Genomic DNA, 461,373 nt, shown 5'->3' with positions numbered 1-461,373 from the left:
GAGTCCGTGGGGGATTACGCCAGCGGCACCAACCACACCCTGCCCACCTACGGCTACGCCCGCACCTGCTCGAGCCTGGGGCTCGCCGACTATCAGCGCCGCTACACGGTGCAGGAGCTGAGTGCGGAAGGGATCCGCGGCCTGGGTCCCATCGTCCAGCGCATCGCCCAGGCCGAGGGGCTCGATGCCCACAAGAATGCCGTTACCCTCAGACTGAACGCACTGCAAAAGGATTTATCATGAGCATCGCCAACCTGGCTCGCCGCGTGGTGCGGGCCCTCACCCCCTATCAGTCCGCCCGCCGCATCGGTGGCAAGGGCCACGTCTGGCTCAACGCCAACGAGGCGCCGCTGGCCTACCCCTTCACCGTCGAGGGCAGCCGCCTCAACCGCTACCCCGAGTGCCAGCCGGCCGAGGTGGTGAACGGTTACGCCGCCTACGCCGGGGTGACCCCGGATCGGGTGCTGGTGAGCCGCGGGGCCGACGAGGCCATCGAGCTCTTGATCCGCACCTTCTGCGAGGCGGGGGAGGATCAGATCCTCATCTGTCCGCCCACCTACGGCATGTACGCCATCAGCGCCGAGACCTGCGGCGTCGGCATCGTGGAGCAGCCGCTCACCGCGAGCCGTCAACCCGACTGGCCCGCCATCGCCGATCGGCTGTCGGACGTGAAGCTGGTGTTTCTCTGCTCCCCCAACAACCCCACCGGGGATCTGGTGGGCCGCAAGGGGCTCATCGCCCTGCTGGAGAAGGCCAGGGAGCGCGCCATCATCGTCGTGGACGAGGCCTATATCGAGTTCTGTCCGGAGGCGAGCGTGGTGGACCTGCTCGCCCAATACCCCAACCTGGTGGTGACCCGCACCCTCTCCAAGGCCTTCGCCCTGGCGGGGATCCGCTGCGGCTTCACCCTGGGGGATCCCGAGGTCATCGCCATGCTGGCCAAGGTGATCGCCCCCTACCCCATTCCCGACCCCATCGCCCAGATAGCAAGCCAGGCGCTCTCCCCCATGGGGCTGGAATTGATGCAGGAGCGGGTACAGGAGCTCAACAAGCAAAAAGCGATCATCAAGGCCGAACTGCTCCGTCTGCCCTGCGTCAAGGAAGTGTTCGAGGACAAGGGCAACTTCGTGCTGGTGCGCTTCAATGACGGGGCCGCCGTGTTCGCCGCCATGAAGGCCGCCGGCATCATACTGCGAGATTTTTCCAGCAAGCCGGGGCTCGACAACAGCATCCGCATCACCATCGGCTATCAGGGCGAAATGGATGCCGTGCTCCTGGTGCTGCGCGATGTTGCCGCCACCACCCCGTCTGCCGCCAGCGTATAAGGATGTAGAAGAGATGAAGACCCCGTTTTTGTTTATCGACCGTGACGGCACCCTGATCGAGGAGCCGGTCACCGACAAGCAGGTTGACAGCCTCGCCAAGCTGCGCTTCGAGCCCATGGTGATCCCTGTGCTGCGGGAACTCCAGGCCGCCGGCTACGTGCTGGTGATGGTGACCAATCAGGATGGGCTGGGCACCGCCAGCCTGCCGCTGGAGAATTTCCAGCCCCCCCACGATCTGATGATGCACCTGTTCGAATCCCAGGGCGTCACCTGGGAGCAGGTGCTGATCTGCCCCCACTTCCCCACCGACGGTTGCAGCTGCCGCAAGCCCAACCTGGGCCTGGTGAAGGAGTACCTGGCCTCGGGTCGCATCGACTTCGCCAACTCCTTCGTCATTGGCGATCGCCAGACCGACCTGCAGCTCGCCGAGAACATGGGCATCCGTGGCATCCGCTACCACCCGCAGGAGAGTGGCTGGCTCGCCATCCGTGATCAGTTGCTCTCCAAGGGGCGCACCGCCGAGGTGGAGCGCTACACCAAGGAGACCCGCATCCAGGTGGCGGTGGATCTCGACAAGAGCGGCGGCAACCAGATCGCCACCGGCATCGGCTTCTTCGATCACATGCTGGATCAGATAGCGACCCATGCGGGCTTTCGCCTCAGGCTCAAGGTGAGCGGCGATCTGCACATCGACGATCATCACACGGTGGAAGATGTCGGGCTGGCGCTGGGCCAGGCCCTGCGCCAGGCCCTTGGCAACAAGCGCGGCATCGGCCGCTTCGGCTTCGTGCTGGCGATGGACGAGGTGCAGGCGGTGATCGATGGCCGTCCCCGTCCGGCAGCAGCCACGAGCGGCAACGAGCAGACCCCCTCCCTGACCGAACTGGATGTGGCCACGGCCCTGGATCTCAGCGGTCGCCCCTACTTCGTGTTCGACTGCCCGAGCGGCTTTGGCCGCGACAGCGTGGGCGAGATGGCCACCGAGATGGTGCCCCACTTCTTCCGCTCGCTCTCGGACGCCATGGCCATCACCCTGCAGATGAAGGTCGGCAGCGGCAACACCCACCACCAGGTGGAGGCGCTGTTCAAGGGCTTCGGCCGTGCCCTGCGCCAGGCCATTCGGGTGGAAGGGAGCGAGCTCCCCTCCAGCAAGGGGGTGCTGTGATGGCAAACCAGAAGCTGGTCATCATCGACACCGCCCCTGTGGTGCCAATCTCAGGCAACAGCATGAGGAGCACAACATGAGCAAGCAGAATCTGGTGATTATCGACACCGGCTGCGCCAATCTGGCCTCGGTCAGGATGGCGTTCGAGCGTCTGGGTGTGCAGCCCCAGGTCTCCAGCAAGGCCGTCGACATCGAGCAGGCCGACAAGCTGATCCTGCCCGGGGTCGGCACCGCGGTGGCCGCCATGAAGAACTTGAACGAACGCGGGCTGGTGCCCCTTATTCGCGCCGCCAAACAGCCGCTGCTGGGCTTTTGCCTCGGCATGCAGATGCTGGCGCAGGCCTCCGAAGAGAGCATGAGCACAGCGGATCAGGGATGCGGCGAGATCGACTGCCTCGGCATAGTGCCGGGCAAGATCCGGCTGATGGAGGTGGGCAATCTGCGCCTGCCCCACATGGGCTGGAACCAGATCACCCACGACGAGACCCACCCGCTGCTCAAGGGGATCCACAGCGGCAGCTACTTCTACTTCGTGCACTCCTATGCGCTGGAGGTGACCGAGGCGACCCTGGCAATCTGCGACTATGGCCGACCCTTTACCGCCATCGTGGGCCGCGACAATTTCTTTGGCGCCCAATTCCACCCGGAGCGATCCGGTGCGGCCGGCGCCCGTTTACTGCAAAACTTTCTGGAGCTGTGACAAGGATGATCATTCCCGCCATTGATTTGATTAACGGTCAGGTGGTTCGACTCTATCAGGGGGACTACGACCAGAAGACCGCCTACAGCAGCAGCCCCCAGGCCCGCTTCGATGAATACGTCGCCCAGGGGGCGGGGCAATTGCACCTGGTGGATCTGGACGGCGCCAAGGATGCCAAAGCGCGCCAGCTGTCCCTGATCACCCGGCTGCTGTCGGCCACCGACGCCCCGGTGCAGGTCGGCGGTGGCGTGCGTACCGAGCAGGACGTGGCCGATCTGCTGGCGGCAGGTGCCAACCGGGTCGTGATCGGCTCCACCGCCGTCAAGTCTCCGGAGCTGGTGGCCAGCTGGATGGAGAAGTACGGCCCCGAGCGCATCGTGCTGGCCCTGGACGTCAACATCGATGAGGAGGGCAATCGCCATATTGCGGTGGCGGGCTGGCAGGAGAACAGCGGTGTCACCATCGAAGCCCTGATCGAGCGCTTCCTCCCCGCCGGGCTCAAGCACGTGCTCTGCACCGACATCAGCCGGGACGGCACCCTGGCCGGTACCAATGTCGCGCTCTACCGGGATCTCTGTGCCCGCTACCCGAGCGTTGGCTTTCAGGCCTCAGGCGGCATCGGTGGACTGGCCGACATCGAGGCGCTCAAGGACTCGGGGGTCAAGGGGATCATCCTCGGTCGCGCCCTGCTGGAGGGCAAGTTCGACGTAAGAGACGCTATCCTGTGCTGGGGCCAGGGCACCACGACCCCGTGAACCGGGAGAGCCTGCCCATACGGGCGGGCCTCTCTTCCCCGATGTGTGCGAACCTTATGATTTGGCAGCAATTGGCTCTATACTCGACCCCATAGGGACAGCGTCATGGAAGACATATGTTGACACCTCACAGCGCCACCATCCTGATTGTCGACGACTCGCCCGAAAATCTGATGGTACTGACCGAACTGCTCTCCCCTCACTACCGCGTGCTGGCCGCCCAAAGCGGAGAGAAGTGCCTGCGCATCGTCGGCAGCGACACCCAGCCGGATCTCATCCTGCTGGACGTCATGATGCCGGGCATGGACGGTTATGAGGTGCTCAGACAACTGCGCCAGTCCCCGGGTGGCAGCACCATCCCCGTGGTCCTGCTCACCGCCCTCGCCGATCCCCAGAGCGAGGAGTACGGTCTCTCCCTTGGCGCCGTCGACTACATCACCAAGCCCATCAAGCCGATCATCGTTCAGGCCAGGGTGCGCACCCAGCTGGAAGCCAAGCAGGCCCGCGACGGCCTGCAGAACCAGAATGCGGCCCTGGAAGCCGAGGTGGCCAGGCGGATGGCCGAAAACGATCTGATCCAGCAGGTGGCCATCCGCGCCCTCGCCCACCTGGCGGAGATCCGCGATCCCGAGACCGGCAACCACATACTGCGCACCCAGGGGTACGTGCACCTGCTGGCCAGCGCCCTGGCAAGCCACCCCCGATTCGTCCATACCCTGACCCCGGGCTACATCGATCTGCTGAGCCGCTCGGCCCCCCTGCACGACATCGGCAAGGTGGGCATTCCCGACCACATCCTGCTCAAGCCGGGCAAGCTGACCCCGGAGGAGTGGCAGGTCATGCGCTCCCACGCCAAGCTCGGCAGCGACGCCATCGAGCAGGCCGAGCAGGACATGGAGCAACCCCTGGCCTTCCTGACCCTGGCCAAGGAGATCGCCCACTGGCACCACGAGAAGTGGGACGGCAGCGGCTACCCGGATGCCCTGCAGGGGGACGCCATCCCCCTTTCTGCCCGTCTGATGGCGCTGGCCGACGTGTTTGACGCCCTCATCTGTGCCCGGGTCTACAAACCGGCCATGCCCTATGAGGAGGCGCGCGCCCTCATTCTCTCCGGCAGCGGCCAGCACTTCGATCCGGACGTGGTGGCGGCCTTCGACCGTCACTTCGAGGAGTTCGTGAGCATCGCCGAGCGCTACCGGGATGACGGCGAGGTCGCGCATGGCTGAACGGCCTCCGCTGACCCGGGCCCACGTGCTCAACGTGGTGCTCACCTATGCCGCCGTGGCGAGCCTGTGGATCCTGCTCTCCGACAAGGCGGTGGAGTGGCTGTTCAGCACCCCGGCCCAGTTCGCCCTCGCCAGCACCATCAAGGGCTGGCTCTTCATTCTCATCACAGCGCTCATGCTCTATGCCATGCTGCGCCGTCGCACCGACCAGGCCCTGGTCACCCCCGGCGTCACCCGGCGTCAGTGGCTCCCCTTCGTGCTGCTCAACGGGCTCATCCTGGCGCTGACCGGCATGGCCATCGCCCAGAACATCGAGCTGACCCGGAGCAAGGAGGTCGCCCGCCTCGAAGCCATCGCCGATCTCAAGAGCAGGCGCATCACCGAATGGCTCGACAACCGCGAGCAGGATGTCCGCCAGATCATCGAGAGTCCGCGCTATGACGCCCTGCATCGGGATGGGCTGGCGGCCGCATCATCCCATGAACAGGCGCAGTGGCAGACACAGCTGCTGGACTTCATCTCACTGCGAGGATTCCAGGGGGCCGCCGTGTTTGGTCCAACCGGCCAGACCCTGTGGCACACCCCGGGGGCCGGCACCATGAATACTACCCTGCAGGATGCCCTGGCCCGGGTGGAAGCAGGCAAGGTGCTCAGGGTGGGCCCCTACCTCGATGAGCGGGGACAATCCAGGCTGGATTTTCTGGCCGCCCTGAACACCCCGGGCAAGGCTTCCCCCGTGATCGCGCTGCAGATCATCGGCACTGACTGGGCCGATCGCATCCTTCGCACCTGGCCCATTCCCGACAGCAGTGGCGAAGCCATGCTGTTTCGCCAGCAGGGGGATCAGGTGCGTTATCTGAGTGGCCTGCGTTATCGCCCCGATGACGCGGCCCTCACCCTGCACTACCCCCTCACCCACCAGACCCTGTTGGCCGCCAAGTACCTGCGTCTCTACGCCGGTCAGGGCGAATCCCGGGTGCTCTCCGGCAAGGATTATCGGGACACCGAGGTATTTGGCGTCGTCTACCCTGTGATGAACACGGACTGGTATCTGCTGGCCAAGATAGACAAGGCCGAGCTCTATCAGGCCACTTTCAAGGAGAGCATCTGGATCGGCCTCATCGGCCTGCTGGTGCTCTTCATCACCAACGCCGGCGTCATCCTGCTGCGCCAGCACACCCGGCTGCAGATGGCCGAGCAGCTCCACCACTCCCAGTCCCAGCGGCTGGAGGCGCTGCAGCTGCTCTCCGCCATCGCCGACAGTTCGGAAGATGCCATCTTTGCCAAGGACAGGGAGGGCAAGTACATCCTGTTCAATCGCGCCGCCAGCCGGTTCGTCGGCAAATCCGCCGCCGAGATGCTGGGCCAGGACGACATGGCCATCTTCCCCCCGCAGCAGGCCCGGATGCTGATGGCCGCCGGCCGCCAGGTGATTGAACGCAACCGGGTGCAGACCGAGGAGGAGTACCTGACCCTGCCCTCAGGGGATCGCGTCTTCCTCGCCACCAAGGGGCCGCTGCAAGACAGCGATGGCCGGGTGATCGGCATCTTCGGCATCTCCCGCGACATCACGGACGCCAAGCGGGCAGAGGCCGACTTGCGCGAGCGGGAGGGGCTGTTTCGCGCCCTGGTAGAGCAGTCCCTCGCCGGCATCTACATCATCCAGCAGGGGCGTCTCTGCTACATCAATCCCTGCTTTGCCCAGCTGTTTGGCTATGATGCACCTGGGGCCTTGCTCGGCGTTGGCAGCCTGCACGCCCTCGCCGCCCCCAAGGACAGCGCCAGGGTGGCCGAACTGATACAGGCGTGCGAGCAGGATGACAGCGAAATCCACACCCGTTTCAGCGCCCAGCACCGGCAGGGGGAGGCCCTGGAGGTCGAGCTCTACGGGCGGCGCGTCGATTATCGCGGCCAGCCCGCGGTGATCGGGCTCCTGCTCGACGTCACCGAGCGGGAGCAGGTCGAACAGGCCCTGACCCACCAGGCCGACGAGCTGCGCCAGCAGAACCATGAGCTGGAGCGTTTCAACAAGGTGATGGTGGACAGGGAGCTCGCCATGCTGGCGCTCAAGCACCAGATCAACGGGCTCTCGCGCCAGCTCGGGCTGCCGCCTCCCTACCCCCAGGCCCCCACGCCACCGGAGGATCTCCCATCATGAGCTGGTCGCAACTCTGGCATGTTCGCCCCTCTACCCAACGCTGGGGTGTCTGCCTGCTGGCGGTGCTGCTTCCCCTGCTGATGCTGCAGATCCGGATCCAGCTGCCCATCGCCTTCGGCGAGCGCCCGCTGCTGGTGCTCTTCATGCTGCCCATCATCATCTGCGCCCTGCTGGGAGGCCTGCTGCCTGGCCTGCTCTGCACCCTGGTCAGCGCCCTGGTCACCACCTATTTCATGCTGCCCCCCGTCAATGAGCTGCGCATTACGGCGGGCCAGGATCTGGTGCAGTGGGGGCTCCTCATCGCCAACGGGCTCCTCGTCAGCCTGCTCAGTGCCGCCATCCACAGCGCCCGGGCCCGGGAGATCCTGCACTGGCAGGAGCTGATGAACACCCAGTCCCGCCTGCAGCAGAGCGAGAACCGCTTCCAGGCCACCTTCGAGCAGGCGGCGGTCGGCATCGCCCTGGTCTCCCCCGATGGTCACTGGCTGCGGGTCAACCAGCGCTTGTGCGACATGCTGGGCTACCGGGCCGACGAGCTCACCGAGATGACGTTCCAGCAGCTGACCCACCCGGACGATCTCTTCATCGATGAGACCCATGTCGCCCGGGTGCTGGCGGGGGAGATCCCCCACTACACCCTGCAAAAGCGCTACCTGCACAAGGGGGGAGAGACCATCTGGACGACCCTGACGGTGGCCCTGGTAAGGAACCTCGACGAAGAACCCGACTACTTCATCTCCATCATCGAGGACAATCGGCAGAACAAGGAGACCGAGGAGGCCCTGCGTCGCAACGAGGCCATACTGCGCGAGTCCCAGCGGCTGGCCAAGATTGGCAACTGGCGCTGGCGCATTGCCGACGACAGCCACTTCTGGTCGCCGGAGATCTATCGCATCTACGGCCGCGATCCCGCCCTGCCCCCCGCCGTCTATCCCGAGGTGAGAAAGTACTTCACCCAGGAGGGGTGGCACGCCGTCGCCCAGGCCGTCGAGCGCTGCCGACGGGACGGGCAACCCTACGAGTGCGATGCCGAGATCATCAACGAGCAGGGGGAATCCGCCTGGGTCATCGCCCGTGGCGCGGCCCTCACAGCGCCTGACGGCACCATCATCGAGCTCTATGGGACAGTGCAGGACATCACGGAGCGCAAGCTGGCCGAGCAGCGACTGCTGCACAATCAACAGGCTGCGCTCGATACCCAGCGCCGCGCCCGCCTCGCGGCACTGAACCTGATGGACGATGCCATCAGCGCCCGGGTGCGTGCCGAGACCATCAGCAGCGCCCTGCGCGAGAGCGAGCAGCGGCTGTTGATGGCTCAGGAAGGGGCCCACGTGGGGATCTGGGAGTGGGACATGGTCAGCAACCGTCTCTTCTTCTCGCCCGAATGTGCCCGCCTCTATGGCCGCAGCGCCCAGGACCTGGGTGATTTCGCCGCCTGGCAGGCCTGCCTGCATCCCGATGACAGGCCCCGCATCGAGCAGTTGCTGGCCGAGCGGGCGGTGAGCGGGGCACCGGTCGAGCTCGAGTTCCGCATCCTGCTGCCGGACGGCAACGTACGCTGGCTGGCGAGCAAGGGGAGCGTCTACCGGGATGCCCAGCAGCGCCCTGTCCGCCTCCTTGGCATCCATCTGGACATCACGGAGCGCAAGCTGGCCGAGCAGCAGCTGCGCCAGTTGTCCCTGGCCCTGGAGCAGAGCCCGGACGGCGTCTTCATCACGGACACCCGATCACGCATCGAGTACGTCAACGCCGCCTTCCTCGCCGCCAGCGGCTACCAGAAGAGCGAGGTGATCGGCCAGACGCCCTCCCTGCTGCGCTCCGGTCTCACCCCGAATGCCACCTATGTCGCGCTCTGGGATGCCATCCACCACGGCCAGCGCTGGCACGGGGAGTTCATCAACCGGCGCAAGGATGGTGCCCACTACCAGGTGCTGGCCACCGTCTCCCCCATCCGCCAGGAGAACGGCGAGATCACCCACTATGTGACCGTGCAGGCCGACATCACCGAGAAGAAGCAGCTCGGCGAGGAGCTGGACCAGTATCGCTACCACCTGGAGGAGATGGTCAACGAGCGCACCCTGCAGTTGGCCCTGGCCCACCAGCGCGCCGAGAGCGCCAATCACGCCAAGAGTGCCTTCCTGGCCAACATGAGCCACGAGATCCGCACCCCCATGAACGCCATCCTGGGGCTCACCTATCTGCTCAAGCGCGACACGCCGGATCGCATCCAGCACGAGCGGCTGGAGAAGATAGACAACGCCGCCCAGCATCTGCTGAGCATCATCAACGACATCCTGGACCTCTCCAAGATCGATGCGGGCAAGATGGCGCTGGAGCTGACCGACTTCTCCCTCACCGCCATGCTGGACAACGTCAGCGCCCTGATGAGCGAGCAGGCCCGCGCCAAGGGGCTCGCCATCGTGATCGACATCGGGGATGCCCCGGCCTGGGTCCACGGTGACATCACCCGGCTGCGCCAGGCGCTGCTCAACTACGCGACCAACGCCATCAAGTTCACCGAACAGGGCTCGGTCACCCTCAGGGTCCGGGTCACCCGCCCGCTCACCACCGGCTATCTGCTGCGTTTCGAGGTGGAGGACACCGGCATCGGCATCACCCCAGAGCAGCGCGAGAAGCTGTTCCAGGCGTTCGAGCAGGCCGATGTCTCCACCACCCGCAAATATGGCGGCACCGGCCTGGGCCTGGCGATCACCAGCCGGATCGCGGCCCTGATGGGGGGAGAAGTCGGCGTCACCAGCACCCCGGGCAAGGGGAGCTGCTTCTGGTTTACCGCCCGTCTGTTCAAGGCCAGGGAGGAGGTGCAGCCATCGCCGCTGCTCGAACAGGTGGAGCAGACGCGCTATTTCCCGGGCCATGCCAGGGTATTGCTGGTGGAGGACAACGCCATCAACCGCGAGGTGGTGCTGGAGCTGCTGTGCAACAGCGGCCTCGTCATCGAGACCGCCGTCAATGGCCAGGAGGCGCTGGAGCGTGTCAGGCAGCACTCCTTCGATCTCATCCTGATGGACATACAGATGCCGCTGATGGACGGTTACAGCGCCACCCGAGCCATCCGGGCGCTGCCCGGCTGGGAGCAGGTTCCCATCCTGGCCCTGACGGCCAGCGCCTTCGAGGAGGACAGGAAGGCGAGCGAATCGGCCGGCATGAACGACTTCATCCCCAAACCCGTCACCCCCGCCAAGCTGTTTGAGGCCCTGCAGCGGTGGCTGCCCGACGGCAAAGTGGCCGGGCTCCGCCATGAGGAGCATGATCCGGGCATAGAAACGGGCCCCCTCTCCCCCCTGCTAGGACTCTCCGGGCTGGATCTGCAGCAGGGGCTGGCGGTGCTCAAGGGCAATCAGGAGAAGTACCTCTCCCTGCTGCGCTACTTCGCCAGCGAGCACGATCAGGACATGGTCCTGCTGAGCCAGCATCTGCAGACCGGGGACCAGACCGCCGCCTCCCGCCTGGTTCACACCCTGCGCGGCGTGGCCAGCACCCTGGGGGCGGTGGAGCTGGCGCAGCACTGCCTGCAGCTGGAGCAGGAGATCGCCGCCGGTACCCCCCCGCCGGCCGAACTGATGTCGACCATCGACAGGTGGCTTGCCGCCCTGCATGAACGGCTGGGGAACGAAGAGGCGGCCACGGCCACGGATCTGGTGCCCCTCGGCAACCCGTGGCGCCGCCAGCTGCTTCGCCAGATGGAGGCGCTGCTGGTGCAGAGCGACACCGCGGTGATCCCCCTGTACGAGCAATACGCCGCCCCCCTGCGGCTCATGCTGGGCACTCGAAGCGAGACCCTGGCCAGGCAGTTGAAGGAGTTCGACTTCGACGCCGCCCTGCTCACCCTTCGCCAGCACATGGCTGCGGACGAGCCCGATCCCGATGACCTGACCCCGCTTGCCGACACCCCGTCGCGCAACCCTGGGCTGATCAAGGGCGACAAGGGGTTGAACCACTGAATGAAGTCATGCATATAGTGTGGGTCCCGGGGATGGGCAGCCGTGTAGCTGCCCCTGCCCCGTCAGGATCCCGCAAGGCATGCCGACCGCTTTCCCATTCGCCGCCAGATCCTGCGTCGGCGGCAGAACGATGTTGTTTAACCGTGCTTTACATGGAGCCATGAGCATGTTGTCAAAGCGTATTATCCCCTGTCTCGACGTCAAAGATGGCGTGGTGGTCAAGGGCGTGCAGTTTCGCAACCACGAGGTGATGGGCGGCATCGTCGAACTCGCCCGCCGCTACGCCGCCGAGGGGGCCGACGAGCTGGTCTTCTATGACATCACCGCCTCGAGCGACGAGCGGGTGGTGGACAAGAGCTGGGTGAGCCGGGTGGCGGAGGTGATCGACATCCCCTTCTGCGTCGCCGGCGGCATCAAGAGCGTGGAGGATGCCCGCCAGATCCTGGAATTTGGTGCCGACAAGGTCTCCATCAACTCCCCTGCCCTGGCCGATCCCACCCTGATCACCCGTCTGGCCGAGCGTTTCGGCGTGCAGTGCGTGGTGGTGGGCATCGACTCCTACTTCGACGCGGCCCTCGGCCAGTATCAGGTCAAGCAGTTCACCGGCGACGAGAGCCGCACCCGCACCACCGCCTGGACCACCCTCGACTGGGTGCAGGAAGTGCAGCGCCGCGGTGCCGGCGAAATCGTGCTGAACGTGATGAACCAGGATGGCATGCGCCAGGGCTATGATCTCGAACAGCTCAGGCTGGTGCGCGCCGTCTGCAAGGTGCCCCTCATCGCCTCCGGCGGCGCCGGTGCCATGGAGCACTTTCGCGATGCCTTTACCCTGGCCGACGTGGACGGGGCCCTGGCGGCTTCCGTGTTCCACAAGGGCCTCATCCCCATTCCCGAATTGAAACGCTGGCTGAAAAACGAAGGAGTCGCCATCCGTGAATAATCAAGCAGTAGACAATGCATTGCCGCTGGCCGAGCGCCTGGACTGGGCCAAGTGTGACGGCATGATCCCCGCCATCGTCCAGCACGCCGCGAGCGGCCAGGTGCTGATGCAGGGCTTCATGACCAAAGAGGCGCTGAAGAAGACCCAGGCCACCGGCCAGGTCACCTTCTTCAGCCGCAGCAAGCAGCGCCTCTGGACCAAGGGGGAGAGCTCAGGCCATGTGCTCAAACTCGTCGCCATCTCCACCGACTGCGATCAGGACTCCCTGCTCATCGCCGCCGATCCCGTGGGCCCCACCTGCCACCTGGGCACCCCGTCGTGCTTCGACGGCCACCCGCTGCCGCCGCTGGGTTTCCTCGCCGAGCTCGAGCAGATCCTCGCCGCCCGCAAGGGGGCGGACCCCGCCACCAGCTACACCGCCAGCCTCTATGGCAAAGGCACCAAGCGCATCGCCCAGAAGGTGGGCGAAGAGGGGGTCGAAGTGGCCCTGGCCGCCATGGCCAAGGATCGGGAGGAGCTCATCAATGAATCCGCCGATCTGCTCTATCACCTGACCGTGCTGCTGCAAAACGAGGGGCTGGGGCTGAAGGATGTGGTGCAGCGCCTCCATGAGCGCCACAACAAGTGATCGACACCGAGATAAACAACGGGCCCTGATGGGCCCGTTTTGTTTTACGGCTGTGGCAGCCTCAACAGTCCAACTGCTTTCGCAGCATAAATTTCTGCACCTTGCCGGTGGAGGTCTTGGGCAGGGGGGTGAAGATGATCCGCTTGGGGGCCTTGAAGTGGGCCATCTGCTCGCGGCAGAACGCGATGAGGTCGGCCTGGGTGAGCTCGCGGCCCTCCTTGAGCTTGACGAAGGCGCAGGGTACCTCCCCCCACTTCTCGTCCGGCATGGCGATCACCGCCGCCTCGTCCACGTCCGGGTGGCGATAGAGCACGTCCTCCACCTCCAGGCTGGAGATGTTCTCCCCGCCGGAGATGATGATGTCCTTGGATCTGTCCTTGATCTCCACATAGCCGTCCGGGTGCCAGACCGCGAGATCCCCGCTCCGAAACCAGCCGTCTGCCATCGCCTCCTCGCTCGCCGCCGGATTCTTGAGGTAGCCCTTCATGACGATGTTGCCGCGCAGCACTATCTCCCCCAGGGTCTTGCCATCCCGGGGAACCGGCTCGCCGCTCACCGGGTGGATGACCCGCATCTCCCCCTGCAGTGGTGAGGCCACCCCCTGGCGCGCCTTGAGGCGGGACAGCGTGGTGGCGTCCTGCCCCTCCCAGCTTCGCTGCGGCTCGCACACCACACAGGGGCCATAGGTCTCGGTGAGACCGTAGACATGGGTCACGGCGATCCCCATGGCCTCCATGCCGGCGATCACGGTGGCGGGCGGCGCCGCCCCCGCCGTCATCGCCTTGATGGGGTGATCTAGCCCCTGCTTGAGCGCCGGATCGGCGTTGTTCAGCATGTTGAGCACTATGGGGGCGGCGCAAAAATGCGTCACCTTGTGCTCGTGCAGCGCCTCATAGATGGCCGCCGCCTGCACGTGACGCAGACAGACGCTCACCCCGGCGGTGGCCGCCAGGGTCCAGGGGAAGCACCAGCCGTTGCAGTGGAACATCGGCAGGGTCCAGAGATAGACGCTGTGCTTGGGCAGCTCCCAGGAGAGGGCGTTGTTCACCGCGTTGAGGTGGGCACCGCGATGGTGATAGACCACCCCCTTGGGGTTCCCCGTGGTGCCGGAGGTGTAGTTGAGCGAGATGGCCTGCCACTCGTCCCCGGGCAGCCAGCCGGGCTCATCGCCGTTGCCCCCGGCAATAAAGGCCTCGTAATCCAGCTCGCCAATGAGCTCCCCCTCCCGGTAGAGGGGATCGTCGATGGCGATGACCAGGGGCTGGTTGTCTATCTGGGAGAGCGCCCTGCGCACCACGGCGCCAAACTCCCGGTCCACCAGCACCGCCTTGCTCTGGGCATGCTGGAAGATAAAGGCCATGGCGTCGGCGTCGAGCCGGGTGTTGATGGTGTTGAGCACGGCACCGCTCATGGGCACCCCGAAGTGGGCCTCGAACATCGCAGGCACATTGGGGGCGACGATGGAGACGGTGTCCCCCTCGCCGATGCCGCGGCGGCGCAGGGCCGAGGCGAGCCGGCGGCAGCGCACCTCAGTCTGGGCCCAGCTCTGGCGCAGGGGGCCGTGGATCAACGCCGGGTAGTCGGGGTAGACGCTGGCCGTCCTGGCCAGGAAGCTCAGGGGGGTCAGCGCCTCGAAATTGGCGGGCGTCTTGCCAAGGCCGGTCTCGTAGATGTGGGGCTTTGTCATCGGGTTCCTTCCTCGTCGGGTACAAAGCGGAGTGCGTCTCGCGTTCGAGATGCCGCCCGACGCAGCGCAGGGGCGACTCTCGAGAACGGATGAAAGGGTATCAAGGGGGCGTGATCCCAGGTATTAGCGAAACGTCTTAGGGTGCAGGCCTGCCCCCCGTTGTCGCCAATCGCCGACGCTCTTTTGCCAAGGTCGTTTTTTGCGCAGTCAGTCTCTGTCGCAGTCGGGGGGCGGTCTGCTTGAGCCGGAGGGGGAAAATGCCAAGAATGCACCCAGGCCCGAAGCGGGCATCTGTATGAGGAGAGAGACGATGAACACATCCATGTTGGCAGGTATCGGGATCGGTGTGGCCTCTGCGCTGGCCTTGTCGGCCGCCGCCAGCGGATCCCTGTTTACCTCAGAACCCCAGTTTGCCGAGGTGCTGGCCAGCAAGCCGGTGACCGAGACCATCAAGACACCGCGCCAGGAGTGCCGCAACGTCACCGTCACCCACCGCAAGCCGGTGCAGGACGAGCACAAGATCCTGGGGACCGTGGTCGGGGCGGCGCTGGGGGGCGTGGTCGGCCACCAGTTTGGCGGCGGCAGCGGCAAGAAGATCGCCACCGCGGCCGGTGCCGTGGCCGGCGGCTACGCCGGCAACCAGGTGCAGGGCAACATGCAGGCGGGCGACACCTACACCACCACTGAGCAGCGCTGCAAGACGGTGCAGGAGAGCAGCACCCGCACCCTGGGCTATGACGTCACCTACCGCCTCGCCGGCCAGGAAGGGGTGGTGCGCATGGAGAAGCAACCCGGCACCACCATCCCGGTCAAGGATGGCAAGCTGGTACTGAGCAACGAGCAGGGTTGATACTCCGTTAGGAGCGCCCTGCCATGAGGAAGGCCCACCAGAGAGGTGGGCCTTTTTCTTGGGTCACCGTTGGAAAAGCACCGGAGCCACGGCCACCTCTGCCCTGCCTGTGGCTCGCCCCCCTCATTGCCAATGGGTGTCATCTGGCTAGTCGTCAAGCCACTGGCGGGCGTCATTAGCTTCCCTTTTTCACTGCCGCCCCCGGTTTTCTCTCCCCATCGCCGCAACGGCTGTCTTTTTTCTTGACCCCCATGGCGGGCCGACTAAGATGATTCCGATTGCCAGCCTGCGGTATAACGGTTTGAATATGTCAAAGATATCAAGTACATCGCTTCCATTGCATGTCCGCTTTGGCGAGTTCGAACTGGATGAACGCAACGCACTCTTGCTGCGCAGCCACAGGGCTATCCCCCTCTCCCCCATCCCGTTCAACCTCTTGTGTGCCCTGGTACGGGATCCCGGCGCCCTCCTGACCAAGGACGAGCTGCTCGACCGGGTATGGGGTCATCGCTTCGTCAGTGCCTCCGTGCTGAAAGGGGCCATCAGTGATCTTCGCACTCTGCTGGGAGACAGTCCCCGTCAGCCGCGCTTCATAGAGACGGTCTCACGCCGCGGTTATCGCTTCATCTGCCCGCTCCTCCCCCAGGGGGAGTCTGCCCCGACCGAGGGCCCTCTCCCCCCAGCAACCCGGTTGCCGAGCATCGGCACCCCATCCCCCGGGGGATTCATCGGCCGCGGGGAGGAGCTGGCGCGGTTGCAGGACGCCTGGCGACGGGCGACTCAGGGTCAGCGCACCATAGTCTGGGTCGCGGGCGAACCCGGGATCGGCAAGTCCACCCTGATCGCGCACTTCTGCTCCGGGCTCGACCACGCCCTCTGGGTGCGGGGGCAGTGTGTGCAACTGCATGGGTCGGGCGAACCCTATCTGCCGGTGCTGGAGGCCATCGCCGAGCTGTGCCGTCGCGATGAGCAGGCGATCCCCCTCCTTCGCAGCGTGGCCCCCACCTGGCTGCTGCAACTGCCCTGGCTCTGCTCGGCCGCGCAGCGAGAAGCCCTGCTGAATGAACTGGTCGGCACCCACCCGCAGCGCATGTTGCGGGAGATGAGCGAGTTTCTGGATCGTTACACCGAGCATCGGCCACTGCTGCTGATCACCGAAGACCTGCACTGGGGCGATCCCTCCACCCTGCAGCTTGTCGACTATCTCGCCCGCCGGCGCAGCCACAGCCGCCTGATGTGGCTTGGCAGTTTCCGCCTGACCGAGATCATCGCCCAGGATCATCCTCTCAACGAGCTCAGACACGAGCTGCGCCCGCAGGGCTTGTGCGAAGAGATCCTGCTCGACGCCTTCTCCGAGCGGGATGTGGCGACCTATGTCTGCGCGCGGCTGCCGACGCTGGCCGCCGAGGACAGATTCGTGAAGGCCCTGCATGAACGCACGAGTGGTGTGCCCCTGTTCGTGGCATCCCTCGCCAACGAGGTCCTCGCCCAGGCCGCCCATGGCAGCCTCGCCGGGCTGGCGGATCTGGCCCGCACCCGGATCCCCGAGAGCCTGAACGCCCTGATCGATCACCATGTGGCCAAACTCTCGGGCGAGCGGCGCCAGTTGCTCACGGCGGCCGCCGTGTTTGGCATGACGCTGCGTCTCGACTTGCTGTCACGGGCGCTGGACAGCGATCCTGTGCAGGTGGCGGAGCTCTGTGATCGGCTGGCACGGGAGCGGCTCTGGCTGACGGAAGTCGGGTCGAGCGAACACGCACTCGGGGTGATGCCCTCCTTCGTGTTCCACCACCAGCTGTTCCGTCAGCGCCTTTATGACGGCTTGCCCGGCGCGGTGCGCGCCGCCTGGCACGGCAAGATAGGGGCCCTGCTCCAGCAGGACGGGAGCGCAACGGCCGCCGAACTGGCCATGCATTTCGATCGGGGCCGTGAGCCCATTAAGGCGCTTGGCTATTATGCCGAGGCGGCCCAGGCGGCCTTGCTCCATCTCAGCCCCGTCGAGTGCATGGGGTTGACCGAGCGGGCGCTCTTTCTGATCGATCAGATGCCGGAGAGTGCCCAGCGCCATGCGCTCGAGATCACCCTAGCCACGCTGCGCGGCTGCGCCGCCTTCCACACCCTGGGGGCCGGGGACGACACCCGCGCGGCCTACCAGCGTGCGACCAGACGCCTCGTCGAGGTGCCATCGCATCCCATGGCCGGCCTGGCACTGCACGGTTTTGGCCTGCTGCTCGATTTTCGGGCCGAGTATGACGAGGCGCTGGCCATAGCCGCACGGGCGCAAGCCCTCGCCACCGAGAGGGCGGATCCCCTGCTGACGCTGGCGGCCTGCACCATACAGGGGCATGCGCTCATGATGCAGGGCCATCATCTGGCGGCCAGGGAGGTACTGGAGCTGGCGTTGCCGGCCCTCGAGCAGGCGACGGCGACGACCGAGCACAATTTCATCGGGTTCATCGCCGATCCCCAGGCGACTGTGCTCGCCTTGCTGAGTCTTTCCCTCGCCCAGCTGGGCCTGTTCCATCAGGCGCGCGAACGCCTCCGGCAGGCTTATGCCCGCTCCCGCCACCTTGCCCAGCCGATGGCGCTGATGTTTACCCTCTGGTGCGATGCGCTCTGTGCCATCCGGCATGGCGACGTGGCGCGAGTCGCGGCGCTGGCCGGAGAGATGGCGACCCTCGTCGACCGCTTCTCCCTTGCCCAGGGCAAGGCGGCCTGCCGCTGGTTCCAGGGGTGGGCAGAGAGCCATTGCGGCAGCCCCCTGGAAGGAGGCCGCCAGATCTGCCTGGCTTACGAAGAGAACCGGGCGCTCGGGATGCTGTCAGGGAGCAGCGAAACCCTGGGCTATGCCGCCGAGGCCCTGGTCCTCCAGCAGGAGTGGGAAGGAGCCCAGGCGACGCTGGCGCGGGCGCTGGCGTTCGTGCACAGCCACGGGGAGCGCATCGTCCTGCCGCAATTGTTGCTGCTTCGCGCGGCCACAGAGCAGGCCAGGGGCGACGTGACGGCCGCGGCAACCTCGGCACGCCATGCACGCGCCGAGGCCATGGCCCAAGCCGCGCCATGGCTCGAAGTCATGGCATTGACCGCCCTTTGCGACCAGGGCGCTGCGACGCCAGAAGAGAGGGCGGCGCTCGCCGGATGGGAAGAGCGACTCGCCGCGCAGGGAGAGCCCGCCCCCCTTGTCAGGACGGTGCGCCCCCATGCAAACGGCAAGGCGGCTCAATAAGCGCCCCTCCCGACCGAATCCCCACCTCTCCCTGACCACATGCCCATTCGTCGTCCTTATACTCGATTGCGACAGGTAATGGGCGTGATCCGGCCACTGGCCCGCGTCCTGGTGTGAGAAGGGGGATCCTCTGGCCCCCGCCTCGCCAACACCCTCGACAGGGCCTGGCGATCCCCGTCATTCAGGCCCAGCCATGGACACAGGGGGATTGAACGGCAGGCCAGGAGCCCCTTGTACCTGACGCCGCCATCGGTCGCGTTCACGCGTTTCCGGCGACCTCTTGCCTCCATTTACGTGATACCGGTGCCCCCATGGATATCTGTGATTGCCGTCAGTCAGGCCGTTGCAAGGATAGATTCGCCTCAGGCAGGCCCCTGCCAGAGTCGATCATCGACGAGCTCTGCTCGCTGGCCTGCCTTGGCCAGCCATCACAGCACCGCCTGCCCTGGCATGTCATGGTGGCCTCCTCGCTGGATGCGAAGCGGCGCATCAATGCGGTGGTCAGCGGGGCGCTCCCCTTCGCCCCCTGCCTGCTCCACAAGGCGTCCCATATCGTGGTGCTGTGCGCCAGAACAGGGCCGAGGCGGGCCGCCGATGATGGGGCGTTGCCGACGGCCGTCCCCGGGCACCATGCCGAATATCCGGCAGCCCCCCGGGAGCACGCGACAGAGCGGGCGGCCCTCGCCGGCGCCTCTCACCCGATCTACATGGCCCTGGGCGCACTCTTGCTGGGAGCGGCGACCCTGAACCTGGCCACTTGCACCGTGGATGACTTTGATGCTGACTGGCTGGATGCCGAGCTGGGGCTGGCCGAACGGGGATGGCGCAGCGTCGTGATGGTGGGTCTGGGCCAGCATGCCGCTGGCGATATCGAGCCGCCCTCTCTCCCCCTGCCGACGGAGCTCTTCATGACGCGACTGTGAACAGATCGCCACCCAATTCCGACCTTTTATCCACCACTTCGCCCTCGTACTCCCGTAATCTTCTGCGGCAAGCCCGAATATTGATGGATGCTGCCCATGATCCTCAGATCCGATCCCCAATACCCCCTCCATCGCATGTACGTCGTCAAGCTGGACCGGGACGCCACGCCAGATGCGCTCCATGGGCGCCTTGAAAACCTCGTCTCCGGCACGCAGCGCAACTTCGCATCGGCGCAGGAGCTGCACGGCCTGATGGAGCGGGATCTCGAGCGCGAGGACGCCCCCGGGCAGAGTCCTGACCCCATTCCCTGACGGCCACCCGCTCCCACCCATTTCCGACCAAAGTCCGACCCCTTCCTGACCATGACCGCGGCCCGGCTTGCTAGTCTGCCTACCCGATCCCGTCCACCCCATGATGCGAGTTATACGATGTCTCCAGCACCTGCCGTCTCCCGGGTCCCGCGCCCGCGAAGGATGCGCGTCATCCCAGTCCTGGTCTCCTCTGCCCTGGCGCTTGCCTCGGCTGGCTGCACCACGCCCCAACTGGACTCCACCCTGGATCTCCCCGCCAGCTTCGCCACCTCGCGGGAGGCGGCCGAGCCGGACGTGCCGTGGTGGGAGAGCTACGGCGATCCTGTGCTCAGCGAGCTGATCGTCCAGGCGGCCCACGCAAACCGCGACATCCGCATCGCCGCCCAGCGCCTGCGCGCCGCCCGGGCGGGAGAGACGATCAGCCGCTCCGTCCTCCTGCCCAACCTGGGGGCGACGGGCAGTGCCGGCCACAGCGACAACGGCTATGGCAGTGGTGCACGGCAGGCCGCCCCCGAGACGAGCAGTCTCTCTGCGGGCCTGAGCGTCTCGTGGGAAGTGGATCTCACCGGCCGTCTGCGGGCCGGCGCGGCCGCCGCCGCGGCAGAGGCCGAGGCCAGCGAGGCGCAGGCACGCGGCGTGCGTCTGCTGGTGCTGACGGATGTGGCCAGCAACTATTTCACCCTGGTCGGCGCACAGCGCCAGCTGGAGACGGTACACGCCATCTCGGAGGCCCAGGACGAGACCTTGCGTCTGGTGACGGCGCGCCAGCAGGTCGGGTTGGCCTCCCCCTTCGATGTCGAACGGGCGCGCACCGATGCCGCCCAGGCACGGGCGGCCATGCCGCGACTCGCCACCCTGATCGCCGTCTCGCGCCATCGTCTCGCCGTGCTGATCGGCGCCCAGCCGGCGGCCGCCAGGATCACCCCTTCCCAGGCCGTCATCAAGACCCCGCCGGTACGCCCCGGACAACCGGCCAGTCTGCTGGAGCGTCGCCCGGACCTGCTGGCGCTGCGTGCCCAGCTGGCAGCCTCGAACTGGCGTCGCCAGCAGGCAAAAACGCAGTGGTTCCCCCGCCTGTTCGTCAGCGCCCTGTTCGGTCGCGAGGATCTGGATGTGAACGGTATGGCGCTCGGATCGGCCCGCTTTGGCAACATCGCCGGCCTGATGACGATGCCGCTGCTGGACTGGGGCCGAACCAGCGCCGTCAACGAGATCGCCGAGAGCGCCCAGTCCGAGGCGCTGCTGCGCTACGAGGATGGCATCGTCCGAGCGCTCGAGGATGTGGAGAACAGCCTGGTCGCCCTGCGCGACGAGCGTGAGCGGGCAGACGTGCTGCAAGGGGCCGCACGGTCGGCGCAGATGGCCCTCAAGCACGCCGAGTCCCTCTATCAGCGGGGGCAGATCGATCTGTTGCCGCTGCTCGATGCCCAGCGCGCACGCCTGACCGTGCAGCTCGGCGCCAATGACAGCCAGACCCAGGCCCTGCTCGACAGCGTGACGCTGTTCAAGGCGCTGGGCGGTGGCTGGCAGTCCTTCGAGCCGGCGACAACCCATACCCCCGAGACAGCCGTGTCCAAACGCATCACCCCCACCCCTTTATCCACTAACGAGGAATCGTCGTGAAATCCTTCGTCGCCGCGGCCAGTGCCGCCACCCTTACTGCCTTGCTGTGTGCCTGCTCCGAGCCCGCCCCCTCCACGGGCGCACTCAGACCGGTGAACACCATGGCGCTTCATTACGACAGCCTGCGCGACAGCCAGCGCTATTTTGCCTCGGTCGCCTCCCGCTACGAGGTCGAACAGGCCTTTCGCATTGGCGGCAAGGTGCTGGTGCGCAAGGTCGATGTCGGCCAGGTCGTGAAAGAGGGCGATGTGCTCGCCATCCTGGATGATGCGGACTACCTGCTCGCCGAAGAGGCCGCCCGCCAGCGTCTGGCGGCGGCCAAGGCGGCCGCCTGGCAGGCCGAATCGGATTGGCAGCGCCTCAGTGAGCTGAAGAAGAACGGCTCCGTCAGCGCCTCCCACGAGGAGCAGGCACACAGCACCCTGCTCACCGCCAGGGCGGCGGCACAGGCGGAGGCCCGCCAGTTCGAGCTGGCCCGCAACCAGGTCAATTACACCCAGCTGCGGGCCCCCATCAGCGGCGTGGTGACGGCGCTGCGCATGGAAACAGGCCAGGTGGTGGCGGCGGGTCAGCCCGTCATCACCCTCGCCAACGAGGGCAAGCCGGAAATCGTGGCGGATATTCCCGAGAACCGGCTGGCCGAGTTCAAGGCCGCACGCTACAAGGCCGCGCTGGCCACGGCGCCGGAGCGCTATTTTGCGGTCGAGCTGCGCGAGCTGTCGGCCCAGGCCTCGGCGCAGACCCGCACCTACCGCGCCCGCCTCAAGCCGGTCGAGCCCAGAGCACTGCCGCTGGGGGCGACCGCCACCCTGATCGCCGAGCGCACCGATGAGGGCACCCGCGTCGCCACCCTCCCCGCCACGGCCCTGACCCAGGAGCAGGGGGCGCCGGCCGTGTGGACGGTGCAACAGGACGGCAAGGGCAATACGGGCACCGTCAAGCTGGTCAAGGTCGCCATCCAGGGCTATCGCAGCGACGAGGTGCTCGTCTCCGGTCCCGCCGAGGGCGCCCTCGTCGTCACCGCCGGGGTGCAGAAGATGGCGCCAGGGCTGAGAGTCGCCCTGCCCGCCGCCGCATCCGCATCCCGCTCTGAACGTGAGGAAGTGACCCCATGAAATCGCTCAATCTCACCGAATGGGCGCTGAGCCACCGCGCCGTGGTGCTGTTCCTGATCCTGCTGGTGACGGTGGCGGGGACCCTGGGCTTTGGCAGGCTGGGTCAGCTGGAGGACCCCAACTTCTCGGTGCCCTCCATGACCGCCATGGTGGTCTGGCCCGGCGCCACGGCGCAGCAGCTCCAGGATGAAGTGCTCAACCGCATGGAGAAGAAGTTCGAGCAGCTCGATCACTTCGAGAAGGTCAAGACCTTCGCCCGCCAGGGGTTCGGCGGCATGCTGATCACCGTCAAGGGGGGCACCTCCAAGGCGGATCAGCAGGAGGCCTGGTATCAGGCGCGCAAGAAGTTCAGCGATCTCGAGCTCGAGCTGCCCGAAGGCGTCGTGGGCCCCATATTCAACGACGAATTTGGCGACGTCTACGGCCTGATGTACGCCATCAAGGGGGACGGGGTCAGCCTCGCCGATCTCGCCGATCAGGCGGAGATCATCAAGCGCCGCCTGCTCAAGGTGCCCATGGTCAAGAAGGTGGATCTGCTCGGCAAGCAGGCGGAAAGAGTCTACATCGAGTTCTCCCACGAGCGCCTGGCGGCGCTGGGCATCCAGCCCGTGCAGATCATGGCGGCCCTGAAGAGCCAGAATGCCGTCCTGCCGGCAGGTTCCCTCGACACCGCCTCCGACCGGCTCTATGTGCGGATCAGCGGCCAGTTCCGCAGTCTCGACGACATCCGCAACCTGCCCATTGCCGCAGGCGGGCGCGTCATCAAGCTCGGCGACTTCACCACGGTGCGCCGCGGCTATGAGGATCCCCAGACCTACAGCATCCGCCACAACGGCCAGCAGGTGCTGATGCTGGGTATTTCCATGACCAATGACGGCAACATAGTCCAGCTGGGCGAGGCGCTTGAGACCGTCATCGCACAGATCCAGAACGAGCTGCCCTACGGGGTCGAGCTCGAGCAGGTCGCCGATCAGCCCACCACGGTCAAGGAGGCGGTCTGGGACTTCGAGCGCTCCCTGGTGGAGGCCCTGGTGATCGTCGTCATCGTCAGCCTGCTGAGCCTGGGCTGGCGCACCGGCATAGTGGTCGCCCTGTCGGTGCCCCTGGTGCTGTGCATGGTCGCCATCTTCATGCTGGGGACCGGCTGGAATCTGGAGCGGATCTCCCTGGGGTCGCTCATCATCGCCCTGGGCCTGCTGGTGGACGACGCCATCATCGCCCTCGAGATGATGGTGGTGAAGATGGAGGCGGGCTGGGACAAGGTCAAGGCCGCCGCCTACTCCTACAAGGCGACCGCCATGCCCCGCCTGTCCGGTGCCCTGATCACCGCCGCCGCCTTCATGCCGGTGGGCTTCTCCCAGTCCACCACGGGTGAGTACGCCGGCGGCATCTTCTGGATCGTCGGCGTGGCGGTGGTCTTCTCCTGGCTCTGCTCGGGCCTCTTCACCCCCTACCTTGCCGTCAAGATGCTACCCGCCCAGCTCGGCCATCACCATGGCGAGGGGAACCCCTATGACACCAAGGGCTACCGCCGGCTGCGCGGCTGGATCCAGCAGGCCATCGCGCGCCGCTGGCTGGTCATCGGCATCACCTTCGGGGCCCTGGTGCTGGCCGTGCTGGCGGTCAGGCTGGTGCCGCAGCAGTTCTTCCCCAACAGCACGCGGCCCGAGCTCATCGTCGAGCTGCGCGTCAAGGAGGGGGCCTCGTTCGCCGCGACTACAGAGCAGGTAACACGCCTGGAGCAGCTGCTGGCCAAGGACGAGGACGTGCGCTTCTACACCGCCTACACGGGCGCCGGCGCACCGCGCTTCTACCTCTCCCTGGATCCCGAGCTGCCCAACCCGGGCTATGCCCAGTTCGTGGTGATGACCAAGGATCTGGAGGCCCGCGAGCGCGTGCGTTCGCGCCTGATGGCCATGGCCGGCGACCAGTTTCCCCAGGCCTGGGTGCGTGTCACCCGCCTCGAGCTCGGCCCGCCGGTGGGCTTCCCGATCCAGTACCGCATCGTCGGCGCCGACACTCAGGTGGTGCGCGCCATCGCCCGCAGGGTCGAGCACCTGGTGGCGAGCAATCCCCAGGTGCGCGACGTCCAGCTCGACTGGAACGATCCGGTGCGCGCTCTGAATGTGGCGCTCGATCAGGAGAAGGTGCGCGCCCTGGGGCTCTCCCCCGCCGAGGTGGCGATGGCGACCCAGTCCCTGATGCAGGGAGCGACCCTGACCCAGTTGCGCGACGGCGAGGAGCTGGTCGACGTGGTCGCCCGCGCCATTCCCTCGGAGCGACTGGATGTGGAGACCCTGAAGGACATCAACCTCTACACGAGCCAGGGCACTGTGGTGCCCCTGTCGCAGATTGCGACCGTGCGCCATGAGCAGGAAGAGCCTGTGCTGTGGCGGCGCAACCGAGATATGGCGATCACGGTGCGGGCCGACGTGGTGGACGGTGCCCAGGCGGTCTCCGTGACCCAGGCCATCACCCCCCTGCTCAAGGAGCTGGAGGCGACCCTGCCGTCCGGTTACCGGATTGACGTCGGCGGCGCGGTCGAAGAGAGCAACAAAGCCAACGAGGCGCTGATCGCCGTGGCCCCCGTGATGCTGATCACCATCTTGCTGATCCTGATGCTGCAGTTGCAGAGCTTCTCCCTGATGGCCATGGTGCTCTTGACCGCGCCCCTCGGGATGATCGGCGTGGTGGCCGCCCTGCTGGTGTTTCAGGCTCCCCTGGGCTTCGTCGCCATCCTGGGCGTCATCGCCCTGTGCGGCATGATCATGCGCAACTCGGTGATCCTGATCGACCAGATCCAGATAGAGACGACCGGTGGCCGGGATCCCTGGAGCGCCGTGGTCGAAGCCGCTGTGATGCGGGCTCGCCCCGTGATGCTGACGGCGGCGGCCACCGTGCTGGCCATGATCCCCCTGACCCGCAGCGTCTTCTGGGGCCCCATGGCCATCGCCATCATGGGCGGGCTGACCATCGCCACCCTGCTGACCATCTTCTTCGTGCCCTCCCTCTATGCGGCCTGGTTCCGGATCGCCCCGGCCAAGGAGACCGGGCCCACCCTGGCGCAGGCCTCTGGCGCAGAGGAGCGCGCATAGTGAACAAGGGACGCACTGCGCTGATGTTGACAGGGTTGCTGCTGAGCGGCGCCAGCCAGGCCGGGGATGGCACCCTGACCCTCACGGTGGAGAACGACGTCTTTACCGGCTCAGACAACAACTACACCAATGGCGTGGGGATAGCCTGGGTCTCTGAGGCCATCGCTCGGGAGGACGATGACCCCCTAGGTCAATGGACCCGCTTCTGGGCATTCCTGCCGTTCGTGGCCGATGAGGGCTACACCAACTATGCCTCCTGGGCCCTGGCCCAGGAGATCAACACCCCGGACGACATCGGGGAGCCCCATCCCGATGTCGACGATCAGCCCTACTCAGGGGTGCTGGTGGTCGACAGCACCCTCTATGCCCGCAGGTGGGACTGGAACCACGCCTGGCAGCTCAGGCTGGGGGTGGTGGGGCCCGCCTCCCAGGCCGATGACACCCAGCGGGAGTTCCATCGTCTGATCGGGGCCGACAAGCCGCAAGGCTGGGATACCCTGTTGCCGAACGAACCCGTCGTCAACCTCAACTACACGGTGGCCCACCTCGCGGCGGCCGGACACACGGCGGCCGAGCTGGAGTGGCGCCTGGTACCCCTGGCCACCGCCGGGGTTGGCAACTATTTCACCGGGGCCGGGGTCGGCCTCTATGGCGAAATAGGCTGGGATCTGGTGGATGCCCTGGGGGTCACCGCCCTGCGCTCCGGCCTCAATGCCGCCTCCACGGTCGGCATTGCACCGCAGAACCGCTGGTCGGTCTCGCTCTTTGGCGGGGGCGGCGCCTACGGGGTCGTCCACTACCTGCCCCTCGACGGCACCCTGTTTCGCACCAGCCACGCCGTCGATACCGAGCCCGTCATCGGCATGGGCTCCTTCGGCTTCTGCCTGCGGCGCGGCAAGTTGACCCTGGGGTTCGCCCGCACCTTTTTCACCGAGACCTTCGACACCCAGCGAGAGCAGACCGACTTTGGCACCCTGAGCCTGTCATGGGTGCTGTGATCGCCATCCCCCTGGGCGCGTTCGCCGGCAGCCAGCGTCCGGGCCGAGGTTGCCCTCGCGCCAGATGCAGAGCACAGCGCCCTTCATAAAAAAACGGGAGCCATGATGGCTCCCGTTGTCATGCTTTCTCCCGGTTACTTGCGACCGAAGGGCCACCAGGACTTGTCGTTGTCCAGAATGTCGACCCGGGTCTGCTGGACGGCGCCCGGCTGGGCCCCTTTCAGCTTCTCGAGGTTCACGCTGAACTGCTCGGTGGGCTCGACAAACCAGTCATCGATGATCAGCACCTTGACCGACTTGCTGCCCCCCTCGCCCGCGGCCCAGCTCACCGACTGGCCGAGCCAGGGCAGGAAGTCCAGCCCCCAGCGCGCCGTGCTCCCCTCAAGGCTCACCCTGGCACGGGCGGGCTTGCTGAGATCGCCGGTGCGCACCAGGGGGATCTCGGCAAACCACTGCCCCTCGTTCACCGTCAGGGTGGGGTGAGCCAGCGCAATGGTGGACGGCGCCAGCTTGTCCTTGATGGTCACCAGGGTCTGGTGCTGATCCCCCAGGGCCGCGCCGTTCGCATCAAACAGCTCCAGGGTGAAGGTCTCGTCCCCCTCGCGCAGGGTGTCGCTCTTCACCGGGATGCTGATGGTCTGGCTGTCGCTCTCGCCCGCCCCCCAGTGCAGGGTGCCGGTGAGGGGTGCCACGTCGTTGGCATCGGCGCTGCCATAGGCAATGCGGTAACCGACGCTGGCTTCCCCATGGCTGCCATCGCTGCGGCTGACGGTCAGGGACAGGGTGTTGCCCTCCTCCACGCTGGCGGCGGCGCTCTCGAGGCTCAACACCCCGGCGGGGGGCAGCGGATACTGGATGGCCACCAGCACGGGATCGTGATCCGAGGCGCTGAAGGGCCCTTCGGATTTCGCCAGCTGGCCGCTGTACTTGCTGCCGTACTCGAAGAAGTTGCTCTCGGCGGAGTTGATATGCCAATCCTCGATGCCGATCACCTTGGCCGCGAGGCTCGGATTGGCCAGGGCGTGATCCAGGTTGCCGAGCTCCCCTTCATAGCTGTAGGAGTAGGTGTCGGTGCCGTGGAAGCGGGTGTTGAGGTTGATGAACCCATACCCCTTGCCCAGGGCGCTGCCGCTCTCCTCGAAGGGCTGGCCCGCCAATGTGGTGAAGGAGGCGCTCATGATCTGGCGCGACTGGGCGGCCGGATCATAGTCGGTCAGCACCCGGATGGGATCCTCCATGCCGTAGGCGTTCATGTCGCCGATAAGCAGCAGATCCCCGCTCACCCCCTTGAGCTGTTCCCCCAGCACCTTGGCGGCGGAGACCCGCAGCGCGTTGCAGTGGCCCTGGCCATCGAGGGGATCGGCGGTGGCGTAGTCGGGGTAATCCTCGAAGCAGGCGGAGCCCTTGGACTTGAGGTGGTTGACCACCAGGGTCAGGGGAGCATCCCCCTTGGGCGAGCTGAAGCGCTGTACCAGCGACTCGCGCATCCCCTGGTTGATGGTCACCGGCTTGCCGCTGGCATCCACCGCCTCGGCCTGCTGCACCGGCAGCGCGATGAGGCTGGCGGCCCCCTCCGGGGTCACCTTGGCGGGCCGGTAGATGAGGCCCACCGTGATGGCGTCGGTGCCGATGGGTTTGCCATCCGGCGAGGCAATCCAGCGGTAGTGATCCGCCTCGTCCGGCTGGGCGGCGTTGAGGGCCCCCACCAGGTTGGCGATGGCGGAGTTGTCGCCGTAGCCGTTGTTCTCGATCTCCATCAGCCCCACCACGTCGGCATTGAGGCGGGTGATGGCGCTGACGATCTTGGTGCGCTGCAGCTCGAACTCCGCCACCGTGAGGGCGCCCCGGTTGCTGCCGGTGGGGTTGGCATCCCCTCCCACGACAGTGGTGAAGAAGTTGAGCACGTTGAAGCTCGCGACCCGCAGATCCCCCGCCTCGGCGAGCTCTGGGGTTTCCACCCGATCCCAGCCGCTGTGATCGATCTGGATTGCGTCGATGCGATTGTTCGCCACCAGCCTGAACAGGTTGTAGGAGTAGCCGAGCGCCCCCTCCAGCCCGTTGAGCCTGTCGCCGATGCGCAGGTAACCGTCCTCGGCGTTGAAGCCGGGGAACCAGGGCAGCACGCCGTCCGGCGCCTTGGCGTCGGTCTCCACCACCAGCTGGTTCTGCTGGTTGCGCAGGGCCCAGTTGCTCGCCTCCTGGCTCATGGCGGCAAATTTCTGGGTCGACTTGATGAGCGGCGCGCCATAGGCCAGCACCAGGTTGTTGCGCTTGCCGTCGTAATCGAAGCTGAAGTTGCGGGTCACCACCAGGCTGGATTCGGGCACCAGCCGCACCTGCATCCCCTCGTGACGCTCCAGCAGCTGGCTCAGGCTCTCCCCCGCCACCGGCAGCAGATCCACCGCCGCCGGCACGGCGCCGGCAGGCTGGGTCACCACCAGTTCGTCGGCACTGAGCTGGGTCTGGTTGAAATACTCCTTCACCTTGCCCGAGACGCACACCTCGGCCCCCGGCACTATGGCAGCGTTGGCCTTGGTGCTGTAGACGAAGAGGCCATCGGAGGTGGCCGGATCGCCGTCCCCCTGCACGTCCTGAATGAAGAAGCCCTTGTAGAGGCCGCTCACCACCTGGGTCACCACGCCGCGGGTGGCATAGGCCTGCTCGGACTCGAACTTGCCGGCCGGCACCAGCGGGCTGCTGTTGCCGGGGCCCTGAATGGCGGGCACGGGCACCAACTGATCCACCGGGCAGACAAAGGCGGGCGGCTGGGTGCCATCGCAGGGACCATCGCCACTGCAACCCAGACCGCTGGCGTCATCCTTGAGAGCAGCCACATATTCGAGCGCCGGATCGAAAGGGGCGGTCGCATCGACCCGGCCCGTGGTGACGGTGGCCTTGCGGCGCAGGGTCATGTCCAGGGTCGAGACGCCGCCCGACACCCAGGCCGTGCCCGGATCCACCCCCACCTGGCCGAAGCTGTCCACAAGCTCGCTGCCGCGATAGAGCACCAGGGCGTCGTCACCGTTGAACACCAGGTTGCCGCTGGTCTGATTAGCCTTGGCCAGGATCTCGCTGCTGGCGGAGGGATTGGCCAGCACCAGGCTGGCCCCCGGCGCCAGGGTGCCCTGCAGCGCCAGGCTGTTGGTGGGGGCCTCGGTGAGGGGTTTGCCGTTGGCATAGAGCGCCAGCCGGTATTGGGAGAGATCGATGACGCTGGAGCCCACATTGCTCAGCTCCACCGCCTTGTTATTGCTGGATCCTTCCAGATATTCGCTGATAAGCAGTTGCGCCTGCGCCTGTCCAGCGAGCGCCAGCCCGACGGCCAGCGCCACGAGAGAATGTCTTCCTGACATGGTCAGTTTCCTTTTTTTATTTGCAGTTCGTGTTATTGGCGCCCCGCGCAAGGCGGGCCGCAGCACCTTGTTGCCGGCGAGATCATGACGATTCGGTGCCATGATCCCGCGGCGGGCCTACTCTGCCCCTTTGACGGCGGAGCCGCTGGGAGCTGGCTAACAATGACAACAAAATGTTGCGTGCAGGTGACGGGCAATACCCGAATGGGCAGTGTCCGTCATCGGTGTGCAGGAAATCGTCGCCACCTCTGGCGGTGCCATGCCAGGGGGACTCGACATCGGGCAGAGCCCAGGGTTGAAAGCGCGAGCGGTGCGGCGGCCAGTACCCTGCTCCACACGCGGCAAGATGGGCACCACGGGCCACCCTTTTTCCATGCAAACAGAGAGAGGGCTTCTATTGGAGCAGGGTGTTGTGCCGCGGTGGCATGGGTTCCAGTAGTGACATAAATAACAAAAGAGGGGATGGCACAAAGGTTTGTTGCTTTTGCGCTCGCGAATGGCAATAGTTCTCACTTTCTTTTTTTGACCGTCTCTATTCCCGAGGTGCTACAAGATGTTTCGTCACCCCCTGGCAAAGTTGCTGCTGCTCAGCCAGCTCGTCCTGGCGAGCTGGATGGCGCAGGCCGCCCCCCCCGTTGAAGTGGAAGATGTGATGGGCCGCAAGGTCTCCCTGAGCCTTCCGGCCAGCCGCATCGTGCTCGGTTTCTATCCCGAGGATTACCTGGCCGTGGCCGGTGAAGGCGGGGCCGAGCGCCTGGTGGGCATGTCCCTGGGCTGGTTCATGAAGTCCCGTCCCGCCATCTGGTCTCTCTACGTGGCCAGCCAGCCACAACTGGCCAAAGTGCCGGACCTTGGCAACGTGCAGGATCAGAGCTTCTCCATCGAGAAGACCCTGGCGGTCAAGCCCGATCTGGTGATCCTGGCGAAGTGGCAATACGAGGCCCTGGCCGCGGACCTGCCACGCCTCGAGCAGGCGGGCATCCCGGTGGTGGTCATCGACTACAACGCCCAGACCCTGGCACAGCACATGGCGAGCACCCTGCTGCTCGGCAAGCTGACCGGCCAGGAGGCCCGTGCCCGGAAGATGGCCGACGAGTACAAGGCCAAGATTGACACCATCACCTCGCGCATCGCCGCCGCGAAGCACAAGCCGCCCCGGGTCTATATCGAGCTGGGTGACAAAGGCCCGGCCGAGTACAGCTACACCTATGGCAAGGACATGTGGGGCGCCATGGCCCTGCTGGCGGGCGGTGAGAACGTGGCCGCCCCCTTCGTCGATCGCTGGGGCCCCATCCACCCGGAACAACTGCTGGCGAGCAAGCCCGAGGTGATCCTGATGGCGGGCTACGAGAGCGTGAGCAGTGCTGTCGCCATGCAGGTGGGCCAGGATGTGTCGGCCGAGACCGTGCGCCAGCGCCTGCAGGGCTTTGCCGCCCGTCCGGGCTGGCGCGAGCTGCCTGCGGTGCAGCAGGGGCGCCTCTATGCGGTCTACCACGGCGCCACCCGCAGCATCATGGATGCCGCCCTGATCGAGTTCATGGCCAAGGCCCTCTATCCGGATCTGTTCCAGGATCTCGATCCCCTGGCCACCTATCAGGCGTTCTACCAGCACTACCTGCCCATCCATCCCCAGGGCACCTTTATGCTGGGCATCAAGCAGGGTGACGCAAGCTAACCCTGGCAATTCGGGCGCGGCCCACCTCGGCCGCGCCCTCTTCAGCAACCCTCTTGGATTGTGTGGGCGCCTCTTGTGGCGCCCGTTTCAGGATTGACATCATGAATGATTTGGCTGCCCTGCAGCAGACCCTCGCCCGGCAGCGGCAACGGGAGCGCCGTCGCTGGCACTGGCTGGCGCTGCTCGCCCTGGTCCTGTGCATTACCCTGGTGCTCGACATCGCCACCGGCCCCTCCCTGCTGGCCCTGCACGACGTGGTCGATGCCCTGCTCTCCCCCGCCCAGGCCGATCCCATGACCCGCACCATAGTCCACGACATGCGCCTGCCCATCGCCCTCATGGCCCTGGTGGTCGGTGCCTCCCTCGGCCTCGGCGGTGTGCAGATGCAGACCCTGCTGGACAACCCCCTCGCCAGTCCCTACACCCTGGGGCTCGCGGCGGCGGCGGGCCTGGGCGCGGCGCTCGCCCTCTACACCGGCGGCCTCGGGCTCTCCCCCCTGGTGGCCATCCCGGCCGGCGCCTTCATTGTGTGCATGTTTGCCGCCTGCCTGCTGTTTGGGCTGGCCATGATGCGCCATGTCAGCAGCCAGACCCTGATCCTGGCGGGCATCGCCCTGCTGTTCCTGTTCCAGTCCCTGCTCTCCCTGCTGCAGTTCCTCTCCTCCCCCGAGCTCAACCAGCAGATCCTGTTCTGGCTGTTTGGCAGCCTGATGCGCACCACTTGGGACTCCCTGATCATCACCGCCGTCGTCACCCTGATCTGCACCCTGCTCATCTACCGGGATGCCTGGGCCCTCACCAGCCTGCGCCTCGGGGAAGCCCGTGCCCGCAGCCTCGGAGTCAACGTCGACAGGCTGCGCATGAAGACCCTGGTGCTGGTCGCCCTGCTCACCGCCACCGCCACCAGCTTCGTCGGCGTGATCGGCTTCGTCGGCCTGGTGGCCCCCCATATCGCCCGCATGCTGGTGGGGGAAGATCAGCGCTTTTTGATCCCCCTCTCCGCCCTGTGCGGGGCCTGCATGCTCTCGGCGGCCTCGGTGCTCTCCAAGTCCATCATTCCGGGAGCCCTCTTCCCCATCGGCATCGTCACCGCGCTCATTGGCGTGCCCTTCTTCATCTGGTTGATCCTCGGCAGGGGGCGTAAACGTGCTTGAAATATCCCGACTCTCCCTCTCCCTCGGCCAGCAGACCCTGCTGCGGGATCTCAGCCTCACTCTGCATCCGGGTCAGGTCCATGTGATCATCGGCCCGAACGGGACCGGCAAGACCTCCTTGATGCGCACCCTCTTCGGCGAGCTGACCCCGGACAGTGGCGACATCCGCCTCGGGGACCAGAGTGCCCGCCAGATGACGCAGGCCAGGTGGCGCCAGCAGTTTGGCTACATGCCCCAGAACATCCAGCTGGAGCTGGATCTCAGCGTCATCGAGGTGGTGGTGCTCGGGCGCCTCGACAGCCTCTCCATGCGCCTCGCGGACGAGGACATACTGGCGGCCGGCCGCGCCCTGCAGGCGCTCGGCATCGCCCATCTGGCGGATCGCCCCCTCTACTCCCTGAGCGGCGGCCAGCGGCAGATGGTGCTCTTCGCCCAGGTGCTGCTGCGCGATCCCCGCATCATGATGCTGGACGAGCCGGTCAGCGCCCTGGACCTGCACCACCAGATGCAGCTGATGGAGCACCTGTGCCAGCAGACCCGGGATCAGCAGTGGATCACCCTGGTGGTGCTGCACGATCTCAACCTGGCCGCCCAGTTTGCCGATCAGCTGATCGTGCTGGCAGGGGGGGAGCTCCAAGCCTTCGGCCCCCCCGCCCGGGTGCTCGACGCGGCCCTCATCGAGCGCCTCTACCAGGTGTCGGTGGAGATAAGCCACGATCAGCGCGGCATCCCCTTCCTCAGAACCCTGCGAAAGACGTCATGACACAGTGCTGCGCCACCCCGACGACCTCCTCCCGACACGATGGCGGGAGGCGACCATGAACGGCGCCTCCTACTGGCGGGACTGGCAGGGCATGAGCCCGGCCGCCCGCCTGCTCATCACCAACGGGCTCGCCTTCAACCTCGGCTTCTACATGATGATGCCCTTCCTCGCCCAGCACATGGGCAGCGGCCTGGGCCTGGCCGGCTGGGCCTGTGGCCTGGTCATGGGGATGCGGGTCTTCAGCCAGCAGGGGCTGTTCCTGTTGGGCGGCACCCTTGGGGATCGCATCGGCTACCATCCCGCCATCGTCTGGGGCTGCCTGGTGCGCTCCATAGGCTTCGTGCTGCTGGGCTGGGCCGAGTCCCTGCCCATACTGCTGCTGGCCGCCGCCCTCACCGGCTTTGCGGGGGCCCTCTTCACCCCCTGCGCCCAGGCCTACCTTGCCAGCGAATGCCACAATCCGAGCCAGCGTCAGCGCGCCTTCGCCCTGCACAATCTGGCCAGCGAGGCGGGCATGCTGCTCGGCCCCCTGGTCGGCCTCACCCTGACCCAGCAGAGCTATACCCTGACGGGGATCCTGGCGGCGAGCCTCTTCGCCCTGCTCGGGGTGCTGCAATACCGGGGGCTGCCCAAACGCCCGGTGAGCAGCCAGAGCCCCCGCGGCGCCATCTTGCGCCAATGGGGGGAGATAGTGCGCCAGCGCCCCTTTATGGGGTTCACCCTGCTGGTGGGCAGCTACCAGATCCTGTTCCACCAGCTCTATCTCGCCCTCCCCGCCCATATCCAGAGCCTGCCGGACGCCACCCACCTGCTCGGCAGCGTCTTCACCCTCTCGGCGGTGATCGGTGTCGTTCTCCAGCTCCCGGCCTCGCGCCTGGTGGAGCGCCGCCTGGGGGTGCCGCTCGCCATGGGGCTGGGGATAGGCATGATGGGCCTGAGCTACCTGGCCCTTCCCCTGCTGGCCCCCTGGCCGACGGCGGGCGTGTTGACGCAGGTGGCCCTGCTATCGCTGGGCTCCATCCTCTGCTTCCCGCTCTTCGCCGCCCAGCTGCCCCGCTACGCGCCCCCAGAGCAGCTCGGCAGCTACTACGGCTTCTATGCCAGCGCCGGGGGCTGCATGGCGCTCTTTGGAAACCTGCTCATCGGTTTTATGCTGGGGGACGCGGGCAGCCGCCCCGCCAACGCCATCTGGTGGCTGCTGGCCCTCGCCGGCCTGCTGGCTGGGGTTGGCCTCTATACCCAGTTGCGCAAGGATGGCCAGGTTCAGCCGGCCACCCATCAATAAACAGGGCGGCCAAGGCCGCCCGGTTTTATTCCCTTTCCTCCACTCTCCACTCGCCACTCTCTGCCTTATCCGGCTAACCAGAACCTGTTTCAAGACCTTGCCAGATAAGCGAGCAAGCTCGGCTGTGCTCGATGAGCAAAGCAACATCGGACATTCGCGATGGCGATAAAAAGGACGCCATCAGGCGTCCTTGAAGGTGAAGAGCGAACCGGGTCAACTCCCCAGATGCAGCGCCAACCAGACCGCCAGCGGGATCACCACCACCGAGAGCGCATTGCCGCCCAGCACTATGCTGGCCACCTTGTCGGGCTGGCACTGGTACTGCTCGCACAGGATGTAATTCAATACCGCCGGGGGCAGTGCCACCGAGAGTGTCAGCAGCGGGATCCAGGCAGGCTCCAGGGGCAGCAGCCAGACGGCGAGCCCAAGGGAGAGGCCCCCCGCCAGCAGATAGAGCAGGTTGCACTTGAGCGCGAGCCCCAGATGACCCAGCTCCCCTTCCATCAGCCGAACCCCCAAGGCAAACAGCATCAGGGGCACAGCTATCTGACCGAGCAGGGCGGCGCTGGTCACCAGGTATTCCGGCAGCGGGATATGCAGGTTGGCCACCAGCAGCCCGGCGAAGGCGGCCCAGAGCACCGGGCTTCTCAGCCAGCCCCAGCGGGAGCTGCTGGCCGAGAGGATAAACATGCCCACCGAGAAGTGGAGCAGGTTGGAGAGCACGAACAGGATGACGATGGCGCCGAGCTGCTGCTCGCCAAAGGCGAGCACCATCAGCGGAATGCCGAGGTTGCCCGTGTTGCGAAACATGGCGGGCAGGATCAGGGCTGCCAGCGCTATCTCCTTGAGCCTGAGCAGGGCGAGCAGCAGGCCGGGGAGCAAAATCACCAGGGCGCCGGCCGCGATCAGCGGCAGGTGCGCCGCCAGATCCAGCGGGTATTTCACCAGGGCCGAGAAGACCAGCGCCGGGGTAAAGAGCTCGATATTGGCCCGGTTGATGTAACCCAGGTCGCCACCCGGTCGCAGCCGCCCATAGAGGGCGCCGAGGCCCGCCACCGCAAACACCGGGATGACGATATTGAGCAGGGCACTGAACATGGGGGCTCCCGATCAGAGTTCGCGGGCCGGACGTCCCATCAACACCACGGGATCCAGGGTGACCTCCTGGCTGCCGTTGCTGACCCAGAGCTGGCCGTCGGAGATGGTGCAGGTGAGCTGCATGGTGCGCTCCACCATGGCCGCCAGGGGCAGGGTCTGGCTGTCGGAGAGCTCGATGACGCTCAGGTTGTCGTGCAGACCGAGCTTGCCCTGGTTCTGCTTCCACCAGACGCTGGTGCCGCGGCCGCCGTAGAGGTAGAGCACCACCTGGCGGGAGCGGTTGCACGCCTTCTTGAGGCGCTTCTCGTCCGGCTGGCCCAGCTCAATCCAGAGTTCAATCTCGTCGGAGTAGTTCTTGCGCCAGAGCTCGGGTTCGTCGTCGGCAGAGAGCCCCTTGGTGAACTCCAACCGCTCGGCGGCATGCCAGGCGAAGGCCGCGAGGCGGATCATCATGCGCTCGTCGGTCTCGGAGGGGTGACGGGCCAGGGTGAGGGAGAAGTCCTGATAGAGATTGCGATCCATGTCAGACAAGCTGATCTGGGCCTTGAAGATGGTTGCCTTGAGCGCCATAGAAGTCGTGAACACCTGATAAAAGAGAAAGGGGCGGACATGCCGGGCGTCAGTGTAATCAAAATGGCCGCCGGGTTCGACCGTCTTGCGCTCCCTTTACCCTATCAGGGGCGGGATAAGTGCTTCAGGAGACACAAAAAACAAATGCCAGTCGTGAGACTGGCATTTGGCGGCATGAACGAGAGTGACTCACTTCTCGGCGGACTTGACCCCGAAGGCATTGAGCAGCAGGCAGCAGGTGACTGCCACGGCCACGAAGCCACTCAGAAAGATAAAGGGCATGGCCCCGTATCCCAATATGTTCCAGATGGTTTGTTCGAGCAGACTCATAGTGTGTCCTTCATCCAGTGAAATGGGTGTCCCTTTCGCGACGGGGTGGTCCCCGCTCCTGATAAGGCTATTTGACCTCAACCCGCGCCTGAGTCCTATGCCACCAAAGTAATAAATGGGGCACCAGTTTGCGCCAGATCAATAATTTAGCCCCTTGTCACCCCGTTTTCCGCTCCCCGGGGCCCCTGGCTTGGACAAAACAGGCGGGGCGACCCAGGGCCGCCCCGCCTGTTTGTCACGCAGACGCCTCAGCCGTAGAAGCGCTGCTGCTCCGCCGCCATCGCCTTGAGCCGCGCACAGGGGGCAAAGCGGTCGCCAAAGCGCTTCTGATGGTGCTCGAGGCGCCCCACCAGATAGTCGATGCCGAGGCTGTCCATGTAGCGGAAGGGGCCGCCCAGGAACGGCGGGAAGCCGATGCCGAAGATGGCGCCGATGTCGCCGTCCCGGGCCGAGGCCACCACGCCGCTGTCGAGCGCCATGGCCGCCTCGTTGAGCATCAGCAGCACGCAGCGCTCGGCGATCTCCTGCCTGGCCAGCCTGGCCTGGGGCTTGACGCCGAGCACGTCGTAGACGCTCGCGTCCACCGTCTTCTTGCCCTCCTTGCCGGTGAGCCGGTTGCGCGGCGCCGCCTTGCCATAGAGGTAGAAGCCCTTGCCGTTCTTGCGCCCCTTGCGATCGTCTTCCAGCAGCTTGTCAAACGCCTTGGGGGCCTGGAACTGCTCACCACCCAGCTCCTTTTCGAGGATGGGGGAGATCTTGGCCCCCACGTCGATCCCCACCTCGTCCAGCAGGGTGATGGGGCCCACCGGGAAGCCGAAGTCGAGCAGGGCGCCGTCCAGCACCTCCACCGGCTCCCCTTCCAGCACCAGGCGGGCCGCCTCGTTCATGTAGGGGGCCAGGATGCGGTTGACGTAGAAACCCGCCTCGTCCTTCACGACGATGGGGGTCTTGCCCTGGGCCCGGGCGAACGCCAGGGTGGTGGCCACCGTCTCGGCGCTGGTACCCGCGTGGGGAATGATCTCGGCGAGCGGCATCTTGTCCACCGGGCTGAAGTAGTGCAGCCCCACCACCCGCTCCGGATGCGTCGCCGCCGAGGCGATCTGGTGGATGGGCAGGGAGGAGGTGTTGGAGGCAAACACCGTGTGCTCAGCGCACTCGCGCTCCACGTCCTGCACCATCCGGTGCTTGAGATCGATATCCTCGAACACCGCCTCCACCACCATGTCGACCCGGTGGAAGCCGGAGTAGTCCAGGGTGCCGGTGAGCAGGCTCATCTGTTTCTCCAGTTCGCTGCGCAGCAGTTGGCGACGCTTGAGCTTCCTCGCGAGGATGTCGTAGCTGTAGCGCATGGCGTTGCCGATGCCGGCGCTCGCCACATCCTTGATCCGCACCGGCACCCTCGCCTTGGTGGCGGTGACGAAGGCGATGCCGCCCCCCATCAGGCCGCCCCCCAGCACGGCGGCATGGGCCACCTTGCGGGGCTCGGCCCCCTGATAGCTCACCTCTTTCTTCATCTCTGTGGTGGCGAAGAAAATAGAGCGCAGGGCGGCGGATTCCGGCGTCATCACCAGCTCGCCGAAGTGGCGGGCCTCGGCCAGCAGGCCGGCCTGCATCCCCTCCTCCACGCCGATGCGCACCACCTCGATGATGCGCTCCGGCGCCGGGTAGTTGCCCCGGGTCTTCGCCTTCACCCCCTTGCGGGCCTGATCGAACAGCACCTTGCGCCCGAGCGCGTTGGTCTCCAGCACCTTGCCCTGCAGATCCCGCTTCAGGCGGTGGCGCGGCTTGCCCTTCTTGGCGAGCTTGATGGCGGCTTCCAGCAAAATGGAGGTGGGCACCATGTCATCCACCAGCCCGAGTTTCTTGGCCTGCTTGGCCCGCACCTGCTTGCCGGTCAGCATCAGATCCAGCGCCTTGGCCACCCCGATGAGGCGCGGCAGACGCTGGGTGCCGCCGGAGCCCGGCAGCAGGCCGAGCTGTACTTCCGGCAGCCCCAGCACGGTCTTAGCGTGATCGGTCACCACCCGGCCATGGCAGGCGAGCGCCAGCTCCAGCCCGCCGCCGAGGCAGGGGCCGTGGATGGCGGCGATCACCGGTATGCCCAGGGATTCGATCTCGGCGAACACTTCCTGCCCGGCTTTCGACAGCGCCTCGGCGTCCTGGGCGCTGGTGCAGGCTGCCAGCATGGCGATGTCGGCCCCCGCGATGAAGGAGTCCTTCTTGCCGGAGACGATCACCAGGCCGATCAGATCCCCGTTCCCCCGCACCTCGGCCAGCAGGTGGCGGATCTCGTCCGCAAAGGAGGCCTTCAGGGTGTTCATGCTCTCGCCCGGCACATCCATGGTGAGGATGCCGATGCCGTCTTTGCGAATTTCCAGGGAAAAAGTCTTCTCGCTCATCATTCCACCTCCAGCACCATGGCCACACCCAGCCCGCCCGCCGCACAGGCGGTATTGAGCCCCAGTCCCCCGCCCCGACGCCGCAGCTCGTGCAGGGTCTGGGTGATCATGCGCGCCCCGGTGGCGGCAAAGGGGTGTCCGTAGGCCAAAGAGCCGCCGAGCACGTTGAATTTGTCCATGTCCACCTCGCCGATGGCCTGATCCCGGCCCAGCTTGTCACGGGCGAATTCTCTGCTTGCAAACATCTTGAGGTTCGCCAGGGTCTGGGCGGCGAAGGCCTCGTGCATGTCGATGAGGGTCAGATCCCCAAGGGTGATGCCGGCGCGGTCCAGCGCCTGCGGCGTGGCATAGGAGGGGCCCATCAGCATGTCCTGCCACACGTCGATGGCGGAGAACGCGAAGCTGCGGATGTAGCCCAGCGGCTCCAGACCGAGCTCGCGGGCACGCCCTTCACGCATCATCAGCACGGCGGCGGCGCCGTCGGTGAGCGGAGTGGCGTTGGCGGCAGTCACCGAGCCGTGGGCCCGGTCAAACACCGGCTTGAGCTTGGCGTAGCTCGCCAGATCCGAGCCTTCGCGGATGTTGTTGTCCCGCTCCAGCGGCGACTTGTAGGGGGGCACGTGTGCGGTGAACACTTCGCCACTCAATTTTCCCTGCGCCCAGGCCTCGGCCGCCAGGGTGTGGGAGCGGTGGGCCAGCGCATCTTGCGCCTCGCGGCTGATCTGATGGGTCTTGGCCATCTGCTCGGCGGTCTGCCCCATGGAGAGACCGGTGGAGTACTCGGCCACGGCAGGGGGCACCGGCAGCAGGTCCTTCAGGCGCAAGCGGCGCAGGATGTTGAAACGCTGCTGAAGGTTGCGCGCCTTGTTGAGATCCACTAGGGCGCGGGCCAGAGACTTGCTGACCCCGATGGGCAGCACGGAAGAGGAGTCGGCACCGCCGGCGATGGCGATGTCCACCGTGCCGGCCATGATGGACTCGGTGACGTTGGCCACCGCCTGGAAACTGGTGGCGCAGGCGCGCGACACGCTATAGGCATCGGTGCTGACGCTCATGCCGGTGCCGAGCACGATCTCGCGAGCGATGTTCGGCGCTTCCGGCATCTGCACCACCTGGCCGAACACCAGCTGGTCGATGAGCATGGGATCGAGATCGGTGCGAGCGAGCATCTCGCTCACCACCAGTTTGCCGAGATCCACCGCAGGCACGCCGTGAAAAGCGGTGGCCTGCTTGGCAAAGGGGGTGCGCAGACCCGCCACGACGGCTATCCGTTCGCCCTGGCGAGTCGTCAGTTTCAATGGCTGTTTCATCCTGGCTCCTTGGGTTGAAAAGGCAGAGGTCAGACCTCATTGCGCCACATCTTAACAATCCACTCACAACTTTCATACAGCTGATTGAAACTAAATTGTCCCCATCTTGCCACCCTCCCTCGCCCTTGCGAGCCAACTGGGGTATAAAAAGATCAACTTCCATAAAAACAACGGGTTTATCGCATGGCAGCGGCCGAGTTCAGAGCACTTGGAGACCATCTGGGCAGCCAGATCCTGGGACAGGGGCCCCTCATCGAGGGGCTCTTGATCGCCCTGTTATGTGAAGGACATGTGCTGATCGAGGGGGCGCCTGGCCTCGCCAAGACCCGGGCGGTCAAGGCGCTGGCCGGGGCGGTGGAGGGTCGCTTCGCCCGCATCCAGTTCACCCCGGATCTGCTCCCTGCCGACCTCACTGGCAGCGAGGTATTCCATCCCCAGGATGCGAGCTTCGTGTTTCAACCCGGCCCCCTCTTCAACCACCTGGTGCTGGCAGACGAGATCAACCGGGCCCCGGCCAAGGTGCAGTCCGCACTGCTGGAGGCCATGGCCGAGCACCAGATCACCGTGGGCAAGAAGAGCTGGCGCCTGCCGCCGCTCTTTATGGTGGCCGCCACCCAGAACCCCATAGAACAAGAGGGCACCTACCCCCTGCCGGAGGCCCAGCTCGACCGCTTCCTGCTCAAGCTGCTGGTGGACTACCCCAGCCCCGCCATGGAGCTCGCCATCCTCCAGCTCAACGCCCGGGGCGACGCCCTGCCGCCACCGCCATTGACCCTGAGCCAGGCCGATCTGCTCTCGGCCCGCACCGCGGTGCAGGTCGTGCAGATGCAGGGGCGCCTCGAGCACTACCTGGTGCAGCTGGTCTGCGCCACCCGCCCAGGCAGCGGCCTGTGCCCCGAGCTCGAACCCCTTGTCGCTGTGGGAGCCAGCCCCAGGGCCAGCATCGGATTGGCCCGCGCCGCCCGCGCCCGCGCCTGGCTGGCGGGGCGCGACTTCGTGCTGCCCGAGGACATCCAGCAGCTGGCCCCCGCCGTGCTGCGCCACCGCCTCATCCCCAGCTACCAGGCCCTGGCGGACAACCTGGACAACGAGGCGCTGATCGCCCTGCTGCTGGATGCCGTTCCATGCCCCTGAGCCTTCGTCAGCCCATGGTCTCCTCGCCCCCGAGGCCCCGGCAGTCATGACCCGCGCCGCCGAGCCCCGGGATCACCCCGACATCGCCCTCACCCTCGACCGCCTGCTGGCGGTGCGGCTCTGGGCGCGACAGGGCGAGCGGGCCCGCATTCACCAGGCGCGTCAGGGACGCGTCAGGCGCCAACCTGGCCTGAGCTTTCGCGAGCTGCGCCTCTATCAGGCCGGAGACGAGGTGCGCCACATCGACTGGCGGGTCACCGCCCGCCTCGGCCGCCCCCACACCCGCCTCTACGGGGAGGAGCAGGAGCAGGCCCACTGGCTGCTGCTGGATCTCTCGCCGGCCATGTACTTCGGCTCCCGCGCCCAGCTCAAGGCCCGCCTCGGCTGCGAGCTCGCGGCCGCCCTGCTCTGGCAGGGGGAGAAGCAGGCCAACACCCTGATCTGTCACGGCATGGACACCCGTCCCCTGCACCAGCGCGGCCCCCTCATCCCCTTGCTGGAGGCGCTCTGCCACCACTACGAGGCGGGGCTGGATCGCGCCCCCCAGCCCCAACTCCTGGCCCAGACCCTGGCGCGGCTCACCCTGCCCCATGGCGCCAGGCTGACCCTGATAAGCCACCACCAGGCGCCGGACAAGGCGCTGTGCCAGCAGTTGCAGCGCCTTCGCCTGCGCCACGACATCCACTACTGGCAGATCCGGGACCCCCTGGAGGCGGCCCTGCCCGATCAGGGGCAACTAGCGGTGCAATCGGGCAGGCGCAGCGGCTGGCTCGATGGGGGGCAACCCCGCTTTCGCGCACGCTACCAGGCAGCGGCCGACGAACAGGCGGCGGCCAGCCAGCAGCAACTGCTCCCCCTGGTGACACGCCTCTACCGCCTCGACAACGGCGCATCGCTGCAACGCCAGTGGCAGGAGGGTGGATGCCGTCTGTTCTGAACGCCGCCCCCGGGAGCGGGCCGACTTCCCCGCCGACCCCCTTGCAGGGGATCCAGGCCCAGCTTCGCGACATCCATCCGGGGCCGCCCCTCGAGACCGAGCCCGATCCCCGCCTGCCTGCCCTGGGGTGGCTGCTGATCGCGGCCATCGCCGCCTGGCTGATCTGGGCCACGGTGCTCACCCTGTGGCGCCAGCGCCGCTGGGCGCGCCAGATCGAGTGGCAGGCCGACGATCTCGTGCCCAGGCTGCACGAGACGCTGCGGGAGGCGGCCATGGCCCGCTGGCCCGAGGCGGCCTCCCTGCAGGGAGAGGACTGGCTCGCCTGGCTCGACGAGAAGGGCGGCGGCGATTTTGGCCAGTTTGCCTCCCAGTGGCCCCGCTGGCTCTATGGCTCACAGAGGCCCAACGAGGGACAGCGGGAAAGGCTGCGCCGCGCCTACCTCAGCTGGGGGCGCCGCTGCGTCAGCAGGCCGAGGCTGCCGTCACTGAGGCGGGACGCAGGACGCGCCCGGAGGGTGCCATGATCCTCGCCTGGCCCTGGTTCGCTCTCGCCCTGGTCCTGCCGCTGCTGGTGCGCTTCGGCCTGCCGCCCCTGGCAGGGGGCGGCCGCGCCAGGCTCTCCCACATCGGTTTTCCCCTGCTCCAGCCCCAGGCGGGGCAGCCGTTCTGGCGCATGGCGCTCTGCTGGTGCGCCCTGGTGCTGGCCCTGTGCCGCCCCCAGTGGCAGGAGGCCCCCGTCATCCACTACCAGGGCAGCCGGGATCTCATCCTGGCGGTGGATCTCTCCGACAGCATGCGCACCCAGGACATGCTGGACGAGGGGGAGCAGAAAGACAGGCTGGCCGCGGTGCGCCAGCAGATCGACGGGCTCATCGCCGCGCGCCCCGGCGATCGCATCGCCCTCATCGTCTTCGCCGATCACGCCTATCTGCTCTCCCCCCTGACCCAGGAGACCGGGGCCCTGCTCGCCCTCACCCGCGAGCTCGACTTCGATCTGGCAGGGCGCACCACGGCCCTCGGCGAAGCCCTGCTGCTGGCCCGCCAGCACGCCGACCCCACCCGCCCCACCGCCCTGCTGCTGGTGACGGACGGGCGCAACACCTCGGGTAACGCGGATCCCCTGACCGAGGCCAGACTGGCCGCAGCCGCCGGCATCCGCCTCTATACCCTGGGGGTGGGCGCCGATCCCGACACCTTTGCCGCTCCCGCAGGGGACGCCGATCCCAGCACCGAGCTGGATGAAGCCCTGCTGCAGCAGCTGGCCCGGCTGGGGCAGGGCCGCTATTTTCGCGCCCGCAACCAGGGGGAGCTGACCGCCATCAACCAGGCCCTCGACGCCCTGGAGCCCGCCGCCCGTCCCCAGACCCTCTATCGACCCCGCCAGGAGCTCTACCCCTGGCCACTGGCCCTGGCCTGGCTGCTGCTGGCTTGGCCCGCCCGCTGGCCGGGGCGTCTGCGTCCGACAGGGGAGTGGCCCCATGGGTGATCATTCCCCCCGGAGGGCCCCCTGATGGAATTCACCCTGTTGCGCCCGCTCTGGCTGCTGGCACTGCTCCCCTGGCTCTGGCAGGGGTGGCGGCGCCGTCGCTCACCCGAGCTGCTCTCCCCCGCCATGCAGGCCTATCTGCTGCCGGCCCGGCGCCGGGCCATTCCCTGGCTCTGGCTCGCCTGTCTGCCGGTGATCCTGGCGCTCTCGGGCCCCGCCCTGCGCCAGCAGAGCCTCGCCATCCAGAGCCCGGCCCTGGATCTCTGGCTGCTGGATCTCTCCGACTCCATGCAGGCGCAGGATCTGGCGCCGGACAGGGCGACCCGGGTACGGCTGCAACTGCGGGAGATGCTGGCGGCCGCCGACACCCGGCAGGCACCCCATCCCCTCGGCCTCATCCTGTTTGCCGGGGATGCCTACCTCGCCATGCCGCCGACCCGGGATCATCAGGCCGTCGCCCTGCTGCTGCCGGACCTGCGCCCGGCCATCATGCCCATTCAGGGCAGCGCCCCCGAGCGGGCCGTGGCCCTGGCCCTCGCACAGATCCCCCGAGGCCAGTCCGCCCGCCTGCTCCTCGTCACCGACGGCCTGTCGCAGACGCAGCGCGAACGCATCGCCGCCCTCTGGCCCTGTCTGGACGACCTCTTCTGCCCCCAGGGAACCTCCCCCCGCCTCGACATTCTGCTGGCCAGCGGCGGCCAGGAGACACAGCTGCCCGCCGCCGAGCACAGACAGCTCGGAAGCCCCACCCTGCCGGCCCCCGACGCGGCGGCCATGGCGCGGCTCGCGGCCAGCACTGGGGGGACGCTGCAGTGGCTGCAGGCAGGCCTGCCCCGCTTCGCCCCCCTGCCCATGAGCCAGACCCTCACCCAGGTGCAGTCCCGGGATCTCGGCCCCTGGCTGCTGATCCCCCTGCTGCCCCTGGCGCTGCTGGCGCGCATCGGCGCCCACTGGCTGATCGTGCTCATGGCCATCGGCCTCTGCCCGCCTCCCCTGCAGGCGGCCGGCTCCTGGCAGGACCAGCAGGGCTGGCGCGCCTTCCAGCAGGGCCGCTATCAGGAAGCGGCCAGGACCTTCCAGGATCCCGTCTGGCAAGGCAACGCCTGGTACAGGGCGGGCGACCATGCCAGCGCCGTGGCCGCCTATGGCCGCGCCGACAGCGCCACCGCCCATTACAACCGCGGCAATGCCCTGGTCTGGCTCGGGGATCTCGCGGCCGCCGAGCAGGCCTATCTGGCCGCCCTCAAGCGGGAGCCCGGCCATCAGGATGCCCTGCACAACCTGGCCCTGCTGCGGGCCGGCGCGCCCCAGGCAGCCCCCCAGACACAGCCCGCCGATCCCGGCGAGCGTTCCGACCCTTCGAACGCATCGGATAGCCCCCGCCCTCCTGCCCCCCCCGTGCTGCTGCTGGAGCAGCGCCTGCGCAAGGAGACCCAGCGCCGCCCCCTTCTCAAGGTGGAGGAGCCCTGGTGATCCCCTGCGTTCGCTCATGCCTCTCATCTGTCCACGCCTGGACCGGCTGGCTGCTGGTTGTCCTCCTGCTGGCCTTGCCGGCACAGGCCGCGCCCCCTCGCGTCGAGCTGCTGCCGGGGGCAAAGGAGAGCGACTGGCTGCTCATCGTCGAAGCCGACGGGGAGCGGCGCGATGACGAGCTCGACCTGCGCCCCCTGCTGCGCCAGTTTGCGGTGGGCCGGGTCAGCATCAGCCGCGTCCATACCCAGACCCGCCGCCTGACCCGCTGGCAGATCCCTCTGCACCTGCTGGACACCAGCCCGCGCCTCGTGCCCCCCCTGCCCCTCGGAACCGAATTCACCCCGCAGCGCCCCCTGACGGCACGCCGGGCAGTCGGCACCCTGGTGCCCCTCCCCGCGCAGCTCGTCTCCCCCGTCGAGCTGCAGGCCCAGGTGCTGCACCAGGGCCCCCTCTACCCGGGCCAGCCCTTCATCTATCAGTTGAGCCTGTGGCTGCCGGCCAACCTGGAGGCCCCCCATCTCGGCGAGCCCGCTGCCCCCGCCTTCACCATCCGCCGCCTCGGCGACGATCGCTGGGAGTCCCCCGCGAGCCCCGGCATGCCCGGGCGCCTGACCCGCAAGTGGCTGCTGCAGGCCAGGGAGCCCGGACAGCACGCCATCGAATCCCCCCGCCTGGAGGGACGGCTGCCGGATGCCGCCGCGCCGACGGGGACGGAGGAGCGGCTGTCCGCCAGGGCGACCACCCTCTTCGTCAAGGTGGACAAGGCGCCGCTGGAGCCGGTGGCAAGCAGCCTGGTACTGCGCCAGCGGCTCAGTCCGCCCCGGGCCCGGGTCGGCGAGCCCGTGATCCGCACCCTCACCCTGGTGATGGAGGGAGGGGACGGCAACCGCCTGTCCCCGCTCCCGGCACCGCCTCTGCCCACCGACCTCTCCATGCAGCCGGACGGCGAGCAGCAGCAGGAGCGCTTCGTGGCCGAAGGGGTGCTGCGCTTCGAGCGCCAGTGGCGCCAGGCCCTGACCGCAGGGGCGGCGGGTTCCTATGCGTTGCCGGCGCAGACCCTGCGCTGGTTCAACACCCGGAGCGGGCGCATCGAGGAGGCCCAACTGCCCGCACAGATCCTGGTGTTCGAGGCCGGCGCAGGCGAGGCCGCCGCTCCGCCGCCGGGTACTCAGAGCCTCTACTGGGTGATGATGGCGATCTTGCTGCGCGCCTGGTGGCGGCGCTGGCCACGCTGGCTCGCCTTCTATCGCCTGCAGCGCGCCCTCGCCGCCCGCGCGCCGGACACGGCCAGACGGGCCCTGCTGGCCTGGGCGGCGCTGCGCTGGGGTACCCCCTGCCAGCACCTGGCCAGCCTGCCCTGTCACCGGGACCCCGTCATGGGCCCCCTGCTTGACGGGCTGGATCGGGCCTGTTTCGGCCCGCCTCAGGCCGTCGGCGACACGCTGCACTGGCAGGCGCTGGCCCGGGAGCTGTGCACCCGGGAGACCTTTGCGATAGCCTATGCTCTTGGCAAGCTGGCCTGGCGACGTTCCTGACGCCTGCCGGGAGCCACTCATGCAAAAGGACATCCCTTCATGGCGTTAGGTTTTTTTAGAAAAAAGAAGGCGGGAACGGGAAAGGATCCCTCGGCCAACCCGGTCTATCAGGAGATGGCAGACAGACAAACCAAATACGAGGCCCTGGTGCACGCCCTGCACGGGGACATCTACCGCTACGCCTACTGGCTGTGCCGGGATCCGCAAATCGCCGAGGATCTGGTGCAGGAGACCTTCCTGCGCGCCTGGAAGGGGATCGACACCCTGCAGGATGACAAGGCCGCCAAGGCGTGGCTCATCACCATCTTGCGGCGGGAGAATGCCCGTCGTTTCGAGCGCAAGCAGTTCGATCTCGTCGATCTCGACGAGCATCCCCAGCGCGATCAGGCCGCCCTGCACAACGAGCAGGAGATGGAGCACGAGTGGCTGAGGCGCCACATCGCCCGCCTGCCCGCCGAGTATCGGGAGCCCCTGTTGCTGCAGATGCTTGGGGGATTCAGTGGCGAGGAGATCGCCGAGCAACTCGGCCTGAACAAGAACACCGTCATGACGCGGCTGTTTCGGGCCCGTAACCAGATCAAAGAGGCCATGGAGTCTGCGCAGCAACAGAGAGGACACACCAATGGATGAGCTTGAATTTCGCCGCCGGGCCATCACCCATCCCTCGGACAGGGATCCCGCCTTTCTGGAGGCCGCAGAGACCTCCCCTGCCAATCGCAAGCACCTGGAGGAGATGAAGCAGCTCGACCGGCAACTGCGCCGCACCCTGGAGGTGGAAGTCCCGGCCGGGCTCGCCGACCGGATCCTGCTCAGGCAGGCGGTGGAGGCCAGCGACGAGGTGGTGGTCCCCCTCACCCCTGCGGCCCCGCGCCGTACCTGGCGCCCCGTCGCCATCGCGACCTCGGTCGCCTTCCTGCTCGGCATGAGCACCCGCTGGATCAGCTGGCCCCCGGCCTCCGAACCCTTCTCGCTGGCCCAGGTCGCCATGGCTCACGTCTACGGCGAGGAGCCCTTCATCCACGATGTGGACGAGAAGGTGAGCCTGCAGACCATCAACGCCAAGATGGAAAGATATGGCGCCACCCTGACGGACATGCAGGGCATGACGGTGACCTATATCAATCACTGTGCCTTCTATCAGGGGCCGGCCCTGCACATGGTGATCCAGGGGAAGATGGGGCCTGTCACCCTGTTCCTGGTGCCCAAGCACCTGCCACTGGCGATCCAGCCCGATTTTGCCGATGGTCGGCTCAAGGGGGAGATACTGCCGCTCAAGGGGGCCAACATGGTGCTGATCGGCGACATGCAGGAGCCGCTCGCCCCCGTCGCCCGGCAGATCGAGTCCCGCCTGCAGTGGTCCATTTAACAGATCTTAACCCTGGCTGACCGGAACCGGTGCCACGCAAAAACACAGGCAGACGCCCTCAATGTCTGCCTGTTCATCTCAGAATCCCCGCACGTTCCCGCTTCTTGCCTCTCTGACATCACATTTTTGCCATTTATTTTGAATGACACGAACGAAACCCTTTGTTTCTTATTTATCCAATAATGGATAAAACAGACCAATAAAACGGCAAATTCAAACAAATGATTAACACAATGGAAACTTTTATGTATTCTGCTGTCACTGGTCTGATTTCTTACCTCCTACCAGATCCATAGAATCACGCCAGAAATGTATGGGAAGAAGCTGACATAACAACAGATCTTGTCGCCTACAGCGGCCAAAGAGCCGCGATTTCGACAGAAAATCTGCTACAAAGAGAGAACACTATGACGACTGCCTTTTTCAAGAAAAGCCTGATCGCTACGGCCATGACCCTGGCCAGCACCCAGACCTTCGCCGCCGCGTTCCAGCTGAACGAGCACTCGGCCTCCGGTCTGGGCCGTGCCTATGCCGGTGAAGCCGCCATCGCCGACAATGCAGCCGTGCTGTCCCGCAACCCGGCAGCCATGACCACCTTTGACAAGATGGCTCTGTCTGTCTCCGGCACCTATATCAAGCCCGACGTGGACGTGGCAGGCGACATCTATGCCGGTCCGACCAAGCTGGCACCGTCCAGCGAGAGCGACATCGCCCCCGATGCCTTCGTGCCGGCCAGCTACTTCATCCAGCCCCTGAATGATCAGTGGGCCTGGGGCATCGGCCTGTTCTCCAACTACGGCCTCTCCACCGAGTACTCCAAGACCTTCGCGGCCGGTGCCGGTGCCGGTGACACCGAGCTGGTCACCCTGAACATCAACCCCAACATCGCCTATCGCATCAACTCCAACTTCAGCGTCGGCGCCGGTATCAACGCCGTCTATGCCCAGGCCGAGCTGAACCGCTATGCCGGTGCGCTGGCTGCCGCCATCCCGGGTGCCAACTCCGATACCCGCCTGGCGCACCTGAAGGGCGACACCTGGGGCTTTGGCTGGAACGTCGGCACCCTGTACGAGATCAACGAAAACCACCGCCTCGCCCTGACCTACCGCTCCCAGGTGGACTTGAGCTTTGACGGCGACTTCCAGGGCGCCACCTCCGGCAACCGCGTCGTCGACGGCAACCTGAAGCTGGATCTGCCGGCCCAGGCCGAGTTCGCCGGTTACCACCGTCTGAACCAGCAGTTCGCGGTGCACTACTCAGTGAACTGGACCGACTGGAGCGCCTTCCAGGAGCTCAAGGCCACCAGCAGCAACTGTGCCGGCGGTGTCTGCCTGCAAAAGGACGAGAAGTTCAAGGATTCCGCCCGCTACGCCTTGGGCGGCACCTGGTACGTCAACCCGTCCTGGGAAGCCCGCATCGGCTTCGCCTATGACAACAGCCCCATCGAGCCGGAATACCGCAGCCTGAGCATCCCCGACTCCGACCGCGTCTGGTACAGCGCCGGTGCCACCTACCACATCGATCAGGACATGAGCGTCGATCTCGGCATGGCCTACCTGGACGGCAAGGAAGTGGACGTGAACGAAGGCCTGCGCAGCCACGGCGACGCCCTGCGCTGGAAAGGCACCTCCCACGGCAACGCCTTCCTGGCCTCCGCCCAGTTCAACATGAAGTTCTGATTTCATCGCCATCAAAAAGAGCGCCCCAGGGCGCTCTTTTTTTATACCAGGGCCCTGTTTCGGCGCACACATGTAGCAAACAGCTGTTCTCTTTTCGTTTTTTATCAATCTGTTATAGCCATGCCTGCCAGCATTTAATCCCGTTTTGCTCCCCTGGCCCCGCCGCCCGTTGCCTTACTGGTCGTACCATATAAAATCCCGGCCCCAACCGAATAACAGAATGAACGTCCAGTTCACTCCGAGGACAAACCATGCATCCGACCATCAAACCCTCTCTCATCGCCCTGCTGCTGTTGTCTGGCCATGCCCAGGGCGCCGGCTTCCAGTTGGCGGAGCAGTCCGCTACCGGCCTGGGGCGTGCCTTCGCAGGCGAAGCCGCCATCGCCGACAATGCCAGCGTGCTCGCCCGCAACGCCGCCGCCATGACCCGCTTCGATCGCACCGCCTTCTCCGGTGGCGTCATCCATATTCAGCCCGACGTCAACATCGAGGGAGTGACCCGGGTCCCCACCGCCACGGGGCCGGTGGCCCTCGACGCCAGCGCCCACGACATCGCGGACAATGCCTGGGTCCCCAACGCCTACCTCATCCTTCCCCTGAATGAACAGTGGTGGCTGGGTCTGGCGGCAACCTCCTACTACGGCCTCGGCATCCAGATGCCGGATAACTACAACGCCGGCCACTTCGGCAATGTTTCCGACATCAAGACGGTGGATCTGGGGGCCTCCCTGGCCTACCGCATCAACGACAGCTGGAGCCTCGGGGCCGGCCTCTCCGCCATCCATGGGGAGGGGGAAGTGGGCGGCACCTTCCCCTCCAACAACAAGATAGCCAAGCACCTCAAGGGGGACGGCTGGGCCCTCGGCTGGCACCTGGGCACCCTGCTTGAGCTGTCACAGGCCACCCGCATCGGTCTCTCCTATCGCCACGACGTGAACCTGACCCTCTCAGGCGACGCCGTCGGCACGGATCTGCAGGGTCGCACCTTCACCGACACCGGCAGCCTGGATCTGCCCCTGCCCGCCACCGCCGAGCTGGCCCTGTTCCATCAGCTGACCCCGTCCCTGGCGCTGCACTCGAGCATCAACTGGACCAACTGGAGCAAGTTCGTGCAGCTCGAATCCGAGCTCGATCACTATGGCACCATGCATATCAAGGACGAGCACTGGGAAGACAGCTGGCGCTACGCCCTTGGCCTGACCTACCAGCTGGCGCCCCAGTGGCAGCTGCGCTCCGGCCTTGCCTATGATCGCAGCCCGGTGCCCGCCGATCGCCGCACCATCTCCATCCCCGACTCGGACCGGATCTGGTACAGCGCCGGGGTGGGTTACCAGATAGATCGCAATCTGTCGCTGGACGTCGGCCTGACCCTGATCGACGGCAAGAAGGTGGACGTGAGCGAGACCCTGCAGCTCAAGCCCGGCATAGCGCAAACCACCTCCACCTTCCAGGGCACTTCGGAAGGGGACGCCTGGCTGGCCGGCCTGCAGCTCAACTACCTCTTCTGACCCCAAATCCTCCGTGCAACACTCTGCCAGTTGTTGACCGTCTCGACCCGCTCGACACTGGCATAGTGATCCGCTTCACCATAGAATCAAGCCTGCACCCATGGTGGAGAGATGCATGTATTCCTATGTAGCAAGGCAGCCCATTCTGGATCGGGAGTTGAGAACCCAAGCCTATGAGCTGCTGTTTCGCGACAGCCTGGACAACGTGTTTCCCCCCGTCTCGGCACAGCAGGCCACCTCCCGACTGGTGGCCGAACAGTTTCTGCAGCAGAACATCGATCACCTGCTGGGGGGCCACCCCTGCTTCATCAACTTTCCCCACTCCCTGCTGCTGGACGGCCTGGCCGAATGCCTTCCCCATGACAAGGTCGTCATCGAGATACTGGAAGACGCCGAGCCCGATGACGCCCTGCTGGCCAAGGTGATCCAGCTCTACGAGATGGGCTATCGGCTGGCGCTGGACGACTTCACCCTGGTCGCGGAGTGGGACAGGTTCCTTCCCTATATCCACATCATCAAGTTCGATCTGCGCAGCACGCCGCTCCCCAGCATTGAGCGGTTCATGGCGAGCCATCGCCACCTGCCCCTCACCTATCTCGCCGAGAAGGTGGAGGATCAGGCCGAGTTTGAGCAGATGAAGCGGCTCGGCGTCACCCTGTTCCAGGGCTTCTTCTTCAGCCTTCCCCAGATAGTGCAGCAGCCTGCCATGCCGCCGGCCCAGCTGGTGGTGATGCAGTTGCTGGAGGTAGTCAACCAGCCCGAGCCGGATCTGGACAGGATAGAGCGGCTGCTCAATCAGGATCTCTCCCTCTCCCTCAAGCTGCTGCGCTACGTCAACCACCTCAAGCGCTTTCCCCAGCCCATCGCCTCCTTTCGCCAGGCCGCCAGCTCCCTGGGCCACGCCCAGCTGAAGCGATTCGTGGCCCTCATCGCAGCCACCAGCGCCGGTCACGACAAGAGTGCCGAGCTCTACCAGATGTCCCTCATCCGGGCCCGGTTCTGCGAGCTGCTGGCACAGACCCATGGCCCCGCCCAGCAGGCACAGCAGGCCTTCATCACCGGGCTCTTCTCCCTCTTGGACGTGCTGATGGGTCAACCGCTGGAGCAACTGCTCGGCACCATCCCCCTGACCGACGACATTCGCGCCGCCCTGCTGGCGCGCACGGGCACTCTGGGCTTCTACCTCGCATTCTGTGAAGAGTACGAGAAGGCCAACTGGCAGCGGATCGCCGCCAGCACTGCCCGCCTCGGCCTCAACGAGGAGAAGGTCAGCCACCTCTATCTGACCGCCACCGCCTGGGTCGATCAGCAGCTCCAGGCCATGGGGGTGGAATAGACCCCTCTCCCTCACCTCTAAATGACAACGTCCCTCATGGAGGGACGTTGTCATTTCATCGTGCAGGACCATAGTGCCCGAGTCCGTTGTCTGGCGTCAGCCCAGCTCGATGGCCATGGCGGTCGCCTCCCCGCCCCCGATGCACAGACTCGCCACCCCCCGCTTGAGCCCGCGCGTGCGCAGGGCGTGAACCAGGGTCACCAGGATGCGGGCGCCGCTGGCCCCGAGGGGATGCCCCAGCGCGCAGGCCCCGCCATTCACATTCAGCTTGTGATGGGGGATGCCGCAGCCCGCCATGGCCAGCATGCTCACCATGGCGAAGGCCTCGTTCACCTCGAACAGATCCACTTCCTCCACCGACCAGCCCACCCGGGCCAGCAGCTTGTCGATGGCGCCGACGGGGGCGCTGGTAAACTCAGCCGGCAGGGCGGCATGGCTCTGGTAGCCCACCACCCTGGCAAGCACGGACAACCCCAGGCGCTCGGCGGTCTCGGCCCGCATCAGCACCAGCGCCGCCGCCCCGTCCGAGATGGAGCTGGCATTAGCCGCCGTGATGGTGCCGGTCTTGCTGAAGGCCGGTTTCAGGGTCGGTATCTTGTCGGGCCTGGCCTTGCCCGGTTGCTCGTCATCGGCCAGCAGCAGGACATCAGCGGCCATCACGGGCGCCAGCTCTGCCTGGAAGGCGCCACTCTGCTGCGCCGCCAGGGCCCGCTCCAGGGAGGCGATGGCGAAGGCATCCATATCGGCCCGGGTCAACCCGGCCCTGTCCGCACTCAGCTGGGCGTAGTGGCCCATCAGCTGCCCCTCGTAGGCATCCTGCAAGCCGTCGAGAAACATGTGATCCAGCACGGTCGAATGGCCCATGCGATAACCGCTGCGCGCCTTGTCCAGCAGATAGGGGGCCCGGCTCATGCTCTCCATGCCCCCCGCCACCACCACCTCAGCTTCCCCCAGGCGCAGGCTGTCCGCCGCCAGCATCACCGCCTTCATGCCGGAGCCGCACACCTTGTTCAGGGTGGTGCAGGGCACGCTGTCCGGCAGCCCGGCCTTGAGCGCCGCCTGGCGGGCCGGGGCCTGCCCGACCCCGCCACTCAGCACGTTGCCGAAGTAGACCTCATCGACCCGGTCCCCATCAATGCCCGCCGCCGTCAGCGCGGCGCGGATGGCGCAGGCGCCGAGCTCGGGAGCCGTCAGACCGCTCAGGGCTCCCTGAAAAGCCCCCATGGGGGTACGTTTGGCCGCAACAATCACAATATCCATCGATAGCACTCTCCTTGTTACATTGGGATAACATATGCCGCCGCCGTCACCGGAACAAGACTTGCGGGGAAGTTGACGTTTGGGTAAGGTGCCAGCCTGCATTGACAATCAGATGACAGCCAAGACAGCCCTATGACCAAATCCAAGGATGAGAGCCGTACCTTCAGCATCAGCGAACTGGCCCGCGAGTTCGATGTGACCACCCGCAGCATCCGCTTCTACGAGGATCAGGGGTTGCTGAACCCGACCCGCCAGGGGCAGACCCGGATCTACAGCCGTCAGGACAGGGTACGCCTCAAGCTGACCCTGCGCGGCAAGCGGCTGGGCTTCAGCCTGGCGGACATTCGCGAGCTGTTCGATCTCTACGACGCGGACAAGAGCAGCCGCTCCCAGTTGCAGACCATGCTGGGACTGGTGGCCGACAAGCGGGAGACGCTGCAGCAGCAGCTCGAAGACATCCAGATGGTGCTGCTGGAGCTGGAGGCGGCCGAGCAGCGCTGCCGACAGGCCCTGGCCCAGCTGGGCACCTGAACTCGGGGCGTTCGCCCGGGCTGACGGAGAAAACGGGGAAAAGAAGAGGGAGGCACTTGGCCTCCCTCTTCTGTTTATCACGGCTGGCCCGGTATCAGGCCTCCTTGCTCCAGCGATCCGGATCGTAATCCGGGCTGTAGCGATCGACGATGATGGCGCAGGCCGCATCGCCGGTGATGTTCAGCGCGGTCCGGATCATATCGAACAGGCGATCCAGTGCGAACAGCAGCGGCAGACCCTCGATGGGGATCCCGGCGGCCAGCAACACGGCGACCACCAGGAAGCTCGGGCCCGGCACGCCGGCCTGACCGATGGCACCCAGGGTGGAGGTGACGATGATCGCCGCCCAGGCTCCCATGGAGAGATCGATGTTGTAGACCTGGGCGAAGAAGATGGCGACCAGGCCGTAATAGATGGCGTTGCCGCTCATGTTGATGGTGGCGCCGAGCGGCAGCACGAAGGACGCGGTGGCGTTGGTCACCTTCAGATCGCGCTCGCAGGTCTCCATGTTGACCGGCAGGGTCGCCATGGACGAGGCTGTGGAGAAGGCCACGATCTGCGGCTTCTTCATCGCCGAGAAGTACTTGCGTACCGGTGTGTTGGAGAAGAACGCGATGAGCAGCGGATAGACCACGAAGCCGAAGATCAGGATGGCGGCGACATAGACCACGAACAGCTTGAGCACCAGGGTCAGCACGTCGAAGCCATAGGTGCCGATGGCGTCGGCCATCAGGCCGAATACCCCGATGGGGGCAATCAGCATCACCTTGTTGATCATCCAGACGAAGGCGTCCACCAGGGTGTTGAGCCCGTCCACCAGCGGCTTGGCGCGCTCGCGGGGCTGCTTGGCCAGGGCGATGCCGAGGAACATGCAGAACACCAGGATCTGCAGGATGTTCGCCTCGTTCAGGGCGCTGAACACGTTGGTCGGGATCATGCCAAGCAGGGTGGCGATCGCATCGGGCAGTTCGCCCTTGTCGGCGTAGTCACCGGAGAACATGGCCGCGGTGGAGCCGAAGTCCACGCCGACGCCGGGCTTGAAGATCTGCCCCATCACCAGGGCCAGGAACACCGCCAGGGCTGAGGTAATGAGGAAGAAGGCGAGCGTGGTCACCCCTATCTTGCCCGCGGCGGGGCTCGCGCCCAGGTTGGCGGCACCGGACAGGATGGCGACCGCCACCAGCGGGATCACCAGCATCTTGATCAACTGGATAAACAGGGTGCCGAGCGGCGCAAACACCGTGGCCTGCTCTCCCATGAGCGCACCCGCCAGCGCACCCAGCACCATGGCAACCACGACCTGGAAGCCGATATTTTTGATTAATCCTTTCGTTAACACAGAATGTTCCTTTATTTAGCAATTACTCACACTTTTGCAGCGTAAATGACCACCCAGAGCGTCAAATCCTCTCCATTGCTCTGGCGGTGCGCTTTATCTCATATTTGCATGCCGTTTAACATCCCGATTCCTGAACGGATCGAATTTTTCATATCTCCGAAAAAACGGGGCCTCATAGGAACCTCATCGGTTTTCACCTATTTCACCATGACAAAGACCAAAACAGTGTGCTACGTTGGCCTTGCAAACGTGCATACAGGGAAGAAAAGATGCTGAAAGTTAACGAGTATTTTGACGGAAATGTTAAATCTATCGGTTTCGAGCAAAAAGGCGAGAAGGCCACGGTCGGTGTGATGGAAGCGGGTGAGTACCTGTTCAACACCGCCGCCCCGGAACGCATGACGGTGATCAAGGGCGCCCTCACCATCCAGCTGGCCGACGAGGATGAGTGGCACACCTACCATCAGGGCGAGTCCTTCGACGTGGCCGGTCACTCCTCGTTCAAGCTGGAAGTGAAGATCGCCACCGCCTATCTGTGCGAGTTCCTCGACTGATGGCGTCACGGGCGCCGTGGGATGCCGGACCGGCTCTCATGGCGCTCTTCACCCTGACCCCATTTTCGCACCGCCATCACACCCCGCCCTTTCCCCCCTTTTCAACGACTACAAAAAATTTACAATGTTTAGACGAAATCCATAATTGGAGTACGTCATGATCAGTGTCTTCGACCTGTTTTCCATCGGGATAGGCCCCTCCTCCTCCCATACCGTGGGGCCGATGCGGGCCGCCTTCGCCTTCGTCCACGCCCTCAAGCAGAACGCACTCCTCTCCCGTACCGGGCGCGTCGTCACCGAGTGTTACGGCTCACTGGGTCAGACCGGCAAGGGGCACGGCACCGGCAAGGCCATCATCCTGGGGCTGGCGGGTTTTGAACCCGAGTCCGTGGATATCGAAGCCATTCCCGCCTTCCTCGACCAGGTGGAGCACAGCCAGAGCCTGCGCCTCGGGGGGGAACAGCCGAGCCAGTTTCCCCGGGTCGGCGCCATCCTCTTCAACCGGCGCAAGACCCTGCCCGCCCACTCCAACGGCATGACGTTGCGTGCCTTCGACGGCGAGACCCTGATCTTCGAGCAGACCTACTACTCCATCGGCGGCGGCTTCATCATCGAGGAGAGCCACTTCGCCAATGCCCGGGAAGAGGCCGCCCGCTTCGATGCCGCCCACCCCATCCCCTACCCGTTCGAGAGCGGTGCCGAGCTGCTGGCCCAGTGTCAGGAGAGCGGCCTCTCCATCTCGGGGCTGATGCTGGCCAACGAGAAGGTGTTTCGCAGCGAGGCGGAGATAAAGGCGGGCCTGCGCAAGATCTGGCAGGCGATGCAGAGCTGTGTCGAGCGCGGTTGCAGGAGCGAGGGGGTGCTGCCCGGCGGCCTCAAGGTGAAGCGCCGGGCCCCCGCCCTCTATCGCCAACTCTGTGGCGAGACCAGCTTCAACAAGGATCCCCTGATGGTGATGGAGTGGGTGGACCTGTTTGCCCTGGCCGTCAACGAGGAGAACGCCGCCGGCGGCCGGGTGGTGACGGCCCCCACCAACGGCGCCGCCGGCATCATCCCCGCCGTGCTGCACTACTATGATCGCTTCGTGCGCAAGGTGGATGACGATCTGCTGATGCAATACTTCCTCACCGCCGCCGCCATCGGCATCCTCTACAAGAAGAACGCCTCCCTGTCGGGGGCGGAGGTGGGCTGCCAGGGCGAGGTGGGCGTCGCCTGCTCCATGGCCGCCGGCGCCCTGGCCGAGCTGCTGGGGGCCAGTCCGGCCATCGTCGAAAATGCCGCCGAGATCGGCATGGAGCACAACTTAGGTTTGACGTGCGATCCCATCGGCGGCCTGGTGCAGGTGCCCTGCATCGAGCGCAACGCCATGGGGGCGGTCAAGGCGATCAATGCCGCCCGGCTCGCCCTGCGTGGCACCGGCGAACACAAGGTGTCCCTGGACAAGGTGATCAGAACCATGTGGGAGACCGGCAACGACATGAAGACCAAATACAAGGAAACCGCCCGTGGCGGCCTCGCCGTCAACATCACCGAATGTTAATGCGCCGTAAACCAGCCACATACGACACTCAACTACCCGGCCTTGCCGGGTATTTTTTTGCAAAACGTTTGCACGGCGCTTAACAAAATGGATAACCATCAAAATAAATTTTATACTCGCGCCGCGAATTCAACAAAAATAGATCTGTTTCAACTTTTTTTAGGCATAGAGCCGTTACACTGTGGTTATCCGGTTCCCTGGCCTTTGTGACGACAGACCCGTCCCATGGATCCCCTTTCTGCGAGCGGGCATGGCGCCCCCTTCTACCCTGAGGTAATTGTTACATGATCAGCGTTTTTGATATCTTCAAAATCGGTGTTGGCCCCTCCTCTTCCCACACTGTCGGCCCCATGAAGGCTGCCAAACAGTTCGTGGATGAACTGCGTGCTGGCGGCAAGATCCGTGACATCACCCGGATCCAGGTCGATGTCTACGGCTCCCTCTCCTGGACCGGCAAGGGCCACCACACGGATACCGCCATCATCATGGGCCTGGCGGGCAACCTGCCGGAAAACGTCGACATTGACGCCATTCCCGAGTTCATCTCCCGGGTCGAGCAGACCGGGCGTCTGCCCATCGGCCTGCACTGCCACACCGTCAGCTTCCCGAAGGGGGCCATGGTGTTCCATGACGAGGCCCTGCCCCTGCACGAGAACGGCATGAAGCTGACCGCCTTCATCGAAGACGAGGCCATCTACAGCAAGACCTACTACTCCATCGGTGGCGGCTTCATCGTCGACGAAGAGAACTTCGGCAAGGGTGACAGCGGCGACATGGCCGTCAGCTACCCGTTCAAGAGCGCGGCCGAGCTGCTCGCCCATTGCGGCCAGAGCGGCCTCTCCATCTCCGCCCTGATGATGGAGAACGAGAAGTGCTTCAACACCCCGGAAGAGATCTACAAGAAGCTCGGCAAGATCTGGACCACCATGCGTGAAGGGATCGAGCGCGGCTGCCGCACCGAGGGCGTGCTCTCCGGCCCGCTGCGGGTACCGCGCCGTGCCGCGCCGCTCTATCGCCAGCTGACCACCAACGAGAACCTCTCCAACGACCCCATGAACATCGTGGACTGGGTCAACATGTTCGCCCTGGCGGTGAGCGAGGAGAACGCCGCCGGTGGCCGCGTCGTCACCGCGCCGACCAACGGCGCCGCCGGCATCATCCCGGCCGTGCTGGCCTACTATGACAAGTTCATCCAGCCGGTGGGCCGCGACGAGTACACCCGCTTCTATCTGGCCGCCGCCGCCGTCGGCATGCTCTACAAGATGAACGCCTCCATCTCCGGCGCCGAAGTGGGCTGCCAGGGCGAGGTCGGCGTCTCCTGCTCCATGGCCGCCGCCGGTCTGACCGAACTGATGGGCGGCAGCCCGGAGCACGTCTGCGAAGCGGCCGAGATCGGCATGGAGCACAACCTGGGGCTGACCTGCGACCCGGTCGCCGGCCAGGTACAGGTACCCTGCATCGAACGCAACGCCATCGCCGCCATGAAGGCCGTCAACGCCTCCCGCATGGCCCTGCGCCGCACCTCCAAGCCGCGGGTGTCCCTCGACAAGGTGATCGAGACCATGTACATCACCGGCAAGGACATGGACTCCAAGTACCGCGAGACTTCCCGCGGTGGCCTGGCCATCAAGGTGATGCAGGTTGCCTGCGACTAAATCCGGATCGCGATGACATGAAGAGAGCGGGATATATTCCCGCTTTTTTTTTTGGTCGTTATTTCACGGGCTTGCTGAGCAAAGCCCTTGATTAAGGCGCGTTTGATAGAGAAGCAAAGAGAGAAAACAGGCGACAAGCGACCCGATGCGGGTGGCCATGAGGGGTGGGTCAGTGAGGGAGCAAGAGGCGACTATTCCCCGATGCGATCGGCCAGGGTGCCGACGGCCACCACGAAATAGGGGGAGCGGTTCCAGTGACGCAGCACCCGGTAATTGTCGTAGGCGAGGTAGCTGCGCCCGTGAATATCGTCGGGGCGGATGAGGGAGGCCTGCATGTCGGCCTTCGGCAGCGGCGAGCCATCCAGCCGGCGCACCCCGAGCGCCTGCCAGGCCGACAGCGGCTTGCGGGTCTCAAGCCCCAGCAGGGCAGGATCGAGATCGTCGGGCACCCTCACCCGCCGACCCCAGGTCTCATCCTCGCGCCAGCCGTTCCGGTGCAGATAATTGGCAGCGGATCCAAAGACATCCGCGAGATTTCCCCACAGATCCTTCCTGCCATCCCCGTCCTGATCCACCGCGTATGCGAGGAAGGAAGAGGGCATGAACTGCACCTGCCCCATGGCCCCCGCCCAGGATCCCTTGAAGGCGGCCGGGCTCACATGCCCCTGCTCCAGGATGCGAAGGGCATCGAACAGTTGATCCTTGAAGAAGGCTTCCCGTCGCCCGTCCCAGGCCAGGGTCGCCAGGGAGGAGATCAGCGGGAAATTACCGGTCAATTTGCCGAAATTGGTTTCAATTCCCCACAGGGCGACAATAAAACGGGGTTGCACCCCATATTCACGGCCTATTTTTGTGAGCAGCGGCAAATGCTGGCGATATAAGGCGTTGGCTTGCTTGACTTTCCATTCCGGCACCGCGCGGGGAATATATGTGTCCAGCGTCAATTTGAATTCCGGCTGGTTTTTGTCGTGCCGGATCGCCGCCTCGATGAGGTGGACATCGGCAAAGGCGGCCTGCACGGTGGCGGCCGGGATCCCGACTGCCACCGCCTCCTGTTTGAGGCCCTCGACATAGCGTGCGAAGTCAGTGCTGGCCTGCAGTGGCGCGCTCAACAAACCGCCGAGCAATAGCAGCGCCAGCCGACCCCGCATCAGGATGAGGCCTTCAATTGCGCCTTGTGCTGCTCCAGCAGGTTTTCCGGCGGGGGCGGTACCTGCAGGTAGAAGCCCTGGCTCTTCAGGGCGGCCATCACCCGCTCGGTCGAGGCCAGCCCCAGGGGCTTGGCCGGGTCCAGTTTGGTCATCAGGACCAGCTCGGGACGCCCGAAGGTACTCATCAGTGCCTCTGGCACCCGGGAAAAGTCCTCTCTTCTTTCAATAAAGAGATAGGTCTCGGCTTTTTTGCGACTTTTATAGACTGCACACAACATGGAACTTGATATAATCCGACGGGTTTATTGCCTCTGGTGGTGGCAAACTATAACATCAGGAATTGAATAACAATAACGTATTGCCGTCTCGGTTCGGGGAAGATTCATGGTTGAACGCGATAACGAATTGAAAGGGACCACCTTCACTATTTCTGTGTTGCATCTCAGCGATGGCAATCCGGCCCGGATCCGACAACTGCTGGAGGCCAAGGTCGCGCAGGCCCCTCAGTTTTTTAATTGTGCCCCCCTCGTCCTCAATGTGGAACGCCTCACCGAGATCCCGGATTTCGAACAGCTCAAGGAGCTGGTCGAGTCGGAGGATTTCGTGCTGGTCGGCATCACAGGGACCCGGGACGAGGCGATGAAGACGGCGGCCAAGGCGGCCGGTCTCGCGGTGCTGGTCTCGGGCAAGAGCCGCAAGGCCGAGCCCGTGGCACCCGCGCCGGCCCCCGAACCTGAGGCAACACCAGTCGCCCCCGTTCAGGCCCCCCTGGAGGCGAGCAAGGTCCACGTCGGACCGGTGCGCTCCGGCCAGCAGATCTATGCCGCCGGCACCTCCCTGGTGGTGCTGGGCTCGGTGAGTCCGGGCGCCGAGGTCATCGCCGACGACAGCATCCATGTTTATGGCGCCCTGCGTGGCCGTGCCATCGCGGGGGCCAAGGGCAATCCCCAGGCCCGCATTTATTGCCAGCAATTGCAGGCCGAGCTGCTCTCCATCGCGGGCACTTTCCAGCTCAGCGATGCATTGCCGGCAGGCCTGATCCAAGAGCCAGTCCATATCCGGCTGGACAACGAACAACTTCGTATAGACCGAATCAAATAGAGTTACAAGGAAGCGAGAATGGCGCGAATCATAGTCGTTACATCGGGCAAAGGTGGCGTTGGCAAGACCACAACCAGCGCGGCCCTGAGTACCGGTTTAGCCCAGCGTGGCCACAAGACAGTGGTCATCGATTTTGACATTGGCCTGAGAAACCTGGATCTCATCATGGGCTGCGAGCGCCGCGTGGTGTATGACTTCGTCAACGTCATCAACGGGGAAGCCAACCTCAACCAGGCCCTCATCAAGGACAAGCGCTGCGAAAATCTGTTCATCCTGCCCGCCTCCCAGACCCGGGACAAGGACGCCCTGACCCGTGACGGGGTCGAGAAGATCCTGGATCAGCTGGCGGAGATGAAGTTCGACTACATCGTCTGCGACTCCCCCGCCGGCATCGAGTCTGGCGCCCTGATGGCGCTCTACTTCGCCGACGAGGCCATCGTCACCACCAACCCGGAAGTCTCTTCCGTGCGCGATTCCGATCGCATCCTCGGCATCCTGGCCTCCAAGTCCCGCCGTGCCGAGCGTGGCGAGGATCCCATCAAGGAGCACCTGCTGCTGACCCGCTACTGCCCGACCCGCGTCAACCGTGGCGACATGCTGAGCGTGCAGGACGTGCAGGAGATCCTGGCCATCAAACTGCTCGGGGTGATCCCGGAGTCCCAGGCGGTGCTGCGCGCCTCCAACTCCGGCGAGCCGGTGATCCTGGACAAGGAGTCCGATGCCGGCCAGGCCTATGAGGACGCCGTCGCGCGCCTGTTGGGTGACACCAAGGATTTTCGTTTTCTGGAAGAAGAGAAGAAGGGCTTCTTTAGCCGACTGTTCGGGAGTTAAACATGTCATTATTGGATTATTTTCGTTCCAACAAGAAACAGAACACCGCACAACTGGCCAAAGAGCGGTTGCAGATCATCGTCGCCCACGAGCGCTCATCCAGAGGGGGGCCGGATTACCTGCCCCAGCTCAAGCAGGACATCCTCGACGTGATCCGCAAATACGTGGAGATAGACCCTGACAAGATCACGGTCCAGCTCGACAAGAAGAGCGACGAGCTGTCGGTGCTGGAGCTCAACATCACCTTCGCCGACGACAAGAAGGGATGAGCTGACGCCCCATGCGCGACCCTTTCCCCCAATGAAGACCGGATCCTTTGCCAGGATCCGGTTTTTTATTGGTGTCGACACATCTCGCCAAGGGCGATGGGGGCGGCTAGAATACCGCGCACCACGAGGGCCTGCCGACGGCGCCCCTCCCCATCATCTGGAACACCGAACTTATGTCTTTGAACGACGAAATGCACAGCGTCGAGGAACTGCTCGACACCGCCCTCGCGCTCTTCATGGAGCTGGCCTCCGACAACCTGCCCGAGCAGGAGATCGCCCGCTTCAACCAGGAGTTCAACGACCGCGGCCTGCTGGCGGAAACCGATCCCGCCGACGACTGGGCGGCGGACGTGGGCTTCGAAGTCAGTGATGCCGACTATATCGAGGTCTGGATCGGCCTTGGCAACGAACAGGAAGAGTACGAACACCTGTTCGCCCGCATGCTGCTCTCCCGCCGCGTCGACGAGAAGTTCTGCCACATCGAATGGCTGCCCCAATAATTCCGGACCCCGATGATCCCGGTCACTATGACTGGGACGCAGAGCCCGAGCCCGTGAGGGCGACGGGGTGGCGGCGCCTGCTGGGCTGGCTCGGCAAGCTGTTGCTGGCCGCCTTCCTCAGCACCATAGTCTCGGTGGCATTGCTGCGCTTCATCGATCCCCCCATGTGGACCTGGCGCCTCGAACGGGCGCTGTTCCCGCCGGCCAAGGTGGCCGAGGTGAAGCACGACTGGGTGCCCCTCGAGCAGATCTCCCGCGAGCTGCAGCTGGCGGTCATCGCCGCCGAGGATCAGCGCTTTGCCGAGCACAACGGCTTCGACATGGATGCCATCAGCTCCGCCCTCAGGCACAACCAGCAGAGCCGGCGGGTGCGTGGCGCCAGCACCCTGAGCCAGCAGACGGCGAAGAACCTCTTCATGTGGAGCGATCGCAGCTTCCTGCGCAAGGGGATCGAGGCCTGGTTCACCCTGCTGATGGAGCTGGGCTGGGACAAGTCCCGCATCCTCGAGGTGTATCTGAACATCGTGGAGTTCGGGCCCGGCATCTATGGCGCCGAGGCCGCCGCCAGGCACTACTTCGGCAAGCCGGCGGCACGGCTGACCCGCTACGAGGCCTCCCTGCTGGCCGCCGCCCTGCCCAACCCCTGGCGCTACCGGGTCAAGCCCCCCTCGCCCTATGTGCAAAAGCGCTCGGCCTGGATCCGCCGCCAGATGGGCCAGCTCGGCCAGATCACCCTGAACCGGGTCCACGAGGCGGGCTAGGCGGGTCGGCGGCATCGGGCGCAGGGCCAAGATGACCGCCGACGGTTTCCCGGTGCAACGGCAGATAGTGCCACCACCAGGTCTCCCGTCGCCGCGTGATCCGTCGCCTGTAGTGTCGTCGCTTCATGCTGCCTGCACGCCTCGTCATGCCGCCCGCGCGGCGGCTCTGTTAACCTTATCCCCTGATCCCGCCATTTGACAGCGCGGCGTCACCGCCCCCGGGCTGGCTGCCCATCCCAATACTTGTTAAAGTGGCGAACCTGGACGTATCTGGAGTGATTTCATGGAACAACGTAGCCCGGATCAGCTGGTCGAGTGGGCCTATGATCAGTTTCTGGAGCAGGCCGCCGACATGCTGGCCCCCGAACAAATCGTCGACATTACCCTCGAGTTCGAGCAGCGTGGCGCCGTCGAGGCGACCCTGCCCAATGCCGACTGGTCGACCGAACTCGGCGAGCCGGTCGACATGGCGCGTTGGGCCGAGGTCTGGGTCGGCTTGCTGGATCATCAGGAGGAGTTCGAGGTGATCTACGCCACCTTCCTGCTGCCCCGGGATCAGAGTGAACACGAGGTGCACGTTCGCTGGCACCGCCAGCAACAGGCATAAGAAAGGCGCCCCTGGCGCCTTTTTCGTTTTTGCGATTCACCGGTTCAGGGCCGTGCCGCGACGGCCTTGGCCAGGCAGCGCCGGCACCAGCAGGCACCGGCATCGCTCATGGGCAGAGCCGGCAACTGGCTGCACCAGCAGCGCTCGATGGGCTCACCGGCAGAGACGGCGCAAAACGCCGGCTCGCCGCATCCCGGGCAGACATGGGTGCTGATGGTCCCGTCCAGCTCCGCCATGCGCGCCAGCTGGGCCTCGTTGTCCATGGCGGACCACTGGCCTATCTCGGTCAGGGTGCGACCGCAGCCGAGGCAGAGCCCATCCCTGGCCTGGCACTGGCCGATGCAGGGGCTCGGCACCTTATTCGCCGTCCCCGGCCGCATTCGCCCCGGTGAGGCTGATACTGTTGTCTTCGATGACGATCCTGCCCTGCTTGTAGAGCCCGCCGATCGCCTTCTTGAAGGTACCCTTGCTCATGTTGAACATCTTGTAGATGAGCTCGGGGTCGCTCTTGTCCCCCACCGCCAGACTCCCCCCCTGCTTTTGCAGCCGGGTCAGGATGCGCTCCCCGGCGTCGTCCATGCGAGCCAGCCCGGGTTTTTGCAGGGCCAGATCCAGCTTGCCATCCTCACGCACCTGCTTGACCCAGGCGGTCAGCGGCCGACCCGTCATCACCCGGCCGAACACCTCGTTCCTGAACAGCATGCCGGCGTACTGGCCGTTGACCACTGCCTTGATGCCGAGGGGGGTGTGTTCCCCCGGCAGAGCCGTCACCTCGTCGCCGGCCTTGAAGGGGGGATCGCTGCGCAGGAAGCGCTCCAGGCGGCTGGTGCCCACCATGCGCCCCTCGTTGTCCAGCATCAGGTGCACCAGATAGACGTGACCCACCTGCATCGGCTTGTTCTGCTCGCGGCTCGGCACGAACAGATCCTTCTTCATGCCCCAGTCGAGGAAGGCGCCTATCTTGTTGGCGTTGACCACCTTGAGGCCGACGATGTCCCCCACCATGGCGAAGGGCTTGTCGGTGGTGATCACCGGCTCGCAATCGGCGTCCAGATAGAGGAAGACGGACACCTCCCCCCCTTCGGCGACGCCTTCCGGCAGCTGGCGCCTGGGCAGCAGCAGCTCGCCATATTCCCCCGCAGCCAGCCAGGCGCCGCGATCCTCGAGCTCAACGACGGTGAGGGTGTTCATCTTGCCAATCTGTAACATGGTGATCTCTTCTTTCAATATCCGAATGGGCCCGTTTTGCCGGCCCGTAAATGGAGGCGCATCGCCGCCGTCGTCCGACGTAAAGAGGACGGGGGCTTATTTCTCATGCAGGCGCGCATGTTACCCCAGAGCGGGGGCTGGACCTAGTCCCCTGCCCTCTGGACGCGGACTATTTTCCCGTCCCCTGGGGCCCAGATTGGCGATATTAGCAGCATTCGGTCGCCCCTTTACTGCAAATAACCCCACTTTTAGGTAGACTTCGCGGCCGTCAAATCCGGAGGAAGCGTCGATGAACCCAGCCACTCGTACCCGTCATCTCAATCAGTGGATCCAGGCCCACAGCCGGCAGGACATGAGTTATCCGGCCCTGCACGGCTTTCTCTGCGCCCGCCTGACGGGGCCGACCGCCCCCGACTGGCGGGATCCGCTGGCCGGTCTGCTGCCCCATGAGGCCGAGCTGGACGAGAAGAGTGCCGAGGCGCTGCACCAGCTGATCGCCGAGCTGGAGGCCCAGGCCGACGCGGCACAGCTCACCCTGCCCAGCCAGTGTCGCCTCGCCACCGACAACCCGGAGCAGGTGTTTGACAAGAGCCATCCTCTGGGCCAGTGGAGCTACGGCTTCAGCCAGGGGGTCGCCTGCTGGCCCACCCCGACGGACCTGAACGATCCGGCCACCCGCCAGCGCTTCAGCCTGGTCGCCGAACTCTGCCTGTTTCGCGACAAGCCCATGGCCATGATGCTGCACCAGGCTGCGGCCAGCGAGCTGCCCTTCCTCGATTTTTGCAAGCGCCAGCGCCAGCAGATGAAGACGGCCCTGAACCTCCTGCTCGGCCTTGAACACTACGAGGCCAGGCCCGAGGAGCCAGTGCTCCCCGAGAACGACCAGACCCGCCAGTGGCAGCAGTGGTTCGAGCAGGCGGCCCAGAGCCGCGATCCCCTCGCCCGCCTTGGCTGGTTTGACCGCATCGTGGCCGATGCCACCCCCCTGTTCGACGAGGCGTTCTGGCGGCAGCACGCAGGCCATGGCTGGCAGGCCCCCGAGGCCCGGCCCCTGATCGCGGCCAGGGCGGGGCGGGCCGACTGCCTGCTGCGCCTGGGACAGCTGGCGCAGGCCAGAGACGAATACCTTGCCCTGCTCGCGCTCTGCCTCGCCGACGAGCCGGGTTGCCGCCATCCTCTCTCCAGCCTCTATGCCCGGCAAGGGGAGTGGGACGCTCTCAAGGCGCTGCTGGTGCGCTTCGACGAGGCCTCCTGCTGGCTGCTCTACAACAGGGCGCTGATGAGCTTTGTCTGCGAGGGGCCAGAGGCGGCCCGCCCGCATCTGGCCGCCGCCCTTGGCGCAAACCCCCATGTGCCCGCCTGCCTGCTGGGCCAGCGCAAGCTCCCCAGGCAGGATCCCCCGCACTGGCAACCGGGCAGCCGGGACGAGGCCGCACTCTATGCCTTGCAGAGCCGTGAGGCCTGGCTTGCTCATAATGCCTTGATCTGGCTGCGTAAAGGGGTCAGCAAACAGGCCAGTTGAGACCCTATTTGTCCCCTTGATGATGCAACACGTGCGCAAACGCACATTTTTCTGGTGCCTGGTCGGACAAATGCCCCTGTGTTACGTATCATCAAGGTCAAAGTATCAAGAGAAACTGCACTCGATGCAGCCGCCACAGCAGGATGTCATATGTCGAAGATCATAGAGCTGCTCGCGCATTACCCTCCCTATCAGCTGGTGCACGCCGCTGAGATGGTGCGCGATACCTTTGAACAGTTTTATCAGCAGCGTTACCAGCTGACGGTACCCCAGTGGCGCCTGATGATGGTGCTCGGTCCCCACTACCCCATCAGCCAGAAGGAGCTGGTGGAGGCGAGCGGCATGGACAAGGTGCGGATCTCCCGCGAGATCCACCGCCTGGTGGAGAAGGGTATACTGTTCACCGAGAACAGCGTGCAGGACAAGCGCATCAGCCTGGTCTCCTTCACCCCGGCGGGGCTCACCCTGTTCCAGCAGCTCAAGACCGAGGCGGGCAGCTGGCAGCATACCCTCACCGACTATCTGCCGGAGGAGGCGCGTCAGAGCATCCGCTTCCACCTGCAGAGCGTCAGCGACGCCATCGAGCAGCTCCACCTGCTGGACAAGGAGCAACAGTCATGAAGCTGACCCAGTTTGCCACCATGGACGTCAACATGCTGCTGAGCCTGGTCAACATGCAGCTGCGTGATCACTACGATGATCTGGACGATCTCTGCCAGTCCCAGGATCTCGACAAGGCGGCCCTGGTGGCCCGCCTCGCCACCGGTGATTTTCACTATCTGCCCGCACAGAGGCAGTTCAGATAGGGATCCGGATCACAACCCGGCCCATGCCGCTGGCGACGGCGACAAAAACTGCTATGGTGATGGCTACCCGGTCAGTGGCCAGTGGCAAGGCGTACGGATACATCTTGCTGTCACAGACCGAGGTTAGCCTCTCGTTCAGCCCAGCAGCCAAGGATGACCCATGATGCGCCTGACCCGTTCCACCAGCCTGATCACCCTCAGCGCCCTGCTGATGATCAGCCTCTTCTCCCCCCAGTTGCCTGACAGTGCCGAACAGTGGCTCACCACCCTGTTGCTGGGGTCCTTGGTGGCGGTCTGCCTGATGGTCGGCAGCGGCTGCCGCCACTTCCTGCGGGAGTGACTCGCCTGCGATACCTCGCAAAAAAACAACGCAGCCCTTGGGCTGCGTTGTTTTTTTCACATCCTTGGGGTGACCCCGAGGGACATCAGTAGGCCAGGGTTTCCAGCTGTTCCTTAGCCTGCTCGATCCCCTTGGCTTGCGCCTCCGGCCCCATGCCCATGCCCTCGGCATAGATGAAGTCCACGTCCTTGATGCCGATGAAGCCCAGCACGGTGCGCATGTAGGGGGTCACCAGGTCGGTGGCGTTGCCCACGTGCATGCCGCCACGGGGGCTGACCACCAGGGCGCGGGTGTTCTCCACCAGGCCCACCGGGCCGGTCTCGGTGTAGCGGAAGGTCACGCCGGCACGGGCCACCAGATCGATCCAGTTCTTCAGCTGGGTCGGGATGTTGAAGTTGTACATGGGGGCCGCGATGATCACCAGGTCGCTCGCCTTGAGCTCGGCGACCAGCTCGTCGGACTGGGCCAGCACCGCTTGCTGACGCTCGTTCAGGTTCTCGCCGCCACGCAGGCCCATGGCCAGCTCGCCGTCCAGCACCGGCAGGTTCAGGGTCGCCAGATCGCGCACCTTGATGGTGTCACCCTGGCGATCGGCCAGGTAGCCGTCGATCAGCGCGTTGGATTGGGAATATTGGCCCAGGATGCTGGACTTGAGTACGAGGATATTGGCCATGGTGAAACTCCATTTGATTGTCAATTGAACAGCCAGGCTGTCGATGGAGGTCACTATAAAGATTGAGATTCAAGCCTGATAGCGAAAATAGATGCTCAAGTTATTCAAAAAATTTGATGCTTCGACTCCCTCAGGCCAGCAGAGGTACTCAGCGAACTCCCTGCCCTTGGCAGAACAAACGATTGCCGTTATGATCCGCCGCACTTTTTGTAAGTGACCCGGATCCCATGACCTCCTCCCGCAGGCACTCCCCCTTTGCCGGCGCCATCTGGATGATGGTGGCAGGCCTCTGCTTCGCCGCCGTCAACAGCCTGAGCCAGTATGTCAGCTTCCAGCTCGGCCTCCCCTCGACCCAGGTCGCCTTCCATCAGTACCTGATCGCCCTGGTCTGCCTGCTGCCCTGGCTCATCCGTCACGGCCTGCGTCAGTCCCTGATGACGAACCAGCTGCGGCTGCACCTGCTGCGGGTCGCCCTGGCCGTGGTCGGCATCCAGTTCTGGCTCTGGGCGCTGGCGGTGCCCGTCCCCATCTGGCAGGGAATCGCGCTGCTGATGACCTCGCCCCTGTTTGCCACGCTCGGCTCCGCCCTGCTGCTCAAGGAGCAGGTGAGCCGGGCCCGGATCCTGGCGACCCTGGCCGGCTTCGCCGGCGCCATGCTGATCCTGGCCCCCTGGACCGACGACTTCAGCTGGGCCTCGCTGCTGCCGGTGGCGGCCGCCCTCTTCTGGGCCGGTTACTCCCTGCTGGTGCGTTATCAGGCGGCGAGCGAGTCGTCCCACACCATAGTCGTCTACCTGCTTATCTTCAGTACCCCGTTCAACGCCATGCTGGCGCTCCCCGACTGGCAGTGGCCAAGCGAGATCCAGTGGCTGCTGGTGGCCGCCTCCGGCGTGCTGTCGGCCCTGGCCCAGATGTCCATCGCCCGCGCCTACAGCGTGGCCGAGGCCTCCTTCGTGCAACCCTTCGACTTTGCCAAGCTGCCCATGAACGTGCTGGCCGGCTGGCTGGTGTTTGGTTGGGCGCCCCCCGGCCGATTGTGGCTGGGGGCCGCCATCATCATCGGGGCCATCACGCTGCTGACCCATCTGGAGCAGCGCGCCCACAGATCCGTTTCCTGAGGCACGCCATGCGTGCCTCTTTTTTTGCTCACCCGGGTCAGCCCCTCTGACCCTCGACCTCAGGAGAGATCACATGTTTGGAACCGCCACCCGCCCCGGCGCCACCCGTGCCCTGCTGCTCGGCTCAGGCGAACTCGGCAAGGAAGTCGCCATCGAGCTGCAGCGCCTCGGCATCGAGGTGATCGCCTCCGACCGCTATCCCAACGCCCCCGCCATGCAGGTGGCGCACCAAGCCCACGTGCTGGATATGCTCGATGGCGCGGCCCTGCGCGCCCTGGTGACCGAGGTCAAGCCAGACCTCATCATCCCCGAAATTGAAGCCATCGCCACCGATACCCTGGCCGCCCTGGAGCAGGAAGGGGTCAGGGTAGTGCCCAATGCCCACGCCACCCAACTCACCATGAACCGGGAGGGGATCCGCCGCCTCGCCGCCGAGACCCTGGGGCTGCCCACCTCCAGCTACCGCTTCGCCCAGAGCAAGGAGGAGTTCGTCGCAGCCGTCGAGGCGATCGGCCTGCCCTGCGTGGTGAAGCCGGTGATGAGCTCCTCCGGCAAGGGCCAGAGCCTGCTGCGCGATCTCGCCAAACTGGAGGCGGCCTGGACCTATGCCCAGGAGGGGGGCCGCGCCGGTCGCGGCAAGGTGATCGTCGAAGGCTTCGTCCCCTTCGAGTACGAGATCACCCTGCTCACGGTGCGCGCCGTGGACGGCATCCACTTCTGCGACCCCATAGGCCACCGTCAGGAAGACGGGGACTACCGCGAATCCTGGCAACCCCAGGCGATGAGCGAGCTGGCGCTGGCTCGCGCCAAGGAGGTGGCGGCCAAGGTGGTCGAGGCCCTCGGCGGCTACGGTCTGTTCGGAGTGGAGTTGTTCGTCAAGGGAGACGAGGTGTGGTTCAGCGAGGTTTCCCCCCGCCCCCACGACACCGGCATGGTGACCCTGATCTCCCAGGATCTCTCCGAGTTCGCCCTGCACGTGCGCGCTATCCTGGGGCTGCCCATCGGCACCATCACCACGTTCGGGCCAAGCGCCTCCGCCGTGGTGCTGCGGGAGGGCCACAGCCAGGACATCCGCTATCAGGGGATTGGCGAGGCGTTGGCCCTGGTGCCGGGTGCCCAGTTGCGCCTCTTCGGCAAGCCCGAGATCGCCGGTCGTCGCCGACTCGGGGTGGCGCTGGCCCGTGGCCAGGATTGCACTGAGGCGGTCGAACAGGCCAAGACGGTCGCCGCCCGGGTCGAGGTGCTCTTCTGACCTCATTTTTTACCACGCAAAAACAAACGTTTGCCGGCATGATCCGGCGCAAGGGGCAGGCGACTGCCCCTTTTCCATCGGGGCATCTCGCTTATAATCCCCCCTTCACCTATGTCAGGAGTACAAGATGTTAGCTGCCGTGATCTTCGATATGGACGGTGTTCTGATCGACTCGGAACCCTTTTGGCAACGAGCCCAGATGGCCGTGTTCTCCGAGCTGGGCCATCCCCACACGGAAGAGGACTGCAACTCCACCATAGGGGTGCGCATCGATCAGCTGGTGGCCCACTGGTATCGTCTGCGCCCCTGGAGCGGGCCGAGCCAGGAAGAAGTCGTGCAACGCATCCTCGATCAGGTGATCTCCCTCATCCTGCAGGAGGGCCAGGCCAAGGCTGGTGTGCAGGAAGCCCTCGACCTCATCGAGGCGCAAGGGCTGAAAGTGGGTCTGGCTACCTCCTCCCCCTTCGTCATGGTGGAGGCGGTGCTCGGCAAGCTCGGTATCCGGGATCGCTTCCTGGCTGTGCACTCCGCCGAGGTGGAGCGCTTTGGCAAGCCTCACCCGGATGTCTACATCCACGCCGCCGAGAAGCTGGGGGTGGAGCCCGTGCACTGTCTCGCCATCGAGGACAGCTTCACCGGCCTGCTCGCCGCCAAGGCCGCCTCCATGACGGCGCTGATCGTGCCGGACCCTGCCCTGGTCGGCGACCCGCGTCTGGCCATCGCCAACCATCAGCTCGCCTGCCTGAGCGAGCTGGATGCCGAGATGCTGGCTCGCTGGGTCAAGTAATCCTGCAGGGGCGTTCGCAGTGCCCTCCACCGGCGCCCCTTGATCCCGGTCATAAACGTGCGCTTGCTCGCGGTTGCGCCGCCTCTTGGCGACTAGAATCAGGGTAACAGAGGCGGCCAGTTGGCCCCGGGAGGTCATCATGATCGAGTACACCAGCAAGCGCATCGTCTGCCCCCACTGTGGTCATCACACCCGAGTCGAGCTGGATGCCAGCCAGGGGGATCAGGAGTTCTACGAGGATTGCATGGCCTGCTGCAATCCAATCCACCTGCGGCTGCACCGGGACGAGGCCCGCGACTGCCTGCAACTGTTCGTGGATGCGGACGACGAGCAGGTCTTCTAGGCTTTCGAGGGCTTGGCCCGGGATGGCCGACAGAGCGGTGGCATCTGGGCCGTGACGGCTCCCCCCATGCGAACGTCAAGGCGCCGCGCTGAGCGGCGCTGTCGACGGGTCGCCTTTCAGTGCTACACCAGCCAGCAATACAGCAGCACGCCACCCCCTATCCAGAGCGTGACAAACACCGCCGCGGCCACCCGGCTCACGGGCCGCTGGGCGGCCCTGGCGGCGGTGGCCCTGTGCTCCTTCATCACCTTTGGCGGGATCAGCCGCACGGCCAGCAAGATCCCGAGCGGCACCAGGACGAGGTCATCCAGGTAGCCGAGCACGGGGATGAAGTCGGGGATGAGGTCGATGGGCGAGAGGGCATAGGCGGCGACAAGCAACGCAAGCGCCTTCGCATACCAGGGGGTCCTGGGATCCCGGGCCGCGAGCCACACCGCATGAACATCGCACTCGATGGCTTTCGCCCACTGCCTGGCTTTCGAGATGAGCCTTGTCGTCATGATCTCCGTCCCTCTTCCCCCCCGTGTAACGGGATCTCCCCTTCGAGACAGGGCGCCTCCCCAGTCCCATGTCACGCGATACCCGGTACCGCCTTTGGCCCATCGCCCCGAGAGACGACAAGGGCCTGCCTGTCGCAGGCCCCTCTGGCCGCGGCGTCCGCATGGGGGCATCAGTCCGGGCGGCGCGCCGCCAGCACCCGCTCCACCGTGTCGACGATGGCCTGGGTCTGGGGATCGATCTCGATATTGGTCTGCCAGCCTGCCTTGACCCAGCCGAGGTTGGTGCGGGCCAGGGTCTCGGGGATGAGGTTGACGCAGAACTCGCTGCCTCGCACCTCCCCCACGGTGAGGCTGATGCCGTCGATGCCGATGTAGCCCTTGGTCAGCACGTATTTCATCAGTTCGGGGGCGAGGCGATACCACACCTGGCGGTTGTTCGGGGTGTCGATGACCGAGGTCACCTCGGCCGTGCCCATGATGTGGCCGGACATGGCATGACCGCCGATCTCGTCCCCAAAGCGGGCGGCCCGCTCCACGTTGACCTTGTCCCCCACCGCCAGTTGCCCGAGGTTGGTGAGGCGCAGGGTCTCCTGCATCAGATCGAAGCTGACCAGATCCCCCTCCACCCGGGTGACCGTCAGGCAGCAGCCGTTGTGGGCCACGGAGGCGCCGAGCGCCAGCCCCTCCCCCCAGGCCGGGCTCGGCATGCGGATCACGTGGGTGCGAAAGTTGGGCAGCGCCTCGATGGCCACCAGTTCGGCGGTCCCCTGTACTATGCCGGTAAACATGTGTCTCTCCACGCTGTGACAAAATTGTCGGCAGGTTACCCCCGCCCCCCCTGCAAGACAAGCATGCCGGCTGACAAGGGGAAGCGCGATCGCTATAGTGACCCCATTCAATCCAGGCTTAACGAGGAAACAAAAATGCAGGTATATCAGTGCTGTGAAGCCATTCGAATCGCCTACAACCAGATTGGCTCCGGCGAGCAGGGCTATGTGCCCCAGGCCATCGCCGCCAGCATACGGGCGCTCAACGCCGTCGCGTCCGACGAGCGGGTGCCGGCGGATCTGCGCGAGCAGGCGGCCTATGCCGCGGCCAACCTGCTGATCAGCGATCACGAGGACGCCTGATCCCGGGCACAAATCGACCGCCGACCTTCCCCGTTGGCGGATTTTCAGGCTAGAATGACACCCCCGCATTTTGTCTCCTCAGGACGAGGAGGCAAAAGCCCATCTCTCTTACCCGCTCTTTCTCTATTATCTGATCCACTCGGAGGTGTCAGTGCAACGTTATTGGTCCGAGGCGAAGCAGCTCCTTCGTCTAGCCAGCCCCATACTGGTGGCCCAGGTGGCCCAGATCGCCATGAACTTCGTCGATACCGTGATGGCGGGACAGGTGAGCGCCGTGGATCTCGCCGCCGTGTCGGTGGCCTCCAGCTTCTGGCTGCCGGTCATCCTGCTGGTGCAGGGCATCATCATGGCGCTCACCCCCATCGTCTCCCAGCTCAACGGCGCCCGCAAACAAGACGAGGTGCGCCCCGCCGTGCACCAGGGCTTCTGGCTGGCGCTGATGGTGACCCCTATCGCCATGGTGGCGCTCTACTTCAGCCCCCTGGCGCTGCAGTTCATGGACGTGGATCCCGTCATGGCGGAGAAGACCGCCGGCTACCTGCACGCCATCCTGTGGGGGCTACCCGCCTTCGTGCTGTTCCAGGTGCTGCGCAACTTCAGCGAGGGGCTCTCCCACACCATGCCGACCATGGTGATCGGCTTCGTGGGGCTCGCGGTCAATATCCCGGCGAACTACATCTTCATCCACGGCCACTTCGGCATGCCCAAGCTCGGCGGGGTCGGCTGCGGCGTGGCCACCGCCATCGTGCTCTGGGCCATGCTGCTGGCGATGATCCTCTATGTGAAGTTCTCCTCCCACTTCCAGAAGATCAACCTCTTCGCCCAGCTGGCACGCCCCAACGGCAGCCGGATCTGGCGCCTGTTCCGCCTGGGGTTTCCCATCGCCATGGCTATCTTCTGCGAGGTGACCCTGTTTACCGTGGTGGCCCTGATGCTGGCCCCGTTCGGTGCCGAAACGGTGGCGAGCCACCAGATAGCGCTGAACTTTTCCAGCCTGGTGTTTATGCTGCCGCTGTCCATCGGTGTCGGCGTGACCATCCGGGTCGGTCACAACATAGGGGAAGGGCAACCGGATCAGGCCAGGGTCGCCGCCCGCACCGGCCTGATGCTGGGCATGACGGTGGCCGCCGCCACCGCCGCCCTCACCGTGCTGCTGCGCGAGCAGATCGCCACCATCTACACCGAGGACCTGCAGGTGATCACCCTCGCGGCCACCCTGCTCTTCTTTGCCGCCATCTACCAGATCTCCGACTCGGTGCAGGTGGTAGCGGCGGCGGCCCTTCGCGGCTACAAGGACACCCAGGCCATCTTCTACGTCACCATCGTCGCCTACTGGGGCATGGGGCTCCCCACCGGCATGATCCTGGGACTGACCGACTGGGTGGTGCCGCGCATGGGGCCCCAGGGCTTCTGGGTCGGCTTCATCGTCGGCCTCACCTCTGCCGCCCTGATGCTGGGGGCGCGGCTGCGCGTCATCTATGGCCGCTTCGCCAGCCCCGCGGCCTGCACCGCCCTCTCCCGGGCGCAGTAGGGCGCTGCCAGGAGCACAGGGAGCCGCGCGTTTTTTGGCGGCTCGCCTGTAAAATCAACAGGCTGCGCAAGAACTGGGCAAACAGTCTCCTTTGTGCATGTCCCTTGTTGACAGCCTTGGGGGCCATGGGTAGTATGCCGACCACGCCAGCAGTGCTGGCGGAATAAAACGGGCTTTCGGTCCGGTTTATGAAGTGGGTTTATAGCTCAGTTGGTTAGAGCACTACCTTGACATGGTAGGGGTCGTTGGTTCGAATCCAATTAAACCCACCACTTTTCGTGATGCGTCCTTAGCTCAGCTGGTTAGAGCACCACCTTGACATGGTGGGGGTCGGTGGTTCGAATCCACTAGGACGCACCATCACGAAACCCTGTTATGCGTCCTTAGCTCAGCTGGTTAGAGCATCACCTTGACATGGTGGGGGTCGGTGGTTCGAATCCACTAGGACGCACCATAACAGTTTGAATTGATTGCAGATGTGGATTTATAGATCAGTTGGTTAGAACAGTACTTTGACATGGCGTAGGCGATGTCGTTGGTTCGAAACCGGTTGAACGCAGATGTGGGTTTATAGCTCAGTTGGTTAGAGCACTACCTTGACATGGTAGGGGTCGTTGGTTCGAATCCAATTAAACCCACCACTCCCCTGCAATGACACACAAAGTCGCCTTGCGCACCCTGCGTCCTTAGCTCAGCTGGTTAGAGCATCACCTTGACATGGTGGGGGTCGGTGGTTCGAATCCACTAGGACGCACCAGATTGAAAAAGCCCGCTCCTAGAGCGGGCTTTTTGCATTTCTCCCCTTTCCTGCCCGTATCTGAACGACTGAATCCGCCGTGCGTTCAACCATGCCCGGCAGGCAGGCCCCCCGTCCGAAGGCGATCTCGTCAGAAGAGATCCAGCTGCTGGCCGCAGATCCGCTCGAACGATTCGCCGATAAAGGGCAGGATGGCGTCGGCGATGGGCCTCAGCTGCTTGTCGATATAGTGCTCGTAGTCGATGGCGCTGCGCCTGTATTCCAGCGGCTCTGGCCCGTTCAGGGTCACCAGGTAGGCGATGGAGCCCCTGTGCTGGTAGCGCTGGGGCTGGCCGCGGCGCAGGTTCTCCTCGTCGGCCAGACGCGCCGCCCGCACATGGGGCGGCACGTTCTTCTGGTACTCCTCGAGCTTCTGGCGCAGCCGCTTGCGATAGACCAGCAGATCGTCGTGCAAGCCGGCCCGGGTCTCGTCCACCATGGTGCGCACATAGCCGCTGGGATCCTGGTCGTGGAAGACCAGCTCATAGAGCCGGGTCTGGAAGGCCTTGGCAAGGGGCGTCCAGTCGGTGCGCACCGTCTCCAGCCCCTTGAACACCAGGTGCTCAGCTTCCCCTTCACCCACCAGCCCCGCATAGCGCTTCTTGCTCCCCTTCTCCAGCCCGCGGATGGTGGGCATCAGGAAGCGGCGGTAGTGGGTCTCGTACTGGATCTCCAGATGGCTCGGCAAGTCGAACTCCCCCCTGATCCGCGCCGCCCAGTTGTCGTTGATCAGCTTCGCCAGCCGCTGGCCGATCTCGTCCGCCTGCTCGGGGCTGGCATCCCGCCCCAGGTGCACGAAGGTGGAGTCGGTGTCGCCATAGATCACCTCGAACCCCTCCCCCTCTATCCACTCCCGGGTCTGCTGCATGATGCCGTGACCCCGCAGGGTGATGGAGGAGGCAAGCCTCGGGTCGTAGAAGCGGCAGCCCCCCGAGCCCAGCACCCCGTAGAAGGAGTTCATGATGATCTTGATGGCCTGGGAGAGCGCCTTGTTGCCGGCCGCCTTGGCCCGATCCCGCGCCGCCCACAGGGTGGCGATGAGATCCGGCAGGAAGTGCCGCTCGCGGGAGAACAGGGCGCCGCGAAAGCCAGGAATGGCGTGCGCGGGGTGTTGCAACCCCTCCACCAGCCCCATGGGATCGATGCAGAAGGTGCGGATGATGCTGGGATAGAGGCTCTTGAAGTCGAGCACCAGCACGTGGCGATAGAGCCCGGGCCTGGAGTCCATCACGTAGCCGCCCGGGCTCGCCAGCCCGCCGTCGGCGGGCAGGTTCGGGGCCACGTAGCCGCCGCGGTGAAGCCGTGGCAGATAGAGGTTGGTAAAGGCCGCCACCGAGCCCCCCACCCTGTCGAGCTCCAACCCGGTGAGGGAGGCCCGCTCGATGGCGAAGGGGATGAGGTGGCAGAAATCGAAGATCTCCCACACCAGCTTACAGTCTTCCAGGTTGTAGCGGGCCAGCGCCTCCTTGTCGGAGTGAAACAGCTCGGTGATCTTCTCCCCCCGGTTCGCCACGTCCTCGATATCCTTGCCCCGACCGAGCAGCTCGCTTGCCACCGCATCCAGGCTGTAGCTCGGGAACTGCCAGGTGGCGCTTTTGAGGGTATCGATGCCGTCCAGCACCATGCGCCCGGGGATGATGACGCTGCCGCTCTGGGGGTCGTTTCGGGACGAGCGCCAGAAGCAGAGCTCCCTCCCGCGCCCGAGCCGCAGCCGCCGCTTGCCGAGCTCGGCGCGGCGCAGCAGCAGGCGAAAGTCGAAGTTGACCACGTTCCAGCCGATGACGAGATCGGGATCGTGCAGCTGGAACCAGCGCTCCAGGGCGCCGAACAGGGCGCTCTCGTCCGCCACCCACTCGACCCGGGTGCCCCAGCTATCGGCATCCGCCTCCGGGGTGCCAATCATGATGACCCGCGCATCCTCACGGCTATAGAGCCCCACCGAGAAGAGGGCCCCGTCCATGGCGCACTCCACGTCGAGGGACACCCAGGAGAGGGTCGGCGTCACGGCCTGGGGCGCGCAGCGCGCCTCGTTCACCTCCCAGTAGCCCTGACTGCCCCCCCTGCGCCTCGCCTTGCCATCGAAGCGCACCCCGGCGGTGATGAAGCGCTCCATCAAAAAGCGCTCCGGCAGCCGGATATCCGCCTCGAAGTGCTCCAGGCCGCGGATGAGCAGCAGCTCGATGGCGCGGTGGAAGGCGCTCAGGGTTGCGAAGTAGCAGCCCACCACCCGACTGCCCTCGAAGGTGTGCATGGGCAGGCGGCGAAACCGCCCCCGCACCCCGGCGCCCTTGAAGAGCTCGGCCGCCTCCTCCAGGTGGCGCTCCGGCAGGAAGAAGACTGGCTCCTGTCCCGGCACCACCAGCCGCACCGGCCCCTGGGCGCTCCAGAGCCACATCACTATCTCGGTACGCCCCTGCACATCCCGGCCGTGACGGGTCAGGATGAAACCGTCGAGCGGCGGGGTGGCGGGCGGAGCGGGCTGGATCTCGGTCATGCAGGCTATGGGGTTCAAGGCTGGGATGAGACTATTGTACGTTCATACAGTAGCGACCCGCAATCCTGACTGCCCGGGCCAATGATATGCCGTATAATCCGCTCAAGATCAGCCTCTCTCCCAGGAGTCTCCATGCGCGTCATTCTGCTTGCCCCCCTGTTTGCCCTGAGCCTCGCCGGCTGCAGCTCCTCGTCGGGCGGTGGAGCAGGGGCCGGCCCTGGTGGCCCTTACGGCGGTGTCTATGGCGCCTCTTACTGGTGGTATGACGACTATTACGGCTATTGGAACGACTATTATCCCTGGTGCTGTGACAACCAGGGGGAGTTCGACGAGCTGATCAAGAAGTGGTGGAATGGGCTCGATCCGGCGCGCCAGCAGGAGATCAAGGAGAAGTATCAGGATTGGCAGGAGGACCATGGCCAGCCAGACCTGGTCACCCTGCGGGGGGATCTGGCGACCCGCTGGCATGCCATGACGCCGGAACAACGACAGGCGCTGCGCGACAACCGGCAGAACAGACCCAGCATCAGCAACCCGGACAAGTCCCCGCGCTCGCCGCTGGACGACAGAGGCGGCACTCTTCCCAGGGCCGAGAATGGCCTGCTAGCCCCCTCGACTCTGCCCAAGGCCGACAACGGCTTGCTGACGCCTTCCGCTCAGCCCAGGGGGGATGCCAGACCGCACCTCCCCCGCACCCTGGCCACGCCGGTACGCCCCACCGTCAGACCGGCGATAAGACCCGGCTTCACCCCCATGCGCAGCGTCGGGGGAGGTCGCCGCCGCTAGGGCCGCTGGCCTCGCCCCATTCCCTCTTCCCGCACAAGGAGCACGACATGACACATGAGTGGCAACGCATCGCCTCCCGCCTCACCGACGTAGGCGGCATCCCCGTGGCCCGGGCCCTCCCGGTCAAGGAGCGGCGCACCATAGGACCCTGGTGCTTCCTCGATCACATAGGGCCGACCCGCTTCGCCCCCGGCGCTCCCGGGCTGGACGTGGGGCCCCACCCCCACATCGCCCTGCAGACCTTCACCTGGATGCTGGAGGGGGAGATACTGCACCGGGACAGCCTGGGCAGCGAGCAGGTGATCCGCCCGGGCCAGGTCAATCTGATGACCGCCGGGCACGGCATCGCCCACACCGAGGAGTCCCTCCCGAACCAGCCCGATCTGCACGCGGCCCAGCTCTGGATAGCCCTGCCCGAGGTGGATCAGCACACCCCGCCCCGCTTCGATCACTACCCCAGGCTCCCCCGCTGGCAACAGGGGGAGATCACACTCACCCTGCTCATCGGCGAGCACGACGGGCAGCGCGCCCCCACCCTGCACTTCTCCCCCATCCTGGGGCTGGATCTGCACGCCCCCGCAGGGGGGCAGATCACCCTCTCCCTGGATCCTGCCTTCGAGCACGGCCTCTTCCCCCTGCAGGGGGAGACAGTCGTCGCCAACGATCCCCTCGCCCCCGAGCAGCTGCTCTATCTGCCGCCGGGAAACCGCACCCTGGAGCTGACCCTGAGGCCCGGCGCCCGTCTGCTGCTCATCGGTGGCGAGCCCCTGGCCCAGCCGCTGCAGATCTGGTGGAACTTCGTGAGCTTCGACAGGCAGGCCATTCGCACCGCCGCCGCCGACTGGGAGCGGGGCGATCCCCGCTTTGGCGAGGTGCGGGGCTATGCCGGCCCCCGCCTCAAGGCGCCGCCCCTGGCCGGGCTCTGACAGGCCGCACGAACGACACAGACAAAAAGAGCGCCTGATGGCGCTCTTTTTGACGACGTGACGACAGGGGCTCAGAACCCCTCCTCCTGCTCCGCCTGCTGTCTGGCGCGGCGGGCCATGGCCTCCGCCTGGGCGCTCTCGATCTCGTGCAGCACCCCGTCCAGATCGATGGCCTCCCGGCTCTCCTCGAACAGGCCGGTGAGCTCGGTCTCGGGGCCCAGCTTGCCATCTTCGAACAGGGCCCACATCTCTCTGGCGTAGCGGGTCTTCAGCAGCTCGGGGGCATACATGCCGTAGTAGTTGCGCATGTTGTTGACGTCCCGCTCCAGCATGGCCTTCGCCTGGTTGTTGGCGGCGGCGTCCACCACCTGGGGCAGATCGATGATGACGGGGCCCTGCTCGTCCACCAGCACGTTGAACTCCGAGAGATCCCCGTGGATGAGGCCGGCGCAGAGCATGCGCACCACGTAGCGGATCACCTTGCCATGGTCGATGAGCGCCTGCTCCCGGGAGAGCGCCACGTCGTTGAGGCGGGGGGCCACGTTGCCGTCGGCATCGGTGACCAGCTCCATCAGGAGCACACCGTCCAGGCAGACATAGGGTCTGGGCACCCGCACGCCGGCGGCAGCCAGCTTGAACAGGGCGTCCACCTCGGTGTTCTGCCACACCTCCTCGTGCTGCTGGCGGCCGTACTTGGAGCCCTTCTCCATGGCGCGGGCGTTGCGGCTGTTGCGTACCCGGCGCCCCTCCTGGTAGACCACCGCCTGCTTGAAGCTGCGCTTGGAGGCCTCCTTGTAGACTTTGGCGCAGCGCACCTCGTCGCCGCAGCGCACCACGTAGACGTCGGCCTCTTTGCCGCTCATCAGCCGGCTGATGACCTCGTCCACCAGGCCGTCATCAACCAGGGGCTGGATTCGATTTGGAATTTTCATGACCGCCCTTTCACCCTATTCATGCCTTAGTTGCCTCTGTGTGTCCCCTGACCGCCATGGTCATCACCGAAACCGGAGCATGCGGTGCCTGCGTCATCAGGTCAATAAAAACGGCCCTCAGGCGGGCCGTGTCGCTCAAGGTTCCGGGGGCAGACCCTGGCGGATGCGCCGGATCCCCTCCTCGTAGAGGCCCTCCTCTCCCTGGTTCTCTTCCTGGGTCTCGAAGATCTTGAGAAACCACATGTACTGCTCGGGGAAGCGGGCGAGCTGCTGCTCCACGGTGCGGTTCATGGCGTTGACATCCGCCAGCAGATCCGCGGTGGGATAAGGGTCGAACGGCGGCTCTATCTCCAGCCGGTAGCAGCCCTCGTCCTCGTCATAACAGGCCAGGATGGGCACCGCCCTGGCGCCGGTGAGTTTCACCAGCTTGGGCAGGGCCGGCAGGGTCGCCTTGGGATGCCCGAAGAAGGGCACGAACACGCTCGCCTCGCGGCCATGATCCTGATCCGGCAGGTAGAAGAAGCTGTCGCCAGCGCGCAGGGCCTTGATGGCGGGCTTGATGCCGACGCTGCGCTCATAGACCCGGCCTCCCTTGCTGCGCTCACGGTTGATGTACCAGTCGAACACCAGATCCTTGGGGCTCTTCATCATGGTGCACAGGGGCACCCCCTCGTTGGTGATGAAGCGGCCTATGGTGTCCACCGCCCAGGTGTGGGGCACCACGAAGATCATGGGGCGACCGGCGGCCCGCTCCGCGGCCACGTGCTCCCAGCCCCGCACCTTGATGCGCCCCTTGAGGAAGGCCTGGCTTCGCCAGGTCAGCTCCCCAAAGCCCATGAAGGTCTTGAGACCGACCCGGATGGATTTCAGCAGCAGGGCCTCACGGCCCGCCTCATCGAGCGCAGGGAAGCAGATCCTGAGGTTGGTATCGGCGATGTAGGCCTGCTTCCTGGAGAGCCGCAGCAGCGTGGGCGCCAGGACGTCGGCCAGTTTGTCCCGGGCTCTGGCCGGGATCCAGGCCAGCAGGGAGAGCAGGGCAATCCCCAGCCAGCTGCCCCACAGGCGGGGGTGCAGCAGGCGAAGATGAAAGGAGGTGTCAAACACCGGATCTTGTGCGGACATGGTCGCCATCGAATCATCAAAACAGACCGTCATTTTAGTGATCCTGACAGTTTTTTCTACCCTGCCCTGCGCCGGGGTCTGACGCCAAGTCACTGATCAGACTAGTTAGAAACTAAAAGTGGTCCGCTTGGGACCACCTTTGACCTGCACTCAGGGATGGGGCGACAACCCCCGGCGAATGCGCCGGATCCCCTCCTCGTAGAGGCCATCAGGACCCACCTGATCCTCACGGGTGTCGAAGATCTTGAGGAACCACATGTACTGGCCCGGGTGGCGGCGAAGCTGGCGTTCCACGCTGTCGTTCATACGGCAGGTGTCCGCCAGCAGATCCTCCCCGGGATAGTCGGCGTAGGGGGCCTCGATCTCCAGCCGGTAGCCGTGCGCCTGCTCGTCATAGCAGGCCAGCACCGGCAGCGCCCTGGCACCGGTCAGCTTCACCAGCCGCGGCAGGGCCGGCAGGGTCGCCTTGGGGTGGCTGAAGAAGGGGGCAAACAGGCTCGCCTCGCGGCCGTGATCCTGATCCGGCAGGTAGAAGAAGCTCAGGCCGGATTTCACCGCCTTGATCACCGGCTTGATGCCGGCGCTGCGCTCATAGACGCGGCAGCCGTGCCGGGTCCGCGCCCGGTTGATGTGCCAGTCGAACACGGGGTTGCGGGCGCTCTTCATCATGGTGCACATAGGCAGGCCCCGCTGGGCGAAGTAGTAGCCCGCCGCGTCGATGGGCCAGCTGTGGGGCACCACCAGGATCACCGGCCGGCCGGCGGCCTGCTCGGCCTCGATATGTTCCCAGCCGCTGACCCGGATCCGCCCCATCACGTGGGCAGGGCTGCGCCAGGTGAACTCGCCAAACCCCAGCAGGCTCTTGAGGCCCACCCGGATGGAAGTCATCAGAATGGCGTCGCGCTCGGCCTCGCTCTTGCCCTTGAAGCAGATGGCGAGGTTGGTACGGGCGATGTAGACCTGCTTCTTCGAGATCCTGAGCACCAACGGCGCCAGGGCCTCGGCCAGCCGGTCCCGCCAGCGCGGCGGCACGAAGGCGAGCACGCCGATGGCGCCGAGGGCGAGCCAGCTCAACCAGTAGCGGGGATGGAGCAGGCGGGTCTGGAATCTGGCGTCAAAAACGGGGTCGTGAGAAGACATGGAAATAGGGCAAAGGGTGGCGGTGGGATAATGGCACGCATCCTGACAGGTATTACCAGTTAACGCCAACTGAATGTCGCCTGTATGAGCAACTATTTAAGCCGGATCACGGATTGACAAGGAGATCATTTGCCTCATCTGGCGACGCCCATGCAAACGGACCCCGCAGGGCGGGGTCCGTTGCTCGCTACACCCTCTCAGCGATGCAGGGGGGCACCCAGCGCGCCGCCCTGGCCCAGGGGCAGGAAGTACATCAGGTAGCGCAGCGCCACGTACCCCACCACCAGGGTCGCCACCCCCAGCTCCAGATAGGCCAGCTGATGGAGCTGCTCGGCATAGCGGGCCGCTTGCGGCCACTGCGACAGCAGGTGACTCACCTTGAACAGGGCGGTGGCGCCGATCACCAGAGGGAAGGTGAAGGCGGCATAACCGGGCGAGAATGGCAGGCGCAGCAGCTTGATGAAGGCCAGGTAGATGATGCCTGTCATCAGCACGGCGATCCCAAGCAGCACGGCCACCAGCAGCAGCGACGGATCCGGGCTCACGGTCAGGTAACCGGCCAGCGACAGGCTGGCGGGAGCCGCCAGGATGGCGATGGTCGGCTTGGCGGCGTCCGGCACCTCGTGACTGAAGATGAGACGATAGATCATCAGCGGCAGCATCAGGGCGTAGCAGCCCATGCCGAACCAGAGCAGGCCGTTGGCCAGGGTGGCGAAGGGACCGCCCGGGTAGGCGACGTCGGCGACGATGATCCCCACCGGCGGCACGAACCAGCTCGGCACCATGTGGTGGATTTCAAACTCCCTGGCCCTGTGCCAGACGAAGGTGGCGAGAAACACCAGGTGGATGACCACCGCAAACAGCCAGAGTCCCTGTCCCAGGGTCGGGGCCAGCAGGCCGACCGCCTTGGAGACCACCATGGTGCCCATGGCGTAGGTGGGCACCACGCTGCCCACCACGGGGTGGGCGAGATCCTGCCACAGCAGGCGCGGGTGGAGCAGGAACTTGAAGGTGAGGACGAGCAGCAGCACGGCGGCGATGGCGGCCCCCAGCAATTGCAGGCGGCCATCAAACCGACCGGCATTTTCCCAGGCCCAGCCGAGGCTGGCGATCCCGAGCGCCAGCCCGGCCATGGGGGTCGGGGCCTGGCCCAGGGAACGGCGGGTGCGTGCGATCATGGCGTATACCCTCTTGATTGGTGACGATGGGCATAGGATAAAGGGGGGCTATCGTTTACGATATCTAAATGATTTGAACCAAGCGTTTAGGAAAATCAAACGACATGAAGCTCACCCTGCAACAACTCAAGGTGTTCGCCACCATAGCCCGCCACGGCAACCTGGGGCAGGCGGCCGGCGAGCTCTGCCTCAGCAAGGGGGCCGTCTCCCAGGCGCTGCAGGAGCTGGAGCGCCAGCTCGGCACGCCGCTGTTCGACCGGGTGCACCCCAGGCTCCAGCTCAACAGCGAGGGGCGCCTGCTGCAACCGGCCGCCGATGAGATGCTGACCAGGATGCAGGAGATAGAACAGCTGTTCAGCCCGGATGCCGAGCCCAGCGGCCAGCTGCGCCTTGGAGCCAGCCAGACCATAGGCAACTACCTGCTGCCCGATCTGCTGGCGGGAGGAGCCAGGGATCAGGGCGCCGCCCCCAGGGTCACCATCGCCAACACCCATCTGCTGTGCCACGCCCTGGCCCACTTCGAGCTGGATCTGGCCCTCATCGAGGGGGAGAACCACCACCCTGAGCTGGTGAGCGAGCCCTGGCTGGAAGACGAGATGCTGATCATCGCCCCGCCCCACCATCCCCTGGCGGGCCAGCCGGAGCTGCCCCTTCGCCGGCTCGCCGGCGAGACCTGGGTGCTGCGCGAACCCCAGTCAGGGAGCCGCGAGCAGTTCGAGCAGCAGATCCAGCCCCAGCTGCCGCACTGGCGTGCGGGGATCGAGCTCAACACCCTGGAGGCGGTGATGCTGGCGGTGGAGAAGGGGCTCGGCATCTCCTTCATCTCCCGCCTCGCCGTCGCCGATCGGCTGGCACAGGGGCGCCTGGTGGCCCTCACCCCGAGCCGCCGCTTCCCCCGCCGGCTCTCCCTCGCCTGGCACAAACAGAAGTTCCACTCCGCGGCCCTGCGCCGTTTCCTGACCTTCTGCCGCGCCCAGACCCTGCCCTGAGCCCGGGCCGAGAAGGCAAGAGAGGGCGCCTGGGCGCCCTCTCTTTCGTTGGGATGACGGCCGCTTAACGGCCTCACCCTGCCCCCTTGAGCCCCCCTTCGACCCAGCCCAGCACGCGGCGCGTCAGGGCGTGGGGCAGCCAGGGGGAGTCCAGCAGGCGGTGACGCAGGCAGTCGGCGAAGTGATCCGCCTCGTGCTGCATGCCGCCCCCCTCCACCGGCAGGTAGATGTCCGCCGGCCAGGCGACCGGCGCCCCGCCCCCCTGCCAGCGAATATGCTGGGGGTTCCACCACTTGCCCTCGATGACGAGGGACCAGTCCTCCCCCTCCAGCCAGGCATCCCGGTCGAGATCCTCGGTGATGGAGGCGCCGAGCTCGGCCGAGAAGGGGTAGTGGAAGGTGAAGCTGGCGGCCAGATCCACCTCCCCGCTGGCCCGCGCCAGGGTCACCTCGGGCACGCCGCAGGCCAGCCCAAGCCGATCGCAGAGGGCGGCATAGAGCCAGAGCGGATAGACCCCCACATCCCAGGCGGCGCCACCATCCAGGGCGGGATCGAACAGCTTGCCGACCGGGGGCTGGGCCGAGCCGAACGCCGCCCTCAGACTGCGGGGCGCCGGCAGCAGCGGCAGGCGTTGCAGCAGGGCGCGCATGGCGGGGAAGCACATCACCTTCATGGCCTCGAGCAGCAGCAGGCCGCGCTCATGGGCGAGCGCCACCAGGGCGTCCCAGTCCGCCACCCGGGTCACCGCCGGTTTTTCCACCAGCACGTGCTTGCCCGCCAGCAGCATCTGCCTGATCAGGGCGGCGTGCTCCGGGTGGATCACCGCCACATAGACGGCCTCCACCTCGGGGCTCTCGGCCAGGGCCTGATAGCTGCCATAGGCCAGTGGCAGCCCCAGCTCGCGGGCGAACGCGTCGGCCCGCCCCTGATCCCGGGCGGCGATCGCCACCACCCGCCCGCCCCTGGCGTGCTGGTTGACATCGCGGCAGAAACGCCGGGCGATGGCGCCCGCCCCGGCAATCCCCCATCGCAGGAGCCCCTTTCCCTCTTCTTGCATCTCGTCTCCTCACTGACCTGTGGCAACGCGCATCCTGCCCCGAACCTCAGGCTGCTGCCGGACTGGTCTGCAGGCTGCGCAACCAGCGGATCTCTTCACCCCAGATCGACTCGTCTATGGTCTCGAGGATCAGCGGGATGCCGTCGAAACGCGCGTCATTCATGATGTGGTGGAACACCGCCTCCCCCAGGTTCCCCTCCCGCAGGCTGTGGTGGCGATCGACCCGACTACCGAAGGTACACTTGGCGCCGTTGATATGCATCCCCTTCAGGTACTCAAAGCCCACGATGCGCTCAAACTCGGCGAACACGGCGGCGCAGGACTCCGGGGTGCGCAGATCGTAGCCGGCGGCGAAGGCGTGGCAGGTATCGAAGCAGACGCCGACCCGGCTCTTATCCTCCACCCCCTCGATCAGGGTGGCCAGGTGCTCGAACGACCAGCCGAGGTTGGTGCCCTGGCCTGCGGTATTCTCGATCACCGCCGTCACCCCCTGGCTGCGCTCCAGCGCCCAGTTGATGGACTCGCTCACCAGTTTCAGGCTGGCGGCCTCCGGGATCTGCTTCAAATGGCTGCCGGGGTGGAAGTTGAGGTAGCAGAGCCCGAGCTGCTCGCAGCGCTTGATCTCGTCCAGGAAGGCATCCCGGGACTTGGCGAGGCCGTCGGGATCCGGGTGACCCAGGTTGATGAGGTAGCTGTCGTGGGGCAGGATCTGCTCCGGGAGAAAGCCTGCCTTGTCGCAGGCCGCCTTGAAGGCGCGGATGCTGGCATCCGACAGGGGCGCCGCCTGCCACTGGCGCTGGTTCTTGGTGAACAGGGCGAAGGCGTTGGCCCCGATGGCCTCTGCGCGGGCTATGGTGTTCTCCACCCCGCCGGCCGCACTGACGTGGGCTCCGATAAATTTCATCTCATCTCCTCTGCGCGTTGCCATGGGCCTCCCCGGGCGCTTCTGGCACGGGACAAGGCACATGGTGATGGGGCGCCATTATGCCCAAGCCGCCCCACTGCGCCAAACCGGGATTGTCGATGGGGGCCATGGAAAAGGCGCCCGCAGGCGCCTTGGTGATGACAGATGTCGGGGCTCGCTCTCAATAGGCCAGGCCGGCACCATAGGGGTAGAGCGGGTTCGCGGAGTCCTTCGCCACGTCCGGGTGCTGGTTTTGCACCGCCTGCCAGCTGGAAGGCAGCTCGAAGGGCAGCTTGCCGCGGGCCTTCTGCTTGCCGCTGATGACGTCGAACAGCGCCTGATCCAGGGCACCGAAGTTGGCGAGCAGCACCCGGGCAGCCGGGGCCACCTCGGTCAGGATGGCGGGCCTGTCCAGATAGACGGAGAGCACCAGGGGCACACCAGCCTGCTCGATGGCCTGGATGGCGGCAAAGTCGTCGGCCCCGTGGTAGATCCCCTCGTGGGCCGTCTCCTGCACCACCTGGTCATTGCTGGCAAAGCCGAGCTGGCCAAAGTGGATGCTGCCAAACGGGAAGCGGGGATCCTGCTCGCCCGGGGCATTGACCCGCACGATGGCGAGCTCCGCCTGGGCCAGGTCCGTCACCACGGTATAACCGTTGGCCGCGGCCACCTCGGCATTGACGTTGTGCAGGTAGACCCGCTTGCCGTCCGCCTTGAGTGGCAGCAGGGCCCCCTCGTTTTTCAGCAGCACGTGGGACGCCGCCTGGGCAGCCTGGGCGGCCTGCTGGAACTCGGCCTTGCCCACCAGGGCCACCGCGGCCTGGGTATCCACATAGGGATTTTCGAACAGCCCCAGGGCGAACTTCTGCTCCAGGATGCGTTCGGCCGAGGTGGTGAGCGCCGCCTCGGTCACCAGGCCGCTCTGTACCGCCGCCAGCAAGGGCGCCGGATCCTCCACGCCGCCGAACTGATCCACCCCGGCGTCGATGGCCTTGGCGTAGCGCTCGGCCTTGGTGAGCTTCTCCACGCCCCAGGACATGCCAAAGGGCACTGTCCAGGGGCTGACGCCCGCCGTCACCTCATCCTGGGTCAGCCCCTGCTCGCAGCGGCTGTCGCAGTCGTTGACGATGCCCCAGTCGCTCAGCACCACACCGTCGAACTTGAAGTGGCCACGCAGCAAGTCGGTGAGGATCTGGCGGTTGAAGCCAAAGCCCACCTCCTCGATGGCCTGGCCCTCATGGGTCAGCCCCTCGGGCAGGGCGTAATAGGGCATCACGGCCCCCACCCTGGCCTCGAAGGCCCCCTCGAACGGCACCAGGTGATAGGCAAACTGGCCACCGGGATAGACCTGCTCCTTACCCCAGGGGTTATGGGCGTCCAGCCCGTCCTTCTGGGGGCCGGCCCCGGCGAAGTGCTTGACCACGGTGACCACGCTCTCCTTGCCAATGCCGTCACTCCCCTGCTGGAAGCCCTGGATATAGGCCTTAACCAGGGACTTGGCGAGCTGGTTGTCTTCGCCGAAGGTGCCGTTGATGCGCCCCCAGCGCGGCTCGGTCGCGAGATCCGCCTGGGGCGAGAGCGCCTCGTGAATGCCGACGGCGCGGTACTCCTGACGGGCGATGTCGCCGAAGCGCTGCACCAGGGCGGCATCGCCGATGGCGGCCAGCCCCAGGGTCTCCGGCCACTGGGAGAAGGCCCCGGCGCCGACGCTGGTGGCGTTGGGATCATGGGTGAAGTGGTTGCGCGGATCCGTGCTCACCGTCATGGGGATGCCGAGCCCCACCCCCTCCAGCAGGGCCTGCAGCCGGTTGTTGTCTTCGGCGATGGCCGCCGGATCCCCCGCCATCCGGGTGATGAAGGTATTCACCCCATCGGTACGCAGCATCTTGTCCATGGCGGCGAGGTCGACCCGGCCGTCGGCATCCAGCACCAGGGTGCCGTGCATCATCAGGCCCGCCTTCTGGGCCAGGGTGAGCCGACCCGTCAGGTCCCGCGCCCGCTCGGCGGCGCCGAGGCGCCAGTCCTCGTAGGGGGTCAGGGTGCCATTGCCGTCCAGATCCTTGAACTGCAGGCCGTCCTGCTCGATCAGGGCGACGGTGCGATGGCCCAGGACGGGCTGTTCCGGTTTGGGGGTGGAGTCGTTGTCGTTGCAACCCGCCAGCAGCAGGGCCCCTATGGCGAGGGCGACACGGGTTCGGGAGAGCGAGTGGTGTTTCATTATTGTTATCTTCCTTGTGTGTGTAGGAGTGACCACTCTATGCAAATGCGGCCCCCCTCACTTGCCCGTCGGGTGCAGGAAGTTGCCGGTTGGGAGCAGGGGTGAAAAGTGTGAAAAGGGTTGCAGGGTTACCCTTGGTTACAAATCCGAAACATAAAAGCGGCGCTGGCTCACGGCAATCCAGCGCCGCTGACGGATGATGGAAGGCCACCGCCGACAAGGATTTTTGCCGTGAAAACCGTCTCCAACCGGATTGCCCTGCACTGCCTCACCCACTGGCAGAGACAGGGACGAGATCCGGCCCAGCTCCTGCAAGGTGCCGGGATTGCCAGAGAAGAGCTGCTGCTCCCCCAGGGGCGGATCGACGCCCAGCGCCACTTCCGGCTGCTGGCCCGGGCCGCCCCCCATATGAACTGCGACCACTGGGGGGCGCCCCCCACGCTCACCGGCCTGTTCGCCGACTTTCTGCCGCTCGCAAGCCTGTGCTGCAACGCCGCCACCCTGCGCCAGGCGCTGCACTTCTTCCTCTCCTTTCGCCCCCTCATCGGCGAGAGCGACCGGATAGTGCTGCGGGAGGAAGATGGTCAGGCGAGGCTGAGTTACCACTCGGAATCCGATCACCCGGACGTCATCGCCATGAGCAGCCTGGCGAATCTGGGCAATCTCTATGCCCTGCTCCAGTTCTATCACCCGGGGCAGGGCCAACTGGTGCTGCCCGCCCTCGTCAGGCCTGCGCTCTGGCGCGACCTGGCGACCTGGCTGGGCGCCCGCCTGCTGCGGGGCCAGGGGTTCGAGCTGCGCTTCCCCTCGGCCCTGCTCGATCTCGCCCACGGGGGCTGCAACCTCCCCCTGCAGCCCCTGCTGCTGGGGGAGATAAACCGGCAGATGGCCCTGCTGCGCCCGCGCACCCGCTACCGGGATCGCGTGCTCGATCTCATCCGTCAAACGCTCTGGCAGGAAGGCCTGGAGGAGCGAGCGCCTCTCGCTGTGGTCTGCGACAGCCTCGGGCTGACCCGCTGGACCCTCAACCGCCACCTGCGGGAGGAGGGCTGCCACTTCTCCGGGCTGCTGGATCAGGTGCGGCGGGAGGAGGCGTGCCGCCTGCTGCAGGATCCCGCCCTGCCGCTGCAGGCGGTGGGAGACAGGCTCGGCTTTGCCAACCAGAGCAGTTTCACCCGCTTCTTTCGCGCGGCCTTCGCCCTCTCCCCCCGGGAGTTTCGCTCAAGGCGCGGCCGCCTCTGACTCCCCGGCCAGGGAGCGGGCGAGCAGCTCGCCCAGCCAGCGGATGAAGAGCTGGACCCTGGGTGCCAGCTGGCGGCGGTGGGCATAGAGGGCGTGGATGGGGAGCGGCGGCGCCTGCCAGGCGGGCAGTATGCTCACCAGCTCGCCGCGCGCGAGCAGCCCCTCCACCCCCACCCTCGGCATCTGGATGATGCCGAGCCCCGCCAGCGCCGCCGCCAGATAGGTCTCGCTGTCGTTGACCGTCAGGGCTCCCGCCATGGGCAGCAGGGCCCGGCTGCCGTCCTCCCGCAGGTATTCGAAGCCGGGCTCGGGGCGCCCCTGGCCGGCGCAGCTCCCCGTGCCAACCCCGGGGCCATAGTGCACCAGCCGGTGGTGGGCCAGATCGGCGAGGTGCTGCGGTACCCCGTGGCGGGCCAGGTAGGCGGCGCTGGCGCAGTTGATCTGGCGGTAGTGGCCAAGGGGCCTTGCCACCAGGCTGGAGGGTTCCAGGCTGCCGACCCGCACCACGCAGTCAAACCCCTCGCGCACCAGGTCCACCCGCCTGTCCGTGCTGCTCAGCATCAGCTGCAAGGCGGGATGCCTGGCCAGAAAGTCCGGCAGCGCGGGGATCACCAGGTGGCGCGCCATCCGGCTTGGCATGTCGACCCGCAACTGGCCCGAGATCTGGCCCTCCTGGCGAAACAGGCCGTCAAACTCCTCCATGTCCGCCAGCAGCTCCCGGCAGCGGGCATAGCAGATCTGGCCGTCCGTGGTGAGTTGCACCCGCCTCGTGGTGCGCTGCAACAGCCGGGTGCCCATGCGCTCCTCCAGCCGGCGGATGGCGGCGGAGAGGGTCGCCTTGGGGATGCCGGACAGCTCGGCGCAGCGGCTGAAGCTCTCCAGTTCGGCGACCCGCACGAAGGCCCTCATCGCATCCAGGTGATCCATGGCCTGATTGTCTCTCTAAACGGAACAGTGATTTCATTATCACGCTATTTATCGAGTTTGAAACGAACAATACAGTGATCCGGTCGGCTCGCACCGAGCCCTCGTCATTCACCCGGACAGGAGTCACACCATGACCAGACCCATCGCCCTCATCACGGGAGCCAGCCGCGGCCTCGGCAAGCACGGCGCCCTGGCCCTCGCGGCCAAAGGCGTCGATCTCATCCTCACCTACCGCAGCCAGGCCGGGGAGGCCGCCGCCGTGGTGGCCAGGGCCCGCGCCCTCGGGGTACAGGCCCATGCCCTGGCGCTGGACGTGGGGGAGAGCACCACCTTCGCCACCTTCGCAGACGAGGTAAAGCAGCTGCTCGCCCGGGAGTGGCAGCGCACCCATTTCAACTTCCTGGTCAACAACGCCGGGATCGGCATCCGCGCCAGCTTCGAGCAGACCACGGAGCAGCAGTTCGACACCCTGCTCAACATCCACCTCAAGGGCACCTTCTTCCTGACCCAGGCGCTGCTGCCGCTGATCGCGGATGGCGGCCGCATCCTCAACCTCTCCACCGGCCTCACCCGCTTCGCCATGCCGGGCTATGCCGCCTACGCCGCCATGAAGGGGGGTGTGGAGGTGCTGACCCACTACCTGGCCAAGGAGCTGGGTCCCCGCGGCATCGCCGTCAACGTGCTGGCCCCCGGCGCCATCGAGACCGACTTTGGCGGCGGCGTGGTGCGCGACGACAAGGGGGTCAACGCCTTCCTCGCGAGCCAGACGGCCCTCGGCCGGGTGGGCCAGCCCGACGACATCGGCGGCGTCATGGCCGCCCTGCTCTCCGATGACAGCCGCTGGATCACCGCCCAGCGCATCGAGGCCTCGGGGGGCATGTTTATCTAGGCCGCGCTTCGCGCCAGCCCCCTCAAAACAGCAGGCCCCCTCGGATGAGGGGGCCTGCTGGCATTCAGGGCGGGCATTCTCTGCGCACTGCCGCGCTCACTCGCGCCTTACAGGGTCTTGCCGCCGGAGGCGATCACCTGGCGGTACCAGTGGAAGCTCTCCTTCTTGATGCGGCGCAGGGATCCGCCCTGCTCGTCGCGCTCCACATAGACGAAGCCGTAGCGTTTCTGGTAGCCGTTGAGCCAGCTCAGGATGTCGGTGAAGGACCAGGCGCAGTAGCCAAGCAGCTCGACCCCGTCCTGCATCGCCTCCTGGCACGCCTTGATATGGCTGCGCAGGTAATCGATGCGGTAGTCGTCCTTCACCTTGTCTCCCGCCTCCAGCTTGTCGAACTCGCCGAGGCCGTTCTCGGTGATCATCAGCGGCAGGCCGTAGCGAGACGAGAGGCGACGCAGGGCGATGCGCATCCCGGTGGGATCGATGGCCCAGTCCCAGTTGCTGGTCTCGAGGTGCGGGTTCGGGGTGGTCCGGTAGAGGCCCGGCACGCCGCTGGACGGCGTGGTGCCCTTCTGCCCCGTGGTGTTGATGCGCTGCATGGTCTGACCGCCGAGGGGATTGTCGGTGAAGGTCAGGGTGTAGTAGTAGTTGACGCCTATGTAGTCCGGCGTCCCCTCCTTCAGCAGTGCCAGATCCCCCGGCAGGATCTCGGGGGCCTCGCCGGTCTCCCTCAGGTAGGCGAGCGCCGCCTGGGGGTAGCGGCCGAAGCAGTAGGCGTCCAGCCACCAGAGGTTGGTGAACTCCTCGGCGTTCTCGAACGCCAGCATGTCTTTGGGATCGCACGACGCCGGATAGGCGGGCGAGTAGGCGAAGCTCGGGCCGATCAGCCCCCCCGGCACATGCTCGCGGAACGCCTTGATGACCCTGGCGTTGGCGAGAAACGCGATGTGGTTGGCGGCAAAGAAGCGCTTCCTGTCCTGCACCGCGGGCGGGTGGGTGCCGAGCTGGTAGGCGTTGGTCAGGTTGTAGTTCTGCTCGTTGAGCGACACCCAGTACTTCACCTTGGCGCGGAAGCGCTGGTAGAGGGTCACGCAGTAGCGCTCGAAGTCGTCGATGATGCGCCTGTCTTCCCAGCCACCGTACTCGTCCTGCAACGCCTGGGGCAGGTCCCAGTGATAGAGGGTCAGCACCGGCTCGATGCCGTGGGCCAGCAGGGTATCGACGAGTTTCTCGTAGAAGGCCAGCCCCGCCTCGTTCACCTCGCCGCGGCCGGTCGGATAGATGCGCGGCCAGCTCACCGAGAAGCGGTAGGCCTTGAGCCCCATCTCCGCCATCAGCGCCACGTCCTCCTCCATACGGTGGTAGTGATCCACCGCCACGTCGCCGTTGCTGCCCTCAAAGGTCTTGCCCGGCAGCTTGGTGAACAGATCCCACACCGAGGGGCCCTTGCCATCGGCATTCCAGGCCCCTTCCACCTGGTAGGCGGCGGAGGCGGCGCCCCACAGAAAATCGGTGGGGAAGTCGTTGAACTTGTGATGATGCATCTGGTGTTGCTCCTTCTGCGCGAATGGCCCTGCCCCCCTGCGGGGAGCCCGAAATCAATTGGCATCAGCATCCAACACTTCTAAAATTCCGTCCAATGACAAATATGACCACTCAAGATTCCCAATAGGAATGAAAGGGGAAACCATGGAGCTAAGGGATCTGAAAGCCTTCGTCACCCTGGGGGAGGTATTGCACTTCGGTCAGGCGGCGGCGCGCCAGCACATCACCCAGTCGGCCCTGAGCAAGCAGATCCGGCGCCTGGAGGCGGAATTTGGCGGCGATCTGTTCGAGCGCAGCGCAAGCCACACCCGGCTCACCGCCCTGGGCCGCGCCCTCTACGGAGACGCCTGTGCCCTGGTGGCCCAGAGCGAGCAGCTCGCCCGCAGCGCCCGCGACGTGCTGGCGGGCAACGGCGGCACCCTGCGCATCGGCTTCGGGGTCGCCACCAAGCTGCTGGTGCCCGCCGCCATCGCCCGGTTTCGGGCCAGCCGCCCCGGGGTCAGCATCGAGCTCAACGATCTCTCCACCCACCACCAGTTGCTGGCGCTGGCCGAGGGGCGGCTGGATCTCGGCTTCTGCCGCCTGCCCGCCCCCAAAGGCTGGCACTGCCTGCCTGTGGTACGCGCCCATTTCGTCGCCGTGCTGCCTGCGAGTTACGCCGGGGTCAGCGGCCTCAAAGATCTGGTGGACAGGCCGCTCGCCATCCTGCGCCGGGACAAGGCCCCCTCCTTTTACGATCAGTTCGTCCACTACCTGGCCCAGAGCGGGCTGAGGTTTCAGGAGATCCAGTACGTAAACGACTTCGCCGCCGGCATCGCCACCGCGGCGGCAGGCATCGCCTGGACCCTGGTCCCCTCCTCCACCACCATAGAGCACCCCGACGTGCTGACCCTGCCCCTGGAGGAGCCCGAGGCGAGCTGGATCATCGGGCTCATTCGCCCGCCAGGCAACGACAACCCCCTCATCACCCCCTTCTGGCAGACGGTGGCGGCGCTTGCGGATCCCGCCCTCGGCGATCCGCCCGGGCAGCAGAACAGGGTGTCACCCGACGACCCTACCTCCGACGAGAAGGGTATCACCTGAGAACCACATTAAGGGTAGCTTTGGGCGGACACCCCCCTTAAAATCGTGCCATTGCCTCTGGCGCCCACGACAAGGATCCGTTTCTTCCATGCCATCCCACTGGTTGCTGAGGTTTGACCTTCATCGCCTCATCCTGGCCCTGGCCGTGCTCGGCGTGCTGGCCACCTTCGGCAACAGCTTCTACGCCATCCATCAGGCCCAGCGGCAGTTGCTGATCGACAGCACCCTGGAGGCGAACCGGGTCTATGCCGCCAAGCTGGCCGCCTCCACCGACGCCATGCTGCGCTCGGCCCAGGGGCAGCTCGCCTATGGCGCCAGCCGGCTGGCGCCCATGCTGCTGGCCAATGACGTCGAGGGGCTCGATGAGCTGATGAGTCAGCTGCGCCAGCAGACCAACACCTTCAACTCGGTGGCCGTCGTGAACACCGAGGCCACCGTGGTCGCCGTCTCCCCCGAGACCCTGAAAGTCAAGGGGGTCAAGCTTAGTTCCCGCAGCGCCCGTCAGAGTCTCGCCAGTCGGAAGCCACTCATCTCGGACCCGCTCATCGCCCTCTCGGGCAACTACCTTATCAGCCTCTCCTATCCGATCTTTGCGGCCGACGGGCGCTACCTCGGCTTCGTGGCAGGCAGCATCTATCTGGAGTCCGCCAGCGTGCTCTCCAGCCTGCTGGGCCAGCACTACTATCAGGACGGCTCCTACCTCTATGTGGTAGACCGGCAGAGAACGCTGATCTACCACCCCAATCCCAAGCGCATCGGCCAGAAGGTCGGCGACAACCGGGTGGTGGACGAGGTATTGCAAGGGCGGCAAGGCGCACAGGCCGTGCTCAATTCCGGAGGAAACGAGATGCTGGCGGGCTTCGCCCCGGTGGCAGGCGCCGGCTGGGGCGTGGTGGCCCAGCGCCCCCGCAGCGCCACCCTGGCCGGGCTGGATCAACAGATGTTCGAGATCCTCAAGGGGATGATCCCGGTCACCCTCTTCATCCTCTTCGTCATCTGGCTCTCGGCCACCGCCATTGCCAGGCCGCTGCGACAACTGGCCAACCGGGCCAGGCTGATGGATCAGCAGGGGGCGGCCTCCAACATCTCCGGCATCCGCGCCTGGTACTACGAGGCGGCCCAGCTGAAGCTGGCCATCCTCAAGGGGCTGGGGCTGCTCAACACCAAGATAGACAAGCTACACACCGACAGTCACACCGACCCCATGACCGGGCTCTTCAACCGGCGGGCCATGCAGCAGATGCTGGACGACTACCAGGCCCAGTCACGCCCCCTGGCTGTGATCGCCCTCGACATCGATCACTTCAAGGCCATCAACGACGGCTTCGGCCACGACGTGGGGGATGCCGTCATCATCGCCCTGGCGACCCTGATGCAGCAGGATCTGCGCCCCGATGCCGCTCTGTGCCGCAGCGGCGGCGAGGAGTTCCTGTTGCTGCAGCCCGGGGTCTCCCTGGCGCAGGCCCAGCGGATCGCCGAGCGGCTGCGGGCCAGGGTGGCCAGTCACGAGATGGAGACGGGCGGGCATATCACCATCTCCCTCGGGGTCGCCCACTGGCCGGCGGATACCCCGGATCTCGCCGCCGTGCTCAAGCAGGCGGACAAGGCGCTCTACGAGGCCAAGCGCAGGGGCAGAAACTGCGTGGTGGTGGCAGAGGCGGATTGACATGCGGCCCCATCAGGGGCCGCGTTGTATCAGAAGCTGTAACCCATCTTCAGGTAGATGCCGGCGTTGTCATCCTTGCCCATGGCGTATTCGAGGTTGGCCACTATGCCCGCCTCCGGCTTGAGCAGGTACTGCACCCCCGCCCCCCAGGCGGGATAGACGTTTTCGCGGTCGCCACAGTCGAGGGCCTCGCCGTTGACGCCGTCCCCATAGAGGCAGGCCACCCCGGCAAAGGCGGTCAGGGTCCAGCGTTCCGCCAGCTGGTAGCGCTCCTCCACCTCCACCGCCGACATGTGCTGTCCCAGGTATTCCCCCGGGGTGTAGCCACGCAGGTAGATGGGGGAGTAGGAGCCCGTCGGCGCCTGGTGAGAGAACTGGTTGCGATTGCGCCAGGCGAGCACATGGCCATCGCCGTGGCTCCAGTAGCCGCGATAATCCACCCGGTAGATATCGAAGTCCTCCTCTCCCCCCAGCCCCTCCCGGTAGGCCAGGTTGTTGACGTTGAGGTACCAGCCCCTGGTCGCACGAAAGTCGCTGTCCCGGGAGTCGTGCTGCACCACCAGCCCCAGGCCCCCCGAGGTGAAACCCTCCAGCCCCAGCTCCTCCAGGATCTGGTCGGACTGTGGATCCTGCCCCTGCATCTCGTAGTTGGAGTAGGCCGCCATGCCGCCGACGAACCAGTCCCCCTCCACCCGATGGAGGTAGCGCAGGAAGGCGGAGCGGAAGTGGTCGTTGGTCTCGAGGGGGCGGCCGCTGCCGAGGTAGTCCTCGTAGTCGTTGTTGATGTCCCCCGAGATGATGCCGCCGACGAGGCGGTGGTGGTCCACCCCGAACGACGTCTTGGCGAAGGCGCTCGCGATCAGGGACTCCGAGGTGGTGTACTTGGCCGAGACGGTGAAGAGCGAGGGGCGCGATCCCTCGTCGAACTGGTGCAGGTAGCCCACCATCAGCCCCGCCGCCGTGTCCAGCTTGGGGCTGGAGCTCAGCAGCGGCACGAACAGCCAGGGCGAGCGCCCGGCCTCCCCCTTGCCGTTCACCCCGGCCTTCTCCTTGTCCTCCCCGCCCTCCTGGCTCGCCTCCTCGGCGGGCGCCGCGTTCACGATCGGGCTGGCCAGGATCAGGGCGAGGCTGGCCAGCAGCGCTGTGCTTGAATTCAACATCTGTGGGATCCGTATCGGGTTGAGTGCGCCGCCGCTCGGGATGGACCGGCGCGGGCGCGCCACTGCAGGTAACCGTCCCGGCCTGGTCGAGGGGGAGCGGGAAGGGGCAGAAGCATAGGAGCAAGCGCGGGCCCCGGCTACCTAAAGGTGGTCAGCCATACAATCGCCATACAGCTTGGCCACACATTGGCCCGGATGAATACCGCCCAAGCCAAGACCCCTGTCATGGACAGGGGTCTTGGGAGGGTCAGAGGTTGACGGCCAGGCTCGCGGCCAGTGGCTGGCTTGGGGTCACCAGCACGGGTACCGACTTGGAGGTGGGGGTGAAGGAGCCCTCCCCTATGCTGTCGATGGCTACCAGGGGGTTGGTTTCCGGGTAGTAGGCGGCGATGTTGCCCCTGGGGATCTCGTAGAAGATGACGCTAAAGCCGCGCACCACCCGCTCGCGCCCGTCGTTGCAGATGGCCGCCATGTCCACTAGCTGCTCCTCGGCGAGCCCCAGCCTCCTGGCGTCCTCTTCGTTCATGAAGACCACATTGCGCCGCCCCTTGATCCCGCGGTAGCGATCGTCCATGCCGTAGATGGTGGTGTTGTACTGATCGTGGGAGCGCAGGCTCTGCAGCAGCAGCACGGGCTCGTCCACCATCTGCTCGGCGTGGCTGGTGCACTCGGGCAGGATGGAGTCCGGCAAGCGGCTCGCCCGAAATTCGGCGCGCCCGCTCGGGGTGTTCCAGCGCAGCCGGGCGGCGCTGTTCTCCAGGTGGAAGCCGCAGGGCTCCTCGATGCGGCGGTTGAAGTCATCAAAGCCGGCGATGGTCTGCTCGATGAGGTCGCGCAACTTCGCGTAGTCGTCCCGCATCGCCAGCCAGTCCACCCGCTCGCTGCCGAGCGTTGCCTCGGCCATGCGCGCCACTATGTCTATCTCGGAGAGACAGAGCGGCGAAACCGGCTCGTTCATGCCGGTGGAGGCGTGCACCATGCTGAAGGTATCTTCCACGGTGATCTTCTGGACGCCGCTGCGCTGCAGGTCGAGCTCGGTGCGGCCGAGGCAGGGCAGGATCAGGGCATCCTTGGAGACCATGAGGTGGCTGCGGTTGAGCTTGGTGCTGATCTGCACGTTGAGCTCGCAGCGGCGCATCGCCTCATAGGTGAAGTCGGTGTCCGGCGCCGCGGCCGCCAGGTTGCCCCCGAGGCAGATGAGCACCTTGCTCCTGCCGCCGTGCAGGGCCTTGAGGGCCTCATGGACGTTGTGGCCCGGCGTGCGCTTGAGGCCCACCGGGAAGCGGCGCTCCAGACGATCGAGGAAGGCGGCATTGGGTTTCTCGTTGATCCCCATGGTGCGGTTGCCCTGCACGTTGCTGTGGCCGCGCACCGGACAGAGCCCGGCCCCCGGCTTGCCGATCTGGCCGCACATCAGGTGCAGGTTGACGATTTCGCGAATGGTGTCGACCGAGTGCTTGTGCTGGGTGATCCCCATGGCCCAGCAGCTGATCACGCGATCGCTCTTGGCGAAGATCTGCGCCGCCCGGGTGATCTCCTCTCGACCGAGCCCGGATTGCGCCTCGATCTGCACCCACTCCGTGGCCTTCACCTGGGCCACATACTGATCAAACTGCGTCGTATGCTGCTCGATAAAGGCGAGATCGAGGCGACTCCCCTCCTCTTCCAGGATGTATTTCGCCATGCCGCGAATCGCCGCCATGTCGCCGCCAAGCTTCGGCGTGAGGTACTGGTGGCTGATGGTGGTAGCCGCCGGGGTCAACAGCTCCGCCGGGCTCTGTGGGCTCGCGAAGCGCTCGAGGGCCACCTCTTTCAGGTTGTTGAAGGTGACTATCTGGCAGCCCTTACGCGCCGCCTTGCGCAGGGCATTCATCATGCGCGGGTGGTTGGTGCCCGGGTTCTGGCCAAAGACGAAGATGGCTTTGGCGGCGTCGAAGTCATCGAGCACCACTGTGCCCTTGCCCACCCCGACGGACTGGATCAGCCCCACCCCGCTCGCCTCGTGGCACATGTTGGAGCAGTCGGGGAAGTTGTTGGTGCCATAGAGGCGGCCGAACAGCTGATAGAGGTAGGAGGCCTCGTTGCTGGCACGGCCCGAGGTGTAGAACTCCACCTCGTCGGGGCTCGAGAGGGTCTTTAGCTTGTCGGCGATGATCCCGAAAGCCTCGTCCCAGCTCACCGGCTCGTAGTGGTCGGTGGCCGGGTTGTAGCGCAGGGGCTCGGTCAGTCGCCCCTGGTATTCGAGCCAGTAGTCGCTCTGGGTGGCGAGGCGGCGCACCGAATGCTCGGCGAAGAAGTCCGCTCCCACCGTCTTGCCGGTGGACTCCCAGGCCACCGCCTTGGCGCCGTTCTCGCAGAACTGGAAGGCCCCCTGCTTGTTGTCCCCCCAGGCGCAGCCCGGGCAGTCGAAGCCGTCGGTCTGGTTGACCCGCAGCAGGTTCTTGATGTTCTGCCGGGTCTTCTGGCTGCGTAGCACCTGCTTGAAGGTGGACTGCAGGGAGGAAAAGCCGCCGGCCTTGGCCGGTTTTTCAATATGACTGGACATGGGAGTCTCCGAGCTGATCCTGGAACCGGGGGCTGGCATAGCAGACCGGGGCATCGGATCTGGGCACATGAATGAGGGTCAGGTTGTATTTTTGGGCCAGTCGCACCGCGAGCTGGCTGGGAGAAGCAAGGCTGATGAGGTGGGCGGCGCCAAATTGCACCGCCTTGTGAATGAGTTCGCTGCCGCAGCGGCTGGTGATGACCAGCGTATCGGCCTGCGCGGGCTGGCGCAGCTGCATGCCGATGAGCTTGTCCAGGGCGTTGTGGCGGCCGATGTCTTCCCGACAGGCCAGGATCTCGCCGCGATCATCCAGCGCCAGGGCGGCATGAAGGGCGCCGCTCTGGCGGGCCTTGCTCTGCCAGGGGACGATGCGCTCCCGCAGATCCTGCAAAGAGGCGGTGTCGAAGGGGGCGCCCGGGGTCAAAGGGGTGAGTGCCGGCAGCGCATGCTCGATGGCCTCCACCCCGCAGATGCCGCAGCCGCTCGCCCCGGCCAGGCGACGCTTGCGCTGACCCAGCGCCGCCAGGCAGCGGTTGGCGATGGTGATGTCGAGCACCACCCCCTGCTCGGACGGGGTGCTCTGGATGTCGTGCACATCGTGATTGCCCCCTATGATGCCCTCGCCAAACAGGAAGCCGATGGCGAAGTCGTCGAGATCGTCCGGGGTGGCCATCATGACCGCGTGGTTGATGCCGTTGATGTTGACGGACACGGCCACCTCTTCCACCAGCTCATCCAGCCTGGGCAACCGTGAATTGAATGGGATCATGCGAGACGCTTATAAGCTGTATTCGGGCCTCAAGTTTAGATAAGTCGCTCTCCCAAAACCAATGAAACAAATCTATTCGCCGATAGACAACCTCTATTGCCTTGACGATGTCGATTGATTAACTTTGTCAGCCATTCTCCACTTCAAACGCCCCTCTTCGATGAACATCAAGCAGTTGCACTATTTCTACGAGCTGGCCCAGCACAAACACTTCGCCAAGGCGGCCAAGGCCTGCTTCATCACCCAGCCGACCCTGTCCGCCAGCATCACGGCGCTGGAAAAATCCCTCGGCACCGAGCTGGTGGTGCGCAACAGCCAGTTCGTGGCGCTGACCCCGGCGGGGGAAGTGGTGCTGCACCACGCCGAGCGCATGCTGCTGGAGCAGGACGCCATGCATCAGGAGCTGAGCCTGTTTGGTGGCGCGCTCTCTGGCACCCTGCGCATCGGCATGGTGCCCCAGTCGAGCATCGACATCATGCCGCTGCTCAAGCGCTTCCACGACGCCTTCCCCAAGGTCAGCCTGCGCCTGTCGGTGATGACCCACGCCACCCTGCTCGAGCAGCTGGATCTGCACCAGACCGACATCGGCCTCGGCTTTGACGAGCTGCTCACCGAACATCAGCGCCGGGCCCTCGACGTCCAGTTGCGCCACCCCAACCCCATGGCCCTGCTGGGCCCCCTGCCTGCCCACTGCGCCCCGACCGGGCCGCTGACCCTGGCGGACCTGCAAGATCTCCCCCTGATCCTGCCAAGCACCACCATGCAGTTTCGCCGCTATCTGGACGAGGCCGCCGCCCGCCAGCAGCTCAGCCTGCGGGTGGTGCTGGAGACCGACTCCCTGTTCCACCTGGTCAACGGGGTGAGCCACGGCCTGGGCTGCGCCGTGGTCAGCGCCGGCATCGCCGCCACCGCCCAGCAGCTCTTCAAACTGCCCTGCCATCCCTTGAGCGATGCGAGCGCCGGCACCATCGCCTTCATCACCCGAAAACACAGCGTCACCCCCGCCATGAAGGCGTTACTCGCCGAGGCCGAGACATGAAAAAGGCAGCCCACCCTGGGCTGCCTGCATCTGTCGTCTGGGGAGCTGTCGCCTCCCGTGGCGTCAGCGCGCCCCTTGCTGCTTGTCCAGCGCCGCGATGAAGGCGCTCGCCAGGGCGTGGTCGGAGAAGGGATTCTGGCCTGTGATGAGCTCCCGATCGATCACCACGCCGGGCTGCCAGGGGGCGACGAACTGCATCTTGCCACCGGCTTGCGCCATGGCCTGCGCCGGGTAGTAGCGCAGCTTGTCGCCCCCAAGGGAGCCTTCGAACACCACCTCTTCCTTGTCGGAGAAGATGGTCATCCTGTAACCGTCGTAGATCCACTCTCTGGCGCCGTCCGCCTTGCCTGCGATGACGGCCTGCTCGAACCCGGCCGGATCCGCCTGCGCCGCCAACAACGCGATGGGGCCGTGGCAGATGGCCGCCGTGGGCTTCTGGTGTTCGTGGAAGTGGCGCAGCAGGGTGCCCACCTCGGGATCCTTGGCGAGATCGATAAGCGGGGCATGACCGCCGGGAATGAATAGGCCGGCGTAGCGCTCGGGACCGGATTGCAGCACCTCCCTCAGGGAGAGCACCTGGTTGGCACCGAACAGCCCCTCCACCACGGCGCCGATGCGCGCCATCTCCTGCGGGTTGCCGCCAAAATACTGGGGATCGATGGAGCTCTTGTCGGCTTCGGGCCGGTTCCCTCTCGGGGTCACCGGGGTCAGGGTATAACCGGCCTCCAGCAGGGCGGCGGCAGGCACCCCCAGTTCATTCTGGTAGAAGCCGGTGGTCAGGCTCTTGCCCCCTTGCAGCGGCAGCTCGGTCTCGCTCGAGAGCAGTACCAGGATCTCGCCTTTCGGGGCGGCGCTGGCCGCGGCGGAGGTCGCCAGCAGCAGTGAGGCCAGCACAGCCTTGAGGGTGTTCTTCATCGTGATCTTCCTTCTGATGGCAGTGATCGATCGGGCGGCCACCGGGCCGCCCTCGATGAGCAATTTACTGATTACCCACGGGCGAATAAACTCACGCCAATGAACTTGTTTATTTACATGGATGAACATATGTCCCGTGCCTTCGACCCCGTCCAGCTCGGCACCATAGAGCTCTTTTGCAAGGCAGCCGAACTTGGCAGCTTTACCGCCACGGCTCAGGTGCTGGGGGTGACGCCCGCCTCGGTGAGCCGCTCCATCCAGCGTCTCGAGGCCAGGCTCGGCGTCAAACTCTTCCATCGCACCACCCGCAGCGTGCGCCTCACCCACGACGGTGAGCTCTATCGGGATCAGTGCCAGCAGGCGCTCGAGCAGATCGCCGAGGCCGAGCGGGCCATCACCGGCCGCCAGCGCCACCCCAAGGGGGTGCTGCGCATCAGCGTGGGCACCGTCTATGCCCACCACCGCCTGGTGCCCCTGCTGCCGGGGTTCATGGCGGCCTATCCCGAGGTCGAACTGGAACTCAATGTCTCCAACAGGAACATCGACTTCGTGGAGGACGGCTACGATCTCGCCATCCGGCTGGGGGAGCCGCGCGATGGGCGGATCATCGCCCGCAAGCTGGAGGATGCCAGCCTCGGGGTCTTCTGCGCCCCCGACTATGTCGCCCGCCGCCCCGCGCCGACCTCCCTGGACGCCCTGCAGCAACACGATCTGATCCAGTTCATCACCCCGAGCACGGGTCGCCCCTTCCCCTGGCAGTTTGTGGACGAGCAGGGATCCCCTGTCGATCTCCATGTGCACAGCCGCCAGCGGGTGCTGGACGACGTGCTGGCGGGCCTGGGCTGGGCGGTGGCGGGCGGCGGCCTGTTCCAGATCTACCATTTCGTGGCGGCAGAGGCGCTCCGCCAGGGCAAGCTGGTGGAGGTCATGACGCCCTTTGCGGGGCGATCCCGCCCCTTCTACGCCCTCTATCCCCAGCACCGCCACCTCTCCGCCCGGGTGCGGGCCTTCGTGGACTACCTGCTGGCGGCGGTGCGCCCCTGAGGCAAGGTCCCTCTCTTTTTTAAATAACGGTGCGCGCCAGGCTGACGCCCCCCTGACCATCCTTCTTCCGGGGCGAGAAGGCGATGCCCACTCTGGACACTCTGGTTGCCGGAATAAATATGCAGAGAAATCAACGCAGCCCCCGCCGGATATATGAACTCTTCTGCTGTTTGTATGAAGCATCGTGCTGCTGAAAATTTTCTGTGAGCCACCTCCCGCCGTTTAATTAAAGAGCCTATAACCTTGACCCGTACAATAAAAACCTGACGCGTTCCGGTTTATTTCACCATGCATCACAAAGGAGTGTCATATGTATAAAAAAGTGAAACTGGCGGGCATTATCAGCACCCTTATTCTCTCGGCCACTGCATATTCTGCAGAGATGACCGTGGGCTTCTCGCAAATAGGTTCTGAATCCGGGTGGCGGGCCGCGGAAACCTCGGTCGCCAAGAGCGAAGCCCAAAAACGCGGCATCATCCTGAAAATTGCCGATGCCCAGCAGAAACAGGAGAACCAGATCAAGGCCATTCGCTCCTTTATTGCCCAGGGGGTGGATGCCATCTTTATTGCCCCCGTGGTACAGACCGGCTGGGAGCCGGTATTGCAGGAGGCGAAAGAGGCTGAGATCCCGGTGTTCCTGCTGGATCGCAATATCACGGTAAAAGATGACGGCCTCTTCATGACCGGGGTCGCCGCAGACAGCGTCCACGAAGGGGCAGTCGCGGCCCAGTGGCTCATCAAGCAGCAGGATGGCAAGGCCTGCAACGTGGTGGAATTGCAGGGTACCGTCGGGGCCAGCGTGGCGCTGGATCGCAAGAAGGGCTTCCTCGACACCGTCGCGGCCGTGCCCACCATCAAGATCATCCGCACCCAGTCCGGCGACTTCACCCGCAGCAAGGGCAAGGAGGTGATGGAGAGTTTCATCAAGGCGGAGAATAACGGCAAGAACATCTGCGCCGTCTACGCCCACAACGATGACATGGCCATCGGCGCCATCCAGGCCATTAAAGAGGCCGGGCTGAAACCGGGCACGGATATCAAGATCATCTCCATCGACGGCGTGCCGGATATTTTCAAGGCGATGATGGCCGGTGAAGCCAATGCCTCGGTGGAGCTCACGCCGAATATGGCGGGACCGGCCTTCGATGCCCTGCTGGCCTATAAAAAGGATGGCTCCCTGCCCCCCAAACATATCAAGACGGAGTCTATTCTGTTCGAGCCAGAGAGTGCCGAGGCGCAGCTCGAGCTGAAAACAGACATGGGTTATTAATGCCCGCCCTCTGAGCCAGCCAGTCAAATAACACGTCATATCGGCTGCGTTGCGATATGGCGTGTTATATCGGAGAGCCTATTTTCATGTCACAGAACACTCACGATGTCGTATTGAATGCCCGCGGGATCTGTAAATCCTTTCCCGGGGTACGGGCCCTGCATCAGGTGGACTTCTCCCTGCGACGGGGGGAGATCATGGCGCTGCTCGGCGAGAACGGGGCCGGCAAATCCACCCTGGTCAAGACCCTCACCGGCGTCTATCAGCGCGATGGAGGCCGCATCGAACTCGATGGCGTCGCCATCTCCCCGACGGACACCGCCCATGCCCAGCGCCTGGGGATAGGTACCGTCTATCAGGAGGTCAACCTGCTGCCGAACATGTCGGTGGCGGACAACCTCTTCATCGGTCACGAACCCCGCCGCTTCGGCTTCATCGACCGGGCCGCCATGACCCGGCAGGCCAGCGCCATCATGGCCAGCCACGGCTTCGAGATGGATGTCACCCTGCCCCTCGATCACTACTCGGTCGCCATGCAGCAGATCGTGGCCATTGCCCGGGCGGTGTCACTCTCGGCCAGGATCCTGATCCTGGATGAGCCGACCGCAAGCCTGGATGCCAGCGAGGTGCAGATGCTGTTCGCCCTCATGGGGAGCCTGCGGGATAACGGGGTGAGCCTCATCTTCATCACCCATTTCCTCGATCAGGTCTACGCCATCAGCGATCGCATCACGGTGCTTCGCAACGGCGAGCTGGTCGGTACCCGCGACACCGCCGAACTGCCACAACTGGAGCTGGTCAAGATGATGCTGGGGCGCGAGCTGGACGACAACGCCCTCAAGCGGGCGGGCAAGACGTTGCGCAGCCACCAGCCCATGGTGTCGTTCAGGGGCTATGGCAAGCGCGGGGTCATCGCCCCCTTCAGTCTCGACGTCATGCCCGGGGAGATAGTGGGCCTCGCCGGCCTGCTCGGCTCCGGTCGCACCGAAACTGCCGAGCTGATGTTCGGCATAGTACCGAGCGACAGCGGCGAGTGCCGGGTACGGGACAAGCCGGTGACCATCCGCTCTGCACGCCAGGCTGCCGCCAACGGCTTCGGCTTCTGCCCGGAGGATCGCAAGAGCGCCGGCATCATCGCCTCGGCCTCGGTGCGTGAAAACATGGTGCTGGCCCTGCAAGCCCAGCGGGGCTGGTTGCGACCCCTGTCTCGCAAGGAGCAGGACGAGATCACCGCCCGCCTCATCGAGCAGTTGGCCATCAAGACCCCGGGAGCGGAGCAACCCATCCAGTTTCTCTCGGGAGGGAACCAGCAGAAGGTGCTGCTGGCCCGCTGGCTGCTGACCAAGCCGCAGTTCCTGATCCTGGACGAGCCCACCCGGGGCATAGACGTGGGGGCCCACGCCGAGATCATCCGCCTCATCGAATCCCTCTGCGCCAACGGGCTGGCCCTGCTGGTCATCTCCTCGGAGCTCGAGGAGCTGGTGGGCTATGCCGATCGGGTGATCGTCCTTCGCGACAGAAAACAGGTGGCAGAGCTTGCGACGGACGCCCTCAGCGTCCCTGCCATCATGAACGCCATTGCATGTGAGGCCTGATATGACGTCATCCATCCTTACCCTCGCCAAGGGGTCGCGCGCCCGCAGGGAGTGGCCCACGGGCTCGGCCCAGTGCGCCGCCCTGGTGGGCGTGCTGCTCATCAATGCCCTGGTCGCCGACAACTTCTTCGCCATCCACATTCAGGATGGGCGGCTGTTTGGCAGCCTCATCGACATCCTCAACCGCTGCGCCCCTGTGGCCCTGCTCTCCCTCGGCATGACGCTGGTGATCGCCACCGGCGGCATCGATCTGTCGGTGGGAGCCGTCATGGCCATCAGCGGGGCCACCATGGCCAGCCTGGCCACCGGCGGTCACAGCCTGCCGGTCATCTTCGCCGCCGTCATCGGGGTGGGCCTTCTGTGCGGCCTGTGGAACGGCCTGCTGGTGGCGGTGTTCAAGATCCAGCCCATAGTCGCGACCCTGATCCTCATGGTGGCGGGCCGGGGCATCGCCCAGCTCATCACCGAGGGGCAGATCATCACCTTCAACAACGACGCCCTCGCCTGGATCGGCAGCGGTTCCCTCTTCTATCTGCCCACGCCGGTCATCATCACCCTGGGAATGGCACTGCTGCTCTGGCTGCTGACCAAGCGCACCGCCCTCGGCCTCTTCATCGAAGCGGTGGGGATCAACATCAAGGCCGCCAAGAACGCCGGGCTCAACACCCCCATGGTGGTGATCGCCACCTACCTGCTGAGCGGCATCATGGCCGCCGTCGCCGGCATGATAGTCGCCGCCGACATCCGCGGTGCCGATGCCAACAACGCCGGGCTCTGGCTCGAGATGGACGCCATCCTGGCGGTGGTGATAGGAGGCACCTCCCTGATGGGGGGACGCTTCAACCTCGCCCTCTCCCTGATCGGCATACTGATCATCCAGGGGGTGAACACAGGGATCCTGCTCTCCGGCTACCAGCCCCAGTGGAACCAGATCGTCAAGGCCCTGGTGGTGCTGGCGGTGCTGATCATGCAGTCACCGGCCCTCAACCACCTGTTCCAGCGAGGGACTCGCCATGTTTAAACGCAACCTCCCCCTGATGGTGACCATCATGGTCTTCGTGCTGGGTTATCTGCTCTGCCTGGCCTCCTTCCCTGCCTTCATGTCCACCCGCATCATCTGCAACATCCTGACGGACAACGCCTTCCTCGGCATAGTGGCGGTGGGCATGACCTTCGTCATCCTCTCGGGGGGCATCGATCTCTCGGTGGGCGCCGTCATCGCCTTCACCGGCGTGCTGCTGGCAAAACTCATCGGGGATCTGGGGGTCAGCCCCATGCTGACCATCCCCCTGGTGCTGGTGCTCGGCGCGGGCTTCGGCGCCCTCATGGGCTGGCTCATCGACACCCTGAAGATCCCCGCCTTCATCATCACCCTGGCGGGCATGTTCTTCCTGCGGGGGGCCAGCTTCCTCATCTCCGAGCAGTCCCTGCCCATCGATCACCCCAGCTTCACCTACCTGTCGAGCCTGTCGTGGAAGGTGCCGGGGGGCGGTCGCCTGAGCCTGCTGGCCCTCATCATGCTGGCGGTGGTGGTGCTTGGCATCCTGCTCGCCAACCGCACCCGCTTTGGCAACAACGTCTACGCCATCGGCGGCAACGCCACCTCGGCGGCCCTGATGGGGATCTCGGTGCGCCACACCACCATCCGCATCTACCTGCTCTCCACCACGTTGGCGACCCTGGCGGGCATCGTATTCGCGCTCTATACCTCGGCGGGCTATCCGCTCGCCGCCGTCGGGGTGGAGCTCGATGCCATCGCCGCCGTGGTGATCGGCGGCACCCTGCTGAGCGGCGGGGTGGGCACCGTCTTCGGCTCCCTGTTCGGGGTGCTGATCCAGGGGTTGATCCAGACCTACATCAACTTCGACGGCACCCTCAGCTCCTGGTGGACCAAGATCATCATCGGCCTGCTGCTATTCAGCTTCATCGCCCTGCAGCGCCTGCTTATCCTGGTCTCAGAACACCGCAAGGCCAACAAGCCAGGCCCCTTCAAGCGGCAGATCCCCGTCACCCCCCTTGAGTGAAAACATCGCGGGGCCTGGGCCCGGTCAACCCAGGCACAAGCCCCGCGATAACACGCCTTTATGGTGGCCAGGCGCTAGTATTCGCCCGCCCCCAGTAGCCGCTCTTTCCAGAGATAACCCTGCACCCCCAGATCCAGCCAGGGACGTGGCGGGAGATAGTTTGCCATGCCCAGAGCGCGCATCTGCTCGCCCCAGGGGCTCTCCACTCCGCACACCAGATCGGCCAGCGCCTTGCCCGCCATGGTCTGCTTGCTGATGCCAGCGCCGTTGCATCCCAGCGCGGCGTAGAGATCCGGGCCGAACTGGCCCCACAGCGGCGCCCCGTTGCGGCTCACGCTGATGAGCCCGGACCAGCTGTGGGCGAAGGCCACCTCCCCAAGTTCGGGAAAGCGGGAGAGCAACAACCGGCGGTGACGCCGCACCATGGCCTCGTTGGTCCCGGCACGACTTTGCAGTGTCGGCGCATGAGCCACTTGCTGGCGGATCAGAATGCGGTGATCCCGGGTGTAGCGAAAGGTGGCGCCGACGATGGCGTTGACCGGGGTCAGCCCCCAGGGGGCAATGTCCCCCAGCCTGGCCCGCTGCCGGGGCGTCAGCGGCTCGGTCAGGGTGGCATGGGTCACCAGGGAGGCGAGCTTGCCGGCAAAGGGGGTCAGCTGACCCGCACCGCCATTGATGGCAAACATGGCCTTGCTCGCCACCACCTCGCCATGGGGCGTGGTGATGCGAACGCCGCCTTCGCTGCCCACCCGCAGGGCAGGGCTGCGCTCATACAGGGTCACATTGTCCGGCAGCTTGTCGGCCAGCCCCCGCACCAGAGCGGCCGGATTGAGCAGCACGGTATTGGGGGTATAGATGGCCGAGTGGTAGAAGCCGGTGCCGAGGCGGGCCGAGAGCGCCGCCCCCTCCAGGTACTCATAGCCTTCGTCCAGCAGATCCAGCTCGTGGGCGTATTGCTTCAGCAGCCCGGCGGATCCGGCCTTGACGGCGCAGTGATACTTGCCGCTCTGCTGCCAGTCGCAATCGATGCGATACCGACCGACCCAGTGCGCCAGCTGGGCCAGTCCCCCTTTCAACAACTGCCGGTAGTGGCTGGCCTTGGCCAGCTCGGCGGTGCCACTGCCGATATTGTGGGGCAAGTCGATGGCAAACCCCGAGTTGCGTCCGGCTGCGTTGTCCCCCACCACACCCGCCTCCAGCAGCACGATGCGGGCCTGTGGCTGATGCTCGGCCAGTGCATGGGCAAAGGCCAGCCCGGCATAGCCCGCCCCTACCACCACCCAGTCCCCCTGGACCACCTCCTGCAGATGGGGTATGGGGACTCGCTCGGGCAAGATGGCGGCCCAGCCGTTGGCCTCTTTGTGCCGGGGCAAATATCGAAACTTCATGGGACATCCTGTTCACACGAAAAAATCGGCAAGGACCCTGTCAACCATGGGCCCTGCTGGTGACATGCCTTGTCAGGCCTTATTGTGCAGCCAGAGAATGCCGTATACGGGCGCCCCTTCCATGAGGGCAACCCGTATTAAAAAACGGCATCAACGGCAGGTGGATATGATGGATGAATCACTGTCATTTCATTACCACGCGGGGATTGCCGTCCCTTTATAATATTTATCCAATGCAGCCTTGACCTCCTCATTCTGGTAGGAGGCAACCAGGGTTTTCACCCAGGGGGCACTTTCATTGCCACTTTTGACCGCGATGAAATTATTGTAAGGATTCTCTTTTGCCGTCTCGGAATAAATACGTTGCTGCTGGCTCAGCCCGGATTTCAATGCCCAGTCCGTATTGACCACGGCCGCATCCAGATCCTCCAGCGAGCGCCCTATGATGCCGGTATCCAGCTCCCGGATTTGCAATTTCTTGGGGTTGTCGATGATGTCGGTGGTGGTCGCCAGTATGCCCGAGCCAGGGCGCAGCTTGATGACCCCGGCCGACGCCAGCACCCGCAGAGCACGCCCTTCGTTGCTGGGATCATTGGGCACCCCTATGATGGCCTCCTCCGGCAAGTCACCGACTGCCTTGAATTTCTTGGAATACAGGCCGATGGGCCACACGGCCGTATTGCCGACCGGCACGATATGATAGCCGCGGCTCTTTACCTGATTATCCAGATAGGGTTTGTACTGGAATGCGTTGGCATCTATTTCACCATTCTCCAGCGCCTCGTTGGGTAGGATATAGTCATTGAACTTGACAAGTTCGATATCCAGCCCCTGTTTCTTGGCCTGTGCCGACGCAACTTTCCACACATCTTCATCTTCGCCGCTCATGATCCCCAGCCGGATGGTTTCCCCGGCACTGGCATACCCAGACATAATGGCGGCAACCAGAGGCGTCACTTTGAATATCGATTTCAACATGGCTATTTCCTTGCTAATGAGTGATGACGACCCCGAGATTACGGGGTCGGCGCAAGGAGCACAAAGCACAAGATATCCCTTGGATATATCAGAAATGAGGAATGCCGGGATCAGTGAAATAGCCCGATGCCAAGGGCTATTTTCAATCTTTTACTTCCACCATGTGGTACACAGATGGCGGCCGATACCGGATGCTGGAACCGTCCATGTCGGCCTCCTGCGAAGTGAGAAAACAGGCAAGGCCTAAGAGAGGATATTGACGACCTGCACGGGCTGCCAGCTTGGATGTTTGATCCCGTTACGACGACCACTCTTGATGACGACCACAGGGAGCAGTGTCACCTTGCGGTAGTACCACATACCTTGAGGACTGAGCCAGAGATTCACTTAGAAGACTCCTGATTCATCCACACAAAGTGGATTACCAAGAGGTCTGAAGGGGGTATTAGCTGTAACTTATTGAATAGCAGAAACAAGTGGTGGCCCTACCAGCCACATCCCGGCACTCGAGTCCCCCGCCTTGGCTGCTACCTTCCGGTCCTGACCAGGTCGACGGGTTATCAATGCGAGAGGACCAATAGGACCACCGGCGAGGAGAATAGGCAAACTGGCCTGCCAATGCAATGGCTTTCTGCCCTGGGCCTGACCGTTCGCCTGCTTTTTCGGCAATTTTCCAATAAATCAGCTAAATAGCATAAATTTCGCCCCCACCACCAGCATCAGCAGGGCGAACGCCTGCTTGAGCCGCCTGGGGGAGAGGCGATGGGCCAGTTTGGCGCCGAGCCTGGCAAACTGGGTGCTGGTGAGCACTATGCCGAGCAGCGCCGGCAGGTAGACGAATCCGACGCTCCACTCGGGCAGATCGGTGCGGCCCCAGCCCGCATAGAGGTAGCTGAGGCTGCCCGCCACGGCGATGGGGATGCTGCAGGCGGCAGAGGCCGCCACGGCGTTGCGCATGGGCACCGAGTTCCAGCTGAGGTAGGGCACCGTCATGGAGCCGCCACCGATGCCGAACAGGGCGGAGAGCCAGCCGATGACGGTACCCGCGATGCCGGTCCCGACGGGGCCGGGCAGATGGCGCTCCGCCTTGGGCCTGAGGTTGAGCCCCATCTGCAGCGCCATGGTCCAGGCGAAGCAGCCGATGATGATGTTGAGGGTGCTGGCGCTCAGCAGGTTGGCGGTCATGCCACCGAGCCAGGCACCGATCAGCATCCCGGCGCCGAGTCTGCGGATCATCACCCAGTCCACCGCACCGGCCTCCTGGTGCGCCCGCAGGGAGCTAATGCCGGTGAAGATCATGGTGGGCAGGGAGGTGCCAAGCGCGAGGTGGGTGATGATCTCGGGGGAGACCCCCTGTGCGTGAAAACTCAGGACCAGCACGGGGACGATGATGAGCCCGCCACCGATGCCGAACAGCCCAGCCAGCATGCCCGCAAAGGCCCCCAATACCAGATACCCCACAAACAGCATAAAAATTCCTTCACCGAGTGAATGGCGGTCAAGTTGACCATTAATTCGCATAAAAAAAGAGATGGCGCCAGGCCATCTCTTTATTGTGCCGATTAATGCAGGGGAATGGTACCGTCCATCACCTTGTAGAAGGCCAGCACGGCGCAACCGAGCAGGGCCGCCGTCATCCCCTGCTCCAGCCGGTTGAGGCTGCGCAGGCCATGGTGCTGGCGCGCCTTCCAGTAGATGAAGATGCCCGGGCTGTAGAGCAGCGCCACCAACAAGAGGTACTCCACCCCGGCGGCATAGACCAGCCAGCAACCGTAGACGGTGGCTACCAGGGCCAGCAGCAGGTCACGCTTGCGCTGGTGAGGCTGGTGCTCGTAGGTCTGCCCCGAGAGCGCCAGCTTGAGGCCGTAGGCACCGGAGAAGACGTAGGGCACCAGGGCCGCCGAGGTGGCGATGTTCACCAGCGCCAGATAGGTGCTGCTCTGGAAGTAGATGATGATGAGGAAGATCTGCACCAGGCAGGTGGAGCACCAGAGCGACACCTGGGGCGAGCCGTTCTTGTTCTCCCTGGCGAACCAGGCCGGGAAGACACCGGTCTTGCCGGCGATGTAGGGCACTTCCGCCGCCAGCACTGTCCAGCTCAGCAGGGCCCCCATCACCGAGATCACCAGGCCGATGTTGATGAGCCAGGCGCCCCAGGGGCCGACCACGGCCTCCAGGATCATGGCGGTGGAGGGGTTCTTGAGCGCCGCCAGCTGCGGCTGGTTCATGACCCCGAGGGAGAACAGGGTCACCATGACGTAGAGCGCCAGGGCGCCAAGCAGGGCCAGCACGGTGGCACGGCCCACGTCCTTGCGATGGCGGGCCCGGGCGGAGACCACCACGGCCCCCTCGATGCCGATGAAGACCCAGAGCGTCACCTTCATGGTGGACTTCACCTGATCCATCACGGAGCCGAGCTCGGGACTCCCCTGCCCCCAGAGATCCAGGGTGAAGGTCTCCATGTTGAAGGCGAGCAGGATGGCGACGCAGAAGACGATGAGGGGCACCATCTTGGCGATGGTGGTGACTATGTTCACCAGGGCCGCCACCTGGATGCCGCGCAGCACCAGGGCATGCACCGACCAGATGAGCAGGGAGGCGAGCGTGATGGCGACCGGGGTGTTGCCGTCACCGAAGATGACCTTGTCCGGCGTGTCGAAGAAGTAGCTCAGGGCACTGAACACCACGATGGCATAGGAGACGTTGGCCAGCAGCTGGCAGAGCCAGTAGCCCCAGGCCGCGTTGAAACCGACGAAATCGCCGAACCCCGCCTTGGCGTAGCTGAAGATGCCGCCATCGAGATCCGGACGACGCATGGAGAGGTTCTGGTACACCAGGGCGAGGCAGATCATGCCGATCCCCGTGATCGCCCATCCCAGGGCGACGGCCCCGGCGCTGGCGTGCGCCGCGATGTTTTGTGGCAGACTGAAGACCCCGGCGCCGACCATGGAGCCGATCACCAGCGAAATGAGGGCGCCCAGCCCTAGTTTCTTGTCCATCTCAAACCTGTTTTCTTAGGCGGCGGCTGAGCATCCGTATTCATACAGCGCGCGACATGGGAGGGGCGAAAAATCCATACCCCGTGAAAAAGGCGGCAACTATATTGCATGACTATTCCGACCGCAATCCCTCCTGCCGTCAATCATGAGCCACCTTGACCGCGCGCAATTTTACAGCACTGACCCGGGGGGCCTGTGAGCTGGTTCAAATTAAGAGAGACCCGTTGATCTTTCACGTTTTTTCATGATGTCACCCGGTGTTTTCGGGACCAGACCTGCATGGCTATGCATCCCCCGGGATCGCCTGCCGGGCGCGCCGGCGCGCCCATGAAAACGCCCCGGGAGTCGGGGCGTGGAGTCAAGGGGAAGTGGGGCTAGAGCCTCAGCCCGCCATCTATCTCGATCATCCGCCCCGACAGATAGTCGTTGGCGAGGATGAACTGCACCGTCTGGGCCAGCTGGGCCGCTTCCCCCAGGTGCCCCACCGGGATGGCCTGCTGCATCCGGGCCATGGCTTCGGGTTTCATGGCCGCCGTCATGTCGGTGGCAAAGACCCCGGGGGCTATGCCCATCACCCGGATGCCGTGGCGGGCCAGCTCCCGCCCCCAGGTCACCACCAGCGAGGCCACCCCCGCCTTGCTGGCGGCATAGTTGCTCTGGCCGATGTTGCCGGCGCGAGCGATGGAGGAGATGTTGATGATGACGCCCTGCCCCCCTCGCGCCATCAGCGCCGCCCCCTCCCGGCCACACAGGAAGGTGCCGGTGAGGTTGACGTCGATGACCGCCTGCCACTGGGCCAGGCTCATCTTCTCCACCAGCTCCCCCTCCTTCACCTTGATGAGCATGCCGTCGCGCAGGATGCCGGCGCAGTTCACGAGGCCGTGCAGGGCACCGAACTGCTCGTCGATGGCGGCGAAGGCCGCCTCCACCTCCGGCTCGCTCGCCACATTGCAGACGAAGAGGGCGCAGCGGCCGTCACGGCTGTGCACCTCGGCCTCGGTCACCTCCAGGTCGGCGCGGTTGACATCCATGAGCGCAAGCACGGCCCCCTGCTCTGCCAGGCTCAGGGCGATGGCGCGACCCAGGCCCCTTCCGGCCCCGGTGATGGCGATGACTTTCTGTTTGATATCCATAAATGCTCCTGGTGAGATGGCCGGTGACTGTCGAGTCAAAGACTATCGGGTAAAAAGGTAGATAGCGGCCCTTAACCCGGCTCTGTCTTGTCCCGATAGAGCTCGAGGATGCTGGAGAAATCCTTGTTCTCCTGCCCCTGACTCGCGTGCAGGTTGAAGAGGTTTCGGGCCAGGGCCCCCATGGGCACGGCGCTGTGGGCATGCTCGGCGAGCGCCATGGCGAGCCCCAGATCTTTCACCATCAGCCGGGTCATAAAGCCCCCTGCATACCCACGGGACGCCGGGGTGTTTTCCATCACCCCGGGCCAGGGGTTGTAGCGTTCCAGGCTCCAGTTGTTGCCCGAGCTCTTGCCCATGATGGTGGAGAGCACGGCGGGATCCAGCCCCTCTTTGACCCCGAGCGCCAGCGCCTCCGCGGTGCCCGCCATGTGGATGGCGAGCAGCATGTTGTTGCACATCTTGGCGATCTGGCCCGCCCCGAGCGCCCCGGCGTGGAACAGGTTCTGCCCCATGCAGGCGAGCACGGATCTGGCCGCCTCAAAATCGGCCTGTTCACCGCCGACGATAAAGGTCAAAGTGCCCGCCGTGGCGCCCGCCACGCCCCCCGAGACGGGGGCATCGATAAAGCGGATGCCGCGCGAGGTCGCCACTTCCCCCACCCGGCGGGCCGAGGCCACGTCTATGGTGGAGCAGTCGATCACCAGGGCCCCCGCAGGCAGGGCCGCCAGCAGGTCCTGACCCCCCCGCTCACCGGCACTCTCGCCGAGCCAGAGCCCGCGCACGTGCTCGCCGGCCGGCAGCATGCTGATCACCACCTCGCAGCCGCTCACCGCCTCGCGGGCATCCCCGGCGGCGATGCAGCCGGCCTCGATCGCCCTGGCGAGGCTCTCCGGCACCAGATCGAAGACCTGCACGGCGTGTCCCGCCCGGGCCAGGTTGGCGGCCATGGGCCCCCCCATGTTGCCGAGCCCGATAAATCCCATCCTTGTCATGGTGTGCTCCTTGTGTGTGATCCCGCATCAGCAGCCGGGGCGCAGAGGGTTGTCCCCTTGTGGCCAGCGATAGAATTCGTCGAGCCACCCGGTGCCGGGCTGCAGCGTCTGCCAACGGGGGGACTTGTCCTTGTCGATGAGCAGGGCCCGCACCCCTTCCACGAAATCCCCCCTGAGCACGCAGTTGACCGAGAGCGCCAGTTCGTCGGCAAACACCTCGGCCAGGGACTGGCGGCGCGCCTGCCAGTACTGGCGCCAGAGGATGGCGCGGCTGATGGGGCTGCCGCTCTGGCAGATCTCCCTTGCCTGGGCCAGGCCGGCCTCTGCATCCTCGAAGCTGGCCTTAAACAACCGGGCCAACACCCCTTCCAGGCTGCGGCCCGCCAGCAGGCCATCGATGCGAACCTGATGGGGCAGGATCACCGGCGCAGGCAGCCGCGCCGTCACCTCCCTGTGCAGCCCCCTGAACAGTCGATCCAACTGCTCGCGGGGATCCTGGCATTCATCCGCACAGGAAGACCAGTCGAGGGCGGCCAGGCGGGGCAGCAGCTCGGCGCGCTCAGGGCTCGCCATGGCGTGATCCGCAAGCCCGAGGCCGATGGCATCCGCCCCGTTGAAGCGGGCGCCGGTGAGGCCGAGCCAGAGCCCGAGCCGACCCGGCATCCGGCTCAGGAACCAGCTGGCCCCCACGTCCGGGTAGAGGCCTATGGTCACCTCCGGCATGGCGAACAGGCTCCGCTCGGTTACGATCCGGAACGCGGCGCCGGCAAAGAGGCCGATGCCTCCCCCCATGCAGATGCCGTCCGCCACGCAGATGAGCGGCTTGGTGTAGCGGTGGATATGGTGATCGAGCCGGTATTCCTGCTCGAAGAAGTCGCGGGCATAGCCAAACAGTTCCGACTCGCTCGCCTCCTGCTTGCGGTAATAAAAGGAGCGGATGTCGCCACCGGCGCAGAACGCCTTCTCCCCCGTCCCCTGCAACAGCACGCAGACGATGGACGAGTCCTGCTCCCAGGCGGTGAGCGCCTCCTGCAGGATCTGGATCATCGGCAGGCTCAGGGCATTGAGGGAGGCGGGGCTGTCCAGGGTCAGCACGCCCAGCTTGTGGCCATCGGCGGTGGGACAGGTTTCTACGCGTACGGGTCTATTCATTCGTCGCTCCATCGGGCTTGTCATATCGCCAGCGCGGGGCGCGCTTCTCGAGGAAGGCCGCCACCCCCTCGCGCTGGTTGGGATCCGCAAACAACTCGAGGAAGAGGCTGCGCTCGCGCGGCAGGGCCGCGTCTCTATGGGTGCTGCGGCCCTGGTTGATAAGCGTCTTGCAGGCGCGCAGGGCGCTCGGGCTCTGGCGCTCAACCAATTGCGCCATCTGCTGCGCCGCCGTCCAGGCGTGTCCCTGGGTCACGACCTCCTCCACCAGCCCCATCTCGTAGGCCAGGGTGGCGCTCACCTTCTCGCCGCACAGGATCATCCGCTTGGCCCAGCCCGGCCCCACCAGCTCGGTGAGTCGCTGGGTGCCGCCGGCGCAGGGCAAGAGCCCCACCGAGGCCTCCGGCAAGCCCAGCTTGGCCTGCTGCTCGGCGATGCGGATGTCGCAGGCCAGCGCCACCTCCAGCCCGCCCCCCATGGCGTAGCCGTTGATGGCGGCGATGCTGACCCCATGGAAACGGGCCAGGGCCTCGAAGGCGCGGCCGAACGCCTCGGCCACCTCGCGGGCGTGCTCCAGGTTGCCGTCGGCGAACATCTTGAGATCGGCGCCGGCGCAGAAGAACTTCTCCCCGGCGCCGCGGATCACCAGGGCCACCACGTCGGGGCGGCTGTCGAGCTCCACCATCATCTGCAGGAAGGCCTGCAGGCTGGCGAGGGTCCAGGTGTTGGCGGGCGGGTGATCGAGGGTGATGTAGGCCACGTGACCGTGGTATTCGAGCCTGATCCTTGTCATTGCATCGTCCTTGTCATGGAAACCTGCCCATGATGGCAGGGTTGAATGGCGCCGACTCTCGGCTGGCTCACACAGCCAGACGGCGAATGGGGCTGACAACGGGCCTCGCCGCTACTGGCCAGGGGGGCCCCAAAGAGCCCCATCACTCCAGCGACAGGCCGGGGTCGGCCAGCAGACGGCGGGCGATGATGAGCCGCATCACCTCGTTCGTCCCCTCCAGGATGCGGTGCACCCGGGTGTCGCGCAGGTAGCGCTCCAGGGGGTACTCGCGGATATAACCATAGCCGCCAAAGAGTTGCAGGGCGTCGTCGCAGATGCGGTGGCCCACGTCGGTGGCAAAGCGCTTGGCCATGGCGCACCAGGCGCTCTTGTCCGGGCTGCCTCCGTCGAGCTTGGCGGCGGCCTGGCGCACCAGCAGGCGGGCGGCGGCGAGCTCGGTGGCCATGTCGGCGAGGCGGAACTGCACGCTCTGGAATTCGCTGATCGGACGCCCAAATTGCTGGCGCTGGCGCACATGGGCCAGGGCGTCGTCCAGCGCCTGCTGGGCGGTGCCGAGGGAACAGCTCGCGATATTGATGCGCCCGCCATCGAGCGCCTGCATGGCGAACCTGAAGCCTTCCCCCTCCTCCCCCAGCCGGTAGCGGGCGGGGATGCGCACGGCGCTGAAATTCACCTCCCGGGTCGGCTGGCTGTTCCAGCCCATCTTCTCCTCCGCCTTGCCATAGCTCACCCCGGGCGTATCGGCGGGCACCATAAAGGCAGAAATCCCCTTGGCTCCCTCGCCGCCGGTGCGGGCCATCACCACCAGCACCTGGGTGCTGCCGGCCCCGGAGATAAACACCTTGCTGCCGTCGATGAGGTAGTCATCGCCGTCCCGCACGGCGCGAGTCTTGAGGGCCGCCGCATCCGACCCGGCCCCCGGCTCGGTGAGGCAGTAGGAGCCGAGCAGCTCGCCGCTGGCGAGCCTCGGCACCCACTCCTCGGCCACCTCAGGAGGCAGCCAGCTGCCCAGCATCCAGCTCACCATGTTGTGGATGGTGAGATAGGCCGTGGTGGAGGTGCAGCCCATGGCGAGGCGTTCGAAGATCAGGCTGGCATCGAGGCGGCTCAGGCCCAGGCCGTCGTATTGTTCCGGGGTGTAGAGGCCGCACAGCCCCAGCGCCGCCGCCTGCTTGATGGTGGGGATGGGGAACTCGTGCTCCCTGTCCCAGCGCGCGGCGTGGGGTTTGAGCGCCAGATCGGCGAAGGCGCCGGCCGACTCGACACAGGCTCGTTGGGATTCGGTCAGGGTAAAATCCATCTTGTTCGCTTCCTCGTTATCTCAATCGTTCGGGCCACTCAAGGCAGGTGGCCGGTCGTGGCTGTCCCGGCGGGAGTGCCTTAGGCCCATCCCTCAACGCAAATGGATGGTCATATTGGGCCCGCCCGGTATGTCCTCGTCGAACCAGCGCTCCGTCACCGTCTTGGTCTCGGTGTAGAAACGCACCGCCTGCTTGCCATAGGCGTGCAGATCCCCGTAGAAGGAGCCGCGCCAGCCGGTGAAGGAGAAGAACGGCAGCGGCACCGGGATCGGCACGTTGATCCCCACCTGGCCCACCGCCACCTCGTGGCGAAACTTGCGGGCCGCGGCGCCGCAGCCGGTGAAGAGGGAGGTGCCGTTGCCGTAGGGGTTGGCGTTGATGAGGGCAAGCGCCTCGTCCAGGCTCTCCACCTCGAGGCAGACCAGCACGGGCCCGAAGATCTCCTCTTTATAGATGCGCATCTCGGGCGTCACGCCGCGAAACAGGGTGGGCCCCACCCAGTTGCCCACAGGGTAGCCGGGCACGTCGCAGAAGCGGCCGTCCAGCAGGCACTCGGCCCCCTCGGCGATCCCCGCCTCGATAAGACCTTCCACCCTGACTTTGGCCTCGGGGCTGATAAGGGGACCGTAGGCCGCCTCTGGATCGTGCCAGACGCCGGGTTTCACCCTGGCAAACTCGGCGGCGAGCTCGGGGATCCACTCCCTGGCGCTCCCCACGAACACCGCCACGCTGATGGCCATGCAGCGCTGGCCGGCGGCGCCCACCCCGGCCCCCACCAGGTTGCCGAGCACCTGCCCCTTGTTGGCATCCGGCATGATCACCATGTGGTTCTTGGCGCCGACGAAGCACTGGGCCCGCTTGAGCTGCGACGTGGCGGTGCGATAGACGTGGGCGCCCACCCGGGCCGACCCCACGAAGCTCACCGCCTTGACGTCGGGATGGGCCAGCAGCGCATCCACCTGCTCGGCGCCGCCGTGCACCACCGACAGAATGCCCGCTGGCGCCCCTGCCTCGGCGAACAGCTGTGCCAGGCGCATGGGGGTGAGCGGGTCCTGCTCCGAGGGCTTGAGCACGAAGCCATTGCCGCAGGCCACCGCCAGCGGGAACATCCAGAGCGGGATCATGGCCGGGAAATTGAACGGCGTGATGCCCACGCACACCCCGAGCGGCTGCACCCAGGAGTGGCCGTCCACCCGGCGTGCCACGTTGCCCATGGTCTCCCCCAGGGTCTGGCTCGCGATGGCACAGGCCTGCTCCACCACCTCGATACCGCGCCACACATCCCCCTTGGCGTCCGCCAGATTCTTGCCCGTCTCCCGGGCCAGCAGGGTCGCCAGCTCGTCGTGATGCACCTTCAAGAGATGCTGGTAGTTGAACATCACCCGGGCCCGCTCCGAGGCCGGCACCTCCCGCCACTGCAGGTAGGCGTCGTGGGCGGTGCGCACCGCGAGTGCGATCTCTCCTTGGGTGGCTTTCGGTACCCGCGCCAGCAGGCTCTGATCCGCCGGGTTGGTCACCTCGATCCACTGCTCGCTCGCCGACGGGTAGGCCTCGCCGCCGATATGGAGCGGCAGATCCCCGTACTGGGTATGGTGTTGGCTCATGCCGCCCCCTCCTCTGGTTGACAGGAAATAGCGGCTCGCGACGGACCCGCCTCCCCCATGCACATGCTGTTCATCCTGTTCGCTCCTTGCGTTTGCCCACCCGAAGGGATCCCCTTGCAGTCGGCAGGCAACGAATTTACCTTAGACTAACAACTCATTTACGTTTACGCTAACGTAAACTTAATTCATGAATGGACTGACCAGTGCCAACGGTGCCAACCCGCCTGGGTGAGCCCACCGCACTCGGTCCCACAGAACGGAACCCCAGGAAAAGGAGAGCACGGATGCATGCCCTGATGGACGACACCCTCCAGGCCCTGACCGAACAGGTCGAGGCCTTCTGCCAGAAAATCATCGCGCCGCGCGCCGAGGAGATAGACAGGAGCAACGCCTTCCCCCGGGATCTCTGGCCGCAGATGGGTGAGCTGGGGCTGCACGGCATCACGGTGGCAGAGGCCTATGACGGGGTGGACCTGGGTTACCTCGCCCATGTGCTGGTCATGGAGCAGGTGAGCCGCGCCAGCGCCTCGGTCGGTCTCTCCTACGGCGCCCACTCCAACCTCTGCATCAACCAGATCCACCGTCACGGCACCCCTGATCAGAAGGCCCGCTACCTACCTGATCTGGTCAGCGGTAAACACGTGGGGGCGCTGGCCATGAGCGAGCCGGGGGCCGGCTCCGACGTGGTCGCCATGCGCCTGAGCGCAGAAGAGAGGGGCGATCACTTCCTGCTGAGCGGCAACAAGATGTGGATCACCAACGGGCCCGATGCGGACACCTTCGTCATCTATGCCAAGACGGATCCCGCCGCCGGTCCCAGGGGCATTTCCGCCTTCATCGTGGAGAAAGGGACGCCGGGCTTTACCACGGCCCAGAAGCTCGACAAGCTCGGCATGCGCGGCTCCAGCACCTGCGAGCTGGTGTTCGAGGCGTGCAAGGTGCCCAAGGAGAATCTCCTCGGCCCCCTGCACGGCGGCGTCCGGGTGCTGATGAGCGGCCTCGACTACGAGCGGGTGGTGCTGGCGGCCGGGCCGCTCGGCATCATGCAGGCCTGCATGGACGTGGTGCTGCCCTATGTGCGCGAGCGCAAGCAGTTCGGTCAGGCTATCGGCGAGTTCCAGCTGGTGCAGGGCAAGCTCGCCGACATGTATACCCGTCTCGCCAGCAGCCGGGCCCTGGTCTATTCGGTGGCCTCGGCCTGCGACAAGGGGCATACCAGCCGCAAGGATTGCGCCGCCGCCATCCTGTTTGCCGCCGAAAACGCCACTCAGATGGCCCTGGACGCCATCCAGTTGCTGGGGGGCAACGGCTATATCAACGACTATCCCACAGGCCGGCTGCTGCGGGACGCCAAGCTGTACGAGATCGGCGCCGGCACCTCGGAGATCCGCCGCTGGCTCATCGGCCGCGAACTGATGGGGGAACACGCATGAAGCATGTCGCCCCGTCCACCACCATCGGCAACGACGCTCCCAGGGGAGAAGGCAGATGAGCCGCATCCACTCCCGTCTCGACACGGCCAGCCCCGACTACCTCGCCAACAGATCCGCCATGCAGGGGCTGATCGAGGATCTCCATGCCCGGCTGGAGGAGATAGCCCAGGGGGGCGGCGCCGCCAACAACGCCCGCCACCAGGCCCGGGGCAAGCTGCTCCCCAGGGAGCGCATCGACCGGTTGCTGGACCCGGGCTCCCCCTTCCTCGAGCTCTCGGCCCTGGCCGCCTGGCAGGTCTATGACGAGCCGGTGCCCGCCGCTGGCATCCTCACCGGCATAGGCCGGGTCTCTGGCCGGCTCTGCATGCTGGTGGTGAACGACGCCACCGTGAAGGGCGGCACCTACTACCCCCTCACAGTGAAGAAGCATCTGCGCGCCCAGGCCATCGCCGAGCGGCTGCGCCTCCCCTGCCTCTATCTGGTGGATTCCGGTGGCGCCTTCCTGCCCATGCAGGACGAGGTGTTCCCCGATCGGGACCACTTCGGCCGCATCTTCTACAACCAGGCGCGCATGTCGGCCAAGGGCATCCCCCAGCTCGCGGTGGTGATGGGACTCTGTACCGCCGGTGGCGCCTATGTGCCCGCCATGGCGGACGAGTCCATCATGGTCAAGGACCAGGCCACCATCTTCCTGGCGGGCCCGCCGCTGGTGAAGGCCGCCACCGGCGAGGAGATCAGCGCCGAGGCCCTGGGCGGCGCCCTGGTGCACTGCGCCCACTCCGGGGTGGCGGATCACCTGGCGCAAGACGATGCCCATGCCCTGGCGATTGCCCGCACCCTGGTGAGCAACCTGGGGGCCAACAATCCGGGAGAGTCACCCGCCCAATCCAGCGCCGCCCATGACGAACCGCTCTACCCCATCGAGGAGCTCTATGGCCTGGTGGGCACCAGTCTCAAGCGCCCCTATGACGCCCGGGAGCTGATCGCCCGTCTGGTGGATGGCTCTGAACTCGACGAATTCAAGGCGCTGTTCGGCACCACCCTCGTCACCGGCTTTGCCCGGATCCAAGGCATGCAAGTGGGGATCCTCGCCAACAACGGGGTGCTGCACAGCGACAGCGCCCAGAAGGGCGCCCACTTCATCCAGCTCTGCAATAAACGCGCGATTCCCCTGCTGTTCCTGCAGAACATCACCGGCTTTATGGTGGGCAGCCAGGCGGAACAAGAGGGCATCGCCAAGCACGGCGCCAAGCTGGTCACCGCCGTGGCCTGCAGCCGGGTACCCAAGATCACCCTGATCGTCGGCGGCAGCTTCGGCGCCGGCAACTACGGCATGTGCGGGCGCGCCTATGAACCCGATTTTCTCTTCAGCTGGCCCAACAGCCGCATCTCGGTGATGGGGGGCGAGCAGGCGGCCGGCGTGCTGGTGCAGGTGCGCCGTGACAGGCTGGCCGCCGAGGGCAAGGCCTTGAGCGAGCAGGAGGCAGGCGCCATCCGCGCCCCCGTGATAGCGCAGTATGAGCAGCAGGGTCACCCCTATTACGCCAGCGCCAGGCTGTGGGACGACGGCGTCATCGATCCGGCCCAGAGCCGCACCGTGCTGGCCCTGGCGCTGGCCACCTGCCAGGGGGCCCTGTCAGACTCAACAACCAGCCCCGAGCAGTACGGCATCTTCCGGATGTAAGGAGTTCGACATGTCTGACCCTATCTGCAATGACCCCCTGGCAGGTTTTCGGCTGGAGCGCCATGGCCCCCTGATCGAGCTGGTGCTCGCGCGCCCCGAACGCCACAACGCCCTCGACGCCGACCTGATGCAGGGGCTGCTCGAGTGCCTGGGGGATCTGGCCCACTGCCACGGCCAGCCCCTGGCCGAACGCCCCCATGTGCTGCTGCTGCGGGCCGAGGGCCCCCACTTCTGTGCCGGCGCCGATCTCAACTGGATGCGCAAGATGGCCGGAGGGGATGCCTCCCCCGGCGCCTTCGACCGGAACCGGGAAGACGCCAGGGTGCTGGCACACCTGATGCAGGCTCTGGATGAGCTCCCCTTCCCCACCCTGGCCCTGGTTCAGGGCGCCGCCTACGGCGGGGCCTTGGGACTTATCTGCGCCTGCGACATCGTGCTGGCCAGCGAGGATGCCCGCTTCTGCCTCTCGGAGGTGAGCCTTGGCCTGGTCCCCGCGGTGATCAGCCCCTATGTGGTGCGCGCCATGGGCATGCGCCAGGCCCGCCGCTACATGCTGAGCGCCGAACCCTTCGATGCCATCACCGCCTGCCGGCTCAATGTGGCGCACCGACTCAGCAAACCGGCCCAGTTGCTGGCCGAAGGGCGCCTGCTGGCCCTGCGCCTGTGTCGCAACGGTCCAGAGGCGATGAAGGAGACCAAGCGGCTGCTGGCCGCCATCGAGGATCACCCCGGCCGTCAACACGAAGAGAAAACCGTCGAGACCATCGCCCGGGTGCGGGTTGGACTCGAGGCCCAGGAGGGGATCCAGGCCTTCTTCGACAAGCGCCCCCCCACCTGGCGCCCCCGTTTCAAGGACGAAGCATGACCCAATACCATCCCATCAAGCGCCTGCTTATCGCCAACCGAGGCGAAATCGCCGTGCGCATCATCAAGACCGCCAGGCGCCTTGGCATTCACACCATCGCCCTCTATTCGGACGCGGACGCCAACGCCATGCACGTGCGGGAAGCGGACGAGGCCTGGCACCTGGGGCCAGCCCCCGCACGGGAGAGCTACCTCGATGCCGGCAAGGTGCTCTCCATCGCCAGGGAGACGGGCGCCGACGCCGTGCACCCGGGCTACGGCTTCTTGTCGGAGAACAGCGACTTCGCCACCGCCTGCGAACAACGCGGCCTGCGTTTTGTCGGCCCAAGCGGCGCCGCCATCCTCGCCATGGGGGACAAGTCCGGCGCCAAGGCGCTGATGGAGGCGGCCGGCGTGCCCGTGCTGCCCGGCTATCACGGTGCGGATCAACGACCGGCAGTCTTGCGTGATCAGGCGACCCTGGTGGGCTTTCCGCTCCTGATCAAGGCCGCCAGTGGCGGCGGCGGCAAGGGGATGCGCCGGGTCGATCAGCTGGGCGAGTTCGACGCCGCCCTGGCGGCGGTCAGGCGCGAGGCCCTAGCGGCCTTTGGCGACGACAGGGTGCTGCTGGAGCGCTACCTGCCCCGCGCCCGCCACGTGGAGGTGCAGGTCTTCGCCGATACCCTCGGCAACGCCCTCTACCTGGGGGACAGGGACTGCTCCCTGCAGCGCCGCCACCAGAAGGTGATCGAGGAGGCCCCCGCCCCCGACATCCCACCACCCCTGCGCCGCGCCATGGGCGAGGCGGCCGTGGCCGCCGCCCGGGCCATCGACTATCGGGGAGCTGGTACCATCGAGTTCCTGCTGTGCAAGGATGAGTTCTTCTTCATGGAGATGAACACCCGGCTGCAGGTGGAGCACCCGGTCACCGAGGCCGTCACCGGCCAGGATCTGGTGGCCTGGCAGCTGGCGGTGGCCGAAGGCAGGCCGCTGCCCCTGACCCAGGAGGAGATAGTGCTGCGCGGCCACGCGGTGGAGGCGCGCCTCTACGCCGAGGACGTCGCCGCCGGCTTCCTGCCCGCCAGCGGCCCCATCCAGTGGCTCAATTGGCCCAAAGGGGTACGCATCGATACCGGAGTGGCCGCCGGTGATGCGGTGAGCCCCTATTACGACCCCATGATCGCCAAGCTCGTCGCCCACGGCGATGACAGGGCCCAGGCCTTCGCCAGGCTGGCGGACGCCCTGGCGGCACTGGCACTGGGCCCCCTGGTGCACAATGGCCCGCTCCTGCTGCGCCTGTGCGAGGATCCCGAGGTGCTGCAGATGGGCCACCACACCCAGTGGCCCATCCCCACCGCCCCCCTGACCATCCCGGCGCTCGCCTGGCCCCTGGCCACCCTCTGGCTCGCCAGTCGCCCCGGTCCCTCCCCCTGGCAGCAGGCCCCCGGCTTTCGACTGGGGCAGGCCGGCAGCCTGACGGCGGCGGTGCGCATCGGCGACGAGGCCAGGGTGCTGACCCTGCGCGCCCTGCCCGGCCGCATCGAGTGGCAGGGGGAGAGCATCCACTATGCCCTCGGTCAGGATCACATCCGCCTGCGACGAGGCGATGGCTGGCTACGCTGCCCCGTCACCGAGCTGGCCGACGGGGCCTTCGTGCTGCAGCTGGATGGCCGGCGCCTGCGCGTTGACGAAGACGATCAGCAGCACAGGCCGCACCATGATCACGACCACCCCAGGGGCGCCGTTGCCCCCATGCACGGCATCATAGTGGCGATCCTGGTCGAGGCCGGGCAGGCCGTCACCCGGGGCCAGCCCCTGCTGGTGCTGGAAGCCATGAAGATGGAGCACGTCCTGAAAGCGGACAAGGACGGGGTTGTCGCCGCCCTGCCCTGTCGCCAGGGGGATCAGGTGAGCCAGGGCACCCTGCTGGTGCACTTCGCCACCGATCATGACGAGACAGACGAGCAGGGAGAGGCGCCATGAACAAGGAGATCCGCGCTCCCGTCGATCGGGTCAGCCTGGTGGAGATGGGGCCGAGGGACGGCCTGCAAAACGAGGCTCGCATGCTGTCGCTGGCCCAGCGGCAGGTCTTCGTCGAACGCCTCGTGGCATGTGGCCTGCAGCGCATCGAGGTGGGGGCCTTCGTCTCCCCGAAACGGGTGCCCCAGATGGCGGACTCCGCCGCCCTGCTCGAGGCGTTGCCGCGCAAGGGCGCCACCCGTTACGGCGCCCTGGTGCCCAACCTGCAGGGCCTGCAGGGGGCCATCCAGGCCAGGGTCGACGAGATCGGCCTCTTCACCGCCTGCTCGGACGGCTTTACCCGGGCCAACATCGGCATCGGCGTGGAGGAGTCCCTGGTGCGTTTCGCCCCTCTGGTGGCGGAGGCACGCCGCCTCGGCATCAAGGTGAGAGGCTATCTTTCCACCGTCATCGCCTGCCCCTATGAGGGACCGACCAAGCCCAAGCGGGTCGCCGCCCTGGCCGAGCGCCTGCTGGATCTCGGCTGTCACGAGATCTCCCTTGGCGACACCATAGGCGTCGGGACCCCGGGCACCGTCGTCCCCATGCTGGACGCCGTGCTGCACGAGGTGCCGGCCGGGCGCCTCGCGGTGCACTTCCACGACACCTATGGCCAGGGGCTGGCCAACCTGCTGCCGGCGCTCGAGCGCGGCATCCGCACCATAGACTGCTCGGTGGCCGGGCTAGGTGGCTGCCCTTATGCACCCGGCGCCTCGGGCAACGTCGCCTCGGAGGAGGTGGTCTATCTGCTGCACGGCCTTGGCATGCACACCGGGGTGAACCTGGAGGCGCTGGCGGCCACCGGCCAGTGGGTGAGCGAGCAGCTCGGTCGCCCCAACGGCTCCCGGGTCGGCCAGGCCCTGCACGCCAGGGCCCGCCACCCTGCTGCTGAGACAACGCAAGGAGATCACCATGCCGGATAACGTCATGAGGACCGGCGGCTTCGGCGGCAAGGAGAGAACCTACAGCATCTCGGAGCTCGCCCAGGAGTTCGACATCACCCCGCGCACCATCCGCTACTACGAGGACGAGGGGCTGATCACCCCGGCCCGGGAGGGGCAGACCCGCATCTACAGCCACAAGGACAGGATCCGCCTCAAGCTCACCCTGCGGGGCAAGCGGCTGGGGTTCAGCCTCGCGGAGATCCGCGAGCTGTTCGACATGTACGACACCGACCGCTCGAGCCGGATGCAGCTGCACTCCATGATCCAGCTCATCGAGGCGAGGCGCCACTCCCTGCGCCAGCAACTGGAAGACATCCAGATGGTGATGGCCGAGCTCGATGCCGCCGAGCAGCGCTGCATCCACTCCCTCGATGGCTTGAAAACCGACGCGGATTGACCGAATCTGGGGGCATATCGCCCCCGGAGTCCCCCATGCCACAGATGCGCCCCAGGTACAGGCCGACAGCCCCGGCAGGAGTGGCTCTGTGCCCCTTGCTCAACATGGTGCTCAACATTTGTGCCATCCCGGTCAGAGTACGGCGCAACCCATGAACCCCTGCCATGATCCCCTCTCGATTACTTGCTACCATATGCGCATCAAATGGAGACCATCATGCTCAAGCCCCTCCCTGCTCGTCTGTTGCGCTATGCCTTCTATCTCTGCGCCGGTCTGCTCGTCTGCCTCACCCTGCTGCTCTGGCAAGCCCCCAGCCTGATCCAGCGTCACCTGCCCGGCTGGCTCGCCACCCACTACGGTCTGCACCTCACCCTGGGAGAAATAAAGGTAGGGCTGCGCTCACCCTCCCTCACCCTGGGCCCCAGCGCCCTGCTCGATGAGCAACAAAAGACCCTGGTGTCGTTCGACGAGCTGAAGGTCATTCCCGCCCTGAAAGAGAGCTGGCGGCAAAGGGCACTGGTACTGGAGGAGGTCACCCTGACCGCCCCCAGGGCAGATCTGGTGCGCCTGGACGATCTCAAGGGGGAGGTGCGCTTCAACCTGACCGAGGCCCTGGCCTCCCTGCTCACGCCTTCGCAGGTGCAGACGCCGCCATCCGCCACCGAGCCCCTGCCGGTACGCATCGGCAAGCTGTCGGTTGAACAGGGTCGGCTCAGCTACCGGGACAGCCGCAAGCAGAGCAGTCCGGGCTGGGTGCCCCCCCTCGCCCTTGCCGACCTCGGTCTGCAGGTGCCCGGTTTCTCCAGCGCCGCGGGCGCCCTCACCCCCTATCGACTCAGGGCCACCCTCAACGAGAGGAGCCCCCTCAAGGCCGAAGGCGAGCTCGACCTCCTGACCGGCGCCGGCAAGGGCCGACTCAGCCTAGGCAAGGTGGCGATCGCCCCCTTTGCCCCGCTCTGGGCGCCCTACGTCAGGGCCAGACTGACCAAGGGAGAGGCCAGCGCCGAGCTGGACTATCGCCTCGCCCCGGGCAAGCAGGCGCTGGGGTGGCAGCTCTCCAAGGGCAGGCTGACCCTCGATGACTGGCAGCTCAAGCAGGAGAAGGGCGGCGAGTTTGCCCGCTTCAAGCAACTGGCGCTGACCGGGATCCGGGTCGATGGCAACAAGCACTCCCTCGCCGTCGATGCCGTCACCCTCAAGAGCCCGGCGGTCAACGCGGTGCTCGACGACAAGCAGCAGCTGGATCTCGCTGGCCTCATCATTCCCCAGCCGGCCCCCAAGACGGTCAAGCCACCGGCCAAGCCAGCCGCCCCCTGGCGCTGGGCCCTCAAGCAGACCCGCATCGACCAGGGCCGGCTCAAGCTCACCGAGTCCAGCAGCGGCAAGCCCCTGCTGCGGGAGCTCTCCGGCCTCACGCTGGCCCTGGGCCCCCTCGGCAGCCAGCCAGGCCAGGGCAGCCCCCTCACCCTCGGCACCACTTTCGACAACCACACGACGCTGGACTTTGACGGCACCCTGGGGCTGGCCCCCTTCACCCTGGACGGCACCCTCAAGCAGCAGGGGCTGCCGCTCACCCTGGCACAACCCTACCTGCAGGATCTGCTGCGCATCAGCGTGCGGGAAGGCGAGCTCGCCAGCCGCATCAAGCTGGCGCTGGCCACCGATGACAAGGGGGCACTGAGCAAGCTGGAGGTCAGCGGCGGGCTCGACATCGCCGGGCTCAACGTGCTGGATCGGGCCGACAACCAGCGCCTGCTGCAGATAGACAAGCTGCTGCTGAGCGGCCTGCACTACGACGGCCTCAGCCAGCGGGTGACGATTGCCGACATCCTGCTGAGCAAGCCCTTCGCCCGCATCGAGATCAGCGAAGAGGGGATCACCAACGTGCAGCAGTTGCTGCTGCCGCAACCGGCCGGCCAGGAGAGCGCCCCAGCCCCACGCATCCTCATCGATCAGGTGCGCACCGAGCAGGGCAACCTGCGCTTCGCCGATCGCAGCCTGAGCCCGGAGTTCGTGGTGGACATCGCCTCCCTCGAGGGTCAGAGCCGCCACATCAGCAACACGCCGGGACAGCGCTCCGAGCTCACCTTCCACGGCAAGGTGGACAGGTACGCCCCCGTCACCATCCGGGGGGGCGCCAACCTGCTCATCGCCGATCCCGTGCTCGACGTAGCCGTGGCCTTCAACAACCTGGAGCTCACCACCTTCACCCCCTACTCCAGCACCTATGCGGGCTACGCCATCGACAAGGGCCAGCTCTCCATGAGGCTCAACTACAAGCTGCAGGGCAACCGGCTGGAGGGGGACAACGACATCACCATCAAGAAGCTGCAACTCGGGGAGAAGGTGAAGAGCGAGCAGGCCAGGGATCTGCCCCTGGGCCTCGCCATCGCGTTGCTGAGCGATGCCAGCGGCGTCATCAAGATGAACCTCAAGGTGAAGGGCAACCTGGATCAGCCGGATTTCAGCCTGGGCAACATCTTCTGGGACGTGCTCGGCAACACCCTCGGCAAGGCCATCACCTCCCCCTTCTCCCTGCTGGCCTCCCTGACGGGCGGCACCCAGGATCTCGACGAACTCCCCTTCCTGCCCGGCGATCCCGCCCTGACCCCGACCCAGCAGACCAAGCTCGCCACCCTGGCCAAGGCCCTGAAAGACAGGCCCAGGCTCAGCATGAACATCCGCGGCAAGGTCAACTTCAACGATGAGCGGCCCATACTGCAGCGCCAGAAGCTCGAGCGGGCGCTGGCCAAGATCACCGGCAGCCCGGTGGACCTGACGCAGCTGGAGCAGGATCCCGCCATGCAGTCGGCACTGGCCCAGGCCTATGAGGCCAAGTTCAACGAAGACCTCGGGGATCTGGCCGACAGGTTGCAGCTCGAGGAAGGGAGCGAGGCCCTGCACGCCCGGGCGGTGCTCCTGCTGCGGGATCAGCAGTTCATCACCGCCAAGTCCCTGCGCAACCTCGCCATGCGCCGCGCCCAGAACACCAAGGAGTATCTGGTGGACACCCAGGGCATAGCGCCGGAGCGCCTCTTCGTGCTCGACAGCCAGGTGAAGGAGACGGACAAGGAGGCCAAGGTCGTGCTGACCCTGGACGACTGACCCAAAAAGGGGAGCCACAGTGGCTCCCCTTTTTGTGGTCGGGCACGTTAGCCTTGGTTACGCCCCGCCCGTTCGCCGCTTGGCGCCACTCCCTTTCTTTACTGGCGGCCACGCCCCTTCCCCACAGCCGCTGTTCAGCCTTTCCCCTCCCTTAACCCCCTCGCAAGGGTTTTCCCGTCCGCCTCCGAGTGGCCGACAGAAAAGGGCATGCCGGCTGTCTGGGAGTCGAGGTGAGAGAAATGGTGGTAAACATCTCTTGTCTGATGGCATATCAGATGTTTTTTTGTACCAAACCCTGCTTGCACCCAAGTCCCGCAGCACCCGTTCGCTGCCAGCGGGGTCACTGCCCCATTCGTTACCCAGTTTCATTTTCGACGTCAAAAACACAAAAATGCAACGAAGAAAACGTTATTCATTCACGTGTTGCCTACCTGAATCGCACGAATGGTTGGCTGCGTAAAATTTCGTGTCATTTTTTTACCGTTTCAGCCCTTCCCCCCCTTGCCCGGGACCAAGAGCCTGCCTAAAATCGCGCGTCTTTTATCAACCCCCACCTCTATTGTTGGAGAACACCACGTGAGCGAAAAATTGGCCAACCCTGCCCCTCTGGGTCTGATGGGTTTCGGTATGACCACCATTCTGCTGAACATCCATAACGCAGGTTTCTTCCCCATCAGCGCCATGATCCTGGCCATGGGCCTGTGCTATGGCGGTCTGGCCCAGATCATCGCCGGCATCATGGAGTTCAAGCGTGGCAACACCTTCGGCGTCACCGCCTTCATCTCCTACGGTACCTTCTGGTGGAGCCTGGTGTTCCTGCTGGTGATGCCGACCATGGGTCTGGCCGAAGCCACTCCCCACGCCTACATGGGCTGGTACCTGCTGATGTGGGGCATGTTCACCCTGTTCATGCTGATCGGCACCGTCAACTTCCCGCGCGTGAAGCAGTTCGTGTTCGCCTCCCTGACCGTGCTGTTCTTCCTGCTGGCCGCCCGTGACTTCACCGGCAGCACCCTGATCGGCACCATCGCCGGTTTCGAAGGCATCATCTGCGGTGCCAGCGCCATCTACCTGGCCATGGCTACCGTGCTGAACGAGCAGTTCGGCCGTACCGTGCTGCCCATCGGCGATCACAAGAAGGCCGCCGCCGTCCAGCTGAAAGCCGCGGCCTAAGTCTGCCGCTGTCATTGCTGTCACGAAAAAGGCACCCCGCGGGGTGCCTTTTCGTTTTTGCGGGTTTGGCCATGCCAGGGGATCTCCCAACTAGCCGCGAGGCTCAGCCTCCCCCGCCAGCAGCCGGGTGGCCGGGAAGCGCGTGGCAGGCTCCTGGCCGTAGAAACGGCAGAACTGCTCATACACCGCCGGATAGACGTCGCGCAGGCGCAGCGGCTCGGTGAAGAAGCTTTCGCTGCACACCGCGAAGAACTCGGCGGGGTGCGAAGCCGCATAGGGATCGATCTCGGTCACCTCCCCCCTGGCCAGCTGGTCGTTCATCTCGTCGAATGCGCTTTGCAGCGCCCGGGTCCATTGGCGCGGATCCATGCCGCCCGGCAGCGGCGGCGCTCCGTCCGCCGCCCCCCCCAGCATGTCGAGCTTGTGGGCGAGCTCGTGGATCACCAGGTTGAAGCCATCCCAGTCCCCGTCCTGCTGCAGCTCGCTCCAGGCCAGCACCAGGGGGCCCTGGGGCCAGGATTCACCGGCGTTCTCCTCTTCAACCTCGCTCACCAGACCGAACTCGTCCTGCACCTCCTGCCGGCGGGTGACGGGCTCCGGGATGATGATCACCTCGTGAAAACCGCGATACCACTCCAACCCCAGGTGCAGGATGGGCAGCACCGCCTGCAGGGCCAGCACACCCTGCTGCCGGGGGCTCAGCTCGACCCCTATCTGGGTGAGCGTCTTGCGCGCAAGGAAGTGGCGCGCCAATTCAATCAGAGTCTGCTCCTCCTCGCCGGAGAAGCCCTGCAGGATGGGCACGGCCGCCAGGGCCTGCCGCCACTCCAGCTCCCCCGGGAGCGCACGCTCGATGGGGGAGGCACGCCCAAACACCTCTTTCAACCTGGACCAGAACACAGGGACTCCTCTTGCCAATCAGACAGCTTTCACGAAGCGCCTCGGGCGCTCGCAATAGCCTTGCGCCAGATAGAAACGGTGTGCCCCCTCGCGCTTGAGGCTGCTGGAGAGCTCCATCTGGCAGCACCCCAGATCACGGGCCCGCCGTTCGGCCGCCGCCAGCAGCCGGGCACCGATACCGCCTCCCCTTGCACCCTCATCGACAACCAGCGCCGAGATCAGGCCCCAGGCTGGTGCAAGGTGCACGGGGTGCAGGCGGTGCCACACCAGCACACCCACCATGCCACCCCGGTGACATGCCACCAGCACCTCCCGGGCCGGATCGGGCTCGGCCAGGCGCGCGGCCACCTCGCCATCAGGGTTCGGGTAGCCCAGCTGGGCAAACAGTCCCGACAACGCGGCCCCATCCCCCCGTTCGGCAGGGCGAATGGTGCACTCCTGTTCCGTCATTGCCACTCATGGCCTCCTATTTGCATTATGCCCCTTGGCCCCAGACATGAAAAAGGTGTAGATGATGGGTAAGTACCGAATCTTGTCCAGTTCCATTCATCGTTTGTTAATGTCAATTCACAAATTAACAAAGTGACAACACATTTCACTAGGAAGGGCCTGTACAAACCGATATGTTAAATCCCGCGGACCAAGCAGTGGAAAGTCCTGCCCAATGCTGAGTGACCCCCTTGGTCACCGTCTATTTCAATGTTAAGGGAGCGAGGCACAGACCTCGCCAAGACAGCGCAACAAAGGAGTTGTTGTACATGAATGAGATCGTCAATGCCATCAATGGCGTGATTTGGAGCCCAGCGCTCATCTATCTGTGCCTGGGGGTAGGCCTCTACTTCTCCCTGCGCAGCCGCTTTTTGCAACTGCGCCACATCAAGGAGATGATTCGCCTGATGTTCGATGGCAAGAGCACGGATGCGGGGGTCTCCTCCTTCCAGGCCCTGGCCATGACCCTGGCCGGTCGCGTCGGTACCGGCAACATCGCCGGTGTCGCCACCGCCATCACCTTCGGCGGTCCGGGTGCCCTGTTCTGGATGTGGATGGTCGCCTTCCTCGGTGCCAGCTCCGCCTTCGTGGAGTCCACCCTGGGCCAGGTCTACAAGGAGAAGATCAACGGTGAATACCGCGGCGGCCCGGCCTTCTACATCGAGAAGGGGCTCGGCATGAAGTGGTACGCCTGGACCTTCGCCATCGCCACCATCTTCGCCTGCGGCGTGCTGCTGCCGGGCGTACAGGCGAACTCCATCGGCTCCAGCCTGCAGACCGCCTTTTCCATCGATCCCAACGTGACCGCCGCCGGTCTCGCCCTGCTGCTCGGCTTCATCATCTTCGGCGGCGTCAAGCGCATCGCCAACTTCGCCAGCACAGTGGTGCCCTTCATGGCGCTCGGCTACATCATCGTCGCCTGCGTCATCATCGCCCTGAACATCGGCCAGCTGCCGGGCGTGATCCTGCTGATCTGGAAGAGCGCCTTCGGGATGGAAGCCGGCTTCGGTGCCATTCTGGGCCTGGCCATCATGTGGGGCGTCAAGCGCGGCGTCTACTCCAACGAAGCCGCCCAGGGCACGGGTCCGCACGCCTCCTCCGCCGCCGCGGTGAGCCACCCGGCCAAGCAGGGTCTGGTGCAGGCGTTCTCCGTCTACATCGACACCCTGTTCGTCTGCTCCGCCACCGGCTTCATGCTGCTCATCACCGGCCTGTACAACGTGCAGGGTCCGGACGGTGCCGCCCTCTACACCGGCATCGCCGGCGTGGCCGCCGGCCCGGGCTATGTGCAGACCGCCATGGAGAGCATGATGCCGGGCTTTGGCAACTACTTCGTCGCCATCGCGCTGTTCTTCTTCGCGTTCACCACCATAGTGGCCTACTACTACATCGCCGAGACCAACATCGCCTACATCAACCGCAAGATCAACCGCCCCTGGCTCACCTTCCTGCTGAAGCTGGCCCTGATGGCCTCCACCGTCTACGGCACCGTCAAGACCGCCGAGCTGGCCTGGGGTCTGGGTGACATCGGGGTCGGTCTGATGGCCTGGCTCAACATCGGCGCCATCCTGCTGCTGCAAAAGCCCGCCTTCGCCTGCCTGAAGGACTACGAGGCCCAGAAGGCCCTGGGGCTGGATCCCGTGTTCCATCCGGAGAAACTCGGCATCAAGAACGCCGACTACTGGACCGGCCGCCGCTCGGAGCAGAACCTGGAGCAGGAGCAATCCGGCCACCCGTTCGAGCCGGATCGCGAACCCACCTGATCCTGTGATCCGCAAGCAGATAAAAATGGCAGCCTCGGCTGCCATTTTTATTTCTTTAATTTCAATAGCTTGCATTTAAATCAAGGGGTTAAGTGCCACACAAGGGGACACTTTGGGACGTGAAAAGACACCAAAGTTGGCAAAATGTGGACACTTTTTTCTGTCCGTTCACGGGGAAGTTCAGGCTGGTTGAAGATGGTTTTCCAGCGGGTTGAAGCGGACCGCATCATTAAGATAATCCGGTGCAAAGTGGGCATAAGTCATCGTCTGATGAATGTTATGATGCCCCAGAATTTTTTGCAGTGCCAGGATATTTCCTCCCGCCATCATGAAGTGAGAAGCGAACGTATGGCGCAGCACATGAACCGCCTGCCCTGCTGGCAGATCTGGTGCAACTTGCTTGATCACGTCACGCACCAGCAGATAGTCAACGTCTTTGAATAACAGGCCACGATGAATACCTTGGGTGATCTCCTTCGCCAGGGCGGCAGAGATAGGTACTGTCCGGTTCTTGCCGTTCTTGGTGTTGATGTAGGTCACCCGGCTGGCAATTACATCATCCCGTCGCAGCCCTGTCGCCTCGCTCCAGCGGGCACCGGTGGCCAAACACAACTTGACCACTTTCAGGTTATCACCAGTCAGCGCGGCCAGCAGGCGACCAATTTCCTCATGGGTGAGATACCCCATAGCGCGGTCTACCTGTTTGACCTTTTTCAGGCCCTTGAGTGGATGTTCATTGTGATAGTGCCCCAATGCAATCAGCACGGAAAAGACACCGCTAAGCCTATCCTGCTCCCAGTTGAGCGTACTGGGCTGGCAACCGGCTTGCAGACGTTGAGCCCGATACTCAGCAAACAACAGACGGTTTATTTGCCGGGCCTGAGGATAGCCCAATGCAGCATCCAATTTGCGCAGTCGGGTAATGGCATTTACCCCCGACTTCAGCGTCTGGCCATGGTAACGCCACCAAAGCTCGATAAGCTCGGAGAGCGTCCGGTTATCTGCTGGCCGCTCCACCCACTCTTTGTTGTGTTCGGTGGCGATCACCCAGCGCTCGAACTGCAGGGCCTCGGACTTGGTTTTGAAGCGCTTGCGGATACGCTTGCCTTCCCTCCCCTGCGGGCGGATATCGACCAGGTAACCATCAGGCGTGGACTTGATGCTCATCGGCTCTCCTTATACTGGTAGGCCCCCCCATCCCCTCGGCCCACACATCGAGACCACATCCGGCCACAGCTCTCTAACGTTCATAGTAACTCCGCCAAACAACTGTGTATTTACACATAAACAGATTAAGGATGGGAGTGTTTAATGTGGGGGAAGGCATACATGAGAAGGTAACGAGTTAAAGTGATTATCTATGATTAGAGATCAGAGGAGGCACCATTGTGCCTCCTCTATCTCTAAGTTAGAGATCAACCTTCATGCCGGTTGATGATACGTTCAGCATCTCTGTCATAGCCGTCAGCAACTTCTCGTAACGTAACTGCAAGCCGCACAAAACCAGCGTTTTCTACTTCCTCAGCCTTTCTTCGGTATTGCTCAGCCAATTCTCTTTCCTGCTTTCCACTTGGGTCAACCCAATGGATGCCACGCGAGTTATATATCGCACTACTAAAACCATCTCGCATGGACTCAGCGTCACGACCATTCAGTACATCAGCAACAATACGACGTATCCATAACCCATTTGTATCAGGTGGGGTATGAATCAGCACTTCACCAATTGTGGTAAGTGCAACCTCTAAATGTCCTGATTCCGTACATATCTCTTTTACCTTCTGGATCCATTCAATGAACCTCTCTTCACTAAACGTTCCATCTTCTTGTGTTCCTGGTGGGGACTTCCACTGACGAAGCAGCTTCCAAGCATTTGTGGCAATCATTTTTGACGTTTCTGTGGGTTCCTCTACTGGTAGATCTTTTTTCTTAGAGCGATAGATCAGTCTGATGAGTTCTGAGAAGAACTCGGGCTCAGTAGCTAGTTTTTTTTCAAGGCATTTGGGGGCTAACCCACTATGTCTATCCAGCAAGGGAAGATATGCCCACTCTACTCTAAAGAGATTATCCTGCTCAACCGACGGCTCGGTTTGAAGATACTTAATCAGCTCGATAATACTGTGACGGTTCATTACAGAGCTATCCTCTTTGGAAGACAGCGCACCCAGTAGAGCACGAACACATTGATCAGTATTAAGCACCTTTTTGGTATGGCGCATAGCACTCAAACAACTGATTGCTGCATGGGGTCTCCCATGCTCAATGAACTTATCAATGGCTATGCTTGGATCGCCATCGATTTGATATGCATTTGCATGAACACGACTCCAATATTCATTCTCTTTATTCAGAAGCCAATTGGAAGCCCTTTCCCAAGCCTCTTTTGCAAATGGTAGGTACGCAAGAAACTGACCGATTTGCACGGATGTCCAGCTAGATCTATCTATGCTATCGACCCATTCCCAACCATTTACTCTGGCTTTGCGATAAATAAAACTGCTCACCAACATGCGGTGTTTATTATCATCTGAATCAAGAAGGCTAGGTAACAGTGCTCGTTCAATATCATTGTTGATAATATGACAAATTGAGTACCCTACATAATGTGGAGATAATACGGATTCAGCAAACCGAATAACACCATTCACACCATATTTATTAAATATTTCTGATATAGCTGTTTCTCGTCGTAAGTCAAGCTTTTTGGATTGTTCTTCCCAATCCTCATTTTCGTTGAAATATTCAGTTTCATTGTCACTAAAGATTTTCTGATATAGATTAAAAGGATCTATGGGTGCAAGCCCCTTAGCCACTTCCTCAATACGAACAATTAACTCTTCTGGTAAAGCCCAATTTGTATCTGAGAATTTTCGGTGCTTACTGGTAAATTTATTAAGCCTATTCCAAATAGGAAGTCTTTCTTCTTCGGAAAGGGTAGATATAGGCTCAGAACTCAATACTTTAAGAAGCTGTTCAAAGGCCTGCTCCGTCAAATTATCAAAACGGTCAATCAACTTTGCAAGGCGATCTATATTTTTACCAGCAGCAGCAACTGCAAGCTCTGCATAATAAGAAGACTGTTGCCAGTACTCCTCTGGTTCAACACCTTTCTCCCAGTTTTCCGGAATTATCACACGCCAAATTGGCTTATGTGTTCCAAAAGAAGTCCTATGCTCGTCAGGTAAAAGTTGGATTATCAGCTCCCAAGCGATATCAGGGACTTCTTTCAGGAGCGTATCGACTGCCACCTTGCGCTTCTCGATGGATGCCAGTGTTTGTGGCATCCATGGAAGCAAGATAGTTGCAAGTGAATTGGAAGGCCGGTTAGCCCATCGACCACCAGGGTCATGGCTAGCGATTTCGCCAAGCACAACACAGACACGTACTAGGTATTGTTCATCCCAAGCAAGCCCTTCTAGAGACCACAGCAAGCCAGTTAAATAATTACCTCCAGTTATACCATCACCTTCTTGGGAAAATAGCTCATCAAAGGGGCATGGTTCCAGTCGCAGGGCAGCCTCTACGGCAGCAAGGTATTCACCAGGAGCAGCTTCAGCCAAGGTGGGTAATAAACCATCCAAGCTTCCCCAACGAATCCAATCAGCACCGGCCAGAAGTTCACGTATAACTAACAAGCTGGTAGATTCAGCTTTCCATTGCGAGCAGTGATTACATGAGCCAGGTTGGGCCCCAAGAATAGCTAAACCTTCGGCTACACCTTTTCGTAGCACTCTCGAATACTGAAGTTCTTTGCCATATATGCTAGCCGCATACCTGTCCTCAACTGGTAATTCAAAAGCAGGATCAGACTCTTTCAGAATAGAAAGAGCTAACGTTTTAAATGCGTCTAAATTTTGGTCAACAATGCGTGACCCGAGCTCCTTCCAGAGTTCGGTCCGATTAACAACATTCCAAATCCCATTTTTTAGAGAAAGCGGGCTCTCGGGGTAATGTAATAAATCCTGTGCCTTTCGGAGCCATTCCTCATGGCCGATGCCAAATAACTGAGTGATAGTTTCAATATCATGCTCATTCTTGTCATTCCAAGCACCAAGTAGCACAGCAAGTGCCAGATAAGTAGCATCAGGGTGCTGTAACCAATTGTTTTTTTGTTTTACAGGAGGTGCTTTTAATATCGTTGGCATCTCCATTTTAGCTTTTTTCTTAAAAGCATTTCGAAGGTCTTCTGGTAACTTGCCATGAATTATAGTACCGGCATCCTTACCCCATACCTGTACAGTTTCAACAACTCTGGACCAGACACCCAATGTATGTTGATGCTCAAACTGTGATATATGTGAATGCAACAGAGACAATACTACTCCTGACTCGTTTCCAAGATCGTAGCCAAGAAGTTTAAAACAATTTAGGAAATTATATAATTCCTCATTTGAAACATCGACCCCATCATTAGCTACTTTTAGATGATGCTGAAATACCTCAAGCTTTGCTTTGCTTTGGGACGGACTGAATTTTGCTTCTTGCACGTACCTAAAAAATTCATCTGAGTTTTTAGTATGTCTTGCAGTGTTCAAGAGCCAAGATACCGTATGCTGATCCGTTGTACTGAGTGGGCCAGTAATCAACGCAATAATATCTCTTTCTTTATTAAATAAATCGGAATTATTAAAATCATTCCAAGCTGCTTGCATCACTTCAGCAAACACCGAATTGTTCAACGTAATGCCTATTGAATGCTTAACTTGTCCTAGAAGCTTACGTCGTTCCTTACTATTTACGTCTTCTATAAATACTATAAGGTCATCAGTATCAAAACCATCAACCTTGCCTTGAAGTTTGATCTCAGTAATAGGCCAGCACGGTAAGTAAGGAACATGCCCACCACTAAGCATTAGCGTAACAAACGATGCTTGCACATGTGCTTCAAAATGCCCCCCACCACCTCCAGTTGAAAATGGATTACTGAGTTGTTTCCTTTTTGCCATCTGTAGCCCTCCGATCGCATCAAGTTGTATTTGAAATTACTGATACCTGCCGATTTACAAGTTGGGCTATGACATCAAGCTCGTTTATGAATAATCGACAACATCTCCACTGCAACCTCATGCTTTGAAAACAGCTCACGATAAAGCCATGGATCATCTGGCAATTCACCTGTTTCAAGCAGGGCTTGGAATTCCAGTTCAGAGATGATGCTTATACCAGAGACCAATGCATCAGCAATCTTGGTCATACCGAGTTGTGCAGAAGCGTCAGAACAACAACAGAGAAATGACAAGTTTTTGGTAATACCGGTTCGAGTGACAAAACCAGATTTCTCCGCAGTTTCAACTAGAAACATTTTTTGATTGGGTACATCACCAAAACCGGTGAAGCAGATCTCAAGGGCAGGCAATGGCTGCGGTTCTGGGCGAGCATCGGTGCCATCAACCCTGATCAGCCCTGTTTCCAACAGCTTTATAAACTGTTCTTCATCAAAAAGATGAATCCCCTTGGATTGCGCATCGGCCACTTTTTTAGGACCAGCGTTTTCACCACAGCAGAGGATGTCCAGTGTTTTAGTTACGCTGTTTCGAACCACAAACATATCTTTCGTGGCACCTTCAGCCAATGCGATCAGCTCGCGCTTTTTAGCCGAATCAAATCCAGTAAAGCAAATTTCAAAGATACCTGGAGTCATCAGTAATATCCTCAAAAAAAAACGGGCGCATTAGCGCCCTGTTTGTCTTTTTCTATAAGATCTGTGTTCTACCATCACGCCGATGATCTGGATGTGCTGCCGGTCGGAGTGCATAGTGGGATAATCGTCATTGAGGGGGACCAGTTCAAACACCTCTTGACCGTTCTCATCAATGCCGCGGGGCCGATACTTCTTGAATGTGGCCTCGTCGCTGCCGTTTTTGGCCACGACGTAATCCCCTGGCTGGGGTGACTCGTCAGGGTCAACGATGATGAGATCCCCTTCCTTGAACTGCGGCAACATGGAATCACCGCGCAACCACAGGCCAAAGCCGTAAGGGCCTATCTCTCCCCCTGCCGATACGTATTCGACATTGCCATCGAAGGCTGTGGCCTGCTCGCACATCTCGCGCCAGTTGCCCGCTTGGACATAGCTGAGGATCGGAACCCTGTTACCTTGCGGGATCACTGCAGGTTCCACGTTCGAAAGCTCAGGGGAGCCCTTCCCCGTAGCAAGCCAATGTGCGGACACTCCAAACACCTTGGATAACTGGGCCAAGTTGTCGCCACTGGGAGAGTGCTCATCATTCTCCCACTGAGAAATGGATGACTTTTTTACACCAATGAGTTCACCCAGCTTTTGCTGGGTAAGTCCATGTTTTTTCCTGAGTTCTCTAATGCGTTCACTTTTCATAGTTCAGTAATCTAAACAATTTCAAGTCCAGAGTGCTTGACCAAAAAGTCCAGATCACTTAACTTTCCACGAAGTTAAGTTATTTGAACTTAGTTCAACAGACAGAACATTGAGGTGAGCATGAAAACTGAATTAGCCGTCGACTACTTCGGCACCAAAGCAGCCATTGCTGATGCCCTAGGCATCAAAAGAAGCGCGGTATCCCAATGGGGAGAAACCATCCCCAAAGGCCGCGCCTACCAAATCGAGGTACTGACAGACGGCAAGTTGAAGGCCGACTCGCGCAGAACCCCGCAACAACCAACTCCTTGTGTTTGAACCCCCTAAGAAGGATTCATCATGACTACTCGAATCAAACCTATCCGTATCCCCAGTGATGTGAGCCAGCTACCGCTTGATTACCCGTTTGGTGATCGGGTCAGCGAAAGCCTAGAGGAGTACGCCAAGCGCCAAGGCTTGACGATTGGAGCCGTTAAAAAGCGCGCCGACCGCGGCCAGTTGCCCATTTTGCAAGACGGTCCCGGAGCACCTCGCGAGGTCAATCTATATGCCCTGTTCCTGAAAGCCCGTTATCAGGCTGAGCGCTACGTCACCATGACGCTCGCGTGAACCTGCAAACACCATAACGGGTCAAGGAGAACCTCGCATGTTTACCGAATACGTCAGCAAACATCCGCACTGGATCAGTGCCTGCCAACGCTTTTCGGCCAATCACAACATGGCCGAGATCGCCCAACGAGCGGGCATGAATCCGCAGATCCTGCGCAACAAGTTAAACCCCGACCAACCTCACGAGCTGACGGTGGCTGAGTTGATTGCCATTACCCAGGCAAGTGAGGGGGATGAAACCCTGTTCGATGGCGCCCTGTTTGGTTGTGGCTTGACGGCCGTTGCCATCCCACAGGCAGAGCGAGCCCCTTCCCTGCCCCACCAAGCCATCGACCTGAACGCCAAGATCGCCAGCATTGGCCAGCGAGCGCTGGAGCTGACCGACCGCGGCCGGATCACCCGCTCGGAGCGCAACACCCTGGTGAGCGTGGCCACCTCGGCCATGGGGTCACTCGCCATCTTGATCCACGACATTGAGGCCCGCTTTCAAGCGGTGCCGACCCTGGCCTGTGCGTCAGACATTCTGATGCAAACCATGACCATGTAAGGGGGAACCCATGCAAACCCAACGCATTGACCATCAACAACGCAATCTGGCTGGCCTGACGCCAGAAGAACAGGTGGCCATGAACACCGCCGGCTGCATGTTGCTGCGCGAGATGTTCGGCAAGAAGCGCTCGAGCCTCGACACCGACTGGCTGGCACTGGGCCAAGCCAAGAAAGCCGCCATCTGTGCCATCGCCCGCCAGCCTCGGGGCGAACTGATGAGCGCCACGCTGTCGACACTGCCCCATGCGCAGCGTGAAGCAATCCGCCTTGCCGTGATTGCACTGGAGTACCAAAGCGAATTTCGCGGCGGCTGTGACACCAAGGTGTGGCACCCGGCTCCGGTCACCAGATCTATCAGGGATATCGAGAGGGAGAAGAAGGAGAGAGCAGCAAAGCTGCGCATGAAGCGCGCGGTGCTGGCAGCAAGCCAGATGACCGGGCAAGGCCCACGTCCTATTGGGCAATAAAAAAGCCCGCATTACGGAGCTGCAACTCCAAGCGGGCCTCTATCAACAACGTATGAGGAAGTCGACATGGCAACTTTAGCGATCCCCTGCGCACTGCGCAACCTTCGCATCCAACAACGCAAGCTGACGGGCCGCTATGGCGCCCGTCTTAGCCAACACCCGGACGGGGTTGCGCTTATCGAGCGGTCAACCGCACTGGCTTGGGCTTCTCTGTTCAGCCGCATCAACCCCTGCACCACTCAACAAGGAGCCTGACCATGAACGCACAACCAACCCAAATCAACCTGCTCAACCACCATGCCGCCAAGCGCCTGCGCCAGTTGCGGGAACAATTGAAGCTGAGCCGCCCCAAGTTTGCCGCCCTGCTCGGCATTCCGCCCACCACGCTCAAGAACTACGAGCTGGGATACCGTGAGATCGGGGGTGGTCTGTTCTTGCTGATCGCCAACCACCCGGAGCTGAAACGCCATGTCGATTGGCTGCTGACCGGTATCGCCACGCCGGAGGTGCAGGCATGACCAAGATCTTCCATCCCATATCCGAACAGGAGGCGCTGGCCGAGTTGCCGCGCCTGCGCCAGCGGCTCACCGCCAAAGCCCGTCACTCCTCATGCCTCAGAGGAACGGAGGGTAAAACCTTGTTAGCCCAGGCCAAGCGTGCCCTGCGCTGGCACCAGCTGTTTGTCAGCATCAACCGGAGGGCCTGCCAATGAGCGACATCATCAAGATTGCCCGCCAGGCGCCCAAGGTGGTCGAGGGACTGCTGGCAGATATGTTCGCCGCCAATGCCGAAGATAACCGCATCGCCCTGGGCGGGGTGTACTCCGGCCAGCAATACATCCAGCTGCAGCTGGTTGTGACCAGCAACCCGGCTGATCTGCTCGATGATGACGGCGACGAGGACGATGAAGAGGCGGCATCACTCCCCGCCCACAACCCACTGACCACCCACTGGCTGGCAGCCCGCGCCGAGTTTATCGCCGCTGGCGGTGAGGCCAGAGGCGATCGGGATATCTCCCGGGAGCTGCTGGCGCTCGGTGCGGTGCGCTCTGTCTATTGGCTGGCACTGGGCCAGGGCGAAACCGCGCTGGCCAAAGAGATCGGCGAGTGGTGGCAGGAGTGCGCGCCACTGCATGGGCAAGGTGAGGTGATCAAGTGACTCATCACCTGCAGCAGGAACTGACCAGCCAGATGCATCGCTGGCAAGAGACCTATCGGGAGGACGCAGCGCGGCTGCGTCTTTATCAACGGGAGCTGGCCCATGCGCGCCGGCTACCTGCCCGCCCCCACGTCAGCATCAAGTTGTTGCTGCGCCAGTGTGCGGCCGCCCGTCGAATGAAAACCCATGCCCAACAACGCATCAGTGGATGCCTGTTTCGCATCAAGACGTTATCCGCTTAACGCATGACAAAGTTCACCACCCGGCTGCCGCTGTCGAGAAAAGCACAGCTGCAGCGCATCAACACCCTTTGCAACTCTCTGCCCGGCGTCAACTTTGACGCCGTTTTCGGCGGCCCACGTGGCCAATACGATCTGCTGTGGGCCATCCAGCTGCTTGATGGCCTCTCCCCCGAGTTAACCCGCGACCTGTTCAAGCAGTACGCGCGACGCCGCAAGGATTGCAGTTTCACCCATTGCCGGGCGGCCAATATCTGGCTGCGTGAGCGAACCCGATGGGTGCGCAAGCTGATCCAGTCCATCCCGGTCGATCCGAAAGAGATGCGCGATGAAGATGGCCGCAAAAAGGTGGCCCACCAGTTCGCCAATCAGACCGCAGCCATTTACAGGAATATCGAACAGGGCATCAAAGAGGGCGCCGAGCCGGATCTGCTGCAGACCTGGGAGCTGATGCGCCAACCGGCCGACCAATGGGGCTTTATCGGCAAGATGCCCAAGTTCAAATCCGACGAGGTGCGGGATAACTGGATCCTGAGCGTGCTGGTACGCCTGCTCTCTGCCAAGTGGTGGGAGAAGCGCGTCAACCGCTGCTGGGATCGGCTGCAGGAGCAGATCAATATTCTGCTCGGCAAGGTGCGCAAGGGCGTGTCGGCTTATGTATCGAACGCCACCATGAAGGTGGTGCGCGAACGCAAGCGGGCCATGATGCGCTGGCTGGCCGAGTCGGAAGTGGTCAACGAGCAGTATGACCTGGTCGTGTCGATGAAGGATTGCTGGGAGGCCAGCAACGCCAACCCGGTGAACCGCCGCAACGAAATGATGGTGCGGGCTCGGGGGTTCAATGACTATGCCGAGGAGCAGGGTCATGTAGGGGTCTTCTTCACCTGGACAGCCCCGAGTCGCTTTCATGCCTGGACACAAAAGCACAACGGCAAAGCGGTAGAGAACAAGCGATATCAAGGGGCCACGCCCCGGGAGACCTGCGCCTATCTGGCCAAACTCTGGAGCCGCGCCAGGGCCGCCCTCAAACGGTGGAACGCCCCCGTCTATGGATTTCGCGTTTGCGAGGCTCACCACGACGGCACCCCGCACTGGCACCTGCTGCTATTTATGCGCCCAGAAGATCGCAACCGGGTAATAGGCATCCTGCAACGCTATGCCCTGACCGATGACCACGAAGAGCTGGTACGGGATATCAAGGGCGCCCCACCCTTTACCGACTTTACTCCCCGCTTTGACTGGAAAGAGATAGACCCGGCCAAGGGAGATGCCGCGGGTTATATCGCCAAATACATTGCCAAGAACATCGATGGCGCCTACCTGGACGACGACGAAGAGGCCGGTACCGCCGCCGATGAAGGTGCCCTGCACGCTGTAGCCTGGGCCAGTTGGTGGGGCATTCGCACCTTCCAGCAGATCGGGGGCGCCCCGGTCGGGGTATGGCGCGAGCTGCGCCGCATCAGCAACGCCAAGAAGCATGCCGAACTGGTGGGCCCACCCAAGCCAGTTCTGCAAGACCCACGCTTTGAGGCAGCCCGCTTTGCCGCGGATAACGGCATCTTTCGCTGCTACCTGCACGCCATGGGCGGTGCACTGGCGACCCGTGCCGAACATCCCATCAAACTGGCCCACCTTATCGAGGAGCAGGCCAACAGCTATGGCGAAGACATCAAGCGCCTGATGGGCATTACCTCCGCTCGCCTTGGCATCAAGACCCGCCTGCAGGGGTGGGAAATTGTGCCTGCCGGCACCCATGAAGCCAGAAAAGCCGCCGAGGGTGCAGCGAGGGGGGTTGGGGTTAAGACGGGCGACAGCCCGGCACCTTGGAGCTCTGACAATAACTGTACGCTACCGGATCCTGATGCTTTCACAGACCAGGTCATGAGGGAACAATGGGGATTATCGCCCTTCTCCATTGACCGATTACGGGCTGGCGCCAGTGTTAGGGCTGACGGTTACACCCTCTGGTTAGAGAACGGACAGGTGCAGTCGTGCAAATCGCTGCCAAACGAGATGGATTGGCAGCCAGAAAGCCAGCCGCCAACCGAACAGGCTGAAGCGGATGAAGACGCGATCCCGGCTGATGACCGAGATTGGCCGATGCTGGTTGAGCTGTGCGGTGAGGTCTACCAGGCACAAGGCCACACCGGGGCGCACCGCTGGATCGAGATGCTGCCAGAGCCCTATCAGTCGGAGATGTGGCGGGTGCTGGAGGGGCTGGATGCGCTAGAGTGGATGCAGGAACCCGAGAAGTGGGTATGAACATGAACCATCAGCTCATGTTCATACTCGTGGTTGAACTTACTAAGATAAGATTCGGGAATATTAACCAATTATTGCTATGACATTACACTTATACATCGGCGTTTATTACCGCCAGTCATTATCAAGTGGTTTTATTTATTCCCTTGCTGCTCAAAGAATAATAATAGTGATAAAAATCTTTTATGTGCGGCTCACTAAATGGATCCTTGAAATTAATAAATCCATTTTTTTCTTCCACCATATTTTTATAAATACTGATTTTATTAGCCTCATAAAATGAATTTAATTCATTATCAGACGGCTCGAATTTAATTTTCTTCGGCTCATTATTTTCATCATCAGATAAACCAAAGGCTTCATAATTTATTGTTGGCATGGAAATATCGAACTTTACAATAAGCTTGTATTTATCCAACCACCGATAGAACAAACCATCCAAAATAACAGATTGAATATCATTTCCAAAAACACGCTCAACTAAGTTCAATCCTAGATCTTTTAGTTTATTCTGTATTTTACAGTCCCTAGGGGCTATTTGAAGCAAAGCTAATATTGAGTCAAGAATATCCTTACTCAGCATATAGTCACCACTAAACTGATCATGACTAATTTTTGTTGGTGAAAGCCTTATTATTTCATTTAACTTTGCATATACATCAATAAATTCTATATTTATATTTTCACTAGCAACATCCATTTCAATGTAGTTATTAATCTTTCCATAATGCACATTGAGCTCACTAATCAGAATTTTTATTCTTTCTTCAGGAAATGCAGATAAAATATAGTTGTTAATTATGTTAACTTGAATTAGCTTCACATCTAAACTATTCACAGGCAACTCCTATACTTAGGGAAAATGGAGTGTTTTTAATAATTTAAAAATAGGGAATTGCTAAACGGTAACCCCTAATAACTTTCATCGTCTTACATACTACTTTTTTCTTTTCGCACAAAGCTGCACACAGGGTACCAAATGCAGCCAACCATTGTCAGTCTTTTTATTCAAATACATAATGATTTTCCCACATTTCAATGATAGCGACTTTCATTACCAACAAAGCTTTGTATCAGAGTGGGTATCTGAGCATTAAAAAACATGAATATGAATAGTCACCACACAATAGGCAGCTCGCCGAGCGCGGTGGTATAGCGGGGGCTTAACTGCTCCCGCTTCATCATCCACTCCCGGGTGTCGCGGCCGCGGGCCGCGAAGTAGACCTTCCCCAGCCGCCCCTGATTGATCTTGTCGATGACCTGCATCAGCGCCTCGCTGCGCTGGGTTTGCTGTTCACCGGCGAACAGGTCGCCCTGCTGCATGTTGGCGGGGGTGAAGTCGGCCAGCATGACCCCCCCTTTCTGGTATCGCTGCTCATCGCGCCAGATCCGGGGGAGGAGTTCCGGGATCAGGGCCAGCAGGGCCCGGGTGTCATGGGTGGGCATGGCCAGCTTGGTGCTCACCTGGTTGCCGTAGGGCTCCCGGTCGCTGAACGGGCTGGTGCGAATGAACAGGGTCACGTGCCGGCAGCACATCCCCTCCCCCCGCAGCTTCTCGGCGGCCCGCTCCATGTAGCCGGCCAGCGCCTGGTGCATAGGGCCTATCTGGGTGATGCGCTCGCCAAACGAGCGCGAGCAGATGATCTGCTGCTTGGCCTGGGCCTCTTGTTCCAGCTCGGCGCAGGGGATCCCCCGCAGCTCCTGCACCGTGCGCTCGACCACCACGCCATAGCGGCGCCGCAGCGCCTTGGGGTCGGCGGCAACCAGGTCGGTCACCATCTTGATGCCCTGCGCCTCCAGCTTGGCCGACAGCCGCCGGCCAATACCCCATATCTCGTCCACCGGGGTGATCGCCATCAGCCGGGCGCGCCGCCCTTCATCCCGCAGATCCACCACACCGCCAGTGGCCGGCCACTTCTTGGCGGCGTAGTTCGCCAATTTCGCGAGCGTCTTGGTGGGGCCGATGCCGACCCCCACGGTCAGCCCGGTCCACTGCTGCACCCGCTCGCGGACTTGGCGGCCATAGGCCACCAGGTCGCCCGCCCAGCGCTCGCTCAGCTCTATAAAGGCCTCGTCGATGCTGTAGACCTCCACCGCCGGGGCCATCCCCTCCAGAATGGTCATCACCCGGTTCGACATGTCGCCATAGAGGGCGTAGTTGCTGGAGAACCAGACCCCACCCATAGCTTCGAAAAACTGGCGGATCTGAAAGTAGGGTACCCCCATCTTGATGCCGAGCGCCTTGGCCTCGGCTGAACGGGCCACCACGCAGCCATCGTTATTGGAGAGCACAACGATGGGCCGCCCTTTGAGGTCAGGGCGGAATAGCCGCTCACAGCTGGCGTAGAAGTTGTTCACGTCAACCAGGGCGACGGCGCAGCGCTTGTTCATGGGGTATCCATCTTGTGCACGACAAAGGCCACCACCCCGAAAATCTCAAGCTCCTGCCCATCGTTGAAATGGATGGGGCGATAGGCCGGGTTGCCAGGGAGCAGAGCCACGGTCGGCGCAAGCTGCAGCTTCTTCACCGTGAACTCGCCATCCACCGCCGCAACCACCACGCAGCCGTGACACGCCTTGCGGCTACGGTCCACGACCAACAGGTCACCATCGCGGATCCCGTGGTCAACCATGCTGTCACCCGCCGCCCGCACGAAATAAGTGGCCGCCGGGTGGGCCACGCACAACTGATTAAGGTCGATGGTCTGCTCGGTGTAGTCCTGCGCCGGCGACGGAAAGCCGCAGGCCACCGGTGAGAGAAACAGAGGTAGTTCCAACAAGGGAGCATCAGGAGCGGGTTGAGCAAACATGCTGACAATCTCAAAAAATACTGTATATATAACCAGTATAGCAAGGCATCAAAAACGGATCACCGTGCGGCATTTGGCTCCGCCATAATGGGCCCCCTGTGTATGTTTCCTGCCGGAACTCACTGCATTCGCTGGCGTGGCTCTGGCGCGCCGCCGATTACATGATGGGGGGCCGCCCACCACATCTATCCCCTGCTCGAGGTAGCCGAGCACCGCGAAGCCGGCACCTACTACTCCATCATCCACGAATACCCGATGACCCTGGCCGCCGCCCAGCGCATCGAGTATTACTTAGATAATGCCGACTCGAAATACTACATTAAGCATATAGATCATGAATACATATTCTACACAATGGAAGAGTTTATAAAAAGGCAATATGACCATAAACAAAAAGGGCAAGCCTACTCTAGAATAAAGACATTTAAAATAGATGAATCAAAAATACCACTTATATCAAGCAATTGTCAGATGTTTGTTTACATGGTCTTGAAGTCATATTTCTCAAACGGCGAACTAATTGATGAATATTTCAGTGAGATCATAAAAACGAACAACTAATCAATGAAAGCATAATAATCCACTAAGTTTGCAAGGTCTAAACCAAGATGTGAAATAGACTGAGTGATTTTAAAGGATCACAAAAAGGCTCCGGCTCCCCCCGCGCGGCCAGCGCTGGCGCGGGGAACCGTTCCCCTCCCCCAGCCGTTCACCAGCATGATTTTCCACACATAAGCGCGCAGGCGAGGCGGGGTCTTGACTGCGCGCGCAGGGTCCTGAGGTGCCGCCGCCCCGGGTCGTCAGGGCGCTGAACGCCAGGCAAAACAAAGCCCCCTCGTTGAGGGGGCTTTCGTGACACCTTGAACATACACAAACTCCAGATGTTCGATGTAACTGTAGCCTCGGCTATGCCGCCTGCCCTGTCAGATCTGACAGTTGATAGATATTCAATGACGGATGTCATACGTCTGTGGCACTGAATTCCAGCTTGTTACGATCCACTCAGTCCTTGCAACATCAACTGTCTCCCCTCTGGCGTCAGTGAGCCCATTAAGCTCAGCACAAGCTGGTTCGTGGTCTTGGCCGAGGGACTAAGGGTGTGGGCGAACGACAAGGTGGCCACCCAGCTGTGGCCACATTCTGCATCGGTACACTGACAATAGAGATCGGAGACATCATCGCTCAGTCGGTTGGTCTTGGTAATGCGGCCCCGCTGGCCACACACTTTACAATAAACCCGCATTACGCCCCCTTTTCTATCCAAATCAACAGCCTATCTTGCCACAGCAAACACTGTTTGTTTATACAGTCGAACCGATATTCTCCCGAAAATCGACCCAGAGGGAGCGAGGGAGTCCCGCGCTGTTGATGGCATCCTGGATAAGCTCGCACAGCGGCAGCACCTCGTTACGGGCATAGGTCGCATCGTACTTCTCAGGATCCCCGAGCCCTCCCCCGCCATTGGTCTGAATAATGCCGGCCAGCGCCGCCGGAAAGCGGTGGCTGGTCAGCACATCCTGAGTGGTGATCCCCTTGATAGCGACGAACTCGTCCTTGGTAGCGATATCCCTCACCGGAATAAGCTTGATGCCATCCGGGATATTCACGAAGCGAATGCTTGTAGTGTCTTTCTCACTCAACTTATTTTACAGTTTTTAAAAATCAGCAACAGGCCGTAGTAGGTTGGCAAAGAAATATCTCTAGACACAGTTCCAGACAGTGTAATAGTATGATTTAAAAACGCTCAATTAACATCTTGATTGGGAATTTACTCTATATTAAGAATATTTACCCAACCTTCATATTAATCACTATTAGTGAGGGGTTATGCGCATAAATATCGGCCAGAAAGGTATCGGTGGAAATAATGAGTCATGGTATTACCTTGAATTCAACGAACACGAAGGGCGGTTCTATCACGTTCACGAATGGCACAATATGAATCATTCGCTATCTGTGGACGAAGGTGAAGAAAGAACCCCACTGGAACAAGCTAAAGAGAAACGCTTCTATGCCGAGGCAATAGGAGTCATCAAACAGCGCATGTTTCCGAGTCGCGCTAACTAAACATTCAAGCCGATTCCTTATCGGAGAGACAACATTTTAACGTTAGAACTTAACGCTTCAATACACTCATATTTGCAATAAATTTTTTATGCTAAGTGAATATGATATCAGGGGGCTATTATTTCGCCCCCTTTTCTATCCAAATCAAAAGCCTACCTTGCCACAGCAAATACTGTTTGTTTATACAGTTGAACCGATATTCTCCCGAAAATCGACCCAGAGGGAGCGAGGGAGTCCCGCGCTGTTGATGGCATCCTGGATCAGCTCGCACAGCGGCAGCACCTCGTTGCGGGCATAGGTGGCATCGTACTTCTCGGGATCCCCAAGCCCTCCCCCGCCATTGGTCGGAATGATACCGGCCAGCGCCGCCGGAAAACGGTGGCTGGTCAATACGTCCTGGGCGGTGATCCCCTTGATAGCAGCAAACTCGTCCTTGGTGGCAATATCCCCCACCGGGATCAGCTTGATGCCATCGGGCTTACCGTCCGGGATGTTCACGAACATCGAGCGGAAGTTTCCCACCCCCTTGCTGCTCGCGATCATCTCCTTCATCTCCTCCTCTGTGTCGTCGTCCATGTTCGGGTCGGTGGCGTAGAAGATGAACCCCATATGGGCGCCGTTGAGGAAGTATTTGCGCCGAAACAGGGTGGCATCCTGGTTGAGCAGCGCCGACTGCAGGCCGCCCAGGTAATCGGGCATGCCGTAGATCTGCTGCTCGGGGTCGTACTGGGCCAGCCAGATGATGTCCTCCGGCCGGTAAATCAGGTTAGGCTTGCCCTGCTGCAGGTAGACAAAGCAGCCATCCTCGCGCCGGCGCAGGTAGACACTCGAGAGCGGCAGCAACCCCACCACCTGGTTAAAGCCGTTGCGCAGCTTGAGCAGTCCCGCATCCCCGAACTGCAGGTAGTTGTGGGCAAAGGCGGTGACCGTGGTGCGCTGGTTGGTAAAGCGCCCTGCCACCATATTGCGGCGCGCCATCAGGATGGCCCCGTGGTGGGCATTGGCCCGCACCACTTTGGCCAGCCCTTTGCGCTCGATGGGCGGCTGGTAATACTCGCCATAGGGGTTGTAGAACACCCCGGTGTAATCGGTCATCCAGGCCGTGGGGTCGATGGTCTCCGGCATGCTGAACGCCACCGCGCTCTTTGCTGGGGTGGCCACCCGGGCCGGTTGGGGTTTGTGTCGCTTGGTCATGCTGCCTTTCTCTCCTGGCTGGTTGCCCAGGTGGATTTACGTTTGCGGGTGGTATCGAGGGGCTCGTTGGCCACGGCGTGGGCGATGGCAAAAAAGACGTCGGCGTGGCCGGTCACATTGTCCCGGGCGGCCCGAAACGTCATCTGGCCGCCGCCGGTGGTGCTGCGCTTGATGGCGAGGAACGCCAGCGCTATATCCCGATCTGCGCTGTCCCACTCGATGCGGTTCGCCTCCACCACGTCGATCATCTTGAGCACCAGCCGTGATTTGCTCTCGATGCTGTAGTTGATGGGGTGGCATATGCCTTTGAAAGTGGGCTTCAAGAGGTCATACACCCCGGCGCCAATGCCGGAGACATCGACCCCGAGATAGGTGACCCGAAACTTCTTGGCGATGCGTTCAATCTCCTGCGCCTGGTATTGAAAGTTAAGCCCGCGCCAGTAGTGCTTCTCGAGTACCCGAAAGCGCTCACCAGCGACCATGGGCGGCGCAACCACCACCAAGGTGGCGTTGTCGCGGGTGCGGCTCGGGTCGTAGCCCAGCCACACCTCGCGCCGGCCAAACGGATCAGGCCGCCCGGGCTTGTAATCCTCCCACCGACTCGGGTCTACCCCTGCCCGCTCCATATCCTGGAATTTGAACACCGACAGCGCATCGTCGATAAAGCGGCACATGTAGAGGCGGTCGAACACCTCCTCCGGGTACTCGTCTTTAAGCTCCTCAATGTCGATGAGGTTACAGCCAAGCCGAATGGCATCTTCGATGGTGATGACGTAACGCCACTGCCGATCCGGGCAAACGCGGCCGCCATCGCGCAGGTCATCTTCGCCCGGGAAATCTATAGCCACCCGGCTCGGGCGTTGCCCCTTCCAGCGATCCCCGGTCCAGAACCGGTATGCCTCGTGCACCTTGCTCGACGGGGTCGAGAAGTAGGTCTTGCGCCAGCGCGATTGGGTCGCCATGGCGCTGGCCACGTCGGAGAGCTTCTCGAAGTTGGGGATCCAGAAATACTCATCGATGTAGACGTTGCCCGAGCGGGACTGGGCGCTGTTGGAGTTGGTCGAGCAAAAATGCAGCTCCGCGCCGTTCGACAGGACAATGGGGTTGCCGGTCAGGGTGACGCCGAGGAAAGTCTGGGCAATCTTGCAGATATAGGAGCGAAACACCTCCGCCTGGGCCCGGGTGGCGGACAGGAAGATCTGGTTGCCACCGGTCAGAATGGCATCCTCCAGCGCCTCACCGGCGAAGTAGTAGGTCATGCCGATCTGGCGAGACTTCAAGATGTTGCGGGTACGCGGCAGCGCCGGGTCGTTCTTGGCCTCCCGCACCCGCAACTGATAGCCAAACAGGGAGCCCAGCCACTCAGTAAAGTCATCGGCCGTCAGGTGGCCGATCTCGTTCTTGGCCTTCTTGCCGCCCTTGCGGCTGCCGCCTGCCTGGTTGCTGCGCTCACGCTTGCCACGGCTGGGCCCGGGCTCATGCCCTTGCTCACGCTGGACCTTGAGGGCCTGCTCGCGCTCGGCCCACTTGAGCGCCTTCTCTTTGAGGCTGACATGGTGGCCGATGAGTCGGTCCAGCTCCTCCTGCTCGCCCGGGGTTTTCTTCTCCCGATGCAGCAACACCTGCACCCGGCGATTAATGGCATCCTCGACCGCTTCCTCGGTCAGCAGGTCGCGCCAGCCGAGCTTTTCGGCCCAGTAGTAGATGATGCGACAGGAGTTGAGCCCCAGTTCGTCCTTGATCTCCTGGGGTGTCCATCGTTTAAGGTAGAGTCCCTTCGCCGCATTGCGGATCTCTTCGGGGTACGCCACGGCGCCTCCATCCGGTGAATGATGGCGCCATCATAGCCAGCCCCCTCCCCCCACTTATCCCACTGATGTTCTGAGCAATTCGGATTTCCTGCTGGATCCGAATCCCGCCGAACACCATAACGTGAAACCCCCTTGCCGACCCGATAGCCTGAGCCCGCATCACTTGGGAGCAGGCATGAACGAATCAACCTTGAGAACTGGCTGGGTCTGTATCGCCACCGAAGGCAAAGCGGTGGACGGGCGGGACATTACCCGCGACTGGCTCACCGACATGGCAGAGACCTACGACCCGACCTATTACACCGCCGTCATCTGGCCCGATCACGATCGCTGGTCCAGCTACGGCACCGTGCAGGCCCTCAAGACCGAAGAGGTGGATGGCAAGCTCAAGCTGTTCGCCATCCTCTGCCCGAACCGGGATCTCATCTACTACAACCAGAGCGGCCAGTATCAGTTCTGCTCCATCGAGCCCTTCGAGAACTTCGCCGATCTGGGCCGCACCTACCTGCTGGGCCTCGGCGTCACCGACGAACCGGCCAGCATCGGGACCACCCATCTCAAGTTCAGCAAGAGCAACAAGGGGCAGGCCGTTGGCACCAGCGAGCCGCTGGATCTCTCCACGTTCAAGCTGCCCAAGCACGAAAAGGCCGATGGCCTGATCGCCAAGTTTTTCAGCTTCCTGGCCAGCCACGGCGAGCAAGCCCCCCAACCGACCCCCAGCCAACCCGAGGATGAGGAAATGACCAAAGAACAGTTCGATCAGATGCTGGGGGCCCTCAATGGCCTTGGCACCAAGATCGATGGCTTCAGCGCCAAGCTGGACACCCACCCCGCACCCGAGCAACCCGCCCCCCCGGCCACCGAGCCCGACAAGGTGGAAGAGAAGCCCGGCATCACCACAGAACAGTTCAGCAAGCTGGAGCAGACCCTGGCCAGCCTGACCGACAAGTTCGGCGAGCTGAACGGCAAGATCGACCAGTTCTCCGCCGAGAAGCCGGGCCAGCGCCCGGGCGCCCTCGGCGGTGACGACACCCCCTGCGTATTTTAAGGAAAGCTCATGAGTCAGACCCTCACCGTCCAGGCCATGGAGCGCCTGGAGCAATACAGCAATGCCCTGGCCAAGGCCTATGGCATCCCCGTCAACGCCCTTGCCAAGCAGTTCAGTGTCACCGGCCCCGTGGAAACCGGCCTGCGCGCCGCCCTGCTCGCTTCCGTCGAGTTCCTCGGCCTCATCACCTGCCTGGATGTGGACCAGATCAAGGGTCAGGTGGTGCAGGTCGGCATCGGCAAGCTGTTCACCGGCCGCAAGAAGAACGGCCGCTTCAACGGCAAGATCGGCGTCGATGGCAACACCTACGATCTGACCGAGACCGATTCCTGCGCTTCGCTGGACTGGGCGACCCTGTGCGTCTGGGCCAACGCCGGCAGCGAGGGCGAGTTCCTGCGCCTGGTGGGGGATTTCATCAACAAGGCCTTTGCCCTGGACATGCTGCGGGTCGGCTGGAACGGCGTGGAAGCGGCCGCCGATACCAATCCCGCCGAGCACCCGCTGGGGGAAGACGTCAACAAGGGCTGGCACCAGATCGCCCGCGAGTGGAACGACGGTAGCCAGATCATCAAGGCAGAGGCCGGCAAGAAGATCTACTTCGACCCGGACGGCAAGGGGGATTACAAGACCCTGGACGAAATGGCCTCGGACCTCATCAACACCACCATCGATCCCCTGTTCCGCCAGGACCCGCGTCTGGTGGTGCTAGTCGGTACCGACCTCATCGCTGCCGCCCAGGCCAAGCTCTACAGCGAGGCCACCAAACCGAGCGAGCAGATCGCTGCCCAGAAGCTGGCAGAGTCCATCGCCGGGCGCCGTGCCTATATCCCGCCCTTCTTCCCGGGCAAGCGGATGGTAGTCACCACCCTGGACAACCTGCACATCTACACCCAGCGCGGCACCCGCAAGCGCAAGGCTGACGATAACCAGGACAAGAAGTGCTTCGATAACCAGTACTGGCGCATGGAAGGCTATGCCCTCGGCGAGCACCTGGCCTATGGCGGCTTTGAAGAGGCCGACATCGAGATCGGCGCCGCACCGGCGGCTCCCGAGGCCTAAGCCATGAGCTCACCCGGTCAACGTCACAAGCAGCGCGTGCACGCCGTGCAGGGGGCCCAGCAGGCCGCCAGCTCAGGCGTGGCCACCGGTGCAGTGGCCGACAGCCTGCACCTGCAGCTGATTGCCCTGGAGCAGGACATCGTCAGGCTGCGCAAGCTGGCCCGCATCGGCGACCGGGTGAACATGAAACGCGATGAGCTGATGCCCAAGTACCGCCCCTATGTGGAGCGCTATCTGGCCGCCGTCAGCGAGTCGGGCCAGCCCTATCAGAACGAGCTGTTCCAGCGCCTCATCATCTGGGCTTTCGATGTGGGCGACTTCGACGCCGGCATCGCCTGGGCGGATCTCGCCATCAAGCAGGGCCAACGCACCCCGGCCAACATCAAGCGCGACTGGGCCCACTTCGTGGCCGACACCGTGCTGGAGTGGGCCGAGAAGCAGGCCGCCGAGGGGCATGCCGTCGATCCCTGGTTCTCCCGGGTGTTCGACAAGGTGCGCAATGACTGGCGCCTCAACGAACGGCTAACCGCCAAGTGGTTCAAGGCTGCGGGTTGCCTGCTGCTGCGCGACCACGACGGCCAACCCCGCCCGAGCGCCGTGGGGGACAGCGCCACCCTGGAGCAGGCCGATCATTGGCTGGCCCAGGCCGAGCAGCTGCACGGCAAGGTGGGCGTCGGCACCTTGCGCCAGAAGATTGCCATGCGCCTGCGGGCGCTGAATCCGGAGTAACCGACTCTCCGCGCCGTCGCACCCCGGCGCGAATGCCATGGACCGCCTCTGGCGAACCCAGCGGCAATTGCGTGGCTACAGGGGTGCCCACATTCAACCAGCGAGGCAAGCCATGTTTGCAGGCAAGGACATCGACTACAGCGCCGCCACTATCCGCAATGATGGGTTCTGGCCGGATGTGGCCGTCGCCGACTTCGAGCGCCGCCGCGCCCTGCCTGCCGATCTGGACCAGCAGACCACAGGCGCCGCCTTGCTGGCTGCCGTCTCTGAAATAAACCTGCAGCTCGCCAGCCACCAGGCCGCCCTGCAGGCCAAGGGTTATGCCAGTGCCGCCGCCGTGCCGGGTCCGAGCCTTGACGATGGCGCTGACTCCGGCAGGAACGCCCTGACCGAGCAGTACCTGGGCGCCGTCTTTGCCCGGGCCAAGGCGGCCTTGCTGCCGGAGTTCGCCAGCGTCACCGAGCGGGCCACCGCCAACAACCAGGTGGAGCGCTCCCCGGACCAGCGCGCCCAGTTGCTGGCCGAGAGCCAGCAACTGGTGCGCAGCATCAAGGGCAAGCACCGGGCGGGAGTGTCGCTGATATGAGCGCCGCTATGAACGAGCAGCAGGCCCAGGGCTACTTCCTGCAGGCGCTCCACGCCGAGTTGTTGCGGGTGCTGCCGGCCAAGTGCCACAAGCGCCTGGATAGCTGGATGGAGAACGGCACCATCAAGCTCGAACCCAGGAACATGGGGCCCACCGGGGTGGACGTGGCCTGGCTCACCTATCAGGCGGTGTTCACCATCGAGCAACTGCCGTTTCGGGAGCTGGATCCGGCCATTCTGCTGGCGGCCGTCGCAGCCTGGGTGCAGGAGCACGACGAGGTGCGCGGGCAGCTCGACCTGCCCGATCCCGAGTACGCCGTGACCCCGAACGACGAGCAGACGGCCGATCTCGAGATCCAGCTCCCCTTCGCCGAGCCGCTGCGGCTTATCGAGCACCCGCAAGGGCCCATCAACTGGCTCGGCAAGCACTGGAACGTGGCCCCCTATGACATCTGGGTGGCTGAGCAGATTGACCTGAACGTGGGTGAAACCGGCGCTCACCAGGTGGGTGGCCTCTCATGATCACCATCACCCTGGACACCCGTCGTGGCAAAGACCAGCTCAATCTGCTGGCCCTGCCGCCCAAGCAGCGCAAGCGCCTGGTATGGCGCGCCGCCAACGAGATGAAGAAGCTGGCCGCCCGTCACGTGCGCCAGCAGCAAGACCCCAACGGCAATGCCTGGGCCCCTCGCAAGCGGGGCAAACGCAAGATGTTGCGCGGCCTGCCCAAGCTGCTGGTGATCCACGAGCCGCGCCAGGACGTGGCCGAGGTTGGGTTCAAGAAAGGCACCATGAGCGCCCACGCCGGGGTCATCGCCAACACCCATCAGAAGGGACACACCTACAAGGTGACGGCCGCCAGCCGGCGACGCATCGCCCCCAGTGAAGGCGGCAAGCAGAAGCAGGCCACCAAGGCCCAGGCACGCAAGCTGCGGGAGCTCGGGTTCAAGCGCCCCGGTCAGCGCAAGCGCTCATACCGCTCGGCTTCACTGGGCTGGATCACCGGTCACCTCAACTACGCCCAGGCGGGGTTGCTTATCAAGAAGCTCAAGGACGAACCGGCGGCCGAGAGCTGGGAAATCCATCTGCCGGCGCGCCCGTTCCTGGGCGCCAATGTCAGGCAGCGGCAACAGGCCTTCGCCCGCGCCCTGCAGAGCATCGACTACGGCTGGGACGTCAACAAGCAAGACATGAAGGGGAAATAACGGCATGTGGCCTTACGTACAGATCAACAACTTGAACCAGATGCAGGGGCCCGTGACGGAAGTCGAGCGCCACCTGCTGTTCATCGGCAGCGCTGCCAGCAACACCGGCAAGCTGCTCTCCCTCAACGCCCAATCCGACTTCGATCAGTTGCTCGGTGCCACGGACAGCGAGCTCAAGGCCAACCTGCTGGCCGCCCGCGATAACGCCGGCCAGAACTGGTCGGCGGCGGCCTATGTGCTGCCCACCGACAAACCCTGGCTGGACGCGGCCCGCGACGCCCAGCAGACCCAGTCGTTTGAAGGGGTCGTGGTGCTCGGGCAGGAGTGGGACCAGGCGGCCATCAACGCCGCCCACGCCCTCAACCAGGAGCTGATCGCCAAATGGGGGCGCTGGCAGTTCATGCTGCTGGCCGTGCCGGCCATCGCTGACGAACAGGACTGGTCCACCTACGAGGCCGAGCTGGCCACCCTGCAGGACGGCATCGCGGCGAGCTCGGTCTCCCTGATCCCGCAGCTTTGGCCGACCCTGGCCGGCGCCTACGCGGGCCGTCTGTGCAACCGGGCGGTGAGCATCGCCGACAGCCCCTGCCGGGTGAAGACCGGCGCCCTGGTGGGCCTTGGCAACAAGCCGGTGGACAAGGACGGGATCCCGCTGCCGCTGGCCACCCTGCAGACCCTGGAGGCCAACCGCTATTCGGTGCCGATGTGGTACCCGGACTATGACGGGATCTACTGGGCCGATGGCCGCACCCTGGACGCCGAAGGCGGTGACTACCAGGTGATCGAAAACCTGCGCATTGCCTACAAGGTGGCGCGCCGGATGCGCCTGCGCGCCATCGCCCGCATCGGGGATCGCTCGTTCAACTCCACCCCGGGCAGTACCGCCGCCGCCATCACCTACTTCGGCAAGGATCTGCGCGAGATGGCCAAGGCCACCACCATCAACGGCCAGCCGTTCCCGGGCGACATCGCCTCCCCCCAGGATGGCGACATCCGCATCCAGTGGGTCGCCAAGAACCTGGTCTCGGTGTTTGTGGTGGTGCGCACCGTGGACTGCCCCAAGGGGATCACCGTCAACATCATGCTCGATTTGAGCCTCAACAATGGGGAGGGCTAACCCATGACCCGTCGAATTTCCGGTGCCAGCTTTGACGCCACCCTCCTGGGGGCCATGGTCCACGTCGAAAAGGCCAGCCTCTCCATCACCGACAACAGCGCCGTGGCGCAAACCCGGGGGATCCCGGACGGCTTCGTCGATGGCGATGTCGCCGCCGAGCTGGAGTTCGAGCTCGATACCAAGAACTTCTCGCAGTTGGCCGACGCCGCCAAACGGGCGGGGAGCTGGCGTGGGATGGAACCGGACGATGTGCTGTTCTACGCCGACACCGGAACCGAGACCATGAAGGTAGAGGCCTTCGGGGTGAAGCTGCTGGTCTCCGACCTGCTCGACATCGATCCCAAGGGGGGCAGCAAGAGCGTGCACAAGGTGAAAGGCTTTGTGACCTCCCCCGACTTCGTTCACCTCAACGGCGTGCCTTACCTCTCCAAGGAAGACACCCGCCACCTGCTGGGTTAAGGGGGACGCTTGGACGACATCGACCGCGCCAACCACCACGCCGCCCGCATGCTGGCGATCCAACTCGCCAACCAGGTGGGCAAGGGGCACTACCAGGGGGAGAGCCTGCGCCAGTGCGAAGAGTGCGACGACGACATCCCCGAGGGACGCCGTCGCCACGTACCCGGGGTGCGCCTGTGCGCCCCCTGCCAGACCCGCCTTGAACGGTTGGCCCGCTAATCAGAGCAACGGACATGAACCACATGCCTCATAAAGACCCGACCCTCGCCACCGCCCTGCTGGCCTGGCTGATGGACAACTGGCCCGCCGTCTATGGGGCCCTGCTGGCGCTGGCCATCGCCTTCCTGCGCATCACCTACGCCGGTGGGCGGGGTCGCCGCCGGCTGATCGAATCCCTGCTGTGCGGCCTCATTACCCTGGCGGCCGCCACCGGGACCCACCTGCTCGGGATCCCCCAGGAGGCCACCCCCTTTCTGGGCGGCGTGGTGGGGCTGCTTGGGATCGACATCATCCGCGACAGGGCGGCCCTGATGTTTAGCAAGAAGGAGGACAACAATGCCGCGCAGTGACTGCCATCCCCAGATGGCCGCCTTTCTCGACCTGCTCGCCTATGCCGAGGGCACCAAAGGGCTGGGCGACGACGGTTACAACAAGCTGGTCAACCCGGCCGGGTTCTTCCAGGACTACCGCGAACACCCCGATGTGTTGGTGCGGGTCAATCCGACCCTGCACAGCACCGCCGCCGGGCGCTATCAGTTCCTGTCCCGCCATTGGCGCCACTACCAGGCGGCGCTCGGCCTGCCGGACTTTGGCCCCGTCTCCCAGGACACCTGGGCCATCCAGCTTATCCGTGAGCGCAAGGCACTGGATGACGTGATCAAGGGGCGCATTCAACAGGCGATCAGCAAGTGCGCCAACATCTGGGCCAGCCTACCCGACGCCGGCTACGGCCAGCGCGAGCACAAGCTGGCGGATCTGCTGGCCAAGTTCACCGAGTTTGGCGGGGTGCTGGCATGAGCACGTTCATCCGGTTGTTACCGGCCCTGATCGGGTTGGTGATCGGCAGCTTGCTGTTTGCCCAGGGGGAACGGCTCACCCAACGCACCCGGGAGCTCGCCACTGCCAACGAGACCATTGCCACCCTGCGAGAGGCCAACGACCAGATGGGCAGTGTGCTCAAGACGCTGCGGCAAGAAGACAGCGCCCTGCGCCAACTGCTCGCCCACCAGAACGCGGCCTTGGCCGAGCTCGACAATCAGAACAGGAAGACCGCCGATGACCTGCAACAAGCCCTGGCCACGCCGCCGGCGGGCCGCCCGGATTGCGCTCGCGAGCCTTTGCCTGCTGGCGCTCTGCGCCTGCTCCAGCCAGCCGTTGAGCGTGGTGCAAACCCGGGTGGTAAAGCGGCTGCCGCCGCCGGGGCTGGTACCCCACTGCCCGGAGCCTGATTTCACGGGGAGCACCTACGGCGATGCCGTGCGGTTTATCCCCACCCTGCAGACGGCGCTGCGCCGCTGCCAAACCCAGATCACCACCCTGAACAACTGGATTACCCAAGAGGAGACCACCCCATGAGCACACCGATCATCACCCTCGACGTCGCCGGCAAAGAGCTGAAGTTCGCCCCCACCATGGTGGCCTACAACGGCTTCATCAACGACATGATGCCGAGCGACAAGGTGGCGCCGGCCCACAACTACCTCAAGAAGATCGTCTGCCAGGAGAGCAAGGCCGCGCTGGACGAGCTGCTCAAGCGCCCGGGCGCCGCCCTGCAGTTGGCGGGAGCCATTAACGAACAGTTCGCCCCCACCCTGGAGATCACCGTAAAAAACTGACCGCGCGCGCCGAGGCCATCGAGCGCAACCAACTGGAGCAGGTGCTGGCGCTGCGGCGCTACTACCTGCCCCACGAAGAGGACGACCTCGACAACCTGGCTCGCGCCATCTGGTTAGACAAACAGCACCGAGAGTCCAACGCCGCCGCCGTGGCCGAGGGCATTGCCAAAGCACTAAACGGGTAACGACTGATGGCCTGGATGGAAAAATTGATGATGCAGGTGGCCCTGGTTGACCAGGTCACCAAGCCCCTTGCTGGCATCAATGCCCAGATGGACAAGGTCAGCAAGGCGGGCCGCCAGGGCTGGAGCAACATGGCCATGGGGGCCACCACCCTGGCCGCCGGCGGACTGGCGGTGCAGGCGGCACTGGGTCCTGCCATCGAAATGGACCGGGCCCTCTCCGAGGTGGCCTCCCTTGATGTGCAAAAGGACGTGCTCGGCGCGCTTGGCCGCGAAGCCCTCAAGCTGTCCGTACAGTACGGCAACTCGGCCACCGAGATTGTCCGCTCCTCCTACGACATCCAGTCCGCCATCGCCGGGCTGGAGGGTAACGAGCTGCCCGCCTTCACCCGCGCCTCGACCGTCCTGGCCAAGGCCACCAAGGCCGATACCGCCACCATCACCAACTACATGGGCACCATGTACGGCATCTTCGAGCAGCAGGCCAAGAGAATGGGCAAGGCCAACTGGGTGGAGGATGTGGCCGGCAAGACGGCGCTCGCGGTGCAACTGTTCAAGACTACCGGTCAGGGCATGGCCGATGCCTTTGGGGCCATCGGTGCCAACGCCACGGCGGCCGGGGTGTCAATGAACGAGCAGTTCGCTGTGCTGGGCCAACTGCAGGCCACCATGGGCGGTGGCGAAGCCGGAACCAAGTTCAAGGCGTTCCTGGCCGGGGTGGGCAGTGCCCAGAAGGCGCTCGGCATGAAGTTCACCGACGCGGCGGGCAACATGCTGCCGGTGCTCACCATCCTCGACAAACTCAAGGCCCGCTATGGCGAGACCCTGAGCGTGGCCGAGGGGGACGAGCTCAAGAAGGCGTTTGGCTCGGATGAGGCGGTGGCCATGGTCAAGCTCCTGATGACCAACACCAAGGCCCTTTCCACCAACATCAACGCCCTGGGCAACACCCACGGCATGGGCAAGGCTGAGCAGATGGCGGCGGCCATGACCGACCAGTGGGAGCGGGTGACCCAAGCCTGGTTCGCCATCCGGGCAGCCGCCTTCGGGGTGGTGCTGCCGGCCATCAACAAGGTGGTGGGGGTCTTTGCCGATGGGGCCGACACCGTGCTGCGCTGGACCCACCTCTTCCCGAACCTCACCCGGGCGGTGAGCTATGCCCTGCTGGCCATCGTGGGCCTTAGCATGGTGACCGGTGCCTGGCTGCTGGTCGCTGGCGTGGCCAAGCTGGCCACCCTGGGGCTCGGCATCGCCTGGTCGCTCCTGATCGCCCCGCTCAACCTGCTCAAGGCTGGGCTGGTTGCCTTTCGCGCCATCCTGCTGGCCGTCAACATCATGATGGCCGCGAACCCGGCCGTGCTGCTGGCCTATGTGGTCGGCGGGCTGCTCGTCGGGGCTATTGGGCTGGCGATCTACTACTGGGATGACCTCAAGAAGACCCTGGCGGATTGGGGCGTGTTCGACACCATCCAGAGCATGATCGACGGAGCCACCGCTGGCTGGGCCAGCTTCACGCAGCTACTCGGCAACCTGAGCCCCTTTCAGTTGCTGGGGCGGGCGGTGGACTGGTTGATCGAGAAGCTCAACCTGATCCCGGGGGTCAATATCGAGCTCGGCGGCATGCCGGATCTGCAGATGCCCGCGCTCACCCCGCTGACCCTCCCGGTCATGCCTGGGACGGTCAGCGCCCCCATGGCGGCAGAGCAGCAACAGGCCTCGATCACCGCTCCCCTCGCCCGCTACCGCCAGCCGGAGCAGAGCAAGGTGCCGGCCGGCGGACTGGGCCAGCAGCTGATCCAGGCCAACGCGGCCGCGAGCGCTGCCAACCAGAAGCCCGCCAAGTCCCTGCACATCGGCGAGGTGCACATCACCAACCAGAACCCCATGACCCCGGAACAACTGGCCGAAAACGCCTGGCTGGAGACCAAGTGATGAGCGAACCCAAGTACATCGACATCCTGGTGGTGAACGGTGCCTGGCAGCTCGATGCCGGCGGCCAGCCCCGCACCACCCAGGACCGGCACAGCATCGGTCAGGACATCAAGCACCGCATCATGGAATCCGGCCTCGCCCGCAAGCTCATCGGCGAGCGCAGCCCGACCCTGCGCAGCGACGTGATGACCGAGATTGAGCTGCTGGTTGAAGACGATGAGCGGCTGGTGCCCGGCACCATCTTCATCAGCGAAGAGGCCCCCGACCGGGTGCTGGTCACCGCCCGCACCTATGAATTCGGCGAACTGGAGGTAACCCTGTGAACCTGCGCCCGACCGTGGACTTTATGGCCCTGCTGGCCGAGGCTGGCGTGCCGACCACCGAGGCGGCCATGGAGGCCGAGCTCAAGAAGGAAGTGGTGGCCGCTGGCTCCCTCATCACCAACGACAGCGACGTAAGCCCATTCTGGCGGCTGGTGCGCGGCGTGGTCATCACACCGGCCCTCTGGCTTATCCGCACCCTGCTGGCGGGCCACGTGCTGCCCAACACCTTCGCGGCCACCGCCACCGATGCCTATCTCGACCTCAAGGCCTGGGATGTGGATCTCACCCGCAAGGCGGCCCAGAAGACCCGAGGTCTGGTCAACTTCGTGAAAGCCAACCCAAGTGACGCCGTCACCATCCCGGCCGACATCTGGGTCACCACCGAGCGCATCAACGGCACCATCTATCGCCTGCGCCCCCTGCAGGCGGTGGTGAGCCCGGCCGGGGAGGCACTGGCCCGGGTGATGTGCGAGGCCGAGCTCGCCGGCGCAGCCTGGAACCTGGCCCCGGGCTATTACAACCTGTTGAGCGAACCGGTGACCGGCATCCTCTCGGCCCGCAACGATGACAAGGAGTGGATCACCACCCAGGGCAGCGACGTCGAGAGCAACGACGCGCTTGGTCTGCGCATCCAAAACCAGTTTTCGGCGGTGGGTCGTTACCACATCGATGCGATTTACCGCTCTATGCTGGCGAGCGTCGCGGGGATCCGCGCCGATCACATCTTCTTCGAGCACGACGCCCCGCGGGGGCCCGGTACCGCCAACGCTTACATCCTGCTGGAGGTGGGGGCCACCCCGGCCAGCCTCATCAACCAGCTCAACGACTACGTGGGCCGCCAGGGCAACCATGGCCACGGGGATGATCTGTTCGTGATGAGCATTCCCGAGACCCAGCACAGCCTCACCCTAGCGCTCTGGCCCCAGGCCAACCTCAGTGACGAGCAAAAGGCCTCACTCAAAGCCGGCGCCGAGAACCTGGTCAGGGCGGCGTTTCGCCAGTCGGCAGACTTCCCTGCCGTCACCCGCACCTGGCCGCGCTCGCGCTTCTCGCTCTCCCAGCTTGGCCGCGAGCTGCACAGCCAGTTCCCGCAGCTCCAGAGCCTGCGCTTTGGCGAGAGTGACATCGTCGCAGGGCTGGCCATCCCACGATTGAAAACGCTGACGGTGACTCTGCATGACTGACCCGACCCCCCTTGAGCATGAGCGGCAGGCGCCAGTGCTACCCGATGCCAGCGCCCCCTGGTGGGAAGACGGCTACACCATCAGCCCGGCCCATGCCGAGCCGGGGTTCTTGGCCAAGGGCATCAACGCCTTCTGGCAACGGCTCAAGGCCTGGTTGTTGCTGCCGCTGGCCCAGCAAGACCCGCTGACCTGCTCGGAGTCCTTGCTGGCCCTGCTCGCCTGGGAGCGGGACATCGCACGTTTCAACGGCGAGCCGCTGCCGCTCTTTCGCAAGCGGGTCAAGTTCGCCTTTGTGAACGCCCGGGACGCCGGCGAGGTGGCGGGATTTAAACGCATCTTCGAACGCCTCGGCATCGGCTGGTGCGACATCCACGAACGCCAGGCCGGCACGCCCTGGGACGTCATCACCATCGAGGTGACCGACAGCGCCATCGCGAGCAATCAGCAACTGATGGAAACCCTCATTCAACACTATGGCCGTACCTGCCGCCGCTACCGCTTCCAGGTGGTTTACCCGGTCACTGCCACCCTGCGCCCCGGTCGTATCGACATGAACCAGCAGGTGCTCGGCGCGACACTCAAGAGGACCCCATGAGCCAGATCATTACCAACGCTTTCGCCAGCTACCTGCAGGCGAGCCTCGCCAACCAGACGCCGGTGGTGCTCGATGAGTTCGTGCTGGCCAACATCCCGGGCCTGGACCCGAACCAGCCGATAAGCCCGGATCTGGGCTTGCCGCCGGCGGGCCAGATTGTGCACCGCCACGCGGTGGACCAGCGCGGGCGCATCAACAACGACGCGGTGGCCTACACCATCGTGATGGACACCACGGTCGGCGATTTCAGCTTCAATGCCCTGTACCTCATCAACAAGGCCAGCGGCATGGTGGGGATGATTGTACACAAGGGGCTCGAGACCAAGCTCAAGACCAATGAGGCCACCGGCCAGACCGGCAACAGCCTGGTCAAGTCCATGCTGATGGAGTACGACCGGGCAAGCGAGGCCACCGCCACCCACGTGGACGCCAGCACCTGGCAGATTGACTATGCCGCCCGCCTGCGCGGGATGGACGACGACCTGCGCCTGCAGGCCCTGCAGTTCTTCGGGCCGGCCACCTTCTACGGCGCCGGCTTCAAGCTGGTAAGCGAATCCGGTGTCTACAAGGTGCAGCCCGGGGTGGCCTATGTGGGTGGCCTGCGCGCCCAGCTCGACGAGGTCAGGAAAATCACCCCCGGCGCCAAGCCGGTGGGGCTCTGGCTCGACATCTACCGGGCGGGCTCCCTGTTCAATGCCTGGGTGAATCACTTCACCCTCACCCTGAGCGTGCCGGCCCTCGCCGACTATGTGGACGGCAACGGCTATCAGCACCATGTGGCCCAGGTCGCCATCATCAACAGCGACGGCAGCATCACCGACCTGCGCCGCAAGCGCACCATCGAGCTCTCCGGGGATGTGATTGGCAAGGGGATCCTGGAGGATGCTCAGGGCGTCAACATCGCGGTGGAGATCAAGGCCGGCAGCCATCGCCACCCCTGGTCCGAACTGGACGGCGTGCCAGCCACCGCCAGCCGCTGGCCGAGCTGGGCAGAGGTGACCAGCAAGCCAGACCTCGCGGCAGCTAACCATTCCCACCCGGGCTCCTGGCTCAACCCCATCAACCTGGGTACCGAAGATCTCGACACCCTGAAAGAACCCAAGGTGTATGCACAACATGCCAACGCCAACACCTCGGCCGCCCGCCATTACCCGGAGAACAGCGCGGGGGCGCTCATCGTCAGCGCTGGTGCCGGCCCCCAGCAGACCTACCTGGTCTACAACTCCAGCCGGGTCTGGCGACGGGCGCAGTACAGCACTGGCGCCTGGACACCCTGGACCCGGGATTACAACACCGGCAACAAGCCGAGCCTGGCCGAGTTGGGGGCCGCCGCCGCGAGCCACGCTCACCAATGGAGCCAGATCACCGGGGCACCGGTGCAAACGACCCGCTGGCCCAGTTGGGCAGAGGTCACCGGTAAGCCCGGCACCATGCCGCCCAGTGCCCACACCCACCCCTGGTCACAACTGACCGGGATCCCGGCCTATGCCGCGCGCTGGCCCAGCTGGGGGGAAGTCACCGGCAAGCCCGCCACCATGCCGCCGGCCGCCCACACCCACCCCGCAGCCCAGGGCAATGCAGATGTGGTTGCCAGCGGCTGGGGACAGATTGGGACCTATGCCATGGCCTGCTGTATCGCCAACGTGGGTGCCAGAAGCGCTGGATTCGTTGTTGCTGGCAGCAGTTTGAAACTTGCCTGCGGCTCAGACCAATGGGCTGGCCGGGGGGCCACCTTGCCCGGTACCTGGAAACTGCTCGGCTACATCGTCGGAGATGGCAAGGAAGGCGGTTGGAATAACTCAACCTGGATCCGCATCAGCTAAGGAGACCCCCAATGACCATCGAGATTATCCAAGCACGCAACGTCACCGCAGAGCAGGGCCGGGAAAACGAGCTGAACATGGAGGTGCTCTTTGCCCACCTTCCGATGTTCGTCCCCTTCACCGCAAGGCGTGATGATATAGAGCCCCACGGGCGTGAACTCTACAGCCGGGCCATGTTTGGCGACTTTGGCCCCATTGAAGCGATCCCCCTGCCGCTCCCTACCGAGGCCGATCAGCAGGACCGCCTGTATGACCGGCTGACAGTGGCGAGCACCGCCATGGCGCCGCTGGAGGATGCCGAGAAGCTGGGCATCATCAGCGATTTGGAACGTGAACGGCTCATCGCCTGGCAACACTATCGGGTTGCCCTCTACCGTTTGCCGCAAAGCGAGGGCTGGCCAACTACCGTCACTTGGCCGGAGAGGCCCCAATGAGCTGGGCCCAGGGGGCGCTGCGCTGGCCCGCCACTGCCGGCAGCGTACACACCCGCGCCCAGGAGGTGCTGGGGCAGCTTCCGGCGAGCCAGGCGAACTCCATGGGACGACTGCAGGGACAGTCCGCGCGGGCCCAGTATCGGCGCCACCCGCTTAGCGAGGCGGCCGGGGGCTTGGCCGGTCTTAGGGCCGAGCTCGACCGGTTGCTGGTGAATGGCCACTGCCTCACCGTCACCCCTTACCAGCACGGGGTGGGCCAACAACAGGGCAACCAGCACCATCTGTCCGCCCCCAACGCGGTGGCCGCCCTGGCCGCCAAGCTGCAGGATGGCGCCGACCCACGCCTGCCCAGCCGGCAGCAGCATGCCCTCGCCTGGCTGGTGACCGGCAACAGCGCCGAGGACCTGGCCCGGCAGCTGGCGCTCCTCTGCGCCCTGCTGCCACTGCCGGAGTGGTGCGCCACCCTGCGCCGCCTCACGGCCAGCAACGACACCATGCATCAGCCCACCGCCGCCAGGGTGCCGCGCTGGCGCGCCGGGGAGCCCCTTTGCTGGGTGCCGTTGCGCCCAGCCAGGGCAGCCATTGGCGCTGAGCTGGCGCAACTGGAGAGCCTCGCCCGGGATAGCCAGAGCCCCATCGACAAGCTGCAGGGGCTCGCCGGGCGCCGCAGCGCCCGCCTCGATGCGCTGGCCACCACCCTGGCCGAACTGGGCAAGCTCTCCGGCACGCTCTGGCACTGGCAAGGCCAGGGAGATGCGGCGAGCCTCGCCACCCAGCTCGGGCAGAGCACGCCCCCCGACCACAGCATGAGCATGACGGTCGGTGCCCTGCTGCTCTCCCCTTCCCCGCTCACCTTCTGGCAGGAGTTGACCCCATGAGCCAAGCCATGCTGACCCTGGATGGCGAACCCATCACCATGAAGTCGATGCGGGTCTCCGCATCGATGCAGTTTCAGGACAAGGACCAGAGCGGGCAGACCAGCTCGACCAGCAGCGCCGAACAGGGCGCCAAGGGCAAGGAACTAGACGTCTCAGGCCTCATTCCGTTCAAGGAGGAGCGCATGCTGAGCCGGCTGTTTGAGCTGGCGGATGCCAAGGGCAACGGCGGCAAGCGCCACATCTACCGGGTCGGCTCGCTCCTGGCCAAGTCGGTGAAGGTACGCCAGGCGAGGTTCGCCGGGCGCATCACCGCCAGCGAACAAGAGGGGCTGCTGGCCTGGCAGGTGCAATTCACCTTGAAGGAGTTCAACTCGGTGCCGGAGAAGCGCGAGCAACGCCTGCCCAAGCAAGCCCCGACCGTGGGCCAGGGCACTGCCAACACCAGCGTCGCCAAGCCCGGCGGCAAAGAAGCGGGGGATGAAGCACAGGACCTCAGCAGCTTCGAGCGCTACGTGCTCCAACCGATGGATGACATGCTGGCATGAAACTGACCACCTCTCTGACCCTTGCTGGCCAACCGGTGCACCTCATCGACCATGATCTGGTGCTAGATCTCAACGCCGGCGGCCGCGCCGCCCTTACCATTGAAGGCACCGCCCGCAAGGGGCAGACCTTCACCCTGAACACCGGCTATAACGGCGACCTGCGGCGCTGGTTCACGGGCTACGTGTACGACGTACAGTCCGCCGCCAACGGTGCCAGCAAGCTGCTGTGCCGGGAGCTCGCTGGTGCCCTGGGATCCCGCCTGCCCGTCAGCCAGCAGCATGCCACCCTGCGCGGCCTGCTGGCCTGGCTGACCGACCGCTGCGGGCTCACCTTCCTGCTGCCCCTGGGGGCGGACTACACCGACCGCCCTATCCCCAACTTCACCAGCGCCGGCACCGGCTATCAGTTGCTCGATAACGCCGGGCGCGCCTTCGAGGTGCCGGATTTTGTCTGGTACCAGCAACCGGATGGCGCCATCTACGTGGGGAGCCACGCCCATAGCCGCTGGCACGACAAGGAGGTGACGCTCGATCCCGCCTGGTCAGGGCGCCAGGCGGGCGACACCCTCACCCTGTCGCCGGTGCCGGCCATCCGCCCCGGGGCCATCATCAACGGCAAGCGGGTTATGCGGGTACGGCTCAAGGGCGATGAGATGACCCTGACCACGGCGACACCCGACAAACCGGTGAAGTCGCCGGAGCGGCGCAAGATGGAGGGCGAGTTCCCGGAGCTGGCGGACAAGATGCACCTGCCCAAGTTCGGGCGGGTCGAGGCGGTGAGCGATCTGGCCACTACCGGCCAGCTCAATGACCCCTTTCGCCCCCGCTACGCGGTGGATGTGCAACTGCTGGGCGAGGATGGCCAACCGGACAAGGCGGCCCCGCTGTATCGGGCGGTGCCGTTGCCGGTAATGTTCGGCGGGCAGGAGCAGGGCCTGTTGCAGTTCCCCATCGAGGGGACCCTGGTTGAGCTGGGGTTCGCCTTTGGTCGGGCAGATCGGCCCTTTATCCGCACCGTGCTCGGCAGCGGCTGGTCTCTGCCGGACATCGCCCCGGGTGAGCAACTGCAGCAGCAACGGGCCGAGGTGTTCAACCGCACCGACACCGTGGGCAACCTCTCCCGCCACACCGACCGGCGCCTGTACGACCACGCCCTGCAGATGCACCACCAGAGTGACGACTACCTGGGGGAACATGGCCAGCATCGGCTGCAGGTGGCCCAGCACAGCATCGAGGAGGTCGGCGGGCTCAAGCTCATCGAGGCGCTGGGCGCCGTCGAGCTGCTGGCCGGGGATGATCTCACCCTGGGAAGTCTGGGTAACATGAGCCAGACCACTGCGGGGGATCTGGTCGAGGTGGTGGGACAACTGCGCCGGGCAGTTGCCGGTGAATTGCAGCACCTGGAGGCGCCCCGTTCGTGGATGGGGACCCATGGCGTGAACATCTTCCAACTGCTGCTACAGCTGATGAACGTGGTGGAGCAGCTGGCAGCAGCCACTGCCGGCCACACCCACGGCAGTGGGCCAGCCCCAGGTAACAGCGGGGCCATTGCAGGACATGGCCAACAGGCCAAGCAGTTGGCCGGCCAGCTATCTCCCATCATCGAGTAAACCACCAAGCGAAGAAGGCCCCACAGTGTGGGGCCTTCTTCTATCTGCCTGACAGCGCCTGAGCATGGCCAGGGAATGGCGCCGCATGAAGAGGCAGCCATCGGGCAGCGCTGCATCATACGTGAAGCCTGCGCACGCTCACAGCCTCCCTACGCGCGCCGGCGACGCCCACCGCCGCGTCTGCGTCACGGAATCCGCGCTCATCCGCTCCCGCCTGCGGGGTTCATCAGGAAAAATTTTTGCAAAAGTGGATTATCGCAAAACCATATGCCCAGACCGCGCCAGATAAAAGATCCGCAGAGCGTTGAGGATCTGCAAAGAAGGATCTTTTTTGCTGAGTTTTACAGTTTTCCGAGTCATTAAGACACCAGAGGAAAGCGTAATACATTGAATACTATGGGCAGTGAGTACTTTCCGTGGATATTTGAACGATCGATGAAGTAATGAGCGTACACCTTGAAGCCAATAAAAAACCTTTATTTTCATATGGTTAGATTATAATGAATAGCGATTTTGAAACTGAAACATTGAAACCTAGCTCGCCACATCCCAACTACTGGTTCACATTTCAATTCTCCATAGTATCGGTACAATAACGGACATGTTTGAGGCTCACTATTTTTTGAGTAGGGATACATGAAGAAAAAAAAAGAGATCAACTGGGAGCGCTGGCATTGGTTAAGGCAACATCTTAAACAGATACGAAGAGCACCAGACCCCATAGAACCACAAGCTAAAATTACTACCTTCCTAACGAATGTATTTGCAGCAATCCCTGTAATCACTGCGGGTATCTATTTATCCGGAATGGCATATCACTTGGGCGAATGCCTAGTTGATGGGTTGGAGATTTTTGAGTTTCCATGGCCTGCGGACCTATATCTCGCTTGGGGATACATGCAATGGCTAGACGCGGGAAAGATCTATCTCAAGCCGGTGTTCTGGGGCATCGTTGCAATAGCATTCATCATCGTGGTTCTATTCGTATGCGTCGGGCTACGGCTAAGATGGGCATGGTATTGCCATCGCTTATGCTCAATACGTCTTCCAAAGGTAAAAAAATTCTTACGTAGAAGAGCACTGGTGCCAACGCCAAGGCTCTTTATCTTCTTTTTTTGGTTGAAAATCATTTATGATCGGTTTGCCATTTTGATCATACCTGCACTGCTTGTCCTCTTACCTGCATTCTTTAGTTTCAATGAGGGTATTAGCTCTGCGCAAGCAAGGGTTGACAGGTTGGAAAACGATCAATTGACAGCCGAAGACGCAAAGACCCAATCAGTTCTCCTCAAAGATACACCGCATATCCGTTTGATATGTAATGGCGTCCATTGCGCTTATCGACTAAAAGGGGGACAAGTCACACTAGTACGCCACGAGCAGACCGAGAAAGTGACATGGATTGCGCCAAAGGACATCCCAACTAACTCATCAAAAGTAAGCCGCTCCGAGTAACAGCACAGCTCAAAATAATTGCGTGTCTCTACTTCACCTTCCCTACTATTACCCCAAAAGAAGGCCCCAACTAATATGGGGCCTTCTTTTAACATTTAGGTACTAGGTCAATGAGCCGCCAACTCACGAAACAAGTCAGGCTTATCCTGGATAAGGCCCAACACTTTCGCAGCTAACCCGGTCGGATTACGACGCCGGGTTTCCCAACTTTTTACCGTATCCACACTCGTTCCTAATGCTTGGGCAAACTCCTGCTGTGATACCTTGAGGTTAAGACGGATGGCCTTGACATCAGCAACCTCGTATTTTGTCCGTGCGGCAGGCTCTACACGACCCTGCTTGATCTCGACAGCCTCTTCCAGGGAAGCCTTCAGTTCGTCAAACATGTTCATATCAAACCTCCCCTTTCAGTAACGTGGTCAATTTCTTCAACTCAGCCTTTTCTGCGGCTGTGAGGCTCTCTTTCTCACTCTTCGCATACGCCAGTACCAGGTAAATCGTCTCTACAGTTGCCAAGAAGTAGATCACCCTGGCACTGCCGCTTTTCCCTTGCTGGCCTGTTGCCATGCGAACTTTTCGCAAGCCACCAGTACCTTGGATCAAGTCGCCTTTCTCTGGCTGGGCAATCAGCTCGACTTGCAATGCTCTGAGCTCATCGTCTGTCGCTAAGGCTTTGATCTGCCTGGTGAAGATAGACGTCTCTATAAATTCGATCGCGTGACTCACGCATCACTCACTCTGAGCATTCATCATAGTGTACATAGTACACATCACGAATCTGCGAGGCAACATGGCCATTCTGGCTATGTCCCACCCTTGCAGCCAATACGCCCACCAGGCTCTCAAGCTACGATGGCATCAAGCAAAATAAATGGGGCGATATGCGGACATCAAAAATAATAAAACCATATAAAACAGTTAATTACAGATGCAAAAATGGCAGCCTAGGCTGCCATTTTTTTTGATCCATTTTGATTGGGCCAGACGGGTGAGCCAACCGCTCAGAGGGCGTTGCGCCTGGGGCCGAACGGCAGGCGCCAGCGCAGCAGGCTGTTGAGGGTGGCCCGCCACTGGTTCGGACGCCCCAGGATCTGCCTCTGCAGCCGGGTCTCCTCTTGCAGCATGGCCTCGTCACTGCGGGCCCAGGCCTGGGTGTAGAGCTGCTTGATCCCCGCCAGCGCATCCGGCGACTTGGTGATGAGGGTCCTGGCGAATGCCCGTGCCTCCTCCAGGGGGTCAGTGCAGACCCGGCTCACCAGCCCCAGGCTCTTGGCCTCCGCCGCCTCCAGCTCGCGGCCGCTCATGGCCAGCTCCATGGCGGTGTCTATCCCCATCAGGTTGCGCAGGGTGACGCTGCCGCTCATGTCGGGGATGATGCCCCACTTGATCTCCATCACCGAGAAGCGGCAATCGGGGGTGCTGAAGCGAAAGTCGGCGCCCAGCGCGATCTGCAGGCCGCCACCGAAGCAGACCCCCTGAGTCACCGCGATCACCGGCACCGGCAGCTGGTGCCAGCCATAGGCGACCCGCTGGGCCAGGTTGGTCGCCTCGTCCGCCTCGCGCTTGAGGATCTCGAGCGCCGCCACCGGCTGTCTCAGCATGGATTTCACATCCAGCCCGGCGCAGAAGGCCCGCCCCTCCCCGTGCAGGATCACCGCCCTCAGCCCCTTCTGCCGCGACACCTGGCCCAGCACCTCGTCGATGGCGTCAAACATGGCCCGATCCAGCGCGTTGAGCTTGTCACCCCGGGTCAGCATCACCTCGGCGATACCGTCCTGAAACCCCCATTTGACCCTTGGCTTGTCCATTTCCGTCCTCGTCCTCTCATTCAACTGGTCATACCACAACGTTACCAGAGTGTTACCGGCAGGTACAGGGAGGCGACCCCGGGTCTGCGACTAAAGTCGGCTGGCCTCGGCCCTGTCCCTTTGCCAGACTGGCCCCATGCTCACGGCGGAGAGTCGTCATGTCACTTCTGTTCAATTTTTCCCGCCCGCCGTTCGACTGCCTGGACGAGGCGGCCCGCCAGCGGCTCGGCCAGCGGCTCAGCATCTGCTACTTTCGCGCCGGCCAGACGGTGCAGAGCCCGGGGGACGAGCCCGAGGGCCTCTATCTGATCATCAAGGGGGCCGTGGAGGAGTCTGCCCCCCATCAGACGTTCGGCGACTACGGCGAGGGGGACATGTTCGACGTCAGGGCCCAGTTCGACGGTCGCTGCCGCCACCGCTTCGCCGCCCTGGAAGACACCCTCTGCCAGCTCGTTCCCCGCCCAGACTTCCTGGCGCTGTGCGACCTGCATCCCGACATCGCCCACTACTTCACCGCCACCCTGGCGGAACGCCAGCGGGAGCAGGAGCGCCGCGGCCAGCTCGGGCAACAGAACCTGGCGGAGTTCATCCTGACGCGGATAGGCCCCGGGCATCTGCAGCCGGCCCTGCAACTGGACAGCCAGACCAGCCTGCTGGCCGCGACCGAGGCCATGGTGGCCCGGGGAACGGACTGCCTGCTCTACCCCGCCGCCGATGGCAGCCTGAGCCTCGCCACCCGCAAGACCCTGCTCCATGCGCTGACCCTCAAGGGACTGCCGCTCACGGCGCCGCTCGCGGTGCTGACCCCCGCCCCCCTGATCGGCCTGGCCCAGGGCAGCTATCTGTTCGACGCCCTGCTGCTGATGACCCGCCACCGCATAAAGCGCCTGGTCATCTGGCAGGGGCAGGAGGTGGCAGGCATACTGCACCTGACCCAGGTGCTGGGGCTCTTCTCCGCCCACTCCCACGTGCTGACCCTGCGCATCGCCCGGGCCGACAGCCCCGCCGCCCTCGAGGCGGTGGCCCGGGAGCAGCAGCAGCTCACCCGCTCCCTGTTTGCCCAGGGGATCCACACCCTCTTTCTGATGAAGCTCATCGCCACCATCAACGAACAGCTGATCGCCAAGGCCTTCGCCCTGGTGATCCCCCCCGAGGTGCAGGAGAAGGTCTGTCTGCTGATGCTGGGCTCGGAGGGGCGCGGCGAACAGATCCAGAAAACCGATCAGGACAACGCCCTGATCCTGCCAGAGGGCCTGACATGGCCCGCACGGGAGGCGGATCTGGCCGCCTTCAGCGACCTGCTGGCACGGCTCGGCTACCCTCCCTGTCCGGGGCATGTCATGGTCAGCAACCCGGCCTGGGTGAAGGGGGCGCAGCAGTGGCAGGCGCAGATCGAGCTGGCCTGCGCCCGGGCCGACGAGGACGATCTGCTGTGGCTCGCCACCCTGGCCGATGCCCAGGCCATCATGGGGGATCGCCCCCTGCTCGCCCCCGTCGCCCGCCACCTGAGAGCCTGCCTGGCCGACAGGCCGGATCTGCTGGCGGAGATGGCGCGGGCGGCGGTGGCCTTTCACACCCCCCTCACCCTGTTTGGCCGGCTGGAGCAGGATCCCGAAGGGCTGGATCTCAAGCGGGGCGGCCTCTTCCCCCTGGTGCACGGTGTGCGGGTGCTCTCCCTGGAGGCGGGCGTGCTGGAGACCTCGACCCTGGGGCGCATCGACGCCCTGGTGGCCCAGGGGCGCCTCAGCAGCGACTACGGCGCCAATCTGGCGGAGGCCTTTCGACTGTTTATGCGGCTTCGGTTGCGCAGCCAGTTGCAGGAGGGGGACGGGCGGGTACACGTGGCCGGGCTCGGCCACACCGAGCGGGATCTGCTGCGCCATGCCCTGCACCAGGTGAAGAAGTTCCAGCAGTGGCTCACCTTGCACTTTCGTCTGAGGCAATAGGGATGTGGGCGCACTGGCGACGCCGCTGGCAAGGCAGGGCCTTCCGGGACGGGGAGTTTGCCCCCCTCTTTGCGAGCCCTCCCGCCGACGAGTGGGTGGCGCTGGACTTCGAGACCACCAGCCTCAACCCGGCGCGGGCGGAAATAGTCTCCATCGGGGCGGTGCGCATCCGCGGCAACCGGATAGAGACAGGCGACGCCCTCAGCCTCCGGGTCCAGGCCCCCGCCAGCCTGAGCACCCAGTCTGTGGTGATCCACGGCCTGCGCCACCGGGATCTGCAACAGGGCATGACGCTGGAAGCCGCGCTGCGCCAGCTGCTCGCCTTCATCGGTCCCCGCGAACTGGTGGGTTACCATATCGCCTATGACCTGCGCATCCTCAACCTGGCGTGTCAGCGGCTGTGGGGGCTCACCCTGCCCCAGTGGGGCCTTGAGGTGAGCCGGCTCTACCACGACCAGCTCTACCGCCGTTATCCCGATGCCGCCATCGACCTGCATCTGGCTGCCATCTGCGCCCACCTGGCACTGCCCCCCCTGCCCCTTCACGACGCTCTGAGTGACGCCGCCGCCGCCGCCCTCATCTTTGTCCGCCTGCGCAATGGCGGCCCCCTGGCTTATCCCAAAGTCTAATTGTCGACAAATAACATTTAATTCACATTTTGCTTACATGAGCGGCCTGGCTGCTCGGTAGGGAACCCCCTTCATCCACCGCTGACACTCAATGTCATGGAGCACTGCAATGGAACAGCAACCGTATCTTCGGATCCAGCAAGATCCCAACTTCCAGGCTCTGGTCGCCAAGCGCCAGCGCTTTGCCTGGATCCTCTCCATCCTGATGCTGGGACTCTACCTGGCGTTCATCCTGCTCATCGCCTTCGCCCCCGGCTGGCTCGGCACCCCCTTGAGCGAAGGCTCGAGCATCACCCGCGGCATCCCGGTCGGGATTGGCCTCATCCTGTCGGCCTTCGTGCTGACCGGCGTCTATGTGTTTCGGGCCAACGGCGAGTTTGACGAGCTGAACCAGAAGATCCTCAAGGGAGTGCAATCATGAAAGGCAAGTCTCTGCTGCTGTTGACCGGTCTGGTCTCCACCCCCCTGCTGGCGGCCGATGCCCTCACCGGCGAGGTGCAACGCCAGCCCCTCAACGTCTCGGCCATCGTCATGTTCGTGGCCTTCGTGGCCGCCACCCTGTTCATCACCTACTGGGCTTCCAAGCGCAACCGCTCGGCCTCAGACTACTACGCCGCCGGCGGGCGCATCACCGGCTTCCAGAACGGTCTGGCCATCGCCGGTGACTACATGTCTGCCGCCTCCTTCCTCGGCATTTCCGCCCTGGTCTACACCTCGGGCTATGACGGCCTCATCTACTCCATCGGCTTCCTGGTGGGCTGGCCCATCATACTGTTCCTGATCGCGGAGCGGCTGCGCAACCTCGGCAAGTACACCTTCGCCGACGTGGCCTCCTACCGCCTCAAGCAGACCTCGGTGCGCAGCCTCTCCGCCTGTGGCTCCCTGGTGGTGGTCGCCCTCTACCTCATCGCCCAGATGGTCGGTGCCGGCAAGCTCATCGAGCTGCTGTTCGGCCTGCAATACCATGTGGCCGTGGTGCTGGTCGGCATCCTGATGGTGCTCTACGTGCTGTTCGGCGGCATGCTGGCCACCACCTGGGTACAGATCATCAAGGCGGTGATGCTGCTCTCCGGTGCCTCCTTCATGGCCATCATGGTGATGAAGTCCGTCAACTTCGACGTCGGCGCCCTGTTCAGCGAGGCGGTCAAGGTCCATGCCAACGGCGCCGCCATCATGAGCCCGGGCGGCCTGGTCGCCGATCCCATCTCCGCCATCTCGCTCGGGCTGGCCCTGATGTTCGGCACCGCCGGTCTGCCCCACATCCTGATGCGCTTCTTCACCGTGAGCGATGCCAAGGAAGCCCGCAAGTCGGTGTTCTACGCCACCGGCTTCATCGGGTACTTCTACATCCTCACCTTCATCATCGGTTTTGGCGCCATCCTGCTGGTCAGCACCAACCCTGACTTCAAGGACGCCACCGGCGCCCTGCTGGGCGGCACCAACATGGCGGCGGTCCACCTGGCCGATGCGGTGGGCGGCAGCCTGTTCCTGGGCTTCATCTCCGCCGTGGCCTTCGCCACCATACTGGCGGTGGTCGCCGGGCTGACCCTGGCGGGTGCCTCCGCGGTCTCCCACGACCTCTATGCCTGCGTGATCAAGCAGGGCAAGGTCAACGAAACCGACGAGCTGCGCGTCTCCAAGATGACCACGCTAGTGCTGGGGGTCGTCGCCATCGGTCTGGGCATCCTGTTCGAGAAGCAGAACATCGCCTTCATGGTGGGCCTGGCCTTCTCCATCGCGGCGAGCTGCAACTTCCCTGTGCTCTTCCTCTCCATGTTCTGGTCCCGCCTGACCACCCGTGGCGCCGTCTATGGCGGCTGGCTCGGGCTGGTGAGCGCCGTGACCCTGATGATCCTGGGTCCCACCGTGTGGGTGAAGGTACTGGGCCATGCCGAGGCTATCTTCCCCTACGAATACCCGGCGCTCTTCTCCATGGCGCTCGCTTTCGTCGGGATCTGGTTCTTCTCGGTGACCGACAAGTCCCAGAGCGCCTCCGACGAGCATGCTAAGTTTTTCCCGCAGTTCGTCCGCTCCCAGACCGGGCTCGGTGCCTCCGGCGCCTCCGCCCACTGAGGTCCCCCTCCCCCTTCCAAGCCGGCCCTGCGCCGGCTTTTTTCATGTGAGGCGCCCCTCGCCCCCCCTGTTCGCCCCGGCGGCCCCAGGGGTCCGTTGCACGATGGCAAAACCCCCTGCAACCGGTCTGGATCACAGTTCTTGCTAAAACTTTCGGGGGATCTGTGCCATAATGCGCGCCATTTGACAGATCAACCGGGACATTCCAGTGCTTTCGAGTAACAACATCACCATGCAGTTCGGCGCCAAGCCGCTGTTTGAGAACATCAGCGTCAAGTTTGGCGGCGGCAACCGCTACGGCCTTATCGGTGCCAACGGCTGTGGCAAGTCCACTTTCATGAAGATCCTCGGCGGCGATCTGGAGCCCACTGGCGGTAATGTGAGCCTGGACGTCAACGAACGTATCGGTAAGCTGCGTCAGGATCAGTTCGCCTACGAAGAGATGCGCGTACTGGACGTGGTCATGATGGGTCACACCGAGCTGTGGGCCGCCATCGCCGAGCGCGATGCCATCTACGCCAACCTGGAAGCGACCGACGACGACTACATGAAGGCCGCCGAGCTGGAAGGCCTGGTCGCCGAGTATGACGGCTATACCGCAGAATCCCGCGCAGGCGAGCTGCTGCTGGGTGCCGGCATCCCCATCGAGCAGCACAACGGCCCCATGAGCGAAGTGGCGCCGGGCTGGAAACTGCGGGTGCTGCTGGCACAGGCGCTCTTCTCCAACCCCGACATCCTGTTGCTGGACGAACCGACCAACAACCTGGACATCAACACCATCCGCTGGCTGGAACAGGTGCTCAACGATCGCGAGAGCACCATGATCATCATCTCTCACGACCGTCACTTCCTGAACTCCGTCTGCACCCACATGGCGGATCTGGACTACGGCGAACTGCGGGTCTACCCGGGCAACTACGACGAGTACATGACGGCCGCCACCCAGGCCCGTGAGCGCCTGCTGGCCGACAACGCCAAGAAGAAGGCCCAGATCGCCGATCTGCAATCCTTCGTGTCGCGTTTCAGCGCCAACGCCTCCAAGTCCAGCCAGGCCACCTCCCGTCTCAAGCAGATCGACAAGATCAAGATTGAGGAAGTGAAGGTCTCCAGCCGGCAGAACCCCTTCATCCGCTTCGAGCAGGAGAAGAAGCTCTACCGCAACATCCTGGAGATCGAAGGGGTATCGAAAGGCTATGGCGAAGCCCCTCTGTTCAAGGGCCTCAACATGATGCTGGAAGTGGGCGAGAAGGTCGCCATTCTGGGGACCAACGGGATCGGTAAATCCACCCTGATCAAAACCCTGGTGGGTGCGCTGGCACCGGATACCGGCACCATCAAGTGGTCCGAAAACGCCCAGATCGGTTACTACGCCCAGGATCACGCTGAGGACTTCGACACCGACCTCAACGTGTTCGACTGGATGGCCCAGTGGAAACAGGAGAACGAAGACGAGCAGGCGGTACGCTCCGTACTGGGCCGTCTGCTGTTCTCCCAGGACGACATCAAGAAGCCGGTCAAGGTGCTCTCCGGTGGTGAGCAGGGCCGCATGCTGTTCGGCAAGCTGATGATGCAGCGCCCCAACATCCTGATCATGGATGAGCCGACCAACCACCTGGACATGGAATCCATCGAATCCTTGAACCTGGCGCTGGAGATGTACAAGGGCACCCTGATCTTCGTCTCCCACGACCGTGAGTTCGTCTCCTCCCTGGCGACCCGTATTCTGGAGCTGACTGAAGACGGTATCCGCGACTTCGGCGGCACCTACGAGGAGTACCTGCGCAGCCAGGGCGTGGTGTAACCCCTCGCAATGCAAAGAGAGAAACCGGCGCCAGGTGCGCCGGTTTTTTTATGGGCGCCTCACGCTTCCGGGATTGTCCAGAGGAGGTGGCCCGCTGGCTTGCCCAGCTTTAATTGACGATAGCGGCGGCCCGCGTCCCCTCCCCCGGGGCTGCAACCCGCTTCTCTTGCTCCCCCCTCTCCCGCAAGGAGGCAGTAGAAAAGCACAGAACACAAGTTGGCCGCGCAACCGGCCTCCCCTCTCGCGCATAAAAAAACGGCCCCGTATCGGGGCCGTTTTCAAGCGGGAGCGGCGTCGGCTTACTCGACGGCCGCTTCCACGTCGGTGAAGTACTCGATCTTGGCCGCCTTGCGCAGTTCGTCGATGAGGGACTTGTAGTCCGCCTGGGCCTTGCCCTGGCCGAGCTGGCCTTGCAGCAGGCTCACCATCTGGGACGGCTCCTTGATCAGGTTGACCCTGTCCAGGGCCACCACCACGCGATCGCCATTGGCCTCGGTCACCAGCTCCACGCTCGGCTTGCCATCCTTCGGATGGGGCATGCGGAAGGCCTGGGCCACCAGGTTCTGATCCATCTCCTGGGCGAAGCGGGCGACACCCTTGTGGGTCTCCACCTTCAGTCCCAGCGCAGCCAGGTCGGCCTCGATGGATTCGCCGGCACGCAGCTTGTCCAGCAAGCCTTGCGCCTTGCCGCGGGCCACTTCGCTCGCCTTGTCGTGCTTGATGGCCGCGATCACCTGCTCTTTCACCTCCGCCAGAGGCTTGGCCGCCTTCGGCTGGTGACCCATGATGTGCAGCACCAGCGCCTTGCCGTCACCGAGCTCGATCACATCTGAGTTGGTGTTGTCATCGCGCAGCTGCTCGGAGAAGGCCACGGAGAGCACCTTGGGATCGCTGAGCGGTGCCGGCGCATCGGCCTGGCTGAAATAGTCGGAGGAGACGACTTTCAGACCCATGGTCTCGGCGGTGAGATCCAGGGAGTCCGGATTCTCGAAGCTGCTGTCGGCCATCTTCTGCTGCTCGGCGAAGAACTGCTCCTTGGCCTTGTCAGACTGCAGACGGGCGATGGTGTCGCTCTTCACATCGGCAAAGGGCTTGGTCTTGGCAGGCTCGACCGCCAGCAGCTTGATGATGTGGAAACCGAACGGGCTCTTCACCACGGCAGAGAGATCCCCGGCCTTGGCCAGCGCGAAGGCGGCCTGCTCGAAGGCGGGATCCATCACCCCTTTCTCGAACCAGTCCAGCTCGCCGCCTTTCTTGGCGGAGAAGGTATCGGAAGACTCGGCCTTGGCCAGCGCGGCGAAGTCGTCGCCCGCCTTGGCCTTGGCCAGCACGGCCTCGGCCTTCTGTTCGGCGGCCTTCTCATCCTTGCCAAACGGGATCAGGATATGAGCCACCTGGCGACGCTCGGCACGCTGGAACAGATCCTGATGCTGATCGTAGTAATCCTGGGCGTCCTGCTCGGTGACCTTGATGTTCTTGCCAAGATTGGCGGCATCCAGCAGCAGATAGTCGACCTTGACCTTCTCGTCGTTCATGAAGCGGCCGCTGTTGGCCTTGTAGAACTGCTCAATCTCGGCATCGCTGACCTCGACCCCGTCCACATAGGCGGAGGCGGCCAGGCGCACCAGGCGCAGATCCCGGGTCTGGTTGTAGAGCCGGTCGAGCTGCTCGGCCTCGCCCTTGAGGGCGAACTCTGAGCCCAGCACGGCCCCCATCAGTTGCTGGCGTACCATGTCCTGGCGCAGGGAGTCGCGGAACATCTCGGGGGTCATGCCGGCGCGGCGGATGAGCTGCAGGTAGCGGTCGTTGCTGAACTTGCCCTCTTCGGCAAACTCCGGCATGGCGACAATGGCCTGCTTGATCTGCTCGTCACTGACGCGCAGGCCCAGGGAGCGGGCCTTGTCATCGATCAGCGCCTGATCGATCAACCGGTCCAGCACGCCGCGACGGAACTGTTTCATGTAGTCGGGGTTGGCGGCCAGCTGGTTGAAGGCCTCACCCATTTGGGCTTCCATACGGGCCCGCTCGTTGCGGTAGGCATTCTCCAGTGCGGGGGCACTGATGTCATTGCCGTTGACGGTGGCGGGGGCGGTACGTGCCGGGCCGTTGAGGTAGCTGCCTACACCGGCCAAGGCAAAGGAGAGGATGATCAGGCCCAAGATAACCTTGGCTACCTTGCCCTGCGCCCCTTCGCGTAGTTTATCCAACATCATGTTTGTACTTATGCTCCCGAACTCGATGGGCGTAAATAATGAAAAGGCGCACCGATTGCGATGCGCCTTGGTCAATCAGTATGAGGGAGAGCCCTCTCACTTGTCTGGTCAACGACCAAGGACGGTGCCGATGTGATATCAGCGACCGGCTTAGTTGACCGCGTCTTTCAGGGCCTTGCCGGCTTTGAAGGCAGGAACTTTACCAGCGGCGATTTCGATGGTCGCACCAGTTTGCGGGTTACGGCCAGAACGGGCGGCACGCTCGCGCACGGCGAAAGTACCGAAGCCAACCAGTGCAACCTGGTCACCCTCTTTCAGAGCTTCGCCCACGGCATCGATGAAGGCATCCAGCGCACGGCCAGCGGCAGCTTTGGAGATATCAGCACCGTCTGCAATCTTGTCAATCAGTTGAGATTTATTCACTCTTATATTCCCCTTTTATCGAACATCGCTGCGGCGCTGATTTCCCTGGCCACAACAAGTGGAGGTTTTATAACAAGCCTCCTGATCAGTTGCAAGTGACAATCTGGCGCAAACCCGCGCCACATCACGCCTTGCGACTCATCATGAGTACCCGATCGGTGGTCAAGGCTACTTCCGTTGTCCGGCGCATGCAAGCCTTAACCACCCCCCGAATGCGCCAAATTTGCGGCGCATCAACATTTACACGACAGAAACGCGTTCGAAACCCTGCGGATTGTCCTGCAGCGCCAGTGCAAGCACCTCGTCAATCCAGCGAACCGGATAGATTTCAAGATCTTGTTTGACGTTGGCCGGGATCTCTTCCAGGTCACGCTCGTTCTCTTTCGGGATGAGCACCCGCTTGATGCCACCGCGGTGGGCCGCCAGCAGCTTCTCCTTGAGACCGCCGATGGGCAGCACTTCACCGCGCAGGGTGATCTCGCCGGTCATGGCCACGTCGGCACGCACCGGGTTGCCGGTGAGGCTGGAGACCAGGGCGGTACACATGGCGATGCCGGCGCTCGGACCGTCTTTCGGGGTCGCCCCCTCCGGCACGTGCACATGGATGTCGCGCTTCTCGTAGAAGTCCGCGTTGATGCGCAGCTTCTCGGCACGGGCCCGCACCACCGTCATGGCCGCCTGGATGGACTCCTGCATCACGTCACCGAGGGAGCCGGTGTAGGTGAGCTTGCCCTTGCCCGGCATGTTGGTGGTCTCGATGGTGAGCAGATCGCCCCCCACCTCGGTCCACGCCAGGCCGCACACCTGACCGATCTGGTTCTGGTCGGTGGCCTTGCCGTAGTCGAAGCGCTGTACCCCCAGGAACTCCTTGAGGTTGGCCTGATTGACCTGAACATGCTTGATGCTCTTGTCCAGCAGGATGCGTTTGACTGCCTTGCGACAGATCTTGGAGATCTCGCGCTCCAGGCTGCGCACCCCGGCCTCGCGGGTGTAGTAGCGGATAACCCCGATCAGCGCCGAATCCTCGATGGTGATCTCGGAGGCCTTCAGGCCGTTGCGCTGGATCTGCTTGGCCACCAGGTGCTGCTTGGCGATGTTCAGCTTCTCGTCCTCGGTGTAACCGGACAGACGGATCACCTCCATCCGGTCCAGCAGCGGACCCGGGATGTTCATGGAGTTGGAGGTGGCCACGAACATCACGTCCGACAGGTCGTAATCCACTTCCAGGTAGTGATCGTTGAAGCTGCTGTTCTGCTCGGGATCCAGTACCTCCAGCAGGGCGGAGGCGGGATCGCCACGCATGTCCGAGCTCATCTTGTCGATCTCGTCGAGCAGGAACAGCGGGTTCTTCACGCCGACTTTCGCCATCTTCTGGATGAGCTTGCCGGGCATGGAGCCGATGTAGGTGCGACGGTGACCGCGGATCTCCGCCTCGTCACGCACGCCACCGAGCGCCATGCGCACGTATTTGCGGCCGGTGGCCTTGGCGATGGACTGACCGAGGGAGGTCTTGCCCACCCCGGGAGGGCCGACCAGGCAGAGGATGGGGCCCTTGAGCTTGTTGACCCGCGCCTGCACCGCCAGGTACTCGAGGATGCGATCCTTGACCTTGTCTAGGCCATAGTGATCCGCGTCCAGCACCTCCTGGGCCTTGCCCAGGTCCTTCTTGACCTTGGAGCGCGCCTTCCAGGGCACCTGCACCATCCAGTCCACATAGCTGCGCACCACGGTCGCCTCGGCAGACATGGGGGACATCATCTTCAGCTTGGCGAGCTCGGCCTGTGCCTTCTCGCGCGCATCCTCCGGCATCCCCGCCTCGTCAATCTTGCGATTGAGGGCTTCGAATTCGTCCGGGCTGTCTTCCAGCTCACCCAGCTCTTTCTGGATGGCCTTCATCTGCTCGTTGAGGTAGTACTCCCGCTGGCTCTTCTCCATCTGCTTCTTGACCCGGGAGCGGATGCGCTTCTCGACCTGCAACAGGTCGATCTCCGACTCCATCATGGCCATCAGAAACTCGATGCGCTCGGACACGGAGGCGATTTCCAGCACCTTCTGCTTGTCTTCGAGCTTGAGCGGCATGTGGGCGGCCATGGTGTCGGCCAGGCGAGCGGCATCGTCGATCGCCGAAATCGAGGTGAGCACCTCGGGCGGGATCTTCTTGTTGAGCTTGATGTAACCTTCGAACTGGCCGATGGCTGAGCGCACCAGCACGTCCTGATCCTTCTCCTCGATGGGGGAGGATGCGATGTACTGCGCCTCGCCGACGAAGAAGTCGCGATCGTCGATCATCCGCTCGAGGCGGGCACGCTGGCTCCCTTCCACCAGCACCTTGACGGTGCCGTCCGGCAGCTTGAGCATCTGCAAAATATTGGCCACTGTCCCGACGGAGAAGATCTCCTCCACCGTTGGCTCGTCAGTAGACGCATCCTTCTGGGCCACCAGCAGGACTTTCTTGTCCTGCTCCATGGCCGCTTCCAGACAGCGAATGGATTTTTCCCGCCCCACAAAGAGTGGAATGACCATGTGGGGGTAAACCACCACGTCACGAAGAGGCAGGACGGGAATCTCGATGCGTTCTGAACGCTCTAGGTTCATATATGTCCTCTCGGCTTGTTATACCGTTGGCAAAGCGCTTGGCTGAGTATATGGGGGCGCAAAGATGAGATTCAATCGCCTTGGCCGTAAAAAGCATGAAAGGGGCAAAAAGCCCCTTTATGTGATTAAAAATCAGACAGTTACTCTGAGGCTGCGGCCTGAGTCTCGGGATTGTCGTAGATCATCAGGGGCGCTGAGTCTCCCTTGATCACCGTCTCGTCGATCACCACCTTGCTGACCCCTTTCAGGGACGGCAGATCATACATGGTGTCGAGCAGCACGGCTTCGACGATGGATCTCAGACCGCGGGCACCGGTCTTGCGCTCCATGGCCTTGCGGGCGATGGCGTTCAGGGCGTCGTCACGGAACTCCAGCTCCACCTCTTCCAGAGCAAACAGCGCGGCATACTGCTTGGTCAGCGCGTTCTTCGGCTCTTTCAGGATCTGGATGAGAGCGGCTTCGTCCAGCTCGGTCAGGGTCGCGACCACCGGCAGACGACCGATGAACTCGGGGATGAGACCGTACTTGATGAGATCTTCCGGCTCCACCTTGGCAAAGTTCTCGCTCAGGGTTGCCTTGGCATTCTTGGACTTCACCTCGGCGCCAAAACCGATGCCGGTCCCCTTGACGGAGCGCTGCTCGATCACCTTGTCCAGCCCCGCAAAGGCGCCGCCACAGATGAAGAGGATCTTGGAGGTGTCGACCTGCAGGAACTCCTGCTGCGGGTGCTTGCGACCACCTTGGGGCGGCACTGAGGCAATGGTGCCCTCGATCAGCTTCAGCAGTGCCTGCTGCACCCCTTCCCCGGAGACGTCGCGGGTGATGGAGGGGTTGTCCGACTTGCGGGAGATCTTGTCGATCTCGTCGATGTAGACGATGCCGCGCTGGGCCTTCTCCACGTCGTAGTCGCACTTTTGCAGCAACTTCTGGATGATGTTCTCCACGTCCTCGCCCACGTAACCGGCTTCGGTCAAGGTGGTGGCATCGGCCATGGTGAAGGGCACATCCAGCAGGCGTGCCAGCGTCTCGGCCAGCAGGGTCTTGCCGCTGCCGGTGGGGCCGATCAGCAGGATGTTGGACTTGCCCAGCTCCACGCCACCGGACTCGCTGCCGCTGCGCAGACGCTTGTAGTGGTTGTAGACGGCGACCGCCAGCACCTTCTTGGCGTACTCCTGCCCGATCACGTAGTCGTCCAGATGGGCGCGGATTTCATGAGGGGTCGGCAGATCGCTACCATCGCGCTTGGGAGAAATCTCGCGGATCTCCTCGCGGATGATGTCGTTGCACAGCTCGACACACTCATCACATACGTAGACGGAAGGGCCAGCGATCAGCTTGCGCACTTCATGCTGGCTTTTGCCGCAGAAAGAGCAATACAGCAGCTTGTCGCCCTCACCCTTGCGTTTCTCTGTCATTCAGCGACCTCGTTTTATCAATAGAGGATGGATCGTCCTGTTGAGTTTACAACAGGACGGGATACCCTGCTCAGCCGCGCTGGCTCAGGATGCCGTCAACCAGACCATAGGCCACGGCCTGCTCCGCCGACATGAAGTTGTCACGGTCGGTGTCGCGCTCGATGGTGGCCATGTCCTGGCCGGTATGGAACGCCAGACGATCGTTCAGGGTATTCTTGATTTTCAGGATCTCCTGGGCATGGATCTGGATGTCAGAAGCCTGACCCTGGAAGCCGCCCAGCGGCTGGTGGATCATCACACGGGCATTGGGCAGGCAGAAACGCTTGCCCTTGGCGCCACCGGCCAGCAGGAAGGCCCCCATGGAGCAGGCCTGCCCCATGCAGACGGTGCTGACATCCGGTTTGATGAACTGCATGGTGTCATAGATGGACATACCCGCAGTGACGGCGCCACCCGGCGAGTTGATGTAGATGCTGATGTCCTGATCCGGGTTCTCGGACTCCAGGAACAGCAGCTGAGCCACCACCAGGTTCGCCATGTGGTCCTCGACCTGTCCGGTCAGGAAGATCACCCGCTCCTTGAGCAGACGGGAATAGATGTCGTAGGAACGCTCACCCTTAGCCGTCTGCTCGACCACCATAGGGATGAGCGCATTGCGTGGGGATTCAGTCACATCGTTATAGTTCTTGTACATAAGGCATTGTCCCTAAAATAAAATGGCCCGAGTGGAGATCACACGAGCCATTATACTTAACAGTTTTGACCTTAAGTCAAATGTTCTTAGGCAGCGGCACCGGACTTGTTGATCACTTCGTCGAAGGCCACTTCTTTCTCGGTCACTTGCGCCTTGGACAGGATCAGATCGATAGCTTGATCTTCAATGGCCAGGTTGCGCACGCCGTTCAGCATCTGCTCGTTCTGCTGGTAGTACTCGATCACTTCCTTCGGATCTTCGTAAGCGGTGGCCATGGACTCGATGATGCTGGTCACACGGGCTTCGTCAGCCTTGATCTCGTTGGTGCGGATCACATCGCCCAGCAGCAGGCCAACGCGTACGCGACGTTCGGCCTGGGCCTGGAACAGCTCGGCCGGCAGCTCGGGAGCGTTGCCGCCCTGGAAGCCACCGAAGCGCTGCAGAGCCTGCTGACGCAGGGTGTCGATTTCCTGAGCAACGGCAGCCTTCGGCAGATCGATCTGGTTGGCTTCAACCAGGCCGTTCAGCACCTGCTCTTTCACGCTGTTTTTCAGGGCCTGGGCCAGTTCGCGTTCCATGTTCTTGCGCACTTCGGCTTTCAGCTCTTCAACGCTGCCGCTCTCGATGCCGAAACGCTTGACGAACTCTTCGGTCAGCTCGGGCAGGATTTGCTCTTCAACCTTGTGCAGCTTGGAGGCGAACTTGGCAGCCTTGCCCTTCAGGGCTTCGGCGTGGTAGTCGGCTGGGAAAGTCACGTCGATGGTGAACTCGTCGCCCGCTTTCTTGCCCAGAATGGCGTCTTCGAAGCCCGGGATCATGCGACCGGCGCCCAGTTCCAGCGTGAAGCCTTCGGCCTTGCCGCCGTCAAACTCTTCACCGTCGATGGAACCGACGAAGTCCAGGGTCACGCGCATGCCGTTGGCGGCAACTGCGTCAGTTTCGGACCAGGTGGCGTGCTGCTTGCGCAGGGTGTCGATCATGTTGGCCAGATCGGTATCCTTGACGGAGGCAACCGGCTTCTCGACCTTGATGCTCTCCAGACCGGCGATCTCGAACTCCGGGTACACTTCGAAGGTAGCGGTGAATTCGAAGTCCTGGCCTTCCTTGATCTCTTTCGGATCCATGGTCGGGGCGCCAGCCGGGCTCAGTTTGTTCTCGATGATGGCCTTGATGAAGTTGTTCTGCATCATTTCATCGGCAACACGGGCGTGAGCCATGGCACCGAACATCTTCTTGATGATGGCAACCGGAGCCTTGCCAGGACGGAAACCGTCGATGCGACGAGTCTTGGCCAGGCCATTCAATTCTTTACGCACGGCGGCATCAACGGTAGCGGCCGGTACAGTGATGGTAAGACGGCGTTCCAGACCCTGGGTTGTCTCTACAGAAACTTGCATTCTTTTACCTCGTTCAACTCAGCACTGTGTGCTGACCCTTTATTGCCCCCGGGCAAGCCCGGAGTCTTCCTGTTTATAAAGACAACGACTGTCTTTGTGATGAGAAAATATGACGCGACATTATAGCGGCGTGCAGTGGTCGCGTCGAGCCGCACGTCCCCCATCCGGGGCACAGACAGCACAATTTGCGCAAGACTTTCTCCTATATGGGGAGACCTTGCACCGAGTTCAAGCAATCGATCCGCAATAATTTGCACTGGCTCACTCTTTTTCACGGCGAACGGGCCATTTTGATCGCCATCCTGTCCCAATCGACCGCCAAAATGGCGTGTTGCGACCCAAATTGTCCACCTTCTCGCCTGTGCCATTGCGTCCCCCGGCAGGGCTCGCTATGGTGACAACCAATTCATGACCCTGGAGTCACCCACATGTCCTTTTTCCGCTTCTTGTTCAATCTGCTCTGGTTCCTGCTCGGAGGCGTCTTCATGGGGCTGGCCTGGTGGCTGGCCGGTCTGCTCTGCTTCGTGTCGCTCATCGGGATCCCCTGGGGGCGCGCCTGCTTCGTCATCGGCACCTTCACCTTCTTCCCGTTCGGCAAACAGGCGGTAAGCCGCAAGGCCATGACGGGCCAGAGCGACATCGGCACCGGCGCGCTCGGGATGATCGGCAACATCCTCTGGTTCGTGCTGATCGGTGTCTGGCTCGCCATCGGCCACATCGCCTCGGCGCTGGCCTGTTTCGTCACCATCGTCGGCATCCCGTTCGGCATCCAGCATCTCAAGCTGGCGCTCATCAGCCTGGCCCCCATCGGCCAGATGATAGTGACCAACCATGAGGCGGAGTCGGGCCGCTATATTCGCTGAGGGCGATGCCTGGAACCGAAAAAAAGGGCAGACTAGGGTCTGCCCTTTTCATTTCCCAGTTCGAGGCCCCCATGCTCCCCAGCCACTTCTTCGCCAACCTCTCCCGCATGCGGCTCATCTACCGCTGGCCCCTGATGCGCAACATCCAGCCCGAGAACATCGCCGAGCACAGCCTGCAGGTGGCCATGGTGGCTCATGCCCTCGGCGTCATCGGAAACCGGCTGTTCGGCGGCCATGTCGATGCCGATCGCGCCGCCGTCATGGCCCTCTACCACGACGGCAGCGAGGTGCTGACCGGGGATCTGCCCACCCCGGTCAAGTATTTCAACCCCGAGATTGCCCGGGAATACAAGAAGATAGAGCTCGCGGCCGAGCAGCGCCTGCTGGGGATGCTGCCACCCGAGCTGGTGGAGGATTTTCGCCCCCTGCTCGACTCGGCAGCCCAGGATGACGACCTCGCCCGGCTGGTGAAGGACGCCGACACCCTCTGCGCCTACACCAAGTGCCTGGAGGAGTTGAGCGTCGGCAACCGGGAGTTCGAGCCGGCGCGCAAGCGCCTCGAACAGATGCTGACCGAGCGGATGAACCCGCCCATGCGCTACTTTATCGATGTCTTTGTGCCGAGCTTCTCGCTTCCCCTGGACGAGCTGAACGCCCACTGACCTCCGCAAATGCGAAGGGCCCGTCGGCAATGCCGGCGGGCCCTTCTTTATTTCGACACCGTGGTGGTGTCCGGATCAGTGTCCCAGCTCCCGCGACGGCACCAGGCCGCTCGCCCGCCAGGCGGGGTAGAGGGTCGCCACCAGGCTCATCAGGATGGCCGCACCTGTCACTATGCCCACGTCCTGCATGTGCAGCTCGGTGGGCAGGAAGTCGATGAAGTAGATGTCCGGATTGAGGAAACGGTGGCCAATCACCCCTTCGATGGCGCCCAGGGTCTGGGTCAGCTTGCTGGAGAGCAGGCCGCCGAGCAGGGCGCCCAGGAGGGCACCCGCCACCCCGTTCACCATGCCCTGGATGACGAAGGTGAGCCGGATCTGGCCGGGGCTCGCCCCCATGGTCTTGAGGATGGCGATTTCGCTGCGCTTCTCGTTCACCGCCATCACCAGGGTGGAGACGATGTTGAAACAGGCCACCGCCACCACCATCAGCATCACCACGTACATCACGGTGCGCACCATCTGGATGTCCTGATAGAGATAGCCCTGGCGGCTCATCCAGCTGCTGATGTAGACGTAGTGCGGGAATTTCTGGGCCGCCGCCACCGTGATGGACTGCGCCTTGAGCACGTCGCTCACCTTGAGGCTGAAGCCCTCCACGGCGCTGCCCATGCCGGTGATGGCCTGGGCGTCGGCCAGATGCATGAAACCGAGCAGGCCGTCGAGCTGGCCGCCGATCTCGAGCAGGCCCACCACCTTGAGCACCTCCCGCTTCGGGTTCTTGATGCCGGTGGCATCGCCCCCCTGGGGTAGCAGCAGGGCGACCGAGTCCCCTATCTTGACCCCCAGCTTGTCGGCGATGGTCTTGCCGAGGATGAGGCCGTGCTCGCCCGCCTGCAGTTCGCGAAAGCCTCGCCCCGTCATGTACTTGCCCGCATCGGACAGATTGGCCTCGAGCTCGGGCAGCACGGCACGCACCTGCACCCCCTTGATGGCCGAGCCGTGCTCCAGCAGGCCGTCCAGACGAATGACGGGGGCAGCCGCCTCGATCCCCGGCTGGGCCAGCAGGTAATCTCTGAGCCTCGGCCAGTCCGGCAGCGGCGCCTCCATGCCGATGAGCTCGCCGTGGGGCACCACGGAGAGCACCCGGTTCTTGAGCTCCCGCTCGAAGCCGTTCATGGCGGAGAGCCCCAGGATCAGCGCCATCACCCCGAGGGCGATGCCGATGAGGGAGGAGGCCGAGATAAAGGCGATGAAACCGTTGCGACGGCGGGAGCGGCTGTAACGCAGGCCCAGGAAGAGGGGCAGCGGCTTGAACATCAGGCGACCTCCGCCATGATGCCGCTCACCAAGGTCACCCGCCGGTGCAGCTTGGCGGCCAGGCTCAAATCATGGGTGACCACCACGAACGCCGTGCCGAGCTCGCGGTTGAGCTCGCACAGAAGCTCGTAGACGGCGGTGGCGCTGGCGTGGTCCAGGTTGCCGGTGGGCTCGTCCGCCAGCACCAGGCTGGGCTCGTTGACCAGAGCCCGGGCGATGGCCACCCGCTGGCGCTCGCCGCCGGAGAGCTCGGAAGGACGGTGGTGGAGGCGATGGGAGAGCCCCACCCGTCCCAGCATCCTGCTCGCCTTCTCGGTGGCGACCGCCACCGATTCACCCGCGATCAGCAGCGGCATGGCGGCATTTTCCAGCGCACTGAACTCGGAGAGCAGGTGGTGGAACTGATAGACGAAGCCCAGCTCCTGATTGCGGAATCTGGCCTGGGTACGGCTGTCCCAGCCATGGATGTCCTGCCCCTTGAACAGCACGGCGCCGCTGGAGGGGTTGTCCAGCGCCCCCATCAGGTGCAGCAAGGTGGTCTTGCCCGAGCCCGAGCTCCCCACCACCGCCAGCATTTCGCCGGGGGCGACACAGAGATCGATCCCCTTGAGCACCTGGGTCTCCAGATTGCCCTCTTTGTAGACATGGTTGAGGGCCTGGCAGCGCAGCAGCGGCTCACGGGACTGGGGTTGATTCATACAGGGGACTCCACATATACCAGTCACGACGCCGGCACTCGCACCGGGGGTCGCAACAGAAGACGAATGATTCACGGCACTATTCATAACGCAGTGCCTCGGCCGGTTTTACCCGGGCCGCACGGGCCGCCGGGTAGAGGGTGGCGCTGAAGCTGAGCAGCACGGCCCCCAGCAGGATGGTCACCACCTGGGCCGGTTCGACGATGACCGGCAGACCGGCCCCGCCGGCCGCCATATAGAGGTTGAGCCCCAGCCCATCGAGCAGGGGGTTGAGACCGAGACAGAGCACCAGCCCAGCAAGGCCGCCCACCAGGGCGCCGATGACGCCGCTCGACGCCCCCAGCACCATGAAGATCTTGACGATGCCGGACTCGCTCATGCCCATGGTGCGCAGTATGGCCACCTCCCCTTCCTTGTCCGTCACCACCATCACCAGGGCGGAGAGGATGTTGAAGGTGGCGACCGCGATGATGAGCACCAGCATCAGCCCCATCATGCGCTTCTCCATGGCCACCGCCTGGAACAGCTCGCCGCGCTCGCGGCGCCAGTCCTGCCACTCCAGCCCGTCCGGCAGGGCGGTCTTCACCACCTCGTCGGCGGCGAAGGGATCGTCGAGCCAGAGGCGAATGCCGCCCACCTGGTCCGCGGGCAGGCGCAGCATGCGCTGGGCATCCCCCAGGGCGATGAGCGCCACCTGGCTGTCCACGTCCGCACCGACCCCGAAGATGCCGGAGACGGTGAAGAGGCGCTGGGCCGGGACTCGGCCAAAGGGGGTAAAACGGGTGCCTTCGGTCAGGATGAGGCGCACCTGGTCGCCAATGGAGACCTTGAGCCGGTTGGCCACCCCCTGCCCCAGTACGATGTGGTATTCACCGCGCTGCAGGCTGTCCAGGCGCCCCCCCAGCATCTGGGTGTGCAGGATGTCATCCTTGGGCCAGCGGGCGGGATCGATGCCCTGCACGCTGACGCCGGTGAGCTGGCCCGGGCTTTGCAGCATGCCTTCGCTGTCGAGCATGGGCGCCGTGGCCACCACATGGGGCAGCCCGGCCAGATCGGGCAGACCCTCTGGCTCGGCCGCCATGCGCCCGGCCTGGTTGGTCACCACCACATGGGGGATCACCCCGAGGATCCGCCCCTTGAGCTGTCCCTCGAATCCGTTCATGACCGAGATGACCACCATGAGGGCGGCGACCCCGATGGCGATGCCAAAGGTGGAGAACAGGGAGATAAAGGAGACGAAGCGGTTACTGCGTCGCGAGCCTGCGTAACGCAGGCCGATGGCCAGCGAGAGTGGCTGAAAAAGTCCGGTCTTCAAGGATATCTACGTTGCCAACAAAATAAGATGCCGGATAATAGGGTCTGTTGACGCTTCAACGCAAGCCGCGTCGCTGCGGCAAGTGGCGCCGGATCCGGTGCAGGACGCAGGCGGTGGCCGCTCCCTCACCGGGTTTTGCAACCCTCCCTGGCGCCATGATCCGCGCCTTTTGCCAGGGACGGGCCCCGTGACGGCCCGCTCATGGGGCACGCCAGCCCCGCGTCGCGATGAAACGCCAACGGCCCCTACCGCGACATCGTTAAGACAACAAGGGATAGCCCCATGCAGGAACAGTTCTTCAGCGTCACCCATGCCATGCCGGTCAATGTGATCCCCATGCCGGCCGACTTCCACCTGCCGACGCTGGAGGCCCTGGAGGCCGAGTTGCCCGAGCCCTTTCGCATCGCCTCTGCCATCACCTCCATCGACCTGGTCAGCAGCCGCCTGATCCGCAACCAGAACGAATCCATGCACGATCTGGTGGAGATCATCAACCAGCAGTCCCGCAAGATCGACATGATCATGGGCTATGTGCTGGCGGCGCAGGATCATCCCGAGCATCGCTTCCATACCCTGCGCTTCGGTGCCGGCCAGCTCACCTACCTGCATCCGCGCCAGGGCCACGGGGAACCGCCGGCACTGCACCAGATAGTGCGGCTCAAGATCTTCCTGCGGGAGGAGGCCTCCGCCGTCTACTGCTATGGCGAGGTCAAGCAGCGGGAGCCCGGGGAGCACGGCACCCACGTGGTGCTCGACTACGTGCGGATCCGCGAGGATGACCGGGAGCTGCTGGTGCGCGCCAGCCTCCACGTGCAGTCAAAACAGCTCAAGCTGCGTGCCCAGGAGCGCCAGCGCTAATCCGTCCACGCCAACAAACACGCCAACGCCAGAAAGAATCCCATGATGCCAATGACACTCCCCGCCTTGCCCGCCAAGGCGGGCCAGAAGTTAACGTTCGGCCAGCTGATCGGCAGCAGCCTGGCACTGGTCGCCGCCCGCCTCACCCGGGAGGCTCGCCGCCCCGTTCTGCTGGTGACCGCAGATACCCCGAGCGCCCTGCGCCTCGAACAGGAACTCGGCTTCCTGCTGGCCGATCAGGATTGCCCCGTGCTGCTGTTCCCGGACTGGGAGACCCTGCCCTACGACAGCTTCTCCCCCCATCAGGACATCATCTCCCAGCGGCTCGAGACCTTCTACAGGCTGCCGCAGATGAGCCACGGCGTGCTCATCGTACCCATCTCCACCCTGATGCTGCGCACGGCCCCCCAGGCCTACCTCGACAAGTACAGCCTGATGGTGACCAGCGGCCAGCGCCTCAACCTGCAGCAGCTGCGGGGGCGCCTCGCCGAGGCGGGCTATGTGGCGGTGGAGCAGGTACTGGAGCACGGCGAGTTCGCCGCCCGCGGCTCCCTGCTGGATCTCTTCCCCATGGGGAGCAGCCGCCCCTATCGCATCGACTTCTTCGACGACGAGGTGGACAGCATCCGCCCCTTCGATCCCGAGAGCCAGCGCTCCAGCGAGCCGGTCAAGTCGGTGAGCCTGCTGCCCGCCCGGGAGTTTCCCACCGACGAAGGGGCCATCGAGCTGTTTCGCGGCCAGTATCGGGAACAGTTCGAGATCTCCCGTGCCGAGGGCTCCGTCTATCAGGAGGTGAGCAAGGGGCGCTGGCCCGCCGGCATCGAGTACTATCTGCCGCTCTTCTTCCAGCAGACCGCCAGCCTGTTCGACTATCTGCCGCCGAACACCCTGCTGCTCACCGTGGGGGAGATCTACCCCGCGGCCCAGCGCTTCTGGAACGACATCGGCCAGCGCTATGAAGACAGGCGCTGGGACAACACCCGTCCCCTGCTGCCGCCCCAGCACATCTACCTGCCGGTGGAGCAGCTCTTCGCCGCCCTCGGCGACTATGGTGCCGTACGCCTGCAGGAGGCGGCCGGTGACGGCGGCGCGGGCCAGCACGATCTGCCCCTCGCCCCCCTGCCCGACCTGCAGCTCGATCACAGCAAGGAGCAGCCCCTGCTGGCCCTCGGCCAGTTCCTGCAAGGCTTTGCCGGACGCACCCTGTTTGCGGTGGAGTCCGAGGGGCGGCGCGAGGGGCTCGGGGATCTGCTCGCGCGGATCAACCTGCAACCCCGGGAGTTTGCCTCCCTCGATGCCTTCCTCGGGAGCGAGGCGCGCCACGGGCTCCTGGTCTGCCCCCTTGAGCGGGGCTTCCTGTTGCAGGAGCCGGGGCAGGAGGCGCTGGCCCTCATCACCGAAACCGAGCTGCTGGGCGGCAAGATCCGCAGCAAACGGCAGCGGGACAAGAGCAAGAACCTGAGCTCGGATGCGGTGATCCGAAACCTGGGCGAGCTGACCCAGGGCCAGCCTGTGGTGCATCTCGATCACGGGGTCGGCCGCTATCTGGGGCTGGAAACCATAGACGCCGGCGGCCTGCCCACCGAGTTCCTCACCCTGGAATACGCCGGCGGCGACAAGCTGTTCGTGCCGGTCACCAGTTTGCACCTTATCAGCCGCTACACAGGTTCCGACAACCCGCCCAGCCACAAGCTCGGCGGCGAGGCCTGGGTCAAGGCGCGGCGCAAGGCGGCCGAGAAGGTGCGCGACGTGGCGGCCGAGCTGCTCGACGTCTATGCCCACCGCGCGGCGCGCGCCGGCTTTGCCTTCAAGCACGACCGCGAGGCCTACCGCCAGTTTGCCGCCGGTTTCCCGTTCGAGGAGACCGAGGATCAGCTGGGCGCCATCAACGCCGTGCTCGGCGACATGTGCCAGGCCAAGAGCATGGACCGCCTGGTATGCGGCGACGTGGGCTTCGGCAAGACGGAGGTGGCGATGCGGGCGGCCTTCGTGGCGGTGCACGGCGGCAAGCAGGTGGCCGTGCTGGTGCCCACCACATTGCTCGCCCAGCAGCACTACGACAACTTCCGCGATCGCTTCGCGAACTGGCCGGTGCGGGTCGAGGTGCTGAGCCGCTTCCGCTCCGCCAAGGAGCAGACCGGCGTCTTGAAAGAGCTGGCCGATGGCAAGGTGGACATCATCATAGGCACCCACAAGCTGCTCGGCTCGGAGCTCACCTTCAAGGATCTCGGCCTGCTCATCGTCGACGAGGAGCATCGCTTCGGGGTGCGCCAGAAGGAGAAGATCAAGGCGCTGCGAGCCGACGTGGACATCCTCACTCTCACCGCCACCCCCATTCCGCGCACCCTCAACATGGCGATGTCCGGCATGCGGGATCTCTCCATCATCGCCACCCCGCCCGCCAAGCGGCTCGCCATCAAGACCTTCGTGCGCCAGCACGAGCCGGCGGTGGTGCGCGAGGCGGTGCTGCGGGAATTGAAGCGCGGCGGTCAGGTCTACTACCTGCACAACGACGTGGAGAGCATCGAGAAGTGCGCCGCCGATCTGGCGGAGCTGGTGCCGGAGGCGCGCATCGGCATCGCCCACGGCCAGATGCGCGAGCGAGACCTCGAGCGCATCATGTCGGACTTCTACCACCAGCGCTTCAACCTGCTGGTCTGCACCACCATCATAGAGACCGGCATCGACGTGCCGAGCGCCAACACCATCATCATGGACAGGGCGGATCACTTGGGATTGGCCCAGCTGCACCAGTTGCGGGGCCGGGTCGGTCGCTCCCACCACCAGGCCTATGCCTACCTGCTCACCCCCCATCCCAAGCTGATGACCAAGGATGCGGCCAAGCGGCTGGAGGCCATCGCGTCGCTGGAAGATCTCGGCGCAGGTTTTGCGCTGGCGACCCACGATCTGGAGATCCGCGGCGCCGGCGAGCTGCTCGGCGACGATCAGAGCGGCCAGATCGAATCGGTTGGCTTCACCCTCTACATGGAGATGCTGGAGCAGGCGGTGGAGGCGCTGAAACATGGCAAGGAGCCGTCCCTGGAGCAGCTCATGAGCCAGCACACCGAGGTGGAGCTGCGCCTGCCCGCCCTCTTGCCGGACGACTACATCCCGGACGTCAACATGCGTCTGTCCATGTACAAGCGCATCGCCAGCGCGGCGGACGAGCAGGAGCTGCGCGAACTCAAGGTGGAGCTCATCGATCGCTTCGGCCTCTTGCCGGAACCGACCAAGACCCTCATGGAGCTGGCCGCCTTCCGCCAGCGCGCCACGGCGCTCGGCATTCGCCGGGTGGAGATGAGCGAGCGCGGCGGCTATCTGGACTTCACCCAGGAAACCAGGGTCAATCCGGCCTATCTGGTCAAGCTGCTCTCGGAGCAGCCACGCATCTACAAGATGGACGGGCCGACCCGGCTGCGCTTCCAGGTGCCGACCCAGGACAGGGTCATGAGGCTCAAGCTGGTGGACGGACTGCTGGCGGATCTCGCCAGTCACGCCAGCCACTGAGGTGGCGGTGATGGAGCGGCGAGCCGCTCGCCCAAATAAAACGGGAGCCCTGAAGGCTCCCGTTTTTTTACCTACGATTCATCGTCCGCGGATCACGCCTGGCTGGCCGGGTCCTCGTGGGCGGAGAACTCCCGCATAAAGGCCTCGGCCCGCTCGACCATCTTGGTGGACCCCACGAAATAGGGGGTGCGCTGGTGCAGGGCGGTGGGCTGGATATCCATGATGCGGCCGAAGCCGTCTGAGGCCTTGCCACCCGCCTGCTCCACCAGGAACGCCATGGGGTTGCACTCGTAGAGCAGGCGCAGCTTGCCGTTCGGAGAGTTGGTGCCGGACGGATAGATGTAGATGCCGCCCTTGAGCAGGTTGCGGTGGAAATCGGAGACCAGGGAGCCGATGTAACGGGAGGTATAGGGCCTGTGGGTCGCCTCGTCACGCTCCTGGCAGTATTTCAGGTATTTCTTCACCCCGTCCGGGAACTTGATGTAGTTGCCCTCGTTGATGGAGTAGATCTTGCCCTCCTCAGGGATGCGGATGTTCTCGTGGGAGAGGCAGAAGCAGCCGATGGAGGGGTCGTAGGTGAAGCCGTTGACCCCAAAGCCCGTGGTGTAGACCAGCATGGTGGAGGAGCCGTAGACCACGTAACCCGCCGCGACCTGACGGTTGCCCGGCTGCAGGAAGTCCTCCAGGGTGACCCCGGAGCCCGGCTTGCTGACCCGGCGGTAGATGGAGAAGATGGTGCCGACGGAGACGTTGACGTCGATGTTGGAGGAGCCATCGAGGGGGTCGATCAATACCACATACTTGGAGTGGCGGGAGAGCTCGGAATCGAAGGAGACGAAGTCTTCCTCCTCTTCGGACGCCATGCCGCACACTTCGCCACGGGCTTCCAGCGCCGCCTTGAAGCGCTCGTTGGCATAGACATCCAGCTTCTGCTGCACCTCGCCCTGCACGTTTTCGGCCCCCATGGAGCCGATGATATCCGCCAGCCCCGCCTTGTTGATCTCCCGGTTCACCACCTTGGCGGCCAGGCGGATGGAGCTGAGCAAGGAGGTCAGCTCGCCGGTCGCGGTCGGGTAGTCCGCCTGCTTTTTGACGATGAACTCGCCCATGGTGATCATGTTTCGCATTCTTGTTCCTTTAAGATCGTTTCCGTTGGCCGTTGAAAACGTTTGCAAGTATCGGCAAAAAAAGTGCCGATCCCCGGCAGCGTTGTTTTGTAACCTAATGTAACGCCTGTTTTTTGTTTTTGCAGCGAATTAAGGTGGCGCATAAATCGCCAGAAAGCCCGCCATGGCTGGAACATTCGCTGAAAAAACCGGGTTCATTCGACCTCCATGGTCATGTTAATTCGTGACAAGAATGCACCTGATCGTCGTCTCTCTCCATCTCCCCCCCATACAGTCCCCTCCCGGCTCCGCCTGTTGGGAGCCTCTTGAGATCTCCCCCTCAATCCCGCACACTGGCCAGGCTTTGGAAGCAAAAAAACATAAGGATATTCAATGAAAAGGACTCTCATTGCCGGCGCGGTTGCCGCCCTGCTCGCCCTCCCCTCCCTGGCCGCCCAGGTGCCTGAAGGCACCCAGCTTCTGCCGGATGCCCAGCAAGTCTTCGTGCGCAACATAGGCACAGAGCCTGCTTCCATCGATCCCCAGATGGTGGAAGAGAGCGCGGGCAGCGACGTCGTCAACGATCTGTTCGAGGGGCTCTACACCCTGGATGGCAACGGCAAGCTGCAGGCGGCCGGCGCCCTTGGCTACGAGCTCGACGCTACGGGCACCGTCTACACCTTCAAGCTCAGACCCGATGCCAAATGGTCCAACGGCGAGCCGGTGACGGCGGCAGACTACGTCTATGGCTGGCAGCGGGCGGCGGATCCCAGGAACGCCTCCAACTACGCCTGGTTCATCGAGCTGACCGGCGTCACCAACGCCAGCGAGGTGGTGCTGGGCAAGGCCAAACCCGATGCCCTGGGGATCAAGGCGCTCGATGATCACACCCTGCAGATCACCCTGAAAAACCCGGTCCCCTTCTTCCTGAAGACCCTCTCCCACTACACCACCTTCCCGGCGCCCAGGGCGACCATCGAGAAGTTCGGTCATGAGTGGGTCAAGCCGGGCAACATCGTCTCCAACGGCGCCTTTGCCCTCAAGGAGTGGACCCCGAACGAGCGCCTCATCGCCGAGCGCAACCCCCACTACTGGGACAACCAGCACACAGTGCTGAACAAGGTGGTCTATCTCGAGATCGTCTCCGATACCGCGGCCTACAACCGCTATCGTGCGAGCGAGCTGCACTACACCACCTATCCCCTGGAGCAGTATCAGCAGATCAAGCGCCAGAGCCCGGACGAGCTGGTGAGCGCCCCCCTGCTCGCCACCTACTACTACGTCTTCAACACCCAGCGCAAACCCTTTGACGACGTCAGGGTGCGCAAGGCACTGTCTCTTGCCATCGACCGGGACACCATCACGGAGAAGATCCTGGGACAGGGGCAGCTCTCCGCCTTCAGCCTGACCCCGCCGAGCGTGGACGGCTTCGAGCTCAAACGCCCCGCCAGCGAGCTGATGAGCAAGGAAGAGCGCATCAAGCAGGCCAAGGCGCTGCTTGGCGAGGCGGGTTACGGCCCTGACAAGCCGCTGACGGTGGACATCCTCTACAACACCAACGAGGGGCACAAGAAGATAGCGCTGGCCATCTCCTCCATGTGGAAGCACAACCTGGGGGTCAAGGCGGAGCTCAACAACATGGAGTGGAAGACCATGGTGTCGGCCCTGAACGAGGGTGACTTCGGGGTGAGCCGCTACTCCTGGAACGGAGACTACAACGATGCCTCCACCTTCCTCGACATCATGACCTCCAGCAGCAGCGCCAACAGCGGCAAGTGGTTCAACAAGGAGTACGACGCCCTCCTGGCCAAGGCCCATGACGCCAAGGACCCCGCCGAGCGCAACCGCCTCTATCAGCAGGCCGAGGTGCTGATCGACGAGGAGGCCCCCATTGCCCCTGTCTACTTCTACGTGAAATCACGGCTGCTCAAACCCAACGTCAAGGGCTACCCCTACCAGAACCCGCAAGACCTGGTCTATGCCAAGGATCTCTATCTGACGGCGCAGTGACGCTGGGCACCGAACCAAAAAGACCGCCTCGAGGGCGGTCTTTTTTTATCCTACTTTTCCTGACAGCCCGCCACCGCGAGCCGGGCGCGTCTTCGCACCGTCACGGGCCTCACCAGCAACTGCGCCAGCAGCACCCCCATCAGGGTCATGCCGCCACCGATGAGGTGATAGCTGGTGAGCCGCTCCCCGAGCCAGCTGATGGCGAGCGCGGCCGTCATCACCGGCAGCAGGTTCATGAAGATGGCGGTGCGGCTCGCCCCGAGCAGGGCAATGCCCTGCATCCAGAGCCAGGGCGAGAGGGCCGAGGTCGGGATCCCCGCATAGAGGATGAGCCAGAGGGCGCTGCCATCGGGCCAGTGCCCGTCCACCAGCAGATAGAAGGGGGTGAGGAACAAGAGGCTGCAGAGCACCTGACCATAGAGCATGGACCAGTTGTCCAGCCCCAGATCCCAACGCTTGAGCAGCACGCTGTAGAGCGCATAGGTGGCCGCCGAGAGCAGCATGTAAACGGAACCGATATGGATGCCCTGGGTCAGCAGCCGGGCCGGATCCCCCTGCCCCAACAAAATCGCCAGCCCCAGAATGGAGATGGCGCCTCCCAGCAGCGCCCCCCAGGTGGGCCGCTCGCGCAGCAACCAGATGCTGAGCAGCACCGTCATCAAGGGGGTCAGCCCCATCATCAGGCCAATCTCGGTGGCACCCAGGGTCTGGGCCGCGTAATAGCCGAAGGTCTGGTTCAAGACCATGCCGAGCAGGGCCAGCACCGCCAGCTGGTAGAAACCGGCCCGCAACCTGGCACGATCCCGCCAGGCCCGATGGGCCAGAAACGGGGTCAGCACCAGGGCCGCCACCATCCAGCGCGACCAGGCGAGCGCCGCAGGAGACAACACCCCGACCGCCAGCTTGCTGACGATGCCGTTGCCGGCCCAGATGGCCATGCAGGAGAAGGGAAACAGGAAGGCGGTGTGCATCGCGATATCCAGAGAAAGGGGGCGGGTATTTCGCGGGAGTATAGAGAGGCAAACGGGATAAGCAAGCGCTCTGATGCAGGGGCGACGATGTTGCGTCAGCCTGGATGAAAGCGGCCCTCCCGGCCTTCCCCAGTGCCATCAAGCATCATGCCCGCACTGGGGCGGGCATGATGGGGGAAGAGGGTCAACCCTGGGTGCCTCAGGCGGCATCCATATGAAGCCTCGAAATCAGCTCGTTGACCTCGAGCACCGTCTGGCGATGGGGAATGTCGGCCTGCAGCGGCATCATCAGCAAACCCGACTGAAAGTCGAAGCGCCCCCTGCCGTGGATATAAATGCGCCCCTTGAAGAAGGTTTTGACATGTTTCGCCACCATCAGTGGCAGGTACTTCTTGAATACTCTCATCGTTTGCAACCTCTTGCAGTTGTATCCGTATGACAGCAGCTTCTGCGAAATAATTCCGTTAAATTTATATAAAAAACCGGAAAAATCGCCTATCTCTTCCCCAAAAAACCAACCTGTAACTTTTTATTAACTTTTACCGTATTGTATGCGGTCCTTCCAGCCAGAGCAAGGCCCCTTTGCCATCTTGCCACTCGATGCAGGCCAGGCCGGAGGTGGCGAACATGGGCGCCCCCGCAGCCGGACAGAGGCTCTGCACCAGATACCCCACCAGAGGCAGGTGGCTGACCATGAGAATGTTGTCGTGCTCCGCCGCCAGCGCGGTGAGGTAGCTCGCCACGAAGGCCGGATCGCCATAGGGGGTGATCTCGCCACTCTCCTCGACCTTGAGGGCCTCGGGCAGCTCGGGGGCTATGGCCTGCCAGGTCTGTCTGGCACGCAGGTAGTTGCTGTGGATCACCAGGCTCAGGGAGCCGGTCAGCTGGGGAGCCAGCCAGCATGCCATGTGGATGGACTCTTCGATGCCTTGTTCGGTCAGTGGACGCTGTTCATCAGTCTTTGCGTTCATGCCAGCCTGGCCATGACGCATGATGTAGATTTTCATTACAACCTCGCCCAGGGGGCCTGTTTAAATAGCCGGGGGATCTTACCCCGCCATGCCGGGGGAAACAATTGCGCTACCTCTCAGAAAAGGGTTTGCCTCGTGAGATAGCGAGGTCGATAATCATGTTTAAATTCAAATAAATTCACCGCGAGTCACGCCCCAATGAGCCCATATGCCAGTCCCAACGACCATCGGCGGTATCACTATCTGGAGCTGGCTAACCGGCTCAGGGTCCTGTTGATCTGCGATCCACAGACAGACAAATCGGCCGCCTCCCTGGCCGTCAACACCGGCCATTTCGACGACCCCGTCGATCGCCAGGGCATGGCCCATTTCCTTGAGCATATGCTGTTCCTCGGTACTCGTACTTATCCCAAACCCGGCGAATATCAGCAGTTCATGAGCCGCCACGGGGGCAGCAACAACGCCTGGACCGGGACCGAGTTCACCAACTTCTTCTTCGACATCGACAACGGCTTCTTCGAGGCGGGGCTTCATCGTTTCTCCCAGTTCTTCATCTGCCCCACCTTCGCCCCCGAGTGGGTCGACAAGGAGCGCAACGCGGTCGACTCCGAATATCGCCTCAAGCTGCAGGACGACGTGCGCCGCAGCTATCAGGTGCACAAGGAGACGGTCAACCCGGCCCACCCCTTCGCCAAGTTCTCGGTCGGCAATCTGGACACCCTGGCGGATCTGCCGGGGCGGGATCTGCGCTCCGACCTCATTGCGTTCTACGAGACCCACTACAGCGCGGATCGCATGGCGCTGGTGATGCTCTCGCCGGCCTCCATCGATACCCAGCTGGCCTGGTGTGATCGCTTCTTCAGCGCCATCCCGGATCGCCGCCTGGGCCCGCCGGCCCTGTCGGTGCCCCTCTACCGGCTCGATGATCTCGGCATCCGCATCCAGATCAAACCCGTCAAGGAGACCCGCAAGCTGGCCCTGACCTTCCCGCTACCGAGCGTGGATGCCCTCTACGACAAGAAGCCCCTCACCTTCCTGAGCCACCTTATCGGCTACGAAGGGGAAGGCAGCCTGCTCTCCCTGCTCAAGGGCAGGGGCTGGGTCAACCAGCTCGCCGCCGGCGGCGGCATCAGTGGCGCCAACTTCAAGGACTTTGGCGTGAGCTTCGGCCTCACCCCCCTCGGGCTTGACCATGTGGACGAGATCATCGCCGCCCTGTTCGGCTATCTGAAACTCATCGAGCGGGATGGGGTGCAGGCCTGGCGCTATGACGAGAAACGCAACGTGCTGGAGTCCGCGTTTCGCTTCCAAGAGCGGGGCCGGGCGCTGGACACCGTCTCAGGGCTGGTGCTCAACCTGTTCAGCTATGCCCCGGACGATCTGCTCCACGGCGACTACATGATGCGCGAGTTCGACGAGCCGCTGATCCGGCGCTTCCTCGCCAAGCTGACCCCCCACAACCTGAGGGTGACCATCCAGGCCCCCGAGGTGGGCACGGATCGCCTGGCCCGCTGGTATCAGACCCCCTACGGCGTGGCCACTATCACGGAGGCGGAGAAAATCCGCTGGCAACAGAGCCAGCCCGATCCCGCCCTGCACCTGCCGGCGCCCAACCCCTTCATCAGCAGCCGCCTCGACGCCCGCCTGCCGGCACTGACCGCCGACATGCCCGCCTGCCTCATCGACAGGCCAGGGTTCCGCCTCTGGCACCTGCACGAGCACCTGTTTGGGGTGCCCAAGGGCAGCCTCTATATCTCCATCGACAGCGAACATGCGGTCAAAAGCCCGCGTCACATCGCCATGGCCAGGCTTGCGGTGGAGCTGCTCACCGACCACCTCAACGCCCTCACCTACCCGGCCGAGCTCGCCGGGCTCGGGTACCAGATTTATGCCCATCAGGGGGGCTTTACCATCAACCTGAGCGGCTTTGCCGACAAGCAGCCGCTGCTGCTCGACATGATCCTCGGCAACCGCACCCTGGGGTATCCGGATCCGGCGCGCTTCAGCGAGATCAAGGAGCAGCTCATCCGCAACTGGGAGAACCAGTCCAAGACCCGCCCCATCTCCCAGCTGTTCAACCAGCTCACCAGTTTGCTGCAACCCAACAACCCGCCGTTCGAGCAACTGCTGCGCCACCTGCGCACCATCGAACTTGGCGAGATGCCCGACTTCGTCTCCCGGCTCTTCGCCGAGGTGCACATCGAGACCCTGGTGCACGGCGACTGGACGGCGGCCGAGGCCCTCGAACTCGCGTCCCTGCTGGAGCGCCACCTAGGTCCCAGCAGTCAGCCCAGCGCCGAGACCCGCCGCCCCCTCATCTCCATCCAGGACAGGGGCACCCTCATTCGCGAGCAGGGCTGCGAGCACGAAGACTCAGCGCTCCTGGTCTACTACCAGTCCCGCACCACCCGGGCACGGGATCTCGCCTGCTTCACCCTGGCCAACCACATCATGTCCTCCACCTTCTTCCACGAGCTGCGCACCCGCCAGCAGCTCGGTTACGTGGTGGGGGCCGGCAACCTGCCCCTCAACCGCCACCCGGGCCTCATCTTCTATATCCAGTCCCCCGTGGCAGGGCCGCAGATCCTGCTGGACGCGGTGGAAGAGTTCATCGATCTCTTCCCGCTCGCCATGCTGGAGTTCACCGAGCAGCAGTGGCAGGACAGCAAGGCGGGCCTGCAGGCCCAGCTCAGCGAGCGGGACGCCAACCTGCGCAGCCGCGGCCAGCGGCTCTGGGTCAGCATCGGCAACAAGGATCTGGGCTTCGATCAGCGGGAGCGGGTGCGCGAGGAGGTGGGGCAGCTCAGTCGCGCCGACCTGGTGCGCTTTATCACCCAGCTGAGATCGAGAACGTCGGATCGGCTGATCCTCTGCAGCTATGGCCTGGGCCACGAGCACGACGAGCGGATCACCGGCCAGTTCATCGACGACCCCAGGGCGTTTCGGCTCAATGCCGCCACCTTCGAGGCCTGATCCCGCCTCGCCCCTCCCCCGACTCTCACTCGCCGGCAATAAAAAGCCGACCCCTGGGGGTCGGCTGGAAAAACCATAAAACAATTGCGACAGAGCCGCCAAAAGTGAACATGAGCGTGAAAATCAGACACTGGGTTGATGGTCGGCCTGAGGGTTCAAACCAGAGCCCATCAGTCGGCACCAGCAGTGATTGAGAAACAGCCTCATCTTAGGCATTCCCCCGATTTACCACGTTGATCTATGTCAAAGGAGGTAAGAAAGGGGAAGGCACCTGTCGCTTTGTCAGGCGGGATCACAGTTTTGCCTCACCCCCTGCGGATCAGGCGATAGGCCACCTCATCGAAATAGGAGAGCTGCCCCGAGAGCACTCTGGGGTGATCCAGCTCCGCCGCCCGGCCCAGCACCTCCACGCCAAAGTCACGCTCGAACAGGGTACGCACCTCCATCTCCCCCACCGAGAACGGCGGTTGTTGCTGCTGCTCGGGTTGATACTCGAGGGTCACCAGCAGGATCTGTCCCCCCGCCTCCACCATGCGGCTCATCAGGGTCGCATACTGGCGGCGCATGGCCGTCGGCAGGGCGATGAGAGCGGCCCTGTCATAGACCAGCCGATAACGTCGGCCCAGCTCGGGGGCGGCGAAAAAATCCCCCTGGTAGATGCGCAGATCCTCGTGCCGGTGGCACTGATAGGGGCCCACCTCGCTTGTCTCTGCACTCAGCTTGTTCTCGCCGAAAAACTGGGTAATGGCGAGCCCGGAGAGCTCGAAGCCATCCACCGGATGACCCTGCTCGCGCAGCCAGAGCATGTCGCGGGACTTGCCGCACAGGGGCACCAGCACGGGTTCGTCCCCCTGCTGGGCAGACCACCAGGATTGCAGCCAGCGGTTGAAGTCTGCCTGATGAAAGCCAATCCGGTTCTCTTTCCACTTCTGATGCCAAAACGCCGCTTCCATCCTCATCCTCCCGTCATCTGCAATGATGCATCACTATCACAACTTCACCGAGGCGGTGCAAGCCCCGCTCCGTCCGTCCCCACCCTTTTTGCAAGACAAGCCGTGACCTGCCTAGATAGGCCCCAGCCCCGTAGCCTTGAGAGGGATGGTTCCCGGCCGGAGGGTCATACCACCACCGGCTCGGCCACAAGCCGGGCCAGCGCTGCGTCGAGCCGCTCGGCAATGTGGGCAAAGGTGGGGCGTCGGGACGGCGCCTCGCAGAGGCACTCCCCGACCAGCTCGCCGAGCCCCGCCAGCACTTCGTGCTTGTCGGTGCTGCGCGCCAGCAGCTCCTCCAGCAGGCAGCCGAAGGCCCTCACCTCCAGGCGCTCCAGCCGCCCGGCCAGCGCCTCATCGGCTCGGTCGTAACAGGAGGCGGCGCCAAAGTCGCCGAGCAGCATCCGGCTCTGTGCTTGTTCTTGCCCCTTTCCTTGCTCTTTGCCTTGCACAGAGTGCAATAGGTTATGGGCATAGAGATCGCCGTGCAGTATGCCCCGCCCGTGCAGATGCCGTGCGGCGCTCACCACGCCCTGCGCCAGGCTGAGCAGCGCGGCGGGTGTGAAGCGCACCCCGGCCGGATAGACATCCCGGGTGCAGGAATCCAGGCTGGGCGGCCCCGCTAGGTTGACATAATCCGGGGGGATCAGCGCCATCACCAGCGCCGGGATGCCGGAGGGGTGATCCCCCACCCTGCCCACCACGCCGACCAGGTTGGGGTGGTAGCCGGCGGCGAGCGACACCGCCAGCTCGCAGCGGGGCAGACCGTCGCTGGTCACGGCCCCCTTGAAGAGCTTGACCGCCACCGCCTGCGTCTCCTCCTCCCCATCCAGCCCGGCGCGATGGATCACGCCGGACGCCCCCTGCCCCAGCAATTCCCCCACCTTCAATGCAGCCCACGGGATATCGGCCACCGAGGCGCACTGCCCCAGCCGGCGCTCCAGCATGTCGCTGAAGGGGTTGCCCGCGTAGGCGAGCCAGCTGAGGCGCGGTAGCGCCAGCAGCCAGTCGGGGAAGACCTCGAGCCGGTTGGCGGCGATGCGCAACAGCTCGAGCCGGTGGCAGTTGGCCAGGCTTGCCGGCAGCTCGCGCAGGCGGTTGCCCGAGAGCATCAGCTTTTGCAGGGCGTTGCACTGGCCCAGCTCGTCCGGCAGCGACTCAATCTCATTGTCGGTCAGAATAAGCCAGCGCAGTCTGGTGGGCAGTGATGTCGGGGAGACCACTTCAATCCGGTTTGCCTTGAAGCCCACCATGGTGAGCGCGGGGCAGCGCCCCAGCACCTCGGGCAACTCGGTGAAGCGGTTCTCGGAGCAGAAGAGAATGCGCAGCTTCTTGCATTCGGCCAAACCGTCCGGCAACTCGCTCAGCTGATTGCCGGTGAGATCCAGCACCTCCAGCGTCTCCTTGAGGCTCAGGATCTCGGGGGGGAAAACCGTGAGTCCTTCAGCGAGTTTCAGGTGGCGGGCGCCGCAGAGTTTACCTGCGCGAAGCTGTTCCAGGGTATGCATGACATCGTCTCAATCGGGGTGGCCGGCTCGCGGCCAACGGCGCCGCCGGTGGTTGGCCCGGCAGTCAAACCTGCAGTCAAAAAAGAGGGGGCATTATAGAGAATGACGGCCGAAGATCCCCTGTTTTGTTGCCGCAGGGGCCGCCATCAGCGCGCAGCAAAGCGACGCGAGGGCAAAGAGAGCAAGATCCGGGTCGTGCCAGCGAGGGCCGGTTGCCATAGTGGGGCCTGAGCGGGGTCAAACCCAAGTGGGTTCGAACCTATTGAGAGCCGAATCCATTGGGGTTCCAACCCACTACCAACCCTGTGCGCCCGCACAACACACCAGCGAGGGAACTGCCATGCCACAACTGTCCAACAAGGTCGCCATCATCACGGGAGCCAGCTCCGGCATCGGTCGCGCCAGCGCCATCCTGTTTGCCCGGGAAGGAGCCAGTGTCGTCCTGGGTGCCCGTCGCCAGCCCGAGCTGGATGCGCTGGTGGAGGAGATCAGGGAATGCGGGGGCCAGGCGGTGAGCCTGGCGGGGGATGTAAAAAGCGAAGCCTACGCCAGCGCCCTGGTTGAGCTGGCCGTGGGGCATTTCGGCGGGCTCGACGTTGCCTTCAACAACGCCGGCACCACGGGGACGCCGGGCAGCGTGCAGGAGATGGCGCTGACCCAGTGGCAGGAGACCCTGGATACCAACCTCACCAGCGCCTTTGTGGGGGCCAAGCACCAGATCCCCGCCATGCTGGCTCGCGGCGGCGGCTCCCTAATCTTTACCTCCACCTTCGTCGGCTATTCCTTGGGGCTGCCGGGCATGGCGGCCTATGCCGCGAGCAAGGCGGGCCTCGTCGGCCTGACCCAGGTGCTGGCCGCGGAGTTCGGGACGCAGGGGGTGCGGGTCAACGCCCTGCTGCCGGGGGGCACCGACACCCCCATGGGACGGGCCTTTACCGATACGCCACAGAGTCTCGCCTTTGTGCAGAATATGCATGCCCTCAAGCGCCTGGCCCAACCGGAGGAGATCGCCCGCTCGGCCCTCTATCTCGCGTCCGATGCATCCAGCTTTACCACCGGCATTGCTCTGCTGGCCGATGGTGGGGTATCTATTTGTCGCACATGACCTTGTCGCACCCAAGATCCTGCGGCTGCAAACCTATCGTGAGAGCGCCTTATGTCCGATTATGCCCGCATCGCCGATGCCATCCGTTTTATCGCAAGCCAGGTGGCGCGCCAGCCCACCCTGGACGAGATAGCGGCGCACGTTCACTTAAGCCCCTTTCACTTCCAGCGGCTGTTCAGCCGCTGGGCCGGGGTGACGCCCAAGCGCTATCTGCAGGTGCTGACCCTGGAGCGGGCCAAGGCGCTGCTGCAGGAGTCGCGCCCGCTGCTGGAGGTGGCCGATACCCTGGGCCTGAGCAGCGGCTCGCGGCTCTATGATCACTTCGTGCAGCTAGAAGCGGTGACGCCGGGGGAGTACAAGCAGCGCGGGGCCGGGCTGGTGATCGATCACGGGGTGCACGACACCCCCTTCGGCCAGGCATTCGTCGCCCTGACCCCGCGGGGGGTGTGCAACTTCTCGTTTCTCGATGACCAGGCCCCAGAGGCGCCCCTGGCCGCCCTCGCCCACAGCTGGCCAGCGGCAGAACTGCGAGAAACGCCCTCACGCACCCAAAGCGTCATCCACACCATGTTCGATGGCAGCAAGACGCCGGATCGCCCCATCTCCTTGCACGTGAGCGGCACCAACTTTCAGATCAGCGTCTGGCGGGCGCTGCTGCAGATCCCGCCCGCCAGGGTGGTGAGCTACGCCCAGGTGGCGAGCGCCGTCGGCAACCCCAAGGCCGCCCGCGCCGTGGGATTGGCGGTGGGCGCCAACCCTGTCGCCTTGATGATCCCCTGCCACAGAGTCATCCAGCAAAATGGCAAGCTTGGCGGCTATCACTGGGGCGAGACCCGCAAACAGGCGATACACGCCTGGGAAGCGGCGAGGTATGAGTGAACGTGGGCTTTTTCTGCCCGGCCTGATGAGGAGAACAGGAATCTTGGTAGTGAGTCAGCAGACAATCAGACTGCGCCAGACAAGCGTGTGGCGATATAAAACGGGGACATAAGAAGAATCGGGGCGCAGATCGCCCCTTTTGTTGCTTTGGTTATGCATGGCCGCTTAGCCCCCCAGCGAATTGACGAAACAAGTAGGGTGCAATAAGCGCAACGATGGTATGAAAGAACCCAACGTTGGGAGCCACTCTTAAATACTTTATTATGTGCAGTGCTATTATTTTGTGATCAACTTGAGATCATCCATTGCTAACTTTTTAGTCAATATAATTATGTCATTAACTGATTCCCCACTAGAAACATGGTGCTCAATCAAACGGTCAAGAAAATCACCAGTAGCCTCATGGTCATCTTGTATAATCTGTTTATCATACAATTTATTCTTTAACTTGCCCAATAGGGTTTCAATATCTCTTAACTCTGGCGCCAAATATATCGAATTAATTGAAAAAACACTTTCAAGTTTTTTAAAGCTCTTCTTGGTTTTAGTGGATAACTCATGGCGAGAAAAAGTTGCCTCTTGTGTTTCGTATTTTTCACGAAAAGCTTGTTGCTCACTCTCAACATACTCTTCGTAAGACTCTTTATACTCCTTGTTTTCAAAGTCGTAAATAGAACTTCCGATATAAATGAAACTATCCTTATAATCAGTTAAATATGCTATTTGGTCTTCGATATACTCTTTTGTTAAATACAGGCAAGATAGTATTTCTTCATAGGCAAGACGCTTAGTATCCCAAACCTGCTGCTTTACCCAGTATTTTTCATCAAACTGCCTTTTTATGCTTTCTACCGCTTCCGTATTCTTTTTTAGCTGTTCAATAGCTTTCAAAAAGTCATTGCTATTCGCAAGATTTTTTAACCGTGTTTGTAGATAAATACCGATAGGAACAACAATTAACGTTGTAATCAAAGTCGGCAAATATGGCAAAAACTCTTTCAAATTTACTCCTAGATTTAACTTATTCGCAAAAGCACGTAACTCCAAGCTTCTGACGACCGTAGGAAGTGAATTTAATGGCATTGTTACATGAACGATGACAGCCATTCCAAAATCTTACCTAGATCAATCCACACCGGTGACTTAATTAAGCCAGATTGAAAGGCAGCAAAAAATGCTAATATAGCCGTAAGTCTAAGCATCCAAGAGTTTGCGGACTTGGCAGATTTCGCCCTTGCAGTCTCAATTTGATATTGCTCTAAAGTGGCTATAGCTTTACCTGTGATTATAAACTCAAAGCTACTACCATTATTTTTCAACTCTCCTGATGCTACGAAAGATGATAAATACAGATCCATTTTTTTACGCAATTCTGTTTTCTGTGGATGCAAACACCACCTAATTGAATATATGTAACTCATTAGGTCAAGCGACGAAAATGATTTGTGAGGCTCTTCTGATTGCTTGGAAACTATACTTTCTAGAATCTTCATTCTCTTTGGTAGTTGTAAGTTTCTCTTGTTGAAGAAATATTGTGGGACAGAATGTTTTGCTAAAACGTAAATTGACTGTAGTTTATATAACCCAGTCCATTCATGAAGGATATAATCTAGCACGCCGTTATATGTATGTGTCACCAGTCCATGATAATGATCAACTCGTAAACTCAAGCCAGAATAAAGCGAAAAAGGAATTACAGCCTCTGTACAGAAACCCCCACCTTCAAAATGATTGCCATTTAACCCATTTTCTTCAATAGAGTTAACGAGCATGATTGGGACATCGCCATTATAAATACTTATGGAATAGCAGTTAACCTGCTTTCCTAACTCTCCACTTCGAGGAATTTGAATAGGGCATGGCTGATTTAACAACCTGCTCAAAATCCATTTAGCAATTTTATTCATGCCACCTCAAAAAAAAATAATTTTAAATCATTGCATTACCATTACTGGGTTCTGAATGTGTTTGCTTGGTTTCTCCCCCACACAATATATCTGTTCTGATTCATTGGTAACTCCAAAGAGGTCATATCCAGACGGATATCCTAGCCAGCATGACAGATAAACAAAAGAGGATGATGATAATTTGCTGAGCAAGATCAACAAATTAATCGATAAGTTTCTATGCTGACCGCACATAAGAGGTGCTTAGTTGTGGAAAAAAAAAGACGCCCTAAGGCGTCTTTCTTATTGCTGGTTGTTGAGGCAAACCGGTTGGAAGCTATTCCCCTTCCCCGCCTTGCCCCACTACCCAATCAGATCGGGGTAATGGAGGTGATATGGGCCGACCCATCCAGGGATTGGAAGATCTGCACCACGGCTTCCCCGTGGATGGGGTTGGGCAGCGGCACAGTGCTCTTGCACTTGAAGCGGTAATTGGTGCCGGCCACCACTTGGGTGGAGACTTCAAAGGGTTGGTACTGCACCCCGACAAATCCTTCCAGTGCCTAGTTGAATACTGCCTGATCTTTGGCGCTCAGCTTGTGGTAGGCAGTCCATCCGCCCAACAACACTGCTTGTTCTGACATAACAAACCCTCCGTGATCTCTTCTCCCTACTCGTTTGTCTGTTCGGGTTCCACCCCGTTTATTCAAGTGGTGTCCGGACTCCACCGGGGGCCATACCAGATTTGGTATGTCCGGTGTCGACAGTGCACATGAAGGCGTTGCTGTCGCCCCTTCCCCTGCTGCCACGACCGCCGCCTCACGGCGCAGGTCTTAATTGGCACGGCAGAGCCTAGCGTGAGATCCATAACTCCCCATGCCATATATGACAGTGGCAGGGAGGTGAGAAAGCGGCTAGAGAACGGAAAAGTGAGGCGCAAACGATTGGAAAAAGAAAAGGCGCCTCAAGGGCGCCTTTTTGACAGTTTTGCGTTATCGGCAGGAAAGCGTTAGCCGCTTATTCCCATTCGATGGTTGCGGGCGGCTTGCCGGAGACGTCGTACACCACGCGGGAGATGCCGTTGATCTCGTTGATAATGCGGTTCGACACGTGGCCGAGGAAGTCGTACGGCAGGTGGGCCCAGTGGGCGGTCATAAAGTCGATGGTCTCGACGGCGCGAAGCGCAATGACCCAGTCGTACTTGCGGCCATCGCCCATGACGCCGACGGAGCGCACCGGCAGGAAGACGGCGAACGCCTGGCTGACCTGGTTGTAGAGGTCGGCCTTGCGCAGCTCTTCGATGAAGATGGCGTCAGCCTTGCGCAGCAAGTCGCAGTACTCTTTCTTCACCTCGCCAAGCACGCGCACGCCCAGGCCCGGACCCGGGAAGGGGTGACGGTAGAGCATGTCGTAGGGCAGGCCGAGTTCGAGGCCGACGCGGCGCACCTCGTCCTTGAACAGCTCGCGCAGCGGCTCCACCAGACCCATCTTCATCTCTTCCGGCAGGCCGCCGACGTTGTGGTGGGACTTGATGACGTGGGCCTTGCCGGTCTTGCTGGCAGCGGATTCGATGACGTCCGGATAGATGGTGCCCTGGGCCAGCCACTTGGCGTTCTTGAGCTTCTTGGACTCGTCGTCGAACACTTCGACGAAGACGCGGCCTATGGTCTTGCGCTTGGCTTCCGGCTCGTCGATGCCCGCGAGAGCGGAGAGGAAGCGCTCTTCGGCGTCGACCTTGATGATGTTCAGGCCGAAGTGATCGCCGAACATGTCCATCACCTGCTGGCCTTCGTTCAGACGCAGCAGGCCGTTGTCGACGAAGACGCAGGTGAGGCGATCGCCGATGGCGCGGTGCACCAGCATGGCGACCACGGAGGAGTCGACGCCGCCGGAGAGGCCCAGGATCACTTCGTCGTCACCCACCTGCTCGCGAATGCGGGCAACGGCGTCGTCGATGATGGTGGCCGGGGTCCAGAGGCACTCGCAGCCGCAGATGTCCTTGACGAAGTGCTCCAGCATGCGCGCGCCCTGGCGGGTGTGGGTCACTTCCGGGTGGAACTGCACGCCGTAGAAGCGCTTGGCTTCGTCGGCCATGGCCGCATGGGGGCAGGTCGCGGTCTGGGCGATGGTGGTGAAGCCGGCGGGGATCTCGGTGACCTTGTCGCCGTGGCTCATCCAGACATCCAGCAGGGCATTGCCGTTGTCGGCAATGGCGTCTTCGATGTTGCGCAAGAGCGCGCTGGTCTTGCCGGAGTGGCCCAGCACTTCGACCTGGGCATAGCCGAATTCACGCAAGTTGGAGGACTGCACCTTGCCGCCGAGCTGCTCGGACATGGTCTGCATGCCGTAGCAGATGCCGAACACCGGCACGCCGGCGTTGAACACGTACTCGGGGGCGCGCGGGCTGCCCGCCTCGGTCACGGATTCCGGGCCGCCGGAGAGAATGATGCCGCTCGGGTTGAACTCGCGGATCTGCGCTTCGGTTACATCCCAGGCCCACAGCTCGCAGTAGACGCCGATTTCACGGACGCGACGGGCGATGAGCTGGGTGTACTGGGAACCGAAATCCAGGATAAGGATGCGGTGGGCGTGAATGTCTTTAGTCATTTTATTCCTGCATCAGGCTGATGTTGTCACAAAAAGCACGGGATAAAAAAAGGGTGGAAAAACGGGGCGCAGGGCCCCGTCTTATCAGCCCATCCGGTAGTTGGGGGCTTCTTTGGTAATGGTCACGTCGTGAACGTGGGACTCTTTCATCCCGGCGCCCGAGATGCGCACGAACTCGGCCTTGGTGCGCATGTCGTCGATGGTCGCGCTCCCGGTCAGACCCATGGAGGAGCGCAGGCCGCCCATCTGCTGGTGGATGATCTCCTTGAGGCGGCCCTTGTACGGCACGCGCCCTTCGATCCCTTCCGGCACCAGCTTGTCGGCGGCGTTGTCGGTCTGGAAGTAGCGATCGCTTGAGCCCTTGGACATGGCGCCCAGGGAGCCCATGCCGCGGTAGGACTTGAAGGAGCGGCCCTGGTAGAGCTCGATCTCGCCCGGAGCCTCTTCGGTACCGGCAAACATGGAGCCCACCATGACGCAGCTCGCACCGGCGGCGATGGCCTTGGCCACGTCACCGGAGAAGCGGATGCCGCCATCGGCAATCACCGGCACGCCAGTGCCTTCCAGGGCGTCCACGGCGTCGGAGATGGCGGTGATCTGGGGCACGCCCACGCCGGTCACGATACGGGTAGTACAGATGGAGCCGGGGCCGATACCGACCTTGACGGCGTTGACGCCCGCTTCCACCAGCGCCTTGGCACCGGCGCCGGTGGCCACGTTGCCACCGATGATTTGCAGGTCAGGATAGGCTTCACGGGTCGCCTTGATGCGATCCAGCACGCCCTGGGAGTGGCCGTGGGAGGAGTCGATCAGCAGCACGTCCACACCGGCTTCCACCAGGGCGGCGACGCGCTCTTCGTTGCCGGCACCGGCACCGACGGCGGCACCGACCCGCAGGCGGCCACGCTCGTCTTTACAGGCGTTGGGCTTGCGCTCGGCTTTCTGGAAGTCCTTCACGGTGATCATGCCCTTGAGCTTGAAGTCGCCGTTGACCACCAGCACCTTCTCGATGCGGTGCTTTTGCATCAGGGCCACCACCTCTTCACGAGGGGCCCCTTCACGCACGGTCACCAGACGATCCTTCTGGGTCATGATCTGTTCGACGGTCTGGGAGAGATCGATGACGAAGCGCACGTCACGGCCGGTGATGATGCCCACCAGCTGGTTGCCGTCAGTCACCACGGGGTAACCGGCGAAACCGTTCTTGTGGCTCAGCTCCTTGATCTGGGCGATGGTCATGTCAGGGCGCACGGTAACGGGGTCGCTGACGACGCCGCTCTCGTACTTCTTGACCTTGCGCACTTCGGCAGCCTGCTGCTCGATGGACATGTTCTTGTGAATGAAGCCGATACCGCCTTCCTGGGCCAGTGCGATAGCCAGACGGGCTTCGGTCACTGTGTCCATGGCAGCGGAGATCATCGGGATATTCAGCGAGATCGCAGACGTGAGCTTGGTACGCAGGTCGGCGGTATTGGGGAGAACAGTGGAGTGGGCTGGAACCAACAGTACATCGTCGAAGGTCAGCGCTTCTTTGGCAATCCTGAGCATGGCAATATCTCACCGTTGAGGAGTGGGGGTGTAAAATATTGCCGACAAATTTTACTCATGCATTGGCCGGTGGTAAAGAAGTTTTTTGAATTTTTTATGGCGTAGCCCGATTTAATAGGACCAACAGGGCAAAAAACCAATAAATTCAGCCGTAACCATGCCGTTTTCCACGACAAGATGATCTTTTTTGCCGTTGAGCCCTTTTCTGCCTCCAATCCCTCGCAACGGCATTTTTCCGCATGCCCCTCCCCTTTCCCCCGCACAGGCTCGCCCTCAGCTTCCCTGGTAACGACCGGGCTTGTGCCAGTTCATCAGCATGGCGTTCATGGCGAGCGCACTCAGGGTGGACCAGAGCAGCAAAGAGAGCGGCAGGGTGAGCAGGGAGAGCGCGAACACCAGCACGTCCAGCGCCATCTGGCTCTTTCCCGCGTTGATGCCGGTGCGCCACTGCAACCAGAGCGTCACCACGCCGATCCCCCCCACCGAGGCGTTGTGGCGCGCTAGAGAGAGCACCCCCATCCCGAGGAAGGTGCCTCCCACCAGGGCCGAGAACAGGGGGTGGACATAGCTCACCGTCAACAGCAGCGGCACCGCCTGGGTGGCTGCCGAGAGGGCGACGTTGACGATCAGCGTCTTGACCATGAAGGCCCGCCCCATGGTGACGTAGCCAAACACCAGAAAGGGCAGGTTGGCCAGGAAGAAGAGCACCCCGATGGGCAGGCTGCTGACATGGGCGAGCAGCAGGGCGATGCCCGCGATGCCGCCGGTGATCATGCCGGCGCACTTGAGCAGGTTGAGCCCCACGGCGATAAACATGACGCCGAGCACCATGCCGTAGACATCGTCCTTGAGGGTGTGGGCCAATCCCTTGTCCACAGCCGCTGGCTGCATGGTCATTTCACCTTCCATATGACTCCTTAACACGAATCGATTGTGGCGTCCGATGCCCGAATACCAGGCCGCTCCGGCACGGATGGCGGCGGCGCATTCACCCCGCTGGCACCCGCCCCCGGCCTTGCGGCCCCCTGCCCCTTATGTCGCCATCATGGGGATGACAAGTCACAGCAAAAAGAGCGCCAATCAAAACAAGAGTCCGCGATACCATGAAAAATCGAATTTAAATTCCGTACAGCCAACAAAAAACAGATTGATCATGCCGGCCCCGGGATCGGCCCCCATGCCGGATCAGCATGTTCAGCCAGTTAACCAAAAAACATGTCGTGGTCCTTCCTGATCAGCCCGTTTATTCGGTGGATAATGCCGATGGAATGCCACTTTACAGCATGGATGAAGCCCATCATGGGGGAGCCATGGGGGCGATATGGCGTGTTTCTGCGGAATTGGGCTCAAGGGCAAATGACAAGGAATTGCACCATATTAGGGCAAGAGCACCAAGATAGTGCATCCCGGTGCCGTGCGCTTGCCTCGCCCGACACGACCTGCGCCTGCTCTCATCCCCCCGCTTCATGCCTCGGCGCCATAAAAAAGTCGGCCCGAAGGCCGACTCGCTGCACAGGGCGACGGCGTTTCCTTACTTGAGGTATTTGCCGTCCACCCCCACCTTGCCCGGGCCATTCAGCACCCAGACTCGGGCCGAATAGGCGGGCACCTGGAAGCTCAGACTGCCGCTGCTGACGCTCTGGCTCGCGCCGGTCACCGCGTCCGTGTAGGTGCCGTTCTTCAGGCCGGTCAGGTTTATCTGCTGGGCCGAGTTGGCCGCGAGGCCCACGGCGGCGTAGCTGCCTTCGGCGCTCAGATCACGCACGAAGCTGATACCGCTCCCCCACTCGTTCACCTGGCTCATGGGCGCCTTCTGCAGGGCGGGCACCGCCTTGCGGATCTGGTTCAGGCGCTTGATGTGCTGGTAGAGCGGGTGGCTCGGGGTGGCCGGGTTGTCCAGCACCTCCCCGTAGTAGGCGCGGCCGGTCTGATCCACCGTCATGGTGGCGCCGTCGATGTCCTGGGGCTTGCCGGCCTGGAACATCACCTCCTCCCCGTAATAGAGGGTCGGGATGCCCCGCGCCGTCCAGAGCAGGTTGTAGGTCATGGCCGCATTGCCCTCTTCCCCGCCGTAGCGGTACTTGAAGTCGTTGTCCGGCCCCACATCGTGGTTCTGGAAGAAGGTGATGAGCTTGGTGGCATCCCCATAGATCCAGTCCATGGCGAAAATCCCCCCTACCCCGCCAAAGTTCCCCCGGGTGACGTTGTCACGGAAGGTGGAGAAGAGGGAGAAGTCCAGCACAGAGAGACCCGAATCGCCCCCTGCACGGGGATCCGCCGGGTTGGCCGTCGTGCGGGTGTACCACCAGGGGCGGATCACCGCCGAGGCATTGTCGTTGGCGAGCTCAGAGCCCCATCCGGTGCCCTTGACCAGGTTTTCGCCAAAGACGAACAGCCCCGGTTTGTGGGCCTGCCAGTCGTGGACATAGGTCAGCAGCTCGTCCCGCTCGATGTGTTTCAAGGTATCGATGCGAATCGCATCCACCCCCATGTCGAGGTACTGACGAATGGCGCCGTTGAGGTACTCCTTGACGTTCTGGTTGCCGGTGGCGAGATCGATGCAGTCCCCTGCCATGTGCTTGCGCTGCAGGGCAAGCGGGCTCTCCCAGTCACCACCGGACATGAAGCCGTCCAGGTGATACCAGGCGGGATCCAGGGTCTGGGCGTCGATGCCGAAGAAGCGGTTGGGGTTGTAGCCTGCGCTCGGCACTGTGGCGCCGGTCTTGGGGTCTACCAGGGGCTGGGTGCCCGCCGGATCGGACTGGCAGCGGGCCTTGTACCAGTCGGGAGCCGCCGGGTTGTCGTCGTCACAGCGGTTGGCGCTGGCGTAGTCCCCGAGGTTGCCCTGATAGGGACCGTTGTTGATGAGTCCCTGGCTCGACCCCGCCGGTACGTAGTATTTGACGGGCAGGCGATCGATCCAGGTCTTGCCGCGCAGACCGTACTGGCTCGAGTGGTTGAGCACCACATCCTGGATCACCTTGAGCCCCTTGGCGTGGGCCGCCTGGATGAACTCCCGGTAACCCGCCCCCGGCGACTCCAGACGGGGATCGACCCGGTAGAAGTCGTAGGCGTGGTAGCCGTGATAGTCGAGGCCGGAGCGGTTCTCCACCGGTGGCGTCACCCAGATGGCGGTGAAGCCGAGATCCTTGATGTAGTCGAGCTTGGCAATGAGCCCCTTGAAGTCGCCGCGCCAGTGGGGATCCCCCGCCTTGTAGCGATCCCGGTTATGGTAGTTGTTGCCGGCATCGCCGTCATAGAAGCGGGCGGTCAGCAGGAAGTAGATGCTCTCGGCGCGAAAATCGCCGCTCGCCACCCCCTGCTCGCCGATACGGTACTCGAAGCGCTGCTCACGCTGATTGCCGCTGGCGTCGATGGCAAGGGTGCGGATCACCAGATCGGTGCCGCTCCCCTTGTCGCTCGCCACCAGGGGCTGGCCTGCATAGCGGGCCGACGCCGTGGTGGGCTGGCTGCCGTCCGTGGTGAAATGCACGGCGGGGGCGCTGTCCTGATCGTCGCTCACCCCCAGGGTGATGGACTGGCTGTCCACATAACTCCCCGGGGCCGGGGTGGCCGTCACCGTGGGGGCCTGCAGATCGGCCCCGGCCAGCGTCTCCACCTCGATGGCCTTGCGCAGGCTGTCAAAGCAGATGCGATAGCGGGTGTTGGCGCTGACCAGGTAATCCTGGGCCGGATACGCCTCGGTCCAGTCCCCCTTGTGGTCAATCTTGAAGCGGGGGTTGTTGCTGCCAAAGGCCTGCTCGGTGCAGAAGGTGGTGCCATCCTCGCTGATCATGGGGGTGAGCCCCCAGTTGTTGGCCGTGCCCCGGAAGTACCAGCTGTCGCTGCCCTGTCCTGCCCCGACCACCACGCTCACGCTGCTGCTGCCCTTGGCCCCCTGATCGTCGGTGACCGTGAGGCCATAGGTGAAGGTGCCGGTCTGGGTGGTGTTGACGACAATGCTCTCCGTGGTCTCGCCGCTGCTCCAGAGATAGCTCGCGATCTGGCCGTCGGGATCCGTGGAATCGCTGCCGCTCAAGGTCAGGGACGCCCCCTGGGTCACGTTCACCGTGCCCCCCGGGGTGATGACCGCGAGCGGCGGCTGGTTGTCATCCCCAAGGGGGGTGATGCTGTAGGCCAGGGTCTGGTCGTTGACCTGGATGCGCACCGTGCCCACGGCGCTCCAGAAGATATCGCCGCCACTTTTCTCCAGCACGCCGTCGCCGTTGCTGTCGCCAAAGTTGACGGCCCAGTCGCCAGCCTGATCAAACTTGAGGCGCTGGCTCGCCTTGCCATCCATGTAGGCCTCGGCCTGCCACAGGTGATCGGCCACCAGCTGCATGGGCAGGCTGGCCCAGCCGTTGAAGGTGCCGCGCACGTTGAGTTGCGGCAAGGTGCTGGCAAACCCCGAGGCCTCGCAACTGGCCACCGCCGTCGCGCTCACCGCCTGGGTGCTGGCGTTGATGCGGATCTGGTACGCCGTGTTGGCATTGACCCCGTAGTCGGCCGCCGGGTAGCTCTGCTGCCAGTTGCCGTACCTGTCTATCTTGAAGCGCGGGCCGCCGCTGGCATCCCCGCTCACGAAGCGCTGGCAGGTATCAAAATTGACGCCGTCCGTCGACGTCATGGCGGTCGCCGCCCATCCATTCGCGGTGCCCCGGAAGAACCACTCCGCCGCCGTGCTCGGCGCCGTGATCAAGGTTCCCAACAATCCGGCCGCGAGTATCCATCTAGCCATTGATAGTCCTTTATTCTCATTGTTTATGTGTGATGCCGGTGTGTCCCGGCATTCCCCCATCCGCAACGTCCCGCCTTCAGATGAGCCCAGCCAGTCTAGGGAATGGACTGGCCATTTTTTGGCCTCAGAGTGCGAAATGTGACCACCATCGACCTCGAGGTAGGCTGTATGTGATTGATAGCGCTTTCATTTCTGCTCACTCAGCCTCTTTTCGGCCCAGGCTGCCCACCTGTGCCCGGCGTGCCTGTCGCTCCGCCGTCAGCAGCCTCAATCTCGGCATTGGCGATTAAAACGCGATTGATAATGTTTCTTGTTTGATGGATGCAGGGTGGCGCATGCTGAGCACCACGGGCCGGCCTCGGCGCCATTTCATAAGACATTTGAGTACGAAGATGACAGTCAGGAAGGAAGCAGGCAGATGAACGCCAGTGCAATGAGACCGGCCATCGCCCGCGACAAGATGGCATTCGGCCCCGTCCAGCTCGCCTGCCTGAGCACCGCCCTGGTCCTGCACCTCGCCATCCTCTGGCTGGTGCAGGAGAGCCGCCCCGCGCCCATGACGCCGCCCGAGCCCCTCACCCTCTCCGCCCGCTGGGCCGGGGAGTCGAGCCGGGATGACGCGCCGGCCAAAGCCGCAGCGGCTCCCGCCCGGTCCCCGGCTATCAACAAGCCTGCGCCGGTGCGGCAGAAGGTGATCAGGCCCGTCGTCAAGAAGCCAGCTCCCAAGCCGGTGCCCAAGGCGCCGCCCAAGCCCAAACCCCTTCCTGAGGTCAAACCCGCCACCCAGGCCCTGCCTGGGGTGACCCCCGTTGCAACCACCGCACCGGCCACGTCCACATCCAATAGCCAGAGTGCCAACAGCCACAGCGCCCCGGCCAAGACCCGGCAGACCGGGACCGGTGGAGGGAGCAGCGCCCCCATTGCCCGGGATGCCAGCTTGCACAACCCCGAGCCTCCCTATCCTCCCGAGTCGCGCAGACGAGGTGAAGAGGGTCGCGTGGTGCTGAAGGTGCGGGTCAGCAGGGAGGGCACGGCGGAGTCGGTCGAGGTCGAACGCAGCAGCGGTCATCGGCGCCTGGACATGACGGCCCGCAGGACCGTCAGCCGCTGGCGCTTCATCCCGGCCCGGCAGAACCAGGTCGCCGTCGCGGACTGGGCCAGGGTCACCATCATTTTCAAGCTAGGAACCTGAACCATGAATCCGGAAGTCGACACCCACGCCATGGGCATCGCCCACCTGCTCAGCCAGAGCTCCGGGATCGGGCTTGTCCCGCTGATCCTGCTGGTGGTGATGTCACTTGGCACCTGTTATTACGCCCTGCTCAAGCTCTGGCTCGGGGCTCGCGAACAGCGGCACAGCGCCCGCTTCATCGCCGACTTCTGGCGACAGGAGAGTCTGCACGAGGTGGAGCGCCAGCTCGCTCGGACGCCGCCGCAAGAGAGCCATGGCCGCGTGACCCGTGCAGCCCTCACCGCCATGGCCCAGTTGGGCCGGGTGCAGGAGCGCCCCCCCACCCTTGCGCTGGGCTCCCCCGACGATTTTCTGCTGCGCGCCCTGCGCCAGGCCATCACGGCCGAGCGGATCCGCCAGGAGCAGGGTCTGGCCTTCCTCGCCTCCGTGGGCTCGGCGGCCCCCTTCGTCGGGCTCTTTGGCACCGTCTGGGGCATCTATCACGCCCTGCTGGCCATAGGGGCCGCCGGCCAGAGCAGTCTGGACAAGGTGGCAGGGCCGGTCGGCGAGGCGCTGATCATGACCGGCTTCGGCCTCGCCGTCGCCCTGCCGGCGGTACTCGTCTACAACTTCTTCGTGCGTCGCAACCGTCTCACGCTGGCGGCTCTCGACGACTTTGCCCATGACCTCTTCACCCTGCTGGTGACCGGGTTTGCGCAAGGCTCCGCCAAGGTCACCCCGCTCGCCACCGTCGAGTCCGTCAAGAGGGGACCGCGATAATGGCTTTTGGCAAACTGCCGGGTGAGTCGGACGATCAGCCACTCTGTGAGATCAACATGATCCCCATGATCGACGTCATGCTGGTGCTGCTCATCGTCTTCATGATCACGGCCCCCCTGCTCACCAACGCGGTCAAGCTCGAGTTGCCCGAGGCCAGCAGCCAGGCCAACCAGCCCAGGCAGGAGGACGTGGTGCTCTCCATCGACGGGGCCGGCAAGATCTACTGGAACGCCAAGGAGGTCGACGAGGCGACGCTGCTCACCAGGATGAGCGAGGCCGGCCAGGCCAAGCCAGAGGTTCCCGAGATCCAGCTGCGCATCGACAAGCGCGTGGAGTACGGCGTCATCGCCCGGGTGATGGCCCAGGCCTCCCGGCAGGGCCTGCACAAGATCGCCTTCGTCAGCCAGCCCGGGGACGAGTGACGGCGGCGCAAAGGGCAAGGCATCACCCGGGGGGTGCCTTGCTTGTCTTTCGCCTTGACCCTGAGGTTGCCAGAGACGGGCAGGCCCTGCATGATGCAAAGCCTGCCCGCCACCATGGCGCGGCCCGCCATGTCAAAGGAGAGAGCATGAGAACATCGGATTATGGAAGGCTGCTGGCACTGGCGGCCATCTGGGGCGCCAGTTTCCTGTTCATGCGCATCGCGGCGCCGGCCTTCGGCTCGATCAACACCACCTTCCTGCGGGTCTTCTTCGCCCTCGTCGGGCTCGCCGCCATGCTCCTGCTGCTGCGCACCCCCATGCAGTTTCAGGGCAAGCTCAAATCCATCATGGTGCTTGGCATCATCAACTCCGGCGTCCCCTTCCTGATGTATGCCGTGGCGGCCCTCTGGTTGCCCGCGGGTTATTCCGCCATCCTCAACGCCACCACGCCCCTGATGGGGGCCCTCATCGGCTTCTCCTTCTTCCACGAGGTGCTGACCTTGCGCAAGTGGGTCGGGGTCATGCTGGGGCTGGTGGGCATCGGGCTCATCACCACCACGGGGGAAGTCGACCTGAGCGGTCAACTGGCCATCGGGGTGCTGGCCTGCCTCATCGCCACCGCCTGCTATGGCTGCGCCGGCTTCCTGACGAGGCGCTGGGTCACCGAGCGGGGGGGCCTGGACGCCAAACTGGTGGCCTTTGGCAGCCAGATCGGCGCAGTCCTCTTCCTGCTCCCCTTCTTCGGCTACACCCTGGCCACCGGCCCCGCCGTCGACTGGGCCCAACCCGGGGTCTGGGCCAGCGTGCTGGCGGTCGGCTTCCTCTGCACCGCCTTCGCCTACCTGCTCTACTTCAGGCTGATCGCCGACATCGGCCCCCTGCGAAGCCTCACTGTCACCTTCCTCATTCCGCCGTTCGGCATCCTGTGGGGCTATCTGGTGCTGGGCGAGACCCTCACCGGCGGCTTCGTCCTCGGCGGCGCCGTGGTCTGCTTCGCGGTCTGGCTGGTGGTGAGCCCCGCCAGAGCCGCCAAACCGGCCAAGGCACAAGCCTAGGCTCCGCGTCATCTGCCGGGCCCCATGGCTCGGCAGATGGGCGCAACTGGGGTAAGATGACCCCCATCGTTTCTCCCGCCCCCGGCGGACACACAGCAGGGCCAGCCTTGAATCAGCTCAACCAATCCAGCCAGAACAAGCAGCAGATCTTCACCGTCACCCGCCTCAACAGCGCCGTGCGCATGATCCTGGAGCAGGATCTCGGGCTGGTGTGGCTGACCGGGGAACTCTCCAACCTGGCGATGCCGAGCTCCGGCCACTGGTACTTCTCCTTGAAAGACATGTCGGCCCAGGTGCGCTGCGCCATGTTCAAGGGCAACAACCGCCGGGTGCCGTTTCGCCCCCAGGACGGCATGCAGGTGCTGGTGCAGGCACGCGTCTCCCTCTATGAGCCCCGCGGGGACTACCAGCTCATCATCGAGAGCATGCAACCCGCCGGGGACGGCATGCTGGCCCTGCGCTTCGAGGAACTCAAGCGCCGTCTCGGCGCCGAGGGGCTGTTTGACGAGGGCCGCAAGCGCCCGCTCCCCCGCGAGCCCCGCGCCGTGGGCCTCGTCACCTCGGCCACCGGCGCCGCCCTGTACGACATGCTGACGGTGCTGGGGCGCCGGGCGCCAGACCTGCCCGTCTTTATCTACCCGACCCAGGTGCAGGGCAGCGCCGCCACCGCCCAGATCGTCGCGGCCATTGCCCTTGCCAATCGCCGTGCCGAGGTGGATGTGCTCATCGTCGGGCGCGGCGGCGGATCGCTCGAAGATCTCTGGTGCTTCAACGAGGAGGCGGTGGCCCGCGCCATCGCCCACTCCACCATCCCGGTGGTGAGCGCCGTGGGCCACGAGGTGGACGTCACCATCAGCGACTTTGCCGCCGACCTTCGCGCCCCCACCCCCTCCGCCGCCGCCGAGCTGGTGGCCCCGGACAGCAGCGCCCGCGCCCAGCGCCTGGTGCACCTGCACCAGCGGCTCACCCAGGCCATGACCCGGCATCAGACCGCCGCCCGCCACGGCTTCGTCCTGCTGCAGAAACGACTCGAACACCAGGATCCCAAGCGCCGGCTGGAGCAGCAGGCCCAGCGCCTTGACGAGCTCGACCGCCGGTTGCAGCAGTTGCTGGCAAGCCGCCTCCATCTGGGGGAGCGACGCCTCGCCAACCTCGAACTGCGCCTGCAGGCCCAGAGCCCGGAGAAGCACTTGGCAGCCGGGAAGCGCCGCCATCAGCTCGCCGAGGAGCGGCTCCACGCCCTGATCGCCAGGCGCCGGGATCTGGCGAGCCACCGCCTCGCCATGCTGAGCGCACGCCTAGACGGGGTGAGCCCACTGGCCACCCTGGGGCGCGGTTATGCCATAGTGCGCACCCCGTCCGGCGAGGTGATCAGCCGCGCCGGCCAGGTGAGTGCCGGCCAGCCCCTGGTCACCACGCTCACAGAGGGACATCTGCGGGTACGGGTGGAAGAGGTCGACAACGACTGACGAAAAACGGGGGCACAGTGGCGCCCCCGTTTTCGTCATCCCCTCTTTGCCTGGATCCGGCCGCCTGCCCGCAAGCTCACGCCAGCGAATGGCGCACGGCCTGCGCCGGATGGGCGGGGGTTGTCTCCGACCCTGCCAGCGGATTGCGCTGCAGATACTCAAACAGCCCCGCCTGTAGATTGACGCTCCAGAAAAGCCCCGCCAGGGTCAGCGCCAGTGTCTCCCCGGTCAGCTCGGCCAGGCCATGCTGCTGCCAGCGTTCAAAGAGCGGCAACAAATGCGCCCGCAAAGGGGATGGCAAGCGCCCGAGGATAAGCCAGCCGGTGTCGAGCGCCCCGCGCAGCAGCCCGTCGAGGCGAGCATCCGGATTGGGCCTCATCACCATGCCGGGGGCGCGCCCCCCCGCGGCCAGCGCCGCGTGCCAGGCCGCCAGATCCCGGCCATACATCAGGCCGTGGCCCAGCACGTTGCCTCCCGCTCCCGCCCCGAACGGGAGGATCTCGGCGCCCCACTTCGCCATCTGGTTGTAGCGGCTCTGCTCGGCATCGCTTCGCCGCCAGTGGCTGCAGGAGAGCCGCTGCCATCCGGCCGCCTCCAGGGTGCTGGCGCCATGGGCATACATGGCGGCCCGTTGCTGCCCGTCCGCCGACCATCCCGCCTTGCCCCCGGCTTCGGCGCGCGCCAGGTTGGTGCCCGCCATGGCGATGAGCTGATAGAGATCCACCCCGTGCACGCCGCTCGCCATCACGTCCGCGATGTCCTGACTCCAGACGGCGTCGTCCTGACCGGGCAGGCCGAAGATGAGATCCGCGACGATGACGGCCTCGTCGCCCCGGGTCAGCGCCCCCAACCGGGCGAGCAGGGTCTCCCTGTCGTCGAAACGGCCCGCCTGCCGGCGCACCCCGGTATCGAAGCTTTGCACCCCGAACGAGAAGCGGTTGAAGCCCCCCGCCAGGGCCGTCTGCCACTTGGCGTCATCGAAACCGTTGAGCCGTCCCTCCAGGGTCAGCTCCGCATCCGGGGTCAGGGGGAAGGCGCGGATCGCCTCGCCGAGGCGCGCCAGATCGGCCACCGCCATGTCGGTCGGCGTGCCGCCTCCCACATAGACGGCCGAGAAGGGCTTGCTCTGCGCGAGCGGTGTCTTCGCCGCCCGGCTCAGCTGGTCGCACAGGGCCGCCACATAGCGGCTCATGCGCGCCGGGTTGGCGCCGTTTTCGAAGAAGTTGCAGAAGCTGCAGCGCTTGCGGCAGAACGGAATGTGGATGTAGATCGCCCGCTCCCCGGCCTCGCTCTCCCGCTGCCACCAGGCGTGCCAGCCTGCATCGTCGAGCATCAGCGGCCCCCCGCCGCCACGGCTGGCGTGGGCCGAGGTCTTGGCGGTAAAGGCGAATCTGAGGGGATCCGGGGTCGCAAGCCCGGTCATGGTCGGGGTCAGCAGGGGTGTCATCACGAGGGGCTACCATCTGGAAATAATGCAAATGATAACGAATATCAATCAAGCCTTGCTTGTGCTGGATCAAGCCCAGGGCACGGAACTCGTCTCCCCGCTCCTGTCAGCCGGCAAGTCATGGGGAGTACAAGCGTCGAAGGGGCATGGGTCGGGGCGAGAGGGCCACTCCCCGCCAGGAGAGTGGTGGCACACACGCAGTCGGACTGACAGAAACGGGATCCCGGCGGGATCGTGACGCCGACGCAGGGTTGGGGGTTCAGTCGTTGCCGATGATGATGGCGACGCGGCGATTCTCCGCCCGTCCGGCGGCGGTGCCGTTGTCGGCGATGGGCGCCTCTTCACCACGGCCGCGGATATCCAGGTTCCCTTGGGGCATCCCCACCGACATCAGGACGTCGGCCACGGACTGGGCCCGCTTCAGCGAGAGCTGCTGATTGTAGGCGGCTTCGCCGTTGGAGTCGGTGTGGCCGTCAACTCTGGCCCGGTTCAGTCCCACGCCGATGAGGGCCTTGCCGAGCCGCTCCACCACCTGGCGAGTCTGGGGATTGAGGGCCCCGACATTGTTGGCAAACAACACCTTGTTGGAGATGTCCAGGGTCCAGCCCTCCTCGGTCAGGTGAAAGCCCTGCTCCTTGAGGGTGGCGACCTGATCCGCCGTGAGCCCCTGCGGCACGCTCTGGCATGCGGCCAGCAACGTCAGCAGCAGCGCGACAAGCCCCGTTTTGATCGGGTTCAAAATGGTCATTGTTATCATCCTTTCACTATTTCGGTTCAACTTCACGTGGCTCTCTTGTGCTCTCTCCCCTCCTCCTTCCGTTGTCGTTTGGCTTGATACATGGCGTCGTCGGCGCACTGCAACAGGGCGTCCGCCGTCTCCCCCTGCTCGGGATAGAGGGCGGCGCCCATGCTGATGCCCACCCCCAGATGGCGGCCGTCGCTCAGGACCACAGGGGTGCTCATCGCCTGCTGGATCCGCGCCATGACCTCGTGCACCTCGCTCTCTCCCCGGACTGGGGCGAGCAGGATGACGAACTCGTCCCCCCCGAGGCGACACACCAGATCCAGCGGCCTGAGCTGGTGCTGCACCCGACGCGCCAGCGCGATGAGCACCTCGTCCCCGATGCCGTGGCCCAGGTTGTCGTTGATCTGCTTGAAGCGGTCGCAATCGAGATAGATCAGGGCGAAGCGCTCCTGCTGGGTGCTGCCCGCCTGGATGGCCTGCCCCAGGCGCGCCTCGAACAGGGCGCGGTTGGGCAGGCCGGTGAGGGCGTCATGGGTCGCCCGGTGCAACAGGCTGGCGTTCTCCCGCTTCTGATGGGCCTGCCAGGCCTCCAGCTCGTCGAGCAGGGAGTTGAAGTCCTCCCCGAGCTCGTGCAGTTCGGCAATATTGGCCGCCGGCACCCGCTGCTTGAGGGCGCGCTGGCGGCTGACGTTGTAGGCGACCTCGGTCAGGGCCTTGAGGGGGGCCGTGATGGAGCGCTGCATGCGGCGCGCCACATGGAGCGCCCCGAGGATGCTGAGCAGCAGGCACACCAGGGTCGCCAGCAGGGTTTGCAGCAGGAAACGCAACAGGAACTGCCCGTGGCCGACCAGGTGCACCCGGGCTATCTCCCGGTGCTCCCGCACCATGGGCTGCACCACGGGCCCCGGCAGGATGAGGCGGGCCAGGTGCTGCTCCAGCGTGGTCCAGGGGGTGGTGATGGCCCGGCGCCAGCTCGCCAGCACCTGGCCGTCCGGCAGCACTATGCTGGCGCTGGCGATATCTTCCCGGGAGGTGATTGCCTCCAGGGCGTCTCTCGCCGCCTCCTCGTCATCGAACACCACGGCCGCCTCGGCGGTATAGCTGATGGCCCGCGCCACCAGCTTGAGGTTGTGATCCGCATAGAGGCGCAGCGCCAGCAGTGCCGTGACGGTCAGGAACAGGCCCGCCATGCAGACGGCGGTCAGGGAGATCATCATGTGGGTGCGCCCCAGGCTCTGGCGCAGGGTGAGCCTCTGGCCTGCGTACGGGATCCTCATCGCGGATCCTCGTCTGCCCGTGCGAGTTTGAGCACGGCCGGGTGCACCCGCACGCCGCTGCGGGCGAGCGCATCCAGGTTGACCCGAAAACGCACCCGCTCCCCTGCCTGCAGGCAGAAGACCGCGTCGGCGATGCACTCGCGGCTCTGCTCGCTGATGCTGAGGATGGCGTGCCCCCGCAGCCGCTCGAACAGGGAGAGGCGCTGCTCCGAGGTCAGGATCCCCAGATAGATGACATCGCAGTGCCGGGTAAGCGCCTCGTCGTCGAACTCGTAGCGATGCACCTCCACCGGACGCCCGTTGGCCTGGCGGTCTATGGCGAGGAGCGATGCCGCGTATTCCGTCGGAGCCGTGATGCAGACCTGCAGCCGGGCAGGCTCGCTGGGCCAGCGGGTATAGCTGAGGATGTCGAGCACCGTCTGGCGCACCATGTCGCTGCGCACCTCGGCCGAGGTGGCGGCCACGGCGGCGTTGGCCAGCGCCAGCATGCAGACCAGCGGCACCAGCCACGTCAATATCCGGATGAAACAAAACAACTGCATGATGCCCGCGCTTATGTTCACGCCGGCGCCGGAATGGGCCGACGCCCATGAAGGGTGTGCCTGAAGGGGAGTCGCACCGAGCTTACCAGCCGGATGGTCGAGCCCCATCCGTATACGCACAGGGTGCGTCACCCTGTGTCGCAACGGCGCCCCCGAGGGGCAGGACAGTCCTCCGGCAGGTCCCGCCGAGGCTACTTCTTGCCAATCCCGTATTCGCGCAGCTTGTTGGCGATGGCGGTGTGGGAGACCCCGAGCCGTTTGGCCAGCTGGCGGGTGGAGGGAAATGCCGGGTAGAGCCGCTCCAGCAGCCGGCTCTCGAAGCGTTTCACCGCCTCGTCCAGCCCCCCCTCGAACCACTCGTCGATGAGCGGCATGGCATCCGCCGCCACCGGCAGATCCACGTGCTCGGGGCCAAGCTCGTCCCCTTCCAGCAGGGTCATGGCACGGTAGAGGCAGTTGCGCAGCTGGCGCACGTTGCCGGGCCAGCGGTAGGCGGTCAGGTATTCGGCCATGTTGCGGGTAAAGCGCGGGCGGGGGCGCTGCAACTCGCTGGCGAAGCGGGCGACGAACTGCTGGGCCAGGGCCATGATGTCCGCCTTGCGCTCGCGCAGCGGCGGCAGGCTGAGGCTCAGCACGTTGAGGCGATAATAGAGGTCTTCCCGGAACTTGCCCTCGTGCACCAGATCCAGCAGCTGCTTCTGGGTGGTGCAGATGAAGCGCACGTTGACCCTCACCTCCTGCTCGTCCCCGACCCGGCGGAACACGCCGTCCTGCAGTACCCGCAGAAACTTGGTCTGCAGATGGGGGGACATGTCGCCGATCTCGTCCAGCATCAGGGTGCCGCCGCTCGCCAGCTCCAGCACGCCGCGCTTGCCCTCGGTGTTGTTGCCAAAGGCGCCTGGGGCATAGCCGAACAGCTCGCTCTCGGCCACGTTGTCCGGCATGGCGGCGCAGTTGAGCGCCATGAAGGGGTGGCTGGAGCGCAGGCTGGCACCGTGACAGGCGCGGGCCAGCAGCTCCTTGCCGGTGCCGGTCTCGCCCACGATGAGCAGGGGGGCATCCTGCATCGCGAGCTTGGCCGCCTGGGCCAGCACCTCTTTCATCTTGGGGCTCTCGGCCTGCAGATGCTCGAAGCCGCCCACCTCCACCGCGTGCAGGGCGCTGAAGTGCATGCCGACCCGGCGGGCGGACTTGAGCACCACCACGGCGCCGGCCAGGGCCTGCCTGCCCTTCTCCTCGGCCACGAAGAGCGGCATCAGATCCCCGAGGTACTCCTCGCCGCCGAGGCTCAGCTTGCAGGTCTGGGGCTTGATCTCGCTCGCCTCCAGCCAGCGGGTGAAGGAGAAGCCCTTGACCAGGGAGCCGAGCGCCACGCCGCGCACCTCGTCCACCGACAAGCCGAGGGTGGTGAGGGCCGCCTGGTTGGCCTGGGTCACCCGCCCCTTGCTGTCGAGGGAGAAGACCAGATCCGGCAGCGCCTTGAGCAGGGCCTCGATCTCGTGGTGCTCCCGCTCGGAGGGCATGTAGGGGATGGTCTTGACGTCGTAGACCCCGGGAATGCGGCGGATCTCCGGCATCAGGTGCTGGAAGTCGCGAAACTCCAGCTCGGGAAAGTTGAGATAGATGATGCCTGAGGTATCGATTTCGATGCCGCGCAGATCGATATTGTGCTCCACCAGTCGGTCGAGCAATTCCCGGGTCAGGCCCAGACGGTCTTCACAGCTGACTTCAAGACGCATTCGGCACACACTTCCTAGCTAACATTCTGAATGACCGGATAATACAGACTCGATCCCGCCAGTGCGAGCGCTCCCCCATAAAAATGCGGGCCCGCCCCGTTTTCACCGGGCAGGCCCATCTTGTGCCGTGTTTTGGCGACGATTACTTCAGCAGCTCGTCGGTACGTGCCGCCATGATGAAGTCGTTGCGATGCAGCCCACCTATCTTGTGGGTCCACCAGCTGACGGTCACCCTGCCCCACTCCGTCAGGATCGCCGGGTGGTGAAACTCCGCCTCCGCCAGCTCGCCGAGCCGATTGGTGAAGGCCAGCGCCTCCTTGAAGTTGCGAAACACGAATTCGCGCCTCAGCTGCAGCTCGCCGTTGACCACCAGGGGCTGCCAGTCGGGGATGAGGTGCATCAACTCGCCCAGCTCCTCGTCGCTCACCTTGGGGGCGTCGGCGCGGCACGCCTCGCATCGTTGACTCGCCAGTTCAGACATTCGGGACTCCTTTCATTACTGCATCGTGGGGATGGAAACGGGTTAGCTCGCCTGCTTGCCGGAAACGGGCGCAAAGCGGGGCGGACGCAGGCCGAGGCGACGGGCCTGGGCGACGGCGTCCATGATGGCCTGGGGTGCCAGACGGTAGAGGGTATCCAGGCTCGGCAGCACGAAATAGACGGGTTGCATGATGTCGATGCGATAGGGGGTTCGCAGAATTTCCAGCAGATCGAAGGGTTGCAGCTCGGGTTTGCCGGAAAGCGCGTAGGCGGTCTCGCCGATGGAGGAGAGGATACCGCCGCCGTAGATACGCAGCCCCTCGCCCCCCTGCAAGAGCCCGAACTCCACCGTAAACCAGTAGAGCCGAGCCAGAAAGACCCGCTCCTCCTTGCTGGCACCGAGCCCGAGCCGGCCATAGAGGTGGGTGAAATGGGCGAAGGCCGGGTTGGTCAGCATGGCGCAGTGGCCGAAGATCTCATGAAAGATGTCGGGCTCCTGCAGGTAGTCGAGCTCGTCCCGGCGCCGGATGAAGGTGGCCACCGGAAACTGGCGATCCGCCAGCAGGGCGAAGAAGCGGTCGAAGGAGATGAGCGCGGGCACCGCAGTCACCGACCAGCCGGTGGCTGGGGTCAGGGCGGCGTTGATCTCGCCCAGCTGCGGGATGCGATCCCGGGGCAACGCGAGTCGCGCCAACCCTGCCCGGTATTCGTCACAGGCCTTGCCCTCCAGCGCCGCGAGCTGGCGTTCGATCAGGATCTGCCAGGTGCCATGCTCCTCGTCCGTGTAGTGGACCCTGCCCTGTGCATCCGGTTGATGCGCCGTGTAGAGACTTGCCATGAATGCTTCCATCCTCTGGGTGCCGACCCCGCCCTTCGGGCGGTGACTCGCCTGCGAGCCATGGGATCATGGTAACGGTTTGCCCCCCAAAAAAGCAGCCGACCCAAGGGTCGGCTGCCGCAGACATTTGTAAATAATTTGTGACAACCACAATCGACCCCTGGCCCGCCACTCACCCCTTGTTGAGGTAGCCCGCCAGCTGGCCGATCAGCCGCTTGCGCAGCTCGCCCAACTTCGGCTTCTCATCCGCGCACCAGGGCAGCGGGCGGCACGCCTCCATGGTGCGCAGGCCCAGACGGGCGGTGAGCAGCCCTGCCCCCACCCCCTGCGCCGCGCGGGCGGAGAGCTTGGCGGTGAGCTCGGCGCCCAGCAAGTCCATGCCCACCTCGGTCACCAGCTCGGTGGCGCCCGCATAGAGCATGTTGCGAAACACCTGGCGAATGAGGCAAATGCGGCTCCAGTAGCCGAGCTCGATGGCGTAGACGTCGGCGATGTCCTCTATCATCCGCAGGTTGCGCCACAGCATCAGCATCATGTCGACGGTGGCGAGCGGGCTCAGGGCCACCAGCACGGCGGCCTCCCCCGACCATTTCGCCACCCTGGCCTGGGCCAGCCTGTCCCGCTCGGTCAGCACCAGCTGGCTGTAGAGGGTCAACACCTCCCGATCGCTGTGGCTCTCGTCGAGCTGGGCGAGCCAGGTGCGATACCCCTCCCGCCCCTTGTCACCACTGCGCTCGGCCAGCTGCTCGCAGAACGCCTGCCCCTGCCCGACACCCTGATGTGCGAGCAGGTCTTCGGCCCGCGAGCGCACGTCCTGGCGTTTTTTAAGGGTGCGCAGACGCAGCCATTCGCGCCCTGCCACGCCGGCCGTGCCCACCGCCACTAGGCCGCTGGCGAGCAGCCAGGCGCCGCCCCAGAACGGCGACGAGGCAAACTGATCGACGAGGAAGACGCCGAACTGACCCAGGGAGAGCAGACCGACCGCCCCCAGCCCCCAGGCCAGCAGGCGGTGGCGGCGCGGCCTGGGGGTGAGGGCGGGCTCGACCTCGGTGAGTTCGTCCAGCGCCTCGAGACGCTCGAAGCTCGCCTCCTCCAGGCGCTGGGCGGGAGCCGGTGGCCGCTCTTCCTGCGCCGCCAGGGCGGGTTCCAGGATCACCTTGCCTTGCAGCGGTGCCGGTTTGATCTGATCGTTCATCTTGTTGTCTGCTCCTTCGGACGATGCCGGTTATTCGAGGTGATCCCCGAGCAGAAACTCCAGCGCCGCGTCGAGCCGGATATGGGGCAGCGCCTGATGGGCGCTCATGGGCAGCGGGCGAAATGCCTGGAAATCGAAGCCCTGGGTGTGCCACCACTGGGCCGGCGGTATCTGGGAGGGCACCTCCCCCGGGAAGACGAGCAGCGGCTCGCCGGCGAGGCTAGTGCCGCGAATGGCCGGGAACTCGCGGCCATTGGCCATCCCCTTGCCGACCTCGGTGGCCTTGATGGCGGCGAGCGCCAGACACTCGGTCTCTATCCCCTCGAAGCGGGCCTGACCCCGGCCACGACTCACCAGGTGCTGCAAGAGGGAGACTAGGGGAGCGTGCTGCTCCGGGGTGACGTGATCCGCCTTGCTCGCCACGAACAGCAACTTGTCGATGCGCGGGGCAAACAGCCGCCGCCACCAGTTGCTCTTGCCATAGGCGAAGCTCTCCATGATGCGGGCGATGGCCTGCTGCATGTCGCCGAAGCTGGCGGCGCCGGCATTCAGAGGTTGCAGGCAGTCCACCAGCACGATCTGGCGATCAAAGCCCGCGAAGTGCTGCTCGTAGAAGCCCTGCACCAGGTGCTGCTTGTACTGCTCGAAGCGCTGCTTGAAGGTGGCGTAGAGGGTGCCGTCGGCCGGGGTCCGGGCCGGGGCATCCCAGACCCAGGGCACGAACTGCAGCAGCGGCGCACCGGCATACTCCCCCGGCAGCACGAAGCGCCCCGGCTGGATGAGGTGCAACCCGAGCTCCCGCTTGCAGGCATGCAGATAGTCGGTGTAGCGGGCCGCCAGCTCGCTGGCCGCTCGCTCCTCTAAGGGCTGATCCGCCTGCCAGCCGGGCGTCAGCCAGCCCGAGGCCAGGGCCTGCAGCTCGGGGCGGCGCAGTTGCTCCCGCACCTGCTCGCTCCACTGCTCGTAGTCGAGCTCCAGCAGCGGCAAGTCCAGCAGCCACTCCCCCGGGTAGTCCACCAGATCCACATAGAGGGTGGAGATCTCCCCCAGGTGCCGACGCACCGGGTGGCGGGTGCGATAGCGGATCTCGAGGCGCACCTCGGCCACCCCGCGGGTGGGCTCCGGCCAGGCGGGCGGCTCGCCAAACAGGGCGTCCAGGCCCCGCTCGTAGGGAAAGGTGGGGATGTGGGCGTTTTGCTGGGGCACCCGGCGGGCCCCCAGGATCCGCCCCTGGCGCTGGGCATCCCAGAGCGGCAGCCGGCCGTCGATGGCCGCGTGCTCCAGCTGGTTCACCAGCGCCGTGATGAAGGCGGTCTTGCCGCTGCGGGAGAGGCCGGTGACCGCCAGCCGGATGTGGCGATCCCGGGCCCGGTTCACCACCTCGAAGGCCTTGTGCTGCAGCACGGACCAAGAGTGTTCGAGTTTGTTGCGTATCAAGGCGGGTCTTTGCCTCCTTGTTGTCAGGTCGGGCGCAGGGGCCGCGAGGCATCACCCTCGGGCCCAGGGCATTACAGCTTGCTGAACTCCCGCTGCAGGGTGAACTCCTTGGAGGTCACCAGCTTCTCGAGGCGCTGCACCCTGGGCTCCAGGCTGTCGAGCTCACGGGCGATGCGGCCCAGGGCCTGATGGGGGGTGATCCCCGCCTGCCAGCTGCGCGCCTTCATGCGCACCTCGGCAAACTCCTCCTCCTGCTCCCCGTAGAGGGTGACCGGCTTCTTGTCGAGCAGGAACCAGGCGGCGATGTAGGCGGTGAAGGTGATGAAACCGGCGAAGATGAGGCCGCTGATAGCCAGCAGCCGCACTATCCAGGTCTCGACGCCGAAGTAGTCGGCAAGACCGGCACAGACGCCCGCTATCTTGCCCCGCTGGGGGTCACGATAGAGATTGCGTTTCTCTCTGCTCCACTGTGTCATACCCTGCTCCTCCAGCCCGGGACTTCAGCGTCCAGAATCGACTCCAACGCCCCGACCCGCTCCTGCATCTTCTCGGCACGGGCCAATAACCCCTGCAACTGTTCCCGCTCGCTGTCGGCAAGGCCTGCACCGATCCGCCCCTTGGCGCGGTAGTGCAGCACCAGCCAGATGGGGGCCACCACCACCATGAAGACCACCATGGGAACCATCAACACACCCAGCAGATCTTCCATCTGTTACTCCCCCTGTTTGCTGTCGCTCTGACCGAGTTTCTGGCGCATGGCCTCGAGCTCGCGGCTGATCTGATCGTCGGCTTCCAGCTCGGCAAACTGCTGGGCGAGCGCCTTGTCGGACTGGCCCAGATCGGCGCGGGCCTCCATCTCGTCGATGCGGCGCTCCATGCGCTCGAACTTGCTGACCACGGACTGGCTGCCGCCACGGGCCACCTGGCTCTGGACGTTGAGGCGGCTGCTGGCCGCTTCGCTGCGAATGGCCATCGCCTTCTGGCGGGCACGGGCGTCTTCCAGCTTGGCTTCCAGCTGGCGGATCTCCTCCCCCAGCTTGTCGATGCCGCTGTTCACCGCCTGCAGCTCCCGTTCGAGGGTGTCGGCGAGCTCGGTCTGCTTGCTCTTCTCGATGAGGGCGGCCCGGGCCAGATCCTCGCGCCCCTTGGTCAGGGCCAGCTCCGCCTTGCCCTGCCACTCGGCGACCCGCTCCTGATGGCGGCTCACCTGGCGGCCGATCTCTTTCTGGTTGGCGAGGAAGCGGGCCAGGTTGGAGCGCTCCTTCACCAGTTCATCTTCCATCTCCTGGATGATCAGGCGCACCATCTTCTGGGGATCTTCCGCCTTGTCGAGCAGGGACGTCAGATTGGAATTGATGATGTCGGCCAGGCGGGAAAAAATGCTCATGATTGTACTCCTGTGATAGGCATCGGGTTGTTTCTCCATTGACAATGGCAACTTGTGTGCCAATCTGGAACAATTATTAACTTGTTGATTTATATGGGCACTCCCGTTGACATTCAAGTGCCCCAGAAACAAGAGATGATTAAAATAACCAACTTTTGGTAAGATTAACCAGATTTTTCAACGATACAGGGGCAGGGATGACCACGGCCACGGAAAGTCTGTTGGGTGAATCCAACGCGTTTCTAGAAATCATCGAGCAGGCCTCGCGCCTCGCGCCCCTGCGCAAGCCCGTGCTGATCATCGGCGAGCGGGGGACCGGCAAGGAGCTCATCGCCCACCGCCTACATTATCTCTCGGATCGCTGGGATCAAAGCTTTGTCACCATCAACTGCGCCACCTTGAGCGAGAGCCTGCTGGAGACCGAGCTGTTCGGCCACGAGGCGGGCTCCTTCACCGGCGCCGCCAAGCGCCATCAGGGCCGCTTCGAGCGGGCCGACGGCGGCACCCTCTTCCTCGACGAGCTGGCAACCACCAGCGCCCGGGTGCAGGAGAAGCTGCTGCGGGTCATCGAGTACGGGGAGTTCGAGCGGGTGGGTGGCGCCAAGGCGCTCAAGGTGGACGTGCGGCTGGTGTGCGCCACCAACGAGGATCTGCCGGCGCTGGCCGACAAGGGGCAGTTTCGCCACGATCTGCTGGACCGGCTCGCCTTCGACGTCATCACCCTGCCCCCGCTGCGGGAGCGGCGCGAGGACATCCTGATGCTGGCGGAGCACTTCGCCCACGGCATGACCCGGGAGCTGGGCTATCCGCTGTTTGCCGGCTTCTCGCGCAAGGTGGCCCAGTTGCTGCTGGACTACCCCTGGCCCGGCAACGTGCGGGAGCTGAAGAACGTGGTGGAGCGCAGCCTCTATCGCCAGGGCAACCCCCAGTTGCCGCTGGCGGAGCTGGTGCTCAACCCCTTTGACTCCCCCTGGCGCCCCAATGCCACCGGCAAGACCGTGGCCGCAACCCCCGAGCCGACACAGGTAAACGGTGCCTATGCCCCGAACCTGCCGCTGGATCTCAAGGGGGCGGTGGCGGAATACGAGATTAATTTACTCAAGCAAGCGATGCAGCAATCCCAGTATAATCAGCGCAAAGCGGCCCAGTTGCTGGCCCTGAGCTACCACCAGTTCAGGGGCATGCTGCGCAAATACCAGCTGCTCGACGGGGATGACAACAGTGGCAACCTGGAGCTGGGCTGATGCCCAAGTGTGGACTGCACAGCGCGACGCACGCCAACCCCGATGGGAGTGCCCGCACGGCAGGCTCCCGCAACGCGCCCGCCCCATGGCGGGCAACTTTGTCTGACAACATGGTTCCAACATGAGAATGCTCACCCCCCTGCTGCTCGGTGTCCTGGTACTGGTCGGCGGCTGTCAAAAACGCGATGAGGCCTCCAAAACCGGGCTCATCTATTGCGCCGAAGGGGCTCCCCGGACCTTCAACCCGCAACTGGCCAACTCGGATGCGACCCTGGATGCCAGTGCCCGCCCCCTCTACGATCGCCTGCTCGAGGTCAATGCCAACACCCTGGACATCGAGGGGGGGCTCGCCACCCGCTGGCGGGTGAGCGAGGACGGCCTCTCCTATACCCTGACCCTGCGCAAGGGGGTGACCTTCCACCACACCCCCTGGTTCAATCCGACACGCCACTTCAACGCCGATGACGTCCTGTTCACCTGGCAGCGCCTGCTGGACGAGCAGCACCCCTTCCATCACGTCTCCGGCGGCGAGTACCCCTATTTCTACGGGCTGGGGCTCAGCAGCCTCATCAAGCGGGTCTACAAGAAGGACCCCTGGGAGGTGGTGTTCGAGCTCAGCCGGCCTGACGCCTCCTTCCTCGCGACCCTGGCCAGCGACTACGCCATCGTGCTGTCGGCGGAGTATGCGCAGCAGATGCAGGAGGCCGGCACCCCGGACCTGCTGGACAGCAGGCCCGTCGGCACCGGTCCCTTCAGCTTCAAGGAGTACCGCCACAACGAGTTCGTGCGCTACCTGCGCCATCCCGGCTACTGGGGAGGCGAGGCCAGGATGGAGCAGCTCGTCTACGACATCACCCCCAAATCCTCCAAGCGACTCGCCAAGCTGCTGACCGGCGAGTGCGACGTCATGAGCACCCCCTCCGCCAGCCAGCTGTCGGTGATCGACAAGGACTCCCACCTGGATCTGTCGGTGCAGTCGGGGATGAACGTCGCCTTCCTCGCCCTCAACACCCGCAAGGCGCCCTTCAACAAGGTGCAGGTGCGCCAGGCGCTGGCCAGCGCCATCAACGTGCAGAACCTGCTGCAGGCGGTCTATTTCGAGACGGGCCAGAGCGCCGCCAGCCTGTTGCCGCCGCTCTCCTGGGGTTACAACCCCTCCCTGCCCCAGCGCAAGCAGGATCTCAAGCTCGCTCGCCAGTTGCTCAAGGACGCGGGCTACCCGAACGGCTTCGAGATGCAGGTGCTGGTGCAACCCGGCGCCCGCCCCTACAACCCGGACGGCCTCAAGACCGCCCAGCTGATGCGCAGCGATCTCGCCAAGATTGGGGTGAGCCTCAAGATAGTGCAGCAGGCCTGGCCGGTCATCGAGACCCGGCTCGCCAAGGGGCAGTACGACAGCCTGCTCTCCGGCTGGATCGCCGACAACGCGGATCCGGACAACTTCTTCCGCCAGTTGCTGAGCTGCGCCGCCGTCGAGCGGGGCAACAACTACAGCCGCTGGTGCAGCCCCGCCTTCGATCAGCTGCTGGACGACGCTGTGACCACCCCACAACTCGCCTTCCGCCTGCGCAACTATTACTATGCCCAGTCCCTGCTCAACGAGCAGTTGCCGCTCATTCCGCTGGCCCATGCCCTGCGAACCCAGGTGAGTCGCAACGACATCCAGGGGCTGAGGCTCATGCCCTTCGGGGGCACCACCTTCAACCAGGCCTATCGGGAGTGACGATGACTGATACCCATCCCATCGGCGGCGGCCGTCTGCGCCCATCGGCGCAGCCGCACCTGGAGGCATAAGCATGTTTTTCTATATTCTGCGCCGCATCACCCTGCTGGTGATCACCCTGCTGGTGCTGACCCTGGGGGCCTACCTGCTGGAGTTTCGCCTCGTCACCCAGGTGCTGGACTTCTGGCACGGCTATCCTGACTTCCTGCTGCGGATCTTCGCGGGGGACTTCGGCCTCTCCAGCGTCTCGGGCCAGCCGGTGCTGGACGAGATCCGCCACTATTTCCCGGCCACCCTGGCGCTCTGTCTCGCGGCCTTCGCCATCTCGCTGCTGGTGGGGATCCCGCTCGGGACCCTGGCGGCCCTCTACCAGGGGCGCGGACTGGATCTCTCCATCATGGCCGCCGGCCTCGTCGGCTATGCCGTGCCCGTCTTCTGGCTGGCCCTGCTGATGGTGATGTTCTTCTCCCTGGATCTCGGCTGGCTGCCCTCTTCCGGCCAGATCAGCCTGCTCTACGACGTCCCCTCCATCACGGGGATCGCCATCGTCGACGTGCTGCTGAGCGAGGAGCCCTGGCGGGAAGCGGCGCTGCATGACGCCCTGCGCCACCTGGTGCTGCCCTCTCTGGTGCTGGCCGTGGTGCCCACCACCGAGGTGATCCGCCACGTGCGCAGCTCCCTCATCGACGTGATGAAACAGAACTACATCAAGGCGGCGGCGAGTCGTGGCCTCTCCCGTCGCCAGATCGTCTGGCGCCACGGCCTCAAGAATGCCCTGCCACCCGTACTGCCCCTGCTCGGGCTACAGCTCGGCAGCGTGCTCACCTCCGCCATGATCACCGAGGTGGTGTTCGACTGGCCCGGCATCGGCCGCTGGCTGGTGAGCAGCATCGCCCTGCAGGACTATGCCGCCATCCGCGGCGCCTCCCTGGTGGTGGCCAGCTTCGTCATCTTCATCAGCGTCAGCACCGAGCTGCTGACCACCATCATGTATCCGGCACGGCGCAAAGAACTCTATGCACGACAAGACTGAACACAGCAGCCGAATGGCGCCTTTCGGCACCAGCGCCACCCGCTCAGCACCGCACGGCTCACCAACATCATGCGGTATCCGGCACGGCGCAAAGAACGCTATGCACGACAAGACTGAACGCAGCAGCCGAATGACACTTTTCGGCACCAGCGCCACCCGCCCAGCACCGCACGGCTCACCAACATCATGCGGTATCCGGCACGGTGCAAAGAACGCTATGCACGACAAGACTGAATCCGCTGACGGCCAGGGCGGGAGCCTGCATCATGCACGATAAATCGAACATCTATCCGGAGCTCAGGATCCTCTCCCCCCTGGAGCAGACCTGGGCCTCCTACCGGCGCAACCCGCTGGCCATGGCGGGGCTCTGGTGCTTTGGCCTGCTGCTGCTGGTCACCCTCGTCGGGCCCCTGGTGATCCCCTACGGCATCGACGATCAGCACAGCAACCGCCTGCTGCTCGCTCCCTCCTGGGCCAGCACGGGCAACATCGACTACTTCCTCGGCACCGACGATCTGGGCCGCGACATCCTCTCCCGCCTCGTCGCGGGCGCCCGCCTCACCTTCGGCAACGCCCTGCTGGTGGTGGTGATCGCCCTCGTCGTCGGCTCGGCCATCGGCATCCTCGGCGGCATGAGCAAGGGGGTGAAGTCGAGCGTGCTCCATCACCTGCTCGACACCCTGCTCTCCATCCCCTCCCTGCTGCTGGCCATCATAGTGGTGGCCATCCTGGGGCCTGGATTGTTCAACACCCTGATCGCCATCACGCTGGCGCTCATTCCCCCCTTCATCCGGGCGACCTACAACGCGGTCCACGCCGAGATGCAGAAGGAGTACATCATAGCCAGCCGCCTCGACGGCTCGCCGCCCCTGCGGATCATGCGCCTGGCCATACTGCCGAACATCGTCGAGACCCTGGTGACCCAGACCACCCGTACCCTGTCCGCCGCCATCCTCGACATCTCGGCGGTGGGCTTCCTCGGTCTCGGGGCCCAGTCCCCCCAGCCGGAGTGGGGCGCCATGCTGGCCGACTCCAGCGATCTCATCTACCTCGCCCCCTGGACTGTGACCCTGCCGGGCATGGCCATCCTGTTCAGCGTGCTGGTGACCAACCTGGTGGGTGAAGGCATTCGCGAAGCGCTTAAAGAAGGGAACGACTGATGCAATGTTCTATGCCGAAGAAAGGCATGCTCACCCTTGTTCTCCGCCCATTGCCGTACGGCGTGCTGGTCAACCCACCGCTGGTGGGCGAAGGGATCCGCGAAGCGCTCAAAGAGGGGAACGATTGATGATACTGCGGCTCTATACCATCAAGGACGGCATCACACCGATGCAACGCGCCGTGCCACACCCTCATGAGGAGCGCCACTGATGCCCTTGCTCGACATACGCAACCTCACCATCGAGATTGACACCCCCCAGGGCAAGGTCAAGGCGGTGGACAGGGTCAGCCTGACCCTGAACGAGGGGGAGATCCGCGGTCTGGTGGGGGAATCCGGCTCCGGCAAGAGCCTGGTCGCCAAGGTGATCGTCGGCATCCAGAAGGACAACTGGACGGTGCGAGCCGACCGGATGCGCTTCAACGACATGGACCTGCTGACCATGGCCCCCAAGGAGCGGCGCCGCATCATGGGCAGGGAGATCGCCATGATCTTCCAGGACCCCATCAGCTGTCTCGACCCCTCGGAGGAGATCGGCACCCAGCTCGAGGAGGCCATCCCCACCAGCGCCTTCGCCGGCAAGTTCTGGCAGCGCTTCCAGTGGCGCAAGAAGCGGGCCATCGCGCTCTTGCACCGGGTCGGGGTCAAGGATCACCGAAAGGTGATGCGGGCCTATCCCCACGAGCTGTCGGACGGCATGTGCCAGAAGGTGATGATCGCCATGGCGATCGCCAACCAGCCGCGTCTGCTGGTGGCGGACGAGCCCACCAGCGCCATGGAGTCCACCACCCACTCCCAGATCCTGCGTCTGCTGGACAAGATGAACAAGCTGGGCAACACCACCATCCTCATCATCAGCAACGACATCGCCGCCATCGCGAACCTGACCGACACCATCAACATCATGTACTGCGGCCAGATGGTGGAGGTGGGCACCCGGGAGCAGATCCTCGAATCCCCCCACCACCCCTATACGGATGCCCTGCTCAAGTCCATCCCGGACTTCGACAAGCTGGTGCGCCACAAGTCCCGGCTCGAGACCCTGCCCGGGGTAATACCGCCGCTGCAGCACCTGCCCATCGGCTGCCGTCTCGGCCCCCGCTGCCCCTATGCCCAGAAGCAGTGCGTGCAGACGCCGCTGATGAGCAAGGTGAAGGGGCATCAGTTCAGCTGCCACTTCCCGCTGAACATGGAAGAGCCGAAGAAATGAGCCGGGGTCATCACCAGCCCATGTCCGCCCGACAAGCCCAAGGGGCATCCATGCCCCAGCTGCCGCGTCCCCCTGAACATGGAAGAATCGAAGAAATGAGCACTACCATGAGTGTCACCATCGAGGAGCCAAGCCTGTGATCGAACCCGCCCTGCTGCAGGTCAGGGGCCTGTGCAAGACCTATCAGAATCGTACCGGCCTGTTTAGGCGCCGCGCCGTGGAGGCCATCAAGCCGCTCTCCTTCGATCTCGGCGTCGGCCAGACCCTGGCCATCGTCGGGGAGGCGGGCTCCGGCAAGAGCACCCTCGCCCGTATTTTAGCGGGCATGATAGAGCCGAGCGGCGGCGAGATCGCCGTCGAGGGGCAGCCCCTGGTCCACGGCGACTACCAGACCCGCTGCAAGCTGCTGCGGATGATCTTCCAGGATCCCAACACGTCGCTCAACCGCAAGATCCGGGTCGGCCAGATCCTGGAGACGCCGCTGCGCCTCAACACCGAGATGACCGAGGAGGAGCGCCGGGAGAAGGTGATCCAGACCCTGCGCATGGTGGGCATGCTGGCGGATCACGCCCTCTTCTACCCCCAGATGCTCTCCGCCGGCCAGCAGCAGCGGGTGGGGCTGGCGCGGGCGCTGATCCTCAACCCGAAAATCGTGGTCGCGGATGAGGCTCTCTCCACTCTGGACATCTCGGTACGCTCCCAGATCATCAACCTGCTGCTGGAGATGCAGGAGACCATGGGGCTGAGCTATGTGCTGGTGGCCAACGATCTGGGCATCGTCAGCCACATCAGCGACGAGGTGCTGGTGATGCACGAGGGCCGGGTGGTGGAGCGCGGCAAGACCCTCAAGGTGTTCGCAGATCCCCAGCACGAGGTGACCCGGCGCCTCATCCAGAACTACAACAACGAGTACCGCCGCTGATCCCCGCCGCGCTCCCTTCCCCCCTAGCGCAGACATAAAAAAACCCGGCTTGCAGGCCGGGTATTGCGCTCAAAAAAGTGATTGCGTCGCTCGTAGTAGGAACAGGGCAATGGTAGGCAGCCCCCGTCACCTCAACAACTGTCAGATCTGACAGGCAGTCCGCTATGGAACCTGAATTGTGAGTCCGGCGAACGGATCAGCTCGGCTTCAATCCGGCCAAAATAGGCGACTCGCTCGCTGATGTCCTCTCCCGCATACTGCTCCGCTAGGGCCAGATAGTCCTGATAGTGGCGCGCCTCCGAGCGCAGCAGGGAGACGTAGAAGCGGCCAAGCTCCTCGTCCAGATGGGGCGCCAGCCTGGCAAAACGCTCGCAGGATCGCGCCTCGATATAGGCGCCGATGATCATCTTGTCCACCACGGCGGCGGGCTCGTAGGTGCGCACATGGGCCAGCAGGCTGCGGGCGTAGCGGGAGGCGGTGACGGGGCCGTAGGGAATGCCGCGGGCCTGCATAATCTCCAGCACCTGCTCGAAGTGGTGCAGCTCCTCCTGGATGAGCCGCACCATGGGGAACAGTAGGGGATTGCGCTCCAGCTCGGCGAACACGGTGCGCTCGGCCTCGCCCATGGTGCGCTTGCCGAGGATCTCCGCCTTCTCGGGGATGGCGTCCAGCTCCCGGTAAAACGCGAGCTTGGGCAGCAGGTGGCGCTTCTCCTTGGGCAGGCAGTAGCGGCGCACCAGGCTGTGGGCGGTCAGGGCCGCCTTGTTCTCGCAGTTGGCGTGATCGATGAGCAGGGTCGGCAATTGGGCGGGATCCCGCGCCATCTCCACCCACTCATCCGGGGTCTCGCAATGCAGGAATTGGCGCACGGGGGCTAACAAGTCATCCATCTGAACTCTCATCTGTTGATACGACACGCGGCGCCGGGACGCCGGGGCGCCTATGCTAACGGATCCCGCAGGGCCTGCCCACCGCCATCATGATCACCCTGTCAGGCGCCTGAGGGAGTCACGGCGGATCAGGGTGCCGCTGAACGAGGGCAGTGCGTCACTCCCCCCCTCCTCCACCATGGTGATCAGGCGGCTGATGGTCTCCTGGATCATCCCGGTCACCGGCATCTTGACGCTGGCAAGCGAGGGAATGACATAGGGAGCCAGGGCGATGTCGTCAAACCCCACGACCGAGACTGCATCAGGCACCGCCACGCCAGACTCGTGCAGCCGTTTGATGGCGCCGATCGCCATGTCATCGTTGCTGGCCACCAGGGCGCTGAAACGGGTCCCCCGCGCCAACAGGGTCGAGACGGCGGCCGCGCCGCAGGCGGGTGTCCATCTGCCGGGCACGATCAATGCGTCCTGCACGGGGATGCCGTGCCGGATCAGCGCCTCGCGGTAGCCGGCCAGACGCTCGACGCCGGTGGGCGAATCCGCCGAACCGGCAATGAAGGCGATCTCCCTGTGCCCCATGGCCACCAGCGTGTCCACCACGGCCGCCGCCGCCGCCTGCTGATCCGCATAGACGCAGTGGGCAGGATGACGTGGCAAGCGCCGGTTGAGCACCATGATGGGCTGGGGATGCTGCTCGATGATCTCGTCCATCTCCTCGACGCTGAGAAAACGCGGATAGATGATGACGCCGTCGCAGCGTGAGTCGAGCAGGTACTGGATGGCCTGGCGCTCCTCGTCGGCGCTGTGCTTGCCATCCGCCAGGATGAGCTGCCGCCCCCGCTCCTCCGTCATCCGTGCCGCATGGGAGAGCAGCTCGCTGAAGTAGACGCCGTGGTAGAGGGTGTTGGTGACCACCAGCCCCAGGGTCTGGGTATTCTTGGTCGCAAGCTGCCTCGCCACCGGATTGGGACGATAGCCGCTCTCCTCGATGGCCTGAAACACCCTGTCCCGGGTCTCCTGGCTGGTATAACCATTGCCCGACAGCACGCGGGAGACCGTCGCCTTCGACACCCCTGCCCGCTTCGCCACCTCCAGCATCGTCGTCATTCTTGTCCCCCTTGCGTTCGACGGGTCGCAGTGTACTGCACCCTCGCCGGCTTGTCGTAGCAAGAATGGCGCCATGGCCCGGGTTCAGTGATCCCATTCACGGATCCGCACAATGGGGGGGCGGCCGTCTTGTGTCCCGACAGGAAACTGCGCATGCTATGTGGAACCGGTTCCACATTCAGTTTCATGCCTTCTCGCTCGCCATCAGCTGCGGCGAGCACGAGCGGGCCCACTTGGTTAAAAGGATCAACCTCGATGTCAAAGAACTATGCGGCCCTGGCCAGCACCGTCATCACCGCACTCGGCGGCGCCGACAACGTCGTCGCCGTGACGCACTGCATGACGCGGCTGCGCTTCGTGCTCAGCGACCCCGCCCGGGTCAACGGCCCTTCCCTGAAGGCCACCCAGGGCGTGCTCGGCGTGGTGCAGGCCGACAACCAGTGCCAGGTGATCATCGGCAACACCGTCTCCCACGCCTATCGCGAGGTACTGGCCCTGCTGCCCCAGGGCGGACAGACGCCGCCCCCAGACCCCGCACGTGGCTGGAGCCTGCGACGCATGGGCGCCGCCATCCTCGACGCCCTGATCGGCACCATGTCGCCGCTGATCCCGGCCATCATCGGCGGCTCCATGCTCAAGCTGCTGGCCATGGTGCTGGAGATGACGGGCCTGCTGGAGAAAGGCTCCTCGACCCTCACCATCCTCACTGTGGCCGGGGACGGCGCCTTCTTCTTCCTGCCCCTGATGGTGGCCGCCTCCGCCGCCGTCAAGTTCAAGACCAATATGTCCCTGGCCATCGCCATCGCCGGGGTGCTGGTGCACCCCAGCTTCATCGAGCTGATGGCCAGAGCCGCCGAAGGGGAGCAGGTGACCTTCGCCCTGGTCCCGGTGACCGCGGTCAAATACACCTACACCGTCATTCCGGCCCTGGTGATGACCTGGTGCCTCTCCTACATCGAGCGCTGGGTCGACCGCATCACCCCGGCGGTCACCAAGAACTTCCTCAAACCCATGCTGATCGTGCTGATCGCCGCGCCGCTCGCCATCCTCTTCATCGGCCCCGTCGGCATCTGGATTGGCACCGCCATCTCGGGCCTGGTCTACACGGTTCACGACTACCTGGGCTGGCTGTCGGTGGCCATCATGGGGGCACTCTGGCCGCTGCTGGTGATGACCGGCATGCACCGCGTCTTCACCCCGACCATCATCCAGACCATCGCCGAGACCGGCAAGGAAGGCATGGTGATGCCCTCCGAAATCGGTGCCAACCTCTCCCTTGGCGGCTCCTCCCTGGCGGTGGCCTGGCGCACCCGAAACCCTGAGCTGCGCCAGACCGCGCTCGCGGCGGCCGCCTCCGCCATCATGGCGGGGATCTCGGAACCCGCCCTCTACGGCGTGGCCCTGCGCCTCAAGCGCCCGCTCATCGCCAGCCTCATCAGCGGCTTCATCTGCGGCGCCGTCGCCGGCATGGCCGGCCTCGCCAGCCACTCCATGGCGGCCCCCGGCCTCTTCACCAGCGTGCAGTTCTTCGATCCGGCCAACCCCATGACCATCGCCTGGGTGTTCGGCGTGATGGCGCTCTCCGTGGTGCTCTCCTTCGTGCTGACCCTGGTGATGGGGTTTGAGGACATCCCGGTGGAGGCCCCCGGCGAGAACGCTGCTCCCCAGCCCGTCGCGGCCAGCCAGGCACAGGCCACCGCCGGCGCGTGACTCCCTATCAGACATGACAAGAGGTAACCAATGTCGTTAGCAAGATTTCCCGAAGGCTTCCTGTGGGGCGGCGCCCTGGCCGCCAACCAGGCGGAAGGCGCCCATCTCGAGGGGGGCAAGGGCCTGACCACGGTGGACATGATCCCCCACGGCCCGAGCCGCATGGCGGTCAAGCTCGGCCAGGAGAAGCGCTTCTCCCTGCGGGAGGACGAGTTCTACCCGAGCCACGGGGCCATCGACTTCTATCACCGCTACAAGGACGACATCGCCCTGATGGCCGAGATGGGCTTCACCGTGTTTCGCACCTCCATCGCCTGGAGCCGGATCTACCCCAGGGGGGACGAGCGGGAGCCCAATGCCGAGGGCATCGCCTTCTACCGGGCCCTGTTCGAGGAGTGCAAGAAGCACGGCATCGAACCCCTGGTGACCCTGTGCCACTTCGACGTGCCCATGCACCTGGTGACCGAATACGGCTCCTGGCGCAACCGCCAGATGGTGACCTTCTTCACCCGCTACGCCCGCACCTGCTTCGAGGCGTTCGACGGCCTGGTGAAGTACTGGCTCACCTTCAACGAGATCAACATCCTGCTGCACAGCCCCTTCTCCGGGGCCGGGCTGGTGTTCGAAGAGGGGGAACACCAGGAGCAGGTGAAGTACCAGGCGGCCCACCACGAGCTCATCGCCAGCGCCCTGGCGACCCGGATTGCCCACGAGGTCAATCCGGCCAACCAGGTGGGCTGCATGCTGGCGGGGGGCAGCTTCTACCCCTACTCCTGCAAGCCCGCCGACGTCTGGACCGCGCTCCAGAAGGAGCGGGAGAACCTGCTGTTCATCGACGTGCAGGCCCGGGGCGCCTACCCGGCCTATGCGGCTCGCGTGTTTCGCGACAAGGGGGTGGTGCTGGTCAAGGAGCCGGGTGACGACGAGATCCTCCAGCACACCGTCGACTTCGTCTCCTTCAGCTACTACGCCTCCCGCTGCGCCGCCGCCGACATGAACCAGGGCAACACCAGCGAGGCCAATGTAGTCAAGTCCCTGAAAAACCCCTACATCGAGGTAAGCGAATGGGGCTGGGGCATCGATCCTCTGGGTCTTCGCATCACCATCAACACCCTGCACGACCGCTACCAGAAACCGCTGTTCCTGGTGGAGAACGGCCTGGGGGCCGTGGACGAGGTGAACGAGCAAGGAGAGATCGAGGACGACTACCGCATCGCCTACCTGCGGGAACACATCCAGGCCATGGGGGATGCCATCGAAGACGGCATCCCCCTCATGGGCTACACCAGCTGGGGCTGCATCGATCTCGTGTCCGCCTCCACCGGCGAGATGAGCAAGCGCTACGGCTTCGTCCACGTGGACAGGGACGACGCCGGCCGGGGCACCCTGGCGCGCAGGCGCAAGAAGTCGTTCTGGTGGTACAGGAAGGTGATCGCGAGCCACGGGGAAGATCTGGCCTGATGGCGCATCGCCCGGGCATCCCGGGTGATGTACTAATGCAGTGGAAAATAACATGGGGGCCCAGGGCCCCCATGTGTTGTTTCAGCGCGACGCGGAAAACGTTTAACTGCCTTCGTTGAAAATTTCCAGGTTGCTGGTCCCTTCCTGCCACTCGCGCACCGCCTTGTTGTCGTCGCTGCGCAGGGCATTGAGGTGGTCCAGATAACCCTGATCCACGTCCGAGGTCACGTAGTGGCCGTTGAACACCGAGGTCTCGAAGTGGCGCAGCTCGGGGTTGATCTCCCGCACCGCCGCTTCCAGATCTTCCAGATCCTGGAAGATGAGGCCGTCGGCGCCGATCAGCTTGCACACCTCTTCCACTTCCCGGCCGTGGGCGATCAGCTCGTTGGCGGTGGGCATGTCGATGCCGTAGACGTTGGGGAAGCGGATTTCCGGCGCCGCCGAGGCGAAGTAGACCTTGGCTGCCCCCGCCTCGCGGGCCATCTGGATGATCTGCTCCGAGGTGGTGCCCCGCACTATGCTGTCGTCCACCAGCAGCACCTTCTTGCCCTTGAATTCGGAGCTGATGGCGTTGAGCTTGCGACGCACCGACTTCTTGCGCTGGGTCTGGCCCGGCATGATGAAGGTACGGCCGATATAGCGGTTCTTCACGAAGCCCTGACGATAGGGCAGACCCAGGGTGTGGGCGATCTCCAGCGCCACGTCGCAGGAGGTCTCGGGGATGGGGATGACCACGTCCACGTCGAGATCGTCCCACTCCCGGGCGATCTTCTGGCCCAGCTTGCGACCCATGTTGAGGCGGGCGGCATAGACGGAGACCTTGTCGATGCAGGAGTCGGGGCGGGCGAAGTAGACGTACTCGAAGATGCAGGAGCTCATCTGCGGGTTCTCCGCGCACTGCTCGGAGAAGAGCTGGCCCTGCTCGGTGATGTAGATGGCCTCGCCCGGCGCGACGTCACGCACCGTCTCGAAACCGATGGCGTCGAGGGCCACGCTCTCGGAGGCGAGCATGTACTCCACCTGGCCCTGCTCGTCGACCCGGCGACCCAGGATCAGCGGGCGGATGCCGTTCGGGTCGCGGAACCCGATGAGACCGTGGCCGATCACCAGGGAAACCACGGCGTAGGCGCCGCGGATCTGCTGATGCACCTTGCGCACCGCCGAGAAGATGTCCTCCGGGCGCAGCGCCATCTTGTCGCAGAGATCCAGCTCGTGGGCCAGCACGTTCAGCAGCACTTCGGAGTCCGAGGTGGTGTTGATGTGGCGGCGGGCCACCTTGAACTGCTGCTCCTTGAGCTCCTTGGCGTTGGTGAGGTTGCCGTTGTGGGCCAGCACCATGCCGTAGGGGGAGTTCACGTAAAACGGCTGGGCCTCCGCGGCACTGGAGCTGCCGGCGGTGGGATAACGGACGTGTCCTATGCCGATATTCCCCTTGAGCCGCTGCATGTGGCGCACTTCAAACACATCCTTCACCAGACCGTTGGCCTTGCGTTGCCGGAAGTTTCCACTGTCAATGGTCACGATCCCGGCGGCATCCTGTCCCCTGTGCTGCAACACCGTCAAGGCGTCGTAGAGGGCCTGATTGACGGGGGTGGTGCCAACTATACCGACAATACCGCACATGTCTTTGCTACCTCGATGTCACTGTACCTGTTGAAGAAAACTGGACGAGTTCATCATGAACCCGAAGAACCACTGGATCACCGGCTTGAACTCGGGAACCAGCCTGGACGCCGCCCACCAGTCGCTCTGGGAGAGGCTGGTGAAGGTATCCATGAAAAACAGCAGGGCGCTGACGATCAGCACCCCGCGAATGGCGCCAAAACAGACCCCCAGCACCCGATCGGTCCCGGAGAGCCCCGTCTTCTCCACCAGCAGGCCCACCACGTAGTTGACCACGCTGCCGAGGATCAGGGTCGCCACGAACAGGGCCGCGATGGCGAGGCCGTTGCGCACCATGGCGTCGGAGAAGGAGGTGAAATAGACGGCGAGATCGGGATAGAAGCGGCTGGCAATGAAAAAGGCGACGAACCAGGTGACGAGGGACATGGCCTCCTTGAGGAAGCCCCGCACCAGGCTGATGAGGGCGGAAAAACCGACGATGCCCATGATGGCGTAATCAATCCAGACCATAGAAAAAGATGTCCTGCGAAATTGCGGCGCAGTCTAACAAAAACGATTGCGCAATGCTTGATAAAAATGTGTTAAACGCACGACGGGCGTGCCGGGACGGCGATGGGGCCCCGCTCACGCGGCCGGCGCCAGAATGCACAACGCCATGGCAAAGCCATGGCGTTGTCGTCTGCAACGAGCGCTTACCCGATGTGGGTCAGGCCGCCCATGTAGGATTGCAGCGCCGCCGGGATGGCGATGCGGCCATCTTCCTGCTGGTAGTTCTCCAGCACCGCCACCAGGGTGCGACCCACCGCTAGGCCGGAGCCGTTCAGGGTGTGGATCAGCTGCGGCTTGCCGTCGATGCGCACGCGAGCCTGCATGCGGCGCGCCTGGAAGTCGGTGCAGTTGGAGACAGACGAGATCTCGCGGTAGGTGTTCTGGGCCGGCAGCCAGACTTCCAGATCGTAGGTCTTGGCGGCGCAGAAGCCCATGTCACCGGTAGAGAGCGCCATCACGCGATACGGCAGCTCCAGCAGCTGCAGCACCTTCTCGGCGTGGCCCACCATCTCTTCCAGGGCATCCCAGGACTTCTCGGGGTGCACCAGCTGCACCATCTCGACCTTGTCGAACTGGTGCATGCGGATGAGACCACGGGTGTCGCGGCCATAGGAGCCCGCTTCGGAGCGGAAGCAGGGGCTGTGGGCAGTCATCTTGATGGGCAGTTCATGCTCGTCGAAGATCTCGTCGCGGGCCATGTTGGTGAGCGGCACTTCGGAGGTCGGGATCAGGGAGAACTTGCGCATCTTGCCCTCGTCTTCCCCTTCCCCTTCGATACCGGTGTTGAACAGATCCTGGGAGAACTTCGGCAGCTGGCCGGTGCCGTACAGGCTGTCCGGGTTGACCAGATAGGGCACGTAGCACTCGGTGTAGCCGTGCTGCAGGGTGTGCAGGTCCAGCATGAACTGGGCCAGGGCTCGGTGCAGGCGGGCAATCTGGCCCTTCATCACCACGAAGCGGGCGCCGGAGAGCTTGACGCCGTTCTTGAAGTCGACGCCCTTGGCCGCTTCACCCAGATCGATGTGATCGCGCACCGGAAAGTTGAACTCGCGCGGGGTGCCCCAACGGCGCACTTCCACGTTGTCGTTCTCGTCGCGGCCCACCGGGGTGGTGTCGCTCGGCAGGTTGGGGATGGCATCGGCAATCCCCTTGAGCTGGGCCAGCAGGGCGTCCAGCTCGACCTTGCTGGTCTCGAGCTCGTCGTTGATCTTGGTCACCTGGGCCTTGAGCGGGGCCACATCCTCGCCACGACGGGCAGCCTCACCGATGGACTTGGAGCGGGCGTTGCGCTCGGCCTGCAGCTCCTGGGTACGGGACTGCAGATCCTTGCGTTTCTCTTCCAGAGCGTTGACCGCCGCTACGTCCAGAACGTAGCCACGTGTCGCCAGACGAGCGGCAGCTTCATCGATGTCGCTGCGCAGATATTTGGGATCCAGCATGGTTTACCTACTTTTTTTAATGGGATCTGGGCCCGGGTCGTCGTGACCGGGCCGGGAAACAGATCCGGAAGTTAACATCGGTTGGCACACCCCTGTCGTCTTTTGCATCGGGCCAGCAAGATGGGGCCTTCGAAATCAAGAAGATGGCACCAGGCCAAGACAAGCGGGGTCAGACGGGCAGTGTAGCAGACCGCCCCCCCGCCCGAACAGGGACTATTGCGGTCGTTTTGCCCTGTTTTCCGAGGGATGGCGACCCCGATGGAATCGGTTGGCCAATTAACGCACAATCGGTCCGGCCGGCCAGGCGCAGACCACTCGTGGCGGGCCGAACCCGGCCTTGCCGCTATTTTTCCCGCCGCTTCGGGCTCTGCCTGTCCAGCTCGCGCAGGTAGTCGAGCTTCTGGCCGATCTGCTTCTCCAGGCCCCGTTCGGTGGGCTGGTAGTAGTACTTGCCGGCGAGCTCGGGCGGAAAGTACTCCTCCCCCGCCGCATAGGCCCCCGGCTCGTCGTGGGCGTAGCGGTACTCTGCGCCGTAGCCGAGCTCGCTCATCAGCCTGGTGGGGGCGTTGCGCAGGTGCGGCGGCACCTCGAAGTCCGGCAGGTTTTTGGCGTCCGCCAGCGCCGCCTTCCAGGCGGTGTAGACCGCATTGCTCTTGGGCGCGCAGGCGAGGTAGACGATCGCCTGGGCGATGGCTCGCTCCCCTTCAGCCGGCCCGATACGGTGGAAGCAGTCCCAGGCCGAGAGCGCCACCTGCATGGCGCGGGGGTCGGCGTTGCCCACGTCTTCCGAGGCGATGGCCAGCAGCCGGCGCGCGATGTAGAGGGGATCGCAGCCGGCGCTCACCATGCGGGCATACCAGTAGAGGGCCGCATCCGGCGCCGAACCACGGATGGACTTGTGCACCGCCGAGATGAGGTCGTAGAAGTGATCGCCGCCCTTGTCGAAGCGCGCCACGTGCTCCCCCACCACGGCGGCGAGCAGGCCACTGTCGATGAGCCGCCGGCCCTGGCCGTCGGCCTCGGCCATGTCGGCCAGGAGCTCAAGATAGTTGAGGGACTTGCGCCCGTCCCCGTCCACGGCTTTTGCCAGCGCCTCCTTCACCCCGGGGGCAAAAGTGAGGCTGGGGTCATTGAGGCCGCGGGGATCGGTCAGCGCCTGATCGATCATGGCGAGGATGTCCTCCTCCTCCAGCCGCTTGAGCAGATAGACCCGGGCCCGGGAGAGCAGCGCGTTGTTGAGTTCGAACGAGGGGTTTTCGGTGGTGGCGCCGATGAAGGTGATGGTGCCGTCTTCGATGTGGGGCAGGAAGACATCCTGCTGGCTCTTGTTGAAGCGGTGCACCTCGTCCACGAACAGGATGGTGCGCACCCCGCGCCAGCCGTTCTCCTTCGCCTTGTCGATGGCGGCGCGGATCTCCTTGATGCCGGAGGTGACGGCGGAGAGGCGCTCCACCTCCGCCTGGCAGTAGTGGGCCATCAGCTCCGCCAGCGTGGTCTTGCCGGTGCCGGGCGGCCCCCAGAGGATCATGGAGTGGCAGTGGCCGGCCAGGATCGCCTTTCGCAGGGGCTTGTCGGCCCCCAGGATATGCTGCTGGCCGATGTACTGATCCAGGGTCTGCGGCCGCATGCGGGCCGCCAGCGGTCGAAAGTCAGCGGAAAAGTCCAGCGACAGGTTGCTCATCGGCGTGGCTCACTTGGGGTGATGCGGGTCATCAGCGCTGGTCGTCCAGCGCGACCCCCTTGGGGATCTTGAACACGAACTCGTTGCCCTTGAGCACCGGCTTGCGGTTGAAGTTGCTCAGGGTGAATTCGCTCCACTGCCCCTGGGCCTCCTTCACGTCGAAGCGGCTGATGTTGTTCTGGCGATCAAACGTGATGCGGAAGGAGGCGATCAGTTCGTCCTGGCTGCGGCTGGTGACGGTGTAGACATCCCCTTCCTGGGTCACGTCGTAGTTCTTCCAGAGGCTATTGTCGTTGCCGGCGATGAGCACGAAGGGGGTGTTGAGCACGGCGTCCTTCATCTTGAGGGCGGTCACCTGCTCGACGAAGGGATCATAGACCCAGACGTCCTTGCCGTCGGCCACGATCAGGCTCTCGTCCGGGGAGGTGGTGTGCCAGTTGAAACGGTTGGGTCGCTGCACCAGCAGGGAGCCGCTCGCCTTTTGCAGCTCCTTGCCCTTGCTGTCATAGACGGTCTGGGCAAACTTGGCGGAGAACAGGCTCACCCCTGCCAGCTTCTGCTTGAGATCGCTGGCCGTATCGGCCCACACCTGGCTGCTGGCGACCAGCAGCACGGAACCCATCAACAGTTGTTTTTTCATCAGGCTCTTCATAAAGACGTTCTCGATAAAAGGCCACGCCCGCAGAGGGCATGGCCAGGATGATGTGAGGCTTAATCGCGCACCGGCGGCGGTGCCAGCACGTCGCGCTGGCCGTTGCCACCCGGGGCGCTGACGATGCCCTGGTTCTCCATCTGCTCGATGAGACGGGCCGCCCGGTTGTAGCCGATCTTGAACTTGCGCTGCACGCTGGAGGTGGAGCCGCGGCGGGATTCCACCACGAAGGCCACCGCCTCGTCGAACAGGGGATCGAGCTCCTCGTCGCCACCGCCGCCGTAGTCGCCGCCACCGCCCTCGCCGTCCGACTCGCCGGAGAGGATCTCGTCGATGTAGTCCGGCTCGCCGCGCAGTTTCCAGTCCGCCACCACCTTGTGCACCTCGTGGTCATCGACGAAGGCCCCGTGGACCCGGGTCGGGTTGGAAGTACCGGCCGGCATGTAGAGCATGTCCCCCATGCCGAGCAGGGATTCGGCCCCCCCCTGATCCAGGATGGTGCGAGAATCTATCTTGCTCGACACCTGGAAGGAGATCCGGGTCGGGATGTTGGCCTTGATGAGGCCGGTGATCACATCCACAGACGGGCGCTGGGTCGCGAGGATGAGATGGATGCCAGCCGCCCGCGCCTTCTGGGCGATGCGGGCGATGAGCTCTTCCACCTTCTTGCCGACGATCATCATCATGTCGGCGAACTCGTCCACCACCACCACGATGTGGGGCAGCTTCTCGAGCTCCGGCGGCATCTGATCCATGGAGTCACCCGGACGCCACAGGGGATCGAGCAGGGGATCGCCCGCCTCAATGGCGGCCAGCACCTTGTCGTTGTAGCCCTTGAGGTTGCGCACCCCGACCGCGGACATCAGCTTGTAGCGGCGCTCCATCTCGCCCACGCACCAGCGCAGGGCATTGGCGGCATCCTTCATGTCGGTCACCACCTCGGTCAGGAGGTGCGGGATCCCCTCGTAGACCGAGAGCTCCAGCATCTTGGGGTCGATCATGATGAAGCGCAGATCCTCGGGGGAGGACTTGTAGAGCATGGAGATGATCATGGTGTTCACCCCCACCGACTTGCCCGAGCCCGTGGTACCGGCCACCAGCAGGTGCGGCATCTTGGCGAGGTTCACCACCACGGGCTCCCCCGCGATGTCCTGGCCCAGCCCCATGGTCAGCGGATTGCGGCTGTCGCGAAACGCCTCGCAGTCGAGGGTCTCACGCAGGTAGACGGTCTGGCGCACCCGGTTGGGCAGTTCGATGCCGACATAGGTCTTGCCCGGGATCACCTCCACCACCCGCACGCTGCTGGCGGAGAGGGAACGGGCGAGATCCCGCGACAGGTTGGTGATCTTGCTCGCCTTCATGCCCGGCGCCAGATCCAGTTCAAAACGGGTGATGACGGGGCCCGGATAGACACCGACCACCTTGGCCTGCACGTTGTAGTCGGCGAGTTTCGCCTCCACCAGCCGGCCCATGCGCTCCAGCTCGTCCTTGCTCATCATCTGGGTCTTGGCAGGCGGCCTGTCCAGCAGCTCGATGCTCGGCAAGGGAGCCAGACCGGGCTGGGGACGGCGCTTGGCCTTGACCGGCGCCGGGGCGACCGGTGCCTCGGGTTCATCGTCCCCCTCGGCCCAGGGCAGATCGAGGTCGTCCTCATCCTCCTGGCTCACCACGGGGCGCTGACGGCCGCTGGCCACGCGTTTGCCCTTGGGGGCCGGGGTCTCGTCCTCATCTTCGTCGTCAAACTGCGGCTCGAACTGGAAGGTGTCCTCGTCCAGCTCCGGCAGCCACTCGTCAGATTTTGTCTTTTGAGCCCGATTTTTAGCCTTGGGATTGCGCGTCCAGCTGCCGTGGGGCTCGTCTTCGTCGTCCTGGTCGAAGGCGCCCACGCCCCCTTCCAGCAGGGGATCCGGCCCCTCATAACGGGGCTGACGCCAGCCCCCGGTCAGCCAGCGCCCCAGGGTGGTGGGGAAATGGTAGATGGCGCTGACGCTGCCGGTGCAGGCGGCACCGATCCGCTCGACTATGGTGAGCCAGGACCAGCCGGTGAACAGGGTGATGCCGGTCGCCACGAAGCAGAGCAGCATCAGGTTGGCTCCCACCCCGCCGAACAGCGGCACCACGGCGGAGGCGATCACATCGCCCACCAGGCCGCCGGCGGAGAAATTCTGCAGGTCGTTGAAGTTCATGCTGGCGATGGCGGACATGCCGAGCACGGTGAGGATGAAGCCGATGATCCGCACCGACAGAGTGAGATAGTCCACCTCCAGCAGCTTGCTCGGCCGCCAGAACAGGCTCCAGCCAAGCAGCACCGTCAGTGGCGGCACCAGGTAGGAGAACGCCCCGAAGGTAAACATGGTGATGTCGGCGAGCCAGGCCCCGGCGCTGCCTGCCAGGTTCTTCACCTCCCCCTGCCAGGAGGTCTGGGACCAACCGGGATCGGCGGGGTGATAGGTCAACAGGGCAAGCAAGAGATAGGCAGCCATCAGGGTGATGGCGATCAAGACGGCCTCGAAGATCCGTTGTGTACCTGATAAAGGAGTAAACAGCTTTTTATCGGCCAAACTCCGGCTCCTTTGTGAAAACATGAATGCGGGATAGGGGGCCTAGTATCCCTGAAAAGCCCACCGGTTGTCAGCCAGTGCCTGAAGGCGGGCCGTGAAACAGCAATAATGAAGAAACGAGCGGACCGGCCGCTCGTTTCTGACTATCGTGACTCGTCATGGAACGAGCAAGTCACAGCACAACCCCGCTTATCGGGTGCTGATCACCAGACGACTGCTCTGTTTGACCTCTTCCATCACCACATAGGTACGGGTGTCGTTGACGCCGGGCAGACGCAGCAGGGTTTCCCCCAGCAGGCGGCGATAGGCGGACATGTCGCTGACGCGGGTCTTGAGCAGATAATCGAAATCACCGGACACCAGATGGCACTCCTGGATCTCCTCGAGCACCTGCACAGCCTTGTTGAACTGTTCGAACACGTCGGGGGCGCCGCGATTGAGGGTAATTTCCACGAATACCAGCAGAGACGCGTCCAGATAATGAGGGTTCAGAATGGCGGCATATCCTTCGATATAGCCTTGTCGCTCCAGGCGACGAACCCGTTCCAGACACGGTGTGGGACTCAGGCCAACTCGTTTGGACAACTCAACGTTCGAAATCCTGCCATCCTTTTGCAGTTCATTCAGAATGTTGCGGTCAATCCTGTCCAAATCCTTTAGCCGACTCTTAGCTTCCATCATTTAATTCCATCCTTTGGCTATTTTTTGGTAAGAATCACCAGTCATTTTATAATAATGGTCACAAATCCTGTCAATACCTGAATATACTAGGCGCAAATGTCGCTTAACATCTAGGCAACATAAACCACCAATCGATAGACGAGGGATAGCATGATTATCGGTGTACCTAAGGAAATAAAAAACCATGAATATCGCGTAGGCATGGTTCCGGCCAGTGTACGTGAACTGACAGCACGAAACCATACCGTTTTCGTCCAAAGCGGCGCAGGAAATGGCATTGGGTTCAGTGACGCAGATTATCTGGCTGCAGGAGCCGAGATCCTGGCCTCTGCGGCAGACGTTTTCGCCAAGGCGGAGATGATCGTCAAGGTCAAGGAGCCCCAGGCGGTCGAGCGCGCCATGCTGCGTCCGGGCCAGACCCTCTTTACCTACCTGCACCTGGCACCAGACCTGGCCCAGACCCGGGAGCTGGTGGACAGCGGCGCTATCTGCATCGCCTACGAAACCGTCACCGACGGCCGTGGCGGCCTGCCCCTGCTGGCCCCCATGTCGGAGGTGGCCGGACGCATGTCTATTCAGGCGGGTGCCCAGGCGCTGGAGAAATCCCGCGGCGGTAGCGGCGTGCTGCTCGGCGGCGTGCCCGGCGTGGAACCGGCCAAGGTGGTGATCATCGGCGGCGGCGTGGTGGGCTCCAACGCAGCCCGCATGGCCATCGGCCTGCGTGCCGACGTCACCATACTCGACAACAACATCGATACCCTGCGCCGTCTCGACAGCGAGTTCCAGGGCGCCGCCAAGGTGGTCTACTCCAACCGCGAGACCCTGGAGCGCCATCTGCTGGCGGCAGACCTGGTCATCGGTGGCGTGCTGGTACCGGGCGCCACTGCGCCAAAACTTGTCAGCCGTGACCACATTGCCCGCATGAAGCCGGGGTCGGCCATCGTGGACGTGGCCATCGATCAGGGCGGCTGCGTCGAGACCTCCCATGCTACCACCCATGAGGACCCCACCTTTATCGTCGACGACGTGGTGCACTACTGCGTGGCCAACATGCCGGGCGCCGTGGCACGCACCTCCACCGTGGCCCTGAACAACGCCACCCTGCCCTTCATCATCAAGCTGGCCGAACAGGGCTATCGCAACGCACTGCTCAGCGATCCCCACCTGCGGCACGGCCTGAACGTGATGGCGGGCAAGATCACCTGCAAGGAGGTCGCCGTGGCCCACAACCTGGCCTACACGGATCCCCTGACCCTGTTGAACTGATCGCGTCCCCGCGAGGGGAGGTAGATGAGTGAAAATCCGCCCGCGATGGGCGGTTTTTTTATGCCTGCCATCCCCCCTGCCTCTCTCTTTGGCGATTGCCCCAATCGATGCGCCGGCCTTTGACCGCGGATCACGAATTACCTACAATCGCGCAAACTCATCACGTCTCGGAAATCACATCATGAGCCAAGTCACTCACAGCAAACTGCTGATCCTGGGATCCGGCCCGGCAGGTTACACCGCGGCCGTCTATGCCGCCCGCGCCAACCTCAATCCCCTGCTCATCACCGGCATGCAGCAAGGTGGCCAGCTGACCACCACCACCGAAGTGGAAAACTGGCCGGGGGATGCGGAAGGGCTGACCGGCCCGGCCCTGATGGAGCGCATGAAAGAGCATGCGGAGAAGTTCGATACCCGCATCCTCTTCGATCACATCAATGAAGTGACGCTGACCGAACGCCCCTTCCGCCTCAAGGGCGACAACGGGGAATACACCTGCGATGCGCTGATCCTCGCCACCGGCGCCTCCGCCAAGTACCTGGGGCTGCCCTCCGAGGAGGCGTTCAAGGGCCGCGGCGTCTCCGCCTGCGCCACCTGTGACGGCTTCTTCTACCGCAACCAGGAAGTGGCCGTGGTCGGCGGCGGCAACACCGCCGTGGAAGAGGCGCTCTATCTGGCCAACATCGCCAAGAAGGTGCACCTCATCCATCGCCGCGACGAATTCCGCGCCGAGAAGATCCTGATCAAGCGCCTGCATGACAAGGTCGAGAGCGGCAACATAGTGCTGCACACCCACCAGACCCTGGACGAAGTGCTGGGGGACGACATGGGCGTGACTGGGGTGCGTCTGCGCAGCACCCGGGATCACTCCACCTCCGAGCTGCCGCTGATGGGGGTCTTCATCGCCATCGGCCACCAGCCCAACACCCAGATCTTCGAGGGCCAGCTGGCCATGGAGAACGGCTACCTGAAGGTGCGTGGCGGCCTGGAAGGGTTTGCGACCCAGACCAGCATCCCCGGGGTGTTCGCCGCCGGCGACGTGGCCGACCACGTCTATCGTCAGGCGATCACTTCGGCCGGGACCGGCTGCATGGCGGCCCTCGATGCCGAGCGATATCTGGACGCCCAGTAACCATAAAGATATAAAGGGCATGCCAACCGGCATGCCCTTTTCTTTTTAAGGAGCAGAATGAAACGGAAAATCATGATTGTGGAAGACAGCCTGACGGTTCGCCGCATGCTGACCCAGGCCATTGCGCAGCAGACCGGGCTGGAAATCGATGCGTTCGACACCCTGGAAGGGGCACGCGACTGTCATGGCGAAGAGTACGTGGTCGCCCTGGTGGATCTCACCCTGCCGGATGCCCCCGGCGGGGAAGCCGTCAACGTACTGCTGGCACGCGGGTTGCCGGTGGTGATCCTCACCGCCGACATCAGCGAGGAGAAGCGGGAGGCCTGGCTGGAGGCCGGGGTGCTGGATTACGTGATGAAGGATTCACGCCACTCCCTGCAATACGCCGTCAGCCTGGTGCACCGCCTCTACCTCAACCAGGCCATCGAAGTGCTGGTGGTCGATGACTCGCTCACCTCCCGCCATCGCACCGCGGCCCAGCTGCGCAAGCAGCTGCTGCAGGTTCACGAGGCCAACTGTGCCCGGGATGCCCTGGCCCTGCTCGAGCAGCATCCCGCCATCCGGCTCATGCTGGTGGACTACTACATGCCGGAGATCGACGGCATCAGCCTGGTGCGGATGCTGCGCGAACGCTACAACAAGCAGCAGCTCGCCATCATCGGCATCTCGGTGTCGGACAAGCACGGCCTCTCGGCCCGTTACCTCAAGCAGGGGGCGAACGACTTTCTCAACCAGCCGTTCGAGCCCGAGGAACTGCAGTGCCGGGTCAGCCACAATCTGGAGGCACTGGAGCAGTTCACCAGCATTCAGGAGTCGGCCAATCGCGACTACCTGACCGGGCTCTACAACCGGCGCTACTGGTTCAACGAGGGACAGAAGTGGTTCGAGGAGCATCAGCGTCAACAGGCGCCGCTCGCCCTGTGCGTGCTGGACGTGGATCATTTCAAGCAGGTTAACGATCACTGGGGCCACGCCATCGGCGATCAGTTGCTCTGCCACCTGACCCGGCTGCTCACCCAGTTCTTCCCGGATGCCATGATAGCCCGCTTCGGCGGCGAGGAGTTCGCCCTGATGGTGCCCCACTGCTCCGTCCCCGTGCTGCTCAAGCGGCTGGAGGGATTGCGGCAACAGATGCGCCAGCAACCGTTGTCACGGGAGACACCGCTGTTTGTGCGCGCCAGTTTTGGCGTCATCAACGTCGGGCGGCTCTCCATGGACGAGGCGCTCTGCGAGGCCGATCGCCAGCTGTATCAGGCCAAGAACACCGGGCGCGACAAGATAGTCGCCCAGAACGCCTGACAACGCCTCACGAAAGACACTCCGTGTAGTTCCGCCCGGCGCCCCTTGCGGTGGCCGCCGGGTCATTTTCCTTCCCCAGGGCTCCCTGCCCACCGAGTCGTCAGTAAGTCTTGTCGACCCGCACCCCATCGTTGAAATAGAGGATGCGCACCTTGTCTCCCTGTGCAAACACCATGGCCGGATCGTAATCCTGGATCACGTTGATGAGCCTGTCCTGATCGCTCCTGATCAGGAGTTCCACCAGCTTGTTCTCCACCACGCTGCCCCCGGACTGGTAATGTTGCACTGCGGCCGCCCCCGCCAGCGCCCCGACGGCAGTGGCAATCTCACGCCCGTGGCCGCCGCCAAACTGATTGCCGAGCAGGCCGCCGAGCACGGCACCTCCCAAGGTCTTCCAGCCGGTATGCTCGGACTCCACCACCTGGCGCTGGGTGATGTTGCGCACCGTATCGACCTGGCCAAAGACCACCTGCTCCACCGGACGCGCCGTGTTGCGCTCATACACGGCGCCCCAGGCGGGTGCCGTGACAAAGCCAAGCAAGCTGGATACTATCAGGATAATGGCCTTCATCTATGAACCTCTGCCTTATGTCTCGCTATCTTACCGAACTGGATGATGAGCTGTGCTGGTTTCCCTCCCCCAGCCATGCGCTGGAAGAGCCCAACGGGCTGCTGGCGATAGGGGGGGATCTCTCCCCTGCTAGATTGCTGGCAGCTTACCACAGCGGGATCTTTCCATGGAATGAACCCCATCAGCCATTGTTGTGGTGGTCACCGGACCCCAGGGGAGTCATCGTGCCCGACGAACTCCACATAGGCCGCAGCCTGCAGAAGTGCATTCGCCGCACGTCCTTCGAGGTGTTCATCGATCGTGCCTTCGACGAGGTGATCGCGGCCTGCGCCGCCCCTCGTCGCGGTGCCAGCGGCACCTGGATCAGTGCCCCCATGATCGACGCCTATCGGCAACTGCATCGGCTCGGCCATGCTCACTCCGTCGAGATCTGGCAGGATGATCGGCTGCAGGCTGGGCTCTATGGTCTCTCCCTTGGCCGCCTCTTCTGCGGTGAATCCATGTTCAGCCGCATCGACAACGGCGCCAAACTGGCCATGGTGGCACTCTGCCGCCATTTCGCCCACCATGGCGGCGCCCTCATCGACTGCCAGATGCAGAACCCTTTTCTGGCCACCCTGGGGGTCCAGGAATGGCCCAGACACCGCTTTCTGGCCACATTGGCAAACCTGACCCGGCAACCACTGCGGGACGGTTGCTGGCAACCGAGGAGAATCAGCCTGTGAGTGAAGAAGTGATCCTCAAGGTAGGCCTGACCCCCCGGCATCCTTGCAGCTACCTGGGCCACGAGCAGGAGCAACTGCTGGTGCTGATGGACCATGAGCTGCTCAATGCCGCAGGCTATGAGCGGCTGCTGACAGCCGGATTCCGGCGCAGCGGCAACGACATCTACCGCCCTCACTGCCCGGCCTGCAGCGCCTGCCAGTCCCTGCGCATCCACAGCGAACGCTTCGTACCCAGCCGGAGCCAGAAACGCATCCGCCAGCTGAACCGTGACCTCGAGCTGGTGCTGAGCTACGACGACAAGCCCGAGTATTACCAGCTCTATGAGCGCTACATCCGCGAGCGCCACCGGGATGGCAGCATGTATCCGCCGAGCCGTACCCAATATAAAGGCTTTTTGCACTGCGACTGGATGCCGCCTCTCTACATGGAGATACGCAAGGAGGGACGCCTCATCGGGGTGGCGACCACGGATCTGCTCCCCCATTCCCTGAGCGCCATGTATACCTTCTTCGATCCCGATTATGCCGACCGGTCGCTCGGCACCTTCGCCATCCTGAGCCAGCTGGAACTTGCCAGGCGCACCGGTCGCCAGTGGCTGTACCTGGGCTATCTGGTGGAGGAGTGCCGCAAGATGAATTACAAACGCCAATACCTGCCCCACGAGTTGCTGGTGCAGGGGGAATGGAAAAAATTCGACGCCAAGCCCGAGTAAACTTTACACATAGCCTTAAATCCGGCATGATCCAGCGGTTTTTTGTTGTGGCTTATCAAGAGGATTCAATGGCTAAAGAAGACAGTATTGAGATGCAGGGTACCATTCTCGAAACCTTGCCCAATACCATGTTCCGTGTGGAACTGGAAAATGGTCACGTGGTTATCGCTCATATTTCCGGCAAGATGCGCAAAAACTACATCCGTATCCTGACTGGAGACAAAGTAACGGTGGCTCTGACTCCGTACGATCTCTCCAAGGGACGTATTGTTTTCCGCTCTCGCTAAGCCAGGAATTCAGCAAAAAACCCCAGCCTCTCGGTTGGGGTTTTTTGCTATTGCTGGCACTCGCACAGGTTAGTGGGATACAGCTTCAACGTTGACCTGAAAATCAAAGCTGAGGCTGTTGTTCACCAGTTCGACTCTCACCACACCGCCATCGACCAGTGAACCGAACAGGATCTCGTTGGCCAGAGGCTTCTTGAGGTGTTCCTGAATGACCCGCCCCATGGGTCTGGCTCCCATTGCCCGATCATAGCCCTTCTCGGCCAGCCAGTGGCGCGCCTCTTCCGATACCTCGAGCGAGACTCCCTTGGCATCCAGCTGAACCTGCAGCTCGACGATGAACTTGTCGACGACCTGATGGATCACCGCCATGTCCAGATGGTTGAACCAGATGATGTGATCCAGCCGGTTGCGAAACTCCGGGCTGAAGGTCTTGTTGATCACCGCCATGGCATCGTGGCTCATGTCCTGCTGCTGGAAGCCGATGGACTTGCGCTGGGTCTCCTGCACCCCTGCGTTGGTGGTCATCACCAGGATCACGTTGCGAAAATCGGCCTTGCGCCCGTTGTTGTCCGTCAGGGTGCCGTTGTCCATCACCTGCAGCAGCAGGTTGAACACGTCCGGGTGCGCCTTCTCGATCTCGTCAAGCAGCACGACCGAGTGCGGGTGCTTGAGCACGGAGTCGGTCAGCAGGCCGCCCTGCTCGAACCCCACGTAGCCGGGAGGCGCCCCGATCAGGCGGGAGACGGTGTGACGCTCCATGTACTCCGACATGTCGAAACGCAGCACCTCGACCCCGAGCGCCTTGCCCAGTTGCTGGGTGACCTCGGTCTTGCCCACCCCGGTCGGGCCGGCAAACAGGAAGCAGCCGACGGGACGGCGCTCGTTGCCAAGGCCGGAGCGGGACAGGCGGATGGCATCGGTCAATACCGTGATGGCCTTGTCCTGGCCGAACACCACCATCTTGAGGTTGCGCTCCAGGTTCTTCAGCACTTCCTTGTCGGAAGAGGAGACGGACTTTTCGGGAATGCGGGCAATCTTGGCAACGATGGCCTCGATTTCCGGCACATTGATCACCTTCTTGCGCTTGCTGACCGGCAGCAGCCGTTGCCCAGCCCCCGCCTCGTCGATCACGTCGATGGCCTTGTCCGGCAGGTGGCGATCATTGATGTACTTGGCGGAGAGCTCCACGGCAGCACGGATCGCCTTGACGGTGTAGCGCACGCCATGGTGAGACTCATAACGGCTCTTGAGCCCCATCAGGATGCGGGTCGTGTCATCCAGGCTCGGCTCGACGATGTCGATCTTCTGGAATCGACGGGCCAGGGCACGGTCTTTCTCGAAGATCTGGGAATATTCCTGGTAGGTGGTCGAGCCTACGCAGCGCAGCAGGCCATTGGAGAGCAGCGGCTTGATGAGGTTGGCCGCATCCAGCTGGCCGCCGGAGGCTGCCCCTGCCCCTATGATGGTGTGGATCTCGTCGATGAAGAGGATGGCCCCCTCCTGGCGCTCAATCTGCTTGAGCAGCACCTTGAGGCGCTTCTCGAAGTCACCGCGGTATTTGGTCCCCGCCAGCAGGGAGCCCATGTCCAGGGAATAGATGGTGCTGCCCGCGATCACCTCGGGCACATCGCCCTTGACGATGCGATAGGCCAGCCCCTCGGCGATGGCTGTCTTGCCCACCCCGGCCTCCCCCACCAGCAGCGGGTTGTTCTTGCGACGGCGGCACAGCACCTGAATGGTGCGGTTGAGTTCCTGATCGCGGCCGATGAGCGGATCGATACGCCCCTCCAGCACCAGCTGGTTGAGGTTGGTGGCAAAACTCTCGATCTGGGCGGAAGAGACCTCATCGTCGGACTCGGCATTGCCGCCACCACTCTCGGGCTTGCTGTCTTTGCGCACCCCGTGGGAGAGGAAGTTCACCACATCGAGTCGGCTGACTTCGGCCTTCTTCAGGAAATAGGCCGCCTGGGACTCCTGCTCGCTGAAGATGGCGACCAGCACATTCGCACCGCTCACCTCGGTGTTGCCGGAGGACTGGACATGGAACACGGCCCGTTGCAGCACGCGCTGGAAGCCCAGGGTCGGCTGGGTTTCCCTGTCTTCATCATCACGGGGGATAAGCGGGGTCGTTTGATTGATGAATGCGCGGATCTCCTTGCGCATCTGCTCCACGTCCGCACCACATGAACTCAGCGCCTCATGGGCTGAGCTGTTATCCAGCAGGGCTAATAACAGGTGCTCGACGGTCATGAATTCGTGGCGCTCGTCACGGGCCAGCTTGAAAGCCTCGTTCAGCGTCTTTTCTAGATCTTTGTTCAACATAGGCACCTCCCCTCAGTACAGCAACAATGCGGTGTCGTTATCGCCATCAAGTCATCAGCTTCAAGCCTTTTCCATGGTACATAGCAGTGGATGTTCGTTGTTACGTGAATAGGTGTTGACCTGGAGCACCTTGGTTTCGGCAATTTCGGCGGTAAAGGTGCCGCAGACTCCCTTACCACTATAATGCACGCTCAGCATCACCTGAGTGGCCTTCTCCAGATCCATACCAAAGAACCTTTGCAGCACCTCCACCACGAACTCCATCGGTGTGTAGTCATCGTTGTTCAGGACAACCTTGTACATGGGTGGCGGTTGCAGCTTCGTTTTCTCTGCTTCTGCAATCTCTTCATTAGCAAAGAGTTCTTTCTGCTTGCTCATAATCGTGCTTTGGTACCTCTAGATTACTACCGTCTCGTTCTCGATTGTCAATAGACTTGTTAACCAGATCACATCGGTTGTTAACAACTTCTTGACTCGCTTAAAAGTTGGACTAGATTGGTTACTTGCTAATCGGCGTCCGTCTGCTATGGAGTCATGCCCTAGTTATATAAGGCCGGCGCAGGTTACTCAACGACTTCAGGGTAATCAATAAAAGGATGTAGATGTATGGCAACCGGAACAGTCAAGTGGTTCAACAACGCAAAAGGATTTGGGTTTATCTGTCCGGAAGGCGGTGGTGAAGATATCTTCGCTCACTACTCCACGATTCAAATGGAAGGTTACAAGACCCTGAAAGCGGGTCAGGCAGTCAATTTTGAACTGCAGCAGGGGCCGAAAGGAAATCACGCCTCTGTCATCGTGCCAAACGAAGCACAGAACATGTAAGAGTCAGACTGGATAAATTGAAAAACGGCATCCCTGCAGGATGCCGTTTTTTTATTGGCCTTGCCGCCTCACACAACAAGAAAGGCCAGGCCTTCCTTGCTGTGCTTCGGGGGCTTGCTCGCGGCCTATGCTCAGCGGGCCAACAGGATGTTGAGCATGCGGCGCAGCGGTTCGGCGGCGCCCCACAGCAGCTGGTCGCCCACGGTGAAGGCAGCCAGGTATTCCGGACCCATGTTGAGCTTGCGCAGACGACCCACTGGGATGCTGAGGGTGCCGGTGACGGCGGCCGGGGTCAGCTCGCGGGCGGTGATGTCGCGATCGTTCGGGATCACCTTGACCCAGTCGTTGTGGGCGGCCAGCAGGGCTTCAATCTCGGCCAGCGGCACGTCCTTCTTCAGCTTGATGGTGAACGCCTGACTGTGGCAGCGCAGGGCGCCGATGCGCACACACAGACCATCCACCGGAATGGCGGCCTCTTCTAGCCCAAGGATCTTGTTGGTCTCGGCCTGACCCTTCCACTCCTCGCGGCTCTGGCCGTTGTCGAGCTTGGTGTCGATCCAGGGGATGAGGCCGCCGGCCAGCGGCACGCCGAAGTTGTCCACCGGCAGGGTGCCGGAGCGGGTCTTCTCGGTGATCTTGCGCTCGATGTCGAGGATGGCGGAGGCGGGATCCGCCAGCTCCACCGCCACTTCGTCGCGCAGCAGCCCCATCTGGGTGACCAGCTCGCGCATATGGCGGGCACCGCCACCGGAGGCGGCCTGATAGGTGGCCACGCTCACCCACTCCACCAGGTCTGCCTTGAACAGACCACCCAGGGCCAGCAGCATCAGGCTGACGGTGCAGTTGCCGCCGACGAAGGTCTTGACGCCCTTGGCCAGTGCCTGTTCGATGACGTCGCCGTTGACCGGATCCAGGATGATGACGGCGTCCTTGTCCATGCGCAGGGAGGAGGCGGCATCGATCCAGTAGCCCTTCCAGCCGGCGGCCAGCAGGCGCGGATAGACATCCTTGGTGTAGTCGCCGCCCTGAGCCGTGATGATGATCTCCTGGGCCGCCAGCGCGTCGATGTCGAAAGCATCCTGCAAGGTGCCGGCATCGACGCCGAAGTTGGGAGCGGCCTCACCGGCCTGGGAGGTGGTGAAGAAGGTGGGCTGAATGCGGGCAAAGTCTTTCTCTTCCTGCATCCGGCTCATCAGCACCGACCCCACCATGCCACGCCAACCGACCAAACCTACTTTTTTCATAATGTCCTACCCTGGATAGCTGCTATAGAAACCGTGTGTTGCACCCGTGCCCCTCGCCCGGCGCAGGCCGTTTACAAGGGGTTCACAATATATGAGTTGCGAAGAATGTGTCTGTCCACATTACGGATTGTGACGGCGGGCGCAAGTCGAATTGCGCAATATTCTGTGCCGTTCGCTGCAATATCCGCCTGCCTGGCGTGTGGCCGAGCAAGCCGCTGGCATCCGGTATCGGCTTGGGTCATCATTGAGACCGACCGGCAGCCCCGCTGCCCCTCGGGGACGACCCCGAGGCCTCCTGATGCGCAGGGACGACCCTGCTCCCTGCGGAACCTTCCTTATGTCCTGGTTGCTACTGCTGCTGGCCGGCCTGTTCGAAGTCGCCTGGGCCATCGGCCTCAAGTACACCGACGGCTTCAGCCGCCCTTTCCCCACCCTGCTGACCCTGAGTGCCATGGCCGTGAGCGTGCTGCTGCTCGCCATGGCGGTCAAGCAACTGCCGCTCGGCACCGCCTACGCGGTCTGGACCGGCATAGGCGCGGTCGGCACCGTGCTGATGGGGATCTGGCTGTTCAACGAGCCGGCCACCCTGGCCCGGGTGCTCTGCCTGCTGCTGATCATCGGCGGCATTCTGGGGTTGAAGCTGATCGGTTGAGCCGCGGCGCTGCCCACGAAGGAAAACTCGAAAAACCACAACAAGCCGCGGGCGGTCAAAGCAGACCCCCCGCGGCTTGTGAGAGACATCACTCTTACCAGTGAGCGGCAAGAGAAGCGCTGGTCATGCCCCACCAGGCTCACCTATCAGGGTTCTCTCGATCCGGGCCTGCGGCATCATCTGCAGCAACCCCTCGATCAACCGATCTCCGGCCTGGTGCAACGCAGCCAGTGGCATGGATGGCAGGCTCTCCAGGATGAACCACATCTGCCCGCACTCCACACTGAGCCGGGTACGTACCCCCTGACGCCAGTTCCAGCGGCGACAGGTCACCCCTCTGTCGTCCCGCCACACCACTTCCCCGGGCTCAGGCCTCTCCTGGGCTGGCAGCCCTTCCTTCATGGTGTCAAAGCGTTCGCTGCCATCGGCGATCACCAAGCGGGGCTCCCCTTCATAGGCCGCCAGATTTTCCCCACCCACAGGAATGGCATATTCGATGCTCACCGCGTTGTAGAGATCGACCACGGGATCGATGCTGGGCATGACGCCATCGCGCAGCACCCGCTTGCGCAGTGCCTGCGCCGAACAGGGGGTACGCTGGGGTTTAGCACCAAACGACTTGAACACCTCGTCCCAGGCAGACAGATGCGCCTGAGCCCAGGGTGCCTCCCCTGCCTGCACGGCCTTGCACGCCCGCGCCAGGGCGGCGGCGCCGACCTCGGGGTGCGTCACCCCAGGAGTCTCCACCAGAATACTGAGGGCTCTGAATCCGGACACCAGGTGGGTGACGTCAGGGGCAATACGGGGGATCATGAAGGGCATGGCGACTCCCGGTCAGCAAACGATGACCAATAACGAGAAAACACGGGGTGGCGAGGGGCAGCCCTCGTCACCAGACGAGGCGCCATGATGGAAGAAGCCTTCACGCAATCAAATCGACTTTCTCTTAAGGCACTTCAGAAAAACTGATGCGCCTCCCCCTTAGCGATGAATCCTTCATCACCCTGGCGCCGTGCAAGCGCGCGACGCGACCGCATTGCCCTGGCCGCTTTCCCCGTCACTCATGCTATTATCTGCGTCCAAACATGAGCCCATAAGAATCAGGATATTGTGATGACCGACCACACTTTTATTCCCGGCAAGGACGCGGCGCTGGAAGACTCCATCGAACGCTTCCAGACCAAGCTGCAAGCCCTGGGGTTTGATATCGAGGAGGCCTCCTGGCTCAACCCCGTACCCAACGTCTGGTCCGTGCACATCCGGGACAAGGAGTGCTCCCTCTGCTTCACCAACGGCAAGGGCGCCAGCAAGAAGGCCGCGCTGGCCTCGGCCCTTGGCGAATACTTCGAGCGTCTCTCCACCAACTACTTCTTCGCCGACTTCTATCTGGGGGAGCAGGTAGCGAACGGCGAGTTCGTCCACTACCCGAACGAGAAGTGGTTCCCCATCGAGGGGGATCAGCTGCCCGCCGGCCTGCTCGACCCCTTCACCCGCAAGTTCTACAACCCGGACGGGGAAGTGACCGCCGACATGCTGGTGGACCTGCAATCTGGCAACGAGGGTCGCGGCATCGTCGCGCTGCCGTTCGAGCGTCAGTCCGATCACCACACCGTCTACATCCCGATGAACATCATCGGCAACCTCTATGTCTCCAACGGCATGAGCGCCGGCAACACCAAGACCGAGGCCCGCACCCAGGGCTTGTCCGAGGTGTTCGAGCGCCACGTGAAGAACAAGATCATCGCCGAGGCCATCAGCCTGCCGGAGATCCCGGCTGAGGTCATCGCCCGCTACCCCGGCATCAAGGCTTCCATCGATGCGCTGGAGGCCGAAGGCTTCCCCATCTTCAGCTTCGATGCCTCCCTGGGTGGCCGCTATCCGGTCATCTGCGTGGTGCTGCTCAACCCGAGCAACGGCACCTGCTTCGCCTCCTTCGGCGCCCACCCGCGCTTCGAAGTGGCCTTCGAGCGCACCGTCACCGAGCTGCTGCAAGGCCGCAGCCTCAAGGATCTGGACGTGTTCGTGCCGCCGTCATTCGACAACGAGCAGGTGGCAGACCACCACAACCTGGAGACCCACTTCATCGACTCCTCCGGCCTCATCAGCTGGGATCTGTTCAAGCAGGAGTCCGACTTCGAGTTTGCCGACTGGGACTTCCGCGGCACCTCCCAGGAGGAGTTCGACCACCTGATCGGCATCTTCCATGAGCTGGAGCAGCCGGTCTATATCGCCGACTACGAGCACCTCGGTGTCTATGCCTGCCGCATCCTGGTGCCCGGCATGTCCGACATCTATCCGGTTGAAGATCTGCTGCTGGCCAACAACACCATGGGCGCCCACCTGCGGGAAACCATACTGGCGCTGCCGTCGCTTCAGTGGGACGCGGAGCAGTACATGGCGCTGTTCGACCAGCTGGATGAAGAGGGTCACGACGAGCGGACCCGGGTGCGCGAGCTGCTCGGCATAGCCGCCGCCAAGGGCACCGCCCTGCACACCCTGCGCGTGGGCGAGCTGAAAGCCATGCTGGCGCTGGCCGCCGGTGAGCTGGAGAGCGCCCTGGACCTCATCGACTGGACCATGGAGTTCAACCAGTCGGTGTTCCCGGCCGATCGCGCCGCTTACTACCGCGCCCTGCGCGCCTGCGTCGAGCTGTTCCTGGACGAGGATCGCGACCCCGAGCAATACCGCCCGGTATTCGCCCGCATGTTCGGGGAAGAGACCCTGGCACAGGCCTGGGCCAATGCCCGCGGCGAGGCGCGCTTCCACGGTCTGGAAGCCGCCGATCTGTCCCTCTCCCAGTTCCCGTTGCACCAGAAACTGCTGGCCGCTTACGAGAAATTGCAAAAAGCCAAACGAATCCATACCTGGAACTGATATGCTAGTGTGACGAAGGGGCCTTATGGCCCCTTCTGTTTTATGGTCTACGCTTTGGCTGGCCTTTATTCAAAGATGAAATAAAAGACAAAAAATACCTCTTAGGGGGTTGTTAATTTGATGCCCATGGTGCAGGGGTTCCGCAAAGGTGCCTTGCCGGTACTTTTTTAGAGATGCCGTTTATAAGTTCTTAAAAATCATAATATTAATAAATGCTTCACTTCTGTTTCACCTGAAACCTGGTGTAAAGAGAAGCTTCCGGACGACGAAAAATCCTGTAGTAAAATTACATTCACAATCTGTAATTCTTGATCGGAGTCAATTTTGGGGATCTGCCCCTTTGTTATGATTTCCACAGGCAAAATATGCAGGTACATGAGAATTGAAAGCAGAATCACCCTTTGATTGTCTCAAGCCCGAAGCCATCGCCGCACTGGCCGAAGACATTACCTATGCCAAGGCCACCAAGCCCGCATACAAGACTATTCCTCTGGCCATCACGGCAGGCGCCTTCATCGCCATCGCCTTCGTCTTCTATATCACCGTCACTACCGGCTCAAGCGGCATGTCCTGGGGTATGGCCAAGCTGGTCGGTGGTCTCTGCTTCTCCCTCGGCCTCATACTCTGTGTGCTGCTCGGTGCCGAGCTGTTCACCTCCACTACCCTGACCCTGGTGGCCAAGGCGGCCAATCGAATCAGCTGGGCCCAGTTGCTCAAGAACTGGGGACTGGTCTACTTCGGCAACCTCATCGGCGGTCTCATCATCGTCGGGCTCATCATCATGTCGGCGGAATACACGGCGGCGGATGGCCAGTGGGGGCTGAACGCCATGAAAGTGGCCCAGCACAAGATCCATCACTCCTTCTTCGAGGCCGTGGCCCTCGGCATCCTCTGCAACCTCATGGTGTGTCTCGCCGTGTGGATGGCCTTCGGCGCCCGCAGCGCCACCGACAAGGTGATGGTGATGCTGCTCCCCGTCGCCATGTTCGTGGCCTCCGGTTTTGAGCACAGCATCGCAAACATGTTTATGATCCCGGTCGGTATCGCCATCCACAGCGTCGCGAGCCCGGAATTCTGGCAGGCCATCGGCCAGGATCCGGCGACCTTTGCCGACCTGACCGTGTCCAACTTCGTCCTGCACAACCTCATCCCTGTCACCATAGGTAATATCATTGGTGGTGGCGTCATGGTTGGGCTGACTTACTGGTTTATCTTCCGTCGCCATCATTAAGGATGGCGGCAGACACATAAATACCTTGAGAGGTAATGAAAATGGCAGAACTTAACGAACAGTTCCAAAAAGCATGGGAAGGCTTCGCAGCCGGTGAATGGCAGACCTCTGTCAACACCCGTGACTTCATCCAGAAGAACTACACCCCGTATGAAGGTGACGAGTCCTTCCTGGCTGGCGCGACCGAAGCCACCACCAAGCTGTGGGACAAGGTCATGGAAGGCATCAAGATCGAGAACCGCACTCACGCGCCGGTCGATTTTGATACCGACCTGCCCTCCACCATTACCGCTCACGATGCCGGCTATATCGATCAGAGCCTGGAGCAAATCGTTGGTCTGCAGACCGACAAGCCGCTCAAGCGCGCCATCATCGCCAACGGCGGTATCAAGATGGTCAAGACCTCTTGCGAAGTGTATGGCCGTCAGCTGGATCCCATGGTCGAGAAGATCTTCACCGAGTACCGCAAGACTCACAACCAGGGCGTGTTTGACGTTTACACCAAAGACATCCTGAACTGCCGCAAGTCCGGCGTCATCACCGGTCTGCCGGATGCCTACGGCCGTGGCCGTATCATCGGTGACTACCGTCGTGTTGCCCTGTATGGTATCGACTTCCTGATGGCCGACAAACTGGCCCAGTTCAAGTCCCTGCAGGCCGACCTGGAAAACGGTGTCAACCTGGAAGCCACCATCCGTCTGCGCGAAGAGATCTCCGAGCAGCACCGTGCCCTGGCCCAGATGAAGGTGATGGCTGCCAAGTACGGTTGCGATATCTCCGTACCGGCCAAAAACGCCAAAGAAGCCGTCCAGTGGACCTACTTCGCCTACCTGGCGGCAGTCAAGTCCCAGAACGGTGCCGCCATGTCCTTCGGTCGTACCTCCAGCTTCCTGGACATCTACATCGAGCGTGACCTGAAGAAAGGCCTGATCACCGAGCAAGAAGCCCAGGAGCTGATGGACCACATGGTCATGAAGCTGCGTATGGTTCGCTTCCTGCGTACCCCGGAATACGATTCACTGTTCTCCGGCGACCCGATGTGGGCTACCGAGACCCTGGCCGGTATGGGCGTTGATGGCCGTACCCTGGTCACCAAGAACAGCTTCCGTATGCTGAACACCCTGTACACCATGGGCCCGTCCCCTGAGCCGAACCTGACCATCCTGTGGTCCGAGAAGCTGCCGGTCGGTTTCAAGAAGTACTGCGCCAAGGTATCCATCGAGACCTCTTCCGTTCAGTACGAGAACGACGACCTGATGCGTCCGGACTTCAACAACGATGACTACGCCATCGCGTGCTGTGTGTCCCCGATGATCGTCGGCAAACAGATGCAGTTCTTCGGTGCCCGTGCCAACCTGGCCAAGACCATGCTGTACGCCATCAACGGCGGTATGGACGAGAAGCTGAAGATCCAGGTCGGCCCGAAGACCGAGATGATCAAGAGCGAGTACCTAGACTACAACGATGTGATGGACCGTCTGGATCACTTCATGGACTGGCTGGCCAAGCAGTACGTCGCCGCCCTGAACATCATCCACTACATGCACGACAAGTACAGCTACGAAGCCTCCCTGATGGCGCTGCACGACCGTGACGTCTATCGCACCATGGCCTGCGGCATCGCCGGTCTGTCCGTGGCCGCTGACTCCCTGTCTGCCATCAAGTACGCCAAGGTCAAGCCGGTACGTGATGCCGATGGCGTCTCCATCGACTTCGAAATCGAAGGCGAGTACCCGCAGTTCGGTAACAACGACGCTCGCGTCGATGACATTGCCTGTGACCTGGTCGAGCGCTTCATGAAGAAGATCCAGAAGCTCAACACCTACCGCGGCGCCGTGGCGACCCAGTCCGTGCTGACCATCACCTCCAACGTGGTGTACGGCAAGAAGACAGGTAACACCCCGGATGGTCGTCGCGCCGGTGCGCCGTTCGGCCCGGGTGCCAACCCGATGCACGGTCGTGACCAGAAGGGTGCCGTTGCTTCCCTGACTTCCGTCGCCAAGCTGCCGTTCGCCTACGCCAAAGATGGTATCTCCTATACCTTCTCCATCGTGCCGAACGCCCTGGGCAAAGACATGGAAGCCCAGAAAGCGAACCTGGCCGGCCTGATGGATGGTTACTTCCACCACGAAGCCAACCTGGAAGGTGGTCAGCACCTGAACGTCAACGTGATGAACCGTGAAATGCTGCTGGACGCCATGGAAAACCCGGAAAAATATCCGCAGTTGACCATCCGCGTATCCGGTTATGCCGTTCGCTTCAACTCCTTGACCAAGGAACAACAGCAAGACGTCATCACCCGTACCTTCACCGCCTCTCTGTAATAGAGTCTCGGTGAACAAAAACCGGCGCCCAGGCGCCGGTTTTTTTATGCCTGCTCACCTGGCCTGCCGACTTGTCAGCGAATACATAGAGAGCACCTGTTCTTTCGTCTTCCCCTTTTTCAGGGGTAGGCTGGGAGGAAGCCGCCTTTCACTCAGCCACGGGATGCTGCGAGGACCAGGATGAGAGTCACAACCCTGTTCGTCGTCGTGACCACTGAATGCCACAGGGGCAGAAGAGTCTCCTCCCCTGCCCCTGTGGCAAATAGATGCTGTGGATGGCCTGAGCAGCCGCTTAGCTGGCCCAGGTGATGATATGGTCGGCCCAGTCACCGGCATAGGCTTCGTGCACCACCTTGCCGCGTACCGACTGGCCGGCCTGGTGCATGGCGCTGCGGTTGCCGGTGATGAGCGGATGCCACTCGGGCAGGCTCTGCCCTTCCGCCAGCAGGCGGTAGGCGCAGGTCGAAGGCAACCAGTTGAACTCGGCGATCTTGTCGTGGGTGATCTGCAGGCAGTCCGGCTCTTTTTTGAAGCGGTTGACGTAGTCGGAGCACTGGCAGGTCTTGGTATTGAGCAGGTTGCAGGCCACGTTGGTGAACACCAGCTCCTCGGTGTCCTCGTCGATGAGCTTGTTCAGGCAGCACTTACCGCAGCCGTCGCACAGGGACTCCCACTCGGCCATGGTCATCTGCTGCAGGGTCTTTTCCTGCCAAAAAGGAGTTTGCATAGAAGGCTCGCTAAATACACTGACAAGCGCGTGGTTATACGCCCTATGGCCCGATTTTTCAAGGCAGAGGGTCAAGCCCAACACCCATCGGAACTAAGACTGCGCAGGCTGGGTTGACCGGCGCCGACATCCAAAGTGGCACAATGGATCCACCTTTAATCATTTCATCGCATTTTTTGGCAAATTTGCCATGACGTTCTTGCCGTTGATTTCATAAGAGATCCCCATCAGCAAGCCTCAAACGACTAGGGTTAGTGTCACCGCGGGTGCATTGTGACCCCTCAACAGGACCTAAACTGATAACTCGAAGTCCAGCCCATTAGCTGGACAGAGGACGTTGTCATGAAGACGTTGAAACTTGCATTGCTGATAGCGGCATCGCTATTGCTCACGTCCTGCTCCTCCTCGGTGATCCCGGGAGAAGCGCCCGCAGCTGGAGGTGCCCTCCCATCAGGAGGAATGGAGCCTGCTTACGGCAAGGGAGGCGGTCGCAACAACTTTGCCGCCACCATGCCGCAGCATGGTCAGCAGGACATCTCTGTTTTAACCGAATAAGTGCACAGCCCTGGCCGCTTCCCCGGGGCCTCTTCCACCCGCACTTCAGGCAATGATCCATCGAACCGGCGTTTGCACTCTCATTCCGGCCCCATGCAGGTCGAGCTCCACCGATAGAACGAGGCATGATATCGGTTGGCACCCAGAGGCATGGAAACCCAGGACCATAAAAAAATGCCGGCCCCAGGGCCGGCATTTTTCTCTCGGTGAGAACGGGCTAGAACATCTTACCAGCCGGTCACTTCACGCAGGGCCTTGCCGATATCGGCAAGCGACCGCACGGTTTTCACGCCGGCATCTTCCAGGGCGGCAAATTTCTCGGCCGCTGTGCCTTTACCACCGGCGATGATGGCGCCCGCATGACCCATGCGCTTGCCAGCCGGAGCGGTGACACCCGCGATGTAGGAGACCACCGGCTTGGTGACGTGGGCCTTGATGTAGGCAGCCGCGTCTTCCTCGGCGTTGCCGCCGATCTCGCCGATCATCACGATGGCTTCGGTCTGCGGATCGTTCTGGAACATCTCCAGAATGTCGATGAAGTTGGAACCCGGGATGGGGTCGCCACCGATACCGACGCAGGTGGACTGGCCGAAACCCTCGTCCGTGGTCTGCTTGACCGCTTCATAGGTCAGGGTGCCGGAGCGGGAGACGATGCCCACCTTGCCCGGCTTGTGGATGTGACCCGGCATGATACCGATCTTGCACTCACCCGGGGTGATGACGCCCGGGCAGTTCGGCCCGATCATGCGCACGCCGGTCTCCTGCAGCTTCACCTTGACGTCCAGCATGTCCAGGGTCGGGATGCCTTCGGTGATGGTGACGATGAGCTTGATGCCGGCATCGATGGCTTCCAGGATGGCGTCCTTGCAGAACGGGGCCGGAACATAGATGACGGAGGCGGTGGCGCCGGTGGCTTCCACGGCGTCACGAACGGTGTTGAACACCGGCAGGCCCAGGTGGGTGGTGCCGCCCTTGCCCGGCGACACGCCGCCGACCATCTGGGTACCGTAGGCGATGGCCTGTTCGGAGTGGAAGGTACCCTGACCGCCGGTGAAGCCCTGGCAGATCACCTTGGTGTCTTTGTTGATCAGAACGCTCATTATTTGGCCTCCGCTGCTTTAACCACTTGCTGAGCTGCGTCAGTCAGACTCGTTGCGGCGATGATATTGAGGCCGCTGTCGGCCAGTTTACGGGCACCCAGTTCGGCATTGTTGCCTTCCAGACGCACCACCACGGGCACTTTCACCCCCACTTCCTTCACGGCACCTATGATGCCTTCCGCGATCATGTCGCAGCGCACTATGCCGCCGAAGATGTTGACCAGCACGGCTTGTACCTTGCTGTCGGACAGGATGATCTTGAAGGCCTCGGTCACGCGCTCCTTGGTGGCGCCGCCGCCGACGTCCAGGAAGTTGGCCGGTGAGCCGCCGTGCAGGTTGACGATGTCCATGGTACCCATGGCCAGGCCCGCGCCGTTGACCATGCAGCCGATGTTGCCGTCGAGCGCCACGTAGTTCAGCTCCCACTGGGCGGCGTGCGCTTCACGGGGGTCATCCTGGGACGGGTCGTGCATCTCGCGCAGCTTGGGCTGACGGTACAGGGCGTTGGCGTCGATGTTGATCTTGCCGTCCAGGCAGTGCAGGTTGCCCTTGTCGGTGATGACCAGGGGGTTGATCTCCAGCAGGGCGAAGTCGCAGTCCAGGAACATCTGGCCCAGACCCATGAAGATCTTGGTGAACTGCTTGATCTGATCGCCGACCAGACCCAGCTTGAAGGCCAGCTCGCGCGCCTGGTAGGGCTGCGGGCCCACCAGGGGATCGATGGCGGCCTTGTGAATGAGTTCCGGGGTTTCGTGGGCGACTTTCTCGATCTCCACGCCACCTTCGGTAGAGGCCATGAAGACCACGCGGCGGCTGCCACGGTCTACCACGGCGCCCAGGTACAGCTCCTTGGCGATGTCGGAGCAGGATTCCACCAGGATCTTGGTGACCGGCTGACCGTTGGCGTCAGTCTGGTAGGTCACCAGGTTCTTGCCGAGCCAAGCTTGCGCGAAGGCGCGGATCTCGTCCTTGCTCTTGGCCAGCTTGACGCCGCCCGCCTTGCCGCGGCCACCAGCGTGGACCTGGCACTTGACGACCCAGGTATTACCGCCAATCTTGTCGGCCGCTTCGGCCGCTTCCTGCGGGGTGGCACAGGCATAACCTTCGGAGACCGGCAGGCCATACTCGGCAAACAGCTGTTTTGCCTGATATTCATGCAGATTCATAGATGCTCTATCCGTGTTGTAGGTATTTCCGTCCGGGGCTCGTGTTTCTCAATCCCCTGTGAATGGGGGCCTGGGCGGCCCCTCGTTATCTTTCAGTCAGTTGCTCAGACATCCAGCAGCAGACGGGTCGGATCTTCCAGCAGCTCCTTGACGGAGACCAGGAAGCCCACGGACTCGCGGCCGTCGATGATCCGGTGATCGTAGGAGAGCGCCAGGTACATCATCGGCAGGATCTCGACCTTGCCGTCGACGGCCATGGGACGGTCCTGGATCTTGTGCATGCCCAGAATGGCGCTCTGGGGCGGGTTGATGATGGGAGTGGACATCAGGGAGCCGAACACGCCACCGTTGGTGATGGTGAAGTTGCCGCCGGTCAGTTCGTCCACGGTCAGCTTGCCGTCACGGCCCTTGCCGGCCAGATCCTTGATGGCCTTCTCGATGTCCGCCAGGCTCATGCTGTCGCAGTCGCGCAGCACCGGGGTCACCAGACCGCGGGGGGTGGAGACGGCGATGCTGACGTCGAAGTAGTTGTGGTAGACGATGTCGTCACCGTCCAGCGCCGCGTTCACTTCCGGGTAGCGCTTGAGGGATTCGACCACAGCCTTCACATAGAAGGACATGAAGCCGAGCTTGATGCCGTGCTTCTTCTCGAAGATCTCGCCGTACTGCTTGCGCAGCTTCATGATGGGCGCCATGTTGATCTCGTTGAACGTGGTCAGCATGGCGGTGGTGTTCTTGGCCTCCAGCAGACGCTCGGCGATGCGCTTGCGCAACCGGGTCATGGGCACGCGCTTCTCGGTGCGACCGGCCAGGGGGGCAATGGGCGCAACCGGTGCGGCTGCCACGGCGGCGACGGGGGCTGCCGGCTTGCCCAGGTTCTTGATGAAGGCTTCCACGTCTTCCTTGGTGACGCGACCGCCCTTGCCGGTACCGGTCAGCTTGGCCACGTCGATGTCGTGCTCGGCCACCAGACGGCGCACGGAGGGGCTCAACCCCTCGCCGGCGTCATCGGCCACGGCCTCCACCGGCTTCTCCTTGGTCTCTTCACCGGCCACGGGGGCAGGCTTGAGCATGGCGATCAGCTGACGGGAGAGCACGGTGGCCCCTTCGCTCTGCAGGATGTCGCCCAGCACGCCGGCTTCCGGCGCGGGCACTTCCAGCACGACTTTATCGGTTTCGATGTCAACCAGCACTTCGTCGCGGGCAACCAGATCACCCGGTTTCTTGTGCCAGGTCGCGATGGTGGCATCCGCCACGGATTCCGGCAGGTCCGGTACCTTGATCTCGATAGTCATGTAATCAGTTCCTTGTTACTTCTTGGCCAGCAGGCTTGTTCCAGGTCAGAGAGGGTCCCGACACGGGCCCCCTCATCCGCAACTCGTTTATTCCAGGGTCAGCGCGTCTTCCACCAGGGCTTTCTGCTGCTTGGCGTGGACGGACATGTAACCGACGGCCGGTGAGGCCGAGGCCGGGCGACCGGCGTAACGCAGACGGGCATGGCTTGGCAGCACGCTGTCGTAGTGATGACGGGTGCTGTACCAGGCGCCCTGGTTCTGCGGCTCTTCCTGACACCAGACGAAGTCGGTGACATGGCTGTAGTCGGCCAGGATGGCGCGCACTTCCTCTTCCGGGAAGGGATAGAGCTGCTCGATCCGCACCAGGGCCACGTCCTGCTGCTCGGCCTTGCGACGGGCATCGAGCAGGTCGTAGTAGACCTTGCCGGAGCAGAACACCACGCGCTTGACGCCCTTCGGATCCAGCGCATCGATCTCGCCGATGGCGTTCTGGAAGGTGCCTTGTGCCAGCTCTTCGAGCTTGCTCACCGCCAGCGGGTGGCGCAGCAGGGATTTGGGCGTCATCACGATGAGCGGACGACGCATGGGGCGCACCACCTGGCGACGCAGCATGTGGAACACCTGCGCCGGAGTGGAGGGCACGCACACCTGCATGTTGTGCTGGGCGCACATCTGCAGATAGCGCTCCAGACGGGCGGAGGAGTGCTCCGGGCCCTGGCCCTCGTAGCCGTGGGGCAGCAGCATGGTCAGGCCGCACATCCGGCCCCACTTCTGCTCGCCGGAGGAGAGGAACTGGTCCACCACGACCTGGGCGCAGTTGGCGAAGTCGCCGAACTGGGCTTCCCAGATGGTGAGGCCTGCCGGCTCCGCGCTGGCGTAGCCATATTCAAACGCCAACACAGCGTTCTCGGTCAGCACGGAGTCGTAGATCTCGAACGGACCCTGCTCGTCGTGCAGGTTGCACAGCGGGGTGTAGGTGCTGGCATCGGTCTGGCTGTGCAGCACGGCGTGACGGTGGAAGAAGGTGCCACGGCCGGAGTCTTCGCCGGTGAAGCGGATGCGGGACCCCTTGTCCACCAGGGTGGCGTAGGCCAGGGTCTCGGCAAAGCCCCAGTCCACCAGCTTCTCGCCGGCGGCCATCAGACGGCGGTCTTCGTAGATCTTCTCGACCTGGCGCTGCAGCACATGGGTGGCCGGGTACTGGCTGATGCGCTCACCCAGAGCCTTCAAGTGATCCATGGGCACTGTGCTGTCATAGGCCATGGCCCAGTCGTGACCCAGATACGGGGTCCAGTCCACGGAGTGCAGCTCCATGGGGCGCCACTCCTTGCTCACCCGCTCGCCCCGATCCAGGGTGTCGCGATAGTCGTTCACCAGGGTGGTGGCCAGCTCCGGCGTGATGCTGCCTTCGGCGATCAGCTGATCGGCGTAGATCTTGCGCGGGGTCGGGTGCTGCTTGATCTTCTGGTACATCAGGGGCTGGGTCGCGCTCGGCTCGTCGGCCTCGTTGTGGCCGTGACGACGGTAGCAGACCAGCTCGATCACCACGTCGCGCTTGAAGGTGTTGCGATAATCCAGGGCAATCTGGGTCACCAGCACCACGGCTTCCGGGTCGTCCCCGTTGACGTGCAGCACAGGCGCCTGCACCGCCTTGGCGATGTCGGTGCAATATTCGGTGGAGCGCAGGTCACGCTGATAGGAGGTCGTGAAGCCCACCTGGTTGTTGATGACGATACGCACAGTCCCGCCCACGCCATAGGCACGGGTCTGGGACATGTTGAAGGTCTCGGCCACTACCCCCTGCCCCGCGATGGCGGAGTCACCGTGGATGGTGATGGGCAGGACGCTGGAGCCGTCCTTGTCGCCGCGTCTGTCCATGCGGGCACGCACGGAGCCGATGACCACGGGGTTGACGATCTCGAGGTGGGACGGGTTGAAGGCGAGCGCCAGGTGGACGTTGCCACCCGGGGTGGCGAAGTCGGAGGAGAAGCCCATGTGGTACTTCACGTCCCCGGTGCCCCAGGATTCCCCGTGCTTGCCGGCAAACTCGTCAAACAGGTCCTGGGCGCGCTTGCCCAGCACGTTGATCAGCACGTTCAGGCGACCGCGGTGAGCCATGCCGATGACGGCCTCCTTGCAGCCCTGCTCACCGGCGCGGCGGATAAGCTCTTTGAGCATGGGTACCATGGCATCGCCCCCTTCCAGGGAGAAACGCTTGGCCCCCGGGAACTTGGCACCCAGGTATTTTTCCAGCCCTTCGGCGGCGGTCAGGCTCTCGAGGAAGCGGGTCTTCTCCTCGATGCTGTAGCTGCCCTTCCCTTCGATGGATTCGAGCCTGTCCTGCAGCCAGCGCTTCTCCTCGGTGGAGGTGAGGTGCATGTAGTCGGCACCTATGCTGCTGCAGTAGGTCTTCTTGAGCGAGGCGTAGAGTTCGGAGAGTACCATGGTCTCGCGACCGATGGCGTAGGAGCCCACGTTGAAGGTGGCCTCCATGTCGGCCCCCTGCAGGTTGTGAAACGCGGGATCGAGCTCGGCGACCGGTTCGCGCTGCCACAGACCCAGGGGATCCAGGTTGGCATTCTGATGGCCACGGAAACGGAAGGCGTTGATCAGTTGCAGTACGCGGACCTGCTTGGCATCCACCTGGGGATCGGAGACGGGGGCGCTGTAACGGGAGGGTTCCTTGGCCAGGCGGCGGAAATAGTCGCGGACCTGGGAGTGGGGTTGTTCGACTGCATGTCCATTGACCTGGGGCAGCGCCTGGAACAGGCTGCGCCACTCGTCGGCCACGGAGTCGGGGTTTTCCAGGAAGGATTCGTACAAATCCTCAATGTAGCTTGCATTCGCACCAGCCAGGTGAGATGACTCCAACCAGGCCTTCATCACGCCGTTATGCATTTCTATCCCTTGTACATCTTGTTCACTGCAGCGCAGCTTGTAGGGTCATAGCCATCCCACCAGGGACGGGATGGCTATCCAGAGGTCGGGCCCGGCGCGTGGCGCCCTGGCCCTGATACTAAACAGCCCGGTTGAGCAGCATCGACTTGATCTGACCGATGGCCTTGGTCGGATTCAAGCCCTTGGGACAGACGTTCACGCAGTTCATGATGCCGTGGCAGCGGAACACGCTGAAGGCGTCGTCCAGGTTGCCCAGTCGCTCGGTCGCGGCGGTGTCGCGGCTGTCTGCCAGCCAGCGATAGGCGGCGAGCAGACCGGCCGGACCGATGAACTTGTCCGGGTTCCACCAGAAGGAGGGGCAAGAGGTGGAGCAGCAGGCACAGAGAATGCACTCGTACAGGCCGTCCAGCTTGGCGCGCTCTTCGGGGGATTGCAGGTGCTCACGCACGGGCGGCAGTTTGTCATCGTTGATGAGGAAGGGTTTGACCTTCTCCCACTGGGTGTAGAACTGGGTCATGTCGATCACCAGATCCCGGATCACCGGCAGACCGGGCAAGGGCCGGATGACGACCTTGTTGCCCTTCTTCAGCAGATCGGAGAGCGGGGTGATGCAGGCAAGACCGTTCTTGCCATTCATGTTGAGACCGTCTGATCCACAGACCCCTTCGCGGCAAGAGCGGCGGAAGGCGAGCGTGGGATCCAGCTCCTTGAGCTGGATCAGTGCATCGAGCACCATCATGTCGGAACCTTCAGGAATATCAAGACGATATTCCTTCATATGCGGGACGTTATCAACGTCCGGATTGTATCTGTAGACAGAGAATGTGACGTTCATTGTGCTGGCTCCGCAATCAGTAAGTCCGGACCTTGGGCGGGAACGCCTCACGGGTCTTGGGTGACATGTTGACAGCGCGACGGGTCATGGACTCGGTGTCCGGATGATAGAGGCTGTGGCACAGCCAGTTTTCGTCGTCGCGATCCGGGAAGTCGAAGCGGCAGTGGGCGCCCCGGCTCTCGGTGCGGAAGTTCGCCGCCACCGCGGTGGCAAACGCCGTTTCCATCAGGTTGTCCAGCTCCAGGCACTCGATGCGCTGGGTGTTGAACTCCCTGGAGGTGTCGTCCAGACGGGCGGACTTGAGGCGCTCACGAATGACCTTGAGCTCCTCGAGCCCTTCGGCCATGGCATCCCCTTCACGGAACACGGAGAAGTTGTTCTGCATGCAGCGCTGCAGGTCCTTGCGGATCTGCACCGGATCTTCGCCGCTGCGGGTATTTTCCCAGCGGTTGAAGCGGGCCAGGGCGGCATCGAGATCAGACTCGGAGGCATCGCGACCGTGATCCATCTCGCCCAGGGTGTTGACCAGGTGCATGCCGGCGGCACGACCGAACACCACCAGATCCAGCAGGGAGTTGCCGCCGAGGCGGTTGGCACCGTGCACGGACACGCAGGCGATCTCCCCTACCGCGAACAGACCGACCACCGGCACGTCGTTGCCGTTCTTGTCCTGGGTCAGGCACTGGCCGTTCACGTTGGTCGGCACGCCGCCCATCATGTAGTGGCAGGTCGGGATGATGGGGATGGGTTCCTTGACCGGATCCACGTGGGCAAAGGTGCGAGAGAGCTCGCAGATGCCCGGCAGGCGGGATTCGAGTACGTCCTTGCCCAGGTGATCCAGCTTGAGCTTGATGTGCGGGCCCCAGGGACCGTCGCAGCCGCGGCCTTCGCGGATCTCGATCATGATGGAGCGGGCCACCACGTCGCGACCGGCGAGATCCTTGGCGTTCGGCGCATAACGCTCCATGAAGCGCTCGCCGTCCTTGTTCAGTAGGTAGCCGCCTTCACCGCGGCACCCTTCGGTCACCAGCACCCCAGCCCCGGCGATGCCGGTGGGGTGGAACTGCCACATCTCCATGTCCTGCACGCCGACCCCGGCACGCAGCGCCATGCCGACGCCATCACCTGTGTTGATGTGGGCGTTGGTGGTGGACTGATAGATGCGACCGGCGCCGCCGGTGGCGAGCACCGTGGCCTTGGCCTTGAAGTAGACGACCTCGCCGCTCTCCATGTCGATGGCGGTGCAACCCACCACGTGGCCGTCCTGGTTCTTCACCAGATCCAGGGCATACCACTCGGAGAAGACGGTGGTCTGGTTCTTGACGTTCTGCTGATAAAGCGTGTGCAGCAGGGCGTGGCCGGTACGGTCTGCCGCCGCCGCGGTACGGGCGGCCTGCTCACCGCCGAAGTTCTTGGACTGACCGCCGAAGGGACGCTGGTAGACGGTACCGTTGTCAAAGCGGGAGAAGGGCAGGCCCATGTTCTCCAGTTCATAGATGGCCTCGGGGCCGGTCTTGCACATGTACTCGATGGCTTCCTGGTCACCGATGTAATCGGAGCCCTTGACGGTGTCGTACATGTGCCACTGCCAGTTGTCGTCGTGGGCATTGCCCAGGGCGACCGTGATCCCGCCCTGGGCGGAGACCGTGTGGGAACGGGTCGGGAAAACCTTGGATAACAGAGCGCAGCTCTTGCCGGACTGGGCAATCTGCAGCGCGGCGCGCATACCGGCGCCACCGGCACCGATCACGACCGCATCAAATTCACGAGTTGGAATAGTCACCTTACACACCCCACAGCACGACGAAACCAGTCATCACATAGACAAACAGCACCACCACCAGCACGAACTGCAGCGCACCGCGCAGTCCGACCGGCTTGATATAGTCGGTCAGCACCTGCCACAGACCGATCCAGGCGTGGATCAAGACGCATACGAGTGTCAGCAGGGTGAAGACCTTGGTGAAGGTGTTGGAGAAGAAACCGGTCCACACCTCGTAGGTGATGTCGTTGAACGCGACAAAGCCTACCAGATAGAGGACGTAGCACGTCATGATGAGGGCGGTGGCGCGGATCAGGATGTAATCGTGAACACCGCTGCGCCCGAAAGTTGCAGAATTGGTTACCATACCAGTACCCCCGCCAATACCGCCAAAACCGCGGTGATCACGAAGGCCACACGGGCGCTCTGATTACCGGATTCCAGCTCTTCCCAATAGCCCATGTCCATGACCAGGTGCCGCAGACCGCCCACGATGTGGTAAGCCAGCGCGGTCAGGATCCCCCACAGCACGAACTTGACCAGGAAGTTGTCCATGATGGCAACGACCGATTCAAATCCTTCGGGAGAGGCGAGTGAAGTACCAAGCATCCACAGCAAGATGGCCAATGCCACAAAGGTGATGACCCCTGAGACACGATGCAAGATGGAAGCGATGGCGGTGACAGGAAAGCTGATCGTCTGTAGGTCGAGGTTTACAGGTCTCTGTTTGTTTTTCACGGCTTTGCCCACTCAGCTCCATTGAGCACGTTAGTTATTGTTTTCACACGCTTTGAGGGCTAGGAGTGGCATTTGTTAGGTTTTTGTTACCAAAACAACTCAGGAAAGCCAAAAATAACATTTTAGATATCACATCTGGCTTTGCGAAAGCGTTTCAAACACCGACGACCATCACCCACGTGGCGCAGTATATCGGCGGCCTTAACCAATGACAATCAAATAGCTACACAGAAAATCCAAAACCGTAAACCAGATCCCACAACAGCTTTAACAAGTCATTAATGATCCTCCAGCAAAATTGACAAAGCTGTGGTTCTCTGGTTCAAATAGGGCGCTCCAGCCGCCGTGGTACGGGTAAGAACCTTTGCCAGCGTCATGAAAGTCGTAATAAAGTAGGGCTGGAACCAAATTATAAAAGAGCAAAGGAGACGTGCTATGGCTGATAAGATAGCCACCTTACATCTGCCCGGAAAAGAGCCGGTTGAACTACCGATCCTGTCCGGTACCGTTGGACCCGATGTGATCGATGTCAGAAAGCTGGGCGCGCAAGGGTACTTCACCTTCGACCCCGGATTCATGGCCACCGGTTCTTGCAAATCCTCCATCACCTACATCGATGGCGACCAGGGTGTCTTGCTGCACCGCGGTTACCCCATCGCCCAGTTGGCCACCCAGGCCAGCTACCTCGAAGTCTGCTACATCCTGCTGTACGGCGAAGCCCCCACCAAGACCCAATACGCGGAGTTTGAGCGTCTGGTGACTCGCCACACCATGGTGCACGAGCAGATCGCCTTCTTCTTCCGTGGCTTCCGTCGCGACGCCCACCCCATGGCCGTCATGTGCGGTGTGGTCAGCGCGCTGTCCGCCTTCTATCACGATGCCCTCGACATCAACAACGAGGAGCATCGCGAGATCTGTGCCTTCCGTCTGCTCTCCAAGATGCCGACCCTGGCCGCCATGTGTTACAAGTACTCCATCGGCCAGCCCTTCATGCAGCCGCGCAACGCCCTCTCCTATGCAGGCAACTTCCTGCACATGATGTTTGGCGTGCCGACCGAAGAGTACAAGGTCAACCCCATCGTCGAACGCGCCATGGACCGCATCTTCACCCTGCATGCGGATCACGAGCAGAACGCCTCTACCTCCACCGTGCGTCTGGCCGGCTCCTCCGGTGCCAACCCGTTCGCCTGTATCGCCGCGGGGATCGCCTCCCTGTGGGGTCCGGCCCACGGCGGTGCCAACGAAGCCTGCCTCAAGATGCTCGAGGAGATTGGCTCCGTGGATCGCATCCCCGAGTACATCGGCCGCGCCAAGGACAAGAACGACCCCTTCCGCCTGATGGGCTTCGGCCACCGGGTTTACAAGAACCACGACCCCCGTGCCACCGTGATGCGCGAAACCTGCCACGAGGTACTGACCGAGCTGCAGATCAAGGATCCGCTGCTGGACGTGGCCATGGAGCTGGAGCGCATCGCGCTGTCCGACCCCTACTTCATCGAGAAGAAGCTCTACCCGAACGTGGACTTCTACTCCGGCATCATCATGAAGGCCATCGGCATCCCCATGTCCATGTTCACCGTGATCTTCGCCATCTCCCGTACCATCGGCTGGATTGCCCACTGGAACGAGATGCACTCCGACCCGGACCAGAAGATCGGCCGCCCGCGCCAGCTCTACACCGGTCTGCCGCAGCGCGAGTTCACCCCGCTCGACCAACGCTGATCCGGCGTACCGACATGGTTTGTTACAAAGGCGGTCATTGACCGCCTTTTTATTTGCCGCTTTAATCGCGCCCTTTCGCACCAAGGAGAGACCCTGATGAAAGCCCCCCTGCTACTCTGTTCCACCCTGTTGCTCAGCGCCTGCCAGAGCACCCCGGCCACCGAGACCCTCTATGTCCAGGACAAGCTCGCCGACTGCATCGGTGTCGCCCCCATGAAATGCATGCAGGTGCGCGGCCAGCCCGGCGAGAGCTGGAGCCTCTTCTATCAGCAGATCGAGGGCTTCACCTTCGAGCCCGGCTACCGTTATCAGCTGGAAGTCACCAAGGAGCAGCTGACCGATGTGCCGGCGGATGCCTCCTCTCTGCGCTACCGACTGATCAAGGTAGTGAGCAAGGAAGCCGTTCGCTGAACCTATAAGGGCGTCATATAAACCCTTCCTGTTCAACTAATCAGCACCTTATGCTAGTCTGGTGTCCCGTCATGGATTGACCCACCGCAATAGCGCCACAGGTTATGATTAACATCCGCACCATAGGGGCCCCCGACTGGCCCGCCATCATGGCCATCCAGCACCAGTGTTATCACCTGTTCGATCCCGAGCCCCTCGAGGTGATGCAGAACAAGAGCGAGCTGGCCCCGGCCTGCTGCTGGGTCGCCGAGCACAGGGGCAAGGTGCAGGGCTACCTGCTCTGCCACCCCTGGCGTGCCCACCAACCCCCGCCCCTCTCGGTGCCCATGCAGGGACTGGCTGGTGACGAGGAGTTCTATCTGCATGATCTCGCCGTCGCCCCCGAGGCGCGTGGCATAGGGGTGGGTCAACGCCTGCTCGCCACGGCGCTGGATTTCGCGAGCCGAGAGGGTTACCGCCATGCGGGTCTGGTGGCGGTACAGGATGCCCCGGCCTTCTGGCGCAGACAGGGCTTTATGCCCGCCGCCACGGAGAAGTCGCTGGCAGAGTATGGGGAGGGCGCAGTCTATATGCGCCTGCCCCTGGCCGAGCCGTGCTGAGCGTGCTGATGGCAAAAAACCAATAAAAAAGGCGCCTTTCGGCGCCTTTTTCCATCTCGACTCGGTGAGCATCAAGCCTTGAACTTGCTGAACACCAGGGAGGCGTTGGTACCGCCGAAGCCGAAGCTGTTGGACATGACGGTATTGAGGTCAGCCTCTTCGTACTCGCGCACTATGGGCAGGCCCACCGCCTTCTCGTCCAGGTTCTCGATGTTGATGCTGGGGGCGATGAAGCCGTGTTCCATCATCAGCAGGGAGTAGACGGCCTCGTGCACGCCGGCGGCGCCCAGGGCGTGCCCGGTCATCGCCTTGGTGGCGGAGAGCTTGGGCGCATCCGCACCGAACAGGGTCTGGATGGCTTCCAGCTCCTTGGTATCGCCAACCGGGGTGGAGGTACCGTGGGTGTTGATGTAGTCCACCTTGCCGACACCCTGCATCGCCATCTTCATGCAACGCACCGCGCCTTCACCGCTCGGGGCCACCATGTCGTAGCCATCGGAAGTGGCGCCGTAGCCGGTGATCTCGGCATAGATGTGGGCACCGCGGGCCAGGGCGTGTTCCAGCTCCTCGACCACCAGGATGCCACCACCACCGGAGATGACGAAGCCGTCGCGATCCGCATCATAGGTGCGTGACGCTTTTTCCGGGTTGTCGTTGTACTTGGTGGAGAGGGCGCCCATGGCGTCGAACTGGATGGTGGAAGACCAGTCCAGCTCCTCGCCGCCGCCGGCGAAGACGATGTCCTGCTTGCCGAGCTGGATCAGTTCCAGGGCGTGACCGATGCAGTGGGCAGAGGTGGCGCAGGCGGAGCTGATGGTGTAGTTGACACCCTTGATCTTGAACGGGGTGGCGAGGCAGGCGGAGGTGGTGGAGGACATGGTGCGCGGCACCATGTAGGGCCCCACGCGCTTGACCCCCTTCTCACGGGCGATGTCCGCGGACTCCGAGGTGTTCTTGCCGGAGGCGCCGCCGGAACCGGTGACGATGCCGGTGCGCTCGTTGGAGACCATCTCCTCCGGCAGGCCCGCATCTTCGATGGCCTGCTGCATGGAGAGGTAGGCGTAGGCCGCGGCGTCACCCATGAAACGCATGACTTTACGGTCGATCAGTTCAGACGGATCGAGTTTGATGTTACCCCAGACACGGCTGCGCAGGTTGTACTGTTCAAACTGCTCGGAATAGGTGATGCCGGATTTGCCTGCTTTCAGGGAGGCCAGCACCTCTTCCTTGTTGTTGCCGATACTGGAGATGACGCCGATACCGGTGATCACTGCTCTTCTCATTAATTCATCTCGTCTGGAAAAACTGGCACCGAGTCTACCCGCTTTCGGCTGCCAAACTGGTCTGCTTTCACGTAGAATGCCCGCGATTTTGTGACGCGAGCAGAGGAAAACGTGAGTCAAACATCCTTACAACATGCCCGATTGGACTGGAATGAAGCGGGAACTCCAGTCTCCAGTGAGTTCGGGGATGTGTACTTTTCCAATGATAACGGTCTAAGTGAAACCCGCTACGTCTTTTTGCAGCAAAATCGGCTGCCGGAACGATTTTCGCATCACGATAGTGACAATTTCGTGATTGGTGAAACAGGTTTCGGCACGGGTCTTAACTTTCTGGCGACAATGGCGGCCTTTCTGGAGCAGGCGCCTCCCTCGGGCAAGGGCTCCCGGCTGCACTTCATCAGCTTCGAGAAATACCCCCTTGCCCAGGACGATCTGCGCAAGGCCCTGGCGGCCTGGCCCGAGCTCGCGCACCTTAGCCAGCCGCTCATCGCCCAGTGGCCCCTGCCGGTATCGGGCTGCCACCGCCTGCTGTTTGCGGGCGGCCGCATCCGCCTCGACCTCTGGTTTGGCGACATCAAGAAGATGCTGCCCCAGGTGCCCCATCCGGCAGACGGTCTGGTGGACGCCTGGTATCTGGATGGCTTTTCCCCCGCCAAGAATCCCGAGATGTGGACCCAGGCGCTGTTCGACGGACTGGCCCGTCTCGCCCGCCCCGACGCCACTCTCTCCACCTTTACCTGTGCCGGCTTCGTGCGCCGCGGGCTCATCGCCGCGGGCTTTGCCATGAAGAAGGTGAAGGGCCACGGCAGCAAGCGGGAGATGCTGGCGGGCGCGCGGGAGGGCAAGTCCCCCGAGCAGAGCCTGGCCCCCTGGTATGCCAGGCCCGCCGGTCGGGACGGCGAGGTGCTGATCATCGGCGGCGGCATCGCCTCGGCCATGACGGCGCTCTCCCTGGTGGAGCGGGGTCGCAGGGTGACCCTATTGTGCCAGGATGGCGAGCCGGCAACCGGCGCCTCTGGCAACCGCCAGGGGGCCCTCTACCCCCTGCTCAACGGCGAACACGATGCGCTCTCACGCTTCTATTCCCTCGCCTTCGGCTTTGCCAGAAGCCGGTTGCAGGCACTCGCACAGCGCCATCCGGTCGCGTTCGACCTGTGCGGTGTGGTACAGCTCGGCTATGACGACAAGTCCGCCGCCAAGCTCGCCAAGATGAGCCTGGGCCCCTTCCCCCCCGAGCTGATGCGCCCACTCTCTGCGGCAGAAGTTGAGCAGGTGGTCGGCTTGCCCTGTGGCGCGGGTGGCGTCGGCTATCCCCTGGGGGGCTGGCTCTGCCCGGCGGATCTCACCCGCGCCGCCATCAAGGAGGCGCAGGCCAGCGGACTGCTGCAGGTGGCTTTCAATACCGAGGCTGTCGCCATTGCCGAACAGGCAGATGGCTGGCATATCGAGAGCCAGGATGGCCGCCGCTGGAAAGCCCCCAATCTGGTGGTGGCCGCCGGTCATCATCTGCCCGCCCTGCTCCCCTTCGCCGAACTGCCGCTCTATCCGGTGCGCGGCCAGGTGAGCCATGTGCCGACCACAGCCAGCTTGAGCCTACTCAAGACGGTGCTCTGCTACGACGGCTACCTCACTCCGGCCCAGGGTGGCGCGCACTGCATCGGCGCCAGCTATGGCCGCAACCAGACCGATCTGGCGTATCGTCCCGAGGAGCAGGCCCAGAACCGGGACAGGCTGCTGGCCTGTCTGCCGGGCGAGACCTGGCCAAACGAGGTGGATGTGAGCGGCGACGAGGCCAGGGTGGGGGTGCGCTGCGCCAGCCGTGATCACCTGCCGGTGGCGGGGCCCGTTGCCAGACTGGCGGCGTTGGCGGATCACTACCCCCAGGCACCTTGCGATCAGCAGAGTGCCCCCGCTCTGCCCCTGTATCCCGGCCTCTATGTGCTGGGCGCATTGGGTTCACGGGGTCTCTGCTCGGCCCCCCTGTGCGGGGAGCTGATCGCCGGCGAGATCTGCGGCGAGCCGCTGCCGCTGTCGACCGATCTGCTGGAGGCGCTGCATCCCGCCCGCTACTGGGTGCGCCGGCTGCTCAAGGGCAAGCCCCTGCGCGACTAGCCAGTGGCAACGGCTGCCGCCCGCCACACCATAGGGCGCGCCAACAAAAACGGGCTTCCCCAGGGGAAGCCCGTTTTTTATTCGCCGATGACGATCAACTGCCTGCTGGCCAGCTGACCCCCAGCTTGCGCCCCCCATCGGTCTGCCTGGCCAGGATGGCGAACCGCTCGCGGGTCGCCTCCAGCACCGCCTGCCCCGCCCGCCAGCCCTGATGCTGCAATGCGGCACAGTCCTTGGTCACCGGCAACTGGGCGAGGCGCGTGCCGAGCAGGCTGACGCTCTCGAGCAGGATGTCCTTGTGACGGCTCTCGTAGTCGAACATGGCCGCCACCAGCTTGTCCCACTTCTGGCGCTCCTTCGCGGGCGCCCTGGCCTTGTCCATCCAGTTCGGCACCCTGACCCTGATCCTGGCCGTCACGCTGGCCCGATCCAGCTCGCAGCGCGCCGCCGCAGACCTCGTCTGCAACTGCCAGGAGAGCTGATAGCTGGCCCTGCCGATGTGGCCGTCCGCCTGTGCAGGGGACAAGGCGGTGATCTGGCGCATCACGGCGGCCACATCGGCACCGGACACCCGGTAGAACTGGAAGTCGACCTTGATGTCAGGCGCCACCCGAATGCCTTCGTAATGGGATGGCACTGCACCGATCGACGCGGCATACATGAGGGTCGCCATCACCCCTGTCTTGCTAAAGAGTCCCATCTGCCCGCGGCCTTGCCCCTTGTGAGTCCCAGCTTAATTTCAATTAATAATCAATGAATTAATAGTCAGATTGGGAGATTAACCGCGATCCCGGGCGCTGTCACCTGCTGTCGGCAGCGGGATGGTACAAAGGTGGCAAATATCACCCCGGTCGGGCGGGGATTTGCAGGCGAGATCACAGGCAGCCACCTAACCCGTGGTGAAATACTCCTTATGAGGTAATAATCCTGGCGTTTTTGTTGGCCCGTGTCGATGTAACCAGCACAACCCCCGGTTATCCCGTGACAGGCCCGGCATCACTTCACTCTCAGGAACCTGCATATGATGGAACTCCTTATTGGCACCCTGGTCACCCTGGCCGTGGGTCGCTACATCTTCAAGGGCTACTCGGCCACCGGAGTATTGCTCAGCGGCGGCCTGCTGCTGCTGGTCATCACCGCCCTGATGGGCAAGGCGGTGCTGCCCGCCAGCGTCACCTCCACCGGTCACGCGGCCACCGACGTGTTCGAGTACGTGCGCTTCCTGCTGGTGGACAGGGGTGGTGGTCTCGGCATGCTCATCATGGTGCTGTGTGGCTTCGCCGGCTACATGAGCCACATCGGCGCCAACACCATTTTGGTGAAGCTGGCCAGCAAGCCGCTCGGCGTCATCAAGTCTCCCTACATCCTGCTGGTAGCCGCCTACCTGGTGGCCTGCGCCATGTCGCTCGCGGTGAGCTCCGCCACCGGCCTCGGGGTGCTGCTGATGGCCACCCTGTTCCCGCTGATGGTCAACATGGGGATCTCCCGCGGCGCCGCGGCGGCGGTGTGCGCCTCCCCGGCCGCCATCATCCTCTCCCCCACCTCGGGGGACGTGGTGCTGGCCGCCCAGGCCGCCAACATGGAGCTCATCGACTTCGCCTTCAAGCTGACCCTGCCCATCTCCCTCACCGCCATCGCCGCCATGGCGGTGACCCACTTCTTCTGGCAGCGCTATCTGGATGGGAAGTCCGGCGAACACAACGCCCCGGTCGCCCCGAGCGATCTCGTCACCGATGCCCCCGGCTTCTACGCCATCCTGCCCTTCACCCCCATCATCGGCGTGCTGCTGTTTGACGGCAAGCTGGGACCCAAGCTCGAGATCGTCACCATCATCGTCATCTGCCTGGTGCTGACCGCCCTGCTGGAGCTGGCGCGCAAGCGCAACGGCCGCGAGCTGCTGGACGGGCTGCAGGTGTGCTGGCGCAGCATGGCCGACGCCTTCGCCGGCGTGGTGATGCTGCTGGTGGGAGCCGGGGTCTTCGCCCAGGGGCTGATGGGGCTCGGCTTCATCGCCAACCTGCTGGATCTGGCCCAGAGCTTTGGCACCGGCGGCATCGTCATCATGCTGATGCTGGTGGTCATCACCACCCTGGCCGCCTTCACCACGGGCTCGGGCAATGCCCCCTTCTACGCCTTCGTGGAGCTCATTCCCCATCTCGCCACCAGCCTCGGGGTCAACCCCGCCTACCTGGTGATCCCCATGCTGCAGGCCTCGAACCTGGGCCGTACCATCTCGCCGGTCTCCGGGGTGGTGGTCGCCTGTGCGGGCATGGGCAACCTGTCGCCGTTCGAGGTGGTCAAGCGCACCTCGTTGCCGGTCGCGGTCGGCCTGCTGGTGGTGATCCTCGCCACCCAGATCATGGTACCTGCCTGACTGGTCGCCAGCCCGGCGCCCGCCGGGCTGGCATCCCCCCCGCCCCATGCAGTAGACTCGGTGCTCTTTTTCTCTAGGGAGGACCGAAATGAGTATTACGGTTCAACTTGCCCACTTCAGCGACTGCCACTCCCACTTCGACGGCGCCCCCATGCGCTTCTCCCCCGTCGGCGAGTCCGAGTGGCGCACCCAGTGCGGCGGCTACGCCCGCATCCTGAGCAGGCTCACCACCCTGCGCCAACAGGCCGAGGCGGCCGGTCAGACTTGCCTCTTCCTGCACGGCGGCGACACCTTCCAGGGCTCCCTCTATTTCAACCGCTTCAAGGGGCGGGCCAACGCCGACCTGCTCGCCTTGCTGCGACCGGATGCCATGGTGATCGGCAACCACGAGTTCGATCTCGGCAACGGTCCCCTGGTGGAGTTCCTGCGCCAGCTCGACTTCCCTGTGCTGGCGGCCAACCTCGACAGTCGCCAGGAGCCCGCCGATGCGCCCCTGCGGCTGCAGGGGCTGCCGAGGCTCCATGACGCCAGCCGCCCCTGGCACAGGCGCGTCATCGACGGCGTTCCCTTCGCCCTGCTCGGCATCACGCTGCCGCAGATGGCGGCCATCGCGAATCCGGATCCCCACACCCGCTTCCACGGTATCGAGGATACCCTGGACGCCGCCCTCGGCGAGATCAGGGCCGAGGGGATCCAGCACATCATCTTGCTGAGCCACCTGGGGCTTGAGCAGGACAGGCGGCTGGCCGAGCGCTTCCCGGCCCTCAGCCTCATCGTCGGTGGCCACACCCACAGCCTGTTGGGGGATCTGGCCCCCCTCGGGCTCGAGAGCGAGGGGGAATACCCCTTGATGGTCAACGACGTCGCCATCCTGCACGCCGCCCACAGCGCCCTCTGCCTCGGGGTGTGCGAGCTGGCGTTTGACGAGCACGGCCGTGTGCGGCGAAGCCGCGGCCGGCTGGAGTGGCTGCCCTGGCAACCCTGGCCGTTCGACTCCAAGCCCCCCGCAGGGCTGCACTTCTGTGAACCGGCCCCCGAGATAGAGCAGCATCTGGCCAGGCGCTATCGCCCCGAGCTCGAGACCATGACCCAGCGCGTGGTGACCCGGCTCGACGGGCCCCTGCACCATCAGCGCCTGCCCGATACGACCCTGCCCGCCGGCAGCCAGGTGGCCCCCCTGGTGGCGCAGGCCATGCTGACCGCCGCCCGCGAGCAGGTGGGGCAGGTGGACTTCGCCCTGCACAACGCCGGCGGCGTGCGCTGTTCCCTCGAACCCGGCCCCCTGAGCGAGGCGGACATCGCCGGTCGCCTGCTGCCGTTTGCCATCCCCCTCACCCTCTACCGGGTGCACGGCCATGAGCTCGCCGAGGCGCTGGAGGGGGCCATCGACAACGCCACCAACAACGGCGTGGTCGGCAACGGCAGCGGCAGCTTCCCCTACACCGCCGGGGTGCGCTTCTGCTATCGGGCCGACAGGCCGAAAGGGAGCCGGATCACCCGCCTCGAATGGGAGGCGAGTCCTGGCCAGTGGCAGGCGGTCGAGCCCGATGCCATCTATCGGGGGGTCTCCAGCGCCTACACCGCCTCCGGCAAGGAGGGTTACACGGCGCTGGCCCGCACCCTGACCCAGCACAATCAGGAGCTCGGCATCACATTGGCGGATGCCTTCATCCGCTGGGCCCGTCACCTGCCCGAGCTCGCCCCCCTCCCGGCGCTGGTGGAATACCAGGGCCACTGAACCGGGGCCGGGCCTCGGGCCCGGCCCCCTGTCACCGTCCGTCGGCAACCAGACCACGGGCGGCGCCTGGCGAATGTGCCGGGCGCCAGCGCTTTCCTGCCTCATGCGGCTCGGCAAGGCCAGGGCAAGCCCCGCCTTTCTTGTGCGTGACGGCACTGAAAACGTTACTTTTGCGAATTATTTCAGGCGCCTACTCTTCTTCCATTGCATCGTGCCGCCCGGCTCGGCAAGATAAGCCCGCTTTTTCAGTCTTTCCCGCAGGAACAGGTCACCCATGAATCACGCCATCCACTTTACCCCGCAACGCCACAATCCCGGGATCCGGCCGCTGGTTGTCCTGCTCACCGCCCTGATGGCGCTGCTGTTCTGCCTGCGCAATCCGCTGTTTCACGTCATGGCGCCGGGCTTCGATGCCTCCCTGTTTGCGGTCATGGGCAAGATGTGGAGCGAGGGGGGCGTGCTCTATCGGGACATGATCGACATCAAGGGCCCCATGATCTTCGCCCTCGATGCCCTCGGCTACTCCCTGGGCGGCTTCTTCGGGATCTGGCTGCTGGAGTGGGCACTCTGCTGGCTGGGGCTGCTCGCGAGCTGGCAGGCCTTCGCCCAGCTCGGCCTCTCCCTGCGCGCGCGCCTTGGCAGCATGCTGGCGCTGCTGGCGCTCTACGGCACCCGCTACTACTACGGCAACATGACCGAGGACTGGACGTTCCATCTGGCCCTCATCGCCCAGTGGGCCTTCATCACCCTGCTGCTGGACAAGCGATTCAGCTGGGGACCGGCCCTGGTGGCCGCGCTCACCTTCGCCGTCGTGGCCTGGATGCGCACCAACAACGGCGCCTTCTGGGGCGCCTGGTATCTGGTGCTGTTCTGCCACTGGTGCCTGCGCGAGCAGTGGCGCTGCGCCTTCGCCCTGCTCTTCTCCAGCCTGCTGGGACTGGCAGTGATCGGCGGCCCGTTGCTCGCCTACTTCCAGCACCATGGCCTCTTGGCCGAATTCCAGTACTACGCCTTCGGCATCTTCTTCGAGGGCAGCTACGGCAACGGCTTCTCGCCGGAGGTGGGAGCCGTCGGCCTGCTGCGCACCGGCCTCGTCATGCTGCTGCCGGCCTTCATTCTGCTGATGATGAGCCGGCGCCAGGAGTGGTATCTGCCCGTCCTGTGCGCCACCCTGTTCGGCGTGCTGTTCACCCTGGTCGCCAACTCGGTCTCCGGCCATGTGTTCGACCACTACGACGTGCTCTATCTGCAGCTTGGCCTGTTGCCGCTGGCCTGCCTGCTGGATCGCAGCGAACAGCACTCCGATGCCCTGGGCCTGCTCTGCATCTCCCTGGTGGTGCTGACCGCCAGCTGGCTCTTGGCCCAGCAGCTCGGCTACGGCTGGAGCACCAAGGAGTGGTCGCTCCCGCGGGTGCGCGAGGTGCTCGGCAACAGCCTGCTGTGGGCCCTGCCGGTGCTGATCCTGGTGCCGCTCTGGCGCGCCTGGGACGTGCGCAGCACCACCCCCTGGCTCGCCTCGCTCGCCATGCTGGCGCTGCTGGTCAACAACGCCTGGGAGGGCAACCTCAAGGGCAGGCCGTTCAATCCGCCGGCCCAGGTGCGGGTCGACCGCATCAAGGCCGAAACCGGACCAACCGACAAGATCTGGGTGGACGGCATCCAGCCGCAATATTACCTCTGGACCGATCGCCAGCCGGCCTCCGCCTATCTGTTCTTTGCCAACGTCAACCCGCCCTATGACGTGCGCGAACGGGTGCTGGCCGACATCCAGCGCCAGTCGCCCAAGTTCATCATCGCCAAGCCGGAGCGGGTGGCACAAGAGCTCAAAGAGCCGAGCTCCCCTTCCCATCTCGCCTTCTACCAGTATCTGGTGGGCCGGTATGAAGAGGTGGATCCAGGCCTCTATCGCAGGCGCTGAACAGACACCCTGCACCGATAAATATCAGATAAGGGCCGTCATCATGACGGCCCTTATCATTGGATGAAGGCGCAGCTCGTGCCAGACGAGGGGATGCTCGCCATCACGCCGGGTATCCAAGGCCCGGCACCGCGATTACAATGGCGCTCTTTTTCGTGGCAGAGGGAGGAATCATGGCGGAACTGACCTATCTAGGGGGCTACCCGGACCCGCTCAAGGCCCAGGTTCAGCAGCTGATCGCGGCGGGCAAGCTCGGCGATATGCTGGCCAAACGCTATCCGGAGACCCACCTCGTCCAGAGCGACAAGGCGCTCCTGGCCTACACCATGGAGCTGAAGAACCGCTATCTCAAGAGCTCGGCACCGCTCTCCAAGGTGATCTTCGACGGCAAGATCAACGTGATCAAGGATGCCCTCGGCCTGCACACCTATGTCAGCCGGGTACAGGGCAACAAGCTCAAGGCCAAGAACGAGATCCGCATCGCCGCCCTGTTCAAGGAGGCCCATCCCGCCTTCCTCAAGATGATAGTGGTGCACGAGCTGGCCCACCTGAGGGAGAAGGATCACAACAAGGCTTTCTATCAGCTCTGCCAGCACATGGAACCGGACTATCATCAACTGGAGTTCGATCTCAGGCTCTGGCTCACCTGGCGTGACATCGAACGCGCCAGCCGCTGATCCCAGCTTGCAAGGAGGCAAGATGCGCCCTTGGCCATGCCATCACCAGCCCGCTCGCCATGGGGCCTGGCTCGCCCGGGGGCTGGTGCTCTGGCTCCTCTCCCTGCCACTCTTCGCGGCGGAGCGCTGGCAGCGCGATGACTACCTGCTCCAGAGCTTTATGGAAGTCGCCATGAAGCGGGAATATGGTCATGAGGCCCAGATACGCTTCTCCCGCTGGCAAGCCCCCATCCGCCTCAAGCTCATCAACGAGTTCGGCGACAAGCCGCTGCAGGCCGAGGTGGTCAGGGTGCAGAGCCAGCACCTTGCCAGGATCACCGGCCATCCCATCGAGATCGTCAGCAGCAACCCCAATCTCACCCTCGTCATGACCCGGCACCAGCAGATGGCGAGCTGGGCCGTGCGCACCATGCGCCAGGACGAGTCGGTGCGCATCGCCCTCAAGGAGGGGATCTGCCTGGCCAACTTCGCCACCAACGACAGCTACGAGATCGTCCGAGCCACCATCATCATCCCGGTGGATTACAGCCGGGCCAAGGGCCGCTTTCTCGACTGCGTGGTGGAAGAGCTGACCCAGGTGATGGGGCTGCCGAACGACTCGGACAAGGTGTTTCCCTCCATCTTCAACGACAACAGCGTCGACAGCTTTCCCACCGGGCTCGATTACCTGCTGCTCAAGCTCGCCTATCACCCCGCCCTTCATGCCGGCATGACGGCCGAGGAAGTCCGCGCAGCCCTGCCCATTGCCCTCAAGGCGCTTCGCGCCAATGGCGACATCGCAGGGGCCAACCAGCGGGTACAGAGCGGCAGCCTCAAGCTCTGGGCGGGGCTTTGACGGTCCGCTTGGAGCCTGCCTTTCCCTCTACTTCTCCTGCTGGTTCACCCATCAATGCAAAACGCAGCCATTGGCTGCGTTTTTTTCGAAGCGATGCGAGCGGTGGGTAGATCTCGACCCGGCTGACACTTGTGCCCGGGCAGTTTGCCGGCGCCTTGTCAGGCCTCCACGGCCTCTTCTTCCGGCATCCAGCTGTCGGCGTTCTCCCACACCTCCTGCACCATGGCCTCGGCCAGCTCCTTCTCCTCCTTGCTGGCGCGACTGACCGTCAGGGCCATGGCGCTGCCCGGCGCGACCCGCACATGCAGATCGGGGAACCGCTCGCCCAGTTGCTTGAGCAGCTCCTGACGCAGAGCCTCCATGGTCGAGGTGGGGATCTGGTGTTTTCTGTCGATGATGATTTCCAGGCGCATAGGGTACGTCTCCATGATGAATAACTGTATTTTTATACAGTAACTTTAAAAAGTAAAGACGGCTCCCTCACTTCGGTCACCATAGCGCATCAGGCCCCGCGAACGTTGTGCTGCCGGTATGCCCCGCATTTCCTCGCATCCCCTTCATCATGGAAAAAAAACAGTTGATATTGATTCTCATCCATAGCATTATTTTGGACATGATATAACATAACAAAAGAGACAATCATGCGCCCCAACATCCACCCTGAATACCGCAAGGTTCTGTTCCACGATCTCGCCAGCAACACCTGCTTTCTGATCGGCTCCACGCTGGCCACCGATCGCACCAAGGAGTGGGAAGATGGCAACACCTACCCCTATGTGACGCTGGATGTCTCCAGCGCCTCCCACCCCTTCTACACCGGCAAGCAGAAGCAGGTCGGCAAGGAAGGGCAGGTCGCCCGTTTCGGTCAGCGATTCGGTCACTTCTTCAGCAAAGGAACAGATCAAAAATGAAGGTTCTCGCCTCCCTGAAATCCGCCAAGTCACGTCATCCGGACTGCCAGATCGTGCGCCGGCGCGGCAGGCTGTTCGTCATCTGCAAGAGCAACCCCAGGTTCAAGGCTCGCCAGGGCTGATAGCGCATCCGCCCCTCATGGATAACAAAAGCCCTCGTCACGAGGGCTTTGTCGTCTCTGGGTCATGCTCACAGCGGGGTGGCGCACTTGCGGTATTCGGTGGGGCTGACCCCCACCCGCTTTCGGAACACCCGCGAGAAGTAGAGCTGATCGTCATAGCCCACCTGCTGGCCTATGGTGGCCACCGACAGCGGCGTGGTCTGCAGCAGCAGCTTGGCCCGCATGATGCGCTGATCCTCGCGCCAGCGCACTATGCTCACCCCCACCTGCTCGCGAAACAGGTGCGCGAGGCGGGAGGGGGACAAGAATACCTGCTCCGCCAGCGCCTCCACCGAGATCTCGGCCGACAGCGACTCGCTCAGGATCTGACACGCCTGGTGGACCCTGTGGTCGATGGCGGGATAGGCATCCTGGGAGGAGGCCTCGTAGCAGCGGATCAGCAGCCGCTCCAAGAGGTTCATGGCGAGCTGCTCCGACATGGGCCTCAGCTGCTGGTGGGTCTCCTCGATGTCGAGGAAGAGGGCATCAAACTCGGCGAGCAGCTGGCTGTCCGCCAGTTGCAGTCGCCCCACCCGCTCCGTCACCTGGGGCCACTTGAGCCAATCTGCCCAGTAGGCCCGCGGCCGGAAATAGACCCAGCGGTGATACCACTCCCGGGCATCCGGCGCCCGTCCGTAGTAGTGCACGGCGGCGGGCGGAAACAGCAGCAGGTCGCCGGGCTCCACGGTGAAGGCCTGGTCCCCCTGGAAGATCTGCCCCTTGCCCCTGATGGTCAGATTGACGATGAATCCCTTCATGCCGTGGGGGCGGTCGATGATGAAATCGAGCGCGCTGCCCTGCTCGATGGGGGTCATGCCCGAGACCAGGAAGACGTCGAAGGCGTAGCCCGGCAGCAGGGGGTTCAGTTGTTTCGGCTTCTCTTTTTGCATCGAGGACATGGCGGAAAACAGGGTTTCGGTAAAAAAGTCGACATGGGCCATTGTAGAGATCCGGCGTTGGAACACCCTATGCTTGCAAGCTGCCTGTTGTGAAATTGTTGAACTGGCTCACAGCTTGCCGGGGAAAACACCGGGCCGGCGCGGGGCCGGCCTAGTGAGGAGGAGAAAAACCACTCAGAGACGGGCCTTGCGCACCTGCTTGTAGCGGTCGAACAAGACGGCGGCGAGCAGGATGAGGCCACGCACCACGTACTGGGCAAACGGGGAGATGTTGAGCAGGTTCATGGCGTTTTCCATCAGCCCCAAAATCAGCACCCCGGCGATGATGTAGGAGATCTTGCCGATCCCCCCCTTCATGGAGACCCCTCCCAACACGCAGGCGGAGATCACCACCAGCTCGAAGCCGATGGAGGTCATCGGCTGGCCCGAGGTCATGCGCGAGGCGAGTATGATGCCGGCGATGGAGGCAATCAGCCCTGTCATGGTGAAGATGATGATCTTGGTGCGCACCACGTTGACCCCGGCCAGGCGCGCCGCCTCCTCGTTGCCCCCCATGGCCAGGGTGTTGCGGCCGAAGGTGGTCTTGTTGAGCAGCAGGCCGAACAGCACGAAGCAGATGGCGGTGAGCCAGACCGGGGTCGGGATGCCGAGCAGGGCGGAGTTGCCGAGCTCGAAGAAACGCTCCTCGACGATGCCCACCGCCTTGCCGTCGGAGATGATGTAGCCCACCCCGCGCGCCATCTGCATGGTGGCGAGGGTGGTGATGAGGGCGTTGATCTTGAATTTTGCCACGACTATGCCGTTGATGAGGCCAAACAGCACCCCCACCGACATGCCGGCCAGGATGCCCACCGTGATGCTCTCGGTGGCGTTGATGCCCACCGCACAGGCGACGCCGGAGCAGGCCACCACGGAGCCCACCGACATGTCGAACTCGCCGGAGGCGAGGCAGAACAGCATGCCGCAGGCCACCATGCCCGACATGGAGACGGCGAGCCCGAGCCCGCGCATGTTGATCAGGCTGGCGAAGTTGGGTACCAGCACGCAGGCCAGCAGGAACAGGATGGCGAAGATCACCAGCATGCCGTATTGATCCCAGACGCGGGCCAGTTGCAGGCGGGAGCCGGTCGCCGCCGCGGTGCTGGCGGCCTGGCCGACTGAGGTAGTAGTTGTCATGGTATTTCTCCTGAAAATTCCGGGTGCTATCTCGTTGCGGTCAGCAGATCAACGGGCCGGCATGGCCAGATTGAGCGCCTTGACCTCGTTGGCCTCATCGTGGGAAAGCTCGCCGGCGATCTCCCCCTCCCGCATGACCATGATCCGATCCACGATGCCCAGCACTTCCGGCAGCTCGCTGGAGACCACCACCACGGCGATGCCCACCTTGGCCAGATCGTAAATCACGTTGTAAATCTCGTTCTTTGCCCCGACGTCGATGCCGCGGGTCGGCTCGTCGAGCAAGATGACCTTCATGTCCTCGGAGAGCCATCGCCCCAGAATGGCCTTCTGCTGGTTGCCGCCGGAGAGGTTCATGATGGCCTGCTGGGGAGACGGGGTCTTGACCCGCATGTCGCGGATCCGCAGCCTCGCGTTCTCGTCCTCCCACTGCTGGTTGATCCAGAAGCCCCCCCACGCGTGGTGACGGCGGGCGCTGATGTTGATGTTCTCCTGCACCGAGTGAATGGGGATGATGCCAAGCGCCTTGCGATCTTCGGTGCAGAGCATGATGCCGCTGCGAATAGCGTCGATGGGATTGCGGATGACCACCGGCTTGCCGAATACCGCTATCTCGCCGCTGTGCATCTTGTCGGCGCCGAAGATAAGCTTCATCAGCTCGCTGCGCCCAGCCCCCACTAGCCCGAAGATGCCGAGGATCTCCCCGCGTTTGACCTCGAAGGATACCGGCGCCTTGAGCCCAGGCCCCATCAGGTTATCTACCTTGAGGCCCGCCTCGCCGAGCGGCCTTGGGCTGTAGCCATAGATGTCGGTCAGCTCGCGCCCCACCATGGTCTTGACCAGCAGATCCCGGTCCACCTCGGCCATGGAGGCGAAGGTGCGCACGAACTGGCCGTCCTTGAATACCGTGATGGCGTCGCACAGGGCGAAGATCTCGTCCATGCGGTGGGAGACGTAGAGAATGACCTTGCCCTCGTCACGGAGCTGACGGATGACCCGAAACAGCTGCTCAATCTCGCGCGACGACAGGCTGCTGGTCGGCTCGTCGAAGGCGATGACGCTGGCATCCCGGGTCAGGGCCTTGGCGATCTCCACCATCTGCCACTGCCCGAGGGACAGGTACTTGAGCGGCGTCTCGGGGGAGACATCCATCCCGAGGCGCACCAGCTGCCTGGCCGCATCCTGATAGAGCTTCTCCCGATCGATGACCCCGCGTCGGGTCGGCAGCTGGCCGAGGTAGATGTTCTCGGCCACCGTCATCTCGGGCACCAGGTGTAGCTCCTGATAGATGATGGCGATCCCGCTCTCCAGGGCGTCGACCGTGTTTTGGAATACCCTCTCCTGGCCGGCCAGCTTCACCACCCCTGTGGTGGGCGACTGAAAACCGCTCAGGATCTTGAGCAGGGTGGACTTGCCGGCGCCGTTCTCCCCCATCAGGGCGTGCACCGTGCCCCGCTGGCAGGAGAAGGAGACATTCTGCAGCGCCTTGACGCCGGGAAACTCCTTGCTGATGCCGCAGAACTCCAGATAAGGAACGTGATTCATGACATGACTCCAGCCAGCCGGCACGGCGCAGGGCGCCATGCCGGCATGGGTATCAGGGGGGATTAGAGCCCTTTCTTCTGCAGCTCGACCTTGAAGTTGTCGCGGGTGATGAGCACCACGTCGGTCACCTCGGTGAACTTGGCCGGTTCGGCGCCGTTGACCACCCAGTCATGGAGCATCTGGACGCTCTTGTAACCGTGCACGTCCGGGCTTGGCAGCAGGGAGCCGAGGAAGCCGGTGGCGCTGGACTTGGAGAGCTCGTTCACCGCATCCACCCCGTTGATGCCGATGCCGATGACGTTCTCGGCCTTGAAGCCCTGCCCTTCGGTGGCGCGCACGCCGCCGAGCACGGTATTGTCATTCATGCCGACGATGAGCCAGTTCTTCACCTCGGGGTGCTGCACCAGCATGGAGTTGGCGGCATCCAGCGCCCCCGGAATGTCGTTGGCCTTGGTCGGCGAGCGGTAGATCTGCGCCTCGGGGAAGCCGGCGGCCTTGAGGGCGTTCAAGGAGCCTTCGACCCGGCGACGGGCGGTGTCGAGCTCGTCGGCGGTGATGGCGAGTACGGCGGTGCTCTTCAGGTCCCACTGACGTTTTTGCATCTCCTTGTAGAGCTCCTGCCCCTGACGCTCGCCAATCTTGGTGGCGGCCATCATCACCAGGGGCACCTGCTCCATGGGCTGGCCCTTGGCGTTGACGAACTGGTCATCCACCGTGATGACTTTCAGATCCATGCTGTTGGCCTTGGCCATGATGGCGGCCCCGAGCTTGGGGTCAGGGGTGCAGATGACGAAGCCCTTGGCGCCATTCGCTGCCAGGCTGTCGATGGCATTGAGGGTCTTCTCGCCATCGGGGACGGCTATCTTGATCACCTCGAAGCCCAGATCCTTACCCGCCTTGTCGGCGAAGCTCCACTCGGTCTGGAACCAGGGCTCCTCCGGCTGCTTGACCAGATAGCCCAGCTTCAGTGCCTCGGCCGAGAAAGCAGAATTTGCCATACCAAGGGCGAACCCCATTGCGATCATGCCTTTAACGATTTTGTTCATGCGAATGTCTCCAACGGTTCTATCAATCCATGTATCCACGCAGTGCTGCTCCTTGAGTCCATCAAGTCACAGCCATATAAAAACATGCTTAAACAGGACGTTATTGTTGTTGCTAGTTGAGCGAGACAAGTTGTAATCGTTTTCACATGGAAAAATGGAGAGCAGGATCACGCCATGAAATTGCAGCCATTTCGTCTATATAATTAGCAAAATTGTCACATATCCAATTCTGGATGGCCGTCACCCTGTCGCACTGACAGCGTTAAAATCCATATTTCCAGCAGCCAATGGCTAACCGCCCCTCCTGCCCATCTCCTATGGTTCCCCCCAGTCACCCCTCATTGATGGTCAGGAGCACTTATGTCTGAGCACCCCAGGTCCGAGCAGATCACCATCGGACTCGATTTCGGCAGCGACTCGGTCAGGGCACTCGCCGTGCGCTGCCAGGACGGCGCCGAGCTGGCGACCCAGGTCGTCTATTACCCCCGCTGGCAGGCAGGCCACTACTGCCAGCCGGTCAACAACCAGTTCCGCCACCACCCCCTCGACTATCTGGAGTCCATGGAGCAGGCGGTGGTGGCGGTGGTGAGCCAGCTCACGCCGAGTCAGCGCACCGCCGTGCGCGGCATCGGGGTGGACAGCACAGGCTCCACCCCCGCCCCCATCGACAGAGAGGGGCGCGTGCTGGCCCTGCGTCCGGAGTTTGCCGACAACCCCAACGCCATGTTCGTGCTGTGGAAGGATCACACCGCCATCGAGGAGGCGGAGGCCATCACCGCCCTGTGCCACGGCGGCCAGTTCCCCGACTACAGCCGCTACATCGGCGGCATCTACTCCTCCGAGTGGTTCTGGGCCAAGATCCTGCACGTCTCCCGCGCCGATGCCGCCGTGCGCGCCGCCGCCTGCAACTGGGTCGAACTGTGCGACTGGGTGCCCGCCATCCTGAGCGGCACCCAGGCTCCGGCCACCCTCAAGCGCGGTCGCTGCGCCGCCGGCCACAAGTCCCTCTGGCACCCGAGCTGGGGCGGCCTGCCCCCCGCCGACTTCCTCAACGCCCTGGATCCCCTGTTGACGGAGGATCTCGACTTCCCCCTCTTTACCGACAGCTGGACCGCCGATCTGCCGGTCGGCACCCTGACGCCCGAGTGGGCGGAGCGGTTGCACCTCTCCTGCGAGGTGGTGATCGCCGGCGGCGCCTTTGACTGCCACATGGGGGCGGTGGGGGCCGGGGCCGGCAACAATGCCCTGGTCAAGGTGATAGGCACCTCCACCTGCGACATCCTGATCGCCGACGAGGCCACCATAGGCGATCGGGCCATTGCCGGGATCTGCGGCCAGGTGGATGGCAGCGTGGTGCCGGGCAGGGTGGGGCTGGAGGCGGGACAATCGGCGTTCGGTGACATCTATGCCTGGTATCAGCGCCAGCTCGGCTGGCCCCTTGACAGCCTTGCCGCCCAGTATCCGGAGCTTCGCACCGCCATCGAGGCCCACAAGCGGGAGCTGCTGCCCAGCCTCGCCGCCGCCTGGGAGCAGCAGCGCGACCTGGCGCACCTCCCGGTGGTGCTCGACTGGTTCAACGGCCGCCGCACCCCTTATGCCAACCAGCGCCTGCAGGGCACCCTCACCGGGATCAACCTCGGCACCGATGCCCCCGACTTGTTCGGCGCCCTGGTGGCCTCCACCGCCTTCGGCGCCCGCAGCATCATGGAGTGCATGACCAGTCAGCAGGTGCCGGTGGAGCAGGTGATCGCGCTCGGCGGCATCGCCCGCAAGTCCGCCTCCGTGATGCAGACCTGCGCCGACGTCATGAACCGACCCATCCAGGTGGTGGCCTCGGATCAGTGCTGCGCCCTGGGGGCGGCCATCTTCGCCGCCGTGGCGGCCGGGATCCATCCCGATGTGGCCAAGGCCCAGCGCCACATGGCGAGCGCCGTGGAGCGCACCCACCAACCGCAGCCCGAGCGGGTCGCCGAGTACGAGCGCCTCTACCAGCGCTATCTCGCCTGGGGCGCCGCCGCCGAGCCGCTCTACAACCGGGGGGGACAGGCATGAACCTCAAGATGCTCAAGGAGCAGGTGCTCGCCGCCAACCTGGATCTGCCGCGCCACGGCCTGGTGACCTTCACCTGGGGCAACGTGAGCGGCATCGACCGGGAACAAGGCCTGGTGGTGATAAAACCGAGCGGCGTCAGTTATGAGCGGATGCGGGTCGAGGACATGGTGGTGCTGGATCTGGCGGGCAAGCAGGTGGAGGGGGACCTTCGCCCCTCCTCCGACACCGCCACCCACCTGGTGCTCTATCGCGCCTATCCGGAGCTTGGCGGCGTGGTGCACACCCACTCCACCCATGCCACCGCCTGGGCCCAGGCGGGGCGCCCCATCCCCATTTTCGGCACCACCCAGGCCGACTACTTTCACGGCGAGATCCCCTGCTCCCGCCTGCTCACCCCGGGAGAGGTCGAGGAGGACTACGAGGGGCTGACCGGTCATCTCATTGTCGAGACCCTCAAACAGACCCCCATCCTCACCATGCCGGGGATGCTGGTGGCCAACCACGGCCCCTTCAGCTGGGGCAAGAGCGCCGAGGACGCGGTACACAACGCGGTGGTGCTGGAAGAGGTGGCCCGCATGGCCTGGCTCACCGGCCAGATCAACCCCGCAGCCCGCCCCCTGCCCGACTACCTGCTGGAGAAGCACTACCAGCGCAAGCATGGCAAACACGCCTATTACGGCCAAACAAAAGCCTAAAAGAGGACAAACTCATGGAATTGATGAAACAGCTGGAAGTGTGGTTCCTGGTCGGCAGCCAGCACCTGTATGGCGCCGCCACATTGAAGCAGGTGGCTGATCACGCCCACACCATCGCCAGCCAGCTCAACGAGGGGGCGAACCTGCCCCTCAAGATAGTGCTCAAACCCACCGGTACCACCCTGGATGAAATCAGCGCGGTGGCCCGGGATGCCAACCACGACGAGCGCTGCGCCGGGCTCATGGTGTGGATGCACACCTTCTCCCCCGCCAAGATGTGGATCCCGGCCCTCAGCCAGTTGCAAAAACCCCTGTTGCAGTTCCACACCCAGTTCAACCGGGATCTGCCGTGGAGCGAGATCGACATGGACTTCATGAACCTGAACCAGACCGCCCACGGCGGGCGCGAGTTCGGCTTCATGGGGGCCCGGCTGCGGCTGCCGCGCACCGTAGTGGTCGGCCACTGGCAGGATGAGGAGGCCAGACAGAAGATAGGCAACTGGATGCGGGTCGCCGCCGCCATCCACGACAGCCGTAACCTCAAGATCGCCCGCTTCGGCGACAACATGCGCAACGTGGCGGTCACCGAGGGCGACAAGATTGAGGCCCAGATCCAGTTCGGCTATCAGGTGAACTACCACCCGGTCGGCGACCTAGTCAAGGTGATCGACGCCGTGCCCGCAAGCGACATCGAGGCGCTGCTGGCCGAATACGAAGAAACCTATACCCTGACCGAGGCGGTGCAGGCTGGCGGGGAGCTTCGTGCCTCCCTGTATGAGGCGGCGCGCCAGGAGCTGGGGATGAAGAAGTTCCTCACCGACGGTGGTTTTGGCGCCTTTACCACCACCTTCGAGGATCTGTATGGCCTGCACCAGCTGCCGGGCCTCGCCTGCCAGCGCCTGATGCAGCAAGGCTTCGGCTTCGGGGCGGAAGGGGACTGGAAGACCGCGGCCCTGCTGCGCACCCTGAAAGTGATGGGCGCAGGCCTGCCGGGGGGCGCCTCCTTCATGGAGGACTACACCTACCATCTGGAGGCGGGCAACAACCTGGTGCTGGGGGCCCACATGCTGGAAGTCTGCCCCTCCATCGCCGCAGGCAAACCCGTGCTGGACGCCCAGCACTTAGGCATAGGCAAGAAGGCCGATCCGGCCCGCCTGCTGTTCGCCGCCCCGGCGGGCAAGGCGGTCAACGCCAGCCTCATCGATCTCGGCAACCGTTTCCGCCTGGTGGTCAATCAGCTGGAAGTGGTGGACCTGCCAGAGGCCATGCCGAAACTCCCGGTGGCCAGCGCCCTGTGGAAACCCCTGCCGGACCTGCAGACCAGTGCCGAGGCCTGGATCCTGGCGGGCGCCGCCCACCACTCGGTGTTCACCCAGGCGGTGGACATCGAGCAGCTGCGCACCTTCGCCGACATCATGGGTATCGAGTTTGTGGTCATCGACGAGTACACCCGCATCCCCGCGCTCAAGGAGCAACTGCGCTGGAACGAGGTCTACTACAAGATCTGCCAGTGACCCCTTAATCGGCCAGCGGCCATCACAATGACAACAGCCCCGCCCGCGGGGCTGTTTCATTTCACGCCCCCTCAGGGATGACCATCCCCCTCCAGCAGCCAGTGACAGACTCGCTGCACCCCGTGGCGCTGGCTGTCGGGCCGGGCGAGCAGGGTGTATTCGTGATCCGTCTCCAGCACGGGGGCAAAGGGGGCGACCAGGGCGCCACTCTCCAGCTCCTCGGCCACGATTGTGGGATCCCCGAGGGAGAGGCCGAACCCCTGCAGCGCGGCGTTCATCGCCAAGTCCAGGGTATCGAACAGCTGCCCCCCCTGGGGCTGCCAGGGAATGTCGAGGAAGGCGGCAAACCAGTTGCGCCAGTCCCGCCGATCGGCGCTGGCATGGATCAGGGGCAGCAGGGGCAGCTCGTTCAGATCGCGCTCGAACAGACGGTGCTTGGCGGCAAAGGCGGGGGCGCAGACCGGGGTCAGCCGTTCCCGGAACAGGGGCTGGCTGTGGGGATAGCGCCCCAGGCAGGGCTGGTAGACGATGGCGAGATCGAAGGGCTCCCGGGAGAAGTCGATGCCATGGCTGTGGCTGCCACGCACCTCCACCGCCTCCCCCTCGAACGCCTGCAACCGCCGCAGCAACCAGCGGCTGGCGCAGGAGGGCACCTTGATGCTGATCGCCTGCTCGTGGGGCAGGGTCTGCAGGGCGCTGAGCCCCTCCCCCATGCGGGCCAGCCCTTCGCGAACGAAGGGCAGCAGCCGCTCGGCGGCCGGGGTCAAGGTGAGGCAACGGGTACCGCGCACGAACAGCAGGTGGCCCAGGCGTGCCTCCAGCTGGGCGATCTGCTTGCTCACCGCCCCCTGGCTCACGCACAGCTCGTCGGCGGCCAGGGTGAAACTCAGGTGGCGGGCAGAACACTCGAAGACCTGCAGGCCATAGAGGGGCAGCTGAGTGCGCGGCTGGGTGGACAACATACAAGCCTCCATGCTTGAGAAAAACTCATGCATACCATGCCGAATAATCCGTTGTCCGGCAAGCCTTGGGGGGGCTAAAAAGGGACCTCTTTCACACACGCAGGTGACGGCGCCATGTCCATCCCCCAGGTTTCCAGCAAACTGCCCCAGGTGGGCACCACCATCTTCACCGTGATCGGGGATCTGGCCGCCCGCCACCCCAGCATCAACCTCTCCCAGGGGGCACCGAGCTTCCCCTGCGATCCCGAGCTCATCCGGGTGACCCACGAGGCCATGCTGGCCGGTGAAAACCAGTACGCCCCCATGACGGGGCTGCCTGCCCTGCGCGAACAACTGGTAGCCAAGATTGCAGCCAGCTACGGCCATCACTATGACGCGGGCGAGGAGATCACCATCACCGCCAGCGCCAGCGAGGCCCTGTTCTGCGCCATCACCGCCCTGGTTCACCCCGGCGACGAGGTGATCATGTTCGAGCCGGCGTTTGACAGCTACCGCCCCATGATCCAGTTGCAGGGGGCCACCCCTGTGGTGATCGCCCTCAAGGCGCCGGATTTCGCCATTCCCTGGGACGAGGTGGCCGCCCGCATCACCCCCCGCACCCGCATGATAGTGCTCAACACCCCCCACAACCCCACCGGCACCGTCTGGCAGGCAGGGGATCAGGAGCGCCTCGCCCGCCTGGTGCGCGGCACCGACATCCTGATCCTCTCGGACGAGGTGTACGAGCACGTGGTGTTCGACGGCGCCCTGCACCAGAGCGTCATCCGCTATCCGGAGCTGGTGGAGCGCTCCGTCGCCGTCTTCTCCTTCGGCAAGACCTTCCACGTCACCGGCTGGCGGGTAGGCTACTGCGTGGCCCCCCGTCCCCTGATGGAGGAGATCCGCAAGGTGCACCAGTTCGCCATGTTCGCCGCCGACACCCCCATGCAGTACGGCTTCGCCCACCTGTTGCAGCAACCGGCCCACTACCAGGGGCTGGCCGCCTTCTACCAGCGCAAACGCGACCTGCTGGTCTCGGCCCTGGCAGAGTCGCGCCTGACCCTGCTCCCCTCGGCGGGCAGCTTCTTCATGCTGGCGAGCTACGAGCGGGTAAGCGACGAGCCGGACAGCCTCTTCGTGCAGCGGCTGATCCGCGATCACGGGGTCGCCACCATTCCGGTCTCCGCCTTCTATCACGACGGCACGGATCAGCGGGTCATCCGCCTCTCCTTCTCCAAGGATGACGACACCCTGCTGGCGGGCGCCGAGCGCCTGTGCGGCGTCTAGGGGGCACCATGGATTCACTGCGCGTTGCCGTCCTCCAGATGGTCTCCGGGGATGACCTTGACCACAACCTGGCCCAGGCCGAGGCGCTGCTGCGCCAGGCGGCGGCCGAGGGGGCCGAGCTGGCCCTGCTGCCCGAATACTTCTACCTGATGCCGGAAAATGAGCGGGCGCGGGTGGTCCTGGCCGCCCCCGTCGGCGATCACCCCCTGCTGGCCTGGGCCCAGGGGCTGGCCCGGGAGCTCGGGATCTGGCTGCTGGCGGGCACATTGCCGCTCGCAAGCGACGAGCCCGGCAAGATGCACAACAGCAGCCTGCTCATCGACCCGCAAGGGCAGCTCGCAAGCCGCTACGACAAGCTGCACCTGTTTGGCTTTTGCACCGGGCAGGAGCAGTATGACGAGGCCGCGACCATGACCCCGGGCCGGGAGGTGGTGAGCCATCCCCTGCCCTGGGGCGTGCTGCGCGTCGGGATCTGCTACGACCTGCGCTTCCCGGAGCTGTTTCGACTCGATCCTGCCCCCGATTTCATCGCCCTGCCCGCGGCCTTCACCCACACCACTGGGCTCGCGCACTGGGCGCTGCTGCTGCGGGCCCGGGCGGTGGAGAACCTGGCCTTCGTGTTCGCCAGCGCCCAGGGGGGGCACCACCCCGGTGGGCGGCGCACCTTCGGCCACAGCATGATCATCGATCCCTGGGGCCGGATACTGGCCCAGGTAGAGGAGGGTCAGGGCCTTGCCATCGCCACCCTGGATCTGGCTGCCCAGCGCACGGTGCGCAGCCAGTTGCCGGCCCTCACCCATCGCAAGATAGCCGTCGGCCCCGCACGCTGACACCATTCACGACTCACGGCATGACGCCTCAACTCAAGGGACTGACCATGAAACTCAACACACTGATGATGCTGATGGCCCTGGCCACCGCCGGCCAGGCCGCCGCCAAACCCCTGGTGATCGCCACCGACGCCACCTACCCTCCGTTCGAAATGGTCGACAGCAGCGGCAAGCTCGGCGGCTTCGAGGTCGATCTGGCCTATGCCCTGTGCGCGGCCATGAAGACCGAGTGCGAGGTGATCAACCAGCCCTGGGATGCCCTGCTGCCGGGACTGCAGGTGCGCAAGTACGACGCCATCATGTCCTCCATGAACATCACGGACGAGCGGCGCCAGAAGGTGGACTTCAGCCAGGTCTACTACATGATGCAGAACCGCTTCGTCGGGCGCAGCGACAAGGCCGCCGACTTTGCAGACGATCCGGCCCACTTCAAGGGCAAGGTGATCGCCGTGCAGGAGGGAACGCCCCAGGACAACTTCGTCACCGCCCGCTATGGCGAGGTGGCCAAGATCAAGCGCTACGTCAACGCCCAGTCCCCCATGCTGGATCTGCAGTCCGGCCGCGCCGACTACACCTTCGGCAACATGGTGCAGTTGAAGGTGGGCTTCCTCGACAAGGAGATGGGCAAGCAGTTCGCCTTCGTCGGTCCCCAGTTCAACGGCACCCAGGACAAGATCCTCGGGGAAGGGGTGGCGGTGGCCCTTCGCAAGCACGATGACAAGCTCAAGGCCCGCTTCGATGCCGCCATCGAGAGCGTCAAGGCCGACGGCACCTTCAACACCCTGCTCAAGAAGTACCAGCTCGAAGATCTGCTCTGATCCCGACGCCGGACCGCCATCACACCATGCCAGTCGACATCGACTGGCATTTTTTATCCCTGAGATGCGCCGCCACGGGCGATGCATTTGCCTCTTCAAGGTCGCGACCAAGCGTGCCATGCTGCACCTGTATGGGTCATGCCCGGGCATAGCACACCCAGCGTGACTGCGCACCGACTCAGGCAAGGAGGCAAGCCATGACACCCTCGCCCCTCATCAGGCGCTTCGCGCCCAATCCGCAGGGGCGCGATTTCGCCGTCGGCGACATCCACGGCCATTTCGCGCTGCTGCGGCTGGCGCTCCAGGAGGTGGGATTCAATCCTGCCCGGGATCGCCTCTTCTCCGTGGGGGACCTGACCGATCGCGGGCCCGAGTGCGGCGAGGTCCTCCACTGGCTGGCAAGCCCCTGGTTTCACCCCGTCTGCGGCAATCACGACGACTACGTCTGCCGCTACGAGAGCTGCGATCGGGAGAACTGGCTCCAGAACGGCGGCGCCTGGTTTCAGCGCCTGACCCCGGCCGAACAGGCGCAGTTCGCCATCCACTATCGTGCCCTGCCGATCGCCATCGAGGTGGCAACCCCGGCCGGGCCCGTCGGGCTGCTCCACGCCGATTGCCCCTTCTCCTCCTGGCAGGGCCTGCTGGACCAACTCGATGCCGGGGTAAGCGGCGGGAGGCTTCGGGCCATCAAGAACGTCTGCCTCTGGTCAAGGCGCCGCATCGAGCGGCTGGACGAGAGCGGCGTCGCGGATCTCGTCGCCCTGGTGGTGGGCCACACCCCGGTGAGCGTCCCGGCACGCCTTGGCAATGTGTACTACATCGACACCGGCGGCTGGTACCCCGACGAGGGCGGCTACTTCACCCTGCTGGATCTGGGCAGCCTGACCCCTCTCTTCCCCCTGCCCTGATCCAGGGCCGTTCAAGCCATCGCTCATCGGGTAGCACAGAGCCTGGGGGCTATCGCCAGATAACCTCCCCGTTGCCCATTAAAGCGCCAGGCAGACGCACCGTGCTTCGCTCCGCCTGCGCTATGGTTTACCATGCTGACCATTGTGGTGCCTGGCACCCCCACCCCGGCGCCTGACGCCGCCGTCATCGGATACCCCATCTCGACCAACATGAGCAACACAGCGCACCCGGCCAGCGGGCCCACATTTTTCTTTCATGACTACGAAACCTTCGGCATCAGCCCGGCCAAAGACAGGCCGGCGCAGTTCGCGGGCATTCGTACCGACGCCGATTTCAACGTCATCGGGGAGCCCCTGGTCATCTATTGCAAGCCGCCCTCGGATTATCTGCCAGACCCCGAAGCCTGCCTCATCACCGGCATCACGCCGCAAAAGGCGATGAAGGACGGATTGTGCGAGGCGGACTTCATCCGCCAGATCCACGGGGAGTTCGCCACCCCGGGCACCTGCGTGCTGGGCTACAACAGCATCCGCTTCGATGACGAGGTGACCCGCTACACCCTGTATCGCAACTTCTACGACCCCTATGCCTACGCCTGGCAGAACGGCAACTCCCGCTGGGACATCCTCGACATGCTGCGGGCCTGCTACGCCCTGCGCCCCGAAGGGATAGAGTGGGCCTTTGACGAGGAGGGCAAGCCGAGCTTCCGACTGGAAAAACTGACGGTGGCCAACGGCGTGACCCACGCCAACGCCCACGATGCGCTCTCCGACGTGCTGGCCACCATAGAGATGGCCAAACTGGTGAAGAAGGCCCAGCCCAAGCTGTTCGGCTATCTCTTTGAGCTGCGCAACAAGAACAAGGTGAAGGCCCTCATCGACGTGGTGACCATGAAGCCCCTGGTGCACGTCTCCGGCATGTTCTCCCCCTGGCAGGGGTGCGCGAGCTGGGTGTCGCCGCTCGCCTGGCACCCGAGCAACCAGAACGCGGTGATCATGGTGGATCTGACCCGCGACCCCACCCCCCTCATCGAGCTCACCAGCGAGGAGATCAGGGAACGCCTCTACACCAGGAAAGAGGACTTGGGGGAGCTGGCGGCCATTCCGGTGAAACTGGTACACATCAACAAGTGCCCGGTGCTGGCCCCGGCCGCCACCCTGACGGCGGAGCGCGCCGACGAGCTGGGCATCGATCGGGAACAGTGCCGCAAGAGCCTGGATCTGCTGCGCGCCCACCCCGAGGTGCGGGAAAAACTGGTGGAGGTGTTCAACCAGGAGTTTGCAGGCCAGAGCGATGCGGATCCCGATACCCAGCTCTACGCCGGCTTCTTCGGCCACGGCGACAAATCCACCATGGATCTGGTGCGCGCCACCCCGGCGGATCTGCTGGGGGAGCGGGAGTTTGCCTTCACGGATCCACGGCTGCCGGAAATGCTTTTCCGCTACCGCGCCCGCAACTGGCCCCACACCCTCAGCGAGGCGGAGCAGAAGCGCTGGCGCCTGCACTGCAGCGACTACTTCAGCCGCCGCCTGCCGGACTATGTGCCCCGCCTGGAAGCCCTGGCCGAACAGAATCAGGGGAACGAACGGAACTTTGCGATTCTAAAGAGTCTCTACCGCTATCTGGAAGATCTGTGAGATGTGAGCAGATTCACAGTTAAATCCCTGTGCCGACCCCGCGGGCGAGACATAATGAGCACGGGGCCCAAGCTCCTGATAGTTTGATAATTACGATGCGCTACCGGCATGGATGCCGTGCTCTCGACCGTTGGGGATCTCTCGTCTTATGCGTTCAGCTCTGCCTGCTTTGACACTCGTCGCCTGTGCCTTGCTGCCCTCGGCCGCCCTGGCCGGCGTGCGTTTCGAAGTGCCGGACTACCTGCTGCGCCTGCCGGAGCAGACCTATCGGCTGATCGAGCGCAACTTCAATACCCTCTACCAGCAGACCGACTTCACGCCCCAGATCACCAACAGCTACTTCAACCACTCGGATCTCTACCGCTTCGCCGGCATCCCTCTCGCCATCACGCCGCAGAACGGCTTCCAGATGGAGGTATTCGGCCAGCTCTACAACAAGTCGTCGCAGATCTATGCCCAGATGAGCCAGGATCTCTCCCTCTATCGCACCCTGCGGGTGGACATGATGGGGGATCAGAGCGACGAGATCGCCATCGGCATGGGGCTCGGCATTCCCCTCAGCAACCGCCTGACCGTCAAGGCGCTCGCCTCCAGCAACGAGATCCCGGGCTATGGCTCCGCCAACTACGCCATCGGCGTGGAGTGGCACTTCTAGGGATCAGCGCCCCTTCCGGCAAAAAGGCTCCCTTGGGAGCCTTTTTCATGCCTGTCCCGGCCATTGACCGGGATCAGCCGTAGCGGATCACTCGCCCCTGGCCCCCCTGCAGTACCAGCCCCTCTGCCTGGGGAGCATCATCCCAGAAATCCACTCCCCCCGGCGGCAGCGCGACCCGTGTGGCTTGTTCACCCCAGTTGAACAGGCAGAGCAGCTCGCCGCCCCCGGGCAGCGCCACCCGCCCGCGCGCAAAGCCCATGTCGTCGAAGCGGGCCGCCGGGGCACGCCCCTCGCACAGGGCCAGCAGCTTGCCAAGGTGCGCTCCCTGCGCGTCGTCCAGATCCTGCAGCCTGTCTCCCGCGAGCACCATGCCGCCGCTCGCCACCAGGGCGGCCAAGTGGAAGTCGTACTCCGCGCGGCTGGCGTGCTGGCCCGGGATATTCCGCAGGCAGACACAGTCGGGATCCAGCGCCCAGAGCCGGTCGTTCTGCCAGGCGCGGCAGAAGGCTTCCCGCGCTATCTGGCGAAAACGGGGGCCCTGGCGCTCCACGTCGTCGCTCACCCGCATGCCGTGCACCAGGCCGAGACTGGGCCACAGCGGCGCATTGCAACCGAGCAGGAAGGCCCCCTCCCCGGCGCCGCGCAGGATGGCGGCCATGCCACGGCGATAGGCCTCCACCCGGGTGGCGTCAGGGTCGTGGAAGCGGCCGCCGTGGATGGCGCCCCAGAAGTTCGCGTCCAGCTTGAAGTAGTGGATGCCCCACTGCTCGCGCAGGGTGTGGAACAGCTGCTCCAGGTGGGCCTGCACCTCGGGATGGGTGCCGTCCAGCACGTACCAGGGGGTGCAGCGCCAGCCGCCGTAGGTGACCCGCTCGGAGGGGAGCGGCAGGCCGTCTTCCCCTTTCACGAACCACTCCGGGTGCTGCTGGAACACCCGGGAGCCGGGCTCGGCGATGAAAGGGGCGACCCAGAGCGCGGGCTCGCAGCCGGCGGCGAGGATATCCTGTGCCAGAGCGGCCACCCCCTGCTCGAACTTGGCGGAAGGGGTGAGCCAGTCCCCCATCCTAGCCTGATAGCCGTCGTCGATCTGCACGTAACGCAGCTCGGGAAAGCGGCTGGCCCGTGTCCCCAGGTTCTCGCGAATGTCGTCCGCGCTCACCTGGGCATAGTAGTGATACCAGGAGCACCAGCCGCTCGGGCGCGCCTTGACCCCGCAGACGAGAGTTCCGTGTTCGGCCTCGATATAGTCCGCCAACGCCGCGAGCAGGGCCTCCCTGTCCGGCCCCTCCAGGCAGATCAGCGCCTCGCTCTGCCAGTGCTGCCCGGCGGGCAAGGCGCGCCCCTCGGTGTTCATCACTATTTCGAGGCGGCCGTCCGGGTAGAGGCGAAACTCCCCGCCAAAGCGGTGGCAGCTCGCGAACGCCAGCAGCAGCCAGCCCCCTTCCTGCGCCACCAGCAGCAGGTTGTGGACGGTGTGATAGCCGTCGTCGTCGGTGATGCGGTAGACAGAGGCGTCCGGGCAGCGCCCCACCGGCTCGGGGGCCTGCCAGCTACCCATGGTCTGGGCCAGCATCTGGAACCCCTCCCCGTAGATGGCCGAGGCGGGATCGATGCCGAGATCCCCCTCGAACAGCCGCCACCGGTGCACCGACTCCGCGGTGCTGCCCGTGTTGTCAAGCCTCACCCGGCACAGAGGGCCCTCCCACTGGCGGGTCTGCAACAGCCGGGATGGCAGGGCGGGATCGGCGGGCAGCTGGCGCAGCCTGGCCAGAAGAGAGGGGTACGACATGGGATCTCCTGCTTGTGGATGGGGACTATGCGGGGGCCATTGTATCCCCTGCGGGTCAGTTGACCCTGTTCCATACCCCCCGCGCCTGTTAAACTGCGACCTCGCTCACAGTTGCCAAGATGAGGCCCCCGTGCTGCTCCGACGCACCCTGCTCTACCTTCGTGATTTTCTGGTCATCATCGCCTGCCTCCTCGCCGGCAAGGCCCTGGCCGCCCTGCTGCCCTTCGCCTTCCCCGGCAGCATCCTCGGCATGCTGCTGCTGTTCGTGCTGCTCTCCTTGCAGCTCATCCGCTTCTCCTGGGTCGAGCTGGGGGGCGGCCTGCTGCTGCGCCACATGGGCGTCCTGTTCGTGCCGGTGGCGGTCGGTCTCGTGGCCTGGCTCGAGCCCCTGCGCCAGTCGTTTGGCCTCATCATGCTCTGTGTGGTGCTCGGCATAGTGCTGATCCTGGCCGCGGTCGGCCACCTCTATCAGAGGATGAACCGATCATGATGCTCTGGTTCGCCCTGCCGCTCACGTCACCTCACCCTGTCATCACAAGGATGCAGCCATGATCTTCTGGTTGGCCATTCCCCTGACCCTGGCGCTCTATTTCATGACCCGGGCCCTCTACCGCCGCCTGCCCTGGCCCGTCATCAATCCGGTGCTGATCCCCACCGCCGTCATCATCGGCCTGCTGCTCTGGCTCGATCTGCCGCTGACGCAATATCAGGGCGGCGCCGCCCCCCTCACCGCCCTGCTGGAGCCCGCCGTGGTGGCCCTGGCCCTGCCCCTCTACCAGCAAGCGCGCCAGATCCGGGACAAGCTCAAGCCCATCCTCCTCTGCACCCTGACCTCTGTGCTCATCTCGGTCTGCACCACGCTAGGGATTGGCCACCTGATGGGGGCGGATCCGGCGCTGCTCGCCTCCATCGCCACCAAGTCCATCACCACCCCGCTCGCCATGAGCGTCAGCCAGTCCCTCGGCGGCATTCCCGCCATCGCCGCCGCCGTGGTGGTGGTGGTGGGGATCCTGGGGGCCCTTATCGGCTACCCCCTGCTCCGCCTGATGCGGGTGACCGACCCCGAGGCCCAGGGGCTCGCCATGGGAGCCTGTGCCCACGCCATCGGCACCGCCGCCTCCGCCGAGCAGGGGATCACCCAGGGGGCCTTCTCGTCGCTCGCCATGGTGGTGTGCGGCGTGCTGACCGCGGCCATCGCCCCCCTGCTGTTCGCCCTCTACCACTGGCTGACCTGATCCCCGCTGCCATGGCCGCCCCTGCGGCCATGGCCTCTGTGCCCATCCACCATCTCCATACGATACCCTCACCCCCTGATGCCGGGAGCTGGCGCACAGATTGCGAAAGACAAACGTTTCCTTTACCATCGCCGCCCCTTTGCCCATCAAGGCGTGAGCGCGCTCACACATTTCGCCGCGCTTGCTCCCTACAATGGCCCCCCAATTGGCCTTTGAGGACACAGTATGCATCCCCGCTTTGCCAAGCCATTCGAGACCCTTTCCGCCCCGCTCCAGGCCAGTCTGCGCCCCATGCTGGGGGACGATTTCCAGGCCCGTTTCACCCCCGATCAGGTGGCGACCCTGAAAGCCGCCACCGGGCTGGATGACAGGGCCCTGCGCCTGGCCCTGCTGCCGCTGGCGGCCGCCTGCTCGGTGGCGCCCATCTCCAGGTTCTTTGTCGGTGCCATCGCCTGCGGCCTGAGCGGTACCTGGTATTTTGGCGCCAACATGGAGTTCGCGGGCCAGGGGCTGTTCCACTCGGTGCACGCCGAGCAGTCCGCCATCTCCAACGCCTGGCTCGGCGGCGAGACCGGGATCTCGGAGATCACCGTCAACTACACCCCCTGCGGCCACTGCCGCCAGTTCATGAACGAGCTGAGCACCGCCAAGATCCTCAAGGTCTCCCTGCCGGACGACCTCAGCGAGCTGCAATCCTTCCTGCCCCACTCCTTCGGCCCCGCCGATCTCGAGATCACCGACGCCCTGATGAGCCCCCAGGCCCACGACGAGCTCAAGCTCGAGAGCGACGATCCCCTGTGGCAGGCCGCACTGGCCGCCGCCCGTCAGAGCTATGCCCCCTACAGCCAGGGCTATGCCGCGGTGGCGCTGCAGTTCGAGGACGGGCGCATCTTCTGTGGCCGCTATGCCGAGAATGCCGCCTTCAACCCCAGCCTGCCGCCGATGCAGATGGCCTGCGCCCACGCGGTGCTCAATGGCGAGGATCTCGCCACCGTCCGCCGCGCCGTGCTGCTGGAGAGCAAGGATGGCCAGATCAGCCAGCGGGATTCGGCCCAGTCCACCCTCAAGGCCCTGGGCGCCGTCCAGCTGGAGTACCTGGCGGTCTGATCCCGCGCCGGAACGAATCAGGGGAGCCATTGGCTCCCCTGTTTGCATGTGTCTTCCAGATACCGCTCTCTCTCCCCTGTCAGGACTCCCACAGGATGCGCTGACTGCCGGACCAGCGTTCGCCGATGTCCGCGTACTTCTGCTCCAGCAGGTGGCGGCGGATCTTCATGGTGGGGGTCAGCACCCCGTTCTCGATGTTCCAGGGGGTCTTGACCACCAGGATGCCGCGCAGGCGGGCATGGGACTCCAGCTTGTCGTTGACCCGATCGAGGGCGGCCTCCAGCTCGGCGTCCACCCCGGCCCTGTCGGCCTTCATGGCGCTCTCGGCGAGCTGCACCAGGGCGACCGGCTGCGGCATGCCGTAGCCGATGACGCACAGCTGCTCGATGATGGGCTCCTGCCCCAGCATCCCCTCGATGGGCACCGGGGCCACGTACTTGCCCTTGGCGGTCTTGAACACGTCCTTCATGCGACCCGTGATGGTGAGGTAGCCCTCCCGATCCAGCTTGCCCATATCTCCGGTGTGGAGCCAGCCTTCCTCGTCGATGGCCTCGCGGCTGTGCTCTGGATCCTTGTAGTAGCCCACCATCATGCCGTCGCAGCGACAGAGGATCTCCCCTTCCTCGGAGATCCTGATGGTCACCCCGGGCCCCGCCTTGCCGACGGTGCCTATCTTGTCCGCCCGGAAGGGGTAGTTGAGGGTGGAGTAGGCGTGGTTTTCTGTCATGCCCCAGGCCTCGGTGATATTGAGGCCGATGCTGTGATACCACTCGAGCAGGGCCGGCGCCACCGGCGCCGAGCCGCAGCCCAGCACCCGCGCCTGATCCAGCCCCAGCCCCTTTTGCAGCTTGCCTTTCACCAGGCCGGAAATGAACGGGATCTTGAGCAGCAGATCGAGCTTCTTCTGGGGCAGCTTCTCGTGGATCTTGATGCGGAACATGGCCCAGAGCCGCGGCACCGAGATGAAGACGGTGGGACGGCAGCGCTTGACGTCCTCGATGAAGGTGTCGAGGGACTCGGGGAAGGCGATGGTGGCACCGCTGAACAGGCTGCCGCCGTAGATGTAGACCCGCTCCGTGATGTGGGCGAGCGGCAGATAGGAGAACCCGCGATCCTCCGCGGTGAGGGAGACCGCCTCCACCAGCTTCTCGCAGGACCAGGCGTAACGCTCCACGCTCAGCATGGCCCCCTTGGGCTTGCCGGTGCTGCCGGAGGTGTAGACCAGGCTTAGCAGGGCATCCGGCGCCTGCACCGGGCTATCCGGAATGGGGTCGTATTGCGCCAGCAGATCGTCCCACTGGTGGGCCGCCGGCATGGTGTCGTACGGCAGGGCGATGCGCAGCAGCTCGCCGGGCACCCCCGCCTCCTGGCTCTTCCAGTCGTCCAGCTTGCCGACGAAGATGGCCCTGGCCTCGCTGTGGCGCAGCACGTATTCGATGGTGTCGACGTTGGCGGTGGGGTAGATGGGCACGCTCACGTAGCCCCCCATCTGCATCGCCAGATCGGCGATGAACCACTGGGCACAGTTCTTGGAGAGCAGGGCCACCTTGTCCCCCGGGGCCAGCCCCAGGGCACGCAGTGCCGTCACCATGCGCCGCGCCTCGTCGGCGACCTCACCCCAGGTGAAGTCGACGTACTCGCGGTGGATGGTCTGGCGAAGGTAGATCCGGTCGGGACACTGCCGCTCCCAGTGATAGAGCATCTCGAGCGGCAGTTTGTTGGCAATGCGTGCGGAGGAGGCCATGGTTTAATCCCTGAAACAAAAGGCGAGCCTCATTATTAACCTTTTGATAACACTCAGGGAAGCAGATTACTTAAACTTGTGTTTGAACTGCGAATGGGATCAAGCTTCCGCCTGCTGTTGCAGACGCTTCCACATCTCCTGCACCAGCACCTCGTCCTGCTCGGAGAGCTCCCCCTGCAGGATGGCCTCGTTCAGGCTGCGCAGCACATAGCTCTTGACGTCCCGCACCAGCGTCTTGCCCTCCAGCTCGGCACGGGCCACCGCGAGGGAGATATGACCCCGCAGATAGCCGCCCGCAAACAGCTCGTCTTCGCTGGCCGTGGCGACCATGGCGTCGATCAGTCCCAACAACTTGTGTTCAAAATCGTGAATCGTCATTTAACGCAGCCTCATTTCCGGGGTTGCCGGCAAAAATTCGGGGGAGTGGAACCGCGATCCGGTTGATCGCGGCTCTCTGGCGCCAGGCCAGCCGCATCCTTGATGTCCTATTCCGGGTTGGCCACCGGGTAGATGACCTGATCCTTGTATCCCGTGGTTATGCGCAGATAACCACTCAACGACCGGTTCAGTGCCGGGTCATCGGTATCCACCACCAGCGGACGGCCATCGAGGGCCGCCAGCTTGGTCTTGGTCGCGAGCACCTGGATATGGTCTCGCCCGACGGCCCGGATCACGTCTGGACTCAATTGCTGATTTCCGCGCCCGAACAGATGTCCCTGACCGCCGATCAGGGTGATGATCAGACGGCAGCGACGGCCGCGGATCCGGGTCAGGATATCCGCGGCGGACAGATCCTGCCCGATAAGCCGGCCATTTTCCACCAGATCCACACCGAGCAATGTATTTTCGAGACCCAGCTCCGCCATGCAGGCGGCCACCGTGCTCCCCGACCCCATCAGGTAGAGGGTATCGGGTTCCATCTGCTCCACCACGCCGGCGGCGAGATCGGCGAGCACCAGTTCCTCGGACTCCTTTCCGCCCTGCTTGGTCGCCTGCACGTAGCGCAGATCCCCGGGCACCAGCAGCTGGCCGTAGTGGCGGGCACGCACCTTGCCCGCGCGAAACGCCTCCTCGTCGATGTCCATCACCTCGGCATCCACCAGGCTCAGCAGCTCGCCGGCGATCATCCTGGCCACCACCCGGCCGCTCGCCGCCGGCGTCACCCCGTAGACCCCGGAGTGGATCTTGCACCCCGCCGGGATACCGAGCACGTGGCAGGACTCCCCCACGGCGGCGCAGATGTCCCTGGCGGTGCCATCGCCGCCGGCGAAGAGCAGCAGATCCACCCCGGCCTCGCGCAGGGCCAGGGCGGCGGCCCGGGTATCCTCGGCGCTCGTCTGGGCCCCGGCGGGCTGGTAAACGATGCGATGGGGCAGCCCCAGCTCGGCGGCGAGGTCGGCCCCCATCTCCCCGGCCACCGTCAGCAGCTCGAATGGCGTGGTCAGTTCGCACAGAGGGGCCAGGGCCTGGCGGGCCCGCTCCCGGGCCTTGGGGACGGCGCCCCGCGCCAGCGCCTCGGCCACCATGCCGTCGCTGCCCTTGAGACCGACGGCGCCGCCGATACCGGCGATGGGGTTGATGATGAGCCCTAATCGAAACATGTTTCCCTCCTGTTGGATCGCCGCCATTTTTATCTTTTCCCGCCACTGGGACAAGCCATAACCCCCTGCTAGAATGCGCGACTTCACCCCTCAACCAAAGTTCAACCAAGGTTCAATCATGCTGGAATGGATTGCTGACCCCTCCGCCTGGGTCGCGCTCGCCACCCTGACCCTGCTCGAGATCGTGCTGGGCATCGACAACATCATCTTCATCTCCATCCTGGTGGGTCGCCTGCCGGAAGCGCAGCGCCAGAAGGCGCGGATCCTGGGGCTGGGGCTCGCCATGGGCACCCGCATCCTGCTGCTGCTCTCCCTGGCCTGGGTGATGCGCCTCACCGAGCCGCTGTTCAGCGTGCTGAATGAAGCCATCTCCGGTCGGGATCTGATCCTGCTGGTGGGGGGCCTGTTCCTCATCGCCAAGAGTACCCACGAGATCCACCAGAGCCTGGAAGGGGCCGCCGAAGAGGCGGGGGTGGTGAGCAAGACCGCCGGCTTCCTGTCGACCCTGGTGCAGATCGCCATCCTCGACATCATCTTCAGCCTGGACTCCGTCATCACCGCGGTCGGCATGGCGGATCACGTGCCTGTCATGGTGCTGGCCATCGTCATCGCCGTGGGCGTCATGATGTTTGCCGCCAAGGCCATCGGCGACTTCGTCGACACTCACCCCACCATCAAGATGCTGGCCCTCGCCTTCCTCATCCTGGTCGGGGTCGCCCTGATGGCCGAGGGGCTGGATCTGCACATTCCGAAGGGTTACATCTACTTCGCCATGGCCTTCTCGCTGGTGGTGGAGATGATCAACATCCGCCTGCGCGGCCATCAGGAGCGGGCCAAGTAAGCCCCCTCTTCAAGAGCCAACAAAAAGCGCGACCCGAGGTCGCGCTTTTTTATTGTCTGTTCATCGCCGTGGGCGGGCAGGGCCTGCCCGTCGGCTCAGAGGGCGTTGCGGGTAGCCACGGCATCAGCCAGGTTGCGCAGCAGCACCTCGGTATCGGCCCAGCCGATGCAGGCGTCCGTGATGCTCTGGCCGAAGGTGAGCTCGCACCCTTCCACCAGATCCTGGCGACCCTCCACCAGGTGGCTCTCCACCATGACACCGAACACCGCCTTGCTGCCGGCACGCAGCTGACCGGCCACCTCTTCGGCCACCAGCATCTGGTTCTTGAACTGCTTGCTGCTGTTGGCGTGGCTGAAGTCGATCATCACCTTCTGCGGCAGACCGGCCTTCTCCAGCCCCTTCACCACCTCGCCCACGTGGGCGGCACTGTAGTTCGGCTCGCGGCCACCGCGCAGTATGATGTGGCAATCCGGGTTGCCCCGAGTCGAGACGATGGCGGAGTGGCCGTATTTGGTCACCGACAGGAAGTGGTGCGGGGCGCTGGCGGCGCCGATGGCGTCGATGGCCACCTTGATGGTGCCGTCAGTGCCGTTCTTGAAGCCCACCGGGCAGGAGAGACCTGAGGCCAGCTCGCGGTGCACCTGGGACTCGGTGGTGCGAGCGCCGATGGCCCCCCAGCTCATCAGATCCGCCACGTATTGCGGGGTGATCATGTCGAGGAATTCGGAGGCGGTCGGCAGCCCCATGTCGTTGAGATCCAGCAAGAGCTTGCGCCCCAGGCGCAGGCCGTCGTTGATCTGGCAGCTGTTGTCGAGGTAGGGGTCGTTGATGAGCCCCTTCCAGCCCACAGTAGTGCGCGGCTTCTCGAAGTAGACCCGCATCACTATCTCCAGCTGATCTTTCAGCTCGTCGCGCAGCACCTTGAGGCGCTTGCCGTACTCCAGGGCGGCAACCGGATCGTGGATGGAGCAGGGGCCGATCACCACCAGCAGGCGCCGATCCTCACCGGCCAGGATGTTGTGGATGGCCTGACGGGATTCAAACACGGTATTTGATGCGGTCTCGGTCGCCGGAAACTTCTCAAGCACCGCAACCGGGGGCAATAACTCTTTGATTTCACTGATACGAACGTCGTCGGTTTGATGCTGCATGACCAAGTTTCCTGCTAGATGACTGCGATGAAGAGATCTCAATCTAGCCCTGTGCCGTGTCGGTGTAAATAGAAAATTACATTCCATGATAAAGAATTTTATTACGTAACCTTGCAAGTTTTATCAATGCTGCTAAAGGCGGGAGGCTGGCGGGGAGCAGAAACGAAAAGGCCCGCACCAAGGCGGGCCCGACGGGCTTAAACGGCCTGACTGACGCTGGCCAGCTTGTCGAAGTAATCCGGGAAGGTCTTGGAGGTACAACCCGGATCGTTGATGGTGACCGGGGTGTCCGACAGGGCCACCAGGGAGAAGCACATGGCGATGCGGTGATCGTTGTAGGTGTCGATGGCCGCGTGCTTGAGCTGCTCTGGCGGGGTGACGGTGATGAAGTCGTGCCCCTCCTCCACCTCCACGCCCAGCTTGCGCAGCTCGGTGGCCATGGCGTGCAGGCGATCCGTCTCCTTCACGCGCCAGTTGTAGATGTTGCGGATGGTGGTAGTGCCCTTGGCGAACAGCGCCGTGGTGGCGATGGTCATGGCCGCATCCGGGATGTGGTTCATGTCCATGTCGATGCCGTGCAGCTCGCCCTGCTCGGCCTCGATGAAGTCGTCGCCCCAGGTGATGCGGGCGCCCATCTTCTCCAGCACGTCGGCGAAGTGGATGTCCCCCTGGATGCTGTGCTTGCCGATGCCGGTGACCCGCACCTTGCCCTTGATGGCCCCCGCCGCGAGGAAGTAGGAGGCGCTGGAGGCATCCCCTTCCACCAGGAAGTCACCGGGGCTGACATAGCTCTGGTTGCCCTTGATGTAGAACACCTTGTAGTCGTCGTGCTCGATGACCACCCCGAACTGCTTCATGATGTGCAGGGTTATATCGATGTAGGGCTTGGAGACCAGCTCCCCCTTGATGTGGATACGGGTGTCGCCGGCCGCCATGGGGGCCGCCATCAAAAACGCCGTCAGGAACTGGCTGGAGACGGAGCCGTCGACGTGGACGTCGCCGCCCCAGAGCCCCTTGGCATCCACCACCAGGGGCGGATAGCCGTCTTTCTTCAGGTACTGGATGTGGGCGCCCGCTTCGCGCAGGGCATCCACCAGATGACCGATGGGGCGCTCTTCCATGCGTGGCTCGCCGCCCAGGGTGTATTCGCCGGAGCCCAGACACAGGGCGGCGCACAGCGGACGCATGGCGGTGCCGGCGTTGCCGAGGAACAGATTGACCGGCTCCTTCACGGCGAAGCTGCGACCCAGACCGTGCACTGTGCACTCCGTCTTGTCGGCGGAGAGCTTGTACTTCACGCCAAGCTGGGTCAGCGCCGCCAGCATGTGGCGGATGTCGTCGCTGTCGAGCAGGTTGGTGAGCCGGGTGGTGCCACGGGCCAGGGCTGCCAGCAGCAGGGCCCGGTTGGACACGCTCTTGGAGCCGGGCAGATTGACCACCCCGGCCACGCTAGAAATGGGTTCCAAACGCAACGAATTCATAGACTTCCTGTACGATCTCAAGTAAATCACCTGACCGGACGTTAGCAGCCCGCGCCCCGCGCGGCAAGACCGGCGGCGGCACAAAACCGGGACGAGAACGCCGGCGGTCAGGATCTTCTGGAAAAACAGACGCCGGGCATTCCCGGCGTCAATGCTATCGGGGAAACACGCCTCAGCCGTGGCGCTTGGCGAAGTCATCCATGAAGCTCACCAGGGCCTTGACCCCTTCCAGCGGCATGGCGTTGTACAGGCTGGCACGCATGCCACCGACGATGCGGTGCCCCTTGAGCGCCAGCAGGCCGGCGGCCTCAGATTCGGCCAGGAAGAGTCCGTCCAGGGCCTCGTTCTTGAGCTGGAACGGCACGTTCATGCGGGAGCGGCAGGCCGCATCCACCTTGTTGCCATAGAAGCTGGACTGATCCAGGTAGCCGTAGAGGAAGTCGGCCTTCTCCTTGTTGCGCGCCTCCATCGCTTCAAGCCCACCCTGCTCCTTGAGCCACTCGAACACCAGGCCGGCCAGATACCAGGCGTAGGTGGGCGGTGTGTTGAACATGGAGTCGTGCTTGGCGGTGAGCCGGTAGTCGAAGACAGAGGGCACGTCGGCGCGGGCCTGGTTCAGCAGATCGTCCCGTACTATGGCGATGGCCAGGCCCGAGGGGCCGATGTTCTTCTGGGCGCCGGCATAGAGGATGCCGAAGCGGCTCACGTCGAGGGGACGGGAGAGAATGGTGGAGGAGAGATCCGCCACCAGGGGCACATCGCCGGTGGCCGGGATGTCGAACATCTCGATGCCGTCGATGGTTTCGTTCGGGCAGTAGTGCACATAGGCGGCATCGGTGCGAAACGCCGGCGTCGGCAGCAGGTGGGACACCCCCTGCTCGTTCTTGGCCACCCCCTGGAAGGTCTGGATGTCGCCATATTTCTGGGCTTCATCCACGGCGCTCTGGGCCCAGACGCCGGTCACCAGGTAATCCGCCTTCTTGTTGGCGCCCCCCAGCAGGTTCATGGGCACGGCGGAAAACTGGCCCCGGCCGCCGCCGTGCATGAAGAGCACCTTGTAGTTGTCCGGCACGGACAGCAGGTCGCGCAGGTCCGCTTCGGCCTTCTCGGCGACCGCCATATAGGGCTTGCCACGGTGGGACAGCTCCATGACCGAGGCTCCCAGCCCCTGGAAATTACAAAATTCGCGCTGGGCGCGCTCCATGACTTCAACCGGCAGCATGGCGGGGCCGGCGCAGAAGTTGTAAATCTGTTTGCTCATGACGCTTTCCGTGAGTGGATGAGAGTGATCGATGACTCGAACGTTTTTACACGACAGGCCCCCGTGGGGGCAAAGGCTTTTTGGGATCCGGCGCAAGCTTTTGCCCCCGCGCCGCCGGGCACCGACCAGAAAAAAGCCCTGAACGAGTCAGGGCTTGCAGAGAACATGCGTGGATATGGGAGCAAGCGCGCACCATTGACGCCTCCCGCCCGCGTCGACAGATTTACAGCTTGGCGGTGAGCTCCGGCAGCAGGGTGAAGAGATCCCCCACCAGGCCGTAGTCCGCCACCTGGAAGATGGGGGCCTCGGCATCCTTGTTGATGGCGACGATCACCTTGGACTCCTTCATCCCCGCCAGATGCTGGATGGCGCCCGAGATGCCCACCGCGATATAGAGCTCGGGGGCCACCACCTTGCCGGTCTGTCCCACCTGCAGGTCGTTGGAGACATAACCCGCATCCACCGCCGCCCGCGACGCCCCGACCGCGGCCCCCAGCTTGTCCGCCAGGGCGTCGATAAGGGCAAACTGCTCCCTGGAGCCGAGCGCCCGCCCGCCGGAGACCACCACCCGGGCCGCCCCGAGCTCGGGCCGTGCCGAGCGCACCGCACGCCGCTCGATGAGGCGGGTACGGCAGCACACCTCGGTCACCGGCAGACGCTCTATCACGGCGTGACCGCCGCCGGGCCCGGCCTTGGCGAAGGCGGTGGGCCGCACGGTGAGCACCTTGACGGGGGCACTACTCGCCACCCGGGCAACGGCGTTGCCCGCATAGATGGGGCGCAGGAAGGTATCGGGCCCCTCGATGCCGATCACCTCGGCGATCATCTCGACGCCGAGCCGCGCCGCCACCCGCGGCAGCAGATCCTTGCCCTGGCTGCTGGCCGCCATCAGGCAGTGCTGGTAGTCCTTCACCACGCTGGCCAGCAGCTTGTCGACCCCGTCGTTCAACTCCTCAGCCAGCATGGGGTGCTCGGCCAGCAGCACCCGGCTCACCCCCGTGAGGGCGGCAGCCTGCTCGCCCGCCTCCGTCAGCCCCTGCCCCAGCAGCAGAAGATGCACCTCGCCCCCCAGCAGGCCCGCCGCCGTGACCAGCTGGGCCAGGTTGTCGGCGATCCGCCCCTGATGATGTTCCGCAATCACAAGTACGCTCATGGCAGCACCTTAATGTCATCCATCGATCTCTCGCTCCCCGGGGCCCTTGCCCCACGCACGGCGCCCTGGCCTGCGGGAGGCATCCCTACTCCGCCCATCAGAGCACACCGGCTTCGTGCTTGAGCTTGTCCAGCAGCTCGTCCACCGAGCCCACCTTGATGCCGGCACGGCGCACCGGCGGCGCCATCACCCCCAGCTGCCGGGTCTGGCCGGCCGGCACCACCCCGAGGGCGGCAAACGGCTGGCTCTCCAGCGGCTTGCGCTTCGCCTTCATGATGTTGGGGAGCGAGGCAAAGCGCGGCTCGTTGAGGCGCAGATCCACGGTCACCACGGCTGGCAGCCCCATGCCGAGGGTCTCGAGGCCACCGTCGATCTCGCGGGTCACCTGCAACTCCCCCTCCACCAGCCTGACGGCGGAGGCGAAGGTGGCGAGCGGCCAGTCGCACAGGGCCGAGAGCATCTGGCCCACCTGGTTGTTGTCCGAATCGATGGACTGCTTGCCGAGCAGCACCAGACCGGGCTGCTCCTGCTCGCACACCTGTTGCAGCGCCCTGGCCACGGTGAGCGGGGTCAGGGTCTCGTCGGTCACATAGTGCAGCGCCCGATCCGCCCCTAGGGCCAGGGCGTGGCGCAGCTGTTCGGCCGCGGCCTCGGGGCCCAAGGTCACCACCACCAGCTCGCTCGCCACCCCGGCTTCCCGCAGCCTGACCCCCTCCTCCACCGCGATTTCACAAAACGGGTTCATACCCATCTTCACATTGGCGAGCTCCACATCGGAGCCATCGCCCTTGACCCGGATCCTGACGTTGTAATCAACGACCCGTTTGACTGCGACCAGCAGCTTCATGGCGGTCATCCCTCGTGCCTGTTGTGTGGGTCCACCTTGTCGTCACTCACTTTTCTGCTGACAAAGTGGTTTACGTTTACGTAAACTACCAGCACTACCCTAGGCCAAGTCGAGTGCAGAGGCAAGATGGAACGCGAAGCAATGGAATTTGATGTCGTCATCGTCGGTGGCGGCCCGGCAGGCCTGAGTGCCGCCATCGCACTGAAGCAGCAGGCCCCGGCCCTCTCGGTCTGCCTGCTGGAGAAGGGGGCCGAGATCGGCGCCCATCTGATCTCCGGCGCCCTGTTCGACCCCGTCGCCCTCAAGGAGCTGCTGCCGGATACGTGGCAACAGGCTCCGCTCGGAGTCGAGGTCAACGACGATCAGGTGCACCTGCTGCAAAGCGACAGCCGCGCCCTGCAACTGCCCCACTGGGCGGTGCCGCCGCGCATGCACAACGACGGCAGCCACATCATCAGCCTCGGCAACCTCTGCCGCTGGCTCGGCAAACAGGCCGAGGCCCTGGGGGTGGAGATCTACCCGGGCTTCGCCGCGAGCGAGCTCATTCTGGAGGCGGGAAGGGTGAGAGGCGTGATCACCGGTGATCTCGGGCTGGATCGGGAGGGCAACCCCAAGGGGGATCACGTGCCCGGCATGGCGCTATATGGCCGCTACACCCTGTTCGCCGAGGGGGCCCGCGGCCACCTCGGCAAGCAGTTGATCGACGCGTTCAACCTGGAGAGCAGGATCCAGCCGCAACATTACGCCATCGGCTTCAAGGAGTTGTGGCAGGTGCCGGCGGGGCAGTCCCACCCGGGCCGGGTGCTGCACGGCAGCGGCTGGCCGCTCGGCGAGGGGAAGGGCAGCAAGAGCCAGGGGGGCTTTTATCTCTATCATCTGGCCCAGGATCAGGTGGCGGTCGGCCTTATCGTCGATCTCAACTACCAGAATCCCTGGCTCAGCCCCTTCGACGAGTTCCAGCGCCTCAAGCACCACCCGCTCATCGCGCAGACCCTGCAGGGGGGCGAGCGCATCAGCTACGGTGCCCGCGCCATCGCCAAGGGGGGCTGGCACTCCTTGCCGCGCATGCACTTCCCCGGCGGCCTGCTCATCGGCTGCGACGCCGGCACCCTGGATTTCTCCCGCATCAAGGGGATCCACACCGCCATGAAGTCCGGCATGTTGGCGGCCAGCACGGTCGCCATGGCCCTGCGCGGGGGCGATGAAGGGGGGCGGGATCTGGCCGAGTATCAGGACGCGCTGCAACAGAGCTGGCTGGCCAGGGAGCTGATCTCAGCCCGCAACTTCGGCGCCGCCCTGCACCGCTTCGGCCCCTGGCTGGGCGGCGCCTTCAACTGGCTGGAGCAGCGCCTCTTTGCTCGCAATTCCCCCTTCACCCTGAAGGATCGGGAGCCGGACTACCGCCAGCTGCGCCTGGCGGGACGCTGCCAGCCCATCGACTATCCCAAGCCGGACGGGCGGCTCAGCTTCGACAAGCTCTCTTCCGTTTATCTCTCCAACACCCGCCACGACGAGGATCAACCCTGCCACCTGAGGCTCCAGGACGCGCGCATTCCGGTCGAGGTCAACCTGCCCACCTGGGCCGAACCCGCCCAGCGCTACTGCCCGGCCGGCGTCTTCGAGATCCTGGATGAAGAGACCCGGCCAAGGCTGCAGATCAACGCAGCCAACTGTATCCACTGCAAGACCTGCGACATCAAGGACCCCAGTCAGAACATCGTCTGGACCCCGCCTCAGGGGGGCTCGGGGCCCAACTATCCCAATATGTGAGGAGACCCGCTATATCCGGGATGCTCGGTACCAGAATACAGTCCCGGCCCGCCCCAGGGGGCTCGGGGCCCCACTATCCCGATATGCGAGGAAGCCGGCGGCCTTGAGGATGTACCGCCTGCGGCCCCTTTGCGGCTGGGACGCCCCACAACCCACAAGAAGACGGCTCAACCTCCCCCATGGGGGATGGGAAAGGGCGGCGCCAGGATCCCCGCTTTCGCGGCCGGATCCGCTGCTCCGACCTCGCCGCTTTTTTGAGCAAACAGGCTGAACCCCCGATGAATAGGCCCTGACAAGCGGGGCCCGCCCCTGTATAGTTCGCCGCATTCAGGTTGTCCATCGGCCTCGTTATGCTATTTCATGGGATCGCTTTCCGTGCGATCTAAGGCCGCATGAACCTGTGCAACCATCCCTGATTACCCATGACTTCTTAAGGGGGGACAGATGATCACCGCCTACATTCTCAACAACAAGGTGCTGGACATAGTCACGCTCGGACCGGACGACATCGTCCCCGACAACACCGTCTGGCTGGATGCCTACAAGCCGGATACAGCGGAGCGAGAATGGTTGACGGGCCTGTTCCTGGAAGAGGTCCCCGACAAGGAAGAGCTGGATGACATCGAGGCGTCCGCCCGTTTCTACTGGGACACCGACGGTCTGCACATTCACTCCCTGTTCCCCCAGCGCATCGGCCGCGACACCAAGGGTGTGCACGTCTCCTTTACCCTGCGCAACAACCTGCTGATCAGCATCCGCGAGGATGACATCGGTCTGGTGCGCCTGCTGCGCCACTACATGCGCCAGGACAGGCTGGAAGTCGAAGATGCCCTGGACATCCTGCTGGAGGTGCAGAACCTCAAGGTCGAATATCTCTCCGATCTCATCGAAGATGGGTACAAGACCCTGGAAAACACCGCCGATCAGATCTTCGAACCGGACCAGATCAACCCCATGCTCAAGGAGTTGATGGCCCAGGAAGAGGCCAACGGCCAGATCCGCCTCTCCCTGCACGATACCCGCCGCGCCCTGCGCTTCCTCAAACGCAGCCTGCGCCAGCGCATGACGAGCGAGCAGAACAAGTGGATCGACGAGATGCTGCACGACGTGGAGTCCCTGCTGCCCCACACCCAGTTCCTGTTCGACAAGATCAACTTCCAGCTGGAGGCCTCCATGGGGGTGACCAACCTGGAGCAGAACAAGGTGATCAAGATCTTCTCGGTAGCCGCCGTCATCTTCCTGCCGCCGACCCTGATCGCCAGCATCTACGGCATGAACTTCGGCCGCATGCCGGAACTCGCCTGGGAGTATGGCTACGCGATGTCCCTGGTGCTGATGGTGATGTCGTCCCTCGGCACCGGCCTCTTCTTCAAGCGCAAGGGCTGGCTGTAACGGCCATCCGGGCACCGGACAAGAGAGACGTGGATTGGGGGGCAGGGCCCCCCGATTAATTCCCCCGCCTTGCAAAGGGCAGACCCCCGCCCCATATCCCCTGCATCAATAGTTCAACCCCGGAACGGGCCTTATGACCCTCTACCCCGAACACCGCTACGACGATCACGGCCAGTTGCGCCCGCCGCTCTGGTTCTGGCCCATCGCCCTGCTGCTGACCCGCTCGGTCTGGCTGTTTCTGATGGCCGGCGTCACCCGGGAGAGCGGCAGCGCCATCCTGACCCTCTTCTACCCGGACAGGATCACCCTCTATCTCAGCCTGCTCACCGACCTGCCCGCCATGCTGACGCTGCTCGCCTGCGGCGGCACCTATCGCCAGACCCGAAGCCCGCGCGCCTGGCTCAGGCGCCACAGCCGCGCCCTGTTGCTCTGCTCCACCGCGAGCGGCCTGGTGATGCAGTTGCACAGCCTCAACCTGCAGCAGTGGTCGTTCAGCTGGCCCACCGCCCTGGTGCTGATCGCCAGCCTCTGGGCGCTCTGGTATCTGCTAAAGAGCCGCCAGTTGCGGGATTACGCCGTGGATCAGCCTCATTGACGGGTGACCCGGATCTGCAGGGTCTGGCGCTCGCTGCCGCTGGCCGTGTTTATGCCTGATGGATTGGCGATCGCGGCCCCCTGGTTTCCCTGGGTGGTAGAGAGCTCTCCCACCGTCAGCCACTCGCCCGGCACGCCGCTCACCTCGGTGGCACTCTGACCTGTCTTGATATCCCCTCTCTCCAGGCGAGCCTGCTCGCTGCTGAGCGCCACCTGCACCCTCTCCCCTATCAGGGTCGCGGTGGCGTAGAGGCCGTTCACCAGCGGCATCATGGCCACCACCCTCCCCCCCTGCCACCGGTAGAAGGTGACCGGCTGATAGGAGCCCATCTGCAGCAGCACGGGCCGCCCGGAGAGGCCGCGTACCTGCCAGTTGTCCTGCTGGGTGCGCTGGTAATCCTGGGCGCCGCCCTCCACCAGCCACTCTCGTCTGGCATTGTCATTGCCAACACCCACTCCCAGTTGCCGGCTGCTCGAGGCGCCATCCACCCGCCACTCGATCAGCAGGCTCTGGGGGGGCTGGTTGAGCTGGGCCAGGGTTGCCTCGGCCTCCTGCAACCGGGCCGCGCTGCCGCTCAGCACCAGCTGGTTGCCCATGGCGCTCACCCCGAGATCCGGGTAGATCTCCTTCAGCGTCTGCACCATGGCCTGCGCCTCAAACACCGGGATCACCTTGACCTCGGCCCGCAGGGGCTGGGCCCAGAGCCAGCAGCACCCGAGCACCCCATATAACCACACTCTCGTCATCGCCTTCCCCTCGCATCCATCACTCCTGCCATCATGGGCCATGGCGCCCCGATTGCAATGAACGTGCTCGTCCAGACTCCCGCCGGATGGCGGGAACCTCCTTCACAAAGACTCATTGAGAGACCGCTCAATACAAATAAAAATGGTTATCATTTGTTGTCACATCAAAAACCCTCGGATACAATTCGGACTCATTTTTTCGAGTCAGCCTCTGATGAAGCCAGAACCCGTCGTCTCCACCCCTGCTGCCATCCATCTGGCCCTGCTCATCAACATGCTCTCCATGGGCAGCATGATGATGGTGATGCCCCTTGGGCCGGATCTGGTGACGAGTCTCGGCATGGCGCCGGAGCAGACCGGTGACTTCAGCGGCGGCGCCACCCTGGCGGCCGCCCTGATGGGGCTCCTGGCCGCCCCCTGGCTGGATCGGGTCAATCGCAAACCCGCCCTGATCCTGTTGCTGACGCTGCGCTTCCTGCTGCTGATGGCCTGCGCCCTGGCCGAGGATAGCCAGACCCTGCTGCTGCTCTTTATCCTGTCCGGCTGCGTGGCGGGCCCGCTCTCCGCCATCCTGATGGCGGCGGTGCTGGATCTGGTGCCCCCAAGGGATCGCGGACGCCGCCTCGCCTACGTGGGCATGGCGTTCTCCCTGGCCGCCATCCTGATCGTGCCCGCTGCCCTGGTGCTGGCCCAGTGGCTCGGCTGGCAGAGCCCCTTCCTGCTGTTTGGCGCCAGCGGCCTGCTGCTGGCCCTGCTGTGCGCCCGGCTGCTGCCGTCCCTGCCGGTCACCCGCGCCCCGGCAGGCCAGGGCGTGCGCCAGTTGCTGGGGTCGCCGCTCTGCCAGGGGGCGCTGTGCATTCTCTGTTTGCAGATGTTCGGCCACTTCCTGCTGATCCCGCACTTCGCGAACTACTTCCAGTTCAATCTGGGTTTCCCGCGCGAGCAGATCGCGGCCCTCTATCTGTGCGGCGGCCTCGCCAGCATGGCCACCATGCGCCTGTGCGGCGGCTGGATTGACCGCGGCCGCGCCCAGTGGGCCATCCTGCTCACCAGCCTGCTGCTGGCCCTGGTCACCCTGCTGGGCTTCGCCCTGCCGGCAGGCCTGCCCGTTTATCTGCTGTTTACCCTCTTCATGGCGCTGAGCTCGGCCCGCGCCAGTACCACCCTCGCGGTCACGGCGGCCATTCCGGCGCCCCATCAGCGCGCCGCCTTCATGTCTTTCCAGGGCACGGTCACCAATGTGGCGGCCGGGCTCGGCAGCCTGCTCTCCGCCAGATACCTGGTCTCCGACGAACGGGGCGCCCTGCACGACTTCGCCACCCTGGCCTGGATCAACATCGCCTGCGGCCTCCTGGCCTGCGCCGGCGTCTGGCTCCTCATCCGGAGCCTGAAGAGCACAAGAGATAACAATAATCCTGCCTCTGGCACTGCCAGACAAGGAAGTCAGTGAGCACCGGATCAGAAGAATCCGGACCCCATAACCTCGGTTTTATTCATGGAGTTTTTGACAATGCAGTTGCAGCACGGCCCGTTTAAATTGAACCCCATCCTGCTCTCCCTCGGCCTTATCGCTCTGCCGGGCCTCGCCCAGGCCGAGTCGGTCAAGGCCAACGAGACTGTGGTGGTCACCGCCACCCAGACCCAGCACACCGAGCTGACCGCCCCGGCCAGCGTCTCAGTGGTGACCCGTGCCGATCTGGACAAGATGAACGTCAACAACATCGGCGATGCCCTCAAGCACGTGCCCGGCGTCAACATCATCGCCACCAACCCCACGGGTCGCAACGAGATCAAGATCCGCGGCATGGGCGGCGACTACACCCTGCTGTTGATCAACGGCAAACGGGTCAACGCCCGCGAGACCCTGGGCAGCGCCTACGGCAACGACTTCGACCTGAGCTCCATCCCCATGGCCGCCATCGAGCGCATCGAGGTGATCCGCGGTCCCGTCTCCTCCCTGTACGGGGCCGATGCCCTGGGGGGCGTGGTCAACGTGATCCTGCGCCAGGCCAAGGAGAAGACGGAAGCCGCCGTGGGTTACACCCACAGCATGCCCACCAAGGGGGAAGGCGGCGATGCCAACCAGGGCAGCGCCTTCGTCTCCGGCGCCCTCATCGACAACAAGCTGCTGGGCAGCGTGGTGGTGGAAGGGTATCAGCGCGACAACTGGAAGAGCGATCAGTCCAACAACCCGGACGCCGACGCCCTGGAGAAACGCGAGGTGGTCAACGTGCTGACCAGCCTGAAGTGGCTGGTGGCGGACAACCAGGACATCGACTTCGATCTGGGTTACAACCAGAACGACATGGACAGCTACTTCAACAACGTGCCGCGCGCCCCGACCGCACCGGCCACCCCGCACAACGTACAGAAGCTCGATCGCCTGAGCCTGGGGCTGACCCACAACGGCCGTTGGGAGCACTTCGACAGCCGGGCTCGTTACTACTTCGAGCAGACCGATCTGATGGACGACTCCCAGCTCAATGGCGGCGCCGCCGACATCACCCAGACCAACAACACGGTGGACGGTCAGCTCAGCGGTTTCCTCGGTGATCACCTGCTCACCTCGGGCGCCGAGCTGCGCAAGACCGAGCTGGAGCACAGCCGCAACATCGCCAATGGCAGCGTGGATGCGACCCAGAGCGCCGTCTACCTGCAGGACGAGTTCGGCTTCGGCGATCTCGCGCTGACCCTCTCCGGTCGTCTGGATCACCACGAGACCTATGGCTCCGAGTTCAGCCCCCGTGCCTATGCCCTCTACACCCTGACCGACGAGTGGGTGATCAAGGGTGGCGCCGGCAAGGCGTTCAAGGCACCGACCCTGGCCCAGTCCAGCGAAGGCTTCTCCACCACCGCCTGCCGCGGCGCCTGCCAGGTGATCGGCAACCCGGATCTGAAGCCGGAAACCGCCGTCAGCTATGAGCTCGGCACCGCTTACGAGGCCGCGCGCTTCGGCGCCGGGGTGACCGGCTTCCACAACGAGATCGAGGATCTGATCCAGAGCGATCAGTGGGGCCCGGGCTACCGTCCGACCGTGATGACCTACCTCAACGTCAAGGAGGCCCGCATCAAGGGTCTGGAGCTGACCGGCTGGGTCGACGTGCTGGACAACGTGAAGCTGACCGGCAACTTCACCCTGCTGGACTCAGTGGACAGGAGCACGGGGGACGATCTGGCCAAGACCCCGGATCACACCGGCAACCTCGGCCTGGACTGGCAGGCGAGCGAGCTCGTCAGCGCCAACCTGGCCTGGCAATATGTTGGCAGCCAGGTGATCAAGGTGCCGGCCCGCAACGCCCAGGCGTTCACCTCCAAGCACTACCAGACCCTGGACGTCAACACCAACTGGACCGTCACCCCGGCGCTCGACTTCAAGCTCGGCATCACCAACCTCACCAACACCCAGCGTGACGAGGTGGCCACCGACGCCGACTTCATCCTGGAAGGGCGTACCGTCTACGCCGGGGTCGATTACAAGCTGTAAGCCATCCTGTATGCGGGAGCCCCGGTCGCGGGGCTCCCTTTTTGCGTTTCTGCCTCCCCGAATTCAAGGAGTCATTGAGTGCTCAGATACCAAGCTCGGCTGTTCTGGCTCGGCGTGCTGCTCCTCTTCCTGCTGATTTGTCTGTCACTGGCCACCGGGGCCGGTGTCTATGGTGGCCGCGAGGTCGCCGGTTTCCTGCTGGGCGATCCCGCCCTGGTGGCCGATGAAAAGCTCGCCATGATAGTCCACACCCTGCGCCTGCCCCGCACCCTGGCGGCTCTGGTGGTGGGGGTCTGTCTCGCGCTCGCCGCCTCCATGCTGCAGAGCGCCACCCGCAATCCCCTGGCCGAACCCGGCCTGCTCGGGGTCAACGCCGGCGCCGTGTTCGCCCTGGTGATAGGCCTCACCTGGTTTGGCGTCGAATCCGCCTACGGTTACCTGCTCTGGTCCGGCATGGGGGCCCTGCTCGGCAACCTCGTCGTGCTGGGCCTCGGCCTCATGGTGGGGCGCTCCAACCCCCTCAAGCTCATCCTGGTGGGGGTCGCCCTCTCCGCCACCTTCGGCGGCCTCTCCAACTTCCTGCTGCTCTCCAACCGGGTGGTGCTGGAGCAGTTCCGCTTCTGGAACCTGGGGTCCCTTGCCGCCTCCAGCCTGGAAGCGGTACTCACCGTGGTCCCCTTCGCCCTGGCCGCCCTGCTGCTGACCCTGGCGCTCTGCCGCCCCCTCACCCTGATGCAGATGGGCGATCACCAGTCCAGGGCCCTCGGCATCCGTCCCACCCGGGTGCGGATCGGCGTGCTCTTGGCCGCGACCCTGTTCACCGCCTGCGCCATCGCCATCGCCGGTCCCATCGGCTTCGTCGGCTTCCTCGCCGCCTACTGCGCCCGCCTGGTGGAGCCGGTACGCCTTGCCATCCAGGTGCGCTTCTCCGCCCTGTTCGGGGTGCTCTTTCTGCTCGGTGCCGATGTGCTGGCGCGCTGGCTGATCCAGCCCTACGAGCTGCCCAACGGCGTGATCCTGGCGCTCATCGGCGCCCCCGTGCTCATCCTGGTGGTGCGCAGCGGCGGCTTCCGTTCCCTGCTGGCCGTCAAATAAGGTGCCACGCCCATGAAGAACTCCCTTTCGCTCCCGAGCGGCACCCTCTGCCTTCGCCTTGGCAGCCACACCCTGCTGCTGGATCGCCGCGCCTGGCTTATCACCCTCGCGCTGATCGTCGCACTGGTGCTGCTCTCCCTGCTGGCCCTGACCCTGGGTTCCGGCAAGATCACCATGATGGGGGTGATCCAGACCCTGCTCGGGGAGGGAAGCCGACTCGATCAGGTGACCGTCTTCAAGATCCGACTGCCGCGCCTGTTGGCGGTGCTGGTGGCCGGCGCCGCCATGGGACTCTCGGGCTGCCTGGTGCAGACCCTGGTGCGAAACCGCCTCGCCACCCCGGACATGATCGGGGTCAACGAGGGGGCATCCCTTGCCATCATCATCTTCTCCCTCTATCTGACCCTGGGCAGCTGGCCCTGGTGGGCCGCCCCCTTCGGCGCCCTGTTTGCCGCCGCGGTGCTCTATGCCCTGTGCAACAAACCGGGGGAACAGGGCTACCTGTTCGTGGTGATCGGCATCGGGGTCTCGGAGCTGATGAACGCCCTCGGCCAGTTCGTCATGTCCACCCAGTCCCTGGTGCACCTCACCAGCCTCTATCTGTGGAACATGGGCAACTTCGTCGGTCAGGGCTATGGCACCCTGCTGCCGGTGAGCCTGCTGCTCCTGCTCATCTGCCCCTGGACCGTCTGTCTCTCCCGCTCCCTCGGCGTGCTGCGCCTGGGACCGGTGACGGCCAGCACCCTCGGGGTCAACGTGAACCGGGTCCAGCTCGGGGTGCTGGCCCAGGCCATCATAGTCGCAGCCCTTGGCACCGCCATCGGCGGCCCCGTGGTCTTCATCGCCATGGCCGCCCCCATCCTCGCCTCCTGGCTCAGCCGGGATCGCATCGTGCCGCTCTGGATTGCCGCCCTGTGCGGCGCCCTGCTGCTGCTCGCGAGCGACACCCTGGTGCGGGTGCTGGCCAGCCCCCACGAGGTGGCCACCGGCATCATGACCCGCATTCTCGGCGGCCTGCTGCTGCTCTTCATCCTGCTCAAAGATCGCCAGAAGGCCGACTGACCATGGCATTCATCCATTTCCAACACAGACCGAGGGCCGCCCGATGACGCTCACCGTGAACCGACTCCAGTTCGGCTACCCGCAAAAGACCATCTTCAAGGAGATCTCCTTCTCCCTCCCCCGGGGCAAGCTGGTGGGGATCGTCGGCCCCAACGGCGGCGGCAAATCCACGCTGCTCAAGCTCCTTGCGGGACAGGAGCAGCCCCGGTCCGGGGAGATCCTGCTCAAGGAGAAGCCACTCGGGGCCTATGGCGCCAAGGCACTGGCCCGGGAGCTCGCCTATCTGCCCCAGCGTCCCCTGGTCCCCCCCGGTATCCTGGTGGAGCAACTGGTGCAATACGGCCGCCATCCCCATCAGGGCTGGTTCAATCAGTGGAGCGAGGAAGATGCCCGCATGGTGGACTGGGCTAGGGAGCGGATGCAGCTCGATGCCATCTGGCTCCAGAGCGCCAGCTCGCTCTCCGGCGGTCAGGCCCAGCGGGTCTGGCTCGCCATGGTGCTGGCCCAGAATGCGGACATCATCTTGCTGGACGAGCCCACCAGCGCGCTGGACATCGGCCACCAGACCGAGGTGATGGAAGCCATCCACCGGGTCGCCGCCGAGGGGAAGACGGTGCTTATCGTCATCCACGATCTCGCCACCGCCGCCCGCTACTGCGACGAGCTGATCGCGCTGGGGGATGGCGCCATCCAGGCCATGGGCCCGGCCCGGGAGGTGGTGACCAAGTCCCTCATCGATCGCCTCTACCAGACCGATGTGGACATACTGCACGCCCCCGGCGATGGCGCCCCTGTCATAGTGCCGCGCCGGCGCACCGAAGCCACGGCGGACCAGCAGCGCGCCTGACACCAACAATAAAAAACCGCCCATCGGCGGTTTTTTATTGTCTGACGTTCTGGCGGATTCAGAGCGCCAGCAGGGTAAGCAGGCCTCCCGGCAGCCGCTGCCAGCGCAGGGTGCAGCGCCAGCCGACTGACAGGGTCGGAGTAAGAGGAGCCTTAAGCTCGAGGGTGAGGGTCTGTGCCGTCATCTCCAACCAGCGGGCATCCAGAAAGTCGAAGTAGCGCCCCACCCTGGGATAGAGCCCCTTGAACAGGCTCTCCTTGGCGGAAAACACCAGGGTCAGCCCCCGGGCTCTGTCCAGCCCGAGCGCGCGGGCCCCGACCTCCAGCCGCCCCCACTCATCCTCATCGACGATGCCGGGCCAGAGCTGCGCCCCTTGGTCGCCATTGAGCCAGGCCTCCAGATCCAGGCCCAGCCCGCCCTTGCCCGGGCGCACCGCACAGAGTGCCACCCCCTCCCCCGAAAGCAGGCTATGGCTGATGCTCCCCTCCACCCCTTCAGGCCAGAGCGGCTCCCGGGCCGCTCCGATGGCCACGCTGCATCCCGCAAGACCGAAGGGACGCAGGGCCTCACGGGCCGCGAGACGTCCCGCCAGAAACTCCCCGAGGCGCTTGGGAGCGGCCCCCTGCAATGAAGCAGGCAGGGTGATGCCCTGGGCCCCAAAGCACTCCGACGAGAAGGCGGCGGGATCGAAACAGACCCGATGAAGAGGCAGCGCCTCCAAACCCGGCAGGCACAAGGTATCGGATTGACGGACAAAGGACCCGTCGAGTGAGGGACAAAGAGGCAACATGAAAGGCTCCTGACAGGGGCCTGCGATGGTACCAAAACAAGCCGAGGCCAGGCCACAAATACAAATGACAACGTTTCTCACTTGCTTTGTGGTAGCATGTCCCCGCCCATTCGGGGCTGGCCGGGCGGCTCTCAGGCACTTTCCACAGGCTCCGGCCCACCGATTTCACCCATAAGGATGTCACCATGAAGATCTTCTCCCCGCTGGCCACCTTGCTCATGCTGGCCAGCCTGACGGGCTTCCAGGCCCAGGCGGGCAGCCGCCAGGTCATCGATGCCAACGGCCAGCCCCAGACCGTCCCCGATACGCCCCGGCGGGTCGTCGTGTTGAGCGAACTCGATCTCGACAGCGCCCTGACCCTGGGGGTGCAGCCGGTCGGCACCGTCAATGGACGCGGCCAGTCCACCCTGCCCCGCTATCTGCTGGACAAGGCGGGCAAGGAGATCGCCGTGGTCGGGGATCTGGACAACCCCAATCTGGAGAAACTCATCGATCTGGAGCCCGACCTTATCCTGACCGGCCAGACCAAGCCAGAGCTGCTGGCCCTGCTGCAGGAGATAGCCCCCACCGTCGTCACCGGCAACTGGGGCGAACCCTGGAAGACCGTGTTCGGCCGCAGCGCCGACGCGATGAACCGGGGTGCCGAGGCCAAGGCCTTCCTCACCCGGTATGACGCCCGCCTGGCAGAGGCCCGCAGCAAGCTTGCCAAGCACCAGGGGGAGCAGGTGAGCATAGTGCGCTGGAACCCCAAGGGGCCGAGCTACATGCACGGCGGCACCTTCGCCAGCAGCGTGGTCACCGAGATGGGGCTGGCTCGCCCTGCCCATCAGATAGGCGACAAGAGCCCCCACTCCCCGGCCCTGAGCCTGGAGTCCCTCAACCTGCTGGACGGCGACTGGCTGGTGATCGGCACCCTGAGCACCAGCGGCGATGCGGTGGATGCCATGAAGCAGGCCGAGCAGACCCCGGCCTTCCAGCAGCTCGGCGCCATCAAGGGCAAGCGCTTCGGCGCCGTGGACGGGTCGCTGTGGACCTCCACCGGCGGCCCCCAGGCGGCCCTTAGGATCATCGACGACGTCGAGCAACTGCTCGCCAAACCCGATGCGGCCCCCATCACCCAATAAGTCCGCGTGATTGACCGCCCACAAGGAAGCCCGCATTTGCGGGCTTCCTTTTATCTGCGGTGCGGCGCCTACTCCGGAAAGGGCAGCGCCTTTCTATCCAGTTTGCCGCTGCCGGTCTTGGGCAGGGCATCCAGCAGTATGAGGCGGGCCGGCACCATGTAGTGGGGCAAACTCGCCTGCAGCCCCTTGCGCAGGGCCAGGCGATTGAGGGTCACCCCGGCCCTGGCCTCCACATAGCCCACCAGCATGGCCTCATCCCCCTCGCCCACCAGACGCACCGCCGCCTCCTGCACCCCGGCCTGGCGGCGCAGCCCCGCTTCCACCTCCCCGAGCTCGATGCGAAAGCCCCGCAGCTTGACCTGATCGTCGCGCCGCCCCAGATAGAGGAAGCGGTCCACCCCCAGCCGCCGCACCCGATCGCCGGTGCGATAGAGGCGATGGACATCGACCCGCAGGAAGGCCGCAGCCGTCAGGGCGGGCTTGCGCCAGTAACCCTCGCACAGGGCCGGGCTCTCGATACAGAGCTCGCCGCACTCCCCCTCCGCCACCGGCTGCCCCGCCTCGTCCAGCACCCAGTGACGATAGCCGGGCAGGCTGTGGCCGATGGTGATCTGGCCATCAGTCGGTGGCCAGCGCACCTCGCTCACCAGGGACCAGACGGTGGCCTCGGTCGGCCCGTAGCAGTTCCACAGCCGCCGGGTGCGGGCACAGAGCTGCTCGGCCAGCCCTGAGTCCAGTGCCTCGCCGCCGCACAGGGCGGTGAGGGTATTGCGCCCCTGCCAGCCCGCTTTAAGCAGCATGCGCCAGCAGGCCGGGGTGGCCTGCAGCCAGTTGATGGAGGGGTCCGCCTCGAGCAAGGCCTGCATCTCCAGCGGATCCTTGTTGTGCTCGCCGCCGGCCACCGTCAGCCGGCCACCGCCCCAGAGCGGCCCCAGCATCTCCAGCAGGGAGATGTCGAAGGCCGGGGTAGTGATAAAGAGCCAATGGCAGCTCGGTGAGAGCCCGAGCCGCTCGCGGATCCCGTCGAGGAAGCAGAGCAGGGCCCGCCGGCTGATGACCACCCCCTTGGGCTCGCCGGTGGAGCCCGAGGTGAACATCATGTAGGCGGCCAGGGCGTCATCCACCTGAGGCCAGGAGACAGGCCCTGCCGCTGCCGGTCCGTCGAGGGTGCGCAGCGGACAACCGAAGGCGGGAGCCGGCCTGTCGCCGTCGCAGATCACCGCCGACAGGCGCGCCTGACGGGCGATCCCCTGCAGCCGCTCCACCGGAAAGTCCGGCTCAAGGGGCACGAAGGTGAGGCCAAGGCGCAGGCAGGCCAGCAGGCTGGCCACCAGATCGGGGCTGCGGGAGAGATAGAGACCGACCCGCTCCCCCACCGCCAGCCCCTGCAGGCGGGCGGCAATCTGGCCGACCCTGGCATTGAGCGCGCCATAGCTAAGCCACTGCCCTGCGGTTGCACCGTCCCGGATCTCTGCCATTTCCACACTCATGCCCACGCCCATACGGATGGCGGGAGCCAGCGGGGTGGCGGCCAGACAGGCCGCCAGCCGCGCGCCCAGGTTGGCCGCCCCCTTGGGGGCGCCTCTCAGGGGTGACACGGCCGGGGCCTTATGCTTGATGGTCACTGTCATAGCGCGGCCTCCGTTTGGCGCTCCAGCCAGTGCCGATAGAGCCGGCTGGGGGATGGATGGGCCTTGAGCGTCTGCAGGGTAAGTGGCGCCCGATCCTGCGCGAACGCCTCGTTGAGGGCCGCCAGCAGGGCGAGCTGCTGCACCGAATCCACCCCGAGTTCACACAGGGTCTGCTGCCAGATGCCGGGCACGCCGCACTGGCGCTCCCACAGGGCCACCAGAACGCGGGCCTCGGCCGGCGGCTGAGCCAGGCCGGGCTCCGCCCTGGTGGCGGCCACTTGTGTGACGGCCAATGGTGTGGCTGTCGCTGGTGTGGCAGCCCCTTGCGCTGGGGACGGCGCGGCCGCCGCCACTCTGGCCGGCTGGCCCAGATCCGCCTGCGCCAGCCAGCCGAGCTCGGCCAGCCAGTCAGCCAGCACCGCCTCAGCCCGGGCCTCGGGGATCTGCTCGCCGTCGAATTCGAGGCGCAGCTGGAGCGTCTCGCCCCGGTTGCTGACCACGAGCGACAGAGGCAGCTCCACCTTCTCCACCACGGTGCCGAACTGCGGCACCAGCTGGTGGGGTTCGGGGGCGGCAGGGGTTGCCGGCATGGGGTAGTTCTCGAACACGAACAGGCTCTGGAACAGACGCGCCCGGCCTTTGGTCAGTGCCGCCAGCGACTGGGTGCCGTGCTCATTGAGCGCCATCAGGTCGGTCTGCAACCGGGCGATATGCTCGGCCAGGGTCAGCTCGGTGCACCACGCCAGCGCCAGCGGCAGGCTGTTGATGTAGAGCCCGACGCTCGCGGTGATCCCCTCGATGGGGTAATCCCTACCCGGGGTCACGTTGCCCACCAGGGTGACGGCATCGCCAGAGCGGCGTGCCAGCAGACGGTGCCAGGCATATTGGGCCAACAGGCCCGCGGTCACGCCGAGGTCGCGGGCACGGCGCGCGAGCAAGGTCGTCACCTCGGCCGGCAACGCCGTGGCGCACACCGCCGGTCGCTGCTGGGTATGGCGCCCGCTTGAACCAGCGTCCAGCGTCACCCCGAACAGGCAGGCGAGATCGTTGGGCGTTGCCAGCAGTTCGCCCCGCCCCTGCCAGTAGGTGTCGGCGCTGCGGGCTTGGCTCGCGATATAGCGGCCAAATTCGAGCCAGGCGGTATCCGGCTCGATCTGCGGCAGCAGGCCGTTCATCAGCGCCTGATAGCCGCGATGCAGGGAACCCAGCAACACGGGACCGCTCCAGCCATCCAGCACACCGTGATGGGCGCTGAAGATCACCTTGTGGTGATCGGGGGCCAATTTGAAGCAGGCAAGGCGCAGCAGGGGGGCCTGCTCGAGCGGGATCGGGCGGGCCAGATCCTGCTCGCGATAGGCCTGGACCCGTGCCCCTGCATTTCCCACTTCAGACAAGTCCTCATAGTGGAATGGCAACTCGGCGCGCTTGCAGATGCGCTGCAGCGCCACCCCGTCCGCCAGCACCAGTTCGCTGCGAAGGGCCGGCCAACGGGCGATCTGCACCTGCCAGGCCTGACGGTAGACCGCCACGTCCAGCGGCTGGTGATAGTCCATCTCGGTCTGCAGGTGATAGGCGTGATCCCGGGGCAGCAGCGCCCTGTGATGGAACATGCTCTGCTGAAGCGAGGTCATGGGCAGCAGGGTCTCCACCTCGCGCCCGCTCAGCACCCGATCGAGCGCGGCTTGCGAGAGAGCGATCCCCGGGAAGTCGCTCGGGGTATGGCGCGGGGCCTTCACCGCGCAGCAGTGCTCCACCAGCGCCGTCAGGTTGTCCGCCAGCCGCGCCATCAGGGCGTCGCTCGCCTGCTGGTTGAGGGCGCCCACCTGGCGCAGGGTGAGGCGGCCATCAAACACGCCCCCGTGCAGACTCACCAGCTCCCGCGGCAGATTGTCAGGGGAACTTGGTGCCCCCGGTGCCATCGGCAGGGGCTGCCAGGGCTGAGCGGCCTCGCCCTGATGGCTGACCCCCAGGTAGTTGAAGACGACAAGGGCCTGGGGCAGCTCAGACCCACGAGGGTGGTGCAGCCGCAGGGCGTTGAAGCCCACCCCCTTGTCCGGCACGGCGCGCAGCTGCTCCTTGGTGGCGCACACCAGCGCATCCCACTCCTTGGCATCCGCCAGCGCCAGCGGATAGGTGCTGGTGAACCAGCCCAGGGTACGGCTCACGTCCAGTTCAGCATCGATGGCCTCACGGCCGTGTCCTTCCAGCATCACGCAGTGACGGTTGCCGTAACCCTGCTCGCTCAGGGTACGGGTCAGTGCCGCCAGCAGCAGGTCGGGCACCCGGGTGAAGTAGGCCTGGTTGGCGGTGTCGATGAGCCGGGCCGTGGTCTCCTGACTCAGTTGCAGCAGGCTGGCGGCGGCGCGGCCATCGGCGGCGCGCGCCGCTTCCAGCAGGTGACCCTGGCTGCCTTCCCCCTGAGCCAGCCAGAAGCCAAGCTGCTCCTCTTCCCGTTTGGCGTAGGCCGCAAGCCCCTCGCCCCACTGGCGATAGCTGCTGCCCTTGGCAGGCAGCGGCTCGCCCCTGCTCACCCGTGCCAGATCCTCGGCCAGGATGCGCCAGGAGACCGCATCGATCACCAGGTGATGGAAGGCGAGGAAGAGCCCCTCCACCGTCTCGCCCTCCCGCTCGCCCTCCAAGGAGAGATTGCGCAGGCGGGCCCAGGCCAGGGTGTGGCCGCTGGCAGGGTCGAAATCTCCCTGCAGTTCGGTCAGGCGGGCCTGCAACTCGGCCTCATCAAGGCTGCCGGCATCCAGGGTCGGCAGCGGCGGCAATGGCAGTTCGGCCAGGTAGCGCTGGCCGGTCGGGGTCACCGCCAGACGCAGGGCATCGTGGTGCTGGCGCAGGGCATTCAGCCAGCCGCGCAGAGTCTCATCGTCCACCCCGGCCGGCAGGCGCAGGATCACCCCCTGGTTCCAGTGACCGGGCTTGGCAAAGCCCTGCTCGAAGAACCAGTGCTGAATGGGGTGGAGCGGGAACTCGCCGGTCAGGCTGCCCTGCTCGCTCCTGTGGCTGACCGCCTGCTGCTGGCCGAGCTGGCGGCAGAGGCGGCGCACCGTCTTGGCTTCGAACACGTCCTTCACGCTGCAGTGCAGCCCCGCATCCCGCAGCCTGGTGGTGAGCTGGATGCTGAGGATGGAATCACCGCCTAAGCGGAAGAAGTCATCCTCCACCCCGAGCGGTTGCTTGAGCACCCCTTGCCAGATGGCAAGCACGGTCTGCTCCAGTTCGTTTTGCGGCTCGCCCTTGCTCTGCTGCCAGACGATGGCGGGCAGGCGGCGCAAGTCCAGCTTGCCGTTGGGGGTGAGCGGCATCTCGGGCAGCCAGCAGAGGCGCGCCGGCACCATGTATTCAGGCAGGCACTCGCCGGCCCGCTGCAGCAGGGCGTCGCCGTCGGGCTCCCTCGCCCCGGCCTGCAAACAGGCATACGCCAGCAGGCGCCCCTCCTGCACCACCACCTTGATCTGGCGCATCGCCGGGCACAATTCGGCAAGCCGGGTCTCTATCTCCCCCGGCTCGATGCGATAGCCGCGCAGCTTGATCTGCTCGTCTATCCGGCCCAGATACTGGATGTTGCCATCGCGGCGCAGCAGGGCCCGATCGCCGGTGCGATAGAGGCGATGGGTACGTTCCGCCAGCGCCAGCTCGATAAAGGCCTTCTGAGTGCGCGCCGGCAGATTGAGGTAGCCGCGGGCCAGCCCCAGCCCCGCCAGGCAGAGCTCGCCGGGGACCCCCACCGGGCAGAGGTTGCCCGCCTCGTCCAGGATCAGCGCCTTCAGGTGGTTGACGGGGCGACCTATGGTGATGGGCGCCCCCGGACTGAGCCGCGCGCAGAGCGCGGTGACGGTGCACTCGGTCGGGCCGTACATGTTGAACAGCGCCACCCGCTCTCCCCAACGCTCCACCAGGCTGCTCGGGCACGCCTCGCCGCCAAAACCGATGGCCTTGAGGGAACCGAGATCCGCCGGTGGCAGCAGATTCGCGAGCAGGGCGGTCGGCAAAATCATATGGCTGGCACCGCAAGCGATCGCGGCACCGATCACCCCCTCGCCCGGCTCGCCGAAGTGCAGGGCCGCGCCGCAGTACAGGGGCAGCAGGCTGGTCATGTTGCCGGCATCAAACGAGAGGGACATGCAGTTGAACATGGCGCCATTCTGATCAAGGGTGATGCGCTCGCCGTGATCCGCCATCAGATTGACCAGGCTGCCCTGCTCCACCATGACCCCCTTGGGCAGGCCGGTGCTGCCGGAGGTGTAGATGATCTGGGCCAACATGGCGGCGTCCCGGGGCAGTGCGGGCGTGCTGGTTGGCATCTTGTCCAGCGCCAGCCCGTGCAGATCGTAATACGCGGCAACCGTGCCCGCCAGCGCCTCGCCAAGCCGCGGGTCCGGCACGCCCCCCAGCACCAGGCTGATGGATGCATCTCCGAGGATATGGGCCAGCCGCTCGGCGGGATAGGCAGGGTCGAGGGGCACGTAGGCCGCCCCCGCCTTCCAGCAGGCGAGCAGGGCGATGACAAAGGCCACATCGCGCCTGGCCTGGATGCCGATGGCGGCGCCCGGGGTGACGCCCTGAGCCTGCAGCCAGTAGGCCAGCCGGTTGGCACGCACCTCCAGCTCGCCATAGGTCAACGATTGCGCGCCGTCGCTCACCGCCAGCGCGTCCGACAACTGAATAGCGCGCCGCTCGATATGACAGAGCAGGGTGTCGCGGCTCGGGTAATCCGGCGGCAAGTCGGCAAGCTCGGCGGCCAGCGCGGCCTGGTCGGTGCCCGCCTCCAGCGGCAACTGCCAGATGTCGGTCTCGGGGGCCGCCACCACGGCGCGCATCAGGTGCAGCAGGCGATCGGCGTAGGCCTGGATGGTCTCTCGCTCGAACAGGGCGGTGGCAAACAGCCAGTCCACCCTGACGGAGTCCATCAGCTCGGTCACCTTGACCGAGATGTCGGTCTTGGCCGGCAGCACAGGCGAGGTCTCCTCCACCAGCTGGCAACCAGGGATGAGATCGTTGAAGTCCACCTTGGCCTGATAGACCAGCATGATCTGGAAGATGGGGTTGATGGCGGTGGTGCGATCGGCGCCGATGGCCTCGGCCAGCGCCTCGAAGCGGTAGAGCTGGTGATCAAAGGCCGCCAGATCTTCCTCCCGGCACTGCTGCAGATAGTCGACAAAGCTGGGCTTGCCGCTGAGTTGAGTGCGCAGCACCAGGGTGTTGACGAAAAAGCCCACCAGGGACTCGATCTCGTGGCGCTCGCGATAGGCGAGCGGGGTGCCGATCACCACCTCCTTCTCGCCGCTCTGGCGCACCATCAGCAGGGCGAACAGGGCGTGTAGACCGATGAAGTTGGAGGTGCTGTGACGCTGACAGAGGCGCTTGAAGCTCTCCCACAGCGTGTTGTCGATGGTAGAGAAGACCAGCTCGCCGCCGCTGGCCTGATGGGCCGGGCGCGGCTTGTCGAGCGGCAGACCGTGCACTTCGGGGCTGCCACCAAGCCGGTCGACCCAGAACGGCTTGAACTCGGCGTGATAATCGAGGAAACGCGGTGAGTTGAACCAGCGGGCATAGTCGATGTAGGTGAGCGGCAGCTCGCTCACCTGCAGGGGTTCGCGGTTCTGATGAGCAAGAAAGGCGCGCTTGAGATCCGCGAACATGTTCTTGACCGACCAGCCGTCGGAGATGATGTGGTGCTGAGTGATCAGCAGCACGTGCTCGCGGCTGCCGAGCCGAATAAGATGCACCCGGCTGAGATCCCCCCGGGTCAGGGAGAAGGGGCGCCCGATCTCCTCGCGCACCCGGCGGGCCACATAGGCCTCGCGCTCGGCAGCGGGCTCTGCGCTCACATCCTCAATCTGCAGCGTGAAGGGCGTGTGGGGCAGGATCTCCTGGGCCCCCCTGCCCGCCTCGTCCTTGATGAAGCGGGTGCGCATGCTGGGGTGGCGGGCAAACAGGTGGTCGAAGGCAAACTCCAGCGCCGCGGTGTCCAGCTCTCCTTTGACGCGAAAATAGACCGGCATGTTGTAGAGGTGGGAGGCCTCCTCGTACTGCTCGATAAACCAGAGCCCGCTCTGGGACGACGAAAGCGGCCCCTGCCGGGCGCCCTCGGCATCACGTTGCGCAAGAATGGGCGCCTCGAAGGCGGCGCGGGCCGCCAGGCAGCGCACCAGCTCATCCTTGTGGGCCTTGATGGTGGCGCCGATGGCCGGCGTCACCGCCTCCTTGCTCGACTGGGAGATAAGCTGGCCCTTGTCGTTCAGCGCCAGCTTGACCCCCTGCCGTTCCAGCTGTTTCAACAGCAAAATCATATTGTTCATCTGTTTCTCAAGCCTCAGGCACTCAGGGTGGCGCCGCCGTCGACGACCAGATCCTGCAGCGTGATGTGGCTGGCCAGATCCGAGGCCAGGAAGAGGACGGTATGGGCGATCTCCGCCGGGGTGGCGACCTTGCGCAGGGGGATGCCGAGCTTGAACTGCTCCGGCAACCCGGCAATGGTGCGGGCCATGGCCTCCTCGCTTGGCAGCATGCCGCGCAGCATGGGGGTATCCGTCGAGCCCGGCGACACCAGGTTGGCGCGCACCCCGAAGGGGGCCAGCTCCAGCCCCACCGTCTGGGTCAGGCTGGTGACCGCCGCCTTGGAGGCGCAATAGGCCGCCATCTGCATGCGCGGCACATGGGCGGCGTTGGAGCCGATGGTGACGATGGCACCGCGCTGCTGCCCCTTGAAGTGGGGCACCAGGGCCCGCAGCAGGTAGAAGACGCCGCTGGCGTTGACCGTCATGCAGTCGTGCCAGTCATCATCGCTTAAGGTTTCGGTGGAGCCGAGGCGCAGCACCCCGGCCCCGTTGACCAGCACATCCAGCCCGCCGTCCGCCAGCAGCGCTGCGCAGCAGGCGTTGACCGCCTTCGAATCGCCGATATCGAGCAGCCGGGTGGCATAGGGGTAGTCGGCTTCGGGAAACGCCAGATCCAGCCCCACCACGGCGGCGCCGGCCGCCACGAACTGCGTCGCCACCTCGCGGCCGATACCGCGCCCGGCTCCGGTCACCCAGACCCGCTTGCCAGTAAAATCAAAGGCCATTGCTTGTTGCTCCTTATCCATCACCACACCATCTCCACGCTCTCTTCGTCCTCGGAAAGCAGGCCGTCGAGGAAGCGGCAGAAGTCATCGAGGCGCGGGTGATCGAACACGTCGGAGACCTTGACCTGCATCCCGAACTCGGCGCCGAGCCGGTTGACTATCTGGATGGTCTGCAGGGACTGGCCCCCCAGCTCGAAGAAGTTGTCGGCGGGCGCCATGGTGGCGAGCCCCAGGATCTGCTGCCAGATGGTGCCGACCCGGTTCTCGGTCTCGCTGCCCAGGGTCAGGGCTTCGCCGCCCGCCTGGTAGGCGGCCAGCAGGGCCTTGCGATCCAGCTTGTTGGAGCCGGTGCGGGGCAGCTGGTCATAGTGGCGATAATCGGTGGGGATCATGGCGGCAGGCAGCACCTTGGCCAACTGCGCCTTGATGACCCGGCTGTCGCGCTCCGGCCCCGCCACAAAGGCCACCAGCCGGCGCACGCTGCCGATGCTCACCCCCTGCACGCAGGCCTCGTCCACCCCCGGCAGGGCCAGCAGCTGGGCCTCCACCTCACCGGGCTGGATGCGATAGCCGCTTATCTTGAATTCGTTGTCGCGCCGGCCGAGGTAGACCAACCGGCCGTCTACCAGCCGCACCCGATCGCCGGTGCGATAGACGGGCATCTGCTCCGCGCCAACCCGCAAGGTATCGAAGCTACCTTGCACGCCCCCCACGTAGCCGTTGGCCAGCTGCGGGCCGAGCAGCACCAGCTCCCCCTCGCTGGCGGGTTGCTCCCCCGCCCCCAGGATAAGCGCCTGCATGCCGGGCAGTGGCAGGCCGATGGGCAACTGGGCCTGGCTCGGGTCTTCCTGCTGCAGCTCCTGGGTGGTCACCACCACTGTGGTTTCGGTGGGGCCGTAGGTGTTGAACAGGCGCACATCGGAGCGGCCCTGACGCTGCCACTGGGCCAGCTGCTCGGGGTAGACCGCCTCGCCGCCGATGATGACGGTGGTAAGCCCGGCAGGAATGTGGGCCTGACCCGCCGTCAGCGCCACCACCCACTCGTTCCAGAACGCGGTGGGCAGGTCGAGGTGGGTGATCCCCATCTGCTCCACCCCGGCCGCAAAGGCGGGCATGGATTCGAGCAGGGCGTCGGTGCGCAGCACCAGGGTGGCGCCGGCACTCAGGGTGGCGAACACCTCCTCGATGCTGGCATCGAAGTTGAAGGGGGCGAATTGCAGCATCCGCGCGTCTTTATCCAGGTGATAACGGCAGCGGGCGGCGGCGGCGAAGTGATCCAGCGCGCCGTGGCTGACTGCTACCCCTTTGGGCAGGCCAGTCGAGCCCGAGGTGAACATCAGGTAGGCGACGGCGCGGCCGGCGGCCGGCTGGTTCAAGCGGTTATCGCTCACCAGATCCCCCGCCAGCAGATCCCCAACCAAGAGAGTACGCCCCTCAAACAGGCTGATCAGCTTGTGGCGGTACTCCGCCTGAGTGATCAGGGTCTTGACCTCCCCCAGCCGCAGGATATGGCCCTGACGCTCCAGCGGCTGCTCGGGATCGAGCGGCACGTAGACGGCGTCCGCCAGCAGCACCGCCAGCTGGGCGAAGATGGCCTGGGGGGTGCGAGCCAGCATGACCCCCACCTTGTCGCCGGGGGCGACGCCTGCGGCCTGCAGGGCGGCCGCCATCTGTTCGGATCTGGCCAGCAGCGCCTCGTAGCTGAAGCGGACCTCCCCCTGCTCCAGCGCAATCTTGTCCGGGGTCTGGGCAGCAAAGTGGCAGAGCGCCTCCAGCACCGGCCGCACCTGGACAGCCTCATGGGCGGGGCCGGCGATCAGGGCGCTGGCTCGCTGCTCGGCCAGCCAGTCGGCCTTGAGGGTCCCCAGGGTCTGGGCGGGCTCGGCCAGCCAGCGCCCCAGCAGGGCAAACAGGGTATCGGCGATGGCGGCTAGATCCCCCTGCCGGTAGCAGCCGGGGTTGGCGTCCAGATCCAGTCTGGGCTGGCCATCGACGCCGACCTGCACCTCGATGGTGAGATCCTCTACCGGGCCGGCGCTGATGTTGAGAATATGGGCAGATAGCGGCCCGAAGCGGCGAGCGTGATCGAACGGCATGATGTTGACCAGCGGGCCGAACAGGCGCTTGTCACCCCCCACCAGGCCAAGGTCGCGGCGCAGCAGCTCGTAGCGGTAGTGCTGGTGTTTGCGCACCCCGCGCTTGGCCTTGGCCACGGCGCCGGCAGCCCCCGCCAGATCCAGTTCTTCACCCAGTGTCAACGCCAGCGGGGTAATGTTCATCTGCATGCAGGGCACGGTCAGCGACGCCGAGCCGATGCGGTTCATCATCATCAGGCCGAGCAGGGTCTGGCGCTGGCCGCTCGAAAGCGACAGCTGGGCCGAGAGGCCGGCCAGCAGCAGATCGGGCCAGCCCAGCTTGTGCTCGTCGGCAAAGCCGGTCAGGGATTGCCAGAGCGCCGCCGGCAGCGGACGGCTCTCGCGGATAAATTCGGCCGCGATGGGCGCGCGGGTCTCGCCAAAGGACTTTACCTCGGGCCAGCCTTGCAGCTGCTCCTGCCAGAAGGCGCGGGCGGCGGCGTTCTTGCCGCTCTGCTCGCGGCTCGCCTCTTCGGCCAGCACTTCAGCCAACGAGCCGAAGGGGGATGGGGAGTTCATCTCACCGGCCAGCCCCTCTGCATACAGCTCGGCGATGCGCTGGAACAGCAAGGTGGTGCCAAAGCCGTCGAGGGCGATGTGGTGCACGCAGCTGTAGAGATAATCGCGGCCGGGGCCGCGCAGCAGGGCGAAGCGGCAGGGCGCCTCTTGGGTCAACTCGAACGGGCGGCGCAGATCGGCCCAGGCCCAGGCGCGGGCCAGCGTCTCGTCATCGCGCTCGAGGGATACCTCTTCATAGGCCAGGGGCAGCTCGGCCGGGACGAAGCAGACCGCCTCCTGATCGTCTTCGAAGTGGCCCTTGAGCGCCTCGCACTCACCCACCGCCTTGGCAAGGGCCGCGGCCAGCACGGCCGCCTCAACCTTGCCGTCGAAGGCGATGCACTCGGCGGTGTTGAACATCGCCTTGTCATCGTTCAGCAGATGTCCGGACCAGAGCCCCTGCTGGGGAATGGTCAGTGGGAAGCGGTTCATGGGGTCACCTCCAGCGCCTGGGCTGCCAGCTTGGCCTCGATGAGGCGCCACCAACCGTTGAGGGTCGGCAGCTTGGCGAGATCCACGAAGCCGAGCTCCACCCCGGCGGCGCGCCACTCGGTAAGCAGGGCCATGATCCGCACCGAATCCAGACCGTAGTCGATGAGGTTCTCGTCGGGGTCAAACTCCCCCTCGTCTTCGTCGATATGGCTCAGCAGCCGTGCCTTGAGCCCCTCATACGTCAGCAACGGATTGGTCAGGAGCGGATTGGTCTGGGCGGCAGAAGCCGGGGCAAGGGCCAGCACCTCCTCGCAGGGGATCACCTTGCCGCAACGGGTCGCCACGTAGTCCAGCGCCATCTGGTGGTCGGCCAGGGAGAAGTCCGCCACCCCGTCCGCCAGGAAGAAGGGCTGGATGTCGCGCATGAAGGCGTCGCAGGCGGTCATCATGCAGCCGATATGGCCGTAGATGCCGCCGATGATCAGCTGATCCCGCCCCAGCGCTTTGAGCATCTGCTCGAGCTCGGAGCGCTGGAAGGCGCTGTAACGCCACTTGACCAGCACGGTGTCGTCCCGCTCTGGGCGCAGCGCCGCCACCACCTGCTGCTGTTCGGGCCGCTTGTTGAGACCCGGGCCCCACATGTCGTTGAGCAGGGCGCGATCTTCAGGGGATTGATCCTTGGGCTGGGCGGTGTAGAAGACCGGAATACCGAGAGCCTTGCACTGCTTGCGCACGGCGGCCAGCTGCTCGGTGAGCGCCGCGATCAGCGGGCTGTTTTCGCCATAGAAGGCGGTGAAGTACTCCTGCATGTCGTGGATCAGCAGGGCGGCGCGTTTGGGTTCCAGGGTCCAGTCGACCTTGTTGGCCTTCCACTGGCTGGGCATGGCGTAATTGTTCAGGGTTGGGATAGCCATAACGTCATGATTCCTTACTAGTTTTTATGCTGTAGAGGCTGGTTGGCGGCGATGGCGTGCGCAATGCGCGCCCGCAGCCCCTGCTTGTCAATCTTGCCCACCGCCGTCATGGGCAGGGCGTCCAGGGTTTCGAAACGGTCGGGCAGCTTGAAGTCCGCCACCCCGCGCTCGCGCAGAAACTTGCGCAAGGCCAGCGGCTTCAAGGCGGGATCCGTGCTGACGATAAAGGCACAGCTCTTCTCCCCCATGGCGCTGTCGGGCATGGAGACCAGGGCCGCATGGGTGATGGCCGGGTGGTGCAGCAGCTGGTTTTCCACCTCTTCCGCCGCGATCTTCTCGCCGCCCCGGTTGATCTGATCCTTCTGCCGCCCGACCACGGTGAGGTAACCATCGGCATCCTGTACCACCAGATCGCCGGAGCAGTAGAAACCCTCGGCATCGAACACCCGGGCGTTGTGGACCGGGCTCTGGTAGTAACCGCGGAAGGTATAGGGGCCGCGGGTGTGCAGGGCGCCAGGCTCGCCGGGGGCGACCGGATTGCCCGCCTCATCGAGGATGCGCACCTCGTCGTCCGGGCTCATGGGGCAGCCCTGGGTGTGAATGACCTTCTCGTCGGGGTCGTCCAGCCGGGTGTAGTTCACCAGCCCTTCCGCCATGCCGAACACCTGCTGCAGCCGGCAGCCGAGCAGCGGCCCTATCTTGCTGGCCACCGCCTCCCCCAGCTTGGCGCCGCCCACTTGCAGCAAGTCGAGGCTCTCGAGCTGAGTGCGCGCAGTGGGGTCCGCTTCCGCGGCCTGCAGCCAGAGCGAGACCGCCGGCGGCACCAGCGAGGTGAGATTGATCCGATGGCGGGCGATCAGCGGGAAACAGCTGATGGGGCTGGGGTCGGGCGCGAGCACCACTGTGCCGCCCGCCTCGAACACCCCGAGCGCGCCAGGGGAGCTCAGAGGGAAGTTGTGGGGCGCCGGCAGGGCGCACAGATAGCGGGTATGGGGCCCCAATTCACAGATTTCATTGCTGCGGCGCACGCTGTACAGGTAGTCGTCGTGGGTGCGGGGAATGAGCTTGGGGGTGCCGGTGCTGCCACCGGAGAGCTGGAAGAAGGCCACCTCGTCCGCCGGGGTCGGGCCAGATTTCATCGGCTCACTCTCAGCCCCCTTCGCCAACCAGCGGGTCAGCCCCAGCTCCCCCTCATCGCCATCCAGCAGCACCAGCTCGGCGCCGATGGTTGTCAGCAGCTCGCTCTCGCGACCCTTGCTCGCAAACAGCGGATGGGCCAGCGAGCCGACAAAGAGGCGCGGTGTGATCTGCTCGGCATAAGAGAGGAGCTCCAGCCGGTTGTGACTAAAGAGCGCGTTGACCGGCGCGATACCGGCTTTCAGCAGGGCGAAGAACACCAGATAGAACTCGGCCACGTTGGAGAGCTGCACCAGCGCGGTGTCCCCCACCCCCAGGCCATGGTGGGCCAGATTCGCGGCCAGCCGGCTCGAGGCGGCGTCCAGCTCGCCATAGCTGAAGCGGCGCTCGCCGCAGAGGATGGCCTCGGCATCGGGGGCCAGCTCGCACTGACGCGCCAGCATGGCGGTCAGCGGCTCGCCGCGCCAATAGCCCTTGGCGCGGTAACGCTGCGCCAAGGCATCGGGCCAGCGGGTATAGGGCAGGAAGCTCATTGCGCCACCTCCAAATCCAGGCCCAGGGCTTTGAGCATGGTCCCCAGCTTGGTGCCGGTCTCGGCCCACTCCATGGCGGGATCCGAGCCCGCAACGATACCGGCGCCGGCAAACAGCTCCACCTGATGGCCGTCGAGCACCCCGCAGCGGATCACCACGGCCCACTCGCCGTTGCCCTGGCTGTCGCACCAGCCGACGATGCCGCTGAAGAGGGCTCGCCGGAAGGGCTCCTGCTCGCGAATAAACTGGCGGGCCAGATCGGTGGGATAGCCGCACAGGGCCGGGGTGGGATGAAGCTGGCAGGCCAAGGAGAGCACCGATGCCTCGCCGCCATTGAGCCGCCCGGCGATGGGGGTGCCCAGATGCCAGAGGGTATCCGTGCTCATCAGCGAGGGGCTGGACGGGATCGCCAGCTCGCGGCAGTGGGGGGTCAACACCCGGCGGATCTCGTCGATCACCAACTTGTGTTCATGCTGATCCTTGCGAGAGGCCAGCAGATCCCGGGCGACCATTTCGTCTTGCGCCGGCTCGCTCGCCCGTCTGGCGGAGCCCGCCAGCGGGTGGGTGAACACCTCTCCCCCGCTGACCCGCAGCAGCAGCTCCGGACTGGCGCCAAGCAGGCGGCGGCCCTGGCCGAGCGGCAGGGAGAAGTGGAAGGCGTGGGGATTCTGGGCCATCAGACGGGTCATCACCCGCTTCGGATCGGCGGGTTGATGCAGGGTGAGTGTCAGCTTGCGCGACAACACCACCTTGGATAGCCGGCCTTGTGCAAACGCATCCAGCGCCGCGCTGACCGAGGCCTGGAATTCGCTGGCCGGCGGGGTGCTCTGCACCGAGATGACCCGGTTGGCCTCGACGGTCTGCTCCACTTCTGTCGCCGGTGTCGGCTCTATCGGGGCTAGTTTCTCGCCCCACTTATAGCGGCCGGGCACATAGAGGCAGGAGGCCTCCGCCGGATCGAACGCGAAGGCACCGATAAGCAGGGGGTTGGCCTGGCCGGCGACCCTGGCGGCATCGAGGGCCAGAGTTATCTGCTGTGCCAGCAGGGGCCAATCGCAGGCGGGGGTGGTGATAGGCTGGCCCAGGTCAGTGGCACTGAGAGTGCCCTGACCCGAGGTAAACAAGAAATCAGGCGACATCTTCGCCTCGGCAGGTGCGCCATTGTCCATTACACGAGTATTCACGTTACTCCCTCAAAGAAGATTCAAAATGATAATGATTATCAGTTTGACTTTGTGCGGCGGTAAAATACTCGCTTTGAAATCACGGGGTCAATGGGATTCTGAGGTGATAAAACAGGAGCCTGTCTGTGGGTATTGCGGGGACGGCGCCATGGCGGGCCTGTTGGCACAGGGGATGACAACGCTACTCGAATGAAAACGGATTGCCATCCCCATATGGGGAATGCGACAGAAACGGGACGAGGGGCCCCCACTGGCGGCCGACCCGCTTTGCCCCTAAGATGGCGCCATCTGTTGTTGCCACCCATTTGATGGAACCTTCCCATGTTGAAACACCTGCTTCTGCTCCCCTTCGCCCTGCTGCTGGCAGCCTGCTCCCTCACCCAGTACAGCGTCAGCGAGGGGGAGATCAACCAATACCTCAAGGAGCGAGTCGCCTTCGAGAAGCAGCTGGGGATCCCCGGCATCATGTCGAGCAAGATCCGTCTCGATGAGATGCAAAGCCGTATCGGTCGCAGCCAGGCCGACAAGGTCGAACTGGACGCCGCCGGCGATCTGCAGGTGGCGAGCCCCCTTGGCAGCCAGCAGATGAAGATCCGCCTCTCCCTGCGGGCACGCCCGGACTATGTGGCCGAGCAGGGCGCCATCTACCTGCGCGATCTCGAGCTGCTCTCGGTCAAGACAGAGCCGGCCGACGTGGGGGCCGCCCTCACCCCGCTGCTGCCCACCTTCAACCAGTCCCTCTCCCTCTTCCTCTCCCAGACCCCGGTCTATCGGCTCGATGGCAGCCGCCAGAGCGAGGCGCGGATCAAGGACAAGGTCGAGGCCCTCAAGGTGGAGCCGGGTCGATTGGTGATCCCTTTCAAGCTGATGTAATGCTTATCGCCGCGCTTCTCTCCACAACACCCGCAAGCGCGGCTTTTCACTTCTCAAGCCCGCCCTTTTGCCCCATAATGCACACCATTCTCATTTAGATTCATGAGAAGCGTCATAATAAAATCAAATATATGGGTGAAAAGGACATGAGAAAAACCGTACTGGTGCAGGCGATCGCCTGTGCGTTGCTCAGCAGTGCCGCGCACGCTGCCGTCAAGGTGGAAGACAAGACCTTCAACACCGCCGCCAACATGCTGGCCTACACCGAATTCGAGCTCTCCGGCGAGCCACTGGCCGAGGCCCTCGGCCTGGATCTGGATGTGCTGGACGCCAACCGCGCCGATGAGCCCACCCCGTTCGACTTCGCCGCCGGCATCGAATCCTATGAATACTCCGAAGAGGCCATGTACGCCCTCAACTACCAGTCCGGCATGGGCCCGCACCTGGTGAACGGGCCACAGAACCTGGCCCGTGGCGGCACCCTGGCCGACCTGGGCAAGCGGGTGCTGGCCATGGCCGAGGCCGTTGGCTTCCCGGCCGATGAAATCCCCCAGGGCATGTATCCCCTCTCCCTGCCCTACGCCTCCGCCAACCCGGAGTTCGCGCAAGCCGTGAACACCACCCCGGTCAATGGCGACCAGATCACCATCAAGACCGCCAAGGGCAACGAGAAGAGCGTCAAGACCCAGGTGCCGGCCTACTTCCGCGACTACGCCACCCTGCGCTGGAGCGGCAGCGACAACCTGCTGGTGCCGGCGGCCGTGGGCGGCATCCTGCTCAAGGAGGTGATGTGGTCCCAGGACTTCCTCGGCGGCATGCACGTGGCCGAGAGCGATGAAGAGGTGGAAGCGGCTTCCGCCACCATGGATCAGGACGGCAAGCACAAGCTGGGGGTCTCTGCCGCCGACGGCTTCAACGGCATGATGCTGACCGAGCAGTCCATCGACAAGCTGGCCATCCTGCAGGGCCAGCTCGGCTTCGACGGCAAGACTCTGGGCGCCAAGATCACCCCGCAGTACGATCCGGCCAAGGGTGTTGTCTACTTCCCCCATCAGGTGAAGGTCACCGAGACAGCCAAGAACGATGCGGGCGCCATCGGCAAGCTCGAGGTGGTGGACGGCTCCGCCCAGCTGCGCGACGCCTGGATGCTGCTGTGGCCCCTCTCCGAGTTCTACGCCTTCAGCGATCAGCGCACGGCCAACACCAACCAGAACCCGGCCTTCCACGCCGTGTTCGACGGTGCCCCGTTTGCCGCCGCGCCGGCCGCCAATCAGACCAATGATCTGGGCAAGGCGGTAGCGGGCAGCGATGCCTTCTCCCTGGCGCTGAACCTCTCCAACCTCACCTTCAAGAACCTCGATGCCCTGCACTTCAATGCCAAGGCCGGCACCCTGGTCGACAGCTGGCAGGCAGGCAAGCAGAGCAAGCACGTCACCACCTTCGACGCCGCCTACGCCCTGGTCGCCCTGCAGATCTTCCAGCGCGCCCAGGATGCCCTGCCGGTCGGCTACGCCGCCGGTGACAACGGCGAGCTGAACCTCAAGACCCAGCAGGGTCAGCAGGCGCTCGCGCTGGTGCGCAAGCAGGCCGATTTCATTCTCGCCAACCTCAAGGGCAAGAACGGCCTGGTACACGACGGTCTGACCCTGGGTGGCAAGCTTGACGCGGGCCAGTCCATCGAGGCGCAGTTTGCCGCCATCCGCGGCCTGACCGCCGCCTTCCTGGCCACCTCGGATGCCAAGTATCGCACCGCGGCCCGCGAGCTGTTCATCGCCACCGACAAGGCCTACTTCAATGCCAAGGCCGGTACCTGGCTCGCCGGTACGCGGGGCGAATACACCCCCTGGACCCAGGCCGCCATCTCCGGCGCCCTGCGCTCCGCCATGCTGAACCTGCGCAACGAAGGGGCCGAGAAGGCGCCCGAGCTGGAGCTGGCCCAGCTGACCCAGCAGTATGTCAGCTGGTTCCGCGGCACCAATAACGGCGGCATGCAGATGGCCGAGTGGGTCGGCGACTCCGGCGAGAACGTCATCGACGGCGCAGGCCATGACACCGACGAAGACGGCGTCCCCCAGGTGACCGCCGCCGGTGGCAAACACGGCACCGCCATGGTGATGGCCGGCAAGGCCCTGATCACCGAAAAATAATCAGCCACCGGCTGAATAAGCAAAGGGAGCCATAGCGGCTCCCTTTTTACTTGTGGCGTCTGGCAATGGCGTCACCCCAGTTTGGCCAGCATCTCCTTGGTCACCAGCACGATACCCTGCTCGGAGCGGTAGAAGCGGCGGACATCCTCGTCCGCATTCTCCCCCACCACCAGGCCGTCGGGCAGCTTGCAGCCCTTGTCCACCACCACCCGGCGCAACCGGCAGCCGGCCCCGATCTCGACCCCGGGGAAGATCACCGCCTGATCCAGGGTGCAGAAGGAGTGCACCCGCACATTGCTGAAGAGCACCGAGTTGAGCACGAAGGAGCCGCTGACGATGGATCCCCCCGCAAACATGGAGTTGATGGTCATGCCATGCTGGCCGTTTCTGTCCTGCACGAACTTGGCGGGCGGTGACATGTTCTGGCTGGTCCAGATGGGCCAGTTTTCGTCATAGATGTCGAGCTCGGGCACCACGGAGGCGAGATCCATGTTCGCCTCCCAGAAGGAGTCCAGGGTGCCCACGTCGCGCCAGTAGGGTTTTTGTCCCTCCCTGGCCCCGACGCAGGACATGGTGAACGGGTGGGCAAACGCCTTGCCCTCCCCCACGATGCGCGGGATCACATCCATGCCGAAGTCATGCTTGGACTCCTGGTTGTGGATGTCCTCCTCCAGCAGCTGATAGAGGTACTCCGCATCGAAGATGTAGATCCCCATAGAGGCCAGGGAGACCTGGTCATTCCCCGGCATGGCGGGCGGGTTGGCGGGTTTCTCCACGAAGGCGCGGATCTTGCGCTGCTCGTCGATGTCCATCACCCCAAAGGCGGACGCCTCCGCGCGCGGCACCTCGATGCAGGCCACCGTCACCTTGGCACCGAGGCGCACGTGATCGAGCAGCATGGCGGCATAGTCCATCTTGTAGATATGGTCACCCGCCAGCACCACTATGTATTTGGGGCCGTAGTCGCGGATGATGTCCACGTTCTGGTAGATGGCGTCCGCGGTGCCGCGATACCAGTGCACCTCGTCCACCCGTTGCTGGGCGGGCAGCAGATCGATGAACTCGTTCATCTGGTAGCGCAGGAAGGACCACCCCGATTGCAGGTGGCGCAGCAGGCTGTGGGACTTGTACTGGGTCACCACACCCACCCGGCGGATGCCGGAGTTGATGCAGTTGGAGAGCACGAAGTCGATGATGCGGAATTTGCCGCCAAAATGGACGGCGGGCTTGGCGCGGTTGTCGGTCAACTGCTTCAGGCGGCTGCCCCGTCCCCCTGCGAGCACCAAGGCCATACTCTGATTCAATAGTTGCCGTGCTTTGGCTGTGTCTACGGGTTCTAGCAACATATCTACCTCTGCTCTGTTGGGGCTGTTTTCAACCCATCTTCGCCTTTTTTACAGACTGTGAAAGTGTTTTCACTCACATTTAGTTGCATTCCGCCGGCGCTTTATCATGGAGTTGCGTGAGTACTCATGTATTGCGCCTGCGACTTGGTTAGAATTTCTACATCACGAACATCATCAAGGATGGAACGATGTTGAACAAAGATGAGGGGAACCTGCTGCTGGTCAGCGCGCTGGTCTGCATTCCCATGCTGCTGCTGCAGGGGATCCTGCTCGCTCCCCCCGCCTCGCCGCTCACCCTGCTGCTGGTCATGACGACCACCCTGACGGGCTTTGCCCTGCTGCTCTTTCTCACCCACAGCGTGCGTCGGGGGGAACGGGCGAGGCAGGAGCAGCGCTGGCTGCAGGCGCTGCAGCAGCGCGACCCCGCCATGCTGGACAGCGTAGAGGCACAGACGGCACTGCGCCAGTTGCTCGCCTCCTTCAATGAGGCCGAACTCGACGCCCATCGCCAGATCACCGAGCTGCACAACCAGGCGACCCGGGACGAGATGACGGGCCTGCACAACCGCCATGCCTTCAGGCGCGATCTGACCGAGCTGTTGCAGCAGGAGAACACCCAGACCGCCATCCTGGTGCTGATCCGCGCCACCGAGCTCGGCAAGCTCAACGCCCAGCGCGGTTTCCAGTCCGGCGATGCCTACATCCGGGACATCGCCGCCCTCATCAGCCACACGGTGAGCCGCTTCCCCGGCCACCAGGTCTATCGCATCTCGGGCGCCGACTTTGCGGTCCTGATGCCGCCCCTGGCCCAGATCCCCCCGCACCTGCTGGGACGGGATCTGAAACTCGCCTTCGATCGCTATCAGCACGACCATGAGCTGGAGAGCGCCGCCTACTCGGGCATGACCCGGCTCAGCAGCGAGCAGAAGATAGAGGCCATCCTGGCCAGGGCGGATCTGGCGCTGGCGCGGGCCCAGACGGAGGCAGTCAACGGCTGGGCCATCCAGCAGAGCGACGAGGTGGTCGAAATTCAGGGGCAACGCCACTGGACCCAGGTATTGACCGAGCTGCTGGAGCAGGAGAGCGTCAGCTTCACCAGCCAGTCCATCCAGCCCCTGCATCGCGGCATGCTGGCCTATCACGAGATCTACCCCCGTTTTTGCAGCAGCGACGGCACCGTGCTGCCAAGCGACACCCTGCTCGCCATGGCACAGCGACTGGACATGGTGCTGCGCCTGGCCCAGATGGTGATCCGCCACGTCATCCGCCAGTACAGGGCGTTCGGCAACCACAGCAGCCGCTGGGGCCTCAACCTGCCGGGTAGCCTGCTGCAAAACAGCGCCTTCCTGATCTGGCTCGACCATCAGCTGCAAAAGGATCCCGATATCGGGGCCAACCTGGTGTTCGAGCTCGACGAGGAGCACCTGGAGCGCAACCTGACGGGGGCCAAGCGGCTGTTCGAGCTGCTCAGGCGCCACGGCAGCCGCTCGGCCATCTGCAACTTCGGCAAGGGGATCGGCTCCTTCAGCCTGTTTCGCGAGCTCAAGCCCGACTACATCAAGCTGGATCCCGGCCTCATCACCGAGCTGGAGCAGGATCTCACCAACCAGCAGTTCGTGCGGATGATAGTCGACGTCTCCCATCGCATGGGTTGCCTGGTGATTGCGGAGGGGGTGGAGCAGATAGGACAGAAGCAGATGCTGCAGAGCATGTACGTGGACGGCCTGCAGGGCTATCTGATCGCCCGACCCCAGGAGCTGGGGCCGGAGATGGGTCAGCAGGGGATCTTCACGGAGAGCGTTTCAGCTTCAACAGGGTCAGAATGATGTCGTTGAGCTGGCGATAGCGCTCCAGCTCTTTCTGGTCGTAACGAGTCGCCAGCATGGTCGGGTTGTGGCGATGCTTGAGGTAACGGTTGATCTGCAGACGGTTGAACCCGGCCACCTTGTAGACTTGGCCGAGCAGAGCATTGAGTTCGTCGTCCGCGAGTCCGGCCCGGGCCAGGTAATCGTCCTGGGAGGGGCTCTCCAGCCGGCAGCTCTGCTTGTCCAGATGGCCGCGCTCCTGCAGGTAGGCGAGCCACTGCTCCACATAAAGCGGCTTGCAGCCCCCCAGCAGGTTGAAGTAACCCACCGCATCGCAGCGACAGCCGGTCAGCAGCACCAGGGCCAGCTCGTCGTTGTCGCACTGGAAGCTCACCGGGCCGCTCTGGCCCCAGTCCAGCGCCTGCACCCGGATCTGCGCCTGCGCCCCCGCTCGTGTGGTCACGTCAAAGACAAACATGTCATCTCCCGATCGGCAAAGGGATCATGATGACCCATCGGGGGAGCGGGTGCAAAGCCAAAACGCCTTTTCAGCCGGGTTCAGGGCCCAGCATAAAAAAACCGGTCCCTCGCGGGAACCGGTTTCTGGGGATGGACAGGGCTGTCGCCGGGGCGGACTCAGGCGTCCAGCTCGACCAGCGCCTTGGCCAGCTCGATGGGCTCGAGCTCCTGGCCTTCCAGATCGGCGTTCCAGTTCGGGCCGACCAGCACGTCGTCCTCGTCCAGATCGTTGATCCAGATGTCGAGAAACTCTTCCAGCTCGATCACCTCGGGCTCGTAATCCGCCCACTCGTCCACGCAGTGCAGACGGGCATCGGCCTCCGCGGACCAGAGCGGCATAACGTCGGCGTCCTCGAACTCGGCGGAGCGGCACACCACCCAGTCTTCACCGTAGCGCAGACCCCACACCTGACCCGACTCGCGGACTTCTTCGATGAACAGCTGGAAATTGGCGTCAAGATTGTCAGTTAGTTTGCTCATGGGGTCTCTCTCTTGCAAAGCAATGGCAGGCAGTCGGCCAGGGCTGGCCGAGAATGGGGCTGATGGTGTCCCAAAAGCCCCCCAGACTCAAGCCTTATCCCCAAAAAGACAGGGATAAACGCCGTCAGATGCGATATTGCGCCACCAGGGCGCTCAATTCGTCGCAGGCGAGCGCCAGTTGCCCGGACGCCTGCTCGGTCAGGCGGTTCTGGGCCAGGGCATCCGCCGCCAGCTGGGTGATGGCCACCAGCCGCTGGTTGATCTCCTCCGCCGCCCGGCTCTGCTCGGCCGCCGCCGTGGCGATCTGTCCATTCATGGCGGTGATGGTGTGCACGGATCCATCGATGGCATGGATGGCGGCGTCCGCATCACCGGCCCGGTCGGCGGTCGAGCGGGAGAGCTGCTGCAACTGGGTGATCCCGCCGACCACCTTGCCCGCCCCCTCCTGCAGCCGCTGTATCATCTGCCGGATCTCGTCGGTGGAGCTGTGGGTGCGGGTCGCCAGGGTGCGCACCTCGTCGGCGACCACGGCAAAACCGCGCCCCTGTTCGCCGGCCCGGGCGGCCTCGATGGCGGCGTTGAGGGCCAGCAGGTTGGTCTGCTCCGCCACCCCGCGGATCACGTCGAGCACGGAGCCAATCTGCTGGGTCTCCTGCTCCAGCCGGCTCACCGCCTGCACCGTCTCCACCATCTCGTCCGCCAGCTGGCGGATGGTCTCCCGGGTCTGGGCCACCACCTGGCGGCCATGCTGGGCCAGATTGAGCGCCGAGTCCGCCGCATCGGCTGCCTGGGCCGCGTGCTGGCCCACCTCGCGGCTGCTCACCGTCATCTGTTCCATGGCGCTGGCCACCCTCAGGGTATCCTGCTCCTGACCGGTGACGATGGCGCCGGTGCGATCGACAATCCGCTCCAGTTGATGGGCCTGCTCCCGGTTCTGGCTCGCGATCTGCTGGCTGCGTGCCACCAGTTGCGCCATCTGGCCGGCGAAGAGGTTGAAGTTGACGCTGAGCTGGCTCAGCTCGTCCCGCCCCGACTCAGGCAGGCGAAACCTCAGGTCCCCCTCCCCCCTGGCGATGTTGCCAAGGGCCGACACCGACTGGGAGAGCGGCACGACGATGCTGCGCACGATGAGGCCGACCACGGCAAACAGCAGAACGGCCAGCACCAGCCCTATGCCGAGCAGGGTGCGTAGCACCTCCTGGTACTGGGCCTCGACGTCGTCCACATAGACGCCGGTGCCGATGATCCAGTCCCAGGGGGCGAAGCGCTTGATGTAGGAGATCTTGCGCACCGGCTCGTCCACCCCGGGCTTGGGCCAGTAGTAGGCGACCTCCCCCGCCCCCTGCGCCCTCGCCAGATCGGCGAAGGCGACGAACAGCCTGAGCCCCTGCTTGTCCTCCACTCCGGAGAGATCCTTGCCGTCCAGCTCGGGCTTCATGGGGTGCATCACCATGGTGGGGTGGCTGTCGTTGATCCAGAAGTAGTCCTCCTCGCCATAGCGCAGCCCCCTGAGCAGCGCCAGCGCCTCGGCCTTGGCGCTCGCCTCGTCCAGCTCCCCCTTGCGCACTCTGGCCTCCAGTCCCGCCACCAGGCTGTAGGCGGTCTCGACCTGGGCCCGGGTCTGGCGGCTCTTCTCCCCCATCAACCCCTGGTGATAGACCTGCAGGGAGAAGAACAGCAGCAGTCCCAGCAGCGCCAGTACCATCAGGGTCACCAGCGACAGGCGCCGCCCGATACTCCATTGTCTCAACATACCCTCACCCCGCATCCGCTACATGTCGTTAACACAAGGTATGTCGCCGGGGCGCGGACTGTCCACGATGCACGCAAAAGCGATGCCAAAAACATGATCCAGCCCAAAAATAAGAAAGGGTGCCTGATGGCACCCTTTGGATTCATGACCGGCCGGCGCCATCAGCGCTCCCAGTACACCTCTTCCAGGCTGTCTTCCTTCTCGGGCAGGCCCCGGGAGAGGCGCGGGCTGCTCTGGGCCAGCACCTCGTAGCTGACCCGGTTGGCGTACTTGCACACCTGAGCCAGGGAGGAGTAGGTGAGGAACTCGGAGAGGTGCTTGGCGGAGTTCGGCACGTTCATGCGGTGGTAGGCGTTGGCCACCATGTCGTGCAGCACCGCGGAGAGCGCCCCGTCACCGGCGCCGTTGGTGTTCTTGATCTTCTCCGGGCCGCCCATGTAGGGGGAGATATGGGAGTAGATCCGCGCCGGCTTGCGGCACTTGTCCCGGGCCATGGGGCGGCTGAACTCGTACATGTTGAACTCGGGGATGACGCCGGGCAGCAGGGTGTGGGTGGTCTCGCGCTTGTAGTCCTCGTCGGTGTAGCTCGCCATGTAGAGGCCGATGGGGCCGGCGGTGCAGAGCACCATGTCCGCCCAGTCCAGCGCCTTGTCGGCCGCGCCGAGCGGATCCTTTATCCCGGTCAGGGCCTCCGCCTCATCCTCGTTCATGGCGAGCACGGTCACGTTCTCGCTGATGAAGTCGCGCCACCACTGGGGATTCTCGTCGATGACGAAGCGGGTGCCCAGGGTCAGCACCACGGGCACGCCGGCCTCGCGGGCATAGCGCACGGCGGCCATGGCGGCCTCCTTCATGGGGGTACCGTCGGCACCGCGCACCAGGTAGGCGGTGATCACCAGGGCCGAGGCCTCCTTGATGATGGACTCGGGGATGTGGTCCACGTCCAGATGGTCCATCTTGCCGGCGTTGATGCCAAAGCTGCGCTCCCCCCCTTCGGTGATGAAGGTGAAGCAGCGGCCGACCGGGCCGTCCACCGGCTGCAGGTAGTCCAGGTTGACCCGGGACGAGGTGTTGCACAGATAGCGGTAGGCGTAGCTGCCGATGCGGATGTCCTGGCTCATGACCCCGAGCAGGATGGAGTGGGAATCCGCCAGCACGGAGTAGTTGTGCATGGTGTTGCCTATGGTGCCGCCGGCAAACTCGCTCACCACCATGTTGTTGGCCTTGAGCTCGTTGTAGACCTGTTCGGCCACCTCGTCGGAGATGAGCATGGAGTGACCCTTGCTCAGGCCGTACCGGTTCAGGAAGTCCTCGTCCACATGGGCTTCGATGTCCACCAGAGTCTGATCGATGCCCACCACATAGGCCTTGCCCAGTTCGGTGAGCTGGGAGCTCTGCGGGATCAGGGGATCCCGTCTGTCGACCGGGAAGTAGTGTTTGGACTTGCGCTGACCGGGAAATTTCATGGCGATGTTCTGTGCTCTGGGGAAAAGAGGGGCGGGATTTTAACACAATCCACCACGCCGAAAAGTCGCACGATTGAATTTTGAGGTCAGTATAGACAAGGGGTTGCGGGGCAAACGTTTGATCTTTCGCCCTCAAAAAAACCACCCCGTGACGGGGTGGTTTTGCGGGGTGACATTCAGCTTTGCGAGAGTCCCTGCACCAGGGCCAGCACCGAGAAGATACCCAGCGACAGCCAGGAGAAGAGGGTGCCGAAGAGGCGCGGCTTGTTGGGGGCCCTGGGGATCTGGATGCCGATGGCGTGCAGGATGCGCCCCACCAGCAGCAAGACACCGCCGAGGTGCAGCCAGAAGGCCCCGACGCCCGCCAGCTCGCACAGGGCCATCAGCAGCAGGGTGAGGGGCACGTACTCGGCAAAGTTGCCGTGGGCGCGGATGGCGGCGAGCATCTCGGGTGCCTCCCCTTCCCCTATCATCACCTTGAACTGGGCGCGGCGCTTGACCACCCAGAACGAGAGCAGCAGGAACAAGAGCCCGAGCAGGCCGGCGTAGATCAGCGTGATATGCATCATCAAGACACTCCTTTATCGTGAAACCCGGGCATCCGCCGTCCTGAACGCGGCCGGATGCAGACAATCATCACGCCAGCTCGCGGCAGATCAGCGACACCATCATGCGGATATGGGCCTGATCGCTGTTGAGGGCCGGGATGTATTCAAACTGCTCGCCACCGGCGTCCATGAAGATCTCCCGGTTCTGCACCTGGATCTCCTCCAGGGTCTCGAGGCAATCCGCCGAAAAAGCCGGGCAGATGACGTCGAGCCGCTTGACGCCGCGGGCGGGCAATCCCGCCACTGTCTGGTCCGTGTAGGGCTTGAGCCACTCCTCCTTGCCGAAGCGGGACTGGAAGCTCGCGGTCCACTGCTCGGGGGCGAGCCCGAGGGCCTCCGCCAGCAGGGCGGCGGTGCGCCTGCACTGCTGGCCATAGGGATCCCCCTCCCGCTCGTAGCGCTCGGGAATGCCGTGGAAGGACATCAGCAGATGCTCCCCCTGGCCGTGCTGCTCCCAGTGGCGACGTACACTCATGGCCAGGGCCTGGATGTACTCCGGGTGGGCGTGGTAATCGCGGATGAGCCGCACCACCGGCAGGTTGCGCTCCTGCTTCATCGCCCTGGCCCAGGCATCGAACACAGAGGCTGTGGTGCTGACCGAATACTGGGGATAGAGCGGCAACAGGATCACCCGGTTGACCCCCTGGGCCTTGAGGGCCTGCCAGCCCTCGTCCAGGGAGGGGGAGCCATAGGTCATGGCCAGCGCCACCGGCACCTCGACCCCTTCCCGCTTGAGCTCCTGCTCCAGGGCCGCGCGCTGCTGCTGGCTGATGACCATCAGGGGCGAGCCCTGCTCTGTCCACACCTGCCGATAGAGCCTGGCCACCTTGGGCGAGCGCGTCGGCAATATGATGAAGTGGAGCAGGGGGCACCAGAGGTAGCGCGGCAGGTCGACGACCCGCTGATCGTGCAGAAACTGGCTGAGAAACGCCTTGACGGCGGCCGTGGTCGGCGCGGCTGGGGTACCCAGATTGACCAGCAAGATCCCGGTTTTCGTGGTCACGTTTGCTTCCTGTCTTTCTGTTGCGATGTCTGAATGCAAGAAAGGGCCCATGCCGGGCCCTTGTCTCAATGGCGCATTGCCGCTGGCCCCTTGGGGACGATGGCAATGGCGGGCTTAGCCCAGGATGGTCGCCAGCTGCTTGCTGACCAGTTCCACCGGCTGGGTGCCGTCGATCTTGACGTAACGGGTGTTGCCCGCTTCCGCTTCCTTGCCGTAGAAGCCGATGAGCGGTGCGGTCTGCTGATGGTAGACATCCAGACGCTTGCGCACCGTGGTCTCTTCGTCGTCGGCACGGATCACCAGATCCTCGCCGGTCACGTCATCCTTGCCTTCCACCTTCGGCGGGTTGAACACCACGTGGTAGGTACGGCCGGAGCCGGAGTGCACGCGGCGGCCGCTCATGCGCTTGACGATCTCTTCGTCAGGCACGTCGAACTCCAGCACGAAGTCCACCGCCACGCCGGCATCCTTCATGGCTTGCGCCTGGGGAATGGTGCGGGGGAAGCCGTCCAGCAGGAAGCCGTTGGCGCAATCCGGTTGCGCGATGCGTTCTTTGACCAGGCCGATGATGATGTCGTCGGAGACGAGCTGACCTGCGTCCATCACGGCCTTGGCCTTGAGGCCCAGCTCGGTGCCCGCCTTGATCGCCGCACGCAGCATGTCGCCGGTGGAGATCTGCGGAATACCGTGTTTTTCCATGATGAACTGAGCCTGGGTACCCTTGCCGGCGCCCGGAGCTCCCAACAGAACAATGCGCATACACGCTCCTAGTTGATTGGTTATTCAATTCTTGAGAAGGCAAAAAACTACACGTTTTCGCCCGTATTAACAAGCTCGCCCCGTGTGAGTGGCCAGATTATCACCACTTTCCCGCCCCGTCTCTGCGACCAAAGACGCAGACGACAACACCGAAAAATGATTGAAAATGCAGCACTCACCCGAAGCGGGCAATAGCGATCCCTGGGCCGCCTCCTCCCGCACACAGGGGCGGCGTCGGCCACAAAAAAAAGCCCACTGCATGCAGTGGGCCTTGGGTCAGGGGATCACGCCTGCAGCAGCAGACGGTTGATGCGGGAGACGAAGCTCGCCGGGTCGTTCAGCCCGCCCTGCTCCGCCAGCTGGGCCTGTTCATGCAGGAGGGCGACCCACTCGCCAAACAGGCTGTCGTCTTCGATGGTGCCGAGCTTCTTCACCAGAGCGTGGTCGGGGTTGAGCTCCAGGATGTACTTCTGCTCCGGCACCGGCTGGCCGGCGGCGCGCATCAGCTTGATCATCTGGGTGCTCATGCCGTAGGCGTCGGTGACGATGCAGGACGGAGAGTCGGTCAGGCGGTGGGTGACGCGCACCTCTTTCACCGCATCCCCGAGGCTCTTCTTGACCCGCTCCACCAGGCCGGCGTTGGCTTTTTCAGCCTCCTCCTGCGCCTGTTTGGCGGCCTCGTCTTCCAGATCGCCGAGGTCCAGCTCGCCACGGGTGACGGAGACCAGCTGCTTGCCGTCGAACTCGGTGAGGTGGCTCATCAGCCACTCGTCCACCCGCTCCCACATCAGCAGCACTTCGACGCCCTTCTTGCGGAAGATCTCGAGGTGCGGGCTGTTCTTGGCCGCGGCATAGGAGTCGGCGGTGATGTAGTAGATCTTCTGCTGGCCTTCCTTCATGCGGCCAACGTAATCCTCGAGAGAGACGGTCTGGGCTTCGCCCTCGCCGGCGGTGCTGGCGAAGCGCAGCAGCTTGGCAATCTCTTCGCGGTTCGCGTAATCCTCGGCCGGGCCTTCTTTGAGCACATTGCCGAACTCGCTCCAGAACTTGGCGTACTTCTCGGCATCATCCTTGGCCAGCTTGGCCAGCATGGTGAGCACGCGCTTGGAGCAGGCCTTGCGCAGGGAAGCGGTCACCTTGTTGTCCTGCAGGATCTCGCGGCTGACGTTGAGCGGCAGATCGTTGGAGTCCAGCACCCCTTTCACGAAGCGCAGGTAGGTCGGCATGAACTGCTCGGCGTCATCCATGATGAAGACGCGCTGCACGTAGAGCTTGAGGCCGTGCTTCTGCTCGCGGTTGTAGAGATCGAACGGCGCGCGGGCCGGGATGTAGAGCAGGCTGGTGTACTCCTGGGCCCCTTCCACCCGGTTGTGACCCCACAGCAGCGGATCCTCGAAGTCGTGGGCGACGTGCTTGTAGAACTCCTGGTACTCCTCGTCCTTGATGTCCTTCGGGTTGCGGGTCCAGAGCGCGGTGGCGCGGTTGACCTGCTCCCACTCCCCCGGGGTACCAACGATGGTTTCACCGTCCTCTTCCCGATCCGGGGTGCCCTCTTTATACATCTCCACCGGCACGCTGATGTGGTCGGAATACTTGGCGACCACGGAGCGCAGGCGCCAGTCGTCCAGGAACTCCTCCTCCTCGGCGCGCAGGTGCAGGATGACGTCGGTGCCGCGGCCCTCTTTGGTCACGTCGGCCACGGTGAAGGAGCCTTCCCCCTCGGATTCCCACTGCACGCCCTGACCCGGCTCGCTGCCGGCGGCGCGGGAGATGACGGTCACCTTGTCAGCCACGATGAAGGCGGAGTAGAAGCCCACCCCGAACTGACCGATCAGCTGGGAGTCCTTGCCCTGATCACCGGAGAGGTGCTTGAAGAATTCGGCGGTGCCGGATTTCGCTATGGTGCCCAGGTGCTCGATCACCTGGTCACGGGTCATGCCGATGCCGTTGTCCGAAATGGTCAACGTCTTGTTCTCTTTGTCCACCACCAGGCGCACGCGCAACTGGCCGTCGTTTTCGAACAAAGAGGCATCGGAAAGCGCCTTGAAGCGCAGCTTGTCCGCCGCATCGGATGCGTTGGAGATCAGCTCGCGCAGGAATACTTCTTTGTTGGAGTAGAGGCTGTGAGCCATCAGGCTCAGCAGTTGTTTGACTTCAGTCTGAAAGCCGTGGGTTTCGGCGTGAACACTTTGGGTCATCGACCAATCCTCAAAACGTCGGGTTGAACAGATTCCCAAGCTAGATGGGGTTGGCCTTTCAAATATCAAGGGGCGAAGATGCAAACTTGCATGCCCACCCCTTGTTTGTACGAAATATGTTCGCCGAACAGCGGTTTAGAGACGCTGGCGCCCCATCAGGGAGTGGGAAAGCGTGGTGCCATCCACCAGCTCCAGCTCCCCGCCCACCGGCACCCCGTGGGCGATGCGGCTCACCTCGACCCCGGCGGCCCGCGCCATGTCGGCGATATACCAGGCGGTGGCATCCCCCTCTATGGTGGGGTTGGTGGCGAGGATCAGCTCCTTGATGTGCTCATCCTTGAGGCGCCGCTCCAGGATCTCCAGCCCCAGCTCCTCCGGGCCTATGCCGTCGAGCGGCGACAGGTGGCCCATCAGCACGAAGTAGCGGCCGGAGAACTGGCCGGTCTGCTCGATGGCGGCCACGTCCGCCGGACTCTCCACCACACAGAGCAGGCCGTTCTCCTCGCGCTTGGGATTGGCGCAGATCTCGCAGCGATCGTTCTCGGTAAAGGTGCGGCAGTGGCTGCAGTGACCTATTTCGGTCAGCGCCCGATTTAGCAGGGAGGCGAGACGCAAGCCGCCGCTGCGCTCGCGCTCCAGCAGGGTAAACGCCATGCGCTGGGCAGATTTCGGGCCCACGCCCGGCAAGACCTGCAGCGCCTTCATCATCTCATCGAGCAGGGGACTGAATTTCATGGGGATATCCTTTAAAGCCGCGCCGAAGGAGTGATTCGGCCCGCTTGCCTGCAGCGGCGCCGACTCCTCCATCCGAACCTATCTTGTTGGCGCAGGACTATACCCGAGCCGGCCCCGAGCGCCAATGATCGGTGCCTCACCGAGTGGCTACTCAAGGCAGCCTCCACTCTGGACGCAACGCCCGGTCCGGCATGAAACGGCGCAGGCCATCTCACAGGTACGACACCCAATACAGAGACTGGGATCTGCAATCACGAAGCTGTTTATAGAGAGGGATCCTAAATGGTTCGTTACGCCCGACCGCCCTCCCCCATCTGGCAGGCGACAACACGGTCTGCCTCCACAAGGCATTTATCAGACCAACACCGGAAGATGGCCCACCAAAAAATAACAAGACAATGAAAATAAAGGGATAATCTGGATGATAAAGGCGGTATTTGCCGCAACTGACCAGAGTGACGAAGGGGCTGTCCCCCTGATCTACATAACAAAAGTGACGAGCTCGACACCGGCTGACAAGCCCCTACCCCAGCCGTGTAACGGAGCAGTTCAATGGGGTTTGAAGCAAGGATCGGGCACCATAAACCAGACAAGCAGAGGGACAACATCCGGGGAGAAAAGCCATGCCAAGGGCCAAAAATAGGATGCGCCACACGCAAAAGCAGCTTGGTGCGGTGGCAAGTTGTTTAGTTTTGCTATCGAGCAAGCAAGTCATCATCAAGTAAAACTAAACAAAAAAAGGCCACTTATTGACTGATTTGTTGAGCCAGAGCCGGTTTTAGGCCCCTGCCCCCTTCAGTTTTCTATCCCTCCGGTTAATATGTGCCACTTGGCAACGCTTCGTTGAAGTGCGTTACCATGCAGATGGGAAATTAATAGGACAGATTAAAAAAACAAAATGGGACTCTGACACTTAGGAAATAAGTGAGGATGGCAAAACAAACCCTCCAACCAGACAAACAATTCCTTAACGTAAAAATTACAAATATGGAGGAAGTCAGTGAAACTGTATAAGCAGGACGATGGTTTTCTGGAACATATGGTTAAAATATCAACAATCCTAAGTTTAGGCTTTGGTGTCTGGGCATATTTCAGCACTATTCATCCTGTATTTGAGAAAGAAAAAGAGTTACAACAAGCAAAAATTGAAAACCAATCTCTTATCTCTACAAAAAATGAATTAACCAACCAAATAAAAGACTTAAATGGTAAAATTATCGAGCATCAAAAATCGATTGCTTCGCTGAACGTTCAAGAATCTAAACTTAGCTTATTGATAAAAGAAAAAGAGAGTGAGTTAAAAACCGTTAACTCTAAGTTAGGTGAAGCAAGAACAATAGCGGTCGTAAACAAACTTAATTACTACATGGATAAAATTATAAATGGCTATCTTTTATCAATAACCACTGGTAAAAAGAACACTTTTGACGCTGTAGAGTACGCAGAAAATTTATTAAAAACTCACAAACAGGATGATAGTGATCCATATAATGAAGAAGCATATATGTTTCTAAAACGCTATGTCGCCAGCTTCAATGGTAAAAAAATTTTTGGAGATGATTCAATTACCTTTGCCGTCACTTTGCCATTCCTATATAAAAAAGAGCACAATTTATGAAAAATATATGGTGCCCTTTAGGTATTGAATGTAAACAATAGAGATCATTATTAATTATACAGGGGTTATTGATATGAATGAGTACTTATCAATTGGGGCAACCATTATTGCATCTTTGGGTGGCAGTGGGGCAATTATTCTTGGCCTGTCAAATTATTTGGGTAAACTATGGGCCGAACGTCTTATGGCGACAGAAAGGGCCAATCATGAACAAAAATTAGAGCGTCTAAGAATCCAGCTACAAAAAGAAAACCAGCTACAAAAAGAAAACCAGCTACATTTGGCAGAATTAAATAATGATTTGGAAATTTATAAACAAACTCACCTAAGAGAACATAGTGATAAATTAGTTATTTATAGGGCCACGATTGATCTCGTGGCAATAATGCTGGCCAAAGTTGAGATGATTGTATTGCAACATAAAAGAGAATTATCTCCTGAAGAAAAAGAAAAATTTGAAACAGAAAGACTGAAAATATATGGTTATCTTGCAATGATCGCACCGCAAGAAGTCATGGATGCTAATGATGCGTTTATAGATCAATTGTTGGCTATCGTATTTGATGGAGAAACAACAAGTTGGGAGTTAATAAGAACAAAGGCATTATGTTTAACAAATGCAATGAGACGAGATATTGGCATAGATAAATCAGATGTAGCATATAATGGCAATCGATAAAATCGACCAAGTCTGATATGAAAAACGCACTGTATGATGCTCCCATATTGAGAACTGTTGTTAGTGTCGTTGGGTGAAATAAGCGCAGCGCATTGCACCTCTTGCCTCTTTTTATACTTGGTGCAATTTACTTCGTTCATGTTCCCCTACTCTCTCCCTTCTGGCAAATAAAGACTCCATTGCCACCCAACCCCGGCCTCTTTACCCACCTCACCATCAATTTATTGGCCAGCATTTTATCGTTTATTTTTCGAACAGATTAACAGGAAACACTGGCCAAAAAGAAAACGCATATAAAACAGTTGCTTGCCTGTCACTCGGTGGGGCATTTCAATCAACGGCCAATTAATGATTTCACTCAAAATGACCTTTTGATTATTTATACCTGAACATACTCCCACAGACTCTGTGTCATCATACGCCAAATCGCAGATAAACAGACTGTGTCCCATGATGAGCCTATTTCTATCCAGCTAACCCCCGCTTCCATTGCAATCCTTGAATACCCTCCCGAATAACGATCCCGGTTTTCCGATCGCTCGGGCCCCCTGTGTTGGCAGCCATGCCACCGGTAATCTGACAAGATAATTTCATGAACTGTACTAACAAACCCGCCCTGTCCGGCGTCATGCTGGCGGCGATCGGCGTGGTCTATGGCGACATCGGCACCAGCCCGCTCTATACCCTGCGCGAGTGCCTCTCCGGCCAGTTCGGTTTCGGGGTGGAACCCGCCTCCATCCTGGGCTTTCTTTCGCTTATCTTCTGGCTGCTGATCCTGGTGGTCTCGGTCAAGTATCTCTCCTTCGTGATGCGGGCGGACAACGCCGGCGAAGGGGGCATACTCACCCTGATGTCGCTGGCCACCCGCAACACCCCGGCCAAGTGGACGCCGGTGCTGATCATCCTGGGGCTGATTGGCGGCAGCTTCTTCTATGGCGAGGTGGTGATCACCCCGGCCATGTCGGTGATGTCGGCCATCGAGGGCCTGAAGATAGCGGCGCCTTCCCTCGATGCCTACATAGTGCCGCTCTCGGTGCTGGTGCTGACCCTGCTGTTTGCCATCCAGAAACACGGCACCGCCGCCGTGGGCAAGCTGTTTGCCCCTATCATGCTGATCTGGTTCCTGACCCTGGCGGTGCTGGGTCTGAACAGCATCCTCCAGCACCCCGAGGTGCTGGGGGCGCTCAACCCGGTCTGGGCGCTGCGCTTCTTCATGACCTACCAGAGCGCCTCCTTCTTTGCCCTGGGCGCCGTGGTGCTGGCCATCACGGGGGTGGAGGCGCTCTACGCCGACATGGGCCATTTTGGCAAGAGCCCCATTCGCCGCGCCTGGTTCATGGTGGTGCTGCCGTCCCTGGTGCTCAACTACTTCGGCCAAGGGGCGCTGCTGCTCGGCAATCCCGAGGCCATCGCCAACCCCTTCTTCCTGCTCGCGCCCAAATGGGCCCTGCTTCCCCTGCTGCTGCTGGCGACACTCGCGACGGTGATCGCCTCCCAGGCGGTGATCTCCGGGGTCTTTTCCCTCACCCGGCAGGCGGTGCGGCTCGGCTATCTCTCCCCCATCCGCATCGTGCACACCTCGGAGCAGGAGTCCGGCCAGATCTATATTCCGGTCATCAACTGGCTGCTCTATCTCTCTGTGGTGATCGTCATCATGAGCTTCGAGCACTCCAGCAACCTGGCGGCGGCCTATGGCATCGCCGTGACCGGCACCATGGTGCTCACCTCCATCCTCTCCTGCTCGGTGGCCCGCCACAGCTGGCACTGGCGCAAGCCGCTGGTGGTCACCCTCTTCGCCCTGCTGCTCGCCATCGACGTGCCGCTCTTTGCCGCCAACCTCGCCAAGGTCTTCTCCGGCGGCTGGCTGCCGCTCACTCTGGGGGCCGTCATGTTCACCCTGATGACCAGCTGGAAGAGCGAGCGCTTCCAGCTTATCCGCCGCCTGAACGAGCACGGCAACTCGCTTGAGCCGATGATAGCGTCCCTGGAAAAATCCCCGCCGACCCGGGTGGCGGGCACCGCCGTCTATCTGTCGCGGGTGGTCAACGTCATCCCCCATGCGCTCTTGCACAACCTCAAGCACAACAAGGTGCTGCACGAGCGCGTCATCCTGCTCACCCTGAAGGTGGAGGATGTGCCCTATGTCCACAACGTGCGCCGGGTCTGCATCGAGCAGCTCTCCCCCACCTTCTGGCGGGTGGTGGCGAGCTATGGCTGGCGCGAGACCCCGAACGTGGAGGAAATCTTCCACCGCTGCAACGCCGAGGGGCTCAGCTGCCGCATGATGGAGACCTCCTTCTTCATGGCCCACGAGTCGCTCATCATGAAGGAGCGCCCCTGGTACCTCTATCTGCGGGGCAAGCTCTTCATGCTGCTACAGCGCAACGCCCTGCGCGCCCCGGATCAGTTCGAGATCCCGCCCAACCGGGTGATCGAGCTGGGATCCCAGGTGGATATCTGATGGCGGGCGCCGGGCCCAAGGCCATGACACGCAAGAGGGAGGCAACCGCCTCCCTCTTGCATGTCTGAAGGCCTGGGTTTTCCCCATGGGATCTCGAGCCGCCAGGAGACGTGGCGCCCCTCACAGGATCGCAAAGAAGCGCCGCGTCTGGCACTCAAACCGGTGCGAGATCAAGGTAATGGCGACAAGTGCCCCGGTAAACTTGGCCCCCGCGGCAGGATGAGAGGCCCGCTTCCCTCCCCTGCCCAGGCTACGCCCCCGCTATCGAGACGCAGCCCGTTGCAACCCTGCGCATTGCATTCCTGTCCTGCCCCTGTCCGTTGTACCCAATGGCCGGCGCCGTGGCGGCAGGCCTGCAGATGGGAGTTCGATATCAGATGACACCCCTCAAGATGATCGCCATCTGGCCCGGCCTGATCCCCCTCAGGATGGCGCCATGACGGCCAAGACCCCGACACTGTCTCGACTGCGCCGCGAGTTCCATATCGACGGCATAGTGCAGGGGGTCGGCTTTCGCCCCTTCGTCTATGGGCTGGCGCTGCGCCACGGTCTTGCCGGTTATGTCTTGAACGATGCCAACGGCGTCACCATCGGCGCCGAGGGCTCCCCCGAGCAGCTCGCCAGCTTTGCCCGCGAACTGCGGGAACTGGCGCCGCCCCTTAGCCGCATCGATCACTTCAGCGAGCGGGAACTGCCCCTCGCTCATGATCCCGACTACGACGGCACCTTTCATGGCCAGTTTCGAATTAAAGCCAGCCAGCAGCAGAGCGCCGCCACGGTCGCCATCTCGCCGGATCAGGGGATGTGCGAGGCGTGCGCCACGGACGTGGCCAACCCCGCGGATCGCCACCATCGCTACCCCTTTACCAACTGCACCCACTGCGGTCCGCGCTACACCATCATTCGCCGCCTCCCCTACGACAGACCCCACACCGCCATGGCGGGCTTTGCCATGTGCCAGCGCTGTGCGGCGGCCTATGAAAATCCGCTGGACAGACGCTACCACGCCCAGCCGGTGAGCTGCCCCGAGTGCGGGCCCCATCTCAGCTGGCGAAATGGCCGTGGCGATGCCCTGGCCGAGCGCGAGGATGCCCTGCAGGCCGCTGCAAGCGCCCTGCAAGCGGGGGCGTTGATTGCGGTCAAGGGGATGGGGGGCTATCACCTGATATGTGATGCCCAAAATGAACAGAGTGTTGCCAGATTGCGAACGCTCAAGCGGCGTGAACGCAAGCCGCTGGCGGTGATGATGGGCTCCCTTGCCGAGGCCAAACTGCATGTCACCGGCAGCGAAGACGAGTGGAAGCTGCTCACCTCTCAGGCCAGACCCATCAGCTTGCTGCGCAAGCGCATTAACGATGATCGGCTCTCAGAATCCCTACTGACAACCGCGCCGCTGGCCGAGAGGATCGCCCCCGGCATCCCCTACCTCGGCATCATGCTCCCCTATACCCCGCTCCACCAGCTGCTGCTGGATGCCTGCGCCATGCCGCTGGTGGCCACCAGCGCCAATGGTCGCGGCAGCCCAATCCTTATCGAGTGCGAGGCAGTGGTCAGGGAGCTCGGCAGCGAGATTGACGGCATCCTGGATCACAACCGCCCTATCCTGCACCCGTGCGACGACAGTCTGGTGCAGTGGGCGGGCGGGCGGCGCCAGACGTTGCGGCTGGCCCGGGGCTATGCCCCCTGCACTCCCAGCTTGCAAGAGGCGGTCAAGGCGCCGCTCTTGGCTGTCGGGGCGCAACAGAAGAACCAGCTGGCGCTCGCCTTCGGCCGCCAGCGCATCTACAGCCCCTATATCGGCGATCTGCACAGCCTGCCGATGCAGGAGCACTTCGAGCAGACCCTGGCCACCTTTCGCGATCTCTACGATCTCAAGCCCCAGCTGCTGGTCTCGGACAGCCACCCCGGCTACCTCAGCCACCAGTGGGCCAAAAGCTATTGCCGGGAGCTGGGTACAACCCACCTCGAGGTACAGCACCATCACGCCCACCTGCTGGGGGTGATGGCCGAACACGACATCACGGGCCCGGTGCTGGGTTTTGCCTTCGATGGCACCGGCCTTGGCGATGACGGCACCCTCTGGGGCGGCGAGCTGCTGATCGCAGACGTTCAGGGATTTGAGCGGGTTGCCCACCTTGCCCCCTTCAAGCTGATCGGCGGCGAAGCGGCCATCCGCGAGCCAGTGCGCCAGCTGCTGGGGCTGCTGTTTGAATCGCACAGCCCTGAGCAGATCAGTGCCCTCGATATTCCGTTGATCAAGCAACTGCCCCTTAAGCGGATCAACAACCTGCACCAGCTCTGGCAGCTGGGTCGCAACACCCCCTACACCAGTTCCATCGGTCGGCTGTTCGATGCGGTGGCGGCGCTCTTGGGAGTGATCGATACCCCGGATTACGAGGGCGAAGCGGGACTCCTGCTGGAGGCAGCCGCCTTACAATTGGCCCCCGATGAATTGCCCTTCCCCCTCGCCTTTGATCTCAGCCAATCAGCGGAAGGGCCACTGCATATCGAGTGGGCCGAGCTGATCCATACCCTTGTCAGCGAGCGGCGCAAAGGCACCGCCACCGCCAGCCTGGCCGCCGGTTTTATCCGCGCCATCAGCAATCTGGTCATCGCCCTTACCGAACGCTTCCCCGGCTATCCGGTGGCGCTCGGGGGCGGTGTCTTTCAAAACCGGGTGCTGATGGACCAGCTGGTGCCCGCACTCGAAGGCGCCGGCCGGCAGGTATTGACCAGCGAAACCCTGCCGCTCAATGACGGTGGCATCGCCGCCGGTCAGCTCTGGTTTGCCATCCACCATCTTGCCACGCATCAGCCTGTTACAACCGGTTGTGCCACCTTGTCGGAGTCCTGAAATCCATGTGTCTATCCATCCCCTCTCAGGTGGTGCTGCTGCACCCCGAAGATAACTGCGTCACCGTCGACACCCTGGGAGTGCAGCGGCGCGTCAGCTGCATGCTGCTCGAAGAGCCTCTCCAGGTGGGCGATTATGTGCTGCTCCACATCGGCTTTGTGATGAGCAAGATTGACCAGGAGGAGGCGCAGGCCAGCCTCGAGAGCTTCCGCCAGATGGTGGCCCTGATGCCAGAGCAGGATATCTTGCCATGCTGACCTTGAATGACCTCTTTCAGGGCTTTCGCCAGCCTGACGTCATCCGTGCCCTCACCGCCCAGATCACCGAACTGGCCAAAGATCTGCCCGAACCGCTGCGGGTGATGGAGGTGTGTGGCGGCCATACCCACACCATCATGAAGTACGGCCTGCACCAGCTGCTGCCGGCCAGCATCGAGTTTGTCCACGGCCCCGGCTGCCCGGTCTGCATCATGCCGAAAGAACGCATCGATCAGGCCATCGAGCTGGCGAGCCAGCCCAACGTCATTCTGGTGACGCTGGGGGACATGATCCGGGTGCCGGGCTCCAAGGGCACGCTGGCCCAGCAGCGGGCCAAGGGGAGCGATATCCGCCCGGTCTATGACCCCCTAGACGCCCTGCGTATCGCCAAAGAGAATCCGGACAAAACCGTGGTCTTCTTCGCCATCGGTTTCGAGACCTCTACCCCGATGACGGCGGCGCTGCTGGCAGCCGCTGAAGAGCAAGGGGTCGAGAACCTGCTGTTTCATATCAACCATGTGCTGGTGCCCCCTGCCATTCATGCGGTGATGGCCGACGGGGTGGCCAAGGTGAACGCCTTTATCGGCCCTTCCCACGTCAGCGTCATCACCGGCGCCGATATCTACCTGCCTATCGTCGATCGCTATCAGGTGCCGGTGGTGGTGAGCGGCTTCGAGCCGGTGGATGTGATGGAGGCGCTGCTGATGATGGTGCGCCAGAAGGTGGAGGGTCGCTTCGCGCTGGAGGTGCAGTACAGCCGCGCCGTCACTGCCAGTGGCAATAAAGCTGCCCAGCGGCTGGTCGAGCGCTTTTTCGAGACCCGCGAGCACTTTCGCTGGCGAGGTCTGGGGGATATCAACGCCTCCGCCCTGCGCCTGCGCGATGCCTTTGCCAAACGCGATGCGGAGCGCCACTTCGCGCTCAATCAGACTCCCATCAATGACCACAAGGCGTGCCAGTGCGCCGATATCCTGCGCGGCCTGGCCAAACCGAACCAGTGCAACGTCTTTGGCCGGGGCTGCACCCCGACCCAGCCCATGGGCAGCTGCATGGTCAGCTCCGAGGGGGCCTGCAATGCCTACTACCGATATATGGGGATCCAATGAGAGAAATTCAGTTAAGCCACGGTGGTCGGGTGATGAGGAGAGATGAACCTGCCTGTTTCGGCAATCTTGTGGAGAACCAGACCCGATGAGAGAAATCCAACTTAGCCACGGCGGCGGCGGTGTCGAGATGAATCAGCTGATCAACCAGCTCTTCTTTCGCCACTTTGGCAACGAGATCCTGCTGCGCGGTGAAGATGCCGCACTGCTGCCGGTAAGCGGGCCCGTCGCCTTCACCACCGACAGCTTTACCGTCTCACCGCTCTTCTTCGAGGGGGGCGATATCGGCAAGCTGGCCATCGCCGGTACGGTCAACGATCTCGCCATGATGGGGGCCAAGCCCGAGTATCTGAGCTGCAGCTTTATCATCGAGGAGGGTTTCCCCTACGCCGATCTCGCCCGCATCGTCGAGTCGATGGCGGCTGAACTTGCCAAGAGCGGCGCCCGTATCGTCTGCGGCGACACTAAGGTGGTACCCAAGGGAGCGGCCGACAAGATCTTTATCAACACCAGCGGGGTCGGTACCTTCCCCCTGCCCGAACAGAGCCGGGGCATCTCGGTTCGCAATCTCAAGGCCGGTGACGCCATTCTGGTGTCGCGGGATATCGGCAGCCACGGCGCCTGCATTCTGATGGCCCGCGACGCCCTGCAACTGGGCTCTGATCTGAAAAGCGACTGCACCACCCTCTGGCCGCAGGTAGAAGCGCTGCTAAAAGCGGGTATTACCCCTCACGCCCTGCGCGATGCCACTCGCGGTGGCCTTGCCGCCGTGCTCAACGAGTGGAGCAGTGCCTCCGGCGTTGCCATCGAGCTGGAGGAGTCCGCCATTCCGGTGTGCGATCCGGTGCGCGGCCTGTGCGAGCTCTACGGTTTCGAGCCCCATGATCTCGCCAATGAAGGAACCATGGTGCTGGCCCTGCCTGCCGAACAGGCACAGGACGCGCTGGGCATCTTGCGGCAATTCAACCCAGCAGCCAGCCAGATCGGCGTGGTGCAGGCGAGCGATCGCCACAAGGTGATCCTCAACAACCCCTGGGGCAGCCGCCGCTATCTGGAGCTACCGCAAGGGGAGCTGCTGCCGCGGATCTGTTGAGCGGCCATGCCGTTCCGTCAATTACAGGGAGGAGTCACTGCTCCTCCCCATATCGGTTAAGGAGCCACCATGCACGAAATGTCTCTGGCCATGGCCGCCATCGATCTGGCGGCCGAGCAGGCCACCCGGCGGGGCTTTACCAAGGTGACCGCCCTCTGGCTCGAGGTCGGCAGCTTATCCTGCGTCGACCCGGACACCATTGCCTTCTGTTTCGAGGCTGCCGCCAAGGGCACCGTGGCCCAAGGCGCCCAGCTGCACTTTCAGCACCAGGCGGCAGAGGCCTGGTGTTACGACTGCAACCAGACGGTCACCCTCACCGAGCGCGGGCAGGCCTGCCCCGGGTGTGGCGGATACAAATTACGAGTCGCGCAGGGTGATAGCCTGCGCATCACCGACATCGAGGTAAGTTGATATGTGTAGCGTATGCGGATGCGGCCAGGCGCGGATCGCCGGCCATGAGCACGATCATGAACATCACCATGAACATGGTCATGAACACGACCATCATCATGCTCATGACGCCCATCACCATCATGACCACCAGCAGAGCGCGCCGCGCACCCTGATCATTCACCACCACTATCACCATCAGGGGGATGTCCATCACCACTACCACGGGGTGCGGGCTCCCATGAGCCACGAGGGTCATGATCAACACCATGAGCACCACCATGAGCACCCTCACGACCATCATCATGATCATGCCCACTCTCATGACCACGGCCATTCCCACGCGCATCCCCATGATCACAGCCATGACCATGACCATGACCATGACCATGACCATGACCGCCAGCAGGGTGATCTGCACTACGGCAAAGGGGAAGCGGGATTGTCGGTCCCGGGCATGGGACAGCGCCAGCTGATCGCCATCGAGATGGATGTGCTGGCCAAGAACAACGCGCTGGCGGCCCACAACCGCGAGCACTTCACAACCGCCGACCAGCTGGTGCTCAATCTGGTATCTAGCCCGGGTTCAGGCAAAACCTCCCTGCTGTGCGAAACCCTGCGCCTGCTGGCCGAAAAACGCTCCTGCGCCGTGATCGAAGGGGATCAGCAGACCAGTGCCGATGCGGATCGCATCCGTGCCACCGGTGTCCCTGCCGTGCAGATCAACACCGGCAAGGGCTGCCATCTGGACGCCAAAATGGTTCACGACGCCTGCCACCAGCTGCCCGCCAATGAAGGGGGCATCCTCTTTATCGAGAACGTGGGCAATCTGGTCTGCCCCGCCAGCTTCGATCTCGGCGAGAAGTACAAGGTGGCGATCCTCTCCGTCACCGAGGGGGAAGAGAAGCCGCTGAAATACCCGGACATGTTCGCCGCCGCCCAGCTGATGGTGATCAACAAGATCGACCTGCTGCCCCATGTCAGCTTTGACGTGGCACGCTGCATCGAGAACGCCAAACGGGTCAACCCCTATATCCAGGTGATCCAGGTCAGCGCCACCACAGGCGAAGGGATGGATGCCTGGCTGAACTGGCTGGCCAGTGCCTGAACCGGCTAAACGCCGCTGATAACGGTAGAAAACAAGAGAGGGAGGCTGATGCCTCCCGCTTTTGTACTGGCAAGGGGCGCGTTGTCCATCATCAACCCGCAAACCATTTTTCCACGCTGAGGCAATAGGTGGTGAAATCATTCCCCGACAGCGTCGTCCTCTTCACCTTGGTGGAGCGCCTGGCGAGAGCCCGATATTCAGGGCGTGTGCTCAGCAGATGAAACATGACCTCCCTATGCCCCATCTGCCTTGCCCATTCCATCATCTCCTTGAAGATGGCTATCCCCGCCCCCCAACCCGTCTTGGCGATCACGACGGCCATCTCGACCCCCTCGTCGTCGGGTTGTATCCCGCACCATCCCACCAGTTCACCGTCAATGACCACGGCACGCACCCGACAACCGGGTAACCTGTCTATTCGCATCTTGTCATCCATCCAGGCGCGCACACTGGCCACATCGAAGGGAGGATGATCAATCAGATGCGTTCTCACGGTCTGATCGTTGACCACGGGCAGAAAATTCACCGCGCTCACGTCACTGAACGGTTTAAGTTCCATGCAATTCATAATGAATGATGTCCAAGATGGTGGGCCCGGCCATCTGATGACCCCCCCAGGATGCTGATTGCGCCCCTGACAGGGCGCCCCCTCGTTATGCCAGACAGGCCAGGATGTCTGCAAGGGACCCAAGGATATACCGAATGCCCGCCGTGAGGCTTGGCAACGTCGGCATCATCAGCCACCTCCTGGGCATCGCACATGCATCGCCTTCTCCCCTCGCGGGAGAAGGCCCGGTGATGAAGGAGGAACCTCCCCTCAGGCCACGCTGCGAGCCATCAATGCCTGCTCAGCCACTTCCTCGCCAAAACGCAGTACCCGATGGCAAACCTGGCGCAGCAGCGCCTGCTGGTGACTGAAGACAAGCATGCCAAGCCCGCGCTGCTCGCACTCAACCATCAACTCCCGCCAGAGCTGACGCTGGATTTGCGGATCCAGCTGGGCGGTCACCTCATCGGCAATCAGCAGACGGGTGCGGGGATCGAGGGCACGCAGCAGCGCGATGCGGGCCAACTCGCCACCGGAGAGTTGACCGGGTTTACGACCGAGCCACGCAGGCTTGACCATAAAGCGGGCCAGCATGGCGTCATCGGGGCGCCACACATCCCACAGCGCCTGCCCTGTGGTGCGACAGGGATTGAAGGTGAGCTCCGGGTGCTGGGGCACCAGCTGGATGGGGTTATAGCCTTTCACCTGCTTAGGCAAAGGCTGCCCATCCAGCACTATTTCCCCACTTCCCCGAACAGGCTGCCAACCGGCCAATACCCGCCCCAGGGTGGTCTTGCCATAACCGCTTGGCGCAGAGATGCCGAGCCGCTCGCCCGCTTTCACCGTCAGCGACAACCCCTGCCAGAGGGGGCGTTCCCCCTGGTCGATGGTGAGATCCCGTACTTCCAGCATCAGGAAACCTCCGGCACGGAGAAGAGAGCATTGAACTCCGGCAGCGCCTGCCACTGAATGTCTGCCGCGCAGCACACGGCCAGTCTCAGAGATACCAGCATCAGGAAACCTCCGGCGCAGAGAAGAGAGCATTGAACTCCGGCAGCGCCTGCCAGTGGGCACGGAGCATCTCGCTCCCCTGCCCCTGGCGCAGATGGTGGCAGCTCAAGGTGTCGCTCACCTGGCCCTGATGGAGCGCGACTATGCGATCGGCAAAACGGGCCGCCAGCGCCAGATCGTGGGTGACCCAGAGGATACCGCAGCCCTGATTGGCCAACTCACGCAATTGGCCGAGCAGCTGGCAAGCCAGCCCCTCGTCGAGCCAGGCGGTGATCTCGTCTGCCAGAATGTAGCGGGCACCGCCGAGCGCCGCAGTGCAGGCCAGAATGCGCTTGGCCATGCCGCCGGAGAGCTGGCGCGGGAATCTGTCCAAGGTGGTCGCGGGCAGCTGGTAGCGCAGCAGTTGCTCGCCGAGCCGCTCGCGAGAACCGCTCTGGCCGCAGAGGCGTGCCGCCCGGCCCAGCTGGCGCTCCACCGTCAGCAGCGGATTGAGGGCGCTCACCCCCTGCGGCACATAGCAGAGGGTGTGGCCGCGCAGTCTGGCCCGGCTGGCATCGCACAGGGGCACGCCATCAAGGGAGATGGCGCCGCGCATGCGCAGGTTGTCCGGCAACAATGTCAGGGCGCTTTGCAGCAGCAGGCTCTTGCCCTCACCGCTCCCCCCCACCAGCGCCACTATCTCCCCCGGCGCCAGTTGCAGGCTGATATCGGTCAGCAAAGGCTGCCAGCTGCGCCGCCCCAGCCAGGAGTAGTGGGCCGCCTCTATAGTCACCTGATCAAAACTCAGCATGGTTCACTCCTGTGCCACAACAGCTGTTGCAACGCGCGGGTAGCCTGATCAAAGAGCAACACCAACAGCAGCAACATCAGCCCCGGGAAGAGGGCCAGCCACCAACCGCCACCGGCCAGATAACGCAGGGCATCGGCCAGCAGCAGGCCAAGGGAGGCCTCGTGGGCCGCCAGACCAAAGCCGAGAAAGCTCAAGGCCGCGCTGTGCAGCACCGCATGGGGAAACATCAACAAGGTGCCGATAAACCACTGGGGCAACAGCCCCGGCAGCAGGTGGATGCGCCAGCGACGCAGCGCCCCCATCCCCTGACAGCGGGCCAGCACCACATAGTCACTGCAGGCGATCCGCCGCGCCTCGGCGCAGAGAATGAGCGCCAGCTTGGGCCAGTGGGTGAGCGCCACCGCCAGGATCACCCCGCGCATACCGCCCCCCACGGTAAAACAGATCAGGATCAGCAGCAGCATATGGGGCAGCGCCAGCATGGCGTCGATCACCATTCGCACCGCCGTATCGCACCTGGGATGGATAAGCGAGAGGCTTGCCGCCACCATGGCCAGCAGGCCGCTGCACAGGGCCGTGCCTAGCCCAAGTTCCAGACTGGTGAGGGTGCCCTGAAAGGCCCGCAACCAGAGATCCCGCCCCATCTGATCGGTGCCGAACCAGTGAGCCAGCGAGGGGGGCTGCTGGCGCGCCAGCAGATCCATCGGCACATCCTGATGAGAGAGGCTCCAGCCGTAGCTGGCCAGCAGCAGCAGGCAGATCAGCGCAAAGCCAAGACGCAGCAAGGAGGGGAGCGGATTAAACAGCATGCTCGCCCTCCCAGCCCCGATTGATGCGGGCCAGCAGCACCCGCGCCACCGTGTTGCCCAAAAAGACCAGCAGGGTGCAGAAGAGCACGATTCCCATCAGCAGGGGGATATCGCCCCGCAGCCCCGCATCCACGGTGGCCTGACCGAGCCCCGGGTAGGAGAAGACCTTCTCGGCCAAGAGCGACCCGCCAATCAGCTCACCGAGCGAGGCAAACTGCAGACAGATGGCCGGGGTCAGGGCGTGGCGCAGCACGTGAAAACGCAGCATGGGCCAGCCGCCATCCCCCTGGGCGCGGGCGTAGCGGATAAAGTCGCTCTCCAGCACCTCGGCCACCCGCTCCCGGGTGTGCAGGGCGATATTGCCAAGCCCGAGCAGGGTCAAGGTCGCCACCGGCAGCAACAGATGACGCAACCGCATGGCCCAATCCGCCTCATCGGCAGCGAGCCCCGGCGTCCAGGCGCAACAGACTGGCAGTAGTGGCCAATGCACCGCAAACAGGGCGAGCAGCAAGAGGCCAACCCAGAAGGTGGGCAAGGAGGCGAGCAGGTAGGCAAAGCGGCAGATCAGGCGATCGGGCCAGCGGTTGAGATAGCGACCGGCGCAGAGCCCAAGCCCGATGCCGAAAAAGCCGGAGAGCAGCCAGGCGCCCGCCAGCAGCAGGAAGGAGGCGGCAAAGCGCTGACCTATCACCTCGCTCACCGGCGCGTTGTAGAGCATGGAGTAACCGAGATCTCCCCGCAGCACCTGGGTGAACCAGTGCCAGTAACGTAGCCAGAGCGGCTGATCCAGCCCCCAGCGAGCGGCGATGCGGGCGTACTGCTCGGGCGGCACGTGCAGCAGATCGTTGCCGATATAGGCCTTGATGGGATCGATGGGGGAGTAACTCAGCAGCACAAAGGTGGCAACCGAGACCAGACAGAGCAGCCCTGCCAGACGCAGCAGGGCTTTCAGAGTTGCAGTCATCATGGTGGACGAACTTAGCGGCACGTCCACCGCCAATCCTGCAGGTTGCCCAGCAAAGACCAGCTACCGTGAATTTCCGGCGCCCCCTTGCCAAGGTCGATGCAGCGGTTGGCGAGATAGGTGTGCTGCACATTGAGCAGCCAGGCCCAGGCCGCATCCCCCTGCACCCCGGCGCCACTCTTGCCATCCCACTCCACCTGCTGCCAGAACGGCACGGCCGCCTGCCAATCGGGGGCATCCAGCGCCTGCTTGAGGTGGCCATCCACCACCGGATTCTGGTAATAACCCGGGTTGTAGAACTCCACCCCGGCGGAGCCGCTCTGGTAGTGGTGATAGAGCTCCATGGGATCCAGACTCCCCCACCCCATCAGCACCGGGTTGGCGTGCATCTCCCGCTCCACCTGCTCCCAGCTGCCGGACTTGAGGCTCACTTCGAGGCCGATGGGCCCCAGCATGGCCCGCACCGCTTCCGCCAGATCCCGGCGGGTGCTGTCACCGCTGGTGTACCAGAGGGTAAAGGCGGCGCGCAAGGAGCCCTTGTGGCGAACGCCGTCGCTCCCCCTCTTCCAGCCTGCCTCGTCGAGCAGGGCGTTGGCGTGGACGACATCCCCATCCTTGAAGGCGGTGGCTTTATTCAGCCAGGGCAAGCCTTCTACCGCGCTGTAGGCGGGGATGGCATGCCCTTCCAGCAGCTGGTCGGCCAGCAGCTTGCGGTCGATGGCGTAGTTGATGGCGCGGCGCACCGCCACGTCCGAGGTCACGTCGTTGCCGATGGGATAACCCTTGGCATCCTTGCCGCCCGCAGGCGGAATGGGGAAGACGATGCCGCGATTCTCCACGCTCGGCCGCACCCACAGCTTGAGGGTGTCGGGTACGGTGGGCGCCAGCGACGGGGCGATGCGCACCAGGTCGAGCTGGCTGCTCCGGGCGGCGGCATAGGCGCTCTCTTCATCGATAAAGACAAACACCAGCCGTTTGAAGTCATTGTTGCCGCCGGCGTAATGGGGGTTGGCCTCCACCACCAGCTGCTGGCCGGGCAGGAAGCTCACCAGCCGGTAAGGGCCGGCACCGACCGGCTCGCGGGCATAGCGCTTGGGATCGTAATCCTGCTTCGACACTATCCCGAGCGATCCCAGCACGTTGACGAAGGTGCTCTGGGGGGCGCTCAAGCTGATGGCAACGTCGGTAGGCGAGAGCACCTTGGCAGAGACAAAGTTGCCCATGTCGATCTTGCCGCCGCCCCGGGCTGCGCTGTTGTAGGTAAAGGCCACGTCTTCGGCGGTGAGCGGCGCGCCGTTGGAGAATGTCAGATCCGGCTTGAGGCGGATAAGCCACCCCTTGCCATCCTGGTTCGGGGTCACCGATTGGGTGAGCACGTTCTGCCAGCCGAGATCGGCGCTTTGTTTGAGCAGCGGGCTGTGCAGCAGCAGATGGCTGCCGTGGCTCCAGCCGAGCAGGGGATCGAACCCTTCGGTAGGTTCATCGCCGATGGCGAGCTTGAGTTCGGCGGGGACGGGCTGGGCAGCCAGCGCGGCGAAAGAGAGGCCGCCCGAGAGCAGGGCCAGCAAGGCGGCCTCCGTGGCAGAGAGGCCTTTGCGGCGGGGGGCGTTGCTGCCTGAGTGGCAGCCAAAGCATGGAATGGTCATAAGATCCCTTGTTCGTTTTACCACTCACTACCCAAAAAACAGGGGCACGACAGAAGCGAGTGAGGGGCCAAAACGGCCCCTATCCTAAACCTGATTGCAGATGAGACCTAGCGCTGGGTGTCGCCCACAGGGTCGGTGCGCCGGCCGCTGAACAGGCGGCGCCGGCTCAAGTTCACGCCGCCCTCCCCCTGCTGCACCGGAAGCGAAAGCAGCATCTTGAGGGTGCTGCTCACCAGCGCACGCCCCTCGTCGGCCCCAAGATGCGGGTCGATGGGGGACATGAGCGAGCAGGCCAGCAACTGCCCCGTCTCGGGCAGTGCACCCACCATAAAGGTCAGGTTGCCGCAGGGGAGTTGCAGGGCGAGCCGATCGCTGCTGCCGCGTACCGGCCAGAGCTGATCCGGCCCCGGCAACACCACCACGCAGAGCATCCAGGGGGTGAGCACGCAGCCGAGCCACTGCCCTTCAAACAGGGTGCACTCGGCCACGATGGGCATGGCCGGGTGATAGAACGGCAGGGCCTGCATCTCTTGCTGCGCGATCCGCTCGTACTGGGCCACCAAGCGCGGGGCAGGGTTCGCGGCAAAACCGCTAAACTCCTGCGCCGGCTCTTGCGCGGCTTCGTTCACTGTCTCATTCACAATGGATTGCGCCATACGCCCTCCCGCGCTCGCTCGGCCTTCTCCTGCTCAGAGAGCGGGATGGCCGGTACCCCCAGGCTGGCCAGCAGGGTCAGGATCCGATCCGTCGCCTCCCCCAGCGCCGCCGCCACCACGGAAGTAAGGCCGATGCGGGGCTCGAGGGACTCGGGCTCGACCCCGATCAGGGTGAGCCGTTTGGGGGATTCCCCCGTCATGTGCAGCGCCGAGAGCACGTCCGCCAGCCCCAACTGATGGGGGGAGATCTTGCGACCGAACAGGGTCGGGATCTCCTCATCCTTCAGGGTCACCACTGTACCCGGCGGATTGCCGCTGCGCACCGCGTCCGCCAGTATGATGTGGTCGCGACTGGCCATGGCTTCGAGCAGCTCCATGCCGGCGGTGCCGCCATCGAGCAGCTCGATGCCGGGGGCGAAGCGGTAGTCGCGCTCCAGCCCCTCGACGATCCGTACCCCCACCGCCTCATCGCTCAACAGCAGGTTGCCCACGCCCAGGATCAGGGTGTTCATCACAGCACCTTCACCTGAGTCACGTCGCCGCTCTGGGTATCCACCACGTGCACCGCGCAGGACATGCAAGGGTCGAACGAGTGGATGGTGCGCACCACCTCCAGCGGCTTGGCGGGGTCGGCCACCGGGGTGCCCACCAGAGATTGCTCGTAGGGGCCGGGCTCGTCGTTGAAGTTGCGCGGGCCCGAGTTCCAAGTCGACGGTACCACCGCCTGATAGTTCTCTATCTTGCCGCCCTTGATGACTACCCAGTGGGAGAGCATGCCGCGCGGCGCCTCTTCAAAGCCCACCCCGCGAAACTCCTTGTCCGCCGGGATCTCGGTCTTGATGTAGGCGCTGACATCCCCCTTGCCGATGTTGTCCACCAGCGCCTTCCACTGGTGCGCCAGAGTATCTTTGAGCACACAGCAGCGCACCGCCCGGCCGATGATGCGGCCCAGGGTGGAGTGCAGCTGTTCAGTCTTGATGGCAGAGCCGGTGAGCGTCTTGTAGAGACCGTTCAGCTGATCGAAGTGCGCCACCGTCTCCGGGTGCTTGGCGGCGAGTTTCACCAGCAAGTCTGCAAGCGGCCCCACCTCCACCACCTTGCCGTAGAAGGTGGGAGATTTGACCCAGGAGTACTTGCCATCATCCTGCCAGCCGGTGTAGTTGGGCTCGGTCTTGCCCTCCCAGGGCTTGAGGGGTGAGTCATCCTTGTACCAGGCGTGCTTGTTGCTCTCGGCGATGCCATCCATCAGCCAGGCATCCTGATGGCTCTCGATGGGACGATAGCCGGCCAGATCGCCATTCTCGATGTAGCCGCCCGGCATCAGGAAGCTGCCGCCGTCACCGTCGGTGGGCAGCTCCGGCACGCTCAGGTAGTGCTTGGCCCCCTGCCCCAGGTTCAGCCACTCGGGGTAGTGCGCGGCTATGATGGCGGCATCCACCTTGTAGACTTGCTCGATAAACTCGCCGAGCCGATCGATAAAGCTCTTCACGTAGAGCAGTCGCTCCAGGTTGAGCACGCTCGGCGCATCCAGGTTGATGGGGTTGGCCACCCCGCCCACCGCCAGGTTCTGGATGTGGGGAGTCTTGCCGCCGAGGATGGCGACGATACGGTTGGCATCGCGCTGGCACTCCAGTGCCTGCAGGTAGTGGGCCACGGCGATGAGGTTCACCTCCGGGCTCAGCTTCATCGCCTTGTGGCCCCAGTAGCCGTTGGCGAAGATGCCGAGCTGGCCGCTCGCCACCAGGGCGCGGATCTTCTCCTGCACCTTGGTGAGCTCGTCGGCGCTGTTGAGGGACCAGGTCGATACCCCCTTGAGCAGGTCCGCCGCTTTTTGCGGACTGGCCTGCAGCGCGGCGGTGATATCCACCCAATCCAGCGCGGAGAGCTGATAGAAGTGGACTATGTGATCGTGGATGTTGTGGGCCGCGATGATGAGGTTGCGGATGTACTGGGCGTTGACCGGCACCTTGGCGCCGATGGCGTTCTCCACCGCCCGCACCGAGGCGATGGCGTGAATGGAGGTGCACACCCCGCAGATGCGCTGCACTATCATCCAGGCATCGCGCGGGTCGTTGCCCTTGACGATCTCCTCCATCCCGCGCCACATGGTGCCGGACGACCAGGCCTTGGTGACGACGCCGCCTTCGATTTCACAGTCGATACGCAGGTGCCCCTCGATGCGGGTGATGGGGTCTATGGTGATACGTTGGCTCATACGTTGGCTTTCCCTCGGGCCTGATAATCTTGGTGAACACGTTCAAGTGATGGCAGTACCGGCAGCAGCCGGATCAGCAGCAAATAGGCACAGACCTCGATGGCGACGAAGCCCAGGGAGATCAGCACTTCCGTCGCGGAGGGGAAGTAGTGGTAGCCATTGCCGGGGTTGAAGGCGAGCAGGGAGTAGTCCAGTCGCCAGAGGGCGGCGCCCAGCAGCATGCTGAGGGCCCCCAGGAAGAGCATGCGCGAATCGCGGCGGCTCTTGTCCCAGTGGAACACCAGCAGCGGGAAGATCATCAGCGCGATCTCGCTCCAGAACATCAAGGCGTAGCGGTTCCACTCGGAGAGGTACTCCGACTTGTCGTTGATGACGATCTCGGCAAAGCGCAGCGCCACGAACAGGATCAGGAAGATGTCGATCACCTGGGTCAGCTTGTAGAAGAGCGACTTCTCGTTGGGGCCGCGCCCCGCGAGCCCCGCCTGCACCAGGGAGCCTTCGAACACGACGATGGAGAAGCCCATGATGAAGGCGGTCAGCAAGGAGAAGACCGGCAGCAGCTCGTAGCTTTGCCAGAGCGGATGGATCTTCTCCCCCGCCACTATCATCAGGGACCCCATCGAGGACTGGTGCATGGTGGGCAGCAGGGCCCCGAGCGCCAGGATGAAGAACATGATCTTGTTGAGCCGGGCCATGGAGCTCTTCCAGCCGAACTTCTCCAGCAGCACGGGGGCGAACTCCAGCGCCATCACCCCGATGTAGATGGTCATGCAGACCGCCGTCTCGAACAGCACCGAAGAGGTGTTGAAGTGACCGGGCAGATAGAAGTAGGGCAGATTCCAGTAACGGCCGACGTCTATGGTGATGGAGAGGCCGCCCAGGGAATAGCCGAACAGGCTCGCCAGCAGGGCCGGCCGCACCAGGGGGTGATACTCGCCCCGGTTGAAGACGTAGACCGCCCAGGCCAGCGCCCAGCCGCCGCAGGCGAAGCCGGTGCCGATCAACAGGTCAAAGGAGATCCAGAGCCCCCAGGGATAGCCGCCGTTGAGATCGGTGACCGAGCCCAGTCCGAACACCAAGCGCTTGAGGATAAGCATGGCGCACAGCACCGCGAAGGGGGCCAGCACCAGCACGGGCCAACTGACCAGCCTGCCCCCCAGCGGATGTGCCTTGTGGTTACTCATGATCCTTGCCTCCTTTTGCCGTGCTCTGATCCGGGCGGCTGTCCGGCCCATGGCCCTCGTCACCCTGGTGATCGTGGTGATCGTGGCCGTTCTTCTTGCTGTTGCGGCGAATGAGCACAGAGAGGCCGGTCAGCACCACCATGGGCAGCACCATCCCCTTGTAGAGGGTGTGCTGGATATGCTCGGAGCGGGCCCCGGAGGAGAGCTCGGGCAAATCGGGCATGTCGAGCTTGCCGTAGGGCACCCCGGCCAGCACCAGCACCTGGGTGCCGCCCCCCTCCTTTTCGCCATAGACGTAGGGCTGGTAGCTCGGCACCTGATGCAGGTAAGGGTCGTTGGCGGAGAGGGTCTGGCGCGGGTAGGCATACTCGCTGCCCGGGGTCGCCAGCAGGCGGCGCTTGGCCTCGGCCATCAGCTCCTCGCGGGTGCCGAAGATGACGGCCCCGGTGGGACACACCTCGACACAACCGGGCAGCTTGCCCTGGCTGATCCGCTCAAGCCCCTTCTGGTTGCAGAGCTCACACTTGTGAATGGCCCCGAACGGGTTGTCGTAGTCGTATTTGGGCACGTCGAACGGGCAGCCCACCATGCAGTAGCGGCAGCCGGTGCAGACGCTCGGGTCGTAGTGGACTATGCCGGTCTTGGGATCCTTGGTCAGCGCCTGCACCGGGCAGACGGAGACGCAGTTGGGATCGACGCAGTGCATGCACTGCTTCTTGATGTAGGCGTAGCCATCCACCAGCTGATCCTTGTGCTCGCCGGTGCCGCTCTTCCACACCTGGATGATGTTGTTGGTGTAGGGGCTCAGCTTGTCGTTGCCAGACCAGGTGGTGTCAGCCGGATTGCCCGGGTTGCCGTTGAGGCGCTGACACTCAGCCACGCAGGCCTGGCAGCCGACGCAGAGGGTAGAGTCGTAGAGCATGCCGAGCGCGCCGGAGATGGGCGGCTTGTTCTGGGCCCCGGCCATGGCGGTGCCCGGCACAGTGGCGCCCGCCGCCAGCGCACCGACGGAGGCGAATTTGAGGAAGTTGCGTCTGTTCACGGTCACTCCTCCCGTGATGGGTGCTGCCCGGCTTCATGGCGCTTCTGCTGGCGACCGAGCTCGCGCACCGTCATCAGACTCACCCCCACCAACACCCCGAGCGCGCCCCCGATAAGGCCGGTGGCAGTGGGCGAGATATAACCTCCCTCCTGAATGGCCACGTCGGGTTTCTCCACCCTGGGGGTCGGATTCTCCACCTTGGCGAGCTGGAAGATCCCCTTGCTGAACCCCACCCCCTGCTCGTTACAGCCATAGCAGGGGTGACCGATGCCCACCGGCCAGATGCCGCCGCCCACGTCGCAGAACTCCAGGGTCGAGCAGTTGCCGTAGGTCTCAGGCCCCTTGCAGCCCAGGTGGTAGAGACACCAGCCCTGACGGTGACCTTCGTCGCCGAACTCCTTGGCGAACCGGCCGGCGTCGAAGTGCGGACGGCGCTCGCAGTTCTCGTGGATGAGCCGCTCATAGGCAAACAGTGGCCGCTTCTTGCCATCCAGCGCCGGCAGCTTGCCGTAGGTGATGTAGTAGGCGACCGTGGTGAGGAAGTTGTGGGGGTTGGGCGGGCAACCCGGGATATTGATAATCGGCGTGCCGAGGTTGCCGAGAGCCTCCTCCAGGCTGACGGCGCCGGTCGGGTTGCCGCCGCTGGCGGGCACACCGCCCCAGGCGGCGCAGGAGCCGATGGCGATGACGGCTGCCGCGTCACTGGCGGCGCGGCGAATATGGTCGACGATGGGCTCGCCAGCCACCATGCAGTAGATGCCGCCATCCTTAAGCGGGATAGAGCCATCCACCACCAGCACATACCTGCCCTTGTAGCGTTCCATGGCGTTGTGCTTGTTCTCTTCGGCCTGATGGCCGAAGGCCGCCGAGAGCACCTCGTGGTACTCCAGCGAAATGGTGTTGAGGATCAGGTTCTCTATGGTGGGGTGAGTGGCGCGCAGCAGCGATTCGGTACAACCGGTGCACTCCTGCGCCCCAATCCAGATCACCGGTGGCCGCTCGGGGCTGGTGAGCGCGGTAGCCATCTTGGCGACGGCGTTTTGGCTTAATCCAAGGGTTGCGGCCATCCCGGCGCACAATTTCATAAAGTCACGGCGATTAATTCCATGAGCCGATAAAAAATTATCCTCGACCATTCTTCTTATTCCCGTCAGTGAGCATTGTTTGACAAATGCTTAATTGCGGAAATGCTATTCCTCCCCCTTGTTCTGTATGTTGATCTTTATCAAGTCACCACACTTTAATGCGCTCCAGATCCAGTGAAGTGAAAATAAAAAGCTATATATAACATGCACTTATTGTTTCATAATTACGACAAAAAATACCCATAAAGAGGCATTTCAAGAGCCAATGCAATTAAAATCATATAAATTACCGATCCATTCCGGCCATCCATTAAAGAAAATGAAAGCGTTGTCACAGAATTTATTTTCTGACCCTGTTAACCCTGCAATTCATCTTTGCAAATGGGCGTTGCAGCACACATAGCACCATCATTCCGCCCTCCATCCCTTGCCAGGCCAGCAATAAATTAATCAAGCGAAGTACTTTAATAGCCAACTCAAGGGCTACAGAAAGTGGCTGAATCACCAGCAGGAACGCTTGCCATCTCGTACTGAACCCGCTCTCGTTGTACAGACCAGACTGGCCTCCCCCGCCAGAAACACACCCTCAAATCAACTATTCGGAAAAGCGGCGATCACATTTTCTGATGATGACACAAGAAAACACCGGCTGAAGCCGGTGCTAAATAATAACTATACCGATAGTGCATGAATGCAATGAGTCATAGCTCTGAAAATAACTCACCACCATCCGACATCCATTATTAAGCCTATTAAAAATAATGACACCTATTTCAGTGAAAAGCTATCAGACTTTATCCAATAACTTTTCCCCCCTGATGGGGTTTTGTATATTACTTTGTAAAACCCTCCATCATCAGACATGTCAGAAAGAATGAACTCATCGCCTCTAATTAAATATGCTTTAAGAGCTTCGCTCTCCTTAGGTCCACTATAAAGATGAACTTTTGATTCTTCAATAATCCCTTTTAATGGTTCTCGAGATAAAAAGTCGCTACCATCACTAAGAAGAATAGTGCGGTTGTTTTTCCCATTATTCGCATAAATTCTCTTTACTTGTTGACATCCGACACATGTATCCCTAAAAAGTAACGTCCATTTATCTTGAATTACTTCATAAACATCATCATTCCACTCACCCTTATCTCGCCAAGAGCTCACTACATATTTATCATGAAATGATATATTGCACAATTTCCCATCCATGCCCGCAGATGGAGTATCCTCTACCTTTCCATGTACGATTTTAAATATAATAGAGCACTGATTTACCTCGTGTGAGGTTGTCACAAACAAATACTCTAAATCAAGTATCTTCTTTATTTCAATCTTTTCATATCCATCATTCAAAAGCTTTTTTACTAAAGGTGGAGTAATAAGGCCCTTGCATGATTGTGCATTGCAATCCTCTGCGTAAACAGGAAAGCTTACGCTAATAAAAAATGAGTACAATAACAATGCAACCTTTCTAGCCGCCATTAATTTAGCCCCCATTCTTTCTTTATAAGATTAAAATATTTCATTCTGTCCAATAATCCATTATCACCACCATTCACAGCCAAAGTAATTAATTTTACATTATCTCTGTCATTGTCAATCAAGATATTTATATCACCCTTTGCGTCAAATTTCTTATGAACAGCACCATTAAAACGCCAATACCAGCATGATGCTTCTATTGCATTCGCCATACTAGCAGCCACCAATGAAGAGTCATTGACACAATCCACACCAGAATATTTAGAGAAGCGTTTATAATTATTTTTCCAAGTCAATTGAATCAGACCTCGCCCTCTATAGGTTGGACCATCACCTATCTTTGTGTTTCCATTTTTCTCAGCGTCTGCATGTCGGCCAGGATCATAATTAACTCCAGAACCAAATTCCAATGTAGTATCTAGATGAGCTGACTCATGCAAGCATTGTGATAGGAAATGGGCCTTATGATAAGGACCATTAATTTCATATTTAAATAGCATTTCATTAAGAAGTGCAACAAAATCAGTCTTGTCGTATTTGTATACATTAGGATAGTCTTTTTTAAACTTGCTTGCAAAAGCCTTGCCGCCCCTTTCGCCAGTAAACCAGTCCTTTTTGTGACCAAGTAATAGCTCGATTAACTCAGTAGTAATTGTATACTCCGAAAACATAGGCTTTATTATTATGGATAACGGATAAAGATGTGAAACTTCTCCATTAAATTTTAACTTGGCTGCACTCTGCATCCACTCTAGCTTATCGATACGCTGTTTTTCGTGATCTACCAGCTTGTCAAAATCGGGTAGGCCAATTTTAGCCATCAGCTTGTCCAGCCACAGATAACTACTGGCCGAGGATTTTTCATACCACTCGCTGGGATGCTTGACGATTAGCTTATGAAGTTGATCGGCATTACCACTATTTTGCAGGGCAGCCTGGATCTCTTCACTGCTAAGTTCGCCGCTCTTGTCGGTATCGAAACTTTTTACCAACTCGGTAAAGAAGGTGGGCGGCGCATCGGGGTCCAGATAGCCATCGGAGCCAGAGCCATCGACCGTCTTAAAACCTATCTTCAGCCAGTCATGTTGGCTCAACAGCTCCACTTGCTCTTTCTTGATATATTTTCCTGACGAGACGCTGACCCACTCCTGCTTGGCAGCGTCTTTTTCCAGCTTGGGTGATTCAACCAGCGTCTCCAGACTCTTGTCACCCGTCGCAACCCAGAGATCTTTACCATCCTGCTTTTTCTTCTCATGCAAGACGAGATCGGCCGGCACCTTGGCATAAATAGCACCGCCTTTAGTCCCCGCCTTGTTGGCCAATACATCATCCAGTCTGGGATCCTGGGTGAAGACTTCAAGATGGACTTGATGCTTGCTCTTCTTGCCCCCGATGAGGGAGCCCGGCGTTTCCACCAGGCCGAGGTACCCTATGGTCTCTCCCGCCGCGATGGCAACTGGTGATGGCAACACATAGAGCTCGCCGAGATGAGAGGGCGTACGCGCATTCACCTTGATAAATTCATCCTCAACGCACACCCAGGCCATGCCACAGCTACCGGGCGCCCCCTCCACAGTCGGCATCACATAGTTGCATCTGGCCATCTTGCGCGCCTTGTCACCAATCCAATGGAATTCCAATTGGTGCGCATCATACTGCAACTTGGTGCCCGCAGGCAGAGATACACTTCTGTCTCCCGCCATCAGACGACCTGTAGGTCCATCAACTCCAGGATCCGCACGGCCAACCATATTAGTCAGCAGTTCCGCCTCTATCTGATCGAATAGCCAGGTAGGCACATTGGGCTTGATAAAGGTCACCGCATCCGGGCTATTGGCGATCCAGACCGAACTCCCTTGACTGACCACAACACCGGCCTTCTCGGCCTCTTTCATCTGGGTATTGGACAGCTGACTCTTGATGATCACCTTGATGAAATCATACTCCTTGCCCCCGACGTTCCCCTTCTGAGGAGGCGTACTGCTGTCCATTTCCAGCTCGGTATCCTTGGGCAGGGTGAAACGCGGCAAGGCGGCATCAACACGCTGCTGCTCAGCATCGGGATTGGCGTGGGGAACGGAATTGCGTGCATTCCACCCCTTCTTCAGTACCAGCTTCTCGGTACTTTGGTACTGACCCCAAGGCAGCAGATGCATATAGAGCGAGTAGAAGGTGAACTCATTTTTCGCCTTGGTCTCTGCATTCACTTCACAATATTCATGCTGTACCAGGCAGAAGCAGTTGGAATAACGCAAGGACTCCCCCTGAAATTCAGAGGTCAGGTAATCCTTCATCATCCGGAAGGCCACCACCTTGCCATCGGCCATGGCTCTGACAGGGTACTTATCCTTGCACCAAGGGGCACTCTTGTCGCTGATATGAATGCCGCCATGCCATTTGTTGTGATTTCCAAGAAGATAGTGACCCGATTGCTCGCCATTGATCAGCGCCGTCAGTGCCTTGACGTCCTTGAACTCTTCCCCTGTGGCAGTGAGGATGGGAAATGCAAACTTCATGCTGTTTCCTTATTCAGAAAAGAGGTAAAACGCGCCAGGCTTCTCTTCTTTCAAGAGCGCCTCCATCGCCTTCTCGGTGGGGATGGCCTTGACCAGTTCAACCAGTTCGGGAGCCTTGACCACTTCTACCCCCTTGGGCACCACGGGGGCCTTGCCACCCCAGCCAGAGCCAGAACCTGCGCTGCCACCGGCATTGAGCTTGATGGCGGGGCCGACCAGCTTGATGCCGCCAGGATCCACTTTCACAAAGCTGCCGCCTCCCTTGAGGGTTATTTCAGAACCCGCCTCCAACACCAGCTTGTCGCCCACCTTGATATGCACTTCCTGACCGGCTTCCACCAGCAGGGACTGCCCCAATTTCTGGTGCAGGCTGGCATCCACCGTCAGCGAGTAGTCGGCTTTTATCTGGTCGCGCTTCTCACCCTCCACCGTCAGGTGGTCGTTGGCCTTGATGCGAGTCACCCGCTCATTGTCGATATCCCGATGCTCGTCGTGCTTGATATGCCAGGCGGCATCGTTTTCGATAAGCACGTTCAGGTCTTTCTGACCGTGGATGTAAATCTCTTCCTTGCCCGCCTGGTCTTCAAAGCGCAGCTCGTTGAAGCCTTCACCCTGGTGGGTTTCGGTGCGCAGCACGGTGCGGGTCTTGTTGGCCGGCAGCTCGTAGGGCGGCCGGTTGGTGGTGTGGTAGGTGCGACCGGTCACGATGGGTTGGTCCGGGTCCCCCTCCAGGAAACTCACGATGACCTCGTGGCCGATACGGGGTATCGCCATCATGCCGTATTGACCGCCGGCCCAGCCCTGGGAGACTCGCACCCAGCAAGAGCTCTGGTCGTTGGAGCTGCCATACCTGTCCCACGGGAATTGCAGCTTCACCCGGCCGTGCTCGTCGCAGTAAATCTCCTCCCCGTCGGGACCCACCACCATGGCGATTTGCGGGCCATCGACCATGGGCTTGTGAGGGGCTTCCGGGCTGCCGATGCGGGCCCGCCAAGTGGTGCTAGCCTTCACCACGCCGAATGCGTTGTGATAGACGGTCGGGCCGCTGCCCCCCTCCTCTTCCAGCGCCTGCGGCTGCAAGCCGGTATGCTGGATGCGCACGATTTGCCAGTCGGTATTGAGGCTACCGTTGGGGTGTTCGGTCAGCGAAAAAGTTTGTCCTGGCTGCAGGGCCGCACTGTTGGACTTGCCACTGCCGGCCACCGCGTCGTTGCGCAGGGCATCCAGCCGGTGCTGGGTAAAGGCCTTGCCGCTGCCGTCCTGCTTGTAGCGGCCCGGGAAATCGAAGTGCTGGTAGGTGCCCCGCTGGTGAGAAAGCTCCGCCCCCACCTTCTTGTGGGAGAGGCCATAGGCCGGGGTCTTGAAGCTGTAGTCTTTGAGCTCCACATCGCTCGGGCGCACCGCCTCCCGGTAGTGGAACTGACGGACATAAGGCCCCTGTTCCAGCGAACGGTTGCCGAGGTTGAAGAAGAGCTCGGGGCCGGCGGTCAGGGCGGCCGCGTCATCGGCAAACACGATGCGATGCTTGCCCGCTTCAAACTCATGGAAGTAGAACATCCCCTCTTCGGCGGCGAGGCGGTTCACGAAATCGAGGTCAGTTTCCCGGTACTGAACGCAGTATTCCCGCTTGGCGTGCTCGTTTTTCAGGGCAAACGCGTAATCGGTGATGCCGTGCTCTTGCAACAGGATAGAGAGGATTTCATCGGGCTTTTGCGCCTGGAAGATGCGGGAGTTCTGGCGCAAAGAGAGTCGCCACAGCGCCGGCTGTACCATGAGCTGATAGCGGGTGCGGCGAAAGCCGCTGTCACCCTGCGCGAAGTCACTGACCACCCCGCACACCCGGCGCTGTAGCTCGCTGTTGTACCACACCAGCAGCTCGCACGGCTGGTCCAGCACGGCGCCAAAGTCGATGTCGGGCTGGGCACTCGCCAGCTCCAGGCGCAGGTTGAACGGCCGGTTGAGTGCTTCCTCCAGCGCAAACTCGGCCACCACGAAGGTACTCTCGGGCAGGGCCCCCACCTTGACGGTGAATTGTAATCCTGTGCTGTCTGCCATGGAGCGCTCCTTAACCTGCCTGTCCGCTGCCTGAACCAATCACCACGCCGCCGCAGCCGACGGCGGTACCGGTCACGGCGATGGGCTTGCCGTTGACCAGCACAGAGCCGACGCCGCCCGAGATGCTGCGCGGATGGGGTGGATTGTTGGGTTTGTCGTGGGGGGCCAGCGGATCACCCTGGCGGGCCACCGGTTTGCCATCGAGGAACACATCCGGGCTGGCGGCAATCACGGGGGATGGGTGGAAACCATCGTGGTCGGTGCCGATGTCACCGAGCAATGCAATAGAAGGACACATCTGGATTCTCCGTGGGGCAACCATGGTGCAAGCGCAGCTGGTGCAGAGACAGTTGAAGCGGCGACCCAGCAGCCTCCATGCCATGGCAAAGCCGCCCACAATCACATTAAAAATCAGTAAATTACGATTCAAGCTCGCTGCAGCTGACAAATCTGCTGCAATCCATTGCGCAAGACAGGGCTAGTTTCCCGGCAAACCTTGCCTTGCCAGTCAAACCCACCACACCTTGCGCAATTTTTTGCTCAGGGCAGCATTTTCAGCTGCCAGGAACGCCCTGCTGCAGCTGATAGAGGCGGATGTTGAGCGCTTTCAGATCATTTTCCAGGCTTTTGAGCTCGGCAGCCGTGATGGGCTCCTGGGAGGCTTTTCTCGCCTCCAGTTCATCCAGGCGCAGACTGAACGGGATGTTCTGCATCAGATTCTTCTGCACTTCGTAGAGCTGGGATTTGAGGTAGGAGATGGTCACCGTCTTGCGCTGGCGCTCCAGCTCCAGCAGCTGATCGAGCAGGGCATCCACCCCGGCGCGGGCATCCAGGTAGGTGGGTACGTTGATGACATCCCCCTGCTGGCCGCCAAGCTGCGCCTGCCACTGCTTGTCCAGCGCCTTGACCGCCAGCGAGTCGGGATAGAGCATCAAGAGCGAGTTGCGCAGCCCCTCGCCGTAGCGATACCAGTAGAGCGGCGACGTCTGCTCGAGCCGGGTCAACTGGTTCTGGTAGCGGGCCACCAGATCGCTCTCCATGTTCTGCAGGGTCTGCTCCCCCAGCACGATGCGCGCCTGGCGAATGTCGTCATAGCTGAGGGCTCGGGGCAGCTCGGCGGCCGGCTGCACCAGACGCTGGGCCGCCACGGTTTTCTCTTGCTGATGTTGCTGCCAACCGAGCCAGCCCATCACCGGCAGGGCGCAGCTCAGCAGGCCGCAGCCAAACCAGAACCAGGCCGGACGCTGCCGGCGGTGCTGCTCTATCTTGAGCACGGTGGGCTTGACCTGCCCCTTCTCGCGCCCCACCAGAATGCTGCCCTGGGGCAGGTGCGGGGTCGATGCCGAAACCGTGCCGCCGTGCTCACTCTCCATGTCGGACTTGAAGAACACCATGGGCGGGATCTGCAGATCCTCCTTGAGGCCAGGCTCGTCGGAGACGATGACGATCTCGGTCTCATCGAACAGGTGGGTATACCCCTCGATGAAGTGCACCAGATTCTCGACCCGGGGAATGCGGCTCAGATCCGCGTTGTGCAGCTTCTCGCTGATGAGCTGCAGCGCCCGCTCGCAGCGATAGATCAGCCGCTTGTCCTCGTGGCTGATCTGGTACTGGCGAATGACGTCGCTGATGCGGGCGATGAACCAGTCGAGCATCTCGATACGGGCCCGCTCCTGATGGACCGGCGGCCAGAAGCTCTCCCACTGGGTGACGATGAGGTTGGCGAGAAACTCGCACCCTTCGGTAAAACCGCTGAGCCCCTGCAGGCGCGAACGGGCCAGGGTGAAGTAGATGGCGGTCTGCAAATCCACCCCGTGTTTTTCGAAGATAAGGCTGGCGAGCTGATGGATCCGCAGCCAGTCCACCTCGGGACGCGAAGCGTGGCTGAGCTTGTTGATCTCGGCCCGCAGCGCCTCGTACTCCGGCAACATCCTGGGGTCGCGCCCCACTTTCAGGGCCTGCTGACCTTGTTGATTCTGTGACATATGGACTTCCAACGCAGGAAGGGGGCACAGCGTGCCCCCGACGCGATCAATAGAGGGATTCGGGCAGTCTGAACTGACTGAACAGGCCGCCGGTGAAGGGGTTTTGCGCACTGTCGGTGTAGACGCGATAGGTCATGGCCCCCTGATCCACCGGGAAGCGCACATCGAAGGTGGCGTCATTGACCTGGGTCAGCTCCCCCTTGTCCATCAGGCGGAACATGGCCCAGGGGCCGACGAAGCCTTCGCTGCGCGGTGAGCGCTCGCGGGCGGCCGGCACCAGGGTGATCTTGCTCTCGGCCCCGTCGCGCATGGTGTTGGGCCACACCAACGGGATCTTGGTGCGGCGGCCGTGGGCGTATTCCAGCAGCTGGCCATCCAGGTTCAGCACGCTGCGCCGCTTGTTGGCGGTCAGCTCGATGGGCTCGAGGGCGAACTGCACCTCCAGGTTGCCCTGCTGACTGAAGAAGATCTGGCGGATACGGGCCGCACGGTCCAGCTGCTTGACCAGCTCGGCCTGGATGGGCGAGCTGAACTCCCCTTCCATCAGGCCGCTCTCCACCATGGGTTTGAGGTTGACCTGATAGAAGCTGTCCAGCGTCCCATTGGGTGCGAAGAAGCGCTCCATCTCGGAGAGGGGCACGTCCTTGTTCGAGCTTGGATCAAACGGATAACGGCCGGCCAGCTGGCTGTTGAAGGGGGCCAGCACCTTGTCCTGCCACTCCTGGTTGAGGGAGGACATGGCCAGGTCGATCACCAGCCGCGAGCTCTGCTCGGAGAGCTGACCCACCCAGCGATCGAGCGGAGCCGGCAGGCTGCGGGCATATTGCTGCAGGGCGAACACCGGATCGGCGTACTTGTTGGTCATGCGCAGCTGCACCGCTTTCAAGGCAGACTGGCCCGGCTCGGTGGCGTTGACGATGAGCTCCAGGTAGTGCTGCAGCTCCACCAGCTTCTGGTTGACCTCGGAGATGAGCGGCCCCTGCTCGCCGCGGCCGCTGAGCGCCGCGTTGGTCGCCATAAAGGGACGACCGATGCGGGCGCTGATGGCCTGGGCAGGGTCCCCTTCCACATCGGAGATCTTGCGAATGCGGGTGTTGTCATCCAGCGCGGCCAGCACTCGCTGGAACGGTTGATCGTTGCCGGTGATGGCAGCGAGCACGTCCAGCGCCTGCTCCGGGCTCTCCAGGGTCTGTACGTCCAGATTGGTCAGCAGTTTTTGCCACTGATTGACGTAATCGGTGACGTAACGGTCATTGACCTGACGGGTGATCTCCTTGCGATCCGCCTCGCTCAACTGGCTCAGCTTGCGCTGGCCCAGCACCCAGGCATCCATCGCGGTGAGATCGATGAGGGCCTTGTCCTGCTTGAGGAAGAAGTCGTTGAAACCGGGCCAGGTGAGCAGCCGCGGTACCTGGCCGGCGTTGTCGCTGCGCAGGACAAACACGGTGTCGAAGGTGGGGCCCACCTCGTCACGCACGTTGAGATCCGGCGGCAATACATCACCCGCCTTCACCACCAGGTTCTGGTAGACCCGCTGATACATGGGCAGCTTGCCGAGCTCGCGCTGGGCACCGTAGACCGGCTCCTTGAACGGCACAAAGGCGGTGATGGCGGCCTGATCCCGGGCAGCCCGAGCACCGTGCCAGTCGGTATGATCGAGGGCATAGTCCAGGTGTCCCATCAGTTGCTCCTGCACCGCGCCTTGCCCCGGGAAGGCCTTCTGCCAGCGGCTCGCCATGTACTGCGCCACCAGCTCCTTGTTGCGACCCGACGCATCGTCCAGCATCCGCATCACCCGCAGGATGGCGAGCTTCTCCTCGCTCCCCGCAGGCGCCTGGTTGAGATCTGCCAGCAATCCCTGCATCTGGGCCGGCAGGAAGCGCAGGCTCAGCAGTTGCAGGTAGGAGCCTTCCACATAGGGACCGATCTCGTCCCCCTGGTAGAGACCGAGATCCGCCACCAGCGGCATCCGCTCGCGGTAGTTGCCAAAGGAGAGGGTCGCCTCGCGAATGAGGTTGAGGCGCGGCAGCTGGCTCACCCCGAAGGCGTGGGCATCGGCCACCTCGTTGGTCTCCATGAAGGCCTGGGCCTTGGTCAGTACGTTGCGACCCGCCTCCTCGTTGACCCGGTAGAAGTAGTGCCAGCCACCGATGAGGGCGGCCGAGAAGAGCGACAGACAGCTGAGGCCGATGGCCATGCGGCGCCGGCGATAGAGGGTATGCAGCCGGTTTTCGCCGGCCAGATGGGCCTCCGGGAAGATGATGGAGGAGAAGAGCTGGCGCACGAAATAGGTGTTGGACTCCCCGCGCAGGGCCGAGTGGATGGGCTCTGGCAGGTTGTAGCGGCGGGAGGCCGCCTGGGCAAACGCATCGAACGGCACCCCCTGCTGATAGACGGAGCTGACATAGACCCCGCGCACCAGCAGTGGCTTGCTCTCCTCGATGGCCAGGGTCTCGGCCAGCAGGCTGGTCACGTAATCCTTGAGGCCCGCCAGCTGGCGCACGAACGAGAACAGCGCGTTGCGCTGGGCGGCATCGAGCCGGCTCAGCATCAGCTCGGGCAGATTCTGGTTGAGGTTGTCCACCCACTGATCCCAGAACAGGGCCAGATCCTGCTGCCAGTCGGCGCCCGGCTTGAAGGTCACCCCCAGCACGGCCTCTCGGGCCTCCTTGTCGAGCTGCTGGTAGATCACCTCAAAGCCGCGCAGCAGATCGAGCTTGGTGAAGGTGACATAGAGCGGCAACCGGGTATTCATGGTGGCCGATACCTCCTGCAGGCGCGAGCGCATCAGCTGGGCATAGGCCTTGCGCTCGGCCACGCTGGCGTGGGAGAGCCAGGCCAGATCCACGGTCAGCACCAGGCCGTTGAGGGGCTGACGACGACGGTGTTCATTGAGCCAGCCGAGCAGGTGCAGCCAGAGCCGCTCATGCTTGCGCGCCTGGGGATCCAGCTCGGCTTCGCTCTGGGAGAGCAGCACCCCGGCGGGATCCAGCATCACCGCCTGTTCCCCCAGCCAGCAATCCACCAGCTGATCCTGCGCCACGTCGCGCAGTTCGGTATCGAGTCTCGGGTTGAGCTTGTTGGCCGGGTTGGCGCGGTGAATGAGGCTGCTCTTGCCGCTGCCGGGCAGACCCAGCACCAGATACCAGGGCATGGCGTAGAGCGCCCCCTTGCCCAGATGGGTATTCAGCGCCTGCAGCCAGCGATCGAGGAACAGCGCCTGCCTGTCGATGAGCCCCTTGACCGGGTCCTGCTCCAGCACCACCTCGTGCTGACGCTCGGCCTTGAGCTGCTGCATCTTGCGCCACACCCGCCAGGAGGCCACCCCCAGCAGCAACCAGAGCCAGAGCAGGGTGAACACCACCCGCCCCCACAGCGGCTCGAACGGCTTGGCGCCACGCACCTCGAGACGAGGGCCCAGCCACCACACCAGGATGAGAGCCAGTACCCAGAGCACAGCACCGAGCAGGGGCCAGGAGGGTTTCAATTTCGGCAGCTGTTGCCGCAGAAAAGTAAAAATGGTTTTGAACATAAAATGTGATCCAACTCCGACTCAATGACTCATTTCGGCATTCATTTCGACAACGGCGCCGCCAGGCTCTCCAGGCGGTTGACCAGCCCGGGCTCCCAGTGCGACAACCCGAGGCGACTGGCCTCTTGCCACAAGTGTTGATAGTGCTGGCGCGCAAGCGCCTCCATGCCTTCCTGCGCCAACAGCTCCGCCTGCACCAGCAAGGCGTGGAAGCGATCTCTTGGCTCTTTCAACTGCGCAATCCGCTCATCGAGCAGGGCGAGCGCCGCCGCGACCCCCTGCTCGCCGTGGCGCTGGGCGACCTCCTCGGCCAGCCCCGCCTCGCCACTGCCCGCACCGCCGCCCTTGGCCGGTTGCAGCCAGCGGCTGCTCTCGGGGGAGAGAAACGGCGAGCCGTCGCTAAAAGCAAGCTCCCGCAGGGCCGGCAGGCGCTGCAGAAAAGTGCCGAGCTCCTCGGCGATCGCCTGGGCCACCGCCCCAAAGCCGAGCTTCTGGGCCACCTCGGCCGAGAGCCTGTGCCCTTCGAACCAGTAAGGTGCCAGGGTCAGGCTCTGTTCGATGCGCTGCCAGAGCCCCTGATCAGGGGCGTTCATGGCGGCGCGGTACTCGTCCACCATGTCCGCCGACATGGGCGCCAACGGGGTTTTATTGCCCGGCCCACTCATGGGGACCGTCGTGATCCCGGACCAGACGGCGTGACGGCGCAGCCGATAGCCAACCGCGGCATCAGGCTGACGCTCGATGAGGAGCTCAGCCACCTTGAGCTGGGTCTGGCGCCAGGCGCGATCGTTGGAACTGTCGATGTCGACGGCGGCACTGCCGCCACCACCGCTGAGCAGCATGGCGTCGCTGGCACTCTGCCCAGCCGCTGTCGGGCTACTCGCTGCCGAGGAGCTACTGCTCTGAGGGTGCCCGGCGGCATTGGCCTCGGCCTGTGCCACCTGCTGGCGCTGGGCCCGCTTCAGCCCCATCACCAACGGGTCGAGCAGCTCCCCCTTGTCGGGACACTGCGCCAGCCAGACACGCTCCAGTTGCTCGGCCTGAGCCAGCAACTGGGCCAGCTCGGCCGCCGAAGCGCTCTCACAAATGCGCGGCAAGGCCCCTTCGAAGCGCTTGACGATTTGCACCATCAGTCGCTGCTTCTGGCTGGCATTGCCGGGCCAGGCCAGCAGCCAGTAAGCCTGGATCCAGGCCTCCAGCAGACTGATCGCCGCCCCCAGGGGAGTCGCCTTGGCCGGGTGCTGCAGGCAGCGCAGCAGCTGGGCCAGCACCCGCATGTCCTTGGTGCGGCTCTCCAGCAAGCCGAGGCACGCCTCGGCCACCGCATTGAGATCGACCTGGCTGTGAGCGAGGGATCCCAGCTTGACCAGTTCGGTCTCCACGTAGTCCCAGCGCGGCTCGTCAGCCAGCACCGCACCTCTTATCTGTTCATCCGGCAGGCTGGTGAGCAGGCGTGCACACCAGGGGTGTTGATAGCTCATCGCCCCTCCTACCAGCGGCACTGCTGACGCAGCGGTGCCAGCGCCTCTTTCAGGCCGCTCAAATCGACCCGCAAGAGGGCGCCGTTGTCGGCCCGCACCTGCAGCTCCCGATGGCCCAACCAGCGTTTGAGCTCCTCGATGGCGGGCAGACCGCGGCCATATTCCAGCAACAGACCCTGATCCCGAATAAACCAGCTCTGGGAGCCGGCACTCGGCTGACCATCCAGCTCGACCTGCACCTTCTCGCCGCTCCAGGGCTGATCCAGCCGCAGCCGGATATGGGTGATGCTGTCGACACAGCCGATGGAGAGCGTCGCCCCGCGCAGCGCCGGGCGGGTCAGGGTTTCACTACCGCGCGCCTCATCGCTTTGCAACAGGAAGGGGGCGCTCGCTGGCGTGCGGGCCTGCTCCTGGGCCCAGATGGCCTGCCAGGCCGCCGATTTGGGGGCAGCCCCCTCGGTGGTACTGGCCGCGCCATTGCCGATGGCGTCGTAGCAGGCGAGTCGCACCAGCGGCGAGGGCTCCTGCCGGCAGGCCTGCCAGCGCGCCATGTCCAGCGGGACCTCGGCCGCACTGGTGGCCAGCAGCAGCGGTAACAAGCCGAGGATGCTCATCAGTTCACCTCCAGTTTCTGGCACTTGTGATCCAGGGTGCGCTTGGGGATGTTGAGACTCTCGGCCACCAGCATCCGATTGCCCTGGAAGTGGCGCAGCCGCGCCTCGATGACCGAGGCCTCGTACTGCTGCATGGCCCGGCGCAGATCGCGGATATGGTTGTAGTCGTCCATGGCGCCGGGCAACTCGACGCAGACCCGCTCGCGCAGCTCCGGCGGCAGCGCCTCCAACCCCACCTCCTCCCCGTGACGGGTATGGGCGCAGGCCACCTCCAGCAGGTTGCGCAGCTCGCGCACGTTGCCGGGGAAGTCATAGGTCTGCAGCTGTTTCAAGAACTTGCGCTGCAAGCCGGCGAGCGTCTTGCCATCCTGGGCGGCAAACTGGGCCATGAAGTGCTGGCACAGCAGCGGCACGTCATCCATGTGCTCGCGCAGGGGGGCGATCAGCAGCAGGCACTGACAGAGGCGGTGATAGAGGTCGGCCCGAAACTGCCCCTCCTCCACATGGCGGGTCAGCGGCTGATGGGTGGCGGCGATGAGGCGAAAATCGGAGTGATACTCCTGCTCGGCCCCGAGCGGCCGGTAACTGCGGGTTTCCAGCACCCGCAGCAGCTTGGCCTGCATGGCGGCGGGCATGTCCCCCACCTCGTCCAGAAACAGGGTGCCGCCGTTGGCCTGGGCCACCAGCCCGGTCTTGTTGGCAAGGGCGCCGGAGAAGGCCCCCTTCTGATAACCGAACAGCTCGCTCTCGATGAGGTTCTCCGGGATGGCGGCGCAGTTGATGGCGACAAAGGGCTTGTTGGCGCGATCGGAGCACTGGTGCACCAGCCTTGCCACCACCTCCTTGCCGCTGCCGGTCTCCCCCTGGATCAGCACGGTCAGCTTGTGCTGGCCGGCTTGGCTTATCTGCTCGCGCAGCCCGCGGATCACCGCCGACTGGCCGACCAGCTGATCGCCGAGCAGCTTCTCGTGCTGGCGCAGCCGCTCCCCCTCTCCCTTCATCTGACGTAGGGAGTCGCGCAGCACTCCCTGATCCCGCCGGCTGCGACCGAGATCGCGAATGAGGGTGAGCTGGTTGCAAAAGACCTGGGAGAGCTGGGCCAGCTCGGGGCCGTCGGCCCAGGCCCGCAGCACCTCCCCCTCATCCATCAGGGCCAGCACGGCAAACGGCTTGCCGTTGCCATCCAGCAGCGGAAACGCGTGCAGCCCGCACTGCTGGCCGAGGTCGGCCAGCAGTGCGCGAAAACCGGCGTGCTCGATGCGGGCACCACCGTAGAGCGAGTCCCAGGTGCGGGACTGGGCCTTGTGCAGCACATAGGCAAGGGGGTGGGAAAAATCGTCCACCGCCAGCCACAGCGCCACGTCTTTCCCCCTGACCCAGCCTTGGCACTCCAGCTGGCGGCCGCTCACATCCAGCATGCCGAGCAGCAGCCCCCTGGGCTGGAAGCTGGCATGGACGGTCGAGCTCCACCAGTGGCACAGGTTCGGCTCATCGCGCTGGGCGGTGAGGGCCAGGGCAAATGCGAGGGCTTGCTCCATACTCAAGCCCCCACCTCGGCCACGAACTGGTGATCGGCCACGGAAAAGTGGACGCGCTTGATGGGTTCACCGGCCGAGAGGCGTTGCAGCAGTTGCAGGGAGACCGGTGGCAGCAGGGCACCGTCGATGATGGATTCGAGCATGCGGGCGCCGTTCTCGCTGCGATTGGCCCGCAGCAGGATCTCTTCTGCCACCTCGTCGTCCAGCACCACCTCGGCGCCGAAGCGCTCCTTGAGCAGCTTGACCAGCCGGTTGAGCTTGCCGCCCACGATCTGTACCAGGGTATCGTGACCGAGCGGCAAATAGGGGATCACCTCCATGCGCGCCAGCAACGCCGGCTTGAAGAAGGCGGCGAGCTCCGGATAGAGGGCATCCAGCAGATCGTCGGGCTGCTCGGCATGATCGACGATGGTCTGGAAACCGAGGTTGGAAGTGAGGAAGAAGACCACGTTCTTGCAGTCGATGATGCGCCCTTCCCCGTCCGCCAGCTCGCCCTTGTCGAACGCCTGATAGAAGAGGTTGAGCACGTCCGGGTGGGCCTTCTCCACCTCGTCCAGCAGCACCACGGAGTAAGGCTTCTGCCGAATCGCCTCGGTCAGCACGCCACCCTCGCCGAAGCCGACATAGCCGGGCGGCGAGCCGATCAGGCGCGAGACGGTGTGCTTCTCCTGATACTCGGACATGTTGATGGTGGTCAGATACTGGCGGCCACCGAACATCAGCTCGGCAATCTGCAGCACGGTCTCGGTCTTGCCGACCCCGCTCGGCCCCACCAGCAGGAAGGCCCCGAGCGGCCGGCCGGGACGACGCAGATCGGCGCGAGCGGTGAGCAGGTGCTTGTGCAGGTGAGCCACCGCCACATCCTGCCCCTTGATGAGCTCGCCGAGGTATTCCGGCAGACGAGTCACCACGTCCAGCTCCCCCTGGGAGATGCGATTGAGGGGCACCCCGGTCCACTCGGCGATCACCGCGGCGATCTGGGTCTTGTCGACGTGGGCGGAGACTAGCACTTCACCCTGCTGTAGCTCGGCCAGCTCGCGCTCGAGGGTGGCCAGCTGCTCGGCAGCGGCTTGCGGATCGAGCGGCGCATCGGCGAGATCCAGCGCCTCTCTGGCCAGCATCTCATCCTGCTGATCGGCCAGCAGGGCTGCGCGCAGCTCGACAATCTGGTGTACCAGCCCTTGCTGCTGCTGCCACCGGGCCTCCTGCTCGGCCAGATCTTCGCGGCAAGCTTGCTGGGCCGCCTGCAACTCGGCCAGGCGCTCTGCGTTGTCACCAAGACCTATCAGGCTCTGGCGCTCCAGCTGGCGGATCTCCAGCTCGCGCTGGCGCAGCGCGTTTTGCAGGTGGCTGACCGTGCGCGGCGGCGTGGTGAGGTTGATGGCCACCCGGGCACAGGCGGTATCGAGCACGTCGATCGCCTTGTCCGGCAACTGACGGCCGGAGATATAGCGGGCGGAGAGCTGGGCGGCCGCCTGCAGCGCCTCCTCGTCGATCAGCACCCCGTGGGCCTTCTCGTAGATGCTGCGCAGGCCGCGCAGGATCACGGTAGCCTCGTCGGCATCGGGCTCACCGACCTTCACCAGCTGGAAGCGGCGCGACAGGGCCGCGTCTTTTTCCACGTATTTCTTGTACTCGCCCCAGGTGGTGGCGGCGATGGTGCGCAGCTCGCCCCGGGCCAGCGCCGGCTTGATGAGGTTGGAAACATCCAGTCCGCCGGCCTGGTTGCCAGCCCCGATCAGGGTGTGCGCCTCGTCGATGAACAGGATGACAGGTTGCACGGCGTCCTTGACCTCCTGCATCACCCCCTTGAAGCGCTTCTCGAACTCCCCCTTGACCGAGGCGCCGGCCTGCATGGCACCGAGATCCAGGGTCATCAGCTCGACCCCGCGCAGCTTCTCTGGCACCTGACCCGCCACCATGCGCAGGGCCAGCCCCTCGATGAGGGCGCTCTTGCCGACCCCGGCCTCCCCCACCACTATGGGGTTGTTCTTGCGACGACGGGAGAGGATGTCGATCATCAGATCGATCTCGTGATCCCGGCAGAGCACGGGATCCAGGCTGCCCTGGCGGGCCTGCTCGGTCACATTGACGGTAAAGCGGGCCAGCAGGCTGGCATCGGCCGGCAGGGCTGCCTGGGCCGTCTTGCCGCCGGGAGCTGTGGTCACTTGCGTCTCGGCAGACTCCTTGACCCACTCGTCGAACTGCTGGCGCAGCAGCTCGCGATTGACCTTGGCGAGCAAACGAGTCACCGAACCCGGCAGGTAACGCTGCGGGGTCATCAGCAGCACCAGCAGCATGACGCCGCTGCGCAGCTGGGCATGTTGCAGCTCGGCGGAGGCGAGCAGCCAGCTGTCTTGCAGCCACTCCACCAGCATGGGCGAGAAGGAGGGGTAACCCTGGCCATAACTGCCGTCGGCAGCGGACGGTTGCAGCAGGGTCTTGAGCTCTTCCACCTCCACCTCGGCCATCTTCAGGATCTGGCGCACGTCGCTCAGCGGGGTCTCCAGCATCTTGAGCAGCAGGTGCTCGATGCGGATCTCGGCTCCCTGGTGATTGACGCAGAGGGCCGCAGCCTCCTCCAGCATGTGACGGCAGATGGGATTGAGTCTTTCCACCAGTACCGGTAGCTCTATACGAATCAAGGCGTGATCTCCTTAGGTATTTATTTTAATAATTCGCCCAGTTGACGCAGCACGTCCTGGGTCTGGTTATTGAGTTGGTGGTGATAGAGGCTAAAGATCAGCGCCAGGATCAGCGCGCCGCCCATGAACAGGCTGCGCAGGGAGACCTGCTTGCGCAGCTGATAGCGGGAAGCCTGCTGGCCCAGATCGAGGTGAAACACGCTGGGCGCCTCGCCGCCGGCCTCGGGGGCCAACTGCTTGTGCAGCTGGCGCACGATGCGCTCGAACTCGCCTTGCCCCTTGCTCATCACCTTGTAACGCCCCTCGAAACCGAGGCACAGACAGAGGTAGATGAACTCCAGAATGTCGCGATAGCGCACCGGATCTTCCTGCAGGCGGGCCAGCAGCACGAACACCTTCTCGCCGCCCCAGGTCTCGTTGTGAAAGCGGGTCAGCAGGGAGTGCTCGGACCATTCACTTTGACTGCCCCAGTCACGGCCCATCACGGCCTCGTCGATGAAGGTGCAGAGGATGTAGCGAAACGACAGCACCACCCCGTTCTCGTAGCCCTGGGCCATCAGCTCCTGTTCGATGGCCTGGATCTCGGTCACCACCCGCTGGTAGAGCTCGGGCACCCGGTCGTAGCGCGACAGCAGGCGCACCCGCTGCACCAGCCCCAACAAGGGGGTCACCGCATCGATCATCGGGTTGATGCTCTGTCCCCGCAGGCGGAACCAGTAGTCCGAATCCATGTCCAGCTGCTCGGCATGATCGAACAGCAGATCGCTGAGTTGCTCGTTCTTGATAATGTCCGTGGTCATCTCTGCTTGTTCCTTGGTGCGATCACTGGCTGCGAATGGCCCAGAGCTGCATGTCGAGCTCGGGGAAGTCGCCGGCGATATGGAAGGCAAGGGTGTTGCCCACCGCCAGCATCTGCCAGGCCGGGCTCTGCCGGTCGAGCTGGAAGTAGCTGTAACCGGCGTGATAGGGCAGCTGGCGCGGCGCCACCGGCAGCGGCAGCAGCGGAATGCCGGGCAGTTGCAGGCTGATGAGCTCGCGGATCTTGTCGCTGGAGGCCACCTTGGTCTGCTGCAGCAACTGCTTGCGCAGCTGCTCCTGCGGCATGCGGGCACGCACCGCCAGCACGAAGTCGGCGCTTGTCATCAGCTCGCTCTCGTTCACCATGGCCACCATGATGCCGTACTGGTGCTTGCGCAGCTGGATGGAGACGGCGCGCGGCGACAACACTGTGCTGAGTGCCTGGCGCAGGGCCAGCATCACCGGCTCGAAGCTCACCTGCTGATCGTCGTGACGATAGGCGGGGAACTCGGGCGGCAGGCGGGATTCGTCGGTAAAGGTCATCAGCTCGCCACAGAGCTGCACCAGCGCCTCATGCAACCGCTCGGGGTGCAGGGTGCCAAGGCGCGCCAGATGGGAGAGCTGGGGCTGGGCCCGGTTGAGCAGCTGCAGCATCATGAACTCGGCCACGTCGGCCACCCCCTGCTGACCCGGCGCGGCGATGCGCTGGGAGAGGCTGCGGGCCCGCTCGGCCACGAGGCCGGCCGACTCGCCGAGGAAGCGCTTGAGGGTCGGGATGGCGGAGACGCTGATGCTGCAGGGCATGAAGTTGGGATCCAGCACCAGGCCGCCGTCCGGCCGCTTGTCCAGAATGCGGGCAATGGCGAGCGACGCGTAGGCGCTGCGATCCTCGCGCTCCAGCATCAGCCGCAGGCTGACCCGCCCCACTTCGAGGGAGACCACGTCACCCCCTTCGCTGTGCAGATCCCGCACGTCGTGGCGATGGGCCTGCAACCGGGTGGCCACCTGGCCGCCCTGATTGACCTCGTTGACGCCGCTCACCGAGAGCGGCAGCGCCAGATAGACCTTCTGGTTGGCCACCGAGGCGTCGGTGACTTCCAGCGGGGTCGGCAGCATATCGTCGTTCGGGATGTTGAACACTGTGCCATCCGGCAGTATGCCGGTGGCACCCACCAGGGCGATGCGGCCAAAGCCCAGGTAATCCTCGTTGATGGCGAGCGACTGCAAGCCATAGAAATAATCGGACAGCGCGCTCAGGCGAGCGTGCAGCGCGTAATCCGAATGTCTTTGTTGTTGCTGGAAGTGCTGGGGCTTGATGAACAGCCCCTCACGCCAGATAACCCGATTTCGACTCGACATGGTTATTCTTCTTCTTTTTGCAGTTCCACTTCATCCAGGCGCAGGTGCACCAGGATTTGATAAGCCATTCCCTTGCTCTTGATCTTGATGACCTTGCGCCACTCGGCGCTGTCGGGGTCGGCGTAGCGTGCGATCACCCCGATGTAACGGGTCTTCTCATCGAGCTTGATGGGGGGCAGGTATTTGAACTGGCCCGGCAGCAGGGTGTAGTCCTGATGGTCCAGGTAGTTCTTGCCAAGGGCCTTCTCCACGTCCGCGGTCACCTGGTCGTAGTCGGTGGCGAGCAGCTTGGAATCCTCCGCCAGCAGCACCACCTGAAACTCGATAGGCGCCGCCTCCCCGCTCTCGTTGGGGTTGACGTCAGGCTCCGCCAGCAGGCTCAGCCCCAGGGTAGAGGGCTGATCATTGTTGCTGCCCACCTGGATATCCGGGTTCATGGCCACGTCTGCCATCTTGCCCATGGTGGTACAACCTGCCAGGGCCAGCAGCGCGGCGCCCAGCATCAGCGCTCGTATCATCAAATCAGTCCCTGTTGCTGACGCACGGCCTGGTCATAGGCCTGGGCATACACCTGGTGGAACAGCTTGTCGAACCCCTGCTGGCGGGCGGAGGTGAGCTCGCGGTAGTAGTGCTGATACATGTCCCAGGCCCAGCCTTCGTCGGCCGTGCCCGGTGCACCGCTGCGACGGTATTGCTCGAAGCGCCCCAGCAGCGCCTGCGGCGAAAACGCCTGCAGGATGCTGTCGAGCGCCGCACCGATGGCCTGCTGGTTCGCCACGTGATGAATGCGCACGTTGTGCAGGCTCTCGGCCACCGCCGCCGGCGCGCTCAGGTGGACCGGGCTCTTCTGCTCGGCAAACAGCACCGCCAGGGTCTCGTCATAATCAAGGCCCAGGCGCAGCGGGTTGTCCTCAATGGGACGCAGGTGCTTGTCCGCCAGCGCCGCCTGTTCGTTTTGCAACTGCAGCAGCCCTTCCACCATGGCCCGCACCGTCTTGCCCATCTCTTCGAGCATGTCGTGGGCCTGCTGGGTGTCCTGCAGTTGCAAGGGTTGACCCAGGCCACGCATCAGCGGGGTCAGGGCAACGTGGTCGACGCCGTCCAGCGACAGCTGATAATCGGGATGGTTCTCGATGGCGGGCATATCCAGAAATTCTTGGTTCATGGTGTTCTCGACAGCAGAAAAAGGGGCAAGAGGGGGGACGTCCACATCCGGTTGTGAACGCAGTGAAGCCTGCAGGCGACCGTCCGCCAGCGGACCATCCATCAACGGATTGGGCGCCCTGCGCTCCTGCTGCAATGCCAGCAAGGGATCGGCCGCCAGGGTGCGCGGATCGTCATCCGGTACGACGGGCTCATCGCTGGTCAACCACTCGTCGAGCTGCTCGGTGGGGCGATTGCCCAGCACCTGTTGCAGGCTCTGCTCGGGGGTGATGGCCCCCAGATAGGCGCGCAGCCGGAACGGGCCGACCACGAGCTCGTCCCCCTGCTCCAGATGCACCTTGCGCGCCCGCCCGATGGGCGAAGTGGCACCGTTGATATAGGTCTGGCCGCTCAGATCGCACAGACAGAAGCGACCGTCGTTGAGCTCGATACGGGCGTGGGCGGGCATGACGGCCCCCAGCCTGTCGCGCAGTTGCCAGTCATCCTGTTCGGAGGCCCCCAGGGTCCCCCCCATCTCGTCGAAGCGGTACTGCACCTGCTGGCTGCCGTCGAGCTGTTCGCTGTTGAGCACCACCAGGGAAAGTTGCTGGTTAAAATCGTCCACAGTTACTCCTGCACTGATTCCTGTAGTTAAATTTTCTGCGCTGTTGATGTCTGCACTTATTCCTGCACGCAGATGGTCACGAACGGATCACTCGGCGGCTGGCCGAGAAAGGTACTCCACCCCAGACGGGCACTCTGCTCCTCACCGAGCCTCAACCCCCTCGCCTGCTCCTGGCCGAACCCCAGGCGCAGATCCCAGGCCAGCTGATCGCGCAGGATGAAGGAGACAAAGGTCACCAGGGCATGGAAGTGCTCCCCGTTCGGCAGAAAGCCGAGGAACTGGCCAAAGCTCAGGTTGTTGATCTTCAACAAGAACTTGCCGGCACAGTCATTCACCTTGTCACCGATGACAAAATCGCTCCCCAACGTGGCGCAGGCGCCGCCGAGGCGATTTTGCTGATCCTGATGAATAGGCACCTTGCGCCACTGCCAGGCGCTCACCTGCACATCGGCCAGATCGAAACAGTGGGCCACCAGACCGGCCACCACCTCGGGGGAGCGGCTGGGGCTGGCCAGCATGCCCGCATAGGAGAGCATCTTGGCCCGATTGACCGGCAGGCTCTGACAGACCGCCTCGTTGCCAAGCCCCACCAGGGCGAACATCAGGCGGGAGAAGCCATCCTCGCCGTTGTCCTGAAACCGCACGTGGTAGCGATACTTGCGCCAGATCCGGTGCAGCAGGGTCAGCAGACGGTGGTGGAAGAAGTCCAGAAACAGGCCGAGCTTCTGCTCCCCCTGGGCGTACTCCCACGCCAGCGAATCGAGGTAATAGCCGGGCATCGGCGACTGGCTGCCGTGCAGGCCGAGGAAGGCCACCTCCAACTCGTGACGCCCCTGCCCGTCCCGACCAATCTGCAGCACGTCGCTGGTGGGAAACCCCAGGGAAGCAGTCGCCTTGAAGCGGATGTTCTCGTCACCGGGCAGGTAGTCGAGCCCTCGCTCCTGATCGGCGCCATCGAGCCGGTTGAGCAGCTCAACCAGCTGGAAGAAGTTGAAGCGGGGCGCCTCCCGGGCGGCGCTCACATCAGAGAGTGCTGACCGATCTGGACTGGCCATTGGTAGCGCTCCTTGTTGTCGAGATTGACCACCTCAAGCAGGTGGAAGGCGTTGACGCTGGCATAGAGCGAGAAGAAGTGGGCCAGCACGGTGCTGAACAGATAGAGCTCCCCTTCGCTGCCAAAGGCAGACTGGCGGATGGAGAGCACCGACTTGAGCCCCCGCACCGGCATGCCGCGCACCAGCCGATCCACCGGCTTGGTCTCGATCTCTTCAATCCCCGCCAGCCGCTTGCGCGAGGCCTGCTCGGCCTGCTTGTCGTGCAGCGCCGGAAAATCGTAGGTGCGCAGCACCTGCACCAAGGCATCGCGGCGCAGCAGGGAGACATAGTTGAGCGACAGGTTGGATATCAGCGTCCAGTGCAGACTGCCGTCCAGCGCCGGGCGCAGCGGCCGGGTCGGCCGGATCAGGTTGCGGAAGGTGGCAAACGAGGGCGAGCTGCCGGTCGGCACGCAGACGCTGCCCACCTTGAGACGGGCGGCGCGGGAGCGGTTGGTGCAGGTGAGCGTCACCGAGATGGATTCATCCAGTTCGACCGTGGTGGTTTCATCCCCGCGCACGAACGAGAGGCTGTGCTCGAAACCATCCCCGCTTACCGCCTCCTTGACCCGCACCCGGTAGTAGAGCGCCAGTCGCTGTTTGGCCCGCTCAATCTGGTGCTGGAAGCTCTCGAACGGCTGATAGATGCGCGGCGTACCGCGCGAGCGGCCGAGGTTCCCCTCGACCCAGCCTTCCACCTGATCCACCGAGAAGATCTCGAAGCTGTCGGCGTGGCGATAGCTTGCCTTAAGGGGATACTCCGCCTGGCGGCCATTGAGGTTGACCGGTTCGCTGTCGTGCTGGAACAGGTTGATGGCCGGCACGCAGTTGAGCATGAAGGAGTCGGGCCGGATCTTGAGCTCCGCCGGCAAGGGCCGGTCGAAGCAGAAGTGCACCTTGAATTCGCTCACCGGCAACGGCTGTTTGGGCCACTCGCCACCGGAGAGTTCGAAGAAGAGGAAGCTTTCCGGGAAGCAGAAGTACTCCTGCAGGATCCGGTAGCCGGAATAGACGTTGTTCGGATAGGGCAGCAGCGCGTCATCGCGCTCGAAGCCGACCGATTTGAGGGCCTTGGCCTCCTGGCGAAAGCGCTTGCCGTCGATCTCCAGCTCGATATGGGAAAGCTGGTTGGAAAGCCAGAAGTAGAGCTCATAGGCGGTGTAGCTGTCGCCACCAAGGAAGAAGCGCAGCTTGTCCAGCTGCAGCTCGCTGAGCGGCAGAGGGGCATGCAGGGCGATGTCCAGCGAGATGGTGGAGAGATCGTTGCCGCTCTGGGCGGCAATATGACGGATATCGGCCGGATAGACCCAGGTATCGTGACAGGTCTGGAAATGACAGGTCACCTCGTCCAGGGGCAGACTGTCGAGCTGGCAGCCTTGCCTGACCAGCGCCGGCTGGGCGATGGCCCCCGGAATGACCGAAAACTGCATGATGGTCATGCTGGGCACGGGACGCAGGTAGTTGGGCCAGAGCATGTTGAGCAGACCGTGGGTCAGCTCGGGAAACTCATCCTCAATCTTGGCACGCAGGTTGCCCGTTAGGAAGGCGAACCCCTCCAGCAGGCGCTCCACGTCCGGATCGGTGTTCTGCTCCGACAGAAAGCGGGTGAGCTCGGGATAGGCGTCGGCAAATTCGCGCCCTTGCAGGCGCAAAAAAGCCAGTTCATCCCTGAAGTAATGTTCCAGCGACATTGATCAGACCATGCGGTAGTGACGGTGACTGTCCATATGGACGTTGAACGAGGTAACTTGCTCGATATGCTCCAGCCGCACGTGGGCCGTCACCTGAAACGACATCTCAAGCGGACTCGCCTGATAGTCGGGTGAACGAACATCCACATGGATGATCCGTGGTTCATAACGACGGATGCATTGCCGGATCGCCTCCCGGATCCGCCCCTTGATATCCGCACTGCCCTGAGTGGCGTCATTGAGATCAATGACCCCCAGATCGGGTGCACTGCGGCAATTGCCGGGACGGGTGTTGAGGATCTGGTCGAGCTGCCGTTTGACGGAGTCGACCAGTTCATCCACTTCCGAACGAGGGGAGGAGCCAAGCCCCTCCCCCCTGATGCGATCAAACAGGCTGGCCGCACTTCCTCTATCCCAGGAAGAGAGATGCGGCATCGGGCCTTATTCCTTGTCCAGTCGACCTACCAGAGAGAGCTCGAAGCTCGCCCCCATATACTTGAAGTGCGGGCGCACGGCCATGGCAACCTGGTACCAGCCCGGCTCCCCTTCCACGTCCAGCACCTTGATCTGCGCGGCGCGCAGCGGACGACGGCTGCGTACGTCTGCCGGCGGGTTCTCCTGATCGGCAACGTACTGCTTGATCCAACCGTTCAGCTCGCGCTCCAGATCCTGACGCTCCTTCCAAGAGCCGATCTGCTCGCGCTGCAGCACTTTGATGTAGTGCGCCAGGCGGTTGATGATGAACATGTAGGGCAGCTGGGTACCCAGCTTGTAGTTGGTTTCCGCTTCCTTGCCTTCCTTGGTGTTCGGGAATACCTTGGGCTTTTGCACCGAGTTGGCGGAGAAGAAGGCGGCGTTGTCGCTGTCTTTGCGCATGGTCAGGGTGATGAAGCCCTCTTCCGACAGCTCGTACTCGCGACGGTCGGTGATGAGCACCTCGGTCGGGATCTTCGCCTGCAGCTGACCCATGGCCTCATAAACGTGCACCGGCAGATCGTGGATGGCGCCACCGCTCTGCGGGCCTATGATATTCGGGCACCAGCGGTATTTGGCGAAGCTGTCGGTCAGGGAGGTACCCATCAGATAGGCGGTATTGCCCCACAGGTAGTGGTCGTGATCCGAGCTGATGTCTTCCTGATAGTTGAAGCCCTTGATGGGGTTTTCGGTCGGATCATAGGGCAGTCGCGCCAGGAAGCGCGGGGCGGTCAGTCCCAGGTAACGGGCATCTTCCGACTCACGCAGGGAACGCCACTTGGTGTAGGCCGGCCCTTCGAACACCGATTTCAGATCCTTGATGGAGGGCAGATCGGTAAAGCTGTCGACGCCGAAGAAGGCCGGTGCGACGGAAGAGATGAAGGGAGCATGGGCCATGGCCCCCACCGCGCTGACATATTGCATCAGCTTGATGTCGGGGGAGCTGTGGGTGAAGGCGTAGTCACCGATCACGGCGCCGATGGGCTGGCCACCGAACTGGCCGTAGCCGGTCGAGTAGACATGCTTGTAGAGACCGGACTGGGTGATCTCGGGTGAGAATTCGAAATCTTCCAGCAACTCTTCCTTGGTGGCGTGCAGCACCTGGATCTTGATGTTCTCGCGAAAATCGGTGCGATCCACCAAGAGCTTCAGGGAGCGCCAAGAGGACTCCATCTCCTGCAGCTCCTTGGCATGCAGGATGACGTCCATCTGCTTGCTCAGCTTCTTGTCGAGCTCGACGATCATGCTGTCCACCAGCGCCTTGTTGACCGGCTCGGTGGTGGTGCCGCTGTCCAGAATGTTGGCGATCAGGGCGGCAACGCCCTGCTTGGCGACGCTGTAGCCCTCATCCACCGGAGTGATGCGAGCCTGCGCCATGATTTCGTCCAGCAAGGACGAGGAGGCCGCACTCGCCCCCGCTTGAACCTGTTCTTCGACCAAAGACATGTTGTTTCCTTTCTCGTTCAGTCAATCCAACCCGGCGATCACTCGGCAGGCTTAATCAAATCCAGCTCCTTGAGCAGCTGCTCACGAGCCTCATCACTGGACAGCAGATCCTGCAAACGATTGCGGAAGGCGGGGATATTGCCCAGCGGCCCCTTCAGGGCAACCAGAGCCTCGCGCAGTTCCAGCAGCTTGCGCAGCTCGGGCACCTGCTGTGCCACGCTGTCGGGGGTGAAGTCTTCCAGAGACTGGATCCTGATCGAAACCGGCAGCTCGTCCTGGCTGTTTTCCTCCAGGCGATTGGGAACGGAAAACTTCAGCTCCAGTGCGGATTCTTTCATGACGGAAGAGAAATTATTCTTGTCGATGGAGACGGTCTGGCGCTCCTCGATAGGGGTATCTTCGGTACGCCCCTTCATATTTCCAACCACCATCATGGTCAGCGGAAGTTCTATTTCCGCCTGTTGACCACCGGTTGCCGGAACATATTTGATATTGATACGCTCTTTGGGCGCAACGGTGGCGCCATCAATTCCTTTTCCCATGCTCTAAATACCAAGTTAAGGGTCAACCAAGACCCTAAAGCTTATAGCCAATGCCTTTGCCAGCAACTGTAAAAAGTGACAGTTGACGGGATCAACGAGGAACCTGGCAGAGAGACATCAGCCGACGGTGCATCTCTGATATACATCAAGGCGAGGCTTGAGCATCAAAAACACAGTGTGCTTCTTGTTACTTAATACAACCCGATCACGTCTCCAATCTTTGTCAGAGATCATATTTGACTAGAGAGCCATTTGCGGCACATGGTATATTTTTAGCAATAAAATCGTCAACAAAAAATTGTTGCAAATGAATATAAAATAAAAGAGCAAAAATAAAATAACAACAAAAACAATGCGTTACAACACACCCGCTTAGAGGATGCACATATATCAACGATGGAAAAATGAATGACAAAATAGTCATCAAATAGGAGTTTTCTGATTTTATTACATCGATTAAGGGAGGCTTGATCTCCCTGGGAGGGCCTGCTTATGGACCATCAACAAGAATTTTCCTACATCAATGATCGCGATTATTGGCATTCAGAAAAGCCGTCATGACGGAAAATCATGGCGGCTTGGTGGAAGAACTATGATGGTAATAAAAGATTGAGCGCGTGGAGGGCAGTCTTTACCATCATCAATAGGATGGATTTATTATGGCATCTACGATGTCATATTTTATCTTGTGCCTGCCCCAACCCATGATTTTTTTCCAGCTTCTCGAACCAGTGCTGCGCCAGTTTTTGACCAGCTTTTTTTTCCTGCTCCGTCATCCCCCTCTCCAACTCACGTCCTGCGGCGGTTGCGTCCATATTGCCATCAGTGGCTGCCAGCAAATACCATGCATAGGCATGCAGCCTATTTCGAGGTGCCCCCCAGCCCTGCTCTCGCATGGTCCCCATGCGGTATTGGGCTTGCCGGTGATCGGCGTTTGCCGCCAGGCGATACTGTTTCAGCGCTTCGCCATAGTTCGCCTCGCCCCCCAACCCCAGGCGCAGCATCTCGCCATAGGCATAACGAGCCTCGATATTGCTCTGTGAGGCCGCCAGGGACAGGCTCTGGCGAGCAGCCTTCAGCTCTCCCCTCTCCTGTTGCAAGGTGGCCAGTTCGAGCTGAGCCTGACTCACACCGCCAATGGCGGCCAGGGTCAGCCAATGTTCCCGTGTCGCCATGTCGCTCTGTTGCAAGCTCAGCTGGTATTCGGCCTCATGGGAACCATTGCCTGCCGCCAGCTCCAGCCAGTAAAGGCCCAATGCCAGATCCTGAGCAACCGCATCACCGGCCAGATAGGCCTGCCCCAGCCACAATTGAGCCGGTACATCCCCCGCGTTGGCAGCACGCTGATAAAGGTCAAATGCCTCTTCAGATGGCGCCTTGCGCGCCAGGATCAGCAAGGCATCCGGTTGCTGCTGAACGGCCGCCTTCTCATACCAGCGCAGAGCAAGGTCGGGACGTTTGCTCACCCCCTTCCCCTGCTCATAGCGTGACCCCAGCTGGAATTGGGCATCACGATTGCCTTGTTCAGCGGCTTTTTCCAGCCACTTGACGGCATCCTCATCGGCGCCTGCCTGACCCGCATACCACTCTCCGAGAGTCAGCTGCGCTCCCGCATGCTCCCGCTTGGCGGCCTGCTCGAACCAGTCGAGACACTCGCTCACCAGCTTGCCCTTGTACCGCTGCCGGCAATCTAGGCCCAGCTGATAGCTGGCGTCTGCGTTTCCGAGCTTGGCGGAGCGCTGCCACCACTGCCTGGCCAGCCCGGGATGCTTGGGTTCTCCCAAGCCCGCCTGATACCAGCTTCCCACCTGCAACGCGGCCTTGCCTCGCAGCTGCGCATCTGCCGCCAGCGGCCCCGTTTGCTGTGCGGCCTGCTTCATCCAGCGCATCGCCTCGGGATAATCCGGCTTGGCCGCCAGGCGATGGGCCAGCTCGTACTGAGCCTTGCCCTGACCCTGGCGGGCGGCTTGAGTGAGTTCGGATTCGGTCTGTGACGTCGTTGCAGTACAAGCGGCGAGCCAATGACTCGCCAGTACCAACCATAATGTGCGGTATGTCATTATCTATATCTGCGAATAATTAAGATGGGAGGGGTGGCTGCGTACATAGCACGTCCTGACAACCCGATGCATTTACTATTTCTCGTCAGCTCTCTCTACAATGAGCCGTATTCCAGGCATCCTAATACTGACACAAAGCACTATTGTTCATTCACATGGTCCAGCTTGACTAGGTCCAGGCCCAGCTTGCGACCTTCATTCAACAGCTTATCTAGGATATCGGTTCGACAAATAAAACCTGTATATTGATCCGCCTCGAGATCCCAGAGCATGACCTCATATCCTCGCGCTTGCAGCCATAAGTCATAAAGCACCAACATGCTCCAAACCGATGCATCCTCATCCGGCTCGGAGCAGACGAAGTTCTCCTTCAAACCATGAACATCCGCCAACGCATTTCCTTGTAACTCAACTTCCTCGACGTCTCGCCAGTCGATACTGAGACATACCCAATGCTCTTCGGAATTCAACTCGACAAGCGTTGACACAATACGGCCCTGGAGATCATCAGTATCCGTATTCATCAAAGAGTTCACTCTGCCGACTCTGAACTCTTCAGGCAGAGAGGATAGTAAAATTGATAGAACCTATTTCTTTCTTCGTCTTTCGACATAAACCATGGGCATTAACAGAGGAGACAAGATGATGACAGAGAGGAGCAGGAATAGTCTTTTTATCGCCTTCACTTTTCTTTCTCAATTGCTTTCATACAGAACCAAGGATGCCAGGCAATGCCGCTGCGGCATCAAACGTCACTCGGTTCGAGAGTTATCGATCATGCAGGCTGTGCATGATCGATAAAATGCAGACTACTCCTGTATCCAGAACAACATGTCATCCTTGTTGACATGGGTTTGGGAAGGCAGCCGCTGCCCTTTGCGCAGCTGCCACTGCTCATCGGTCAGATTGCACCGCCAGTTGCCATCCTGCTCCACCACTGAGCCTGGCATGGAAATGGGGTGTTGAGCCACTCTCAGTGCCTGCCATTTCTCTGCAACACCGTTGGCTCTGGCATAATCGACCAGATCCTTGGGGTAATAGCGCATATCCCGATAGCTGCTGTCATCCAACTCATAGAGCAGGGTGACCAGCGCCGTTTCAAAAGCCCAATAGCCAAAGTAGATGGCATGCTTTGCCTTGTGCCTGTCGTGCCAATAGCACTCTTTACACCCCTTGTACCATCCCTTGAGATACTGCTTGATACTCGCCTCTCGCTCGGTTTTAGTTGGGGTCACCCCATCCCCCTTGATGGCATCAAATAGAGGGCGATAAACCTCGGGAATATAGGATTCGGGACCACGGGGAAAACCGGGATAGCCGAGACGGGCCAGCAGCACGCTCCACAGCGGGTCGTCGTCCCCTTCCGGATTCTTACTGATATAACGCACCAACTCGGGCAACATCTCATCCTGGCCATAGAGAATGCTTAATGAGAACATCCAGAGCAGATATTGATAGGCATCTTGCTCCCAGTAATAAAAGACACTATCTGAAAACTCTTTTTTATGACGCAACAGTTCTTTTTTTACTATCGAGAGGCATGCATTGATCTCTTCATGGGATACGCCACCAGAATAAAGGAGAATTGCATGTTCCAAGTTGTCCATGAACATACTTTCGCTGGCCATGGAGCGGGTAGGACGTCGATGTGGATCACTCCAGCGTTCATGTAAGGGATCGTTTATTTTAGCCCACCAACTTTGGTCAAAATATGATGACTCTTTATAATCCTCTATCTGCTCTAAAAAAAATGGCTCAGATAGTAGTGGATCTCGACGCTGTTCAATAAACGAACTCATTCACTGCTCCTACTTGATCGAAATCGTACCTACGGCATTGGCTGACTTATCCAGCTTGGTTATCTGTATCACTTTACCAGACTCATCGACAATCATTAACCAAGCCTCATAACCTTCATTTTTTAGGTCTTTTAATATTTTCTTGTCCGTTATCTCATCGGGCAATCGCTTATCGATCCACTGGCCGCTCATCTGCTTGCCAGACCCCTTGGTCATCGACAACAGCTGGGTACTCTTGGTGCCATCCCCGTCGATATATTCGGCCCCGCCGTCCGAACTTGGTTTCGGTCACCACATAGTGTAGTGAGATTCAGCATTAAATTTATTGCTAAATTATATAAAACAATATTTCATTTTTTCTGAAATGTAGAAATTCTGTTGTGTAAAGTCTAATTAAAAATTAGCCACCCCATGTTTAAATATCAGAATGTCTATGTCACTGAATTTATATGGCGAGTAGAGAAAACACCACCCTCAGGGAAATATATCGACTTTATCCGCTTTATGTGTATATCCTGTCCATCCTGCGGCACTAACTGTCAGAACCACCTTTTCCATACTCAAGATAAGCCTTTGTGAACGGCTCTAACTCTAGCCCATCACCACCATGACTTTTAGGAACCTGAACTCTAGAATTACCTTTATCATCATATAGTTGTAATGTATCCTTAATTAACCATTACTCCATGATCCTCTAATATCATCAGGTTTAACATGTTTCGAAGCTTTATTTGAACCGCCTCTGTAACCTGTTTTTCTGAATCAAATTTATCAAAACAGAAATATGGAAGGCGATAATAAGTGGAAAATGGCAATATCCACTCACTGTTACTATTATCACTATATCTCATTAATCTTATGGGGATGGCATCATATACCCTCTGACACCTGCCCCATTTCACCGTGTTTATCCAGCGTGATGAACCAGTGCTGCGCCAGTTTTTGACCTGCACTTTTTTCTTGTGCCGTCATGCCTTTTTCAAGTTCACGGCTGGCTGCGGTTGCATCAATATTGCCATCCGTTGCGGCCAATAAATACCATGCATAAGCATGCAATCTATTGCGGGGGGCTCCCCATCCCTGCTCACGCATGATGCCCATGCGATATTGTGCTTGCCGATGATTGGCGTTTGCCGCTGCCCGATACTGTTTCATGGCTTCGGTGTAATCAGCCTCACCACCCAGCCCCAGTCGCAACATCTCGCCGTAGACATATCGAGCCTCGCTATTGCCCTGTGAGGCCGCCAGAGAGAGGCTCTTGCGCGCAGCTTTCAACTCCCCCCGTTCCTGTTGCAGGCTCGCCAGTTCAAGCTGGGCCTGACTCACACCACCCGCGGCGGCCAGGTTCAGCCAGTGCTCACGTGCGGTGATATCGCTCTGCTGCAGGCTCAATTGATATTCGGCTTCATGGGAACCATTGCTTGCCGCCAGCTCCAGCCAATAACGGCCAAGCGCCAGATCCTGGGCAACCAGCTCCCCCCTCAGATAGGCCTGCCCCAACCACAGCTGGGCAGGAGCAGCCCCTGCATTGGCGGCGCGCTGATAGAGGCTGAATGCCTCTTCAGAGGGCGCCTTGCTCGCCAGTACCAGCAAAGCGTCCGGCTGTTGCTGGGCCGCTGCTTTCTCGTACCAGCGCAGGGCAAGATCGGCGCGCTTGATCACCCCTTTCCCTTGCTCATAGCGAGCGCCAAGCTGGAATTGAGCATCACGATTACCCTGTTCGGCGGCTTTCTCCAGCCATTTGACGGCATCTTCATCAGCCCCCGCCTGACCTGCATACCACTGCCCCAGAGCTAACTGGGCATTCGCATGCTCCCGCTTGGCAGCCTGCTCGAACCAGTCAAGGCACTCACTGGCCAGCTTGCCCTTGTGCCGTTGTCGGCAGTCCTGACCCAGTTGATAACTGGCCTCAGCATTGCCCAACTTGGCGGAGCGCTGCCACCACCGCCTGGCCAGTGCAGGATTTTTAGGTTCTCCCAACCCCACCTGATACCAACTTCCCACCTGTAGTGCGGCCTTGCCCCGAATGTCGGCATCTGCCGCCAGCGGACCGACTTGATCGGCAGCCTGCTTCATCCAGCGCATCGCCTCGGGATAATCCGGCTTGGCCGCCAGACGATTAGCCAGCTCATATTGCGCCTTACCCTGACCCTGCTGGGCAGCTTGAGCCAATTCTGACTCAGAGACATTTACTGGCGATACTGAACAACCAAACATTAACAATGAAACCGCACACAGTAAGTTATTTTTTTTCATAAATAATGCTATGTAATTCATCAATAAAAAATTCCACACACCATTATTAATAGCTGGCAACTAAAAACCTTCTGGTGTAAAAACCCGCAATTGTGCATGCGAGGGGAAATAACAGTTAATTAATGATGAGACTAGTCTATAATAGTTCACACTGAGACTATATACTCACTATCAATACATAATTCCCCACGCAGAGATACTCTTTCCCCTACTGACAAATCAGTTGACTTCTCAAATGAAACAGAAACTACACCTAATAAGTCATTACTAATTAAAAATAAATCATCTTCAACTCTCTCAATACAAACCCCACTCAGTATAGTACTTGGCGAACGAACAATCGGCTGCTCAAACATCACATCCAAATTTCGCAACAACACCGCATATTCAATGTTAAATGAATCATCTTTTACAGTTGCATTTAATATCTCAGTATCAACACATGGCACATCAGCGTATTTATTGAAGACTGTTGTAGTACAATATATAACTAAACTGCCAAGGATAATTTCTAGTTCTCTTTCATACCCTAGAGCGTTGGCCGCTATAATTTTCATTGCATTTTCCCAAAAGATTTTGGATCACTAGGCATCATTGATTGTATTTTCCCATGTCGTAACACAACAACAACACCTTTCGCCTCTTTCTGTGCACCAGGCCTAAAATATATTTTTTTATCATCGGGCAATACTTTTTCAACACCAGATGAAATAACATTTTTGGCCGACTTAGTGAAAGCTTCAAAACCTTCTACAGATGGACTAAATGTCCCCTCCGGTAAACCAAGTCTCTGCTCAAGAGACGGTATTCTTTCCGGATATTTATCCCAATAATCTACAAAGTGCTTGACGCCTTGATTGGTTCCATCAGGCAGTGTTCCCCATTCTTTTGCTGAGTCACTCTTGGCTATTGCATCCTTCACTCCAGGACAAACCATCTGGATATTTTGAAGTCCTAACGGGTCAACCCAACCTATAGGATTAGGGGCATACTGATAGTTATTCAGCCCACCGGCCAAGCCTATCGGGTCAGGGGTGATAAATCTACCCGTACCGGGCTGGTAGTAGCGGTGGCGGTTGTAGTGAAGCCCCGTCTCGGTGTCAAAATACTGCCCCTGGAAACGCAAGGGGGTTGCCACCTCGGCGATCTCTTCACGCCAGACATTGCCATAGGCTCGATAGCGCACCTGCCAGGCGGTGGCCCCGCTTGTGCGGGTCAGTGCCAAGGGAGTACCCAGGTGGTCAAGCTGGTAGTGGAATACCTCGGCCTTCTGCCCTTCCCCTTCCAGCTGTGCCAGGGGTTTGAAACTGCCGGGTTCATAGATAAAGCTGCGGTACTGCTCGTCAGTACGATGCTTGTCATCACCGAGCAGATAGTAGCTCTCGGCAATCAGGTTGTTGGCCTGCCACAGGAATTCGGTAACCTGCTCGCCTTTTGCTCCCTTGACCGTCTTGCGAATGCGACGCCCAAAGGCATCGTAGTCATAACAGGCGGTGCTACCATCGGGCAGTTCGGCCCTCACCAGCTGGTGCTGGCAGTCGTAGTGATAGCGGGTCACCAGTTGCTGACCCTTGCCGCGCCGCTCCAGCGCCAAGCGGCCAAATTCGTCGTACTCGAAGTGGCGATCGCCACTCAACAGCAGTCGGTTCCCCTGGGTGCGAGCCCCATCGAACTGACCACCCGAACGCTCACCCAGGAGGTTGCCGGCCGGATCATGCAAGAAGCGCTCGGTCAGCTCGCCCCGTACCTCCAGCAAGCGGTCCAGCGGATCGTAGCGGTAGTGCTGCTCCCCCTGCACGCTGTCATCGATGTGCAGCAGGTTGCCCGTTCTGTCATAGCCATAGCGCCGCTCGCGGGCGACCTGCTTGCCCCGCTGCAGACGCAGTGCCGAAAGGCGCCCCTGCTCGTCATATTCGTACTGCTGGGTCAGTGCCCCTTGCTGCCTGCGCAGCTCAAGCCCACCCACCACCTGGTGGCGAGTGAGTTCGACGCCGTTGAGATCAATGCCGCCAAGCGCCCCGTGCTGATAGTGATAGCCAAGCCGGTTGCCGTCGGGCAGTTGCCAGTGTGACAACCGTCCCATGGCATCGTATCGGAAATGGCTTGAGGCCCACCCCTGATGCTCGGCCACCAGATGACCGGCACCATCGTAGTCAAATGCCAGGGGCCAGGCACCGTCGTCGACCCGGATGAGCTGGCCATGGCCGTCATACTCGAAGGCGATCTCGCGACCATCAGGCAGGGATTTTTTCAGCAGGCGCCCCATGAGGTCGCGCTCATAGCGGGTGACCAGTTCGGTCTCCTGCTTGCCGAACTCCACTTTTTCGCTCAGGCGTCCGTTGAGATCATAACGGTAGGCAGTGGTGCGACCATCGAAGCCGGTTTCCCGTGCCACCAGCCCGTTGGGATGGTAATGGATACGATGCTGTTCACCATGCTCGTTCTCGATCTCGCTGAGAAAGAGCTTGGCGTTGTCGTAGCGGTATTTGAGCTCGCTGCCATCGGGGTTGATGCGCCGACTCACCAGATGCAGGCCGGGGTGATATTCGAAACGTGTCTCGCGACCCAGCTCGTCCCACTGCGCCGTGACCTTGCCATAGGCGTTGTACTCATAGCGGCGAACGCCGCCCCCGGGCAGATGGACGGCACTGAGGCGATCTGCCGCGTCCCATTCATAGCGTGTGATTGCGCCACGCGGGTCTTGCCGCACGATCTGGCGGCCCCGCTCGTCATAGCGCCAGCGGCTTATCCCGCCATCGACCCCTTTTTCTTCGATCAACTGGCCAAGGCGGTTCCACACCAGTTCGGTGCGGGTGCTGTCCGGGTGAACCACAGAGCACAGCTTGCCCTGGGGGGTATAGCCATAACGGGTTTCGTTCCCCAGGGGATCCCGCCTGGCAATCAGATCCCCTTGCGGATTGTGCTCAAAGCGCCATTCTCGCTCCCCCTGCACTACCTTGCGAACCCGGCCATCCCAGTAGTGATAGGCAGTCTGACTGCCGTCGGGAGCCACTTCGAGGGCCAACATCCCCTCTTCGTCGTAGTGATAATGGGTCTCGGCCCCCAGCGGATCACGGGCCAGTACTTTCTGACCCTTGTCGTTGTAGGCAAACTCGGTTATCGCACCATCCGGATCCTGCTGGCGGACAAGGCGTGCCTGGCTGTCGTGCTGATACACCTCCTGACTGCCATCGGCATTGAGTACCGTCACCTCGCCCTTGTCATCATCCCAGCCATAGGTGACATCAAAACCCGCCACATCGCTCCAGTGACGGATGGCTCGGGCGGCCTTGCCTTCCCCTTCCCACTCCCAGAAGAAACCGGCACCGCCAGCCAGGCGGCGCTCCACAATGACCCCATCATCACGATAGCGATAACGCTCGCACTCCCCGGCCCCATTCTCGGCCGCCACCAGGTGACCATGGTCATCGTAGTGGTAGCGTTGCAGTGTGACCTGGGGCTGCCAGGCAATGCCGTCGAAACGCTGCAACTCGAGCGCCATGATGTGGTCGCCCTCGTAGGCGAGACGAAGGGCCAGCCCCCCTTCGTTTTCCACCCAGGCGGGGCGCCCTTGACGGTCAGAGCGTACCGTCAGTCGATTGCCGTAGGGATCGGAAAAACCGGTCAGCCGCCCGCTGCCGCCATGCCAGGTAAAATGCAGGAACGGCGAACCGGCCTTGGCCACGATGACCTCATCAGTCTCGTCACCGAGGTAGACCACCGCCTCCGAAAGCAGGTTGGTCACCATGGGTCTGCCTATCGATGGCAACGGCAATTCCGTTGCCAGGGACTCCTCATCCCACCAGGTCAGAGTATCGTCGTGACGTTCAAGCCGGTGCGCAAGGGCATGAGTCCAGCCGATCCCCATGCCGCAGGATTGCGAGACGGCGGACGTGCGATAGAGGCGCCCGAAGACAAAGGACAGCAAACCGGGCAGTTCGCCATCTTGCAGTGCCAGCAGCTCTTCACCCGTCACCATGGAGACCGGGCAGTTGTTTTTGCAGGTTTTGGCTTCAGGTTGATGAGGGCGCTTGGCTGGGGTAACTGCCTGTTTGGAGGCATCCGGAGTCTTGTTCACCTGCTTGATCTCGGTGTGCCCCTGGAACCGGCGTTTGGCCGCAGTTCCTTTTTCCACCAACGTTTTGGCATTGGCATCGACCAACTTAAGATCCGCTTTTTTGGCCGGGTTCAACGGCACCGCACCCGCGACCAGCACCTTCTTCGCCTTTTGGGCGTGCTGGGCCAGGTTGTGCTTCTTGGAGAGATTGACCAAGGAGGTGACTAGTCGCATTACCCGGTCACTGTTCTTGGCCATGGAGGCAGCCTTGGCACCATAGCGCGCCGCGAGGCCAGCCCCTCCGGTCAGCACCACACCGATGATCACATCAATCAGCACCGACGAAATCACCTGAGCACCAAACTCGGTTTGCTGATCAGGGGGCAACATCTTGACCCAGCACACCAAGGCATAGGCATAAAGATAAAGCAGAGCTTCATCTTGCAGTACCAGCATGGCAGCTTCCATCTGGGAGGCCCCAGCCTTGGCCATTGCCGCTGCGTCCACTCCGAAGGCGGCCAGCTTTTTGGCGTTGCCTACCGGGTCGGCCAGCAGGTTGTAGATTGTTTTAAGATCGTCCCACACTCCGACCAGCGCCTTGCCGATACCGCTTGCTGCCGCCAGAGCATGGCTGCCAAACCCACCACCAGTACCGCTGTAACGAACCCAGGCACCCTTGTGCTCACTGTTCCACTCCTTGGTAAGCCAGGCCTCCAGGTCTTTTTGAACGGGAACATAAGAGGTGAACAAGGTATCCAGATCGCTCTTCTTCACATTGGGGTAGAAGGTCACCCGATAGGACTTGCCCGGGGTCAGCTTACCGACCTCGGCAATGCCCTTGGCATCCAGGGTTCCCTCCTTGACTACCGCCTCGCTGACAAAACGTCCGCGCACCAGTTTCCCCGCCTCCACCTTATACGGGGTATTGCCGATGGGAATAAACCTGACGGATTCGAACAGATGAACCAGCCGCAGCGTGCCGTTCAGCGGGCACTGCGTCACCACGGACTGCGCCTTCTTGCTGCCGGACGATGCCGTGATGGTCTTGTCGCCCACCTTGATCGTCTGCTCCATGTCCATGCTGAGCATGTCACCCAGGAAGAAACTCTCGGCATCCTTGCGATAGGCACTCAGGACGTTGTGATAATCGGCGATCACTTCGTTGAAGACGGCCAGGCCGGCATTGCTCATGCTTGAACCTCATTGATCAGCGCCGCTTCCAGCGCCGGAAACAGATCGATATCGGGGGATGGATGACGGGAGACAAAGCGGGCGACCTTGCAGCGCAGGTTCGCCTCGGGAAACGCCCAGTAGAGCTGACCGTTGTGATCCGCCAGTTGCTGCATCAGGTTGTTGATAAGAGGGGCGGGATCCTGTCTCGCCAAGGTCGCGGCAATGGCGGGGGGTAACTCCCACCAGGGGAATTCGCGTGGTGCTGCGGCTTCTGACGCAGCCCATTCGAAGCCGTCCCCCCCGACCCAGATCCCGTCTACTCCAGGCAGCAGGGCGGTGAAGCCCTCTCCCAGCGGGACCAGAATGCGCTTCAGATAAACGCCATCCCAGTAACGGAAGAACACCGCTTCCCCCTGGTGCCAGATCTGGGTCAGCCCCTGCAGATGGGCATAGAGGGTATCGACAGGCTGATCGCTTGCCACTATCCAGCCCCAGTCGCTCGCCTCGGCGCCCTGAGCCCATGCGATAAAGGGGCTCTCCTTGTCGAGGGCCACCAGATAGGGCATGACGGGATGCCAGTCTTCATAAGGGGTGCCGAGATAGAGCCCGCGTGGCGTTTCGCGGCCATCGAGCTGGTAGTAATGTTGCAAGGGAGCCGCATCGCTGGCCCCCGCCAGCACGGCATAAAGAGGGGCCGATTGCCTCTGTATCCACTCTTCCAGCGGCGTGCTCTCAAATCTCACAGGCACCCTCCTTGCATTTTTCACACTCTTCACAGAAAGGGGCGGCACTCTTCATGGTGGCCAGTTGCGCAGGAGTGAGCGGTACCTTGGGTTTAGGGGGAACACTGACTCCCAAGGGCCCTAGTGGCGATTTTCCAGCCCACCCAGTTCCCGAGCCTGCACTGCCGCCGGAGTTCATCTTGATGGTGGGCCCCACCAGGGTCACACCGCCGCCATCGACCTTGATGAAACAACCTCCGACCTTGACGGTAATTTCAGAGCCCGCTTCCAGCACCACCTTGGCACCGGCCTTGACGTGTACCTCCTGCCCCGCCTGGGTGAGCCAGCGTTGCCCGAGCTTCTGGTGCATGGAGGTATCCACGCTCAGCGAATAATCCCCCTTGATGTGGTCCCGTTTCTCCCCTTCAACGGTCAGATGATCGTTGCCGAGGCTGGGTGGAGCCCCCTCCCTGCCCGGCACCTTTCGGATACGAGTCACCCGCTCATTGTCGATATCGGTGTGCTGGTCGTGTTTGATGTGCCAGGCGGCATCATTCTCGATAAGCACGTTCAGGTCTTTCTGACCGTGGATGTAGATCTCTTCCTTGCCCGCCTGGTCTTCGAAACGCAGCTCGTTGAAGCCCTCACCCTGATGGGTCTCGGTGCGCAGCACGGTGCGGGTCTTGTTGGCCGGCAACTCGTACGGCGGCCGGTTGGTGGCGTGATAGGTGCGACCCGTCACGATGGGCTGGTCGGGGTCCCCTTCAAGGAAACTCACGATGACCTCGTGGCCGATGCGCGGGATGGCCATCATGCCGTACTGGCCGCCGGCCCAACCCTGGGAGACCCGCACCCAACAGGAACTCTGGTCGTTGGCGCTGCCGTAGCGGTCCCACGGGAACTGCAGCTTCACCCGGCCATGCTCGTCGCAGTAAATCTCCTCCCCGTCGGGCCCCACCACCATGGCGATTTGCGGGCCATCCACCATGGGCTTGTGGGGGGCTTCCGGACTGCCGATGCGTGCCCGCCAGGTGGTGCTCGCTTTCACCACTCCAAATTCGTTGTGATAGACGGTCGGGCCACTGCCCCCCTCCTCTTCCAGCGCCTGCGGCTGTTCGCCGGTGTGGCGGATATGGACGATTTGCCAGTCGGTGTTGAGGCCGCCGTTGGGGTGTTCGGTCAGCGAGAAGGTCTGCCCCGGCAGCAAGGCGGCGCAGTTGGACTTAGCCTGGCCCGCCACCGCGTCGTTGCGCAGGGCATCCAGCCGGTGCTGGGCAAAGGCCTTGCCGCTGCCATCCTGCTTGTAGCGACCCGGGAAATCGAAGTGCTGGTAGGTATCGCGCTGGTGCTCTAGCTCACTGCCTTGCTTCTTGTGGGAGAGACCATAGGCCGGGGTCTTGAAGCTGTAGTCTTTGAGCTCCACATCCGAGGGGCGCACTGCCTCCCGGTAATGGAACTGCCGCACATAGGGACCCTGCTCCAGCGAGCGGTTGCCGAGGTTGAAGAAGAGCTCGGGGCCGGCAGTCAAGGCGGCCGCGTCGTCGGCAAACACGATGCGGTGCTTGCCCGCTTCAAACTCGTGGAAATAGAACATCCCCTCTTCGGCGGCGAGGCGGTTCACGAAATCGAGGTCGGTCTCGCGGTACTGGACGCAGTATTCCCGCTTGGCGTGCTCGTTCTTGAGCGCAAAGGCGTAGTCGGTGATGCCGTGCTCTTGCAACAGGATGGAGAGGATTTCATCGGGCTTTTGCGCCTGGAAGATACGGGAGTTATGGCGCAAGGAGAGCCGCCATAGCGCCGGTTTCACCTCCAGGGTGTAACGGGTGCGCCGAAAACCGCTGTCCCCTTGCGCAAACTCGCTCACCACCCCGCACACCCGGCGCTGCAGCTCGCCGTTGTACCACACCAACAGCTCGCAAGGCTGGTCCAGCACGGCGCCAAAGTCGATGTCGGGCTGGGCACTCGCCAGCTCAATGCGCAGGTTGAACGGCCGGTTGAGCGCTTCATCCAGCGTAAACTCGGCCACCACCAAGGTACTCTCGGGCAGGGCCCCCACCTTGACGGTGAATTGTAATCCTGTGCTGTCTGCCATCGCTGCGCGCCCCTGAGATATCGTGCGGCCCCATCAGACGGGGCACATCAAGCCGTGTGAGAGCTTCGCCATCGCCTGGTTTTTTCTGACACCATGGCTGCCGCACGCCCTTGACGGCGTGCGGCAAGACGTAAACTCGGTTTTTTCTTGTGCCCGCTCACGCGAGACAAACGGACACAAGAAAAAACATGATGGGGAGGTGGATTGACGCGGCTGGGAACCTTGGCCAGGCCTGCGGAGAACAAGGGGCACCGCAAGCAGTGCCCCTTGGCTGCGAATTACGCCTCGATCGGCGCGCGCCAGTCGTCCGCACCGGAAGTGCCGGCCACGGTGTGTTCCCAGTCGATCTTGCGGTAGGCCATGGAGACCTGGATCAGCTGGGTGAAGTCAGACTTCGCCGGATCCTGGCAGTGGGGCATCTGGCAGTCGATGTCGACTATGGTGGCGTCGGTCAGCACAGTGCTGAAGAAGTGCTCCTGCTTGCCCTCGACGGAGGTGCGGTACCACTTCAGAGTCACCTTCGGCAACATCTCGCCGGACGCCAGGGCGTTGTACATCAGCGGCACGGCCTTGTTCAGGGCAACAGTGAACTTGAACGGCTTGTGGACACGCTGACCCGCCGGCTGGCCGGACTGGGGATCGGTCGGCACGGTGACGACGTGCTGGAATTCCTGCACCAGCATCTCGTCTTCGTGGCCCTGCACGAAGATGTTGCCGACGGAATCGGAGGTGAAGGCACCTGCGGTGATGTTGCCCTGGGTTTTACCTTCGATGCTGATATAACATGGAGTTGGCATGGAATAGCTCCTGATGGGTTGAACGGTAATGACACTCAACCGAAGCCATTAGCAGTGGCCATGCCAATATATTTTCTCAATATAAAACAATAGGTTGTAAAAAATCTGCCCCCGCCTCCGCCCCCTTCTCGGCAACAGCTTGCTCACCCAGCACATACAGCCGGCATTTATTGCATTACCAGAACTTAATTCCAATTACAGGGCAAAAAATTGCCCGTTGCCACACTTGTCACTGGCGCATGGCAAGTTGCCCATCCGACACCCTGTTCTTGATGGCCCTTTTGCCAGGGAGGAGACGCCCGGCGGTTCTGGCGAGCCGGGCCCTTTCGCTGAAAATGTCGCGCCAGATCACCTCGCCGGCCATGACGAGCGCTATACCTATCACCATGGGGGCTGGTTCAGACCCATTGGTGTCATCCCATGGCGCTGGCCGTGATTTTCCCCTGCCTGCCCTGCCCATCCGGGCTCACGACAGACAAGAGGCGCGGCGATCAGAGGGGCTCTTACGACACCCATGGCGCCAGCTCCCGATGCCGGCGTGTACCGCCCTCACGTTGAACAAGAAAGCGGCCCACTCTCGCCGGATGCCATCGTCATCACACACATAAAGGTGATCACATCATGTCCCACCACAAGCCTGTCGCCCCACCCGATCCGCTCTCCCCTCAGCTTTCGGATCCAGCCAACTTTTCCCTCATTCTGGGTGGCCCCCTCTACCAGTTGTGGAGCCGGGCCCACCTTGGCGATATCGAGGCCCATATCAGGCGACGTATCCTCATCCTGTGCGGGATCTGCTGGCTCCCCCTCCTGCTGCTGTGCGGCTGGGAGGGCAGCCTGCTGCAGGGCGTGGCCGTGCCTTTCCTGCTGGACATCGAGACCCATGTCCGTTTCCTCATCTGCGTCTCCCTGCTGGTGTTTGCCGAGCTGATCGTCCACCAGCGCATCCGTGGGATCGTCAGCCAGTTTGTCGAGCGCGGGTTGATAGACCCGCTCTCCATGCCCCGTTTCCACGAGGCCATTCGCAGCGCCATGAGCTGGCGAAATTCGATTCCCGTGGAGATCGGCCTCATCCTCTTCGTCTTCTCCATGGGCTACTTCATCCGGACCAGTACCTTCGTGCTGAACTCCTCCACCTGGTACGCCACTCTTCAGGAGGGGCATGTGTCCCTGACCCTGCCCGGATTCTGGTTCTTCTGGGTGAGCAACCCCATCATCCAGTTCCTGCTCCTGCGCTGGCTCTACCGTATCCTGATCTGGGCCCGCTTCCTCTGGCAGGTATCCCGGATCCCGCTCGTCCTCATGCCGACCCATCCGGATCGCAACTGCGGCCTCGGCTTTCTCGGCGGCTCGGCCTATGCCTACTCGCCTCTGCTGACCGCACTGGGTGCCCAGCTTGCCGGGTTCATCGCCAACCGGATCTTCCATGACGCCGCCGTGCTGACCGCCTACAAGCCGGAGATCATACTGCTCGCCGGTTTCGGCCTGCTGCTCGTGCTGGCTCCCCTGGCGGTCTTCACCCCTCATATCCTGAAGGCCAAGCGCCAGGGGCTGCGGGAATATGGCGCCCTCGCGGCCGAATACAGCCGCAGTTTCGAGCACAGATGGCTGCGCACGGCCGATCGGGACGGGGAAACCCTGCTCGGCGCCGCCGATATCCAGTCCCTCGCCGATCTGGGCAACGCCTACGCCATCATCAAGGAGATCAGGCCCATGCCATTTAGCCGGGACATGTTCCTGCAACTGGTACTGGCCACCGTCGCCCCCTTCCTGCCCCTGCTCCTCACTCTGTTCTCCTTCGAGACGCTGCTCGACAGGCTGGTCGGGGTGATCTTCTGAGCAATAGGCCGGGCCCGCAACAGAGCCGGGAGAGGGGAGATTATGGGCCGGCAGTAGCGGGGAAACGCCCGCCGTCGGCAAGGGGCTCCCCCTCCCTCATCGGCTCCCGAGATTGGCCGACCGCGAAAACAAAAAACCGACCCTAGGGTCGGTTTTTTGTAATTTGGCGGTGAGGGAGGGATGATGCGCCACTGCGTGGCTCACCCCTTCGGGGCGGCCTGCGGCTGTTCATCGCAGCAAGCTGCCCTGCTCGAACCCGGCGAGGGAGCTCCCCCCTCTTCAACATGAGCGGATAGTTCTTCCCCAAAGCAAAAAAAACCGACCACCAGGTCGGTTCTAACATCTGAGGATGGGTCGGGTTGACTCGCGCCATCCCTGGCGCTCGCCCTGCGGGCGGCCTCTGGCCGTCTAGGCGGGCTTTCCTGCCCGCCTGTCGAACCAGGGTTAGAACCGAGCCGCCCGTCACCGGATAAAACAAAAGGGCCTGTCTTTCGACAGGCCCTTTTGTTTTATTTGGCGGTGAGGGAGGGATTCGAACCCTCGATACGTTGCCGTATACACACTTTCCAGGCGTGCTCCTTCAGCCACTCGGACACCTCACCAAATTTTCACTTCTTTGAAGTGGCTTTCGGAAGACGCGATACGTGCTTCTTGCCTACTTCGTCGGTGGGCGGCCCTCGGGCACCGCACCAAAGTTCTGTCTGTGATTTAACGTGTTCAGCCAACACGGGTTCGTTGCGCTGCTGCGCCGGAACGGGGCGTAATGTAAGGGATAGGAGCGGGCCGGTCAATCCAATTTTTTATCTTTTACCACTGATTGCTCAATTAGCGAACCAAGTGACCAAAAAGTTGCCGTTTCCTATCCCTTTCCATCAATTTTCAACCGCTTCGTGCAAATGTTCTCCTCGAATGGCCTCTTCCAGCGAACCGTAGAACTCCAACTCCCCCGCCACCGGGCGCACCTTGCCCCGGGCCAGGGTCTTGAGGGGCTGGAACTGCAACTCGGCCACCTTGAGCCGGACACCCGACTTGGCCATCCGTCTGGCAAACTGCTGGAAGGCGGAGAGTCCCCCCGCATCCAGGATGGAGACCGCCTCCATCTGCAGGATCAGCACCTTGTGATCCCGCACCTGGGCCAGCAACTCGTCGAAGACCCGCTCCGCCGCCGCAAAGAACAGGGGCCCGTTGATCTTGTAGATCAGGGTCTGGGCCGGCACCTCGCTGGCATAACGCTTGTGCTCCGCCAGGTTGTGCAGCCGGGTCATCTTCGCAATTTCCCGCATGAACAGCAGCGAAGCCAGGATCACCCCGAAGGTGATAGCGATGACCATGTCGAAGATAACCGTGAGAGACAGGCAGACCAGCAGCACCAGCACGTCGGATCTGGGGGCACGGCGCACCAGATCCACCACCTTGTGGGCCTCGCTCATGTTCCAGGCCACCAGCAGCAGCAGGGCCGCCATGGCGGAGAGCGGCAGCCAGGAGAGCCAGGGGGCCAGCACCAGGATGGCGGCCAGCACCACCAGGGCATGGACGATGCCGGAAATGGGCGAGGTGGCCCCGGCCCGCACATTGGCGGCGGAGCGGGCGATGGCGGCCGTCGCCGTGATGCCGCCGAAGAAGGGGGCCAGGATGTTGCCAAGCCCCTGCCCCACCAGCTCGCCGTTGGAGCTATGTTTGCGACCCGTCATGCCATCCAGCACCACGGCGCAGAGCAAGGATTCGATGGCACCCAGCATGGCCATGGAGAAGGCGGCGGGCAGCAGCCGCTCGATGGCGGCCAGGTTCCACTCCACCGGCGCCCCGTCCGGTCCCGGCAGGGCCCAGGGCATCACCAGGGTCGGCGCTATGGGGGGGATCCCCATCCCCTGGGAGCCATCGGCCAGGGTGTAGCTGAACTTGCTGCCTATGGTAGCCACGTCCACCCCGAACTGATGCAGGCCAAAGCCCAGGCCCACCCCCACCAGCACGGCGGGCAGGTGGCCCGGCACCGGCAGCCGCAATCTGGGCCAGAGCAACAACACCGCCAGGGTGGCCACCCCGACGAGCGTGTCACCCCACTGCCAGCTGGGCAGGGCATGGGCCAGCGCCTGCACCTTGCCCAGGTAGGTCTCAGGCATCTCGGGCACCTGCAGGCCGAAGAAGTCCTTGATCTGCAGGGTGGCGATCACGATGGCGATACCGCCGGTGAAGCCCAGGGTGACCGAAGGCGGAATGTACTCGATGAGGCGCCCGAGCCGCGCCATCCCCATGGCCACTAGGAAGCAGCCCGAGATCAGGGTGGCCATCAAGAGTCCCCCCACCCCGAATTGCTGGGCCACCGGGTAGAGGATCACCACGAAGGCGGCGGTAGGGCCCGAGATGGAGAAACGGGAGCCCCCGGTCACGGCGATCACGATCCCGGCGATGATGGCGGTGTAGAGGCCGTGCTGGGGCGGCACGCCGCTGGCGATGGCCAGCGCCATGGCCAGCGGGATGGCGATGATGCCGACCGTGATGCCGGCGATGAGGTCGCGGCCGAAGCGCGCCACGCCATAGGGTTCGTCGATGCAGGATTGGCGCAATGCGATAGCCAGCTTCACGCCTTGTAAGGAAGCTTGATTGTGCATGTCTAGGGTAATACCAGAAGAAGGAGACAAAGGCCGGGGTGAACCGGCACCCGATCATCATCAAGGGCCGGCAGAGCTGTCGACGCGGCGATGGTATCCTGAGCAACCATACCCGAGCCGGCCCGATAATTCGATGGGCGGGATCAAGAAATGGACATGAGCGCGCAATATTGTCGCCTATCCCCTGTATTTGCGCGCCGTTTCCCGCCAACTGCGGCCGCCCTCCGTGCTGTTTCTCCCAAGAAAAACCCTGACCTGCACCTCTGGATGAAGGAGGGGACGCACAGGCGTGCATGTTCCCGCAAGGGCATCTCAAGCTGCTGATTGTGCTGAAAATAGTCCACAGCGGCCAAGTTTTGGACAAACAGGCCAAAAAGCCATTTTTTACGCAAGCCATCGGGTTGACACCCGTCCCCCAGGCCATTAATATCCGCCCCGTCTCGACGAGACAGGCAATTCCTCCTTAGTTCAGTCGGTAGAACGGCGGACTGTTAATCCGTATGTCACTGGTTCAAGTCCAGTAGGAGGAGCCAATTCCCTCGTAGTTCAGTCGGTAGAACGGCGGACTGTTAATCCGTATGTCACAGGTTCAAGTCCTGTCGAGGGAGCCATCTTCCAAAGCCCAGCCTTATGGCTGGGCTTTTTCATTTCCCCTGCCCCGCCTCGGGGCAAGGGCGGTCGCCTCCCACGCCCGCCTCCCGATGCGCTCGTCCCTTGCCGTCGGGTCCTGCCGCCACAAGATGGCGCAGGCATACCCTCCATGGGGTACCACTCTGGTGCACCCTCGGCCACCCACTGATGACAGAAGAGTCATCCATATGATTTTTCGATAAAATTTTAATGATACAGGCCTCGGCAGCGACTCAATTGGCTGGCACACCCCTTGCAATTCCTGAGATCAGGGACGTCACAAGGAGTTGCCTATGCTGCCCATCAAGCCCCCCGGACCCGGTTGTTACGACGAGATGCTGCTCACCGACAACCAGTTTCGCGATCATTACCACGCCTACCTGGCGTGGCTGCACCAGACCGACGAGAAGAGCATAGAGCGCAAGCGTGAGGAGGCCGACCTGCTGTTTCGCCGGGTCGGCATCACCTTCAACGTCTATGGGGACGGGGACGGCGCCGAGCGTCTCATCCCGTTCGACAGCATTCCCCGCATCATTCCCGCCCGGGAGTGGCAACATCTGGACAAGGGGATCCGCCAGCGGGTCACCGCCCTCAATGCCTTCCTGCACGACATCTATCACGATCAGCGCATCTTGAAGGCGGGAGTGATCCCGGCCGCCCAGATCCTCGCCAACGCCCAGTACCAACCCTGCATGCAGGGGGTCGACCTGCACCGGGACACCTATGTCCACATCACCGGGGTAGACATCATCCGCAACCACGACGGTGAGTACTATGTGCTGGAGGACAACCTGCGCACCCCCTCCGGGGTCTCCTACATGCTGGAGAACCGCAAGATGATGATGCGCCTCTTCCCGGAGTTGTTTCACAACCAGCCCATCGCCCCGGTGGAGCGTTACCCGGCCCTGTTGTTGCAGACCCTGCGCGAGAGCAGCCCGGTGGACAACCCCTGCGTGGTGGTGATGACCCCGGGGCGCTTCAACAGCGCCTACTTCGAGCACAGCTTCCTCGCCCAGCAGATGGGGGTAGAGCTGGTGGAGAGCGCGGATCTCGTGGTCAAGGATGGTCAGGTGCTGATGCGCACCACCACTGGGCTGAAAAGGGTGGATGTCATCTATCGCCGCATCGACGACGACTTCCTGGACCCCCTCGCCTTCAACCCGGACTCCCTCATCGGCGTGCCCGGGCTGCTGTCGGTCTACCGCGCCGGCGGCGTGGTGCTGGCCAATGCCATCGGCACCGGGGTGGCGGATGACAAGTCCATCTACCCCTATGTGCCGGAGATGATCCGCTTCTATCTGGGGGAAGATCCCATTCTCAACAACGTGCCCACCTGGCAGTGCCGCGAGCCGGCGGCCCTCTCCCACGTGCTGGCCAATCTGGAGGAGCTGGTGGTCAAGGAGGTCCATGGCGCCGGTGGCTACGGCATGCTCATCGGCCCCTGCGCCAGTCGCGAGGAGCTGGCCCGTTTTCGCGAGCTGCTCAAGGCTCGGCCGGACAACTACATCGCCCAGCCGACCCTCTCCCTCTCCACCTGCCCGACTTTCGTCGACGCCGGCATCGCCCCCCGCCACATCGACCTGCGCCCCTTCGTGCTCACGGGGCAGGAGCTGCGCCTAGTACCGGGCGGCCTGACCCGGGTCGCCCTCACCGAAGGCTCCCTGGTGGTCAACTCCTCCCAGGGCGGTGGCACCAAGGACACCTGGGTCATGGAGGGCAGCCCATGCTGAGCCGCACCGCAAGCGAACTTTACTGGATGTCCCGCCACCTGGAGCGGGCGGAGAACACGGCGCGCATGCTGGACGTCACCCAGACCATGTCGCTGATGCCCTCCATCGACGCCGATCACAGCGAGCTGGTGGCGCCTCTCACCATCAGTGGCACCCACGAGCCCTTCCTGGCCCGCTACGGCCAGGTGAACATGGAGAACCTGCTGCAATTCTTCTGCTTCGACGAGGAGAACCCGAGCAGCATCTTCAGCTGTCTGCGCATGGCCAGGGACAACGCCCACGCGGTGCGGGGCAAGATCCCCGGTGAGGTGTGGGAGAGCATCAACGCCGCCTGGATAGAGATCCGTCGGCGGCGCCAGGCGGGGCTGTCCAGCGGTCAGGCACAGGAGTTCTTCGACTGGATCAAGGAGCGCTCCCACCAGTTTCGCGGCGCCACCTATGGCACCATCATGCGCGGTGACGTGCTCTGGTTCCTGCGCCTTGGCACCTTCATCGAGCGGGCTGACAACACGGCGCGCATCCTGACCGTGAAGTATCAGGTGATCCGGGAGGACGAGGACAGCGTGCGCGAGTTCTACCGCTGGAACGCCCTGCTGCGCTCGGTGGGAGCCTATGAGGCCCACCAGACCCTCTACAAGACGCTCTCCCATGCCTCCATCGCCGAGCTGCTGATCCTGCGCAATGAAGTGCCGCGCTCCCTGCGGGCCTGCCTCGACGAGATGGAGCACATCCTGGCCCAGATCGAGGGCAACGCCGGTCAGACGCCCCGGCGTCTCACCACCATACTCAACGCCCATCTGACCTATGGCACCATCGACGATGTCTTTGCCCTCGGCATGCAGGCGTACCTGAGGGATTTCCTCAGCGACATCGGCGCCATCGGCCAGAGCATCCACGCCGCCTACCTGGAGGTATTATGAGACTCATCATCGATCACCAGACCCGCTACCACTATGCCGACGTGGTGCGCCGCAGCACCCAGTACCTGCGCCTGACCCCCCACAGCACGGCCCGCCAGCAGATCCTCTCCTGGGAGCTGGAGCTGCCGGGGGAGGCCACCTGCACCACGGACGGTTACGGCAATATACTGCACGTGCTGAGCCTGGAGTCCCCCCACGAGGGGATCCTGATCCGCGCCCACGGGGAGGTGGAGATCCGCGACGACGCCCCGGAGGATGAAGAGAGCTCTCTCATCTCCCCCCTGAGCTACCTGAGGCCCACCGCCCTCACCCGCCCGACCCCGGCCCTGCAGGATCTTGCGAAGGCCTGCCTGCCAGAGGAGCCGACCCTGGCCGACTTGCAGAGCCTGATGGCACGCATCCTGGTGCTGATGCCCTATCAGCCCGGCAGCACGGACGCCACCTTCAGCGCCGACGAGGCCCTCGCCTCAGGCAGCGGCGTCTGTCAGGACCACACCCATGTCTTCCTGACCTGCTGCCGCCACGCCGGCCTGCCGGCCCGGTACGTGAGCGGTTACCTCTACAGCCAGGACAACAGCCACGTGGCGATGCACGCCTGGGCCGAGGTGTGGATCGAGGCGCGCTGGCACACCTTCGACGTCACCAACCTCACCAGCTCCACCAGCGAGCACCTCAAGCTCGCGGTCGGCATGGATTATCTGGATGCCTGTCCGGTGCGCGGCGTGCGCTATGGCGGCGGGTGCGAACAGTTGCAGAGCCAGGCGCAGGTGACCCGCCTGGATGGACAGCAGCAATGAGAGCCGGGATCTCGGCCGCGGGGGCCTGCCCATGACCTATTGCGTTGCCATGTGCCTGCAAGACGGCATGGTGTTTGCGTCCGATTCGCGCACCAATGCGGGGGTGGATCACATCGCCACCTTCCGCAAGCTGCACCTCTTCACCGGGGAAGACAGGGTGCTGGTGCTGCAAAGCGCGGGCAATCTGGCCACCACCCAGAGCGTCATCAGCCTGCTGACACAGGGGCAGGAGCTGCTTGCCCTCCCCAGCCTCTACGAGGCTGCCGCCCTCATCGGCCAGACCATACGCACCGTCATCAGCCGGGATGGGGGTCAGCAGCAGGGCCATATCAACTTCGGCTGCAACATGCTGCTGGGGGGGCAGATCCGGGGGGAGCGCCACCGCCTTTTCCACATCTATCCGGAGGGCAACTTCATCGAGGCGAGCGCCGACACCCCCTACTTCCAGATTGGTGAGAGCAAGTACGGCAAACCCATCCTCGATCGCATCATCCACCATGAGACGCCGCTTCAGACCGCCCTGCAGTGCGCCCTCATCTCCATCGACTCGACCCTGCGCAGCAATCTGTCGGTGGGCTTGCCCCTGGACGCCCTGGTTTATGCCGAGGGAAGCTTCTCGGCGGCACACCTGCACCGCATCACCGAACAGAACCCCCACTTCGTGGCGCTGCGAAAGGCCTGGGGCGAGGGGTTGCAGCAGCTGTTCCGGGGCCTCCCCACCTTCCCCCTCTGAGCCGGGCGGGGAGCGCCCAGGCGCTTTCCCGCTCCTTTCTTTCCGGATATTCTGGCTGCCTTCCTTTTCGATGGAGTTTCCCATGCGCCGCTTCAACGTCATGCTCAACGGCAGCCGATTGATGATGTTCCCCTTCTATGTCTGCATCCTGATCTGTGTCGCCCTCCTGATGGTGAAGTTCGCCATGCAGCTCTATGTGCTGTGCCGCGACATCATCGACATCCACTACCTGGATCTCATCACCGGGGTGCTCACCCTGGTGGACTTCGTGCTGGTGGCCCAGATGCTGATCCTGGTGGCCATCTGCGGCTATGTGCAGTTCATCAAGACCCCGGAGCAGCGAGCGGCCCTGGGTGACAACTGGCTCAGCAAGATCAACTTCGCCTCCCTCAAGCTCATCGTCATCAACTCCCTGGTCACCATCGCCGGCATCGAGGTGCTCAAGGCCTTTCTCGACGACGGCACCGGCAACGAGACTGAGATGAAGTGGTCGGTCATCGTGTTTCTGGCCTTCTCCACCGCGGCGCTTATCTATGCGGTCACCGAGCGGCTGGCGGATCACAAATAGGGTCCCATTTCATTCAGGATCTATTCATCAAGGGTCGAATTGATAACTCTTTTCATTACTCTTTCCCCATTGTAAACTTGCCCGCCCCGGGTTGAAGCGCCCGGGTGCTGGAGCACCCATGACGAGTCTTTCCCTCTCACCGCGACAATGTTGGCAGTGGCTGGCCTATCACCATCAGGCGGCCGAGGGCGCCCTCTACCTGCTGTTTTTCTCCGGTCTGCTGCTGTGGGAGCCGCTGACCCCGCTCTGGTCGCTGGCTCGCTGGAATCTGTTTTTCCATGTGATGCTCTCGCTCACCCTGTTTCCGCTGCTGTTCGGTGCCTTCTGGCTTTCCCATCGCAGCCTGCTGCGCAAGAGCCGCAAGCCTTTTTTGCGCACCACGGGGCGCATCATCGAAGCCTTGCTGCTGGTGTGCCTTGCCAGCGGACTGGTGCTGGTGCTGCACGGCACCCCGGGGGATAGCCTCGGCAACCTTGCCAGCTGGGCCCACTGGCTGAGCGCGCTCGCGTTGACGCCCCTGGTGTTGCGCCACGCCTGGCGCTGGACCATCTTGAAATGGCGCACCTGATCTTATGTTGAAGCTGTTGTTATCTCTGATGTTGGCCGCCCTGTTGCTGGGGACCGCCTCGGCCCAGGAGATGGGCGCCGCCATGCTTGCCTATGACGAGGGGAGCGCTCCGCGCCTCGTCACCGCCAACCAGAGTGCCGGCTCCGTCACCCTGCTTGAACGCGACAGCGGCAAGCGGCTCAAGGAGGTGCAGCTGGGGGGGGATCTGCGCCAGCTGGCCCGAGCCGATGACGGCACCCTGCTGGTGACCGACTACAGTGGCGATCGCCTGCTACTGCTGGATGATGATCTCGACCTGGAAAAGGCGATCCCCACCGGCCATAGACCCTATGGCGTCATCTTCGATGCCAAGCGGCAGTGGTTCTGGGTCACGCTGTTCGAATCAGCTCGCCTGCAGGCCTACGACGGCGCGGGCAAGCTGCAGCTGGATGTGGCCACTGCCGAGACCCCGCGCGGACTGGCCTTGACCGACGACGATCGCCTGCTGCTGACACACGCCATGACCGGCCAGCTCGCCATCTATGATCTCGCCAAGATGGAGGGCGGCGCCAAGCAAGCCGCCCTGACCACACCGCGCCTGATCACCCTGGCCGAGACCCACAGCGACACGCCGAGCGACTCCCAGGGCTTGCCGCGCCTGCTCGATGGCATCGCCCTCTCCCCCGATGGCCGAGAAGCCTGGCTGCCCCACGTGCTGTGGAGCTTCGACCACCCCTTTCAGTTCCAGAGCACAGTCTTCCCCGCGGTCTCCATCATCGATCTGGATGAGGAGAAAGAGCGGGTCGATGAAAGAAAGCAGCTCTTCCTGCAGATCAACCTGCCGAGCGTCGGCAACCGCAGCCAGATCGTCTCCAACCCGTTCGCGGCGCGCTTCGCCGCCGACGGCAAGCGGGTCTACCTGACGCTGGCGGGCTCCGAAGATCTGCTGGTGTTCGACCTGTCGCGCAGCGGCAAGCAGAACAGCAACCGCCACCGCCGCAAGAAGTTTCAGGGGGGCGCCAAGGCGACCCAGCTCCTGCGCCACCTGCCGGGCCAGAATCCGCGCGATCTGCTGATCGATGGCGACCACATCCTGGTGCACAACGCCATGGGGCAGGATCTCACCCGTCTCAATAGCGGCGGCAGCGGCCCCTTCGCCCGGGTCACGGTGGATGTGCCCCACTTCGCCAAACTGGTGGAGACGGATCCCCGCCCCGAGCCCCTCAAGCGCGGCGAGCGGCTGTTCAATCTGGGTAACACAGCTTCCAACTCACGTTTCCCCATGGCGGGGGACAACTGGATGAGCTGCAACTCCTGCCATCTGGACGGGTTCAACTTCACCAACCGTCATCTGATGGCGGCTCATCGCCAGCAGAACGGCGACAACGCCATCAACGGCCACGCCAACCTTGCCAACATGGTGGCGGGGGACTTTGTCGGCGAATACCTGCGCATGACCCAGCAGACCCAGGGCGGCATGGGCCACGACACCCGCGATGGCGCAGAACTGGTCGACCCCGCGAGGCCCCAGCCCGAGGTGAAGGCGATGATGGAGGAGTTGCACGCCTTCGTCACCGCCGATGGCAACCTCCCCTATCTTGCCAACTGGCTCAGGCTCGATGCCCCGCGCTCGGATCCCGCCAAGGCGCCGACCACCCATCCTCGCGAGTGGCTCAACTCCGCCTCCTGCCAGAACTGCCACAGCCAAGCGTTCGAGGACTGGAGCGAGAGCAACCACCGGCTGATGGGCAACTCCCACCCCTACTACAAGGTGGTGCAGGCGCTGGCCCGGGAGACCGAGGGCGAGGCCTTCGGCCAGTGGTGCCAGGGCTGTCACATGCCCCAGCAGGTGCTGAACGGCCAGACTGATCTGCCCAAGGGCTCCCATATGCTGGAGCGGGGCGGTGCCTCGCTGATCGCGGCCCACCAGGCAGGCGAACCCGTGGTGGAAGAAGGCACCGGCTGCGTGCTCTGCCATCGCATCACCAAAGTGGAAGACGCGGGCGGCAACAGCGCCTTTACCGTGAATCTGAAAGACCGCGAGAGCTATGTGTTCGAGGATGCCCCGGGGGGAAGCCTCCAGCACTGGCTGGCAGAGCGGCAGATCAACGCCCGCCCGGCCATGCACAAGGCCTCCTACCAGAAGGATTTCTACCAGGACGCGGCCCTGTGCAAGTCCTGCCACAACGAGTTTGCCCCGGGCACCGGAGCCAATATCGTCAACACCTGGGATGAGTGGGAAAAATCCAGCTTCGCCAAGGCGGAGGATCCCGCCAGGCGGCGCACCTGCATCGACTGCCACATGAACCCGGAGCCGGGCAACGGCGGCGCGCCGGTGGCCGGCCAGTCCACCGAAAACGGCACAGTGAAAGAACGGCTCTATCGCCACAACTTTACCGGCGCCCAGCACCAGCTGGTGGGGTTGCGCAATCCAAACCTTGAGCAGGAGAGCCTGGCGCTCTTGCGCTCCAGCGCCACCCTCTCGGCCCGCATTGAAAACCAGAGCGGCCAGCCCGAGCTGGTAGTGAGAGTCGCCAATACCGGCGCCGGCCACGCCCTGCCCACCGGGGTCGCCGATTTCCGTGAACTCTGGCTGGAGCTGACCGTCACCGACGCCAGCGGCAAGCTGGTGCTTGAAAGCGGCCAGCCGGTGAACGGCGCCGTCCCTGAGGATGCGCGGCTATTTAGAAAGGTGTTCGGCGATGCCGAGGGCAAGCCGGTGGGGCTCAAGTTCTGGCGCTACACCAAGCTCCTTGAAGACACCCGCATTCCGGCCGATGGCTGGCGTGATGAAGCCTGGCCGCTGCCGGCGGATGCCCGGGGGCCCTTCAAGGCCGATATCAGACTCAATTTCCGCACCTACCCCAAGTGGGTCAGTGATGCGGTGCGCGCCGCCGAGCCGAACTTGCCGGAGCCACCCATAGTGCAACTCAATCGGCTGCAACTCACCCTGCAGCCCCTCCCCGTCACGCCCGATACGGAGCCTCAATCCTGATGTTCGCAAGTTTTCTCATTACCCTGCGCGAGGGGCTGGAAGCCTTCCTGCTGGTCGGCATCTGCCTCTCCTACCTCGCCAAGCTGGGGGCGAGCCGCTACAACAAGTTCATCTATCTGGGGGTGGGCTTCGGTCTTGTCGCCTCCCTCGTCGTCGCCTTCCTGTTCCAGGTGGTGGTGAGCCAGTTCGAGAGCGAGCGCTACAACCACCTCTTGATGGCGGGGATCCTGATCTTTGCCACCCTGGTGCTCACCTATATGGCTATCTGGATGCAGAAGCAGGCCAAGTCCCAGGTGGGGGCCATGACGGCGCGCATCGATGCCGCCATCGACGGTGGCAACCTCTTTGGCCTGGTGCTGCTCGCCTTCCTTGCTGTGATGCGCGAAGGCTTTGAAACCGTGCTCTTCTTCTCGGCCCTGGTCTACTCCGGGCAAGGGGTGGATCTGCACGAGGGGCTGGTGGGCGCACTGGCGGGGTTGCTGGTCTCTGTGGCGCTGGTGTGGGGGCTGCTGCGCTCCACCCGCAAGGTGGCGCTGGCCCCCTTCTTCCGCTGGACAGGCCTGCTCATCATCATCATCGCCGCCGGGCTGCTGTCGTCCGCCGTCAACATGTTGCAGGCAGCGGATGTCATCACCTTCTGGACCACGCCGGTCTTCAACATCAGCCATGTGCTCGACGATCAGGGGGTATTCGGCACCTTCCTGCGCGCCCTGTTTGGCTACAACGCCTCACCGGCCGGCCTGCAGTTGCTGACCTGGGCCTGCTACCTCATGATCTTTGTCACCCTCTGGCATCGCAGCTATCGCCCCCAGGGGAGCGCCGCCCCGGCCAGGGGCTGAGCCCGGGGATCACACTCTGTTCGGGAGCCGCGCACAGGCGCGCTCCCAGCTATCACGCCGTTTCGGAACATTCATGAGCGACAACAAGAAGAAAATTGCGGTGCTGGGGGCCGGCCCCGCCGGTCTGATGGCCGCTTGGCGCCTGCGCCAGGCCGGTTTTGCGGTCACCCTGTTCGAGCAGGAGCCGGTCGTCGGCGGCATGTGCGCCACCCAGACCTTCAAGGGGCGCGACGGCGAGTATCGCTTCGACTACGGCGGCCACCGCTTCATCACCAAGAACCCCGAGCTGCTCGCCTTTATCGACGAGCTGATGGGGGACGATCTGCTCCACGCGATGCGCAAGAGCGTGATCCGCTTTGGCGGACGCACCTATGACTACCCCTTGAACCTGCCCAATTTGCTCAAGACGGCGCCGCTCGCCCTGATGGCCGGGGCGGTGAAGGATCTGCTGCTGTTGCCCTTTGCCAAGAAGCCCACCGATTTCGCCAAGGCGAGCTTTGCCGAGTGGATCCAGAGCCACTTTGGCCGCACCCTCTATCGCCAGTTCTTCGAGGGCTATACGGCGAAGCTCTGGGGCATCAACCCGGACAAGCTCTCCGCCGACTGGGCCGGCCAGCGCATCAGCCTGATCGATC

393 protein-coding genes, 8 tRNA genes, 1 other RNA gene and 5 pseudogenes (2 of these 407 running past the window's edge) are annotated in these 461,373 nt (G+C 63.2%); 212 read left to right on the top strand and 195 right to left on the bottom strand.

Annotation, left to right across the window (positions count from 1 at the left end):
• The 10 genes from hisD to hisIE all read left to right on the top strand — a co-directional run.
• A protein-coding gene (gene hisD / locus R2B70_RS09780) for a histidinol dehydrogenase (protein ID WP_318163280.1) crosses the window boundary here: on the top strand, positions 1-243 show its end. It extends 1,056 nt beyond the left edge of the window; the window shows 243 of its 1,299 coding nt (coding positions 1,057-1,299); its start codon lies beyond the left edge, outside the window; it ends in the stop codon at positions 241-243.
• Complete coding sequence (gene hisC, locus R2B70_RS09775; RefSeq protein WP_318163279.1) at positions 240-1,325, top strand: histidinol-phosphate transaminase; 1,086 nt, start codon at positions 240-242, stop codon at positions 1,323-1,325. The genes hisD and hisC overlap by 4 nt, the downstream gene beginning before the upstream one ends.
• Positions 1,326-1,338: 13 nt before the next feature.
• Positions 1,339-2,490: a bifunctional histidinol-phosphatase/imidazoleglycerol-phosphate dehydratase HisB gene (gene hisB, locus R2B70_RS09770; protein WP_318163278.1), complete on the top strand. Its 1,152-nt coding sequence runs from the start codon at positions 1,339-1,341 to the stop codon at positions 2,488-2,490.
• A gap of 76 nt (positions 2,491-2,566) precedes the next feature.
• The gene (gene hisH / locus R2B70_RS09765; protein ID WP_318163277.1) at positions 2,567-3,190 is read left to right on the top strand and encodes an imidazole glycerol phosphate synthase subunit HisH; all 624 of its coding nucleotides are present in this window, start codon (positions 2,567-2,569) and stop codon (positions 3,188-3,190) included.
• A gap of 5 nt (positions 3,191-3,195) precedes the next feature.
• On the top strand, positions 3,196-3,945 hold the full coding sequence (gene hisA / locus R2B70_RS09760; protein ID WP_318163276.1) for a 1-(5-phosphoribosyl)-5-[(5-phosphoribosylamino)methylideneamino]imidazole-4-carboxamide isomerase: 750 nt from the start codon (positions 3,196-3,198) through the stop codon (positions 3,943-3,945).
• Positions 3,946-4,061: 116 nt separating this feature from the next.
• On the top strand, positions 4,062-5,171 hold the full coding sequence (locus R2B70_RS09755; RefSeq protein WP_042078715.1) for a two-component system response regulator: 1,110 nt from the start codon (positions 4,062-4,064) through the stop codon (positions 5,169-5,171).
• The gene (locus R2B70_RS09750) at positions 5,164-7,329 is read left to right on the top strand and encodes a PAS domain S-box protein (protein ID WP_318163275.1); all 2,166 of its coding nucleotides are present in this window, start codon (positions 5,164-5,166) and stop codon (positions 7,327-7,329) included. Before R2B70_RS09755 ends, R2B70_RS09750 begins: the two co-directional genes overlap by 8 nt.
• Positions 7,323-11,291: a PAS domain S-box protein gene (locus R2B70_RS09745; RefSeq protein WP_318163339.1), complete on the top strand. Its 3,969-nt coding sequence runs from the start codon at positions 7,323-7,325 to the stop codon at positions 11,289-11,291. Before R2B70_RS09750 ends, R2B70_RS09745 begins: the two co-directional genes overlap by 7 nt.
• 166 nt (positions 11,292-11,457) lie before the next feature.
• Entirely contained in the window at positions 11,458-12,231 is a 774-nt protein-coding gene (gene hisF / locus R2B70_RS09740) for an imidazole glycerol phosphate synthase subunit HisF (protein ID WP_042078718.1), read from the top strand.
• On the top strand, positions 12,224-12,859 hold the full coding sequence (hisIE, locus tag R2B70_RS09735; protein ID WP_318163274.1) for a bifunctional phosphoribosyl-AMP cyclohydrolase/phosphoribosyl-ATP diphosphatase HisIE: 636 nt from the start codon (positions 12,224-12,226) through the stop codon (positions 12,857-12,859). Before hisF ends, hisIE begins: the two co-directional genes overlap by 8 nt.
• Positions 12,860-12,920: 61 nt before the next feature.
• Here the strand turns inward: hisIE and R2B70_RS09730 are convergent, their stop codons facing one another.
• Positions 12,921-14,546 (bottom strand): acyl-CoA synthetase, encoded by a 1,626-nt coding sequence (locus tag R2B70_RS09730; RefSeq protein ID WP_318163273.1) that lies wholly within the window; start codon positions 14,544-14,546, stop codon positions 12,921-12,923.
• Between the two features lie 322 nt (positions 14,547-14,868).
• Between R2B70_RS09730 and R2B70_RS09725 the strand changes: the two genes are divergently transcribed.
• The 8 genes from R2B70_RS09725 to R2B70_RS09690 all read left to right on the top strand — a co-directional run bounded on the left by R2B70_RS09725 (position 14,869) and on the right by R2B70_RS09690 (position 26,688).
• Positions 14,869-15,396, top strand: a complete 528-nt coding sequence (locus R2B70_RS09725; protein ID WP_408854358.1) for a glycine zipper 2TM domain-containing protein — start codon at positions 14,869-14,871, stop codon at positions 15,394-15,396.
• A 307-nt stretch (positions 15,397-15,703) separates the two neighbouring features.
• The gene (locus R2B70_RS09720) at positions 15,704-18,622 is read left to right on the top strand and encodes an ATP-binding protein (RefSeq protein WP_318163272.1); all 2,919 of its coding nucleotides are present in this window, start codon (positions 15,704-15,706) and stop codon (positions 18,620-18,622) included.
• 311 nt (positions 18,623-18,933) lie between these two features.
• Positions 18,934-19,545 carry a nitroreductase family protein gene (locus R2B70_RS09715; protein WP_318163271.1) on the top strand — a complete coding sequence of 204 codons (612 nt, stop codon included), beginning with the start codon at positions 18,934-18,936 and terminating at the stop codon, positions 19,543-19,545.
• 96 nt (positions 19,546-19,641) lie between these two features.
• Positions 19,642-19,857 carry a hypothetical protein gene (locus tag R2B70_RS09710; RefSeq protein WP_318163270.1) on the top strand — a complete coding sequence of 72 codons (216 nt, stop codon included), beginning with the start codon at positions 19,642-19,644 and terminating at the stop codon, positions 19,855-19,857.
• 162 nt (positions 19,858-20,019) lie between these two features.
• Positions 20,020-21,480 carry a TolC family protein gene (locus R2B70_RS09705; protein ID WP_318163269.1) on the top strand — a complete coding sequence of 487 codons (1,461 nt, stop codon included), beginning with the start codon at positions 20,020-20,022 and terminating at the stop codon, positions 21,478-21,480.
• Positions 21,477-22,595, top strand: a complete 1,119-nt coding sequence (locus tag R2B70_RS09700; RefSeq protein ID WP_318163268.1) for an efflux RND transporter periplasmic adaptor subunit — start codon at positions 21,477-21,479, stop codon at positions 22,593-22,595. The genes R2B70_RS09705 and R2B70_RS09700 overlap by 4 nt, the downstream gene beginning before the upstream one ends.
• Positions 22,592-25,690, top strand: coding sequence for an efflux RND transporter permease subunit (locus R2B70_RS09695; RefSeq protein ID WP_318163267.1), 3,099 nt, complete (start codon positions 22,592-22,594; stop codon positions 25,688-25,690). Before R2B70_RS09700 ends, R2B70_RS09695 begins: the two co-directional genes overlap by 4 nt.
• Positions 25,690-26,688 carry a lipid A deacylase LpxR family protein gene (locus tag R2B70_RS09690; RefSeq protein ID WP_318163266.1) on the top strand — a complete coding sequence of 333 codons (999 nt, stop codon included), beginning with the start codon at positions 25,690-25,692 and terminating at the stop codon, positions 26,686-26,688. The genes R2B70_RS09695 and R2B70_RS09690 overlap by 1 nt, the downstream gene beginning before the upstream one ends.
• 134 nt (positions 26,689-26,822) lie before the next feature.
• Here R2B70_RS09690 and R2B70_RS09685 read toward each other — a convergent pair whose 3' ends face one another.
• Complete coding sequence (locus R2B70_RS09685; RefSeq protein WP_318163265.1) at positions 26,823-30,041, bottom strand: ExeM/NucH family extracellular endonuclease; 3,219 nt, start codon at positions 30,039-30,041, stop codon at positions 26,823-26,825.
• A 553-nt stretch (positions 30,042-30,594) separates the two neighbouring features.
• Between R2B70_RS09685 and R2B70_RS09680 the strand changes: the two genes are divergently transcribed.
• The 4 genes from R2B70_RS09680 (at position 30,595) to R2B70_RS09665 (ending at position 34,918) form a co-directional block, all read left to right on the top strand.
• Entirely contained in the window at positions 30,595-31,716 is a 1,122-nt protein-coding gene (locus R2B70_RS09680) for an ABC transporter substrate-binding protein (RefSeq protein ID WP_318163264.1), read from the top strand.
• Positions 31,717-31,817: 101 nt separating this feature from the next.
• Positions 31,818-32,870: an iron ABC transporter permease gene (locus R2B70_RS09675; protein ID WP_318163263.1), complete on the top strand. Its 1,053-nt coding sequence runs from the start codon at positions 31,818-31,820 to the stop codon at positions 32,868-32,870.
• Positions 32,863-33,633, top strand: a complete 771-nt coding sequence (locus R2B70_RS09670) for an ABC transporter ATP-binding protein (RefSeq protein WP_318163262.1) — start codon at positions 32,863-32,865, stop codon at positions 33,631-33,633. Before R2B70_RS09675 ends, R2B70_RS09670 begins: the two co-directional genes overlap by 8 nt.
• Positions 33,634-33,688: 55 nt before the next feature.
• Positions 33,689-34,918: an MFS transporter gene (locus R2B70_RS09665; protein ID WP_318163261.1), complete on the top strand. Its 1,230-nt coding sequence runs from the start codon at positions 33,689-33,691 to the stop codon at positions 34,916-34,918.
• Between the two features lie 213 nt (positions 34,919-35,131).
• On the opposite strand, the gene R2B70_RS09660 is transcribed toward R2B70_RS09665, so the two are convergent.
• The 5 genes from R2B70_RS09660 to fadI all read right to left on the bottom strand — a co-directional run bounded on the left by R2B70_RS09660 (position 35,132) and on the right by fadI (position 40,625).
• Positions 35,132-36,016, bottom strand: a complete 885-nt coding sequence (locus R2B70_RS09660; RefSeq protein WP_318163260.1) for an AEC family transporter — start codon at positions 36,014-36,016, stop codon at positions 35,132-35,134.
• Positions 36,017-36,028: 12 nt separating this feature from the next.
• Positions 36,029-36,586: a YaeQ family protein gene (locus R2B70_RS09655; RefSeq protein ID WP_052815038.1), complete on the bottom strand. Its 558-nt coding sequence runs from the start codon at positions 36,584-36,586 to the stop codon at positions 36,029-36,031.
• A gap of 189 nt (positions 36,587-36,775) precedes the next feature.
• Positions 36,776-36,916 (bottom strand): TIGR02808 family protein, encoded by a 141-nt coding sequence (locus R2B70_RS09650; RefSeq protein WP_005325161.1) that lies wholly within the window; start codon positions 36,914-36,916, stop codon positions 36,776-36,778.
• 248 nt (positions 36,917-37,164) lie between these two features.
• Positions 37,165-39,315, bottom strand: a complete 2,151-nt coding sequence (fadJ, locus tag R2B70_RS09645; protein WP_318163338.1) for a fatty acid oxidation complex subunit alpha FadJ — start codon at positions 39,313-39,315, stop codon at positions 37,165-37,167.
• Complete coding sequence (fadI, locus tag R2B70_RS09640; protein WP_318163259.1) at positions 39,315-40,625, bottom strand: acetyl-CoA C-acyltransferase FadI; 1,311 nt, start codon at positions 40,623-40,625, stop codon at positions 39,315-39,317. Before fadI ends, fadJ begins: the two co-directional genes overlap by 1 nt.
• 183 nt (positions 40,626-40,808) lie before the next feature.
• Between fadI and R2B70_RS09635 the strand changes: the two genes are divergently transcribed.
• From R2B70_RS09635 to R2B70_RS09585, 11 genes are all read left to right on the top strand, one after another.
• Entirely contained in the window at positions 40,809-41,759 is a 951-nt protein-coding gene (locus tag R2B70_RS09635) for an AAA family ATPase (RefSeq protein WP_209792204.1), read from the top strand.
• A 46-nt stretch (positions 41,760-41,805) separates the two neighbouring features.
• Positions 41,806-42,696 (top strand): DUF58 domain-containing protein, encoded by an 891-nt coding sequence (locus R2B70_RS09630; protein WP_318163258.1) that lies wholly within the window; start codon positions 41,806-41,808, stop codon positions 42,694-42,696.
• Complete coding sequence (locus tag R2B70_RS09625; RefSeq protein WP_318163257.1) at positions 42,681-43,220, top strand: DUF4381 domain-containing protein; 540 nt, start codon at positions 42,681-42,683, stop codon at positions 43,218-43,220. The genes R2B70_RS09630 and R2B70_RS09625 overlap by 16 nt, the downstream gene beginning before the upstream one ends.
• Positions 43,217-44,182, top strand: a complete 966-nt coding sequence (locus R2B70_RS09620; RefSeq protein WP_318163256.1) for a VWA domain-containing protein — start codon at positions 43,217-43,219, stop codon at positions 44,180-44,182. Before R2B70_RS09625 ends, R2B70_RS09620 begins: the two co-directional genes overlap by 4 nt.
• 24 nt (positions 44,183-44,206) lie before the next feature.
• Entirely contained in the window at positions 44,207-45,655 is a 1,449-nt protein-coding gene (locus tag R2B70_RS09615) for a tetratricopeptide repeat protein (RefSeq protein WP_318163255.1), read from the top strand.
• Positions 45,652-47,190, top strand: a complete 1,539-nt coding sequence (locus R2B70_RS09610) for a hypothetical protein (protein ID WP_318163254.1) — start codon at positions 45,652-45,654, stop codon at positions 47,188-47,190. The genes R2B70_RS09615 and R2B70_RS09610 overlap by 4 nt, the downstream gene beginning before the upstream one ends.
• Positions 47,191-47,229: 39 nt before the next feature.
• Entirely contained in the window at positions 47,230-47,820 is a 591-nt protein-coding gene (locus tag R2B70_RS09605) for a sigma-70 family RNA polymerase sigma factor (protein WP_084202601.1), read from the top strand.
• Positions 47,813-48,556: a DUF3379 domain-containing protein gene (locus tag R2B70_RS09600; protein ID WP_318163253.1), complete on the top strand. Its 744-nt coding sequence runs from the start codon at positions 47,813-47,815 to the stop codon at positions 48,554-48,556. Before R2B70_RS09605 ends, R2B70_RS09600 begins: the two co-directional genes overlap by 8 nt.
• Positions 48,557-48,963: 407 nt before the next feature.
• The gene (locus R2B70_RS09595; RefSeq protein WP_042075658.1) at positions 48,964-50,235 is read left to right on the top strand and encodes an outer membrane protein transport protein; all 1,272 of its coding nucleotides are present in this window, start codon (positions 48,964-48,966) and stop codon (positions 50,233-50,235) included.
• A gap of 251 nt (positions 50,236-50,486) precedes the next feature.
• Positions 50,487-51,743 (top strand): outer membrane protein transport protein, encoded by a 1,257-nt coding sequence (locus R2B70_RS09590; RefSeq protein ID WP_042075661.1) that lies wholly within the window; start codon positions 50,487-50,489, stop codon positions 51,741-51,743.
• Positions 51,744-51,858: 115 nt separating this feature from the next.
• Positions 51,859-53,079 (top strand): EAL and HDOD domain-containing protein, encoded by a 1,221-nt coding sequence (locus R2B70_RS09585; RefSeq protein WP_042075663.1) that lies wholly within the window; start codon positions 51,859-51,861, stop codon positions 53,077-53,079.
• A 96-nt stretch (positions 53,080-53,175) separates the two neighbouring features.
• Here the strand turns inward: R2B70_RS09585 and R2B70_RS09580 are convergent, their stop codons facing one another.
• Positions 53,176-54,339: an acetyl-CoA C-acyltransferase gene (locus R2B70_RS09580; RefSeq protein ID WP_318163252.1), complete on the bottom strand. Its 1,164-nt coding sequence runs from the start codon at positions 54,337-54,339 to the stop codon at positions 53,176-53,178.
• Positions 54,340-54,471: 132 nt separating this feature from the next.
• Between R2B70_RS09580 and R2B70_RS09575 the strand changes: the two genes are divergently transcribed.
• A complete protein-coding gene (locus tag R2B70_RS09575) occupies positions 54,472-54,870 on the top strand; it encodes a MerR family DNA-binding transcriptional regulator (protein WP_318163251.1) in 399 nt (132 codons plus the stop codon).
• Positions 54,871-54,964: 94 nt separating this feature from the next.
• On the opposite strand, the gene R2B70_RS09570 is transcribed toward R2B70_RS09575, so the two are convergent.
• The gene (locus R2B70_RS09570; protein ID WP_042075668.1) at positions 54,965-56,209 is read right to left on the bottom strand and encodes a dicarboxylate/amino acid:cation symporter; all 1,245 of its coding nucleotides are present in this window, start codon (positions 56,207-56,209) and stop codon (positions 54,965-54,967) included.
• Between the two features lie 269 nt (positions 56,210-56,478).
• On the opposite strand from R2B70_RS09570, the gene R2B70_RS09565 reads away from it, so the two are divergent.
• The 3 genes from R2B70_RS09565 to R2B70_RS09555 all read left to right on the top strand — a co-directional run bounded on the left by R2B70_RS09565 (position 56,479) and on the right by R2B70_RS09555 (position 59,958).
• Positions 56,479-56,763 (top strand): pyrimidine/purine nucleoside phosphorylase, encoded by a 285-nt coding sequence (locus R2B70_RS09565; protein ID WP_042075670.1) that lies wholly within the window; start codon positions 56,479-56,481, stop codon positions 56,761-56,763.
• 157 nt (positions 56,764-56,920) lie between these two features.
• Positions 56,921-58,303: an L-serine ammonia-lyase gene (locus tag R2B70_RS09560; protein WP_209792187.1), complete on the top strand. Its 1,383-nt coding sequence runs from the start codon at positions 56,921-56,923 to the stop codon at positions 58,301-58,303.
• Positions 58,304-58,587: 284 nt separating this feature from the next.
• The gene (locus R2B70_RS09555; RefSeq protein ID WP_042075674.1) at positions 58,588-59,958 is read left to right on the top strand and encodes an L-serine ammonia-lyase; all 1,371 of its coding nucleotides are present in this window, start codon (positions 58,588-58,590) and stop codon (positions 59,956-59,958) included.
• Between the two features lie 191 nt (positions 59,959-60,149).
• On the opposite strand, the gene R2B70_RS09550 is transcribed toward R2B70_RS09555, so the two are convergent.
• On the bottom strand, positions 60,150-61,109 hold the full coding sequence (locus tag R2B70_RS09550; protein WP_318163250.1) for a lytic murein transglycosylase: 960 nt from the start codon (positions 61,107-61,109) through the stop codon (positions 60,150-60,152).
• The gene (locus R2B70_RS09545; protein ID WP_042075678.1) at positions 61,109-61,387 is read right to left on the bottom strand and encodes a YcgL domain-containing protein; all 279 of its coding nucleotides are present in this window, start codon (positions 61,385-61,387) and stop codon (positions 61,109-61,111) included. The genes R2B70_RS09550 and R2B70_RS09545 overlap by 1 nt, the downstream gene beginning before the upstream one ends.
• 106 nt (positions 61,388-61,493) lie before the next feature.
• Here R2B70_RS09545 and minC point away from each other — a divergent pair, with 106 nt between their 5' ends.
• From minC to R2B70_RS09515, 6 genes are all read left to right on the top strand, one after another.
• Entirely contained in the window at positions 61,494-62,210 is a 717-nt protein-coding gene (gene minC, locus R2B70_RS09540; protein WP_042075680.1) for a septum site-determining protein MinC, read from the top strand.
• Between the two features lie 18 nt (positions 62,211-62,228).
• Positions 62,229-63,041, top strand: a complete 813-nt coding sequence (gene minD / locus R2B70_RS09535; protein ID WP_042075682.1) for a septum site-determining protein MinD — start codon at positions 62,229-62,231, stop codon at positions 63,039-63,041.
• Between the two features lie 2 nt (positions 63,042-63,043).
• Positions 63,044-63,310: a cell division topological specificity factor MinE gene (minE, locus tag R2B70_RS09530; protein WP_042075683.1), complete on the top strand. Its 267-nt coding sequence runs from the start codon at positions 63,044-63,046 to the stop codon at positions 63,308-63,310.
• A 173-nt stretch (positions 63,311-63,483) separates the two neighbouring features.
• The gene (locus tag R2B70_RS09525) at positions 63,484-63,810 is read left to right on the top strand and encodes an HI1450 family dsDNA-mimic protein (RefSeq protein WP_209792183.1); all 327 of its coding nucleotides are present in this window, start codon (positions 63,484-63,486) and stop codon (positions 63,808-63,810) included.
• On the top strand, positions 63,795-64,571 hold the full coding sequence (gene mtgA / locus R2B70_RS09520) for a monofunctional biosynthetic peptidoglycan transglycosylase (RefSeq protein ID WP_216990206.1): 777 nt from the start codon (positions 63,795-63,797) through the stop codon (positions 64,569-64,571). The genes R2B70_RS09525 and mtgA overlap by 16 nt, the downstream gene beginning before the upstream one ends.
• Positions 64,572-64,854: 283 nt before the next feature.
• The gene (locus R2B70_RS09515; RefSeq protein WP_209792179.1) at positions 64,855-65,178 is read left to right on the top strand and encodes an HI1450 family dsDNA-mimic protein; all 324 of its coding nucleotides are present in this window, start codon (positions 64,855-64,857) and stop codon (positions 65,176-65,178) included.
• Between the two features lie 44 nt (positions 65,179-65,222).
• Here R2B70_RS09515 and R2B70_RS09510 read toward each other — a convergent pair whose 3' ends face one another.
• Both R2B70_RS09510 and R2B70_RS09505 read right to left on the bottom strand, forming a co-directional pair.
• On the bottom strand, positions 65,223-65,534 hold the full coding sequence (locus R2B70_RS09510) for a DUF1289 domain-containing protein (RefSeq protein ID WP_219144203.1): 312 nt from the start codon (positions 65,532-65,534) through the stop codon (positions 65,223-65,225).
• A gap of 1 nt (position 65,535) precedes the next feature.
• Positions 65,536-66,405: a S1 RNA-binding domain-containing protein gene (locus R2B70_RS09505; RefSeq protein WP_042075691.1), complete on the bottom strand. Its 870-nt coding sequence runs from the start codon at positions 66,403-66,405 to the stop codon at positions 65,536-65,538.
• A gap of 271 nt (positions 66,406-66,676) precedes the next feature.
• On the opposite strand from R2B70_RS09505, the gene R2B70_RS09500 reads away from it, so the two are divergent.
• The 4 genes from R2B70_RS09500 (at position 66,677) to R2B70_RS09485 (ending at position 69,055) form a co-directional block, all read left to right on the top strand.
• Positions 66,677-67,909, top strand: a complete 1,233-nt coding sequence (locus R2B70_RS09500) for a UPF0149 family protein (protein ID WP_318163249.1) — start codon at positions 66,677-66,679, stop codon at positions 67,907-67,909.
• Positions 67,910-68,059: 150 nt separating this feature from the next.
• Positions 68,060-68,530: a MarR family winged helix-turn-helix transcriptional regulator gene (locus tag R2B70_RS09495; RefSeq protein ID WP_042075694.1), complete on the top strand. Its 471-nt coding sequence runs from the start codon at positions 68,060-68,062 to the stop codon at positions 68,528-68,530.
• Positions 68,527-68,715: a DUF4250 domain-containing protein gene (locus R2B70_RS09490; RefSeq protein WP_042075696.1), complete on the top strand. Its 189-nt coding sequence runs from the start codon at positions 68,527-68,529 to the stop codon at positions 68,713-68,715. The genes R2B70_RS09495 and R2B70_RS09490 overlap by 4 nt, the downstream gene beginning before the upstream one ends.
• A gap of 160 nt (positions 68,716-68,875) precedes the next feature.
• Positions 68,876-69,055: a hypothetical protein gene (locus R2B70_RS09485; RefSeq protein WP_042075698.1), complete on the top strand. Its 180-nt coding sequence runs from the start codon at positions 68,876-68,878 to the stop codon at positions 69,053-69,055.
• A gap of 85 nt (positions 69,056-69,140) precedes the next feature.
• Here the strand turns inward: R2B70_RS09485 and R2B70_RS09480 are convergent, their stop codons facing one another.
• Entirely contained in the window at positions 69,141-69,728 is a 588-nt protein-coding gene (locus tag R2B70_RS09480) for an FMN-dependent NADH-azoreductase (RefSeq protein WP_042075699.1), read from the bottom strand.
• Positions 69,729-69,955: 227 nt separating this feature from the next.
• Here R2B70_RS09480 and R2B70_RS09475 point away from each other — a divergent pair, with 227 nt between their 5' ends.
• The 4 genes from R2B70_RS09475 (at position 69,956) to R2B70_RS09460 (ending at position 73,228) form a co-directional block, all read left to right on the top strand.
• On the top strand, positions 69,956-70,846 hold the full coding sequence (locus R2B70_RS09475; protein ID WP_209792171.1) for a DMT family transporter: 891 nt from the start codon (positions 69,956-69,958) through the stop codon (positions 70,844-70,846).
• Positions 70,847-70,919: 73 nt separating this feature from the next.
• On the top strand, positions 70,920-72,098 hold the full coding sequence (gene purT, locus R2B70_RS09470; RefSeq protein WP_318163248.1) for a formate-dependent phosphoribosylglycinamide formyltransferase: 1,179 nt from the start codon (positions 70,920-70,922) through the stop codon (positions 72,096-72,098).
• A 127-nt stretch (positions 72,099-72,225) separates the two neighbouring features.
• Positions 72,226-72,885, top strand: a complete 660-nt coding sequence (gene hxpB, locus R2B70_RS09465; RefSeq protein ID WP_318163247.1) for a hexitol phosphatase HxpB — start codon at positions 72,226-72,228, stop codon at positions 72,883-72,885.
• A 139-nt stretch (positions 72,886-73,024) separates the two neighbouring features.
• On the top strand, positions 73,025-73,228 hold the full coding sequence (locus R2B70_RS09460) for a CPXCG motif-containing cysteine-rich protein (RefSeq protein WP_042075710.1): 204 nt from the start codon (positions 73,025-73,027) through the stop codon (positions 73,226-73,228).
• A 161-nt stretch (positions 73,229-73,389) separates the two neighbouring features.
• On the opposite strand, the pseudogene R2B70_RS09455 reads toward R2B70_RS09460, so the two are convergent.
• Together R2B70_RS09455 and R2B70_RS09450 are read right to left on the bottom strand one after the other, a co-directional pair.
• Positions 73,390-73,722, bottom strand: a pseudogene (locus tag R2B70_RS09455) (YkvA family protein); the annotation flags it as partial.
• A 176-nt stretch (positions 73,723-73,898) separates the two neighbouring features.
• Complete coding sequence (locus R2B70_RS09450) at positions 73,899-74,516, bottom strand: riboflavin synthase subunit alpha (protein ID WP_209792164.1); 618 nt, start codon at positions 74,514-74,516, stop codon at positions 73,899-73,901.
• Between the two features lie 135 nt (positions 74,517-74,651).
• Here R2B70_RS09450 and R2B70_RS09445 point away from each other — a divergent pair, with 135 nt between their 5' ends.
• The 7 genes from R2B70_RS09445 to R2B70_RS09415 all read left to right on the top strand — a co-directional run bounded on the left by R2B70_RS09445 (position 74,652) and on the right by R2B70_RS09415 (position 77,146).
• Positions 74,652-74,858, top strand: coding sequence for a YaeP family protein (locus R2B70_RS09445; RefSeq protein WP_010674629.1), 207 nt, complete (start codon positions 74,652-74,654; stop codon positions 74,856-74,858).
• A gap of 151 nt (positions 74,859-75,009) precedes the next feature.
• The gene (locus tag R2B70_RS09440; protein WP_318163246.1) at positions 75,010-76,389 is read left to right on the top strand and encodes an MATE family efflux transporter; all 1,380 of its coding nucleotides are present in this window, start codon (positions 75,010-75,012) and stop codon (positions 76,387-76,389) included.
• 195 nt (positions 76,390-76,584) lie between these two features.
• Positions 76,585-76,661 (top strand) — tRNA-Val (locus R2B70_RS09435).
• Between the two features lie 11 nt (positions 76,662-76,672).
• Positions 76,673-76,749: transfer RNA gene (locus tag R2B70_RS09430), tRNA-Val, on the top strand.
• 17 nt (positions 76,750-76,766) lie between these two features.
• A tRNA-Val gene (locus R2B70_RS09425) sits at positions 76,767-76,843 on the top strand.
• A gap of 110 nt (positions 76,844-76,953) precedes the next feature.
• Positions 76,954-77,030: transfer RNA gene (locus R2B70_RS09420), tRNA-Val, on the top strand.
• A gap of 39 nt (positions 77,031-77,069) precedes the next feature.
• Positions 77,070-77,146: transfer RNA gene (locus R2B70_RS09415), tRNA-Val, on the top strand.
• 130 nt (positions 77,147-77,276) lie between these two features.
• On the opposite strand, the gene R2B70_RS09410 is transcribed toward R2B70_RS09415, so the two are convergent.
• Entirely contained in the window at positions 77,277-79,679 is a 2,403-nt protein-coding gene (locus tag R2B70_RS09410; protein WP_318163245.1) for a DNA polymerase II, read from the bottom strand.
• A gap of 132 nt (positions 79,680-79,811) precedes the next feature.
• Here R2B70_RS09410 and R2B70_RS09405 point away from each other — a divergent pair, with 132 nt between their 5' ends.
• Together R2B70_RS09405 and R2B70_RS09400 are read left to right on the top strand one after the other, a co-directional pair.
• A complete protein-coding gene (locus tag R2B70_RS09405; RefSeq protein WP_318163244.1) occupies positions 79,812-80,465 on the top strand; it encodes a hypothetical protein in 654 nt (217 codons plus the stop codon).
• A 47-nt stretch (positions 80,466-80,512) separates the two neighbouring features.
• Positions 80,513-81,391 carry a pirin family protein gene (locus R2B70_RS09400; RefSeq protein WP_216990197.1) on the top strand — a complete coding sequence of 293 codons (879 nt, stop codon included), beginning with the start codon at positions 80,513-80,515 and terminating at the stop codon, positions 81,389-81,391.
• A 71-nt stretch (positions 81,392-81,462) separates the two neighbouring features.
• Here R2B70_RS09400 and R2B70_RS09395 read toward each other — a convergent pair whose 3' ends face one another.
• The 4 genes from R2B70_RS09395 to R2B70_RS09380 form a co-directional block, all read right to left on the bottom strand.
• On the bottom strand, positions 81,463-82,323 hold the full coding sequence (locus R2B70_RS09395; protein WP_219144193.1) for a PA4780 family RIO1-like protein kinase: 861 nt from the start codon (positions 82,321-82,323) through the stop codon (positions 81,463-81,465).
• 135 nt (positions 82,324-82,458) lie between these two features.
• Positions 82,459-83,454 carry a lauroyl-Kdo(2)-lipid IV(A) myristoyltransferase gene (locus tag R2B70_RS09390; RefSeq protein WP_318163337.1) on the bottom strand — a complete coding sequence of 332 codons (996 nt, stop codon included), beginning with the start codon at positions 83,452-83,454 and terminating at the stop codon, positions 82,459-82,461.
• Between the two features lie 141 nt (positions 83,455-83,595).
• Positions 83,596-84,585, bottom strand: coding sequence for a lipid A biosynthesis (KDO)2-(lauroyl)-lipid IVA acyltransferase (locus R2B70_RS09385; protein WP_216990195.1), 990 nt, complete (start codon positions 84,583-84,585; stop codon positions 83,596-83,598).
• A 197-nt stretch (positions 84,586-84,782) separates the two neighbouring features.
• On the bottom strand, positions 84,783-85,763 hold the full coding sequence (locus R2B70_RS09380) for a TDT family transporter (RefSeq protein WP_042075721.1): 981 nt from the start codon (positions 85,761-85,763) through the stop codon (positions 84,783-84,785).
• Between the two features lie 104 nt (positions 85,764-85,867).
• Between R2B70_RS09380 and R2B70_RS09375 the strand changes: the two genes are divergently transcribed.
• Positions 85,868-86,752, top strand: a complete 885-nt coding sequence (locus tag R2B70_RS09375) for a LysR substrate-binding domain-containing protein (protein WP_318163243.1) — start codon at positions 85,868-85,870, stop codon at positions 86,750-86,752.
• A gap of 73 nt (positions 86,753-86,825) precedes the next feature.
• Here R2B70_RS09375 and R2B70_RS09370 read toward each other — a convergent pair whose 3' ends face one another.
• The 3 genes from R2B70_RS09370 to R2B70_RS09360 all read right to left on the bottom strand — a co-directional run bounded on the left by R2B70_RS09370 (position 86,826) and on the right by R2B70_RS09360 (position 90,931).
• A complete protein-coding gene (locus tag R2B70_RS09370; RefSeq protein WP_318163242.1) occupies positions 86,826-87,809 on the bottom strand; it encodes a Gfo/Idh/MocA family oxidoreductase in 984 nt (327 codons plus the stop codon).
• A 46-nt stretch (positions 87,810-87,855) separates the two neighbouring features.
• Positions 87,856-88,713, bottom strand: coding sequence for a deoxyribonuclease IV (gene nfo, locus R2B70_RS09365; protein WP_318163241.1), 858 nt, complete (start codon positions 88,711-88,713; stop codon positions 87,856-87,858).
• A 181-nt stretch (positions 88,714-88,894) separates the two neighbouring features.
• The gene (locus tag R2B70_RS09360; protein WP_318163240.1) at positions 88,895-90,931 is read right to left on the bottom strand and encodes a glycoside hydrolase family 3 protein; all 2,037 of its coding nucleotides are present in this window, start codon (positions 90,929-90,931) and stop codon (positions 88,895-88,897) included.
• 231 nt (positions 90,932-91,162) lie between these two features.
• Here R2B70_RS09360 and R2B70_RS09355 point away from each other — a divergent pair, with 231 nt between their 5' ends.
• Entirely contained in the window at positions 91,163-92,173 is a 1,011-nt protein-coding gene (locus R2B70_RS09355) for a helix-turn-helix domain-containing protein (protein WP_216990192.1), read from the top strand.
• Here the strand turns inward: R2B70_RS09355 and R2B70_RS09350 are convergent.
• A complete protein-coding gene (locus tag R2B70_RS09350; RefSeq protein ID WP_318163239.1) occupies positions 92,153-93,100 on the bottom strand; it encodes a LysR family transcriptional regulator in 948 nt (315 codons plus the stop codon). The genes R2B70_RS09355 and R2B70_RS09350 overlap by 21 nt on opposite strands.
• Before the next feature lie 130 nt (positions 93,101-93,230).
• Between R2B70_RS09350 and R2B70_RS09345 the strand changes: the two genes are divergently transcribed.
• On the top strand, positions 93,231-93,989 hold the full coding sequence (locus R2B70_RS09345; protein WP_042075738.1) for an SDR family NAD(P)-dependent oxidoreductase: 759 nt from the start codon (positions 93,231-93,233) through the stop codon (positions 93,987-93,989).
• A 107-nt stretch (positions 93,990-94,096) separates the two neighbouring features.
• Here the strand turns inward: R2B70_RS09345 and R2B70_RS09340 are convergent, their stop codons facing one another.
• Positions 94,097-95,530, bottom strand: coding sequence for a glycoside hydrolase family 1 protein (locus R2B70_RS09340; RefSeq protein ID WP_318163238.1), 1,434 nt, complete (start codon positions 95,528-95,530; stop codon positions 94,097-94,099).
• A 145-nt stretch (positions 95,531-95,675) separates the two neighbouring features.
• Here R2B70_RS09340 and R2B70_RS09335 point away from each other — a divergent pair, with 145 nt between their 5' ends.
• Together R2B70_RS09335 and R2B70_RS09330 are read left to right on the top strand one after the other, a co-directional pair.
• Positions 95,676-96,614, top strand: a complete 939-nt coding sequence (locus R2B70_RS09335) for a LysR family transcriptional regulator (RefSeq protein ID WP_318163237.1) — start codon at positions 95,676-95,678, stop codon at positions 96,612-96,614.
• A gap of 88 nt (positions 96,615-96,702) precedes the next feature.
• Entirely contained in the window at positions 96,703-98,280 is a 1,578-nt protein-coding gene (locus R2B70_RS09330; RefSeq protein ID WP_318163236.1) for a sensor domain-containing diguanylate cyclase, read from the top strand.
• A gap of 29 nt (positions 98,281-98,309) precedes the next feature.
• Here R2B70_RS09330 and R2B70_RS09325 read toward each other — a convergent pair whose 3' ends face one another.
• From R2B70_RS09325 to fdhD, 3 genes are all read right to left on the bottom strand, one after another.
• Positions 98,310-99,440: a BamA/TamA family outer membrane protein gene (locus tag R2B70_RS09325; RefSeq protein WP_318163235.1), complete on the bottom strand. Its 1,131-nt coding sequence runs from the start codon at positions 99,438-99,440 to the stop codon at positions 98,310-98,312.
• 247 nt (positions 99,441-99,687) lie between these two features.
• Positions 99,688-101,985: an FdhF/YdeP family oxidoreductase gene (locus tag R2B70_RS09320; protein WP_318163234.1), complete on the bottom strand. Its 2,298-nt coding sequence runs from the start codon at positions 101,983-101,985 to the stop codon at positions 99,688-99,690.
• Positions 101,969-102,754 (bottom strand): formate dehydrogenase accessory sulfurtransferase FdhD, encoded by a 786-nt coding sequence (fdhD, locus tag R2B70_RS09315; protein WP_318163233.1) that lies wholly within the window; start codon positions 102,752-102,754, stop codon positions 101,969-101,971. Before fdhD ends, R2B70_RS09320 begins: the two co-directional genes overlap by 17 nt.
• 160 nt (positions 102,755-102,914) lie before the next feature.
• On the opposite strand from fdhD, the gene R2B70_RS09310 reads away from it, so the two are divergent.
• Positions 102,915-103,793, top strand: a complete 879-nt coding sequence (locus R2B70_RS09310) for a LysR family transcriptional regulator (protein ID WP_318163336.1) — start codon at positions 102,915-102,917, stop codon at positions 103,791-103,793.
• A 63-nt stretch (positions 103,794-103,856) separates the two neighbouring features.
• Here R2B70_RS09310 and R2B70_RS09305 read toward each other — a convergent pair whose 3' ends face one another.
• Positions 103,857-104,708, bottom strand: coding sequence for a type 1 glutamine amidotransferase domain-containing protein (locus tag R2B70_RS09305; RefSeq protein ID WP_042075750.1), 852 nt, complete (start codon positions 104,706-104,708; stop codon positions 103,857-103,859).
• Positions 104,709-104,837: 129 nt separating this feature from the next.
• On the opposite strand from R2B70_RS09305, the gene R2B70_RS09300 reads away from it, so the two are divergent.
• From R2B70_RS09300 to yjfF, 5 genes are all read left to right on the top strand, one after another.
• Positions 104,838-105,752, top strand: coding sequence for a LysR family transcriptional regulator (locus R2B70_RS09300; protein WP_209792115.1), 915 nt, complete (start codon positions 104,838-104,840; stop codon positions 105,750-105,752).
• A 310-nt stretch (positions 105,753-106,062) separates the two neighbouring features.
• On the top strand, positions 106,063-107,022 hold the full coding sequence (gene ytfQ / locus R2B70_RS09295; protein WP_318163232.1) for a galactofuranose ABC transporter, galactofuranose-binding protein YtfQ: 960 nt from the start codon (positions 106,063-106,065) through the stop codon (positions 107,020-107,022).
• Between the two features lie 86 nt (positions 107,023-107,108).
• Entirely contained in the window at positions 107,109-108,617 is a 1,509-nt protein-coding gene (gene ytfR / locus R2B70_RS09290; protein ID WP_318163231.1) for a galactofuranose ABC transporter, ATP-binding protein YtfR, read from the top strand.
• A gap of 1 nt (position 108,618) precedes the next feature.
• Entirely contained in the window at positions 108,619-109,638 is a 1,020-nt protein-coding gene (ytfT, locus tag R2B70_RS09285) for a galactofuranose ABC transporter, ATP-binding protein YtfT (protein WP_318163230.1), read from the top strand.
• Positions 109,631-110,641 (top strand): galactofuranose ABC transporter, permease protein YjfF, encoded by a 1,011-nt coding sequence (gene yjfF, locus R2B70_RS09280; protein ID WP_318163229.1) that lies wholly within the window; start codon positions 109,631-109,633, stop codon positions 110,639-110,641. The genes ytfT and yjfF overlap by 8 nt, the downstream gene beginning before the upstream one ends.
• A 74-nt stretch (positions 110,642-110,715) precedes the next feature.
• Here the strand turns inward: yjfF and R2B70_RS09275 are convergent, their stop codons facing one another.
• The 11 genes from R2B70_RS09275 to R2B70_RS09225 form a co-directional block, all read right to left on the bottom strand.
• On the bottom strand, positions 110,716-112,029 hold the full coding sequence (locus R2B70_RS09275; protein ID WP_318163228.1) for an FAD-binding oxidoreductase: 1,314 nt from the start codon (positions 112,027-112,029) through the stop codon (positions 110,716-110,718).
• A 192-nt stretch (positions 112,030-112,221) separates the two neighbouring features.
• Positions 112,222-113,007: a MetQ/NlpA family ABC transporter substrate-binding protein gene (locus R2B70_RS09270; RefSeq protein ID WP_318163227.1), complete on the bottom strand. Its 786-nt coding sequence runs from the start codon at positions 113,005-113,007 to the stop codon at positions 112,222-112,224.
• Positions 113,008-113,490: 483 nt separating this feature from the next.
• An RNA gene (gene ffs, locus R2B70_RS09265) (signal recognition particle sRNA small type) lies at positions 113,491-113,587 on the bottom strand.
• Between the two features lie 101 nt (positions 113,588-113,688).
• Complete coding sequence (locus R2B70_RS09260; protein WP_042078254.1) at positions 113,689-114,477, bottom strand: sulfite exporter TauE/SafE family protein; 789 nt, start codon at positions 114,475-114,477, stop codon at positions 113,689-113,691.
• A gap of 92 nt (positions 114,478-114,569) precedes the next feature.
• Positions 114,570-116,006 carry an arginine-ornithine antiporter gene (arcD, locus tag R2B70_RS09255; RefSeq protein ID WP_042078253.1) on the bottom strand — a complete coding sequence of 479 codons (1,437 nt, stop codon included), beginning with the start codon at positions 116,004-116,006 and terminating at the stop codon, positions 114,570-114,572.
• A gap of 374 nt (positions 116,007-116,380) precedes the next feature.
• Positions 116,381-117,139: an SDR family oxidoreductase gene (locus R2B70_RS09250; protein ID WP_318163226.1), complete on the bottom strand. Its 759-nt coding sequence runs from the start codon at positions 117,137-117,139 to the stop codon at positions 116,381-116,383.
• A gap of 71 nt (positions 117,140-117,210) precedes the next feature.
• Positions 117,211-118,131: a 3-hydroxyisobutyrate dehydrogenase gene (mmsB, locus tag R2B70_RS09245; protein ID WP_318163225.1), complete on the bottom strand. Its 921-nt coding sequence runs from the start codon at positions 118,129-118,131 to the stop codon at positions 117,211-117,213.
• A 27-nt stretch (positions 118,132-118,158) separates the two neighbouring features.
• Positions 118,159-119,283, bottom strand: coding sequence for an enoyl-CoA hydratase/isomerase family protein (locus R2B70_RS09240; protein ID WP_318163224.1), 1,125 nt, complete (start codon positions 119,281-119,283; stop codon positions 118,159-118,161).
• Positions 119,276-120,073 (bottom strand): enoyl-CoA hydratase, encoded by a 798-nt coding sequence (locus tag R2B70_RS09235; RefSeq protein ID WP_042078249.1) that lies wholly within the window; start codon positions 120,071-120,073, stop codon positions 119,276-119,278. The genes R2B70_RS09240 and R2B70_RS09235 overlap by 8 nt, the downstream gene beginning before the upstream one ends.
• 142 nt (positions 120,074-120,215) lie before the next feature.
• Positions 120,216-121,373, bottom strand: a complete 1,158-nt coding sequence (locus R2B70_RS09230; protein ID WP_318163223.1) for an acyl-CoA dehydrogenase family protein — start codon at positions 121,371-121,373, stop codon at positions 120,216-120,218.
• A 93-nt stretch (positions 121,374-121,466) separates the two neighbouring features.
• A complete protein-coding gene (locus tag R2B70_RS09225) occupies positions 121,467-122,978 on the bottom strand; it encodes a CoA-acylating methylmalonate-semialdehyde dehydrogenase (RefSeq protein ID WP_318163222.1) in 1,512 nt (503 codons plus the stop codon).
• 284 nt (positions 122,979-123,262) lie between these two features.
• Here R2B70_RS09225 and R2B70_RS09220 point away from each other — a divergent pair, with 284 nt between their 5' ends.
• The 8 genes from R2B70_RS09220 to R2B70_RS09185 all read left to right on the top strand — a co-directional run bounded on the left by R2B70_RS09220 (position 123,263) and on the right by R2B70_RS09185 (position 134,576).
• Entirely contained in the window at positions 123,263-124,411 is a 1,149-nt protein-coding gene (locus R2B70_RS09220) for an isovaleryl-CoA dehydrogenase (protein WP_318163221.1), read from the top strand.
• Positions 124,412-124,466: 55 nt separating this feature from the next.
• Complete coding sequence (locus R2B70_RS09215) at positions 124,467-126,095, top strand: carboxyl transferase domain-containing protein (protein WP_318163220.1); 1,629 nt, start codon at positions 124,467-124,469, stop codon at positions 126,093-126,095.
• Between the two features lie 10 nt (positions 126,096-126,105).
• A complete protein-coding gene (locus R2B70_RS09210; protein ID WP_216990173.1) occupies positions 126,106-126,960 on the top strand; it encodes an enoyl-CoA hydratase-related protein in 855 nt (284 codons plus the stop codon).
• Positions 126,957-128,921 (top strand): acetyl/propionyl/methylcrotonyl-CoA carboxylase subunit alpha, encoded by a 1,965-nt coding sequence (locus R2B70_RS09205; RefSeq protein ID WP_318163219.1) that lies wholly within the window; start codon positions 126,957-126,959, stop codon positions 128,919-128,921. Before R2B70_RS09210 ends, R2B70_RS09205 begins: the two co-directional genes overlap by 4 nt.
• Positions 128,918-129,880, top strand: a complete 963-nt coding sequence (locus R2B70_RS09200; RefSeq protein ID WP_318163218.1) for a hydroxymethylglutaryl-CoA lyase — start codon at positions 128,918-128,920, stop codon at positions 129,878-129,880. The genes R2B70_RS09205 and R2B70_RS09200 overlap by 4 nt, the downstream gene beginning before the upstream one ends.
• Positions 129,870-130,298: a MerR family transcriptional regulator gene (locus tag R2B70_RS09195; protein WP_245195859.1), complete on the top strand. Its 429-nt coding sequence runs from the start codon at positions 129,870-129,872 to the stop codon at positions 130,296-130,298. The genes R2B70_RS09200 and R2B70_RS09195 overlap by 11 nt, the downstream gene beginning before the upstream one ends.
• A gap of 216 nt (positions 130,299-130,514) precedes the next feature.
• Positions 130,515-133,403 (top strand): DUF748 domain-containing protein, encoded by a 2,889-nt coding sequence (locus tag R2B70_RS09190; RefSeq protein ID WP_318163217.1) that lies wholly within the window; start codon positions 130,515-130,517, stop codon positions 133,401-133,403.
• A gap of 576 nt (positions 133,404-133,979) precedes the next feature.
• A complete protein-coding gene (locus tag R2B70_RS09185; RefSeq protein ID WP_042077841.1) occupies positions 133,980-134,576 on the top strand; it encodes an acetate uptake transporter in 597 nt (198 codons plus the stop codon).
• A gap of 90 nt (positions 134,577-134,666) precedes the next feature.
• Here R2B70_RS09185 and R2B70_RS09180 read toward each other — a convergent pair whose 3' ends face one another.
• A complete protein-coding gene (locus R2B70_RS09180) occupies positions 134,667-135,476 on the bottom strand; it encodes a zinc-dependent peptidase (protein ID WP_042077840.1) in 810 nt (269 codons plus the stop codon).
• Between the two features lie 18 nt (positions 135,477-135,494).
• Positions 135,495-135,926 carry a GNAT family N-acetyltransferase gene (locus tag R2B70_RS09175; protein ID WP_318163216.1) on the bottom strand — a complete coding sequence of 144 codons (432 nt, stop codon included), beginning with the start codon at positions 135,924-135,926 and terminating at the stop codon, positions 135,495-135,497.
• 308 nt (positions 135,927-136,234) lie between these two features.
• Here R2B70_RS09175 and R2B70_RS09170 point away from each other — a divergent pair, with 308 nt between their 5' ends.
• Complete coding sequence (locus tag R2B70_RS09170; protein ID WP_318163215.1) at positions 136,235-137,728, top strand: alanine/glycine:cation symporter family protein; 1,494 nt, start codon at positions 136,235-136,237, stop codon at positions 137,726-137,728.
• A 180-nt stretch (positions 137,729-137,908) separates the two neighbouring features.
• On the opposite strand, the gene R2B70_RS09165 is transcribed toward R2B70_RS09170, so the two are convergent.
• From R2B70_RS09165 to R2B70_RS09150, 4 genes are all read right to left on the bottom strand, one after another.
• Entirely contained in the window at positions 137,909-138,895 is a 987-nt protein-coding gene (locus R2B70_RS09165) for a tyrosine-type recombinase/integrase (protein ID WP_318163214.1), read from the bottom strand.
• Positions 138,896-139,143: 248 nt separating this feature from the next.
• On the bottom strand, positions 139,144-142,674 hold the full coding sequence (locus R2B70_RS09160) for a hypothetical protein (protein ID WP_318163213.1): 3,531 nt from the start codon (positions 142,672-142,674) through the stop codon (positions 139,144-139,146).
• Positions 142,675-142,748: 74 nt separating this feature from the next.
• Complete coding sequence (locus tag R2B70_RS09155; RefSeq protein WP_318163212.1) at positions 142,749-143,369, bottom strand: BRCT domain-containing protein; 621 nt, start codon at positions 143,367-143,369, stop codon at positions 142,749-142,751.
• 30 nt (positions 143,370-143,399) lie between these two features.
• Positions 143,400-144,062 (bottom strand): LexA family protein, encoded by a 663-nt coding sequence (locus tag R2B70_RS09150; protein ID WP_318163211.1) that lies wholly within the window; start codon positions 144,060-144,062, stop codon positions 143,400-143,402.
• 120 nt (positions 144,063-144,182) lie between these two features.
• Here R2B70_RS09150 and R2B70_RS09145 point away from each other — a divergent pair, with 120 nt between their 5' ends.
• The 9 genes from R2B70_RS09145 to R2B70_RS09105 all read left to right on the top strand — a co-directional run bounded on the left by R2B70_RS09145 (position 144,183) and on the right by R2B70_RS09105 (position 149,346).
• A complete protein-coding gene (locus R2B70_RS09145; protein WP_318163210.1) occupies positions 144,183-144,380 on the top strand; it encodes a Cro/CI family transcriptional regulator in 198 nt (65 codons plus the stop codon).
• Between the two features lie 21 nt (positions 144,381-144,401).
• On the top strand, positions 144,402-144,671 hold the full coding sequence (locus R2B70_RS09140) for a DNA-binding protein (protein WP_213387180.1): 270 nt from the start codon (positions 144,402-144,404) through the stop codon (positions 144,669-144,671).
• Positions 144,672-144,708: 37 nt separating this feature from the next.
• Entirely contained in the window at positions 144,709-145,218 is a 510-nt protein-coding gene (locus R2B70_RS09135) for a phage regulatory CII family protein (RefSeq protein ID WP_318163209.1), read from the top strand.
• 10 nt (positions 145,219-145,228) lie between these two features.
• The gene (locus tag R2B70_RS09130) at positions 145,229-145,687 is read left to right on the top strand and encodes a hypothetical protein (RefSeq protein WP_318163208.1); all 459 of its coding nucleotides are present in this window, start codon (positions 145,229-145,231) and stop codon (positions 145,685-145,687) included.
• 257 nt (positions 145,688-145,944) lie between these two features.
• Positions 145,945-146,205 (top strand): helix-turn-helix domain-containing protein, encoded by a 261-nt coding sequence (locus R2B70_RS09125; protein WP_139401298.1) that lies wholly within the window; start codon positions 145,945-145,947, stop codon positions 146,203-146,205.
• The gene (locus tag R2B70_RS09120; RefSeq protein WP_216947500.1) at positions 146,202-146,399 is read left to right on the top strand and encodes a hypothetical protein; all 198 of its coding nucleotides are present in this window, start codon (positions 146,202-146,204) and stop codon (positions 146,397-146,399) included. The genes R2B70_RS09125 and R2B70_RS09120 overlap by 4 nt, the downstream gene beginning before the upstream one ends.
• Positions 146,396-146,845, top strand: a complete 450-nt coding sequence (locus R2B70_RS09115; protein ID WP_318163207.1) for a hypothetical protein — start codon at positions 146,396-146,398, stop codon at positions 146,843-146,845. The genes R2B70_RS09120 and R2B70_RS09115 overlap by 4 nt, the downstream gene beginning before the upstream one ends.
• Positions 146,842-147,087: a hypothetical protein gene (locus R2B70_RS09110; RefSeq protein ID WP_158109939.1), complete on the top strand. Its 246-nt coding sequence runs from the start codon at positions 146,842-146,844 to the stop codon at positions 147,085-147,087. The genes R2B70_RS09115 and R2B70_RS09110 overlap by 4 nt, the downstream gene beginning before the upstream one ends.
• 3 nt (positions 147,088-147,090) lie before the next feature.
• Positions 147,091-149,346: a replication endonuclease gene (locus R2B70_RS09105; RefSeq protein ID WP_318163206.1), complete on the top strand. Its 2,256-nt coding sequence runs from the start codon at positions 147,091-147,093 to the stop codon at positions 149,344-149,346.
• A gap of 124 nt (positions 149,347-149,470) precedes the next feature.
• On the opposite strand, the gene R2B70_RS09100 is transcribed toward R2B70_RS09105, so the two are convergent.
• The 3 genes from R2B70_RS09100 to umuD all read right to left on the bottom strand — a co-directional run bounded on the left by R2B70_RS09100 (position 149,471) and on the right by umuD (position 152,156).
• Positions 149,471-150,184 carry a hypothetical protein gene (locus R2B70_RS09100; protein WP_318163205.1) on the bottom strand — a complete coding sequence of 238 codons (714 nt, stop codon included), beginning with the start codon at positions 150,182-150,184 and terminating at the stop codon, positions 149,471-149,473.
• 278 nt (positions 150,185-150,462) lie between these two features.
• Positions 150,463-151,737, bottom strand: coding sequence for a translesion error-prone DNA polymerase V subunit UmuC (gene umuC / locus R2B70_RS09095; RefSeq protein ID WP_318163204.1), 1,275 nt, complete (start codon positions 151,735-151,737; stop codon positions 150,463-150,465).
• A complete protein-coding gene (gene umuD, locus R2B70_RS09090) occupies positions 151,734-152,156 on the bottom strand; it encodes a translesion error-prone DNA polymerase V autoproteolytic subunit (protein ID WP_318163203.1) in 423 nt (140 codons plus the stop codon). The genes umuC and umuD overlap by 4 nt, the downstream gene beginning before the upstream one ends.
• 183 nt (positions 152,157-152,339) lie before the next feature.
• Here umuD and R2B70_RS20190 point away from each other — a divergent pair, with 183 nt between their 5' ends.
• The gene (locus R2B70_RS20190) at positions 152,340-152,717 is read left to right on the top strand and encodes a hypothetical protein (protein WP_412055168.1); all 378 of its coding nucleotides are present in this window, start codon (positions 152,340-152,342) and stop codon (positions 152,715-152,717) included.
• 430 nt (positions 152,718-153,147) lie between these two features.
• Here the strand turns inward: R2B70_RS20190 and R2B70_RS09085 are convergent, their stop codons facing one another.
• The gene (locus R2B70_RS09085) at positions 153,148-153,399 is read right to left on the bottom strand and encodes an ogr/Delta-like zinc finger family protein (protein WP_318163202.1); all 252 of its coding nucleotides are present in this window, start codon (positions 153,397-153,399) and stop codon (positions 153,148-153,150) included.
• A gap of 58 nt (positions 153,400-153,457) precedes the next feature.
• Positions 153,458-153,766, bottom strand: a pseudogene (locus R2B70_RS09080) (phage portal protein); the annotation flags it as partial.
• A 217-nt stretch (positions 153,767-153,983) separates the two neighbouring features.
• Here R2B70_RS09080 and R2B70_RS09075 point away from each other — a divergent pair.
• The gene (locus tag R2B70_RS09075; RefSeq protein WP_318163201.1) at positions 153,984-154,223 is read left to right on the top strand and encodes a hypothetical protein; all 240 of its coding nucleotides are present in this window, start codon (positions 153,984-153,986) and stop codon (positions 154,221-154,223) included.
• Between the two features lie 180 nt (positions 154,224-154,403).
• Here the strand turns inward: R2B70_RS09075 and R2B70_RS09070 are convergent, their stop codons facing one another.
• Both R2B70_RS09070 and R2B70_RS09065 read right to left on the bottom strand, forming a co-directional pair.
• Positions 154,404-155,417 carry a phage portal protein gene (locus R2B70_RS09070; protein WP_318163200.1) on the bottom strand — a complete coding sequence of 338 codons (1,014 nt, stop codon included), beginning with the start codon at positions 155,415-155,417 and terminating at the stop codon, positions 154,404-154,406.
• On the bottom strand, positions 155,414-157,228 hold the full coding sequence (locus R2B70_RS09065; protein ID WP_318163199.1) for a terminase large subunit domain-containing protein: 1,815 nt from the start codon (positions 157,226-157,228) through the stop codon (positions 155,414-155,416). The genes R2B70_RS09070 and R2B70_RS09065 overlap by 4 nt, the downstream gene beginning before the upstream one ends.
• Positions 157,229-157,403: 175 nt before the next feature.
• Here R2B70_RS09065 and R2B70_RS09060 point away from each other — a divergent pair, with 175 nt between their 5' ends.
• The 25 genes from R2B70_RS09060 to R2B70_RS08940 all read left to right on the top strand — a co-directional run bounded on the left by R2B70_RS09060 (position 157,404) and on the right by R2B70_RS08940 (position 176,226).
• Positions 157,404-158,276, top strand: a complete 873-nt coding sequence (locus R2B70_RS09060) for a GPO family capsid scaffolding protein (RefSeq protein WP_318163198.1) — start codon at positions 157,404-157,406, stop codon at positions 158,274-158,276.
• A gap of 9 nt (positions 158,277-158,285) precedes the next feature.
• Positions 158,286-159,335, top strand: coding sequence for a phage major capsid protein, P2 family (locus tag R2B70_RS09055; RefSeq protein ID WP_318163197.1), 1,050 nt, complete (start codon positions 158,286-158,288; stop codon positions 159,333-159,335).
• 3 nt (positions 159,336-159,338) lie between these two features.
• The gene (locus R2B70_RS09050; protein ID WP_318163196.1) at positions 159,339-160,064 is read left to right on the top strand and encodes a terminase endonuclease subunit; all 726 of its coding nucleotides are present in this window, start codon (positions 159,339-159,341) and stop codon (positions 160,062-160,064) included.
• Between the two features lie 112 nt (positions 160,065-160,176).
• Positions 160,177-160,650: a head completion/stabilization protein gene (locus tag R2B70_RS09045; protein ID WP_318163195.1), complete on the top strand. Its 474-nt coding sequence runs from the start codon at positions 160,177-160,179 to the stop codon at positions 160,648-160,650.
• Positions 160,647-161,171 (top strand): phage tail protein, encoded by a 525-nt coding sequence (locus tag R2B70_RS09040; protein WP_318163194.1) that lies wholly within the window; start codon positions 160,647-160,649, stop codon positions 161,169-161,171. The genes R2B70_RS09045 and R2B70_RS09040 overlap by 4 nt, the downstream gene beginning before the upstream one ends.
• Complete coding sequence (locus R2B70_RS09035; protein WP_318163193.1) at positions 161,168-161,854, top strand: phage virion morphogenesis protein; 687 nt, start codon at positions 161,168-161,170, stop codon at positions 161,852-161,854. The genes R2B70_RS09040 and R2B70_RS09035 overlap by 4 nt, the downstream gene beginning before the upstream one ends.
• Before the next feature lie 4 nt (positions 161,855-161,858).
• Positions 161,859-162,971, top strand: coding sequence for a DUF2586 domain-containing protein (locus R2B70_RS09030; protein WP_318163192.1), 1,113 nt, complete (start codon positions 161,859-161,861; stop codon positions 162,969-162,971).
• A gap of 3 nt (positions 162,972-162,974) precedes the next feature.
• Positions 162,975-163,430 (top strand): phage protein, encoded by a 456-nt coding sequence (locus R2B70_RS09025; protein ID WP_318163191.1) that lies wholly within the window; start codon positions 162,975-162,977, stop codon positions 163,428-163,430.
• A gap of 9 nt (positions 163,431-163,439) precedes the next feature.
• On the top strand, positions 163,440-163,649 hold the full coding sequence (locus R2B70_RS09020; RefSeq protein WP_318163190.1) for a TraR/DksA family transcriptional regulator: 210 nt from the start codon (positions 163,440-163,442) through the stop codon (positions 163,647-163,649).
• Between the two features lie 23 nt (positions 163,650-163,672).
• Complete coding sequence (locus R2B70_RS09015; protein WP_039040942.1) at positions 163,673-163,999, top strand: phage holin, lambda family; 327 nt, start codon at positions 163,673-163,675, stop codon at positions 163,997-163,999.
• On the top strand, positions 163,986-164,447 hold the full coding sequence (locus R2B70_RS09010; protein ID WP_318163189.1) for a glycoside hydrolase family 104 protein: 462 nt from the start codon (positions 163,986-163,988) through the stop codon (positions 164,445-164,447). Before R2B70_RS09015 ends, R2B70_RS09010 begins: the two co-directional genes overlap by 14 nt.
• A complete protein-coding gene (locus R2B70_RS09005; RefSeq protein WP_318163188.1) occupies positions 164,444-164,878 on the top strand; it encodes a hypothetical protein in 435 nt (144 codons plus the stop codon). Before R2B70_RS09010 ends, R2B70_RS09005 begins: the two co-directional genes overlap by 4 nt.
• Positions 164,805-165,005 (top strand): hypothetical protein, encoded by a 201-nt coding sequence (locus R2B70_RS09000; RefSeq protein WP_235671700.1) that lies wholly within the window; start codon positions 164,805-164,807, stop codon positions 165,003-165,005. Before R2B70_RS09005 ends, R2B70_RS09000 begins: the two co-directional genes overlap by 74 nt.
• Positions 165,002-165,265 (top strand): putative phage tail assembly chaperone, encoded by a 264-nt coding sequence (locus tag R2B70_RS08995; protein WP_048207754.1) that lies wholly within the window; start codon positions 165,002-165,004, stop codon positions 165,263-165,265. The genes R2B70_RS09000 and R2B70_RS08995 overlap by 4 nt, the downstream gene beginning before the upstream one ends.
• Positions 165,266-165,306: 41 nt before the next feature.
• On the top strand, positions 165,307-165,450 hold the full coding sequence (locus R2B70_RS08990) for a DUF6890 family protein (RefSeq protein ID WP_318163187.1): 144 nt from the start codon (positions 165,307-165,309) through the stop codon (positions 165,448-165,450).
• A 6-nt stretch (positions 165,451-165,456) separates the two neighbouring features.
• The gene (locus R2B70_RS08985; RefSeq protein ID WP_318163186.1) at positions 165,457-167,379 is read left to right on the top strand and encodes a phage tail tape measure protein; all 1,923 of its coding nucleotides are present in this window, start codon (positions 165,457-165,459) and stop codon (positions 167,377-167,379) included.
• Positions 167,379-167,702: a DUF2590 family protein gene (locus R2B70_RS08980; RefSeq protein ID WP_048207756.1), complete on the top strand. Its 324-nt coding sequence runs from the start codon at positions 167,379-167,381 to the stop codon at positions 167,700-167,702. The genes R2B70_RS08985 and R2B70_RS08980 overlap by 1 nt, the downstream gene beginning before the upstream one ends.
• Positions 167,699-168,886, top strand: coding sequence for a baseplate J/gp47 family protein (locus R2B70_RS08975; RefSeq protein WP_318163185.1), 1,188 nt, complete (start codon positions 167,699-167,701; stop codon positions 168,884-168,886). Before R2B70_RS08980 ends, R2B70_RS08975 begins: the two co-directional genes overlap by 4 nt.
• A complete protein-coding gene (locus tag R2B70_RS08970; RefSeq protein ID WP_318163184.1) occupies positions 168,879-169,481 on the top strand; it encodes a phage tail protein in 603 nt (200 codons plus the stop codon). The genes R2B70_RS08975 and R2B70_RS08970 overlap by 8 nt, the downstream gene beginning before the upstream one ends.
• Positions 169,478-171,304 carry a phage tail protein gene (locus R2B70_RS08965; protein WP_318163183.1) on the top strand — a complete coding sequence of 609 codons (1,827 nt, stop codon included), beginning with the start codon at positions 169,478-169,480 and terminating at the stop codon, positions 171,302-171,304. Before R2B70_RS08970 ends, R2B70_RS08965 begins: the two co-directional genes overlap by 4 nt.
• An 11-nt stretch (positions 171,305-171,315) precedes the next feature.
• Positions 171,316-171,738 carry a tail fiber assembly protein gene (locus tag R2B70_RS08960; RefSeq protein WP_318163182.1) on the top strand — a complete coding sequence of 141 codons (423 nt, stop codon included), beginning with the start codon at positions 171,316-171,318 and terminating at the stop codon, positions 171,736-171,738.
• Complete coding sequence (locus R2B70_RS08955) at positions 171,735-172,616, top strand: hypothetical protein (RefSeq protein WP_318163181.1); 882 nt, start codon at positions 171,735-171,737, stop codon at positions 172,614-172,616. The genes R2B70_RS08960 and R2B70_RS08955 overlap by 4 nt, the downstream gene beginning before the upstream one ends.
• Positions 172,613-173,161, top strand: a complete 549-nt coding sequence (locus R2B70_RS08950; RefSeq protein ID WP_318163180.1) for a hypothetical protein — start codon at positions 172,613-172,615, stop codon at positions 173,159-173,161. The genes R2B70_RS08955 and R2B70_RS08950 overlap by 4 nt, the downstream gene beginning before the upstream one ends.
• Positions 173,158-174,771, top strand: a complete 1,614-nt coding sequence (locus tag R2B70_RS08945; RefSeq protein ID WP_318163179.1) for a hypothetical protein — start codon at positions 173,158-173,160, stop codon at positions 174,769-174,771. The genes R2B70_RS08950 and R2B70_RS08945 overlap by 4 nt, the downstream gene beginning before the upstream one ends.
• A 636-nt stretch (positions 174,772-175,407) precedes the next feature.
• Positions 175,408-176,226: a hypothetical protein gene (locus R2B70_RS08940; protein WP_318163178.1), complete on the top strand. Its 819-nt coding sequence runs from the start codon at positions 175,408-175,410 to the stop codon at positions 176,224-176,226.
• Between the two features lie 107 nt (positions 176,227-176,333).
• Here R2B70_RS08940 and nadS read toward each other — a convergent pair whose 3' ends face one another.
• The 3 genes from nadS to R2B70_RS08925 form a co-directional block, all read right to left on the bottom strand.
• Positions 176,334-176,618 (bottom strand): NadS family protein, encoded by a 285-nt coding sequence (nadS, locus tag R2B70_RS08935; RefSeq protein WP_236345763.1) that lies wholly within the window; start codon positions 176,616-176,618, stop codon positions 176,334-176,336.
• Position 176,619: 1 nt separating this feature from the next.
• The gene (locus R2B70_RS08930; RefSeq protein WP_113995678.1) at positions 176,620-176,952 is read right to left on the bottom strand and encodes a type II toxin-antitoxin system RelE/ParE family toxin; all 333 of its coding nucleotides are present in this window, start codon (positions 176,950-176,952) and stop codon (positions 176,620-176,622) included.
• A gap of 275 nt (positions 176,953-177,227) precedes the next feature.
• Complete coding sequence (locus tag R2B70_RS08925; RefSeq protein WP_042077837.1) at positions 177,228-178,034, bottom strand: crotonase/enoyl-CoA hydratase family protein; 807 nt, start codon at positions 178,032-178,034, stop codon at positions 177,228-177,230.
• Between the two features lie 158 nt (positions 178,035-178,192).
• Between R2B70_RS08925 and R2B70_RS08920 the strand changes: the two genes are divergently transcribed.
• The 5 genes from R2B70_RS08920 to R2B70_RS08900 all read left to right on the top strand — a co-directional run bounded on the left by R2B70_RS08920 (position 178,193) and on the right by R2B70_RS08900 (position 184,483).
• Entirely contained in the window at positions 178,193-179,980 is a 1,788-nt protein-coding gene (locus R2B70_RS08920; protein ID WP_042077836.1) for a putative nucleotidyltransferase substrate binding domain-containing protein, read from the top strand.
• Positions 179,981-179,982: 2 nt separating this feature from the next.
• Complete coding sequence (locus R2B70_RS08915) at positions 179,983-180,609, top strand: 3'-5' exonuclease (protein WP_042077835.1); 627 nt, start codon at positions 179,983-179,985, stop codon at positions 180,607-180,609.
• 109 nt (positions 180,610-180,718) lie between these two features.
• Positions 180,719-181,030 (top strand): DUF485 domain-containing protein, encoded by a 312-nt coding sequence (locus R2B70_RS08910; protein ID WP_042077834.1) that lies wholly within the window; start codon positions 180,719-180,721, stop codon positions 181,028-181,030.
• Positions 181,027-182,682, top strand: a complete 1,656-nt coding sequence (locus R2B70_RS08905) for a cation acetate symporter (RefSeq protein ID WP_042077833.1) — start codon at positions 181,027-181,029, stop codon at positions 182,680-182,682. Before R2B70_RS08910 ends, R2B70_RS08905 begins: the two co-directional genes overlap by 4 nt.
• Before the next feature lie 208 nt (positions 182,683-182,890).
• Positions 182,891-184,483 (top strand): ABC-F family ATPase, encoded by a 1,593-nt coding sequence (locus R2B70_RS08900; RefSeq protein WP_042075573.1) that lies wholly within the window; start codon positions 182,891-182,893, stop codon positions 184,481-184,483.
• Positions 184,484-184,782: 299 nt separating this feature from the next.
• Here R2B70_RS08900 and ppiD read toward each other — a convergent pair whose 3' ends face one another.
• The 6 genes from ppiD to tig form a co-directional block, all read right to left on the bottom strand.
• Positions 184,783-186,696 carry a peptidylprolyl isomerase gene (gene ppiD, locus R2B70_RS08895; protein WP_318163177.1) on the bottom strand — a complete coding sequence of 638 codons (1,914 nt, stop codon included), beginning with the start codon at positions 186,694-186,696 and terminating at the stop codon, positions 184,783-184,785.
• A gap of 150 nt (positions 186,697-186,846) precedes the next feature.
• On the bottom strand, positions 186,847-187,119 hold the full coding sequence (gene hupB / locus R2B70_RS08890; RefSeq protein WP_005315375.1) for a nucleoid-associated protein HU-beta: 273 nt from the start codon (positions 187,117-187,119) through the stop codon (positions 186,847-186,849).
• Between the two features lie 240 nt (positions 187,120-187,359).
• A complete protein-coding gene (gene lon / locus R2B70_RS08885) occupies positions 187,360-189,714 on the bottom strand; it encodes an endopeptidase La (protein WP_209792075.1) in 2,355 nt (784 codons plus the stop codon).
• Between the two features lie 140 nt (positions 189,715-189,854).
• Complete coding sequence (clpX, locus tag R2B70_RS08880; protein ID WP_042075566.1) at positions 189,855-191,129, bottom strand: ATP-dependent protease ATP-binding subunit ClpX; 1,275 nt, start codon at positions 191,127-191,129, stop codon at positions 189,855-189,857.
• A gap of 70 nt (positions 191,130-191,199) precedes the next feature.
• Positions 191,200-191,823 (bottom strand): ATP-dependent Clp endopeptidase proteolytic subunit ClpP, encoded by a 624-nt coding sequence (gene clpP / locus R2B70_RS08875; protein ID WP_005324106.1) that lies wholly within the window; start codon positions 191,821-191,823, stop codon positions 191,200-191,202.
• Between the two features lie 86 nt (positions 191,824-191,909).
• A complete protein-coding gene (gene tig, locus R2B70_RS08870) occupies positions 191,910-193,220 on the bottom strand; it encodes a trigger factor (RefSeq protein WP_042075565.1) in 1,311 nt (436 codons plus the stop codon).
• Positions 193,221-193,648: 428 nt separating this feature from the next.
• On the opposite strand from tig, the gene R2B70_RS08865 reads away from it, so the two are divergent.
• On the top strand, positions 193,649-194,083 hold the full coding sequence (locus R2B70_RS08865; protein ID WP_318163176.1) for a YccF domain-containing protein: 435 nt from the start codon (positions 193,649-193,651) through the stop codon (positions 194,081-194,083).
• Positions 194,084-194,154: 71 nt separating this feature from the next.
• Complete coding sequence (gene yfbR / locus R2B70_RS08860) at positions 194,155-194,745, top strand: 5'-deoxynucleotidase (protein ID WP_042075561.1); 591 nt, start codon at positions 194,155-194,157, stop codon at positions 194,743-194,745.
• 75 nt (positions 194,746-194,820) lie between these two features.
• Here the strand turns inward: yfbR and lolE are convergent, their stop codons facing one another.
• From lolE to R2B70_RS08845, 3 genes are all read right to left on the bottom strand, one after another.
• A complete protein-coding gene (lolE, locus tag R2B70_RS08855; RefSeq protein ID WP_318163175.1) occupies positions 194,821-196,062 on the bottom strand; it encodes a lipoprotein-releasing ABC transporter permease subunit LolE in 1,242 nt (413 codons plus the stop codon).
• Positions 196,062-196,760 (bottom strand): lipoprotein-releasing ABC transporter ATP-binding protein LolD, encoded by a 699-nt coding sequence (gene lolD, locus R2B70_RS08850; RefSeq protein WP_209792069.1) that lies wholly within the window; start codon positions 196,758-196,760, stop codon positions 196,062-196,064. The genes lolE and lolD overlap by 1 nt, the downstream gene beginning before the upstream one ends.
• Positions 196,761-196,839: 79 nt before the next feature.
• Positions 196,840-198,075, bottom strand: a complete 1,236-nt coding sequence (locus tag R2B70_RS08845) for a lipoprotein-releasing ABC transporter permease subunit (RefSeq protein WP_318163174.1) — start codon at positions 198,073-198,075, stop codon at positions 196,840-196,842.
• A 282-nt stretch (positions 198,076-198,357) separates the two neighbouring features.
• On the opposite strand from R2B70_RS08845, the gene R2B70_RS08840 reads away from it, so the two are divergent.
• Positions 198,358-198,933, top strand: coding sequence for a PilZ domain-containing protein (locus tag R2B70_RS08840; protein WP_042075552.1), 576 nt, complete (start codon positions 198,358-198,360; stop codon positions 198,931-198,933).
• 42 nt (positions 198,934-198,975) lie between these two features.
• Positions 198,976-202,440, top strand: coding sequence for a transcription-repair coupling factor (gene mfd, locus R2B70_RS08835; protein ID WP_318163173.1), 3,465 nt, complete (start codon positions 198,976-198,978; stop codon positions 202,438-202,440).
• Positions 202,441-202,532: 92 nt separating this feature from the next.
• Here mfd and fbp read toward each other — a convergent pair whose 3' ends face one another.
• Positions 202,533-203,567 (bottom strand): class 1 fructose-bisphosphatase, encoded by a 1,035-nt coding sequence (fbp, locus tag R2B70_RS08830; protein WP_209792064.1) that lies wholly within the window; start codon positions 203,565-203,567, stop codon positions 202,533-202,535.
• A gap of 372 nt (positions 203,568-203,939) precedes the next feature.
• On the opposite strand from fbp, the gene R2B70_RS08825 reads away from it, so the two are divergent.
• A complete protein-coding gene (locus R2B70_RS08825) occupies positions 203,940-205,556 on the top strand; it encodes a peptide ABC transporter substrate-binding protein (RefSeq protein ID WP_318163172.1) in 1,617 nt (538 codons plus the stop codon).
• A 50-nt stretch (positions 205,557-205,606) separates the two neighbouring features.
• On the opposite strand, the gene R2B70_RS08820 is transcribed toward R2B70_RS08825, so the two are convergent.
• From R2B70_RS08820 to sixA, 3 genes are all read right to left on the bottom strand, one after another.
• The gene (locus tag R2B70_RS08820; protein ID WP_318163171.1) at positions 205,607-206,527 is read right to left on the bottom strand and encodes a DMT family transporter; all 921 of its coding nucleotides are present in this window, start codon (positions 206,525-206,527) and stop codon (positions 205,607-205,609) included.
• A gap of 199 nt (positions 206,528-206,726) precedes the next feature.
• Entirely contained in the window at positions 206,727-206,933 is a 207-nt protein-coding gene (locus R2B70_RS08815; RefSeq protein WP_005324080.1) for a DUF1107 domain-containing protein, read from the bottom strand.
• 133 nt (positions 206,934-207,066) lie between these two features.
• Positions 207,067-207,534, bottom strand: coding sequence for a phosphohistidine phosphatase SixA (gene sixA / locus R2B70_RS08810; protein ID WP_042075542.1), 468 nt, complete (start codon positions 207,532-207,534; stop codon positions 207,067-207,069).
• Positions 207,535-207,696: 162 nt separating this feature from the next.
• Between sixA and R2B70_RS08805 the strand changes: the two genes are divergently transcribed.
• Positions 207,697-210,471, top strand: coding sequence for an insulinase family protein (locus tag R2B70_RS08805; protein WP_318163170.1), 2,775 nt, complete (start codon positions 207,697-207,699; stop codon positions 210,469-210,471).
• Between the two features lie 305 nt (positions 210,472-210,776).
• On the opposite strand, the gene R2B70_RS08800 is transcribed toward R2B70_RS08805, so the two are convergent.
• Positions 210,777-211,424, bottom strand: coding sequence for a thiopurine S-methyltransferase (locus tag R2B70_RS08800; protein WP_042075539.1), 648 nt, complete (start codon positions 211,422-211,424; stop codon positions 210,777-210,779).
• A gap of 164 nt (positions 211,425-211,588) precedes the next feature.
• Positions 211,589-212,968, bottom strand: a complete 1,380-nt coding sequence (locus R2B70_RS08795) for a leucine-rich repeat-containing protein kinase family protein (protein ID WP_318163169.1) — start codon at positions 212,966-212,968, stop codon at positions 211,589-211,591.
• 340 nt (positions 212,969-213,308) lie between these two features.
• Between R2B70_RS08795 and R2B70_RS08790 the strand changes: the two genes are divergently transcribed.
• Together R2B70_RS08790 and R2B70_RS08785 are read left to right on the top strand one after the other, a co-directional pair.
• Positions 213,309-214,073 (top strand): SDR family oxidoreductase, encoded by a 765-nt coding sequence (locus R2B70_RS08790; protein ID WP_318163168.1) that lies wholly within the window; start codon positions 213,309-213,311, stop codon positions 214,071-214,073.
• A 51-nt stretch (positions 214,074-214,124) separates the two neighbouring features.
• Positions 214,125-214,952: a methylated-DNA--[protein]-cysteine S-methyltransferase gene (locus R2B70_RS08785; RefSeq protein ID WP_318163167.1), complete on the top strand. Its 828-nt coding sequence runs from the start codon at positions 214,125-214,127 to the stop codon at positions 214,950-214,952.
• Between the two features lie 276 nt (positions 214,953-215,228).
• Here R2B70_RS08785 and R2B70_RS08780 read toward each other — a convergent pair whose 3' ends face one another.
• The 7 genes and pseudogenes from R2B70_RS08780 to R2B70_RS08750 form a co-directional block, all read right to left on the bottom strand.
• On the bottom strand, positions 215,229-216,059 hold the full coding sequence (locus R2B70_RS08780; RefSeq protein WP_144050645.1) for a hypothetical protein: 831 nt from the start codon (positions 216,057-216,059) through the stop codon (positions 215,229-215,231).
• Entirely contained in the window at positions 216,038-216,859 is an 822-nt protein-coding gene (locus tag R2B70_RS08775; protein ID WP_318163166.1) for a hypothetical protein, read from the bottom strand. The genes R2B70_RS08780 and R2B70_RS08775 overlap by 22 nt, the downstream gene beginning before the upstream one ends.
• Before the next feature lie 350 nt (positions 216,860-217,209).
• Positions 217,210-217,482: pseudogene (locus tag R2B70_RS08770) on the bottom strand (hypothetical protein).
• 373 nt (positions 217,483-217,855) lie between these two features.
• Complete coding sequence (gene guaA, locus R2B70_RS08765; protein ID WP_042075534.1) at positions 217,856-219,445, bottom strand: glutamine-hydrolyzing GMP synthase; 1,590 nt, start codon at positions 219,443-219,445, stop codon at positions 217,856-217,858.
• Positions 219,446-219,529: 84 nt separating this feature from the next.
• The gene (gene guaB, locus R2B70_RS08760) at positions 219,530-220,993 is read right to left on the bottom strand and encodes an IMP dehydrogenase (protein WP_042075533.1); all 1,464 of its coding nucleotides are present in this window, start codon (positions 220,991-220,993) and stop codon (positions 219,530-219,532) included.
• 273 nt (positions 220,994-221,266) lie between these two features.
• Complete coding sequence (locus R2B70_RS08755; protein ID WP_318163165.1) at positions 221,267-221,884, bottom strand: YitT family protein; 618 nt, start codon at positions 221,882-221,884, stop codon at positions 221,267-221,269.
• A gap of 640 nt (positions 221,885-222,524) precedes the next feature.
• The gene (locus R2B70_RS08750) at positions 222,525-225,731 is read right to left on the bottom strand and encodes an alpha-amylase family glycosyl hydrolase (RefSeq protein WP_318163164.1); all 3,207 of its coding nucleotides are present in this window, start codon (positions 225,729-225,731) and stop codon (positions 222,525-222,527) included.
• A 418-nt stretch (positions 225,732-226,149) separates the two neighbouring features.
• Here R2B70_RS08750 and R2B70_RS08745 point away from each other — a divergent pair, with 418 nt between their 5' ends.
• The 5 genes from R2B70_RS08745 (at position 226,150) to xseA (ending at position 230,628) form a co-directional block, all read left to right on the top strand.
• Complete coding sequence (locus tag R2B70_RS08745; protein WP_318163163.1) at positions 226,150-226,923, top strand: energy transducer TonB; 774 nt, start codon at positions 226,150-226,152, stop codon at positions 226,921-226,923.
• Positions 226,924-226,926: 3 nt separating this feature from the next.
• Positions 226,927-227,682, top strand: coding sequence for a MotA/TolQ/ExbB proton channel family protein (locus R2B70_RS08740; RefSeq protein WP_318163162.1), 756 nt, complete (start codon positions 226,927-226,929; stop codon positions 227,680-227,682).
• Entirely contained in the window at positions 227,682-228,104 is a 423-nt protein-coding gene (locus R2B70_RS08735; protein ID WP_042075525.1) for an ExbD/TolR family protein, read from the top strand. Before R2B70_RS08740 ends, R2B70_RS08735 begins: the two co-directional genes overlap by 1 nt.
• 146 nt (positions 228,105-228,250) lie before the next feature.
• Complete coding sequence (locus tag R2B70_RS08730) at positions 228,251-229,159, top strand: DMT family transporter (RefSeq protein WP_318163161.1); 909 nt, start codon at positions 228,251-228,253, stop codon at positions 229,157-229,159.
• Positions 229,160-229,266: 107 nt separating this feature from the next.
• Entirely contained in the window at positions 229,267-230,628 is a 1,362-nt protein-coding gene (xseA, locus tag R2B70_RS08725) for an exodeoxyribonuclease VII large subunit (protein WP_318163160.1), read from the top strand.
• Positions 230,629-230,704: 76 nt separating this feature from the next.
• Here the strand turns inward: xseA and hutW are convergent, their stop codons facing one another.
• From hutW to pspA, 12 genes are all read right to left on the bottom strand, one after another.
• A complete protein-coding gene (gene hutW / locus R2B70_RS08720; protein WP_318163335.1) occupies positions 230,705-232,075 on the bottom strand; it encodes a heme anaerobic degradation radical SAM methyltransferase ChuW/HutW in 1,371 nt (456 codons plus the stop codon).
• Positions 232,076-232,334: 259 nt separating this feature from the next.
• Positions 232,335-232,823: an OmpA family protein gene (locus R2B70_RS08715; RefSeq protein WP_318163159.1), complete on the bottom strand. Its 489-nt coding sequence runs from the start codon at positions 232,821-232,823 to the stop codon at positions 232,335-232,337.
• A 32-nt stretch (positions 232,824-232,855) separates the two neighbouring features.
• Positions 232,856-234,097: a diguanylate cyclase domain-containing protein gene (locus R2B70_RS08710; RefSeq protein WP_042075516.1), complete on the bottom strand. Its 1,242-nt coding sequence runs from the start codon at positions 234,095-234,097 to the stop codon at positions 232,856-232,858.
• Positions 234,094-234,639 carry a YfiR family protein gene (locus tag R2B70_RS08705; protein WP_318163158.1) on the bottom strand — a complete coding sequence of 182 codons (546 nt, stop codon included), beginning with the start codon at positions 234,637-234,639 and terminating at the stop codon, positions 234,094-234,096. Before R2B70_RS08705 ends, R2B70_RS08710 begins: the two co-directional genes overlap by 4 nt.
• A gap of 191 nt (positions 234,640-234,830) precedes the next feature.
• Positions 234,831-236,378, bottom strand: a complete 1,548-nt coding sequence (tyrR, locus tag R2B70_RS08700) for a transcriptional regulator TyrR (protein ID WP_209792035.1) — start codon at positions 236,376-236,378, stop codon at positions 234,831-234,833.
• 142 nt (positions 236,379-236,520) lie between these two features.
• On the bottom strand, positions 236,521-236,859 hold the full coding sequence (locus R2B70_RS08695; protein WP_042075512.1) for a 4a-hydroxytetrahydrobiopterin dehydratase: 339 nt from the start codon (positions 236,857-236,859) through the stop codon (positions 236,521-236,523).
• Positions 236,860-236,901: 42 nt separating this feature from the next.
• Positions 236,902-237,696, bottom strand: a complete 795-nt coding sequence (gene phhA, locus R2B70_RS08690) for a phenylalanine 4-monooxygenase (RefSeq protein ID WP_209792031.1) — start codon at positions 237,694-237,696, stop codon at positions 236,902-236,904.
• Positions 237,697-237,868: 172 nt separating this feature from the next.
• Entirely contained in the window at positions 237,869-238,891 is a 1,023-nt protein-coding gene (locus tag R2B70_RS08685) for a TIGR01620 family protein (RefSeq protein ID WP_318163157.1), read from the bottom strand.
• Positions 238,892-238,921: 30 nt separating this feature from the next.
• Positions 238,922-240,328: a YcjX family protein gene (locus R2B70_RS08680; RefSeq protein ID WP_216990137.1), complete on the bottom strand. Its 1,407-nt coding sequence runs from the start codon at positions 240,326-240,328 to the stop codon at positions 238,922-238,924.
• A 71-nt stretch (positions 240,329-240,399) separates the two neighbouring features.
• Positions 240,400-240,804: an envelope stress response membrane protein PspC gene (gene pspC / locus R2B70_RS08675; RefSeq protein ID WP_042075505.1), complete on the bottom strand. Its 405-nt coding sequence runs from the start codon at positions 240,802-240,804 to the stop codon at positions 240,400-240,402.
• Complete coding sequence (gene pspB, locus R2B70_RS08670) at positions 240,801-241,037, bottom strand: envelope stress response membrane protein PspB (protein WP_042075503.1); 237 nt, start codon at positions 241,035-241,037, stop codon at positions 240,801-240,803. The genes pspC and pspB overlap by 4 nt, the downstream gene beginning before the upstream one ends.
• A 3-nt stretch (positions 241,038-241,040) precedes the next feature.
• A complete protein-coding gene (gene pspA / locus R2B70_RS08665; protein ID WP_042075501.1) occupies positions 241,041-241,715 on the bottom strand; it encodes a phage shock protein PspA in 675 nt (224 codons plus the stop codon).
• A gap of 197 nt (positions 241,716-241,912) precedes the next feature.
• Here pspA and pspF point away from each other — a divergent pair, with 197 nt between their 5' ends.
• The 7 genes from pspF (at position 241,913) to R2B70_RS08630 (ending at position 249,006) form a co-directional block, all read left to right on the top strand.
• Positions 241,913-242,959 (top strand): phage shock protein operon transcriptional activator, encoded by a 1,047-nt coding sequence (pspF, locus tag R2B70_RS08660; protein WP_318163156.1) that lies wholly within the window; start codon positions 241,913-241,915, stop codon positions 242,957-242,959.
• A gap of 127 nt (positions 242,960-243,086) precedes the next feature.
• Positions 243,087-244,682 (top strand): ABC transporter substrate-binding protein SapA, encoded by a 1,596-nt coding sequence (gene sapA / locus R2B70_RS08655; RefSeq protein ID WP_318163334.1) that lies wholly within the window; start codon positions 243,087-243,089, stop codon positions 244,680-244,682.
• Positions 244,683-244,755: 73 nt separating this feature from the next.
• The gene (locus R2B70_RS08650) at positions 244,756-245,715 is read left to right on the top strand and encodes an ABC transporter permease (RefSeq protein ID WP_209792021.1); all 960 of its coding nucleotides are present in this window, start codon (positions 244,756-244,758) and stop codon (positions 245,713-245,715) included.
• 266 nt (positions 245,716-245,981) lie between these two features.
• Positions 245,982-246,875 (top strand): ABC transporter permease subunit, encoded by an 894-nt coding sequence (locus tag R2B70_RS08645; RefSeq protein WP_318163155.1) that lies wholly within the window; start codon positions 245,982-245,984, stop codon positions 246,873-246,875.
• Positions 246,875-247,003 (top strand): hypothetical protein, encoded by a 129-nt coding sequence (locus tag R2B70_RS08640; protein ID WP_302055598.1) that lies wholly within the window; start codon positions 246,875-246,877, stop codon positions 247,001-247,003. The genes R2B70_RS08645 and R2B70_RS08640 overlap by 1 nt, the downstream gene beginning before the upstream one ends.
• 82 nt (positions 247,004-247,085) lie before the next feature.
• Positions 247,086-248,084, top strand: coding sequence for an oligopeptide/dipeptide ABC transporter ATP-binding protein (locus R2B70_RS08635; RefSeq protein ID WP_209792020.1), 999 nt, complete (start codon positions 247,086-247,088; stop codon positions 248,082-248,084).
• A 136-nt stretch (positions 248,085-248,220) separates the two neighbouring features.
• Positions 248,221-249,006, top strand: coding sequence for an ATP-binding cassette domain-containing protein (locus tag R2B70_RS08630; protein WP_042075491.1), 786 nt, complete (start codon positions 248,221-248,223; stop codon positions 249,004-249,006).
• Between the two features lie 131 nt (positions 249,007-249,137).
• On the opposite strand, the gene miaE is transcribed toward R2B70_RS08630, so the two are convergent.
• Positions 249,138-249,896, bottom strand: a complete 759-nt coding sequence (gene miaE / locus R2B70_RS08625) for a tRNA isopentenyl-2-thiomethyl-A-37 hydroxylase MiaE (protein WP_318163154.1) — start codon at positions 249,894-249,896, stop codon at positions 249,138-249,140.
• A 93-nt stretch (positions 249,897-249,989) separates the two neighbouring features.
• Positions 249,990-251,000 carry a LacI family DNA-binding transcriptional regulator gene (locus tag R2B70_RS08620; RefSeq protein WP_318163153.1) on the bottom strand — a complete coding sequence of 337 codons (1,011 nt, stop codon included), beginning with the start codon at positions 250,998-251,000 and terminating at the stop codon, positions 249,990-249,992.
• 255 nt (positions 251,001-251,255) lie between these two features.
• On the opposite strand from R2B70_RS08620, the gene ascF reads away from it, so the two are divergent.
• Both ascF and R2B70_RS08610 read left to right on the top strand, forming a co-directional pair.
• Positions 251,256-252,710 carry a PTS cellobiose/arbutin/salicin transporter subunit IIBC gene (ascF, locus tag R2B70_RS08615; RefSeq protein WP_318163152.1) on the top strand — a complete coding sequence of 485 codons (1,455 nt, stop codon included), beginning with the start codon at positions 251,256-251,258 and terminating at the stop codon, positions 252,708-252,710.
• Between the two features lie 30 nt (positions 252,711-252,740).
• A complete protein-coding gene (locus tag R2B70_RS08610) occupies positions 252,741-254,171 on the top strand; it encodes a 6-phospho-beta-glucosidase (RefSeq protein WP_216990132.1) in 1,431 nt (476 codons plus the stop codon).
• Between the two features lie 102 nt (positions 254,172-254,273).
• Here the strand turns inward: R2B70_RS08610 and purF are convergent, their stop codons facing one another.
• The 7 genes from purF to lrp all read right to left on the bottom strand — a co-directional run bounded on the left by purF (position 254,274) and on the right by lrp (position 263,357).
• Positions 254,274-255,794: an amidophosphoribosyltransferase gene (purF, locus tag R2B70_RS08605; RefSeq protein WP_042075483.1), complete on the bottom strand. Its 1,521-nt coding sequence runs from the start codon at positions 255,792-255,794 to the stop codon at positions 254,274-254,276.
• Positions 255,795-255,812: 18 nt separating this feature from the next.
• Positions 255,813-256,304, bottom strand: a complete 492-nt coding sequence (locus R2B70_RS08600) for a CvpA family protein (protein WP_042075481.1) — start codon at positions 256,302-256,304, stop codon at positions 255,813-255,815.
• Between the two features lie 182 nt (positions 256,305-256,486).
• Complete coding sequence (gene serS / locus R2B70_RS08595) at positions 256,487-257,782, bottom strand: serine--tRNA ligase (RefSeq protein ID WP_318163151.1); 1,296 nt, start codon at positions 257,780-257,782, stop codon at positions 256,487-256,489.
• Positions 257,783-258,125: 343 nt separating this feature from the next.
• Positions 258,126-259,463, bottom strand: coding sequence for a replication-associated recombination protein A (locus R2B70_RS08590; RefSeq protein WP_318163150.1), 1,338 nt, complete (start codon positions 259,461-259,463; stop codon positions 258,126-258,128).
• Positions 259,464-259,494: 31 nt separating this feature from the next.
• On the bottom strand, positions 259,495-260,103 hold the full coding sequence (gene lolA, locus R2B70_RS08585) for an outer membrane lipoprotein chaperone LolA (protein ID WP_042075600.1): 609 nt from the start codon (positions 260,101-260,103) through the stop codon (positions 259,495-259,497).
• Positions 260,104-260,174: 71 nt separating this feature from the next.
• Positions 260,175-262,676 (bottom strand): DNA translocase FtsK, encoded by a 2,502-nt coding sequence (locus R2B70_RS08580; protein ID WP_042075475.1) that lies wholly within the window; start codon positions 262,674-262,676, stop codon positions 260,175-260,177.
• A gap of 189 nt (positions 262,677-262,865) precedes the next feature.
• Positions 262,866-263,357: a leucine-responsive transcriptional regulator Lrp gene (lrp, locus tag R2B70_RS08575; protein WP_005300047.1), complete on the bottom strand. Its 492-nt coding sequence runs from the start codon at positions 263,355-263,357 to the stop codon at positions 262,866-262,868.
• A gap of 150 nt (positions 263,358-263,507) precedes the next feature.
• Here lrp and ald point away from each other — a divergent pair, with 150 nt between their 5' ends.
• The 3 genes from ald (at position 263,508) to R2B70_RS08560 (ending at position 267,054) form a co-directional block, all read left to right on the top strand.
• The gene (ald, locus tag R2B70_RS08570; protein ID WP_042075473.1) at positions 263,508-264,623 is read left to right on the top strand and encodes an alanine dehydrogenase; all 1,116 of its coding nucleotides are present in this window, start codon (positions 263,508-263,510) and stop codon (positions 264,621-264,623) included.
• Between the two features lie 181 nt (positions 264,624-264,804).
• Positions 264,805-265,755 carry a thioredoxin-disulfide reductase gene (gene trxB, locus R2B70_RS08565; protein ID WP_042075469.1) on the top strand — a complete coding sequence of 317 codons (951 nt, stop codon included), beginning with the start codon at positions 264,805-264,807 and terminating at the stop codon, positions 265,753-265,755.
• Between the two features lie 57 nt (positions 265,756-265,812).
• Positions 265,813-267,054 carry a diguanylate cyclase gene (locus R2B70_RS08560; RefSeq protein WP_318163149.1) on the top strand — a complete coding sequence of 414 codons (1,242 nt, stop codon included), beginning with the start codon at positions 265,813-265,815 and terminating at the stop codon, positions 267,052-267,054.
• Positions 267,055-267,154: 100 nt separating this feature from the next.
• Here R2B70_RS08560 and R2B70_RS08555 read toward each other — a convergent pair whose 3' ends face one another.
• Positions 267,155-267,625 carry a glycine zipper 2TM domain-containing protein gene (locus R2B70_RS08555; RefSeq protein ID WP_042075463.1) on the bottom strand — a complete coding sequence of 157 codons (471 nt, stop codon included), beginning with the start codon at positions 267,623-267,625 and terminating at the stop codon, positions 267,155-267,157.
• Between the two features lie 17 nt (positions 267,626-267,642).
• Between R2B70_RS08555 and aat the strand changes: the two genes are divergently transcribed.
• The 3 genes from aat (at position 267,643) to infA (ending at position 269,350) form a co-directional block, all read left to right on the top strand.
• A complete protein-coding gene (gene aat, locus R2B70_RS08550) occupies positions 267,643-268,350 on the top strand; it encodes a leucyl/phenylalanyl-tRNA--protein transferase (protein ID WP_042075598.1) in 708 nt (235 codons plus the stop codon).
• Positions 268,347-269,063: an arginyltransferase gene (locus R2B70_RS08545; protein WP_216990126.1), complete on the top strand. Its 717-nt coding sequence runs from the start codon at positions 268,347-268,349 to the stop codon at positions 269,061-269,063. Before aat ends, R2B70_RS08545 begins: the two co-directional genes overlap by 4 nt.
• Before the next feature lie 68 nt (positions 269,064-269,131).
• A complete protein-coding gene (infA, locus tag R2B70_RS08540) occupies positions 269,132-269,350 on the top strand; it encodes a translation initiation factor IF-1 (protein ID WP_005300033.1) in 219 nt (72 codons plus the stop codon).
• 69 nt (positions 269,351-269,419) lie between these two features.
• Here infA and clpA read toward each other — a convergent pair whose 3' ends face one another.
• Together clpA and clpS are read right to left on the bottom strand one after the other, a co-directional pair.
• Entirely contained in the window at positions 269,420-271,672 is a 2,253-nt protein-coding gene (clpA, locus tag R2B70_RS08535; protein ID WP_216990125.1) for an ATP-dependent Clp protease ATP-binding subunit ClpA, read from the bottom strand.
• Between the two features lie 60 nt (positions 271,673-271,732).
• Positions 271,733-272,050 carry an ATP-dependent Clp protease adapter ClpS gene (clpS, locus tag R2B70_RS08530; RefSeq protein WP_318163148.1) on the bottom strand — a complete coding sequence of 106 codons (318 nt, stop codon included), beginning with the start codon at positions 272,048-272,050 and terminating at the stop codon, positions 271,733-271,735.
• 228 nt (positions 272,051-272,278) lie between these two features.
• On the opposite strand from clpS, the gene cspD reads away from it, so the two are divergent.
• Positions 272,279-272,497 carry a cold shock-like protein CspD gene (gene cspD / locus R2B70_RS08525; RefSeq protein WP_005300025.1) on the top strand — a complete coding sequence of 73 codons (219 nt, stop codon included), beginning with the start codon at positions 272,279-272,281 and terminating at the stop codon, positions 272,495-272,497.
• 131 nt (positions 272,498-272,628) lie between these two features.
• Here the strand turns inward: cspD and asd are convergent, their stop codons facing one another.
• On the bottom strand, positions 272,629-273,741 hold the full coding sequence (gene asd, locus R2B70_RS08520) for an aspartate-semialdehyde dehydrogenase (RefSeq protein ID WP_318163147.1): 1,113 nt from the start codon (positions 273,739-273,741) through the stop codon (positions 272,629-272,631).
• Between the two features lie 337 nt (positions 273,742-274,078).
• Here asd and sugE point away from each other — a divergent pair, with 337 nt between their 5' ends.
• Positions 274,079-274,393, top strand: a complete 315-nt coding sequence (gene sugE / locus R2B70_RS08515; RefSeq protein ID WP_318163146.1) for a quaternary ammonium compound efflux SMR transporter SugE — start codon at positions 274,079-274,081, stop codon at positions 274,391-274,393.
• A gap of 123 nt (positions 274,394-274,516) precedes the next feature.
• Here sugE and R2B70_RS08510 read toward each other — a convergent pair whose 3' ends face one another.
• Positions 274,517-275,215 carry a B3/4 domain-containing protein gene (locus tag R2B70_RS08510; protein WP_318163145.1) on the bottom strand — a complete coding sequence of 233 codons (699 nt, stop codon included), beginning with the start codon at positions 275,213-275,215 and terminating at the stop codon, positions 274,517-274,519.
• Between the two features lie 291 nt (positions 275,216-275,506).
• Between R2B70_RS08510 and ycaO the strand changes: the two genes are divergently transcribed.
• The 3 genes from ycaO to pflB all read left to right on the top strand — a co-directional run bounded on the left by ycaO (position 275,507) and on the right by pflB (position 280,822).
• Positions 275,507-277,267 carry a 30S ribosomal protein S12 methylthiotransferase accessory factor YcaO gene (gene ycaO / locus R2B70_RS08505; RefSeq protein WP_318163144.1) on the top strand — a complete coding sequence of 587 codons (1,761 nt, stop codon included), beginning with the start codon at positions 275,507-275,509 and terminating at the stop codon, positions 277,265-277,267.
• Between the two features lie 382 nt (positions 277,268-277,649).
• Positions 277,650-278,498: a formate transporter FocA gene (gene focA / locus R2B70_RS08500; RefSeq protein ID WP_042075449.1), complete on the top strand. Its 849-nt coding sequence runs from the start codon at positions 277,650-277,652 to the stop codon at positions 278,496-278,498.
• 41 nt (positions 278,499-278,539) lie between these two features.
• Positions 278,540-280,822 (top strand): formate C-acetyltransferase, encoded by a 2,283-nt coding sequence (pflB, locus tag R2B70_RS08495; protein WP_318163143.1) that lies wholly within the window; start codon positions 278,540-278,542, stop codon positions 280,820-280,822.
• 292 nt (positions 280,823-281,114) lie between these two features.
• Here the strand turns inward: pflB and R2B70_RS08490 are convergent, their stop codons facing one another.
• Positions 281,115-281,549, bottom strand: a complete 435-nt coding sequence (locus tag R2B70_RS08490) for a YcgN family cysteine cluster protein (protein WP_202040812.1) — start codon at positions 281,547-281,549, stop codon at positions 281,115-281,117.
• Between the two features lie 342 nt (positions 281,550-281,891).
• Between R2B70_RS08490 and R2B70_RS08485 the strand changes: the two genes are divergently transcribed.
• Positions 281,892-282,104, top strand: coding sequence for a hypothetical protein (locus R2B70_RS08485; protein ID WP_157005320.1), 213 nt, complete (start codon positions 281,892-281,894; stop codon positions 282,102-282,104).
• Between the two features lie 227 nt (positions 282,105-282,331).
• Here R2B70_RS08485 and sucD read toward each other — a convergent pair whose 3' ends face one another.
• The 8 genes from sucD to sdhC form a co-directional block, all read right to left on the bottom strand.
• Positions 282,332-283,204 (bottom strand): succinate--CoA ligase subunit alpha, encoded by an 873-nt coding sequence (sucD, locus tag R2B70_RS08480; protein WP_005300222.1) that lies wholly within the window; start codon positions 283,202-283,204, stop codon positions 282,332-282,334.
• Complete coding sequence (sucC, locus tag R2B70_RS08475) at positions 283,204-284,370, bottom strand: ADP-forming succinate--CoA ligase subunit beta (protein ID WP_318163142.1); 1,167 nt, start codon at positions 284,368-284,370, stop codon at positions 283,204-283,206. The genes sucD and sucC overlap by 1 nt, the downstream gene beginning before the upstream one ends.
• Before the next feature lie 104 nt (positions 284,371-284,474).
• Positions 284,475-285,665, bottom strand: a complete 1,191-nt coding sequence (odhB, locus tag R2B70_RS08470) for a 2-oxoglutarate dehydrogenase complex dihydrolipoyllysine-residue succinyltransferase (RefSeq protein WP_042075442.1) — start codon at positions 285,663-285,665, stop codon at positions 284,475-284,477.
• A gap of 87 nt (positions 285,666-285,752) precedes the next feature.
• On the bottom strand, positions 285,753-288,563 hold the full coding sequence (sucA, locus tag R2B70_RS08465; RefSeq protein ID WP_042075441.1) for a 2-oxoglutarate dehydrogenase E1 component: 2,811 nt from the start codon (positions 288,561-288,563) through the stop codon (positions 285,753-285,755).
• A gap of 118 nt (positions 288,564-288,681) precedes the next feature.
• Positions 288,682-289,398: a succinate dehydrogenase iron-sulfur subunit gene (locus R2B70_RS08460; protein WP_042075439.1), complete on the bottom strand. Its 717-nt coding sequence runs from the start codon at positions 289,396-289,398 to the stop codon at positions 288,682-288,684.
• A 16-nt stretch (positions 289,399-289,414) separates the two neighbouring features.
• On the bottom strand, positions 289,415-291,181 hold the full coding sequence (gene sdhA, locus R2B70_RS08455) for a succinate dehydrogenase flavoprotein subunit (protein ID WP_042075436.1): 1,767 nt from the start codon (positions 291,179-291,181) through the stop codon (positions 289,415-289,417).
• Position 291,182: 1 nt separating this feature from the next.
• Positions 291,183-291,527, bottom strand: coding sequence for a succinate dehydrogenase, hydrophobic membrane anchor protein (gene sdhD / locus R2B70_RS08450; RefSeq protein ID WP_010674495.1), 345 nt, complete (start codon positions 291,525-291,527; stop codon positions 291,183-291,185).
• Positions 291,521-291,910, bottom strand: a complete 390-nt coding sequence (gene sdhC, locus R2B70_RS08445; protein WP_029314418.1) for a succinate dehydrogenase cytochrome b556 subunit — start codon at positions 291,908-291,910, stop codon at positions 291,521-291,523. The genes sdhD and sdhC overlap by 7 nt, the downstream gene beginning before the upstream one ends.
• Before the next feature lie 423 nt (positions 291,911-292,333).
• Between sdhC and R2B70_RS08440 the strand changes: the two genes are divergently transcribed.
• From R2B70_RS08440 to R2B70_RS08430, 3 genes are all read left to right on the top strand, one after another.
• Positions 292,334-293,620, top strand: coding sequence for a citrate synthase (locus R2B70_RS08440; RefSeq protein ID WP_042075430.1), 1,287 nt, complete (start codon positions 292,334-292,336; stop codon positions 293,618-293,620).
• Positions 293,621-293,716: 96 nt separating this feature from the next.
• Positions 293,717-294,031, top strand: a complete 315-nt coding sequence (locus R2B70_RS08435; RefSeq protein WP_318163141.1) for a DUF4377 domain-containing protein — start codon at positions 293,717-293,719, stop codon at positions 294,029-294,031.
• A 104-nt stretch (positions 294,032-294,135) separates the two neighbouring features.
• Positions 294,136-294,630 (top strand): N-acetyltransferase, encoded by a 495-nt coding sequence (locus tag R2B70_RS08430; RefSeq protein WP_318163140.1) that lies wholly within the window; start codon positions 294,136-294,138, stop codon positions 294,628-294,630.
• A 71-nt stretch (positions 294,631-294,701) separates the two neighbouring features.
• Here the strand turns inward: R2B70_RS08430 and fabB are convergent, their stop codons facing one another.
• Positions 294,702-295,913, bottom strand: coding sequence for a beta-ketoacyl-ACP synthase I (gene fabB / locus R2B70_RS08425; protein ID WP_209791993.1), 1,212 nt, complete (start codon positions 295,911-295,913; stop codon positions 294,702-294,704).
• A 90-nt stretch (positions 295,914-296,003) separates the two neighbouring features.
• On the opposite strand from fabB, the gene mnmC reads away from it, so the two are divergent.
• The gene (gene mnmC, locus R2B70_RS08420; protein ID WP_318163139.1) at positions 296,004-298,025 is read left to right on the top strand and encodes a bifunctional tRNA (5-methylaminomethyl-2-thiouridine)(34)-methyltransferase MnmD/FAD-dependent 5-carboxymethylaminomethyl-2-thiouridine(34) oxidoreductase MnmC; all 2,022 of its coding nucleotides are present in this window, start codon (positions 296,004-296,006) and stop codon (positions 298,023-298,025) included.
• A gap of 94 nt (positions 298,026-298,119) precedes the next feature.
• Here the strand turns inward: mnmC and R2B70_RS08415 are convergent, their stop codons facing one another.
• Positions 298,120-298,725, bottom strand: coding sequence for a DUF922 domain-containing protein (locus R2B70_RS08415; protein ID WP_318163138.1), 606 nt, complete (start codon positions 298,723-298,725; stop codon positions 298,120-298,122).
• A gap of 321 nt (positions 298,726-299,046) precedes the next feature.
• Between R2B70_RS08415 and dcuC the strand changes: the two genes are divergently transcribed.
• From dcuC to R2B70_RS08390, 5 genes are all read left to right on the top strand, one after another.
• Positions 299,047-300,399, top strand: coding sequence for an anaerobic C4-dicarboxylate transporter DcuC (gene dcuC / locus R2B70_RS08410; protein WP_042075417.1), 1,353 nt, complete (start codon positions 299,047-299,049; stop codon positions 300,397-300,399).
• Between the two features lie 88 nt (positions 300,400-300,487).
• Positions 300,488-302,137, top strand: a complete 1,650-nt coding sequence (locus R2B70_RS08405; RefSeq protein ID WP_318163137.1) for a bifunctional UDP-sugar hydrolase/5'-nucleotidase — start codon at positions 300,488-300,490, stop codon at positions 302,135-302,137.
• 274 nt (positions 302,138-302,411) lie between these two features.
• Complete coding sequence (locus R2B70_RS08400) at positions 302,412-304,055, top strand: hypothetical protein (RefSeq protein WP_318163136.1); 1,644 nt, start codon at positions 302,412-302,414, stop codon at positions 304,053-304,055.
• 173 nt (positions 304,056-304,228) lie between these two features.
• On the top strand, positions 304,229-304,732 hold the full coding sequence (locus tag R2B70_RS08395) for a M48 family metallopeptidase (RefSeq protein WP_318163135.1): 504 nt from the start codon (positions 304,229-304,231) through the stop codon (positions 304,730-304,732).
• Between the two features lie 22 nt (positions 304,733-304,754).
• Positions 304,755-305,567, top strand: coding sequence for a DUF2927 domain-containing protein (locus R2B70_RS08390; RefSeq protein WP_318163134.1), 813 nt, complete (start codon positions 304,755-304,757; stop codon positions 305,565-305,567).
• Positions 305,568-305,725: 158 nt separating this feature from the next.
• Here R2B70_RS08390 and R2B70_RS08385 read toward each other — a convergent pair whose 3' ends face one another.
• Positions 305,726-305,980 carry a DinI family protein gene (locus tag R2B70_RS08385; RefSeq protein WP_042075405.1) on the bottom strand — a complete coding sequence of 85 codons (255 nt, stop codon included), beginning with the start codon at positions 305,978-305,980 and terminating at the stop codon, positions 305,726-305,728.
• A gap of 228 nt (positions 305,981-306,208) precedes the next feature.
• Between R2B70_RS08385 and R2B70_RS08380 the strand changes: the two genes are divergently transcribed.
• A complete protein-coding gene (locus tag R2B70_RS08380) occupies positions 306,209-306,478 on the top strand; it encodes a type B 50S ribosomal protein L31 (protein ID WP_318163133.1) in 270 nt (89 codons plus the stop codon).
• Positions 306,475-306,600: a type B 50S ribosomal protein L36 gene (gene ykgO, locus R2B70_RS08375; protein WP_209791978.1), complete on the top strand. Its 126-nt coding sequence runs from the start codon at positions 306,475-306,477 to the stop codon at positions 306,598-306,600. The genes R2B70_RS08380 and ykgO overlap by 4 nt, the downstream gene beginning before the upstream one ends.
• A 68-nt stretch (positions 306,601-306,668) precedes the next feature.
• Here ykgO and araC read toward each other — a convergent pair whose 3' ends face one another.
• From araC to R2B70_RS08355, 4 genes are all read right to left on the bottom strand, one after another.
• The gene (gene araC / locus R2B70_RS08370) at positions 306,669-307,580 is read right to left on the bottom strand and encodes an arabinose operon transcriptional regulator AraC (protein ID WP_411645687.1); all 912 of its coding nucleotides are present in this window, start codon (positions 307,578-307,580) and stop codon (positions 306,669-306,671) included.
• A 132-nt stretch (positions 307,581-307,712) separates the two neighbouring features.
• The gene (gene araH, locus R2B70_RS08365) at positions 307,713-308,714 is read right to left on the bottom strand and encodes an L-arabinose ABC transporter permease AraH (protein ID WP_318163132.1); all 1,002 of its coding nucleotides are present in this window, start codon (positions 308,712-308,714) and stop codon (positions 307,713-307,715) included.
• 48 nt (positions 308,715-308,762) lie between these two features.
• The gene (gene araG, locus R2B70_RS08360; protein ID WP_318163131.1) at positions 308,763-310,259 is read right to left on the bottom strand and encodes an L-arabinose ABC transporter ATP-binding protein AraG; all 1,497 of its coding nucleotides are present in this window, start codon (positions 310,257-310,259) and stop codon (positions 308,763-308,765) included.
• Positions 310,260-310,321: 62 nt separating this feature from the next.
• Complete coding sequence (locus tag R2B70_RS08355) at positions 310,322-311,305, bottom strand: arabinose ABC transporter substrate-binding protein (protein ID WP_318163130.1); 984 nt, start codon at positions 311,303-311,305, stop codon at positions 310,322-310,324.
• A 360-nt stretch (positions 311,306-311,665) separates the two neighbouring features.
• On the opposite strand from R2B70_RS08355, the gene R2B70_RS08350 reads away from it, so the two are divergent.
• From R2B70_RS08350 to araA, 3 genes are read left to right on the top strand one after another with little or no spacing between them, the layout of a single operon-like run.
• Positions 311,666-313,357 (top strand): ribulokinase, encoded by a 1,692-nt coding sequence (locus R2B70_RS08350; protein ID WP_318163129.1) that lies wholly within the window; start codon positions 311,666-311,668, stop codon positions 313,355-313,357.
• Positions 313,354-314,052: an L-ribulose-5-phosphate 4-epimerase gene (locus R2B70_RS08345; RefSeq protein ID WP_318163128.1), complete on the top strand. Its 699-nt coding sequence runs from the start codon at positions 313,354-313,356 to the stop codon at positions 314,050-314,052. Before R2B70_RS08350 ends, R2B70_RS08345 begins: the two co-directional genes overlap by 4 nt.
• Before the next feature lie 14 nt (positions 314,053-314,066).
• Positions 314,067-315,566, top strand: a complete 1,500-nt coding sequence (gene araA / locus R2B70_RS08340) for an L-arabinose isomerase (RefSeq protein WP_318163127.1) — start codon at positions 314,067-314,069, stop codon at positions 315,564-315,566.
• Positions 315,567-315,637: 71 nt separating this feature from the next.
• Here the strand turns inward: araA and R2B70_RS08335 are convergent, their stop codons facing one another.
• A complete protein-coding gene (locus R2B70_RS08335) occupies positions 315,638-316,528 on the bottom strand; it encodes a LysR family transcriptional regulator (RefSeq protein ID WP_318163126.1) in 891 nt (296 codons plus the stop codon).
• Positions 316,529-316,642: 114 nt separating this feature from the next.
• Here R2B70_RS08335 and R2B70_RS08330 point away from each other — a divergent pair, with 114 nt between their 5' ends.
• The 6 genes from R2B70_RS08330 to R2B70_RS08305 all read left to right on the top strand — a co-directional run bounded on the left by R2B70_RS08330 (position 316,643) and on the right by R2B70_RS08305 (position 322,643).
• Positions 316,643-317,794 carry a methionine aminotransferase gene (locus tag R2B70_RS08330; RefSeq protein ID WP_042075393.1) on the top strand — a complete coding sequence of 384 codons (1,152 nt, stop codon included), beginning with the start codon at positions 316,643-316,645 and terminating at the stop codon, positions 317,792-317,794.
• Between the two features lie 8 nt (positions 317,795-317,802).
• Positions 317,803-318,624: a carbon-nitrogen hydrolase family protein gene (locus tag R2B70_RS08325; RefSeq protein ID WP_318163125.1), complete on the top strand. Its 822-nt coding sequence runs from the start codon at positions 317,803-317,805 to the stop codon at positions 318,622-318,624.
• A gap of 47 nt (positions 318,625-318,671) precedes the next feature.
• Positions 318,672-319,442, top strand: a complete 771-nt coding sequence (locus R2B70_RS08320; protein WP_010674468.1) for an ABC transporter substrate-binding protein — start codon at positions 318,672-318,674, stop codon at positions 319,440-319,442.
• Positions 319,443-319,639: 197 nt separating this feature from the next.
• Positions 319,640-320,350 carry a metallophosphoesterase gene (locus R2B70_RS08315; protein WP_318163124.1) on the top strand — a complete coding sequence of 237 codons (711 nt, stop codon included), beginning with the start codon at positions 319,640-319,642 and terminating at the stop codon, positions 320,348-320,350.
• Between the two features lie 210 nt (positions 320,351-320,560).
• On the top strand, positions 320,561-321,988 hold the full coding sequence (gene sbcB, locus R2B70_RS08310) for an exodeoxyribonuclease I (protein ID WP_318163332.1): 1,428 nt from the start codon (positions 320,561-320,563) through the stop codon (positions 321,986-321,988).
• Positions 321,989-322,136: 148 nt separating this feature from the next.
• Positions 322,137-322,643, top strand: a complete 507-nt coding sequence (locus tag R2B70_RS08305) for a hypothetical protein (protein WP_042075388.1) — start codon at positions 322,137-322,139, stop codon at positions 322,641-322,643.
• A 73-nt stretch (positions 322,644-322,716) separates the two neighbouring features.
• Here the strand turns inward: R2B70_RS08305 and R2B70_RS08300 are convergent, their stop codons facing one another.
• A complete protein-coding gene (locus tag R2B70_RS08300) occupies positions 322,717-324,432 on the bottom strand; it encodes a glycoside hydrolase family 36 protein (RefSeq protein ID WP_318163123.1) in 1,716 nt (571 codons plus the stop codon).
• Positions 324,433-324,562: 130 nt separating this feature from the next.
• Here R2B70_RS08300 and R2B70_RS08295 point away from each other — a divergent pair, with 130 nt between their 5' ends.
• The 3 genes from R2B70_RS08295 to cdd all read left to right on the top strand — a co-directional run bounded on the left by R2B70_RS08295 (position 324,563) and on the right by cdd (position 326,774).
• Entirely contained in the window at positions 324,563-324,922 is a 360-nt protein-coding gene (locus R2B70_RS08295) for a CidA/LrgA family protein (RefSeq protein WP_042075385.1), read from the top strand.
• A gap of 58 nt (positions 324,923-324,980) precedes the next feature.
• The gene (locus tag R2B70_RS08290) at positions 324,981-325,667 is read left to right on the top strand and encodes an LrgB family protein (RefSeq protein WP_209791954.1); all 687 of its coding nucleotides are present in this window, start codon (positions 324,981-324,983) and stop codon (positions 325,665-325,667) included.
• 225 nt (positions 325,668-325,892) lie between these two features.
• Positions 325,893-326,774, top strand: a complete 882-nt coding sequence (cdd, locus tag R2B70_RS08285) for a cytidine deaminase (protein ID WP_318163122.1) — start codon at positions 325,893-325,895, stop codon at positions 326,772-326,774.
• A gap of 79 nt (positions 326,775-326,853) precedes the next feature.
• Here the strand turns inward: cdd and R2B70_RS08280 are convergent, their stop codons facing one another.
• The 3 genes from R2B70_RS08280 to R2B70_RS08270 all read right to left on the bottom strand — a co-directional run bounded on the left by R2B70_RS08280 (position 326,854) and on the right by R2B70_RS08270 (position 330,119).
• A complete protein-coding gene (locus R2B70_RS08280) occupies positions 326,854-328,518 on the bottom strand; it encodes an AMP-binding protein (RefSeq protein WP_318163121.1) in 1,665 nt (554 codons plus the stop codon).
• A 99-nt stretch (positions 328,519-328,617) separates the two neighbouring features.
• Entirely contained in the window at positions 328,618-328,896 is a 279-nt protein-coding gene (locus R2B70_RS08275) for a YfcL family protein (protein ID WP_005332956.1), read from the bottom strand.
• Positions 328,897-329,003: 107 nt separating this feature from the next.
• A complete protein-coding gene (locus R2B70_RS08270; RefSeq protein WP_318163120.1) occupies positions 329,004-330,119 on the bottom strand; it encodes an ATP-NAD kinase family protein in 1,116 nt (371 codons plus the stop codon).
• A 118-nt stretch (positions 330,120-330,237) separates the two neighbouring features.
• Here R2B70_RS08270 and R2B70_RS08265 point away from each other — a divergent pair, with 118 nt between their 5' ends.
• Complete coding sequence (locus tag R2B70_RS08265; RefSeq protein ID WP_408853338.1) at positions 330,238-330,960, top strand: TerC family protein; 723 nt, start codon at positions 330,238-330,240, stop codon at positions 330,958-330,960.
• Between the two features lie 95 nt (positions 330,961-331,055).
• Here the strand turns inward: R2B70_RS08265 and aroG are convergent, their stop codons facing one another.
• The 5 genes from aroG to R2B70_RS08240 all read right to left on the bottom strand — a co-directional run bounded on the left by aroG (position 331,056) and on the right by R2B70_RS08240 (position 336,853).
• Complete coding sequence (gene aroG, locus R2B70_RS08260) at positions 331,056-332,111, bottom strand: 3-deoxy-7-phosphoheptulonate synthase AroG (protein WP_318163119.1); 1,056 nt, start codon at positions 332,109-332,111, stop codon at positions 331,056-331,058.
• Between the two features lie 197 nt (positions 332,112-332,308).
• Entirely contained in the window at positions 332,309-333,592 is a 1,284-nt protein-coding gene (aroA, locus tag R2B70_RS08255; RefSeq protein ID WP_209791947.1) for a 3-phosphoshikimate 1-carboxyvinyltransferase, read from the bottom strand.
• A 172-nt stretch (positions 333,593-333,764) separates the two neighbouring features.
• Positions 333,765-334,853, bottom strand: coding sequence for a 3-phosphoserine/phosphohydroxythreonine transaminase (serC, locus tag R2B70_RS08250; RefSeq protein ID WP_318163118.1), 1,089 nt, complete (start codon positions 334,851-334,853; stop codon positions 333,765-333,767).
• Between the two features lie 223 nt (positions 334,854-335,076).
• Positions 335,077-336,006, bottom strand: coding sequence for an electron transfer flavoprotein subunit alpha/FixB family protein (locus R2B70_RS08245; protein ID WP_318163117.1), 930 nt, complete (start codon positions 336,004-336,006; stop codon positions 335,077-335,079).
• Between the two features lie 97 nt (positions 336,007-336,103).
• Complete coding sequence (locus tag R2B70_RS08240; RefSeq protein WP_318163116.1) at positions 336,104-336,853, bottom strand: electron transfer flavoprotein subunit beta/FixA family protein; 750 nt, start codon at positions 336,851-336,853, stop codon at positions 336,104-336,106.
• 126 nt (positions 336,854-336,979) lie between these two features.
• Between R2B70_RS08240 and R2B70_RS08235 the strand changes: the two genes are divergently transcribed.
• From R2B70_RS08235 to R2B70_RS08225, 3 genes are all read left to right on the top strand, one after another.
• Entirely contained in the window at positions 336,980-338,623 is a 1,644-nt protein-coding gene (locus R2B70_RS08235) for an electron transfer flavoprotein-ubiquinone oxidoreductase (protein WP_318163115.1), read from the top strand.
• Positions 338,624-339,067: 444 nt separating this feature from the next.
• Positions 339,068-340,015 (top strand): magnesium/cobalt transporter CorA, encoded by a 948-nt coding sequence (gene corA / locus R2B70_RS08230; protein WP_042075357.1) that lies wholly within the window; start codon positions 339,068-339,070, stop codon positions 340,013-340,015.
• A gap of 133 nt (positions 340,016-340,148) precedes the next feature.
• Complete coding sequence (locus R2B70_RS08225) at positions 340,149-340,610, top strand: DUF2919 domain-containing protein (RefSeq protein WP_318163114.1); 462 nt, start codon at positions 340,149-340,151, stop codon at positions 340,608-340,610.
• On the opposite strand, the gene R2B70_RS08220 is transcribed toward R2B70_RS08225, so the two are convergent.
• The gene (locus tag R2B70_RS08220; RefSeq protein WP_318163113.1) at positions 340,604-341,356 is read right to left on the bottom strand and encodes a hypothetical protein; all 753 of its coding nucleotides are present in this window, start codon (positions 341,354-341,356) and stop codon (positions 340,604-340,606) included. The genes R2B70_RS08225 and R2B70_RS08220 overlap by 7 nt on opposite strands.
• A 214-nt stretch (positions 341,357-341,570) precedes the next feature.
• Here R2B70_RS08220 and R2B70_RS08215 point away from each other — a divergent pair, with 214 nt between their 5' ends.
• The 5 genes from R2B70_RS08215 (at position 341,571) to R2B70_RS08195 (ending at position 347,844) form a co-directional block, all read left to right on the top strand.
• Positions 341,571-342,806: an MFS transporter gene (locus tag R2B70_RS08215; RefSeq protein WP_318163112.1), complete on the top strand. Its 1,236-nt coding sequence runs from the start codon at positions 341,571-341,573 to the stop codon at positions 342,804-342,806.
• 60 nt (positions 342,807-342,866) lie between these two features.
• A complete protein-coding gene (locus R2B70_RS08210; RefSeq protein ID WP_318163331.1) occupies positions 342,867-344,840 on the top strand; it encodes a siderophore amonabactin TonB-dependent receptor in 1,974 nt (657 codons plus the stop codon).
• Between the two features lie 78 nt (positions 344,841-344,918).
• Positions 344,919-345,935 carry an amonabactin ABC transporter permease subunit 2 gene (locus R2B70_RS08205; protein ID WP_318163111.1) on the top strand — a complete coding sequence of 339 codons (1,017 nt, stop codon included), beginning with the start codon at positions 344,919-344,921 and terminating at the stop codon, positions 345,933-345,935.
• A 12-nt stretch (positions 345,936-345,947) separates the two neighbouring features.
• Positions 345,948-346,997 (top strand): amonabactin ABC transporter permease subunit 1, encoded by a 1,050-nt coding sequence (locus R2B70_RS08200; protein ID WP_318163110.1) that lies wholly within the window; start codon positions 345,948-345,950, stop codon positions 346,995-346,997.
• A 43-nt stretch (positions 346,998-347,040) separates the two neighbouring features.
• Positions 347,041-347,844 (top strand): ABC transporter ATP-binding protein, encoded by an 804-nt coding sequence (locus tag R2B70_RS08195; RefSeq protein WP_318163109.1) that lies wholly within the window; start codon positions 347,041-347,043, stop codon positions 347,842-347,844.
• 58 nt (positions 347,845-347,902) lie between these two features.
• On the opposite strand, the gene R2B70_RS08190 is transcribed toward R2B70_RS08195, so the two are convergent.
• Positions 347,903-348,634 carry a 4'-phosphopantetheinyl transferase family protein gene (locus R2B70_RS08190; protein ID WP_318163108.1) on the bottom strand — a complete coding sequence of 244 codons (732 nt, stop codon included), beginning with the start codon at positions 348,632-348,634 and terminating at the stop codon, positions 347,903-347,905.
• Positions 348,635-348,819: 185 nt separating this feature from the next.
• Between R2B70_RS08190 and R2B70_RS08185 the strand changes: the two genes are divergently transcribed.
• Positions 348,820-349,758 (top strand): iron-siderophore ABC transporter substrate-binding protein, encoded by a 939-nt coding sequence (locus tag R2B70_RS08185; protein ID WP_318163107.1) that lies wholly within the window; start codon positions 348,820-348,822, stop codon positions 349,756-349,758.
• A gap of 68 nt (positions 349,759-349,826) precedes the next feature.
• Here R2B70_RS08185 and amoH read toward each other — a convergent pair whose 3' ends face one another.
• Genes amoH through R2B70_RS08150 form a run of 7 tightly spaced genes read right to left on the bottom strand, consistent with a single transcriptional unit; the run spans position 349,827 to position 365,357 of the window.
• Positions 349,827-351,389 carry an amonabactin biosynthesis glycine adenylation protein AmoH gene (gene amoH, locus R2B70_RS08180; RefSeq protein ID WP_318163106.1) on the bottom strand — a complete coding sequence of 521 codons (1,563 nt, stop codon included), beginning with the start codon at positions 351,387-351,389 and terminating at the stop codon, positions 349,827-349,829.
• Positions 351,386-357,700, bottom strand: a complete 6,315-nt coding sequence (amoG, locus tag R2B70_RS08175) for an amonabactin biosynthesis non-ribosomal peptide synthetase AmoG (RefSeq protein WP_318163105.1) — start codon at positions 357,698-357,700, stop codon at positions 351,386-351,388. The genes amoH and amoG overlap by 4 nt, the downstream gene beginning before the upstream one ends.
• 14 nt (positions 357,701-357,714) lie before the next feature.
• A complete protein-coding gene (amoA, locus tag R2B70_RS08170; protein ID WP_318163104.1) occupies positions 357,715-358,464 on the bottom strand; it encodes an amonabactin biosynthesis protein AmoA in 750 nt (249 codons plus the stop codon).
• Between the two features lie 20 nt (positions 358,465-358,484).
• Entirely contained in the window at positions 358,485-361,589 is a 3,105-nt protein-coding gene (gene amoF / locus R2B70_RS08165) for an amonabactin biosynthesis non-ribosomal peptide synthetase AmoF (protein WP_318163103.1), read from the bottom strand.
• A complete protein-coding gene (gene amoB, locus R2B70_RS08160) occupies positions 361,586-362,503 on the bottom strand; it encodes an amonabactin biosynthesis bifunctional protein AmoB (RefSeq protein WP_318163102.1) in 918 nt (305 codons plus the stop codon). Before amoB ends, amoF begins: the two co-directional genes overlap by 4 nt.
• Before the next feature lie 17 nt (positions 362,504-362,520).
• Entirely contained in the window at positions 362,521-364,173 is a 1,653-nt protein-coding gene (gene amoE, locus R2B70_RS08155) for an amonabactin biosynthesis (2,3-dihydroxybenzoyl)adenylate synthase AmoE (RefSeq protein ID WP_318163101.1), read from the bottom strand.
• The gene (locus tag R2B70_RS08150) at positions 364,170-365,357 is read right to left on the bottom strand and encodes an isochorismate synthase MenF (protein WP_042075326.1); all 1,188 of its coding nucleotides are present in this window, start codon (positions 365,355-365,357) and stop codon (positions 364,170-364,172) included. Before R2B70_RS08150 ends, amoE begins: the two co-directional genes overlap by 4 nt.
• Before the next feature lie 321 nt (positions 365,358-365,678).
• Between R2B70_RS08150 and R2B70_RS08145 the strand changes: the two genes are divergently transcribed.
• Complete coding sequence (locus R2B70_RS08145; protein WP_318163100.1) at positions 365,679-366,230, top strand: lipoprotein; 552 nt, start codon at positions 365,679-365,681, stop codon at positions 366,228-366,230.
• Between the two features lie 146 nt (positions 366,231-366,376).
• Positions 366,377-368,377 carry a hypothetical protein gene (locus R2B70_RS08140; RefSeq protein ID WP_318163099.1) on the top strand — a complete coding sequence of 667 codons (2,001 nt, stop codon included), beginning with the start codon at positions 366,377-366,379 and terminating at the stop codon, positions 368,375-368,377.
• Between the two features lie 71 nt (positions 368,378-368,448).
• Here R2B70_RS08140 and glgC read toward each other — a convergent pair whose 3' ends face one another.
• Positions 368,449-369,723 carry a glucose-1-phosphate adenylyltransferase gene (gene glgC, locus R2B70_RS08135; RefSeq protein ID WP_042075322.1) on the bottom strand — a complete coding sequence of 425 codons (1,275 nt, stop codon included), beginning with the start codon at positions 369,721-369,723 and terminating at the stop codon, positions 368,449-368,451.
• A 188-nt stretch (positions 369,724-369,911) separates the two neighbouring features.
• Between glgC and R2B70_RS08130 the strand changes: the two genes are divergently transcribed.
• The gene (locus R2B70_RS08130) at positions 369,912-371,549 is read left to right on the top strand and encodes an EAL domain-containing protein (protein WP_209791900.1); all 1,638 of its coding nucleotides are present in this window, start codon (positions 369,912-369,914) and stop codon (positions 371,547-371,549) included.
• Here R2B70_RS08130 and R2B70_RS08125 read toward each other — a convergent pair.
• The 10 genes and pseudogenes from R2B70_RS08125 to R2B70_RS08080 all read right to left on the bottom strand — a co-directional run.
• Positions 371,512-372,006, bottom strand: coding sequence for a hypothetical protein (locus R2B70_RS08125; RefSeq protein ID WP_209791891.1), 495 nt, complete (start codon positions 372,004-372,006; stop codon positions 371,512-371,514). The two genes, R2B70_RS08130 and R2B70_RS08125, sit on opposite strands and share 38 nt — an antisense overlap.
• A gap of 158 nt (positions 372,007-372,164) precedes the next feature.
• Entirely contained in the window at positions 372,165-372,527 is a 363-nt protein-coding gene (locus tag R2B70_RS08120) for a DUF2750 domain-containing protein (protein WP_042075319.1), read from the bottom strand.
• A 124-nt stretch (positions 372,528-372,651) separates the two neighbouring features.
• Complete coding sequence (locus R2B70_RS08115) at positions 372,652-374,280, bottom strand: methyl-accepting chemotaxis protein (RefSeq protein WP_318163098.1); 1,629 nt, start codon at positions 374,278-374,280, stop codon at positions 372,652-372,654.
• 161 nt (positions 374,281-374,441) lie between these two features.
• Complete coding sequence (locus R2B70_RS08110) at positions 374,442-375,746, bottom strand: inosine/guanosine kinase (RefSeq protein ID WP_042075314.1); 1,305 nt, start codon at positions 375,744-375,746, stop codon at positions 374,442-374,444.
• Between the two features lie 176 nt (positions 375,747-375,922).
• On the bottom strand, positions 375,923-376,315 hold the full coding sequence (locus R2B70_RS08105; RefSeq protein WP_318163097.1) for an MAPEG family protein: 393 nt from the start codon (positions 376,313-376,315) through the stop codon (positions 375,923-375,925).
• Positions 376,316-376,382: 67 nt separating this feature from the next.
• A complete protein-coding gene (hemH, locus tag R2B70_RS08100; RefSeq protein WP_216990065.1) occupies positions 376,383-377,357 on the bottom strand; it encodes a ferrochelatase in 975 nt (324 codons plus the stop codon).
• A 114-nt stretch (positions 377,358-377,471) separates the two neighbouring features.
• Positions 377,472-378,116 (bottom strand): adenylate kinase, encoded by a 645-nt coding sequence (gene adk / locus R2B70_RS08095; RefSeq protein WP_005301834.1) that lies wholly within the window; start codon positions 378,114-378,116, stop codon positions 377,472-377,474.
• 284 nt (positions 378,117-378,400) lie between these two features.
• A complete protein-coding gene (htpG, locus tag R2B70_RS08090) occupies positions 378,401-380,314 on the bottom strand; it encodes a molecular chaperone HtpG (protein ID WP_219144052.1) in 1,914 nt (637 codons plus the stop codon).
• Between the two features lie 135 nt (positions 380,315-380,449).
• Positions 380,450-381,049 (bottom strand): recombination mediator RecR, encoded by a 600-nt coding sequence (recR, locus tag R2B70_RS08085; RefSeq protein ID WP_318163096.1) that lies wholly within the window; start codon positions 381,047-381,049, stop codon positions 380,450-380,452.
• A gap of 174 nt (positions 381,050-381,223) precedes the next feature.
• Positions 381,224-381,316, bottom strand: a pseudogene (locus tag R2B70_RS08080) (4Fe-4S binding protein); the annotation flags it as partial.
• A 733-nt stretch (positions 381,317-382,049) separates the two neighbouring features.
• On the opposite strand from R2B70_RS08080, the gene R2B70_RS08075 reads away from it, so the two are divergent.
• The 8 genes from R2B70_RS08075 (at position 382,050) to hypA (ending at position 391,525) form a co-directional block, all read left to right on the top strand.
• On the top strand, positions 382,050-382,667 hold the full coding sequence (locus R2B70_RS08075; RefSeq protein ID WP_318163095.1) for a hypothetical protein: 618 nt from the start codon (positions 382,050-382,052) through the stop codon (positions 382,665-382,667).
• 73 nt (positions 382,668-382,740) lie between these two features.
• On the top strand, positions 382,741-383,346 hold the full coding sequence (locus tag R2B70_RS08070) for a hypothetical protein (protein ID WP_318163094.1): 606 nt from the start codon (positions 382,741-382,743) through the stop codon (positions 383,344-383,346).
• Positions 383,347-383,938: 592 nt separating this feature from the next.
• A complete protein-coding gene (gene kup, locus R2B70_RS08065; RefSeq protein WP_318163093.1) occupies positions 383,939-385,807 on the top strand; it encodes a low affinity potassium transporter Kup in 1,869 nt (622 codons plus the stop codon).
• Between the two features lie 436 nt (positions 385,808-386,243).
• Entirely contained in the window at positions 386,244-388,661 is a 2,418-nt protein-coding gene (hypF, locus tag R2B70_RS08060; RefSeq protein WP_318163092.1) for a carbamoyltransferase HypF, read from the top strand.
• 5 nt (positions 388,662-388,666) lie between these two features.
• A complete protein-coding gene (locus tag R2B70_RS08055; RefSeq protein ID WP_318163091.1) occupies positions 388,667-388,918 on the top strand; it encodes a HypC/HybG/HupF family hydrogenase formation chaperone in 252 nt (83 codons plus the stop codon).
• Entirely contained in the window at positions 388,912-390,024 is a 1,113-nt protein-coding gene (hypD, locus tag R2B70_RS08050; RefSeq protein ID WP_318163090.1) for a hydrogenase formation protein HypD, read from the top strand. The genes R2B70_RS08055 and hypD overlap by 7 nt, the downstream gene beginning before the upstream one ends.
• Before the next feature lie 85 nt (positions 390,025-390,109).
• Entirely contained in the window at positions 390,110-391,114 is a 1,005-nt protein-coding gene (gene hypE / locus R2B70_RS08045) for a hydrogenase expression/formation protein HypE (protein WP_042061781.1), read from the top strand.
• 69 nt (positions 391,115-391,183) lie between these two features.
• Positions 391,184-391,525: a hydrogenase maturation nickel metallochaperone HypA gene (gene hypA / locus R2B70_RS08040; protein WP_318163089.1), complete on the top strand. Its 342-nt coding sequence runs from the start codon at positions 391,184-391,186 to the stop codon at positions 391,523-391,525.
• On the opposite strand, the gene R2B70_RS08035 is transcribed toward hypA, so the two are convergent.
• Positions 391,503-391,859 carry a hypothetical protein gene (locus R2B70_RS08035; protein ID WP_318163088.1) on the bottom strand — a complete coding sequence of 119 codons (357 nt, stop codon included), beginning with the start codon at positions 391,857-391,859 and terminating at the stop codon, positions 391,503-391,505. The genes hypA and R2B70_RS08035 overlap by 23 nt on opposite strands.
• Here R2B70_RS08035 and hypB point away from each other — a divergent pair.
• Positions 391,746-392,612 (top strand): hydrogenase nickel incorporation protein HypB, encoded by an 867-nt coding sequence (hypB, locus tag R2B70_RS08030; protein ID WP_318163087.1) that lies wholly within the window; start codon positions 391,746-391,748, stop codon positions 392,610-392,612. The genes R2B70_RS08035 and hypB overlap by 114 nt on opposite strands.
• 91 nt (positions 392,613-392,703) lie before the next feature.
• Here the strand turns inward: hypB and R2B70_RS08025 are convergent, their stop codons facing one another.
• The 41 genes and pseudogenes from R2B70_RS08025 to hcp1 all read right to left on the bottom strand — a co-directional run bounded on the left by R2B70_RS08025 (position 392,704) and on the right by hcp1 (position 446,534).
• The gene (locus R2B70_RS08025; protein WP_318163086.1) at positions 392,704-393,171 is read right to left on the bottom strand and encodes a GNAT family N-acetyltransferase; all 468 of its coding nucleotides are present in this window, start codon (positions 393,169-393,171) and stop codon (positions 392,704-392,706) included.
• A gap of 258 nt (positions 393,172-393,429) precedes the next feature.
• On the bottom strand, positions 393,430-394,071 hold the full coding sequence (locus R2B70_RS08020) for an ATP-binding cassette domain-containing protein (RefSeq protein ID WP_318163085.1): 642 nt from the start codon (positions 394,069-394,071) through the stop codon (positions 393,430-393,432).
• Between the two features lie 100 nt (positions 394,072-394,171).
• Positions 394,172-394,960, bottom strand: coding sequence for an ATP-binding cassette domain-containing protein (locus R2B70_RS08015; RefSeq protein ID WP_318163084.1), 789 nt, complete (start codon positions 394,958-394,960; stop codon positions 394,172-394,174).
• Entirely contained in the window at positions 394,954-395,769 is an 816-nt protein-coding gene (locus R2B70_RS08010; RefSeq protein ID WP_318163083.1) for an ABC transporter permease, read from the bottom strand. Before R2B70_RS08010 ends, R2B70_RS08015 begins: the two co-directional genes overlap by 7 nt.
• Positions 395,759-396,763: an ABC transporter permease gene (locus tag R2B70_RS08005; protein WP_412055162.1), complete on the bottom strand. Its 1,005-nt coding sequence runs from the start codon at positions 396,761-396,763 to the stop codon at positions 395,759-395,761. Before R2B70_RS08005 ends, R2B70_RS08010 begins: the two co-directional genes overlap by 11 nt.
• A complete protein-coding gene (locus R2B70_RS08000) occupies positions 396,748-398,379 on the bottom strand; it encodes an ABC transporter substrate-binding protein (RefSeq protein WP_318163081.1) in 1,632 nt (543 codons plus the stop codon). The genes R2B70_RS08005 and R2B70_RS08000 overlap by 16 nt, the downstream gene beginning before the upstream one ends.
• 107 nt (positions 398,380-398,486) lie before the next feature.
• Entirely contained in the window at positions 398,487-399,035 is a 549-nt protein-coding gene (gene hybE, locus R2B70_RS07995) for a hydrogenase-2 assembly chaperone (RefSeq protein ID WP_318163080.1), read from the bottom strand.
• Positions 399,017-399,547, bottom strand: coding sequence for a HyaD/HybD family hydrogenase maturation endopeptidase (locus tag R2B70_RS07990; RefSeq protein ID WP_318163079.1), 531 nt, complete (start codon positions 399,545-399,547; stop codon positions 399,017-399,019). Before R2B70_RS07990 ends, hybE begins: the two co-directional genes overlap by 19 nt.
• The gene (hybC, locus tag R2B70_RS07985; protein WP_318163078.1) at positions 399,547-401,250 is read right to left on the bottom strand and encodes a hydrogenase 2 large subunit; all 1,704 of its coding nucleotides are present in this window, start codon (positions 401,248-401,250) and stop codon (positions 399,547-399,549) included. The genes R2B70_RS07990 and hybC overlap by 1 nt, the downstream gene beginning before the upstream one ends.
• Positions 401,247-402,434, bottom strand: a complete 1,188-nt coding sequence (gene hybB / locus R2B70_RS07980) for a Ni/Fe-hydrogenase cytochrome b subunit (protein WP_318163077.1) — start codon at positions 402,432-402,434, stop codon at positions 401,247-401,249. Before hybB ends, hybC begins: the two co-directional genes overlap by 4 nt.
• Positions 402,427-403,476 (bottom strand): hydrogenase 2 operon protein HybA, encoded by a 1,050-nt coding sequence (gene hybA, locus R2B70_RS07975; protein WP_318163076.1) that lies wholly within the window; start codon positions 403,474-403,476, stop codon positions 402,427-402,429. Before hybA ends, hybB begins: the two co-directional genes overlap by 8 nt.
• 2 nt (positions 403,477-403,478) lie before the next feature.
• Positions 403,479-404,612, bottom strand: coding sequence for a hydrogenase 2 small subunit (gene hybO / locus R2B70_RS07970; RefSeq protein ID WP_318163075.1), 1,134 nt, complete (start codon positions 404,610-404,612; stop codon positions 403,479-403,481).
• 717 nt (positions 404,613-405,329) lie between these two features.
• Positions 405,330-406,055, bottom strand: a complete 726-nt coding sequence (locus tag R2B70_RS07965) for a hypothetical protein (protein ID WP_318163074.1) — start codon at positions 406,053-406,055, stop codon at positions 405,330-405,332.
• Positions 406,040-408,556, bottom strand: coding sequence for a glycoside hydrolase family 19 protein (locus R2B70_RS07960; protein WP_318163073.1), 2,517 nt, complete (start codon positions 408,554-408,556; stop codon positions 406,040-406,042). Before R2B70_RS07960 ends, R2B70_RS07965 begins: the two co-directional genes overlap by 16 nt.
• A gap of 9 nt (positions 408,557-408,565) precedes the next feature.
• On the bottom strand, positions 408,566-410,611 hold the full coding sequence (gene tssI, locus R2B70_RS07955) for a type VI secretion system tip protein TssI/VgrG (protein WP_318163072.1): 2,046 nt from the start codon (positions 410,609-410,611) through the stop codon (positions 408,566-408,568).
• Positions 410,612-410,621: 10 nt separating this feature from the next.
• Positions 410,622-410,909, bottom strand: coding sequence for a type VI secretion system PAAR protein (locus tag R2B70_RS07950; RefSeq protein WP_017411057.1), 288 nt, complete (start codon positions 410,907-410,909; stop codon positions 410,622-410,624).
• A gap of 256 nt (positions 410,910-411,165) precedes the next feature.
• Positions 411,166-412,596, bottom strand: coding sequence for a VasL domain-containing protein (locus R2B70_RS07945; RefSeq protein ID WP_318163071.1), 1,431 nt, complete (start codon positions 412,594-412,596; stop codon positions 411,166-411,168).
• Between the two features lie 46 nt (positions 412,597-412,642).
• The gene (gene tssM, locus R2B70_RS07940; protein ID WP_318163070.1) at positions 412,643-416,128 is read right to left on the bottom strand and encodes a type VI secretion system membrane subunit TssM; all 3,486 of its coding nucleotides are present in this window, start codon (positions 416,126-416,128) and stop codon (positions 412,643-412,645) included.
• A 41-nt stretch (positions 416,129-416,169) separates the two neighbouring features.
• Complete coding sequence (gene tssA / locus R2B70_RS07935) at positions 416,170-417,609, bottom strand: type VI secretion system protein TssA (RefSeq protein ID WP_318163069.1); 1,440 nt, start codon at positions 417,607-417,609, stop codon at positions 416,170-416,172.
• An 8-nt stretch (positions 417,610-417,617) separates the two neighbouring features.
• A complete protein-coding gene (vasI, locus tag R2B70_RS07930; protein ID WP_318163068.1) occupies positions 417,618-418,223 on the bottom strand; it encodes a type VI secretion system-associated protein VasI in 606 nt (201 codons plus the stop codon).
• The gene (vasH, locus tag R2B70_RS07925; protein WP_318163067.1) at positions 418,223-419,761 is read right to left on the bottom strand and encodes a sigma-54-dependent transcriptional regulator VasH; all 1,539 of its coding nucleotides are present in this window, start codon (positions 419,759-419,761) and stop codon (positions 418,223-418,225) included. The genes vasI and vasH overlap by 1 nt, the downstream gene beginning before the upstream one ends.
• A gap of 2 nt (positions 419,762-419,763) precedes the next feature.
• Positions 419,764-422,406 carry a type VI secretion system ATPase TssH gene (tssH, locus tag R2B70_RS07920; protein ID WP_318163066.1) on the bottom strand — a complete coding sequence of 881 codons (2,643 nt, stop codon included), beginning with the start codon at positions 422,404-422,406 and terminating at the stop codon, positions 419,764-419,766.
• Positions 422,407-422,426: 20 nt separating this feature from the next.
• Positions 422,427-423,206: a type IVB secretion system protein IcmH/DotU gene (gene icmH / locus R2B70_RS07915; protein WP_043167132.1), complete on the bottom strand. Its 780-nt coding sequence runs from the start codon at positions 423,204-423,206 to the stop codon at positions 422,427-422,429.
• A 22-nt stretch (positions 423,207-423,228) separates the two neighbouring features.
• A complete protein-coding gene (gene tssK, locus R2B70_RS07910; RefSeq protein ID WP_318163065.1) occupies positions 423,229-424,563 on the bottom strand; it encodes a type VI secretion system baseplate subunit TssK in 1,335 nt (444 codons plus the stop codon).
• A gap of 2 nt (positions 424,564-424,565) precedes the next feature.
• Entirely contained in the window at positions 424,566-425,081 is a 516-nt protein-coding gene (gene tssJ, locus R2B70_RS07905; protein ID WP_266140532.1) for a type VI secretion system lipoprotein TssJ, read from the bottom strand.
• A complete protein-coding gene (tagH, locus tag R2B70_RS07900) occupies positions 425,081-426,331 on the bottom strand; it encodes a type VI secretion system-associated FHA domain protein TagH (protein WP_318163064.1) in 1,251 nt (416 codons plus the stop codon). The genes tssJ and tagH overlap by 1 nt, the downstream gene beginning before the upstream one ends.
• Positions 426,332-426,387: 56 nt before the next feature.
• Positions 426,388-427,386 carry a type VI secretion system baseplate subunit TssG gene (gene tssG / locus R2B70_RS07895; RefSeq protein ID WP_318163063.1) on the bottom strand — a complete coding sequence of 333 codons (999 nt, stop codon included), beginning with the start codon at positions 427,384-427,386 and terminating at the stop codon, positions 426,388-426,390.
• Positions 427,350-429,116 (bottom strand): type VI secretion system baseplate subunit TssF, encoded by a 1,767-nt coding sequence (gene tssF, locus R2B70_RS07890; RefSeq protein ID WP_011705715.1) that lies wholly within the window; start codon positions 429,114-429,116, stop codon positions 427,350-427,352. Before tssF ends, tssG begins: the two co-directional genes overlap by 37 nt.
• A 3-nt stretch (positions 429,117-429,119) precedes the next feature.
• Positions 429,120-429,551 (bottom strand): type VI secretion system baseplate subunit TssE, encoded by a 432-nt coding sequence (tssE, locus tag R2B70_RS07885; RefSeq protein WP_209791818.1) that lies wholly within the window; start codon positions 429,549-429,551, stop codon positions 429,120-429,122.
• Positions 429,552-429,557: 6 nt separating this feature from the next.
• Positions 429,558-431,036 (bottom strand): type VI secretion system contractile sheath large subunit, encoded by a 1,479-nt coding sequence (gene tssC / locus R2B70_RS07880; RefSeq protein WP_318163062.1) that lies wholly within the window; start codon positions 431,034-431,036, stop codon positions 429,558-429,560.
• A gap of 38 nt (positions 431,037-431,074) precedes the next feature.
• Entirely contained in the window at positions 431,075-431,578 is a 504-nt protein-coding gene (gene tssB / locus R2B70_RS07875; RefSeq protein WP_209791816.1) for a type VI secretion system contractile sheath small subunit, read from the bottom strand.
• Between the two features lie 674 nt (positions 431,579-432,252).
• Positions 432,253-433,638, bottom strand: coding sequence for a tetratricopeptide repeat protein (locus R2B70_RS07870; RefSeq protein WP_318163061.1), 1,386 nt, complete (start codon positions 433,636-433,638; stop codon positions 432,253-432,255).
• A gap of 140 nt (positions 433,639-433,778) precedes the next feature.
• Positions 433,779-434,162: a hypothetical protein gene (locus R2B70_RS07865; RefSeq protein ID WP_318163060.1), complete on the bottom strand. Its 384-nt coding sequence runs from the start codon at positions 434,160-434,162 to the stop codon at positions 433,779-433,781.
• 285 nt (positions 434,163-434,447) lie between these two features.
• Complete coding sequence (locus R2B70_RS07860) at positions 434,448-435,437, bottom strand: type VI secretion system immunity protein (RefSeq protein ID WP_318163059.1); 990 nt, start codon at positions 435,435-435,437, stop codon at positions 434,448-434,450.
• A 9-nt stretch (positions 435,438-435,446) separates the two neighbouring features.
• A pseudogene (locus tag R2B70_RS07855) lies at positions 435,447-435,735 on the bottom strand (hypothetical protein); the annotation flags it as partial.
• A gap of 572 nt (positions 435,736-436,307) precedes the next feature.
• Positions 436,308-437,654, bottom strand: a complete 1,347-nt coding sequence (locus R2B70_RS07850) for an SEL1-like repeat protein (protein WP_318163330.1) — start codon at positions 437,652-437,654, stop codon at positions 436,308-436,310.
• A 185-nt stretch (positions 437,655-437,839) separates the two neighbouring features.
• The gene (locus tag R2B70_RS07845) at positions 437,840-438,250 is read right to left on the bottom strand and encodes a hypothetical protein (RefSeq protein WP_318163058.1); all 411 of its coding nucleotides are present in this window, start codon (positions 438,248-438,250) and stop codon (positions 437,840-437,842) included.
• Complete coding sequence (locus R2B70_RS07840; protein ID WP_318163057.1) at positions 438,247-442,941, bottom strand: RHS repeat-associated core domain-containing protein; 4,695 nt, start codon at positions 442,939-442,941, stop codon at positions 438,247-438,249. The genes R2B70_RS07845 and R2B70_RS07840 overlap by 4 nt, the downstream gene beginning before the upstream one ends.
• Positions 442,938-443,666, bottom strand: a complete 729-nt coding sequence (locus tag R2B70_RS07835; RefSeq protein ID WP_318163056.1) for a DUF4123 domain-containing protein — start codon at positions 443,664-443,666, stop codon at positions 442,938-442,940. Before R2B70_RS07835 ends, R2B70_RS07840 begins: the two co-directional genes overlap by 4 nt.
• Positions 443,656-445,737: a type VI secretion system tip protein TssI/VgrG gene (tssI, locus tag R2B70_RS07830; RefSeq protein WP_318163055.1), complete on the bottom strand. Its 2,082-nt coding sequence runs from the start codon at positions 445,735-445,737 to the stop codon at positions 443,656-443,658. Before tssI (R2B70_RS07830) ends, R2B70_RS07835 begins: the two co-directional genes overlap by 11 nt.
• 278 nt (positions 445,738-446,015) lie before the next feature.
• A complete protein-coding gene (gene hcp1, locus R2B70_RS07825; protein WP_010634242.1) occupies positions 446,016-446,534 on the bottom strand; it encodes a type VI secretion system effector Hcp1 in 519 nt (172 codons plus the stop codon).
• A 621-nt stretch (positions 446,535-447,155) separates the two neighbouring features.
• On the opposite strand from hcp1, the gene R2B70_RS07820 reads away from it, so the two are divergent.
• Entirely contained in the window at positions 447,156-448,370 is a 1,215-nt protein-coding gene (locus R2B70_RS07820) for a hypothetical protein (RefSeq protein ID WP_042075289.1), read from the top strand.
• Positions 448,371-448,884: 514 nt separating this feature from the next.
• Here R2B70_RS07820 and R2B70_RS07815 read toward each other — a convergent pair.
• Together R2B70_RS07815 and dauA are read right to left on the bottom strand one after the other, a co-directional pair.
• A tRNA-Ser gene (locus R2B70_RS07815) sits at positions 448,885-448,972 on the bottom strand.
• 270 nt (positions 448,973-449,242) lie between these two features.
• The gene (gene dauA / locus R2B70_RS07810) at positions 449,243-450,979 is read right to left on the bottom strand and encodes a C4-dicarboxylic acid transporter DauA (RefSeq protein WP_318163054.1); all 1,737 of its coding nucleotides are present in this window, start codon (positions 450,977-450,979) and stop codon (positions 449,243-449,245) included.
• A 457-nt stretch (positions 450,980-451,436) separates the two neighbouring features.
• On the opposite strand from dauA, the gene R2B70_RS07805 reads away from it, so the two are divergent.
• From R2B70_RS07805 to R2B70_RS07755, 11 genes are all read left to right on the top strand, one after another.
• Positions 451,437-451,512: transfer RNA gene (locus R2B70_RS07805), tRNA-Asn, on the top strand.
• Between the two features lie 2 nt (positions 451,513-451,514).
• Positions 451,515-451,590 (top strand) — tRNA-Asn (locus R2B70_RS07800).
• A 312-nt stretch (positions 451,591-451,902) separates the two neighbouring features.
• The gene (locus R2B70_RS07795; RefSeq protein ID WP_318163053.1) at positions 451,903-453,339 is read left to right on the top strand and encodes a circularly permuted type 2 ATP-grasp protein; all 1,437 of its coding nucleotides are present in this window, start codon (positions 451,903-451,905) and stop codon (positions 453,337-453,339) included.
• Positions 453,333-454,259 carry an alpha-E domain-containing protein gene (locus R2B70_RS07790; RefSeq protein WP_318163052.1) on the top strand — a complete coding sequence of 309 codons (927 nt, stop codon included), beginning with the start codon at positions 453,333-453,335 and terminating at the stop codon, positions 454,257-454,259. The genes R2B70_RS07795 and R2B70_RS07790 overlap by 7 nt, the downstream gene beginning before the upstream one ends.
• A complete protein-coding gene (locus R2B70_RS07785) occupies positions 454,256-455,056 on the top strand; it encodes a transglutaminase family protein (protein WP_043155628.1) in 801 nt (266 codons plus the stop codon). The genes R2B70_RS07790 and R2B70_RS07785 overlap by 4 nt, the downstream gene beginning before the upstream one ends.
• Positions 455,040-455,789 (top strand): peptidase, encoded by a 750-nt coding sequence (locus R2B70_RS07780; protein WP_318163051.1) that lies wholly within the window; start codon positions 455,040-455,042, stop codon positions 455,787-455,789. Before R2B70_RS07785 ends, R2B70_RS07780 begins: the two co-directional genes overlap by 17 nt.
• An 82-nt stretch (positions 455,790-455,871) precedes the next feature.
• Positions 455,872-456,357 carry a YqhA family protein gene (locus R2B70_RS07775; RefSeq protein ID WP_042075281.1) on the top strand — a complete coding sequence of 162 codons (486 nt, stop codon included), beginning with the start codon at positions 455,872-455,874 and terminating at the stop codon, positions 456,355-456,357.
• Positions 456,358-456,475: 118 nt separating this feature from the next.
• Positions 456,476-456,925 (top strand): hypothetical protein, encoded by a 450-nt coding sequence (locus tag R2B70_RS07770; protein WP_318163050.1) that lies wholly within the window; start codon positions 456,476-456,478, stop codon positions 456,923-456,925.
• A 4-nt stretch (positions 456,926-456,929) separates the two neighbouring features.
• Positions 456,930-459,899 carry a hypothetical protein gene (locus R2B70_RS07765; protein ID WP_318163049.1) on the top strand — a complete coding sequence of 990 codons (2,970 nt, stop codon included), beginning with the start codon at positions 456,930-456,932 and terminating at the stop codon, positions 459,897-459,899.
• The gene (locus R2B70_RS07760; RefSeq protein WP_318163048.1) at positions 459,899-460,738 is read left to right on the top strand and encodes an FTR1 family iron permease; all 840 of its coding nucleotides are present in this window, start codon (positions 459,899-459,901) and stop codon (positions 460,736-460,738) included. Before R2B70_RS07765 ends, R2B70_RS07760 begins: the two co-directional genes overlap by 1 nt.
• A gap of 73 nt (positions 460,739-460,811) precedes the next feature.
• Positions 460,812-461,373 carry the start of an FAD-dependent oxidoreductase gene (locus R2B70_RS07755; protein WP_318163047.1) on the top strand. The gene runs 860 nt beyond the window's last position, so the window shows 562 of its 1,422 coding nt (coding positions 1-562); it begins with the start codon at positions 460,812-460,814; its stop codon lies beyond the right edge, outside the window.

The sequence above is a fragment of the Aeromonas sp. XH genome, assembly GCF_033348475.1.
Lineage (GTDB): Bacteria > Pseudomonadota > Gammaproteobacteria > Enterobacterales > Aeromonadaceae > Aeromonas > Aeromonas sanarellii.
Note: the sequence above shows the minus strand (reverse complement) of the source record. Positions and strands in the feature narration are given on the sequence as shown.

What these genes read in the sequence shown, in the direction of transcription:
- R2B70_RS09060 (WP_318163198.1), top strand. Translation starts at nt 157,404, where the DNA reads ATGAACGAATCAACCTTGAGAACTGGCTGGGTCTGTATCGCCACCGAA.
- R2B70_RS07870 (WP_318163061.1), bottom strand. Translation starts at nt 433,638, where the DNA reads ATGACATACCGCACATTATGGTTGGTACTGGCGAGTCATTGGCTCGCC.
- R2B70_RS08620 (WP_318163153.1), bottom strand. Translation starts at nt 251,000, where the DNA reads ATGACGACGATGCTGGAGGTGGCGAAGCGGGCAGGGGTGTCGAAGGCG.
- R2B70_RS09010 (WP_318163189.1), top strand. Translation starts at nt 163,986, where the DNA reads ATGCCGCGCAGTGACTGCCATCCCCAGATGGCCGCCTTTCTCGACCTG.
- clpP (WP_005324106.1), bottom strand. Translation starts at nt 191,823, where the DNA reads ATGTACAAGAACTATAACGATGTGACTGAATCCCCACGCAATGCGCTC.
- R2B70_RS08240 (WP_318163116.1), bottom strand. Translation starts at nt 336,853, where the DNA reads ATGAAGCTGCTGGTCGCAGTCAAACGGGTCGTTGATTACAACGTCAGG.
- R2B70_RS09310 (WP_318163336.1), top strand. Translation starts at nt 102,915, where the DNA reads ATGAACATCAAGCAGTTGCACTATTTCTACGAGCTGGCCCAGCACAAA.
- R2B70_RS07990 (WP_318163079.1), bottom strand. Translation starts at nt 399,547, where the DNA reads ATGAACACCCTGATCCTGGGCGTGGGCAACCTGCTGTTGAGCGATGAG.
- R2B70_RS09685 (WP_318163265.1), bottom strand. Translation starts at nt 30,041, where the DNA reads ATGTCAGGAAGACATTCTCTCGTGGCGCTGGCCGTCGGGCTGGCGCTC.
- nadS (WP_236345763.1), bottom strand. Translation starts at nt 176,618, where the DNA reads ATGAACATGTTTGACGAACTGAAGGCTTCCCTGGAAGAGGCTGTCGAG.
- R2B70_RS09240 (WP_318163224.1), bottom strand. Translation starts at nt 119,283, where the DNA reads ATGAATAGACCCGTACGCGTAGAAACCTGTCCCACCGCCGATGGCCAC.
- R2B70_RS09235 (WP_042078249.1), bottom strand. Translation starts at nt 120,073, where the DNA reads ATGACAAGGATCAGGCTCGAATACCACGGTCACGTGGCCTACATCACC.
- R2B70_RS09615 (WP_318163255.1), top strand. Translation starts at nt 44,207, where the DNA reads ATGGAATTCACCCTGTTGCGCCCGCTCTGGCTGCTGGCACTGCTCCCC.
- R2B70_RS08300 (WP_318163123.1), bottom strand. Translation starts at nt 324,432, where the DNA reads ATGTCGTACCCCTCTCTTCTGGCCAGGCTGCGCCAGCTGCCCGCCGAT.
- R2B70_RS08965 (WP_318163183.1), top strand. Translation starts at nt 169,478, where the DNA reads ATGAGCCAGATCATTACCAACGCTTTCGCCAGCTACCTGCAGGCGAGC.
- amoG (WP_318163105.1), bottom strand. Translation starts at nt 357,700, where the DNA reads ATGAACAATATGATTTTGCTGTTGAAACAGCTGGAACGGCAGGGGGTC.
- R2B70_RS09630 (WP_318163258.1), top strand. Translation starts at nt 41,806, where the DNA reads ATGACCCGCGCCGCCGAGCCCCGGGATCACCCCGACATCGCCCTCACC.
- R2B70_RS08955 (WP_318163181.1), top strand. Translation starts at nt 171,735, where the DNA reads ATGAGCTGGGCCCAGGGGGCGCTGCGCTGGCCCGCCACTGCCGGCAGC.
- odhB (WP_042075442.1), bottom strand. Translation starts at nt 285,665, where the DNA reads ATGACTATCGAGATCAAGGTACCGGACCTGCCGGAATCCGTGGCGGAT.
- R2B70_RS07840 (WP_318163057.1), bottom strand. Translation starts at nt 442,941, where the DNA reads ATGAGCAATGCCGGCCTGGCCGTCTTCAACGAAGTGATCGCCGATTAT.
- R2B70_RS09075 (WP_318163201.1), top strand. Translation starts at nt 153,984, where the DNA reads ATGCGCATAAATATCGGCCAGAAAGGTATCGGTGGAAATAATGAGTCA.
- R2B70_RS08950 (WP_318163180.1), top strand. Translation starts at nt 172,613, where the DNA reads ATGAGCCAAGCCATGCTGACCCTGGATGGCGAACCCATCACCATGAAG.
- R2B70_RS09705 (WP_318163269.1), top strand. Translation starts at nt 20,020, where the DNA reads ATGCGCGTCATCCCAGTCCTGGTCTCCTCTGCCCTGGCGCTTGCCTCG.
- R2B70_RS09650 (WP_005325161.1), bottom strand. Translation starts at nt 36,916, where the DNA reads ATGAGTCTGCTCGAACAAACCATCTGGAACATATTGGGATACGGGGCC.
- ppiD (WP_318163177.1), bottom strand. Translation starts at nt 186,696, where the DNA reads ATGATGTTGGATAAACTACGCGAAGGGGCGCAGGGCAAGGTAGCCAAG.
- R2B70_RS07850 (WP_318163330.1), bottom strand. Translation starts at nt 437,654, where the DNA reads ATGTTTGGTTGTTCAGTATCGCCAGTAAATGTCTCTGAGTCAGAATTG.
- R2B70_RS09270 (WP_318163227.1), bottom strand. Translation starts at nt 113,007, where the DNA reads ATGTTGAAATCGATATTCAAAGTGACGCCTCTGGTTGCCGCCATTATG.
- infA (WP_005300033.1), top strand. Translation starts at nt 269,132, where the DNA reads ATGGCTAAAGAAGACAGTATTGAGATGCAGGGTACCATTCTCGAAACC.
- fbp (WP_209792064.1), bottom strand. Translation starts at nt 203,567, where the DNA reads ATGCGAAACATGATCACCATGGGCGAGTTCATCGTCAAAAAGCAGGCG.
- phhA (WP_209792031.1), bottom strand. Translation starts at nt 237,696, where the DNA reads ATGGCAAGTCTCTACACGGCGCATCAACCGGATGCACAGGGCAGGGTC.
- hypF (WP_318163092.1), top strand. Translation starts at nt 386,244, where the DNA reads ATGACGGCCAAGACCCCGACACTGTCTCGACTGCGCCGCGAGTTCCAT.
- araG (WP_318163131.1), bottom strand. Translation starts at nt 310,259, where the DNA reads ATGAATCACGTTCCTTATCTGGAGTTCTGCGGCATCAGCAAGGAGTTT.
- R2B70_RS08345 (WP_318163128.1), top strand. Translation starts at nt 313,354, where the DNA reads ATGAACCTCAAGATGCTCAAGGAGCAGGTGCTCGCCGCCAACCTGGAT.
- lolD (WP_209792069.1), bottom strand. Translation starts at nt 196,760, where the DNA reads ATGAATCAACCCCAGTCCCGTGAGCCGCTGCTGCGCTGCCAGGCCCTC.
- R2B70_RS08650 (WP_209792021.1), top strand. Translation starts at nt 244,756, where the DNA reads ATGTTTTTCTATATTCTGCGCCGCATCACCCTGCTGGTGATCACCCTG.
- R2B70_RS08435 (WP_318163141.1), top strand. Translation starts at nt 293,717, where the DNA reads ATGAAAGCCCCCCTGCTACTCTGTTCCACCCTGTTGCTCAGCGCCTGC.
- vasI (WP_318163068.1), bottom strand. Translation starts at nt 418,223, where the DNA reads ATGAGCATCCTCGGCTTGTTACCGCTGCTGCTGGCCACCAGTGCGGCC.
- R2B70_RS08800 (WP_042075539.1), bottom strand. Translation starts at nt 211,424, where the DNA reads ATGGAAGCGGCGTTTTGGCATCAGAAGTGGAAAGAGAACCGGATTGGC.
- amoA (WP_318163104.1), bottom strand. Translation starts at nt 358,464, where the DNA reads ATGGCCTTTGATTTTACTGGCAAGCGGGTCTGGGTGACCGGAGCCGGG.
- amoH (WP_318163106.1), bottom strand. Translation starts at nt 351,389, where the DNA reads ATGACAGTGACCATCAAGCATAAGGCCCCGGCCGTGTCACCCCTGAGA.
- R2B70_RS08270 (WP_318163120.1), bottom strand. Translation starts at nt 330,119, where the DNA reads ATGTTTCGATTAGGGCTCATCATCAACCCCATCGCCGGTATCGGCGGC.
- hypE (WP_042061781.1), top strand. Translation starts at nt 390,110, where the DNA reads ATGAGAGAAATCCAACTTAGCCACGGCGGCGGCGGTGTCGAGATGAAT.
- ycaO (WP_318163144.1), top strand. Translation starts at nt 275,507, where the DNA reads ATGACCGACCACACTTTTATTCCCGGCAAGGACGCGGCGCTGGAAGAC.
- R2B70_RS09190 (WP_318163217.1), top strand. Translation starts at nt 130,515, where the DNA reads ATGCTCAAGCCCCTCCCTGCTCGTCTGTTGCGCTATGCCTTCTATCTC.
- R2B70_RS07945 (WP_318163071.1), bottom strand. Translation starts at nt 412,596, where the DNA reads ATGTCACAGAATCAACAAGGTCAGCAGGCCCTGAAAGTGGGGCGCGAC.
- adk (WP_005301834.1), bottom strand. Translation starts at nt 378,116, where the DNA reads ATGCGCATTGTTCTGTTGGGAGCTCCGGGCGCCGGCAAGGGTACCCAG.
- R2B70_RS09755 (WP_042078715.1), top strand. Translation starts at nt 4,062, where the DNA reads ATGTTGACACCTCACAGCGCCACCATCCTGATTGTCGACGACTCGCCC.
- R2B70_RS09230 (WP_318163223.1), bottom strand. Translation starts at nt 121,373, where the DNA reads ATGGATTTTACCCTGACCGAATCCCAACGAGCCTGTGTCGAGTCGGCC.
- R2B70_RS09200 (WP_318163218.1), top strand. Translation starts at nt 128,918, where the DNA reads ATGAACAAGGAGATCCGCGCTCCCGTCGATCGGGTCAGCCTGGTGGAG.
- araC (WP_411645687.1), bottom strand. Translation starts at nt 307,580, where the DNA reads ATGGCCCATGTCGACTTTTTTACCGAAACCCTGTTTTCCGCCATGTCC.
- R2B70_RS09385 (WP_216990195.1), bottom strand. Translation starts at nt 84,585, where the DNA reads ATGTCTTCTCACGACCCCGTTTTTGACGCCAGATTCCAGACCCGCCTG.
- R2B70_RS09250 (WP_318163226.1), bottom strand. Translation starts at nt 117,139, where the DNA reads ATGGATATCAAACAGAAAGTCATCGCCATCACCGGGGCCGGAAGGGGC.
- R2B70_RS08555 (WP_042075463.1), bottom strand. Translation starts at nt 267,625, where the DNA reads ATGAAGGCCATTATCCTGATAGTATCCAGCTTGCTTGGCTTTGTCACG.
- R2B70_RS09500 (WP_318163249.1), top strand. Translation starts at nt 66,677, where the DNA reads ATGAACCCAGCCACTCGTACCCGTCATCTCAATCAGTGGATCCAGGCC.
- aroA (WP_209791947.1), bottom strand. Translation starts at nt 333,592, where the DNA reads ATGAATTCGTTGCGTTTGGAACCCATTTCTAGCGTGGCCGGGGTGGTC.
- R2B70_RS08755 (WP_318163165.1), bottom strand. Translation starts at nt 221,884, where the DNA reads ATGCAGCCAGCGGCTGTGGACAAGGGATTGGCCCACACCCTCAAGGAC.
- minC (WP_042075680.1), top strand. Translation starts at nt 61,494, where the DNA reads ATGGTTGAACGCGATAACGAATTGAAAGGGACCACCTTCACTATTTCT.
- R2B70_RS09155 (WP_318163212.1), bottom strand. Translation starts at nt 143,369, where the DNA reads ATGACTCCAGGTATCTTTGAAATTTGCTTTACTGGATTTGATTCGGCT.
- R2B70_RS09220 (WP_318163221.1), top strand. Translation starts at nt 123,263, where the DNA reads ATGCATGCCCTGATGGACGACACCCTCCAGGCCCTGACCGAACAGGTC.
- asd (WP_318163147.1), bottom strand. Translation starts at nt 273,741, where the DNA reads ATGAAAAAAGTAGGTTTGGTCGGTTGGCGTGGCATGGTGGGGTCGGTG.
- pflB (WP_318163143.1), top strand. Translation starts at nt 278,540, where the DNA reads ATGGCAGAACTTAACGAACAGTTCCAAAAAGCATGGGAAGGCTTCGCA.
- R2B70_RS09660 (WP_318163260.1), bottom strand. Translation starts at nt 36,016, where the DNA reads ATGTTCAGTGCCCTGCTCAATATCGTCATCCCGGTGTTTGCGGTGGCG.
- R2B70_RS09375 (WP_318163243.1), top strand. Translation starts at nt 85,868, where the DNA reads ATGAAGCTCACCCTGCAACAACTCAAGGTGTTCGCCACCATAGCCCGC.
- aat (WP_042075598.1), top strand. Translation starts at nt 267,643, where the DNA reads ATGTCTCGCTATCTTACCGAACTGGATGATGAGCTGTGCTGGTTTCCC.
- R2B70_RS08460 (WP_042075439.1), bottom strand. Translation starts at nt 289,398, where the DNA reads ATGAACGTCACATTCTCTGTCTACAGATACAATCCGGACGTTGATAAC.
- trxB (WP_042075469.1), top strand. Translation starts at nt 264,805, where the DNA reads ATGAGCCAAGTCACTCACAGCAAACTGCTGATCCTGGGATCCGGCCCG.
- R2B70_RS09040 (WP_318163194.1), top strand. Translation starts at nt 160,647, where the DNA reads ATGAGCGCCGCTATGAACGAGCAGCAGGCCCAGGGCTACTTCCTGCAG.
- R2B70_RS09590 (WP_042075661.1), top strand. Translation starts at nt 50,487, where the DNA reads ATGCATCCGACCATCAAACCCTCTCTCATCGCCCTGCTGCTGTTGTCT.
- fadJ (WP_318163338.1), bottom strand. Translation starts at nt 39,315, where the DNA reads ATGAGCGAGAAGACTTTTTCCCTGGAAATTCGCAAAGACGGCATCGGC.
- R2B70_RS09525 (WP_209792183.1), top strand. Translation starts at nt 63,484, where the DNA reads ATGTCTTTGAACGACGAAATGCACAGCGTCGAGGAACTGCTCGACACC.
- tssA (WP_318163069.1), bottom strand. Translation starts at nt 417,609, where the DNA reads ATGAGCTATCAACACCCCTGGTGTGCACGCCTGCTCACCAGCCTGCCG.
- R2B70_RS08105 (WP_318163097.1), bottom strand. Translation starts at nt 376,315, where the DNA reads ATGATGCATATCACGCTGATCTACGCCGGCCTGCTCGGGCTCTTGTTC.
- R2B70_RS09160 (WP_318163213.1), bottom strand. Translation starts at nt 142,674, where the DNA reads ATGGCAAAAAGGAAACAACTCAGTAATCCATTTTCAACTGGAGGTGGT.
- R2B70_RS09515 (WP_209792179.1), top strand. Translation starts at nt 64,855, where the DNA reads ATGGAACAACGTAGCCCGGATCAGCTGGTCGAGTGGGCCTATGATCAG.
- R2B70_RS08790 (WP_318163168.1), top strand. Translation starts at nt 213,309, where the DNA reads ATGCCACAACTGTCCAACAAGGTCGCCATCATCACGGGAGCCAGCTCC.
- R2B70_RS07765 (WP_318163049.1), top strand. Translation starts at nt 456,930, where the DNA reads ATGTTGAAGCTGTTGTTATCTCTGATGTTGGCCGCCCTGTTGCTGGGG.
- sugE (WP_318163146.1), top strand. Translation starts at nt 274,079, where the DNA reads ATGTCCTGGTTGCTACTGCTGCTGGCCGGCCTGTTCGAAGTCGCCTGG.
- R2B70_RS08020 (WP_318163085.1), bottom strand. Translation starts at nt 394,071, where the DNA reads ATGCTGGAAGTACGGGATCTCACCATCGACCAGGGGGAACGCCCCCTC.
- clpX (WP_042075566.1), bottom strand. Translation starts at nt 191,129, where the DNA reads ATGACAGAGAAACGCAAGGGTGAGGGCGACAAGCTGCTGTATTGCTCT.
- hypD (WP_318163090.1), top strand. Translation starts at nt 388,912, where the DNA reads ATGCTGACCTTGAATGACCTCTTTCAGGGCTTTCGCCAGCCTGACGTC.
- R2B70_RS08275 (WP_005332956.1), bottom strand. Translation starts at nt 328,896, where the DNA reads ATGACGATTCACGATTTTGAACACAAGTTGTTGGGACTGATCGACGCC.
- R2B70_RS08920 (WP_042077836.1), top strand. Translation starts at nt 178,193, where the DNA reads ATGTCACTTCTGTTCAATTTTTCCCGCCCGCCGTTCGACTGCCTGGAC.
- R2B70_RS09195 (WP_245195859.1), top strand. Translation starts at nt 129,870, where the DNA reads ATGCCGGATAACGTCATGAGGACCGGCGGCTTCGGCGGCAAGGAGAGA.
- R2B70_RS08125 (WP_209791891.1), bottom strand. Translation starts at nt 372,006, where the DNA reads ATGTTTGTCTTTGACGTGACCACACGAGCGGGGGCGCAGGCGCAGATC.
- R2B70_RS09115 (WP_318163207.1), top strand. Translation starts at nt 146,396, where the DNA reads ATGAGCGACATCATCAAGATTGCCCGCCAGGCGCCCAAGGTGGTCGAG.
- ykgO (WP_209791978.1), top strand. Translation starts at nt 306,475, where the DNA reads ATGAAGGTTCTCGCCTCCCTGAAATCCGCCAAGTCACGTCATCCGGAC.
- sucA (WP_042075441.1), bottom strand. Translation starts at nt 288,563, where the DNA reads ATGCATAACGGCGTGATGAAGGCCTGGTTGGAGTCATCTCACCTGGCT.
- ascF (WP_318163152.1), top strand. Translation starts at nt 251,256, where the DNA reads ATGTCAAAGAACTATGCGGCCCTGGCCAGCACCGTCATCACCGCACTC.
- R2B70_RS07770 (WP_318163050.1), top strand. Translation starts at nt 456,476, where the DNA reads ATGACGAGTCTTTCCCTCTCACCGCGACAATGTTGGCAGTGGCTGGCC.
- R2B70_RS08015 (WP_318163084.1), bottom strand. Translation starts at nt 394,960, where the DNA reads ATGCTGAGTTTTGATCAGGTGACTATAGAGGCGGCCCACTACTCCTGG.
- R2B70_RS09560 (WP_209792187.1), top strand. Translation starts at nt 56,921, where the DNA reads ATGATCAGTGTCTTCGACCTGTTTTCCATCGGGATAGGCCCCTCCTCC.
- sdhD (WP_010674495.1), bottom strand. Translation starts at nt 291,527, where the DNA reads ATGGTAACCAATTCTGCAACTTTCGGGCGCAGCGGTGTTCACGATTAC.
- R2B70_RS09005 (WP_318163188.1), top strand. Translation starts at nt 164,444, where the DNA reads ATGAGCACGTTCATCCGGTTGTTACCGGCCCTGATCGGGTTGGTGATC.
- R2B70_RS09710 (WP_318163270.1), top strand. Translation starts at nt 19,642, where the DNA reads ATGATCCTCAGATCCGATCCCCAATACCCCCTCCATCGCATGTACGTC.
- R2B70_RS09140 (WP_213387180.1), top strand. Translation starts at nt 144,402, where the DNA reads ATGACTACTCGAATCAAACCTATCCGTATCCCCAGTGATGTGAGCCAG.
- R2B70_RS08485 (WP_157005320.1), top strand. Translation starts at nt 281,892, where the DNA reads ATGAAGACGTTGAAACTTGCATTGCTGATAGCGGCATCGCTATTGCTC.
- R2B70_RS09605 (WP_084202601.1), top strand. Translation starts at nt 47,230, where the DNA reads ATGGCGTTAGGTTTTTTTAGAAAAAAGAAGGCGGGAACGGGAAAGGAT.
- ytfQ (WP_318163232.1), top strand. Translation starts at nt 106,063, where the DNA reads ATGTATAAAAAAGTGAAACTGGCGGGCATTATCAGCACCCTTATTCTC.
- yfbR (WP_042075561.1), top strand. Translation starts at nt 194,155, where the DNA reads ATGCTCCCCAGCCACTTCTTCGCCAACCTCTCCCGCATGCGGCTCATC.
- R2B70_RS08035 (WP_318163088.1), bottom strand. Translation starts at nt 391,859, where the DNA reads ATGGGGATGCGCGTGGGAATGGCCGTGGTCATGAGAGTGGGCATGATC.
- R2B70_RS07960 (WP_318163073.1), bottom strand. Translation starts at nt 408,556, where the DNA reads ATGAAGTTTGCATTTCCCATCCTCACTGCCACAGGGGAAGAGTTCAAG.
- R2B70_RS09050 (WP_318163196.1), top strand. Translation starts at nt 159,339, where the DNA reads ATGAGCTCACCCGGTCAACGTCACAAGCAGCGCGTGCACGCCGTGCAG.
- R2B70_RS08825 (WP_318163172.1), top strand. Translation starts at nt 203,940, where the DNA reads ATGAAAAGGACTCTCATTGCCGGCGCGGTTGCCGCCCTGCTCGCCCTC.
- R2B70_RS09575 (WP_318163251.1), top strand. Translation starts at nt 54,472, where the DNA reads ATGACCAAATCCAAGGATGAGAGCCGTACCTTCAGCATCAGCGAACTG.
- R2B70_RS08330 (WP_042075393.1), top strand. Translation starts at nt 316,643, where the DNA reads ATGTCCATCCCCCAGGTTTCCAGCAAACTGCCCCAGGTGGGCACCACC.
- amoB (WP_318163102.1), bottom strand. Translation starts at nt 362,503, where the DNA reads ATGGCTATCCCAACCCTGAACAATTACGCCATGCCCAGCCAGTGGAAG.
- R2B70_RS09395 (WP_219144193.1), bottom strand. Translation starts at nt 82,323, where the DNA reads ATGAAAATTCCAAATCGAATCCAGCCCCTGGTTGATGACGGCCTGGTG.
- R2B70_RS09275 (WP_318163228.1), bottom strand. Translation starts at nt 112,029, where the DNA reads ATGAAGTTTCGATATTTGCCCCGGCACAAAGAGGCCAACGGCTGGGCC.
- hybE (WP_318163080.1), bottom strand. Translation starts at nt 399,035, where the DNA reads ATGGCGCAATCCATTGTGAATGAGACAGTGAACGAAGCCGCGCAAGAG.
- hisH (WP_318163277.1), top strand. Translation starts at nt 2,567, where the DNA reads ATGAGCAAGCAGAATCTGGTGATTATCGACACCGGCTGCGCCAATCTG.
- R2B70_RS09135 (WP_318163209.1), top strand. Translation starts at nt 144,709, where the DNA reads ATGTTTACCGAATACGTCAGCAAACATCCGCACTGGATCAGTGCCTGC.
- lon (WP_209792075.1), bottom strand. Translation starts at nt 189,714, where the DNA reads ATGAACCTAGAGCGTTCAGAACGCATCGAGATTCCCGTCCTGCCTCTT.
- R2B70_RS07965 (WP_318163074.1), bottom strand. Translation starts at nt 406,055, where the DNA reads ATGGGGGCTAAATTAATGGCGGCTAGAAAGGTTGCATTGTTATTGTAC.
- R2B70_RS08905 (WP_042077833.1), top strand. Translation starts at nt 181,027, where the DNA reads ATGAAAGGCAAGTCTCTGCTGCTGTTGACCGGTCTGGTCTCCACCCCC.
- tssM (WP_318163070.1), bottom strand. Translation starts at nt 416,128, where the DNA reads ATGTTCAAAACCATTTTTACTTTTCTGCGGCAACAGCTGCCGAAATTG.
- hybC (WP_318163078.1), bottom strand. Translation starts at nt 401,250, where the DNA reads ATGAGCCAACGTATCACCATAGACCCCATCACCCGCATCGAGGGGCAC.
- R2B70_RS08395 (WP_318163135.1), top strand. Translation starts at nt 304,229, where the DNA reads ATGGCGGAACTGACCTATCTAGGGGGCTACCCGGACCCGCTCAAGGCC.
- recR (WP_318163096.1), bottom strand. Translation starts at nt 381,049, where the DNA reads ATGAAATTCAGTCCCCTGCTCGATGAGATGATGAAGGCGCTGCAGGTC.
- R2B70_RS09675 (WP_318163263.1), top strand. Translation starts at nt 31,818, where the DNA reads ATGAATGATTTGGCTGCCCTGCAGCAGACCCTCGCCCGGCAGCGGCAA.
- hisF (WP_042078718.1), top strand. Translation starts at nt 11,458, where the DNA reads ATGTTGTCAAAGCGTATTATCCCCTGTCTCGACGTCAAAGATGGCGTG.
- tssG (WP_318163063.1), bottom strand. Translation starts at nt 427,386, where the DNA reads ATGGCCAGTCCAGATCGGTCAGCACTCTCTGATGTGAGCGCCGCCCGG.
- R2B70_RS08025 (WP_318163086.1), bottom strand. Translation starts at nt 393,171, where the DNA reads ATGGAACTTAAACCGTTCAGTGACGTGAGCGCGGTGAATTTTCTGCCC.
- R2B70_RS09165 (WP_318163214.1), bottom strand. Translation starts at nt 138,895, where the DNA reads ATGAGCATCAAGTCCACGCCTGATGGTTACCTGGTCGATATCCGCCCG.
- dauA (WP_318163054.1), bottom strand. Translation starts at nt 450,979, where the DNA reads ATGCACAATCAAGCTTCCTTACAAGGCGTGAAGCTGGCTATCGCATTG.
- R2B70_RS09260 (WP_042078254.1), bottom strand. Translation starts at nt 114,477, where the DNA reads ATGCTGTTTGTGGGGTATCTGGTATTGGGGGCCTTTGCGGGCATGCTG.
- R2B70_RS09655 (WP_052815038.1), bottom strand. Translation starts at nt 36,586, where the DNA reads ATGGCGCTCAAGGCAACCATCTTCAAGGCCCAGATCAGCTTGTCTGAC.
- hxpB (WP_318163247.1), top strand. Translation starts at nt 72,226, where the DNA reads ATGTTAGCTGCCGTGATCTTCGATATGGACGGTGTTCTGATCGACTCG.
- R2B70_RS08685 (WP_318163157.1), bottom strand. Translation starts at nt 238,891, where the DNA reads ATGAACGATCAGATCAAACCGGCACCGCTGCAAGGCAAGGTGATCCTG.
- R2B70_RS08220 (WP_318163113.1), bottom strand. Translation starts at nt 341,356, where the DNA reads ATGACGAGAGTGTGGTTATATGGGGTGCTCGGGTGCTGCTGGCTCTGG.
- pspF (WP_318163156.1), top strand. Translation starts at nt 241,913, where the DNA reads ATGACCACGGCCACGGAAAGTCTGTTGGGTGAATCCAACGCGTTTCTA.
- sucC (WP_318163142.1), bottom strand. Translation starts at nt 284,370, where the DNA reads ATGAATCTGCATGAATATCAGGCAAAACAGCTGTTTGCCGAGTATGGC.
- pspB (WP_042075503.1), bottom strand. Translation starts at nt 241,037, where the DNA reads ATGGAAGATCTGCTGGGTGTGTTGATGGTTCCCATGGTGGTCTTCATG.
- R2B70_RS08945 (WP_318163179.1), top strand. Translation starts at nt 173,158, where the DNA reads ATGAAACTGACCACCTCTCTGACCCTTGCTGGCCAACCGGTGCACCTC.
- sbcB (WP_318163332.1), top strand. Translation starts at nt 320,561, where the DNA reads ATGAGCAACACAGCGCACCCGGCCAGCGGGCCCACATTTTTCTTTCAT.
- R2B70_RS08740 (WP_318163162.1), top strand. Translation starts at nt 226,927, where the DNA reads ATGAATCCGGAAGTCGACACCCACGCCATGGGCATCGCCCACCTGCTC.
- R2B70_RS09175 (WP_318163216.1), bottom strand. Translation starts at nt 135,926, where the DNA reads ATGACGGAACAGGAGTGCACCATTCGCCCTGCCGAACGGGGGGATGGG.
- R2B70_RS09400 (WP_216990197.1), top strand. Translation starts at nt 80,513, where the DNA reads ATGACACATGAGTGGCAACGCATCGCCTCCCGCCTCACCGACGTAGGC.
- R2B70_RS08120 (WP_042075319.1), bottom strand. Translation starts at nt 372,527, where the DNA reads ATGAGCAAACTAACTGACAATCTTGACGCCAATTTCCAGCTGTTCATC.
- R2B70_RS08010 (WP_318163083.1), bottom strand. Translation starts at nt 395,769, where the DNA reads ATGCTGTTTAATCCGCTCCCCTCCTTGCTGCGTCTTGGCTTTGCGCTG.
- R2B70_RS08915 (WP_042077835.1), top strand. Translation starts at nt 179,983, where the DNA reads ATGTGGGCGCACTGGCGACGCCGCTGGCAAGGCAGGGCCTTCCGGGAC.
- R2B70_RS08925 (WP_042077837.1), bottom strand. Translation starts at nt 178,034, where the DNA reads ATGGACAAGCCAAGGGTCAAATGGGGGTTTCAGGACGGTATCGCCGAG.
- R2B70_RS08805 (WP_318163170.1), top strand. Translation starts at nt 207,697, where the DNA reads ATGAGCCCATATGCCAGTCCCAACGACCATCGGCGGTATCACTATCTG.
- clpS (WP_318163148.1), bottom strand. Translation starts at nt 272,050, where the DNA reads ATGAGCAAGCAGAAAGAACTCTTTGCTAATGAAGAGATTGCAGAAGCA.
- R2B70_RS08820 (WP_318163171.1), bottom strand. Translation starts at nt 206,527, where the DNA reads ATGCACACCGCCTTCCTGTTTCCCTTCTCCTGCATGGCCATCTGGGCC.
- tssB (WP_209791816.1), bottom strand. Translation starts at nt 431,578, where the DNA reads ATGGGAAAAGGAATTGATGGCGCCACCGTTGCGCCCAAAGAGCGTATC.
- R2B70_RS09665 (WP_318163261.1), top strand. Translation starts at nt 33,689, where the DNA reads ATGAACGGCGCCTCCTACTGGCGGGACTGGCAGGGCATGAGCCCGGCC.
- R2B70_RS09550 (WP_318163250.1), bottom strand. Translation starts at nt 61,109, where the DNA reads ATGCGGGGTCGGCTGGCGCTGCTATTGCTCGGCGGTTTGTTGAGCGCG.
- ald (WP_042075473.1), top strand. Translation starts at nt 263,508, where the DNA reads ATGATTATCGGTGTACCTAAGGAAATAAAAAACCATGAATATCGCGTA.
- R2B70_RS09490 (WP_042075696.1), top strand. Translation starts at nt 68,527, where the DNA reads ATGAAGCTGACCCAGTTTGCCACCATGGACGTCAACATGCTGCTGAGC.
- tssI (WP_318163072.1), bottom strand. Translation starts at nt 410,611, where the DNA reads ATGGCAGACAGCACAGGATTACAATTCACCGTCAAGGTGGGGGCCCTG.
- R2B70_RS09105 (WP_318163206.1), top strand. Translation starts at nt 147,091, where the DNA reads ATGACAAAGTTCACCACCCGGCTGCCGCTGTCGAGAAAAGCACAGCTG.
- mtgA (WP_216990206.1), top strand. Translation starts at nt 63,795, where the DNA reads ATGGCTGCCCCAATAATTCCGGACCCCGATGATCCCGGTCACTATGAC.
- R2B70_RS09125 (WP_139401298.1), top strand. Translation starts at nt 145,945, where the DNA reads ATGAACGCACAACCAACCCAAATCAACCTGCTCAACCACCATGCCGCC.
- R2B70_RS09695 (WP_318163267.1), top strand. Translation starts at nt 22,592, where the DNA reads ATGAAATCGCTCAATCTCACCGAATGGGCGCTGAGCCACCGCGCCGTG.
- R2B70_RS09360 (WP_318163240.1), bottom strand. Translation starts at nt 90,931, where the DNA reads ATGAAACACCACTCGCTCTCCCGAACCCGTGTCGCCCTCGCCATAGGG.
- R2B70_RS08735 (WP_042075525.1), top strand. Translation starts at nt 227,682, where the DNA reads ATGGCTTTTGGCAAACTGCCGGGTGAGTCGGACGATCAGCCACTCTGT.
- serC (WP_318163118.1), bottom strand. Translation starts at nt 334,853, where the DNA reads ATGAGCAAACAGATTTACAACTTCTGCGCCGGCCCCGCCATGCTGCCG.
- R2B70_RS08115 (WP_318163098.1), bottom strand. Translation starts at nt 374,280, where the DNA reads ATGTTGAGACAATGGAGTATCGGGCGGCGCCTGTCGCTGGTGACCCTG.
- aroG (WP_318163119.1), bottom strand. Translation starts at nt 332,111, where the DNA reads ATGCAGCATCAAACCGACGACGTTCGTATCAGTGAAATCAAAGAGTTA.
- R2B70_RS09635 (WP_209792204.1), top strand. Translation starts at nt 40,809, where the DNA reads ATGGCAGCGGCCGAGTTCAGAGCACTTGGAGACCATCTGGGCAGCCAG.
- corA (WP_042075357.1), top strand. Translation starts at nt 339,068, where the DNA reads ATGATCACCGCCTACATTCTCAACAACAAGGTGCTGGACATAGTCACG.
- araH (WP_318163132.1), bottom strand. Translation starts at nt 308,714, where the DNA reads ATGACAACTACTACCTCAGTCGGCCAGGCCGCCAGCACCGCGGCGGCG.
- minE (WP_042075683.1), top strand. Translation starts at nt 63,044, where the DNA reads ATGTCATTATTGGATTATTTTCGTTCCAACAAGAAACAGAACACCGCA.
- R2B70_RS07865 (WP_318163060.1), bottom strand. Translation starts at nt 434,162, where the DNA reads ATGAATACGGATACTGATGATCTCCAGGGCCGTATTGTGTCAACGCTT.
- R2B70_RS08780 (WP_144050645.1), bottom strand. Translation starts at nt 216,059, where the DNA reads ATGGCTGTCATCGTTCATGTAACAATGCCATTAAATTCACTTCCTACG.
- R2B70_RS08235 (WP_318163115.1), top strand. Translation starts at nt 336,980, where the DNA reads ATGGAACGCGAAGCAATGGAATTTGATGTCGTCATCGTCGGTGGCGGC.
- kup (WP_318163093.1), top strand. Translation starts at nt 383,939, where the DNA reads ATGAACTGTACTAACAAACCCGCCCTGTCCGGCGTCATGCTGGCGGCG.
- amoF (WP_318163103.1), bottom strand. Translation starts at nt 361,589, where the DNA reads ATGAACCGCTTCCCACTGACCATTCCCCAGCAGGGGCTCTGGTCCGGA.
- cdd (WP_318163122.1), top strand. Translation starts at nt 325,893, where the DNA reads ATGCATCCCCGCTTTGCCAAGCCATTCGAGACCCTTTCCGCCCCGCTC.
- R2B70_RS09485 (WP_042075698.1), top strand. Translation starts at nt 68,876, where the DNA reads ATGATGCGCCTGACCCGTTCCACCAGCCTGATCACCCTCAGCGCCCTG.
- tyrR (WP_209792035.1), bottom strand. Translation starts at nt 236,378, where the DNA reads ATGCGTCTTGAAGTCAGCTGTGAAGACCGTCTGGGCCTGACCCGGGAA.
- araA (WP_318163127.1), top strand. Translation starts at nt 314,067, where the DNA reads ATGGAATTGATGAAACAGCTGGAAGTGTGGTTCCTGGTCGGCAGCCAG.
- R2B70_RS08795 (WP_318163169.1), bottom strand. Translation starts at nt 212,968, where the DNA reads ATGCATACCCTGGAACAGCTTCGCGCAGGTAAACTCTGCGGCGCCCGC.
- R2B70_RS08610 (WP_216990132.1), top strand. Translation starts at nt 252,741, where the DNA reads ATGTCGTTAGCAAGATTTCCCGAAGGCTTCCTGTGGGGCGGCGCCCTG.
- R2B70_RS09350 (WP_318163239.1), bottom strand. Translation starts at nt 93,100, where the DNA reads ATGGATCACCTGGATGCGATGAGGGCCTTCGTGCGGGTCGCCGAACTG.
- R2B70_RS09380 (WP_042075721.1), bottom strand. Translation starts at nt 85,763, where the DNA reads ATGATCGCACGCACCCGCCGTTCCCTGGGCCAGGCCCCGACCCCCATG.
- hybB (WP_318163077.1), bottom strand. Translation starts at nt 402,434, where the DNA reads ATGAGTAACCACAAGGCACATCCGCTGGGGGGCAGGCTGGTCAGTTGG.
- R2B70_RS08715 (WP_318163159.1), bottom strand. Translation starts at nt 232,823, where the DNA reads ATGACCATTTTGAACCCGATCAAAACGGGGCTTGTCGCGCTGCTGCTG.
- R2B70_RS08190 (WP_318163108.1), bottom strand. Translation starts at nt 348,634, where the DNA reads ATGTTGCCTCTTTGTCCCTCACTCGACGGGTCCTTTGTCCGTCAATCC.
- R2B70_RS09410 (WP_318163245.1), bottom strand. Translation starts at nt 79,679, where the DNA reads ATGACCGAGATCCAGCCCGCTCCGCCCGCCACCCCGCCGCTCGACGGT.
- hypA (WP_318163089.1), top strand. Translation starts at nt 391,184, where the DNA reads ATGCACGAAATGTCTCTGGCCATGGCCGCCATCGATCTGGCGGCCGAG.
- nfo (WP_318163241.1), bottom strand. Translation starts at nt 88,713, where the DNA reads ATGAAATTTATCGGAGCCCACGTCAGTGCGGCCGGCGGGGTGGAGAAC.
- R2B70_RS09460 (WP_042075710.1), top strand. Translation starts at nt 73,025, where the DNA reads ATGATCGAGTACACCAGCAAGCGCATCGTCTGCCCCCACTGTGGTCAT.
- miaE (WP_318163154.1), bottom strand. Translation starts at nt 249,896, where the DNA reads ATGGATGACTTGTTAGCCCCCGTGCGCCAATTCCTGCATTGCGAGACC.
- fabB (WP_209791993.1), bottom strand. Translation starts at nt 295,913, where the DNA reads ATGAGAAGAGCAGTGATCACCGGTATCGGCGTCATCTCCAGTATCGGC.
- R2B70_RS09325 (WP_318163235.1), bottom strand. Translation starts at nt 99,440, where the DNA reads ATGTTGAATTCAAGCACAGCGCTGCTGGCCAGCCTCGCCCTGATCCTG.
- R2B70_RS09390 (WP_318163337.1), bottom strand. Translation starts at nt 83,454, where the DNA reads ATGGCGACCATGTCCGCACAAGATCCGGTGTTTGACACCTCCTTTCAT.
- tssK (WP_318163065.1), bottom strand. Translation starts at nt 424,563, where the DNA reads ATGTCGAGTCGAAATCGGGTTATCTGGCGTGAGGGGCTGTTCATCAAG.
- R2B70_RS09405 (WP_318163244.1), top strand. Translation starts at nt 79,812, where the DNA reads ATGCGCGTCATTCTGCTTGCCCCCCTGTTTGCCCTGAGCCTCGCCGGC.
- R2B70_RS09130 (WP_318163208.1), top strand. Translation starts at nt 145,229, where the DNA reads ATGCAAACCCAACGCATTGACCATCAACAACGCAATCTGGCTGGCCTG.
- R2B70_RS09025 (WP_318163191.1), top strand. Translation starts at nt 162,975, where the DNA reads ATGACCCGTCGAATTTCCGGTGCCAGCTTTGACGCCACCCTCCTGGGG.
- pspC (WP_042075505.1), bottom strand. Translation starts at nt 240,804, where the DNA reads ATGACACAGTGGAGCAGAGAGAAACGCAATCTCTATCGTGACCCCCAG.
- R2B70_RS08320 (WP_010674468.1), top strand. Translation starts at nt 318,672, where the DNA reads ATGAAACTCAACACACTGATGATGCTGATGGCCCTGGCCACCGCCGGC.
- R2B70_RS08000 (WP_318163081.1), bottom strand. Translation starts at nt 398,379, where the DNA reads ATGACCATTCCATGCTTTGGCTGCCACTCAGGCAGCAACGCCCCCCGC.
- R2B70_RS08815 (WP_005324080.1), bottom strand. Translation starts at nt 206,933, where the DNA reads ATGAGAGTATTCAAGAAGTACCTGCCACTGATGGTGGCGAAACATGTC.
- R2B70_RS08355 (WP_318163130.1), bottom strand. Translation starts at nt 311,305, where the DNA reads ATGAACAAAATCGTTAAAGGCATGATCGCAATGGGGTTCGCCCTTGGT.
- R2B70_RS08265 (WP_408853338.1), top strand. Translation starts at nt 330,238, where the DNA reads ATGCTGGAATGGATTGCTGACCCCTCCGCCTGGGTCGCGCTCGCCACC.
- R2B70_RS09585 (WP_042075663.1), top strand. Translation starts at nt 51,859, where the DNA reads ATGTATTCCTATGTAGCAAGGCAGCCCATTCTGGATCGGGAGTTGAGA.
- R2B70_RS09145 (WP_318163210.1), top strand. Translation starts at nt 144,183, where the DNA reads ATGAAAACTGAATTAGCCGTCGACTACTTCGGCACCAAAGCAGCCATT.
- lolA (WP_042075600.1), bottom strand. Translation starts at nt 260,103, where the DNA reads ATGAAAAAACAACTGTTGATGGGTTCCGTGCTGCTGGTCGCCAGCAGC.
- icmH (WP_043167132.1), bottom strand. Translation starts at nt 423,206, where the DNA reads ATGACCACGGACATTATCAAGAACGAGCAACTCAGCGATCTGCTGTTC.
- R2B70_RS08600 (WP_042075481.1), bottom strand. Translation starts at nt 256,304, where the DNA reads ATGGTCTGGATTGATTACGCCATCATGGGCATCGTCGGTTTTTCCGCC.
- R2B70_RS09085 (WP_318163202.1), bottom strand. Translation starts at nt 153,399, where the DNA reads ATGCGGGTTTATTGTAAAGTGTGTGGCCAGCGGGGCCGCATTACCAAG.
- purT (WP_318163248.1), top strand. Translation starts at nt 70,920, where the DNA reads ATGTTTGGAACCGCCACCCGCCCCGGCGCCACCCGTGCCCTGCTGCTC.
- R2B70_RS09495 (WP_042075694.1), top strand. Translation starts at nt 68,060, where the DNA reads ATGTCGAAGATCATAGAGCTGCTCGCGCATTACCCTCCCTATCAGCTG.
- R2B70_RS09725 (WP_408854358.1), top strand. Translation starts at nt 14,869, where the DNA reads ATGTTGGCAGGTATCGGGATCGGTGTGGCCTCTGCGCTGGCCTTGTCG.
- htpG (WP_219144052.1), bottom strand. Translation starts at nt 380,314, where the DNA reads ATGACCCAAAGTGTTCACGCCGAAACCCACGGCTTTCAGACTGAAGTC.
- tig (WP_042075565.1), bottom strand. Translation starts at nt 193,220, where the DNA reads ATGCAAGTTTCTGTAGAGACAACCCAGGGTCTGGAACGCCGTCTTACC.
- sapA (WP_318163334.1), top strand. Translation starts at nt 243,087, where the DNA reads ATGCTCACCCCCCTGCTGCTCGGTGTCCTGGTACTGGTCGGCGGCTGT.
- R2B70_RS09015 (WP_039040942.1), top strand. Translation starts at nt 163,673, where the DNA reads ATGCCTCATAAAGACCCGACCCTCGCCACCGCCCTGCTGGCCTGGCTG.
- R2B70_RS08380 (WP_318163133.1), top strand. Translation starts at nt 306,209, where the DNA reads ATGCGCCCCAACATCCACCCTGAATACCGCAAGGTTCTGTTCCACGAT.
- R2B70_RS08980 (WP_048207756.1), top strand. Translation starts at nt 167,379, where the DNA reads ATGAGCGAACCCAAGTACATCGACATCCTGGTGGTGAACGGTGCCTGG.
- R2B70_RS08325 (WP_318163125.1), top strand. Translation starts at nt 317,803, where the DNA reads ATGGATTCACTGCGCGTTGCCGTCCTCCAGATGGTCTCCGGGGATGAC.
- R2B70_RS09340 (WP_318163238.1), bottom strand. Translation starts at nt 95,530, where the DNA reads ATGCATCATCACAAGTTCAACGACTTCCCCACCGATTTTCTGTGGGGC.
- umuC (WP_318163204.1), bottom strand. Translation starts at nt 151,737, where the DNA reads ATGAACAAGCGCTGCGCCGTCGCCCTGGTTGACGTGAACAACTTCTAC.
- R2B70_RS09335 (WP_318163237.1), top strand. Translation starts at nt 95,676, where the DNA reads ATGGAGCTAAGGGATCTGAAAGCCTTCGTCACCCTGGGGGAGGTATTG.
- R2B70_RS09730 (WP_318163273.1), bottom strand. Translation starts at nt 14,546, where the DNA reads ATGACAAAGCCCCACATCTACGAGACCGGCCTTGGCAAGACGCCCGCC.
- R2B70_RS08140 (WP_318163099.1), top strand. Translation starts at nt 366,377, where the DNA reads ATGAGAAAAACCGTACTGGTGCAGGCGATCGCCTGTGCGTTGCTCAGC.
- R2B70_RS09300 (WP_209792115.1), top strand. Translation starts at nt 104,838, where the DNA reads ATGTCCCGTGCCTTCGACCCCGTCCAGCTCGGCACCATAGAGCTCTTT.
- R2B70_RS08210 (WP_318163331.1), top strand. Translation starts at nt 342,867, where the DNA reads ATGCAGTTGCAGCACGGCCCGTTTAAATTGAACCCCATCCTGCTCTCC.
- R2B70_RS09720 (WP_318163272.1), top strand. Translation starts at nt 15,704, where the DNA reads ATGTCAAAGATATCAAGTACATCGCTTCCATTGCATGTCCGCTTTGGC.
- R2B70_RS08200 (WP_318163110.1), top strand. Translation starts at nt 345,948, where the DNA reads ATGAAGAACTCCCTTTCGCTCCCGAGCGGCACCCTCTGCCTTCGCCTT.
- ytfR (WP_318163231.1), top strand. Translation starts at nt 107,109, where the DNA reads ATGTCACAGAACACTCACGATGTCGTATTGAATGCCCGCGGGATCTGT.
- fadI (WP_318163259.1), bottom strand. Translation starts at nt 40,625, where the DNA reads ATGAAACAGCCATTGAAACTGACGACTCGCCAGGGCGAACGGATAGCC.
- R2B70_RS08985 (WP_318163186.1), top strand. Translation starts at nt 165,457, where the DNA reads ATGGCCTGGATGGAAAAATTGATGATGCAGGTGGCCCTGGTTGACCAG.
- R2B70_RS08960 (WP_318163182.1), top strand. Translation starts at nt 171,316, where the DNA reads ATGACCATCGAGATTATCCAAGCACGCAACGTCACCGCAGAGCAGGGC.
- R2B70_RS08440 (WP_042075430.1), top strand. Translation starts at nt 292,334, where the DNA reads ATGGCTGATAAGATAGCCACCTTACATCTGCCCGGAAAAGAGCCGGTT.
- R2B70_RS09620 (WP_318163256.1), top strand. Translation starts at nt 43,217, where the DNA reads ATGATCCTCGCCTGGCCCTGGTTCGCTCTCGCCCTGGTCCTGCCGCTG.
- R2B70_RS07860 (WP_318163059.1), bottom strand. Translation starts at nt 435,437, where the DNA reads ATGAGTTCGTTTATTGAACAGCGTCGAGATCCACTACTATCTGAGCCA.
- hcp1 (WP_010634242.1), bottom strand. Translation starts at nt 446,534, where the DNA reads ATGCCAACTCCATGTTATATCAGCATCGAAGGTAAAACCCAGGGCAAC.
- R2B70_RS07785 (WP_043155628.1), top strand. Translation starts at nt 454,256, where the DNA reads ATGAGACTCATCATCGATCACCAGACCCGCTACCACTATGCCGACGTG.
- R2B70_RS08645 (WP_318163155.1), top strand. Translation starts at nt 245,982, where the DNA reads ATGCACGATAAATCGAACATCTATCCGGAGCTCAGGATCCTCTCCCCC.
- fdhD (WP_318163233.1), bottom strand. Translation starts at nt 102,754, where the DNA reads ATGATCCCATTCAATTCACGGTTGCCCAGGCTGGATGAGCTGGTGGAA.
- R2B70_RS08195 (WP_318163109.1), top strand. Translation starts at nt 347,041, where the DNA reads ATGACGCTCACCGTGAACCGACTCCAGTTCGGCTACCCGCAAAAGACC.
- R2B70_RS08350 (WP_318163129.1), top strand. Translation starts at nt 311,666, where the DNA reads ATGTCTGAGCACCCCAGGTCCGAGCAGATCACCATCGGACTCGATTTC.
- R2B70_RS09205 (WP_318163219.1), top strand. Translation starts at nt 126,957, where the DNA reads ATGACCCAATACCATCCCATCAAGCGCCTGCTTATCGCCAACCGAGGC.
- R2B70_RS09445 (WP_010674629.1), top strand. Translation starts at nt 74,652, where the DNA reads ATGCAGGTATATCAGTGCTGTGAAGCCATTCGAATCGCCTACAACCAG.
- hybO (WP_318163075.1), bottom strand. Translation starts at nt 404,612, where the DNA reads ATGGTCGAGGATAATTTTTTATCGGCTCATGGAATTAATCGCCGTGAC.
- R2B70_RS08390 (WP_318163134.1), top strand. Translation starts at nt 304,755, where the DNA reads ATGCGCCCTTGGCCATGCCATCACCAGCCCGCTCGCCATGGGGCCTGG.
- R2B70_RS08785 (WP_318163167.1), top strand. Translation starts at nt 214,125, where the DNA reads ATGTCCGATTATGCCCGCATCGCCGATGCCATCCGTTTTATCGCAAGC.
- R2B70_RS08730 (WP_318163161.1), top strand. Translation starts at nt 228,251, where the DNA reads ATGAGAACATCGGATTATGGAAGGCTGCTGGCACTGGCGGCCATCTGG.
- R2B70_RS08385 (WP_042075405.1), bottom strand. Translation starts at nt 305,980, where the DNA reads ATGCGCCTGGAAATCATCATCGACAGAAAACACCAGATCCCCACCTCG.
- R2B70_RS07950 (WP_017411057.1), bottom strand. Translation starts at nt 410,909, where the DNA reads ATGTGTCCTTCTATTGCATTGCTCGGTGACATCGGCACCGACCACGAT.
- R2B70_RS09680 (WP_318163264.1), top strand. Translation starts at nt 30,595, where the DNA reads ATGTTTCGTCACCCCCTGGCAAAGTTGCTGCTGCTCAGCCAGCTCGTC.
- R2B70_RS09035 (WP_318163193.1), top strand. Translation starts at nt 161,168, where the DNA reads ATGATCACCATCACCCTGGACACCCGTCGTGGCAAAGACCAGCTCAAT.
- R2B70_RS08865 (WP_318163176.1), top strand. Translation starts at nt 193,649, where the DNA reads ATGTCCTTTTTCCGCTTCTTGTTCAATCTGCTCTGGTTCCTGCTCGGA.
- R2B70_RS08970 (WP_318163184.1), top strand. Translation starts at nt 168,879, where the DNA reads ATGACTGACCCGACCCCCCTTGAGCATGAGCGGCAGGCGCCAGTGCTA.
- R2B70_RS08335 (WP_318163126.1), bottom strand. Translation starts at nt 316,528, where the DNA reads ATGTTGTCCACCCAGCCGCGCACTCAGCTGCCCCTCTATGGCCTGCAG.
- R2B70_RS08995 (WP_048207754.1), top strand. Translation starts at nt 165,002, where the DNA reads ATGAGCACACCGATCATCACCCTCGACGTCGCCGGCAAAGAGCTGAAG.
- tssF (WP_011705715.1), bottom strand. Translation starts at nt 429,116, where the DNA reads ATGTCGCTGGAACATTACTTCAGGGATGAACTGGCTTTTTTGCGCCTG.
- R2B70_RS08110 (WP_042075314.1), bottom strand. Translation starts at nt 375,746, where the DNA reads ATGAAATTTCCCGGTCAGCGCAAGTCCAAACACTACTTCCCGGTCGAC.
- R2B70_RS09565 (WP_042075670.1), top strand. Translation starts at nt 56,479, where the DNA reads ATGCTGAAAGTTAACGAGTATTTTGACGGAAATGTTAAATCTATCGGT.
- R2B70_RS09475 (WP_209792171.1), top strand. Translation starts at nt 69,956, where the DNA reads ATGACCTCCTCCCGCAGGCACTCCCCCTTTGCCGGCGCCATCTGGATG.
- R2B70_RS08245 (WP_318163117.1), bottom strand. Translation starts at nt 336,006, where the DNA reads ATGAGCGTACTTGTGATTGCGGAACATCATCAGGGGCGGATCGCCGAC.
- guaA (WP_042075534.1), bottom strand. Translation starts at nt 219,445, where the DNA reads ATGACTAAAGACATTCACGCCCACCGCATCCTTATCCTGGATTTCGGT.
- R2B70_RS09055 (WP_318163197.1), top strand. Translation starts at nt 158,286, where the DNA reads ATGAGTCAGACCCTCACCGTCCAGGCCATGGAGCGCCTGGAGCAATAC.
- R2B70_RS09215 (WP_318163220.1), top strand. Translation starts at nt 124,467, where the DNA reads ATGAGCCGCATCCACTCCCGTCTCGACACGGCCAGCCCCGACTACCTC.
- R2B70_RS08305 (WP_042075388.1), top strand. Translation starts at nt 322,137, where the DNA reads ATGCGTTCAGCTCTGCCTGCTTTGACACTCGTCGCCTGTGCCTTGCTG.
- R2B70_RS08415 (WP_318163138.1), bottom strand. Translation starts at nt 298,725, where the DNA reads ATGGGACTCTTTAGCAAGACAGGGGTGATGGCGACCCTCATGTATGCC.
- mmsB (WP_318163225.1), bottom strand. Translation starts at nt 118,131, where the DNA reads ATGACAAGGATGGGATTTATCGGGCTCGGCAACATGGGGGGGCCCATG.
- pspA (WP_042075501.1), bottom strand. Translation starts at nt 241,715, where the DNA reads ATGAGCATTTTTTCCCGCCTGGCCGACATCATCAATTCCAATCTGACG.
- umuD (WP_318163203.1), bottom strand. Translation starts at nt 152,156, where the DNA reads ATGTTTGCTCAACCCGCTCCTGATGCTCCCTTGTTGGAACTACCTCTG.
- R2B70_RS07845 (WP_318163058.1), bottom strand. Translation starts at nt 438,250, where the DNA reads ATGAAAATTATAGCGGCCAACGCTCTAGGGTATGAAAGAGAACTAGAA.
- R2B70_RS09750 (WP_318163275.1), top strand. Translation starts at nt 5,164, where the DNA reads ATGGCTGAACGGCCTCCGCTGACCCGGGCCCACGTGCTCAACGTGGTG.
- R2B70_RS09370 (WP_318163242.1), bottom strand. Translation starts at nt 87,809, where the DNA reads ATGCAAGAAGAGGGAAAGGGGCTCCTGCGATGGGGGATTGCCGGGGCG.
- R2B70_RS08055 (WP_318163091.1), top strand. Translation starts at nt 388,667, where the DNA reads ATGTGTCTATCCATCCCCTCTCAGGTGGTGCTGCTGCACCCCGAAGAT.
- hisB (WP_318163278.1), top strand. Translation starts at nt 1,339, where the DNA reads ATGAAGACCCCGTTTTTGTTTATCGACCGTGACGGCACCCTGATCGAG.
- R2B70_RS08315 (WP_318163124.1), top strand. Translation starts at nt 319,640, where the DNA reads ATGACACCCTCGCCCCTCATCAGGCGCTTCGCGCCCAATCCGCAGGGG.
- R2B70_RS08710 (WP_042075516.1), bottom strand. Translation starts at nt 234,097, where the DNA reads ATGAGGATCCCGTACGCAGGCCAGAGGCTCACCCTGCGCCAGAGCCTG.
- mfd (WP_318163173.1), top strand. Translation starts at nt 198,976, where the DNA reads ATGATGCCAATGACACTCCCCGCCTTGCCCGCCAAGGCGGGCCAGAAG.
- sucD (WP_005300222.1), bottom strand. Translation starts at nt 283,204, where the DNA reads ATGAGCGTTCTGATCAACAAAGACACCAAGGTGATCTGCCAGGGCTTC.
- clpA (WP_216990125.1), bottom strand. Translation starts at nt 271,672, where the DNA reads ATGTTGAACAAAGATCTAGAAAAGACGCTGAACGAGGCTTTCAAGCTG.
- R2B70_RS09210 (WP_216990173.1), top strand. Translation starts at nt 126,106, where the DNA reads ATGTCTGACCCTATCTGCAATGACCCCCTGGCAGGTTTTCGGCTGGAG.
- R2B70_RS07760 (WP_318163048.1), top strand. Translation starts at nt 459,899, where the DNA reads ATGTTCGCAAGTTTTCTCATTACCCTGCGCGAGGGGCTGGAAGCCTTC.
- R2B70_RS09070 (WP_318163200.1), bottom strand. Translation starts at nt 155,417, where the DNA reads ATGACCAAGCGACACAAACCCCAACCGGCCCGGGTGGCCACCCCAGCA.
- R2B70_RS09545 (WP_042075678.1), bottom strand. Translation starts at nt 61,387, where the DNA reads ATGTTGTGTGCAGTCTATAAAAGTCGCAAAAAAGCCGAGACCTATCTC.
- cspD (WP_005300025.1), top strand. Translation starts at nt 272,279, where the DNA reads ATGGCAACCGGAACAGTCAAGTGGTTCAACAACGCAAAAGGATTTGGG.
- R2B70_RS09480 (WP_042075699.1), bottom strand. Translation starts at nt 69,728, where the DNA reads ATGGCCAATATCCTCGTACTCAAGTCCAGCATCCTGGGCCAATATTCC.
- R2B70_RS09030 (WP_318163192.1), top strand. Translation starts at nt 161,859, where the DNA reads ATGTGGCCTTACGTACAGATCAACAACTTGAACCAGATGCAGGGGCCC.
- R2B70_RS08290 (WP_209791954.1), top strand. Translation starts at nt 324,981, where the DNA reads ATGATCTTCTGGTTGGCCATTCCCCTGACCCTGGCGCTCTATTTCATG.
- R2B70_RS08215 (WP_318163112.1), top strand. Translation starts at nt 341,571, where the DNA reads ATGAAGCCAGAACCCGTCGTCTCCACCCCTGCTGCCATCCATCTGGCC.
- R2B70_RS08225 (WP_318163114.1), top strand. Translation starts at nt 340,149, where the DNA reads ATGACCCTCTACCCCGAACACCGCTACGACGATCACGGCCAGTTGCGC.
- vasH (WP_318163067.1), bottom strand. Translation starts at nt 419,761, where the DNA reads ATGGAGCAAGCCCTCGCATTTGCCCTGGCCCTCACCGCCCAGCGCGAT.
- R2B70_RS09715 (WP_318163271.1), top strand. Translation starts at nt 18,934, where the DNA reads ATGGATATCTGTGATTGCCGTCAGTCAGGCCGTTGCAAGGATAGATTC.
- R2B70_RS09305 (WP_042075750.1), bottom strand. Translation starts at nt 104,708, where the DNA reads ATGAAGAACACCCTCAAGGCTGTGCTGGCCTCACTGCTGCTGGCGACC.
- sixA (WP_042075542.1), bottom strand. Translation starts at nt 207,534, where the DNA reads ATGAAAATCTACATCATGCGTCATGGCCAGGCTGGCATGAACGCAAAG.
- tssC (WP_318163062.1), bottom strand. Translation starts at nt 431,036, where the DNA reads ATGTCTTTGGTCGAAGAACAGGTTCAAGCGGGGGCGAGTGCGGCCTCC.
- R2B70_RS09555 (WP_042075674.1), top strand. Translation starts at nt 58,588, where the DNA reads ATGATCAGCGTTTTTGATATCTTCAAAATCGGTGTTGGCCCCTCCTCT.
- R2B70_RS09320 (WP_318163234.1), bottom strand. Translation starts at nt 101,985, where the DNA reads ATGTCCAGTCATATTGAAAAACCGGCCAAGGCCGGCGGCTTTTCCTCC.
- R2B70_RS08070 (WP_318163094.1), top strand. Translation starts at nt 382,741, where the DNA reads ATGAATGAGTACTTATCAATTGGGGCAACCATTATTGCATCTTTGGGT.
- R2B70_RS08490 (WP_202040812.1), bottom strand. Translation starts at nt 281,549, where the DNA reads ATGCAAACTCCTTTTTGGCAGGAAAAGACCCTGCAGCAGATGACCATG.
- hypB (WP_318163087.1), top strand. Translation starts at nt 391,746, where the DNA reads ATGAGCCACGAGGGTCATGATCAACACCATGAGCACCACCATGAGCAC.
- R2B70_RS09225 (WP_318163222.1), bottom strand. Translation starts at nt 122,978, where the DNA reads ATGAGCCAACACCATACCCAGTACGGGGATCTGCCGCTCCATATCGGC.
- R2B70_RS08560 (WP_318163149.1), top strand. Translation starts at nt 265,813, where the DNA reads ATGAAACGGAAAATCATGATTGTGGAAGACAGCCTGACGGTTCGCCGC.
- R2B70_RS08745 (WP_318163163.1), top strand. Translation starts at nt 226,150, where the DNA reads ATGAACGCCAGTGCAATGAGACCGGCCATCGCCCGCGACAAGATGGCA.
- glgC (WP_042075322.1), bottom strand. Translation starts at nt 369,723, where the DNA reads ATGTTGCTAGAACCCGTAGACACAGCCAAAGCACGGCAACTATTGAAT.
- tssI (WP_318163055.1), bottom strand. Translation starts at nt 445,737, where the DNA reads ATGGCAGACAGCACAGGATTACAATTCACCGTCAAGGTGGGGGCCCTG.
- R2B70_RS09170 (WP_318163215.1), top strand. Translation starts at nt 136,235, where the DNA reads ATGAATGAGATCGTCAATGCCATCAATGGCGTGATTTGGAGCCCAGCG.
- R2B70_RS08840 (WP_042075552.1), top strand. Translation starts at nt 198,358, where the DNA reads ATGCAGGAACAGTTCTTCAGCGTCACCCATGCCATGCCGGTCAATGTG.
- guaB (WP_042075533.1), bottom strand. Translation starts at nt 220,993, where the DNA reads ATGCTCAGGATTGCCAAAGAAGCGCTGACCTTCGACGATGTACTGTTG.
- R2B70_RS08640 (WP_302055598.1), top strand. Translation starts at nt 246,875, where the DNA reads ATGCAATGTTCTATGCCGAAGAAAGGCATGCTCACCCTTGTTCTCCGC.
- R2B70_RS07790 (WP_318163052.1), top strand. Translation starts at nt 453,333, where the DNA reads ATGCTGAGCCGCACCGCAAGCGAACTTTACTGGATGTCCCGCCACCTG.
- R2B70_RS08705 (WP_318163158.1), bottom strand. Translation starts at nt 234,639, where the DNA reads ATGCAGTTGTTTTGTTTCATCCGGATATTGACGTGGCTGGTGCCGCTG.
- R2B70_RS08185 (WP_318163107.1), top strand. Translation starts at nt 348,820, where the DNA reads ATGAAGATCTTCTCCCCGCTGGCCACCTTGCTCATGCTGGCCAGCCTG.
- ytfT (WP_318163230.1), top strand. Translation starts at nt 108,619, where the DNA reads ATGACGTCATCCATCCTTACCCTCGCCAAGGGGTCGCGCGCCCGCAGG.
- R2B70_RS08430 (WP_318163140.1), top strand. Translation starts at nt 294,136, where the DNA reads ATGATTAACATCCGCACCATAGGGGCCCCCGACTGGCCCGCCATCATG.
- serS (WP_318163151.1), bottom strand. Translation starts at nt 257,782, where the DNA reads ATGCTGGATCCCAAATATCTGCGCAGCGACATCGATGAAGCTGCCGCT.
- R2B70_RS08635 (WP_209792020.1), top strand. Translation starts at nt 247,086, where the DNA reads ATGCCCTTGCTCGACATACGCAACCTCACCATCGAGATTGACACCCCC.
- amoE (WP_318163101.1), bottom strand. Translation starts at nt 364,173, where the DNA reads ATGAGCTTCCTGCCCTATACCCGCTGGCCCGATGCCTTGGCGCAGCGT.
- R2B70_RS07795 (WP_318163053.1), top strand. Translation starts at nt 451,903, where the DNA reads ATGCTGCCCATCAAGCCCCCCGGACCCGGTTGTTACGACGAGATGCTG.
- R2B70_RS09450 (WP_209792164.1), bottom strand. Translation starts at nt 74,516, where the DNA reads ATGTTTACCGGCATAGTACAGGGGACCGCCGAACTGGTGGCCATCGAG.
- hisC (WP_318163279.1), top strand. Translation starts at nt 240, where the DNA reads ATGAGCATCGCCAACCTGGCTCGCCGCGTGGTGCGGGCCCTCACCCCC.
- R2B70_RS08400 (WP_318163136.1), top strand. Translation starts at nt 302,412, where the DNA reads ATGAATCACGCCATCCACTTTACCCCGCAACGCCACAATCCCGGGATC.
- R2B70_RS08775 (WP_318163166.1), bottom strand. Translation starts at nt 216,859, where the DNA reads ATGAATAAAATTGCTAAATGGATTTTGAGCAGGTTGTTAAATCAGCCA.
- R2B70_RS08940 (WP_318163178.1), top strand. Translation starts at nt 175,408, where the DNA reads ATGAAGAAAAAAAAAGAGATCAACTGGGAGCGCTGGCATTGGTTAAGG.
- hutW (WP_318163335.1), bottom strand. Translation starts at nt 232,075, where the DNA reads ATGACACCCCTGCTGACCCCGACCATGACCGGGCTTGCGACCCCGGAT.
- R2B70_RS08280 (WP_318163121.1), bottom strand. Translation starts at nt 328,518, where the DNA reads ATGGCCTCCTCCGCACGCATTGCCAACAAACTGCCGCTCGAGATGCTC.
- R2B70_RS09595 (WP_042075658.1), top strand. Translation starts at nt 48,964, where the DNA reads ATGACGACTGCCTTTTTCAAGAAAAGCCTGATCGCTACGGCCATGACC.
- purF (WP_042075483.1), bottom strand. Translation starts at nt 255,794, where the DNA reads ATGTGCGGTATTGTCGGTATAGTTGGCACCACCCCCGTCAATCAGGCC.
- R2B70_RS09150 (WP_318163211.1), bottom strand. Translation starts at nt 144,062, where the DNA reads ATGAAAAGTGAACGCATTAGAGAACTCAGGAAAAAACATGGACTTACC.
- lolE (WP_318163175.1), bottom strand. Translation starts at nt 196,062, where the DNA reads ATGTTCAAGCCGCTGCCCCTCTTCCTGGGCCTGCGTTACAGCCGCTCC.
- R2B70_RS09045 (WP_318163195.1), top strand. Translation starts at nt 160,177, where the DNA reads ATGTTTGCAGGCAAGGACATCGACTACAGCGCCGCCACTATCCGCAAT.
- R2B70_RS09580 (WP_318163252.1), bottom strand. Translation starts at nt 54,339, where the DNA reads ATGGATATTGTGATTGTTGCGGCCAAACGTACCCCCATGGGGGCTTTT.
- R2B70_RS07780 (WP_318163051.1), top strand. Translation starts at nt 455,040, where the DNA reads ATGGACAGCAGCAATGAGAGCCGGGATCTCGGCCGCGGGGGCCTGCCC.
- tssJ (WP_266140532.1), bottom strand. Translation starts at nt 425,081, where the DNA reads ATGATACGAGCGCTGATGCTGGGCGCCGCGCTGCTGGCCCTGGCAGGT.
- R2B70_RS08145 (WP_318163100.1), top strand. Translation starts at nt 365,679, where the DNA reads ATGTTGAAACACCTGCTTCTGCTCCCCTTCGCCCTGCTGCTGGCAGCC.
- R2B70_RS09625 (WP_318163257.1), top strand. Translation starts at nt 42,681, where the DNA reads ATGCCGTCTGTTCTGAACGCCGCCCCCGGGAGCGGGCCGACTTCCCCG.
- R2B70_RS07820 (WP_042075289.1), top strand. Translation starts at nt 447,156, where the DNA reads ATGTCCCACCACAAGCCTGTCGCCCCACCCGATCCGCTCTCCCCTCAG.
- minD (WP_042075682.1), top strand. Translation starts at nt 62,229, where the DNA reads ATGGCGCGAATCATAGTCGTTACATCGGGCAAAGGTGGCGTTGGCAAG.
- hisA (WP_318163276.1), top strand. Translation starts at nt 3,196, where the DNA reads ATGATCATTCCCGCCATTGATTTGATTAACGGTCAGGTGGTTCGACTC.
- R2B70_RS08405 (WP_318163137.1), top strand. Translation starts at nt 300,488, where the DNA reads ATGAGTATTACGGTTCAACTTGCCCACTTCAGCGACTGCCACTCCCAC.
- R2B70_RS09345 (WP_042075738.1), top strand. Translation starts at nt 93,231, where the DNA reads ATGACCAGACCCATCGCCCTCATCACGGGAGCCAGCCGCGGCCTCGGC.
- R2B70_RS09330 (WP_318163236.1), top strand. Translation starts at nt 96,703, where the DNA reads ATGCCATCCCACTGGTTGCTGAGGTTTGACCTTCATCGCCTCATCCTG.
- R2B70_RS09120 (WP_216947500.1), top strand. Translation starts at nt 146,202, where the DNA reads ATGACCAAGATCTTCCATCCCATATCCGAACAGGAGGCGCTGGCCGAG.
- R2B70_RS08910 (WP_042077834.1), top strand. Translation starts at nt 180,719, where the DNA reads ATGGAACAGCAACCGTATCTTCGGATCCAGCAAGATCCCAACTTCCAG.
- R2B70_RS08510 (WP_318163145.1), bottom strand. Translation starts at nt 275,215, where the DNA reads ATGCCCTTCATGATCCCCCGTATTGCCCCTGACGTCACCCACCTGGTG.
- yjfF (WP_318163229.1), top strand. Translation starts at nt 109,631, where the DNA reads ATGTTTAAACGCAACCTCCCCCTGATGGTGACCATCATGGTCTTCGTG.
- dcuC (WP_042075417.1), top strand. Translation starts at nt 299,047, where the DNA reads ATGATGGAACTCCTTATTGGCACCCTGGTCACCCTGGCCGTGGGTCGC.
- R2B70_RS08130 (WP_209791900.1), top strand. Translation starts at nt 369,912, where the DNA reads ATGTTGAACAAAGATGAGGGGAACCTGCTGCTGGTCAGCGCGCTGGTC.
- R2B70_RS08590 (WP_318163150.1), bottom strand. Translation starts at nt 259,463, where the DNA reads ATGAGCAACCTGTCGCTGGACTTTTCCGCTGACTTTCGACCGCTGGCG.
- R2B70_RS07775 (WP_042075281.1), top strand. Translation starts at nt 455,872, where the DNA reads ATGCGCCGCTTCAACGTCATGCTCAACGGCAGCCGATTGATGATGTTC.
- tssE (WP_209791818.1), bottom strand. Translation starts at nt 429,551, where the DNA reads ATGCCGCATCTCTCTTCCTGGGATAGAGGAAGTGCGGCCAGCCTGTTT.
- R2B70_RS08695 (WP_042075512.1), bottom strand. Translation starts at nt 236,859, where the DNA reads ATGTCTGAACTGGCGAGTCAACGATGCGAGGCGTGCCGCGCCGACGCC.
- R2B70_RS08750 (WP_318163164.1), bottom strand. Translation starts at nt 225,731, where the DNA reads ATGGCTAGATGGATACTCGCGGCCGGATTGTTGGGAACCTTGATCACG.
- lrp (WP_005300047.1), bottom strand. Translation starts at nt 263,357, where the DNA reads ATGATGGAAGCTAAGAGTCGGCTAAAGGATTTGGACAGGATTGACCGC.
- R2B70_RS09600 (WP_318163253.1), top strand. Translation starts at nt 47,813, where the DNA reads ATGGATGAGCTTGAATTTCGCCGCCGGGCCATCACCCATCCCTCGGAC.
- arcD (WP_042078253.1), bottom strand. Translation starts at nt 116,006, where the DNA reads ATGGACAAGAAACTAGGGCTGGGCGCCCTCATTTCGCTGGTGATCGGC.